The following is a 455,973-nucleotide window of genomic DNA, read 5'->3' on the forward strand; positions in this document are numbered from 1 at the left end:
GGCGGAGGACACCTCCCCGCCGGACCAGGCGAGCGCGACGGCGGACTACCGCAAGCACCTGGCGAAGGTCCTGGTCCGCAGGGCCCTGGAAGCCGCCGCGGCCCGCAGGGCATGACGAACCGAGGGCACCCGCGACCTGGTCGCGGGTGCCCTCGTCCATCCCCCGAGCGAGCACCGCGCCTTTCCCCGCGATTCCAGTGGAGATCAGGCCCTCGACTTCGACCGGAACCGCGTCCACCGCGCTCGCAGACCCCCGGGAACCGGAGCGGCGGCGAAGTCCGCCCTCGCTGTCGCCGCCGCAGTGGTTGCGTTCGTGCTGGTGTCAGGCGGGGTTGCTCGTCACGTGGGTGACGAGCAGGGTCACGCCCGCCTCGCCGCCGCAGTCGACCAGCACGGGTCCGACCCCGTTGCCGACCGTCTCGCGGAGCTTCGCCCTGGCCTCGAACCGATCGGGGCCGGACTCGATGATCTCGACGTCCTCCAGGACCGGTCGCCCGTCGACACCGCTGACGACGGCCCGCAGCCCGGTACCGCCGCCGCAGTGCCCGGTGATCGTCACCTGCTGACCTCGTTCGGTCGTCGGGTTGGGCGTCACCTGCACAGTGGCACGGGCGCCCTCGGGCATCGAGGCACTGCTCTCCTGCGTGAAAGCCACGCACTCTCCTTCTCGTGATGAGTTCGGATCGCGCCGGCCGCCGCTCCGCGGCCGCCGACGTGATCCAGTCTTCGCGATCCGGGTACCACGGGCATCAGGGTTCTCCCGGGGTGCGCCCCTGATCAGCTCCGCGAACTCGGCTGAACCTCGTCGGCACCATTTCCGCAGGTGGGGACCCGTGAGTGCTTTGGGGTGCTATGGCCCCCGAAACCGCTCACGGGCCTTGACCTGCGGAAACCTGGCCCCTGATGGTGGCGGCGAGCTCTTCGGCGAGTTCCGGGGTCGCCGCCACGACTCCGGACCAGCGGCGGCGGAGGTCCGGGTCGATCTCCAGCGGCCGGCCGTGGACGTCGAGGACCGCGCCACCCGCTCCGGGCAGGACGACCATCGCCGCCACCAGGTCGACGATGCGGTGGGTGTCGGAGTCCGCATCGGCGAAGGCGTCCGTCGAGCCCTCCGCGACCAGCATCGCTTCCAAGCACGTCGTGGACAGGACCCGCACCCGCGCCGCCCGCTTCGCCACCCGCCACCACGCGTCCGCGCTGCGCTCGTGCGGGCGCAGCAGGCTGACCGCCGCGCCGTCGAGCGCTTTCCGCCCGCTGGTGCGCAACTCCGCGCTCTGCCCGGCCACCGCGTGCCAGCAGCGGCCGGTGTCCAGCCAGCTGGTCAGCGCCTCCACCGGCCGGCCGTCGACCACGATCGCGCCGGAGAACGCCGAGAGCGGCACTCCGGAAGCCGCGTTGGCCGTGCCGTCCACCGGATCGGCCACCAGGGTCACCGCGGAGCCGTTGTCGACGAAGCCGACCTCCTCGCTGAGCAGGTTGATCCGGTGCGCTTCGGCGACTTCGGCGATCGCCGCCTCCACCAGCAGGTCCAGCCGCATCGATGCGGTGCCGTCGGCTCCGGTCGACGACGTCTCGGCGAGCTGCTTCCGGTCGAAGCGGGCCCGTGCGTCGCGGAAGGCGGCCGACGCCGCCTTGGCCGCCGACGCGAGGACCGCGTGCGCCGCGGTGGGGATCTGCGGGTCCGGTACCGACCACCCGATCACGCCGCAGCTCCCGGCAGGACGGCGCGGACCTGCGGCCACCGGCCGCTGGGGCCGACGAGCGCCAGATCGGCGCGGAGGCCCGGTTCCAGGCGGCCGCGGTCGTCCAGGCCCGCGACCTCGGCCGGACCGGCGGTCACCAGGGCGATCGCGGCGGGCAGCCCGAGGTCGTCGACCAGCCGGAACACCGCGCCCAGCAGGCCCGACGGCAGGTAGTCCGAGGCCAGCGCGGTGACCAGGCCGCGGCAGACGAGCTCGCGGGCCGAGACGTTCCCGGCGTGCGAGTGTCCACGTAGGACGTTCGGGGCGCCCGCGACGACCGGCAGCCCGTGCTCGCGCGCCGCGACCGCCGCCGCCGTGGTGGTGGGGAACTCCGCCACCGCACCGCCCCTGGTGCACAGCGCGCCGATCTCCTCCGCCGACTCCGGATCGTGGCCGAGCAGCCGGATCTCGCCTGCCCTGGCGAGTTCACCGAGCCAGGCGAGGTTGTCCTCGCGCACGTCGAGCAGCTCACCGCGCTCGGCGATCATGTCGGTGACGTGCTGCTCGGCCTCCTCCGGCGTCAAGCCGTCGGCGCCGACGAGGTAGCGCTCCAGCTGCCGCCGGTCGACGTACTGGCCGATGCCGGGCGTGTGGTCCTCGTGCGACACCAGCGCACCGCGGTCCGCGACGGCCAGCTCCGCGGCCAGCGCTTTCGCACCTTCCGCCGACCGCACGTCCAGGCGGTACAGCACGCGGTGGTCCACCGGCCCCGCCCCCCTGGCGCGCACGGTCTCGCAGAGCTCCGCAGCGCCGCCGACCGTGCGCTCCGTCCCGCGCGAGGTCTTGTGCTGGAACGCCGCGCCGTGGAACACCGTCGTGACGGCCGCCGCGCGCAGCTTGCCCTCCAGCGACAGCAGCGCGAAATCCCAGGGCAGCACGGCGGAAGGCCGGGGCATGCGCTCCCGCTCCAGCGCGTCGCTGTGCACGTCGATCAGCCCGGGGATGCACAGCGATCCGCCGCCGTCGACGTCGCACGGCGCACCGGCCGGGTGATCCTCCACCGCCTCGATCCGCCCATCGCGCACCACGATCCGGCTGTCATCGGTGACCCGGTCCGGCAGCACCGCGCGCACGTGCCCGAGCACGTAGTCCTGCGGCGTGGCGGCCAACGACCAGCTCTTGAACTCAATTGCGCTGCTCATGCTCCCAGTCCCGCCTCTCCGCGATTCACAGCGGTGGTTGCGTCCAGCCCGGTCTCGCGTTTCGCGGTTCCTTGCGGCTGGGTTGCGTCACGGCCCCCTGGGGTCCCGTTGAACGGAACTGGGGTTGACACCGCACCTCTCACGCCGCCAGCACCTCCTCGGCCGTGCCGGAGCGGACGATGCGGCCGTCGGCCATCTCCACCACGCGGGTTGCCAGGCGACGGATCGCGTCGAGGTCGTGGAACACCGCCAGCACCGCCACGCCCCGGTCGGTCAGGGAGGCGATCAGCTCCAGCGCTCGCTCGCGGTTTGCCGGGTCCAGCGCCGAGACCGGCTCGTCCAGCAGCAACAGCCGGGGCGGCCGGACGGTGCCCGCGGCGAGGTTGACCCGCTGCCGCTCGCCGCCCGACAGGACCCCGCAGTCCACGTCCCACAGCGCCTCGTCCAAGGCCAGGCGGCGCAGCGACTCCGCGGCGGCGTCGCGCGCCTCGGCCCGGTCCAGGCCGCGGCGGCGGGCCGCTGCCGCGACGACCTCCAGCGGCCCGGTGCGCGGCGGGGCGGAGAGGAACTGCGAGACGTAGCCGAGCTGCCTGCCGCGCAGGCGGGCGAGGGTTCGGTCGGGCAGGCCGACGAGGTCCACCGGCCCGTCGTCGGTGTGCAGCACCACCGAACCGGCGTCGGGCAGGTAGCTGCGCTGGGTGCAGCGCAGCAGGCTGGACTTGCCCGCGCCGCTCGGCCCGGCGATGGCCACGTGCTCGCCGGCGTGCACGTCGAGGTCCACGCCGCGCAGCGAGACCGCGGTGCGGCCGTCGATGGTGTGCAGCGTGAAGGTCTTGCGCAGACCGCGCACGGTCAACACTGGTTCCACTGTGGGCTCACCTCCGGGCGGCCGCGACGAGCCGCTGGGTGTAGGGGTGGTGCGGGTCGGCGAAGAGCTGGTCGGTGAGGCCGCGCTCGACGACCCGGCCGAGCTGCATCACCAGGCTGCGGTCGGTCAGCGCCTCGATCACCGCGAAGTCGTGGCTGACCACCACCGCCGCGATGTCCCGCTCGCTGAGCAGCCCGCGCAGCAGGTCGAGCACCCCGGCGGCCACCGAGGCGTCCAGCCCGGTGGTGGGCTCGTCGAGCAGCAGCACCGGCGGTTCGGTGGCCAGCGCTTTGGCGATCTGCACGCGCTGCCGCATGCCGCCGGAGAAGGTGACCACCGGGTCGTCCATCCGGGACAGCGGCACCTCCACCCGGTCCAGCAGCTCCGCGGCCCGCTTGCGGATCGCGCGGTAGCCGCGCCAGCCCGCGGCGGTCAGCCGCTCGGCGACGTTGCCGCCCGCGGTGACGCGCAGGTCGAGCCCGGCGGCGGGGTCCTGGTAGACCACCGCCATGGTGTCCACCCGCAGCTTCCGGCGCTGCGCGGAGTCCAGGCCCAGCAGGTCCGTCCCGCCTCCGTCGACGCCGGCGAGGTAGACGCTGCCGCTGGTCGCGGGCTCGTCGCCGATGACGCAGCGCAGCGCGGTCGACTTGCCCGATCCGGACTCGCCGATGATGCCGAGCGCCTCGCCGGGCGCGACGTCGAAGGAGACGTCCCAGGCCGCGACCACGGCACCGGTGCTCGGGCTGGTCGCGGTGCCGTGCTCCGGCCCGGTCCCGGGCACGGCGTCCGCGCCTCCCGGGCCGTAGACGCGGCCGATGCCCTCCACCCGGAGCGTCCACTCAGGACCGTCGACCGGGCGGGGCGCTTCGACGACCTCCACCGGGCGCCGGTCCACCGCGGGCAGCAGCTCGGCGGGCAGCCGGTGCCCGGCCACGTCGGCGTCACCGGCCTCGACGCGGGAGCACCAGTCGGAGTCGCTGCACACGTACTCGCCCGCACCGCCCTCGACCAGGAAGCTGGTGGTGGAGCCGCAGTACTTGCAGCTCGCGCCCGGCACCTGCTCGACCTCGAACGGGATGTCGTCGAAGGTCAGCGGCACCACGTCGGTGTGCGGCGGGATCGCGTAGATCCGCTTCTCCCGGCCCGCGCCGTAGAGGTTGAGGTGCTCGCACTGGTGCAGCTTGGGCACGTCCCAGCGCGGCACCGGGCTGGTGGCCAGCACGTACCTGCCGTCGACCAGCACCGGGTAGCCGGTCGACTTGGTGATCACGCCGTTGCGGACCATGTCCTCGTACAGGCTGACCCACATCGCCGAGTAGTCGTTCTCGGCGTGCATCCGGGCGCACTCCACGACGGACTTCTGCACGCCGCGCAGCGGTTCCGGCACCGGCACCTGGTAGACCAGCACGTGCCGGCGGGTCAGCTTCTCCTCCGGAATCCGGTGCCTGGTCTGGATGACCGTGGCCTCCCGGGTGTCGGTGCTGGCCGCGCAGCCGGTGGTCGCGGAGATCATCCGGCGCAGGTTGACGGCGTTGACGCCGCCGTCGTCGCCCTGGTCGATCACCTTCACCACGTCCGGCTCGCCGATGACGGCCAGCGTCACCTGCAGCCCGCCGGAGCCCCAGCCGCGCGCCACCGGCATCTCCCGGGAGCCGAACGGCACCTGGTAGCCGGGCACGCACACCGCCACCAGCGCGGCCCGGCGGATCTCGCGCTTGGCGCCTTCGTCGAGGATCCCGGCGGCGTTGTCGTCGTCCACCAGCAGATCCCGCACCGCCGTGCTCATCGGCACTCCTCCCCGAACGGCTCCGGCACGCGCGGCCCGGTCGAGCCCCGCGCCTCCCGCCGGGCCAGCTTGCGGTCCACCATGGACCGGAACGTCACGTAGTGCGGCAGCTTCAGGTGCTCCAGGAAGCCGCCCGAATCGAGCCCGTCGGTGGTGAGCAGCAGCAGCTGCTCCAGCGGGCTGTCCTCCTCGGCGCGGCGCCAGGCGATGTCCAGGTTGGCCATCGCGATCGCCTTGCGCTCGTTGTGCCCGAAGCAGAGCCCGTAGCCGACGTCGAAGCGGGTGCGGTCCTCCTCCGCCCCGTCGAGGTCCTCGATGCCCTCCGCCTCGGTCACCCGGATCTCGCCGATCTGCACGGGTTCTCCGGTGTGCGGGTGCACGACCCGCAGCGGCACGCGGCCGTGCCGGGTGTCGCCGAGGGTGATCTCGTGGACGTCACCGTCCGGCCCGAGGATCGACCGGTACCAGAGCCCGACCAGCGCACCGGTCTCGGCGCGGGCCATGCTCGACAGCACCGCCGAGCGCGGCGCCGGCGGGCGGGCGGCGCGGCGGGTGATGTCGAAGGGTTCCGGGTCTTCGGCCGGTTCACCGTGCTCGACGACCAGGTCGAGATCGCGCAGCAGCTGGTAGAAGCGGCGCGGGTGCCGCTGCTCCGGTGTGCGCTCGGGCTGGCGATTTCGCGCGGGATCGTCGTCCTCGGTACGGGTCTCGGCCCGATCTCGCGCGAGATCGCCCTCCCGCTCCAGCAGGCGGCCGGTGTAGTCGGTGGTGCGGCCGAGCAGCTGCGGGCCGTCCGGCGTGCGGTTGGCCGGGACGATGCGGCGCAGCACCACCATCTCGTCGGGATCGACGGGCTCGGTGACCGCCAGGCGCGGCAGCGTCGAGCGGTGCGCGCGCACCAGGTGCGCCGCCTCCAGCACGTCGCCCTCGGCCTGGCGGAACGCGTCCGCGGCGGTCGGCGAGTGGTAGAGCCCCGCCTCGCCCATGATCCGGTCGACGGCCAGCCGGAAGCGCAGCACGATCTGCTCGGTGCCGGCCCACTCGGCGGGCGCGTGGTCGCGCGAGCGGCGCACCAGCCGTTCGGCGGCGAGGATGGCCTCCATCCCGCCGCGGACTCCGGAATACCCCATCAGGCACCTTCCTCGACTCGGGTGGATCGCGGCAGCCCGACGACTTCGCCGTCCGGCGCCACCAGCAGCAGGTCGAACCCGGCGGGGAAGTCGATCAGCTCCCGCCGCCGCTCGGCGAAGTCCGCGGGCAGCCCGGACACCCGCAGCTCGCGGTGCCCCGGCACGCCCGGGCCGGACAGCCGCAGCGCCGGCCCGTCGCCGAAGCCCCGCACCGCGAGCGCGACCAGCGCGGCCTCCTCCGGGGCCCCGGCGCTGCCGACCGGGAACCCGGCCAGGTCTTCGACCGGTTCGAGCAGCGCGGCGAGCCGAGCACCGGTGCGCTCGACGATCGGCGCGGAGGTCTGCGTGCGCACGACATCGGCCCAACCGTCGACGTGCACCGGGGTCTCCAGATCGGCCAGCGCCAGCACCGGCAACAACGCGGCCGGGACTCGAGTCGATGCAATTTCAATTGAAATCGGACGTCTGATTTCAATTGAAATTGCGGGAAGGCGGAGCACCTCGCCCGGGCGGGAGAGGGCGTCCAGCACCGTGCGGAACACCTGTTGCGCCTGCCGCGGCGCCAGGGACGCGGTCATCACAGTTCCTCGAATTCGACGATCGTCGGGGCCAGCTCGGCCCACTCGGCGTGTTCGGCGGCGCGCTGCCGCTCGCGGACCCGCGCGCACAGCTCGTCGACCTCGTCCCCGGCGCGCCCGGCCTCCACCGCGGCGTCGAGGATCGCCGCGGCCAGCGCGGCGGCCCGGTCGTCGCCGAGGCGCATCGACCAGCCGCGCGAGCCGTCCAGCTCCACCTCGGCGCGGCAGGCGAGCACGTCGCCGAGCAGGAACCGGTCCCGCACGACGGGCTCCCGCACCTGCACCGACACGCACCCGACCTCCGGCGCCACCAGCACCGTCGGCGCGGAGCCGGTGGCGAGGCAGGCATCGGCCAGCTCGATCAGCTCGTCCGGTTCGGCCACCGCGAGCAGCGCGGCCCGCTGTTCCCTGTTCACTCGTCCTCCGGTTGGTACGGCCCGTCCATCTCGACGACGATCCGGGCGGAATCTGGGCGTGACCACGAGCGGCTGCACAGCACCGGGCGGCCGCTGCCCGCGTCGCGGCTGACGCTCTCCACCAGCCACACCGGCCGGCCGGACTCGACCTCCAGCCCGGCCACCACCTCCGGTTCGGGCAGCGCGTAGCTGACCCGGCACCAGGACCGGACCGGCTGCACGCGGCTCATCTGGCGCAGGATCGCGTCGACCGACTCGACCGCGTGCACGGCGATGTCGACGTCGGCCAGCACGTCGGCCGGGATCCACTCGTTGGACCAGCCGTGCAGCAGGTCGTCGACGTAGTACTGGCGGACCAGCAGGCTCGCCGCGCTGCCGACCGGCCGCTCCAGCCGCTCGGCCTCCTCGGCCGGCAGCGGCGCGCGTTGCACGTCGCGCACCACCGAGCGCGGCTCGGCCCCGGCCTCGCGCACCGTCTGGTGCCACGACGGCGCGCGGCGCTGGGAGATCACGTAGTCGATTCGCTTGTTCACGAACGTCCCGGACCCGCGCACCCGGCGGACCAGCAACCGCTGCTCCAGCTCCTGCACCGCCGCCCGGGCCGCCGCCCGGCCGACCTCGAACCGCGCGGCGATCTCGTGCTCACCGGCGATCCGGGTGCCCGCGGGCAGGCCCGCGAGTTCGGCGGCGAGCACATCGGCCATTTCCACGTACCGGCTCCTGACCACGACCGGAAGCCTGCGCGCCGAGCTTGTCCGGACAACTTCCCCCGCCCCAACGCCGAGGACCGCCCAGGTGAACACCCCGCCCACTTGTCGCAAACCCCGGCGAACAGCTCCGTTTTCCCTGGCCAAAGCCCGTGAGTGGTTTGGGGCGCTATAGCACCCCAAAGCACTCACGGGACCTGACCAGGGAGAACAGAGCGCATAGCAGTGGGGGCCGCGGTTCCCGTCGGAAACCGCGGCCCCCCACCGGAACCGGGTCAGCTCTCGGTGCACTGCTTGGCGCGGGTGACCTCGCAAACCCGGCGAACGCTGTCGAAGGTCGCGTCGTCGGCCGGGGCGAAGCCCCAGTAACCGCCGATCTCGCACTCGTCGGTGCAGAACCCGTTGGCCTTCAGGTAGTCCGCGTTGGCCTTGGTGCGGAAGGCCTGGACCACCTTCTCCTTCAGCGCCGGGTCGAGGTCGTCGGACATCGCCGCCGGCGACCCGGGGATCACCTCCGAGCGCCACACCACCCGCAGCGCGCCCGGCTGGAGGTTGCCCTTCTCCGGCAGCAGCTTGTCCACCATGGTGTCGTAGGCGAAGCCCGCATCGCACTGCCCGCTCTGCACCGCCAGCGCGGAGGCGTCGTGCCCACCGGCCATCACCGGCCGCACGTCGCGCTCCACGTCGATCCCGGCGGTCTGCAGCGCGGCCTTCGGGTAGAGGTAGCCGGAGGTCGAGTTCGGGTCGACGAAGCACACCTGCTCGCCGCGGAACTCCTCGATGCGCTGGATCGGCGAGTCGGCCCGCACGAGCCCGTAGGCGCGGTAGCCGGGCACGCCGCCCGGCGTCTCGACCTGCGCACCGACCGGCGTGACCCGCACCCCGCTGTTGCGCGCCACCACGTAGGACAGCGGCCCGTACATGGCGATGTCGATCTTCCCGGTGCGCTGGCCCTCGATGACGGCCGCGTAGTCGGTGGCCTTCTCCACCCGGATCTTCTTGCCGGTCTCCGCCGCCAGCAGGTCCACCAGCGGCTTGAACTCCTGCTCCAGGCTGGTGGACTCCTCCGACGGGATCGAGGCGAACACCAGCTCGTCCGGGTTGCGCGCGCCGGCGTCGCTCGCCGCGCTCGGGCCGCAGGCGGCGAGCCCCAGCGGCAGCGCCGCGCAGGCGAGGACGGCGAGCAGCCGCCGGGAAACGTTGAGCATTGCTGGTCCTCCGATCGCGAAGTTGCGCCGAAAGAGTGCGCAAGGCAGGTGGAGGAGCCGTCGGCTGCGGGTTACGCGCAACGGAACGCTGCGGGACGCTCTGCCGCATCTGACCCCACAACTCGGGTAGGTTGCGGGTCCGTGATCGAGATCGATTCCGCCTTCGTCACCGAACCGCGCGCCACCTACGCCCGCCTCCGCGAACAGGGCCCGGTGCACCGGGCCACCGCCCCGGACGGCACGTCGGTCTGGCTGGTCACCCGCTACGCCGACGTCCGAGCGGCGCTGGCCGATCCGCGGTTGTCGCTGGACAAGGCGAACTCGAACGGCGGCTACCGGGGCTTCTCGCTGCCGCCCGCGCTCGACGCGAACCTGCTGAACATGGACGCCCCGGAGCACACCAGGCTGCGCCGGATCATCGGCAAGGCCTTCGCCCCGCGCCGGATCGAACCGCTGCGCCCCCGCGTCCAGCAGCTCGCCGACGCCCTGCTCGACGAGCTGGCCGGGCAGCGGGAGGCGGATCTGATGCCGGCCTACTGCGGCCCGCTGCCGATCGCGGTGATCTGCGAGCTGCTCGGCGTCGGCGAGGCCGACCGGCCGGACTTCCGCGCCTGGACCGACGGCATGCTCGCCCCGGAAACCCCTGAACAAGCCCGCAACTCCCTCGCCGCGCTGCACGCCTACCTGCTCGACCTGATCGCGGCGAAGCGCGCCGAACCCGGCCCGGACTTCCTGAGCGCGCTGGTCGGACTGCGCGACGAGGAGGACCGGCTCACCGAGGACGAACTCACCTCGGCGGCGTTCCTGGTGCTGTTCGCCGGCTACGAGAACACGGTGAACCTGCTGGGCAACGGCCTGATCGCGCTGCTGACCGACCCGGCGGCGCTGACCGCGGCCCGCCGGGGCATCTCACCGGCCACTGTGGACGAACTGCTCCGCTACGACCCGCCGCCCCAGCTGGCGATCCGCCGGTTCCCGCGGCAGGACGTGGAGATCGGCGGCGTGACCGTCCCGGCGGGCGAAACCGTTTTGCTGTCGTTGATCTCCGCGCACCACGACCCCGCCCGCTACCCGGACCCGGAGCGCCTCGACCTCGACCGCGCGGACAACCCGCACCTGGCCTTCGGCCACGGGCCGCACTACTGCCTGGGCGCCGCCCTGGCCCGGATGGAAGCCGTGATCGCCCTGAACGCGCTGCTCACCCGCTTCCCGGACCTGGCACTGGCAGTGCCGGAACAAGACCTCCAGTGGCGGAACTCCTTCCGCAACCGAGGACTCCGCACCCTCCCGGTCACCCTGACCTGACCGGTTCCAGCACGAGATTTCAATTGAAATCAGGCCGTCGATTTCAATGGAACTTGCGCGCGCCGTCGGCGTGTCAGGCACCCGACACGCCGACGGTGCGTCGGGATCCACGCAATTTCAATTGAAATCACACGTGTGATTTCAATTGAAATTGCGGCGTACCGTGGGGGAGGTGATGCGAGCGTCGCGCCGGATCCGGGTCGGCACCTCCGGCTGGGTCTACGGGCCGTGGCACGGCCCGTTCTACCCGCGCGACCTGCGCCGCGGCGGCGAGCTCGAATACCTGTCCCAACACCTCGGGTCCACCGAGATCAACGCGTCCTTCTACTCCCTGCAACGACCAGAGCACTACCGCCGCTGGGCCGAGCAGACGCCGGAGGACTTCCTGTTCGCGGTCAAGGGAAGCCGCTTCATCACCCACATGAAGAAGCTCCGCGACGCGGAGATCCCGCTGGCCAACTTCTTCGCCAGCGGGGTGCTGGCCCTCGGCCGCAAGCTCGGCCCGCTGCTCTGGCAGCTCCCACCGTCGCTGCCGTTCGACGCCGACCGCCTCACGACGTTCTTCCGCCTCCTCCCGCGCAGCACGGGCGCGGCCGCCGAACTGGCCGCCCACCACGACGAACGCCTGGCCGGACGAGCCCTCACCGAAACCGACACCGACCAGCCGATGCGCCACGCCCTCGAAGTCCGCCACCCCAGCTTCGCCGATCCCGAACCGGTGGAGCTCCTCCGCGAGCACGACATCGGCCTGGTGGTGGCCGACGCGGCGGGCGACTGGCCACACCTGGAAGACATCACCAGCGACTTCGTCTACCTCCGCTTCCACGGCGCGGAAGAGCTCTACGCGAGCGGCTACACCTCGGAGGACCTGGACCGCTGGGCGGAGCTGATCAAGGCCTGGCACGCGGGGAAGTCCCCGAGGACGTCCCGCACGGTGGCCCCACCGGCCCCGGAGTCGCGCGGCCGGGACGTCTACGCCTACTTCGACAACGACGTGAAGGCCCACGCCCCGGCGGACGCCCTATCCCTCGCCGAGCGCTGCACCTGACGAGGTGCCGGGCAGTTCCTGCCGGTCGCCGAAGCGGTCGCGCACCAGCTGCGCCAGCTCCCGGTGACCGTGGGCCGCCAGCACCTCCGCCAACCGCTGGCTGAGCGCCGCCCGCTCGTCATCGCCGGCCAGGCGCTCGATGGCGGCGAAGACGTGCTGCTCGGCGCCGACTTCGAACTCCTCCGCCACGAACGAGTGCACCGGGTGGATCCAGTTCGGCGCATCGCCGTCCGGCTCCGGGACCCGCCGGTCGTGCGCGGCGGCGGTCAGCTTGCGCAGGTTGCTGATCTGGCGCACGGCTTCGTCGAGATCGCTGTCCTCGCGCCGCGCGAGCCACCAGACCAGCGCACTGCCCGGCGACTGCAGCACCTCATCGGCGAAGTACGCGCGCTTCTTGCGCTCGTGAGCGCGCTTGCGCTCCCAGAGCTCTTCGTCCTTGCGGGCGGCGGCCAACTGGCGCAACCGCTCGGCGTCGGCGTCCGGCAGCGCCAGCCGGACATCGCTCGCCCAGGCCACCACGTGCCCGGACTTGTCCGAGCGAGGTGTGCCGAGCAAGGCGTTGAGCCGGTGCTGCGCCAGCTCGCCGTCCTCCGGCGAGGTCTCCGCGACCACCTCACCCGCCTGCTCCAGCACCAGTTCCACCGCCAGTCCACCCGGATTCGCGTGCGGCAACCCCGGAGCATCGGGCTTGACGTACCAGAAGATCGTGCCGGAGAAGGAGAACCGGTACTCCGGATGTGCGCTGCGCAGCGGCGTCCCGGACACCGGGCGCTCGGTCGGCTTCGGCGCCGCGGGCGGCTCGACGTGCGGCTCCACCGGCGGCGCGAGCTTGCGCCCCACGCGCCCCAGCAGCCACCAGCTGACGGCCCACGGCCCGGCGATCGTCAGGACCACCAGCGTCACCCACAACCACGCGGGCCACCCGTAGCGCAGCCCGAGCAGGACCCAGATCAGCGCCCCGATCACCGACACGACCTTGACGGCAGTGCGTTGATCCTGATTCATCGCGCCTTCCTCCACACACCGGTCAGATGCCACCCAACTGACTACCGGGTGATGAGCCCGCTGCGAACGATCCAGCCGGTTTTGCCCTCGAACAGAGCACTAGAACGACAAGAACACCGCGGTGGCGTCGTCGTGGTGCTTCTCGCGCGGCGGTTTCGGTGCCGCTGCTTCGGCTTTGCGGACCTGGGCGATGAGTTCGGCCGGACCTGCCTTCTCCAGCAGGTCCAGGAGGTCCGGCCAGGTCCCGAGGGCGTACATGTCCGCGTAGCGGGAGGCGCCGTCGCTGAGCAGGGCCGCTCGGCCGACGTCGCGCAGGGTGCCCTGGAGCGCTTCGTAGGCCGCTTCCGGTTTCGTGCTCGCCACCCAGAAGCCGCCGGGCTGGTTGCGCAGGTCGCGCACCGCTTGCTGCGTGTAGCTCGGGAGGCGCTCCACGCGGTCGTCGACGATCGCGCCGTGGTCGAAGACGATCGGGCTGTCCGCGAGCACCAGGTACTCGATCTCCTCGCCCGCCCGCAGGATCGACACCGTCGACGACGGGCTGGACGGGTTGCGCAGGTCGCAGGTGTCCGCGTGCGCCGCGCAGGTCGACTCGACGGCCTCCGCCAGCAGATCCGCCAGCGGGCGGTCCGAGACCGCGAGCCGCCGGGCGAGCTCGGCACCGAGGCGGTGCACCAGCCACGGCACGTCGTGCTCGCACCCGCTGTCCACATCGGACGGGGCGGTCGCGCCGTCGAGGACGAAGGCCCAGTCCGGGCCGACGGCGTGGTAGTCCTCGTTCACCCGGCCCGGTGTGGCCAGCGTCGCGCAGGTCGCCTGCACGCTCAGCTGCCCGGCAGCTGGTGCAGCGCCGTCACCAGCGGCGCCAGCTCGGGCGTCTCGCAGGCCTCGGCGAGCGACTTCTCCAGGACCTCGTCGTGGGTCGGGCGCGCCTTCTCCAGCAGCTTGCGGCCGGAGTCGGTGAGCTCGGTGTAGATACCGCGGCGATCGTCCTTGCACAGCACGCGGGTGAGCAGTTCCCGGTCTTCCAGCCTGCTGACCAGCCGGGTCGTCGCGCTGCTGCTCAACGCGGTGGCGCGGGCCAGCTGCTGCATCCGCATGTGCCACCCGTCCTGACGGCTGAGCGCGTCGAGCACGGTGTACTCGACGACCGACAGGCCGCACTCGGCCTGCAGCGCCTTCTCCAGCGCCGTCTCAAGCCTGCCGTGCAGGGCCGCGAGCGTGCGCCAACCGCGCGCCCGGATCTCCACGGCGTCGTCAGCGATCCCCATCCCGCACCTCCCGACCGGCATTCTACCAGCTCACGCAGCTATGGCGCGCGCGCAAACAATCGCGCGGCCGTCAGCCCGTCGGATCCCACAACCCGCCGGCAGCGCCGCGCGCGAGGTGCTCGGCGTAGACGCCGACCTTCCACGCGATGAGGGAACGGCACTCCTCCAAGGCCGCCATCTGCGCGTCGACGCGCTGCCGGTGGGCGTCGAGCAGCCGCAGGCGTTCCGCCTCGTTGCCCGGCCCGCGCCGCACCAGCTCGGCGAACCGCTTGAGGTCGGCCAGCGGCATCCCGGACTCCCGGAGCTTGACGCAGATCAGCAGCCAGTCGACGTCGGCACCGGTGTAGCGCCGCCGCCCGCCCGCGGTGCGCTCGACGGGCCCGACCAGCAGCTCTTCCCGCTCGTAGAAGCGCAACGCGTGCACGCTGAGTCCGGTCCGCTCGGCCACGTCACCGATGCTCAACCGCTCCTCGACAGCCATGTCCGCCAGCCTAGGGCTTGATCTAGAGTGCGCTCTAGCTCGTAGCGTCAGCGACATGACCACCACCGATCAGCGACCGCTCGGCTCGCCCTTCTCCGCCTCCAGCACCGCCGAGGAGGTCATGGCCGGTCTCGACCTCCGCGGCGCGACCGCCGTGGTGACCGGCGGCTACTCCGGCCTCGGCCTGGAGACGACCCGGAACCTGGCGGCCGCCGGAGCCCGGGTCGTCGTCCCGGCCCGCCGCCCCGACACCGCCCGCGCCGCGCTCGCGGACATCGCGGGCTGCGAGGTCGTCCACTTGGACCTGACCGATCCCGCCAGCGTGCGCGCTGCGGCCGCGTGGATCCACGACTCCGTCGACCGGCTCGACCTCCTGATGGCCGTCGCAGGCGTCATGGCCACCCCGGAGCGCCACGTCGGGCCCGGCTGGGAGAGCCAGCTCGCCGCCAACCACCTCGGCCACTTCACCCTCACCTGCGAGCTCTACCCGCTGCTGGCCGACGGCGGCGCACGCGTCGTGGTCAACAGCTCCGCCGGGCACACCTTGACCGACATCCGGTGGCACGACCCGCACTTCCGCACCGGCTACGACAAGTGGCTGGCCTACGGCCAGGCCAAGACGGCCAACGCCCTGTTCGCCGTGCACCTGGACGCCCTCGGGCGCGACGACGGCGTCCGCGCGTTCGCCCTGCACCCGGGCAAGATCATCACCGGGCTCCAGCGCGAGATGGCCCGGCAGGAGCAGATCGACCGGGGCTGGGTGGACGAGCACGGCAACGTGATCGGCGCCGACTTCAAAACGCCTTCCCAAGGCGCGGCGACCGGCCTGTGGGCGGCCACGTCCCCGCTCCTCGACGACCGAGGCGGCCTCTACCTCGAAGACTGCGACATCGCGACCGTCTCCACACCCGACCAGCACATGGACGAGGGAGGAGTTCGCGAGTACGCCATCAACCCGGACTCGGCGGCCCGCCTCTGGGAACTCTCCCTCGCAACCACCGGAGCCACCCCGATCCCCCGCTGACCAGTCGTGCTCATCGAGATGGAGCCCACCGTCACAAATTCTCCTGCGCCGAATACGGAGCGCGTTGCCATTTCCATTGAACGGCAGGGCATCCGGCCGAATTTCCGCGCAGTTCCGCCGCAGCGGCAACGACATCGGCGTTCCGCCCTTCTCCGCGTCGTCCACCTGTTGGCCGAACACCCGGTGATGCGGAACCGCGCATCGGCTCGCTCCGATACCGTTCCGCCGGGATGAAAAGCCCGACTGCCGGTGCAGCGGCAGTCGACCACGGCGGGAGCGGGAAGATGCCGCAGCGAATATGGCTCGATGTGCCGTTCGCGGAGAAGGACGAGGCCAAAGCGCGCGGCGCGCGGTGGGATCCGACGGTGAAGCGCTGGTACGCGCCGCGCCCGGGCATCGCCGAACTCGAGCGCTGGGCAGCCCTGCCCGACGTGCCGGACCCGCTGCCCGGTGAGGACCGGGCGTTCGGGTCAGGGCTGTTCGTGGACCTGGTGCCCTCGTCGTGCTGGTTCACCAACGTCCGGTCGTGCGTGGCCGAGCGCGACTGGGAGCGGTTGCGGCGGATGATCACCGGCCGGGCCGGGCAGCGCTGCGAGATCTGCCTGCGCGGCGAGGATCGCGGCACCCGCCGCTGGCTGGAAGCGCACGAGCGCTGGGCCTACGACGACAGCACCCGCACCCAGGTGCTGCGCAGGCTGATCTGCGTGTGCACCGACTGCCACACGACCACCCACTTCGGGCTCGCCCAGGTCAGGGGGCTCGACGACCGAGCGCTGGCGCACCTGCGCGAGGTCACCGGGATGTCGGAGCTCGAAGCCGACGAGCACGTCGCGGCTGCCTTCGACCTGTGGCGCAGGCGCTCGGCGACGGAGTGGGAGCTCGACCTGAGCATCCTCACCGACGCCGGGATCACCATCACCCCGCCCCCGACCGCCGCGGAACGCGCCGCCGTCGCCGAGCACCGCGGTCACGAGCCCAGGCGGTAGAAGCCGGTGAGGTGCGGGGTGTACTTCACGTCCGGGCCCAGACCGGCGCGAACGCGGTCGTCCGGGTCTCCGAAGACCTCGAAGTCCTGGACGACGCAGTGCTCCATGACGCCCTGGATGTAGGGATCGGCGAGCTCCCAGTGCCGGAGGATCGCGTCGGAGTCGCGGTAGAGCTGGAAGCTCGTGCACTCCGAGCGCTCCTCGTCGATGAAGACCTCCACCACGAGCTGCGGGCCGTGCTCGGTGGCGAAGTCCACCGCCTCCCGGATCGCCGCCTTGAACTCCACCAGGTGGCCGTCGTTGATCCGCATGGTGTTCCGGAACAGGATCGGCGCCTTCGTCTCGGTCATGCGGAGATCCTGCGACCTCCACCATGCTGGAGGTCAAGGACCGCGGCGACCGCTCCGCCCTGGTTGACGACCGCAGCCGCGACGCCCAACCGGTCGCGTCCCGCGAGGTGTCGCATGCGCCGCAGACGCATAACCCACCCTCGCAACTCGCACCGCCGCGGTTTCTGAGGTTCCGCCACCCGCACTGCCACGCGAAACGAGCCTGGAACCCGTATTTCAGTGGTCGTCGTCGCGGAAGAACATCTCTTCCAGGTGATCGGCCGTTTCCGCGATGAAGTTCAGCGGGTCGGTGAACTCGTTGATGTCCAGGTTCAGCAGCGGGACCGAGTGGCGGAGCAGGACGTGCTCGCCCATGATCACCGCGCCGCAGACCACCGAGACCTGGCCCAGCTCCCACAGCAGCTTCTGCAGGTCCACGTCGGCCGCGCGGCCGATCACCGAGACGACCTGCACCCAGTCCTCGCGGCCGTCGAGCCGCTCCCGGTAGATGATGACGATCTGACTGCGGTCGTCCTCGTACTCGACGAGGACCCGGATCTCGTCGTCGCCGTCCTCGATGATCCGGTACTCGGTCTCGGTGTCCACGTCCTCGGCCACGGCGTACTCGGCCCGGACGAACGCCGCGAGATCTTCCCAGGTCGCCACGCAACCTCCCCAGTCGCAAAGCGCGCTCCCCGCGCGATTTCCGACCGCGATCGTGCCACGACCGCCCGCCACGCGGGCGCGTTTTCCGCCCAAGCGGTGACGAGCGGTGGATCAGACCCGGGCGAACAGGACGTACGCCTCCACACCGCCCTTGTCGTTGGCGGTCGCGGAGAAGTGCTCGACCCGCCAGCCGGCCGCTTCGATCGCCTCGATCCGCTCCGCCCACGGGTCGATCGCATCGTCCTTGGTGCTGCTGAGCGCGATCAACCGCGCGACGAACCTGGTCCGACCCGCAGCACGTGCTTCGGTCGCCAGCTCGGCGAGGTCGGCCGCGCTGTTCTTGAAGAGTCCCATGCCGGACATCCAACCAGGCCCGGCGGCCGACCCAATCTTGCCAATGACCATTGACACGATCGGCGATGTCATCGATCCTGGGAGCCGTTACTTCGGGTAACACCTACCCACCGGGTGGGGATCGCCTCCATCGTCACCCCGCAGGGAGCTCTCATGACCAGCAGCATCACCAAGGACGACGAGACCCCGCAGCACGAAGACCGGCACGACATGGCCGACCGGCTGCTGCGCTCGTCGGAGATCCTGTCCTACGACCCGGTCCAGGAAGTGGACTGGGAGACGCCGCTCGACACCGACTACCACGGCACCAGCCCCGAGTGGAGCACCCTGTACGGGACGGCGTACTGGGCGGAGATGACGCCGGAGCAGCAGCGGGAGCTGACCCGCCAGGAGGCCGCGTCGGTCGCCAGCACCGGCATCTGGTTCGAGATGATCCTGCAGCAGATGGTGCTGCGGGACTTCTACGCCAAGGACCCCACCGACCCGGCCTTCCAGTGGGCGCTGACCGAGATCGCCGACGAGTGCCGGCACTCGATCATGTTCGCCCGCGGGGCCGCGAAGCTGCGCGCGCCCGCCTACCGGCCGACCCGCCTGGTGGTGGAGCTGGGCCGCGTGTTCAAGACGCTCGCCTTCGGCGAGGCCGCCTACGCCGCGATCCTGGTCGCCGAGGAGGTCCTCGACGTCATGCAGCGCGACTGGATGCGCGACGAGCGGGTGGTGCCGTTCGTGCGGACGGTGAACAACATCCACGTCGTGGAGGAATCGCGGCACATGAAGTTCGCCCGCGAGGAGACCAAGGCGCGGCTGGAGGGCGCGAGCTGGCTGCGGCGGCAGATCAACGCCGTGGTGGTCGCCGGCGCCTCCTACTTCATCGTCACCAGCATGTGGAACAAGAAGGTGTACGAGAACGCGGGCCTGGACGGCAAGCGCGCCATCCGCGAGGCCAAGGCCAACGAGCACCACAAGTCCATGCTGCGCTCCAGCTGCGCCGGGCTGATGGAATTCCTCAACTCCGCCGGGCTCCTCACCAAGGCCTCGCACTGGTTCTACAAGCGCGCCAACCTGATCTGAGCGGTCGTCCCCCGAACTCGTCCGCACAGCGGTGCGGGCAGCTGAACTCAGGCGTCGCCCGGCATCCCGCGAACGGGTTGCCCCGCCGGGCGGCGCCTGAGACCCGCAGCGGTGCACGTCGAGCCGCGCGTGCGGTTCCCGCAGCCGGAAAGGATCCCCGAACCCCATGCCGTACGCGATCACCCAGACCTGCTGCAACGACGCGACCTGCGTGAAGGTCTGCCCGGTCAACTGCATCCACCCGACGCCGGACGAGCCGGACTTCGGCACCACCGACATGCTCTACATCGACCCGGCCACCTGCATCGACTGCGGCGCGTGCGCCGATGCGTGCCCGGTCGACGCGATCTTCCCGGTGGAGCGCCTGACCAAGCAGCTGCGGCCCTACGCCGAGGTCAACGCCGCCTACTACGCCGACCAGACCCCGGTGCAGCAGGATCCGACGCCGAACTTCCACCGCTGGGGCCCGCCGGTGTTCCACCGCGACATCCCCAGCGACTTCGCGCCGCTGGACGTCGCGGTCGTGGGCACCGGGCCGGCCGGCATGTACGCGGTGGAAGACCTGCTGCTGCACACCAATTCCCGCGTCACGCTGATCGACCGGCTGCCGGTGGCCGGTGGCCTGGTGCGCTACGGCGTCGCCCCGGACCACCCGTCCACGAAGAAGATCGGCGAGGCCTTCAGCCGCTTCCACGCGCACCCGAGGCTGCGCCTGCGCCTGGGCGTCGAGGTCGGCAGGGACGTCACCGCCGACGAGCTCGCGGCCAAGCACGACGCCGTGATCTACGCCGTCGGCGCGTCATCGGCCCGTAGCCTCGGCATCCCCGGCGAGGACCTGCCCGGCAGCGTCGCGGCCACCGACGTGGTGGCCTGGTACAACGGCCACCCCGACGCCCGTGCGGTCGACCTCTCGGCGGAGCGGGTGGTCGTGGTGGGCAGCGGGAACGTGGCGCTCGACGTGGCCCGGATCCTCACCGCGGACCCGAACGCCCTGGCGCGCACCAGCATCTCGCCCGCCGCGCTGGCGCAGCTGCGCTCCAGCAAGGTCCGCGAAGTGGTCCTGCTGGCCCGCCGCGGCCCGGACGCGGCCGCCTACACCGCACCGGAACTGCTGGCGCTGACCCAGCAGGACGACGTCGACCTGGTCGTGGACGACCACGACCCGCAGATCGCGGAAGCGATCGAAGCAGCGGGCGCGAAAGCCGCGCTGCTCCGAGGAGTTCCGCGCGAGGCGGTCGACTGGTCCGCGCCGCCGCAGCACGGGAAGCGCCGCATCGTGCTCCGCTTCAACTCCGCGCCGCAGGAGGTCCTCGGCGACACGCAGGTTCGCGCGCTGCGGGTCACCGGGGACGTGGAGATCGCGGCGGGACGGGTGATCCGCGCGGTCGGCTACCGCGGCACCGAGCTCCCAGGCCTGCCCTTCGACGCCGGGACCGGGACCATCCCGCACGAGGGCGGCCGGGTCCGGCCGGGCACCTACGTCGTCGGCTGGATCAAGCGCGGGCCGTCGGGCGGCATCGGCGCCAACCGGACCTGCGCGCAGGAAACCGTCGGCAGCCTCCTGGAGGACGCGATCGCGGGCAGGCTGGCGAAGTGACCTGACGCGGAAAGCTCCGGGGGGTGCTTTCCGCGTCAGGTCACGGGAGTGCCGATGCGCAGGCGGTTGCCGTCGGGATCGCGGAGCTCGACCTCCCGCGCCCACGGCGCTTCCACCACCGGCACGGCGAACTCCGCGGCGATCGCGTCGACATCGCGAACGCGCAGGTAGATCAGGGTGTCCGGCCGGGCGTCGTCGCTGTGCTCGGACAGGAACAACCGCACCCGCCCGCGAGCGATCTCGACGAACGCCGGGAGGCCGGGCTCGAACCGGTGCTCCCACTCCTTGCCGAACCCGAGCCGCCGGTACCAGTCCACGGCCGCCGCCGCGTCCGCGACGTGCAGGATCGGGATGACTTCCTCGTCCACTCCTCACACCCCCGTTCCCGGCCAGGTGACCAGGCCCTGGCCGTTGATCCGCACATCGGCCCGGCGAGCCGTGCCCTCGGCCTGGTAGACCGCCCGCTCAGCGCGCATCCAGGCGCGCAGGTGCTCTCTCGCGCCTTCACCGTCACGCGCCACGGTGCGCGTCAGGCACTCCGCCGGCCCGGCCTCCACCCACACCAGCAGCGTGCTGAGGCCGTCGAACCGCCGCGCGCCCGCCCCACAGCCCTCGACGATCAGGTGCTCGGCCTGCGGAACGTCGTGCCAGTCGGCGTATTCGCCCGCGTACCAGTCATATCGCTGGTAGCGGCCGTCCCGCCCGGCGGCCATCGGTTCGAGCACCTGCCGCCCGAGCCGGTCCACCCCGGCGAGCATGCCGTTCCACCCGTCGTAGAGGTCGTCCATGTGCACGACCTGCGCGGACAACGCCTCGGCGAGCTGGTCGGCGAGCGTCGTCTTGCCGGATCCCGCGGGCCCGTCGATGATCACCAGCCGCGTGCTCCCGAGCCGCGGCGCCGCCTGCGCCCGCCGCACGAGCCCTTCGAGCACAACAGGACCAACGCTCACCGAACCTCCCGACGGAACACCGCCGCCATTCTCCCCGAAGCGCGGGACGGAGCTTCCAGCCCCACTGCTCGACGCCTCGGCCGACGACGTGCGCACCACGGTGGTGCGCAGGCGGCACTGCTGAACATCGTCGCGCTCGAACACTCGATCCGGGACGAAACCCCGCTCGCGGACACGGCGCGCGCCGCTGCCGCCGCGTCGGGAATCCGGCTCGTCGACGAGCCGCTGGACACCTTCCAGCGCATCATCCAGACGAACCTCGTCGGTGTCCACATCGGAATCCGGGCCGTCGTGCCCGCGATGCGGCGCGCCGGTGGTGGCTCGATCGTCACCTACCTGCTCAGCGACAGCGCGAGCTGCACGACGGGCGTGGAGCTCGCCGTCGACGGCGGCTGGACGGCCGGTCCGCCCGTGCCCGGCCGCTGAGCCTCACGACGAATCGCCGGAGCCGTCCGCTCGGTGGAAAGGCCGGGGCTCGGCGGGATGTCGATCTCTGCGAAGATCGACACGCGTAGACCGAGGGGAGCACGGCATGGGCGACGGGCGCAGCAGTCTCGACCTGCAGACCGATCGAGCGCACGGCGCGCGGATCTACGACTACATCCTCGGCGGCAAGGACAACTACTCCGCCGACCGCGCCGCCGCGGAAGCCACCCTGCAGGTCTGGCCCGCCCTCCCGGTGCACATGCGCGCCAACCGCGAGTTCATGCACCGCGCCGGCCGCTACCTGGCCACCGAGTGCGGCATCGACCAGTTCCTGGACATCGGCACCGGCATCCCCACCTCCCCGAACCTGCACGAGGTCGTGCAGGAGGTGCGCCCGGACGCGCGCATCGTCTACACCGACAACGACCCGATCGTTCTGGTGCACGCCCGCGCGCTGATGTCCAGCACCGAGCAGGGCCGCACCGCCTACGTCGACGCCGACCTGCGCGATCCGGACACCGTCCTGAACTCCCCGGAGTTCCGCGAAACCCTCGACCCGAACCGCCCGATCGCCCTGCTGCTGATCGCGATAGTGCACTTCATCGAGGACGACGAGGAAGCCCTGGCGGCCACCCGCCGGATCATCGACGTCCTGCCCGCGGGCAGCTACGTGGCGGCCACCATCGCCACCGCCGACTTCGCCCCGGAAGCGCTGGCCGAGGTCCGCCGGACCTACCGCGAGCACGGCGAAACCCTCCGCTTCCGCACCAAGGCCCAGGCCGCCCGCTTCTTCGACGGCCTGGAGCTGACCGAGCCGGGAATCGTCCAGATGCACAAGTGGCGCCCCGACGAGCACACCGAGCAGGCCGACGACACCGACATCGCCATGTACGCAGCCGTCGCCCGCAAGCCCTGAGCGGCAGGGCCCGGCTCGCCGCTCACGAGCGGACTACGCGCTGCAGCGGGCGCCTTCGGGCGGCGTTCGGAGGTTGATCAGGTAGTCGGCGACGATGTCGTCGACGCACTCGCTCTGGCCCAGCAGCGCGATTCCGTGCTGGGAGCCGTTCACCGACAGCAGGCTGCCGCCCAGCACGCGGGCCAGGTTGACACCTCCCCGGTACGGGGTGGCCGGATCGCCGGTGATGGAGACCGTCAGGGTCGGCGGCACGTCGACCGGGCCGGTGATCCACGGCTCCGGCATGGTCGGCGGCTCCGGCCACGCCTCGCACTCGTGGTGCGATTCCGGCACCGGCCTGCCGGGGTCGGCGAACGGGACGGCGGCGCTGACCTGCCGGGCGAATTCGGCCTGCTCCGCGGGCGTGCGGCGCGGCGAGTCCATGCACCGGATCGCGTAGACCGCGTCGCCGGAGTTGCTGTACCGGCCGTCGGGTCCGCGCCCGGCGGCGATGTCGCGCTGCGCCAGGAGGAGGTCACCGCGTCCGGCGGCCAGCTCGGCGAGCCCTTCGGTGGCCTTCGGCCACAGCCTCGGGGAGTACAGGGCGCTGGTCACCGCGGTCAGGGCGTCGGAGTAGTTCAGACCGCGACCGTCCGCGGTGGGTGCCGGTTTCTCCTGCAGGGGCCGCACGAGGGCTTGGAACGCTTCAGTCGCCCGGCCCGGGTCAGTGCCGAGCGGGCAATCGGCGCTGGTAGCGCAATTCGCGGCGAACCTGTCGAAGGCCTGCTGGATGCTGGTCATCTGCGCGAGGTGGAACTCGGTCGTGGTGAGATCGGGATCGATCGCGCCGTCGAGCGCCAGCGCGCGCACGTGCTGCGGGAACGTCTCGGCGTACCTCGCGCCGAGCTGCGTCCCGTAGCTCCACCCCAGGTAGGACAGCTTCTCGTCGCCCAGCACCGAGCGCAGCACGTCCATGTCGCGCACGACGTTCGCGGTGCCGAAGCTGGCCAGCGCCTGCGGACCACCCGAGCCGTCGGCGCAGCGCTGCGCCACCTCCCGGGCCGCCTGCGCGTCGGGAACGTCCGGCACGAGTTGGCCGGCGAAGTCCTCGCCGCGATCCTTCTCGGCGTCGGTGTAGCAGTTGGCCTGCGGGGTGGACGCACCCACGCCCCGGGGATCGAACCCGATCACGTCGAATCGCTCGCTCACCGGCCCCTCGGCCCACAGCTGCGCCAGCTGCGCGACGAAGCTCATCCCCGATCCACCCGGTCCGCCCGGGTTGACCAGCAACGATCCGATCTTCTCGCCCCGCGCGGGCAGCCGCAGCAAGGCGACCTGACTCCGCGGGCCGTCCGGCTCGGCGTAGTCCAGCGGCACCTGCACCCGCGCGCAGTCGAAGCGGGCGTCGGCGAAGAGCTTCCCGTCCACCGCCGTCGTCGCGTAGGGCGCGCACGGCTCGAACGCGATCCGCTGGCCGTAGAACTCCGCCAGGTCCGGTCTCGGCTCCGCTGAGGCGGTGCAGCCGGTGAGGGCGAGCGACGCCGCCCCCAGGGCGATGAGCGTCGCACGAACACGAAACACGTTGCCTCCTGGGAATGTTGCGGAAACTGCCGGAGACGCTAAGGAAACCACCTGGTGGCGCGGATCGCTCCGAAGACTCGACCCGCTCGACCGAAGTCGGAGCAGGGTCAGTCCTCCGGGTGGAGGTGCTCGTGCGCGGCCGGCAGTTCATTGACACCGGCCGCGTTTTGCCCCAACGGCGTACCGCTCCGTTCCGGATGGGCCACGATCGCCGCAGTTGCAACCACTTCTCGTCGCCGAAACACCGGATCAGCGCTTGAGAAGCACTCGAACGGACTCGGTGCTCGACATCAGTTCACGGTCCGCAGTGACGCTTTGAACATCGCCGAGGCAGCGGTACGAACACGACCCCGTGGACGGAATCATCGGACGAGACACCGTCGCGGATTCTGGGGGAAATGGTGGCGCAGCACGGAAAACATCCGGTCAATTGTGCGGACGCCGTTGGCGAAAAGTGCGAGTGCGGCCACTGCGCGGGCACGGAGCACGGTTGGGTCGGAAAGATCCGCGTGGCCAGAGGAGGAACACCAGAAGATCTGCGCAAGCTCCAGCAGGATGCCGACCAGCGCTGGCGGAAGGAGTGCGCCAAGCAGGCTGCGAAGAAGCGGAAGAAACCGAAAGCCACTCTGCCGCACAAACGGGCGGCCATCGACACAGCCTGCTCCGACCTCGTCAGAGAACTCCACCACGAAGAACAGCGTGCCGAGCGGTCGCGCATCTCCAAAGCGAGCTCGGACGGGAAGGCCGCCCCGCGAAGCAGCCCCGTACCCGACGCTCCCATAGTCTCCCGCTGCGCAAAGGCGCACAGCTCCGCAGAAGGCGCTGACATCCCCGAACCGGCACCAGCGGTTACCGATCACTCCCTTGCCGATCCTGCCTCGGAAGCTGAGCGGGTCGAAGCGCTTGGCGACATGCTCGTGCAGGCCCTCGGAGAGGTTGAGGAGAACCTCGGACAACTCGGCCTAGCGACGCGCCGCGCCATGGCGGACCACTTCTGGTGCGAATTGCTCGTGCAACTGGTGGTGGTGATCGAGGAATCCAACCGCGTGCTCGAATCGGTGCCCCGCATGGTGACCGATCAGATCGTTCGATCACGACAAGAGAACGGGTTCACCGAAGTTGAGCGGAAGGTGATCACCGCCTGCGCCGCGCAAGTCTGGAAACGACTCACAGACGCACTCGGGCTGACCGTGATCAGCGACGCCAGGGTGTTGTTGCCCGCGCTGCGCGCGCTGGCGGTCCTGATGTGCAAATCCCCACCACGACACCCGGCACTCGTCAAGCATTGCGTTGATCCGCTGAAGGCCTTCTTCGTCGAAGAGACGAAGAAACGCCTCAAGCACGTCTTCGAAGGACTCGTCCCGCAGATCACAGCTGAGGTCAACGGAACCAATCCGGCCGCGCAGGCTGCTGGAAGCAGCGGGCAACCCATCAGCAGTGCCGGGAACTGAGCCGGTACCGCTCCCACGCGGTTGTCGGCGCGTCCTGGATGGTTCTGGCGGCGAACATCTCACAGCAGGGTGACGGGATCGCCGAGCTGGGCCTCGCCCGGGGTGGCGATGGTCGCCAGGGCGTCAAGGCGGGTGTCGTGGGCCTCGGCGATCGCTCGCAGCACCAGAGGTGAGCGGGGCAGGTCCTGCTGGGCTTCGTTGGTCATCGCGCACCGCTCGCTGGAGCGCACGAACTCGACGCGCAGCGCTTCGCCGATCGCCGCTTTGCTCCCGAACCACTCGTCCTCGACGAAGGGCGGAGTGCCTGGCGGCGTGCGCACCAGCAGGTTCGGCCGGAAGCGGCGCTCGTCGACGGGAACGCCGGGGACCGCCGCACGAACCCAGTCGAGGGTGGCGGTGGTCAGGACGCTCAGCGGGAGCTGGTCGAAGTGCGAGACAGCGCCCTCGCGCGCCACTTCGACGTCATCGCGGTGCAGGTAGTCGCGGATGAAGGCGGTGGGGTCGGGTGCCGCGATGCCCTGCGGGTCCAGCAGTTCCGGCCGGTCGTTGACCTCGTCGTAGCGGGAGCGCAGCTCCAGCAGCCCGGGCATCCGGCGGAAGCGGCGGGTGCTCTTCCCGGAGCCGAACTTGCCGTCGGAATCGCGGACCGCGAACAGCCGGTCGCCCAGCAGTCCCCGCGCATCGACGTCCACCCGCGGCAGCGACTCACCACCGGTCGACTTGACCGGATACCGCCAGATCCGCTCGACAACTCCCACGACCACCGTCACCCGAAAAGCCTACCGAGCCGCCGTTTCCGCACGTTCGGGCTCGTAGACGGCGTGGGCCGCGGCCCGGCGCCGCTCGTGATCGCAGAGCACGTCGGTGCTGTCGAGGAACTGATCAACGCTGCCCACCAGCGGCAATGCGCGCACCGCGTCGCCGCTGATGCTCTCCCGCAGCGCGTGCGCGAAGCGCTCGGCGTGCAGCACCTGGAACGGACGCTCGTGGTACGGGCGGGTGCGCGGATCGATCTCCTCGGTGAGGCCGAGATCGTTGTGCATGGCCGCGACCGCTTCGCAGGCCGTGGCGAGATGGTGCTCGCGATCCCGCCAGCTGGTCGCGGCCAGAGCAGCGGTGAAGACCGGTGTCAGCTCCGCCGCGACGGGCAGCTGCGCGAAAGCGCTGCCGAGCCACTTGGCGTACGGCGGGTACCGCCGCTTCATGAGCAGGCACAACCGCATCAGGTCGCGGACCAGCCGACCGGCCACGACCGCCGAGCCGACCTCGTCCCCGACTTCCCCGCACCGCCCGGTGAACGCCTCCTCCTGGCTGATCCGCTGCCACTGGCACGCCAGCAGGTAGCGCCACAGATCGTCCGGGTACCACGTCAGCCGTTCCCGAACCCGGTTCAGCAGCCCCGACCCGTCGTGGAAGACAGCACCGCGCGTGACCTCGGCCAAGGTCTGGGCAGGCGTGGCGAGCCAGTCGAAGTCGGTGACCTCGCCGAGCGGATCGAACCCGAGGTGCCGCGTCAACCAGTCCCCGAGCTCGGCGACGACGACCCCGTGGTGCAACGGCCCGCTGCCCATCCGCATGTGCAGCGCACCGCCGGCCCCGACCGGTTCGAGATTCGTGGGAAATCCGAGGAAGATCCGGGGCAACCGCTCGGCGAGCAGCTCCGGGATCGCAGCCCCGTGCTCGCGGAAGTCCCGCTCACCCAAGAACAACTGGACCCGAGGGCCCCAGTTGTGATCGGTGGACCGCTCGGTGTCGAACCCGAGGACCTCCGAACCTCCGCCGATCAACGCAGCCGCGTGCACGAGCCCGGGCAGCTCCTGCCTCAACACCGGAAGAACGGCATCCAGGTAGAACCGCCGCGAGAGCTCCGCTCCAGCGATGAAATCACCGACCACGTTGACCGATGCTCCCAAACGGAGCCGATCGCGGCGACCGGTTTTCGGCCGCGGCCGAAGCTGATTTCACCGCCGACATCGCTCGGCGCGTCCGGCCTAGTTGCTCGGCTCAGCGGTGAGGGAATCCAGCTGGGACAGGATCGACGGGTCGCTGATCTTCTCGTCCTCGGCGAGCAGGAGCACTTTGCTCAGAACCACGCTCGTCATCCGGTCCTCGTCCGAGAACGGCAGGAACAGGCGCCGGTGCGCCGTGGCGCCGAACGAAGCGGGCACCACGCAGAGGTGTCCGCCCGGTTGGACGTGGATGCTGCCGCTGGTCAGGTGCACCCGGTACGTCGCACGGGTGCCGCGCACCACTGCCACGCGCCCCTCGACGGTGACTCGGTCCAGCCCCAGGTCCGCGATGAGCGCGGCGAGCAGCTGCGCCCGACTCGCCGCTCGCGCCTCGGACAGCTCCGCTTCCGGCTCCATTCCAGCGACCGACACCACCAGGTCCAGATCTCGCATGACCTCGGAGAACACCACCCGCGGTACGTCACCCAGCGGAACGGGTGTGCCGCCGACGCGGCGGTGCGCGCCGGTCAGGAAGCGGAGTTCGCCGACGAGGACGGGCCCCATCCCGAAGTAGCCGTCGAACTCGCAGCGCAACGCGGCGGTGAGGCCGTCGCCGAGGTCGCGGGTCGCCTGGTGGTCAGCGTGCTCGCCGTGGGTCGACCAGCCCCTGCCGGACAGCAGCTGGACCGCCACCTTGCCGTTGACCTTCTGACCGGCGAACCTCCGCGACACCTCGCCCGCCGCCAGTTCCGCCGGAGTCAGCACGTACAGCTCCCGGAACACCTGCTTGACGGGCTGCCGGAGGCGACTCCGCACGATCCGCTCCTGCCAGTCGGCGAGCACCTGCCGCTCGTGCAGTTCGAGCGGGTGGACCGCTGTGACCGGGCCGGTGGTGTCGACTTGGTCGAGCAGGCCGATCACGTCGTTGCGGTCCCTCCAGAGCAGCGCGGGCAGCATCGCCGCACCGGCGGGCAGGGACAGCAGCCGAGCCAGCTCATCGGGCGCCAGCGCGCCTGCGGTGGCGACCAGCCGCTCCACCAGCCCGGTCCGCATCCGGCGAGCCTGCTCCTGCAGTCGCTTCTGGTTCTCGCGCAGCTCTCGGTAGCCGGGGTCGGCGCGGACGGCAGCGGGCACCGACTTCAGCACCTTGCTCCCCCGGTTCACCGTCAGCGCCGGGTCGGCTCCGTCGAACCGCAGCGCGATCCGGTAGTCCCCGACCTCCGCTTCCATCGGGGTCTCGGTGGCGATTCGCGCCTCGCAGTCCCATTCGAGGCGACTCGCGTCCTCGAAACCCCCGACCTGCGCCAAGTGATCGAGGGCGACCTCGATCGCGGCGGCGTGGCTGTGCCTGCGGTTGGGGCCGAGCTTGGCGCCTTTCTTAGCGGACTCCCGCAAGACCAGGTATCGGTCGAGGACCGTCTCGCCCGGGACGAGGGGCAGCAGCCCGAACGCGGCGATGCCCTGCAGCGCGTTGCGCTTGAACCGCGTCAGCACCTCGGCGCGGTTCCAACCCATGACCGCGGCGACCAGCTCGTTCGGTACGAGCACCAGCAGCTGCTGGGCGACGTCCGCGCCGGCTTCCTCGATCGCGCCGATGAAGCCGGCCCGGTCCTGACGAGTGACCGCGCCGGCGGGCATCGCACAGATCAGGCGCAGCAACCGCGCGGCGCTTTCCAGACCGAACAGCGGCAACAACGAGTCGGCGTCACCAGCGCCCAGTCGCCAGCCGAATACCCGGCGCTGCTCCTCCACCGGGCGATCCCGCAGCAGGTCGAGCAGATCGGCGCGTTCCTCGTCGGTCAGTTCGGCTGCCCCGAGGTGGCCGGTCACCCGCGCGTCGCCGCGCCAGGCCAGCGCGGCCTGCACGAACCGCAAGCCGCGCGGTGCCAGCCCGTCGGGGAATTCGCGCCAGGCAGCGGGCGTCGGCGCGGAGACGAGCCGCCAGGTCAGCGCATCCACGTGGTCCCGCACTGCATCCACGCAGGCGAGCGGCGAGCCGGTCGCGTCCTCGTCCAAGGGCGATCGGCCGCTGATGGCGTAGCCGAGGCGGCGGTCGTCGGCGAAGGCCCGTTCGACCACGGCGGCGTCCAGAGCGCCCGACCGGTGCAGCGCGTCGAGGATCCGCGCCACGGTCTTCCGACGCAGGGTGCCGAGCGGCGTGAAGACGAGCACCCTCAGCAGGTGCACGTCGGCAGCGGCGATGGCCTTCTCCGCCACCTCGTCCAAGAACAGGTGCTTCCAGACGTCGCGCCCGAGGAACTCGGCCAGCAGGGCTTTCCGGCGAGCGGACGGCCACGGCGCGGCGAGCAGATCGGCGACGTCGTCCGGTCGCCCAACCGGGAAGCTCGCGTCGTAGAGCTCGTCGAGTTCCGCGACGATGTCGCCCACGTGCGGCTTGAGGTTGCCCAGCAGCTCGTAATCGCCTCGCTCGATCCGAAGCAGGATCTCCGCCGCGGTCGCCCGCAGACCCGTCCGGTCATGGGCCTTCGCCAGCATCCGAACCTGGTCCACCAGCGGCCTCAAGAGCTCGTGCTGTTCGCGAACGAGGTCGACGTAGCTCTCGGGGATGTCTCGCGCCACCACGTTCAGCCTCCCGTCAGCGCGACCAGCCGGAGGAACACGACCGGTTCGCCGATCCGGAGCGTGATCTCCTCGTCCAGGCCGACGACCTGCCGCCCGCCGACGAAAAGCGCGAACGTGCCACGCGCGAAAGCCCGTTGCGCCCTGGCGACCTCCTCGTCCGGGTCCGCCATCTGCCGGGGCGGCCTGATCGCACCGGTGGCGGCCTGCGCCCGGATCTCGTCGTCGGAGAGGTACTGGCGATCGAGGATTCGCCGACAACGCGCGGCGTCGGTGCGCAGCTCCCGGACCTGCTCCTCGACGGCGTGCCGGATCAACTCCCGTGCTGTGGTGCGCTCTTCGGAGAGCCGGACCAGCACGGTCGGCAGACCATCGTCGAGCGTGCCGTTCCTTCGGCAGCGCACCTCGATTTCGATCACGGCAGTCACTCTATAGTTCGACGTCCTGGCGATCGGCCGGATCGGCGATGCGACCGGCGAGAGGGTGGTCGGCGCCGCTGCCGGACGCCGTCGTGGTCGTCGACGTGCGGAACCACCCCGGGCACCACGCTGAGCTCCGTCGGACCAGCCGTCCCAGGACCCGGTCTCGAAAACCCTTGCAAAGCCTGGTGGGTTTCCGAGACCGAGGTGCCTGGTGCGCTCACGCGGACTGCATCTCCCGCATGATCGCGAGCTGGGCCTTCTGGCCGGACATCATGTCCTGGGCCATCTGGTTCAGGTCCTGGTCGCTGCCGTGCAGGATCACGTGCTGCAGCATCCCGACCGCGCCCTCGTGGTGCGGGATCATCAGGTCCAGGAACATCCGGTCGAAATCGGGCCCGGACAGCGTCGCGAGCTGCTCCATCTCCTCCCGCGTCGCCATGCCCATGTGCTCGATCATCTCCGGCATGCCGAGCATTTCCTCGTACGCCGTCGGGGCATCGGTGACCGGCAGGGCGTTGCGCCCCTGCCAGCCCTGCAGCATCTTGATCTCCAGGCCCTGCTCGGTGCGGATGCGGTCCGCCAGCGACTTCAGCGCGGGATCCGACGCGCGTTCCGGGGCCAGCTGAGACATCAGGATCGCCTGGTAGTGGTGCGGGATCATCATGGCGGCGAACTCGGCGTCGACGTCGTTGTGCGCCGGAGCGGCCGCGTTCGCCGTTCCCGCGCCGAGCAGACCGGCCAGCAGCACCACCAGCAGTGCGAGTCTCCGTGGGAACATCATCTGCCGTCCCTTCCGAACGGCCGGCCGCCGGGCCGGAACCCGGCCCGGCGGCAGACGGATCATTCGGGGTATGCGTACTGCGTCTGCGGGTTGAGGATGTCGAGCTCGACCTTGTCGGCCTCGTCCATGCCGGGTCCGGTCACCTTCATGACGTCCAGACCGCGGGTGATGTCGCTGGAGTAGACGTGGCCGTTGTAGTAGTACGCCGACCACGAACCGCCCATGACCAGGTTGTTCTCGTCGACCGGGCCGCGGTCGAAGTAGCCGATCTCGGCGGGCGCCGTGGTGTCGGTGAAGTCGAAGAACGACACCCCGCCCTGGTACCAGGACTGCACGTAGACGTTGCGACCCGGGATCGGGATCAGGTTTCCGTTGTGCGCCACGCAGTTCTCGGTGTCGGCCTGGTTGCGCGGGATCTTGAAGTAGCTCTGGAACTCCAGCCCGCGCTTGGCGCCCTCACCGGTGATGTTGTAGATCGCGTTCGCGCCGTGCGTCGGACCGACCTCGTCGTTGCAGGTCGGCGCGCCACCGCCGCCGAGCTCGTCGGTGAACAGCACGCTCTTGCCGTCGTTGGTGAACGTCGCCGAGTGGTAGAACGCGAAGTTCGGGTCCTGCACGGTGGCGACCACCTTCGGCTTGACCGGGTCGGCGATGTCCAGCAGCACCCCGTCGCCCATGCACGCACCGCCGGCGAGGTCGAGCTCCGGGTAGACGGTGATGTCGTGGCAGCCCGCGGTGCCCGCCGCGCCACCGTCGGGGAACAGCACCGGCTCGGCGACGACCTTCGCGTTGGCCGGGTTGCCCGCGGGCACGCCGATGATGGAGATGGAGTCGTGCGGCGGCTGGCAGTTCGGGAACGCCGGGTCCGGGTTGTAGGACGAGACGTAGATGAACACCTCACCGGGCTTCTTGCCCGGCACCATGGTGTTGGTGTGCGAACCGCAGCTGGTCTTGATGCCCTTGACGTAGCGCGGGTTCGCGACGTCGCTGATGTCGAAGATCCGGACGCCCTCCCAGGCGTTCGGGTCCTCGTAGGAACCCTGCTCGCTCTGGCAGGTGTCGTCGGTGCGCGCGTAGTCCACCGACAGGAACAGCAGCTTGCCGTCCGGGCTCACCGACACATCGCCCTGCCCGCCCGGGCAGTGGGTCTGGGAGACGGTCTTCGGGGCCGCCGGATCGGAGATGTCGTAGACGGTGAAACCGTCGTAGCTGCCCTGGAACGCGTAGTTCTCGAAGAACGCCAGGTCGGTGTGGGTCGACTCGGCGAGAGGTCCTTGCCGCGGCACGTTGGCCAACGGCTGGACGTTGTCGCTGTGCTGCACGTCGTCGCCCGGTGGCTGTGCCCCGGCGGACGGCACCACCAGCGCCAGTCCCGCAACGGCTGCGGCCACGCCGAGCACGAGCGTCCTGCGGGATCGCCGCGGGCCACGTAACTCCAGCATCCGGTAAACCTCCCTGAACTCCCCGATTGAGGACTCGCCTGGGATTTCCCGGCGGAGATCGTGACACGTGCGAACGAAATCCAACAGGGAGCAGCGACCCGGTTACGCAGGACGACCACCCACGACGAACAACCGCCGTAGCGCGGATTGCCCCGCATGGGCCAGCAGTGGGCTCGACGCAGCCTTCCCTGCGCTGCGATGATCCGGCCGGGGCGCCGAATGCCTCCGCGTAGCTGGCGGCCGGGCGCTGTTCGCCCCGGCCGACGTCACCGTCGATGACGCCGTGACCCGATCGTCGCGGTCGGCGGCGGCACGATCAGCAACGCATCCGACCTCGGCGTGACCGGCTTCCCCACGGTCGCCCCGTACGTGGCGGCCAAGCACGGCGTCGTGGGACTCACCCGCGCCGCCGCCCTCAGCACTACTGCCCTGGAGCATGGCTGACCCGCCTCCAGGTGCACAGCCACACATCGATTCGGACATAGAGATGGAAAGGTGATCTTCCGGCGCGAACTCCCGCAATACGATCCTAATGCGAGAGACGCAGAGCGATGGGTGAGGAACGTGGCCACGGACCGGTACCTGCGAGAGCGGATGATGCTGTACACCCAGAACAACCCCAAGCGCTATGCGGGTTGGGCGGCGCTGATCGGCACGATCTTCGGCCTGCCGCTGGGAACGCTCCTCGCCGTGGTGCTCGAAGGGTGGCCGCTGCCCTGGCCTACTGCTCTTCTCCCGATCATCGGGATGGGAATCGCATGCGGCGCCTTTCCGGCAACGGTCGTGCTCTACTCCCTCCGACGCATCAAACCGCTGCCCCCGGACACCGACCCAGCACAGCTGCGCACCGCGTTGAAGCTGGTGGGCGCAGGTGTTCCGGGCGCCGACCCGGCGACGAACGCTCTCGCCGCACGAGTCGCCGAGCAAACCCTGTCGTACCCCCAGTGGACGAAGACGATCACCGTCGGCTTCCTGGGCCTCACCGGCCTGGGCATCTTCGTCACGGTGCAGAGGATCCAAGACGACAACGGCGAGGCCCTGCAATCCATCGCCTTCACGCTCTATGCCGTGGTGGGCTTGATCCTGACCCAGGTCATGGCCGCTCGCCGAAACCGCAACGCCACCAAACTCCGCGAGGCCGTCCTGCACGACACCCCAAGGCCCAACGAAGCGCCGGAACGGTGACCTGAAGGGCGCCCCCGCACCGTGGGGGCCCGCAGGGGCTCGGCCCCCGCGACAAGCACTCGGAACGTAAGAATGGCGAGCGCTCCGCGAGCACTCGCCATCCCTTGCGTGGAGCTGACGGGATTCGAACCCGTGACCCCTTGACTGCCAGTCAAGTGCGCTACCAGCTGCGCCACAGCCCCTTGTCCTGTTGTTCGAGGTGTTCGGTCCGGGTTTCCGTCCCGCTCATCTCGTGTGCCAATACAGTACAACAGGCCTCCGGAGGCCTTTTCAGGGGGGTACCCCTAGTTGGATCTACCCCCGCTGACCTGCAGCTGGTACACCGAGGGTCGTGGCAACAGCACAGGGGGTTCGCCCTCCGCTGGTGGCGCCCGAGATCGAGGGGGCTGCACCGGAGCGGCGTCGCGAGATGCAGGAGCAGCGGCTGCGCCGGTTGGTCGATCGGCTGCTGGCCGCGGGTGGGGTGCAGGGCGGCCGGTTGCGGGACTGCGGGGTCGAACGGGGGGACGACGTCTCGCTCGACCAGTTGCACCGGTTGCCGCTCCTCGCGAAGGAGGACTTCTGGGATTCCTACCCGTTCGGGTTGCGCTCGGCTCCCGCCGAGGACGTCGTCTGCGTGCACGCGTCGTCGGGCACGGCCGGGCGGCAGACGCTGGTCGCCTACACCGCTCACGACGTGGACGTCTGGGCGCACGTGATGGCTCGTGCGCTGGGTGGGGCCGGTGTGACGCGGCGCAGCTTCGTGCACTGCTCGTACGGGTACGGGATGTTCACCGGCGGGCTCGGCGTGCACCACGGCGCGACGCGGCTCGGGGCCACCGTGCTGCCCGCCTCCAGCGGCGCCACCGACCGGCAGCTCCGGTTGCTGCTGGACCTGCGGCCGGACGTGCTGTGCTGCACACCGTCCTACGCCATCTACCTCGGCGAGGCGTTCGCCGCGACCGGGATCACCGCCGAGCAGCTGTCGCTGCGGGTCGGGGTGTTCGGGGCGGAGCCGTGGACCGAGGAGATGCGGCAGGGCGTCGAGCGGCTGCTGGGGCTGCGGGCGATGAACATCTACGGGCTCACCGAGGTCATCGGGCCCGGGGTGGCCTGCGAGTCGCTGGATTCGGGCGGGCTGCTGAACATCGCCGAGGACCACTTCTACCCCGAGGTGGTCGGGCCGGACGGGCAGCCGCTGGCCGACGGGCAGCCCGGTGAGCTGGTGTTCACCACGCTGACCAAGACCGGCACGCCGCTGCTGCGCTACCGCACCGGCGACGTCGCCGCGCTGCACGGCCCGGCCGCCGGGTCCGCCCGGACGCTGCGGCGGATGAGCCGGGTGCTCGGGCGCACCGACGACATGCTGGTCATCCGCGGCGTCAACGTGTTCCCGTCGGAGGTCGAGGCCGTGCTGCTGGCCGATCCACGGGTCGCGCCGCACTACCTGATCGTCGAGGACCGCCGCGACCGGTCGCGGCCGGAGCTGCGGATCGGCGTCGAGCCGCGCGACCCGCAGGACGACACCGAGGCCCTCGAACGCGATCTCACGGCCACGCTGCACGCCCGGCTCGGGCTCGGCTGCATCGTGCGGGTGCTGCCGCGCGACCACATCCCGCGTTCCGAGACCGGCAAGGCCAGACGGCTGGTGCGCTGGGACTACGGCGTCGTGCCGCTGCCCGGCCTGGAATGAACCCTTTCCGCTGGTCAGGTGCCGTGAGTGGTTTGGGGCGCTATAGCACCGCAAAACGCTCACGGGCCGCCACCAGCGGAAACGGGCGGCTTCACCTTCTTGTCAGCCGGCCGCGCGGCCGTTGGGGCCCGGCAGGCCCCTGGTGTTGGCCGCCTTGACGAACTCCGCGCGGGGGTCGTGCAACTCGCCGAGCGCGACGACCTGGCGGCGGAACGGCAGCTCCAGCAGCCAGTCGCCCAGGATCCGCGCCTTGTGCGACGCGGTCGGCATCTTCGCCAGGTGATAGACGCGGTGCAGCAGCCACGCCGGGAAGCCCTTGAGCTTCACGCCGTACACCTCCGCCGCGCCCTGGAACAGCCCCAGCCCGGCGACCGATCCCGCGTAGCGGTGCTTGTAGTCGGTCAGCGGTTCGCCGCGCAGCAGCGCCACGATGTTGTCCGCGAGCACCTTGGCCTGCCGCACCGCGTGCTGCGCCGACGGGCTGCACAGGGCGTCCGGGTCGCTGCTGGTCAGGTCCGGGACGGCAGCGCAGTCACCGGCGGAGAACACGTTGTGGGTGCCGCGGACCTGCAGCTTCGCCGTGCACTCCACGCGGCCCTTGCTGTCGCGCGGCAGATCGCTCTCCTCCAGCATCGGGTGCGGTTTGACGCCCGCGGTCCACACCACGGTGTCGGTGTCGAACTCGTCGCCGTCGGAGAGCACCGCGTGCCCGTTCTCGAAGGACTTCGCCGTGGTGTTCAGCTTGACCTCGATGCCGCGCTCCTCCAGCCGCTGCCTGGTGTACTCGCTCATCGGCGGGCTGACCTCGGGCATGATCCGGCCCATCGCCTCGACCAGCACCCAGCGCATCTCCTGCGGCGACACCGGCGGGTAGCTGCGGATCGCGTAGCGGGCCATGCTCTCCAGCTCGGCCATCGCTTCGATCCCGGCGTAGCCGCCGCCGACGAACACGAACGTCAGCAGGCGGCGCCGCAGCTGCTCGTCGCGGGTGCTGGCCGCGATGTCCAATCTGGACAGCACGTGGTTGCGCAGGTAGATCGCCTCGCCGATGGTCTTGAACCCGATGCCCTGCTCGGCCAGCCCGGGAATGGGCAGCGCGCGGGAGATCGAGCCGGGCACCACGGCCAGGACGTCGTAGCTGACGTGCTCGACCTTGCCGTCGCCCAGCATCACCGTCAGCTCGCGCTGCGCGTGGTCGATGCTGGTGACCTGCGCGGTCAGCACCTGGCAGCCGCGCAGCGCCTCGCGCAGCGGGACCACCACGTGGCGCGGTTCCAGCGAACCGGCCGCCGCTTCCGGCAGGAACGGCTGGTAGGTCATGTGCGGCTGGGTGTCGATCACGGTGACGGCGGCTTCGCCCGCGCGCAGCTTCCGCCGCAGCCGCAGCGCCGTGGTCAGGCCGGCGTGGCCGCCACCGATGATCACGATGCGTGGCTGTTCAGGCATGCTGCGGCTCTCCCCTCGCTCCGGACCGGGTGCGCCGCGGGTCGACCTCGCGCTCGGGGTGGCGCCGCAAGTACTCCTGCTCCAGTTCGAAGGTGCGCGCCGTGTGCTCCCGGAGCGCGTCGGGCGAGCCGTGCAGGAAGGTCTCGTTGCGGGTCTGGTGCAGGTGGCGCAGTTCCCGCAGCAGCAGGTCCTCGGTCAGCTCGTAGCCGGGTATTCCGGTCGTCGTGCTCATGTCGTCCTCCCGCTTCGGCAGGCAGGCGAACCGGCACGTCGTGGGCGTCACGACGTCCACGCCGGAGTACCCGGCGATCGGCGCCGGGACACCTGCGCGTCCAGATTGCGGCCGGTCCTGCCGGGCGGCGACTCAGGAAGCCCTGGTCGGGCGGGTCTCCGGGGCACCGGCCCAGGCCAGCAGGCCCAGCACCGCGGTGAGCCCGGTGACGGCGAACGCCGCCTGGTAGGAGATCACGTCGGCGAGCACGCCGGCGATCAGCGGCCCGAGGATCGCGCCGAGGTCGGCCGACATCTGGAACGCCGCCAGCACCGGCCCGCCCTTGCCCTTGGCGCCGATGATGTCGGCGACCGCGGCGTTCTGGGCGGGGTTGAGGATGCCCGCGCCCATGCCCGCGATCAGCGACGCGACGAGGAACCACGGGACGGAGTCGGTGAAGCCCAGCGATGCGGTGGCCGCGCCGGAGACGGCGAGTCCGATGAGCACCAGCGGTTTGCGCCCGCGCCGGTCGGCGATCCGGCCCGACACCAGCAGCACCGCCGCGTTGCCGACCGCGAACACCGACAGCGCCACGCCCGCCATGGCCTGGGTGGAGCGCAGGATCTCGACCACGAACAGCGGGACCAGCGCGATCCGGACGCCGAAAACCGCCCAGCCGTTGCTGAAGTTGGACAGCATCGCGGCGCGATAGGTGCGGTTGCGCAGCGCTTCGCGGACCGTCAGCGACCGGGTCTCCCCGGTGTCGGTCCGCGGCGCCGCCAGCGTCGACTTGCGCAGCATCAGCCAGCCGATGAAGGCGGCGATGAACAACGCGGCGCCGTAGGTGACGAACGGCAGCCGCAGCGAGTAGCCGACCATCAGGCCACCGATGATCGGCCCGGAGACGTTGCCCAGCAGGAAGCTCGTCGCCCACACGCCGGAGGCCTGGCCGCGCAGGTGCGGCGGCGCCAGCCGGACCAGCAGCGCCACCGCCGAAACGGTGAACATGGTCGAGCCGGTGCCGCCCAAGGCGCGGAACACCAGCAGCTGCCAGTAGGAGCCGGCGAACGCGCAGGCCGCGGTGCTCAGCCCGACGATCGTGATGCCCCAGACGTAGATCGAGCGCTCGCCGAAGAACGACACCAGCCGCCCGCTGACCGGTGCGAAGGCCAGCCGCATCAGGGCGAACGCGCTGATCACGAACGAGGCCGCGGTGACGCCGACGTCGAAGCTGGTGGCGAAGGTCGGCAGCGCGGGCGCCACGATCCCCATGCCGACCGCGACGATGAAGCTGCCGATGACCAGGATCCAGATCTCCCGCGGCAGGGAGCCGATGCCGGTGCCCTCGGTGGTCTGCTCCGCCGTTGCCGAGCTGCTCGACACCGCTGCCCCTCTCAACATGTTTAGCCGAACTAACCGGAAGGGCCTGGTGCTTCCCGGGCCGATCCGCGCAACCGGCTAACCGAACCCGAACTGCGCTCGCTTTATTCCGGCCGCAACGGGTTTGTGATGAGCTCTGCCGTCTTGATCGCGCCAGAAGGTCGTGCGCGTTTCGGGGCGCTGTGGCACCCCGAAACGCTCACAGCAGGTCGTCGATGCGGCGGGCGTAGGCCGTCACGCCGTAGACCACGTCGAATCCGCAGGCCTCGGCGAACCGCTCGGCGGTACCGCCTTCCTCGCTGTAGCCCGCCACCATCAGCGCACCGCGTTCGCGCAGCTCTTCGACGACTTCGGCGACCACTTCGCCGCCGATGCCCCGGCGCCGCCGCCCGGGCCGCACGACCACCTGCTCCACCAGCCCGACACGGCGCTCGACGAATCCCTGCGCGAAGCCCGAGATGCGGTCGGCGTCCTGGTCGTCGACGACGCGCAGGACGCTGCGGGGTTCGTCGAGGCGGTGCTCCAAATGGCGCAGCAGCCTGTGCTCGCCCTCCTCGGAGAGCCCGGCGTCGTCGGCGATCAGGTCGACGATCCCGGGCAGGTCCCGCTCCTCGGCGGGCCGCGCCCAGCCGCGGACGTCCTGCCGCGTGCGGTGCAGCAGCGCGACGAGCTCCTCCACCGCGCGCCACCCGGCGTCGTCGGCGATGCCCTCGATCTCGGCGACCGTGGTCGGCGAGGCGAACACGACGGCTTCCGACCGCCCGGCCTCGGCGAAGACCTGCTCCAGGCTCAGCAGCGTTCCGGCGACCTCGGCGAGCGTCCCCCACAGCGCGCAGGCGTGGTTCGCGGCCGGCAGCGGGTTGTCCTGGTTGAGCACCACCGTGGCCGCGCCGACCCTGGTGCGCAGTCCGTAGCGCACGACGGCCGAGGCGAGTCGCGCGGTCTCGACCAGCCCGGCGAGATCGCGGGCCTGCCGCGGGTCGAGCAGTGCCTCGTCGTCAGGGTCGTGCAGTGGGTCCACGCCCTCATTGTCCCCGGCCCGCCGCGTCCGCCCGCCGGGATGGCGACTTCGCGCGAAAATCGGCGCGGCGCGATGTCGGCGGCCTGCGGCAGGATGGATCGGTGTGAGCACTCCCACAGAACTCTCCGACGAACTGCTGACCGTCATGTTCGAGTCGGACCCGGTCAGCGCCACGCTGTACGGCATCCACGACCGCGACGACGAGCTGCCCGACATCTCCGCGGCGGGCGAGCAGGCGTTCCGGGAGCGGGCCGACGACATCCGGGTGCGAGCGATGGCGGTGGACACCGCGCACGCCGACCTGGAGGAGCGGCTGACCGTCGCGGTGGTGATCCAGCACGCGCAGGCCCTGATCGCCCAGCTCGACGCCCGCTCCCCCGAGTACACCGTGGTCGGGTCGTTGTTCGCACCCGTCGCCGGGCTGCTGTTCCACCTCGGACAGGTCACGCCCGCCGATGCCCGGCAGGGCGCGGACTTCGTGGAGCGCCTGCGCCGCATCCCGGAGTTCGCGGCGGCCGCCGCGCAACGGCACCGGGAGGGCGTCGCGACCGGCCGGGTGCCGGTCCGGGTGCTGGTCGACGACGCGATCCGCCACCTCGACGACCACCTGGCCGCGCAGGACAGCGATCCGCTGCTGGCCCCGGAGCTGCACGACCCGGCGCTGGAGCAGGAGCGCAAGCGCGTGCTGACCGAGTCGGTGCACCCGGCGCTGCGCGAGTACCGGGAGGTGCTCGCCACCGAGATCGCCCCGCACGCGCGCCCGGTGCAGCAACCCGGGCTGTGCTGGCTCCCCGGCGGCCACGAGATCTACCAGCGGCTGGTGCGCGCGCACACCAGCACCGACCGCACTCCGCAGCAGCTGCACGACATCGGTCTGGCGCGGATCGCGGCGCTGCGCTCGGAACTCGCCGAGCTGGGCGCGCGGACCTGGGGCGAGCAGGATCCCGATGCGGTGCTGCACCGGCTGCGCACCGACCCCGCGCTGCGCTGGCGGGACGGCGAGGAGCTGCTCACGTCCGCGCGCGAAGCGGTCACCCGCGCGGAAGCGGCTGCGCCGCAGTGGTTCGAGACGCTGCCGGACCAGCCGTGCGAGGTGCGCCCGATGCCCGGCACCGCCACGGACAGCACACCGATCGGGCTCTACAACGCCCCGGCACTGGACGGCTCGCGACCGGGCGTCTACTTCGCCAACACCGATCGCGCCGAGCAGCGGCAGCGCTTCAACTCCGAGGTGATCGCCTTCCACGAGGTCGTGCCCGGTCACCACATGCAGCTGAGCCTGGCGCAGCTGCGCACCGAGCTCCCGATGCTGCGGCGGCTGATCGCGATCACCGCTTACGCCGAGGGCTGGGGCCTCTACACCGAGCGGCTGGCCGACGAGATGGGCCTGTACTCCGACGACGTGGCCCGGATGGGCATGGTCGCGCAGGACCTGCTGCGCGCCGCGCGGCTGGTGGTCGACACCGGGCTGCACGAGTTCGGCTGGAGCCGGCAGCGCGCGGTGGACTACCTGCTGGAGAACACCATCCTGCCGCGCCTGGAGGTCGATTCCGAGACCGACCGCTACATCTCCTTCCCGGCGCAGGCGCTGTCGTACCTGGTGGGCAAGCTGGAGATCGAGCGGGTGCGGCGCATCGCCGAGCAGCGCCTCGGCAAGGACTTCGACATCCGCGCCTTCCACCAGGCGATCCTGCGCCACGGCGCCCTGCCGCTGTCCACATTGGATCTCTTGGTCACCGAGGAGCTCCGCGCCCGGTGAGCCCGGGCTGACGCGGGATCCACCGCGGTGACCGGGGCGCCGGCCGAGCGCTCAGCTCCGGCCGGCGCCCCAGCGCATCACTCCGGACGCCAGTCGAACGGGAAGTGCTTGCTGGACCCGCCCCGGTAGGGCTGCGAGAAGTCGAAACCGGTCGCGCGGTCGTCGCTGACCACGCCCCAGGTCGCGATCTGCCCCGGGCCCACCTCCGCTCCCGGCGCGTTGATCAGCTGCACCCGCCGGTTCGGATCCGCCGTCGGCCCGGTGAGCGCCCGCGCGCCGACCTTCACCTTGCCGGGGATCTCGGCCTCCCAGTACGCCAGGTCGGCTGCCGCGTCGAACCGGATGGGCGCGTACTCGATCCCGCGCAGCTCGGCGATGAGGGAACCGAACTGCCCCGGCCAGCCGCCCTCCTCGCCCGTGAAGATCCGCTCGAGCGCGTGCCGCTGGTCGGCGTCCGCCTTCGCGTCGATGTAGAACATCAGCTTCATCATGGCGTCGGGGTCTCCGACCCACATGTTCCCGGTGAACTCGCCGACGGCCACCACCCCGAGGCCGGACAACCGCGTGTCGCCGTAGTGCCCCTCGTGCACCTGCCAGGCCAAGGTGAACAGGCAGGAGCCGTGGGTGGGCGCCTGCGCGAAGGTGCAGGGGCACGGAAGTCCGCAGCTGCACACGTCGAACCACTCGCCGCGCAGGTGCCAGTCCCGCGTCGGTGCGGCGGTCCCGGCCGCACGCTCCTGCGCGGCCTGGAGAACCGACCGGACCACGCCGTGCTCGTCCGCCTCCGCCGAGTGGTCACATCCACGACCGCTGCCACACATCTCCACCACTCCCTCAGCCCGATTGCCGATATACCCCCTCGGGGTATATCGTGAACGTACAGATACCCCCTAGGGGTAGTCAACACCCGATCTTCGCGAACCCGCCGCGCACCAGCGCCGAATCCAGCCCGCGCCCACGGCCTCTCCCGGGAACGACCCGCTTGACCAGCGCCTGCGACATACAGGTGATGCACCACGAGCACGCTCGAAAGCGACACCCGACGCATTACTGTCGATACCGCGCGTGGTCGGCGCTCGGCTGCCGGCTTCCCAGCGGAGACAGGAGGCGCCGTGACCGGGACTTTCCACCACCGCCAGGAAAGACTGCGCCGCGAAGCCGAAGCGGAGCTGCGCGACCGCCTGCTGCCGACCTGGCAGCACCGGGTCCTGCAGCGGTTCGCCGTGGAGCACGGCAGCGGCTGGTACCCGCTGCTCAACCAGTTCGCCCCGCACACCCCGGCCAACCGGCCGGACGCGGTGCTGGTGGGGCCGCAAGGCGTGCTGGTGGTCCTGCTCCGCGACGCCGAACCGGAGTGGGAGGACGCCCGGGCTGCCTTCGTCTGGACCGCGGAGCTGCTGGCCGGAGCGTCGACCGAAGCCGGCGCGGTGACCGAGGCGGTGGCCCGCGCGGTGGTGGTGCACCCGGCCGACCACCGCGGCCGCAAGGGCCACAGCGGTGAGCACCTGGCCATCACCGAAGCGGAGCTGGACCGCGTCCTGCGGCACGGCGAACGGCTGCTGGAACCGGCCGAAGCGCTGAGCATCGCCCGCCACCTGGACTGCAGGACTTTCGACCTGACCCCGATCATGTGGCACCCGCGACGCATTCCGCAGCAGCGAACACCGGGCCGGGCCACGGGATCCGCCCTGTTCGAGGTGCCCGACCTGCGCCGCGAGCGGGTGGACCGCGCGCTGGAGCGGCCGTTCCGCGACTGGCGGATCTTCCTGGACGACACGCAGCTCGGCGCGGTGCGCCGCCGCTACTCCGGTCCGGCGCGCATCACCGGTCCGGCGGGCACCGGGAAGTCGGTGCTGGCCCTGCACCGGCTGGCCTACCTCGCCCGCCGCACCACCGGGAAGCTGCTGTTCACCACGCATCTGCGCACGCTGCCGCAGATCGCCGCCGAGCAGTTCCGCTCGCTGGCCCCGCACCTGGTCCAGCGCATCGAGTTCACCCACCTGCACGCCTGGGCCCGGGACTTCCTGGACCAGCGCGGACGTGCCGCCGACGTGGACGAGCAGCAGGTCGAGCAGGCCTTCGAAGCGGTCTGGCAGCGCGCGGAGCTGACCGACCCGCTGCGCGGATTCCGCAATTCCCGCAGCTACTGGAAGGACGAGATCAACCGGGTGATCAAGGGGCGCGGGATCAGCGCGCTGGAGACCTACCAGCACGTGCCGCGCAAGGGCCGCGGCCGCCCGCTGCCCGCCGAACTCCGCGCCCGCGTCTGGCAGTTCTACTGCGAGTACGAGCGGGAGCTGTCCGCACGCGGCGCCTTCGACCACAACGACGTGCTGATGCGCGCGCTGTCCGAGCTGGACCGCAGGCCGCTGCCCCGCCAGTACGCGGCGGTGGTCGTCGACGAGGTCCAGGACCTGACGCTGATCGGCCTGCGCCTGGTGCACGCGATCAGCGGTGACGGCCCCGACCAGCTGCTGCTCGTCGGCGACGGCCAGCAGCAGGTGTACCCGGGCGGCTGGCGGCTGTCCGAGGCCGGGATCTCGTTGCAGGGCAGGGGCGAGATCCTGCGCCGCAACTACCGGAACCGGGCGGCGATCCTCCAGCAGGCGGGCGAGCTCGACGCGATCAACCGCTTCGACGACCTCGACGGCGGCCCGACGGTGGCGCTGCGCTCGGCGTTACCGGTCCTGCGCGGCGGGAACGTGGTGCACTGGCAGGGCGAGGATCAGGAGGAGGCGCTGATCGCCGCGCTGCGCGAACTCGACGAGGACACCGACACCGCGATCCTCACCCGCACCAACGGGGCGGCCCAGCACTGGGAAAAGGTGCTCCGCGAAGCGGGTTTCACCGTCCGCGCCCTGGACCGCTGGAACGGCCGCACCTCCGGCCCGATCCACATCGGCACGGTGCACCGCGCCAAGGGGACGGAGTTCCGGGCGGTCTTCCTCCCCGACGAACGCGCCCGGTCGCACGAACACCGGGACGAGGTCGAAGCGGCGAACCGCCACCGCCTGGTGGCCCGGACCAGGGCCCGCGACCACCTCTGGATCGGCACCCTCACCCGGTGACGCCGGAGGCGAAGCCGGCGATCATCGCGTCGAGCGCGAAGTCGAAGCGCGACCGGGCGCCGGCCCGGTCGCCGGCGCGGGCCGCCGCTTCGGACAGCAGCGGGAACCGCTCCGGGTCCACATCGGACAGGTGGCGGACCTGTTCGGACGGTTCCACCCGGTTGTCGGTCTCGGTCACCACCTGCCCGACGACGAAGCCCGCCAGCGAGAACAGCACGTCCAGCCCGACCTCCAGCGGGAATCCGGCGTCGTGCAGCACTCCCAGCACGCCTTCCACTATCTCCAGGTTGCGCGAGGTCACCGCGGGTCTGGACACCACCAGCGGGATGGCGTTCGGGTGCGCCAGCAGCGCGTCCCGCAGCGCGTGGGCGTAGTCGCGCAGGTCCGCCTGCCACGAGCCGCTGCCGGCCTGCGGCTCGGCGGCTTCGGCGAGCAGCTGCTCGACCAGCCCGTCCAGCAGGGCGTCCTTGTTGGCCACGTAGTGGTAGAGGGTCATCGCCTCGACGCCGAGCTCGGCGCCCAGCCTGCGCATCGACAGCACCTTCAAGCCCTCGGCGTCGACGAGCGCCAGCGCCGCTGCGAGCACGTCCTGCCGGGTGAGCCCGGCGCGCTGACCGCGGGTGCGACTGGTGGACATGACCGCTCCTCCGCCCGATTGCTTTTCTTACGTCGTAAGTCTACGGTAGCCGCAGGAAACTTACACCGTAAGAATCATGGAGAAGAGCCGATGGCCGCCACAGCACTGCCCGAAACCGGAAAAGCCGTCCGCGCCATGTACATCGGACTGGCGCTCACGGTGCTCGCCGCACTGGCGCCGCTGATCGACGTGGCCACCGTGGACGGCCTCGGCGCCCACGTGCGCAGCGCGTACCCGAACTGGCCCGACGACCTGGTCGCGACCGACCGCAACGCGATAGCCGGCTACCTGGCGGTGATCGGCGCGCTCGGCATCGCGGGCTGGCTGTGGTCGATCGTCGGCGCCCGGAAGCACGCACGCTGGGTGCGCGTGGTCAGCACGATCATGTTCTCCCTGGGAGCTTCCGTCGCGCTGCTCAACCTGTCGCTCTCCGGCGGCGCGTACACCAACGTCATCCCACCGCTCCACAGCGCGCTCGGAGCGCTTCCCGCCCTAGCCGGTCTGGCGGCGGTAGTCCTGCTCTGGAAGCGGTGACGTCTCAGCTCCTCGACGCGAGCCGCGCGATGGCGCCGACGTCGGCAGCGTCCAGCGAACCCCACCGCTCGGCGACCGCTTCGGAGAACGCCGCGCGGATCTGCCCGCCCAGAGCCGCACCTTCCGCGGTGAGCGAGAGGCGGGCGACCCGGCGGTCGTTGCGGTCGGCCGCCCGGGACAGCAGCTCGCGGCGTTCGAGGCGGTCGACCATGCCGGTCACGTTGGTCTTGTCGCAGCCGAGCATCGCCGCGAGCTCACCCAAGGACGGTGCGCGATCCCCGAGCAGGCACAGCAGCTCGACCTGCTGGGCGGTGAGCCCGAACCGGCGGGCGGTGGCGGCGTAGATCCCGCGCAGCTCCCGGTGCAGGGCCATCAGCGCGCTCGGGAAGTCGTCCACCCCTGCAGATTACCCCGATGGTTGACATCATCGACAAATTCAGTTGATGATCTCGACTGACGAGCAGATCAACCATTGGAGTCCGCAGTGCACCGATCAGCCCTGGTCACCGGGAGCTCGCGCGGCATCGGCCGCGCCATCGCCGAGCGTCTCGGCGCGGACGGGCTGAGCGTGGTGGTCAACTACCGATCGGACCGGACGGCCGCCGAAGAGCTCGTCGCCGGGATCGAAGCGGGCGGCGGCCGAGCCGTCGCAGCGCAGGCCGACGTCACCGACCCCGCGCAGCTGCGCGCCCTGTTCGACTTCGCGGAGCAGCGGTTCGGCGGCCTCGACGTGCTGGTCAGCAACGTCGGAACGGCCCGCTTCGCGCCGATCGCCGAATCGACCGACGCGGACTACGACCTGCTGTTCGGCACCAACACCCGGGCCGCCTTCACCGCCCTCCGCGAGGCGGCCAACCGCCTCCGCGACGGCGGCCGCATCGTGGCGATCTCCAGCGGTGTCACCGCGAACCACCGCCCCGGCACGGGCCTGTACGGCGCGGCGAAGGCGGCTGTCGACCAGCTCGTCCGAGTCCTCGCGAGGGAGCTCGGGCCGCGCGGCATCACGGTGAACAGCGTGCGCCCCGGCGCCACCCGAACCGACGCACTGCTGGAACTGCAACCCGAGGAGGTGTTGCAGCGGGTGGCCGCCGAAACCCCGCTGGGCCGAATCGGCGAACCGGCCGACATCGCCGATCTCACCGCCTTCCTGGTCTCCGACGACGCCCGCTGGATCACCGGCCAGATCATCAACGCGGGCGGCGGCAACTTCTGAGCAGCCGCACCCCCGCCCGCTCGAACCCGGGATCGTTTCGGGGTTTTCTCCGGGGTTCGCTGGATCCGCCCCGCCCGCGCGTGCCGGAACCTTCTGGACATGGCGAGGACGGGTTCTCAGCGCTGGCGGCAGGCTGTCGTCTGGCTGCACGTGATCACATCGGTCGGCTGGATGGCCCAGGCGCTGGTGCTCTTCGCCATGCTGACGACGAGCTTCACCAGCAGCGATCCGTCGGTCCGGGTGGCCGCGACGTCGATGGCGCACGTGGTGGACGTGAGTCTGCTCGGCCCGTTCGCGAACGCTTCGGCGTTCACCGGTTTCATGCTCGCCGCGTCCACCGCCTGGGGCTTCTTCCGCAGCTGGTGGGTGCTGGCCAAGTTCGCGATCACCATCGTCCAGCTCTTCGCGGGGATCTTCCTCCTCTCCGGCGCGTTGCAGGGCTCGGTCGCCGAAGCCGCGACCGGCCGCCCCGCCCCGACGCTCGCGCTGCTGGTCGGCACGGCCCTGATGGCCTCGGCGATCGCCTTCCAGGCGTGGCTCTCGATCGCCAAGCCCTGGCGCCGGACCCCGTGGGCGACGACCCGGAAACCTCCGACCGCCACCAACGGCATGCTCGCCGCAGCGGTGGCGGCCGTGCTGATCGACATCGCGACCGGCCTCGTCCTCGGCTTCCCCTCCCCGTTCAGCCAACTCGTCGTCCTGGCAGCGCAACTCCTCATCAGGCAACGAGAGCTGCGCACCGAAGCGCTCCGCGCCGCGGCCTAGGACGGCTCATCTCGTGGGCAACCGGTTGGCGTAGATGGCGATGCTGCCGACCAGCAGCAGGACGACCATGGACAGCAGCCCGATCACCGTGCTGCCCGTGGCGTCCTTGACGAAACCGATGAGCGTCGGGCTCACGAACCCGCCGAGCAGGCCGATGCTGTTGATCAGCGCGATGCCGCCCGCCGCGGCGGTGCCCTTCAGGTATGCCGACGGCATCGACCAGAACACCGTGTAGGAGCCCCACATGCACGCCGTCGCGACGACGATCGCGATGAGCGACACGGCGAAGTCGCTCGCCGTGAACGCCGCGACCGCCAGCGCCGCGGCACTGATCAGCGCGGTCACCGAACTGTGCAGGCGCCGCTCACCGGTGCGGTCCGACCGCCGGCCCAGCACGATCATCAGCACGATGGCGAACGCGTACGGCAGCGCCGAGTACAGGCCGATCGTCACGGTGTCGGTGAGACCGTTCTCCCGCAGGATCGTCGGCAGCCAGAAGCTCACCGCGTACAGGCCGCTGATCAGGCAGAAGTAGCCGACCGCCAGCAGGTACACGCGCGGATCCCGCAGCACCTGCCGGAAGCTGTGCTGCCCCTCGTGCCCGTCCACCGCGAGATCCCGCCGCAGCAGTTCCCGCTCATCCGCGCTGAGCCACTTCGCCTGTTCCGGCGTGTCCGCCAACGTCTTCCAGACGACGAGCCCCAGCGCCACGCACGGCAGCCCCTCCAGCAGGAACATCCACTGCCAGCCGTGCAGCCCGGCGACGCCCTCGAAGTTGGTGATCAGCCAGGACGACACCGGCCCGCCGAGCATCGAACCGATCGGCCCGGGCAGCATCAGCAACCCCATCGCCGCCGCCATCCGCGCCGGCGGGAACCAGTAGGTGAGGTAGAAGATGATGCCGGGCGCGAAACCCGCCTCGAACACGCCGAGCAGGAAGCGCAGCACGTAGAAGGTCATCGCGTCGCTGACGAACATCATCGCGGCCGAGGTGAGGCCCCAGAGCACCATGATGCGGAAGATGGTCTTGCGGGTGCCGATCTTGGCCAGCAGCAGGTTGCTGGGCACCTCGAAGATCACGTAGCCGAGGAAGAAGATCCCGGCGGCCAGCCCGTAGACGGCCTCGCTGATCCCGACATCGGCCTGCATGTGCAGCTTGGCGAACCCGATGTTCACCCGGTCCAGGTAGGCGAACGTGTAGCAGAGGATGAGCAGCGGCAGGATCCGCCAGCTCACCCGCCGGTAGAGGGCATCGGCTGCCGCAGCGGTCTGGGTCATGTCTGCTCCATCAGTCGCGGTGCCGGCCGAAGACCGGTTCACCCGGCAGCCGGTCGAGTTGGATCTGCGCATCGCGGACCACGAAGGTCCCGCCCACCAGCACGTGGTCGACGCCGGTGGAGGTCAGCACCCGCGTTCCGGTGGCGGGGCTGGCGATGGTGCCGGGGTCGAAGACCACGACGTCGGCGTCGGCACCGACCTGAATCCGGCCCTTGCGGCGCATCGCGGGTGCCGCCGGTTCCAAGATTCGCGCCGGGAGCAGCGTGCACCGCCGCACCGCCTCCGCCAGCGACAGCACTCCGAGCTCCCGGACCAGCCAGCCGAACGTGCGGGCGTAGCAGCCGACGCTGCGCGGGTGGGTGTGCACGCCGTCGGCGACCGGCCAGGTGTCGCCGTCCTGGCCGACCAGCGGCACCGCGTCCGAAGCGATCGCCGTGTCGGTGAACAGCAGGGACCGCTGCAGCGTCGAGAGATCCGCCGGGTCGGATTCGTCCAGCCAGTCGAAGAGGATCAGCGCGCCGGGGTCCTGCTCGCGCAGCTCGGCGAGCCGCGCGGCGTCGGCGATCCGCTCCCCGGTCGCGACGCGCAGGATGTTCCGCGGCTGCATCCCGAGCCGGTGCAGCTTCTCCGGCGCCAGGAACGCCGCACCGATCACGGTCGACGCCGAACCGTACGGGTAGGCCTCCGTGGTGACCTGCACGCCGTAGCCCCGGGCCCGCTCCACCGCGCCCGCGACGTCGTCGATCATCCGGTTCGACGTGCTGTTGATGTGGCACATGTGCATGTGCGCGCCGGTCCCGGCGGCTGCCGCGATCACCTCCAGCGCACCCTCCAGCGAGGTTCCCGGTTCCTCGGTGGAGATGAACCGGGTGTGCGTGAAGGTCGGCACGCCGAGCCGGGCGGCCAGCGACGCGACCGCGAAGTACTCGTCCCGCCCGGAGTCCGGTGCGTACCCGACCAGCATCCCGATGCCCAGCGCACCGCCGCGCACCTGCTCTTCCAGCAGGTCCAGCACTCGTGCCAGGTCCCGCGCGCCGACCGGGCGGCGCCAGTTCGGCGCACCTTGGTACTTCGCGAACACGTCGAACGACGCCCCCGGTACGGCGCCGTCGAGCAGGTGCATCCGCGCCAGCGCCCAACCGGCCGAGAAGCCGAAGTTGATGGGCCGTCCCGCAGCGGCGGCTTCGTCGTAGGCGGTGCGCACCGGCAGCGCGCCCGCTTCCAGCTCCAGCGCGGTGGTGACGCCGTCCATGGCCTGCAACCGGAGCCCGGTCACCGTCTGCGCGTGGCTGTGCAGATCGATGAAGCCCGGCGCGAGCACGCGGCCGGAGACGTCGACGACGGTGTTCCCGGTCAGCCGGTCGGTGGTGACCGCACCGATGCGCCGACCGTCGATGCCGACGTTGCGCACCCCGTCGAGCCCGGTCTCCGGGTCGATCACCCGGGCCCCGGCCAGCACCAGGTCGAAGTGTTGTGGCTCGCACATGCGAAGCAGCGTCGGAGAAACCTCACCACAAGCCGCCCGGAACGATGGATTTCCCCGTTCCGGGCGGCTTGGATGTCGGATAACGACACCGGAGGGCACCGTGCTGGACGAAGTGGACCTCGCGCTGGTCGACGCGCTGCAGATCAACCCGCGGGCGAGCTGGACCGCGCTGGCCGAAGTCCTGGAGCTCGCCCCGATCACCCTCGCCCGCCGCTGGCAACGCCTCACCGCCGCCGGAGCGGCTTGGACGACGGTGGCGCTGGGCAACAGCGCCTCGCGGGGCGCGACCGTCGAATTCGCCTGCGCGCCGGGCACCGCGCCGCAGGTCGCCGCCCAGCTGGCGGAGCTGCCGCACGTGATCACCGTCGGCATCACCACCGGCGAGTACCAGGTCTTCGCGCTGATCATGGCGCCGTCCTGGACGGCGATCTCCGACGTGCTGCTGCGGACGCTGCCGATGCCGCCGCAGGTCACCGAGGTCCGCAGCCACGTCTTCGGCGGCACCTTCGGCGGCGTCATCTGGCGCCTGGGCGTGATGAACCGCAGCCAGGCCGACCAGGTCCGCGAGCAGATCGGCCCGCCACCGCGGGAGTTCCGGCCGTTCGGCGCCGAGGACAGGGCCCTGTTCCTGGCCCTCGGCCACGACGGTCGCCGCAGCTACACCGACCTGGCCGCGGAGCTGAACTCCTCACCGCAAGCCGTCAAGCGCCGCCTGGACCGCCTCCGCCGGCACGGCGACATCGTGTTCCGCTGCGACGTGGCCCGGCCGCTGGCGGGCTGGCACGCCATGGCCCTGCTCTGGCTGACCGTCCCGGACACCGAGGTCCACCAGGTCGGCCGAGCGGTCGGGGCCTGGCCGGAGACCCGCCACTGCGCAGCGGTGATCAGCCCGGCGAACCTGGGCCTGATCGTCGGTCTCCGCTCCCTGCACCACCTCGACGACCTGCTGCTCCGCCTGGCCGAGGAGCACCCGAGCGCAGCGGTCGTGGACCGGAAGCTGGTCCTGCGGATGACGAAGGTCCACGGCCGGATCCTCGACGACCGGGGCAAGAGCACCCGGGTGATCCCGGTGGACCCCTGGGCCGCGATACCGCCCGCCTGACCCGTCACACCCGCGACCACGCCTCCGACCGCATCGAGGCCCCGCGAGGAGAGCCGGACATCACCCTTGCCGGGCGCGTCCCCGGCCCGAACCCGATCAGGGCTCCAGGTGGAGTTCGTCGTCTTCGGTCGGCGTCGGTCGGTAGGTGGCGATGATGACGCCGGTGGTCGTCGGTGTCACGTCGGCGACGTCGAACGCGGTCGGGGCGAAGCCGTCCGGGAACAGCCGGTGGCCGGTGCCCAGGACGAGCGGGTGGATGCAGAGCAGGTACTCGTCGATCAGGCCGAACGGCGCGAGCGATCGGATCAGGGCTCCGCTGCCCATGATGTGCAGGTCCTCGCCCGGCGCCTTCTTCAGCTCGGCGACCGTGGCGGGGACGTCGCCGCTGAGCAGCGTGGAATTGGGCCACGGCAGGGGCTCGGCCAGCTGTTGGACGCGACGTACTTGGGGGCGTTGTCGAGGGCGTCGCGGAACGGGCTGTCCTGATCGTTCCAGTGGGCCAGGACGTCCTGGTAGGTGCGTCGGCCCAGGAGGTACCCGCTGCTGGCGGCCAGCCGCTGGCCCCACGCCCGCGCCACGGCATCGTCCCCGCCCCGCTCAGCGGCCCAGCCACCGAGGGCGAACCCGTCGCGGGCGTCCTCGTCCGAGCGGCCGGGCCCCTGCATGACGCCGTCCAGGGTGATGTGGTTGATGACGACGATCCTCATGGCGCTCCCGTCCGGTGTTGGCTCACGACTGCACCGCCGCGATCGAGCTGAACGACCCGTCCCGGCGGCCGCTTCCACGGTAAGTTCGCGGCCGCACCGCGAACCGCTCAGGAACTCATCGGGCACCGGTGCATCCGATGGTGGCCGTTGAGCCCTGGCATCGTCCCCCACATCCCGTGACCACGGCGAGCAGCGCCCCGTTCCCGGGTCCGGGCGCGGATCGAGTTGCTACCGTCCGGGCAACGGGAAGAAGGAGTGGCCGTGTTCGACACCTCCGACGACGTCGTCGCACGACTGTCCGCAGTGGACTACCTGGCCGGGTCGGCCACCGCCACGACGGTGTTCCTGGCCGGCAGGCTCGGCAAACCACTGCTGATCGAGGGACCTGCCGGGGTGGGCAAGACCGGGCTGGCGCAGGCGGTCGCCGCGGCCACCGGCGCGGAGCTGATCCGGTTGCAGTGCTACGAGGGCCTGGACGAGAGCCGCGCCCTGTACGAGTGGAACTACGCCACCCAGCTGCTGCGGATCCAGGCCGGGCACGACGCGGACTGGCAGCGCACCCGCGCCGACATCTTCACCCCGGAGTTCCTGCTGGAGCGCCCGCTGCTGGCGGCGATCCGCCGCGAGGGGCCGACCGTGCTGCTCATCGACGAGGTGGACAAGGCGGACCTGGAGTTCGAGGCGCTGCTGCTGGAGGTGCTGTCGGACTTCCAGATCACCGTGCCCGAGCTGGGCACCGTGCGAGCCCGGCACCGGCCGTTCGTGGTGCTCACCTCCAACGCCGCCCGCGAGCTCTCCGAAGCGCTCAAGCGGCGCTGCCTGTACCTGCACATGGACTACCCCTCCCCGGAGCGGGAGCGTGACATCGTGCTCACCCACGTTCCCGCGCTGGGCGAGCAGCTGGCGGGCAAGCTCACCGAGGTCGCAGCAGCGCTGCGGAACCTGGAGCTGACCAAGGCGCCGTCGATCGCCGAGACCATCGACTGGGCCCGCTCGCTGCTGGCCCTCGGCATCGACGACCTCAACGACCCGGCGCTGGAGGCGACGCTCGGGGTGGTGCTGAAACACCCCGGCGACCACGAGCGCGCCGTCGCCGCGCTGGAGCTGCGCGGACGATGAGTCTGCTGGACCGGCACACCGACTTCCTCGCCGCGCTGCGCGCGCACGGCATCGCGGCCTCCACCGCCGAGGGCATCGACGCCGCCCGCGCCCTGGGCGTCGTCGACCTCCTCGACCGCGAGGCGGTGCGGGCCGCCTACGCGGCCACGCTGGTCAAGCGCCACAACGACGTCGCGGTCTTCAACGCCCTGTTCGACCTGTGGTTCCCGCCCGCCATCGGCGACGGCCGCACCGCCGACACCGACGGCGCGGTGGTCGACCTCGAAGTGGAGGTCACCGGCGCCCACGGCACGTCCCCCGAACTCCACGCCATGCGCACCGAACTCGCCCGAGCGCTGTTCGACGGCGACAGCACCGCACTGGTCCAGATCGCCCGCCGCGCCCTCGCCCGCTACGGCAGCACCCCCGGCGCGGGCGGGAACCCCGGTTCGTGGTCACCGCGCGCCGCGCTGGAACAACTGGATCCGACCACGCTGCTGGCCGGTCTGATCCGCACCGCGGAGGGACAGTCGCGGCCCCGCAACACCACCGGCGCCGCGACCCGGTCCCGCTTCACCCGCCGCATCGGCCAGTTCGAGCAACTCGTCACCGCCGAGGCCCACCGGCGCATCGCCGAGCAGAAGGGCGAGCACTACGTCGCCGACAACCTGACCGCGCCCGCGCTCGACCAGGTGCCGTTCCTGGGCGCCTCGCAGGCCGAACTGGCGGCGATCCGCCGGGCGATCCGCCCGCTGGCCCGGCAGCTCGCCACCCGCATCCACCGCGAGCGCCGCCACGGCACCCGCAGCGGGACGCTGGACTTCCGCCGCACCCTGCGGTCCGCGCTGGCCACCGGCGGCGTCCCGATCGCACCCCGCTACCGGCCGCGCCGCCCGCACAAACCGGAGCTCGTCGTCCTGTGCGACGTCTCCTCCTCGGTGGCGAACTTCGCGCACTTCGCCCTGCTGCTGGTGCACGCGCTGCACGAGGTCTTCTCCCGCACCCGGGTGTTCGCCTTCGTCCGCGACGTCCACGAGGTGACCGAGCACCTCCGCCGCGGCCGCGACGCCGCCGAGTCCCTGGCCGAAGTCCGCCGCGCCACCCTCCAGTTCCCGGGCACCGGCACCGATCACGGCCGGGTCTTCGCGGAGTTCGCCGCCGACCACGTCGACGTGCTCACCTCGCGCAGCGTCCTGCTCGTCCTCGGCGACGCCCGCAACAACAACCACGACCCGGCGCTGGAAGTGCTGGCCGGCTTGACCGACCGGTGCCGGCGAACGCTGTGGCTGAACCCGGAACCCCGCGCGAACTGGGGAACCGGTGACTCCGCCGCACTCGCCTACGGGGAGATCGTCGAGATGGCCGAGTGCCGGAACCTCGCCCAGCTGACCGACCTCGTGCGGAACCTGGACCGGCGATGACCGCGCGGAGGCCGGTCAGCCCGCCTGCGGAGTCCCGCGCTTCTGCCGCAGCAGGCCGACGGTCACGGCGACTGCGGCGACGGAGAGGGTGAGGATCAGGGAGTGGCGGGTTGAGGGGTCGACGACCATCAGCACGAGGAACGCCACCAACGCGACGACCACCGCCCAGGACACGTAGGGATAGCCCCACATTCGCACCGGCAGGTGCTGGCCGTCGCGCTCGGCCCGGGCCCGGCTGTGCAGCTGGGTGACCGCGATCGTCAGGTACAGCAGGACGATCACCGAACCGCTGGAGTCCACCAGGAAGTCGAAGATCGCCGTGGTGCTGACGAAGTAGTTCGCCGCCACGGTAGTCAACCCGGCCAGCGCCACCACGAGCACCGCCGGAACCGGTACCCCGGCCGCGCTGGAACGGGCCAGCACCCGCGGGCCCTCGCCGTTGCCCGCCAGTGCGTACAGCATCCGGGACGCGGTGTAGATGCCCGAGTTCAGGCAGGACAGCACCGCGACGAGGACCACCAGGTCCATGATCAGGCCCGCGTTCGGGATGCCCAGCCGGTCGAGGACCGCCGAGTACGGGCTCTCCGTGATCCCGGCGGCGTCGTGGGGCAGCAGCGTGGCGATCACCGCGATCGAGCCGATGTAGAAGACCAGGATGCGCACCATCGTGGTGCGGACGGCTCGGCGCACCGCCTCCGCCGGGCGCATCGCCTCGCCTGCGGCGATCGTGACGACCTCGGCGCCGCTGAAGGCGAAGGACACCACGAGCAGCGCGGGCAGCACCGCGTACCAGCCGTGGGGCGCGAAACCGCCGTTCTCGAACAGGTTCGCCCCACCGGGCGCGGGCACGCCGGGCAGCAGACCGCAGATCGCCAGCACGCCGAGCCCGATGAACGCGACGATCGCCAGCACCTTGATCAGCGCGAACCAGAACTCCACCTCGCCGAAGGCGCGCACCGCGATCAGGTTGGATCCGGTCAGCACCAGCATGAACACCAGCGCGGCGGCCCAGTCCGGCACCACCGGCAGGATCCCGTGCAGCAGCGCACCGCCGATGACGGCCTCCACGCCCACGGTGACGCTCCACGAGTACGCGTAGAGCCAGCCGATCGCCAACCCGGCCCAGCTGCCCAGCTCCCGCGAGGCGTAGCTGGCGAAGGAGCCCGTTCTCGGTGCGGCGACGGACAATTCGGCGAGCATCCGCATGACCAGGACGACGAGCAGGCCGGCGATCGCGTACGCCACGAGCGCCGCTGGACCGGCCTTGTTGATGACCGCGCCGCTGCCGACGAACAGGCCGGCGCCGATCACCCCGCCGATCGCGATCATGCTCATCTGCCGGTCCCGCAGCGCTGGTCGCAGACCGCGCGCCCCGGTCGACCGGGCCTGCTCAACGGATGGCGATTGATCGTTCATCTTGCCTCCAAGATGCCTCAACCGATCGATCGATCGAGAGATCCATGCACGATAGGTGCCGGAAATCGGGAGGTCAATAGGACTTTGCCCGCCCGAGGTCGATGCGGCCGCCGCGTCGCCGGTACGGTTGCGGTCACTCAGATCGATCAGTCGACCGGCATTCCAGGGAGCGCGAGGCGATGAGCGGACGAGGACGCTCAGGTGACGACACGCAGCAGCAGGTGTGGGAGGCGGCCGTCCGGCTGTTCGCCGCGCAGGGCTTCCACGGCACCGGCATCCGCGAGCTCGCCGACGCCGCGCAGCTCTCCCCCGCGACCCTCTACCACTACATGGGCACCAAGCAGGACCTGCTGTTCTCCATCATGCGGACCTGCCTGGACCGGCTGGTGATGGCGGCCGAACGGGTCTCCGCGGACACCGACCGGCCGCAGGCGATCATCGCCAGCCTGGTCCACGTGCACGTGCTCACGCACGCGCTGCACCGCGACGAGACGACCGTGGTGGACAACGAGCTCGGCGTGCTCGACGCCGAACGCCGCGGCACCGTCGTCCAGATCCGGGACCGCTACGAGGAGTTCTGGCGCAGCGCGGTCGCGGCCGGTTGCGAGCGCGGCGTTTTCGCGGTCCCGGACCAGCGCTTCGCGCGCATGGCGGTGCTGGAGATGTGCTCCGGAGTGGCCAAGTGGTACTCCCCAGAGGGCGAGGAGGAGCTGGACGCGATCGCCACGGCGCACGCGCAGCTGGCGCTCCAACTCCTCGGCGTCCCGCCGACCCGCCTCGCCTCAACAGCACTACCCGAAGCAGCCGAAGTCCACGGCCTGGTCGAAGAGATCTGGCACATCCAACTACCCCCAATGCGCGCCCGCCCCACCCGCAACTAACCAACCCCCACCCCCCGACCCCGGCCCACGCCCGCAGGCGATGCACGGGGGGCGCGTGCGGGTTCTGGCGGTCAGTGCGTGCCGGTCCAGGCCACATAACGCCGACCCCCAATCCCTCCCCCGGCTCCGGCTCCGGCTCCGGCTCCGGCTCCGGCTCCGGCTCCGGCTCCGGCTCCGGCTCCGGCTCCGGCTCCGGCTCCGGCTCCGGCTCCGGCTCCGGAGTGATGCAATTTCAATTGAAATTGGACCTCCAATTTCAATTGAAATTGCCGAGGTCCCGACGCACACCGGCGTGTCGGGCACCAACACGCCGACGGCATGCAACTTCAATTGAAATCGGAGCTGTGATTTCCATTGAAATTGCGGGTCTGTCGGTCAGGTGGGTAGGTCGAGTCGGTCGTGCTTGAGCTCGCCTCCTACGACGGTGGCCAGCACTTCGACGTCCTTGATCGCGCGGCGGTCGACGCGGGTGAGGTCTTCGGAGAGCACCGTGAAGTCGGCGAGCATGCCGCGCGCGAGCCGGCCCTTGCGGTGCTCCTGGTGGTCGGCGTAGGCCGAGCCGCGGGTGTAGGCGCGCAGCGCCTGCAACGGGGTCAGCCGCTCGTCGGCGCCCAGCACCTGCCCGGCCGCCGTTTCCCGGTTGACCAGCGCGTGGATTCCCAGCAGCGGCGCGCCTTCCACCACCGGGCAGTCCGAGCTGCCGGGAACTTCGACGCCTGCGCGCAGGAAGCTGAGCTGCCGGTAGGCGAGCTGCGCCCGCTCCTCGCCGAGCGCGGCGATGATCCCGTCCCCGAGCTCGTCCACGAACCGGCCCTGCGGCACCGGGATCACGCCCAGCCGCGCGATCTCGGCGATCTGCGCATCGCTGGTGACACCGCAGTGCTCGATGCGGTGCCGGGCATCGGCGCGGGGCACCTGCCGCTGGGCGCGGGCGTAGGCGTCCAGGACCAGCTGCACGGCCGCGTCGCCGATGGCGTGCGCGGCGATCTGCCAGCCCGCCCGGTGCGCCCGCGAGATCTGCTCGCGCAGCCGCTCCGGATCGTCCTGGGTGAACCCGCGATTGCCGACCGCGTCGGCGTAATCGCAGCACATCGAGGCTGTTCGGCCGATCAGCGAACCGTCCGAGAACAGCTTGACCGCGCCGACGCGCAAGGTGTCGTCGCCCAGCCCGGTGCGCAGGCCGAGGTCGAGCCCGAAGCCGGGTTCGCTCCCGTCGATGTCGTGCAGCGCCGCCATCTCCGGCATCACGGTGGCGCGCACCCCGAGCACGCCCCGCTCCCGCGCGATCATGAAGGCGTGCAGGTCGGCCGGCCCGTTGCCGGTGAGACGCCCCGCGATGCCGGGCTCGGTGATGCTGGTCAGCCCTTCGGACAGGGCCAGCTCCGAACCCAGCTCGATGGCCCGCACGAAGTCCTCGAGCGGTTGTGGCCGGAGCACGCGGTACACCAGCGATTGGGCCTGCTCGGTGAGCAGCCCGGTGGGCGCGCCGGTGGCGTCGCGTTCGACCGTGCCGCCGGGAACGTCGGGCAGGGCGCGAGGATCCGCGTAGCCCATCGCCCGGATCGCCGCGGTGTTGACCACGCCCATGTGCGCGGAGTTGTGCGCGAGCCAGGCCGGGCGGCCGCCGGTCAGCGCGTCCAGCTCCGCCCGGGTCGGGTGGGCGCCGCCGAGGCGGTTCTGGTCGTAGCCGTGCCCGCGCACCCAGGCACCTCCCGGCAGCCGCTCGGCGTGCTCGCGGACGGCGGTGCGCAGCGCGTCCATGCTGGTGACAGCGCTGGGCCGCAGGTCGAGCTGGAGGCTGCGCTGTCCGCGCATGCTCAGGTGGTGGTGCGCGTCGTGGAAGCCCGGCACCACCGGTGCGCCGCGGAGGTCGATGACCTCGGCGGCGGTGCAGCCGTCGAGGTCGTCGTCCAGGCCGACGAGCACACCGCCGAGCACGCCCATCCGGCTCGCGGTCGGGCGATCGGGATCCAGGGTGGTGATGTCGCCGTTGGTGAACAGGACGTCCAGGTGCATGAATGATCCTCCAACTGCCGGTTCAGGCGGTGGACCGCCGAGCACGCACGTCTTGCGCCCCGGCCGACACCGACCCTACTCTGTCGATCGATCGATCGACTAGTTCGGAGGCGGCGTGGCAGAACCGAGCAGCGGACCGCACGCGATCGACTTCTGGTCGCCGGTCCACTTCGACGAGCTGGACCCCAACGGCCACCTGCACAACGCGCGCTTCGCGCTGCACGTCGAACGGGCCCAGACCGCGGCCTTCGCGGCGGCCGGCTTCGACACCGCGACCGTGCTGAACCGGCACCCCGACCTGCACTACGTGGTGCGCCGGTTCGACGTCCTGTTCCACTCACCCGTCGGCAACGCCGGGAACCTGCTGGTAGCACTGCACTTCACCGAACTCGGCCGGACCAGCGCGACTTGGACGTTCCGCTGCGGCCCGCCCGGAGCGCCCAACGCCACCGGCACGCGCACGATCGTGAAGGTCGACGCCGACGGCAGGCCGCTGCCCTGGTCGCCGCGGATGTCGGAGTGGCGCACGAACCTGCTGATCGGCTGAGACCACGAGGAGACGACATGTCCGAACCCCGGCCCGGAACGCTGGTCGAGACCGAGTTCGACGGCGACATCGGCGTGATCCGGCTGAACCGACCGGAGTCGCTGAACGCGGTGAACACCGCGCTGGTGGAACAGCTGGTCGCCGCGTTCGACTCCGCGCGCACCGCCCGCGCCGTCCTGCTGACCGGTCGCGGCCGCGCCTTCTGCGCCGGTCACGACCTGAAGGCACCGCCCGAAGATCCCGCCACCGTGCGAGCCCGGCTGGACCGCATCCAGGACGTCACCCGCCGGATCCGCAGCTGCCCGGCACCGGTGATCGCGGTGGTGCAGGGGCACGCCGTGGGCGCGGGCGCGGAATTCGCCCTGGGCTGCGACCTGGTGCTGGCGGGCGAGAGCGCGCAGTTCCGCTTCCCCGAGGTGGGCCTCGGGCTCAGCGCCACCGGCGGGCTCTCCGCCCTGCTGCCGATGCTGGTCGGCCCGATCAGGGCCAAGGAGCTGGTGATGTTCGGCGAGCCGCTCGACGCCGCCACCGCGCACCGGCTCGGGCTGGTCAACGCGGTGATCCCGGACGACGAGCTGCTGGCGACCGCGATGAGCTGGGCGCGACGGCTGGCCGAACTCCCGGCGGCACCGCTGGCGATGGCCAAGGAAGCCATCGACGCGGGCACCGACCGCGCGGTGGAATCGGCCCTGGCGCTGGAGATCCGGCACGCGATCCGCACCGACGAGCTGAGCACCGAAGAAAGCAGTCCGGCATCGACATCAGCCCCGCTCAACCGCACCACAGGGGACCGTGACGCCACCCGGCCCAAAGAAACCCCGAAACGCGAGATCAGCCCCGAACGCCACCACCACTGTGAATCGCGGAGAGGCGGAACAGCATGAGCGACCTGTCCCTCGCGGATCTCGTCCGCAGCGCGGCCGAACGCTGGCCGGAGCGGGTGGCGTGGACGTTCGACGCGCTCGGCCGGGAGCTGACCTTCGCCGAGGTCGACCGGCGCAGCGATGCATTCGCCGCGCTGCTCGCCGAGCACGGGGTCACCGCGGCCGATCGCGTGGCGGTGATGCTGGACAACCGGCCGGAATTCCCGCTCGCGTGGCTGGGCGCGGCCAAGCTGGGCGCCGCGGTGGTCCCGGTGAACATCCGCTACCAGGACTACGACGCCGCGCACGTGCTCGCGCACTCAGGCGCGCGGGTCGTGCTGACCACGGCGCAGCACGCGGAACTGCTCGCGCGGATCAGGAGTTCCACGTCCCTGCAGCACGTGCTCGACGTCGACGCGATCCCGATCCCCGACGCGCCTGCACCGAGGTGCGCCGCACCGGTGCCCGAGACGGTCGCCAACATCCAGTACACGTCGGGCACCACCGGAGCGCCGAAGGGATGCGTTCTGCCCCACCGCTACTGGAGCTCGCTGGCCGCCGGGCTGGTCGAGGGCTTCCCGCGGATCGGCGCGCAGGACACCATCCTCACCGCACAGCCCTTCCACTACGTCGATCCGCAGTGGAACACCGCGCTGGGCCTCGCCTCCGGCGCCCGGCTCGTGGTGCTGGACCGCTTCCACCCCACGACGTTCTGGTCGAAGGTCCGCGAGCACGAGGTCACCTGGCTCTACTGCCTCGGCCTGATGCCGAAGCTGCTGCTGGACATGCCGCCGTCACCCCACGACCGGGACCACCGGGTGCGCGCGATCAGCGCATCGGCGATCCCGGCCGACCTGCACGCGGCGCTCGAAAAGCGCTGGGGCGTCCCATGGTTCGAGGCGTTCGGCATGACCGAGACGGGCAGCGACATCCGGATGACGCCCGAGGACCACGACGACACCGTGGGAACCGGTTGTCTCGGCCGGGCCATCGCCGGGCGGGAGGTCGCGATCCTCGGCGACTCCGGCGAACCGGTGCCACGAGGCGCCACCGGCGAGCTGGCGATCCGCGGCGTCGGGCTGATGCACGGTTACTTCCGCGACGCGGAGGCCACCGATCGGGCGTTCCGCTCCGGCTGGTTCCACACCGGCGACCTGGCCAGGATGGACGACCGCGGACGCGTCTACTACGCGGGCCGGACCAAGGACATGATCCGCCGCAGCGGTGAGAACATCTCCGCGGGCGAGGTGGAACGGGTGCTCCAGCTGCACCCGGCGGTGGACATCGCCGCGGTCCTGCCGGAGCCGGACGAGCTGCGGGGCGAAGAGGTCCACGCCGTGCTGGTCCTCCGCGACGAGACCTGCACCCCGGAGGCCCTGGCGGCCTTCTGCGGCGAGCAGCTGGCCTACTTCAAGGTCCCCCGCTACTGGACCTTCCGAACCGCGGTGCCGCTGACGCCCTCGGAGCGGGTCTCCAAGGCGGCCCTGCGAACCGAGCTGGCACGGGACCGGAATCCCAAGTACGACCGCAAGACCCAGCAGTGGGCCTAGGGAATTCCCCGAGCACCCGCTGGCGTTGATCACGCCATGGCACAAGGTCCAGCACCGCGCCCGCTGTCCGACGAAGCTCTGTCCGGACTGCTCGGCAAGCAGCACTTCGGCACGCTCGCCACCGTCAAGCGCAGCGGGCACCCGCACCTGACCACCATGCTCTACAGCTGGGACCCGGAAGCCCGGGTGGTGCGGTTCTCGACGACGGCCGACCGGGTCAAGGTCGGCCACCTGCGGCGCGATCCGCGTGCGTCGCTCCATGTGCAGGGCGACGACGTGTGGTCGTTCGCCGTCGCCGAGGGTGAGGCCGAGACCTCCGAGATCACGACCGCGCCCGGCGACGCGGTCGGGCGCGAACTGCTCTCGATCGTCTCCGCGGCCGCGAAGCCGGACGACGAAGGTGCGTTCCTGGAGCAGATGGTCGCCGAGCGCCGCCTGGTCATCCGGTTGAAGGTGGATCGGCTGTACGGCACGGTGCTCGACGTCTGAACCGGGCTCGGGAAGCGCCCCGCGCTCGCAGGGCGCTTCCCGGTGCGCTCAGCTCCCGGCCGTCCACAACTCCTGCAGCACCAGTTCGGCCGCGCTCGGGATGGGTTCCACGATCTCGCAGGTGCGGGCCTCGGCGATCCGGCGGGCCGTCTCGCTGAGCGGCCCACCAGCGATGATCACCGCTTCGGCGCGGTCCACCCCGGTGCACCGGTCGACCGCCGCGGCCAGTTCGGCGAACTGCCGCTCGGGATCGGCCGCCAGCACCAGCGGCTCCGATTCGGTCAGCCGGACACCGGTGAAGCCCTCCGACATCCCGTGCTCGGCGACCAGCGCGGTGAGGGAATCGACGAGCAGCGGCGTGCTGGTGGCCATGCCGAACCGCCGCCCCGACCGACCCGCGGCGCCGATGGCCGCCTGCCCGATGCCGACGACCGGCAGGTCGAGCTCCGCGTCGAGCCGGCTGCGGCCCGGGTCGCCGATCGCGGCGACGATCACCGCGAGGTACTCCCGCTCCGCGGCGTCCAGCGCGCGCAGCACGGCATCGCGGACGTGCTCCTCGGACTCCTTCAGCGCCACCGGGTCGAGGATCATCGACGGTCCGGCTCCCGCCGTGACACCGTCGACCTCGAGCCCGCTGCCGAGCAGCGTTCTCGCGGCGAGCGCGCGCATCATCTCGGTGGTCGCCCGGTTGGTGTTCGGGTTGACCAGGAGCACCCTTGCGGTCTCAGGCGTGGGCAATCTGCTCGTCCTCCTCCATCGGCTTGCCGAAGGTCTCCGGCGGGAACTGGACCGCGATGCCGAGGATCACGAACAGCACGGCCAGCATCGTGAACATGCCGGTCAGCCCGCTGAGGTCGAAGACGAAACCGGCCACCAGCGGGAACAGGCCGCCGGACAGCGAGCCCATCGCCAGGATGATCGAGGTCCCCATGCCGCGGACGCGGGTCGGGTAGAGCTCCGGCGCGAACAACCAGATCGTGGTGTTCACGATGATCACCGAGAAGTTGAACAGGAAGCCGAAGGCGAGCACCAGCGGCAGCGAGTCGGAGAACACGGCGATCGACAGCCCGGCCACGCAGCCGAGGACGGCGCCGCCGGTGAGCACCTTCTTGCGGGGCAGTCGGCTGGCGCCGAAGGCCGCGGCGATCGCGCCGACCAGCGAACCGGTCTGCATCAGCAGGGTGAAGCTCAGGCTGGAGGTGAGGTCGTGGCCGCTGGCCACCAGGATCGTGGGCATCAGGGTCAGCATCGAGATCTGCGCGGCGTAGGACATGCACACCGCCACGGTGAGCAGCACCGTGCGGCGCAGCAGCCGGCCCCGCAGGACACCGCGCCAGTCCGAGCGCGGCGGCTTGCCCGGTTCCTGCGCACCGGTTCCGGTCAGGTACTGCTCCGGGTTGTCGATCGGGCCGCTCAGCTGACCCCTGGCCAGCCGGTTGATCACGACGTTGGCTTCCTCGATCCGCCCGCTGGCCGCGAGGAACCGCGGTGTCTCCGGCACGTAGCGGCGGAAGAACATGATCAGCACGCAGGGCAGGAACAGCAGCCCGAAGAGCCAGCGCCACTTGTCCGGGCCGTCGAAGACCGAGAACACCAGGATGCCGAACAGCGGCGCCAGCATGTTGCCGAGACCGGCCGAGGTCACGTTGATCAGGCCGACCGCGGTGCCGCGGTGCCGGGCGGCGAAGAACTCCGCCATCATGATGACCGCGACCGAGATCTCGCCGCCGAGCCCGAAGCCGACGATGAAGCGCCCCGCCGCGAGCACCGCGTAGTTCGGCGCCAGGGCGCAGATCAGCGAGCCGCCCGCGAAGACGAGCAGGTTGATCATCAGCATCTTCCGGCGGCCGAACCGGTCGATGATCACGCCCGTGAGCAGCCGCCCCAGGGCGGTGGCGGTGAAGGTCATCGTGTTGAGGAAGCCGATCTCGGCCCCGCCGAGCCCCCAGGACTCCTGCAGCACGGGGCCGGTGAGGCCGACCGCGTTCTGCTCCAGGGCGTCGAACCAGATGCCGATCAGGACCATGATCAAGATGTGCTTGTGCGCACTGGTGACGCCGATTCGACCGTAGGCGTTCTCGATCTGGTCGGCTAAGGCGACCTTTCCGTCGGACGATCTCCCGGACCGACCGGATGCCGTTTCCACAGCCCTACCTCCGATGCCACGCTGCATGGATAGAGTTCCGCGATGTGAAATATACTTCTCACGCTGCAGAATGATGCGGAAGTGTAGCCCGCAAATCACCCTTCCACCAGACCGAACGGAGCAACCGGTCGACCGACTTCAACGCTCGAAGCCCCTGCGGCGCAGAACGGTTCGCCACAACCTGGCCGTCCACAGCGGACGATGCACCTCCACGCACCCACCCGCACGACCACCTGCTGACCCGCCGCCGACTGACCCGGAACAGCACCATCGAGGTGAGCCCCATCGAAGTCGCCCTGATCGGATCGCGACGGATTGCGTGATCCTGGCGACGGGATCGACCTACCCGTTCCCCGCGAAGTCGGCGCTCGGAGACGCAACAGCCATCCCGAAACCCAAGATGGCCGGAGCAGCACGAGACCACGCAACAACAGCGGCCAAGAACATCAATGCCCCGACAAAGAATCGACCAGGACCACTCACGCCCCCACCAGGGATCGCTCTCCCCCTGAACCCACACCCGAAACAGGAGCCCTGGAGCAGCAAAAACATCGGATCTCACAGCCCGAACCCGCAGGTCCGAGCCCAAGAAAAGACCACCAAACCGCAAAATCCGCAGAGCACCCGACGAAGGGCTGGTCCGCGAGCAGGCCGGGAACGCCATCCCACGCAAGGAACCGACGAAACGCCACCCCCGCACCGTGGGGGCCTGCGGGGGCTCGACCCCCGCAATCGAACCCGGAACGAGAAAAAGCGAAGCGCCCTGCGCGAGCAGGGCGCTTCATCGAAGTGGAGGTGCCGGGAATCGAACCCGGGTCCTCCGTCGCTTCACCAAGACTTCTCCGTGCGCAGTTCGCTATGCCTCTGCTTGGCTCCACCGGTCTCGCGAACTAGCCGATGTGACGAGCCCAGTCGCTGTTGGATGTCCCACCAGGTCCCGCGACCGGACCTGGCGGTAAGAGCCTCCTAGCTGATGCCGGATCCCGGGTCGGAGGCAATCCCGGTCCGACAGAGTCGCTCCTCGCTCAGGCGGCGAGGGCGAACTCGCGCTGACTCTTGTCGGCGCTTATAACGTTGCAGCGACGCTCACGGTGGTCTCCTGCCTGCACCGGCACGCTTCCCTTGGATCAACGTACGGAGTCGAAACCGTTCACCCCCTCGCTACCGGCTCGGCTTTCGAACCGGTGTACCCCAGCATAACGCGTGCCGCCCCGGCGATCATTCCCATATCCCTGAAACGATCACGAAGGCCCGCCGAGCAGCTTCGCCGGTGTGTCGTGCAGCACCGCGCGCAGGAACTTCGTCCCCAGCCGGTCGTCGGCTTCCGCCCAGCCCGCGATCGCCGCCAGTTGCTCGGCGTACGGGTACGGGATGTTCGGGTAATCGGTGCCGAGCACGACCCGGTCCGCGTGATCGGCCAGGCGGGCCGACCAGTCCGCGGGCAGCGCAGCGAAGTTCTCGCTGAACGCCACCCCGACCATCGTCGTGTCGACGTGCACACCCGGGTACGCGCCCACCAAGTCCAACGCGACGTCGTGATCCGGCATTCCCGCGTGCGCCAGCACCGCGACCAGCGCGGGGTGGCGGCGCAGCACCTGCTCGAACACGTCGAGCCCGGTGTGGGCGCCCCGGATCGGGCCGTGACCGCAGTGCACGACCACCGGGATCCCGGCCTCCGCGAGCAGCCCCCACGCGGGCTGGAGCAGTTCGTCGCGCGGGTCGAAGGCGCCGACCTGGACGTGCATCTTCACGCACCTCGCGCCGGCGTCGAGCGCCTTGGCGAGGTAGGTGGCGACCTCGGGCTCCGGGAAGATCGTCGCCGTCGGCACCGCGCCCGGCGTGCGGTGCCCGAAGTCCACCGCCCAGTCCGTCAGCCACTCGGCCATGCCCGGCTTGTGCGCGTAGACCAGCGGTGCGAACGTCGTCACACCGAGTTCGCGCAGGATCCGCAGGCGGTCCTGCTCGGAGTGCCGGTAGTGGATCGGCCACTCGACGCCGTAGTGCTCACCGGCCTGGTCGAAGTACGCCCACACCTTGTCCAGCACGCGTTCGGGCAGGAAGTGGGTGTGGATGTCGACCAGGCCGGGCAGCCCCAGCTCGGCCAGCCAGGCCGGGATCTCGGCGTCGCTGCGCGGCGCCGTCAACGCATGCCCTTGCGAGCGCGGCCGATGGCGCGCTGCATCTCCCGCTGGGCATCGCGCTTGGCCAGGTCGTGCCGCTTGTCGTGCGCCTTCTTGCCGCGCGCGAGCGCGAGCTCGACCTTCGCCCGGCCGTCGCTGAAGTACAGCGACATCGGGATCAGGCTCAGCCCGCTCTCCTTGATCTTGCCGACCAGGCGGAGGATCTCGCGCTTGTGCAGCAGGAGCTTGCGGGACCGCCGCGGCTCGTGGTTGGTCCAGGTCCCCTCGGTGTACTCGGGGATGTGCACGTTGCGCAGCCAGACCTCGCCGTGGTCGACGGTGGCGAAGCCGTCCACCAGCTGGGCCTTGCCCTGCCGGAGGCTCTTCACCTCGGTGCCGGTCAGCGCGATGCCGGCCTCGTAGGTGTCCAGCACCGCCCAGTCGTGCCGCGCCTTGCGGTTCTGCGCGATGACCTTGCGGCCGCGTTCCTTCACCATGCCGACAACTCTAGCTGCCGTGTCACCCGAGTTTCGGGACCGACCGCGAACGCCGGAGGGCCGCGGTCCCGGCTGGAACCGCGGCCCTCCGGCACGTCTCACAGGCGGACGTAGAGGCGGAGCGTGACGTAACCCGTGCCCGCCGAGATGACCGCTGCCACCAGCAGCAGGATCGGCGAGATCACCGCGACGTCGCCCCACTCGACGCTGGGCACGATGCCGCCGAACGACGCCATGACCCGGTCCAGGAACAGCGCCTTGAAGCCCGACAGGCCGAGGATGCCCAGGATCGCACCGATCAGACCGGAGACCACCGCCTCCAGGAGGAACGGCAGCTGCGTGTACCAGCGGGTGGCACCGACCAGGCGCATGATGCCGGTCTCGGTGCGGCGGGTGAACGCCGAGAGCTGGATGGTGTTGGAGATCAGCAGCAGCGCCGCGAGCGCCTGCACCAGCGCGATGAAGAAGGCGATGTTGCGGATCAGGTTCAACATGCCGAACACCTGGTCGAGGTAGTCGGCCTGGTTGACCACGTTGTCCACGCCCGGGCGGCCGTTGAACTCCTGCTTGACGGCGCCGAAGCGCTCCGGGTCGCTCAGCTTGACGCGCAGCGAGGCGGGCATGGCCTCGGCGCGGGCGACATCGCGCAGCTCGGGCTGCGACTCGAAGACCTTGTTGAAGCTCTCGAAGGCCTGCTGGCGGTTCTCGTACCGCACCGACTCCACGCCGGACACGCGCTTGAGGTCGGCCATGATGTTCGCGCAGGGCTGCTGGGAGCAGTCGTTGTCGTTGGCGCTCACGTCGTCGGTCATGAACACCACGACCTCGACGCGGTCCTGGTAGGTCTCCTGCATCTTGTCGATCATCCGGACCACGAGGAGACCGCCGCCGAGCAGACCGACCGAAACGGCGGTCGTCAGGATCATCGCGATGGTCATCGTCACGTTGCGCCGAAGGCCGTTGACGACCTCGCTGAATACGAAGCTCGCGCGCATCTTGTGTCAGCTTTCCTAGCCGGTCGGGGGTGGTGTGCTCAGGGCCGCGGGGGCGCGGCTAGCGGCCGACGCCGTACACGCCTCGCGCGTCGTCGCGGATGACGCGCCCGAGGCTCAGCTCGACCACGCGGCGTCGCATCGAGTCGACGATCGAGTGGTCGTGGGTGGCCATCACGACGGTGGTGCCGGTGCGGTTGATGCGCTCCAGCAGCAGCATGATGTCCTGGCTGGTGTCCGGGTCGAGGTTCCCGGTCGGCTCGTCGCAGAGCAGCACCAGCGGGCGGTTGACGAAGGCCCGGGCGATCGCGACGCGCTGCTGCTCACCACCGGAGAGCTCGTGCGGCATCCGGTCGGCCTTGCCGTCGAGCCCGACCAGCTGCAGCACCTGGGGCACCACGCGGCGGATGTCGTTGCGCGGCTTGCCGATCACTTCCAGCGCGAATGCCACGTTCTCCGCGACGGTCTTCTGGTTCAGCAGGCGGAAGTCCTGGAAGACGCAGCCGATGCGCTGGCGGAGGCGCGGGACGCGGCGGCGCGGCAGCTTCGCGACGTTCCAGTCGGCGACGAAGACCCGACCGCGGCTGGGCACGTCCTCGCGCAGCAGCAAGCGCATGAACGTCGACTTGCCGGACCCCGAGGGCCCGATGAGGAAGACGAACTCGCCCTTCTCGATGCCCACGGAGACATCGTCGAGAGCGGGCCTGGTCGACGTCTTGTACGTCTTGGACACGTGCTCAAGGCGGATCACGGGGCGTGAGTTTACCTGCGTCCATCAGGGGGACATCGACTCACCCGGACCGGCGGTACTACCGGAGATCACCTCGGTGAGGATTCGTTCTTCGAAGCGGCGCGGCCGCTCGGTCAACCCCCGGCGCTCGCACCTCAGCGTCCGTCTGGCGAGGACGACCCGACCGTCGCGTACTGGCCGCGCACACGGTCGGGCACCCGCAGTCCGGGCGGGCGCGGCGGTTCCGCTAGCGGCACCGCCGCGCAAGACGAGGCTGGAAACCCCTGGTGCCGATCAGGCCGCGCTCTGCTGCTGGCGGCGCCAGCGGATGCCCGCTTCGAGGAAGCCGTCGATGTCGCCGTCCAGCACCGCGTCCGGGTTGCCGACCTCGTGGTCGGTGCGCAGGTCCTTGACCATCTGGTACGGGTGCAGGACGTAGGAGCGCATCTGGTTTCCCCAGCTGGAGCCGCTGTCCTTGAGGGCGTCCAGCTCGGCGCGCTCCTCCTCCTTCTTGCGGGCCAGCAGCTTGGCCTGCAGCACGCGCATCGCGGCGGCCTTGTTCTGCAGCTGCGACTTCTCGTTCTGGCAGGACACCACGATGCCGGTCGGGATGTGCGTGATGCGCACCGCCGAGTCGGTGGTGTTCACGCTCTGCCCACCGGGGCCGGAGGACCGGAAGACGTCCACCCGGATGTCCTTCTCCGGAATCTCGACGTGGTCGGTCTCCTCCACCACCGGCAGCACCTCGACCCCGACGAAGGAGGTCTGGCGGCGCCCCTGGTTGTCGAACGGCGAGATGCGCACCAGCCGGTGCGTGCCCTGCTCGACCGAGAGGGTGCCGTAGGCGTAGGGGGCGTCGATCCGGAAGGTGGCCGACTTCAGGCCGGCCTCCTCGGCGTAGGAGGTGTCGTAGACATCGGCCGGGTAGGAGTGCCGCTCCGCCCAGCGCAGGTACATGCGCATCAGCATCTCGGCGAAGTCGGCGGCGTCCACGCCCCCGGCCTCGGCGCGGATGGTGACCATCGCTCCGCGCGGGTCGTACTCGCCGGAGAGCAGGGTGCGCACCTCGAGCGCTTCGAGGTCCTTCTTCAGGGAGTCGCGCTCCTCGTCGGCCTCGGCCAGGCCGGAGGTGTCGCCCTCGTCCTCGCTGAGCTCGTAGAGGACTTCCAGGTCTTCGAGGCGCTGCCGCAGCTCGGTGATCTTGCGCAGCTCGGCCTGCCGGTGCACCAGCTGGCTGCTGATCCGCTGCGCGTGCTCGACGTCGTCCCAGAGGTCCGGCTTGGCGGCCTCCGCCTCCAGCTCCGCGATATTCGCGCGCAGAGCATCCAGATCCATCACGCTCTCGATGCCCTCGAGGGTGTTGGACAGTTCCTTGAGCGAAGCTGCGACGTCGGGATTCACAGTGCTCAGCGTACTTCACCGGGCACGGGCCGCCCACGAGGACGGCCCGTTGTCCCGTTCTCCCCGGCCACTCGCACCGCACGGCGGTGCGGGCGGACCGCCCGGCTCATCGCCTTTCGGGAGGTCGCGTTGCTCACGTGGCCGCTCGGCGGAGCCGCACCGCTCTCTCCCCCCGGACTGCGGGTGCCCCTCCCCGTGCACGGCGGAGGGGCCGTCCCCGGCAGGAAACCACTCGGAACCCGCCGGCGGTCGAAGCGGAAGGCGCCGCCGACCGCTGTCAGTCCGGGATGGCGTCGAGGAGCTTGATGATCGCCCGGTTGTAGGCCACCGTGAAGTCCGCGGCCGCCTTCTCGTAGGGGTCGCCCGCGGTCTTGGCCGCGTTCTTCGCCTCGTCCATCTTCACGGCGTACTGGCCGCGAGCCGACTCGACCAGGCTGGCGCGCTGCTTGGGCGTCAACGAGCCCGAGTAGACCAGCCGCAGGATCAGCGGGCTGCGGACGTTGTCCGGCCCCGGCTCGGTGTTCAGCCACGACTTGAAGGCGCGCTTGCCCGCGGCGGTGATCGCGTACTGCTGGCTGGAGCGCGGCCCCTGCTTGCCGAGGCGGAGCAGGCCGGCGTCGGTCAGCGCGGGCAGCTCCCGGTAAACCTGGCTGCGGGTCACGCTGAAGAACCCTCCGAAGCGCTCGGTGGCAGCAGCGACCAGCTGGCCACCGGTCTTCGGACCTTCGTGCAGTAGTCCCAACAGGGCAGCGGATGTCGCATTCAGCTCGGTCACACTGCCACGGTGCCATGCCCGCGCGAAGCTGTCCACAATGGTCGCCAGTTCTGTCCACTGTGGTTGCAGTGGACTGGTCCAAGTGGACGAACGATTGCGCCATCGGCGCAGCGGCCGGACGACTGCAATCCGAGCAGACCGGACACAGTGCGCAGCCGGTTCCCGCCCACCGCCTGCACGCATTGCGACGGGCACGCCCGCGGTTCGCCTGGATGGGGGTTATTGGCGGCGCAATGCGGTGCTATCGGGTTCTGAAGCTGCCCAACCGCGGTCGACCACCAGCAATGTGGCTCTGGGCCGACCGGTCGGCGGCCGCCAGCGACCGAGCAGGAGGTGCGGGGAAGTGCATCGCAGTTGGTTGCGAACCAAGGCCAGCGAGAGCAAGACGAGGGTGACCAACAAGGTCGCGGAACGAGCCAAGGTGCTGGTGCCCAGGCAGCGCGACGGCGAAGCCGCCTCCTGCATGGTCTGCGGCAGGTGGATGCGCCCGACAGGCGCGATCCAGGGCGACGGCAGGGTCTGCTCCCCCGCCTGCGCCCGCCAGTGGGCCCAAGGCCTGTGACGGAAATCGACAACGAGAAAAGCCCCCGACGATATCGGGGGCTTTTCTCTGCGGAATAGTAGCGGGGACAGGATTCGAACCTGCGACCTCTGGGTTATGAGCCCAGCGAGCTACCGAGCTGCTCCACCCCGCGCCAGCAACCTCTTGAACCGGTTGCGTTCTTCTGTTGTGCCGCTAACTCTACACCCCCGAAAACCCACCAGAACAGGGGGGTCCCCGAACCCCCCAAAACCACCCCCGACCAGCAAAAACACCCCCGCGACAAGAACCGAACCCAAAACCCGGCCAACCCCAGCCCTCAGCCCCAGAATCGATCAGCGGCAACCACCCCACGAACGCCCCATGAGAAACGTTCCACGCCAAAACGAGGGGCTGGTCAAGAACCCCGGCCGGGCACGACCCCCCACCGCGCGGAGCCGACGAAAAGCAACCACCGCACCGTGGGGGCCCACGGGGGCTCGGCCCGTAAAGAAATAAGGACAACGGGAAAAGGGCCCCAGACCAAGTCTGGGGCCCTTTTACATCCGATTTGGTAGCGGGGACAGGATTCGAACCTGCGACCTCTGGGTTATGAGCCCAGCGAGCTACCGAACTGCTCCACCCCGCGTCGTTGTGTCCCTAACCTTACGGGCTGCCGAAGCTTAGTGCAAATCGCGAGGCCGGAAAAGTGACGCAGCACATCTTCCACCCGATCGGAGGCTCGCGAGCACCGCGGGGCGGAGACCGTTGCCGGTCCCCGCCCCGCGGTGCTCATTGCCTGGTCAGCCGCCGTTGCCCTGCGCCTGCTCGAAGCGCCGGATCGCGTCGTCGAGCTCCTGGTAGGCCGAGCCCAGGTCGCCGAAGTTGCCGGACTGCTGGGCCTTGCGGACGTGCTCCAGCGCGGCCCGGATGTCGCCGACCGCCTTGCTCATCTCCGGGCTGGAGGTGTCCTGCCCGGGCGGCGGGGGCTGCTGCCCCGGCGCCGGCGGACGCTGCGGGTCCTCGGTCTGGGTGGCCTGGCCGGCCCCCGAGCCGAACACCTGGTCCAGCGCGCCCTGCAGGGTCTCGGAGAAGCCGACCTTGCCGCCGAAGGACACCAGCACCCTGGCGAGCTGCGGGTAGGACTCCTGCTCGTTGCGCTGGATGTAGATCGGCTCGACGTAGAGCAGACCACCGGCCACCGGCAGCGTCAGCAGGTTGCCGAAGATGGCGTTGACGTTCGGGTTGTTGAACAGGGTGCGGTTCTCGGTGACCTCCGGAGTGGACTCCATCTGGTTCTGCACCTGGTTCGGACCCGGCGTGAGGGTGTTCGTCGGCAGCCTCAGCACGCTGAGCTTGCCGTAGTCGTCCGGATCCGAGGAGGCCGACACCCACGCCGACATGTTCTGCCGCCGCAGCGCGGTGAGCGCACTGGTCAGCTGGAACGTCGGTTCCTTCTGCTCACCGATCTGCGCCAGCACGTAGTACGGCGGCTGCTGCCCCTCGCTGCCCGCGACGTTGCCGCGGCTGGTCGGGTCGGACGGCACCTCCCAGAAGGTTTGGGTGGAGAAGAAGTCGCCCGGGTTGTCCACGTGGTACTCGGTGAGCAGCTTGCGCTGCACCTTGAAGATGTCCTCCGGGTACCGGAAGTGGTCGCGCAGCTCGGGGGTGACCTCGCTGGCCGGCTTGACCACGCCGGGGAACACGCCCTGCCAGGCCTTGAGCACCGGGTCCTGCTCGTCCACCGCGTAGAGCTCGACGTTGCCGTCGTAGGCGTCGACGGTGGCCTTGACCGAGTTGCGGATGTAGTTGATCTGCTGGTTCGGCAGCCGCTCGACGCCGGTGAGGGTGTCGTTGGTGGCCTCGCCCAGCTCGGTCAGCTGCGAGTACGGGTAGTTGTTCAGCGTGGTGTAGCCGTCGACGATCCACTTGATGCGGCCGTTGATCACCGCCGGGTACGGGTCGCCGTCCAGCTTCAGCCAGGGCGCCACCTTCTGCACGCGGTCCCGCGGGTTGCGCTCGTAGATGATCTTGGACTGGTCGCCGATCACACCGCTGAACAGGAAGTTCCGCTCGCCGTAGTAAGCGCCGAAGACCAACCGCTGGAACAGGTTGCCGACCGGGACGCCGCCCATGCCGGTGTAGGTGTACTGCTGCTGGTCGGTGTCGTACTCGCGCGGCGCCTCGCCCGCGTTGCCGCCGACGATCACGTAGTCGTTGCGGCCCACCAGCTCGCCGTAGTAGACGCGCGGCTGCTCGACCGGGATGGCGCCCTGGCCGTTGTTGGCCACGTCGCTGATCTGGAAGACCGGGTAGCCGCCCTGGGTGGCGCCTTCGCGGAACGTCGAGTCGACGCGGTCGGCCGGTGCGGCGACGAAGCCGTTGCCGTGCGTGTAGACGGTGTGCCGGTTGATCCAGTTCTGCTGGTTGACCGCCAGGCCGTCGGTGTTGAGCTCGCGCAGCGCCACCAGGTAGTCCCGGAGGTTGCCGTCGGCGTCGCGGTACCGGTCGACGTCCAGCTTGTCGGTGAAGCCGTAGAAGTTGTACTGCTGGGTCAGCTGGGTGAACGTCGGAGCCAGCACGTTCGGGTCCAGCAACCGGATGTTGGGGATGGTGCCCTTGTCCTCGGCGACCTCGTGCGGCTGCAGCTGGGTGCGACCCGGGTAGTCGGTGATCTCCACCTTGTCCGGGCCGATGCCGAACGCCGCCTTGGTGGCCTGCAGGTTGCGCTCGATGGACTGCGCCTCGCGCTGGTTGGCGTTCGGGCGCACCGAGAACTGCTCCAGCAGGGCCGGCCACACCGCGCCGACGACGACGCTGGACAGCACCAGCAGCACCGCGGCCAGCGCCGGGATCTGCACGTTCTTCAGGAAGATCACCGCGAAGAACGCCAGGGCGCAGAACACCGCGATGCACATCAGGATCAGCTTGGCGGGCATCACCGCGTTCAGGTCGGTGTAGCTGGCACCGGTGAACAGCGAGTTGCGCTGGGAGAGCAGCAGGTCGTAGCGGTCCAGGAAGTAGTCGACCGCCTTGAACAGCACGAACAGCCCGGCCAGGATCGCCAGCTGCACCCGGGCGGGCATGGACAGCTGCCCGGAGCGGCCCGCCAGCCGGATGCCGCCGAAGATGTAGTGGGTGATCAGCGCGCCGATGAACGACACGGTGACCGCGATGAACGCCCACGACAGCAGGAGCCGCCAGAACGGCAGCTCGAAGGTGTAGAAGCTGATGTCCTTGCCGAACTCCGGGTCCACCTGGCCGAACGGCACGCTGTGCAGGAACAGCTGGAGCGTCTGCCAGTCGGCCTGCGCGGCCAGCCCGCCGATCACGCCGACCACGATCGGGATGCCCAGCCCGAACAGCCGGGACCGCTCGGTGGCCACCGTGCGGTATCGCGCCAGCGGGTCGTCGGGGCCGCTGACCGGCACGAACACCGGCCGGTTGCGGTAGGCCACCCACAGGTTCAGGCCCAGCACGAGACCGAGGAAGACCGCGGCGACCACCCCGAGCCCGGCGCGGGAGAACAGCTGGGTGGTGAAGACGCCCCGGTAGCCGACCTCCCCGTACCAGAGCCAGTCGACGTAGGTGCCCAGCATTCGCGATCCGGCGATCAGGGCGACCAGCACGATGCCGCCCAGGATCAGCAGTATCCGGCTTCGCCGGGACAGTTTCGGCATTCCGACCGGGGGCCGCATGGCCACAGCGCACGCTCCTGGTGACGATCAGCAGGCAGGTGGGACGGCGCCGGTGTCCACGCCACCGGCCGCCCTCGTGATGTTCAACTCTACGACCCCGGTGTGAAGTTCCTGGAAGGGGCTTCGCGAAGTGGATTAATCCGACATCTCGCCGCACCGGGGTGCGCCATCCGGACCACCTCGGCGGTGCGACCATGGTCGGCATGCCGCAGACCCCCGAGCCGGACCTGACCGCAGCGCTGCCCTCGGCCGCCCGCGAGATCGAGGAGTTCGTCGCCGCCGCCGGGTGGGACCAGCCCACCCAGGTCTTCGCCCTGGTGCCCACCCGAATCCTGCTGAACGCCGAACCCGGGCTGGCCGATCAGCTCGACCCGGACTCCGCGCTCACCCCGATCGCCCAGGAATCGCTGCCCGCCGACGACCTCGCCGAGGCGCTCGCCCGCATCGAATGGCCCGAGCAGGTGGCCGGGTGCGCGCTGGTGCAGGAGATCGTGGTGCTGCCGCCGGAGGCGGAGGCCGAACTGCCGGACGACGCGGAGGCGGCGCGGCGGACCGCTGCCGAGCACCCGGAGCGCCAGGAGGCGCGACTGGTCGCGGCGGTGCTGCGCGATGGCGGCGAGGCCTGCGTGATGCGCCTGCGCGCCGAAGGCGACGAGCCGGGTGAGCGCATCGAGGACCGCTCCCTCGCCCCGAACCTGATCACCGCGCTGCACGCCACCTTCGCGGAGTGACCTGCCCGCTCGCGGCCGGAGCGAACAGGTGGCCAGCGACCACGTTCGAGTGAACTTTCTTTCCAGGGTCGGTGGCCGCCAGCAGGACTTGGCGGACAAGCCGCAGGCGCACCGCCCATCCCGCAACTCGCTCAGCGTTCTCAGCCGTCGTCTGGTGCGCCGGGAGGGAGACGGCTGTCCAGGCGGCGTCCGAGATTCCGCTGGTCCACCACTGAGCAGGGTGCGACCGGGAAGTCCTCAGCGCCCGTTCAGCAGCTGGCCGGGGTCTTGCCCGCGCGGAGGTCGTCGAGCGCCTTGGTGGCCTCCTGGAGAGTGCCGACCTTGGCCAGCTGCAGGCCTTCCGGGGCCTGCGCCTTGGCCTCCGCGCAGTTGTCGGCGGGCACCAGGAAGGTGGTGGCACCGGCTTCCCTGGCCTTGACCATCTTGAACGGGATGCCGCCGATCGGGTTGACCTCACCGGCCGGGGTGATCTCCCCGGTGCCTGCCACGAACTGACCGCCGTTGAGCTCGCCCGGCGTGAGCTTGTCGATGATCGCCAGGGTGAACATCAGCCCCGCCGACGGACCGCCGACATCGGCCAGGCTGATCTCGATCTCGAAGCCGACGTCCGGCCGCTCGGCCGCCGCCACCCCGAGGAAGCCCTGCTGCTGGCCGTCGGGGCCCTGCGCGAGCTGCACGCTGGCGACCCGTTCCGGCTGGTCGGCGTGCTGGAACCGGATCTCCACCCGATCACCGGGCTTGGTGCCGGTCAGCGCCGCCCGCAGCGACTGCGGATCGGTGACCGGCCGGCCGTTGGCCGCCAGCAGCCGGTCGCCCGGCGCCAGGATGCCGTCCGCCGGGCTGCCCTTGATGATCTGCCCGGCGACCACCTTCATCGGGTAGCCGAGGTAGCGCAGGGCCGCGGTCTCCGCGGTGGTCTGCGAGTCGTTGAACGCCTCGGTGTTCTCCTGCTCGATCTGCTGCTCGCTCTTGTCCGGCGGGAAGTAGAGGTCGCGCGGTGCCAGCGCGTAGCGCCCGCTGGCCCACAGGCCGAGCGCGCCGAACATGGACAGCTGGTCGGTCACCGACACCGTGGTCATGTTCAGGTGGCCACCGGTGGGGAACGTCTGCTGGCCCTCGATGCTGATGACGGGCCGATCGCCGTCGACGCCGAGGGTGTCGTAGGTCGGCCCGGGGCCGAGTGCCACGTACGGCACCCGGACGAACGCACCGAGCAAGCCGAAGGCGACAACCAGCACGACGCTCGTCAGCAGCGTCCAGGTACGGCGGTTCACGAGGCGACAGCGTACGTGTTCGCTGTTGGCGATGTGTGCGGTGTTCGCATCCCTTCCAGCCCCGGACGCCTTCTGCCCGGTGGCGCAAGCCGCGTACCGTGGAACTATGACCAACTTGCCGTTCGGGTTCGGTTCGCAGGACCCCGACGACCCTGACAAGGGCGACTCGTCGAAAGGCCGCTCTGAGGGTGGCGCCGGAAACTACGGGGACAATCCCTTCGGTTTCGCCGGCATGCCCGGTCCGGGCGGCATGCCCAACTTCGACATCGGCCAGCTCGGCCAGATGCTGACCCAGCTCGGGCAGGCGCTCAGCCACTCCGGCAGCGGCGGCACCGGGCCGGTCAACTACGACCTGGCCAAGCAGCTCGCCGTGCAGCAGCTGCACAACAACCAGCGCACCGAACGCCCCAGCCAGGAGCAGGTCAAGGCGATCGAGGACGCGGTGCGGCTGGCCGAGCTCTGGCTCGACGCCGCCACCTCGCTGCCCGCCGGGGTTCGCTCGGTGCAGACCTGGTCCTCCGTCGACTGGGTGGAGAAGACGCTGCCCACCTGGCAGCGGCTGTGCGACCCGGTGGCGCAGCGGATGTCCAGCGCCTGGCTGGAGGCGATGCCGGAGGAGGCCAAGCAGGCCGCCGGCCCGCTGCTGTCCATGCTCGGCCAGATGGGCGGCATGACCTTCGGTTCGCAGCTCGGCAACGGCCTGGCGCAGCTCGGCGGCGAGGTGCTGACCTCCACCGACGTCGGCCTGCCGCTCGGCCCGACGGGCACCGCCGCGCTGCTGCCCGCCAACATCCAGCGCTTCGTGGAGGGCCTGGACCGGCCGATCAGCGAGGCGACCGTGTTCCTGGCCGCCCGCGAGGCCGCGCACCACCGGCTGTTCAGCCACGTGCCGTGGCTGGCGCAGCGCCTGCTGGCCACCGTCGAGGAGTACGCGCGCGGCATCAGCATCGACACCTCGGCGCTGGAGGACCTCGCCGGGAAGATCGATCCGTCCAACCCGAGCTCGATGCAGGAGCTGATGGGCTCCGGGATGCTCGAGCCGAAGACCACCCCGGAGCAGGAGGCCGCGCTGAAGCGGCTGGAGACGCTGCTCGCGCTGGTCGAGGGCTGGGTCGACGTCGTCGTCGCGGAAGCGGTCGGCGAACGGCTGCCCGGTGCCGGCGCCCTGGGCGAGATGGTCCGGCGGCGTCGCGCCACCGGTGGTCCCGCCGAGCAGACCTTCGCCACGCTGATCGGTCTGGAGCTGCGGCCGCGCCGGATGCGCGACGCGGCGAACCTGTGGCGGTTGATGACCGAGCGGCACGGCGCCGAGAGCCGGGACCGGGTCTGGGACCACCCCGACCTGCTGCCGGACAGCTCGGACCTGGACGAGCCGCTGGACTTCGCCGACCGCTGGGGAGCCGCCCCGGCCGAGCTGGACGATCCGATCGCCGCGATCCGCCGCGCCGAGGCCGACGAGGCCGCGAAGTCCGGCGAGGAGGACGACGGCGGGGAGGAACCGAAGCGGGACGACCAGTCCTGACCGGCGTTCCCGGTTCGTTTCGCCTGTCGGTACCGCTGAACGTCGAAGGCGGGCAATGCGCTTGGGCGGCCCTCGCGGCCGCCTGCGCGTGCCGACACGTCGGTCGTCTCAAGGCCCCAGCCACCGGACAGGGCTGGAACGCTCGCTTGGAGCCCTGGCTCGCGCACGTCGCAGTGCACGACGTCAGGGCTGCCCGCATCCGCGATTCGCCGCGGCGGCTGGCCGTCCTTCAGCCGCTGAGCGCGGCGATGGCTCTCGTCAGTCGGCGTCTTGCGGCTCGGTGTCGCCGTCCATGCCGATGCCGAGCTGCGCGGCGGCGGAAAGCCCTTCCAGGAAGCCGATGGCCCGCTCGGTCTTCGGGTAGCGGCGCACCCACTTCCAGAAGTCGGGGCCGTGGCCGGGCACCAGCAGGTGCGCCAGCTCGTGCACGAGCACGTAATCGAGCACCCATCCGGGTACATCTCGGAGGCGTCGACTCACCCGAATGGTGGCCTCGCTCGGCGTGCAGGAGGCCCATCGGGTGCGCATCGGCGGCACCCATCGGACACCGCTCGGTTCGGCCCGGCCGTCGAGGTACCGCGCGGACAGCTCGCGGCAGCGCTCGATCAGCGCCTCGTCGGACTCGCGCGCCGGCGAGCGGCGGCGCGTCTCACTCCGCTGCAGGCGGCTGAGCATGTCCGCCACCCAGCGCTTTTCCTCCGCGCGAGTCATCCGCGCCGGAAGCAGCACCACGATCTTGTCACCGTCGCGATAGGCGCTCACCGTTTGCCGGCGACGCTTGCTGCGGCGCACCTCGACCTGGGGTTCAGCCACGAATCTGGACCCTAGCGAGAAGAGCCGACAATCGGTTCCCCCGGTGAGCCGCACCACAGCGCCTACGGACTGTGACCTACTGAGGGATTACTCAATTTAGCCGAACATGCGATGCTCTTAATGCATGCATGTCGAATGGCCCACATGTACCGTTCCCCCAGCCGCCCGGAGCAGGGCCGCAGACGATCCAGCCGGTTGGCTGGGTCATGACACGAAGGAGGGGAGCCGTGGCCGAGACGTACAACGGCTACTGCGTCAAGTGCCGGGAGAAGCGGGACTTCTCCGGCGAGGTCTCGGAGACCAACGGGCGCCGGATGGCCAAGGGCACATGCCCGGTCTGCGGCACCAAGATGACCCGCATCCTCGGTAAGGCGTGACCGGGCCCGGGTGGGCCGCCGCCACAGGGCCCACCCGCCTGTCCGCCCGCCGGACACCGCAGCGGTCGCGCGCCGGTGCGCCAGGGGAGCACACGTGTCCCCGAAGTGGTCCGCACCAGGCGAAATGCGCGAACCACACGGATGTCCGCACCGCGCTCGACCGCTTTCCGACTTCTTTCACCGACTGCTCCCGGAAAGCCGATTCGCACCGCTTTCCCCGGTTCGGCGGAGCGCTCGAATCCACCTGCCGACGCAATGTCAGCGCCAAGATGGCTAACGCAGCCCAAGGCACGCCCGGAAACCTCTAGCATGTGACTGGGTTCCTCGATTTCGAATGCGTCTTCGGACGCTTCGGACACCGAGAGGGTTTTCCTGCGCGTACCAAGGAGAATTCGTGGCCGACATCCCGCGCCGGGCAGCGCACCGCACCGCCAAGCTCGCCAGCCTCCCGCTCGGCGTCGCCGGTCGGCTGGCAGCCGGTTGGGGCAAGCGGCTCGTCGGTCAGGACGCCGCGCAGATCAACGCCGAGGTGTCGGCCAAGACCGCGGAGCAGCTGTTCTCCGTGCTCGGCCAGCTCAAGGGCGGCGCGATGAAGTTCGGCCAGGCGCTGAGCGTCTTCGAGGCCGCCGTCCCGGACGAGATGGCCGGGCCGTACCGCGAAGCGCTCACCAAGCTGCAGGCCGCCGCCCCGCCGATGGCCGCGAGCAGCGTGCACCGGGTGCTGGACGAGCAGCTCGGCCGCGCGTGGCGCAAGCGGTTCAGCGAGTTCGACGACACTCCCGCCGCCTCGGCCAGCATCGGCCAGGTGCACCGGGCGATCTGGCACGACGGCCGCGAGGTCGCGGTCAAGGTGCAGTACCCCGGCGCGGACGAGGCGCTGCGCTCCGACCTGCGCCAGCTGACCCGGTTCTCCCGGCTGTTCCAGTCGCTGGCTCCCGGCGCCGAGGTCAAGCCCCTGCTGGCCGAGCTGCAGGAGCGGATGGTCGAGGAGCTGGACTACCGCACCGAGGCCGACAACCAGCGCGCCTTCGCCAAGGTGTTCCGGGACGACGAGGCCGTCCGGGTGCCCGCGGTGGTGGCCAGCGCCCCCAAGGTCGTCGTGACGGAATGGGTCACCGGCACCCCGTACTCGCGGATCATCAGCGACGGCGACCGCGAGCAGCGCAACACCGCGGGCCAGCTGCTCGCGGAGTTCCACTACTCCGCACCCTCGCGGGTCGGCCTGCTGCACGCCGACCCGCATCCCGGCAACTTCATGCTGCTGGCGGACGGACGCCTCGCCGTGATCGACTTCGGCGCGGTGTCCCGGCTGCCCGACGGCCTGCCCACCACCCTCGGCCGGATGATCCGGCTGGCCCTGGAGGACAAGCCGGCCGAGCTGCTCGACCTGCTGCGCGCCGAGCGGTTCGTGCAGCCCGACCGGGAACTGCGGGGGGAGGACGTGCTGGCCTACCTGGCGCCGTTCGTCGACCCGGTCCGCACCCCGACGTTCCACTTCACCCGGCGCTGGTTGCAGCGGCAGGCCGAGCGGGTCGGCGACCTGCGCAGCCCCGACTTCCGCACCGGCCGGTCGCTGAACCTGCCCCCGGACTACCTGCTGATCCACCGCGTGACGCTGGGCGCGACCGGGATCCTGTGCCAGCTCGACGCGGAGGTCGACGCCCTCGACGTCATCACCAAGTGGCAGCCCGGCTTCACCGACTGATCGCGCGGGAACCGCGGTTCCCGCACCGCTACGCGGAACTCCCCCGGGATTCCTTCGCTCCCACGTGGACCGTGTTGGCGGTGAGGTAGAAGACGTCGTCGCGGTTCCCGGCGTAGTGCTCACCGGCCTCGTCCAGCAGCTGGTCGAGCGCTTCGAGATCGGCCGGATCGAGGAACTCCTCCGCGTGCCTGCGCAGGAGGTGCAGGCGCCGCAGCACCGCGCTGCGGCCGATCTCGTCCAGCGGTGCCGGGCGATCGACGAGGTAGCTCCACGAGCGCACGTCGGTCAGCCCCGCTTCGGCCAGCGCTCGGCCCCAGCCCACCGGCAACCGGGCCGAACCGGTCATCTCGCCGCGCATCTGCCGGAACCACTGCTCGCGCGCGGCGATCAACCGCCCTTCCAGGCCCGGCCCGCCCGGTCCGACGTCATCGGGCAGCACCTTCGTCTGCAGCCCGAACTCGACGATCGCCAGCCGACCGCCCGGGCGCACCAGCTCCGCGAGCCGGCGCAGCCCGGCCAGCTGGTCCGGCAGGTGGTGCACGACGAACGCGGCGAAGACCAGGTCCGCCTGCGCCGGTGCACCGGAACGCGCCACCGCCTCGACCAGTTCGTCCGAGGCTGCGTCGGCTCGCACCGGGTGCACGGCCACCCCGTCGGCCACCGCTCCGGCCCGGCCGGCGGCCGCCGCGAGCAGCTCCGGCGCGGTGTCCACCACGATCACGTCCCCACCGGAACCGGCCAGCGCGGCGGCGAAGGCCGCCGCCGTACCACCGGCTCCGGAGCCGATCTCCAGCACCGTGCGGTCGTTCGGTCGCAGCAGCGCGGCGACCAGCTCGGCGGTCTCCGGCGCGGTCAGCTCGTCGGCCTCCCGCAACCGGTGCAGGTGCGCGTCCCAGTCGATGTTGTCGTGCGAGTGCATAGCCACGAACGACCAGCTTACGGCGGATCGCGCTCTTCGCTCTGCAGTTGTCAAGGTGCGCGGTTCCCGGTCGGTGCCGCCCCTCCCCGGCCCCGACCCGAAACCTGTTGCAGCAAAACCTCTTTCACCCGGCAACCGCACGATGCGCCGCGCCCGGAGCGTCGCGGCGCATCACCGCCACCACGGACGGGTTCTCAGACGCCGCCTGACGCGGACAGCCCGTGTTCCGGGCTTCCGCAGCCAAGCGACGTCTGAGACCCCGCTACTCGCAACACCACGCAGCGCCATCCTGGAAAACCGCTCGGCGCAACGCGGTTCGGCGGTGTTCGCTCAGCAACATCGTGAAGCGGCCGCGGCCCGCCGCGTCGCGTAGGCGGCCAACCACCGCCACCAGCGACCGGCGGACATGTCTTGAGCCAACCGTTGTCGATGCGCTTCCTCGCGCAGTTCGTTGATCCGCAGCAAGGTCATCTCTTCGTACGTCATTTCTCCTACCTCGTTCGTCAGATGTGCCGAAGCACGGTTCGGTGATCGGTCTCGGCGCTACGCCGCCTGCTCCTGACGGCGGCTCGGGGTCGCCACCGGCTTGTCCGCGGGCAGCGGGTGCTTGCGCGGGCGCCCACGCGGCCGCTTGCGGGCGACCACCTCACCGCGCTCGAAGATCTCGCCGCCCCAGACACCCCACGGCTCGGCGCGGGACAGCGCACCGGCCAGACACTCGGCCCGGATCGGGCACTCGGCGCACAGGGTCTTGGCCTGGTCCAGCTCCCGTGGGTTCTCGGCGAACCACAGGTCCGGGTCCTGGCGGCAGGGCAGCTTGTCGTCCAGGCTGGTTGAGCTGTCGAGCAGCCCGGCGACGGTGTCAGCAGCTGGCTGCAAGTCGGTGCCCGAATTGGTTATCGGCACACTCGCCGTCAACATGCGACGTCCTCCTGTAGTCGATCGGTAACAGGTTGTGGATGTGGGGATTTCGGCGACGCCAAAAAGGCCGCGGACCCATTCGCTGGTCCGCGGCCTGTGACAAGCCTGAGAGGCGCCCCTAGATCAGTGGATCAGGGTTTCGCCGACGAACGGACCGACGCGGGGTCTCCGCGCTCACTGGGAGCGCACGGAACCAACGCGGCTGGAACTTTCGGCCATAACCGGCGTGCACGACAGCCGGCGAGGACGCAAAAGTGATACGGAACAGCGCGATGGCCCCGGCCATGAGGCAGCTCGGGGTGCGGTTGATCAGATTCGTCGACACCAGGGCCACCTCCCTCTCCGGGCTTCAGATCGTGATCCTGCCGACCACGACTCGCGCTCTTGCAGGTTATTGGCACCGCCGTGCCGGTCGCAACTTATTTTTCAAAGATTCCGCCCGGAACCTTGAAAACCTTCGCTACCTGCGGTTTTACCGCGCTCCGGGGCGCTCGCCCTGGATCAGCGCGAGCACGTCCGAGCCGAACTTCTGCACCTTGGACGCGCCGATCCCGGAGATGCCGACCAGCGCGCTCTCGTCCAGCGGCCGCTGCTCGGCGATCGCGGTCAGCGTCGCGTCGGTGAACACCACGTAGGCGGGCACCTTCAGCTGCCGGGCCCGCTCGCTGCGCCACGCCTTCAACTGGGACAGCAGGTCCTCGTCCACATCGGAGGGGCAGTCCGCGCAGCGGCCCAGCTTGATGTCCATCGTGCCCGCCAGCGGGGCGTTGCAGATGCGGCAACGCGGCTTGGGCGGTTTCGCCAGCCGGGAGAGCTGCTCGCGCTGCTTGCCCCGCCCGGGCAGCGCGGCCGGGTGCTCGTCCGGGACCAGGTTGTACAGGAAGCGGCTGCGCCTGCGGAAGCGCCGGCCGCCGGCGCGGGCCAGCGCCCACGACAGGCTCAGGTGCTCGCGGGCCCGGGTGACCCCGACGTAGAGCAGGCGGCGTTCTTCCTCGATGGCCGCGTCGGTGTCGGCGTGCTGGATCGGCAGCGTTCCCTCGACCAGCCCGACCAGGAACACCGCGTCCCACTCCAAGCCCTTCGCCGCGTGCAGCGAGGCCAGGGTCACGCCCTCGACCGTCGGCGGGTGCTGGGACTCGGCGCGCGCGTCCAGCTCCGCGACGTAGCGGGCCAGGTCGGCATCGGGCACGGTGGCCGCGAGTTCCTCGGCGAGCTCCACCAGCGCGATCAGCGACTCCCAGCGCTCGCGGGCCGAGCCACCGGCCGGCGGGTCATCGGTCAGACCGACCTCGCGCAGCACATCGCGGACGGTGCCCGGCAGGTCCTGCGCGCCGTCGTCGCGGGCGACGGCGGTGCGCAGCGTGACCATCGCCTGCCGCACCTCGGCGCGCGCGAAGAAGCGCTCCCCGCCCCGCACCTGGTACGGGATCTCGGCGTCGGCCAGCGCCTTCTCGTACACCTCCGACTGGGCGTTGACCCGGAACAGCACCGCGATCTCCGAGAGCGCCACACCCCGCTTGGCCAGCTGGGCGATCTTGCGCGCGACCGCTTCCGCCTCGGCGGTCTCGTCGTCGTACTCGGCGAATTCCGGGCGCGGGCCGTCCGGGCGCTGGCCGACCAGCTTCAACCGGGTTCCGGCCGGGCGCTCCCGGGCCGCGCTGATGACCTGGTTCGCCAGCGCCACCACCTGCGGGGTGCTGCGGTAGTCGCGCTCCAGCCGGACAACGGTGGCATCCGGGAAGCGCCGCGGGAAGGCGATCAGCCACTTCGGCGAGGCGCCCGCGAAGGAGTAGATCGTCTGGTTCGCATCGCCCACCACGGTGAGGTCGTCGCGGTTTCCCACCCAGGCGTCGAGCACGCGCTGCTGCAGCGGGTTGACGTCCTGGTACTCGTCCACCACGAACGACCGGTAGCGGCTGCGGAACTCCTCGGCGATCTCGGGGCTGTCCTCCAGGATCGCCGCGATGTGCAGCAGCAGGTCGTCGAAGTCGAGGGCCTGCGCGCGGTTCTTGATCTGCTCGTAGGCCGCGAACGCCTTGCTCAGCTGCTCGGGCAGCACCGGGACGTCGCGACCGGCGGCGGCGGCCGCTGCCGGGTACTGCTCCGGGCTGATCAGCGAGGACTTGGCCCACTCGATCTCGCCGGCCACATCGCGGACGTCCTCCTTCTCGGTGGACAGCCCGACCTTGTTCGCGGCCTGCATGACCAGCCGGAACTTGTTGTCCGTCAGCTGCCACATCTGCGTCTCGTGCACCCGCGGCCAGAAGTAGCGCAGCTGCCGGAACGCCGCGGCGTGGAACGTCTGGGCCTGCACGCCGGCCGCGTTCAGCCCGCGCAGCCGGGTGCGCATCTCCCCCGCCGCGCGAGCGGTGAAGGTGACCGCGAGGACCTGCTGCGGAGCGACGAGGCCGCGCTGCACGAGGTAGGCGATGCGGTGGGTGATGGTGCGGGTCTTGCCGGTGCCCGCACCGGCGAGGACGCACACGGGTCCTCGTGGTGCGATGACCGCCTGCCGCTGCTCCGGATCGAGACCTTCCAGGAGTCGCGGTTGTTCGGCCATGCCCGGCATCCTCGCAGACCCGCTCCCCCGATCGAGCCCACACCCCGAACACGGCCCCGCGTGTCGATCACTCGACCGCGGCAGCGGGAACGCACGTTCGAGCTGAATCGGAAACCCGGGCCCGAGGACGGGGCCGGTCGGCACGGGTTCGACCGGCCCCGTCGGATCAGCTCTGCCAGGTCGCCCAGCCGCGGATCATGCGGTAGGCGATGGAGACGCCCGGCGGCAGGCGGAGGCCGTCCACCGCGGCACCTTCGGACTGCAGCGCGGCCAGCACCGTGTCCCGGTGCACCCAGCGGGCGTCCTCGATCTCGCCGTCGGCCGGGACCAGCGGCGCCGAGGGGTCCGCGATCGCCGCGAAGCCCAGCATCAGCGAGCGCGGGAACGGCCACGGCTGGCTGCCCAGGTAGCGGACGTCGGAGACGTCCACCCCCACTTCCTCCGCGATCTCGCGCGCGACGCAGGCCTCCAGCGACTCGCCGACCTCCACGAACCCGGCCAGCACCGAGTACCGCTCCGGCGGCCAGTTCGGCTGGCGGGCCAGCAGCACCTGGTCGCCGCCGTCGTGCACGAGGCAGATCACCGCGGGGTCGGTCCGCGGGTACTCCTCGCGGTCGCACCCCGTGCAACGCCGCGCCCACCCGGCGCGCACGCGGGTCGTCGCCGCCCCGCACACCGCGCAGTAGCGGGCGTTGTCGTGCCAGCTGAGCAGGCCGACCGCGGTGGTGAACAGTCCCGCGTCGGTGTCGTTGAGCAGCCCACCGCCGTTGCGCAGGTCGAGCCAGCCCTCCTGCGCACCGTCGTGGTCGCTGCGCAGCGCCCAGTAGCTGGTCTCGCCCTCGACGCCGAGCAGCACCGCTCCGGGAGCGGGGCGCTCACCGAAGTCGCAGGCCGGGTGGACCACCAGTCCCGAGCCGGTGTCGATGCGGGTGCGGCCCTTGGCGTCGACCAGCAGCACCTTCCCGGTCGCCCACAGCTCCGCCCCGCCGTCGGAGGCGTCCCGCAGCTGCTCCCGCCGGTCCACAGTGGACCGCGACAGCAGCGGTGCGGAATCCAGCTGGAAACCCGTTCCAGCGAACACGTTGGAGGTCATTCGCCCGCCTCACCGAGTAAACCGATCACGGCAGCACCACACCACCGAGCAGCCGCAGCTGGTCCGCCAGCAGGTCCGCGTCGCCGACGACCACGCCGGTGAAGGAGGTCGGGGCCAACCGCTCGGCCGCCTCGGCCACCTGCTCGACGGTCACCTCGCGCAGCCGCTCCGGGTGCTCCACCAGCCATTCCTGCGTCAGCCCGGCCACCGCCAGCGCGACGAGCGTGGAAGCCATCCCGGACTGCGAGGCGGTGGAGGTGAGCAGGCCGCCGATCGCGTACTGGCGGGCGGACTCCACCTCGGACTCGGTCGGCGGCACCAGCGCCAGCCTGGCCAGCTCGTAGCGGGTCTCCAGCAGCGCGGCCGCGGTCACCTCGCTGGCCGTGTCAGCGTCCACCAGCAGCGTGCCGTTGCCCGGGGTGAACTCGAACGAGGAGTGCGCGCCGTAGGTGTAGCCCTTGTCCTCGCGGATGTTCTCCACCAACCGCGAGGAGAAGTACCCGCCGAAGGTCAGGTTCGCGATCTGCAGCGCCGGGTACTGCGGGTCGGTGCGCGGCAGCGCCTGCGCGGACAACCGCAGCTGCGACTGGACCGCTCCCGGCCGGTGCACCAGCTTCACATCGCCGCCCCGCACGACGGGCAAGGGCGGCAGCGCGCGGGCGCTGCGCTCGGACTGCCAGCCGCCCAGGATCCGCTCGACCGTCGCCACCGTCTGCTCCGGGTCGATGTCACCGACGAGCACCAGCACCGAACCGCGCGGCAGCACCGACTCGGGGTGCAGGGCGCGGACCTCTTCCGCGGTGACGGCGGCGACGTCCTCGGCTTCCGGCACCTCCCGGACGAACGGGTGATCGCCGTAGCGGCGGCGCTGCAGCTCCTCCCGGGCGATCACCCGCGGCTGCGAACGCGCGACGGCGATCCGCTCGACCAGTCGGCCACGTTCCCCGGTGATCTCCTCGTCCAGGTAGGAGGCGCCGGTCAGCGCGTCGGCGAGCACGTCGAGCAGCGTGTCCAGGCCGGTGGCCAGCGCGTTGCCGTAGACGCTGAGCCGCTCCGGGTCGACCGCCGCGTTCAGGTCGCCGCCGACGGCGGCCAGGTCGGTGTCCATCTGCACGCGGCTGCGGCGTTCGGTGCCGGTCAGCAGCGTCTCGGCCAGCACCTCGGCGCGCGCCGGGTGCTCGGGGTCGTCACCGGCGAACGGGATCCGCAGGCGCAGCTCGACCATCGGCACCACGCCGTGGCGGGCGGCGATCACGCGCAGCCCGTTGCTCAGCACGGTGTCCGCGATGGCGGGGAGCCGGCCGGTGCGGGGTTCGCCGAGCGGCGGCAGCGGCCGCGGGCCCAGCTCGGTGCGGCCGATCTCCTCGGCGCTGCGGTGCGTTGCGCGGGTCATGCCGCACCTCCGTTCTCGTCACCAGCGGGTTCGATCTCCAGGACCGCGCGGGCATCGGACCGCAGCGCCTTCGCCGCCGCGGCGACGTCCTCGGCGCTGACCTCGCCGATCCGCTTCGGCAGCTCCGAGATCAGCTCGGCCCGGCCGTGCAGCAGCTCGGCGCTGCCCAGGTCGAGCGTCCGGGAGATCACCCGGTCGTGCTCGCGGTAAAGGCTGGCGGCCCAGCGGGCGGTGACCCGGGACAGCTCGTCGGCGCTCGGGCCGTCGGCGGCCAGCTTCTCCAGCTCCTCGTCGATCGCGCCGACGACGCGGTCCAGTCCGACCTCCGGGGTGTGGATCGCGGTGATGGTGAAGGTGTCGGGGTCGCGGGCGTCCAGCGGCGCGCCCATCAGACCGCAACCGGCGTGCACGTCGACGACCAGCGAGTCCTGGTGCAGCAGGCGCTGCTGCAGGCGTGAGGCGTCGCCGTCGCTCAGGATCGCGGCCAGCACCACGTCGGCCAGGTAGGCGTCCAGCTCACCGACCGGGTCGGGCAGCCGGTAGCCGAGGGCCACCGCGGGCAGCGGCGCGTGCGCGTCGACCTGCTTGCCGCGCACCTCACCGGCCGGGAACGGCTCGCCGAACGACGGCCGCGGCGCGACCTCGCGGGCCGGGACGTCGCCGAAGTGCTTGTGCACCAGCTCGGTGGTGCGCTCGACGTCGATGTCACCGGCCACGGTGAGCACCGCGTTGCCGGGCGCGTAGTAGGTGTCGAAGAACGCGGCGCAGTCGTCGACCGTCGCCTGCTCCAGGTCGGTGAAGTCGCCGTAGCCGTTGTGCGCGTTGGCGAAGGTCGAGTACAGCACCGGGGGCAGCAGGATCCACGGGAACCCGCCGTAGGGCCGGTTGAGGACGTTGAGCCGGATCTCCTCCTTGACCACGTCCACCTGGTTGCGCAGGTTCTCCTCGGTGATCTTCGGCGCCCGCATCCGGTCCGCCTCGAGGAACAGCGCCCGCTCCAGAGCGGCCGACGGCAGCACCTGGTAGTAGTCGGTGTAGTCCTGGTGCGTCGAACCGTTGAAGGTGCCGCCGGACCCCTGCACGTGGCGGAAGTGCGCGAGCTTCTCCAGGCTCTCACTGCCCTGGAACATCAGGTGCTCGAAGAGGTGCGCGAAGCCGGTGCGCCCCTCCGGTTCGGAACGGAAGCCCACGTCGTAGTGCACGCTGACACCGACCACAGGAGCCTGCCCTGACGCTTGGCCCGCTGCCGAGTCCGGTGCCAGCACCACGCGCAGCCCGTTGGGCAACGTAACGCGATGCAGCTGGGGTTCGACCATGCCATGCAGCCTACGTGCGGCGCATATCGCGGCGCGTGCCCCCTTCGCCACGCTTCGGAATCACCCGTGCGCAGAGCGCTTCAGCGCACCTGCGCGATCATCCGGTCGATCTCCGCCCCGATCGTGCGGGCATCGGCCGGGGTGAGCATGTAGATCTGCTCACCGGTGTTGCCGCGCACGTTGTGGTCCAGGTAACGGCCATCGGGCTCGACGTTGTCGAACCACTTGACGATCGACGAGCGCTTCGTCCGGCCGTACTGGTCGCGGAGGTTTGCCGCGAGCTGCCCCAGCCGGACGTGCTGGGCCCGGCCGATCGCCTGGTACAGATCGTACTCGCGATCACCGCTGCTGCCCCGCTGCTGCGTCGCGGTCTGCATGTAGCTGTCCTGCTGGTCCTCGTCCTGCTGGTCCGGGCGGAACGAGCTGGCGGGCACTCGAGCCGGTCCGCGGTTGCCCGGCGGCGCGGGCGGAAGCGTCGGCAACAGCACCTGCGGCAGCGGAACGCCTTCGTGCACCTCGACGGTCAGCATCCCGCCGTGGGCGGGATCTTCGCTCGGGGTCTGCACCCCGAGCACAACCCGGTTCCCCTCCGTCACCGCCGCGACCGTTCGCCAGCAGTGGTCCTCCCCGATCTGCGGGAACCAGATCGAGTCCACCCACAGGAACGGACGGGCGAGCAGCTTGAGGGCCTCGGCCAGATTCGGCTGGATCTCGTCGTTCACGAGGATCCCCGCAGCGGTCATGCGCTCGATCTCCGCCTGGGCGATCCGGCCGAGCTGCTCGGTGGTGCGCCCGAAGGAGCGGCTGTTCAGCGGGAGCGTCAGCGCGTCGATCTCCAGGTACTTGAGGACGACGTCGAGATGAACCGGCAGCAACTGCCAGCGACCCAACACGCTCACCGTTTTGTTCCTCTCTCAATTAGTAGTGGTCCGGTGACGGCTCGAGAGAGCCATCACCGGACCACATCCTGACGTGCTGTTACTCACCCAGAACCGGGGGTGCGGTCTTCGGCATGTCGTTCATCCAGATGTCCTCCTGCTCCTCGAGCCAGGACGGACGCTCGTGCTCGTCGTCCTCGCCGCCCTGACCGCGTTGACCAGCAGCACCCATACCGCCGCCCATCATGCCGCGGCCACCACCGGCGCCCCGGGCTCCAGCAGCACCGGCGCCAGATCCCGCGCCCGCTCCGGCAGCGCCTCCAGCACCGAGTCCGCTGGCTCCGGCTCGGCCGCCAGCGGCCATCCCGGCCCCGGCCGCACCAGCACCGAGGCCACCGGCCATACCGCCGACCATGCCAACGCCACCCGCTCCAGGACCGCCACCACCGGGGAGGCCGCCACCAGGGCCGCCACCACCGGGCAGACCGCCGCCAGGGCCGCCGATTCCGGGAAGCTTGGGCGGATCGGCCCATGCGCTGCCTGTTCCTGACGGCGGGGTGTAGCCACCGGGGCCAACGCCACCCGGGTAGCCGCCACCTGGGTAGCCACCGCCGGGACCGCCACCACCCGGGTAACCACCGCCGGGACCACCACCACCGGGCAGACCACCGCCCGGATAGCCGCCGCCGGGACCACCACCACCGGGCAGACCACCGCCAGGGCCGCCGCCACCGGGACCGCCACCGATCCCACCGCCGTCACCAGGACCACCACGACCCCAGTCAGTGGGGGGCTGCGGCGGTGGCGGCGGAGGGGTGACGACCTTGCCTTCGGGAGTCTGGAACGCCGGCATCTGGGCATCGACATTGGTGAAGGTCGGGCTGTAGACGCGCCCCATGGTCTCCTGCGCGGCCTTCTCGGCCTCTTCGCGCTCCTTCATCTGCGCGAGCGCGTCACCACCACCGCCGAGCGGGCCGAGCGCGATCGTCGAGGCGGCCGTCCGCCCCCAGCTGTGGCCCTCCGGCTCCGGCACCGACGTCTTGACCTGACCCGCCGCCGAACCCACGGTCTTCAGGTTGTTACCGGTCATCTCGAAGGCGTTGCCACTGCCTTCCATCCAGTTCTTGACCGGTTCACCGAGCGTCTTGGCCTGCTCAGCGGCCTCTCCCTGCCAACCGCCGCTGATGATCTCCTTCAGCTTGGCATCGAACTGCGGACCGCGTTCGCGAAGCGCCTTGCCCAGCTTCACCCAGGCTTCTGCGGTCTTGTCGACCTCGCCCTCGTTGATCGTGTCCTGGTTCGTCCGGTAGATGTCGGCATGGCTGAACCCGGACCAGTTCACGCACTGGGAAATTCCAGGCGGGTCGTAACCGACGACACCGTCCTGCAGCGCCTGGTTGCGCTGCGCCAGCTCATTCCGCTCGTTCTGACCGTCCTGCGAAGCCTGCTGGGCGCGCTCCTTGGCCTCCTTCTGGGCCACGGTGTCGTACCCGAAGACACCCGCTCCGGCGTCGTGGATGGTGTTCCCGACGTCGCTGATCCGGTCTCCGACCCAATCCCCAAATCCCATGACTCCCCCTAGCTCCTATCACTCAGGAAGTCTCGGCTCGATCTGCCGCGCGACCTTCTCCGCCTCGCCGCACGGATCAGCGACCGAATCCCTCATCAAGCCCGTCACCGTCACGATGACCGTGCCGCCTCCAGCGTCGAGGAACGCTGAACAAATGCCTTGCCCCTCCGACCCCTTGGTCACACCGTTCGCCGCTTTCCTGCCGTCGATCTCGTACGGCGTCAGCGAGCCGAAATTGCCCTGCTTCGTGTAAGCGTCGAACGCGGTGTCGGGAGCCTTGTAGAGCGTGACGTCCTTGACATCGCCTCGGAAGTTGCATCCCGGCTCAGTGTCAATCGTGCTGTCCGGCTCGCCCGGGCCTTGTACCCCGAAAGCGGACAGATCGCCTGCCGTGAAGAAGTTGCAGACGTCGAAATCAGCCAGACCCGAGCTCTGGGCCGCGGAAGTCTGCGGCTGCTCGCCGCCTCCGGTCGATCCACCGGAACAGGCGGACAGCCCAACCAGTGCCAGACCTGCTGTCGCCACGATCAAGGAGCGGGAGTACAAGCTCACTACATACCTCGCTGAATGTCTTGGGCGTGCTGTTCGTCGATGGCACGGTAGTCCTTGGCCGCGGCACGGTAGGCATCCGCCATCTTCTGCAACTCGTCCTGCATCTGACGAATCAGGTCCACTGCCCCGGATTCCGAGGTCGTGGCCTTGTCGACGAAACGTTGCGTCAGGTCGCGCCCGTCCGGATATTCACCGAGCCCCGTAAGTCGCGTGATCTGATCGCTTCTGCGGACGAGCTGCTGCAACTCGCGGATTTCGTCCTCGCAGTGCTTGGCTGCCTTCTCCGCGGCATCCGGGTCTAGGGCGAGCATCCCCGACCCCACCTGCTGATTCACCCACTGCGTCTGCGCGGCGACGGCCTTGATCCCCTCGGCTGCCCCAGCAAAGCCTGCACTGCCTGCGTTTGTCATCCCAGACCCCTCTGGACTCTGCGATCTCCCCCACGAACCGTGGACACTCTAGCTTGACGCAGGCCGCACCGGAACGGTTCCCACCAGCCTCGATCCCGTCCGACATCACTCGTTCAGCCTCAGATCACAAAGCCATCACACCTGCTGAGGAGGTGTAACGCTCTCGCCGCCCCAGCCTCAGCGAGGCAGCCGCGAAGCGGTCGCGGCAGCGATCTTCTCCGCTTCAGCGCAGGCATCCACCGAGTCGGCGAGTCGCCCGGATACCCCATAGATCACGACGCCTCCACCAGCGTCGACGAGCACGTTGCAGCCGCCAGTGGCACCACCGCCCGGAACGTTCGCCACAACACCCGAACGTCCGCCCACGGACTGCTTGTCGTACCGCTCCCAGTTGCCGTTCTTCTCGTACGAAGCCACGGTTTCCTCGACGTTCTTCTGGAGGACCAGCCCCATCTGCCCGCCCTTCCAGCGGCATCCCGGCTCGAAGCTCACCGGCGTGAACTCCTCGGCCTGGGCCTGCAACCCCCACGAGCTGAGCTCATCGGGCTTGAAGAACGTACAGGGGTCGAACTGCTCCAACCCAGCACCGCTGACCCGCTCCGTCGGCTTCTCGGAGCTCGCTTCTCGGGTCGAATCACCAGCTGTGCCGCTGCACGCGGACAGCCCGACGAGGGCAACGCCAGCGGTCAAGACAACGACAGACCGGACCAGTCTCTGCACTGAAACCTCACCTCGGATCAACCAACGTTCTGCGCACCAACTGCCGTGGTCAGCTTTTCAGGGTTGTGTTGAGCTTTTCGGTTAGTTGGGGGAACACTCGGCGGAAGTTCTGCAGGTTCGGGGCTTGGGGGGCCGCGTACCAGTACAGGCCCGGGGTTCCGTCCGCTGCTGGGTCGAGTTCGGCGAATTCCGCCAGCCAGCGGTCGGTTTCGCCCAGGACCAGGGCGTACGGCAGGGAGCGGGAGAACACCGTTTCGCGGTCCGCTGCGGGCAGCGAGTTCGCCGAGACCTCGTGGAGGTAGCCGCGCAGGCCTCTGACCTGCATGACCAGCGCGCTGCCGCGGCGGGTGCGGGCGGGCATCAGGCGGGCGCTGGCCACCATCGCGATGCCGCCGAGCACCACGCCCAGGCCGAGCAGGGCGACGGAAGTCGTCAGCGCCAGGGCGGCGGTGAGCGCCGCGCCACCGATCGCGACGCCGATTCCGCTCCACCAGAACAGGTTCCGGTCCGCGTCCGGGCGGCGGGCGAACCACTCCTTCTCCACGACGTCCGCGTACAGCGCGTCGCGGACCCCGGACAGGTCCAGGCCGCGCAGCTGGGACAGGCGGACCTCCGCCGCTTCGCCGACCAGCAGGTCGTGCACCGCGCGCTCGAAGGGGCGCAGCGCGTCGTCCGCCGGGTTGATCCGGACGATCCGCCAGTCCTGGCCGGGCAGCTCCTCGATCCACAGGTAGTTGCGGACCGCCAGGTCGATCACGGTCGCCGTCACGTCCACCGGGTCGACCCGCTCGTCGACCACCGCACCGATCTGGCCGGGCAGGACACCGTCCGGGGAGGCGAAGGTGACGCCGCCGCGCGAGTCGGTCATCAGCACCTCGACGCGGCCGACGTCCTCGCCGAACGCGCGGACGTCCCGGCCGCGGGCGTACCAGACCAGGCCGAGTCCGCCGATCAGGACCAGCCCGATGGCCGCCAGCCCGACACCGGTCCCGGGTGTCAGCGAGAACGCCTTCGCCAGGCTGAAGTACTCCTCGGTCACCGCCGTGGCCGGGACCGTGCCCGCGGGCAGCTGGAACGTGATGTCCATCCGGTCGCCGGGTGCCAGCCCGTAGGTCATCGCCCGCATCTCCTGCGTGTGGGAGATCTCGAACTGGTCGCAGCGGTGCTCGCTGCCCAGCGGGCCGGCCAGGCACATGATCGCCTGCGGGACCTTCGGCGACAGCAGCGAGACCTCGACGCGGCTCACCGGCGCGTTCCACCCGCCGGACACCTGCCAGCGCACGGCCTGCAGATCGCCCGCGTCCGCCACGGCGCCGTGCACCACGTACTTCAGCGTCGAAACGCCGGGTTGCAGGGTCATGCGCACCTCGTCGGCGCCGACGTGCACCTCGCCGCCGTCCAGCGAGGCGTCGGTGACGGTGAAGACCCGGTCCTCGCCCGGGCCGCTGGACTGCCGCAGCGGCATGGTGCGCGACACCGGCTGACCAGGAGGAACGACGATCTGCTCGGTGACCGACACCAGTCCGTCGCGCTCCAGCTTGAGGTGCACCTCACTGGCCACCTCGCCGGGCAGCGCGTCGACCGGTCGTTCCTGCGCAACGGCCGCGTTCGGCGCGCCCAGCAGCAGCGCGGTCAGCGCGAACAGCAGTCCCCGTTTGGTCAACACGGCCCGAACGATAGCGGCCCGAAGCTATTCTCTGGTCCGCAACGGGCGAGATCGATTCGAGGAAGTCCGGGGAGCGCACGGCCCGGTGGCGGACCGCTGAACTCCGCTCGATCGTCCACATTCGACACACCGCGAGGAAGACCGCATGACCCAGCCGCCTCGGCCGCCGCACGGCCCGCAGCCGCCACAGCAGCCGTGGCCGCCGCAGCAACCTCGCGGTGCTCATCCGCGCCCGCGCGGGGCGCAACCGCCACCGGGTCCCGGCCCGCAGCGCCCGCCGTTACCCCCGCCCGGAGTCCGGCCGGTTTCCGGCCCGCGGCCGATGGGGCCGCCCCCTCCGATGCCACCGCGCGGCGCGGCTCCGCACGGCCCACCACCGCCGATGCCGCCCATGCGGCCGCCGAAGCGCAAGGGGAACGGCGGCGTGATCATCGCGCTGGTGCTGGTCGGCGTGACGCTGTGCGGCATCACCCTGGTCGGCGCGATGGCCTCCGCGATCACCTCCGATCGCGCCTCGGACTACGACAGCAGCCCCACCAGCGGGACGAGCTCGTCCGGCACCCGCACCACGACCTCGCGCACCACCAGCTCCTCGACGACTTCGAGCACCACCTCGGAGACCAGCGGGTACGACGAATCGACGCAGGTCCGACCGGTGGCACGGCTCGGTGATCACCCGATCAACATCCAGAACAACGGCGCGGTGAACACCCCGTGCGACCTGCCCACCTTCCGCACCGACGTCGAGTCGCAGGACCGCTTCTACCAGGCCGCGCTGCCGTGCCTGGTGGAGGCGTGGCGGCCGCTGCTGGAGGAGGCCGACCTGCCGGTCCGCACCCCGAAGGTGGTCACCAGCGGCAGCGACTTCGAAACCCCTTGCGGCACGCGGAAGTGGAACCAGACCGCGATGTACTGCCCCGGCAGCCACACGATCTACATGACCGCGCGGTACTACGCCGAGAAGGAGCAGCTCGTCGAACCGGGCGCGTACCTGGGCCAGTTCGCGCACGAGTTCGGCCACGCGGTGCAGGGCATGTCCGGGATCAGCACGGCCTTCGGCGACGCCGCCTACGACGCGGGCGGCCGGGACACCCCGAGCGGGCTGGAGCTGACCCGGCGCTCGGAGCTGCAGGCGACCTGCTTCGGCGGGATGACGCTGGCCGCGCTGCAGAACGGCGGGGTCAGCAACGACTACATCTTCCCGGCCCTGTACGACTCGCGCGGTCGCGGCGACGAGCACTCCAACGTCCGCGATCACGGCACCACCAAGAACAACAACGCGTGGGTCGACCAGGGCTTCTACAAGAACGAGATCACCCAGTGCAACACCTGGCTGGCCGACGCCTCCGACGTCAGCTGAGCGCTCGTTCGACGGAGCCATCCACGCTTTTGCAAGCGGCGCCGGCCGCTTGGGCCTACACAGAATGACACCGGCGGGTTCTGAGTGGTTTCCTGGCGAGGACGGCCCCTCCGCCGTGTATTGGGCATACGTCAGGAGGGGCACCCGCAGTCCAGGGAAGCACTCAGGTTCCGCTAGGTGACCACCTGAGCAACGCGACCACCAACAGTTCGGGTCAGCGCCTGCCGAGCATCAGGGCGTAGCCGCCGCCGGCGACACCGGCCAGGGTGAGCAGGATCCAGTTGGCGCGCTCGGCGAGCTCGTCGAGCTGCGAGTCGTTCGCGGTGGCCGGGCGGACCACGAGTTCCCCGGTCACCTCCGCCGGAACCAGCACCGGCAGCTGCTGGCCGCGGCTGTGCCCGCACCCGTCGAACCGCGCGCGGCGGAGTTCGCCGCCGATCTCGACCTCGACCAGGTCGCCCGCCGCCGCACCGCCGCACGGGCTCGACTCGACGACGGTCGCCGTCGCCGGGCGCAGCTGCGCGCGTCCCCGGTCGGCCGCCGCCACCAGCGGCCACACGGCCGCGCCGGCCAGGACGATGCCGAGCAGGCCGAGCACGAGCAGGATCGGCGCGACCGACGCCGAACCTCGTTGCCTACCCACGACACCGATAGTGCCAGGGCGCCGGCGGTTCACCACGAGCAGTCGCGGGATCACCGACCGTGCGACCGGATCACGGCTCTGCCGGGGTCACCTTCTTCACGTAGAGCAAGCGGTCGCCGGATTCGATGGCGTCGGCTTCGGGTGCGTCCACCCGGTACAGGTGTCCTTCGCGGACCACGCCGAGCACTATGTCCGACAGGTGCCGCGGCGAGCCGCCGATCTCCTGCTCCTCGACCTCCCGCTCGGCGATCGCCAGCCCGGCGTCCGGGGTGAGCAGGTCCTCGAACATCTCCACCACGGACGGCGTGGAGGTCGCCATGCCGAGCAGGCGCCCGGAGGTCTCGCTGGAGACCACCACGGAATCCGCACCGGACTGCCGCAGCAGGTGGACGTTCTCGGCCTCCCGCACCGCCGCGACGATCTGCGCCTTCGGCGCCAGCTCGCGCGCGGTCAGGGTGACCAGCACCGCGGTGTCGTCGCGGGCCGGGGCCACCACGATGGCCCGCGCTCGCGTCGCACCCGCGACCCTCAGCACGTCCGAGCGGGTGCCGGAACCGTTGACCGTGACCAGCCCCTGCGCGGAAGCCGCCTCCAGCGCGGTGTGGTTGGTGTCGACCACCACGATGCGGCCGGGCTCGGCGCCTTCGCCGAGCAGTGCGGTGACCGCCGACCGGCCCTTGGTTCCGTATCCGACGACGACCACGTGGTCGCGCACCTTGGACCTCCAGCGTTGGATCTTGAACGCCTGTCGCGAGCGCTCGGTGAGCACTTCCAGTGTGGTACCGACCAGCACGATCAGGAAGAGCACCCGCAGCGGGGTGATGACCAGCACGTTCACCAGCCGGGCCGAATCGCTGACCGGGGTGATGTCGCCGTAGCCGGTGGTGGACAGCGTCACCGTCGCGTAGTAGACGGCGTCGAGCAGGCTGAGCCCGTCGCCCGCGTTGCTGTCCTGGTAGCCGTCGCGGTCGAAGTAGACCAGCAGGACCGTGGCCGCCAGCGCGAGGCTGGCGCCGATGATGCGGCGGGTGATGGAGCGGACCGGGCTGATCACGCTGCCGGGCATCCGGATCACGCCGACCAGCGCGTGGTCGGGCCGGCTGGTCAGCTCGTCCTTGTCGGCCCGCCTGCCGATGAACGGCTGCGCCAGCGCCTTGGGACCTCGCCGCATCATGAACGCCCCCCGACTCCGCGACAACTCACGGCGCAGAACAGTAACCCCGCGCGCAAGCCCACCGGGCTCCGGCACCCCGGGCGGGATCGAAGACTTCTCCTGCCGAGCGGAAGACCTCCCCTCGGATCGGGGGCCCGGCGTTCTACCATGCAGAAGTGCAGCAGCTTCAGCACGCGGCCCGCGCCCTGGGGTGGGACGGCCAGCTGATCCCGGACGTGGAGGTCCTCGGCGCGAAGTTCGCCGCCGTGGTGCGCATCCGCCAGGACGTCCACCAGTGGCGCAGTCGCCACGGTTGGGCGCCCGAGCTCAATCCCGCCTGGTTCCGGTCCTGGTCCGAGCCCAGCACGCACGACCACGTGCCGGTGCCCGCGGTGGACCTGCTCGGCGCCCTGGTCCCGGTGGCCCACCCGCGATTCGCGCTGCGCGCGTGCGGAACGCTGCTGACGCTGGCCCCGTGCGCGGTCGTGCTCCCGTCGAACCAGCCGTACCGCCCGCTGCGCATGCTCGAACTCGACTACTACGGCGTGGGCGTGGTCAACGCCGCACCCGAGAGCCCGGCCGAGCTGGTGCTCGCCCCGGAGGACCGCACGGCCGAGTTCGGCTCGTCGCTCTTCGGCCGCTGGCTCCTGGAGGTCCTCTACTCCCGCCTCCTCGAACTCCCCCAGCTCACCGAGAACGCCTGACCGGCGGGAGGATCGCGGCTCAGGCCAGCGCGTACTCGTGCCAGTTGAGGCCTTCGGAGTTCCAGCGCATGCCGTGGCCCTCTTTGAGCATTCGCAGCGCCTGCATGGTGTGCGGCCAGCGGCGGATCACGTTGGCCAGGGCGACCGGCGTCATCAGGTCCGCGGTGCGGCGGTGCTCGCCCGGGCCGAGGAGCGCGACCCCGCCGGGCGTGGAGACGATGTCGGTGAGCGCGGTCTGACCGGACAGCGCGGCCTGCTCGACGCTCAGGATGGTGTGCGGCTGGAGTTCTTCGGGCCAGCTGCGGCGGTCGATGTCCGCGGCCACCGGCTGGTCGCAGGAACCGCACTCGCACGCGGACTCGCCTGCCCAGCCGTGCTGCTTCCACGACCACACCGCCGCGGCGCCGACGCCCAGGTCGGACAGCGCGGCGACGTGCGGCCAGGCCCCGACGACGGCGCTGAGCAACGTCTTCTTCGACGGGCGCGGGGATTCGCCGGGACCGTCGAAGGACCAGGTGCCCGCCTTGTCCCGGTGCACCCGGACCAGCGGGGCGCGCATCGCGAGCACGTCGGCGTCCACGTGCACTTCGGATTCCGGTGGGGCGCTGAGCTTCCAGTGCGTGTTCATCGCGGGCATACTGTTCCGCCGCGCCGCGCCATCTCAAGCTCCGCCACCCGAACGTGTTACGACGGCTGGATCACTCCGCGGCGGGCACCGCGGTGATGAGCTCGCGGATGCCGTCGGCGTCGAGCAGGTCCGCCGGGCGCAGGGTGTGGTCGTGGCGGACGTAGTGGAACGCCGCGCGCACCTTCTCCAGCGGGGTGCGGGACAGTTCCGCCCACGCCAGCCGGTAGGCCGCCAGCTGCACCGACAGCGCGGGCACCTGGTCGCCACCGGGCACCGCGCCGGTCTTCCAGTCCACCACCGTCCAGCCGCCGTCGGGATCGCGGAACACCGCGTCCATCCGGCCGCGCAGGACGATTCCCTCCACCTGGGTCTCGAACGGCACCTCGACGCGGTGCGGGGTTCGGTCGGCCCACGCTCCGGCCAGGAACGCCTCCTGCAGCTCGGCCAGATCCTCCTGCAGCGGCGCGGAATCGTCGGCCGCGCCGGGAAGTTCGTCGTACTCCAGCAGCGCCGAGGAGGTGAAGCGGTGCTCCAGCCAGGCGTGGAACGCGGTGCCGCGCCGGGTCATCGGGTTCGGCGGGAACGGCAGCGGGCGGCGCAGCCGCCGGGCCAGACCGTCGGTGTCCCCGGCGAGTTCGACGAGCTGGCTCACCGACAGGTGGTCCGGCAGCCGGACCTGCTCGCGGCGCTGCGCCGCCGCCGCGCGCTCGGCCAGCAGCACGTCCACGTCGCGGGCCCAGCCGTCCTCGTCCTCCTCGTCCGGCTCGATCGAGTCCACTTCGGACAGAGCTGCGCGCACCATCTCCGCGCCCTCGGCGACCGCCGCGCGGCGCGGGCCCAGCGGATCGACCGGCCACTCCGCAGTGCGCACCGCCTCGGCCAGCGGGTTCGAATCGTCCTCGGCGGGTTCCGGGGCCAGGCGGTCGAGCACGCCCGCTCCGGAATCGTTCAGCACCGCCGCCAGTTCCTGGAGGAACACCGACGGCCCCTTCGGCCGGTCGCCGTTCTCGCCCCACCAGTGCCCGGAGAGCAGCAGCGTCCGCTCGGAGCGCGTGACGGCGACGTAGAGCAGTCGGCGTTCCTCGGCGATCCGCCGCTCCTCGAACTCCTCGTCGTGGCGGCCTAGGGCTTCGGTGATCTCCTTGCGGTCCATTCCGGACAGCCGCCCGAGGTCCAGCTGGGGCAGGTCCTGGGCGTCGCCGCGCAGCTCGGCGGGCAGCGCGGTGACCGAGCGCAGCCAGGACGACGACTTGCGCTTGCCCGGGAAGACCTCGTTGACCAGGTGCGGGACGGCCACCACCTGCCACTCCAGGCCCTTGGCCGCGTGCACCGTCAGGACCTGCACGCGGTCTTCGGCGACCTCGACCTCACCCGGCTCCAGGCCGTCCTCGGCGCGCTCGGCGGCGGACAGGTAGTCCAGCAGGGCGGGCAGAGTCGCCGACGGGCTGGTCAGCGCGAAGCTGGTGACCACGTCGGCGAAGGCGTCCAGGTGGATCCGGCCCGGGCCCACCGCTCGCGCGATGCTCTCGATGTCCAGCAGCAGGGTCCGCTCGACGTCGGCGACCAGTTCCGGAAGCGGCTGGTCGAGGCGTCGCCGCAGGCTCGCGAGTTCACTGCCGAGCCGCCGGATCCGCTGGTAGCCGGCCGCGGAGTAGCGGGCGGCGCTGCCGGGGTCGTCGAGCGCGTCGACCAGCCCGGCCTGCTCGGCGTTCTCGCCCGGCAGCGCCGCGGTGACCACTGCGGACGGATCGTCGGAAGCCGGTTCGGTGAACACCTGCGCGCCGAGTTCGCGCGCCCGCTCCCACAGCGCGGCGATGTCGGCGGCGCCGATGCGCCAGCGCGAGCCGGTGAGCAGCCGCATCGCCGCCGTTCCGGCGAGCGGGTCGACCAGCACGCGCAGGGCGCTGACCAGGTCGCGCACTTCGGCCTCGTCGAGGAGCCCGCCGAGGCCGACGACCTCCACGGGCAGTCCGCGCTCGCGCAGCACGGCTGCGATGTCCGCCATGTCCGCGCGGCGCCGCACCAGCACTGCCGTGGTCGGCGGCTGGTCCCCGTCGTCCACCGCGGCGTGCCAGCGGGCGGCGATCTGGTCGGCGAGCCAGTCGAGCTCCTCGCGGACGTCACCGGTCAGGGCCAGCCGGATGTCGCCGGGCGCCGCGCCTTCCCTGGCGCGCAGCTCGTCCACTTCGAGCCCGGTGCTGCGCAGCGGCTCGGACACCGCGTTGGCCAGCTTCAGGACCTCCTCGGGATTCCGGAAGCTGGTCAGCAGCCCGTACCGGCGCGCGGGGAGCTTCCGCCCGTCCTCGGTGCGCGGGAAGTCGGTGGTGAAGCGCGGCAGGTTCGCCGCGCTCGCGCCGCGCCAGCCGTAGATCGCCTGCGCCGGGTCGCCCACCGAGGTGACCGGAAGCGGATCGCCCTGGCCGAACAGCGAGCGCAGCAGCACCCGCTGCGCGTGCCCGGTGTCCTGGTACTCGTCGAGCAGCACCGCGCCGTACCGGGCCCGTTCGCCTTCGACGACCTCGGGGTGTTCGGCGGCCAGGAGCGCGGCGAGCGACATCTGGTCGGCGAAGTCCATCGCGCCTTCCCGCCGCTTGCTCTGCGCGTACTCCTCGACCAGCGGCAGCAGCGCGATCCGCAGCTGCTGCGCGGCGACGACCTTCACCAGCTCCTGCGGCAGGTTCGCGCGCTGCCCCTTCGCGCGCGGCGCGTTCTCGATGATCTCGCTGAGCCTCTCGGCGTGGTCGCGCAGATCGCCCGGGCGCACCAGGTGCTCGGCGAGTTCCCCGGCCAGCGACAGCACGTAGCCGGTCACCGTGGCAGGCACCTTGTCGGTGTCGAGGTCTTCGGTCCAGGTCGCGACCACGCGGTGCGCGAGCTGCCACGACGCCGTCTCCGACAGCAGCCGCGCTCCCGGCTCGACCGGTACCCGCAGCCCGTGCTCGCCGACGATCCGCCCGGCGTAGGCGTGGTAGGTCAGCACCGTCGGGTCCTCGGTGAGCACCGCGGAGCGCAGCTGCCCGCTCGGGTCGACCTCGTCCAGCAGCCCCGATCCGGCGAGCCTGCGCAGCCGCGCGCGCACCCGGTCGGCGAGCTGCCGCGCGGCCTTCCGCGTGAAGGTCAGGCCGAGCACGCGCTCCGGCGTGACCAGCTGGTTGGCCACCAGCCAGACCACGCGAGCGGCCATGGTCTCGGTCTTGCCCGCACCCGCACCCGCGACGACCAGCGCCGGCTCGGCGGGCGCGGCGATGACCGCGGCCTGCTCCGGGGTCGGCGGGTGCAGTCCTAGCGCCTGGGCGATCCGGTGCGGACTGACCAGCGGCCGCGCCTCGCTCACTGGGAGACCTGTCTTCCCGCCGGGTGGACCGGGCAGGAGGTCCGCGCCGGGCAGCGGGAGCAGTCGGAGTTCTCGGTGGCCACGTAGGCCGGTCCGAGGCTGTCGGCCGCCGCCGTGTGCACCACGTCGAGCCACACCTTGATGCGGTCTTCGTCCAGCGCCTGCTGGGTCCGCTCGGTGGCCGCGCCCTTGCGGTCGGACTTCGCCACGTACAGCAGCCGCGCTCCGCCCGGGCCGTCGTGCTCGCCGAACGCGCCCAGCGCGGCCGCGAGCTGGTAGACCGCGAGCTGCGGGTGCTCCTCGGCATCGCCCTTGCTGACCGGGTTCTTCCCGGTCTTGACGTCGACCACGACGGGACGTCCTTCGGCGTCGGCCTCCAGCCGGTCGACCCGGCCGCGCAGCCGCAGCCACGGACCGCCCTCGCGCGGCGGGACGGTGACGTCGAGGTCCTTCTCCACGCCGATCTGGGTGAGTTCGGCGCGCGACTGCACCAGCCAGTTCACGAAGGCGTCGAGCATGCTCTCCACGCGCTTGCGCTCCTTGCGGGAGAACCACGGCGCACCGGCGTCCACCGACTCCCAAGCGTCGTCGAGCGCCTTGTGCAGCTGCGCGGTGTCCGCGCCGTCTGCGGCGGCCTGCACGAGCGCGTGCACCAAAGTTCCGGTGATCGAGGCGAGTTCGGCGGTGTCCTGACCGCCGTGCCGCTCCACCAGCCAGCGCAGCGGGCAGGTGGCCAGGATGTCCACTGTGGACGGCGAGACGCGCACCGGCTCGTCGCCGGTCACCAGCGGCCGGTCCGTCGAGCTCTCCGGCAGCCCGTACCAGCTGTCCGGGCTGGCGCCCGGCACGTTCGCCGCGGCCAGCCGGGCCAGCTGCTTCGCCGCCCGCTCGCGCCGCCGCGGCTCGGACGCCGAATCGCACACCACCCGGCGCAGCTCGCCGACCAGGTCGGCCAGCGCCAGACCGCGCTCCGGCCGCGCGATCGGCCGCTCCACCACGTCGGGATCGCTGTCCACGCCCTCCAGCTCGTCGAGGAACCGCGACGGCTGGTCGTCCTCACCGCGCACCGCGCTGACCAGCAGGTTCCGCCGCGCCCGGCTGGCGGCGACGCGCAGCAGCCTGCGCTCTTCGGCCAGCAGCGGCGCGGTGGCCGACACCCGCTCGGAGTCCATCCCGGACAGCACGTCCACCAGGCGCTCCACGCCGAGCAGCGATCCGCGCAACCGGAGATCCGGCCAAATCCCTTCCTGCACACCGGGAATCGCCACGACCTCCCACTCCTGACCGCTCGCGGCGTGCGCGGTGAGCACCCGGACCGCGTTGTCGCGAGGCGCGGTCGGCGCGAGCGAGCTGCCCGCGATCTGCTGGCTGGTCAGGTAATCGGCGAAACCGGCGGCGTCGGCACCGGGCAGGCGGTCGACGTACTGGGCGGCCGCGTCGAAGAGCGACACGATGGCGTCGAGGTCGCGGTCGGCCTGAGCACCGGCGGTGCCGTGCCGCTCGGTCTGCGCCACCCAGCGCTTCTCCAGCCCGCTGGCCTTCCAGACGCGCCACAGCGTTTCCTCCACGCTGTGCCCGGCGGCGACCGAGTCGGACGCCTTGCGCAGCAGGCCCGCGACGCGGCGGGCGGGCTCGGCGGCGGAGTCCTCCAGCGCGGCGAGGCGGTCGTCGTCCTGCAGCACCTCCACCAGCAGCTCACCGCTGCCACGCGCGCCGCCCGCGGCGAGCTCCAGGCGGCGGAGACCTCGGCGCAGCCGGCGCAGCGCCAGCGGGTCGGCGCCGCCGAGCGGCGAACCCAGCAGTTCGGCGGCAGCGTCCGGGTCGAGCGCCTGTGGACGCGCGGCACAGCGCAGGAGCGTCAGCAGCGGACGGACCGCGTTGCGCTGCGCCAGCGGGATGTCGTCGACGGGCAGCGCGATCGGCACGCCCGCCGCGAGCAGGGCGCGGCGCAGCACCGGCAGCGAGAGCCCCGTCGAGCGCACCACGACAGCCATCTCCGACCACGGGATCTCGTCGAGCAGATGCGCGCGCCGCAGCTGGTCGGCGACCCAGGACGCCTCCTGCGCCTCGGTGGCCAGCAGCCGCACCTGCACCGAGCCGTCGCGGCCGTCTTCGGGCTCGACCAGCTGGCGCTGCGGGCCCGCACCCGGCAGCCGCTCCGCCAGCCGCTGCACGGCCTCCCGGACCGCTTTGGACATCCGGTGGTCGACCGTCAGCACCTCGGTGCTGTTGCCGTCCGGATCGGAGTCCAGCAGGCAGCGCGGGTCGGCACCGCGGAACGAGTACACCGCCTGGTCCGGGTCACCGGCCAGCACGAACTCGGTCGCGGTGTCGCCGAGCCGCCTGATCAGCCAGTACTGCTGCGGGTCCAGGTGCTGCGCGTCGTCGACGAAGACGTAGCGCACCCGGTCCTGCTCGGCGGCCAGCAGCTTCGGGTCGGTGTCGAAGGCCAGCAGCGCCGAACCGACCAGCTCGGCGGCGTCCAGCGCGGGAGCCTGCGAACCACCGGCACCGCGCAGCAGCGTGACCTGCTCGTACTGCCGCGCGAACTTGCCCGCGGCGACCCACTCGGGACGGCCGTGCCGGCGGCCGAGCGCTGCCAGCCGCTCCGGGCCGACGCCGCGCTCAGCGGCCCGCAGGAGAAGGTCGCGCAGCTCCTCGGCGAAGCCGGGAACGGTCAGCGCCGGGCGCAGCGGCTCCGGCCAGTCACCGGCGCCCTCCTCCACGTCACCGGCCAGCAGATCGCGCACCAGCGCGTCCTGGTCCGGACCGTTGAGCAGCTGCGGCGGCGGCAGCTGCTCGCGCACCGCTTGCAGCCGCAGCACCGCAAAGGCGTAGGAGTGGACGGTCCGCACCAGCGGTTCGGGCGCGGTGCGCACCTCCGGCGACGAGCCGGTGAGCCGACGGGTGATCTCGGTGCGCATCCAGGCCGCGGCGCGGCGGCTCGCGGTCAGGACCAGCACGTTCTCCGGCGACACCTCGCGGTTGCGGATCCGGTCGGCGGCCAGCTCGGCGATGAGGGTGCTCTTGCCGGTCCCCGGGCCGCCGAGCACGCGCAGGAAACCGAAGGAGTGCGCCAGCGCCCGCTGCCCGGCTTCGTCCCACGTGACGCGCTGCCGAGCAGGTTCGGCGCGGCGCACGAGCACGGGCGCGGTCGGGGAAGGCACCCATCGATGGAACCACGCGTCAACGACAAGGTCGCGAAGGGCTCGCGGTTCGCCGTTTCGATCTCGCCCGCAGGTGGGAGCCCTGCCGCGCCGGTTCGCGCGTCCCCCGTTCCGGGACCCCGGAGCCGCGATTGAACCGCCGGGCGCTCACCGCACGTGTAACCGGCGGCAAGCCGTTCACCACCGATTTCCACCGAATCTTCACGCGCGAGTAGCGCCGATTCAATGTGAATTCAAGACCGCCTTTTGGTGGTACAAACCAATTTTTTTCTCTGGCAAGGTTCCGGATCACCACGGGAAGACCGCCCGTGACCTGCGAAATCACTCCCCCGAGACGCATGGATCCCCCGAAGGAGGAAACCGTGAGCAAGGTCCGCAAGAGCCTGCTTACCTGCGCTGCGGCCACAGCAGCACTGGCCCTCGGTGCTGTTCCCGCTCTCAGCGCTGAAGCGACCGACGCCCGAGCCGACGCCGCCGCTCCGGTCGCCGCCTCGCCCTACCTCTACAACGGCTGGGGCAACCCGCCGGCGGTCGGCGAGGTGATGAGCGCCACCGGCATCAAGGACTTCACGCTGGCGTTCATCCTCTCCGACGGCACCTGCAACCCCACCTGGGACGGCAACCGCCCGCTGGACGGCCCGGACAAGGCGGTCATCGAGGACGTCCGCGCCAACGGCGGCGACGTCATCCCGTCCATCGGCGGCTGGGCGGGCAACAAGCTCGGCGAGGCCTGCCAGGACGCGCAGTCGCTGGCCGCCGCCTACCAGAAGCTGATCGACGCCTACGACCTGAAGGCCATCGACATCGACATCGAGGCGACCGAGTTCGAGACGCCCGCGGTGCAGGACCGGGTCCTGGAGGCGCTGAAGACGGTCAAGGAGGCCAACCCCGGCCTGCAGACCGTGGTCACCTTCCCGACCCTGATCAGCGGCCCGAACGAGCACGGCCAGCGGCTGATCGACAAGGCCGCCGAGATCGGCGCGAACGTCGACGTCTGGACGCAGATGCCGTTCAACTTCGGCGGCACCGACATGGCGGCGGACACCATCACCTCCACCGAAGCGCTGAAGGAGCGGCTCAAGGCCGCCTTCGGCTACAGCGACGCGGAGGCCTACGCGCACGCGGGCATCTCCTCGATGAACGGCAAGACCGACGTCGGCGAGGTCGTCACTCCGGCCGACTTCCAGAAGATGGCCGACTACGCCAAGGAGAAGAACCTCGGCCGGTTCACCTTCTGGGCGCTGAACCGCGACCGCCAGTGCGAAGGCGGTGGCGGCGGGGACTCCTGCAGCGGCATCCCGCAGCAGCAGTGGGAGTTCACCAAGATCGTCGCGGGCTTCCAGGGCTGATCCTCCGGCTGCCGCGAGGCAACGGCCACCGCTGAGCGGACCGTTCGCCTCGCGGCAGCGGTGCGCGGGGGTGCGGTAGCTTCGGGTGCGTGAACGAGGAGACCTGGGAGCAGGTGCGGGCGGTCGTGGCCTCGATCCCGCCCGGATCGGTGCTCTCCTACGGCGACGTGGCCGAGATCGCCGGGCTGCGTTCGGCGCGCATCGTGGGCCGCATCCTCGCCGAGGACAGCGCCGATCTGCCGTGGCACCGGGTTCTGCGCTCCAACGGCACGGTCGCCGAACACCTCCGGCAGCGCCAGCTGGAACTGCTGCGCGCCGAGGGCGTCCTTGCCGACGGCGCGCGCGTCAGCATGCGCCGCTACCGCTGGAACCCCGAGGAGGAGCCCACCCCTGGCTCCGCGGTCTAGCCACCGAAGCACCAGTGCTTTCCACCGGCCCGGCCGAGGAAGCGCCTGCCCACGTTCGGTGTCGCGCCGGACTTCCCTCCACTTCAGCGAACTCCGCGTCCACCGCAACCGGAAATCGCGCTCCCGCAAGTCAGTCTACTTCGGACTGACGACGTCCCGGCAGTTCGTCGGCGACCAAGCGCACCAGGGCGGCGGTGCGGGAACGCTCCGGCATGGCGTACGGCAGCCCGGCGGCGGCGATCGGCGCGGCGGTGACCGGCCCGACGCACGCGACGAAGACCTCGTCCCGCAGCACTTCCCGCAATCGCTCACCCCGCCCGGTGCGATCCGCGCGCGCGAGGAAGTTGGTGGCGGCGGGCGCGCTGGTGAACGGCAGTGCGTCCACTTCGCCCCGCAGCACCGCGTCGATCAGCCCGTCCAGCGCACCCAGATCGACCGGATCCGTCCAGCGGTACACCGTCACCGGCACCACCTCTGCACCGGCGTCGCGCAGCGCACGGCGGAACTCCAGCATCGGGTCCCCGTGCACCTGCAGCACGACCCGCTTCCCGGCGAGGTCCCGCTCCAGCAGATGCGCGAGGACCTCAGCGGATTCCTCCGAAGGCGAGGTGAAGGACTCCACGAGCCCAGCACCCCGCACCGCGCCGCGCGCCTTCGCGCCCCGAGCCGCCACCTCGGCCGAACTCAGGTGCGCCCGCAACCGCTCACCGGCACCGGCGTGCTCGGCGGCCTCGAACCAGCCCCGGAACCCGATCCCGGTGATGGCCACGACGTGGTCGACCGGCGCGGCGAGCACCTCCGCGGTGGCCGCGGCGAGCTCACCGTCCTCCGGCAACGGCACGGTGTGCATGGCCGCACCGAACACCACCCGCGCACCTCGCCGAGCGAGCAACGCCCCGATCTCCTCGGCCTTGCGCTCGGCCGTCACACCCACCGTGAAACCGCGCAGCGGCTGCTCCTCGTCCACAGCCCCATCCTCACACCACGCGGCGACCCCGGTGAAGGGCGCCGGGATTCAGAGGACTTCGAGGACCATCTGGGAGGCGCGTTCCAGGCCGGTGAGGGTCTGGGTGGAGGAACGCGGATGCAGGGCGTGCACCGCCAGCCGGAACAGCAGCGCGCGCAGCAGCGCCTGCGGCCAGTCGGACAGGTGCGACCAGCGCTCCACGATCGCCGCGTCCGCACCGCCCCAGGCCAGCGCGTCGATCACCACGACCGCCGCCGCCCACTCGGCGGGCCGCCAGTACGGGTTGAAGTCGATGATGCCGGGCGCCGCGTCATCGGTGAACAGCACGTTGCCGAACAGATCGCCGTGCACCACCTGCGGTCCCAGCTGGACCTCGCGCCGCGAGCCGGCGAGCACGTCGTAGAGGCGCCCGCCCTTCTCCTCCGGCAGCGCGTACTCCTCCTCGCCCCAGGCCATCCGGTCGGCCAGCGCGTAGATGTCCTGGCGGGCCTGCAGGAATCGCGGCCGGGCCAGGAAGCGGCTTGCCGAGTGCAGGCGCAGCGACATCGCCACCACGTCGTCGTGCCGGGGCTCGGCGCGGCCGGCGATGTTCCGGCTGGCCGACCAACCCGACACCACCCAGCGGCCATCGGTGGACCGGACCGGGCGGGAGACCCGCACCTCGTCCGGTTCGAGCAGGTCGAGGGTCTGCGCGACCCAGGCGGCTTCGGCGGTGTTCGCGGCGGGCTTCAGCACGATGTCCCCGCACCGCCAGGCGACCGCGCCCTCCAGCGGCTCAGGATCTTCGACGCGCGCGCCGAATGCCGCGCGCACGTGCGGCGGTGGCGGCTCCGGCGTAGGACTCACGCGCCAGACGCTACATCGATGATCGCCGAATCCGCAGCAGGCACTCCGAAGCCCGCGAACACATCACTTCGAACGGCAGCGGGCCGACGGGTGCCGAAGCACCCACCGGCCCGCTGCGCTCGGATCAGTAGGTCGGGAGGCTCGGGTCGACTTCCTTGGCCCAGCCGAGAACTCCGCCACCGACGTGCACCGCGTCCGCGAAACCCGCCTTGTGCAGGGCCGCGAGGGTCTCGGCCGAGCGCGCGCCGGACTTGCAGTGCAGGACGATCTTGCGGTCCTGCGGCAGCTCCGACAGCGCCTCACCGGAGAGGATGCGGTCCTTCGGGATCAGCTTCGAGCCCTCGATCTTGACGATCTCGTACTCGTGCGGCTCCCGGACGTCGATCAGCTCGAACTTCTCGCCCCGGTCGAACATCTCCTTGAGCTCGCCGGGGGTGATCGTGCTCTTCGCCGCCGCTTCCTGGGCGTCGGAGGAGACCACGCCGCAGAACGCCTCGTAGTCGATCAGCTCGGTGATCGGCGTGGCGTTCGGGTCCTTGCGGATCTTGACGGTGCGGTAGCTCATCTCCAGCGCGTCGTAGATCATCAGCCGGCCGAGCAGCGTCTCGCCGATGCCGGTGATCAGCTTGATCGCCTCGTTGACCATGATCGAGCCGATGGAGGCGCACAGCACGCCGAGGACGCCGCCCTCGGCGCAGGAGGGCACCATGCCGGGCGGCGGCGGCTCCGGGTACAGGTCGCGGTAGTTCGGGCCGTGCTGGTCCCAGAACACGCTGGCCTGGCCCTCGAAGCGGAAGATCGAGCCCCACACGTACGGCTTGCCGAGCAGCACCGCCGCGTCGTTGACCAGGTACCGGGTGGCGAAGTTGTCCGTGCCGTCCAGGATCAGGTCGTAGTCGCGGAAGATGTCGAGCGCGTTGTCCGAGCTCAGGTGCGTCTGGTGCAGGACCACCTTGACGTACGGGTTGACCTCGGCGATCGAGTCGCGAGCCGATTCCGCCTTGGGCCTGCCGAGATCGGACTGCCCGTGGATGACCTGGCGGTGCAGGTTGGACTCGTCGACCTCGTCGAACTCCACGATGCCGAGCGTGCCCACCCCGGCCGCGGCCAGGTACAGCAGCGCCGGGCTGCCCAGGCCGCCGGCGCCGACCACCAGCACCTTGGCGTTCTTCAACCGCTTCTGCCCGTCCATCCCGACGTCCGGGATGATCAGGTGGCGGCTGTAGCGCGCGACCTCTTCCTTGGTCAGCTCATCCGCCGGTTCGACCAGCGGCGGCAGCGACGTTGCGCCGGACATTCCCAGCTCCTCCTCAATGGTCGGCGCCACCAGCGCGCGAGCACGTCAGCAGCACCTCAGTCAGGCTCCCCGAAGAGCACCCGAACGGGGTCTCACAGGATCTGCAACGCAAGACTCCCCGATGCGCTTCCGCAACCCAAACTACTCCCACACTCCGGGACGGAACCCGGTCGCGACACACCCGGAGACCGGGGAACCGCTCAGGTTCCGCTACCCGCACCGCCACGCGAACCGAGCCTGGAATCAGCTCTCACGGGATCGGGAAGGGCCACGCGTTGGGCTTGCAGACGAAACCGTCCGCCGGGATCTGGGTGCCCTGATCGGCGATCTTGTTCAGCTCGTGCAGCTCGTTGTTCGAGACGCTGAAGGTCTGCTGCATCATCACCGGCGCGAGTCCGCCCTGCGTCGGGCAGCCGACGTGCTTGTTGCCGAAGACGTGCCCGACCTCGTGGTTGATCGCGTAGCGCCGGTAGCTGCCCATGTCGCCCTCGAACGACACCGCGCCGCGCACCCAGCGGGCCGCGTTCAGGTACACCATCTCGCCCTTGCGGCACGAGCTGTCGTAGGGCACGCCGTTGCTGTAGTCGCAGGCTTCGCGCGCGGTCTGCTGGCTGACCAGGATCACCCGGAAGTCCGGGCTCTCACCGCCCGCGTCCACCCGCTGCAGCGAGATCGGCCCGGTGCTGGTGGCGCCCTGCGGGTTGGTCCAGCTGCGCGGGTCGGACAGCGTGGACTGCACCAGGTTGCCGAACTCGGCGTTCGGGTCGGCGATCTCGACGCCGACCTCGATCTCGACGGTGTAGCGGTACAACCGCCCGGTGCCGACCACCTCCGAGGTGCCGGGCAGCACCCGGAAGGTGCGCGCGCCGGTCTCCGGGATCTCGCCGCCCTCGGGCGGCAGGTCCGCGGAGAACAGCTCCGGGCCGAACCGCTGCCCGGGGACTTCGGTGACGACCGGTTCCTCCGGGGACTCCGACTCGCCCGCCGCCTGCTCGGTGATGGCACCGCCGTCGGTGGGCCGAACGGTCTGGAACACGGCGAGCGCGCTGATCACGACCAGCAGCGGGACCGCGTAGATCCGCCAGCCGTACCGGGACATCACGCCCGGTCGCTTGCGGCGCGGGCGCGGTTCGTCGTCCTCGAAGTCCTCCGCCTCGTCGAGGTCCTCGGGCTCGGCCGTGGGGTTCCAGGACGCCGCCAGCGGCTCCCCGCGGCGCTCTTCCGCCCCTGCGCGCGCCTTGGTACGACCTGCCGGTCGGCGGTCGTTCGCGGAGTTACGAGGTCGCTGCGGCGGGCGGGTCACGCACACTAGCGTGCCACAGCCCATCCGGCACCCCAGGTCACACCGGCCACCGCGCGTGACCGACCCGGCGGGGCCGCCCCGGACCGGCCCAATCCGATCACCACAGATCTTCGGCCCCGGCCAGGCCGAGCACCGCCCGCGCGACTATCCGTGGCCGTTCCATCTGCGCGACATGACCTGTTCGTGGCAGCACGAGCAGCTTCCCGCGCGGCACCAGCAGCGCGGTGCGCGGCGCCTTGCGCACCGAGACCACCCGGTCCTGCGCGCCCCACACGACGAGCGTCGGCGCGCTGATCTCCGGGAGCAGCCGCCACAGCGAGCGCGCGGGAGGCACCAGCCAGGAGCGCACCAGTTCCATCGTGGTCCGCCCCAGCGCCGGGCCGGCCCAGGGCAGCCCGTCGCGCTCCTCGAACTCCGCGACCGCCTCGGCGAAGCGGTGCTCCGGCACCACGCCCGGGTCGGCGAAGCACAACCGCATCAGCTGCGCGGTCCGCTCGGCCGCGGTCGTGGTGGCCAGCTGCCTGCGGGCCCTGGTCCCGAGCACGGGGAGCATCGCCAGCGCGATCCGCGGATCGGAGAGCCGTCGCGGGTCCAGCCGCAGATCGGGCATCGCCGGGGAGATCAGCGTGAGCGTGGCGACCAGGTCCGGGCGCTGCACCGCCACCTCGATCGCCACCGCCGCGCCGAAGGAGTTGCCGGTCAGGTGCACCGGGCCGGGCAGCTGCGCCAGCAGACCGATCACCACTTCGGCGTTGGCGCGGCGGGTGCAGGCGAAGCCGGGCGGCGGTTCGGTGCGGCCGAAGCCGGGCAGGTCGACGGCGATGCTGCGCAGCCGGGGCGCCAGCACCGCGGCGAGGTCGGTCCAGTTCGTCGACGAACCGGCCAGCCCGTGCAGGTGGACCGCGGTCTCGGCGCTCGCCGACGGCGCGGGCGTCTCCCGCACGTGCAGGCGCACCGGACCTTGGCCCGTGGCGACTTCGAGGTGCCGACCGGGCGGCGGCTTGGCGGTGAGGTCGAGCGGCGCAACGCCGTCGACCACCAGCGGCACCCGCGTCAGCTCCCGCCGGCCCAGCCGGTCTCCTCCGGGGCGCGCAACGGCAGACGTCGTCGTGGTCACACCTACAGCATGATGGCCCTGCCACCACCGGATTTCGCTACCTACCACTACCGGCGAGTAGAGTCAGGCCGCACCGGAGGTCGCGGAGACCGCCGTGAGCGTTTGGGAAGGAACCGGGTGGAGGCGAGGATGACCGAGACCGCGCAACCGAGCCGAGGTGTCCGGTTGCCCCGCGACGCACGCCGGGCGCAGCTGCTCGAAGCTGCACAGCACGTGTTCGTGCACAACGGCTACCACGCGGCGGCGATGGACGACATCGCGGAGCGCGCGGGGGTCAGCAAGCCCGTCCTCTACCAGCACTTCCCCGGCAAGCTGGAGCTGTACCTGGCGCTGCTGGAGACGCACGGCAACGAGCTGGTGCGCCGCGTCCGCGAGGCGATCGCCTCCACTTCGGACAACAAGCAGCGGGTGCGGGCGGCGATCGGTGCGCTCTACGAGTTCGTCGCGGGCGAGGGCCAGGCGTTCCGGCTGGTGTTCGAGTCCGATCTGCGCGGCGAGCCCGCCGTGGAGAAGGCCGTGGAAGATGCCCTGGACGGGTGCATCGACGCGATCACCGAGGCGGTGACGGCGGATGCCGGGCTGGACGCCGAGCGCGCCCGCCTGCTGGCCGTCGGCCTGGTCGGCCTGAGCCAGGTGACCGCGCGCTACTGGCTGGACGTGCGCGGGACGATCGCCCTCGAAGAGGCGGTCGGGCTGATGTCCACGCTCGCCTGGAAGGGCCTCGCGGGCTTCCCGCTGCAGAACCCCTGACCCACCGGAGTCCGCCGCCGGGCGACACCCCCGCAATTTCAATTGAAATCGAACGTCCAATTTCAATTGAAGTTGCACCCCGTCGGCGTGTCGGGCGTCGACACGCCGACGGGGTGTCGGGTTTCAGGCGATTTCAATTGAAATTGCACATCTGATTTCAATTGAAATCTCGCGGAACAGCGGTCAGCCGGTGGCTCGGGCGACCAGTTCGGCGATGCGGTCGGTGACCTCCGCCGTCCGCTCCAGCGGGAGCATGTGGCCCGCTCCCGCGTAGATCAGCAGCTTCGCATCCGGCAGCGCCTCGGCGATGCGGCGCGAGTGGGTGTGCGGCGTGAGGCGGTCGGCGAGCCCCGAGAGCACCACGGTCGGGATGTCCCGCAGCACGGCCAGCGCGTCGAGCCGGTCGTGGTCGATCAGCGCTTCGCGGTAGGCCGCCATGTTCGCCGGGTGGCACGCCGCCACCCAGTCCGCCGTGACGGCCACGTCGCGGGCCTCCGGCCCGGTGCCGAACAGCAGCCAGCGCATGCCCGGCCGCATCCAGGACGACTGCGGGCTCAACCGCTTCCCGCGAGCCGCCGCGAGGCGCTTGCGCACCACCCGCTCGCCCCGGTTGGCCAGTGCCGCGACCGGTGCGGGCAGGCCGAGGGTGGGCGCCGCCAGATCACCGCTGGAGGTCGCCACCAGAGCCACTCCGGCGACGCGCTGCCGGACCAGCTCCGGGTGCCGCTCGGCCAGCGCCATGATCGTCATGCCGCCCATCGAGTGCCCGGCCAGCACCACCGGTCCGACCGGAACGCGCTCGGCGATCAGCTCCGCGAGGTCGTCCGCGCAGCGCCGGATGCTGGCGCTGCCCGGCTGCGCCGGGTCGCTCTCGCCGTGGCCGCGCAGGTCGTACCGGATCGTGCGCACCTCCACGCCGGAGGCCGCCGGCAGGCCGGTCACCACCCGGTCCCACAGGTGCTTGGTCAGCGTCCAACCGTGCACGAGCACGACGGTGACGGGCGCGTCGGCCGGTCCTTCGTCGACGACGCGCAGCCGGGCGCCGTCGCTGGTGGTGAACTCGTCGGCGGTCGTGGTCTGCAAGTTCGCTCCCGTCATCGGATCAGGTAAGCCTTCTTCCACCAGTACATGCCCGGTTTGCCGACCAGCCCGGCCTCGTCCAGGAACGACATGATCTTCTCGCCGCCCCAGTGCAGGGTGTCCCGCCAGTTCGGGTTCCGCCAGGCCGCTTCGAGGCCGTCCCGCGGCCGGATCCCGACCGCCTTGTAGACGTGCGGGTTGATCAGGCTGAAGCAGATCGCGTAGGACACCAGCGCGGTCCAGAACTGGTGGTAGGCGCGCTCCGCGGCGTTGCACTCGGCCATCCGGCGCACCACCTCCTCGCGCGCGAAGGTCACGTGCCGGGCCTCCTCCAGCACGTGGATGCGGTTGATCATGCGCACCAGCGGCTGGACCTCCGGGTCGTTCATCTGGTCCCGCTGGTAGCGGTCCAGGATCTCCTCGGCGACCAGGATGGACGCGTACGCCGACGGCCCGCGCAGGGTCGCGGGCAGGATCCGGCCGCCGAGCTTGAGCAGCGGCAGCGGCCCGTAGGCGGGTGCCCCGACGCGGTCGACGGCCTTGGCGAACATCGTGGAGTGGCGGCACTCGTCGGCCACCTCGGTCAGCGCGTACTGGGCGTGGTTGGTGCGCGGGTCGGAGTCGTAGAACTCCTTGAGCAGCATCTGCATCAGCAGGACTTCGAACCACAGGCCGTTGGAGGCGATGCTGGCGAACTCGTGCTTGGTGAGCTCGATGCGCTGCTCGTCGCTCAACCGGTCCCAGAGCGGCGTGCCGTAGAGCGAGCTCCGGTGGAACGGGATGAACGGCTTGCCCTCGACCAGCGGTGCGTCCCAGTCCACGTCGACTTCGGGGTCGTAGCTGTTCCGGGCGGACGAGTTCAGCAGTCTGCCGGCCGTCTTCTCCCGGTCGTTGACCTGCAAGGCCCTGCTCATCCGGTGATCACCCTCTCCGCCGCCACGTTGCGTGTTACTTGAGGTAACAGTTACCTTCGGTAGCGTGAGCCACACCTCTCGACCTGTCAAGGCTGTCCAGCGCGGCGATGCGCGCCGGGAGCGCTGGCGGGAACACCGCCAGGCCCGGCGCGCCGAGTTCGTCGAGGCCACGGTGCGCGCGATCGGCAAGCACGGCGCCGACGTCGGCATGGACGACATCGCCGCCGAGGCCGGCGTCAGCAAACCGGTGCTCTACCGGCACTTCAACGACAAGAGCGACCTGTACGTCGCCGTCGGCGAGTGGGGCGCGGAACTGCTCATGCGGCGGCTGCGCCCGCTGTTCCACGAGAACGGCAGCCCCAACCAGCGGATCCGCCGCCTGCTCGACGCCTACCTGGGCACCATCGAGCAGTACCCGGAGCTGTACCGGTTCGTCGTGCAGCGCAACTTCGCCGACCGGCCGGTGCACAGCGACCCGGTCTCGGCGGAGAAGACGGTGATCGCCAACTCGCTGTCGCGCATCCTCGGCGAGTACCTGCGCCTGCTGGGCCTGGACTCCGGCGGCGTCGAGGTCTGGAGCCACGGCGTGGTGGGGATGGTGCAGGCCAGCGGCGACTGGTGGCTGGACCGGCAGTCGATGAGCCGCAGCGATCTCACCGACTACCTGGCGCAGATCATCTGGCACGCGATCGACGGCGTGCTGCGCTCGGCAGGGCTGGTGATCGACCCCGATGAACCGCTCGAGATCAGCGACCAGGGACTGCGGGTGGTCGCGGAAGCAGAGGAGCAGGAGGCCGAGCATGGCTGACCACGACGAGGACGACTACCGCGGCCCGGCGACGGTGCGCACCGACGACCGCGAGGTCCCGGTCGAGGTGGTGCTGCGCGGCCACTTCCAGCCGATCGACGGCCGGTTCCACTGGTACGGCCGGCTGGCCGCGCACGACGAGGTGGCCGAGTTCGCCGCGAACCGCAAGACGCCCGTGCTGCTGAGCACGCCGGAGGGCGAAGCGCAGGGCGTCCTCTCCGACCCCGACCCGTGGGGCCGCTACCGCATCACCGGCACCGGGCGCCCGCCGTTCCCGATCCCGACCGAAGTGGACGACTGAGGCTCCCCGGAACGCGCTGAGGGGCACCCGCGAACCGGTCGCGGATGCCCCTCAGCGGTGAAGACCGATGCTCGATCAGCCGACGCCGAAGCCGACGCGCGGCAGCTCCGCCGGGCCGATCTCGACGTAGGCGACCTTCGTCGACGGGACGATGATGCGCCGCCCCTTCTCGTCGGTCAGCGCCAGCACGCCCTCAGCGTTCTTCAGCGCGTCGGCGACCAGCGACTCGACCTCTTCGGGGGACTGACCGCTGGCGACCGTCAGCTCGCGCGGGCTGTCCACGACGCCGATCTTGACCTCCACGCCGAACCTCCGTTGGCACTAGATTCCGATAGGTGCGATCAGGCTATCCCAGCCCGAGCCACCTACGGGCAACGAAGGCCGCCGCGCCGCTATTCCGCCGAACGCCGCACCGCGCCCGGCCGCAGCTTCATGAGCACTTTCGTCCTGGTCGTAGCCGCAGCCGCAGCGCGTGACCGGCACCGATCGGATGGTGTCGCAGGCGCACACCCGCCCTCGCAACTCGCACCGCCGCGGGTTCTCAGACGTCGTCTGGCGAGGACAGCACGGTCACCGCGTATCGGACATACATCAGAACGGGCTCCCGCCGTCCAGGCGGCGTCTGAGATTCCGCCACTCGCACCGCCACGCAAGACGAGCCTGGAAACCTCCTTCAATCAGCCCAGGCCCAAGCGGTCCATCCGCTTGCCGTGGTTGCTCTGCAGGCGGCGGAAGAGCGCGCCGATGCCGGTCAGGTCGCCCGAACCCTTGATGATCAGCTCCGCCAGCGCGTCGCGCTCGGCGACCACCCGCTGCGCCTGCATGATCGCCTCGCCCAGCAGCCTGCGGCCCCACAGCGTCAGCTTGTCGCGCAGCTTGCGGTCGTTCTCGCAGGCCGCCTGCACCTCCCGCTCGGCGAAGGCCGAGTGCCCGGTGTCGGCCAGGACCGCGAGCACCAGCTCACGCGTCGTCGGGTCCAGCCACTCCGCCACCTCGCGGTAGAAGTCGGCCGCCAGACCGTCGCCCACGTAGGCCTTGACGAGTGATTCCAGCCACGAGTGCGGCGCGGTGGAGGCGTTGAACGCCTCGAACGGCTCGGCGAAGGGCTCCATGACCTCGCCGATCGACACCCCGCGGCCCGCAAGGTGCTCCTCCAGCAGCCGGTAGTGCCCCATCTCCGCGGCCGCCATGCTGGCCAGCGCCGCGCGCCCGGTCAGCGTCGGCGCGGTGCGCGCGTCCTCGGCGAGGCGGTCGAACGCGGTCAGCTCGCCGTAGGCCAGCGCCGCCAGCAGATCCACGACACCTTCCGAGTAACGCTCGTCACTTTCTCCGGGCAGCGCCGTGCTCTGGTCAGCCTCACTCATGCCTGCGAGCCTAACCGGCGGCACGCCCGAGTTACGCGCACCACGGCGAGAACGGCGGGCGAACAGGTATCCTCGGACATCGGAGGAGCTACGGCGTCCAGCGGGCGGCGCACCGGTCGGGACCGGTCGAGCACCGCGGGGCTGGCTCCCCGAACGTCACGATCCGGGCGAGTGAGGCCCGAGCGGGACGGCCCCCGGACCACTGCCGGCGCGAACGCGGCCCACGTGAGATCGCACGCCGGCTTTGGCGCACGCGACGCCGAGAGGAACGAACCGCAGCGGATGACACCGCTGAGCGAACAAAGGCGCGCATCATCACGTCGGTGACCACGAGCACAGCGAGCGGCTGGAAACGGCAGGCCGCAGTGCCGGGAGGACGTCGCCACGGATCGGCCCGAGCCGGGACGCGAGCGCGCAGGTACCGAGAGAGGCGATCATTCTGACGTTCACCAACAGCCAGGCCCCCGACGGCCTCGAAGATCCCAACGGGGGCGGCAGCCCCGAGGAAACCACCCCGGTCGTGCACGCGAACCCGCAGGCCCCGACCTTCGCCGAGCTGGACGTGCACCCGGACATCGTCCGGGCGCTGAGCGAAGCGGGCATCGAGCGCACCTTCGCCATCCAGGAGCTGACCCTGCCGCTGGCCATGGGCGGCGAGGACCTGATCGGTCAAGCCCGCACCGGCACCGGCAAGACGCTGGGCTTCGGCGTCCCGCTGCTGCACCGCGTGGAGGTGCCCGGCGACGGCACCCCGCAGGCGCTCGTCGTGGTCCCCACCCGCGAGCTGTGCCTGCAGGTCACCCGCGACCTCACCGACGCGGGCAAGCACCTGGGCGTGCGCACCGTCGCCGTCTACGGCGGCCGCCCGTACGAGGAGCAGATCTCCGCCCTGCGCAAGGGCGTCGACGTGGTCATCGGCACTCCGGGCCGCCTGCTCGACCTGGCCGAACAGCGCCACCTGGTGCTCGGCAAGGTCCGCGGGCTGGTGCTCGACGAGGCCGACGAGATGCTCGACCTGGGCTTCCTGCCGGACATCGAGCGGATCCTGCACATGGTTCCCGAGCAGCGGCAGACCATGCTGTTCTCGGCCACCATGCCGGGCCCGATCCTGACCCTGGCCCGCACCTTCATGACCCGCCCGACGCACATCCGCGCGGAGCAGGCCGACGAGAGCGCGGTGCACGAGCGCACCCGGCAGCTGGTCTACCGGGCCCACTCGATGGACAAGAGCGAGCTGATCGCCAAGGCCCTGCAGGCCGAGGGCCGCGGCCTGGCGATGATCTTCAGCCGCACCAAGCGGCAGGCGCAGAAGCTGGCCGACGAGCTCACCGAGCGCGGCTTCGCGGCCGGCGCGGTGCACGGCGACCTCGGTCAGGGCGCCCGCGAGAAGGCGCTGCGCGCGTTCCGCTCCGGCAAGGTCGACGTGCTGGTCGCCACCGACGTGGCCGCCCGCGGCATCGACGTGGCCGGCGTCACGCACGTGATCAACCTGCAGTGCCCGGACGACGAGAAGACCTACGTGCACCGGATCGGCCGCACCGGCCGGGCGGGCCGCGAAGGCGTCGCGATCACGCTGGTCGACTGGGACGAAGAGCCCCGGTGGAAGCTGATCAGCGACACGCTCGGCCTGGACAAGCCGGAGCCGGTGGAGACCTACTCCACCTCGCCGCACCTGTTCACCGACCTCGACATCCCGACCGACGTGACGGGCCGGTTGCCGCTGGCCAAGCGCACCCGGGAAGGCCTGGACGCCGAGCCGGAGACGCAGGGCGAGGCCAAGCGCCCGCGGCGCAACCGCCGCCGCACCCGCGGCGGCAAGGAGTCGCGCGGCGAGGCCGAGACCGGCGCCCGCCAGGACAGCGACGCCGAGACCCGGCCCGCGCGCACCCGGCAGCGCCGCCGCACCCGCGGCGGTGGAGCCGAGACCAGCGCACCGGCACCGGAGGCGCCCGCCGCAGGCGGGGAAGCCGACGCAGGTGAGCGGCCGCGCCGTCGGCGCCGGAGGCGTCGCCCGAGCGGCGGCGAGCAGGCCGGCGAAGCCGGTGGCTCGGCGCGCAGCGGCAACGCCGAAGGCGGCGCCGCGTAGCGGAGACCGCGGGGTGGCGGTTTCGAACCGAGATCGCCACCCGGTCCACGAGAAGACCGCTGGTTTCGCGCGAAACCAGCGGTCTTGCCAGTTCAGGAGCCGGTGAGCTCGGCGGGCACCTGCCGGTTGCGGACGAGCGCCGAAGGCCTGTCGGCGAAGTCGTCGCGCTTGTACGAGCTATGCAGAGTGACCGCCCGCGGGTTCTGAGAGGTTTCGCTCCTCCGCCGGGTATCGGACAGGACGGGCACCCGCAGTTCAGGGAGCTTCTCAGCTTCCGCTACGCGACCACCCGGGCGAAGCAACCACGAAAAACACTAAGCTCGCCGTCGACGAGAGCTTGCCCCTTTTAGGAGTGATGGTGGTCCGGCCGGAGCGGCGTACGCGTACCGATCTCGTCGTGGTCGCGCTGATCGCGGTTGCCGTGGTGGTCACCGGCACCGTGCTGTGGATCAACAGCGATGCCCGGGCCACCGTTTCCGAGGTCGCCACGCACCCGGTGCTGGATCCGCCGTGGGTCGACGGCGTTCCCGAAGCGCTGACCGAGGCGTGGCGGGCACCGAGCCCGGCCACCCCGGTTCCCGTGGTCGCGGGCCCGGCGGTGGTGACCGGTGCGGGCAACGAGGTCCTCGGGCGGCATCCGGCGTCGGGCCTGGTCGCCTGGCGCTACGCGCGCGACATTCCACTGTGCACGGTCGGCGCCGAGTGGGACCGCGCGATCGCGGTCTTCCGCAAGTCCCTCAACTGCAGCGAGGTCACCTCGCTGCGGGGACCGACCGGCGTCCGCGGGCCGCAGCGCAACTCCGATGCCGAGCCGGGCACCCAGCTGCTCTCCGACGGCACCTACGTGACCGCCACCGGGCAGCGGACCTTCGAGTCCTGGCGCTCGGACCTGGTGCGCACCCAGCAGTTCGGCATCCCGCCCGCCATCAAGAACCCGGACAACAACATGCAGCGCCCGGACTGCACGTACTCCTCCCTGGCGGTCGGCGACGAGCGCACCGCGGCGATCGAGAACTGCCCGCGCGAGCTGGGTCGGGTCACGGTCATCAAGACCCGGCCGGAGGACGACGAGAAGCCGGAGGAAGTCCTCAGCGTCGGGCTGGGCAGCGCTTCGGCCGGAGTCGTCGCGGTCACCGACGAGCACGTCGCCGTGGTGGAGCGCGACCACTCCGCGGTGGTCGTGCTCGACAACAGCGGCCGCGAGGTGGCGCACTACCCGGTCCGCGTCGGCACCCCGGACTTCCGGGCGAACGTGCAGGTCGAGTCGACCACCACCGTCGAGGGCCGGATCTACTGGCACACCGGCGCGGACACCGTCGCGCTCGACCCGGCGACCCTCGCCCCGCTGTGGACCGCCCCGGACACCAGCGGGCCGGGCATCGAGTTCGGCGGGAAGCTGCTGGTCCCGGTGCGCGACGGGCTCGCCGTCCTGGATCCCGCCACCGGCCACCGCGAGCGGGTGATCCCGGTGGACCGCGCCGGCTACACCGGCCCGGTGCAGCTCAACTCGGTCGGCCCGGTGGTGCTGGAGCAGCGCGGCGACACCCTCGTCGCCCTGCGCTGACCGGGCGTCAGGCCCACCACCAGAACCACAGCGAGCCCAGCACGAGGGCGAACACGCCCAGCGTCGCGAGCCCGCCGATCAGATCGCGGCGGCGATCGGCGACCGCCTGCGCCGCCACAGCCGCCACCGACGTCACCAGCTGGGAGATCACCGCAGGTAGACCGGGCCCTTGCTGCCCCTGCCCCGTCGCCCAGAACTGCACGCCGACGAGCGCCAGCGCGAGCACCAGGGAGCCCACCGCCAGCGCACCGCTCAGCCCGCGGATCGCGCTCCCGCTGCGGCTGGGCGCCTTGCGCGAGTGCCGCCTCCGGGCTCCGTCGACGGGGATCGGCCGCGTTCGGAACTGCCGCGACTCGCGCGGCTGCTCGTAGTCGAATCGCCTGCTCATCAGGCTTCCAACGCCGACCAGGACGGCAGATCCGGCGCCGCCTGCTTGCCCTCGGCGCAGTGCGACCGGAATTCGCACCACGAGCAGTGCCGCCCGGTCCGCACCGGGAACAGCGCCTCCGGATCGCCGCCGAAGGACAGCTCGTCGGCGGCGCTCTGGAACTCCGCGGCCAGCTGCTCGGCCCGTTCCCGCAGCGCGGCCAGCGATTCCGCGGTGTGCACCCAGCTCGCGACGGTTCCGGTGGGCAGGTGGTGCAGCTCGACGCGGCGGCAGGTCCGGTGGAACTGCTTGCGCACGGCCAAGGCGTAGAGACCCAGTGCCAGCGAATCCCGCGCGTCGCTGACGCTGAGTCCGTACCTGCCGGTCTTGTAGTCGACGACGACGAGTTCCCCGTCCCGCTCGTCGATGCGGTCCACCCGGCCTTCGGCGATGATCGAGCCGGCAGGCGCGGAAACCCACCGCTCCACGGCGACCGGGGTATCGGCCGGGGGCAGCTCGGCCACGTACCCGCGGACCCACTCCTGGGCCCGCTCCCGGTATTCGGCGGCCTGCTCGGGGCCCGCGAACCCGTCGGACTTCCAGTGCTCCCGAACCAGCACCGCCGCCCGCTCCGGCGACCGCTGGTCGACGCGCAGGTCGAAGTAGGCCCGCAGCGCGTTGTGCACCACCGCGCCCAGCGTGGCGTTCGCCCGGGCACCGGCGCGCGGCGGGGTCGGACGATCGAGGTAGGTCATGCGGTACTTGCGCGGGCACTGCTGCCAGTTCGACAGGCGGGCCGGAGTCACCCGCACCAACTTGCTGGGAATGCCCTCAAGGCCTAGCTGCCCTTGCACGCGACCCACAGTACGCAGTTTTGCGGCTGCCCCTCGACCGGCCCCGATCAGAAGTCCGCGCCCGCGCGAGCGGCGCCAGCGCCAGGCGACCGCCCATCGGCTCTCAGCAGATCACCTTGCTGCCGGTGCACCGGTCGATCAGCCGGTCCAGCGAGTCGGGCGGGGTGGTCTCCTGGCCGATCCGGATCGTCTTGTTGGTGCCGTGGTAGTCGCTGCTCCCGGTCGGGATCAGGTCCAGCTCGCCGGCCAGTCCGCGCAACCGCTCGCGCGTCGCCGGGTCGTGGTCGGGGTGGTCGATCTCGATGCCCGCCAGCCCGCGCTCGGCCAGCTCCGCGACCACTTCCTCGCTCACCACCGGGCCGCGCGCCGTCGCGAAGGGGTGCGCGAGCACCGTCGCACCGCCGGCGTCGGTGATCATCTCAATGGCGCGGTGCACAGGTGTGTCGGTGCGCGGCAGGTAGTAGCGCCCGCTGCCGCCGAGGAACCTGGCGAACGCCTCGTTGACGCTGGCCACCGTCCCGGCGTCGACCAGCGCCCGGGCGAGGTGCGGGCGACCGCCCGGCGAATCCGGCGGCAGTCCGGCCATCAGCCCGTCCGGATCGATCGGGAAGCCGTCGGCGGCCATGTGCCGAGCCATCTCGTGCAACCGCGTCCGCCGCTCCGCGCGCAGCCGCGACTGCTCGGCGACGAGCGCGGCCGAGTCCGGGGCGAACAGGTACGCCAGCAGGTGCACCGTGATCGTCCGGCCGTTGCCGTCCGGGCAGGAGCACGAGAGCTCGGCACCCGGCACCAGCCGAAAACCGCCCGGCTGAGCCAGTTCGCGCACCGCGCGCTCGGCTTCCGCCCAGCCCGCGGTGGTGTCGTGGTCGGTGATCGCGATGGCGTCCAGCCCGGCCGCGACGGCCGTCGCCACCAGCTCAGCCGGTGTGTCGGTGCCGTCGGACTCGGTGGAATGCGTGTGCAGGTCGATTCGCACACCCACCAGTGTGACCCATGCCCGGCAGACCCCGCCGACCGCAGTCCAGGCAGCGAACAGCCCGGCAGGCCGAACACCCGCCGGGCCGATCTCCGCTCAGAGCTTGGCGGCCTTGCGCTTGCCCACCGCGGCGCGGCGCGCCTTGAGCATCGAGAAGCGGTCCTGCTGCTGACCCTTCTTGTCACCGAAGACCAGGCCGGAGATCGCGTCCTCGACCTCGGTCGGGTTCGGCACGTACTCGATGCGGTTGAGCGCCTGGATCTGACCCGCCGACTCCACGACCAGCGTGCCGTATCCGAAGATCCGGCCCATCAGGGTTCGCGCGAACGTCAGGTCGGTGACCTTGGTGATCGGCATCATCGCCACGTTGGTGGTGAAGATGCCGGTCGTCAGCAGGAACCGCTTGTCCGTGACGACGATGCGTTCCACGTACCAGTCCAGCACCTGGTAGGTGAAGCGCACCAGCACGACCAGTCCGGCGTACCAGAGGATGTTCTGGAACAACCAGGCGTTCCCCGCCGGCAGCAGGTAGGACACCATCACCAGACCGACGAGCAGGCCGATCGCCTCGAAGAGATCCCACAGCAAGCACGCCCAATGGCGCCGCACGCGGATCACCCTGCGTTCGGTGTCCAGCAGGTACTCGTCGGGATCCCTCGGAGCGAACAAGGCACCCGCCTCCCGCGGCTCGCGCTTACTGGATGAGGTTCTGCATGAAGGTGATGACGGCCTCAGCAGCGCCCTTCAGGCCATCCGTGATGCCGGTCACCACGCCACCGGCTTGCACCGGCGCGGTGAACAGGAAGTACAGAACGAAAGCAACTCCGGCCCACGTGAGGATTTTCTTGATGTTCACTGTCACGCACCCCGTCCGAAAATGCCCTTGAGTAGCGCAGGCGTTTGCTGATCCGTTGTACCGCACTTCGCCGCTTTACGGCAGCTTTGTACCGCACTTGGGTCAGTCGTCTCCGAGCAGGCTCGGATCAACTACCCTCCGTGTCGATGATCGTATCGGAGAACCCCGTGATCCGCTGCGTCGGAGCCGTGATCCACGACCCGCTCGGCCGGTTGCTGCTGGTCAAACGCGCACATGCCCCCAGTGCCGGGAAGTGGTCGCTGCCGGGCGGCCGAGTGGAGCAGGGTGAGACCGACCATTCGGCGGTACAGCGCGAAGTCCAGGAGGAAACCGGGCTCTCGGTCACCGTGGGTGCACTCGTCGGCCGCGTCCTCCGGCCGGCACCGCGGGGCACCTACGAGATCCTCGACTACTCCTGCCGGACCAACGACTGGGCCCTTTGCGCTGGTGACGATGCTGCCGATGCCATCTGGGCGGACAGTGCGACTTTCGCCACACTCGACGCCGACGGCGCCCTGACCGAGGGCTTGGCGGACTGCCTGCGCGCCTGGGGTTGTTTACCCCGCAACGAGTGATCGCCGGAATTCGACCGGGTTATGCGTGAACGTCCGAATCGGACCCGGACGGCACCGCATTCGCCCACACCGCCCAATTCACCCGTTTCCGCCGCGATCCGGTGCGCGGCGTGATGCTCGGCGAGAGCGGTTGCCGCGACGGTACCCGGACGGAGTATCGTTGCCGGTTGGCCGACGAGAGGACCACCGCACCGGGTGGACGACCGCAGGAGGTGAGGGATCGTGGGCAATAGCGCCGATAGCGCTCTTCCGTGCAGTACCAACCGCATCCCCGCCGGAGCGCCCGTTCGCCGGTAGTCCGGTCCGGGCCCGGCCGGGATGCGTGAGCAGCGAGACCCCTGCAGCACGCCTTCCCCCGGACGATCCACCCGGGTGGATCGCGCCCCGGACTCCTGGAGGCAGCCGTGCCCAACCTCCCCTCGCTCGGTTTGCGCAACCGAAGCAGCCGTGCGCCCCGCAGCACTCCCCGCGCGCCCGCGCCGACGTCCGACTACGTGGTGGACTGCGCGATCTACGTCGACGGGAACCGCGTCGAGGGCAGCTGGAACCACTCCGACGCCGTCGAGGAGGTCCGCCGCCGCGGCACCGGGTTCGTCTGGATCGGGCTGCACGAGCCCACCGAGGAGCAGATCAACGGGCTCGCCGACACCTTCGGGCTGCACGAGCTCGCGGTGGAGGACGCCGTGCACGCCCACCAGCGGCCGAAGCTGGAGCGCTACGACAACACGCTGTTCATGGTGCTCAAGACGGTCCGCTACCTGTCGTCGGACCGCCGGTCGGCGACCAGCGAGATCGTCGACACCGGCGAGCTGATGGTGTTCCTCGGCCGCGACTTCGTGATCACCGTCCGGCACGGCAAGCACGCCGGGCTCGGCCAGGTGCGCAGCCAGCTGGAGGCCGACCCGGAGCAGCTGGCGCTGGGCCCGTCCGCGGTGCTGCACGGGGTGGCCGACCACGTGGTGGACACCTACCTGGAGGTCACCGAGGCCATCCAGGACGACATCGACGAGATCGAGGCCGAGGTCTTCGAGCCGCGCACCAAGGTCGACGCCGAGCAGATCTACCTGATGAAGCGCGAAGTTCTGGAGCTGCGCCGGGCGGTGCTGCCGCTGACCAAGCCGATGCAGCGGCTGGCCGAGGGCTACACGCCGATGGTCGCCGACGAGGTGCGCTCCTACTTCCGCAACGTCGAGGACCACCTGGCGAAGGTCTCGGAGATGGTGGGCTCCTTCGACGAGCTGCTGACCACGCTGGTGGACGCGACGCTGGCCAAGATCACGCTCCAGCAGAACACCGACATGCGGAAGATCTCCGCGTGGGTCGCGATCATCTCGACGCCGACGATGATCGCCGGGATCTACGGGATGAACTTCACCAACATGCCCGAGGTGGACTGGGTCTACGGGTATCCGGGAGTGCTCGTGGTGATGCTGGTCGCCTGCGTGGTGCTGTTCAAGATCTTCCGGCGGAACAAGTGGCTGTGATGGCACTCGGTAACGAAGTCCGGATCTCGGACGATACGCTGTGCGGGGTCACTTCGCGCCCGGTCTTCTTCCAGGCGCACCACCTGCCGTTCTCCACCGCCCGCCCCGTTCGGGCGGTGTCCGCGCGTGAGGAGGTCGTCATGCACCTGTTGCTGCAGCACCAAGGGCGGGCCAGGCATCGGCGCCTCAGCACCGCGCCGCGACCGCGGCGAAGTCCGCTGACGCGCAGGCAGATCGCGGAGCAGTTGTTCCGGCACACCTCGTGGGTGCAGCGAAAACCCGGCGCGATGTGGGACGCGGTTCCCGCCGCGCCGAGCGCCGCCGTGCGCTGACGCCTGCCGGGATCGACCGCGGGCCACATCGTGAGGGCGAATCTCTTGCAGATCCTCGTTGTTCACGTCGGAGGCACCGCCATGACTCGCTTGATGACCAACAAGCTCACCATCCTCGTAGCCCTGCTCGTGGGATGGATCTTCACCCTCTTCGTGCTGATCTCGAACCAGGCTTGATCAATTCGTCCACTGTGGCCTGGAAAAGCACGCTCCGGCGTCGGCCGCAATTCGGCGGCTCGACGCGCAGCACGATCGTTCCGCGGTTATAACTCCCACCGGACAGGGCTTTCCAACGGCGGGGGTGGTCGCGGATGTCGTCTTTGTGCGCAACTGCCGCGGTCCTGGCGCTGTTCAGCGCCGGGCCGCTGCACCCGGCGGCGAGAACGCCGTCGGCCGAGCAGCAGATGCTCGACCTGACCAACGGCGCCCGGGCCGACGCCGGCTGCCCGCCGCTGCGCCTGAACGCCGACCTGGGCGAGGCGGCGACCGGGCACAGCGCGGACATGGCGCACCGGAACTTCTTCGACCACACCGGCAGCAACGGCAGCCAGCCCGCGGCCCGCACCAGCGCCGCGGGCTACCCGGGCGACTACATCGGCGAGAACATCGCCGCGGGCTACGACTCGGCCGAGGTCGTCTTCCAGAAGTGGATGGACACCGCCGTGCACCGCGGCAACATCCTCAACTGCAAGTTCACCGACCTCGGCATCGGCCGCGTCGACGTCCCGTCCAGCCAGTACCGCGTCTACTGGACCCAGGACCTCGGGCGTCCGCCGATCAGGTGAGAGTGGCGCCGGTGCCGGGGTCGAAGAGGTGGATCTTGTCGGGGTCGAACCAGACTTCGAGCTCCTGGTTCTCGCGGGCCGCGGACTGCACCGAGAGGCGGGTGACAACCTGGCCCTCGTCGGTCGGGACCTCCGAGGTGCCGCTGTCGGCGGCCAGCTCGTCCAGCTCCGCCGTGCTCGCCCGCCCGCCGTGCAGGGTGAAGTAGACGTACTTGTCAGAGCCCATCTCCTCCACCACGTCCACCTCGCCGCGGAAGGTCGCGCCCGAGGCGCGGGCCGCGTCGTCGAGCAGCGCGGCGTCCTCGAAGTGCTCCGGGCGGATGCCGAGCACCAGCTCGCGCGGGGCGTCCGCGGCTTCCAGCGCGCGGCGGAGGCGATCGTTCAGGGGCACGTCGCCGAGCGGGCTGCGCAGCACGCCCTCGGCGACCTCGACCGGCACGAAGTTCATCGCCGGGGAGCCGATGAAGCCCGCCACGAACAGGTTCGCCGGGTGCTCGTAGAGGTGCTGCGGCGCGCCCACCTGCTGCACCACGCCGCCGCGCAGGACCACCACGCGGTCGCCCAGGGTCATCGCCTCGGTCTGGTCGTGCGTGACGTAGACCGTCGTGGTGCCGAGCCGCTTCTGCAGCTTCGACACCGAGGTCCGCATCTGCACCCGCAGCTTGGCGTCCAAATTGGACAGCGGCTCGTCCATCAGGAAGGCCTTGGGGCTGCGCACGATCGCCCGGCCCATCGCGACGCGCTGGCGCTGCCCGCCGGAGAGGTTGGCCGGCTTTCGCTGCAGGTGCTGGGTCAGGTCGAGGATCTTGGCCGCCTCCTCGACCTTCGTGCGCACCGTCGTCGAGTCGACCTTGGCCAGCCGCAGCGGGAAGGCCATGTTCTCGAACACCGTCATGTGCGGGTACAGCGCGTAGGACTGGAACACCATCGCGATGTCGCGGTCCTTCGGCGCGCGCTCGTTCATCCGCTCCCCGCCGATGCGCAGCTCGCCGCCGCTGATGTCCTCCAGCCCGGCGATCATGTTCAGCGTGGTGGACTTCCCGCAGCCGGACGGCCCGACCAGGATCACGAACTCGCCGTCCGCGATCTCCAGGTTCACCTCGTTGACCGCCAGCGCCCCGTCCGGATAGCGCTTGGTCACCTTGTCCAGCACGATCTCGGCCACTTCGGTTACCCCTTCACTGCGCCGGAGGTCAGTCCGGACACGATGCGTCGCTGGAAGAACAGCACGAACAAGATGATCGGAACGGTGATCACCACCGCCGCGGCGGAGATCGACCCGGTCGGGTCCTCGAACTGCGAGCTGCCGGTGAAGAACTGCAGCGCCACCGGCACCGTCCGGGAGTTCTCCGTGGAGGTCAGCGAGATCGCGAACAGGAAATCGTTCCAGCAGAAGATGAACACCAGGATCGCGGTGGTGAACACGCCCGGTGCGGCCAGCGGCGCGATCACCTTCGCGAACGCCTGGCCGGGCGTCGCGCCGTCCATCTTCGCCGCCTTCTCCAGCTCCCACGGGATCTCCCGGAAGAACGCCGACAGCGTGTAGATCGACAGCGGCAGCGAGAAGGTGATGTAGGGCAGGATCAGGCCCGGCCAGGTGTCGAACAGCCCCAGCACCCGCTCGATCTCGAACAGCGGGGACACCAGCGACACCTGCGGGAACATCGCGATCAGCAGCGACACCCCGACCAGCAGCCGCTTGCCGGGGAAGTCGAGCCGGGCGATCGCGTAGGCGGCCATGGTGCCGAGCACCACCGCGATCAGGGTGGCGATCAGCGCGATGCCGATGGAGTTCAGCAGCGCGCGGGTGAACTCGGTGGTGCTGAAGATCGCCGCGTAGTTCTCCAGCGTCCACTCGCGCGGGATCAGGTTGCCGTCGGACAGCGTCTCGGGCGTCTTGAACGACAGCGACAGGATCCACAGCACCGGCAGCAGCGCGTAGACCACGACGACGGCGTTGAGCACCGTCCACTTGGCCTTCCGCGCGGGGGTCTCCGCCCCGCCCACGCCCGCCATCAGCGCCTCCCCTTGTCGTCGCTACCGGGCGCGGCCGTGCCGAAGAGCTTGACGAAGATCCACGCGATGAGCGCGACCGCGATGAAGATCAGCACCGACATGGTGGAGCCGATCCCGAGGTTCAATCCCTTGATCAGGTTGTTGTAGGCCAGCACCGACACCGAGGAGGTGTCCTGCGCGCCGGAGGTGAGCACCACGATGTTGTCGAAGACGCGGAAGGCGTCGAGGGTGCGGAAGAGCACCGCGACGAGGATGGCCGGTTTCATCACCGGCAGCATCACCTTCACGAACCGCTGCCACGGCCCGGCGCCGTCCATCGCCGCCGCCTTGAGCAGGTCGTCGGGCACCAGCGCCAGTCCGGCCATCAGCAGCAGCGCCATGAACGGCGTGGTCTTCCAGACCTCGGCGAGGACCACGATGGCCAGCGCGCTGGCGTGCTCGGTCAGCGGTGCGCCGTCCGGCGTGATCGCGTTGGCCAGGTAGCCGGTGTCCGGCGTCCACGCGTAGCGCCAGCTGAACGCGGCCACCACCGTGACGATCCCGTACGGGATAAGGGTGACGGTGCGGACCAGGCCGCGGCCGACCAGCGCCCGGTGCATGATCAGCGCCAGGCCCATGCCCAGCACGAACTCGATGACCACCGACACCACGGTGACCAGCACGGTCACCCCGAAGGCGGTCCACCAGTAGCCGTTGCCCAGCACGGTGATGTAGTTGTCCAGCCCGACGAACTCGCGCTGGTCCGGGTACTTCAGGTCGAAGCGCTGGAACGACAGCCACAGCGCGTAGAGGACCGGGTAGCCGGTGACCGCGAGCATCACCAGCGCGGCCGGGGCGCAGAGCAGCCAGCCGAGCTTGCGCTCCGCCTTCTTGCCCTCGCTGATCGCCTTCGCCACTGGAAGGGCGTCCTGCTGCTGCACCATCAGGGCATCACTCCCTTGGATTCCAAGGCGTTCTGCACCTCGGTGCGCATCCGGACCGCGGTGGGCTGCGGGTCGATCTCACCGATCGGGGACAGCATCTTGGACAGCACCGTGGAGACGTTCTGGGCGGCAGGCGTCACCGGCCGCACGCCCGGGTCCTTGAGGGCCTCCAGGATGGTGTCGCGCATCGGGTACTCGGCGGCCATCTCGGGTTCGGCGTAGACGGACTCGATCGTCGGCGGCACGCCGTCGTTGAGCGCGGAGAACTTCTGGCTCTCCGGGTTGCGCAGGCACTTGGTGGCTTCGAAGGCCAGGTCCGGCTTGGTCGAGTAGCTGCTCACCGCGTAGTTCGCGCCGCCGATGGTGGACTTGCTCGGCACCCCGGGCTGCAGGCCGGGCAGCCGCGCCCAGCCGACCTTGTCCACCAGCTCGGGCTTCTTCTCCACCATCGAGGCGTAGACGAACGGCCAGTTCAGCTGGAACGCGGCCTGCCCGGTCTCGAACTCCTGCCGGGCGTCGTCCTCCTTGGCGTTGTTCATCGACGCGCTGGTCACGCCCGCCGTGCCGAGGTCGCGCAGCGCCTGCAGCGCCCGCACCGCGCCGTCGTCGACCACAGCGGTGCGGCCGTCCTCGGAGATGACGCGCCCGCCTGCCGACTCGACCAGCGTGTTGAAGTGCACGTACACGCCCTCGTACTGCGCGCCGGTGAGCGAGATCCAGTGCGGCTTGCCCTCCTGCTTCAGGCGCTGGGCGCCTTCGATCATCTCCTGCCAGGTCTCCGGCGGTTCGGGCACCAGGTCCTTGCGGTACCAGAGCAGCTGCACGTTGGTGTTCTTCGGCGCCGCGTAGAGCTTGCCGTCCCAGGTCGCGGTCTGCAGCGGACCCTGCAGGGTGCCGCGCTCCACGTCCGCCTTGTGCTGCCCGGTCCACTCCCGGATCCACTTCGCCTCGGCGAACTCGCCCACCCAGGTGACGTCCAGGTACAGGATGTCGAGCCCGGTGTCACCGGCGGCGAGGCGGCGCACCATCTGCTCGCGCTGGCCGTCGGCGTCGCGGGGCAGCTTGTGGTAGACGATGTTGTAGCGGCCGCCCGACTCGGCGTTGCAGCGATCCACGTTCTGCTGCAGGTTCTCCTCGGGCGCGCTGTAGAGGTTCACGGTGTTCGCGCTCGATGCCGGGGCGCAGGCGGTCAGCGCGGATGCGCACACCAGCGACGCCCCCAGCACGGCCGCGCGACGTGTGCGGCGAACTCTCACGATCGGTCCTCCCGGTTGCTGGTCGCAGCCACGACCAAGCATCGCGGGGCTTCGTCGCCTGCCACCACCGGCGGTGAGCCGGTGCTGGAAAGCTAGGCTTCTTGATCAATCGAGGCAAGACCGCCGCGACCCTTGTTGCCAACCCGTGAATATCGGCGAAACCGGCAATGCTCCGAAAGCCGCACAGCGCTGCCTTGTTCGTCAGGGGCAACTCAGCCGAACGGCGCCGTCATCCGGCGGTCGTCACCCGTCGGCCCCTGGCGAGCCCCACCGTGGTGATGGCCCGCGCAAGCCCACAGACCGCACCGGCCGCCAGGGTCGAACAGGTGGACCATCCGACCGCCGGCGGGCCGAGAGCCGCAACAACCCCGAACGCGCGCAGCGAGAATCCGACCACGCCAGCGGTCCTCACGGCGATGCCCAGCCAGGAGACGACGATGAGCGGCCACCGGAAAGCGCGAGACTCAGGCTCCCGCTCCCGCGGGGGTCCTGGGTCCACTTCTGGACGAATCCGCAGATCGCCGGCGCCGCCACGCTCGACCTCGATCGACGGCGCTCGGAACGGACTGCGCGCCTACTGGGCGGGCGGGGGTTTCATCGCGAGCTTGGCGAGGAGGTCCCGGCCTTGTTCCGCGTGGCGGGGCTGGGCCAGGACGTCGTAGCGGCCCGCGACCAGCTGGCTCGCCGAGGAGAAGTCCCGGCGGCCCCGGGTCGAGGCGTAGCCGACCGCCGCGAAGACCAGGCCGAACAGCACACCCGCGCCGAGACCGGCCAGCACCGGGCCGAACCAGTTGCCCTGCGGGGTGAACATGCCCATGATCAGGCCTACCAGCAGGCCGAACCACGCGCCGGACGCCGCGCCGCCGCCCAGCACCCGGCCCCAGGTCAGCCGTCCGGTGACCCGCTCGACGAGCATCAGGTCGACGCCGACGATGGTCACCTCCTGCACCGGGAAGTCGCTGTCCGCGAGGTGGTCCACGGCGCGCTGCGCCTCTTCGTAAGTGCCGTAGGAGCCGATCGGCCAGCCGCTCGGCGGCGTGGGCAGGTTGGGTGTGCCCGGCGTCGGCCGGCTCGCGCCGGTGAATGGGTTGGACACCGCTGACACCTCCGTGAAAAGTACTGCCAAGGCCGGAACCGCGACGGTGGGCGAGCCCGAATTCCGCCGCAATGTCCCTTCCCCCATCAGGCTACCCTGCGAGGGCTTCCCGGAGATCATGTCGGTACCCCGCGCAACACGCATCCCCAACCGGGTGAGCGGCGAGAGCATCAGGCCGCGGCCGCGCGGCGGACCACGGTGAACGACAGCGCCGCGCAGCCCACCGCGGCCAGCGCGAGCAGCACGAAGCCCCAGGTGTACTGGCCCGCGGTGCCGTAGATCGCACCCATCACCAGCGGCGGGAAGAAGCCGCCGAGGCCGCCCGCCGCGCCGACCAGCCCGGTCACCGCGCCCACCTGGTCCGCCGGGGCCAGCTTGGCGACCAGCGCGAACACCGCTCCGGCGCCCGCACCCAGCACCGCGGCCAGCCCGAGGAACGCGATCGTGCCGACCGGCACCAGCGGGAGCTCGAAAGCGGCGAGCACGGCGAGCAGCGCAGCCAGCGAGCACAGCGCGCCGAGCACGGTGGCCGGGTGCACCCGGTCGCACAGCCAGCCGCCGATGGGCCTGGCGATCACGGCCAGCACCACGAACCCCGCGGTGCGCGTCGACGCGTCCGCCGCGGTCAGGTCGTAGGCGGTCTTCAAGTAGGTGGGCAGGTAGACGCTGAACGCCACGAAGCCGCCGAAGGTGAGCGCGTAGAGCACCGAGAGCTGCCAGGTCGCTCCCAGCTGCAGGGTCTCGACGGTGCGGCTGAAGGCCGATCCCGCCGGAGCCGTGCGGTCGGCCGGGTCGCGCAGCAGCGTCCAGGACAGCGCCGCCACCACGACCAGCGCCACCGACACGACCAGGAACGGGGCGAACTGGCCGTAGGCGCTGACCAGCGGCAGCGTGCTGAACGTGGCCACGGCGGTTCCGCCGGTGCCGACGCCGAACACGCCGAGCGCCGTGCCGCGGTTGGCGGGCGGGAACCAGCCGTTGACCGCCGGGACCCCGACGGCGAAGGTCGTGCCGCCGAGGCCGAGCAGCACACCGCCGATCATCAGCACCGGCAGCGCGTCCGGGAACAGCCCGACCAGCAGCACCGGCACGATCGTCAGCAGGCTGAGCACCGTGAACATCGGCCGCGCGCCGTAGCGGTCGGTCAGCGAGCCGACCGGGATCCGGCCGACGGAGCCGATGATCACCGGCAGCGCCACCAGGATCGACTGGGTGAACGGTGCCAGCCCGAGGCGCTGCCCGATGCCGGGGGCGAGCGGGCTGAGCAGCGCCCAGGCCCAGAAGTTGACCGCGAACGCGAGGGTGGACACGCCCAGCACGATCCACTTCTGGGCGGATTCGGCCGCCAGCCCGAGGTGGGCGGGCGCGGGATGACTGACCACTGCGAACACCTCGGCTCTCGGTTCGTTCCGGTGCGATTCCGCGCGAAATCGCCCTCGCCGGCTCCGTTTTCGCTGGTGGCGGCCCGTGAGTGTTTTGCGGTGCTATCGCACCTCAAAGCACTCACGGGGCTTGACCAGGGGAAACGGAGCGTTCTTGGGCGCTCGGCACCCGGCGGTGGCCGACCGGTCGCCGAGTTGCGTGGTGCGCTGGTCGGCCCAATCGTCGAGTTTGCGGGCCGCGGTCGCGCGCGGCGAATCGACAGCGCGACCAGCGGCGGTCACCAACCCCGGCGACTCGCGAAGGAGTCCGGCGAATGGCCAAGCGACCGGAAGCGGGACTCGACGGGCCGGTCTCCGACCTGCTGCTGCGCACCCGCAAGCTGCTCGCCCCCGGGAAGGTCTCGGCGGACCTGCGCACCGTCGAACTGGTCGGCGGGCGCGAGGGCGACGTCTTCTACCGGGACCGGTGGAGCCACGACAAGGTGGTGCGCTCCACGCACGGCGTGAACTGCACCGGCTCGTGCTCGTGGAAGGTCTACGTCAAGGACGGCGTCATCACCTGGGAGGCGCAGCAGACCGATTACCCGTCGGTCGGGCCGGATTCGCCCGAGTACGAGCCGCGCGGCTGCCCGCGCGGGGCCGCGTTCTCCTGGTACACCTACTCGCCCACCCGGCTGCGCTACCCGTACGTGCGCGGCGTGCTGCTGGAGATGTACCGCCGCGCCAGGGCGGCCACCGGCGATCCGGTGCTCGCGTGGGAGTCCATCGTGGACGATCCCGGGCTGCGGCGGCGCTACCAGCGGGCGCGCGGCAAGGGCGGGCTGGTGCGGGCGAGCTGGGACGAGGCCGTGGAGCTCGTCGCCGCCGCGCACGTGCACACGATCCGGCGGTACGGGCCGGACCGGATCGCCGGGTTCTCCCCCATCCCGGCGATGTCGATGGTCTCGCACGCCGCGGGCGCGCGGTTCACCTCGCTGATCGGCGGCACCATGCTGTCGTTCTACGACTGGTACGCCGACCTGCCGGTGGCCTCGCCGCAGGTGTTCGGCGACCAGACCGACGTGCCCGAGTCCGCGGACTGGTGGAACGCGAGCTACCTGGTGATGTGGGGCTCCAACGTGCCGGTCACCCGCACTCCGGACGCGCACTTCATGACCGAGGCCCGCTACCGGGGCCAGAAGGTCGTGGTGGTCTCGCCGGACTACGCCGACAACGTCAAGTTCGCCGACACCTGGCTGGCACCGCAGCCCGGCACCGACGGCGCGCTGGCCATGGCGATGGGGCACGTGATCCTGCGGGACTTCTTCGTGCAGCGGCAGGCTCCGCGCTTCGCCGACTACGCGCGCCGCTACACCGATCTGCCGTTCCTGGTGGCGCTGCGGGACACCGGCGAGGGCCTGGTGCCGGACAAGTTCGTCACCGCCGCCGATCTCGGCGCCACCGGCGCGCACGACCGCTTCAAACCGGTGCTGGTGGACGAGCGCACCGGCCGCGAGCACGTGCCGGGCGGCAGCCTCGGCTTCCGCTTCGACGAGGCGAGCGCCGGGCGGTGGAACCTCGACCTCGGCGACGTGCGGCCGCAGCTGAGCCTGCTCGACCACGCCGCGGCGGAGGCGGTCTCCGTCGAGCTCCCGCGCTTCGACGTGCCCGACGACCGCCGCGCCAGGTTGCGCCGGGGCGTGCCCGCGATCCGGCTCGGCGGTCGGCTGGTGACCACCGTCTTCGACCTCGTGCTGGCCGACTACGGCGTCGGGCGGCCCGGCCTGCCGGGCGACTGGCCGCGCGGGCTGGACGATCCGCGCCCGCACACCCCGGCGTGGCAGGAGGAGATCACCGGGGTCCCTGCCGCGCAGGCGATCCGGGTGGCCCGCGAATTCGCCCGCAACGCCGAGGAATCCGGTGGCCGGTCGATGATCCTGATGGGCGCGGGCACCAACCACTGGTTCCACGCCGACACGATCTACCGCGCGTTCCTGGCCCTGCTTACGCTGACCGGCTGCCAGGGCGTCAACGGCGGCGGCTGGGCGCACTACGTGGGGCAGGAGAAGTGCCGCCCGGCGACGGGCTGGGCGACGCTGGCCGGTGCGACGGACTGGACGCGCCCGCCGCGCCAGATGATCGGCACCGCGTTCTGGTACCTGGCCACCGACCAGTGGCGCTACGACGCGCTCGGTGCCGAGGAGCTGATCCACCCGCTCGGCCCGGGGAAGTTGTGGGGCATGTCGATGGCGGACTGCATCGCCCAGTCCGCGCGGCTGGGCTGGATGCCGTCGTACCCGACGTTCGACCGCAACCCGCTTGAGCTGGTCGCCGAGGCCCGTGCGGCGAAGGCGGACCCCGCCGAGCACGTCATCGCCGAGCTGCGCTCCGGGCGGCTGAAGTTCGCCTGCACCGACCCGGACGACGAGGCGAACTGGCCGCGGATCGTCACCGTCTGGCGGGCGAACCTGCTGGGCTCCTCGGCGAAGGGCAACGAGTACTTCCTCAAGCACCTGCTGGGCACCGATTCGGCGCTGCGGGCCGAGGAAGCACCGCCGGGCCGGCGCCCGCACGACGTGCGCTGGCACCCGTACGCCCCGGAGGGCAAGCTCGACCTGCTGCTCTCGCTGGACTTCCGGATGACCAGCACCGGCCTGTTCAGCGACGTGCTGCTGCCTGCCGCCACCTGGTACGAGAAGCACGACCTGTCGTCCACCGACATGCACCCGTTCGTGCACGCCTTCACCCCGGCGATCACCCCGCCGTGGGAGACCCGCAGCGATTTCGACGCCTTCCACGCGATCGCCCGCAAGTTCTCCGAGCTCGCCGAGACGCACCTGGGCGTGCGCGAGGACCTGGTGGCGGCCCCGCTGCTGCACGACACGCCGGACGAGCTGGCCACCCCGGGCGGTGTCGTGCGCGACTGGACCCGCAACGAGGTCGACGCCGTTCCGGGCGTCACGATGCCGAAGCTGGTCGTCGTCGAGCGCGACTACCCGGCGGTGGCGGCGAAGATGTCCGCGCTCGGGCCGCTGGTGGACGAGCTCGGCGTGGGCAACAAGGGCTGGCACGTCATCCCCGATCAGGAGGTCGAGCGGCTGCGGCACCAGAACGGCACCGCGCGGGGCGGGGTGGCCGACGGGCGGCCGTCGCTGGCGCGGGACGTGGACGCCTGCGAGGCGATCCTCGCGCTGTCGGGCACCACCAACGGCCGCATCGCGGTGGCGGGGTTCCGGGAGCTCGAACGGCGCACCGGAGTGCGGCTGGCCGACCTGGCGCAGGCCGACGAGGGCAGGCGGATCACCTTCGCCGACACCCAGGCCCGCCCGGTGCCGGTGATCACCTCCCCGGAGTGGAGCGGCAGCGAGCACGGCGGGCGCCGATACAGCGCGTTCGTGGTCAACGTCGAGCGCCTCAAGCCCTGGCACACCCTGACCGGCCGCCAGCACTTCTACCTCGACCACGACTGGATGGCCGATCTCGGCGAGGGCCTGCCCGTCTACCGGCCGCCGCTGAACATCCACCGGCTGTTCGGCGAGCCGGAATCCCCTGACGGCGCAGCGGTTTCGGTGCGCTACCTGACGCCGCACTCGAAGTGGTCGATCCACTCCGAGTACCAGGACAACCTGCTGATGCTGGCGCTCTCGCGCGGCGGGCCGGACCTGTGGCTGAGCCCGGCCGACGCGGAGCGGATCGGCGTGCGCGACAACGACTGGGTGGAAGCGGTCAACCGCAACGGCGTGGTGGTGGCGCGGGCCGTGGTGTCGCAGAAGATGCCGACCGGCACGGTGTACGTCTACCACGCCAAGGACCGTGTGGTGGACGTGCCGAAGTCGGAGATCTCCGGGCAGCGCGGCGGGATGCACAACTCGCTGACCCGGCTGCTGCTCAAGCCCACCCACCTCGTCGGCGGCTACGCCCAGCTCTCGTTCGCGTTCAACTACCTGGGCCCGACCGGCAACCAGCGCGACGAGGTCACCGTGATCCGCCGCCGCAGCCAGGAGGTCGAGTACTGATGCGCGTGATGGCCCAGCTCGCGATGGTGATGAACCTCGACAAGTGCATCGGCTGCCACACCTGCTCGGTCACCTGCAAGCAGGCGTGGACCAACCGCGGCGGCGTCGAGTACGTGTGGTTCAACAACGTGGAAACCCGCCCGGGGCAGGGATATCCGCGCACCTACGAGGACCAGGAGAAGTGGCGTGGCGGGTGGCGGCTGCACCGCGGGCGGTTGAAGCTGCGCGGCGGCGGGCGGGTCAAGCGGCTGCTGTCGCTGTTCGCCAACCCGAAGATGCCCGCCATCCAGGACTACTACGAGCCCTGGACCTACGACTACGACAACCTGATCTCCGCACCGGCCGGCGACCAGATCCCGGTGGCCCGGCCTCGGTCGCTGATCTCCGGCGAGCCGATGCGGATCTCCTGGAGCGCCAACTGGGACGACAGCCTGGCCGGATCGCCCGAGCTCACCCAGCAGGACCCGGTGCTGCAACGGCTGTCCGACGAGATCCGGCAGTCCTTCGAAGAGACCTTCATGTTCTTCCTGCCGCGGATCTGCGAGCACTGCCTCAACCCGTCCTGCGTGGCCTCCTGCCCCTCGGGGGCCATGTACAAGCGCTCCGAGGACGGCATCGTGCTGGTCGACCAGGACCAGTGCCGCGGCTGGCGGATGTGCGTCACCGGCTGCCCGTACAAGAAGGTCTACTTCAACCACCGCACCGGCAAGGCCGAGAAGTGCACGCTGTGCTATCCACGGATGGAGGTCGGGCTGCCGACGGTGTGCTCGGAGACCTGCGTCGGCCGGCTGCGGTACCTCGGCGTGGTGCTCTACGACGCCGATCGCGTGCTCGAAGCGGCCTCGGTGCCGGACGAGCACGACCTGTACCCGGCGCAGCTGGAGGTGCTGCTCGACCCGAACGACCCGGAGGTGGTGACCGCCGCGCGTCGCGCCGGGATCCCCGCGGACTGGGTCGAGGCCGCGCAGCGCTCCCCGATCCACGCGCTGATCAAGGACTTCCGGGTGGCCCTGCCGCTGCACCCGGAATTCCGCACGCTGCCGATGGTCTGGTACGTGCCGCCGCTGTCGCCGGTGGTGGACAAGCTGGTGGAGACCGGGCACGACGGCGAGGACGTGGGCAACCTGTTCGGCGCCATCGACGCGCTGCGGATCCCGGTGGAGTACCTGGCCGAGCTGTTCACCGCCGGGGACACCGCACCGGTCACCGCGGCGCTGCGCAAGCTCGGCGCGATGCGCGCCTACATGCGCGACATCAACCTCGGGCGGCCCCCGAACCCGGCCATCCCGGAGGCCGCCGGGCTGGACGTTCCGCAGGTGGAGCGGATGTACCGGCTGCTGGCACTGGCGAAGTACGGGGAGCGCTACGTCATCCCGCAGGCGCACGCCGAACTCGCCGGGCAGCTCGACGAACCCGGCTGCTCGCTGGACTACGAGGGCGGGCCGGGCATGTACGAGTCCGGCCCGTTCGGCGAGATCTCCGGGGCCCCGGTGCCGGTGGCGGTGGAGAACTTCCACCTGCTCAAGCAGCGGCAGAGCTCGGAGCACTTCACCGCCCCGGACGGCTCGCGCCGGGTGAACCTGCTCAACTGGGACGGCCGCGGCACGCCCGAGGGCCTGTTCCCGCCCGACGGCGAGGACCGCTGATGACCTTCGACCGCGCACGCGCGCTGACCCACCGGATCGCCGCGTTCCTGCTCGCCTACCCGGACGAGGAACTCCTCGAACGACTCCCGCTGCTGCGCGAGGGATGCGCGGAACTCCCCGCCGCGCAACGGGATCCGCTGCTGGAACTGGTGCGACACCTGGAAACGGCTTCGCTGCTGGCCGCGCAGCAGCACTACGTCGAAACCTTCGACCTGCGCCGCCGCTGCTGCCAGTACCTCAGCTACTGGACGGCCGGCGACACCCGGAACCGGGGCCGCGCGATCGTGGACTTCAAGAGCATCTACCGGGCGGCGGGCGTGCTGCCGCCGGTGGACGAGCTGCCGGACCACCTGACGGTCGTGCTGGAGTTCGCCGCCACCACCGACCAGGAACGCGGCACCGCGCTGCTGGTCGACCACCACGCCGGGCTCACCCTGCTCGCCGCCGCCCTGCGCGACCAGGGCACGGTCTACGCGCACGGCGTCGAGGCGGTGCTGACAACGCTGCCCGCGCCGACGCCGGAAGCCCTGCGCTCGGCCAAGCGCATCGCCGCGACCGGCCCGCCGCAGGAATCGGTGGGCATGGCCGGGCCGCTGCAACCGTTCGGAGGTCCGCGATGAGCACTTGGGACGTGCTGCTGTGGGGCGCCGCGCCGTACGTGGTGATCGCGGTGCTGGTGGTCGGCTCGTTGTGGCGCTGGCGCTACGACCGGTTCGGCTGGACCACCCGGTCCTCGCAGCTCTACGAGTCGCGGCTGCTGCGGTTCGCCAGCCCGCTGTTCCACTTCGGACTGCTGGTGGTGATCGTCGGACACGTCATCGGCCTGCTCGTCCCGGCATCCTGGACGGCGGCGCTCGGCGTGTCCGAGCGGCTCTACCACCTGGTGGCGGTCGGGCTCGGCGCGCTGGCCGGGGTGTGCACGCTGATCGGGGTGGCGCTGCTGATCTACCGGCGGCGCCGCAACGGGCCGGTGTTCTCCGCGACCACGGTGAACGACAAGGCGATGTACCTGGTGCTGGTCGGCGCGATCCTGCTCGGGCTGCTGACCACCGTGCTGGCCAACGGCGTGACCGAGGGCTACGACTACCGGGCCACCGTCTCGCCCTGGTTCCGCAGCATCTTCGTGCTGCAGCCGGAGGTGGCGCTGATGGTGGACGTGCCCTGGTCGTTCAAGGCGCACGTGCTGGCGGGCATGCTGCTGTTCGCGCTGTTCCCGTTCACCAGGCTGGTGCACGCGCTGAGCGGTTTCGCCGCGGTGCGGTACCTGTTCCGCCCGTACGTCGTCTACCGCAGCCGGACCGCGGAACGCGCTCGCCGCGGCTGGGAGCCGGTCGGCGTCCCGGGGCCGCGCGAGGGCGGGCACGACGCTCCGCACCGCGCGCGCGAACGGTGAGTTAGGTTTGCCTTACCAACCGGAGTGCGGTCGAATGGATCCGTGACCGCTTTGACCCCCATCCGAGTCGTCGCCGACCACTTCGAGCTCGCCGTGTCGACGTTGCACTACTGGGAGCGGCGCGGGCTGATCACCTCGCACCGGCGCGCCGGGAAGCGCTGCTACGACACCGATCAGCTCTACCGCATCGCCCTGATCAAGGAGTGGCGCACCAGCGGCCTGTTCGGCCTGGACCAGATCGCGCACATGCTCGAAGGGCCGGGCTGGCTCGACGGAGTCGCCGCGCGGATCGAGGAGATCGAACGGCAGCAGCAGGAACTGGCCAACGCCCGCGCCTACCTGGACCGCCTGCTCGGCTGCCGCTCCCCCGGCGATGCCGAGCGCTGCCCGGGATTCCGCGCCGAGACCGAGCTCCCCGCACCCTGCTGATCGCCGGGCATCGCCACCGCGGCGATGATCCCCGCGACGGCGAGGCAGACCGCCGATGCGGCGAAGGCGGCGGTGTAGCCGTGCGCCAGCGCGTTGAGGTCGTCCCCGGAGTGCGCCGCCCGCCACGACGCGGCCACGGCCGCCGACAGCACGCTCAGCACGGCGAGCCCGATCGCGCCGCTGGTCTGGCGGACGGTGTTCAGCAGTCCGGCGGCCAAGCCGTTCTGGTGCTCCGGGACGCCGCTGGTCGCGCCCATCGTGATCGGGGTGAACGCCGCCGTGGTGCCGAACCCGAAGACCAGACCGGGCAGCATCACCGAGGTCACGTAGGAGGCGTGCACCCCGATGAGCAGCGCGACACCGGCCAGGCCCGCCGCGCCGACCAGGCAGGACAGCACCGCCGCGCGGCGCACGCCCAACCGGACCGACAGCGCTCCGGCGAGCTGAGCTCCGGCGAACTGCGCGGCCCCGATCGGCAGGTAGCCGAGCCCGGCGTGCAGCGGCGAATAGCCGTGCACGTCCTGCAGGTACAGCGACAGCAGGATCGGGCTGGCGAAGAAACCCAGCCCCAGCAACAACATCACGACGTTGCCGCTGCTGACCGACCGCAGCCGGAAGATGCCCAGCGGCACCAGCGGTTCCCGCGACCACCGGGCCTGGTGCACCAGGAACACGCCCAGCACCGCAGCGCCCGCCAACAGGGGCGGCCACACCGATGCGCCCGCATCGGCCGAGTGCATCACCGCGTACACGATGCCGACCAGGCCCGCCGTGACCAGCACGGCGCCGAGCACGTCCAGGCGCGGTCGCACCGCGCCGTCCGGACGCGGCGGCAGGGTCGCCCGCGCGGCCGCGACGGCCAGCACCCCGATCGGCACGCTGACGAAGAACACCCACCGCCAGCCCGCCCACTCGGTCAGCAGACCGCCGAGCACCGGCCCGGCCGCCGCACCCACCGCGCCCACCGCGCTCCAGGTGCCCAGCATCCGCGCGCGCTGCGCGGGTTCGGTGAACGTCGTGGTCAGCAGCGAGAGCGTCACCGGCATCAGCAGCGCGCCGCCGACGCCCTGCACGGCCCGCGCGGCCAGCAGCGGCTCGGCCGAGGAGACCAGCCCGCCCACCGTCCTGGCCAGGGTGAACAGGCCCATGCCGAGCACGAACATGCGGCGCTGGCCGTACACGTCCGACAGCCTGCCGCCGAGCAGCAGGCACCCGGCGAAGGCGAGGGTGTAGGCGTTGACCACCCACGGCAGCGTCGTGTCGGTGAACCCCAGTTCGGCGCGGATCGCGGGCAGCGCGACGGAGACGATCGTGGCATCGAGGATCACCACGAACGAACCCGCGCAGGCCAGCGCCAGCAGCAGTCCCGCCTCCCCGCGATTCACAGTGGTGGTTGCGTTGGCGAGTGAGCTCGCGTTTCGCGGTTTCCTGTGGCTGGGTTGCATCACGGTCCCCTGGGTGCGGTTGTGCGGAACTGCGGTTGACGCCGACCGATCTCGTTGCGCGTTCGGGCCGTAGCCTGTCCGCTCAACTCGGGTTGAGCGCAAGTCCCGGGCTTCCTTGGCTAGGGTTTTGGCGGGGGTGAGTGCCGTGGATCGGGTCGGCATCGAACGGGCGGTCTGGTTCGGCGACGCCGAGCTGATCCCCGATGCGCACCGGGCCGCCGGCTGGACCGTGGCCGTCGACGGCATCTCCCAGTCCTTCGTCGACCTCGCCGACCCGACCTACCTGAAGTTCCCGTACGTCGCCTGGATCGCGCAGGCCGTCGACCGGCACTGGCCAGCGGGCACCGCCGTGTCGGCCACCTACCTCGGCGGCGCCGGGTGCACGCTGCCCCGCTACGTCGCCGCCACCCGGCCCGGTTCCGAGCAGACCGCGTTCGAGCTCGACGAACCGCTCGTGGAGCTGGTGCGCGAGCACCTCGCGCTGGACGAGGTGCCGGGGCTGGAGGTCCGCGTGCAGGACGGGCGCGCGGGCATCCGGGAAGCGCCAGACGGAAGCACCGATCTGGTGGTGCTCGACGTCTTCCGCGCGGGCAGCGTGGCCACCGAGCTGGCCACCGTCGAGTTCCTGACCGACATCGCGCGGGTGCTGCGGCCCGGCGGCCTGTTCGCGGCGAACTTCTGGGACGGCGGCGAACTGGAGTTCGCGCTGCGCGCGGTCGCCGCCGTCGGCGAGGTGTTCCGGCACGTCCTGGTCCTCGCCGAGCCCGCCGTCCTGCTGCGCCACCGAGCGGGCAACATCGTGGTCGTGGCGTCCACCCGCGACCTGCCGAAAGCGGGCCTCGACGCCTGGGGAGCAGCAGCGGCGAACCGCATGTCCTGCCTCACCCTCCCGCAACTGGCCGCCGTCGCCGGAACAGCCGCCCCGCTCACCGAAGCAACCCCGCACACCACCCCGGTACCGCCCGTCCGCAAGGAGAGGTTCTAGGCGCCCACCGCCCTCTCAAGCGCCCCCCGATTTCCAACCCCCAACCCACCACGAGCACGTCCGTCCGGGAGACACCGCGCAATTTCAATTGAAATCAGAGGTCAAATTTCAATTGAAATTGCGGAGCGACCGGACGCACCGTCGGCGTGTCGGGTGGTCAGCGGGTGGCCGTGTTCCGCGGCCTCGGGGCGAGGACGTCGACGGTGCTCAGCAGGAGCATGTGGGCGTAGGCCGCGAGCACCGCCGCCAGCAGGATCCAGCCGCCACCGCTGTAGGCGTCCGGCTCCGCCAGCACCAGCACTCCGCCGAACACCAGCGCCGTCAGGACGGTCGCGCCGATGCGGGCACCGGTCCGGTAGGCGATCGCCGCGGGCCAGGTCAGCAGCACCGCCGCCAGCGCCAGGCCGAGCGGTCCGAGGCGGAACCCGGTGCTGAACAGCCAGTACTCCGCCGCGAGCAGCACTGCGGCGATGGCCAGCGCGGGAACCCAGCGCGCCAGCCCGCGGCCGAACCGGAGCCCGATCCGGCTGCCCGTCCACACCGCGAAGACCGCCACCAGCAGCATCGCGAACAGCACCCCGGGGCCGAAGGAGGTTCCCGAGAAGTCCGCGATCGCCGTCCAGTCCCCGTGCACCGGGGCGTAGGCGAACCAGCCGAAGTCCTCACCGATGCCCTCGCACTGACCGCCGAACGGGCAATATCCCTGGTAGGGGGCGACCGCCGTCATGGTGTACAGCTGGGAGTCGTAGCTGTCCGCGGACATCGTCTGCAGGCCGACCTGCCCGATTCCGCCGGTGCCGGTGAACGCCAGCGCCGTGGCGGCGAACAGGCCGAGCAGTGCCACCCGCCGAGGCGCGGCCAAGGCGTAGACGACCGCCAGCGCCAGCGGCTTGATCAGCGTCATCGCCCGGCGACCGAGCCACGGCAGCACGCCGCCTCCCGACGGGCGGGCAGCGCGGTAGGCGAGCATACCGAAGCGGGTGGCCAGCGACAGCGCGCGCCGCTCGCCCAAGTCGGCGAACCGCTGGCGGCCGACGGAGTAGCGCTCGACCTCGCTCGACAGCTGCGCAGGCGCGGGCGTCGGCGGCCGGCCACCGCCGCGCTGGTCCGCGCCCGCGGCCACCGTCGCGACGTACGGGACCTCCTCCGCCGCGATCGTCCACTGCAGACGCTCGGTGAGCAGGTCGCGGGTCGCGGTCAGCGGGTGCTCGTCGTCGGGCCGGGCGAACAGCGCGTCGAGCTCGGCGCGCACCTCACCGGCGTGCCGCGCCCACACCTCGGCCAGGAAACCGCGCCACTGCTCGGCCTGCGCCTCGTCCAGCTCGCCGAGCTCGGCCTTCGTCGGACGGCTGACGATCGCCTGCAGCGCCTCGCCGAGCTCCCCCGAACCGCTGTGCCGCCGCACCAGTCGTGCCGGATCGGTGAGCAGCCCGACCAGCGCGGCGGCGGAGTCCATCCGCCCCCACATCCAGTCGTTGGCCCGCCACTTGGCGGACAGGAACGCGCCGAAGTTGCCGATGTCCAGACCGCGGATCTTGTCCGCGATGCGCAGCGGCACGCCCTCGCCGCGGCGCAGCGCCGCGAACGGCAGCGGGCTCTGCTCGTCGCTGACCACCCGCAGCAGGTTGATCCGCGTACCCGGCACCCGGCCCACGTCCAGCGGCGAGGTCAGCACCACCAGCTGCTGGAGCACCTCGTCCCGGTGGTCGCTGCGCTCCAGCAGCGAATAGCCGATCTGCTCGGGCTCGTCGCACCGCTCGCGCGGCGGCGCCAACGCGGCCAGCCGGTCGGCCACCCGGTACAGCAGCTTGCGCGCTTCGGCCACCGCGTCGATCCCGTTGGCGTCCGGCACCGCGTCCCCGCCCGAGGACTCCACGATGGACCGCAGCTCGGCGGCGAACTCGGCCAGCACCCGCTGGAAGTCCGCGCCGCCCTCCGCCTCGCCCAGCACCTCGCCGAGCAGCGGCGCGATCGGCGTGGGCAGCGCGTGCTGCAACCGGGTCCGGCGGCGCAGCACCCGCTGCACCCACTCGTCGAGCTCGGCGGTCTCGACGATCGGCTCCAGCTTCGCGCCGTTGATCCAGTACCGGTCGGCGTGGCCCTCCAGCACCTCGGCGAACGTGCGCAACCGGTAGAGCACCGACTTGCAGCGCCCGATCTCCCGGCTCTCCGGCGACCACCGCTCGATGTCCCACGCCCAGCCGAGGCACTCCTGGACCGCGGCGAGCAGGCTGTGCGCGTCGTCGAAGACGCGCGTCGTCGCATCGCGCCGGAGCCCGTCCGACAGGCGCCGCGCGAGCTGCGTCCGGGCCTGCGCCGACCAGTCCGCGAGCGGATCACCGACCACCGGCGGCAGCAGCTTCCCGTCCTCGCTGCCGGCGGGCTCGGTGAGCAACCGGTACGCGGCCTGCGCGTCGAGTTCCGCGCGCACCACGGCGTGGTCGGGCCCGACGGCGGCGACCTGGTTCGCCAGGGCGGCGAGCCGCTCCGCGTCGGGCGCGGCGTGCAGCTGGGCGAACAAGGCCTTGCGGCGCAAGGCTGTTCGCTCCACGAGGAGGTTGTGGTCGGCCAGCGCGTCGAGATCGGCCAGCAGCGATTCCTGGGTCATGCGGGCGCGCAGCGCGGAAAGCGTGACCGGCACGGCGTGCCCCGGCTCGCGGCGCTGCGCGCGGGAGGCGACGGGGTCCGGGTTCAGGTACAGCAGCCACCGCTGCGTGGGGCGGTCCGCCGGGGCTTCGGTGATCGCGCGGATCGCCGCCGACACCGGGATGTTGTCCAGCACACCGCCGTCGATCACGCGGAACGGCGATCGCCCGGAATCGGGCGTCGTCTCGGAGAACAGCCCGACCATGTTCGGCTCGCCCGCCGGTGGCTCGCCCAGCGAGGAGAACACCCGAGCGGGTTCGAAGACGAACGGGAACGCCGAGGTGGCGCGGGCCGCGTGCGCCAGCCGCAGCACCGTGGCGTCGAACCGCTCGCCCGCGCCGAAGTCGGACAGCGGATCACCCGCCCGGCCCCGGTGCTGGAAGGAGAACGACGCGGTGCGCCGCTCCTGGAGCATCGGCTCGGAGCGGGAGTCGAGGCGCTGCTCCACGACCGGGTCCAGCAGCGTCGCGGTGAGCAGCAGGTCGGCTCGGTTGTTCGGCAGGTCCGGCTCGGCGGGCACGTTGCCGGTGATGACCTTCACCAGTTCGGTGCGGAAGTAGTCGTCGCCCTCCAGCAGCGACGGCGGGCTGGGCTGCCAGAACTTCGGCAGCGGCCGGGACATCGCCTCCACGTCGCCCAACCGCACCCAGATCTCGCGCATCCGGTCGAAGGGCATCCCGTAGACCAGGGTGGTGGCCAGCAGCGTGGCGTTGAGCCCACCGGCCGACGCGCCGGCGAGCACGTCGACGGCGACCGAGTCGTAGCCGGACAGCTGCGCCAGCGCGGCCCACGGGTGCGCTCCGTCGTCGGCGTCGACCAGCGCGGTGCGCAGCCGGTTGATCTCGGCGACGGCGCCGCCGATCCACACGGCCATGCTCGCACCGCCGCGCATCGCCAGCGCCAAGCGCAGTTCCTGCTCGTTCTCCGCTCCAGCCGCGGTGGCCACCTCGGAATCCGCCCTCTCCGTCGACACCTGCGGATCACCCGAAACCTACCGCGAGAACACCGCCCGGTGGCCCCGGAACGGCGTTTCTGACCCCCAATGCCCCGCAACCTCAACCCTCGCGGACCAACCACCCGCGACCCGCCGCTCAGCCGACGGGATGACCGCCGCGGGTGACCGAGGCGGGGCCTCGGTGTCCGGTCATGCTTCCGGGGGTGTCCAGCGGTCCGTTCGGGTCATCCCGGCCGCTCGGCCCTTGCCCGCGATCACCAGGGCCATCTTTCGGGAGGCCTCGTCGATCATCTCGTCGCCGAGCATCGCCGCGCCGCGCGCGCCACCGGCCGCCGAGGTGTGCCACTCGTAGGCGTCCAGGATGTTCTCCGCGTGGTCGTAGTCCTCCTGGCGGGGCGAGAACAGCTCGTTCACCGCGTCCACCTGGGCCGGGTGCAGGACCCACTTGCCGTCGAAGCCCAGCGCCGCCGTGCGGCCGCCGACCCGCCGCAACCCGTCCACGTCCTTGATCTGCAGGTACGGGCCGTCGATGGCCTGCACCCCGGCCGCGCGGGCCGCGATCAGGATGCGCATCAGCGTGTAGTGGTAGGCGTCGCCCACGTCGTAGCCCGGCGGCTGGTGACCCACCACCAGGGAACGCATGTTGATCGAGGCCATGAAGTCCGCCGGGCCGTAGACCAGCGCCGCCACCCGCGGCGAGGCGGTGGCGATCGCGTCCACCTCGACCAGGCCCGCGGCGTCCTCGATCTGCGGTTCGATGCCGATCCGGCCGACCTCCAGCCCGGTCGCCCGCTCGATCTGGGTCAGCGTCAGGTCCAGCCAGCGCACGTGCTCGGCGGTGCTGACCTTCGGCAGGACGATCGTGTCGAGCTCGGCGCCCGCGCCCTCCACGACGGTCACCACGTCGCGGTAGGTCCACTCGGTGTCGAGCGCGTTGACCCGCACCGAGCGGATCTTCCCGTCCCAGCCGCCCTCGTTGAGCGCGCCGACGATCCGGTCCCTGGCCTCGGCCTTGGCCAGCGGTGCCACCGCGTCCTCCAGGTCCAGGAAGAACTGGTCGACGGCGAGACCGCGCGCCTTGTCGATCATCTTCGCACTGGAACCGGGCACCGCCAGGCAGCTGCGCCGGGCACGTCGACCGTCCACGTTGTCCTCCTGAGAGATCGCTGGTTGTCCTGCTGAGGTGGTCGCCTGGCGGACGCCATCCGCCGACAGGACACCTCAACGACGAGAGCTGCATGTGTCGTACCACGCCGGGCGGCGGTGCAGTGCGTGCCGAAGGTCACCCGGCTCGTCCAGGCGGCGGGCCGACCGATCAGTGCCTAACCTGATCGCGTGGTTGCCGCGACCAGGGTCTTCGCCGCCCGGATGGCCGGGCTACCGGTGTTCGGGCCGGACGGCGAATCGATCGGTCGAGTGCGCGACGTGGTCGCCGGGCTGAGCATCGGGCGGCGGCCGCCGCGCGTCCTCGGCGCGGTCGTCGAGCTGCCCACCCGCCACCGCATCTTCGTGCCGATGCTGCGGGTCACCCGGATCGAGCCCAACGCGGTGACGCTGGCGACCGGATCGGTGAACCTGCGGAAGTTCCACCAGCGCCCCAACGAACTGCTGGTGCTCGGCCAGCTCCTCGACGCGCGGGTCGCCGTCGACCCGGCGGGCACTCCCGCCGTGCTGGTCGACGTCGCGATGGAGCAGACCCGCACCCGCGACTGGCAGCTGAGCAAGCTGGCGGTCCGCGAGCGCACCGGCAGGCTCGGCCGCTGGGGCCCGACCCGGGTGCTGGCCTGGGACCAGGTGAGCGGACTGGGCTTCGCCGAGGTCACCGGCCGCCCGCAGGGCGTGCAGCAGCTGCTGGCCATGTTCGACACGATGCGCGCGGTCGACGTCGCCAGCACCCTGCACGAGCTGCCGTCCAAGCGCCGCTACGAGGTCGCCGAGGCGCTGGACGACGAACGGCTCGCCGACGTCGTCGAGGAGCTCCCGGAGGAGGACCAGAAGGACCTGCTGAGCCACCTCGACGACGAGCGCGCCGCCGACGTGCTGGAGGCGATGAGCCCGGACGACGCCGCCGACCTGCTCGCCGAGCTGTCCGAAGTGGACAAGGAGCGGCTGCTCGGCCTGATGGCGCCGGAGGAGTCGGCGCCCGTCAAACGGCTCCTGGAGTACTCCTCCGACACCGCGGGCGGCCTGATGACGCCGGAACCGGTGGTCGTCGAACCGAGCGCGACCATCGCCGAGGCCCTCGCCCTGGTGCGCAACCCGGATCTGCCGGTGGCGCTGGCCAGCCTGGTCTTCGTCTGCCGACCGCCGTCGGCCACCCCGACCGGCCGCTACCTGGGCTGCGTGCACATCCAGCGGCTGCTCCGCGAACCACCGTCCACATTGGTCGCCGGCGCGCTGGACACCGATCTGGCGTGCCTGTCCGCGCAGGCCCCGCTGACCGAGGTGACCCGCTACTTCGCCGCCTACAACCTGGTCTGCGGTCCGGTGCTCGACGACGAGGAGCACCTCATCGGCGCGGTCACCGTCGACGACGTGCTCGACCACCTGCTGCCGGAGGGCTGGCGGGAGAGCGGGCTGCCCGAAGCCGAACCGAACCCACCGCCGAAACGGGAGCCGCGCTGATGCCCGAGCTGCTGACCCATCGCCGACTCGACCAACCCCGACCGGCGCACCGCCTGTCGATCAGCTTCGACCGGGAGATCTTCGGCCGGTTCTCCGAGCGCATCGCCCGGTTCCTGGGCACCGGCACGTTCCTGTTCTGGATGACGCTCTTCGTGGTGACCTGGATCGGCGTGAACCTGTTCGCGGTCGGCCTGCGCTGGGATCCGTACCCGTTCATCCTGCTCAACCTGGCGTTCTCCACCCAGGCGTCCTACGCCGCGCCGCTGATCCTGCTGGCGCAGAACCGCCAGGACGACCGCGACCGCATCTCGCTGGAGGAGGACCGGGCGCGCGCCGAGCAGACCAAGGCCGACACCGACTTCCTGGCCCGCGAGCTGGCCGCCCTGCGCCTGGCGATCGGCGAGGTGGCCACCCGCGACTACCTGCGCGGCGAACTCGACCGCCTCCGCGAAGAACTCCCAGGCCTCTCGCCCCAGACGGACAAACGCCGAATCCGCCCCTAATCAAGCGCACCGGACGGGGCCGGGGGGTCGGGGGTCGGACGGAGCCGGACGGGGTCGTGGGTCGGACGGAGCCGGACGGGGTCGGACGGCGTCGTGGGCCGGACGGAGTCAGGCAGGGTCGTACGGGGTCAGGCAGGGTCGTACGGGGTCAGGCAGGGTCGGGGGTCGAGAACCGGACAAGGTCGAGGGCCGGACGGAGCCGGACGGCGTCGAGGGCCGGGCGGGGTCGGATGCAATTTCAATTGAAATTGGACGTGCAATTTCAATTGAAATTGCGTGGATCCCGACGCACCTTCGGCGTGTCGGTGCCCGACACGCCGAAGGGGGTGCAAGTTCCATTGAAATTGGAGGTGCGATTTCCATTGAAATTGCGGAAGTTCGTCAGGTGACGGCGGGTTCTTGGTGCTTCGGGGATGCTTGATCAGGCGGGGTCGAGGTCGGCGTAGAGGGCGACGATCGCGGGCGCCGTGACCGGGCGGGCCAGGTACTCCTCGCGGGTCATCCAGGCGAGTTCGGCGATCTCCGCCGCCGGGACGGGCTCGCCGTCGAGCTCGCCCGAGTAGCAGCTCAGCGACACCTGGACGCCTTCGCCCTGGCCGACCGCGTCCGTCTCGTAGCGGCGGTAGAAGTCCGGCCGCACCAGCTCGACGCCCAGCTCCTCGCGGATCTCCCGGTGCAGCGCCTGCACCTCGGTCTCGCCCGGGTCGATCTTGCCGCCGGGCAGGTAGAAGGCGTCCTGGTAGTCGGCGCGGACCAGCAACAGCCTGCGGTCGGCGAACCGCACCAGCCCGACCGCGCGGATCACCTCGGACGTCGAGTACTTCGCTTCTGGCACGTCCTCATGCTTGCGCACGCTGCCCCGGCGGCGACGGCACACCCCCGTCGGCCAGCCGCTCGAAGGTGCGCACCAGCGCCTCCAGCTCGCCCGCGGTCGCCGACAGGAAGTACCGCGCGACGCCGCTGCGGTGCGTGGCGAGCGCCGTCCGCAGCCGGTTCTCACCACTCTCGGTGATCACCGCCTGCACGCCCCGGCCGTCGGAATCCACCCGGACGCGTCGCACCAGCCCGAGCCGCTCGAGGCGGTCCACCAACCTGGTCACCCCGGAGCGGGACAGCAGCACGACGTCGGCCAGCTCGGTCATCCGCAACCGGCGCTCCGGCGCCTCGGCCAGCGCTTCGAGCACGTCGTACGCGGCCAGCGTGAGCCGCTGCTCGGCGATCAGGTCGCCCTCCAGGCAACGCGTGACCCGGGCGTGCGCGCGGAGGAAACTGCGGTACGCCAGCAATTCGCTTCGAGTCGGTAATCGATCAAGAGCCGTCTCGGCCACGAAGATTTATATTACGGTCCGCGTTCACCCGACTGCGCAGCGCCCCCGCCGAACACCCGGCGGTCACCCGGCGTGAACCGGCCCCGCAGGCCATCGCCCCTGTTCCGGGCGGGCTACCGATCCGTAGCATTGGAGTCGCCCCGAGGGGCCGTGTGAGAACCTTGGTCCTCTCCGCGAAGTTCCCAACAGCTTGCCGAGGTAACCGTGACCAGTACGCAGTCCGCGCCCACCGAGGACGCCGTCCGCAAGGCCCTCAGCCAGGTCGAGGACCCGGAGATCCGGCGGCCGATCACCGACCTGGGCATGGTGAAGAGCGTGTCCATCGGCGACGGCGGCGCCGTGCTGGTCGAGGTCTACCTGACGGTCAAGGGCTGCCCGATGCGGGAGACCATCACCCAGCGGGTCACCGACGCGGTGGCCGCCGTCGACGGCGTCGGCTCCGTCCAGGTGGAGCTGGACGTGATGAGCGACGAGCAGCGCACCGAGCTGCGCAAGACGCTGCGCGGCGACGCCGCCGAACCGCGCATCCCCTTCGCCGAGCCGGGCTCGATGACCCGCGTGTACTGCGTGGCCTCGGGCAAGGGCGGCGTCGGCAAGTCCAGCGTGACGGTGAACCTCGCCGCCGCGATGGCCGAGCGCGGGCTGTCGGTGGGCGTGGTGGACGCCGACATCTACGGCCACTCGGTGCCGCGGATGCTGGGCGCGGGCGGCAAGCCCACCCAGGTGGAGAAGATGATCATGCCGCCGCAGTCGCACGGCGTGAAGGTCATCTCCATCGGCATGTTCACCCCGGGCAACACCCCGGTGGTCTGGCGCGGGCCGATGCTGCACCGCGCACTGCAGCAGTTCCTCGCCGACGTGTTCTGGGGCGACCTGGACGTGCTGCTGCTGGACCTGCCGCCCGGCACCGGCGACGTGGCGCTGTCCACCGCGCAGCTCATCCCGAACGCCGAGATCCTGGTGGTCACCACGCCGCAGCAGGCGGCGGCCGAGGTCGCCGAGCGCGCGGGCGCGATCGCCATGCAGACCCGCCAGCGGCTGGCCGGCGTGGTGGAGAACATGTCCTGGATGGAGCTGCCCGACGGCCAGCGGATGGAGGTCTTCGGCTCCGGCGGCGGTCAGCTGGTGGCCGACTCGCTGTCCCGCTCGCTGGGCACCGAGGTGCCGCTGCTCGGCCAGGTCCCGCTCGACCCGCGCCTGCGCGAGGCGGGCGACGCGGGCACGCCCCTGGTGCTGGAGGCGCCGGACTCCCCGGCCGCGGTGGTCCTCAACGACATCGCCAAGCGGCTGTCCACCCGCTCCCGGGGCCTGGCGGGCAAGCTGCTCTCCGTCTCACCGGCCTGACCGGCCGAGAAGGGCATCGCCGGGCGACCGGGGATGCCCTTCGCCGGGTCAGGTGCGCTTGGTGATGGCCAGCAGACCCGGCCCGGTCGGGAGCGTGACCGGGACGAGGGTGTCGTCGGACTGCACCTCGCGGATGAGCTCGCGCAGGGCTTGGGCCATCGCGCCGCGGGTGTCCGGCCCGGCCAGCTGGGTGCCGGCGAAGACGATCACGCCGCCCGGCCGGAGCAGGCGCAGGCCGAGCTCCAGGTACTGCGGGTACTCAGTGGTCGCGATGTTCACCGAGACCAGGTCGTAGCCGCCCTCGGTGAGGCGGGGCATGAGGTCGACCGCGCGGCCGGCGATCAGCCGGGTGCGGCTGGCCGGGACGCCCGCGTCGCGCAGCGTGCCGCGGGCCTCGCGGTGCACCGAGGCGTCCGCGTCGATCGAGGTCACCACGCCGTCCGGCACCATGCCGCGGAGCAGCCACAGAGCGGTCTCGCCCGAGCCGGTGCCGACCTCCACGGCGGCCTTCGCCTGCAACGCCGCGGCCAGGAAGCGCAGCACGTGCAGCGGCGACGCACCGACCGATGTGCCCTGCGGGCCATCGGGCATGCGCAGCGGCGTCTGCTCGCGGCCCGCGGGCCCGGCACCGAGCGGCGTCTCGGGGATCACAACGCGAAAGGTTATCGATGTTGTGCTCATCCGTGACCCGCGCGGTCGACATCGTTAGTGGGCCGTTTCCGGCGACTCTCGATGAGACGTAGATCACGCCAGGTTCTCAGGCTGCTCTCAGGCCTCTATTAAGGCCACCTCACCAGCGCAGACGAGAGTGATGACGTCATGACCGACACCAGTCGGCATCTCCACTCCGAAGGGCCGGGAACAACCAGCCCGACCCGCTCGTTCTGGTAGATGCAAAGCGCAGGAGGTGGCTTTTCGCCCAATGGCAACTCAGCCGATGAGTGTGGCCCCCAGTGTTCGACCGAGCACCGGTGTTCGACCCAGCACCGTCTCGCCCGCTGAGGAGGTCGCCTGGACCCCACCGTCGTGGGACGAGGTCGTGCGGCAGCACGCCGACCGGGTGTACCGGCTGGCGTACCGCCTGACCGGTAACCAGCACGACGCGGAGGACCTCACCCAGGAGACCTTCATCCGCGTGTTCCGCTCGCTCGCCTCGTACAAGCCGGGGACGTTCGAGGGGTGGCTGCACCGGATCACCACGAACCTGTTCCTGGACATGGCCCGCCGCAGGTCCCGCCTGCGGATGGAGGGCCTGCCCGAGGACACCGACCGGTTGCCGGGCGGCGGTCCGAGCCCGGAGCAGGTGTTCCACGACACCCACCTCGACCCCGACCTGCAGTCGGCGCTGGACGAGCTGCCCCCGGAATTCCGGGCCGCAGTGGTGCTCTGCGACGTCGAGGGCCTCTCCTACGAGGAGATCGGGACGACGCTGGGCGTCAAGCTCGGAACCGTGCGCAGCAGGATCCACCGCGGACGCCAGATGCTGAAGGCCACCTTGGAGTCTCGCCGCGAGCAAGCCCGGGAGGTTTGAGACGGATGACGGTTTTGCGTGGGTGGGGTCTGCCCGAGCAGCACCTCGCGCTGGACGCGATCGTCGCTTTCGTGGACGGGGAACTGAGCCCGAACGCCCATGACCGCGCCGCCGCCCACCTGGCCCGGTGTCCCGCGTGCACGTCGGACGCCGCCGCCCAGCGGCAGGCCCGGGCCGCGGTGAAGGCTGCCGGGACCCCGTCGATCTCGCCGTCCCTCCTGCAGGCGCTGCAGGCCATACCGACGCACGCCGAGCTCCCGAGCCAGCCCGAAGGCCTCGCGCTGACCGAGGACGGCCAGCTCGTCACCGTCTCCCGCCCCGATCGCGCGCGCCGGTTCGGCACCGGCGCCGTCCTGGGTTCCACGACGCCGCTCGGCGGCGGGCAGCAGCCCCTGGGCAGCTCCCGCCCTTTTGCCGGTGATCCCGGCGCGCCCGAACCGGCCCGCCGGATGGGCCGGCGCACCAAGCAGGGCGCCGGCGTGGTGTTCTCCGGCCTCGTGCTCGGCGCGCTCGCGCTGATGAACCTGCCCGCGGACGAGGACGGCAAGCCGATCCCCGGGTTGCCCGGCCCGCAGCCGGGCGGGGAGTTCGCCGTGGTCCCCGCCTCCGCCCGCGATTCGCTGCCGCCGGAGACGACCCGCGCCGAGCCGCCTGCGCCGCTGGTGGCCGCCGTCGTGCCCCCGGCCGCCGAACCCGCACCGACGACGACCACGTCGAGCGCGGCCCCGCAGAACTGATCCGGACCGCGTCACCGCGGTTTTCTTCGCCTCTCCAACACGGACTTCACCGTTCGCCCGGCAGAATGAGCGCACCGGCAGTGGGCCCAGGTGCCGGTGGCACGGGTGCCACGCCCGTGTGATCCACTCGAAGGGACGAGTCCGACCGCATGCCCGGGGAGCGATGACCGACCAGCCAGGAACGCCCGCGCAGGGCCCGGACGACGAGCACGGACGTCGGGACGAGCCCCGCGCAGGCCGGCCAGAATCCAACGGGCGGCCGGCTCAGCCGATGCACCCGTGGCAGGGGGCGTCCCCGTCCGCCGCGCGCGGCGTGCCGGCCAGCGCCGCCCCGCGACCTTCCACCGCGAACGGCTCCGCGGAACCGCCCCGCCTGGCACCGAAGCCGCTGCACCGCCCGCCGGTCGATCCGGCGCAGAGCTCCTCCTTCCGCCGCCCGCAGGGCGTGACCGGCAGCTTCGACCCGAACCGGCGCACCGCCCCGGTGCGCGGCATCGAGCGCACCGCTCCCCCGGCTGCCCCGCTGGCCAGCGCCTTCGGCCGCCCCGAGGACAGCGGTGAACTGCTCCAGCGGGCTCCCGGCGAGCGGCCGGTGACGCCGGAACCGGCCGAGGAGCCGGTGCTGTGGAACTCCGACGAGCGCGACCCGTGGCGCAACCCGGCCGCGGGCGCGATGCTCGGCCCGCCCGCCGCCTCCGCCGAGCAGGACGAGGAGTCCGAGCCGAAGGAGACGGGCCCGCTGCTGAGCGCCCGCGAAGTCCTGTTCGGCCGCCGCGTGCAGCCACGCGCGCTGGTGATCCTCGCCGTGGTCGCCCTGCTCGTCGGCCTCGCCGGCGGGTTCCTGGGCCGGATCACCGCCGAGGAGGGCAACCCGCTGCTCAACCCGTCGGTGACGCTGGCCGAGGTGGAACCGGCCAAGGAACGGCCGAAGGGCACCGTGGCCGCCGTCGCGCAGCGCGTGGTGCCCGCCGTGGTCTCGATCGAGGTGCGCGTCGGCGCGCAGGGCGGCAGCGGTTCGGGCGTGGTCATCGACGGAGAGGGCTACGTGCTGACCAACAACCACGTCGTCTCGATGGCCGCCGACACCCCGAACGCGCAGGTCTCCGCCGTGTTCCACGACGGCACGCGGGCCCCGGCGCGGATCGTGGGCCGCGACGTCAAGACCGACCTCGCGGTGATCAAGGTCGAGGTGTCCAACCCGACGGTGGCCCAGCTCGGCGATTCCGACAGCCTCGCCGTCGGCGACGACGTGATCGCCATCGGCTCGCCGCTGGGCCTGGCGGGCACGGTGACCACCGGCATCGTCAGCTCGGTGCACCGCCCGATGCGGCTGGCCGGGGAGGGCACCGACACCAACGCGGTGATCGACGCCATCCAGACCGACGCCGCGATCAACCCGGGCAACTCCGGCGGCGCGCTGGTCGACGGCAACGGCGCGGTGGTCGGCATCAACAGCGCGATCCGCACCCTCGGCGCGGGCGGCGAGGGCGGCTCGATCGGGCTGGGCTTCGCGATCCCGATCGACGACGCCCGGCGGATCGCCCAGGAGCTGATCCGCACCGGCCACGTCCAGCACGCCGACCTGGGGGTCAACGCCAAGTCGGTGAGCGACGGCCTCGCCGACGGCGCCCAGGTGCAGAACGTGCAGGACGGCAGCGCCGCGGCGGCGGCCGGGATCGCCGAGGGCGACGTGATCATCCGGGTCGGCGAGCGGAAGGTCGGCAGCGCCGACGAGCTGGTCGTGGCGGTGGACCGGCACCAGGTCGGCGAGCGGATCCCGGTCGCGGTGGTGCGGCAGGGGCGCGAGCTGGTCCTGGACGTGACGCTGAAGTGAACGCCTGCGCACCTCCGCGGGAAGGCACCGTGTTGGGCCACTTCCCCCTCCAACCGGATTCACCCGGTGGGTACGCTGGGGGTGTTGGCAGCTCGCGCGGTGCTGGTCCGCGGGCGGCGAGGACCCGGAGGTAGTCGAGAGGTGTTCGATAGCATCGGCTGGCCCGAGCTCCTCGTGCTCATCGTGGTCGGTCTGTTCGTGCTGGGCCCGGAGCGCTTGCCGCAGGGTGCGGCGTGGCTGGGCAAGACCGTTCGCCAGGTCAAGGAGTACGCGACCGGGGCGCGCGATCAGATCAAGTCCGAGCTCGGCCCGGAGTTCGACGATCTGCGCAAGCCGCTGGAGGACCTGCGCGGCATCCGCGACTTCAACCCGCGCACCGCGGTGACCAAGCACCTGTTCGACGGGGACAACCCGCTCGACCTCAACTCGAACGGCAACGGCCATGCTCCGCCGTCGAGCCAGCCGAAGCCGCCGCAGCGACCGCTGGAGCCCGGCGAGCGCCCGCCGTTCGACTCCGACGCGACCTGATCTGCGCGAGCCACACCGCCGCGGCCGCGGCCGCGAGCCAGCAGCAGAGCAACACCGTCATCCCGGACCAGCCCCAGCTGCCGTAGGCCGCGCCGCCCACCACGCCGCCGACGCTGCTGCCGCCGTAGTAGGCCAGCTGGTACAGCGCCGACGCCTGGCTGCGGGCCTGCGCTGAAGCCCGGACTCCGACCCAGCCGCTGGCCACCGAGTGCGCGGCGAAGAACCCGCCGGTGAACACCACCAGGCCGAGCACGATCACGATCAGGCTGCCGGAAAGCATCAGCAGCAGTCCGAGCGCGGTCACCGCGAGCCCGCCGAGCAGGACCCTCGTGCGCCCGTAGCGGTCGGCGGCCCGCCCGGCCAGCGTCGAGGTCACGGTGCCCGCCGCGTAGGCGAGGAAGAGGAGCGCGGCCAGCGCGGGCGGCACGAGCAGGGGCGGTGCGGTGAGGCGGAAGCCGAGCACGTTGTAGACCGTGACGAACGAACCCATGCCCAGCGCGGCGACGAGGTACGGCCCGTAGAGCACGGGATCGCGCACCGCTGCGCGCAAGCCGCCGAACAGCGGGCCGAGCGACAGCGGCTTGCGCTGGTGGTTGCGCTCGGCTGGGAGCAGCACCACGAAGAACGCGGTGCAGACCGCCGCGAGCAGCGCCACGGCGAGCACTCCGCCCCGCCAGCCGGCGAAGTCGCCGACCACACCGCCCAGCAGCCGGCCGGTCATGCCGCCGATGGTGGTGCCCGCGACGTAGAGGCCCATGGCCGCGCCCAGGTTCTTCCCGCCGGTCTCCTCCGCCAGGTAGGCGGTCGCCACCGCGGCCAGGCCGGCGATCGCGATGCCCTGGAGCAGGCGGACGACGACGAGCACCGGGAAGACCGGAATCCACGGCAGCAGGAGGCCCAGGACCTCGGCCACCAGCAGCGCGCCGATCATGACCCGGCGGCGGCCGACGGCTTCGGCGAGCGCGCCGAGCGGGATCGCCGCCACCGCCAGCCCGAGCGTCGCCGCCGAGATCAGCAGCGCGACCGTCCCCGGAGCCAGTGCGAACGCTTCGGCGAACTGCGGCAGCACCGGCTGGGGCGCGTAGAGCAGCGCGAACAGCGCCAACGCTCCGAGCAGCAGTGCGATGCGGATGCGGTTGGTTCGTGCCTGGTCCACGCGACCGAAATTAAGCAGCACCGATTGATGCGTCCAATACGTCGATGGCGCATCATCGATGCGGTGGCGAATCAATCGCAGGCGCCCGTCGACGCGCCCCAGCTCGCGGCCCACCTGGCTCCAACCCTGGCGATGCTGCGCACCGTGGCCGCCGAGGGCCATCTCACACGAGCTGCGGAAATCCTGGGCGTTCCACAGCCGACGGTCAGCCGTGCCCTCGCCAGGCTCGGCGAACAGCTCGGCGCTCCGGTCATCGCCCGGCAGGGGCGCGGCATCCACCTGACCCGTGCGGGCGCGCTGCTGGCCGAAGCCGCTGAGGAGGCGATGCAGCGCCTGGAGACCGGGTGCCGCGCGGTGGTCGAGGAGCTCGACCCGGAACGCGGCCAGGTGACGTTCGGCTTCCAGCACACGATGGGCAGCAACCTGGTGCCCCCGCTGCTGCGCGGTTTCCGCGACCAGCACCCGCGGGTGCGGTTCTCGCTGGTCCAGGGCGCGCGAGACGACATGCTCGCCCGGACCTGGGCGGGCGAGATCGATCTCTGCCTGATCGCACCGCTGCCCGCGGGCGATCCCCGCTGGGCGAGCGCGACGATCCTGGAAGAACCGCTGGTCGCGGTGCTGCACGCCGGGCACCGGCTGGCCCGCCGCCGGACCTTGCCGCTGGCCGATCTCGCCGCGGAGGACTTCGTCGCGATGCGCCCCGGCTACGGGCTGCGGCAGATCTTCGTGCGGCTGGCCGAAGGCGCCGGCTTCGAGCCGCGGCTGGCCTTCGAGAGCGAGGAGGTCGACACCGTGCGCGGCCTCGTCGCGGCCGGGCTCGGCGTCGCGGTGCTACCACCCGCCGACACCGGCCCGGCCCCGGACACCGTCGAGATCCCGCTGAACCCACCGGCCCACCGCACGATCGGCCTGGCCTGGCCCGCAGACCGCCCCCAACCACCAGCGGTCCGGACCTTCCGCACCTTCGCCGTCACCCCGGGAGCGGTCGACTTCGCGAGAAGTCGACGCTCACCCGGGCACTGGTCGACTTCTCGCGGACCAGCACCCGGGTGACGTTCCGCGGTGGTCGCCGCGTCAGGGCTTGGTGAGGGTGGCGGCGAGCTCGACGAGGCTGCGGGCCGCGAACCCGGTGGCGCCCGACACGACCTCGTTGTAGTCCTTGTCCGCCCGCGCCGGACCCGCGATGTCCAGGTGCGCCCACGGCAGGCCGCCGGTGAACTCGCGGAGGAACAGCGCGGCCGTGATGCCGCCCGGTCCGGCCGGGGTCTGCTTGACGTCCGCCAGCTCGCCCTGGACGGCCTCCGCGTGGTCCTCCAGCAGCGGCATCCGCCACCAGGCCTCGCCGACGCCCGCACCGGCCGCGCGGACCTGCTCGGCCAGGCCCTCGTCGGAGGCGAACAGCCCGCCCGTGCGCAGGCCGAGCGCGACCTTCATCGCACCGGTCAGCGTCGCGACGTCCACCAGCACGTCCGGTTCGAGCTTGTCGACCGCGTAGGCGATGGCGTCGGCGAGCACCATCCGGCCCTCGGCGTCGGTGTTGCCGACCTCGGTGGTCGTGCCGCCGTAGTGCCGGACGACGTCACCGGGCCGGTAGGCGCTGCCGGAGACGTGGTTCTCCGCCGACGGCACCAGGCCGGTGACCCGCACCGGCAGGCCGAGGCGCGCGATGGTCAGCAGCGCCGCGATGACCGCGCCGCCGCCGGACATGTCGGTGCGCATCAGGTGCATGCCCTCGGCGGGCTTGATCGAGATGCCGCCGGTGTCGAAGGTGATGCCCTTGCCCACCAGCACCAGGTGCGGTCCGGCCGCGTCCTTCGGGCGGTAGGTCAGCTCCAGCAGTCGCGGCGGCCGCGCCGAGCCGCCGCCGACGGCGAGGATGCCGCCGAAACCGTTGTCCGCGAGCCACTTCTCGTCGCGCACGGTGGCGGTCAGGTCCGGGACGTCGGCGGCCAGCTCCGCGGCGATGCCGGTGAGCCAGGCCGGGTCCTTGACGTTGGACGGGGTGTTCGCGAGGTCGCGGGCGAGGGCCGTCGCCGCGGCCAGCTCGCGGGCCCGGCGGGCCTGCTCGCCCAGCGCCGCCACGTCGGCGCCCTCCGGCGCGACCAGCAGGACCTTCCGCAGCCGCGGCGGGACCGGGCCGCGCGACACGCGGAACCGGTAGCCGCCGAGCGCCAGGCCCAGCGTCAGCGCCGAGACGATGTCGCCGTCGACGTCGGCGGGCAGCTTCACCTGGAGGTAGTCCGCGTCGGACGCCTCGCCGAGATCACCGGTCTCGTCGTCGGATTCGGCCACGCCGTTGAGCCGCTCGCGCACCGCGCGCGCCAGCGCACCACCGGCGCTGCGCCACTTCGCGGCCTCGCCGGAGCCGACTCCGACGGCCCAGCCGAGGCCACCGGTGCGCAGCGGCAGCGCGCGCACCGCGCCGGCCGAGGCCGACACGCCGACAGCCTCCAGCACCGCGGCGTCCACATCGAACTGTTCAGCCGCGGCGGCCAGATCGGGCCCCGACTCGCCGTCGAAGACCGGGACCGCACCGGGCACGCCGTCCCGCCACTGCCGCACGACGTCCACTTCGACCAGTGCGGTCGGGATCGCGGGCAGCGCCGGATCCGCATCGCGGGCCGGCTGGGCGGGGCGGAACACTGAGGCACCGGACACGAGAAGACCTTCCTGCACGGACTGACCGCGCACACTCGAAACTACCGTCGTCACCCGGTCGGACACGGTCCGCAGCCGACCGCGGGGACCTGCCAGTCGACGACGGCCCCGGTGCCGTCCTCGGCACCGGGGCCCGACCGCGGCGAAGAGTGCTCGCCACTCGTCGTCGACGCTGCGCTGCGGCCTCAGCGGGCGGAGGCACCGCGCGGCTGTCCTGCCGCGGCACCTCCGAGGTCGCCGGCCGGCGGCCTCAGCCGGTGGCGGACTCCAGGGCGTCCCCCAGGTTCTTGGCCTCCTCGACCGACATCTCGACGACGAGCCGCCCACCACCCTCAAGCGGAACGCGCATCACGATGCCGCGTCCCTCCTTAGTCACCTCGAGGGGACCGTCACCGGTCCGGGGCTTCATGGCCGCCATAGCGTGCTCCCTCCGTGAACTCTTTACCCCGCTGATCGCCACAACCAGCTCGGGTTCACCCCCATTCTCCCCCATCCCGAGGCTGGGACGAAACCGAACCGATCAACTCGTGTCGCCCGTGCGCTGGTCGAATGCCCGCCGGGGCTGGCAGACTCACCGCTCGTGCGGGCTGTTTCGGGGTCGTCGCGGGCCACCTGGCGACGGCCCGCGGCAGCCGGCGCGCCGCTGGTCGCCGCGCGCGGCGGTCCACCGCCGCCATCACCCCGGCGACCTGCGACAACACTGTCCACCTGGGACATCGGGCGAGCCGCGGAGTCCACTTTGGAACCCGGCGCGCCGTCCCGGCCGAGATGCCGCAGCGGACCGCGAGGCAAGGAGTTCGAAGTGACCGACGTACTGCTGACCGAGGACACCGCCGGTGTGCGCCTGCTCACGCTGAACCGCCCCGAGTCGTTCAACTCGCTCAACGTCGAGCTCAAGCAGGCCCTGATCAGCGCGCTGCGCGACGCGGCCGCGGACGATTCGGTGCGCACCGTGGTGATCACCGGCGCGGGCAAGGCGTTCTGCGCGGGGCAGGATCTCAAGGAGCACGTCGCGCTGCTGGAGGCCGACGACCCGAGCCCGCTGAAGACGGTCGAGGAGCACTACAACCCGATCATCCGGGCCGTGACGAGCATGCCGAAGCCGGTGATCGCGGCGGTCAACGGCACTGCCGCGGGCGCGGGCGCATCGCTGGCCTACGCCTGCGACCTGCGGGTGGCGGCGTCGAACGCGAAGTTCCTGATGGCCTTCGCCAACGTCGGCCTGTCCACCGACTCCGGCGCGTCCTGGACGCTGCCCCGGCTGATCGGCTACGGCCGCGCGATGGAGATGCTCCTGCTGGCCGAGCCGGTGGCCGCGGAGGAGGCGCTGCGCATCGGCATGGTGAACCGGGTCGTCGGCGAGGGCGAGGCGACCGGCGCGGCGATGGAGCTGGCGACCCGCATGGCGGCCGGCCCGACGTTCGCCTACGCCCGCATCAAGGAAACCGCGCTGGCCGCGGCGGCCGAAGGCCTCGCCGAAGCGCTGGCGGTCGAGGCCGGAGCCCAGGCGGAAGCCGGTGCCACGGCAGACCACCGGGAAGCGGTGTCCGCCTTCGTCGCCAAGCGCACCCCCAACTTCACCGGCCGCTGACGGACGTGCCTGGTCAGGTCCCGTGAGTGCTTCGGGGCGTCATAGCACCCCAAAGCGCTCACGGGCCATGGCCTGCCGAAACGCTCGCCGCCGCCGAAGCAGCGGCAACGAGGCGAACCCGCAGACCAACCACGGTCAGATCGGGCATGCACAAGAACGGGGTCCCGCGGCCAGGTGGCCTCTGAGGTTCCGCCACCCGCGCCGCCACGCAGAACCGTCAGGAAGCCCGCCAGCAGTCCGTGAGGTGGTCGTCGACCATTCCCGTGGCCTGCATCAGGGCGTAGCAGGTCGTCGGGCCGACGAAGACGAAGCCGCGGCGCTTGAGCTCCTTGGCCATCGCCGTCGACTCCGGGGTGATCGCCGGGACCTCCTCGAGCGTGGCCGGGCGGTGTTCGCGGCGTTCCGGGGCGAACGACCAGAGCAGGTCGTCCAGCGGCTCGTCCAGCCGCAGCACGGCTCCCGCGTTGCGGATCGCCGCGTCGATCTTCGCCCGGTTGCGGACGATGGCGGCGTCGGCGAGCAACCGCTCCCGGTCGGAGTCGTCGAAGGCCGCCACCTTCTCCGGCTCGAACCCGGCGAACGCGCTGCGGAACGCCTCGCGCTTGCGCAGGATCGTCAGCCAGGACAGCCCGGACTGGAACGACTCCAGGGTGATCCGCTCGAACAGCTCCACGACACCGCGCAGCGGGACGCCCCACTCGCGGTCGTGGTACTCGGTGTAGTCCGCGTGCCCCGCGCCCCACGGGCACCGGGCCTTGCCATCCGCGCCGAGCACGGCGCCGGATCCGCTCACTTCCCTCTCCTGTCGTACTCGCGGCAGAACTGCGCGAACGCGGCCAGCGACCGGCGCATGCCCCAGGCGAACGCGGGGCGCACCACCGGCCAGACCAGCGCCGCGCCGGTCGGCAGGGTCAGCCGCTCCCACCAGACGAAGGTCGACGCCGCGTTCCCGCACCGGACCACATCGAACCCGCCGGCACCGACGACCAGCTCGCCGACGTGCTTCACCCGGCAGCTGCGCGGCGGCACCCACTCCACGATCTCCATCCGGTCCACGAAGCCGAGCCCGCCGAAGCCGGTCACCGCGATCAGCCGCCCGCCCGGCCCGGCCGCGTCGCCGACCGGGTGCACCTCGGTGCCCAGCATCCACTCGCCCTGCCGGGCCCAGTCGGTCGCCGCGGCCCACACCACCTCGGGAGGTGCCTGGACCGGGACGGTGAACCGCATCTCGACCGGGCGCACGGCTCAGCCCTCCGGCTCGTCGGTGCGCGCGGCGCGGGATTCCTGCAGCTGCTCGCCCGCGACGTCGAGCTGGCGCTCCAGCACCGCGATGCGGCCGTGCAGCTCGTCGATCTCCCCGGCGAGCCGCTCCAGCGCCCAGTCCACCTCGGAGGCCTTGTAGCCGCGCAGGACCTGCTGGAACCGCAGCGCGCGCACGTCGGCGCCCTCGATGTCGGCCGGGGGCAGGCGGGTCGGCGTCGAGCCTGGCGGCAGCGGGGACAGCTCCTCGCCACGCCCGAAGACGAGCGTCGCGAGCAGGTACACCACCGCGGCCACGGCGAGCACCGCGAAGAGGTAGATGAGCGCACTAGCCACGGTCGTCAATCGTGGCACGGACGGCGAACCGCCGCGGCCACGGTCAGGTCTTCGCCGGCGCGGCTTCCAGAACGCCCTCGATGGCGCTGGTGAACTCGCGCCACGCCAGCCGCTCGGCCTGCAACGTCTGCACGCCCGCCTGGGTCAGCCGGTAGGTGCGGCGCTGGCGGCCGCCCACGGTGCTCCAGGTGCTCTGCACGTATCCGGCGCGCTCGAGTCGGCGCAGCGCCGGGTAGACCGTGCCGGTCGGCAGGTCGAGAGCACCACCGCTGCGTTCTTGCAGCGCCTCGATGATCGCGTAGCCGTGCAACGCCCTGCCGTCGAGCGTGGCCAGCAAGAGGGCGTCCAGGTGGCCGCGGAGCGCATCAGCCTTCACAAGTAGCGACTCTACGGTTATTTCCGACCACTGTCACCGCTCTTGCACAAGAGGACCAAAGTCCTTTCGCGATCCGGTGTTCGATGACCTCGATCACAGTGCGCCGTTCGGGTGGAGTCAACTGGGAAATGCGTTGACAACCGGCGAATCCGGCCACACTGCGGAGTCGGATGAGCCGCGCGAGCAATCAGGAGGCGTTCGCCGTGCCCGACAACAGCGCCCCGGCAACGACGTCCGGAGCCTCGCGGTTGGACGCCGCGACCACCTACGCGCCGCGGGACCACGCGCGCACGCAGATCCGCGACTACCTCGCGCAGCTGATCGGCGTGGTGGAGCAGCACCCGGAGCCGGGCATGGCTCGCGACGAATCGCTCTGGCGGCTCGCCGAGCTGGTGGAGGAGCTCTCCCGCGACCCGCTCAGCCCGCGGCGGGTGCAGTCGCGCTGGCTGCGCCTGGTCCCGCTCCTGCGCGAAGTACGCCCGGACATCCCGATCCCGGCGCTCACCGACCTCCTGGACCGCGCCCTCGGCACCGCCTGATCAGCAGTTCCCGTTGAACCTTCGCATCCTGGCCGGTAGCCACCACCGCCGCGCTCCACGTGCCGCGCCCCGGAAGGTGTCGCCTGCGCCGCTGGGCGCATGACCCACCTACGACGCTTGCACCGCCCCCCAGAACGGGCCCGGAAGACTCAGGCAGTTCACGCCAAGGCCCGGAGGACCTGGTCCGGCGGGTGGGTGCCCGCGATGGCCGCGACCATGTCCACCACCCGGCGGGTTTCGCGCACGTGGTGGGCCCGGAACACCTTCGCGCCGCTCCAGGCCGCGACCGCCGTCGCCGCGAGGGTGCCTTCCAGGCGCTGGTCGACCGCGGTGCCCAGCGTCTCGCCGACGAAGTCCTTGTTGGACAGCGCCATCAGCACCGGCCAGCCGGTCGCCACCAGCTCGTCGACCCGGCGCAGCAGCGCCAGCCCGTGCCAGGTGTTCTTGCCGAAGTCGTGCGTCGGGTCGATCAGCACGCCCTGCCGGGGCACGCCGATCCGCACCATCCGCTCGGCCCGCTCGACCAGCTCGGCGGTCACCTCGGCGACCACGTCGGAGTAGCGCACCCGGTACGGGTCGGTGCGCGGCGGCAGCCCGCCGGTGTGCGAGCACACCACGCCGACGCCGAACTCCGCGGCCACCCCGGCCAGCTCCGGATCGGCCCCGGCCCAGGTGTCGTTGAGCAGGTCGGCACCGGCTTCGCAGACCTGCCGCGCCACCTCGTGCCGCCAGGTGTCCACGCTGATCACCAGTGCCGGGTGCCGCTCGCGCACCGCGGCCACGAACGGCACCACCCGGCGGGCCTCCTCCGCGGCGTCCACGGTCTCGCCCTGGGCACCAGCCCGGACGCCGCCGATGTCCACGATGTCCGCGCCGTCGGCCACCGCCCGGTCCACCGCCGCGGTGGCCGCGTCGGCCTCGAAGGTGCGGCCGCGGTCGAAGAACGAGTCGCGGGTGCGGTTGACGATGGCCATCACCAGCGGGCGGTTCTGGGGCACGTCCTTGTCCCGGAACCGCAGCGGCGCGGTCACGGGGCGCAGGCGTCGAGCGCTTCGTCGACGTCGGTGGTCACGAAGAGCACGTCCATCGAGTGCTGCTTGGCGAACCCGCTGTCGACCAGCCCCTGCAACCAGTCCAGCAGCCCGCGGTAGTGGCCGTCCGGGTCGAGCAGCACGATCGGCTTGTCGTGCATGCCGATGTAGCGGGCGGTCCAGACCTCGAACAGCTCCTCGCAGGTGCCGATGCCGCCGGGCAGCGCGAGGAACGCGGTGGCGTGGGCGTCCATCAGGCCCTTGCGCTCCCGCATGTTCTCCACGACCAGCAGCTCGTCGGCCCCGGTGTCGGCCATCTCCTTGTCCACCAGGGCGTGCGGGATGACTCCGACGGTCCGGCCGCCGTCGGCGCGCGCTGCCCGCGCGACCTCACCCATCATCGAGACCCGGCCGCCGCCGGAGACCAGCGTCCAGCCGCGCTTGGCGATCTTGCGCCCCACCTCGGCGGCCAGGTCGAGGTGCTGCTGGTCGACCGGCCCGGACGCGCAGTAGACGCAGACCGAGACGTCGACCGGTGCGGAACTGGTCAATGCGTTGCCTCCCATGCAACGTAGGCCTCCTGCACGATCCCGACGGCGTCGTCGATGTCGTCGGTGAGGTGCAGCAGCGCGAGATCCTTGTCGCCGATCTTGCCGGACGCCCGCATGCTGTCCCGGATCCAGTCGTACAAGCCCTGCCAGTAGGACTTGCCGAACAGCACCACCGGGAACTTGGTGACCTTCTTGGTCTGCACCAGGGTCAGCGCCTCGAACAGCTCGTCCATGGTGCCGAACCCGCCGGGCAGGCAGACGAAGGCCTGGGCGTACTTGATGAACATCGTCTTGCGGACGAAGAAGTAGCGGAAGTTGACCCCGAGGTCGACCCACGGGTTCAGCCCCTGCTCGAAGGGCAGCTCGATGCCGAGCCCGATGGAGAGCCCACCGGCCTCCGAGGCGCCCCGGTTGACCGCCTCCATCGCGCCAGGGCCGCCGCCGGTGATCACCGCGCAGCCGATCTTCGCGAGAGCAGCGCCGAGCTCGACGCCTGCGGCGTACTCCGGGTGATCCGGCGTCGTCCGGGCCGAGCCGAACACGGTGACCGCGCGCGGCACCTCGGCCAGCGCCCCGAAGCCCTCCACGAACTCCGACTGGATGCGCATCACCCGCCACGGATCGGTGTGCACCCAGTCCGACGGGCCGCGGGAGTCCAGCAGCCGCTGATCGGTGGTGGTGGGTTCGCTCAACCGGGACCGCCGCAGCACCACCGGTCCGCGTTGCTTCTCCTGGGGCCGCTCCGCGCCGTCCTGCCGACCTTCGATCGTCATGCGCCCGAGCCTACGCAGCCACCGCCCGGCACCGAGCCGCGGGGACGTGCGGAAACGCCTGTTCACGGGGGATTCACGCGCGCTTGCGCGAGCGTACGATTGCGATGCAACGATCGAGTGGTGCCGACGGCCCGGCCGGATCACCACGCGGATCCAGCGGCGAGCGGCCGGGTCGCGGGCACGACCGGAATCCGAGCCCGGGAGCCAGCCATGCTCATCGAACTGCTCATCGTGATCCTCGTGCTCGGCGTCCTCTGCACCGCCGCCGGCGTCAAGGTCGTCAAGCAGTACGAACGCGGAGTGGTGTTCCGCTTCGGGCGGGTGCAGGAGCTCACCCGCGGTCCGGGCCTGACCATGATCATCCCGGTGGTCGACCGGATGCGGAAGGTCAACCTGCAGATCGTCACCATGCCGGTGCCCGCCCAGGAGGGCATCACCCGCGACAACGTGACGGTCCGGGTGGACGCGGTGGTGTACTTCCGGGTCGAGGAACCGGTGCGCGCCATCGTCAACGTCGAGGACTACCTGTTCGCCGTCGGCCAGGTCGCGCAGACCTCGCTGCGCTCGATCATCGGCAAGAGCGACCTGGACGACCTGCTCTCCAACCGCGAACGGCTCAACCAGGGCCTGGAGCTGATGATCGACAGCCCGGCGCTGGGCTGGGGCGTGCACATCGACCGGGTGGAGATCAAGGACGTCTCGCTGCCGGAGTCCATGAAGCGCTCCATCGCCCGCCAGGCCGAAGCGGAGCGCGAGCGCCGCTCCCGGGTCATCTCCGCCGACGGCGAGTTCCAGGCCTCCCGCAGGCTGGCCGACGCCGCCCACGTCATGGCCGACACCCCGGCGGCCCTCCAGCTGCGGCTGCTGGAGACCGTGGTGGAGGTGGCCGCGGAGAAGAACTCCACCCTGGTCCTGCCGTTCCCGGTGGAGCTCCTCCAGTTCGTCGACACCATCAAGCACGGCGCCACCGGCGGCGCGGAACCATCGGCGGAGCCGGAGCCGGAAGCGGAGCTCGCCGAAGCGGAGCGAGCGGCCGGGCGCGAAGCGGAGCTGCTCGGCGCGGAGCCGGCGGCGGAGCTGCCGCAGCAGCGCGCGGCGGAGCCGGCGGACGACGCGGAGCGGTCGGTGCTCGGCATCGCCTGAGCCGCGGAGCGGTGCCGGGCGCCTCCAGCGGGGCGCCCGGCGCGCGTCAGCGCAGGAAGCGGGTGAGGACGTCGGCGCAGTGGCGGATCTCCGCGGTCGCCACGTGCTCCTGCTTGGTGTGCGCCAGGGTCGGTGAGCCGGGGCCGAAGTTCACCGCCGGGAGGCCGCGGGCCGCGAAGCGGGCCACGTCGGTCCAGCCGAGCTTGGCGACCGGCTCCGAGGCGGAGGCCTCGACCAGCTCCGCCGCGGCCGGGGCGGTCAGGCCGGGCAGCGCGCCCGGCGCTCCGTCGGTCACCGTCACCTCGAAACCGTCGAAGACCTCGCGCAGGTGGGCTTCCGCATCGTCGAGGGACTTGTCCGGGGCGAAGCGGTGGTTGACCGCCACCACGCACTCGTCCGGGACGACGTTGCCCGCCACCCCGCCGGAGATCCGCACCGCCTGCAGCCCCTCGCGGTACTGCAGGCCGTCGATCACCGGGTTGCGCGGGGTGTACTCGCCCAGCCGCTGCAGCACCGGCTGCGCGGCGTGGATCGCGTTCTCGCCCATCCAGGCGCGGGCGGTGTGCGCGCGGGTCCCGGTGGTGCGCACCTCGACCCGCATGGTGCCCTGGCAGCCGGCTTCGATCGCGGCGTTCGACGGCTCGCAGACCACCGCCAGGTCACCGGCCAGCCAGTCCGGCAGCTCGCGCTCGATGCGGTTGAGGCCGTTGCGCTCGGCTTCGATCTCCTCGCAGTCGTAGAACACGAACGTCAGGTCGTGGCGGGGCTCGGCCAGCGTCGCGGCGAGGTGCAGCATGACCGCGTCGCCGCTCTTCATGTCCACCGTCCCGCAACCGTGCAGGATCTCGTCGGCGCCCGATCCGGTGCGGGTCAGCGGCAGGTTGTCGTTGATCGGCACGGTGTCCAGGTGCCCGGCGAGCACGACCCGCGAGGCCCGGCCGAGGTTGGTGCGCGCCAGCACCGCGTCGCCGTTGCGCACGACCTCCAGGTGCGGGGCCTGGGCGCGCAGCGCCTGCTCCACCGCGTCCGCGATGGCCTTCTCGCCGCCGGAGACGCTGGGGATGTCCACCAGCGCGGCGGTCAGCTCGACGGGGTCAGCGGTGAGATCCAACGACGCAGTCACGACCGGCAGGCTACCCCGCGGCGGCACGCCCGGCGGCGCGGCGGTGCGGCCCGCGGAGAAGGCGGGAACCAGTTCGCCGGATCGCACATCTCACCCCTGATCATGGCGCTAGGCTTCGGCCGCTGGAGGTGGGGCGTTGACATTCACGGCAGACCCGGACGTGCTGCGCAAGGCCGGGAAGAGTGCGAAATCGGCAGGCGAGCAGGCCGGGCAGGTCAAGCTGGGACCGCCTGTCGAGGACATCGCGGCGGCGATGCCCGGCGGCCGGTCGGAAGGTGCGGCCAAGCAGGTCGCGCAGAGCTGGGGGCAGGCGATCGGCGACTGGAGCAAGGCAGCGGACAAGCACGGCCAGTCGCTGACCGCGAGCGCCGACGAGTACCAGGGTTCCGACGAGTCCAGCGCGCAGGGCATCAACGCCGCGGGTGGGAGGTAACGATGGTGTCCTACGCCGATGTGCGCCGCTGGAAGCCCGAAGAGCTCGAATCCGCCCACTCCGATCTCGGCAACCGCCGCAACGACCTCGTCGGGCTGCAGGACGAGCTGGACGGCGCGAAGAAGACGGACGGCTGGAGCGGTGCCGCCGCTGAGGCCTCCGCCGCCGAGCACGCGAAGCTCGTCGACGGCATGCGCTCGCTGATCGCCGAGGTCGCCACCGTGCGGGTGGCGGTGGCCTCCGCCGCCGACGACGTCGCCAAGATCAAGAAGCGGATCGAGGAAGCCGACCGCGAGGCCGAGGCCAACGGGTTCCAGATCACCGAGGAGGGCGGCATCCGCGACGTCGCCCCGCCGCAGGACGTGCCCGAGGACCAGCTCGAGGAGGTCAAGCAGAAGCGCCTCCAGGTCCGCGACAAGCTGATGGCCGACATCGAGAAGATCCTCGACGACGCCGAGCAGGCCGACGCCGAACTGGCCAAGGCGCTGACCTCCGCGCAGAAGGACGAGATCAAGCCCGGCGAGGGCGGCACGCTGGCCGATGCCGCGAGCACCGGCGACCTGCAGGCCCTGGCCGCCTCCGCGGGCAAGCCCGCCGAGGACTCCCCCGAGGCCAACGCCGAGTGGTGGAAGTCGCTGTCCGACGAGCAGCGCGCCGCCCTGATGGAGGCCCCGCCCGCCTGGCTGGGCAACCGCGACGGCATCCCCGCCGCCGCCCGCGACATGGCCAACCGGGCCAACATCGACAACGTCCGCGGGGACCTCGTGGCCGAGCGGGAGCGGCTGCAAGCGGGCGGCGTCACCGACGACGAGCAGAAGAAGCTCGACGAGATCAACGCCAAGATCGCCTCGGTCGACAAGGTCAGCGAGACCATCGGCAAGGAAGAACCGCCCCGCCAGCTGCTGGTTCTCGACCCCAGCGGCGAACGGCTCAAGGCCGCGGTGGCAGTGGGCGACGTGGACAAGGCCGACCACGTCTCGGTGTTCACCCCCGGCTTCACCACCACGGTGGACGGCAGCCTCGCGAACTACGACGACCAGATGCAGGAGCTGGTCGCGAAGTCCGAACTCCAGCTGGCCGAGAGCGGCAAGAAGGGCGACGTCGCCGCCGTCACCTGGATCGGCTACGAGCCGCCGCAGTGGTCGGAGACCCACGACGTCCTCGGCGACTCGGTGGTCAGCTCCAGCTCCGCGAAGGAGGGTGGCGAGAAGCTCAACGACTTCTACCAGGGCATCAACGCCTCTCGCGACAACGATCCGCACCTCACCGCGATCGGCCACTCCTACGGCTCGACGACCACCGGCTACGCGCTGCAAGGCGGCGACCACGGCGTGGACGACGCGATCCTCTACGGTTCTCCGGGCGTGGGAACCAACGACATCAAGGATCTGGGCGTCCCGGAGGGGCACGCCTACCTCCTGGAGGCCAAGAACGACCCGGTGGCGGACTTCGCCCGCTTCGGCGGCGACCCCTCCCACATGGACGGCTTCACCGAACTGTCCACCGCGAAGTCCGAGCACGGCGGCGAGGTCACCGGCCACAGCAAGTACCTCAACCCGGACACCACCAGCCAGCACAACATGGCGGCGGTCGTCGCGGGCGTGCCCGAACGGGCGGTGGAGGGCAACACCGACGGGGTCGGCGACGTGGTCTCCTACGTACCGCACAAGACCCAGGAAGGCATCTCGGCAGCCCAGGAGTGGGGCAGCGAGACGTGGTCGGATGTCAAGGACTTCGGCAGCGACACGTGGTCGGGCGTCAAGGACTTCGGCAGTGACACCGGCTCCAAGATCAAGGACCTGTTCTCATGAGGCGGCTCGCCCTGCTCGTCCTCAGCGCCCTGCTCGTCACCGGTTGCGCGAGCCAGCCCGACAGTCCCAACGGGGGAAGCATGGAAGACCAGACCACCACGCTGCAGCAACGGCCCACGATGGCCGAGATCACCACGCGCTACGAAGAAATGCAGCAGAAGATCCGGGACCGGTTCACCGCGGAGCTCGGCCTGGCACCGTGGATCGACGACGGCAACCCCGGTCAGGCCGGTTGCGGGGAGTTCCCGGACGTCCAGGACGCGGAGAAGCACACGCTGAACCGCTGGTTGCACGAGGGGAGCATCCCCGACGACCAGTGGCCCCGGGCACTGCAGATCGCCGATGAGGTCGCCAGCGAGTACGGCTTCGTCGAGCGGCAGGTGATCCTCGACCGCCCCGGCGACCACAAGGTCGAGATCCGGGATGCCTTCGGCGGCTGGCTGCAGCTGGGCACCAAGGTGAACACCGTGATGCAGGTCCGCACCGGCTGCCACCTGGTCTGAGGGTGACCGAGCAGTCGGGTGCGCGGGTCGTCGCGCTGGTCTTCGCCATCGCCTCGACCCTCCTCGCCATCCCGGAAGCCGCCTTCGCCGCGTTCATCGGGGTGTGGGCGGCTTCCGTCCCGTGCGAGCCCGGCGGACCGGGCGTCTGCACGTCGATGGGCTACACGACGGCCGTCGCGCTCTTCGTGCTCGCGGCGGGCCCGGTCGGGCTGTGGCTGCGCGTCCGCCGCCCGGGCCCCGTCCTCACCGCGGTGGTGGTCGGCGTGCTCGGGCTGGTCGTGGCGCCGCTGCTGGCGCTCGGGATCATCCAGGTCGCGGCGACCTCGATCGGCTGACCACCGGGTGGTGCGGGCCACCAACCGGCCTTCCCGGGCGGTGATCTCCGGCATGATCTTGTCCGGCAGCCCAGTCCGACCCGAGGGAGGAGCCGTGGAAGACCCGCGCAGCCTGCTCCGGCTACGGCCCAGCATCGAGGAGATCAGCGCGCAGTACGGCCAGCTGCAGCAGCGGTTGCGGGATCGGCTCCACCACGAGCTCGGGCCGCTGACCTGGGTGAAGTCCGAACCGCTCAGCCAGGCCGGCTGCGACGGTTTCCCGGACGTGCCCGAGGCGGAGGCCTGGGCGCTGGAGTCCTGGCAGGTGCCGGACAACCTGCCGGACGCGTCCTGGCCGCGGGCGGTCGACATCGTCCGGCAGCTCACCCGCGAGTACGGGTTCGGCGAGCCGGAGATCATCGTGGACCGCAGCGGCGACCACGAGATCACCGCCAACGACGAGTACGGCGCCGTCTACCGGTTCAGCACCGCGGCCCGGACGGTGCTGGCGATCACCACCGGCTGCCACCTGCGGGCCGCGGCCAAGGGCTGAGAGCCCCGCCACCCCGTGCGGGTCGCCGCCACCTGCGCCGATTACCGTTTCCGGTATGAGTGCACAGTCTCCCGATCCGCAGACCACGGGCGCCCACGGAGTGGGCCTGGCCACCGTGACCGACGACGGCACGGTGCTCGACACCTGGTTCCCGACCGTCCGGCTGGGTGAGCCGGGCCAGTCCGGCACGAAGCGGCTGACCGCCGAGGAGGCCGCCGAGTCCCTCGGCGAGGCCGGTGCCGCGCTGCTCGGGCGCGACGAGGCCCGCGGGGTCGAGGTGGTCGCGGTGCGCACCGAGATCGGCCGGCTGGCCGACGCCCCGGTGGACGCCCACGACGTGTACCTGCGGCTGCACCTGCTGTCGCACCGCCTGGTCCGGCCGCACGGCCAGAGCCTCGACGGCATCTTCGGCCTGCTGGCCAACGTCGTGTGGACCAACCACGGCCCCTGCCCGGTGGAGGGCTTCGAGGCGACCCGGCTGCGGCTGCGGGCGCGCGGCACGGTCACCGTCTACGGCGTGGACAAGTTCCCGCGCATGGTCGACTACGTCGTCCCGTCCGGCGTGCGCATCGGCGACGCCGACCGGGCCCGGCTGGGCGCGCACCTGGCCAGCGGCACGACCGTGATGCACGAGGGCTTCGTGAACTACAACGCGGGCACCCTCGGCGCGTCGATGGTCGAGGGCCGGATCTCCGCCGGTGTCGTGGTGGCCGACGGCTCCGACGTCGGCGGCGGCGCCTCGATCATGGGCACCCTGTCCGGCGGCGGCAAGGAGGTCATCTCCATCGGCGAGCGCTGCCTGATCGGCGCCAACGGCGGCGTGGGCATCTCGCTGGGCGACGACTGCATCGTCGAGGCGGGCTTGTACGTCACGGCGGGCACGAAGGTGAAGCTGCCGGACGGCACGCTCACCAAGGCCTCGGAGCTGTCCGGGTCGAGCAACCTGCTCTTCCGCCGCAACTCCACCACCGGCGCGGTGGAGGTCACCGAGCGCACCGGCGGCAAGGTCGAGCTCAACGCCGCTCTGCACGCCAACGACTGACGAGCTCCCGGGGCCGGTCGGCGTCGACCGGCCCCGTTCAGTTGCGCCCGATCGGACCAGGCGGGGATCGGGCTTTTGGCTTTTATCATTGGCAATGGCCAGCAGCTGGCAGCACCGCGACCTCGCGGCCGTCGTCGATCTGCCCGCCGAACCCGTGGCGGCCGGTCCGCAGGCCCCCATCGCCGAGCACGTGCGAGCCGGGCTGGACGGTCGGCTGCGCTCGCTGATCGCGCACGATCCGGGCACCCGGCTCGGCACGGATCCCGAAGAGCTGCACCAGATGCGGGTGTCGGTGCGCCGGATGCGCGCGATGCTGCGGGCCGCGCGGCCGTTCCTGGACGAGAGCTGGGCGGAGCCGCTGCGCGCGGAGCTCGGCTGGCTGGGCCGTTCGCTCGGCCCGGTACGCGACCTCGACGTCCTGCTGGACCGGCTGCGCCAGGAGAGCGCCGACCTGCCCGCGGGCGAGCGGGCCGCCGCCGCCCGGCTGATCTCGGGCCTGGAGGCCGAGCACGGAATCGCGCGCGTCGAAATGCTCGCCGCCCTGGACAGCGATCGCTACCTCGGCCTGCTGCGCGCGCTCACCGCCGCGATCCGCAGCAGCCCGGAGGAGTCCGATGCGGACAGTTCGAGCGAACTCCGCGGACTGGTGCTCGGCGAGTTCCGCAAGCTCCGGAAAGCGGTGGCGCGGCTGCCCGAGTCCCCAGCCGATCGCGACCTGCACGCGCTGCGCATCCTGGGCAAGCGCGTCCGCTACACCGCGGAACTCGCCCAGCCCGTGTTCGGCGGATCCGCGCAGCAGCTGATCAGAGCGGCCCGCCGGTTCCAGGACGTGCTCGGCGAGCACCAGGACGCCTGCGTGGCCGAGGAACGGGTGCGCGACCTGCTCCACGGCTTCGGCGACGAGGTGGACGCGGCAGTGGGCTTCGTGGCGGGCCGCCTGGTCGAACGCGAGCAGGCGCGCAAAGCCGAACGCCGTGCGCAGTGGCGCTCGGCCTGGGACGCCCTCAGCGCGGCAGCAGCCGAGGTCTGATCATTCCGCGAGCCGCTTGGCGGCTGCGGCGATGCGCTCGTCCGTCGCGGTCAGGGCGATGCGGACGTGGTGATCACCCGCGGGGCCGTAGAAGGTGCCCGGTGCGGCGAGGATTCCCCGCTGCGCCAACCAGTCCACCGTCTCCCACGCGTCTTCGCCGCGCGTCGCCCACAGGTACAGGCCCGCCTGCGAGTGATCGATCCGGAAGCCCGCCGCCTCCAGCGCGGGCCGCAGCACCGCGCGCCGCGCCGCGTACAGCTCGCGCTGCGCGCTCACGTGCGAGTCGTCGCTGAGCGCCGCGGTGATCGCTTCCTGCACCGGTCGCGGGACGATCATGCCCGCGTGCTTGCGCAGTTCCAGCAGGCGCCGCACCAGATCCGGATCACCGGTGATGAACCCGGCGCGGTACCCGGCCAGGTTCGAGGACTTCGACAGCGAGTGCACGGCGAGCACGCCGCGCCGGTCCGCGCCCACCGAGGGGTGCAGCACCGACACCGGCTCGGTGTCCCAGCCCAGCGCCAGGTAGCACTCGTCCGATGCGACCACCGCGCCCAGCTCCTGCGCGGCCCGCACCGACGCGCCCAGCTGCTGGGCGTCCAGCACGCGACCCGTCGGGTTCGACGGGGAGTTCAGCCACAACAACGCGGTCCCGGCGGGCGGCAGCTCACCGGGCGCGAGCCGCACGACCTCCGCACCGGCGATCTTCGCGCCGACCTCGTAGGTCGGGTACGCCAGTTCCGGGATGGCCACCAGGTCGCCAGGTCGCACGCCGACCAGCGTCGGCAACCAGGCGACGAGTTCCTTGGAGCCGATGGTCGGCACCACGGCGTCGGGTTCCAGGCCGGAGATCCCGTAGCGGCGCCGCAGGGAGGCGATCGCCGCCTCGCGCAGCTCGGGCGTGCCGTGCGTCGCCGGGTAACCCGGCTTGTCCGCGACCTCCGCGAGCGCTCGCCGCAGGTTCTCCGGCACCGGGTCGACCGGGGTCCCGACGGACAGGTCGACGATGCCGTCCGGGTGGGCCTTCGCCGCGGCGCTCTGCCGGGCCAGCGAATCCCACGGGAAGTCGGGCAGCTGCGGTCCGCGGGGCCCGGACGTGGTGTCCGGGCCGGTCGCGCTGCTCATTCGCCCTGCGGGGGCAGGCTCTTGATGGGCTCGACGTCGAAGTCCTTCTTGCCCACCTTCGCCGCACCGCCCGGCGAGCCGAGTTCGTCGAAGAAGTCCACGTTCGCCTTGGTGTAGGCGGCCCACTCGTCCGGCACGTCGTCCTCGTAGTAGATGGCCTCCACCGGGCAGACCGGCTCGCAGGCACCGCAGTCGACGCACTCATCGGGGTGGATGTAGAGCATCCGCCCGCCCTCGTAGATGCAGTCGACAGGGCATTCCTCGATGCACGCCTTGTCGAGCACGTCCACGCAGGGCTCGGCGATCACGTAGGTCACGGTTGCACTCCTGCTCGAAGCGTTGTCCTACTCGCGCGCAGGAACCTCCTGCCGCGACTGCTGACAGTATCTCTCCTACCCACCCAGGACACGTACCCGGTCCCACAGCTCGGGAGCGCTGCCGACTCTACGACGCGGGCGTGAACGGCGTAAACCACTTCTGTTGAAGCCCTGTCGGAACCTCCCACGTCAGAAGCGATCCACACCGCCGACGTGCGCTGCGCCACACCCCGCTGGAGATCAGGATCTGGCCCGCTTGCCCAGGACCATGCCGAGCATCAACGCGCTCGGCAGCGCACCGGCGCCGATCAGCAGCAGCGTCCGCCAGTCGTTGCCGACCAGCACCATGTCCCCGCCCGGCCCGAGGACGCCGAACACCATCACGGTCAGGAACCAGAGCACCATCGGCGCGCCCGCGATCCGGCGGCGCGGGGACAGCCGCGCGGCCTCCGACACCAGCAGCGGCGTGGTCACCGCCGCGACCGCCGCGGTGACCGGGAACTGCACGGTGCCGATGTAGGAGGGCAGGAAGAGCAGCTCGACCAGCGCCAGGATCACGGCGTCGACGAGCAGGAAGCCGAACACCAACCGGTCCGTCCCGCTCAACGGTCCCCCACCGGTTCGGTACCGCTCACACCGAGCCCGCCGAACAGATCCGCCTCGCAGCCCTCGGAATCACCGCTGGCCAGCACGTAGTGCTCGGTCGGCACGATGGGCTGCGCGACACCGTTGGACAGCGCGTAGGCCGCGACGCCGTCGCCGTTGTCCCACCGGTCCAGCCACACCTTGACCTGGGTGCCGTGCGCCCGCAGCGCGCTGATCTTGGCGGGCAGGTGCTCGGACACGTCGATCACGGTGCTGATCGACTCGTCCGCGACGCTGGCCAGCTCGTGCGGTTCGGGCAGCTGGAACGGCATGTCCTCGACCTCGGCCAGCGCGGCCAAGCCCTTCTCCAGGGTGTCGCGCGAGGGCACGGCGTAGAAGACGCGCTGCACCTCGGGAACCTTCGCGGCAGCGGCGACGGTCACCTCGTGCGCGCGGACGTGGTCCGGGTGGCCGTAGCCGCCGTCGGCGGCGTAGCTCACGACCACCTGCGGTTTGACCTCGCGCAGCACCGCTTCCAGCGCATCCACCTGCTCATCGGCGGCGCCGGTCGCGAAGGCGCGAGGATGCGCGTCGGGCAGCGCGCCCGCCAGCCCCGGCTGCTCCCAGAGCATCCCGGAGTCGCGCCAGCGCCCGATGCCACCGAGGAAGCGGTGGTCGGTCACGTGGAGCGCGGCGCAGGCCGAGCGCAGCTCGCCGACCCGGTAGCCGCCGAGCTGGTCCGCCTGGTCGGAGGCCAGGCCGCGCAGGCTCTCGGGGATGACCTCGCCCTCCTCGCCGAGGGTGCAGGTCACCACCACCACCTGCACGCCGCGTGCGGCATAGCGAGCGATCGTCCCGCCGGTCCAGAGGCTTTCGTCATCGGGGTGCGCGTGTACCAGCAGCAACCGCGGTGGGGCCGTCAGCGTCACCGGTCCAGCCTAATCTGCGCCCCGAACCACCCAACGCACGGCGTGCCCTTCTTGCCTTCCACCCGCGTTCTGCGTAGCGCTGCGGAAGCCGCCGCGCCCGACTTTCCGCGTCGGCTGTGGCAGCGGCTTTGGTCCGCCACGGCCCGTGAGTGGTTCGAGCGGCTAGCGCACCACAAACCACTCACGGTCACTGACCTGCGGGTTCACCTCAGTAACCGTCGTTGTCCGCGTACGTCCCGAGCCACTGCGCCGCGGTGGAGAACGGGCCGGACATGCCGTGGCCCGGTTCGACGCCCTTCACCTCCGGCCGCAGCGCCAGGACCTGCGCCTGCTGGTAGAGCGGCAGCGCGACCGCCGCCCGCCACAGCACCGGCTCGACGATCGACGACGCCTCGCCGAACGGCACCCGGCCGGTCATCGCCGCGTCGATGGTCGGCTGCAGCAGCTCGTCGCAGAACCCGGCCGCGTTGTGCGGGAACGGCTGCTCGCTGTCCGCCGCCACGCCGGGACATCCGTACGCCGCAGCCATGTTCGCGGCCGCGTCACCACCGGCGGGACGCGGCGCGATCGCCATGTCCACCGAGGCCGCACCGCCGGGCTCCCCGGACTTCGGGTTGGCCGCCAGCATCTCGCCGAACAGCTGATCGCCGGTCGGCGTCACGACCGTCGCCTGGATCCCCTGCTCGCGCAGCTGCCGCGCGGCCTCCTCGGCGATCCGGATGTAGGACTCGTGCTCGAAGGGCGCCGCGATGACCAGGTTCAGCGGTCGCCCGTCGCGCATCCAAGCGCCGCCGCTGCGCTGGTAGCCGGCTTCGTCGAGCAGCTTCTCGACCCGCGCCCGGTCGGGCTTCGCCGGGAACGCACCGGCCGGTTCCGTCGGCGTGTAGCCGGGTTCGGACGGCGCGAGCACCTGGGCGTGCGACTGCAGCTGCTCGGCGGGACCGCCGCCGGTGCCCGCCTGGATCAGCGCCGGCCGGTCCAGCGCCGCGAGGACGGCCTGCCGCGCCTTGATGTCGGCCAGCGCGCGGCTGTCCGGCCGCAGCAGCACCTCCACCGTCGCCGGCCGCGGCACGTTGATCAGCTGCACGGAATCGCCGAGATCCCGCAGCGCCTGCATGGTCCCGGTGTCCGCGCCGAACACGGCGAGGTGGCTGTCACCGCTGCGCAGCGCCTCGACCTGGCGGGCCTTGTCGATCGCGCGCAGCGAGATGCGGTCGGACTGCGCCGGCGGACCCCAGTACCGGTCGTTGCGCTCCAGGATGATCTCGCCGCGGTCCAGGTCGATCTGCCGGATCGCGAACGGCCCGCCCGACGCCGGGTAGCCGTCGTCCAGCACCGTCGACCAGCCCCGCGGCGCGTCCCGCAGCAGGTGCGCGGGCAGCAGGTTGTTGAACAGCGACTGCCAGCCGGGGAACGGCTTGGCGAAGGTCACGTCCACCGTCTTGCCGCCCTGGCGGGAGGCCACGTCGTTGATCAGCTGGTAGCCCGCCGCGTCGGACACGCCGGGCTGCGAGCGCAGCTGCTGCCACAGGTAGACGAAGTCCTCGGCGGCGATCGGCGCGCCGTCGGACCAGTTCGCCTCGCGGCGGATCCGGTAGCGGACGGTGAACTTCTCCTGGTCCGGCACCAGCTCCGCCGATTCCATCAGCGTGGTGTCCAGTTGCAACCGCCCGTCCGGGCCGGGTCGGTGGACCGACGGCAGCATCAGGCTGGCCAGCGCGGAGCTGGTCGGCGAGAGGTCGGCGAGGGTGTGCGGGTTGAACCCGCCCTCCAGCTCGTCGACCCCGACCACGACCTCCACCGGCATCGGCTGCTCGGCCGGCGCGGTGCTCGTCGGGGGCTGCGTCGTCGGGGTTTCCGACACCAGCGGCGGTGGTGGCGCGTTCGTGCAGGCGGCCACCAAGCTCGCGGTTGTCACCAGCAGGGAGACCGCAGCCAGTGGGCGGCGTCGACCCTGGGACACGCCGAACCTCCCCTCATGTCTGCTCCCCCGAACGCACCCCGGCCACCGGGGCGCCTCGCACGTGCGGAAGACGCGCGAGGGCCCTCCATGGTTCCTTCCGTCGATCGGGTGATCGACACCGGGGTAGGTGCCCAGTCTGCTGGCCGTCCGCCACAGCTGCCCGCAGAACGGCGAAATCCCGTCCGGCGCGCGGGAAAACCGGATCCGGCATTCCGGATGTTTCCGGCGACCGGAGGGGTCGCCGGAACCCGGCTCAGCTACCCGAGAGCGCAGCTCCCGTCACGAAGCGTTGTCACGCGCCTTGGCGCGGGAGCGCTCGCGGGCGCGGGTGGTCCCGTCCAGGGTCACCTTGCGGACCCGGATCGCCTCCGGCCCGACCTCGACGCACTCGTCGGCGGCGCAGAACTCCAGCGCCTCCTCCAGCGCCAGGGTCCGCGGCTTGGCCAGCCGCTCCAGCTCGTCCGCGGTGGAGGACCGCATGTTGGTGAGCTTCTTCTCCTTGGTGATGTTCACGTCGAGGTCCTCGGCCCGCGGGTTCTCCCCGACGACCATGCCCTCGTAGACCTCGTTGCCGGGCTCGGTGAAGAAGCTGCCCCGGTCGGCCAGCTGCAGCAGCGCGTAGGTCGTCGCCGAGCCGGCCCGGTCGGCCACCAGCGAACCGGTGTGCCGGGTGCGCAGCTCGCCCACCCACGGGAAGTAGCCCTCGAAGACGTGGTTGGCGATGCCGGTGCCGCGGGTCTCGGTGAGGAACTCGGTGCGGAAGCCGATCAGGCCGCGCGCGGGCACCACGTACTCCAGCTTGATCCGCCCGGTGCCGTGGCCGTCCATGGTCTCCATGCGGCCCTTGCGCCCGGCCAGCAGCTGGGTGACCGCGCCCAGGTGCTCCTCCGGCGCGTCGATGGTCAGCCGCTCGAACGGCTCGCACAGCTTGCCGTCGATGGTCCGGGTGACCACCTGCGGCTTGCCGACGGTGAGCTCGAAGCCCTCCCGGCGCATGGTCTCCACCAGGATGGCCAGCGCCAGCTCACCGCGGCCCTGCACCTCCCAGGCGTCCGGCTTCTCGGTGGGCAGCACCTTCATGCTGACGTTGCCGATCAGCTCGGCGTCCAGCCGGCTCTTCACCTGCCGCGCGGTGATCTTGGTGCCGCCGTTGCGGCCGGTCAGCGGCGAGGTGTTGACGCCGATGGTCATCGAGATCGCCGGGTCGTCGACGGTGATCCGGGGCAGCGGCTGGGCGTTGTCCGGGTCGGCCAGCGTGTCGCCGATGGTGATGTCCGGGATGCCCGCGATGGCGACCAGGTCGCCCGCGGAGGCCTCCGCGCACGGCACCCGGTCGAGGTTCTGGGTGATCAGCAGCTCGGTGAGCCGCACCTTCTCCACCGAACCGTCCGCCCGGCACCACCCGACGGTCTGGCCCTTGCGCATGGTCCCGGCGTGGATGCGGCACAGCGCGATGCGGCCGAGGAACGACGAGGCGTCCAGGTTGGTCACCAGGGCGCGCAGCGGGCCCTCGGCGTCGGCGACCGGCGCGGGCACGTGCTTGAGCAGCACGTCGAACAGCGCGGTGAGGTCCTCCTCGGCGGGCAGCTCGCCGTCCACCGGCTGGGCCAGGGAAGCGCGGCCGGCGCGGGCGGAGGCGTAGACGACCGGCAGGTCGAGGATGGCCTCCATGTCGAGCTCGACCTCGCCGTCGAGCTCGCTGGCCAGCTCCAGCAGCAAGTCGTGGGCCTCTTCGACGACCTCGGCGCAGCGGGCGTCCGGGCGGTCGACCTTGTTCACCACCAGGATCACCGGCAGCCCGGCGGCCAGCGTCTTGCGCAGCACGAAGCGGGTCTGCGGCAGCGGGCCCTCGCTGGCGTCGACGAGCAGCAGCACGCCGTCGACCATGGACAGCGCGCGCTCCACCTCGCCGCCGAAGTCGGCGTGGCCGGGGGTGTCGACCACGTTGATGGTCACCGGACCGGCGTCGGTCTCCCGGCGGATCGCGGTGTTCTTGGCCAGGATGGTGATGCCCTTCTCCCGCTCCAGGTCGTTGGAGTCCATGACCCGGTCGACCAGTTCGGCTCGTTCGGAGAAGGCACCGGATTGCCGCAGCATGGCGTCCACCAGGGTGGTCTTGCCGTGGTCGACGTGCGCGACGATCGCGACGTTGCGGAGATCGCTGCGAATGGGGGCGGCGACGCTGGTGGCGGACACGCGGGTACTCCATGGCTCGGCGCGGAAAGCGGGCAACGGCGGGTTCGTCGACTGCGGGCCGGGTGCGGGTGTTGCCGCAGCGCACCTTCTCGGGTGCGGGACACCTGGTCCTGGCGCCCCGCGGGGCGCCCTGCCGCGGCTCCACTGCGCCGCTGCTGCGGAGCTTCTTTCGGACGGCACCCCACTACCGGCGGGGCACGTGCGTCGACGCGCGGCTCGTTCCAGGGTAGTGCAACGCGGAGCGGGCCCGGCCGCCGCGTGCTCAGCGCAACACCCGGCGGCCGGTCCGCAACATCAAGTTCGCCATCTGAGCTTAGGTTCGCCTACCCTGTGCCCAACGCCGTCGGAGCACCGGAAAGAAGCAACGTGGGCAAAGGCACCATCAAGGTCAAAAAGAAATGTTGCCGCTCGCAACCTCCTTGCAAGAGCTGCCCGATCGTGGCATTGCGCAACCTGCTCCGCGACGCCAAGGCGGAAGAGGTCAAGAAAGCGCAAAAGAAAGCCAAGAAAGAGGCAAAGAAAAAGAAGGCGAAATGATCTCACCACGGCGCCCGCCGTGGTTTCGGCACGCTGTTCGGGACTACTTGCGGGCCGCCGGGGTCAGCGGGTCCGCGTACTTGACCAGCTCCGGGATGGTGCGCAGGGCCTGGAACTCGATGACCTCGTAGCGAACCAGCCTGTGCAGCGCGAACGGGTCGGTGGCGAGGATGGCGTCGAGACGCCCCCTGGACATCGCGCGAGCGATGATCACCGCTCCGCTGCGCGGGTGGCGATGGCCGGCCGCGATGAAATCGCCGGCGTCGTAATGCTGGGTCACCCATTCGTAATGATCTACCAACTGGGCGTCGATATCCGATTCCGGTGCGGTGTATTGCAGCAGCACTACAAACATACTTCCACGGTAACTCTTCGACTTGACCGCTGCCGATCACCAAGCGGTAACATTGGTCCGTGAGCGCAATGTCGAACACCTGGTGGGCCGTCCCAGGGCGGCCCCGCGACGCAGCGCACTGACGCACAGCACATCGGCCGCCAGACCGGGCGGCCGAGCAGTGCCAGGTCGATCCCGGTGGCGGCGCAAACCACAGGAGAGACCCATGACCCGCCTGTCCGGGATCACCCCGTCCGGCCACGTCCAGCTCGGCAACTACCTCGGCGCCGTGCGGCGGTGGGCCGCCGAGCGCGAACCCGCGGACCTGTTCTTCGTCTCCGACCTGCACGCCATGACCACGCCGCACCGCCCGCAGCGGCTGCGCTCACTCACCCGCGAGCAGTTCGCGGTGCTGATCGCGGCGGGCATCGCCCCTGATTCGCTGTTCGTCCAGTCCGACCTGGCCGGTGAGCTGGGCGCGCTGAACTGGATCCTGGAATGCACCTGCTCGTACGGCGAGGCCGCCCGGATGGTCCAGTTCAAGGAGCGCGGCGCCGGGCAGGACGGCTCGCGGGTCGGCCTGCTGACCTACCCGGTGCTGATGGCCGCGGACATCCTGCTGCAGGGCGCCGACCAGGTCCCGGTGGGCAGCGACCAGGACCAGCACGTGGAACTGGCCCGCACGCTGGCCCGGCGGTTCAACTCGTCCTACGGCCAGGTCTTCGCCGTCCCCGAGGCGGTGGTGCCCAGGACCGCGGCCCGGGTGCGCGACCTGGCCGATCCGGGGCGCAAGATGGAGAAGTCCAGCCCCCAGTCCCCCGGCGTGGTCTTCGTGCTCGACGAACCGGACGTGATCCGCCGCAAGTTCCGCCGCGCGGTGACCGACGGCCTCGACCGCATCCGCTACGCCCCGGACGACCAGCCGGGAGTGGCCAACCTGCTGGAGATCCTGGCCGCCTGCACCGGCACGAGCCCGTACACCGCGGCCGGATCGGCCACCAGCTACGCGGAGCTCAAGGAAGCGGTGGCAGAAGCGGTGATCGAGGAGCTGAGACCGCTGCGCGAGCGCACCTCGGAGCTGCTGAACGACCCGGCCGAGCTGGAGCGGGTGCGAGCGCACGGCGCGAAGCGAGCCGCCGAACGAGCACATCCGCGCCTCCAGGCCGCCTTCCACGTCACCGGCCTGCGCTGAAGCACCGGAGGACGCCTCCGGGCGGGCACATCCCGTTCGGAGGCGCCCTCCACCTGCTCATTCGTTCACTAGTTCGAGTTATTCGCCTTGCGAACGCCTGATCGACATCGGGAACCTGGGACGCGTGATCGGTTGCTTCGACGTTCCCACCGGTTTCGTCATCGCGAGGAGGAATCCCATGTGCTTCGAGTCGGCTCCGCCGTCGCTCGTCAGGTGTTGGCCAGCAGGTGCCGAAGGGAGTGGACCAGGACCCGGTCGGCGTCGAGCCAGTCCAGGTCGGTCAGCTCGTGCGCCGTGACCCAGCGGACCTCGTTGTGCTCCACGGCTTCCGGGATCGCCGCCGGGTCGGCCAGCTCGGCCGCGTGGATGCGCAGCAGCATCCCGTTGTTGAGCGGGACGTCGGTGCCGATCCGGCCGGTGGGCCGCACCTCGACGGCCAGCTCTTCCCAGCACTCCCGGACGACCGCGGTCGGCTCGTCCTCGCCGGGTTCGACGCGTCCGCCGGGCAGTTCCCAGCGTCCGGCGTCCGGTGCCGGATAGCTGCGCTGCTGGGCCAGCAGTCGTCCCTTGTGGACGATTGCGGCGCCGACGACGATCGAGCGGCTCGCCCAGGACTCGGCGAGTTCGCGGACCGCGTCGATCCTGGCGGCCAGCGCGTTCAGCACGAAGCGGCGGCCGATCGCGACGTCGGCCAGCCGCCCCAGCGGCCCGAACGGGGTCGTCCAGTGCAACGAGTCGGTCAGCAGCGTCCGGGGCCCGGCCGCGGCGAGCACCGATTCGTGCCGCAGCTCCGGCAGCGGACCGGACACCAGCACGGAACTCAGCGCGTCGGCGTCGGCGCGCACGATTCGAGTGGTCAGATCGAGCGGGAGGCGGGCGATTCGCGTGTGGAAGACGAGCTCATCACCGGGCACGAGCAGCGCGGCAGGGCGAGTGGCGGCGCGGCCGCGGACTCCGATGCCCGCCAGACCGACTTCGGCGGTCCGCGTGTGCCGCAGCGCGGCCCCCACCGTGGCGACAGGTGCCTCGATCAGTCCGGTGCTCCGCAAAACCGACACGTGCACACATCTTGCCCGACCCGGTGCGGCCGATCACGACCGCCTCGGCTCCGCGCGGTGCTCGTGGGCACCGCGCGGGAAGCTGCCGGCGGGCCCGATCCGGTGCGAGGTCGGTCAGTTCAGCGGCCGGTACCCCGGCCAACGAGCTTCGACGCGTGCGCCGCCCTCCGGAGACACCGCGGCCCGGACCGTGCCGCCGCGGCGGCGCACCACGTCGGCCACGAGTGACAGACCGAGCCCGGCACCACCGGTGCTGCGCGCGCGGTCCTGCTCGACGCGGTGGAAGCGGTCGAACACCCGCAACCGGTGTTCCGCCGGAATGCCCGGCCCGTCGTCGTCCACCACCAACCACACCCACCCCATCCCGGAGGCGCCCATGCCATCAGCGAACACCGAAACCCGCACCACCGTCCGCGTGTAGCGCAGCGCGTTGCCGACGACGTTGTCCAGCACGGTGGACATCTCGGCCGGATCGGCGAGGACGAGCACCGGAGCAGTCGGCGCCTCGATCACTACCTGCGGTCCGTCGGGCGATTCGAGCCTGGCAGCAGCCGCCCGGGCGGCTGCGCCAAGATCCACCGGCTGCCCCGGTGTGCCCATCCCGCGCTCCGCTCTGGCCAGCGCGAGGAGGCTTTCGACCAGTTCGGACAGCCGCTGCGCTTCGACCGCGATGTCCTGCAGCGTCTCCTGCGCGAGCTCCGGGTCCGGGTGCACCACGGCGACCTCGGCTTGCGCTCGGATCGAGGCGACCGGGTTGCGCAGCTCGTGGGCGGCGTCGCCGGTGAACCGGCGCAGTCGTTCGGTGTCGGCATCACGCCGGGAGAGCATCGTGTTCAGCTCCTGAGCCAGGGCGCGGAGCTCGTCGGCGGCTTCCGGAACCGGCAGCCGCCTGCCCTCCGGCAGCCCGGCCGCGGCCATCCGCATCCGTTCCACCGGGCGCAGCGCGCGGCGCACCACCACCCAGGTGGCCAGCCCGACCAGGCAGGCGGCGAGGACCGAACCGAAGCCCAGCAGCCGGCTGGTCTTGCCCGCCGCGTCCAGGAATCCGACCAGGCGGGCACCGGTGGCCACCAGCAGCGGCTGACCGTCCGGGGCGGGCACGACGACGCCCTGCCAGCGGTGCAGCTCGGTCGGCGGGTCGAAGTCGAGCACGCCGCCGCCCGCGCGCAGCTGGTCGATCTGCCAGCGGAAGAAGCCGGGGTCGGGCAGCGAGTCCACCGGTGTTCCGGCGACGTCGAGCACGCGGATGTCCGGCCGGGACAGCGAGGCCGCCGGAACGCCGTCCTCGATCTGCTTCGCGGTGGCGGTCGCGGTGCGGTGCAGGTCGGCGTCCACCGACTCGATCATGAGCCAGCCGACGATGCCGGTGCTGGCGTGCGCGATCACGCCGAGCCCGATGAGGGCGACGGCGGCGGCCACGACGCTGGTGCGGAACTGGATGGTGCGGCGGTGCCACCACTGCCGCAGGCTGCCGGTCATGCCGACTGGGCGCAGACCCGGTAGCCCTGGCCGCGCACGGTCTGCACCAGTTCACCGGCACCGGCCGCGGCGAGCTTGCGGCGCAGGTAACCGATGTAGACCTCGACGACGTTGCGGGTGACGAACTGCTCCTCGCCCCAGACCATGCGCAGCAGGTCGTCCTTGGGCACCACCGCCTCCGGGTGGCTGGCCAGCGCGACCAGCAAGCCGTACTCCCGGGGTGAGAGCGCGATCGTCTCCCCGGCCCACCGCACCTCGCGGCCCGCGCGGTCGATCTCCAGCTCGCCGACCCGCAGGCACACCTGATGACCAGCGGTGTCGCGCCGCCGCAGCAGCGCGCGGACCTGCGCGACCAGCACCAGGAAGGAGAAGGGCTTGACCAGGTAACCGTCCGCGCCGAGGTCCAGGCCGTCGGCTTGGTCGACCTCGCCGTCCTTCGCCGAGATCAGCAGCACCGGGGTGGTGACGTCCTGGCCGCGCATCCGCTCCAGGACCCGGTAGCCGGAAAGGCCGGGCAGCATCACGTCGAGCACGACGACGTCGAAGGCACCGGTGAGCGCCAGGCGCAGGGCCTCGGTGCCGTCGGCGGCGACGGTCACCTCCATGCCCTCGGCGGAGAGGCCGCGCCGCAACGCGGCCCGAACCCCGGCTTCGTCGTCCACCACCAACACGCGCGGCACCATGCGATCCAGCATGCCGACCGGATGGCGCAGCGGGCATCGAACCACCGGTCCGTTTCCAGATGTGCACCGGTTTCTCAGGCTGATCTCAGCATCGGCGGGGCCGCGTGCGATGGCGCCCGAGAATCCGGCGACCCTCCGGATCGGCACGACGACCAGCGGTGACCAGCCGGTGCGGGCCGACTGTGAGATGCCTCGCCGGTGTTGCGCGGCCCCGCGACCGGCCGGGCGGGGCGTGGCGAGGTGCGCTCCCGCCGTCGCCGAGCCGCGCCCGGCACCGGTGAAACCCATGGCCAAGCGCGGTTCGCAAAGCCGATCAAGCGTTGCGAAAGTAGCAAGAGGTCACAACGTTTGACCGCCGTCGAACCCGAGGGGCTTGACATATCTACCCAGCACATGACGTCTTGACAGCCCCGTTTCGGTCCGCGAAGGTCGATGCGATCGATTGACTGATCAATCAGTCGCACCTCGAAACGCAACACCAGCGGGGAGCTGCCGGGCCGCCCGGACGGGTCGGCCCACCGGCGTGAGCCGAGCCGACGCACGTCCCCGCGAGACACAGGAGGTACCGCCCGGATGGCGAGCAGAGGACAGTCGAACGCCCCGAGTCGTCGCGACTTCCTCCGGTACGCAGCGGCGGGCGCGGGAGCGGTGGGCGCGGGAGCGCTGATCACCGGCTGCGCGGGCGGCGCGGTCCGCAAGGCACCGGTGCCGACCGGTCCACCGCAGTACGGCGGACGGCTGCGGGTCGGCATCGTCGGTGGCTCCAGCAAGGACACCCTGGACGCGCACGCCCCCGTCACGCACCCAGACCAGGCCCGGATCTTCCAGCTCTACGACACCCTGCTGCGCTACGACGACGAGTACCTGATCCAGCCCGCGCTGGCCGAATCCGTCGAATCCGACCCGCAGGCGACGACGTGGACCATCCGGCTGCGCGAGGGCCTGGAGTTCCACGACGGCAAGACCGTCACCGCCGAGGACGTGATCCACTCGCTGCGCCGGATCGCCGACCCGGACGACCCGAAGAACGGCGCGGTCGGGCTGAGCTCGCTGGACCTGAACGCGATGCGGGCGATGGACCCGCGAACCGTCCGGCTGACGCTGTCCCGCCCGGACGTCACGCTGCCCGACCAGTTCGCCGAGTACGGCAACGGGATCGTGCCGGTCGGTTACGACCCGAAGCGGCCGGTCGGCACCGGTCCCTTCCGGTTCGACTCCTTCGAACCCGGCCAGCAGAGCCTGTTCACCAAGAACGCCAACTACTGGCGCGACGGCGAACCGTACGTGGACGAGATCGTGATCATCGACTTCCCGGACGACACCGCGCGGATCAACGCGCTGCTCGGCGGCCAGGTCGACGCCATCGACCAGGTGCCGCTCGGGCTGCTGCGGGTCCTCGACGCGGACCCGAACCTGCGGTTGCTCGAGTCGGAGACCGGTTCCTGGATCCCGTTCACCATGCGGGTGGACCGGCCGCCCTTCGACGACGTGCGGGTCCGGCAGGCCTTCCGGCTGGTCGTGGACCGCGAGCAGATGATCAGGCAGGTGCTCGGCGGCCACGGCACGGTCGGCAACGACCTGTACGCGCCGGCCGACCCGCTGTTCAACTCCGCGCTGCCGCAGCGCAAGCGCGACGTGAACAAGGCCCGCCAGCTGCTGCGCGAGGCGGGCAAGGAGAACCTGACCGTGGAGCTGGTGACCTCGCCGGTGGCCGCGGGCGTGGTGGAGGCCGCGCAGGTCTTCGCCCAGCAGGCCGCCGAGGCCGGGATCACGGTCAACATCCGCCGGGTGGACACTGGCGAGTTCTTCGGCGACATGTACCTGTCCTGGGACTTCGCCCAGGACTTCTGGTTCTCCCGGAACTTCCTGGCGCAGGCGAGCTCCGGCAGCCTGCCCGAGTCGCCGTACAACGAAACCCACTGGGACCACCCGGAGTTCAACCAGCTGGTGCTCGAAGCGCGCGGCACCACCGATGCCGCGCGCCGCAAGGAGCTCGTGGCGCGGGCGCAGCAGATCGAGTGGGAGAGCGGCGGTTACATCGTCTGGGGCTTCCCGAACCAGCTCGACGCGCACAGCGTCCGGGTGGTCGGGCTGGCCCCGGACAAGAGCGGGATCCCGCTGAACTCGTACGGATTCCGGCACGCCTGGCTGGCGAAGTGAGGGGGCACCAGATGACTCGAATGCTGGTCAAGCGGATCCTGCTCGGCCTGGTGATCCTCTGGGCGGTGTCCGTGGTGGTCTTCCTGGCCACCCAGGCGCTGCCGGGCGACGCCGCGCGCGCCATCCTCGGCCGCGAGGCCACCCCGGAGCGGCTGATCGCGCTGCGCGAGCAGCTGCACCTCGACGAGCCGCTGTGGCTGCAGTACTTCTCCTGGCTGGGCAACATCTTCCAGCTCGACCTCGGCGAGTCCTACGCCAACGGCATGCCGGTGACCGAGCTGCTGAGCTCGCGGCTGACCAACTCGCTGGCGCTGATGCTGTGCGCGACGTTGATCAGCGTGCCGCTGTCGATCCTGGTCGGCACCTACAGCGCGCTGCGCCGCGACAAGGCCTTCGACCACACCACCTCGGTGATCAGCCTGGTGCTCGCCTCGCTGCCGGAGTTCGTCGTCGGCATCCTGCTGGTTCTGCTGTTCTCCACCGGTGTGCTGAACCTGCTGCCCGCGGTGTACGTGATGACCGGTTCGGGCTCCGCGTGGAGCGATCCGGTCCAGCTGATCCTGCCGACGCTGACGATGGTGCTCGCGGTCTCGCCCTACATCATCCGGATCATGCGCGCCACGATGATCGAGGTGCTGGAGAGCGAGTACGTGCAGCAGGCCCGGTTGAAGGGCATGCCGGAGCGCACGGTGATCCTGCGGCACGCGCTGCCCAACGCGATCGGCCCGGTGGCGCAGGTGATCGCGCTGCAGCTGGCCTGGCTGGCCGGCGGCGTGGTCATCGTCGAGTTCCTGTTCCGCTTCCCCGGCATCGGGTTCGCGCTGGTGGACGCGGTGAACAACCGCGACCTTCCGGTGGTGCAGACGCTGACGCTGGCCATCGCGGCCGTCTACATCGTCGTGAACCTGCTGGCCGACGTGGTGAGTCTGGCCGCCAACCCGAAGGTGAGGTCTGCCGCGCGATGACCACGACTGCGCAGAAAACCAACACCGCACCGACGCCCGCTCCGGCGGCTCCGCGCGCCGTCGGCGTCTGGCGGGCCGCGCTGCGGCTGCCGCGCACGAAGATCGGGCTGGGCCTGTCGGCGCTGGTGGTGCTGATCGCGGTCGTCGGTCCGCTGCTGGCGCCGCACGCCGCCACCGAGTTCGTCGACACGCCGTTCTCCAATCCGACCGGGAGCTCCTGGTTCGGCACCGACAACCTGGGCCGCGACGTGCTGACCCGGTTCCTGCACGGCGGGCAGACGCTGCTGGTGCTGGCGGTGCTGGCCACGCTGCTGGGCGTCGGGCTCGGCTCGCTGCTGGGCATGTACGCCGGTTACCGGCGCGGCTGGCTGGACGAGCTGCTGATGCGCTTCGGCGACATCGCGCTGGCGTTCCCGCAGGTCGTGCTGGCCCTGCTGTTCGTGAGCGTGGTCGGCCCGGAGCTGTGGCTGCTGGTGCTGGTGGTCGGCGGCAGCCACCTGCCGCGGGTGATGCGCGTGGTGCGGGCGGCGACGCTGTCGGTGGCCGAGCGCGACTTCGTCAAGTCCGCCGAGGCGATCGGGCTGTCCAAGGTGCGGATCCTGCTCGGCGAGATCCTGCCGAACGTCACCGGGACCGTGCTGGTCGAGCTCGGCCTGCGGCTGAACTACTCGATCGGCCTGGTGGCGGGGCTGAGCTTCCTCGGGCTCGGCCTGCAGCCACCGACGGCGGACTGGGGCCTGATGATCAACGAGAACCGGATCGCCCTGACCGTCCAGCCGTGGGCGGTGGCGCTCCCGGTGCTGGCGATCGCGGTGCTGACCATCGGCACGAACCTGGTCGCCGACGGCCTGGCCCGCTCGGTGGCCGGTGTGGACCGGGGCATCGAGAAGGCCCGCTGATGCCCGCCGAAAGCCCTCCCGCACCGATCGATCCGCAATTTCAATTGAAATCAGAGGTCCAATTTCAATTGAAATTGCGCGGGGTCGGCGCGCACCGAGCCAGCACAGCCTTGTTTTCCTGCTACTTCAGGGGGTGTCGATGACTGCCTTCGCCTTGGACGCCGTCGGTCTGGAGATCCGGGGCGTTCCCTCGGAAGCCGCCATCGTCGCCGACATCTCGCTCACCCTGGCACCGGGCGAGATCCTGGGCCTGATCGGCGAATCCGGGTCCGGCAAGACCACGCTGGGCCTGGCGATGCTGCGCTACTGCAAGCGCGGCACCCGCATCGCCGACGGCCGCATCCACATCGGGGACACCGATCTCACGGGCCTGCCCGCCAAGCAGGCCGCAGCACTGCGCGGCCGCCGCGTGGCCTACATCCCGCAGTCCCCCGCCTCGGCGCTGAACCCGGCGCTGCGGCTGAGCACCCAGCTCGCCGAAGCCGTGCACGACGTCTCGGGCGCCGCCGCGCGCGAGCGCATCAAGCAGGTTCTCGCCGAGGTCGCGCTGCCCGACGACGACGATTTCCTGCGCCGCTACCCGCACCAGCTCTCGGGCGGTCAGCAGCAGCGGATCGCGATCGCGATGGCCTTCGTGGGCCGCCCCGAGGTGGTGGTGCTGGACGAGCCCACCACCGGCCTGGACGTCACCACGCAGAAGAAGGTGCTGGCCACGATCCGCGAGATGTGCGAGCGGCACGGCACGGCGGGCGTCTACATCTCGCACGACATGGCGGTGGTCGCCGAGCTGGCCGACCGCATCGCGGTGATGTACTCCGGGCGCGTCGTGGAGACCGGCCCGACCGACGAGGTGCTGAACGAGCCGCGCCACCACTACACCGCGGGCCTGGTGCTCGCGGTGCCGGATCTCGACGGCAAGCGGGCGATGCAGGCCATCGACGGCCAGGCCCCGTCGCCGTTGAACCGGCCGGGCGGCTGCGCGTTCGCACCGCGCTGCGCCGCGGCGACCGACGAGTGCCGCAGCGAGGTCCCGGCGCTCGAGGAAGTCGCCACCGGGCACGAGATCCGTTGCCTGAACCCGCGTTCCGGTCGGCTGATCGCCGAGCCGCGCCCCGCGAACACCGCGCCCGAGTCGGCCGAACCGGTGCTCGAAGTGCGCAACATCCGCGCCTGGTACACCGATTCGCCGGTGCTGCAGGACGTCTCGCTGGCCGTCTCGCCCGGTTCCTGCCTGGCCCTGCTGGGCGAGTCGGGCAGCGGCAAGACCACGTTGTCGCGCTGCCTGGCGGGCCTGCACCCCAAGCACGAGGGCTCGGTGCTGCTGCGCGGCAGCGAGCTCGCGCCCAGCAGCGCGAAGCGAACGCGGGATCAGCGCCGCCAGGTGCAGTACGTGTTCCAGAACCCGTACGAGTCGCTGAACCCGCGCCGCCGCGTGCGCGATCTGGTCGCCCAGCCGATCTCGGTGCTCGGCGGTGAGCACGGCGGCAAGAGCACCGAGGAGCGGGTGATCGAGGCGCTGGAGCTGGCCGCGCTGCGCCCGGACATCGCCGAGCGCTACCCGGATCAGCTCAGCGGTGGTGAGCGGCAGCGGGTGGCGATCGCCCGCGCGCTGGTCACCCGGCCCGAGGTGCTGATCTGCGACGAGATCACCTCCGCGCTCGACGTGTCGGTGCAGTCGGCGATCGTCGACCTGCTGCGGGAGCTGCGCGAGAAGATGGGGCTGGCGCTGGTGTTCGTCACGCACAACATCGCGCTGGTGCGCAACATCGCGCAGCAGGTGGCGGTGCTGCAGGGCGGGCGGATCGTGGAGCAGGCCGCGGCCGACGAGCTGTTCGCCGCGCCGCAGCACGAGTACACCCGGTCGCTGCTGACCGACGCGCCGAACTTCCAGCTGGAGGCGAGCGACCGATGAGCGGTTTCGACCGGGTCGCCGAGGAGTTCGCGGCAGTGGTCGCGGGCGATGCCGCCGGAGCGGCCTTCGCGGTGTTCCGCGACGGCGAGCAGGTTCTCGACCTGCAATCCGGGCACCGCGATCCCGACGGCGCCGAGCCGATGACGACGGACACCCTGCTGCCGATCTTCTCCGGCACCAAGGGCGTCGTGGCCACCGGTGTGGCGCTGCTGATCGATCGCGGCGCCATCGATCCGGACGCGCCGGTGGTCCGCTACTGGCCGGAGTTCGGCGCGGCGGGCAAGCAGGACGTCGCGGTGCGCCAACTGCTCTCGCACTCGGCGGGCCTGCCCTACCCGGAGCGCCCGGTGACCCGCGAGGACGCCGCGGACCACCGGGCGATGGCCGCGCTGCTGGCCGCGCAGGCGCCGCTGTGGCCGGCCGGTTCGACGACGGCCTACCACGCGCTGACCTTCGGCTGGCTGGCCGGCGAGCTGATCCGCCGGGTCGACGGCCGGGAGGTCGGCGAGTTCCTGCGCGCCGAGATCGCCGAGCCGCTCGGCGCGGACTTCTGGCTCGGCCTGCCGGAGCCGGAGTGGCCGCGCACCGGCAGGCGCTGGCGCGCGTCCGACTACCGGGTGGCCAACCGGCTGAACACCCCGGAGGCGCTGGCCTACCGCGACAAGGTGTACGGGAATCCGCCGTCGCTGCTGGGCGAGGACGCGCCGTGGAACACCCCGTCCTGGTGGACCACCGGCATGCCGGGCGGCGGCGCGATGGCCTCAGCCCGGGGCATGGCCGCGATCTACTCGGCGCTGGTGAGCGGCGAGCTGGTCGGCAAGTCCACAGTGGAGCGGATCAGCCGCGAGGAGAGCCGCGGCACCGATCCGGGAACCGGCCGCCCGCTGGTCTTCGGCCTCGGCTACGAGCTCCAGGACGCGCTCGGGACCTACGGGCCGGTGGCCGAGGGCTTCGGGCACAGCGGCGCGGGCGGTTCGCTGTTCGGCTGCTGGCCGAGCGCGGGCGTGTCCTTCGCCTTCAGCCCCTGCCTGATGCGCACGGAGGGCTTCGACGACCGGGCCCACCGGCTGCTGGCCGCACTCCACTCCGAACTCTGAGGCGACTTCGCGCGAGATCGGGGTCCCGCGGCCGCGCGGGATCGCGATCTCGCGCGAAAACACCCGCCCGGCCCCGGGGAGTCGCGCCGAAATCCCGTGTCCTCGGAGGTCACCCGCGCAGTAGCCTGGCGCCCATGGAGTTCGAGGTGGACGATTCGCGCGACCGGGTGGATCGCGACGCGGTGTGGGACTTCCTGACCACGCAGGCGTACTGGGGCAAGTGGCGCACCCGCGAGCAGTTCGAACGGCAGGTCGACCAGGCCTGGCGGGTGGTCGGTGCCTACCGCAAGTCCGACGGCGGGCAGCTCGGCTTCGCCCGGGCGTTCTCCGACGGCGTGGGCAGCGCCTACCTGGCCGACGTGTTCGTCCTCCCGGAAGGCCGCGGCCACGGCGTCGGCAAGGCCCTGGTGCGCGTCATGGTCGAGGAGGGCCCGGGCCGCGACTTCCGCTGGATGCTGCACACCGACGACGCCCACGGCCTCTACCGCTCCTTCGGCTTCGCCGAGCCCGACAACACCTACATGGAGCGCCCTCGCCCGGAGAACCCCGCCTGACCAGCAGGAACTCCACACTCCCGTGCCGCCACCCGGGTGACGGCTGCGGGGCCGGGGTGGTGGGTGCCCGTCCCGGTGGAGTTCGGGGTGCGGAACCGCCACCATGTGCACATGACCGAACTACTCACCGACACCCAGGTCACCGACGCGCTCCAGCACCTCCCGGAGTGGCGGCAGGACGGGGCTCAGCTGTCCCGCACCGTGGAGTTCGCCAGCTTCCCGCAGGCCATCCAGGCGGTCACCCGGATCGCCGAGATCGCGGAGAGCGAGAACCACCACCCGGACATGGACATCCGCTGGCGCACCGTGGTGTTCCACTGCAGCACGCACTCCAAGGGCGGGATCACCGCCAACGACACCTCGCTGGCGCAGGAGATCGACAACGTGGTCGAGGCGCTCAAGGCCTGATGCCGCACAGCTGCCCGGGGAACGTCACCGGCGTCTTCCCGGTCAGCCCTCCACGAGGTCGGCGACCTCGAAGGCGCAGCCCCAGGACAGGGCCACTCCGCAACCGCCGTGCCCGTAGTTGTGGATGATCCGGCCGCCCCGGTAGTGCTCGACCTCCACCCGCACCGACTCGCGACCGGGCCGCAGCCCGACCGGCTCGCCGAGCACCTCGGCGTCGGCCAGCCGCGGCTCGATCGCCGCGCACCGCCGCCGGATGCCCGCGGTCACCTCCGGCCGGGCCCCGAGGTGCCACTCGTGGGATTCGGCCACGCCGCCGAGCACCACGTGGTCGCCGTGCGGCATGAACGCGGCGAACTCGCCCGAGTCGGTCAGCTCGATGAAGTACTCGTCGATGCCGGGATTGCGCACCACGACGCCCTGCCCGCGCACCGGGTGCACGCCGGGGTCGCCGACGAGTTCGCGCGCGCCCAACCCCGTGCAGTTGACCACCGTGCCGGACTCGGCGACCGCGTCGGCCAGCGACGGGACCGGGCTGATCTGCAGGTCTCCCCCGGCGCGCTGGAACCGGGCGACCAGGTGGTCGAGGTAGCGCGGCATGTCGATCAGCGGCACGGTCCCCCAGTAACCGCTGACGAAGCCCTCCGGGAGCTCGTCCGGGGAGCATCGCCGCAGGTCGGGGATCAGCCTGGCTTCGGTCGGGACCGCATCGCCGAGGTCGAAGCGGGCGGCCATCCGACCGCCGGCCAGGTGCACCCCGGAGTCCTCTTCGCGGGCGAGCGCGGTGAACTCGGCGTGCGAGCGGGTCACCCAGTACAGCACCCGTTCGGCGGGCCGGAGCTGCGCCGGTCCCCACATCGCGCCGGCCGCGGCCGAGGTGCTCTCGCGCGGCCGGTCCGCGGTCCGGATCCGCACGGCCCGCCCCGCCTCGGCGAGCACGACGCCGCAGGTCAGCCCCTGCACACCCGCACCGATCACCAGCACTGGCTCGGTGGCAGCAGTCATCTTCGGAACGCTATCAGCGATGGCCCGGATCCGACGGCCGCGAACCTCACGCGGGCTTCTTCAGCACCTCCGTCAGCGCGGAGATGCTGTGCTCGCCGTGGCCGGCCGCGACGGCCCGTTCCAGCAGTTCGCGGAACGGCTCGTGCCAGGCCACGTCGATGTTGGCCTCCCGGCCCAGTTCCTCGTCGTGGGCCGCTCCGGCGAGGAACAGGTTCACCGACGACGCCGCGTCGTCGTACCGGCCGCTGTCGATCTCGGCGGCGAACACGGGCAGCACGGAGTTGATCATCTCGAACCACTTGACGCTGAACCGCACCATCGACGCGACCTCGAGCCCGCGCGCCTGCAACGCCGCCGCACCCTGGAAGAACCCGACCAGCGCGGGGAGCAGGGTGCCGCCCACCGCCATCTCGTACAAGGCCGCGAGGTCCGCGTCGGCACCGAGGTAGACGGTGTCACCGCCCATGACCCGCAGCACCGCCTCGTACTCGTCGAAGACGCTCCGGTCACCGCCGTAGTAGAGCAGGGTGTCGGCCGCGCCCACGGCGGACGGCACGTTCTTGATCGCCCCGTCCAGGTAGCGGGCTCCGCGCCCGGTCGCCCACTCCGCCGTCCGGCGCGCGCCCGACGGCGAACCGCTGTTCAGCGGGACCAGGGCACGTCCGGCCAGCTCAGCGGCGGCGGGCTCCAGGGCTTCGACGGTGTTCTCGTACGTGGTCAGGCAGGTGATCACCAGCGGACTCGCCGCCACCGCCTCCACCACCGAAGCCGCCTGCACGGCGCCCTTGGCCACCAGCGGCTCGGCCTTCGACGCCGTCCGGTTCCAGACGGTCGTCGGATGCCCGGCATCGAGGAATGCTCCGGCCAGCGCACTGCCCATCGAGCCGAGGCCGAGGACGGTCACGGGCGTGCGGGATTGCTCAACCATGCGCTTCTGCTCCTGAATCAAGGATGGAATGGGCCTTCGCAGCCGGTTCGCGACTTCGGCGCGGCGCCTGCACCAATCCTGCGCAGGAACGAAATTCGGCACAAGTACCGACATTCTTGTTCGGTACCGACATTTCTGTCCGTGCCGGTGGGGACGCCTAGCATGGGATTCAGGAGGGCACCGGCGGCTGGGAGCACTGTTGACGAAGCGGAAGTACACCTGCGGGTTCGACGCGGCGATCGCCGTGATGGGCGGGAAGTGGCGAGGCCTGATCCTCTTCTTCCTCGGTGATGGGCCGCTGCGCTTCGGCGAGCTGCGCCGGGCGGTGGCGGGCATCAGCGAGCGGATGCTGATCCTGCAGCTGCGCGAGCTGGAGGCCAGCGGCCTCGTCCACCGCGAGGTCTACCAGCAGGTCCCGCCGAAGGTGGAGTACTCGCTGACCGAATTCGGCCGTTCCCTGCGCACCGCTCTGATGCCGCTCGGCGAATGGGGCGAGGAGCACATCGAGCGGTTGGAGAAACTGCCGTGAGCGCTTTGGGGTGCCATGGCGCCCCAAAGCGCTCACGACCACCTCACCCCAGGAACTCCTGGATCGCCGCCAGCCAGTCATCGGGGTTCTGCACACCGATGAGGTGCCCGGACTCGACCTCGACGAGCTTCGCGCCGGGGATCGCGCTCGCCAGTCCGCGCGAGTGGTGCGGCGGCACCAGCGTGTCCTGAGCGGTCGCGACGACCAGCGTCGGCACGGTGATCCCGGCCAGATCGGCGCGGACGTCGATGGTGCGCAGCAGATCGATGTGGTCGCGGGTGCCGACCGGCACCCCCTCCGCCGTCCCGCGCAGCACCGCGTCCAGGTCATCGATCGAGTTCAGCGCCTCCGGCCCGAAGCAGTTCAGCACCAGGAACGCCGCGAGCGCCTCCGGGGTGTCGAGGAGGTGCTGCCAGACGTCGAGGTTGAGGCGGAGGTGCTTGTCGATGTGGGCGAGCCCGGCCGTGAGCACCAGCGCGGTGACGCGCTCCGGATACCGCGCCGCCGCGCGGACTGCCACCGCCGCTCCGGTCGAATAGCCGAGCACCGCAAAGGTTTCCACGCCCGAATCGACCGCGGTCGCGACGATGTCGTCGACCAACCGGTCCAGCTCCAACGGCTGCTCGGCCTTCGGCGTCGCACCCGACCCCGGGTAGTCCGGCGCGATCACCGTGCGCTTCTCCGCGAGTTCGGCGATGAACGGGAAGTTGGCCGCGGCCGACCCGCCCGCACCGTGCGCCAGCAACAACCCCGGCCCGGACCCGCGCACCTCAAACGACAGCGACATCAGTTCTTCCTTCCACTCCAGCACTTCTCCGCGCGGCGGTCACCGCCCAAGCCGCGACCGCGGCGAAGATCCCGATTCCGATCAACCAGTGCGGTGCCGCCCCGCCGTCGAGCACCCGGCCCCCGATCCACGCGCCTCCCGCGTTGCCGAGGTTGAACGCCGAGGTGTTCACCGCGACCGTCAAGGTCGGTGCCGCGGCAGCGGCAGCGAAAGCCCGGCTCTGCAGCGCCGGGATGAGCGCGCAGCTCACCGCGCCGAGCACGAGGACGCCCACCGCCGCCGCACCGGCGTACTGCACGACCAGCGCGAAAACGCCCAGTACGACGGCCATTCCGGCGAGCAGCCCGCGGACCGAACCCCACGGCCACCGGTCGGCCAACCGGCCGCCGATCGCATTGCCGACCAGGCCGCCGATGCCGAACGCCATCAGCAACCACGCCACGGCCCCGGTGGCGAACCCGGACACCTCGGTGAGGATGGTGGCGATGTAGGTGTAGGGCGTGAACAGCGCGATCTGCGCGAGCACGGTGACCGCGACGACCACGAGCACCTCGCGGTCTGCCAGCGCCCCGATCTCCGCGCGCACCGACTGCGGGCCCACTGCGCTCGACCGCGGAACCGCGACGACGATGAGCCCGGCGGCGACCGCGCTCGCCCCCGCAACCGCCCAGAACGTGGCCCGCCAGCCCAGCTCGTGGCCGATGAAGGTGCCCAGCGGGGCACCGAGCACGGTCGCCAGGTTCAGCCCGGCGCTGACCACCGCGATCGCCCAGCCGCGCCGCTCCGCGCCCACGACCGACACGGCCTGCACCAGACCGACCGCGAAGAAGGTCGAGTGCACCAACGCCGCGAGGACGCGAGCGATCAGCACCAGCCCGAATGAACCCGCGAGCGCGGCCAGCACGTTGCCCGCGGCGAAGACCGCGATCATGCCGATGAGCAGCGCTTTCCGCGGAATTCGCGTGGTCAGCGCGGTGACCACCGGGCCGGCGAAGGCGACCGTGAGCGCGTAACCGGTGACGAGCAGGCCCGTCGTCCCGACCGAGACCCGGAGATCGCCCGCGATGTCGGGCAGCACCCCGAGCACCGCGTACTCAGCGGACCCGATGGCGAACACGCAGGCCAGCAGCGCCGCCAGGGTCCCACCACTGCTTCTCATGCGGCTGACGCTAAAGTCTGACACCGATGGCAGAGTCAACTTCGCGTGAGCCGGATCTCATGAAGATCGGCGAGCTGTCCCGCCGGACCGGGGTCAGCCAGCGCCTCCTGCGCTACTACGAGCAGCAGGGCCTGCTCACCTCGCAGCGAGCGCCGAGCGGCTACCGCTACTACCCGGCGGAGGCGATCACGGTCGTCGCCCAGATCCGCAACCTGCTGGCGGCGGGCCTGAACACGGAAACGATCCGCACGGTCCTGCCCTGCGCGCGCGGCGAGCTCCCGGTCCTCGAACCGTGCCCGAACCTCCTGGCCACCCTCCGCACCGAGCTGTCGGCGATCGACGACCGCCTGAGCTGCCTCCAGCAGACCCGAAAAGCCCTCGCCACCTACCTCGCGGCCACCGAAGCCTGATCAGGCATCAGCTCGCTGCTGTCGAGCCTGGCCGAGTGCGCCATCGATGGAGCCGGAGACGGACGCTCCTCACCGGGCATGCATCGCGTGGGCGGTCTGGAACAGCTGCACGGTTTCCGCCTCGGTAAACCCGTCGATCCCGGGCAGCAGCAGGTAGGGCACGTCGGTGCGCAGATAGGGCCTCGGGCCGATGAGCAACGTCCTCGGCGAATGGCTCGCATTGACTCTTGCATGACCCTGCGCGCTCAACGGCATGACAGCGCACATGCCGCTCAGATCGTTCTTCGTGAAGATCCGCCGATACTCGGGCGCTTCCAGGTCGCTCCAGGGAACCGGCCCGATTCCCCGCAGGCAGACACCGCGCGGGTCGAGCACCACCGGCTGCGTCTCGGCGTGCAGCCGGAAACGGTGCGCGCTGCCGAGCACGGCGAGCGCACCGGCGGCGACGAACCCCACGAACGCGAAGAGCCCCCCGACAGGAATCAGCAGGGCCCAGACGGCGACATCGCGCAGCAGAAGTCCGAGAACCGCGGAGAGGACGCCGAGCCCGCCGATGACCAGGAAGACGATGAGCGAGATCCTGCGCCGCTTCTGCCAGCGCAGAAACGGATCGGATGCCCGGCCGGTCAGAGAGATGCTCCCGTGTTCGCGCATGTGCTGCAGCGCGCGTGATGGAACTTGCCGGGTGGCGGCCAAGGGATCGGTCATCGCGCACCTGCGGTGAGGAGAGAGCCGAACATCGCCGGGTGTCGCGGCTCGCCGAGATCCCTGTCCATGCAGGTCAGCTTATCCCAGGCAGCGGGGCATGACGGGCGATTCACCTCGTTCCAGCGCGAAACGACCACACATGTCGAGCACTCGGATTCCTTCAACTTCCTGCGAGAAAACCGTTGGCCCTCGCGGGTCCGCGGGTGGCACAGTCCGGAAGATGTTGCCGCAGCGTCAGGTTCGGGCTCGGTTCGATCGCCGGACGATCGTCGTGTACCAGGCCTATTCCTCCGGCATCGCTGATCCCGCTCTGCGGGCCAACCGCTTCGTGCCGCCGTTCTCGTTCCACCGGATGACCTGGATCAAGCCGTCGTTCCGGTGGCTCATGCACCGCAGCAACTGCGCGCAGAAGCGCGGCCAGGAACGCATCCTCGCCGTGCGGATCACGCGGGAGGGCTGGGAAGAAGCGCTCTCCCAAGCGGTTCTGACCACGTCCGACCCGCGAGCTGTCGCCCGAGCCGCGGTCCACGTCCAGTGGGATCCGGAGCGGTCGCTGCGCGGCGCCGCGCTCAACCACTACAGCATCCAGGTGGGCATCGGCCGCGATTTGATCACCAGGTTCGCCGAGGAGTGGATCGTCGACCTGACCGACCTCACGTCGCGAACGCGGAAGATCGCGAAGCTGGCCCAGTCCGGCCAGTCCGCCAAGGCCCAACGACTCATGCCTCCGGAACGCGTCTACCCGGTTCCCGCCCCGATCGCGACACGCCTCGACATCGACGGCTGAGCAGTAGCGGCGGGTCACGCCCGCCGCAGTTCGTCGACCTGCTTCATCAAGTCGGCGAACTCTCCGCGGGTCACGCCCGTCAGGGTGTGGAGGTCCTGGCTGAACGCGGGATCGAGGTGGTTCTTCGTGGTGACGAGCCCCTGCCGGAGGATGAACATCTCGTCGGAAGAGACGATGAAGTCACCGTTGTCGTCCTTGTGCATCAGCCATCCCCGTCCTCAGCGGGGATCGGCAGCCATGTGAGCAGGTTGCGTGTCACGCGGTGAGCCCAGGTCTTCGCCCAGACGATTCCTCGCGCAGTGGCGGGTCACCAGCTCGTCGAGCGGTTCAGGACGCGCGCAGAACTCCTGCAGGGATTCGATCCGTGCGAAAACCGAGCTCGTGAGGATCGAGTCAGTCGAGCGCGTGCTATCCCGGTAAGGTCGCGGCCATGTCGAAGGCCCCGCTACCTGCTGCGGGCGTACGAGAACTGGAAAACGGCCGCAACGTCACCATTCACGCGTCGAACGGGTTCGTCGTCCGCAGGCTGTGTCTGTGCATCGCTGTGGGCTTGCTGCTGCTCGGCGTCCTCGTGCTCATCGTCATCAGCACGTTGCAGCAGGGCGGGAGCTGGGTGCTTCTGGCGCTCAATCTGCGGGTCTGGGCACTCGTAGCCGGAATCACCGGCTGCCTCGTCCTCGGCCCGTGGGTACTTCTCCGGCGCCCGCGCCGAGCCGTGGGTCTCGTTCTCTCCCGGGACGGCATCGCCGAGACGAGTCGCGGTGTCCTCCTGCCGAACACTCTTCTGGCGTGGAACGAGATCGAGCAGATCGAGTTCGAACGACCCCGCGCGTTGCATCCGCGGATCCTCTCCTTCCGGCTCACCGAAGCGGCAGCGCACGAGCGAGGACTCCATCGCCCCCACCAGCGGCTGGTGCAGGTCGAGACCGGCTTCGAGCTCAGCCATCGACGCCTCCATCCGATCCTCGTCGCAGCTCATGCCCGCTTCGCCCAGCGCGTGCACCAGCGGTGATTCCCGTTGGTGAACTCCCGCTGCCACTGAACCTCGACGACAGCGGTGCGATCTGCCGGTAGGTGTTCTCCGCTTCCCAGCTCGGTCGCACGGATCCTGGTGATGCGGCCGGAGAGCGGGCGCCGAAGCGATCACCGAGCGTCGAGCGTGACCGAGGACCCGATCGGGAGGGCTTCGACCTCCGCTGCCTGACCAGCGGTGATCATGCCGCGTTCCCGCAGCCGCCCCAACGCCCGCGTGCGCTCGGAAGCGAGCCCCTTGGCCTTGCGCGGCGGCAGCGCGGCGATCAGGGCATCCGCGCGGGCGAGGTCTGCTGGGCCCGTGACCCGGAAGTCCTGGGCATCCCCGGCGCGTCGCCCCACCGAGGCCAGGGTGAACGCTCCGAGCACGACGACCGCCGCTGCGGTCGCGGCCCAGACCGGGAGGGAGACCGGGGCGAACCCGAGCACATCGACGTCGACGGACGCCATGAGCGGCAGCGCGACGATCCCGGCAACCAGTGTGAACACGACCGCGAACACCTCGGCCCCGGCGCGGAGCCGACCACGCCGGAGCCACAGCGCCGCCAGGACCGCCAATGCGACCAGGGCGCCCAGGAAGAAGAACGACGAGGTGGAGGCGGCGCCGTCGCCGAAGTCCACCGGCTCCAGCCACGGCTCGCCCTGGGTCTGGCGGAACCAGCCAGGAGCGAGCACCAGCGAGCCGAGGCCCGCAGGCAGGGCCGCCACCAGCGCCATCGTGTCGGCCGATGGCCCGGTCCGCCATCGGCGTCCCAGGGCCGCCAGGATCTCCGGATGGGAGCCGAGCACGTGGAGGTCGAGCTCCGAGAGCCGGAACTCCTCGTCCGACACCTGCGAGGCCCACGAGTGGGCCCCCGGTCGCTGCACTGCCATGTCGCTCCCCGATCAAGCTCCTGCGATCGGGTCAGCATCGCACGAACGCGATCACACGGTGGAGCGGAACTCCACGACGTCCCAGGGCTCTGAAGTCGTCAACCGGTGCCTCGACCTCGTTCGGGCGTGGCGGGGCGAACCGTGGTCCAACAGGTCCTGGTTCGGGCCCGAACGTCCTGCATAACGTCGAAGCGCAGGGTCCGGCTGAATCAGAACGGGCGCCACAAGACGCAGAGAACGAGACCGGGATTGGAATTCCACTCATGACGAACCCGACGTACGACTTCAACGGCCAGGTCGCCCTCGTGACCGGGGCGGCCTCCGGCATGGGCCTGGCCGCGGCCCGCGGCTTCGCCGAGAACGGAGCCGCCGTCGCGCTGCCCAAGACCGCCAACCCCGAGCATATGCGCTCGAACGCCGAGGCCGACTTCGAATCTCCGATGTGGACATGGCCGCACTGCGCGACCTGCGCGCCAGGGACTACGGCGAGCACAGCGTCTTCCCCGTCTTCAGCGGCAAGTGACGCTAGAGGAGCATCGCGCCACGCCCGCACGACCCCGCTCCGCCAGGACCAGCTTCCCGCGTCCAGGTGGCTTACCAGCAGGGCAGGAGGTCACCACCGTCGCTCTGTCGGCTCAAGTTCACCCCGCTCAAACCCACCTATCGTTGGCCGGAATGCAAGCCATGATCGGGCGGGACAGACGGGCCTACTCGGTCAGCACCCTCAATTGCCTGCGCAATCTCCATTTCGCGCTCAACACCTGACGGCGACAAGGACTCCAACACCCCGCGGCCAACTTCACGACCGAGGACCACCGGGTCCTCGGCCAACACGGGAGAATCCCCTATACCCGCATGCCTGAAAACGAGGATGTCTTCGTAGACCAGTGCGCCATAGCGGCTGCGGAACTTGCGTTCGTGCTTGCCGATCAGCTCCAATCCACCGATGCCGAGCGCCATTTCATAGACGATCCGAGGGTTAGGAACCGCGGAGCCACGAACGCTCGACTCTCGACCGATTACCCATACTGAAATGCCACCTGGTCTGACGACCCGCACGCTCTCCCGCAGTGTCAAACCGATATCCTGCGCGTACTGCACGACGGTCAGGAAGCGATTTTGGCGATGCTTTCTGTTTGAGCCGAATTCGGCACGCGCCGCCGGCAGAACTTCATACCCAAGAAGCTCTACAGCTTTGCGATAGTTCTGGTGGTAGTTGAATACGTTGACGTACGGCGGGGAAGTCAAGACCATACCAGCGCCACCGTCAGGCAAGGAGATATGGCGCGAATCGCCGAGCTCCACCGATATTTCCGAGCAGGAGCTGGGCAGCCGGAGCACCAAATTCTCAACAAGCCCAAGGGCTCGCCCCAAGCTCTTCTCTGAAACGCGGTCACCATTGTTCAGCGCGAGAAGGAATATCGCCCTGGCGATCAGGACACCCAGTGGGTCATCAACACGCCGCACCATCTCAAGCAGGGCCGCCGTTTGGTGAGCCGCGGCCCCACTGGCACGCAGCCTCGACTCAACTGACCCGAAAGCGCGGAGGCGCACATCTTTCTCATGATTACTGAGCAGGTACAAGTTGGCGAGGATCTGAGCGGCGGGATTCACCTCGACGCCATGACTGGGAAGACCTTCCTGCGCCGCCTCCAGCAACGTTGTTCCGCTTCCACAGAAAGGGTCGAGCACCAGCCCGCCCTCGGAATATGTCTTAAGCAGAACTTCTACGAGCTCAGGACTGAACTGCCCTCGCCAGGGTAGCGCGTTGACGCGCCGCCCACCTTCAATATCGAGCAGCCTCTGAGGGATTGCGTCACGAGTAAAAGGGACGTCGGAGTAGGGAACTGCCTCCGCAAGAAGCATCAGAAGTACCCTCGCTCCACCGCGTCCGAGAGGTCAGACGTATGGTTTTGCAAGATCGCCCGGACGTTGCTGACGAAGCGTTCAACGACCTCTGTCCGCACAGGAAACTTCCGCAGTCGTGCCACATACTCATCGCGGTTCTTCCGCCGATACTCCGCATCGCTGTAATTCCTGCGATCCTGCGATCCCGTTCGCCGGCCACGCAGGACCAAGACTTCCGAGATATCAGTGCCCGCAGAACTGATCGGCGTCATGTCAAGGTACTCGCAGATCAAGAAATAGTGCGATCCGGGAGTCGCGATGGTCAAGTCGTGACTGGTCGCAGAAGCCTCTTGGAACATTGTCTTGTCCAGATTCGTCTTCAACTCCGCCGCAATGTACGCCACGTAGGTCGAGACTTCGTCCGTAACGACACCATCAAACGATGAACTAAAGGACGCCTTCAAATAGACAGGCCTTCCGATAGTGAAATCTTGATCTTTGTTCCGAATTATTAATCCTGGCCGACCGTTAACATCCGTGAGCGACGATTGGAAACGGGCGGCAGCAAATGCCTTAGCTGGGCCGACGACCAAATCGTTGCCCCCGAGCTCGGGCATGATCGCTGGGTCTACGAGCCACGGAAACCACTCCTCGAGGACAGAGTTGTCCAGCTTCAACTGCCCCTTCTGGCGGTACAGGAACGACTCGCTACTGTCCCAGATCAGGTCAACTTCGACCTTTTCCTTGTAAGCGTTGAGGAGCGCAACGAGATCCCGCACCTTCTCGTCTCCAGCAGATGCCAGGCCTGCCATCTCTCGAAGCCACTGGTCATACTGTTCGAGCAGTGCCAATACCTTCGGACGATCTACGCTTGGAAGCTTCGGGTTGCGAACCAGCTCGCGCAGCTTGTCACCGTGTGGTGTCGGGCGGTGGTAAGGCGCAATGGCGACCTCTTGAACGTCGACAGTCTCGCCAAAGACCTCTTGGGGCTCACTGGGCACGTCAGCCATCACTTCCTGCCACTCCCTGGCGTTCCTCCGTGACGGGACTCCACGACGTCTCCGGCACCTGCGACGCCCACGAAGGGGCACCCGGTCGCTCCGCTGCCATGCTCCTCCCCGATCACGCTCCTGCGGTCGGGTCAGCATCGCACGAGCACGATCACACGTTGAAGCGGAACTCCACGACGTCTCCGTCGGCCATCACGTAGTCCTTGCCCTCCATGCGGACCTTGCCCGCCGACTTGGCCTCCGCCATCGAGCCCGCGGCGATCAGGTCGTCGAAGGAGACGATCTCGGCCTTGATGAAGCCGCGCTCGAAGTCGGTGTGGATCACGCCGGCCGCCTGGGGCGCCGTCCAGCCCTGGCGGATCGTCCAGGCGCGCGCTTCCTTCGGGCCCGCCGTCAGGTAGCTCTGCAGGCCCAGGGTGTGGAAGCCCGCGCGGGCCAGCGCGTACAGGCCCGGCTCCGGCTGGCCGATCGACTCCAGCAGCTCGCGCTGGGACTCCTCGTCGAGCTCCATGAGCTCCGCCTCGACCTTGGCGTCCAGGAACACCGCGTCCGCCGGGGCGACCAGCTCGCGCAGCTCCTTGCGCTTCGCCTCGTCGGTCAGCACGCCCTCGTCGGCGTTGAACACGTAGAGGAACGGCTTGGTGGTCAGCAGGTTCAGCTCGCGCAGTTCCGGGTTGTCCTTGGTCAAGCCCGCCGCGAACAGCGTCTTGCCCGAGTCGAGGATCTCCTTGGCCTGCTGCGCCGCTTCCAGGGCCGGGCGCTTGTCCTTGTGGGTCCGGGCTTCCTTCTCCAGCCGCGGCAGCGCCTTCTCCAGCGTCTGCATGTCGGCCAGGATCAGCTCGGTGTTGATCGTCTCGATGTCGCTGGAGGGGTCCACCCGGCCGTCGACGTGCACCACGTCGGGGTCGTCGAAGACCCGGATGACCTGGCAGATCGCGTCCGCCTCGCGAATGTTGGCGAGGAACTTGTTGCCCAGGCCCTGCCCCTCGGAAGCGCCCTTGACCAGGCCCGCGATGTCGACGAACGAGACCGTGGCGGGCACCGTCTTCGCCGAGCCGAAGATCTCCGCCAGCTTGTCCAGCCGCTCGTCCGGCAGCGGCACGACCCCGACGTTCGGCTCGATGGTGGCGAACGGGTAGTTCGCGGCGAGAGCGTCGTTGCTGGTCAGCGCGTTGAACAGGGTGGACTTGCCGACGTTGGGCAGCCCGACGATTCCGAGGGTGAGGCTCACGCCCTGGAGTCTAGGTGCTCGCCCGGACCGCTATCGGCCCCGGTGGGCGGTCGTGCGTCGGCGAACGGTGCGCTCCAAGATCCCGAGGGTGGCCTTGAGCGCGGACTCGGGCACGACCGGGAAGACGTTGCTCCGCCTCCACTCCTCGTCGATCTCCGACCAGTCGTAGTAGGAGGTGACGAGGGTGCCGCCCGCGGCAGGTTCCAGCCGGTAGCCGTAGATGTGGCGGACGTTCACGCCGGTGCGGGTTTCGACGGTCCAGGCGATCTCCGCGTCCGGGACGAACTCGGTGATGACGACCTCGACGTCGTACTTGCCGAGCGGGCGGTCGCCGAGGGCTTCCCGGTCCATGTGGACCGCGAAGCGGTCACCGGCCTTGGTGACCCGCTCCCCTTCGGCGTCCATGAGCATTCCCGAGGCGTCGATGTCCACGTGGCCCATCGGGTCGGTCAGGACCTCGAAGATGGCGCCGGGCGCTGCGGGGACGAGGCGGGAGACCTCGATGCGTTCGGGCTGAGCGGGGTCGTTCATCGGTGCTCCTGACTGCTCTGGCGATCAACGATGATCGATTATAGCGGAAATAATCGATTATCTACTGAGTCGCCTATGCTGTGCGCGTGACCGGGACGGCTTCTCCGCAGGGCAAGCAGATGCTCTCCGAGCAGGTCTACGCCCGCCTGCGGGAGGCGATCATGCGCGGCAGCTACGCCCCTGGTCAGGCCCTCAAGCCGCAGGACCTCGCCAAGGAGCAGGGAGTGAGCCTGGCGGTCGTGCGCGAGGCCCTCGTGCGGGTGGTCGGTGACGGTCTCGCCGACCGGCTGCCCAACCGCGGTTTCGCCGTCCCGGCCTTCTCCGACCGCCGCTGGCAGGAGATCGCGGAGGCCCGCCGGACGGTCGAGCCGGTCGTGCTCCGCATGTCCATCGAGCGCGGCGACGTCGACTGGGAAGCCCGCGTGCAGGCCGCCCACCACCGGCTGGCCCGGACTCCGGCCTTCGCGCCCGAGGAAGGCGAGTACTTCAGCGAGACGTGGGCCGAAGCCCACCGGATCTTCCACCGCACGCTGCTGGAGGGGTGCGGCAACCCGGTCCTGCTGGAGGGCTTCGACCGGATGTGGTCCGCGAGCGAGCTGGCCCGCCGCTGGTCGGCGCACCGCACCCCGGACCGGGATCACCTCGGCGAGCACCGGCAGCTGGCGGAAGCCGCGCTGGATCGCGACGCCGATGCGGCGGCCGAGATCTTGACCCGGCACCTCACCCTGACCGCGGCCGGGCTGGTCGACGCTCACGACGAGCGGTGATGCACCCGCTCACGACCGGTGGACCGGCCGTGAGCGGGCGGGCTGCGGCTCAGTCGTCCTGGTCGTCTCCCTGCTGCTGGTCGTCGTCCTGCTGGTCGTCGCCCTGGTCGCCCTGCTGGCCGCCGTCCTCCTGCTCCTGCTGCTGCTCGGGAGCGGGTGCCGGGTCGTTGCAGCCTGCCGTCACCATCAGGGCCAGCGCGGCTCCGGCCGCAGCGGTCACGATCTTGGTCCTCGAATGCGCCATGCCGCGACGATAGGGATCAACCGCGCATTTGCCCACCCGGACGGTCGCGTCCGATTCCCGCTAGTGACCGCCCCTGCCCGCTGGCACGATCGAAGGCATGTTGGTGGGAACCGAAGACGCCTTCCGGGCGGTGGCCTCGCGCGATGCGCGGTTCGACGGATGCTTCATCCACGCCGTCCGGTCGACCGGCATCTACTGCCGCCCCTCCTGCCCGGCCCGCACCCCGAAGCGCAGCAACAGCGTGTTCTTCGCCACGGCCGCCGCCGCGCAGGCCTCCGGGTTCCGGGCGTGCCGGCGGTGCCTGCCGGACGCGGTGCCGGGCTCGCCGGAGTGGAACCTGCGCGCCGACCTCGCCGGTCGCGCCATGCGGTTGATCACCGACGGCGTGGTGGACCGCTGCGGGGTCCGCGGCCTGGCCGACCAGCTCGGCTACTCGGAGCGACACCTGACCCGGGTGCTCACCGCCGAACTCGGCGCGGGCCCGCTCGGGCTCGCCCGGGCGCACCGCGCGCACTCGGCCCGGATCCTGATCGAGACGACCGCGATCTCCTTCAGCGATGTCGCCTTCGCCGCGGGCTTCTCCAGCCTGCGGCAGTTCAACGACACCATGCGCGAGGTCTTCGGCACCACGCCGACCGAGATGCGCGGCCGTGCGCAGCGCCGGAACGACGCGCCGAGCGGAGCCGGCACCGTGCAGCTGCGGTTGCCGTTCCGGGCGCCGTGCGACGCCTCCGGCGTGCTGCGCTTCCTAGGTCAGCGCGCGCTGGACGGCCTGGAAGAGGCCGGGCCGGACCACTACACGCGTTCCCTGCGCCTGGCGTACGGGACCGGGGTGGCGACGCTGCGCCCGCAGGACAAGCACGTCGCCTGCACGTTGCGGCTGACCGATCTGCGCGACCTCGGCAGCGCGGTGACCCGGCTGCGCCGCCTGCTCGACCTCGACGCCGACCCGATCGCGGTTCGCGAGGTGCTCGGTGCGGACCCGGCGCTGAGCGACTCCATCGCCCGTTCGCCGGGAGTGCGGGTGCCGGGCAGCGTCGACGGCCTGGAGATCCTGATCCGCGCGGTGATCGGCCAGCAGATCTCCGTCGCGGCGGCGCGCAAGACCACGGAACGCCTGGCCACCGAGCTGGGCGAGCCGCTGCCGCACCCGCACGGTTCGGTGACCACGCTGTTCCCCACCGCCGAGGTGCTCGCCGAGCGGGTGATGGAGGCCCTGCCCGGGCCGCGGCGGCGGGCGGAGACCGTTCGCGATGTCGCCACCGCCGTCGCCGAGGGCCGGTTGGCCCTGCACCCGGGCCGCGACCAGGCGGAACTGCGGCACGAGCTGGAGCAGATCCGCGGGATCGGCCCGTGGACGTCGAGCTACGTCACCATGCGCGTGCTCGGCAGCCCGGACGTGCTGCTCATCGGGGATCTCGTGCTGCGACGCGGCGCCGGGGCCCTCGGCCTGTCCGAAGACCCGCAGGTGATCCAGGAGCACGCCCGGCGGTGGAGCCCGTGGAGCTCCTACGCCGGGATGCTGCTGTGGCAGGCCGCGGTCGCGCCGCCGCAGCTTCAAGCCTCGTGAATCGCCCCGCCAGAACAACTTGGAGTCGTCATGCTCAAAACGTCCACTGTGGATACTGCGGCCGGGCCGTTCACGGCCGTGGTCGACACCGATGGTGCCGTGCTCGCGTCCGGTTGGACCGCGCAGCCGACGGACCTGCTTCCGCTGATCTCCCCGGACCTGTTCACCAGCACGCCCGCCGCGGTGCGGGATCTCGGCCCGGTGACGCGGGCGATCCGCGCCTACCACGACGGTGACGTGCACGCCGTGGAGGAGATCGAGGTGCGGCAGAGCTCCGGCCCTTTCCGGGAGCACGCGTGGGAGGTCCTGCGCAAGGTCCCGGCCGGGGAGCCGGTGAGCTACGCCGAGTACGCGGCGCTGGCCGGTCGTCCGCAGGCGGTCCGCGCCGCTGCCTCCGCCTGCGCCCGAAACGCCGCAGCGCTCTTCGTGCCGTGCCACCGAGTCCTCCGCAGCGACGGCTCGCTCGGCGGTTTCCGCTGGGGCGCCCCGGTGAAGCGCTGGCTCCTCGACCACGAAGCCGCCCGCGCGGCGTGAACCGCTCGTGAGCGCTTTGGGGCGTCATAGCGCCCTGAAGCGCTCACGAGCTCAGGTCTGGAGTTCGAGGGTGGAGCCGTCGCGGGACTTGCGGACGCGGAGGCGGACGCCGATGCGCTGGCGCATCTCCTCGACGTGCGAGACGAGGCCGACCACGCGGCCACCGGCGCGCAGCTCGTCGAGGGTGTCCATCACCAGGTCGAGGGTGTCGGCGTCCAGCGTGCCGAAGCCCTCGTCGATGAACAGCGTGTCCAGCAGCGCACCGCCGGTCTCCGCGGCCACCACGTCGGCCAGCCCGAGCGCCAGCGAGAGCGAGGCGAGGAACGACTCGCCACCCGACAACGTCTTGGCCGGGCGGACCTTGCCGGAGTAGTCGTCGAGCACGTCGAGCCCGAGCCCGCCACGGGTGCCGCGCGCCCCAGCGGCATCGGAGTGCACGAACGAGTACCGCCCGCCGCTCATCTTCTGCAACCGCCGCGTCGCCGCGACGGCGACCTCCTCCAACCGCGCGGCCAGCACGTACGCGCGCAACGACATCTTCCGCGCGTTCTGCCCGCGCCCGTTGACCACGTCCGCCAACGCCTCCAGCTCGGCGTGCTCCGCCAACGCCGGCCCCAGCTCCGCCCACGCTCCGCGCAAGCGCTCCGCGAGCTCCGCGAGGTCGCGCTGCCGCTGCTCGGCGCGATGCGCCAGCGCTGCCGCGCGCTCCGCCGCTTCGCGGGCGACGGTGGCCGCCTCGGTGGCCTCTCCGAGGCCGACCTCGGCGGCTGCGTCGACTCCGGCGAGCTCCGCGCTGGCCAGCGCTGCGCGTGCGCCTGCGGCGCGCTCTTCCACCTCGGCCAGGGCCTCGGTGAGCTGGGTGATCCGCTCCTCGCTGCGCTCGGCGGCCAGTGCGGCAGCGGGGTCGTCGAATCCTGCTTCGGTCGCGGCTTCACGCAGCGCTGCCCGGTGTTCGGCGAGGCGGCGTTCGGCGTCGTCGCGGGTCGTGCGGGCGGCCACCAGCTGTTCGAGCCGTGCTGCGACGTCGAGCAGGTGGGTGCGCCGGTCGGCGATGCTCGGGAAGTCGCCGCGCGCTTCGCGCAACCGCGACTCCCGCTCTTCCACTGTGGACAGCAGCGCGGTGTGCTCGCTCCGCGCGGCCGCCAGAGCGGTGCGGAGTTGCGACAGCTGCTCGGTCAGGCGTTCTGTCGATGCTTCGAGTTCCGCCAAGCCCGCTGTGCGCTGCGGCAGTTGTTCCGCCGCGCTGCGCAACGAGGCTCGCTCGGCTCGCAGTTGTTCCAGTTCGGCAGCCAGCTCGGACTCGGTGCGCTCGCCGAGTCGCTCCACCAGGCCGTCGACCTTCTGCTGCGCTCGCTGCGCTTCCACCGCGGCCTTCTCGCGGCGGGCGTGCGCCTGCTGCTCCTCGTGCTGGGCCTTGTCCTCGTCCTCAGCGCGCACCGGGTCGTCGATCGGCCTGCCCGGCTCGGGGTGCTCGGCCGAGCCGCACACCGGGCACGGTTCGCCGGGGGCGAGCCGGGTCGCGAGTTCGGCGGCCATGCCGGCGAGCCGCCGCGCCCGGAGGTCTTGGAGCAGGTCACGAGCCTGCTGGTGGGCGTCCACCGCTCGCTGAGCGCTGGCCGTCGCCGTGGTGAGCTCCTGCTTCGCGGCGGGGAGCTCACGTGCCGCGCTCAGCAGTGCGGCGACCTCGGTGCCCTTGGACTGCACGGCCTCCAGGCGGAGTTCCGCGTGCTTGGCCTCTTCCACCTGCTCGCGGGCGGTGGCGATGCGCGTCGGGAGCGCCGCCTGCTGTTCGAGCAGCTTCGCTTCCCGCTGTTCGTCGCGGGCGATCTGCTCGGCCAGTTCGGTCGCGCGGCGGCGGTCGGTTTCCTGTTGCCGCGCTTCGGGAACCAGGTGCGCGAGGGCACCCGCTTCCTCCCGCTTCGCCCCGGCGAGCGAACGCAGCTCGGCCATCGGTGCGTCCGCATCGAGCTCGCATCGCGCCGCTGCGGCAACGACCTCCGCAGCTGCCTTCTCCCCCTCCTGCTCGGCACGTCGGAGCGCGCGGTGAGCCGCCAGAACAGGGACAGCGCGGTGAGCTGCGTCCCGTTCCGCGCGCCATGCGTCGTGCTCGGCGGACTTCTCCCCGATCTCGGCGAGGGTCGCATTGGCCTGGCGGACTCGCCGCACCTTGTCGGCGAGCTCGCGGCGTTCGGCCAGCGCCGACTCCGCCGCCTCGCGCTCGCGGCGCAGGCGGGACTGCTCGGCCTGCGCGCCCTCCAGCTCGCGGACCGCGTTCTTCTCGATGTCCTCCAACCAGTTCTGGTCGTCCACATCGGACTCGTGCGCCGCTCCGGAGACCTGCGAGACGCGCGCGATCAGCTCGCGCACCTGCTGGGACTGCGCTTCCACCGCCCGTCCGCGCTCGCGGCGCCGTTCCACGAACCAGCGCTCGACGTCGCCGAAGCGCTGCGTGCCGAACAGCCTCTCCAGCAGCTTCTCCCGCTCGCTGGTGTCCGAGCGCAGGAACTTGGCGAACTCGCCCTGCGGCAGCATCACCACCTGGAAGAACTGCTCGACCGTCATGCCCAGCAGCCGCTGAACCGTGCGCGCCACCTCGTCGATGCGGGTCAGGCCTTCCGGCGGGTACTCCGTCGGCGCACCATCGATCCAGCTCAGCGAGGCCTTCGCCTGCTCCGTGGTGTAGCCGTCGCCGCGCTTCTTCGGCCGCTCGTACTCGGGACTGCGCTCCAGCCGCAGGCGCTGGCCCTGCACCGTGAGCTCCAGGACCACCTTGGTCGGCACGCCGTCATCGGCGGTGTCGCAGCGCAGCCGCTTGACCTGGCCGCGCGCACCCGGAACCGAACCGTAGAGCGCGAAAGCGACGGCGTCCAGCAGCGTCGTCTTGCCCGCACCGGTGTCGCCGTGCAGCAGGAAGAGGCCGTCGGCGCCCAGCTGGTCGAAGTCGACCACCTGGTGCTCCCGGTAAGGGCCGAAGGCGGTGACTTCCAGGCGGTGCAGTCTCATTGAGCTTTCCAAACTCGATTGCGTTGCGGTGCGGGTAGCGGAACCTCAGCGCCCGCCTGACTCCGGAATCCCGCTCTCATGCATGACCGGATGAACCACTCATTTCGCTCCCTCCGCGGCAGCGACCGCGCGCAGCGCCTCGCCGAGCAGCGCGCGTTCGGACCCGGTGGGCTCCGAGCCCCGGCAATCCGCCACGAACTGGTCGGCGAGCGCGTGGTCGTCGCGACCGCGCACGATCTCGGCGTAGCGCAGCGGGGCGGTCGCCCGGCCGGTCGCCGGCTTCCACTCCAGGTGGACCGCGTGCGGGAAGCGCTGCTGGAGCTGGCGCATCGGCTCCAGCGGGCGGACCTCGTCGGTGAGCGTCACCGACAGGTAGCAGTCCTCCAGCTCGGCGTGCTCGGGCGCCTCGAGCAGCTCGGCCAGCTCGCCCTTCGCGGTGGCCAGGCGCCGCGGGACCGGTAGTTCGCGGCGCTGCACCGCGGCCAGGCCGTCGGCGTCCAGATCCACCAGCCACACCGATTTCCGCTGCGCCGCCTCGGAGAACGAGTACGCCAGCGGGCTGCCGGAGTACCGCAGGTGCTCGGCGAGCCGCTGCGGGCCGTGCAGGTGCCCCAGGGCGACGTAGTCCACGCCGTCGAAGACCGAGCCCGGCACCTGCTCGACGCCGCCGACCGCGATGGTGCGCTCCGACTCCGAACTGTCGCCCCCGGTGACGAAGGCGTGCGCGAGCACCACCGAGCGCGTTCCGGCCGGGCGCCCGGCCAAATCGGCGCGGATCCGGTTCATCGCTTCGGTGAGCACCGCGGTGTGGCCGCGCGAGCCGATCTCGGCGCTGGCGCCCGGAACGTCCGAGCACGCCTGCAGCGCGCGGCGCGCCGGATCCGGCTCCAGGTACGGGATGCCGTAGACCGCGACCGGCCCGTGCTCGTCGGCGAGCTCCACCGGCACGTGCAGCCCGGCCACCTGGGTGCGCAGGTGCAGGCCGCCCGCCGCGGCGAACTCGGCGAACGCGCCCACCCGCGCGGCCGAGTCGTGGTTGCCGGAGGTCACCACCAGCTGGGCGCCCGCCTCGCGGATCCGCGCGAGCACGCGCACGCAGGTCTGCACCGCCTCGCCCGAGGGCACGGCGCGGTCGTAGAGGTCACCGGCGACCACGACGACGTCGACCTGCTCCTCGACGACCAGGTCGGCCAGCCCGCCCAGGACGGCCTCCTGATCTCCGAGCAGGTCGCGCCCGTGGAACGTCCGGCCCACGTGCCAGTCGGAGGTGTGCAGTACCCGCATGGCCTCAAGTTATCGGCGTCCGACCGCAACCCCGTCGACCCCCCACATCGCTTCGGCGTGTCGGGCACCTGCATCCCATCGAGTGATGGCCCGGCCACCGGCAGTGGCACACCGAGCGGCGCTCGAAGCCACCGCGATGTCACACCACCTGGGAGAACGCCGCTTCGTCCGGGTAGCGGCGCGCCTGCGCCGGGTGACGGAGGGCTCGTGCGGCGGTGCGTGATCTTGTCGGGCGGGTCGGCCATCATCTCCACAACGGCAACTACCGGACGGAGCTCATGTGGGTACCGGCGTCCTGATCACCATCGTCGTCGTGCTGACGCTGCTGTTCGCCGGTGCGATGGTGCTGATCTGGCGGCTCTACACCGACAGCGCGCGTCGCGCCGACGACGCGCTGCGCATGGTCGAGGCCGAACGCGCCCGCAGCGCCGAGCAGCAGGCGGCGCTGCGCCGGTACGAGGTGGCTTTCGCCTCCATCACCGGCCGCGGTGAGCTGGGTGAGCAGGTGCTGGTCGAGACCGCGCGGTCGCTGGGGCTGCGCGAGGGCACGCACTTCACGCTGCAGACCGACCTGGCGGGCGGCGGCGCGGCCCGGCCGGACATGGTGCTCGCGGTCGGCGGCGGCAGGCAGGTCCCGGTCGACGCGAAGGCGAGCCTGGCGGTCTGGGCCGAGGCGATGGAGACCGACGACGCCGAGGAGCGCCGCGACGCGCTGCGCGTGCACGTGCGCAACATCCGCTCCCGCGCCACCGAGCTGGCGGGCAAGGGCTACCAGAAGTGGGCCGACGCGATCTACGGCTCGATCATGTTCGTGCCCTCCGACGCCGCGGTGGTCGCCGCCCTCGACACCGACCCGCAGCTGCTGACCTGGCTGCTGGACAAGCGCGTCTTCCTGTGCGGGCCAACGGGTTTCGCGGTGCTGGCCTCGGCGGCGATGTTCGCCGCGACGGAGCGCACCATCGCCGAGGACATCGAGCAGGTCCGCTCCCAGGCGGTCCGGGCGCAGCGCGCCGCGAACGGCGCGGTGGAGGCGGTGAACCTCTCCAGCACGCACCTGCAGCGCTTCGTCTCCGCCCGCCGCCGCGAGCTCGACGCGCTCGAATCCTTCCGCAGCGCCGTCCAGCCGCTGGCCGAAGCAGCGGGCTCCGGCACCGTCGACTCAGTCCGCCGGAACGAAGAAGCCCTGGTCAACGGGAGCGCGGACGACGCCCGCTGAACCGTCAGACGTGGGTTTCGACGAAGGCGGTGACGGTGTCGACGATCAGCGGCGTGTGCGGGCCCCGGCCGAAGCCGTGGTCCAGGCCCTCGTAGGGGTGCATCTCCACGGTCACGCCGAGCGTGCGCAGGGCCTCCGCGAAGTCCAGGCTCTGCTCCAGCGGGACCAGCGAATCCGCCGTGCCCTGCTGGATCAGGAACGGCGGCTCGTCGCCGGAGAGGTGCCGGATCGGGCTGATCGCCTCGGCCTTGTCCGGGCAGTCCACCGGCATGCAGCCGAGCAGCTGGTTGACCACCCGGCGCGCGTACTCCTGCATGTGCGGCTGCGCCCGCTGCGCTTCGGCGCTCATGTCGGTCGGGCCGAACCAGTCGATCACCGCGCGGATCCCGGTCAGCCCGCCGCCCGGCTTGTCCGGATCACCGGTCACCGCGCCGAGCTGCGACACCAGTTGCCCGCCCGCGGAAGCGCCCCAGAGCACGACCCGCTCGCCGTCCAAGTCCCACTGCCCGGCCCGCTGCTGCAACCAGCGCACCGCGTCGGCAACGTCGACGAGCTGCGCCGGGGCCTGCGCCACCCCGCTCAACCGGTAGTCGACCGTGGCCACCGCATAACCGCGCTCCAGCAGCCGCTCGGCGGTCAGCGCCTCGGTGGTGGTGCGGTCCGCGTCGAGCGTGCGAACTCCGGCATCCCAACCGCCGCCGTGCACGTAGACCACCAGCGGAGCCGGCGACCCCTGCTGTTCGGGCAGGAACAGGTCCAGCTTCAGCGCACCCGTGTCGTGCTCCGCGTAGGGCTGGTCGCGCAGCACCTCGACGGCACCCAGGTCGCGGGCAGCGGTGGCGACCGGCGGGGCTTCGTCGGCGTCCGACACCCGCGAGCAGCCCGCGGCGACCAGCGCCAGCAGGGCGAAGCAGGCCGCGAGAACACGTCGCGTCGCTGACATCCGCCCCGAGCCTCCCCGATCGAGTTAAAGCTCACCTGAACGCCGAGCCTAACAAGATCGGTTGCGCCGCAGCGGCGGATCAGCCGCGCTCGTCCGCCGCGCGCTGCTCACCTGCCAAGAAGTGCGCGATCCGCACCGTGGAGTCGTAGAGGTCCCGGTAGTGGCGGAAGTAGGCCTCGTAACGCTCGGTGTGCTCCGGATTCGGCCGAACGGTGCGGGTCACCGGGTTCCAGCCGTCCGGATCGACCGCGGTGTCCGTGCCCACGCCCGCGAGCAGCGCATCGCCGTAGGCCGCGCCGATCGTCTCGCCCGGCACCTGCTGCTCCTGGCCGGTGATGTCGGAGATGATCTGCGTCCACAACCCGCCCTGGGTGCCGCCGCCGACCGCGACCAGGCGCGCCGCCGTGCCGCCCGCCTCGCCCATCGCCTCCAGGTTGTGGCGCACCCCGAAGCCGATGCCCTCCAGCGCCGCCCGGTACAGCTCGGCGCTGCCGTGCTCGAGTGCCAGCCCGGCGAGCATCCCGCGCGCGTCCGGGTCGAAGATCGGCGTCCGCTCACCCGCGAAGTACGGCAGCATCAGCAGCCCGCGGCTGCCCGCCGGAACTTTGGCGGCCTGCTCTACGAGGTCGGCGAACTCGCCGTCGACCAGGTTCCGCAGCCACTGCGTGACCGCGCCCGAGGTCGCCATCCCCGCCGCCAGCGTGTAGGTGCCGGGGAAGGCGCCGCACGTGCCCCACAGCGCCGGGTGCGGCCGCACCTCGTCGAGCACCTGCACGAAGAACATCGTGGTGCCGTACATCAGCATCACGTCACCGGACTGCCGCACGCCCACGCTGGTGGCTTCCGCCCACGCGTCCACGGTGCCCGCGGTCACCGGAAGGCCCTCCGGCAGGCCGGTTTCGGCCGCCGCCTGCGCGGTGACCCGCCCGACGACCTCGGTCGGCCAGGCCAGCTCGGGCAGCGCCAGCCCGGGCGCCACGCGCTGCGCCCAGTCCTGCGACCAGGTGCGGGTCTGCAGGTCGTAGAGCGGGTCGCACTGGCTGGCGGAGTGGTGGTCGAGCACGTAGCGGCCGGTCAGCCGGTGCACCAGGTACGAGCTGCACATCAGCAGCATCTCGGTTCGCTGGTAGACCTCCGGCTCGTGCTTGGCCAGCCAGCGGATCTTCGGCCCGACGGCCTGGCTGGACAGCGCGGAGCCGCCCCGGCGCAGGATCTCCTCGGCGCCGAACTCCTCGGTCAGCTCGGCGATCTCCTCGGTCGCGCGGGTGTCGACGCCGTAGAGGATCGCCGGGCGCAGCGGCTTTCCGGCGCCGTCGGCGGGCAGCAGCACCGGGCCGATGCCGCTGACGCCCAGACCGGCGATCTCCCGACCTCCGGCGGCCGGGACGAGTTCCCGCGCCAGGGCCAGGAAGTCCGCCCACCACACCGATTCGGCGTCGTGCTCGACCCATCCCGGGTGCGGGTAGGACGTCTCGTGCTGCCTGCTCGCCCGGGCCAGGATCCGCCCGTCCGCGCTGACCAGCACGCCCTTCGAACTAGCCGTCCCGATGTCGATCCCGAGCAGCACCTTCTCGGCCACCGCGCCTCCTCAACTCGCACACCCGACCGGCACCAGTCTTCCAGCCGCCCGAACCGGTGCGGTCCGCGAATCCGATCGGACCACCGACCTCCCGGACGGAGAAGCGGCGATCCGCGATTTCAATGGAAATCAGGTCTTCGATTTCAATGGAAGTTGCGCGTCTCGTCGGCGCGTCGGGTGCCCAACACGCCGACGGTGCGTCGGGATCTACGCAATTTCAATGGAAATCGCACGTCTGATTTCCATTGAAATCGCGTGGGACGTCAGCCGCGGGTCCACTCGTCGAGGCGGACGCCGAGCTGCTCGGCGACCGCGCGCAGCGCCGGGCGGTGGTCGCCGGGGATCGCGTGGATGTGGTTGGCGCCGAACTTCGACAGGAACAGCTCGCCCGGCGCGTCCAGGCGGGCGAAGGCGTGCGGCCACTCCGGGGTCGACTGGTCGACCAGCACCTTGTTGGTCGCGTCGTCGTAGCTCTCGAACTCGCCGAGCATCAGCTGGAACCGGTACTCGCCGTTCTCGCGGGTCAGCCTGCCCAGCGTCATCTGGCCCGGCGCCGCGATGTGCTGCACGGAGGCGCCTCCCGCCGGGAAGAAGAACACCTCCGGGTAGAAGTTGACCTTGGCCAGGTTCTCCGCCGGGTCGTCGCTGCGCGCGGCGTACCAGGTGGCGTGCTGGCCGGAGTTGCACAGGTCCCAGATGTCCCGGTCGGCGTGGTAGTGGCGGACGTCGGCGAACAGCACCGGCGTGCCGGAGATCGCCTTGAACAGCTGCATGGTCAGCGCGCCGTCCATGTCCGCCTCGGTGGCGCAGATGTGCGGTTCCTTCGGGCCGTTCCAGTCGTAGGGGTCGTTGAGGAACGCCTCGGTGACGTCCATGGTCGCGAAGTTCTCGGTCAGCTCCGGCTGCGCCTTGATGCCGGTGAAGTCCAGGTTGCGCTCCGCGATGATGTCCCGGATCGCCAGGTAGGCGCGCAGCTGCCGCTCCAGCAGCTCCGGCGTCAGCTTCTTGCCGTCGTAGTGCACGCCGGCGGCGTTCTGCTCGATCCACTCGCGGGCCTTGCGGGCTTCGCCCGCGTCGGCCTTGTCGGCGCGCAGGATCAGCTCGTACTGGTCGATCTCCTCGACGTCGATGCCGAACTCGCGCATCCACTGGTCGGTGTTGGCCACCGTGGTGTTCATGCCCATCGGCCGGCCGCCGAAGCGGCCGAAGGTCGAACCGCGCAACGACTTCACCGCCGCCGAGGCCGCCGCCTGGACACCGATCTTCTCGACCAGCTCGGCGTCGTCCGGAGCGCCCCAGGCGCGGGTGTGCGGACGGCCGATCTGGTCCAGCGCGCCACCGGCGGCGAGCATGCCGACCAGGCCCGGCTCGGTCGGGTCGGTGCTGGCCACCAGCACCAGCGGGCTGCGGGTGGCGTCCGCGGCGAGCATCGTGAAGTGCGGGAACGCCCAGACCGTGTAGTAGAAGACCGTCACGTCCACGTCGGCCGCGGCCACCCGGCGCGACACCGAGGTGGCCAGCGCGTTGGTGGCCACCAGGTCGTCCCCGACCACCACTTCGTGCCCGGCATCGCGCAGCGACCGGACCAGGGCGTCCTGCTTGGACTGGATGAAGTCGGTGTTGCGGGCGTGGACGTGGTCGCGACCGTCGGAGATGGTGACGACACCGATGCGGGCCACAGTTCCTCCTAGATGAGCAGGCGGCGTTGACTGCGCAGGAGCGGCGGCGAGGAGGCGCCGCCGACACCACCCGGCGGGTCCCCGCGGGGTGGCCCGACCGGGACAACACGTGTCCGAATGCCGACATGACCGGCGAGCAATCGTTTTCTCGGACGCTATTCTGGCAGCACACGGGCTGTCAAGGCAGGCAGCCCGCCATCACTCGGGAAGAGGTCACGAGGAGGAACCGTGGCGACGATCAGTGATGTGGCCACCCGTGCCGGGGTGTCCACCGCGACGGTTTCCCGCGCGCTCAACGGCAAGAGCTCCGTCGATCCCGCGCTGGCCGCCAGGGTGCTCGCCGCGGCCGCCGAGCTCGGCTACCGGCCCAACGGCCCGGCCCGCAACCTGCGCAAGCAGGAGACCGCGGTGCTGGCCCTGATCATCGCGGACGTGGAGAACCCGTTCTTCACCGCGATCGCGCGCGGCGTGGAGGACGTGGCGCACGCGGCTGGGTACTCGGTGGTGCTGTGCAACTCCGACGACGAGCCGGCGAAGGAGCGCGAGTACATCGACGTAGCGCTGCAGGAGCGGGTCGCCGGGGTGCTGCTGTCGCCGACCGGCCACAGCGAGAGCGTGGAGCTGCTCAACCGGCACACCACGCCGGTCGTGGCGGTGGACCGCCCGCTGCCGAACTCGCCGAGCGACACCGTGCTCGTGGACAGCGGGCTGGCGGCGGCGGAAGCCGTCCAGCACCTCGCTGACCAGGGATATCGCCGGGTCGGCTGCATCACCGGTCCCAGCGGCGTGCGCACCGCCGATGACCGCCTCGCGGGCTACCGCGACGGCGTCCGGGCGGCCGGGCTGCCGCTGACCGACGTGCTGGTGCGGCGTTCGGAGTTCAAGGCGGCCGGGGCGAAGCAGGCCGCGCACTCGCTGCTGATCCGCCCCGACCGCCCGGACGCGGTGCTGGTGGCGAACAACATGATGGCGGTCGGCGTGCTGGAGACCTGCGCGGAGCTGGGCCTGCGGCCTGGTCGGGACATCGGCGTGGTGGCCTTCGACGACGCCCCGTGGGCGACGTTGCTGGATCCGCCGCTGACGGTCGTCGCCCAGCCCGCCTACGACGTCGGCGCGGAAGCCGCCCAGCTCCTGCTCGGCAGGATCAGCGGCGAGCGCACGGAGGCGACCACGAGAACGCTCTCCGCCCATCTCGTGGCCCGGGCCAGCAGCACCCGCGAATAGCCGACCCGGTGTTCCGGTAGCGAACCTCAGCGCCCGCCCCGACTCGGGGTGCACGACCAGCAGGCCGTCCGCGAACGAGCGGACCACCCACCGGAGTGGGCGGTCCGCTCGTCACGTTTCCGCTGGTCAGCTTCCGCCGAGGGCGTCCTCCACCGCCTGGCCGATGTCGAGCGGCTGGGTGCCGTCGTCCTGGCTCGTGGTGTGTGGGGCCGTCGTCTCCGGGACCGCCGGGCGGGTCGGCGTCGTCGAGGGCGTCGACGGCGGCACCGACGAGGTCGGCGGTACCGGAGCGCTCGGCGGCTGGGCGGGTGGCAGCGGGAGGCCGGGCAGCACGCGGCCGGATGCGTTCCCGCCGTACCAGTAGGCCGTCGAACCGTAGTCGCCCGGCTCGTCGTTCACCGGACCGTGCTCGACGTCCGCCACGAAGCCGTTGCGGAACGGCACCGCGTCGTTGAGCAGCAGGCGGTAGGCGCCCGTGCAGTCGTACCTGCAGCCGTCGCCGTTGATCTCGTGCGACGGGTTGCCCGCCAGCGGCATCGAGTAGGTGGTGCCGAACCGGAAGTACCAGCCGGACTCGTAGAAGTCCTCGGTGCCCGTTCCGTGCCAGGCAGGCTCGCGGGAGCCGTCGACGTAGAACCGCTCGTCGCCCTCCAGGTAGTTGCGCTGGTTCACCGCGAGCGACCTGGTGCGCGTGTCGGAGAGCGGCTCGGTCGAGCGCGTCCTGGCGCCCGGCGGGATCAGCCCGCGCATGCTGTGCGTGACGCCGTAGAAGGTGCCCGATCCGCGGGCCGTGAGGAAGTTCCAGTCCTCGCCCGGAACCGTGTTGCCGCGGTGGTGGGTGGCGTGGAAGTAGCCGGTGCCGGGCGCCAGCTCGGCCGGAGCGCTGGTCACCTCCGCGGTCGCGCCGGTCACCCGAACCCCGCCGGTGTTGACCAGCTCCACCTTGGCGCTCTTGCCGAACGGCATCGGCCACCACGCGGTGTACCAGCCGTCCAGACCCGGGTCGACGGAGCTCATCATGGTGCGCACGTCGTACTCGCCGAGGCCGGTGCCGAAGAACTCGCCGACCGGCGCGTCGACCGTGGTCTTGCCGTCGAAGGTGATGCGCAGCCGGAGCTTGTCCAGCACCTCGTCGGAGGCCGCGACGTCCTCCGGCCGCGTCGGGTAGCGACCGATCAGCTTCTCCCGGGCGAAGACCGGGTTGTCGATGCGGTAGTCGTGCGCGGCTTCCTCACCGGGGTGGCCCGGGCCGAGGTCGAGCACGTCGGTGCGGACCCATTCGCCGCCGACCAGGCTGTGCACGTCGTAGCGGAACTCGTTGAAGTCCAGCGACGAGGAGATGAAGCGGTTCTCGACGTCCACGGTGGACCGGCCCGAGGACACCTCGGCGGGCACGTCGATGATCTGCACGCCCCACGAGCCCGGTGCCGCCGCACCGCTGCGCCACTCGCCGACCCGCCTGCCGTTGACGTGCAGGCTGCCGACCTGGTCGGCGATCTGCGGGTCGTACCGGCGGATCACCCGGATGCCCTGGTTGTCCGGGTCCACCCGCATCGCGAACCGGCTGCCGCCGCCCGCGCCGAACGCGCGGCCGTCGTCGACCACCTGCGGCGCGGCCACCACCTGCGGCAGCTTCACCCGCAGCTGGTCGATCTGCGCCGCGCCGGACAGCTCGGCGACGGTGGTGGCCGCGCCGGGGGCCAGGTCGAAGTCGCGGCGCACCGGCGTGCCGCCGGAGCCGCCCTTCGGGTCGGCCACGCCGAAGGTGCGCAGCTTCTCCAGCACGTCGTGGGCCGGTTCGTTCGGGTCGAAGGTCCGCACCCCGTTCGCGTCGGGGAAGGCGCGGTAGGACAGGTGGTAGAAGTACGGGTTGTGCTCCACCGTGACCCGCATCGACTCGCGGTACGGCATCGGCACCTTGATCACCACGCCGCCCGCGGTGTCGTTGGCGTCGCCGACCAGCGGCCACGCGAACGGCGCGCCGAGCTTGCCGCTGACCACGTCGATGAACGGCGCGTCCAGCACCGTCCGGCCGTCCAGCTCGATCACGATGTTGCCGGTCGCGGAGACGTCGCCGAGCGGCTCGCGGGTGCTCCAGATCGAGGTGATCTCACCTGGCCCGTCGTGCTCGCCGATCACGCAGCCGCGCTCGGTGGTGCGCAGGCAGGAGTAGGTGCCCTCGAAGCCGTCGTCGTTCCCGCCGGTGCGGTCGTAGCTGGAGAACTGCAGCGACTGCTCGGCGCCGCGGGACTGCGACATCGCGTCGAGGTCGCGGTAGGTGTCCCAGCCGACCGGGCCCTTCGTCGGCGCCGGGGCCGGAGCCTGGGCCTGACCGGAACCGGTGCCGTCGACGACCACGACGGCCGCCGCGATCGCCGCGACTCCCAGGTAGGCACCGAGTCGGCGGGCGCGGCCTCCCCCCGACGTTGCTGAGCGGACTCTCATCGTGCTCGCCCTCCCCACGCTCCACTGTCCGTAGTGGACTGTGGTGCAGCTCTTCCGATGATGGTGCGCGGCCACTGGATCGAGTTCTCGGTTCGGCTCCGCAGCGTAAGATCACTCGCGCAATGCGCGAGAGCGTAGGAAAGAGATCTTCGCGGGGCCAACCCATTCGAGCGGTGTCGAGGAATCCGGAACCCGAATTCACTCGATATGATGGTCACCGGGCGCGTTCTCGCCGACAACCACCATCCAGGTGTATTGCCCGATTCCAGCGAAAAGCCGGGCCACCAAAGAAATTGGTTAGGCGCAGCAAGAATCCACATAGGACAGTGCAGGCGGGTTCCGGTCGCCGCGCCGGGTGCGCGGCGACCGGCGGGCATCAGCTCTGGTTCAGCCGGGCGTAGACCTCGGCCGCGTTGTCCTTGGTCACCAGCTCGGTCTGCAGGGTCTGCGTCTTGGGCACCGGTCGGCAGTCGATCAGCAGCGCCCTGGCCGCCTCGACGGCTTCCGCACCGCCGGTCGGGTACAGGTTGGTCGCCTGCAGGCGTCCTTCCTCGACGGCCTTGATGCCGCCCGACGGGATCGGCAGCCCGTCGATGCCGACGAACTTCAGGTCGTTGCGCCCGGCGGCCTGGGCAGCCAGGTACGCGCCCTCGGCCATCGGGTCGTTCTGCGCGTACACCGCCTGGACGTCCGGGTGCGCCTTGAGCAGCGCGTCCATCTTCTGCTGCCCGACCGAGCGCTCCCACTCGCCGTCGGCGGTGGCCACGATCTCGATGTTGGAGCCCGCGATGCCCTCCTTGAAGCCGTCCTCGCGCTCCTTGGCCGGGGTGGAACCGGAGAGGCCCTTGATCTGCACGATCTTGCCGCCCTGCGGCAGCAGCGTGTTCTTGAAGTACTCGCCGGCCTGGCGGCCGATCTGGACGTTGTCCGCGCCGATGTAGGTGGTGTAGCCGTCGCCGTCGACCTTGCGGTCCAGCACCACCACCGGGATGCCCTTGTTGTAGGCCTTCTTCACCACGTCGGTCAGCGGGGCGGCCTCGTTCGGCGAGATCATCAGCAGGTCGACCTGCTTGGTGATGAAGTTCTCCACGTCGCTGATCTGCTTGGAGTTGTCCTTGGCCGCGTCGGAGAACTGCACGTCGAACTGCGGCACCTTCGAAGCGGCCGTGCGGATGTCCTCGTCCATCCGGACCCGGTAGGGCTCGGCGAGGTTGGCCTGGCTCATCCCGATGGTGTACTTGCCGTCCGGTCCCTTGCAGTTCTTGGTGGGGTCCTGCTGCTGGACCTGACCGCTGTTCTCGCTGGTGGTGCCGCAACCGGCGGCGGCGAGCGCGGCGGCGGCGCAGGTGACCGCGAGCAACGACCTCATCGTCTTGCGCATCGTGCTTCCTCCCGGATGTTGGTTCACGACGTGGGACGCAGTCGCTGCAGCGCAGCCGCCGCGACGATCACCAGGCCCTTGATCAGCAGTTGCAGGTCGGTGTTGACGCTGTTCAGGCTCAGGATGTTGTTCAGGATGCCGAGCAGCAGCGCGCCGGCGATGGTGCCGATCACCGAGCCGCGGCCCCCGGCCAGGCTGGTGCCGCCGACGACCACCGCCGCGATGCCGTCCAGCTCGTAGGCGATCCCGTCGTTCGGACTGCCCGCGTTGAGCTGCCCGGCGTGCACGATCCCGGCCAGCGCGGCGCAGAACCCGGCGATGCCGAAGGCGATGATCTTGACCCGGTTCACCGGCACGCCGGAGAGCCGGGCGGCCTTCTCGTTGCCGCCGATGGCGTACAGGTGCCGGGAGTAGGCGCTGGTCCGCAGGAACAGGATCGCGGCCACCGCCACCACGGCGAAGATCAGCACCGGGATCGGCACCACGCCGCCGAACGTGCGCTCGCCCAGCAGCGAGAACAGCACCGGCGCCTGCCCCGGCCCGTCGCCGTAGGAGATCTGCACGGTCTCGCCGCCGGACCACATGCGCGCCAGCCCGCGCGCGATCTGCAACCCGGCCAGCGTGACGATGAACGCCTGCACCCCGAGCAGTGCCACCGCGGTGCCCTGCAGCAGGCCGAAGACGACGCCCGCCAGCAGCACCAGCCCGACGGTCGCCCACACGCCGAGGCCGTCCTCCACCATCAGCACGGCCGAGCCCACCGCGGCCAGCCCGAGCACCGAACCCACCGAGAGGTCAATGCCGCCGATCAGGATCACGAAGGTCAGGCCGACCGCGATGATCCCGATCTCGGACACCGCGCGCACGATGTTGAACAGGTTGTCGCTGGTCAGGAAGAGGATCTGGCCCTCGTCATCGCGCGGCGAGAAGATCACCGCGGCGATGAACACCGCGACCAGGCCGAAGAAGCTCTGGAACCGGAACAGCGTCTCCGCGGTGCCGGCCCGCTTCCGCGGCGCGGCCGCCGAAGGCCGTTCCGCCGTCTGGTTGCTCACCTGGCGCCTCCCCCAGTGCTCTGCGGTCCGGTGCCGACCACCGGCCCGGCCCCGTCGCCCGCCCGCTCGCCCATCGCGGCGGCCAGCAGTTCCGCCTCACCGACCTCGCCGGTGCCGAACTCGGCGACGCTGCGCCCACCGCGCAGCACCACCACCCGGTCGCACACGCCGACCAGCTCCGGCAGTTCCGAGGACGCCAGCAGCACCCCGATGCCGCGCTCGGCGATCTCGCCGAGCAGCTGGTAGATCTCCGACTTCGCGCCGATGTCCACCCCGCGGGTGGGATCGTCCAGCAGCAGCAACCGCGGCTCGGTCAGCAGCATCCGGCCGAACACGACCTTCTGCTGGTTGCCGCCCGACAGGGTGCCGACCGGGTCGAGGATCCGGCCGAGCTTGACCTTGAGCTGCTGCACGCTGCTCTCGGTGGTGGCCACCTCCTTGCGGCGGCGGACCAGGCCCAGCGCGCCCAGCCGGTCCAGCACCGACAGCACCGTGTTGGCCAGCACCGAGTGCTCCAGGACCAGCCCGGACGTCCTGCGGTCCTCCGGCACGAAGGCGATGCCCTCGCGCAGCGCACGGCGCGGACCCCTCGGCCGCACCGGGCGCCCGTCGAGGGTCACCTCCCCCTCCCACGTGCCGGAGGACCCCGCCCCGAACAGCGATTCCAGCAGTTCGGTGCGTCCTGAGCCGAGCAGCCCGCAGAGCCCGACGATCTCCCCGCGCCGCACGGTCAGGTCGATCCCGGCCGGTTCCCGGCGGCCCACCCGCGGTCGCCGGGGGCGCACGGCGAAGCCCGACACCGCGAGCAGCTCCGCGCCGACCTCGCGGCGCTCGGCGCGGAACAGCGTCTGCACCGAGCGGCCCACCATCGCCTCGGCGGCCTGCTCGGCGGTCAGCTTCCGGGCGTCGAACTCGGCGACCTTGCGGCCGTTGCGCAGCACGGTGGCCCGGTCGGCCACCCGGCCGATCTCGTCCATCCGGTGCGAGATGTAGACGATGCCGGTGCCGCTGCGGCGCAGCTCGGCGATCACCGCGAACAGCCGCTCCACCTCGGTGCTGGACAGCGCGGAGGTGGGCTCGTCCATGATCAGCACCTTCGCGTCCAGCAGCAGCGCGCGGGCGATGGTGACCAGCTGCTGCTCGCCGACGCGCAGCTCGCCGACCGGGCGCTGCGGGTCCAGCTCGATGCCGGTGCGCCGGAGCAGCTCCCGGGTGCCGTCGGCCATCTTCCGGCGGTCGACGATCCCGAACCTGGTGCGCGGCTCGCGGCCGAGGTGCAGGTTCTCCGCGACGCTGAGCCCGGGGACGAGGTCCAGCTCCTGGTGGATCATCGCGACCCCGGCCTGCTGGGCGTCGGCGGGCTTGCCGAACTGCACCGGCCGCCCCTCGATCGAAATCGATCCAGCGTGATCGGTGACGTCGCCGGAGAGCACCTTCATCAGCGTGCTCTTGCCCGCGCCGTTCTCCCCCAGCAGCGCGTGCACCTCCCCGGCGCGGACCGACAGGTCGACGTCGTCGCAGGCGAGCACACCCCCGTAGCGCTTGCTGATGCCGGTCATCTCGACCAGCGGTGGCGCCGTGTCCATAGGCCCCCCGTCGCGACGTTCGCGAAACGTGAGAAAACGATTGCTCGGACGCTAAAATGCTCGCGCCGATTGTGTCAAGGTTCACACACCCGTCCAAGCGAAGACGGATCTGCCCGTTGGCACGAACGTCGCATTCCGGTCATCGGAGCCCGGAATCGGCCGGAACCGGGCGTGGGGTAACCCGCAAGTTCCGGAAGAGGGCTCTCGGGCCGGGGTACTGGACCGTTAACGTTGTGACTCGTGACCGCGATCCGCGACAGCCAGAGCGCCTCATCCCCCGGCAACGGCGCGCCGCCCTGGTCGGCGCGCTCCGCCTTCCGCACGGCCGGAGTGCCGCTTTGGGTTGCCGTGCTGCTGGCCGCGGTGCCCACGGCGATCGGCACCGTGCTGGACATCCTGATCTGGAAGCAGCCCGACCTGCTGTTCAAGGCCTGCTTCTTCGTCGGGAGCGTGCTGGGTGTGCTGCTGGTCAAGCGGCGGAGCACGTTCGGTCCGATGGTCCAGCCGCCGCTGGTGCTGGTCATCATCATGCCGCTGCTGGTGCTGATCACCGGATCCGGCGCGGCGGCAGGCGCAGGCGCCACCGGCAAGGCGCTCGCGATCGCCCGCCCGCTCATCAGCAGCTTCCCGATCATGGCCGCGGCCACGATCGCCGCACTGGTTATCGGACTCGTACGCATGTTCGTTACCGAGAAGCCCGGCAGGCGGCCCGAGATCGCCGACAGCGACGCGGCCACCAAGAAGCGCCGCCGCCCCGCCCCGCCCCGCAAGCCGGAGGGCGAGGAGCGCAAGCGGCGCCCCGACGAGCGCAAGAAGTCCCGCGAAGGCGGTCGGCCGGCTCGCGGCGAGCGGGCGGAGCGGCCCGAGCGCGAGCGGCGCGAGCGCGCGCAGGCGCCGGGACGGCCCCGCCGGGAGGAGCCGCCGCGGCGCGGCGAGCCGCCAAGGCGAGGCGAAGCCGCGCCGGGCAGGCCGCGCGGAGCGGAGGGCAGGCCGGAGCGCGCCGTGCCGCCGCGGCGGGGCGCAGCCCCGCGGCAGGCGCCGGGACGGCCGCGGCAGGCGGAGCCGCCGCAGGGCGAGCCGCCCAGGCGAGTCCGCAGGCCGCGGCGCGACGAGCGCTTCAGCTAGGGCGTCGCGCCCGAGGCCGCCCAGGGATGCCGAAGGGGCACCCGGTTCGAGAACCGGATGCCCCTTTTCACGTCGACCTCGTCCCCGGATCCGGGTCGGTCAGCGGACGCCCTTCGGCTTGTTCGGGTTGTCGTCGAGGTCCTTGCGGAGCTCCCTCGGCAGCGCGAAGGTGACCTTCTCGTTGGCCGTGGTGACCTCGTCCACCTGGTTCCAGCCGCGCTCGGCCAGGTGGTCCAGGACCTGCATGACCAGCACGTCCGGCACCGAGGCACCGCTGGTCACGCCGACCGTGGTGACGCCTTCCAGCCACGCCTCGTCGATCTGCGAGGCGAAGTCCACCAGGTGCGAGGCCGACGCCCCGGCCTGCAGGGCGACCTCCACCAGGCGCTTGGAGTTCGAGGAGTTCTGCGAACCGACCACGATCACCAGGTCGCACTCCGGGGCCATCACCTTCACCGCGTGCTGGCGGTTGGAGGTGGCGTAGCAGATGTCGTCGCTCGGCGGCGCCTGCAGGTCGGGGAACCGGTCCTTGAGCTGGTCCACCCGCTCCATCGTCTCGTCCACGCTGAGCGTGGTCTGCGACAGCCACACCACCTTGCTCGGGTCGCGCACCTGCACCTTGTCGACGTCTTCGGCGGTGTCGACCAGCTGCACCCGGTCCGGCGCCTCACCCGCGGTGCCCTCGACCTCCTCGTGCCCCTCGTGGCCGATCAGCAGGATGTCGTAGTCCTCGCGGGCGAACCGGTGGACCTCCTTGTGCACCTTGGTGACCAGCGGGCAGGTCGCGTCGATGGTCCGCAGGTTGCGCTTGGCGGCCTCCTCGTGGACCGCCGGGGACACGCCGTGCGCGGAGAACACCACGAGCGCGCCCTCGGGCACCTCGTCGGTCTCGTCCACGAAGATCACGCCGCGCTCGGACAGCGTGTCCACGACGTGGCGGTTGTGCACGATCTCCTTGCGGACGTAGATCGGTGCACCGTAGGTCTCGAGGGCTTTCTCGACGGTGACCACCGCGCGGTCGACACCTGCGCAGTACCCACGCGGCTTGGCCAGCAGGACTCGCTTGGTCCGCCCGCCGTCCTGGTCAACGAGGTCAGTGGCCTCGGGCGAGGTCGTCATGCCGTCAAGGGTACGGACCTGGTCGGCAACGCTCAGCCTCGCGCCCGGGCGGCGGCGCGGATCACAGTACTGCGGCGAGGTGATGGCTTCCCGCGGAGAAGTGCGGCAGGCTGGGCGCATGTCATCGTTTCCGCTGCCGGTCCGGGTCGCCGCGGGGCTGGCGGCCACCGCCGTCGAACAGGCCCGCCGCCTGCCGACCACGCTGCTCGGGCTGCCCGTGACCGTGGCCAGCCAGGCCCTGCAGGCGTCGATGCGGGTCCAGCAGCAGATCACCGAGCTGGCGATCAAGGGCGACGAGGCGCTCTCCGTGCTGAGCACCCCGGAGGAGCAGCCGGCCTGGGCGACCTTCGACGAGGACGACCCGGGCGAACCCGAGGCACCGCAGGCCAGCTCCGTGGTCGCCGAGTACGCGGAGCTGACGCTGCCCCAGCTGCGCGGCAGGCTCCGCTCGTTCACCGAGGAGGAGCTGGCCGAGCTGCTCGACCACGAGCAGCAGCACGAACAGCGCCCGGAGTTCCTCCGCATGCTGCAGAACCGCCTCGAACGGCTCCGCGACCGCTGAGAGGCCACCGACCACGCCGGTTCGCGAACCGGACGCACCTGAAGGAGTGCAGCTGACTTCCCCGACGAGCCCCGAGGAGCCGTGGCCGGTACGGACCGTCGCCCGCAAGATCGCCGAGTGGATCAACCGCCTCGGCTCGATCTGGGTCGAGGGCCAGATCACCCAGATCTCGCTGCGCCCGGGCGCCGCCACCGCGTTCCTGCAGCTGCGCGACCCGTCCGCCGACGTCTCGCTGACGCTGACCTGCTCCTCGGCCATGCTCCGCAAGATGGACCCGCCGCTGACCGACGGCAGCCGGGTCGTGGTGCACGGCAAGCCGACGTTCTTCGTCGGCCGCGGCACGCTGAGCCTGCGGGTCGACGAGATCCGCGCCGTCGGCATCGGCGAGCTGCTGGCCCGCATCGAGCGGCTGCGCCAGCTGCTCAAGGCCGAGGGCCTGTTCGACCCGGCCCGCAAGCGGCCGCTGCCGTTCCTGCCGAACCGGGTCGGGCTGGTCACCGGTCGCGCGTCCGCCGCCGAGCACGACGTGCTGACCAACGCGCAGCTGCGCTGGCCCGCCGTGCAGTTCGAGATCCGCAACGTCGCCGTGCAGGGCTCCAGCGCGGTGCCGCAGATCCTGGAGGCGCTGCAGGAGCTCGACGCGATGCCCGAGGTCGACGTGATCGTGCTGGCCCGCGGCGGCGGCAGCGTCGAGGACCTGCTGCCGTTCTCCGACGAGGCGCTGTGCCGCGCGGTGTCGGCCTGCCGCACGCCGGTGGTCAGCGCGATCGGGCACGAGCCGGACTCACCGCTGGTGGACCACGTGGCCGACGTGCGGTGCTCGACGCCGACCGGCGCGGGCAAGCGAGTGGTACCGGACGTGGCCGAGGAGACCCAGCGCATCCACCAGCTGCGCGACCGCGCCCGCCGCGCGCTGCACGGCTGGGTCGACCGGGAGCGGCGGCTGCTCGACGCGCTCCGCAGCCGCCCGGTGCTGGCCGACCCGCACGGGCCGCTGGCGCAGCGGGCCGAGCAGGTGGGCGTGCTGCGCGACCGGGCCCGCCGGGCGATGACGACCGCGCTGAACACCGAGCGGCACGCGCTGTCGGCGACCCGATCTCGCTTGACGACCCTCGGCCCGGCGGCCACGCTGGCCCGTGGATACGCGATCGTGCAGCGCATCGAGGACGGTGCGGACGGCGTGCTCCGCTCGGTCGACGACGCCCCGCCGGGAACTCGGTTGCGAGTGCGGGTCGTTGACGGTGCGATCCAGGCGGTCGTGCCGGATCGAGCAGGCTGAACAGGAGGGAGACCGTGCAACCCGAGCTGGATCCCTCGTTCCTCCCGCTGACCGTCGGCGTCGCCCGGTCGGCGGCGACCGGTTCCCGGCGGGCCGGCGAGGTGCAGCGCCGCGCCGAGGCGGCGGACGCCACCGCGGCCGGGTGCTGGGCCGCGCTGCTGGGCGGCTGCCAGTCCGCCGAGCGCCGGGAGCTGCCGTCGCGGCTGCGCGCGCTGGTCGAGGCGACCTCCGGTTACGTGGGGGCCGGGTGGTGGGCGGCGTCGGCGCACCGACGTAGGGTCGCGGAAGCGCAGTTGCGCATCAACGACGCGGTGCGCGAAGGCGACGGCGCCGAGTTCGCCGAGGCGTTCGTCGGCTACGACCAGGCGATCGCCACCGCGGTGGTGTCCGTGCAGAACGACGTGGAGAGTCCTACCCCGTGACCGCGAACGAGCAGCAGGACGAGCACTTCGACCCGGTGGCAGAGCACCCGGAGGTCGCCGAGCTCGGCTACGAGCAGGCCCGCGACCAGCTGGCCGAGGTGGTCAAGCAGCTGGAGGCCGGCGGCCTGTCCCTGGAGGACTCCCTGGCTCTCTGGGAGAAGGGCGAGGCGCTGGCGGCGGTGTGCGAGCGCCACCTCGCCGGAGCCCGCGAGCGCGTCGAACGAGCCCTGGCCGCCGTCGAGCAGGACTGACCCACCGCCCCGAAACCCGCAATTTCAATGGAAATTGAACATCAGATTTCAATTGAACTTGCACCCCTTCCGGCGTGTCGGGTGCCGACACGCCGGTGAACCCGCAATTTCAATGGAAATTGGAGGTGTGATTTCAATTGAAATCGCTTCTCGACGACGGGCGTCGGGGCTTGGCCGGGCCGTGACGACGGGTGTCGGCTTGGCCGGGCCGCGACGACAGGAGTCGGGACTTGACCGAGGTCACGACGACAGGCGTCAGGACTTGACCGACGCGACGACGGGCGTCAGGGCTTGACCGGAACCGCGACGACCCGCGTCAGGCTTGACCGGAACCGCGACGACCCGCGTCAGGCTTGGCCGGGGTCGCGACTACAGGCGTCGGGGCTTGGCCGGGCTGTGACGGGCGTCGGGGCTTGGCCAGAGGCGCGGTGACGGGGTTAGGGCTTGGCCGGGGCTTTGAGGGCTGCTTCGGCGAGGGTTCGGAACTCCGGCTCCGCCGCGTTGCCCGCGATCAGCAGGCGGACTCCGTCGCGCTCGCTCGCCCAGGCCTGCTCGCCCTCCACGCTCCGGTAGCGCACCCATTGCCTGCCGCCCGCATCCACGGTGCCCAGCGCCTGCGGCGGCTGGCGGGTGTCGGCGGTGACCAGCTCCTCCTCGGCCGCCGTCGACTGGGAGAAGCGCAGGTAGCTGCCCTCGCCGGTCAGCAGGCCGATGCGCACGACCTCCGCGTGCGAGCGCAGCGTCAGCACGTTCACCGAGTTGGCCCGCCAGTTCGCGGGGAGTTCCGGGTCGGCGAGCGGGAAGTCGACGCGGCCGGACGCGCGGTCCAGCTCGGCTCGCACGTCCACCGTCGGCACCTGCACCGAGGGTCCGCCGGGGTTGAACGAGCACTGCCCCAGCAGCCCCGCCGCCCCGAAGGCGATCAGGACCAGCGGGAGGATCGCGAACACCATCGCCGAGACGGTCCGGGGCGGACGCGACGGCGCCGGTTGCTGGTTGCTGGGTTCGGCCACGACCCCCATGCTCTCACCAGCGGCGTCCTGGCCGGTCGGGCAGGCGCGACCGGAGTGGGCTGGCCCACGCGAGGCCTCCGGCCAGGCCCCCGATCTGCGAAGATCGGAGCCAACGAGCCTGAGCGCGGGCCGCGTCCCGCCGAACTCGGGCAGTCGAACCCGAAGAATGCTCACCACCCGGGAGGCGCGATGAGCTCCAGCACCGAACGACACCGCGAAGCACCGGACCGCAACCTCGCCATGGAACTCGTCCGCGTGACCGAGGCCGCCGCGATGGCCGCCGGTCGCTGGGTCGGCCGCGGCGACAAGAACGCAGGCGACGGCGCGGCGGTGGACGCGATGCGCAAGCTCATCGGCACCGTGTCGATGCGGGGCGTCGTGGTCATCGGCGAGGGCGAGAAGGACGAAGCCCCGATGCTCTACAACGGCGAGGAGGTCGGCAACGGCGAGGGCCCGGAGTGCGACGTGGCCGTCGACCCGATCGACGGCACCACGCTGCTGAGCAAGGGCATGCCGAACGCGCTGGCGGTGCTCGCGGTCTCCGAGCGGGGCACCATGTTCGACCCGTCCGCGGTGTTCTACATGGAGAAGATGGCCGTCGGCCCGGAGGCCGCCGGCCACATCGACATCAGCGCGCCGATCGCGGAGAACGTGCGCCGGGTGGCCAAGGCCAAGCAGATCGACGTCTCGGACGTGACGGTGTGCATCCTGGACCGGCCGCGCCACGAGCAGATCGTCAAGGAGGTCCGCGAGGCGGGCGCGCGCATCCAGTTCATCTCCGACGGCGACGTGGCGGGCGCGATCGCGTCGGCCCGGCCGGGCAGCGGCGTGGACATGCTGCTGGGCATCGGCGGCACCCCGGAGGGCATCATCTCGGCGTGCGCGCTGAAGTGCCTCGACGGTGAGATCCAGACCCGCCTGTGGCCGCGCGACGACATCGAGCGCGCGAAGCTGCGGGAGGCCGGTCACGACGTGAACCAGGTGCTGACCACCTCGGACCTGGTGCGCGGGGACAACATGTTCTTCTGCGCCACCGGCATCACCGACGGCGCGCTGCTCAAGGGCGTGCACTACCGCGCGAACCGGTGCACCACCCAGTCGATCGTGATGCGGTCGAAGTCGGGCACGGTGCGCGTGATCGAGGGCCAGCACCGGCTGGCGAAGCTGCGCGAGTACGCCGACGTGGACTTCGTCGACGACTCCGCCCGCCACGGCCTGCTCCCCTGAGAAGGCGGTTGCGGAACCCGACTGCGGGGTGTGCCTCCTGATGTACGACCAGCCGGACTCCGGCGGTTCCGCTCCGGGAAACTGGGAAATATCCCCGGTCTTCTGAGGTAGTACCGAATTCGAAGCGGTGACCTGCTGTTTCACAGCGGGTCACCGCTTCTTCACCTCCCGGTCTCATCCCTTAGTGGGTACGTCGTCCGAGCGAATCCCCCTACTGTCTGTGCCCATCCGGCCAGCGGTGCCGGCAACTCGGGAGGATTCGACGGAAATGCGCATGCGTTCGGTTCTCATCGCGGCACTCGCAGCCGTCGGCGCAGTCGGCGCTCTGGGCATGCCTGCAGTCGCCCAGCCCGACGATGTCAAGCCGTACATCGTCGGCGGCCACGACGCCACCGAGGAGTACTCGTTCATGGTGTCGCTGCAGCAGCAGGGCAGGCACGGCTGCGGCGGTTCGCTGATCAAGCCCGACTGGGTGGTGACCGCGGCGCACTGCGTGCAGGGCGGCGGCCAGTTCTCGGTGCGGGTCGGCAGCAACACCCACGCCAGCGGCGGCGAGCAGGCCAACGTCAGCGCCGTGCGGACGCACCCCTCCGGTGACATCGCGGTGCTGAAGCTGGACCGCCAGCTGCAGGCCACCCCGATCAAGATCGCCTCCACCTCCGGCGACGCGGGCACCGCCACCCGGATCATCGGCTGGGGCCAGACCTGCGCCCGGCCCGGTTGCGGCCCCGCCCCGCAGTACCTGCAGGAGCTGGACACCCAGATCGTCAACGACTCCAGCTGCCTGGGCATCGACGGTCGCAACGAGATCTGCACCGACAACCCGAACGGCAACTCCGGTGCCTGCTACGGCGACTCGGGCGGTCCGCAGATCAAGGGCTCCCCGGGCAACTGGGAGCTGATCGGCGCCACCAGCCGTTCCGGCAACGGTGACTCGACCTGCGCCACCGGCCCGTCGATCTACGCCGACGTGGTCGCCTTCGCGGACTGGGTCAACCAGAACACCGGCGGCTGACCGACTCCGCTGACGGGCGAACGCGCAACCGGGCCCCACACCGGTTGCGCGTTCGTCGTCTCACCCGGTGCGTTCCAGCACCACAACCGGGATCTCCCGGCGGGTGCGCGGCTCGTAGTACGTCCGGTACACGGGCGCGAGCTCGACCATCAGCTCCCACAGCCGCTCGCGCTCCGCGCCTTCCGCGGTGCGGGCCCGCGCCGTGAAGCGCTCGCCCTTGATCTGGACCTCGACCTCGGGGTCCGCCACCACGTTCCGGTACCACTGCGGATGGGTGTGCGTGATGCCCGCACCCGATGCCACCAGCACGTACCGGTCGCCGTCGACGCCGTAGAAGAGCCCGGTCCGGTACCGCTTCCCGGACTTCCGCCCGCGGTAGGTGAGCACCAGGTTGGTCGCCCCGCCTTCGAGGTGACCGCTCTCGCCGTCCGTCGCCACGTAGCGGCGCACGTGCTCGGCGACCGACGGGTCCGGGCTGTCCAGCACCTCGGCCACGTCAGTGCCCCAGGCCCTGCGCGAAGCCGCCGTCGACCGCCAGCTCGACGTTCGTGCTGAACGTCGCGTCCTCGGCCAGGAAGAGCGCCGCCTTCGCGACCTCCTCGACGGTGCCGATGCGGCGCAGCGGGGTGGATTCGTCGCCCTGCCGCTCGAACTCCCGCCGCTGCTCCTCGCTGAGGTCGGCCACGCCCATCGTCGGCGTCTTGATGTAGCCCGGCGCCACGCTGTTCACCCGGATCTTCTTCGGCAGCAGCTCCACCGCGAGCACGTGCGCGAAGGCGCGCATCGCCTCCTTCGACGCCGAGTACGCGCTCAGGCCGGGGAAGACGACGTCGTTGGCGACCGTGGTGAACACGACCGAGCCGCCCTCGTTGAGCAGCGGCGCGAGGCGCTGCACGGTGAAGAACGAGCCCTTGGTGTTGACCGCGAAGTGCCGGTCCCACTCCTGCTCGGTCACGTCGGCGAGCTCGGTGAACCGCGCCATGCCGTGGTTGATGAAGAGGTGGTCGACGCTGCCGAGCTTCTCGCCGACGAAGTCGCCGAGGGCGGCGATGTCGGCCATGCTGCCCGCGTCGGAGCGCACGACGTGCGCGGCTTCTCCCTTCAGCGCGGTGCGCGCTTCCTCGATGTTCCGCTCGTTCCGCCCGGTCAGCACCACCTCGGCACCGCGTGCGAGCAGCTCCCGCACGATCGCCAGGCCCATGCCGTGGGTACCACCGGTGACAACAGCCTTCTTCACGTCCACTCCGTTCGTCGCTGTTGGAGCAACAGTGCGCGGCAGGGCTTTCGACCGGCTGTCGGTTTTCTTGCGGCTATCGTGATCGCATGCGTTTCGGGGTGCTCGGCCCGCTCGCGGTGTGGACGCCGGACGGCACTCCCGTCGCGGTGCCCGAGGCCCGGGTTCGCGCGCTGCTGGCGTCGCTGCTCGTCGCGCCCGGACGTGTCGTGTCCGCGGACCGGCTGGTGGACGAGCTGTGGGGCGAGGCGCTCCCGGCGAACCCGTCCGGCGCCCTGCAGACCCTCGTCTCCCGCCTGCGCCGCGCGATCGGCGCCGAGCTCGTCGTCCGCCGCCCGCCGGGCTACGCGCTGACGGCACCGTCCGTCGACAGCACCAGGTTCGCCGAGCTCACCGCGCTCGCACAGCGCACGTCCGGGGCCGCCGGGAAGGCCGAGGTGCTCGCCGAAGCCCTCGGTCTCTGGCGTGGCGACGCCTTCGCGGGTTTCTCCGACGAGCCCTTCGCCAGCGCGGCAGCAGCCGCGTTGGAAGAGCAGCGCCTCGCGGCTTGGGAGGACTACGCGGAAGCTCGGCTCCAGCTGGGCGATCACAGGTCCTTGGCCGGCGAGCTCCACGCCCTCGTCGAACAGCACCCGCTGCGCGAACGTCTCCGCGCCGCGCACCTGCGCGCGTTGCACCGCGCGGGCCGGACGGCTGAAGCGCTCGAAGGCTACGACGTGCTGCGCCGCCTGCTCCGCGACGAGCTCGGCCTCGATCCGAGCGCCGATCTCGCTGCGCTGCACGCGGAGCTGCTGAGCGCTGAACCCGTGCAGCGGCGCATCCCGCCGCTGCCGATGCCGCCGACCGAGCTCGTGGGCCGGGAACGCGCCGTGGCCGGTGTTCGCGCGCTGCTCGGCGCACATCGCCTGGTCACGCTGATCGGGCCGGGCGGGGTGGGCAAGACGAGGCTCGCCGTCGAGGTCGCGCGCGGAGCAGGCGAGGCCTGCCTGGTCGAGCTCGCCGCACTCCCCCGCGAGACCACAGTGGACGGATTGGTCGACGTCGTGGCGACCGCGCTCGGCGTCCGCGACGGTTCCCGGCCGCGCTCCCCCGTCGAACGGCTCGCCGAGGTGCTGCGCGGGCGGCTCCTCGTGCTGGACAACTGCGAGCACGTCGTCGAGCCCGTCGCAGCGCTCGTGCACAGGCTGCTGGCTACCGGTGCGCACGTGCTCGCGACGAGCCGGGAGCCGCTCGGCGTCTCCGGCGAGCACCTGTGGGAGGTGCCGACGCTCGACGTCCCGCCGCCCGGCGCACCGGCCGCGGACGTGCTCGGCGCCGGAGCGGTGCAGCTCTTCGCCGCGAGAGCTGCCGCGGCCTCGCCCGGTTTCGCGCTGTCCGCGGAGAACGCGGAGGTGGTCGCGACGATCTGCCGCCGCGTGGACGGAATCCCGCTCGCCATCGAGCTGGCGGCGGCCCGGGTGCGCGTGCTCGGCACAGCAGAGCTGTCGGAACGCCTGAACGACCGGTTCGCCGTGCTCACCGGCGGCCCGCGCGACGCGCCACCGCGCCAGCGAACGCTGGGTGCGGTGCTCGACTGGAGCTGGGAGTTGCTGACGGAGGCCGAGCGAACGGTCCTGCGCAGGCTCGCGGTCTTCGCCGACGGCTGCACCCTCGCCGCAGCGGAATCGCTGTGCGCGGGCGATGGCGTGCAGCGCTCGCAGGTCCTCGACCTGCTGACGCGGCTTGTCGACCGCTCGCTGGTCGTGGCCTCGCACACCGCCGACGGCCCGCGCTACGGCCTGCTGGAGTCGGTGTCCGCGTACTGCGAGCGAAAGCTGGGCGCTGAAGAGCGCGATCGCCTCCGCCAGGCGCACACCGCCTACTTCACCGAGCTGGCGGAGGAAGCAGCGACCCACCTGTGCGGGCCCGAACAGCAGAAGTGGCTGGGTCGCCTGGACATCGAGACCGGCAACCTGCGCCGCGCGCTCGGTGACGTCCGCCTGGCCCGCGCGCTGGTCTGGTACTGGTTCCTGCGCGGGCGGCTCGTCGAGGCCCGGCGGGCGACGGAGAGCGCGGACCCGGTGCTCGCCGCCTGGCACGCCGGATTCCGGCTGCTCACCGGCGAACCCGTGGACAACCGCGCCCCGCTGCGCCTGCAAGCCGCGATCACCGATCCGCGAGAGCGCGCGCTGGCGGGCTGGTTCCTCGGCTACGCCGCGACCAGGTTCGGCGATCTCCCGGTCGGCGAGGAATTGACGGGCGATGCGCTGACGGCGTCGGAAGAACTCGGCGACCGCTGGGGGATCGCAGCGGCGCTCAGCGTCCGGGCGGTGCAGCGCCACGTCCGCGGTGACCTCACCGGATCAGCGGCGGACGCCGAACGCAGCCGCGCGCTGTTCGAGGAGCTCGGTGACCGCTGGGGCCGCGGCCAGGCAGGATCCGTGCTCGGCAAGCTCGCCGAGTTCGCGGGCGACTACGCCGCAGCGACGACCTGGCACCGAGAAGCCGCCGAACTGGCCGAGGAACTCGCGCTGTGGCCGGACGTGTCCATGCGCTACTCCGAGCTGGGCCGCATCGCGCTGCTCCAGGGCGATCGCACCGCCGCCGACGAGCTCCACGAGCGGGCCCGCGCGCTGGCCGTCGAGCACGGCGACGCGGCAGGCCAGGAGTTCGCCGAAGTGGGCCTCGCGCTCTCCGCCCGCCGCAGCGGCAGATTCGCCGAAGCCGAGAACCTGCTGCGCCCGTGGCTGGCCTGGAACCAGCGCTTCGAAGCGGACAACGGTGCGGCCCTGATCCTCGCCGAACTGGGCTTCGCGGCCGAACAGCGCGGCGACGCCCCGGCCGCCCTCGATCTCCACACCCAGGGCCTCGAAGCAGCCCGCCGCACCGGAGACCCGCGCGCGGTCGCCCTGGCCTTGGAAGGCCTGGCCGGAGCCCGCCTCCTGACCGGCCAACCGGGCCGGGCGCAAGGCCTCCTCGCCTCGGCGGCCCTGCTCCGCGAGTCCACCGGAGCCCCGCTCCCCGCAGCAGAACGCACAGACGTCAACCGCATCGAAGCAGCTCTCCACGACACGCCCGGTGCTGATTCCGTGAGGAATTGACCGTCGCCCGGCCTGCCCTGCACGTCCGGACCCGGGGCCCGTGCGGTCCGGCCCGTGACCGGGTCAGGGCAGGTTCGAGGAGTGGCCCGGGAAGAGGTGGGCGTCCGGGTTGAGCTCCACCGCGATGTTGTTCACCGCCGTCGCCGCTTCGCCGAAGCCCGTCGCGATCAGCTTGACCTTGCCCGGGTAGGCCGCGACGTCGCCCGCCGCGTACACCCGCGGGCGGTTCGTGCGCATCGTCGTGTCCACCAGGATCGCGCGCTTCTCCAGCTCCAGGCCCCAACCCTCGATGGGGCCCAGATCGGCGGTGAAGCCCAGCGCGGCGACCACGGTCTGCGCGGGGAGCACCCGGCGCTCCGCACCGCCGACCTCGATCTCGACCTCGTGCACCCCGCCCTGGTCACCGCGGATCTCCACCACCTCGGCCGGTGTGATCAGCGGGACGCCGAGGTCCTCGACCTTGTCGACCAGGCCCGGGTGCGCGCGGAACCGCGCTCGGCGGTGCACCAGCGCGACGCTGCGCGCCACCGGGTGCAGCGCCAGCGCCCAGTCGAACGCGGAGTCACCGCCGCCGACCACCACCACGTCGCGTCCACTGTGCACGGCCAGCTCGGGGATGAAGTGCACGACGCCGCGGCCGAGCCAGTCGCCGCCTGCGGGCAGCGGTCGAGGGCTGAACTCGCCGATGCCCGCGGTGATCAGCACCGCGCCCGCGCGCACCGCCTCGCCACCGCCGAGCCCGACCAGCAGCTCGCCATCCACATCGGACAGTTCGACCGCGTGCCTGCCGAGCAGGTAGCGCGGTGCGTACTGATCGGCCTGTTCCACCAGCGCGGCAACCAGATCCCGGCCGCGCACCGCGGGGAACCCGGCCACGTCGAAGATCATCTTCTCCGGGTACATCGCGGTCACCTGGCCGCCCGGCTCGGGCAGGGCGTCCACCAGCGCCACCGACATCCCGCGAAAACCCGCGTAGTAGGCGGCGAACAGCCCCGTCGGGCCCGCGCCGACGACCAGCAGATCGACCTCGTGCGCAACCGCCGCCATCCCACCCACCTCGCCATCGATCGTGCGTGGACGCTCCCAGGCTAGCCGGATCCGGCCGCCATGTCCGCGCAGCTGGGCCAGTCCGCCGAAGCCGCTGCGGCACTCGGCGGTACCCGCCCCGTGGTGCCGCCCATACGTTCACCGAAAGGGGATCTCGTCGGGGAGGAGAATTCGTGAAGAAGAGATCCATGCTGCTCGCTGGCATCGCCGCGATCGCGCTGGGCGCAGGTCTCGCGCCGGCCGCGACCGCGGACGACGACCCGGGCGCGCTGATCGTCGGGGGCCACGACGCGACCGAGCAGTACGACTGGATGGCCTCGCTGCAGCGGGCCGGCAACCACAGCTGCGGAGCGTCGCTGATCGATGAGCAGTGGGTGCTGACCGCCGCCCACTGCGTGCAGGACGTCGCACCGGCGGACCTGGACCTGCGCATCGGCAGCCAGGACCACACCACCGGCGGCACCGAGGCGGGCGTGTCCGAGATCGTGGTCCACCCGGACTACGCGACCAACGGCCCCAACGGCGACATCGCACTGCTGAAGCTGGACCAGCCGGTCTCGGCGACGCCGATCGAGATCGCCGACGCCTCCGGCCCGGAGGGCACGCCCTCGCGGATCATCGGCTGGGGCGTGACCTGCCCGATCCGCGGCTGCGGCCAGCCGCCGGTGCAGCTGCAGGAGCTGGAGACCCAGGTGGTCTCGGACAGCCAGTGCTCGCTGAGCGCCGTCGACGCCGACACCGAGATCTGCACCGGCAGCTCGGAGCTGCTCGCCAACGCGTGCTTCGGCGACTCCGGCGGCCCGCAGCTGGAGGGCCAGCCGGGCGACTGGAAGCTCACCGGCGTCACCAGCCGGCTGGGCAGCCTGATCCCGGTCTGCGGCACCGCGCCGTCCATCTACACGGACGCGACGGCCTACAAGACCTGGATCAACGACACGATCGGCTGATCCGGTTCTCGCGGAGGGCGCCTGCCACCCGGCAGGCGCCCTTCGTGCTTCCCGTGCGAGATGCGGCACCTTCATCGGTCCAGGCGCAGCGTTTGCGCTGCTTCCGGCCGCATCCGCGGCGAGGAGTGGGGCGGCCCACGCTGACCTGGTGGTCATCGCGGCGGGACACTTCTGTCATGGCTGAACAGGACTACCGGATCGAGCACGACACGATGGGCGAGGTGCGGGTGCCCGCCGCCGCCCTGTACCGCGCGCAGACGCAGCGAGCCGTGGAGAACTTCCCGATCTCCGGGCGGGGCCTGGAGCGCGCCCAGATCCGCGCGCTCGGCCTGCTCAAGGCCGCCGCCGCCCGCGTCAACGGCCGGCTCGGGGTGCTCGACGCCGAGGTCGCCGAGGCGATCGCCGCCGCGGCCGACGAGGTCGCCGAGGGCGCGCACGACGAGCACTTCCCCATCGACGTGTTCCAGACCGGCTCCGGCACGTCGTCGAACATGAACGCCAACGAGGTCATCGCGACGCTGGCGTCCCGCGCGCTGGGCCGCGACGTGCACCCGAACGACCACGTCAACGCCTCGCAGTCGTCCAACGACACCTTCCCGACGACCATCCACGTCGCCGCCACCGAGGCGGTGCTCACCGACGTCGTCCCGGCGCTGGAGCACCTGGCGAGCACCATCGAGGGCCGCGCCGCCGAGTGGACCGAGGTGGTCAAGTCCGGTCGCACGCACCTCATGGACGCGGTGCCGATCACCCTCGCCCAGGAGGCCGGGGCTTGGGCGTCGCAGGTGCGCTACGGCGTCGAGCGGCTGCGCAGCGGCCTGCCGCGGCTGGGCGAGCTGCCGATCGGCGGCACCGCCGTCGGATCCGGGCTCAACGCGCCCGAGGGCTTCGGCGCGGCGGTGTCCGCGGAGCTGGCCTCGGTCACCGGCCTGCCGCTGACCGAGGCGCGCGATCACTTCGAGGCCCAGGCCGCGCAGGACTCGGTGGTGGAGACCTCCGGTCACCTGCGCACCGTCGCGGTGAGCCTGACCAAGATCGCCAACGACCTGCGCTGGCTGGGTTCCGGCCCGCGCACCGGCCTGGCCGAGCTGGCGCTGCCGGACCTGCAGCCGGGCTCGTCGATCATGCCGGGCAAGGTCAACCCGGTGATCCCGGAGGCGACCCTGCAGGTGGTCGCGCAGGTGATCGGCAACGACGCGGCGGTGGCCTTCGCCGGTTCGCAGGGCAACTTCCAGCTCAACGTGATGCTGCCGGTGATCGCCCGCAACGTGCTCGAATCGGCGCGGCTGCTGGCCGCGGTGTCGCGCCTGCTGGCCGACAAGGTCTTCGCAGGCGTCGCGGTCAACGTCGAGCAGGCGCGGGCCTACGCCGAGGGCTCGCCGTCGATCGTCACGCCGCTGAACCGCTACATCGGCTACGAGGAAGCAGCCACGGTCGCCAAGCAGGCCCTTAAGGAGCGCAAGACGATCCGCGAGGTGGTCCTGGAGCGCGGCCACGTCGACTCCGGCAAGCTCACCCTGGAGCAGCTGGACGAGGCTCTCGACGTGCTGCGCATGGCCACCGGGAAGTGATGCGCGAAGCGGCGCCTCTCCCCCGGGCTCGGGAGAGGCGCCGCTTCATCGGGTCGGTAACGGGATGGAACGTCCGGCTTCGCGCGTCGAACACCCGATCACCCACGGGACGGCAGGTCGGCACGATCGGTTCCGCTGCGGGTTGTCGGGGTCGCCGCGCACCATGAGCGCATGGTGCTGCTCGCTGAGGTGGTCGCGACCTCGCGCGAGGTCGCGGCAACGCGCTCGCGCAAGGCGAAGACCACGGCCATCGCCGACCTGCTGGGACGGCTGGAGCCCGAGGAGGTCCGCCCGGCGACCGCCCTGCTGGCCGGTGAACTGCCCGGCGGCCGGGCCGGAGTCGGCTGGTCCACGCTGGCATCGCTGTCCGCGGCACCCGCACCGGTGCCGACGCTGACCATCAGCGCCGTCGACACCGCGATCAACGCGCTCCGGGAGATCAGCGGCTCGGGTTCGGCGCAGCGGCGGACGTCGGAGCTGACCGCCCTGCTCGGCCGGGCCACCGCCGACGAGCAGCGATTCCTGGTGCGGCTGCTCGGCGGCGAGCTCCGCCAAGGGGCGCTGGAAGGCGTGATGGTCGAGGCGATCGCCGCGGCCGCCGAAGTGGCGGCCGACGCCGTCAGGCGCGCGTTCATGCTCTCCGGTCGGCTGCCCGCCACCGCCGAAGCGGCGTTGCGCGGCGGAGAAGCCGCGCTGGCCGAGTTCGGCCTGGAGATCGGGCGACCGGTGCGCCCGATGCTCGCCTCGCCAGCCGACGACCTGGAGTCGGCGCTGACCGGAGAGGTGACGGTCGAGTACAAGCTGGACGGTGCGCGCATCCAGGTGCACCGCGACGGCGACGAGGTGCACGTCTACACCCGCACGCTGCGCGAGATCACCGGCAGCGTCCCGGAACTCGTCGACCTGGTGCGCGGCCTGGACTGCCGGTCGGTGGTGCTCGACGGCGAAACGCTGGCGCTCGACGACGGCGGTCGGCCACGACCGTTCCAGGAGACGATGAGCCGGTTCGGCGCGCAGAGCTCGCGAGAGCTGCTGCTGCACCCGTACTTCTTCGACTGCCTGCACCTCGACGGCACCGACCTGCTGGACCTGCCGCTGCGCGACCGGCTCGACGCGCTGGCGAAAGTCGCGCCGCAGCACCGGATTCCGTCGGCTCCCCGCCCGACCTCCGAACGCGCGGCGGCGCTGTTCGACGAAGCGCTGGCCGCCGGGCACGAAGGAGTCGTGGTCAAGGACCTGGACTCCGGCTACGCCGCGGGCCGGCGCGGCCGCGCGTGGCGGAAGGTCAAGCCCGAGCACACGCTCGACCTCGTCGTGCTCGCCGCCGAATGGGGCCACGGCCGCCGCCGCGGCTACCTGTCCAACCTGCACCTCGGTGCGCGCGACCCGGACGGCGGCCCGCCGATCATGGTCGGCAAGACCTTCAAGGGCCTGACCGACGAGCTGCTGGCCTGGCAGACCGAGGAGTTCCAGCAGCGCGAGACCCACCGCGACGACTGGACCGTGCACATCGCGCCCGACCTCGTGGTGGAGATCGAACTCGACGGCGTGCAGACCAGCCCCCGCTACCCCGGCGGCGTCGCGCTGCGCTTCGCCCGCGTGCTGCGCTACCGGCCGGACAAGGACGCGGCCTCGGCCGACAGCATCGAGGCGGTGCGCGCTCTGCTGCCCGGCGGGTGAGATCCTGGGGAGCATGAGCAGCAACGACTTCGACTCGATCGGCTCGATCAACATCGGCCCCATCGACCCGCGCGAGCTCCGCGCCGACGAGCGCGCTGTCGAGCTGGACTACTACGTCGCGGTCCTGCTGATGGAGGCCACCGCGGACGCCGCCGACCACGAACCGCTGTACGAGGAATCGTTCGTGCTGCTGAAAGCCGAATCCGAGGAAGAAGCCGCGGAGAAGGCCGCCTACCACGGGAAGCAGCAGCAGACCAGCTACCAGAACGAGAACCACGAACTGATCACCTGGAAGCTGAAGCAGGTCGTCGAGGTGAAGCCGCTGGAGGACGCGACCTTCGACGACGGCACGGAGATCTACAGCCGCTTCTTCCGCAATTACCAGGCCTACAGCTCCTTCGAACCGCTGACGGAAGAAGAGGCCTGAAAACGCAGCGGCCGGGGTCCCACAATACAGCGGGAGGTCCCGGCGTACTTCCACACCCCAACAGAGCGTGGCCGCGGAGAAGCTACCAAGGCCGAATTCGCAATCACCTTCGGGTGTAAGGATTTGATCTCGAACTTCAGTTCCCGCTTCACTGCGCAACTGTGTTCGTCCACGCCTACGTCGACGAGTCTTATGACCTCACCATCGGCGTCTACATCCTCACCGCCACCATCGTCGACCTGACTGATGCCGAAGACTTTCGCAGCACAATGCGAGGACTGCGCCGAGGAGGAGAGAAGCTCCATTGGAGCAAAGAGCCCCCGCATCGCCGCACGGAGCTCACCAAGGTTCTCAGCTCACTACTGGTCCACAGCGTGGTGGCCATCGGGTGCTCGAAGCCGCTGTTCCCCGAACGCGGAAGGAGAAAGTGTCTCGAATCCTTACTTCCCGAACTCGAAACGCACGGCGCCGACATCGCAACCTTCGAAACCCGCCAGAAGCACAGCAACAAGCTCGACGCGGACATGGTCGACGCTTGCCGGCAGAAGCGGCTCATCACGTCGAACATTCGAATCACATTCGCCCCTGGGACCAGTGAACCTCTGCTCTGGATCCCGGACATCGTGTGCGGCATTGCACTGTCCGCGGAGCGCGGCGATGAAAAGTACCTGCGCCAAGCAGGTGAGCGCATCCGGATCATCCGGATCAATGCCCGATGAGTAGCGCGAAGCCCTAGAAACGCAGAGGCCGGGGTCCCGCCTCCGGCGGGCACACCCGGCGTACTTCCACGCCCCAACAGAGCGTGGCTGACGCCAGTTTACCAGCAATTGGCCCCGCGAAACCAACTCGAACCGACCAACCGATCCGGCGATCTTGACTGGCAGACCCAGAAACGCAGAGGCCGGGGTCCCGCCTCCGACGGGGAGTCCCGGCTTACTTCCCCGCACCGCCGCCTCCAACCCGGCCGCCGTCGGGAATCCGGCACCAGCTCCGAGCCATCGCCCCATCAGATGATCGCGCCGAGCAGGCGCATCCGCCGCTAGGAGGCGACTGCGGCCGTCCGAGGCCGTATGGTGGTCAGACGTGCAGTTCTTGAACGGGCAGCAGCCCACCACCGACCTGACCTACGACGACGTCTTCCTGGCGCCGCGGCGCTCCGGGGTCGAGTCCCGCTTCGACGTGGACCTCGCCACCAGCGATGGCACCGGGGCCACCCTGCCGATCGTCGTCGCCAACATGACCGCCGTGGCCGGTCGCCGCATGGCCGAGACCGTCGCCCGGCGCGGCGGCATCGTCGTGCTCCCGCAGGACGTCGACCCGGCGGCCGTCGCCGAGATCGTCTCCTGGGTCAAGACCCGGCACCCGGTCTGGGACACCCCGCTGGTGTTGCACGCCGACGACGCCGTGGCCGACGCGCTCAACCTCCTGCCCAAGCGCGCGCACGGCGCCGTGGTGGTCGTGGACGACGACAACCGGCCGGTCGGCGTCGTCGACGAGGCCGCGTGCACGGGCGTCGACCGGTTCGCTCGGGTCGGCGAGGTCGCCGACCAGCACCCCGTCGTGCTGCCGCTGGAGACCAAGCCCCGCGAGGTGTTCGAGCAGCTCGACAAGCAGACCCGCAACGTCGCGATCGCGGTCGACGCGGACGGCCGCCTGGCCGGGATCCTGACCCACCGCGGCGCGCTGCGCGCCGAGATCTACACCCCGGCCCTGGACGGCGAGGGCCGGCTGCGGGTCGCCGCGGCGGTCGGGGTCAACGGCGATGTCGCGGCCAAGGCCGCCGCGCTGCTGGAGTCCGGGGTGGACACGCTGGTCGTGGACACCGCGCACGGCCACCAGGAGAAGATGATCTCCGCGCTCAAGGCGGTCCGCTCGGTGTCCCCGCAGGTGCCGGTGGTGGCGGGCAACGTGGTGACCGCCGAAGGCGTGCGCGACCTCGTCGAGGCCGGTGCCGACGTGATCAAGGTCGGCGTCGGCCCGGGCGCGATGTGCACGACGCGGATGATGACCGGCGTCGGGCGGCCGCAGTTCTCCGCCGTCGCCGAGTGCGCGGCCGAGGCGCGCAAGCTCGGCAAGCACGTCTGGGCCGACGGCGGCGTCCGGCACCCGCGCGACGTCGCGCTGGCGCTCGCCGCGGGCGCGGCGTCGGTGATGGTCGGCTCCTGGTTCGCCGGCACCTACGAGTCCCCCGGCGACCTGCAGCGCGACGAGCACGGCCGGGCTTACAAGGAGTCCTTCGGCATGGCCTCCAAGCGCGCGGTGTCCGCCCGGACCCGCACCGACAACGCCTACGACCAGGCCCGCAAGGCGCTGTTCGAGGAGGGCATCTCCAGCTCCCGGATGCGGCTGGACCCGCAGCGCCCCGGCGTCGAGGACCTGCTGGACCAGATCACCTCCGGCCTGCGCTCGTCCTGCACCTACGCGGGCGCCCGCACCCTGGAGGAGTTCTACGACCGCGCCCTGGTCGGCATCCAGTCCGCGGCCGGTTTCGCCGAGGGCCGCCCGCTGCCCACCGGCTGGTGATGCGGGTGCCGGGCGCCTCCGACTCGCCATCGGAGGCGCCCGGCACTCAGCCGATCAAGGGGTGAACTCCCCCTCCAGCAGCTCGGTGACGAGAGCCGCGATCGGGGAGCGCTCCGAGCGGGTCAGCGTGACGTGGGCGAACAGCGGGTGACCCTTGAGCTTCTCGATCACCGCTGCCACGCCGTCGTGGCGGCCCACCCGGAGGTTGTCGCGCTGGGCGACGTCGTGGGTCAGGACCACGCGGGAGTTCGCGCCGAGCCGGGACAGCACCGTCAGCAGCACGTTGCGCTCCAGCGACTGCGCCTCGTCGACGATGACGAACGAGTCGTGCAGCGAGCGGCCGCGGATGTGGGTCAGCGGCAGGACCTCCAGCATGCCCCGGTCCATCACCTCGTCCAGGACGTTCTCGCTGGCCAGCGCGCCGAGCGTGTCGAACACCGCCTGCGCCCACGGCGCCATCTTCTCGTTCTCGGTGCCCGGCAGGTAGCCCAGCTCCTGACCGCCCACCGCGTACACCGGGCGGAACACCACCACCTTGCGGTGCTGCTGGCGCTCCAGCACGGATTCCAGCCCCGCGCACAGCGCGAGCGCGGACTTGCCCGTCCCGGCGCGACCGCCCAGCGACACGATGCCGATCTCGGGATCGAGCAGCAGGTCCAGCGCGATCCGCTGCTCCGCGGACCGGCCGTGCAGCCCGAAGGCCTCCCGGTCACCGCGCACCAGCCGGACCTGCTTGTCCGCGGTCACCCGGCCCAGCGCGCTCTGCGACCCGGACAGCAGCCGCACACCCGTGTTCGGCGGCAGGTCCCGCGCCTCGTCGAGGTCGGCGGTGCCGTCCTTGAACAGCGCGTCCACCGAATCGCCCGGCACCTCGACGTCGGCCATGCCGGTCCACCCGGACGGGACCACGTCCTGCGCGCGGTATTCCTCGGCCTCCAGGGCCACCGCGGCGGCCTTGACCCGCAGGGGCATGTCCTTGGTGACCAGCGTGACCCGGTGCCCTTCGGCCGCCAGGTTCAGCGAGCAGGCCAGGATGCGGGCGTCGTTGGAGTCGTTGCGGAACCCGGGCGGCAGCACCTGCGGGTCGGAGTGGTTGAGCTCCACGTGCAGGCGCCCACCCGAGGTTCCGACCGGAACCGGCTGGTCCAGCCGTCCGTGCTGGATCCGGAGGTCGTCGAGCGCGCGGAGGGCCTCCCGGGCGAACCAACCGAGTTCGGGGTGGTGGCGCTTGCCCTCCAGCTCGCCGATCACCACCACCGGGAGCACCACGTCGTGCTCGGCGAAGCGGGCTATCGCCCACGGATCGGACAGCAGCACCGAGGTGTCCAGGACGTACGTGCGGACCTCGTCGGTGCCACCGCTGTGCACGGTGCGCGCGGAATCACCGCTCCGGGTTCGGGTTTCCGCTTCTGGCTGGGAACGTCGTGCGGTCACGGCTACTCCCTCGCGGGCGTGGCGTCCACACCCGCTCGTCGGCGGGCCGGGCCTGGCCCCCTCGCGCCCCGGCCGGACCGCCTCGTCCGCCGTGGCCGCAGGGCCGGGCACCGGCCCATCGCGACCAAGGTGGACGGGGTAACCGTCCGCTCCAGCCAACAGCCACGATCAGGGCCTCCCGGACGGGCCGCGTACGGACTTGCTGACTGAGAACGGCCCGTCGAAACGCACGCTACCTGCGTGATCGCGTCTCGGCAGGCAGCCACACAGGTGATTCAGCGAATCGTCGTTTCTCCTTCATCTGCCGGGAAAACAGCGCTGGTCACGGCCCGTCCAACTGCGACACCGGAGGCGACCGCAGCAGGTCAGAGCGGTGCTCCACCCCGGCGGCGGGCCACCACTGCCGGTGAGCGTCGATGCTCCGTCCGGGTGAATTCCGGGCTCACACGCGGGTGGCGAGCTCAGCGCGCACCGATTCGGGGACGAGCGGCTCGTCAAGCAAGCGCCGGTAACGATCAGCGCTCGATGTGCTAGCGGGCCGCTCGTCCAGCCACCGCCGCAGCAGCCGGTAGCCCTCGACGTAGGTCGTGGTGTAGGCGCGCCAGAGCGGATCGCGCATGAACCCGACCAGGTGCCTGGCGCGCTGCTCCGGCATCAGCAGCCAGCGCTGCAGGTGCGCGACGACGTCGGCCTCGTCGGCCCCGTCGCCGTGCAGCATCAGCAACGCGTCCTGGCGGACCGGCAGCAGGCGCAGCAGCACCGCGTCGATCCGCTCCGCCAGCTCGCCGTCCAGCCGGATGCCCAGGTCGGCGAAGATCTCGGCCGCCCACGGGCCCCAGCCGGGCCCGACCGCGGCGTGCAGCCCCAGGTCGGCGAGACCCTCGGCGAGCACGCACTGCGGCGTGTTGACGAGGAAGACGGTGTGCTCGACCAGCCGGTCGCGCTGCACCAGGCCGGCTTCCTTGCGGCAGTGCTCGGTGTGGTGGCCGGGGTAGGCCTCGTGCGCGACGAGCTGCGGCAGGGTCGACGCGCGGTGCCCGACGTCGGCGTTGACCGCGACCTTCGAGCGGAACCCGCCGAGGTAGTGGTTGAACCCGCTCCACGGCTGGTCGGACACGATCCGGTACTCGACCGTCTCGCCGACGGGCAGTTCGAACCGGGCGCGCACGCGGTCCCGCAGCGCGCTGGAGACCGCCTGGACCGCCGCGGAGAGCCGCTCCGCGGGCACCACGTCGCGCCCGCGGACCGCGCGCAACCGCTCGGCCAGCGAACCGCGGCCCGGCAGCAGCGCCGCCAGCTCGCGGTGCGCCCTGCGGTACTCGTCGGGATCGCCCATGGCCGGCGACACCTGGAAGCACGCCGCCACCTCGGCGGCGAACGGCAGCTTTTCGCCTGCCAGCTTGCGACCCGAGCACTCCAGCGCGGTCAGTTGCGCGGCGAGGAACCGGCGGCGCGACTCGGCGAGATCGGCGGTGACGACCTCGGCGCGCAGGTGGCGCGCGGCGGCGGCGAGCCGGGCCGGTTCCGGTGGCGGTTCGACGGCGACCTGGGCCCGCAGCACCGGGTCGCCGGTGTAGGAGTCCGCGAATCCCCGGACGAGCCGGTCGAACCTGAGCCCGAGGAGCACGTACTCGACTGCGAGCGCTTCGGAGTCCACGTGCGGACACTACGCCCGCCCGAAGACGTCTCGGGCCGCCGGTCGCGTTTGCGATGAATTTGCCCGGGCAACGATAAGCCCGGCGGAGCCGAACAAAATAATCACACAATGGTGTTAACGAGGTTTGTTTCGACGGTTTCGATGTATATGTTTCACGCCGAGCGCTCTCCCTTCGGCTAAGTATGGGGTGCGTAGCCGAGGACCCGGGGAGCGTTCGCGCCATCCCATCCAACAAGGAGCAACGAAGTGCTGAAGAAAGCTGCGATTGTTGCCGGTGCCGCCGCCGGTCTGCTCGCCCTGGCTCCCGTCGCCAACGCCGACAGCGCGGACAACGACGGCATCAACGTCCTGAACGACAACAACCTGAGCGTGCTGCCGATCCAGGCCTGCGGCAACAACGTCGCGGTCATCGGCGCGGTCGTGCCGATCCTGTCCCCGCAGCTCAACAGCTGCGTCAACGCTCCGATCGTCGACCACCCCAAGGGCTGACGAGACCGGCGGTTCACCAGCAACCGCCGCTGCGCGGAATCTGGTGGCGAAAAGGGCGCCGGGCCTAAACTCGGCGCTCCTTTTTGCGCGCCCATCGCAACGGAGCGCGCAGCGCCGCTGATTCAGCCGTGACGCATTGAACTTCCGATCACACGATCGGGTAACAAGTTTCGGTGTTCGGCACGCCGCGATGAATTGTCCGGCGGCTGGCACCACACTCGGTGGCCGCCATCGCGGGTTTTCCCGACCCGCCGGTGAGCTCCGAATCCCGCAGTATTTCTAAGGAGATGAATCAATGCTGAAGAAGGCAGCTGTTGTCGCCGGTGCCGCCGCCGGTCTGCTGGCCCTGGCCCCCGTCGCCAACGCCGACAGCGCGGACAACGACGGCATCAACATCCTGAACGACAACAACGCCAGCGTGCTGCCGATCCAGGCCTGCGGCAACAACGTCGCGGTCATCGGCGCGGTCGTGCCGGTGCTGTCCCCGCAGATCAACCACTGCGTGAACGCTCCGATCGTCGACCACCCCAAGGGCTGAGCTCGGGTCACGTGGAAAGGCCAGGTCAGCGCGACCTGGCCTTTTCGCTGCCCGGAACCGGGAACCCGCGGTCGTCAGCCGCCGAAGCGGCGGTGGCGGACCGCGTAGTCGCGGAGGGCTCGGAGGAAGTCGACGCGGCGGAAGGCGGGCCAGTAGGCCTCGGTGAACCAGAACTCGGAGTGCGCGGACTGCCACAGCATGAAACCGGACAGCCGCTGCTCACCGGACGTGCGGATCAGCAGGTCGGGGTCCGGCTGGCCGGAGGTGTAGAGGTGCTCGGCGATGTGGTCGACCGTCAGCACCTCGGCCAGTTCCTCGATGGTGGTGCCCGCCTCGGCGTGCTTCTGCAGCAGCTTGCGCACCGCGTCGGCGATCTCCCGGCGGCCGCCGTAGCCGACGGCCACGTTGACCTGCATGCCCGTGCGGCCCTTGGTGCGCAGCGCGGCGGCGGAGAGGCGAGCGGCGGTCTCGGTCGGCAGGACGTCCAGGGCTCCGACGATCCGCACCCGCCAGGGCGCCTCCGGAGCGGTGAGCTCGTCGACCACCCCGGCGATGATCTCCATCAGCGCCTTGAGCTCGTCGGGGGTGCGGTTGAGGTTGTCGGTGGAGAGCAGCCACAGCGTGACGACCTCCACCTCGGCCTCTTGGCACCAGCCGAGCATCTCGGCGATCTTGCGGGCTCCGGCGCGGTGACCGTGCGCGGCGTCCAGCCCGGCTTCCTTCGCCCACCTGCGGTTTCCGTCCAAGATGACGCCGACGTGCCGCGGATGCTGTACCCCGTCCAGCTTCCGGCGCAGCCGGCGCTCGTAGACGCTGTACATGAGTTCTTTCAACCGAACCTTGAACGCCACGCCAGGTGAGCCTACGCGGATCCGGAGAGCCCTGATTCTCGGGTGGCCCGGAGCGCACGGCCGGATGCAGTGCGGATCACCTCCGAGCGAAACCTACGGTCCCGTAACCTCGGGGTGTGACTAGCGCCCTCTCCGCTCGCCGCCCGACCGCGTTCGTCAAGCCCCGGATGCGCGGCTGGATCCACTTATGGTCGCTCGTGGTGTCGGTCGCCGCCGGTGCCACGCTGATCGCGCTCGCCGCCTCGACGGTGTCCGCCGCCGCCGCGGTGGGCACCTCGATCTACGTGGCGACCGTGCTCGGCCTGTTCGGCGTCAGCGCCCTCTACCACCGCAAGACGTGGAAGACCGTCGGCGCCCGCACCTGGATGCGGCGGCTCGACCACTCGATGATCTTCCTGTTCATCGCGGGCACCTACACCCCGTTCGCGATGGTCGCGATGCAGCCGACGACGGGCGCGGTGGTGCTGGCGGTCGTCTGGGGCGGTGCGCTGGGCGGCGTGGTTCTCAAGCTCGCCTGGCCCAACGCGCCGCGCTGGGTCGGGGTGCCGGTGTACATCGCGCTGGGCTGGGTGGCGGTGTTCGTGCTGCCCGACCTGCTGGAGAACGCCGGGCTCGCCGCGCTGATCCTGCTGGTCGCAGGCGGTCTGCTCTACACGGCGGGCGCGGTCTTCTACGCGTGCCGCTGGCCCGACCCGTGGCCCAAGACCTTCGGCTACCACGAGTTCTTCCACGCGGCGGTCTCGGTGGCCGCGATCTGCCACCACATCGCGATCTGGCTGGCGCTCTACGCCTAGAGCCTGTTCCGGACTCGTTTAGCGCAGCGGTGCTGGTAGCTCAGCGCCGCCTGGGCCCCGAGTGCCCAGCCTCGTGCATGCCCGGTGAGCGGCGATGGTCGTCCTTGCGAGCATCGCCGCGCACGGCCAGTGGTCAGCTGATGTCCCGGCGCATGCAGATCCGCTTGGCCGGGTCCAGGCCGAGCTCCGCCTCGTGGGCGACGAGCGCGGCCAGCTCCGGCGCCACGTCATCGATCTCCCGGAACCCGAGCCGCTCGTAGTACGGGCCGTTCCACGGCACCGACCGGAACGTGGTCAGCGTCAGCGCGGGCAGGCCCCGCTCCCGGGCCCACGACTCGACGTGGTCGAGCAGGGCGCGGCCGATGCCCCGGCGCGCGCGGTCGGCGTGCACGCTGATCTGCGCGATGTGGGCGTTGCCGTCGATCAGCTCGACCAGCACGTAGGCCACGATCCCGGCCTCGTCCTCGGCCGCCCAGAGCCGCCCGGCGCGCTGGAACCCGGCCAGCACGTCGAGTTCCGGCGGCGGGTCGTCGGCGATCTCCGGCATCCCGATCGCGCGGAACGCCTCCCCCGCCGAGATCTCGATCTCCTGCAGTCGCCCCAGCTCGGCCTCGCCGACGTTGCGGATCCTCACCCGCACAGTGGATCAAATCCGGCCGGGCCGCTGCCACCGGATTTCCGCGCGGTGCCGGACCCGTGAGCGTTTCGGGGCGTCATAGCGCCTCAAAGCGCTCACGGGTCCGAACCTGCGCAGATGCAGTCAGAGCGGGAGGTCTTCAGGCCTCGTGACCGGCCGGTCGCAGACGTAGCCCCGGCAGACGTACGCCGCCGGCGCTCCGCCGACCAGCGGCCGCCCCGCAAGCAGCGGCACGCCGGTCGCCTCCGGCTCCCCGGCCACCACCGCCGCTCCGCCCGGCGCGCGCCGCCGCGCCGCGGCGAGCAGTTCCGCCCGGTCGGCGTTGTCGGCTGCGCCGACGACCGCGACCTGCAGCGGTCCGTGCGCGCGCGCTTCCGCGGCGCTGAGCCAGTGCCCCGCGAAGCGGGGTGCCCGCTGCGCGAGCAACCCGGCGCGCGACAGCGCCTGCTCCGCGGCGCTGCGGTAGCGCGCGGTGCTCTCCGGCCCGACGAGCGCGGCACCGGTGAGCAGCGCGGAGGTGAGCGCCGCGGCTCCCGACGGGCTCGCGTTGTCCGTCGGGTCGGAGGGGCGGCGGACCAGCGCTTCCGCATCGGCCGCGGTGTCGTGGAAGGTGCCCGGGTGGTCGGCGTCGCTGAACTGGTCCAGCGCCGTGTCGAGCAGCCCGCAGGCCGCCTCCAGCCAGCGCGGCTCGCCCGTGGCCTGGTGCAGCGACAGGAGGCCGTCGGCGAAGCAGCCGTAGTCCTCCAGCACTCCGGCGGCGGTGCCCACCACGCCGTTGCGCGAGGTGCGGCGCAGTCGGCCGTCCACCAGGTGGCGCGAGAGCAGCAGGTCGGCGGCGGTCTCGGCCGCTTCCAGCCAGCGCGGTTCGTCGAGCGCCGCGGCGGCCTCCACCAGCGCTGTGATGGTCATGCCGTTCCAGGCGGTGACGACCTTGTCGTCCTTCCCGGGCTGGGCGCGGCGGTCGCGGGCTTCGCGGAGGCTGTCGCGGACCCGCCGCCAGCGGGCCGCGTCGTCCGGATCGCGCGGCAGCTGCAGAGTCGAGGTGCCGTGCTCGAAGGTGCCCGTCTCGGTCACCACCAGCAGTTCCGCCGCCCAGTCGCCGTCATCCGCCCCCAGCACCTCGCGCAGCTGGTCGGGCGTCCAGGCGTAGGTCAGCCCCTCGATGCCTTCGGTGTCGGCGTCCAGCGAGGCCGCGAAGCCGCCTTCCGGCGTGAGCAGGTCGGTCAGCAGGAACTCGGCGGTCTCGCGCGCCACCCGCTCGCCGAGCGGGTCGCCCAGGCGCGCCAAGTGCGCGTAGGCGCGGAGCAGGAGGGCGTTGTCGTAGAGCATCTTCTCGAAGTGCGGAACCACCCAGGCGTTGTCGACGCTGTAGCGCGCGAAACCACCTGCGAGCTGGTCGTAGATCCCGCCGCGGGCCATCGCCGCGCAGGTGTCCTTGGCCATTTCGAGCGCGGAGTGCCCGCTGCCCGGCTCGCCGAGCCGCTCGTGGTGGCGCAGCAGGAACTCGAGCACCATCGACGGCGGGAACTTCGGCGCATCGCCGAACCCGCCGTGGTCGGCGTCGAAGTCGGCGTGCAGCCGGGACACCGCACCGGCCAGCACCTCTTCGTCGAGGATCGACTCCGGCAGCGGCGGGCGCTGCTCGGCCAGCTGCTCGACCACCCTGGCCGCGGCCTTGCGGACCTCCTCGCCGCGATCGCTCCAGGCCTGCGCCACGGCGTGCAGCAGCTGCCGGAACGACGGCATCCCGGACATCGGGGCCACCGGGTAGTAGGTGCCGCAGTGGAAGGGCTCGCCGTCCGGGGTGAGGAAGCAGGTCATCGGCCAGCCGCCCTGCCCGGTCATGGCCTGGGTGGCCTCCATGTAGACGGCGTCGATGTCCGGCCGCTCCTCGCGGTCGACCTTGACGTTGACGAAGTGCTCGTTCATCAGCCGAGCGGTCTCGTCGTCCTCGAACGACTCGTGCGCCATCACGTGACACCAGTGGCAAGCGGCGTACCCGACGGACAGCAGGACCGGCACATCACGGCGCCGGGCCTCGGCGAACGCCTCGGGCGACCAGGGCCACCAATCGACCGGGTTGTCGGCGTGCTGGAGCAGGTACGGGCTGGTCGCGCCCGCGAGCCGATTAGCCATGCCCCCAGCCTCCCACTGCCCGCCGAACCCTGACCAGCGGGCGGCTCGACGAAGACGGGCGGGCCCGGTCGCGCTCCCGACGCGACCGGACCCGCCCGGGACCGGTGATCTTCCGCGGCTCAGGCGCCGGGCTGGATCGGGCCGACCTGGGTGCCGGCGTCGACGGTGATCTCGCCCAGCGCGCTGCTCACGCCGGAGAGCGAACCGTCGGCCTCCGGCAGGCGGAAGTCCACGCGGTCCGCCGGGGTGCCGCCCGGGAAGTTGCGGACCTGGATGTCGAAGTGGACCGGCTGGCCGGGCCCGAAGACGACCGTCCGGCCTTCGCCGTAGGCCTCGGTCTGCACGCCGAGCGGCGCTTCGCCGCGGTAGAACACGACCTCGGCGGGCGAGCCGTTGAGCGTGCAGGGCGCGCTCGCGTCCATCGCGGTGAGCGTGACGTTGTAGTGCGAGTGCCCCGCGCTGCTGTCGGAGGGCGTGACGGTCGCGTCGAAGATGCCCGGCGCGCACGCGCTCGGCGGCGGGGGCGGCGGCGTCGCGAGGGCCTGGGAAGCGTTGAAACCGACTCCCGCGATCACGGCGATCGCGAGCGACGCGCCGAATGCGCTGCGGCGGAAGAACTGGCTCATCGAAAGGCTCCCTGGTGGTCTCGTTCCCTTGCACCCCTGAAGACGGCTCGGGGCGGCAGCGGTTGCCGACGTCGGGCCGATAGTCGGATCGGCCACTCCGGGGCAACCTCGCCGCTTCCCGCGCCTCTGGGGTGAACCGGCCGCCGTTTCCGGGACGTGCTTGAGTAGGACGAGGACTTCTCAGAAAATGTGTTAACAACGAGATCGACCTCGGGAGCGGTTTTGACATCGACGACGATGTGCGCCTCCACCCGCGACGACACGGCGGTCAAGGCCGTCGTGCGGCCGCAGGAGTAGCGGTGGCGGGCAGGACGCGACCGCCGGACGCGGTGGTCGAGCAGCGGCGGCAGGACGTGCTGCGGCAGGTCATCGAGCACGGCGAGGTCCGGATCACCGATCTCGCGGAGCGCTTCGAGGTCAGCCTCATGACGATGCACCGCGATCTCGACGCGCTCGTCGACCGGCGGCTGGTGCGCAAGCTGCGGGGCCGGGTGACGGCCTACCCGTCGCTGACCCTGGAGACCGCGACGCGCTTCCGGGTCGGGCTGCAGGTCGCCGAGAAGGAGGCGCTGGCCGATGCGGCCGCCGTCGAGGTCCAGCCCGGCATGACGCTGCTGGTGGACGACTCCAGCACGGTGTTCCCGCTGGCCCGCCGGATCGCCGAGGTGGCGGCGCTGCGGGTGTTCACCAACTCGCTCACCGTCGCGCAGATCCTCGCCGGCGCCGGGCACGAGGTGGGCCTGCTCGGCGGCCGCTACCGCGCCGAGTTCGACTCGTGCACCGGCCCGGAGGTGCTCAAGGCGCTGGACGGGTTGCACGCCGACGTCTCGTTCGTGTCGGCGGCGGCCGTCACCGAGGGGCACCTGTTCCACCCGGTCCGGGACTACGCCGAGATCAAGCAGCGCATCGTCGGCCGCGCGACGCGCAACGTGCTGCTGGTCGACCACTCCAAGTTCGGCAAGAGCGCGCCCTTCGCGCACGGCGACGTGGGCGCCTACGACCTGGTCGTCACCGATGCCGCCGCACCAGCCGCGGAGCTGGAGGCGATCCGCGGTCTCGACACCGGTGTCCGCGTCGTGCCGATACCCGGGCTCGCGGCAACAACAGATCCAGACAGGGGAACCGATGCGCGCAGTTGACGGTCCGGCCGCAGGAGGAACGCGATGAGCCTGGTCGCCGGGGTCGACTCCTCCACCCAGTCCACCAAGGTCGTGGTGTGCGACAGCGAGACCGGGCAGGTGGTGCGGGAAGGCCGCGCCCCGCACCCGGACGGCACGGTCGCCGACCCGGCCGAGTGGTGGCACGCGCTCACCACCGCCACCGCCGGACTGCTCGACGACGTGGCGGGCATCGGCATCGCCGCGCAGCAGCACGGCCTGGTGGCGCTGAACGAGCGCGGGGAGGTGGTCCGGCCCGCGCTGCTGTGGAACGACAATCGCTCCGCGCAGGCCGCGGCCGACCTGACCGCGGAGCTCGGCGGTGCGCGGGCGACCGCCGCCGCGATCGGCAGCGTGCCGGTGGCCAGCTTCACGGTCAGCAAGCTGCGGTGGATGGCCGAGCACGAGCCGGAGCTGGCCGACCGGGTCACCGACGTGCTGCTCCCGCACGACTGGCTGACCTGGCGGCTGACCGGCGAGGTGGTCACCGACCGCGGCGACGCCTCGGGCACCGGCTACTGGTCGCCCGGCGAGGGCCGCTACCGGGAGGACGTGCTGGCCACCGCCTTCGGCGGCCGCACCCCGCGCACGCCCCGCGTGCTGGGCCCGGCGGAACCGGCAGGTCGCACGCCGGACGGCAAGCTGGTGTCGGCGGGGACCGGCGACAACATGGGAGCCGCGCTGGGCCTGGCGATCGGCCCGGGCGACGTCGTGGTGTCCCTGGGCACCAGCGGCACCGTGTTCGCCTCGGCGGAGCACCCGAGCGCCGATCCCACCGGCACGATCGCCGGTTTCGCCGACGCCACCGGGCGGTTCCTGCCGCTGGTGTGCACGCTCAACGCGGCTCGGGTCCTCACCTCGACGGCGGCGCTGCTGGGCGTGGAGATGGCCGAGTTCGACCGCCTGGCCTGCGAAGCGGCCCCGGGCGCGGACGACCTCGTCCTGCTGCCGTACCTGGACGGCGAGCGCACGCCGACCCTCCCGGACGCCAGCGGCACGCTGCTCGGTCTCCGCCGCGACAACATGACCCCGCAGAACCTGGCCCGCGCGGCGGTCGAAGGAATGCTCTGCGGCCTCGCGACGGGTGTCGACGCACTGCGCGAACAGGGCGTCGAGGTGCGCCGGGTGCTGCTCATCGGCGGTGCGGCGCAGTCCGAGGCGGTGCAGGTCGCGGCACCGCAGGTGTTCGGGGTTCCGGTGACGGTGCCCGCGCCCGCGGAGTACGTGGCCCGCGGCGCGGCCCGCCAAGCGGCCTGGGCCCTGACCGGACAGCAGCCGGACTGGCACCTGGCCGGTGCGACGGAGCTGGAGGCCACCGACTCCTCGGCGGGCGAGCGAATCCGCCACCACCACCGAGAAGCCTTCACCCAGGTCCACGGCGGCTGACGGTTCGTGAGCGCGCAGCGCGCCTGCGCGCTCACGAACGTGCTCGAAAGACGGCCGTCGCGGTGGCCCGATCCACTACCGTTCCAACGGAAGTTGATCGAGCAGGGGGATCTCCGTTGCGACCAGGGCACCCGCAGTTCCAACCGAATCCGCGCCCGGCGGGACCACCGCCCGGCATGCCGCCAGGACCGCCACCCGCCCGTCCCCCGATGCCACCGCGACCCGCCGCACCGCCGCCCCCACCGCCGGTCGCGGAGGCGACGCAGGTCATCCGCACCGAGCCGAAACCCGAGGAGCCGATCGACATCTTCGACCTCGCCGGTGTCGGTGATCCGCTCAAGCTCGACCCGAGCAAGCTCTGGCAGCGCCGCGAGGACGGGGAGCGCTACCGGATTCCCATCGGCGTGGACGAGAACCAGCAACCGGTGCTGCTCGACCTGCTCGGATCCAGGACCGCGTTCGGCGTCTTCGGCTCCACCGGCTCCGGCAGAGCCCCGTACCTGCACAGCCTCCTGTTCGGGATGGCCACGACGCACTCCCCGGCGGAGATCAGCTTCTTCTGCATCGGCGGCTCCGCCACTGAGCCGACCTGGAACTCGATCACCGAACTTCCGCACCGGGCGGCTGTCCAGACGACCAGCGAGGGCCTCTACGACGAGCACCGGCTCATCGCCGCGCTGGAAGGCGAGCTGGAGCGGCGGGCCCAGCTCCTCGCCGGGATGTCCATGCAGCACTTCGCCGACTACCAGGCCATCGAGTCCCAGACCAGGTTCGGTCCGATGCCGCTGCTGGTGGTCGCGGTCGACATGCTCCCGCACTTCCTCGAAGAAGCACCGGGTTTCGAGCCAACCCTGGGGAAGCTGATGTCCGCGGGCCCGCTGGGAGTCAAGCTGCTCTTCAGCGCCTTCGGGCCAGATGAACTACCGAGGCGCCTCGCGCACCGATTCGGCTCGGTGGTGCTGCACACCTGCGCGGAATCCGACTCCAGGCCGCTGCTGGGAGACGACCGCGCGCTGCAGCTCCGGCCCGATCAGGCCTACCTGGTGGGCGGAGCCAAGAAACCGGTGTTGTTCCGCACCGCCCACGCCAACCTGCGCCACCCGTCGAGTTCCCCGGCCTACCGGTTGTTCGCAGACGGCTTGCAGCACAAGGCACCGCCGGCCAGGAAGCTCCTGCTGCCGAAACCCGGGACAGAACCGCCGTCCGGCGTGGACGCCCCGCTGCCTGCGCTGGCCACCAGCGAGGACCGCGGATACGGTGCCGAGAGCACATCGCCGCCAAGCGTCACCATCGGAACCGTCGACAACCCGCGCGAACACCGGAAGGACCCGCTGCGGCTGGACTTCACCGGCGCGGACAGCAGGATCGCGATCGTCGGGCGGCCCGGCAGCGGCAAGACCACCGCGGTGCTGACCACCCTGATGGCACTGGCGCTGACCAGCACTCCGACCGAAGTCCGCTTCCACTGCCTGGCCTTCGGCGGCAACGGCCTGCTGCCGCTGCGGAACCTGCCGCACAGCGGTGCCGTCGTGCAGAGCCGGTCCCCGAAGCAGGTGGACCAGGCCCTGGCCCACCTGGAATCCACTTTGGACAACCGGGCGCGGTTCTTCGTCGCGGAGGGGATCGACTCCGCCGCCGACTTCCGCCGCAGGCGCACCGAAGCGGACCTCGGCGAGGAGGCCACCGACCACTTCCTCGTCGTCGACGGCTGGCCGGAGGTGCACCAGCACCCCGGCCTCGCCGAACGCGTGCTGCGCCTGGCGCGGCGCGGCTCGGAGCACGGCATCCACCTGATCGTCACGGCCAACCGCTGGGACGACCTGCCGCGCGAACTGCGCGAACTCGTCGGCGGCCGGGTCGAGCTGCGGCTCACCGATCCGCGCGAATCGCTGATCTCCACCGCAGCGGCCCAACGGCTCCCGGACGAGGCCGGTCACTGCCTGCACCAGGAGCTGTGGGGCACGATCAACCTGCCCGTGCTCGACGACGACCTGCCCAGCTACTTCGAGTACGTCGAATCCGGCCTGCCGGACGACCTGCCTGCCAAGACTCGGGAGCTCGTGGCCCGCATCGACGAGTCCTGGAAGGGGCCGCGCTTCCGCCAGCTCGGCCACGAGCGGACAGCGGTCGATCACGACGACCTCCCGCGGCCCGAACCGCACGCCATCCCGCTCGGCATCGACGACGGCGGCGAACCCGTGCTCCTCGACCTGAGCGGCGAGAACCCGCACCTGCTGATCACCGGCGGGCCGGAATCCGGCAAGAGCACGGCGATCCGCACCGTGCTGCGCGGGATCGCGAGCGCGTACTCGCCGAAGCAGGCCAAGGTGCTGCTGATCGACTACAAGCGCGAGCACCACCACGCGCTGATCTCGGAAGACCACCTGCTGGCGTGGAACCGCACCTGGGAGGACTCGATCCGGGACCTGGCGCAGGTCATCGCGTCCCTGCGCAAGCGGCGCGGCCCGGCCGCGTGGTCCGGCCCGGAGCTGTTCGTGGTCACCGACGACTTCCACGAAGTCAGCCGCAGAGCGGAGCTGCGCTCGCTGGGCGGCCTCGACGAGTTCCTCCCGGACGCCCACGAGGTCGGCCTGCACCTGGTCGTGGCGGGCAACGGCCTGCACCCGCACCAGCGCAACAGCATCGTCGCCGGCCTCGGGCACTGCGCCCACCACCTCCTGCTGAAGGACGCGACCGGCCCCGAGTGGCTGACCGGCACCCCGGCCGAACGACCGCGGGAGCAGGGCGAAGCACGGCTGCTCGGGCCGGTCGGCCCGAGCGCGCGCCTCCGCTTCCCGGAGATCCCACCGCCGTGATGCGAAGCGGGGCCGCCCGGTCGCACCGGACGGCCCCGCTTCGCTCCCCCGCTAAGGGGTTTCGTCTTTGCCGGGCTTGGTCTCGCCCTTCTCGGGTTCCGCTTCCGCGGCTTCGGCTTCGCGGGCCGCTTCGGCCCGCTTCACCTTGGCCGGTGCCGCCGCGGCGGCCTTGCCCTCGTCGAAGACCACCGGCACCTTGCGCAGGTGCTTGGTCATCGAGCGGATCAGGAAGACCACCGCCACGGCGAACAGGATCAGCAGCACCAGGCCGACCGGGGAGGACTTGCCGAAGTCCTCGCCCTGCCCGCCCGGGTCGTTCGGCGGTGCCGGGGCCTGCGCGAGCACGTAGGCCGCGGTTTCCAGGGCAGTCATGCGCACACCTTCTCCTGCACACCGGAGAACAGGTCGTCCTCCGGCAACGTGGTGTCGACCAGGGACCGGACCAGCTCGTAGTCCTCGGTCGGCCACAGCTCCTGCTGGATGTCCAGCGGCACCGCGAACCACCTGCTGTTCGGGTCGATCTGGGTCGCGTGGGCGCGCAGCGCGTCATCGCGCTGCGCGAAGTACTCGGCGCACTCGACCCGGGTGGTGACCCGCTCGTCCGGATCGGGCCGCGAGGAGTCCCACTTGGCCAGCCACTCGCCGTAGGGCGACTCGATGTCGCGGGCCAGCAGCGCCTCGTGGAAGAGCTGCATGCGCTTTCGGGAGAAGCCGTGCGAGTAGTACAGCTTCAGCGGCTGCCACGGCTCCCCGGCGTCCTGGTACAGGTCGGGGTCGCCGGCCGCGTCGAAGGCCGCCACCGAGATCTCGTGGCACCGGATGTGGTCCGGGTGCGGGTAGCCGCCGTTCTCGTCGTAGGTGATCACCACGTGCGGGCGGAACTCGCGCATCACCGCGACCAGCTCCCGGGTGGACACCTCCAGCGGCGTGGTGGCGAACACGCCCTCCGGCAGCGGCGGCAGCGGATCGCCCTCCGGCAGGCCGGAGTCGACGAAGCCCAGCCAGCGGTGCTGCACACCGAGGATCTCGGCCGCCTTCGCCATCTCCTGCCGCCGGACCTCGGTGAGGTTCTCCACGACCTCGGGCCGGTCCATGGCCGGGTTGAGGATGCTGCCCGCTTCACCTCCAGTGCAGGTGACCACCATCACCTCGTGCCCGTCGGCCACGTAGCGCGCGGTGGTCGCGGCTCCCTTGCTGGACTCGTCATCCGGGTGCGCGTGCACCGTCATCAGCCGCAGCTTGTCCGCCATCGCCGGGTAATCCCCTCCTGCTTCGCAGCATCTCTCCTGAACACGGCCCCGCTGACAGGCCGCAGGACACCCCAGGGATACTTAACGCGGATGTCGGGCCCCATTGTTCCCGGTGCGCCCGACGAACCGAGCGCCAGCCCCCGCGAGCGGGGGTCGGCAAGACCAGGCGAAAGGCTTCTCGAGCCGGTGACGCACCCGCAGATCCCGCAGGACCGGTACGGGTCGCGCGCGAAGAAGGCGCGACTGCGACCGGGCCGCCGCTGGCTGCTCTTCGCCGTCGTGCTCGCCGCCCTGGTCGGTGTGTCGGTCGTCGCCTACCAGAACTTCGGCACCGCGCCCATCGAGGGCAAGCAGGTCGCCTTCGAGATCGTCGGCGAGGACTCCGTCCGCATCGTGGTCGAGGTCCAGCGCGACGACCCGCAGCGCCCCGCCGCGTGCGTGGTGCGCTCCCGAGCCAAGTCGGGTGAGGAGATCGGCCGCAAGGAAGTCCTCATCCAACCTGCGGACGGCGTGACCAGGCAGGAAACTGTGTTGCGCACGTCTCCCGGACCGGCCACCGGGGAGGTGTACGGCTGCACTTACAACGTTCCTGAATATTTGTCCACCCACACGCGGCCAACTGGGTGAAGACAGGCGTTCCACGCCGGGCGCTGGGAAAATGCAGCCCCTCGGCGTGGCGTTTCGTGCTATCGTCGAGCACAGCACGGCCCCGCGAGGGCCGTGTTTTTCCGTTACTTGGCCATCGAGCCGGAAAACAATGCGGAAATGCAATGGTGCCCGTGATGGAGTCGCGGGACGCAGTCGACGAGGAGTGGTGACCGTGAGCGAGACCCAGGTGACCTGGCTGACCCAGGATGCTTACGACCGGCTCAAGGGTGAGCTGGACGAGCTCGTGGCCAACCGCCCGGTGATCGCCGCGAAGATCAACGAAGCCCGCGAGGAGGGCGACCTCCGGGAGAACGGCGGGTACCACGCCGCCCGCGAGGAGCAGGGCCAGATCGAGGCCCGCATCCGCCAGCTCCAGGAGCTGCTGCGCACCGCCAAGGTCGGCGACGTGCCCACCGAGTCCGGTGTGGCCCGCCCCGGGTCGGTGCTGACCGTCCGCTACGACGGCGAGGACGAGACCGAGCAGTTCCTGCTGGCCACCCGCGAGGAAGGCGCGCACGGCGACCTGGAGGTCTACTCCCCGAGCTCCCCGCTGGGGCAGGCGCTGCTGGACGCCAAGGAGGGCGAGACCCGCGAGTACGAGCTGCCCAACGGCGGCACCATGAAGGTCACCCTGGTCAAGGCGGAACCCTTCGCCGGCTGACCCCTCCGGGGCGCTGCGCACGAGCCCGCCGCGGACCGCTTCTCGATCGTCGTTAGGCATCGAAAGCACTTGTGGCGCTTAAAAAGAAAAGAAAGACGAGTTCCACCGGAACATCGTTGAATCTCGCATCGCGGGCGCCCACGCATTGGGCGCCCGCGATGTTTTTCATTCCGCTGATTTCGCGAGGCGTTCCAGGAGCGGGCGCACTCGGGGTGCCACGGGGGTCGACAGGGCTATCGACGTCGAGGTGCGGCGGACTCCGGTGACGCCGACGACTTCGTCGATCACCCGCTGCAGGTCCGCGTTCGAGCGGGCCACCATTCGGACGAACAGATCGCCCTGCCCGGTCGTCGCGTGCACCTCGCACACCTCGTCTATCGCGGCCAGCTGCTCGGCCACCAGCGCGCGGTGGCCCTGGGCGATCTCCAGCACCGCGAAGGCCGTGAGGCCGTAACCCATCGCCGCCAGGTCGAGCTCCGGCGGGAAGCCCAGCAGAATGCCGCGCTGCACCAACCGGTCCATCCGCGCCTGCACGGTGCCGCGAGCCACGCCCAGCCTGCGGGAGCACTCGAGCACGCCCAGGCGGGGCTCGTCGGACAGCAGCAGCAGGAGGCGCGCGTCCAGCGCGTCCAGGCCCTCGTCCTTGGGAGCCATGTCTCACCCTCCGCTCGTGATGAGGCGATTCATCCAGCCGATCCGATCGAATACTGATCAGATTGCCCACTGAAATCAAGTGCGGTTGCCCAGGATGACCGCCCGGCGCACCCTGAGCGCAGCACCGCTCAGGGGGAGGACATCGTGACCGGAACCGTCAACCGAGGGAACCAGCCCGAGCAGCTCGACGACGTGACCTTCGACCAGATGCGCCGCCTCGTCGGCCTCGTCGAGCACGACGACGCGAAGGACCCGTTCCCGGTCAGAGCGCTCGACGCGGTGGTGTTCGTCGTCGGCAACGCCACTCAGAGCGCGCTGTTCTACCAGGTGGCCTTCGGCATGGACCTGGTCGCCTACTCCGGTCCGGAGACCGGCAACCGCGACCACAAGGCGTTCGTGCTGGAGTCCGGCTCGGCGCGCTTCGTGCTCAAAGGCGCCGTCGACCCGGACAGCCCGCTGGCCGACCACCACCGGCGACACGGCGACGGCGTCGTCGACCTGGCTCTGGAGGTTCTCGACGTCGACAAGTGCGTCGAGCACGCGCGAGCGCAAGGCGCGACCGTGCTGGCGGAGCCGCACGACACCTCCGACGAGCACGGCACGGTCCGCAGCGCCGCGATCGCCACCTACGGCGAGACCCGGCACACGCTGCTCGACCGCAGCCGCTACACCGGCCCCTACCTGCCCGGGTACCTCGCGCAGCGGGGCAGCTACGTCAAGCCCGCGGACTCGCCGAAGCGGTTGTTCCAGGCCGTCGACCACTGCGTGGGCAACGTCGAGCTCGGCCAGATGGACCGCTGGGTCGACTTCTACAACCGGGTCATGGGCTTCGTGAACATGGCCGAGTTCGTCGGCGACGACATCGCCACCGACTACTCCGCGCTGATGAGCAAGGTGGTCGCCAACGGCAACCACCGCGTCAAGTTCCCGCTCAACGAGCCGGCCGCGGGCAAGCGCAAGTCGCAGATCGACGAGTACCTGGAGTTCTACCGGAGCCCCGGCTGCCAGCACATCGCGCTGGCCACCGGCGACATCATCAAGACGGTCACCGCGATGCGGGCCGCCGGCGTGGAGTTCCTGAAGACGCCGGACACCTACTACGACGACCCGGAGCTGCGGGCGCGCATCGGCGAGGTGCGGGTGCCGATCGAGACGTTGAAGGAGCACGGCATCCTGGTCGACCGCGACGAGGACGGCTACCTGCTGCAGATCTTCACCAAGCCGATCGGCGACCGGCCGACGGTGTTCTACGAGATGATCGAGCGACACGGCTCGCTGGGCTTCGGCAAGGGCAACTTCAAGGCCCTCTTCGAAGCGATCGAACGCGAACAGGAACGCCGCGGAAACCTCTGACCTCGGATGCCACCGCGAATCGACGGTCACTCGAGCAACACGTTGGGTACCCTCGGTGGAGCGGCCAGTCGCGGCGGGGGCGATGCGCGACCGCCGAACAGCCCAGGCAGCGGATCACCGCCCGAGATCACCGGACAGGGGGAAGCATGTCGCAGCTGACTCCGGGCAACCGCGCTCTTCCGCTGGTCACCGGCGTGCTCACCGCGGCCGCGCTGTCCGGTGCGGCGGTCTTCGCGGTGCTGCAGTCCGGGTGCGACGATCCCGGCTCCTACCAGGTGCGCGACGACGCGGTAGAGCTGATCGGCGGCTGCCTGCGGCCGGACGACCTCCCGGTCAACCCGCGTCCCCCAGCAGGCCACGACGGCAACGACCCGGCGATGGCCCGGTAACCCGCAATTTCAATTGAAATTGGACGTGCAACTTCAATGGAAGTTGCGGGTCCGTCGGCGTGTCGGGGTCCGACACGCCGACGGTGCGTCGGGATTCGTGCAATTTCAATTGAAATCAGAGGTCATATTTCAATTGAAATTGCGGCAGTGGACGGTCAGCCCAGTGCCTGGAGGATGTCCTCGACCAGGTCGTCGGCGTCCTCGATGCCCACGGAGAGGCGGACCAGCTCGGCCGGGACCTGCAGCATCGAGCCCGCGGTGCTCGCGTGCGTCATGCGGCCCGGGTGCTCGATCAGGGACTCGACCCCGCCCAGCGACTCGGCCAGCGTGAACAGCCGGGTGCGCGCGCAGACCTGCAGCGCGGCCTCCTCGCCGTCGGCGTGCAGGAACGAGATCATCCCGCCGAAGTGCCGCATCTGCTTGGCCGCGACCTCGTGGCCGGGGTGTTCCGGCAGCCCCGGGTAGAGGACCTTCGCGACCTTGGGGTGACCGGTCAGCGCGGCGACGATCCGCTCCGCGTTGGCGCTGTGCCGCTCCATGCGGATCGCCAGCGTCTTGGCACCGCGCAGCGTGAGGAACGCGTCGAACGGCCCCGGCACCGCGCCCGCGCCGTTCTGCAGGAACGCGATCTGCTCGGCCAGCTCGTCGTCGGAGGTGATCACGGCACCGCCGACCACGTCGGAGTGCCCGCCCAGGTACTTCGTCGTCGAGTGCACCACGACGTTCGCGCCGAGCTCCAGCGGCTGCTGCAGGAACGGCGAGGCGAAGGTGTTGTCCACCACCAGCTTCGTGCCCGCCTCGCGGGACACCTGCGCCAGCGCGGCGATGTCGGCGATGTTGAGCAGCGGGTTGGTGGGCGTCTCGACCCAGATCAGCTTGGTGTTCGGCTGGATCGCCGCGCGCACCGCGTCCACATCGGACACCGGAGCCGGGGTGTACTCGATGCCCCAGCCGGTCAGCACCTTGTCGATCAGCCGGAACGTGCCGCCGTAGGCGTCGTCCGGGATGACCAGGTGGTCGCCCGGCCGCAGGGTCGCCCGCAGGACCGCGTCGGTGGCGGCCATGCCGGAGGCGAACGCGCGCCCGTGGCGGCCGCCTTCCAGCTCCGCCAGGCACTGCTCCAGCGCGGTGCGGGTGGGGTTGCCGGTGCGCGAGTACTCGTAGCCCCCGCGCATCCCGCCCACCCCGTCCTGGGCGTAGGTCGAGGTGGCGTGGATCGGCACGATCACCGAGCCGGTCGTCGGGTCCGCCTCCTGCCCCGCGTGAATCGCGCGGGTAGCAAAGCCATCACTCATGTGCAGCAGCGTACGGCCCGGCGGCCGCCCCGCCGACTCGGGCCCGGCCGCGCTCCCCGCACCGCGACACGGCCCCTGCGGGCCATCCGGTGCAGGTCAGGAGCCGTGAGTGCTTCTGGGCGCGATAACCCCCGGAAACACTCACGAACAGCGAAGCGGCCCCCGACCAGTCCCGGTCGAGGGCCGCTGCGCGCGGATTCAGCAGGTCACCACTGCGGCGGCTGCGGGCCACCGGGCGGCGGCGGGTAGCCACCGGGCTGACCCGGCTGCTGTCCCGGCTGGCCGAACTGCTGCGGCTGCTGGCCGAACTGACCCGGCTGGCCGGGCTGCTGGCCGAACTGCTGCGGCTGGCCGTAACCACCGGCTGCCGGAGCCGGAGCACCGGCGCCGGCCGAGGCCAGGTACGCCTTGGTGCCCGGCAGGAACGCCAGCACACCGAGAGCGATGGCGATCAGCATGCCGACGATGGCGAGGAAGATGTTGAAACCACCCGCCGCCTGGAAGATGCCGCTGAAGAGCAGGGTCAGCTGGCCGATGACGTACAGGCCAGAAGCGGCGGCCACGAGGATCGAGCCGATGCTCTTCTTGATGATGACCATGATGCCGCCGCCCAGCAGGGTCAGGCTGGAGAGCAGCAGGATGATGTAAACCGTCAGCACCAAGCCGTACGGCGGCAGATCCGGCATCTCCGTGGGCGTGATGCCGTACTCGCTGAGGTCGCCCAGCGATTCCTGGGCCTTCTTGGCCTCCTCGTACAGGGTGTAGGTCGCACCGATACCGATCAGACCGACCAGGTTCAGGATCGAGCCGATACCACCGATGACCGTCGCGACCCAACCGACGGTCAGCGCGAGGCCCTTGCTGCCCTGGCTCTGACCGGCCGGCTGGCCGTAAGCGGCCTGCGGCGGCTGGGCGCCGAAGCCCGGCTGGGCCTGCGGGGCCGGGAAGCCGCCGCTGGGCGTGCCCGGCTGCGCCGGGAAGCCGCCCGGCTGGCTCTGGGTGCCCGGCTGCTGGTACATCGGCTGCGCGGGCTGCGCCGACGGCGGCACCATCGCAGTCGCCTCAGCACCGCCGGCCAGGCCGGGCTGCTGGTACATCGGCTGCGGGGGCTGCATCGACGGCGGCACGACCTGCGTCGAGTCGGACGGCGGCTGCTGTCCCTGCGACTGCACGGGCCGCACGACCTGAGTCGCGTCGCTGCCAGCCTGGTTGGGGTCCTGCGGGTCCATCCGGTTCGAGATGGGGTCCGAACCCTGCTGACCGCCGTCCGGCGGCTGCGGAGAGCTCATCGGGTTGTCCTACTCCCTCGGGGCGTAATGCGAAAGCCTGGGCATTCGGAAGCACACGCTATCTGATGACCGGGCAGCGTAGTGCCGTTCCGTAACAAGTCGTCATCGACCGGCGATGAATCCAAGCACATCTTGCCGGGTGACCACTCCGGCGGGCTTGCCGTCGATCAACACCATCGCCCCGTCGGCCCCGGCCAGCGCGGTCATCGCGCGGCTGACCTCCTCGCCCGCACCGATGGTCGGCAGCGGCGCGGACATGTGCGCCTCGACCCGGTCGGCCAGGTTCGCGCGGCCGGCGAACAGCGCGTCCAGCAGGTCGCGCTCGTTGACCGCGCCCGCCACCTCGGCGGCCATGATCGGCGGTTCCGCGCGCACCACCGGCATCTGCGAGACGCCGAACTCGCGCATGATCGCCACCGCCTCGGCGACGGTCTCGTTCGGGTGAACGTGCACCAGGTCCGGGATGGTGCCGTCCTTGCGGCGCAGCACGTCGCCGACCGAGCCACCGGCGTGGTCCGGCGACAGGAAGCCGTAGGAGGCCATCCACGAGTCGTTGAAGACCTTGGTCAGGTAGCCGCGGCCGCCGTCGGGCAGCAGCACCACGATCACGTCGTCCGGGTCCGCGGTCTCCGCGATCTCCAGGGCCGCCGCGACCGCCATCCCGCAGGAACCGCCGACCAGCAGCGCCTCCTCGCGGGCCAGCCGCCGGGTCATCTCGAACGAGGCCGCGTCGGAGACCGCCACGATCTGGTCGCAGATCCCGCGGTCGTAGGTGCTCGGCCAGAAGTCCTCGCCGACGCCCTCCACCAGGTAGGGCCGCCCGTTGCCGCCGGAGTAGACCGAGCCCTCCGGGTCGGCGCCGATGACCTTCACCCGCCCGTCGGAGACCTTCTTCAGGTACTCACCGGTGCCGGAGATGGTGCCGCCGGTGCCGATGCCCGCGACGAAGTGCGTCACCTTGCCCTCGGTCTGCGCCCAGATCTCCGGGCCGGTGGAGTGCACGTGGGACTCCGGGTTGGCCGGGTTGGCGTACTGGTTCGGCTTCCAGGCGCCCTCGATCTCCTGGACCAGGCGGTCGGAGACGCTGTAGTAGGAGTCCGGGTGCTCCGGCTCGACCGCGGTCGGGCACACCACGACCTCGGCGCCGTAGGCCTTGAGGACGTTGCGCTTGTCCTCGCTGACCTTGTCCGGGCAGACGAAGACGCAGCGGTAGCCCTTGCGCTGGGCGACCATGGCCAGTCCGACACCGGTGTTGCCGGAGGTCGGTTCCACGATCGTCCCGCCGGGCCGCAGCTCGCCGGACTCCTCGGCGGCCTCGATCATGCGCTGCGCGATGCGGTCCTTCACGCTGCCACCGGGGTTGAGGTATTCGACCTTGGCCAGCACCCGCGCCTTGCCGGTTGCCACCGCGTTCAACCGCACCAGGGGGGTGTTGCCCACCAGGTCGGTGACGTGCTCGACGTAGTCCACGTCCGGTCCTCGATCCTTCCCAGACTGCTGTTGTGGCAACGAGCCTAATCTGCTGGTCACCGGCCAACCCACCGAGGCTTTTCCCATTCGTTTCCCAGTCCCGTGAAACCTGCCGGGCGGCCGCGGCGACATACCGGTGGGGAGCGGATTCGCGCTCTCCGGCGTTCCAGTCATGACGGGATCTCCTCGCCGCGCGGGTCGGGAGGAGCGGGGCGAGGATGACCCATCCCGTTCGTCGCGGCCGGCCGTTGCCCGGACGGCCTGGACCGGTTCAGGGAGGGCCGCATGATCGCAGCGAAGGCACTCCGGCTCGCCTTGCTGGCGGCGGGCACCGCTGGAGGGCTCTCCGGCGCCGCGTACGGACTGCTCAACGGCCAGTCCAGGTACGCGCGGCGGGTGATCGGCCCACCGGCGAACGACCCGCTGCGCGCCGACGGCGTCCACCTGCCGAACGGCACCGGCCCGGTGCCGCGGCGGGAGCTGCCCGCCGGTGTCGAACCGCTGGAGTTCGCGGTGCTCGGCGACTCCGCCGCGGCCGGGCTGGGCGTGGACTTCCCGGCCGAGCTGCCCGGGGTGCTGATGGCGCGCGGGCTCGCCGAGGAGCTGGACCGGCCGGTCGCGCTGACCACCCGCGCCATCGTCGGCACCACCTCGCAGGAGCTGTCGGCGCAGGTGGACGCCGTGCTGGTGCGGCCACCGCGGCTGGTGCTGATCATCATCGGGGCCAACGACGTCACCTCGAAGCTGGCGGTGGCGACGTGCGCCGGGCTGCTCGGCGATGCGGTGCGGCGGCTGGTCGAGGCCGATGTGGCGGTGGTCGTCGGCACCTGCCCTGACCTGGGCGCGATCCGGCCCATCCCGCAGCCGCTGCGGTCGGTCGCGCGGCGCTGGAGCCTCGCGCTCGGCCGCGCGCAGCGGCGGGCGGTGGAGGCGGCGGGCGGGCACGCCGTTCCGCTGGCCGACCTGCTGTCGCCGGAGTTCCTCGCCAGGCCCGGCGAGTTCTTCAGCCCGGACCGGTTCCACCCGTCGGCCGCCGGGTACGAGGCCGCGGCGGCGATCCTGCTGCCCGCGATGTGCGCGGCGATCGGCGAGTGGGAGGGCGGTCCGCTGCCGACCGCGCCGACCCGGTCCGAGACGGCCGAGGCGCGGCGGCCGACCAGCCGCATCGTGGCCGGTCTCAACCGCCGCCTGCACCGCCGCGCGCCCTGACGTACCAATCGGTCGGTTGTTTCCTTGTCCGGTGACCGCGGTCACCGCCAAGATGGAGTCAGCGGATCTAAAGTGACCGACCAGTAGGTCAACGCCCGCGACTGCGAACGAAGGAGTTCCCATGCCCGAAGCAGTCATCGTCGCCACCGCCCGATCCCCCATCGGCCGCGCAGGCAAGGGATCGCTGAAGGACCTCCGCCCGGACGACCTCACCGCGCAGGTCGTCCGCGCCGCGCTGGACAAGGTGCCCGAGCTCGACCCGGCCGAGATCGACGACCTGATGCTCGGCTGCGGTCTGCCCGGCGGCGAGCAGGGCTACAACATGGCGCGCGTGGTCTCGGTGCTGCTCGGCTACGACCAGCTGCCCGGCACCACCGTCACCCGCTACTGCTCGTCGAGCCTGCAGACCAGCCGGATGGCGCTGCACGCGATCAAGGCCGGCGAGGGCGACGTGTTCATCAGCGCCGGCGTCGAGATGGTCTCCCGGTTCACCAAGGGCAACTCCGACTCGCTCGAGGACACCAAGAACCCGCTGTTCGCCGACGCCCAGGCGCGCACCCAGCAGACCGCCGAGCAGGGCGCGGACTCCTGGACCGACCCGCGCACCCTGGACCTGGTTCCGGACGTCTACATCCCGATGGGCCAGACCGCGGAGAACCTGGCGCGGGTCAAGGGCATCAGCCGCGACGAGATGGACGACTTCGGCGTCCGCTCGCAGAACCTGGCCGAGAAGGCCATCGCCAACGGCTTCTGGGCCCGCGAGATCACGCCGGTCACCACCCCGGACGGCAAGGTCGTCGACGCCGACGACGGCCCGCGCGCGGGCGTGACCAAGGAGGGCGTGTCCGGCCTCAAGCCGGTGTTCCGCCCCGACGGCCGGATCACCGCGGGCAACTGCTGCCCGCTCAACGACGGCGCCGCCGCCCTGGTGATCATGAGCGACACCAAGGCGAAGCAGCTGGGCCTGACCCCGCTGGCGCGCATCGTGTCCACCGGCGTCTCCGGCCTGTCGCCGGAGATCATGGGACTGGGCCCGGTCGAGGCGTCGAAGCAGGCGCTCAAGCGGGCCGGCCTGGGCATCGGCGACATCGACCTGGTGGAGATCAACGAGGCCTTCGCCGCCCAGGTGATCCCCTCCTACCAGGACCTGGGCATCCCGCTGGAGAAGCTGAACGTCAACGGCGGCGCGATCGCGGTGGGCCACCCGTTCGGCATGACCGGCGCCCGCATCACGACGACGCTGATCAACTCCCTGCAGTGGCACGACAAGCAGTTCGGCCTGGAGACCATGTGCGTCGGCGGCGGCCAGGGCATGGCCATGGTCCTCGAGCGCCTCAGCTGACGTTTCCGCTGTTCAGAACCCGTGAGTGCTTTGGGGCGCTATAGCACCCCAAAGCACTCACGGCTCCGTTGCCGGGACATGAGAACGGGGCCCTGCCGTCCGGATCGGATGGCAGGGCCCCGTTGTCGTTCTGCTGGGAGATCAGTCCCGCTGGAAGTAGGACAGCAGGCGCAGGATCTCCAGGTACAGCCAGACCAGCGTGGTCATCAGGCCGAAGGCGATGTACCAGGAGAACTTGGCGTCCACGCCGCTCTTGATCGCCTGGTCGGCGGCGTCGAAGTCCAGCAGGAAGCTGAACGCCGCGATGCCGATGCACAGCAGGCTGAAGCCGATGGCCAGCGCACTACCGTCGCGCAGGCCGAGGCCGCCCGAGGTGAAGAAGCCGGCGATCAGGTTCACCAGCATCAGCACCGCCGCACCGGCGGCCGCACCGATGATCCACTTGGTCAGCTTCGGCGTGACCCGGATCGCGCCGGTCTTGTAGACGACCAGCATGGCCGCGAAGACACCGATGGTGCCCGCGATCGCCTGCATGACGATGCCCGGGTTGCCGACCCACATGGCGAACACGTAGCTGATGCCGCCGAGGAACACGCCCTCGACCGCGGAGTAGGCGATGACCAGCCCGGGGCTGACCTTCTTCTTGAAGATGATCACCAGCGAGAGGACCAGCCCGATGATCGCGGCGGGCAGCGCCAGCGCGACCGCGGTCGGGCCGACCAGGTAGGTCAGCGTGCCCGTGATCACCGCCAGGCCGAGGGTGATCGCGGTCTTGGTGACCACGTCGTCGATGGTCATCGGGCGCGAGGTCTGCGGCGGCGCCGCCGGTGCCTCGCCGAAGGGCGAAGCGGGCTGCCCCTGGCCGTAGTTGAAGTTCGCGTAACCGCCGGTCGTCGGCAGGTTGCGGAACGCGGGGTTGCTCGTTGTGCGCAACTCATCCTCCTGGGCGTGCTTGCGCCGTCACTCGGAACAACGCTCGGCAGCGCTGACCGGTTCCCGGTTCGGTAAAAGCAACTTTACCCGCCGGTACGGGATGTCCCCATCTCCCCCGGAAACTACTCGGTATCGATTTCCGGCGATATCGATCACATCCGGTCGCCAACCTTTCTACGCCGGTGCACCGAGTGACGAGATACGGGTGATGGCCGCCACTTCGCTGGTCTCATCGGGTGATATCAGCGCGCCAGGCCCGCCCGATCTTCAACGCGGAGTGATCGACAACGTCAACCGGATGACCTCTTGTTGACACGCTCCGTGATCGGAAGTATCGCGTCGGGCGCCCGCGCGATTCCTGGTCGGGGTTCAAGCGGAACGAACGAGCGGCGCCGCATCACCTCCACCACCGGAACTGGAGCTCGCATGCGCATGTTCAAGAAATGGGTCACGGCGGTGCTCGGCACCGCCGTGCTCACCGGGGGAAGCCTGCTGGCGCTCCCCGGTGCCGCCGGCGCCGATCCGCAGGAAGCGGTCGGCCACGAGACCCGGCCCGGGCAGCCGTACCGGGGCAACCCGGATCCGGCCCGCGACTGGCTCGGCTCCTACCTCGTCAACGGCCAGCAGGTGTGGTGCGTGCAGTTCGCGCTGACCGCGCCGGACAGCAACGAGGAGTACCAGCCGGGCGACGAGCTCAAGACCAAGTGGGGCACCGCGATCCCCGCCGACACCGCCGCCGACATCTCCTACCTGCTGCTGCGCTACGGCAACACGCAGTCGCCCGACGAGGCCGCCGCGCTCGCGCACCTGCTGCACTCGTGGACCGCCGCGCCGCGCAGCCAGGCCGACCTCGACCCGAACAACGACTTCAAGCGGATCGGCTACGACGTCGACGGCCACTTCGCCAAGCTGCCGCAGAGCGCCAAGGCCGCGGTGGAGTCGTTCAAGGCCGAGGCCAGCGCGAACCGCGGGCCCTGGGAAGCCGCGCTGACCGCGCCGGAGGGTGAGCAGACCATCGGCCAGGCCGCGGAGTGGACCCTGACCGTGCAGGGCCCCGGCGGCAAGGGCATCGGCGGCGTGCCGGTGCAGCTGTCCACCACCGACGTCGAGATCGAGGGCGTCGAGGCCAACGGCACCGTCACCACACCGGAGGACGGCAGCCCGCTGGTGCTCAAGGTGACGCCGACCGGGCCGAACCCGAAGATCGCCGGGAAGCTGTCCGCCCCGGCCGAGCGGCCGTACGTGCGGCAGGCCGTCAACCAGCCCGACTCCACCCAGCGCGTGGTGTCCACCGGCGGTGAGCAGGAGCTCTCCGTCGAGGCCGCGACCACCGCGGTGACCGCGCCGGGCGTGGTGAAGGTCGGCAAGACCGACGCGGAGAGCCAGGCGGGCATCGCCGGCGTCTCGCTGCGCGTGACCGCCGCCGACGGCTCGCCCGCCGTGCGCCAGGACGGCACCCCGCTGGTCGGCGAGGACGGCGAGCCCGTCGTGGTCGTCACCGGCGAGGACGGCACCGTGGAGATCCCCGACCTGCGCACCCCGCAGGAGATCACCATCACCGAGGTCAAGCCCGCCCCCGGCTACGAGGAGGCCTTCGACGAGGCCAACCCGCCGTCGGTGACCGGCACCGTCGAGGCCGGTCAGACGCTGGAGCTGAGCCTGGTCAACAAGCCCAACACGCCCACCGTGCCGATCCGCATCCCGGCCGGTGACCCGACCGAGGAGGGCGTGCCCGCCGGGCTGCTCGGCCTGGCCGGGCTGACCGCCGTGACCGTGATCGGCGGGGCCGGTTTCGCGCTGCGCCGGCGGATCGGGGCGCAGAAGCAGTGACAGCTCGGCGCCGTTCCCTGTTCGTCGTGCTGGCGGTCGCGGTGATCGCCCTGGTCGCGGTGGCCGTCGTGGTCGCCGGGAACCTGTTCACCGCGCCCACCACCAGCACTGCCGCGGACCAGCCCGCGCCGCCGCCGGAAGCGGCCGCGGTTGCTCCGCAAGCGCTGCCCGCGCAGCCGGTGCACGTGCCGGCCGGGCAGCCACCGGGCACCGTCCGGCTGCCGCAGGGCGGCACGGCCGAGCTCGTGCGCAAGGAGATCGACCGGTCCGGCACGCTGCCGGTGCCCGACGGCGTCGACGAGGCGACCTGGTGGGGCGCCGGGCTCGACGCCCCGAAGGGCGCGACGGTGCTGGCCGGGCACGTCAACTGGAAGGGCGCGATCGGCCCGTTCGAGGAGCTGTGGGAGGCCCGGACCGGCCAGCCCGTGACCGTCGTCGACGACGCGGGCAAGGAGTGGCGGTACCAGGTCTCGGAGGTCGTCACCGTGCACAAGGACGACCTGCCCGCCCGCGCCCGCGACCTGTTCGGGCAGGGCGGCGAGCACCGGCTGGTGCTGGTGACCTGCGGTGGCCGCTACGTCGGCGGCGACCTCGGCTACGACGAGAACCGGATCGTCATCGCCACCCCGGCCTGACCGGGAACGACGAGAAGGGCCGGTGGATCTCTCCACCGGCCCTTCTCCACGTCTGCGCAACTTCAATGGAAATCAAGTCTTCGATTTCAATGGAAGTTGCCCACGCTGTCGGCGCGTCGGGCACCCGACACGCCGACGGTGCGTCGGGATCCGCGCAATTTCAATTGAAATCAGACGTGCGATTTCAATTGAAATTGCAGCTCATCGCCGTTTCTTGCCCTTCTTCGCCGAGGCGGCCTGCTTGCCCGGGCGGTTCTTCTTCGCGCCCTGCCGGTTGCCCTGCCGCTGGCCGTTGGTGCTGCTCTTCGGCTTGGTCGCCGTGGTGGTCGTCGAGGCCGACTCCTCGTCGGCGTCCTTGCCGTCCTGGCGCACCGGCTTCTGACCCGGCTTCGGCCGCGGGGCGGACTTCTTGGCCTCGATCTCCTTGGCCTTCTCCCGCTCCTGCTCGCGGTCGATCTTCTTGGTCAGGAAGTGCTGCTGGCCCAGGGTCCAGATGTTGTTGGCCAGCCAGTACAGCAGGACCGCGATCGGCAGGAACCAACCGGAGATGATCGCGCCGATCGGCGCGACGTACATCATGAACTTGGCCATCATCGCCGACTGCGGGTTGGCCATCGCGGCGTCGGTCTGCTTCTTCATCGACAGGCGCATCGTGAAGAAGGTGGCCACCGACGCGATGATCATCAGCGGGATGCCGACGATCATCATCGAGGTGCGGTCGGTGCCGAACAGCGCCAGTTCCTGCGCCGGCTGGGTGATCCAGTTCGACAGCTTCGCGCCGAAGATCGAGGCGTTGATGAACGAGTCGACGCCGGCCTTGTCGAAGATGAAGTTGCTCTCCGCGCCCGGGTGGAAGTTCCGCAGGACGTGGAACAGGCTCAGGAAGACCGGGATCTGCAGCAGCGCGGGCAGGCAGCCGCCGAGCGGGTTCACCCCGTGCTCGGACTGCAGCTTCTGCATCTCCTGCGCCATGCGCTGCCGGTCGTTCTTGTACTTCTCGCGCAGCTTCTGGATGTGCGGGGCGAACTTCGCCATCTTGCGGCCGGCCCGCATCTGGCTGATGGCGGGCTTGAGCAGCACCACGCGCAGTGTGAAGACCAGGAAGAACACCGCGAGTGCCCAGGCGAATCCGTTGTCCTCGCCGAGCACGGCGCCGAAGATCTTGTGCCAGAACCACAAGATCGCCGACACCGGGTAGAGGATGAAGGAGAAGAAGCTTTCCACTCAGTCACTCCTGGTCTTGGGCCACGGGACATGGCCCGCCCGTCCGGTGCTACCGGGGCGTACGCGGCCAGCCGAACCGCGCAGGGTCGGCCATTCCCAGGGTGCCATGCCGGTTCGCGCACCAACCGTCGCCCCCCGAAAGGGGGATATATAGCACAGAGCGTCACAGCGCGGATCCGACCCACCCCGCCTAGCGTGTTCGCCATCTCGACGACACGGGAGTGGCGGATGGCCGACGCGGAGAAGGGCGGCGAGAGCACCCTGACGGTGCTGGTCGCGCTGGGCATCAACCTGGCCATCGCGGTGCTGAAGGCGATTGCCGGCGCGATCACCGGCTCGGCCGCGATGCTCGCCGAGGCCGGGCATTCGGTGGCCGACACCTGCACCGAGGTGTTCCTGCTGACCGCGCTGCGTCGCTCCGGCAAGCCCGCCGACGCGCGCCACCCGTTCGGCTACGGCAAGGAGCGGTACTTCTGGTCGCTGATCGCCGCGATCAGCATCTTCGTCTCCGGCGCGGTGTTCGCCTTCGTCGAGGGCTTCCGCACGCTGTTCGGCGAACCGCAGGAGCAGACCCAGCCGCTGGTCGGCTACATCGTGCTCGCGCTGGCCTTCGTGCTGGAGAGCGTGTCGTGGCTGCGCGCGATGCGGCAGGTGCGGGCCGAGGCCGCCGCGGACGGCGACACGATCCTGCGCCACCTGCGGCTCTCCGACGACCCGACGGTCAAGACGGTGCTGCTGGAGGACAGCGCGGCGCTGGCCGGTCTGCTGCTGGCCTTCGCCGGGCTCGGGCTGCACGACCTGACCGGGTCGAGCGTCTGGGACGGCCTGGGCTCGATCGCGATCGGCGTGCTGCTCGCGCTGGTGGCCTACACGATGGCCCGCACCAACCTCGGCCTGCTCATCGGCCAGCAGGCGGACCGCAGGCTGCTGGCGTCCGTGCGCCGCAGGCTGGCCGAGCAGCCGGAGGTGGACAGCGTGGTGGACCTGCTGTCGATGAACGTCGGCACCGACCGGGTGCTGTGCTGCGCCCGGGTGGACTTCGCCGCGGCCCTGGACTCCACCTCGCTGGAGCGCGCCGTGGTGCGCATCGACGGGATGCTGCGCGAGGAGTTCCCGGAGCTGGACGAGGTGTTCCTGGAGCCGGTGCCGCGCACCGATCCGGAGCTGCGCGCCCGGGTCCTCGCCCGCTACGGCCACCCGCTGTGACCGTTTCCGCAGGTCAAGGCCCGTGAGCGTTTTGTGGTGCCATAGCGCCCCAAAACGCTCACGGTCACCTGCCTGCGGAAACGGCGCGGAGCGCTCAGCGCTTCAGCGCACGCGCGACGATCCGGCCGCCGAACAGGTAGATCAGCGCCGCCAGGCCGTAGTTGAGCACCACGCCGATCGTCGCGTCACCAGGCTGGAAGACGTCGCCTAGGCCGAAGACGAAGACCTTCGCCGTGCCGTAGGTGAACGAGACGAAGCTGTTCTCCTGGTTGGCCCCGGTGACCACGAAGATGATGTGCAGCACGAAGATCAGCGCGATCAGCCCGGTGAACACACCGATCAGGCGGCCGATGGTGTCCGCGCTGGGCCCGCTGAACCCGGACCCGCGGTCGTCGTAGCGGTCTTCCCGCGGCGCCCGCTCCCGGCGGCGTTCGCGGCGCGGCTCCTCGTACCGGTCGTCGTAGTCGTCCTGGTAGCGATCGTCGCGGCGGCTGTCGCGCCGGTCGTCGTAGTGCTCGTAGTAGGCGGCCCGGTAGCCGTCGTCGTAAGCGTCGCGGATGCGCGCCTCGTCGCGGCGGCCCTCGACGTACGGGTCCTCGCGGCTGCTCTGGCGGTCGACGTCGGTCTCGCGGTAAGGGGTGGGCTCATCGAGCCCGTCCAACCGCTGCTGGACCCGGGTCGCCGGGTACTGGTTCGGCGGCGGACCTTGCGGAGCGCCGGGCGGACCCTGTGGCGCATTGGGCGGCGGGCCAGGTTGAGCGGCACCGGGCGGCGGACCCTGCGGAGCACCGGGAAGCGGGCCCTGCGGAGCGCCGGGAGGCGGAGGTTGCGGCGCGACTCCGGGTGGCGGTCCCTGCGGTCCTGCGCCAGGCGGCGGGCCAGGTGGCATGCCCGGACGGGCACCCGGAGGCATCGGCGGTCCAGGCTGAGCGGCACCGGGCGGCGGACCCTGCGGCACGCCGGGCGGGCCCTGCGGAGCACCGGGAGGCGGCGGGCCTGCCGGTCCCAGCTGGCGGGTCTCCTGGGCCTGCGGCGGTTGCCCCTCCGGAGGCACCGGCCGGGGCGGCCCGGGCGGCACCTGCCCGGGCGGTGCCTGCGGCGGGCGACCCGGGGGCACCTGCCCCTGCGGCGGTCCGTCCTGCGGACGTCCCGGCGGCGGCCCGGACGGTCCGGGGCCCGGCCGGCCGACTGGAGGCTCTGCACGCTCATTGGCCATGACCGCGCATTGTCGCGGTCGATCACCGCGCGCGGAACCCCCACCCCGGGGCACAGCCCGTGGTGCGCACCACAATTCCCCCGAACAGCCTCGCTGACCAGTGCGAAGAGCCGCCGCCCGAGCGGAGCGGGCGGCTCAGCGAACGGCCCAGGCGTTCACCGCCAGCCGACCGGTGGTGCCCAGATCGACCCCGCCGTCCGGCTCGACGACCTGCGCCGGTTCACCCTCGGCCGGAGCGATTTCCAGGTACTTGCCGTTGACAGCGGCCTCGGTCGAGCTCGTCACCTCGTTGCGCCACAGAACCCGCGCGGTCACCTGATCGCCCGGCCGCAGCGTCACCGGCTCGGGCGGCGCGTCGTAGCTGTCCGGCGCGCTCACGGGCATCGACCCGTTGCCGACCGCGATGTCCAACGGCTGCCGATCGGCATCCAGCACCCGGACCACCGGAAAGCCGTTCACGGTGTACTCACCGGTGCCGCAGTTGGTCATCACGATGCCCATCGCCCGCGTGAACATCGCGGTGTCCACCGGTCCCGCGGTGATCTCCACGCCGCTCTCCGGGCAACCTGCGGCCTCGCTGGTCGGAGCCGGCTCCGGCGGCAGCGGCGACGGTTCGGGCCCGGTGCAGGCGACGAGCAGCGCGGCACCACCGAGCAGAGCGCCCAGACGACCGAAAAGCGTTGCGGGAGTTGACTTCACGGACCGATCTTTCCACATCCGCCGCCAGGGTGGTCCTGTGTGCGTTCTGCGAGCGCGAGCCAGGAACCTCCGGCCATGCCTCGCAACACGACACTCGTCCTGACCGGCAGCGCCGCCCTGCTGGCCACCGGCGTCCTGACCGGCGCGTTCTTCTACGGCTGGGCGAACGTGGCGCCCACCTTCGGCGCGGTCCCGCTGGACGTGCACCTGACGTTCCGCACCGAGCTGATGAAGATGAACGGGATCGTGATGCAAGCCCTGATGGCCGCGTCCATCGCGACTTCGGGCGCGCTCGCGATCGTCGCGGGCGGCCGGGCCCGCACGTCGGCGATCGGTGCCGCGCTGCTCGCGGTGACCGCGTTCCTGGTGACCAGGTTCGGCAACGTCCCGATCAACCAGGAGATGAAGATCTGGGCGACCGGCGGGCTCGCCCCCGACTTCCAGGAGCGATTGGCGGTTTGGGACACGTTCCACGACATCCGCGTGGCCGCCGCGCTCGGCGCGTTCGCCCTGGTGATCATCGCGGTGCAGCTGGGAACTAGCGCTCGCCGGGAGGTTCCGCCGCGTTGTCCGGGACCGCGATGAGGCTGAACACGTGGCGGACCCGGTCGGGCGTCGGGGCGTTTCCCGTTCGCGCGACGACCGCCGCGTCCAGCTCCTCGATCAGCTCGGCGAACTCCTCCTTCGTCAACCACACCGGGCCCTGCCGGTAGGCGACACCGTCGGCGGCGGGGTTCGCGCCGTCGCTGGCGAGGTAGCGCTCGAAGTCGGCCATGAGCGACGCCGAGAACGCGGTGAACGCGCGCCGGTGGTCTTCGATCCCCATCGTCTCGCGGGTGTCCGGGTCCACCACCGCCTGTTCCTGGCGCACCCGGTAGCTGCGCTCCACGGTGCCGCGCACCCGCTTCTCCTCGACCACCTCCAGCACGCCCGCCTCCGCGAGCACCGCGACGTGCCGGTACATCGTCGCCGGCGCGATGTCCGGGAGGCGTTCGCGCAGCTGCGCGGTGGTCAGCGGATCCGAGCCGAACAGCGTCTGCAGGATGCGCGCCCGGACTGGGTGCAGGAGGAGGTCCGCGGATGCCATGGACCAATGATCTCATACCTGATAACGTTCTCAAAAGTGAGAACAATGAGAGGGTGAGACTTGCGAGACCTGGACATGACGGCCACCGCGGACGACGGGCTGCCGCTGATGGGCACGCTGACGCTGCCCGCAGGCCCCGGCCCGCACCCGGCAGTCCTGCTGCTGCACGGCTCGGGCCGGGTGGACCGCGACTCCAACGCCGGCAGGCTCCGACTGGGGCTCGGAGCACCGTTGGCCGCCGCGCTCGCGGCGAAGGGGATCGCTTCGCTGCGCTACGACCGGCGCGGCGTCGGCGCGACTCCCGGCGACTGGCGGACGACCGGGTTCACCGACAACACCCGGGACGCCGCGGCGGCGCTCCGAGCGCTGGCCGAGCGCCCCGAGATCCGGGCTGTCGGCGTCGTCGGCCACAGCGAAGGCGCGCTGCACGCCATGTCGCTCGGCTCGGATCCGCAGGTCCGAGCGGTGGTCCTGCTGGCCGGGTTCGCCCGTCTCGGCGAGGACGCCCTGCGCTGGCAGGGGCGGATGATCGCCCGCGACTTCCCCGCAGCGGTGCGGCCGCTGCTGCGGCGGCTCGGCAACCGGCACCTGAACCGGATCAAGGCGACCACCGCCGACGCGGCGCGCGTCCACGGCTTGCCGGTGAACGCCCGGTGGTTCCGGGAGATGCTCGCGCACGACACGCGCCCGGCCCTGGCCGAGATCGGCGCCCCGGTGCTGGCGATCACCGGCGGCAAGGACCACCAGGTCGATCCCGCCGACCTGGCCGAGATCGACCGGCTGGTGCCCGGCGAGGTGGAGGTCCACCGGATCCCCGACCTGACGCACCTGCTGCGCCGGAGCTCCGGCCGCCCCTCCGCCCGCGCCTACCCCGGCCAGCTGCGCCGCCCGGTCGACGCCGCACTGCTGGCGCAGGTGGCCGACTGGCTCGCCGACCGGCTCTGAAACGACTCGAGAGGAACTGCTGTGACCACCGAAAGCCGCCAGAAGAGCGGCATCGTCCTCTTCCTGTTCGTCACCTTCGCGACCGCCTGGGCGTCCTGGGGAGTCGCGATCCTGCTAGGCGGGCCCGCGATGAGCCCGCCCACCGTCATCCCCTACCTGCTCGGCGCCTTCGGCCCGATGTTCGGCGCGATCGTGATCCGCCTGCGCCGCACCGTCCGCCGCCAGCCCGCACCAGCGCACTCGGTGCGATTGCCGCTGATAGGCCTGCTGTGGACGCCGGTCCTGCTGGTGGTCGCGGCCGCAACCGTGGTCGGTGGCGCGCTGATCGCGCAGCAGCTGGGCGGCCCGCCGGTGAGCCTGAACTCGGCGTTGACCCTGGTCCAGATGTCCGGCGGCCCGCTGACGTTCGTGGCGGTCATGCTCGTCGTCGGCCCGCTGAGCGAGGAGTTCGGCTGGCGAGGCACCCTGCACCCGCGCCTGCGCGGCAAGATGGGCCGCCTCTTCGCCGGACTGGTGCTCGGAATCATCTGGTCGATCTGGCACCTGCCGCTGTTCTTCGTCACCGGAACCGTCCAGAACGCCTTCGGCCTGCTCACCTTCAGCGGCCTGACCTACCTGCTCAGCGTGATCCCGATGGCCCTCCTGGCGGCCTACGCCTACGACCGAGCAGGCGTCCTCGGCGCAGTGGCGGTCCACTTCGGCGCCAACGCGACGATGTCCCTGGTAGGAGTGACCGAACTCCTCCCCCAAGCCCTCATCGTGGGGATCCAGGCAGTGGTCGCCCTGCTCCTGCTGGCTGTGCACCGGGACCGCGAGAAGGCCACCACCCCAGAACCGGCGCCCCGGGAACTCGTCCCGGCCCACCGCTGAGCGTGGAACCCGCGCCGCGAGACCGTTGTGTGCGGCGGTCCCGCGGCACGGGAGATTTCAGCGGGTTTCGGTGACCTTGCGCAGGCCCGCTGGGCTGTCCGGGTCGTAGCCGCGGGAGGTCGCCAGCTCCCACGCCAGCCGTTGCAGCGGCAGCACCTCCAGGACCGGGGACAGCTCCTCCGGCACGTCCGGGACGCGCAGTCCGGCATCCGCGCCGGGACCGATCCGCAGGACGTCCGCGTTCTTCGCGGCGAGCGCGGCCAGCGGTTCCGCCATCGCCGCACCGCCCGGCCCGGATCCCTCCACCGCCAGCACCGCCGTCTCCGGCCCCACCGCCGCGATCGGACCGTGCAGGAGGTCCGCTCCGCTGTAGGCGCGGGTGACCAGGTAGCTGGTCTCGGCGAGCTTCAGCGCGGCTTCCTGCGCCGTGGCGAGCGAGTACCCGCGCGCCGTGGTGATCACCCGGTCCGCGAAGCGCAACCGGTGCGCCGCTTCAACGCCCCGCTCCGCGTTGTCGTCCAGGCTTGCCTGCGCGAGCTCACCGATGCGGTCGGGAGAGTCCGGGACCACCCCGCGGACCGCTGTGATCAGCAGGTTCAACGCGAGCAGCGTCGCCGAGTACGTCTTGGTCGCCGCGACCGCCCGCTCCCTGCCCGCACCGATGTCCAGGCTGTGCCGTGCGACGGCACCGAGGGGCGAGTCCGGCGTGTTCGTCACCGCGACCGTGAACGCCCCGCGCCGGGCCGCCTGCTCGGTCACCTCCACCAGGTCCGGAGAACCGCCGCTCTGGCTGACCGCGATCAGCGCGACCTCGGTGAGGTCCGGTTCGGCGCCGTACAGCGTGGTCGTCGACGGCGACACCAGACCGGCGGGCAGTCCGAGCAGCACCTCCACCAGGTACTTGCCGTACAGCGCCGCGTTGTCGCTGGAGCCGCGGGCCGCGAACAGCACGAACTTCGGCCGGGAGCGGACCAGCTGCTCGGCGACCGCCCGGAACTCCCCGGCCCGGCTCACCAGGTCGGCCAGCACCCGCGGCTGCTCGGCGATCTCCGCGGCCATCCAGGTGCCGAGTCCTGCTTCCGTCGTCGTCATGTTCTTCCCCTCGCGAAGTCCGGGATCCCGAGCAGGCGCGCCGCGTTGCCGCCGAAGATCGCGCGCAGATCCGATTCCGGCATGCCCATCTCGTGGCACACCCGCAGCTGGTCGGCCAGGTACCGGTAGCAGTACCCGCGCGGGAACCAGGAGGAATCGCTGCCGAAGACGATGCGCTCGGGTCCGATCGTCTCGTAGCAGCGCCGGAACAGGTCCTCGAGCGTGAGCTTGTAGGGCATCCAGCGCACCCACTGGTTCGACCCGGAGGTGTCCACCAGGACGTTCGGGCAGGCCCAGCACAGGAACAGCACCTGCTGCACGTGCTGGACGCCGAAGTGCGGGATCACGAACGGGATGCCGGGGAACCGCTTGGCGACCGGTTCCAGCCACGCGGGCTCGATGTGGTCGTTGTGCGCGACGCCGCCGCTGGACCCGCAGTGCCCGAAGTGGATCAGCACCGGGATGCCGCGGTCGGCGGCGACCCGCCACACCGGCTCGGCGGCCGGGTCGTCGATGCGGTGCGGCAGCAACGGCGCGAACAGCTTCAGCCCGCGAAGCCCGTACTCGTCGATCGCCCTGGCCAGCTGCTCGGCGGCGCCGGGGGCGGTGAGGTCGCGCAGGTTCGCCATCCCGGAGAACCGGTCCGGGGCGCGTTGGACGAGCTCGGCGACCTGTTCGTCGCCGCAGCCGGTGACGAACGCGGCGTGGGCGATGCCGTGCTCGTCGAGCTCGGCCAGCCACATGTCGGCCTCGTCCTGCCACGTCCGGTCGGGGTCGGGCTGCGGGTCCGGGAAGTCCCAGGCCCGGCGCCAGCGCCGCGACTGCTCGGCCACCAGCTCGTCGCGGCGGCGCTGCGCCTGCTCGTCGTGGTCGGCGCAGCTGAACTGGCCACCGGACAGGTCCCGGGTGGCGGGATCGTGCTCGATGCGGAAGTGCAGGTGGAAGTCGATCACTGGAAAACCGCTGCTCATGTCGGTTCCGCCTCTCCGCGCTTCACAGTCGTGGTTGCGTCCGCCCCGATCTCGCGTTTCGCGGTTCCCGGTGGCCGAGTTGCGCCACGGTCCCCTGATGTGCCGTTGAGCAGAACCGGGCTCATGTCATCACGTCTTCCGGGGTGATGGCGCGGTCGTGCGAAGGGCGGACGATCACGGTCGCGGCTACCCGCACCGCGTAGTCGGTGGCGTCGGCGAGCTGCACGCCGTCCGCGAGCCGGTGCAGCAAGCCCGCGTTGAACGCGTCTCCGGCACCGGTCGAGTCGCGCACCCGCACTTCCGGTGCCGGGCACGTGATCGGCTCCTGGCCCGGCTGCGCGACGAGGGCTCCGAGAGCGCCGCGCTTGACGACGACGATCGCGCCGGTTTCGTCGGCGATGCCGCGGGCGGCTTCCTCGTCGGCGCAGTCGACTCCGTGCAGGGCGCGCAGTTCGTCCTCGTTGGGCAGGAAGACGTCGACCTCGCGGAGCAGTTCGAGCACCTCGGCGCGGGTGGTTGCGGACCAGCCCGCCGGGTCCCAGCCGGTGTCCAGCGCAGTGCGCGCTCCCGCCCGCCGCGCCTTCGCCAGCAGGTCGCGCGCGGAGTCGCCGCGCAGGGCCGGGAGCAGGAAGTACCCGGACAGCAGCACGAACTTCGCGGAGAGCGATTCGGCCGGGACGGCTTCCGCGTCGAACTCGGCCATCGCGCCGAGCGCCGACAGGAAGGACCGGTCCCGGCCCGGTGCCTCGGCCGCCACGGTCACGCCGGTGGGCGCGTCGGCGCGGACCAGGTCGAGGCGCAGTCCGGGGATGTCGAGCTGTTCTGCGAGCAGCCGGGCGGTGCCGTCGTCGCCGACGCGCCCGGCCAGCACCGTCGACCTGCCGAGCTGCGCCAGCACGACGGCGGTGTTGGCTGCCGAGCCGCCGGGGCGCAGGACGATCGAGGGCACGATCTGCTCGGTGCCGGGCGGCGGGAGCTCCGCCGCACCGGCGACCAGCACGTCGAGGTTGACGTTGCCGACGACCGTGATCCGGCCATCGGGAGCAGGCTGGTTCACCCGCGGCCCCCGGCCAGCACACCGTCGACCGCGGCGTCCAGCTTGGCGGCGGCTTCGCTGAGAACCGCGCGACGAGCGGCGAACTCACCGGCCAGCGAGCGCGCCCGGCCCAGCGCCAGCTCCGCCGTGCGCCGCACGGCCGCCGCTCCCGGGCCGCCCACCTGCGGGCGGTCGAGCACGAGTTCCGGCTTGAGCCCTGCGGCGAGCGCGGCCTCGACGACCGAGTCGTCCACCTCGCCGAGCCCGGCCTCCGCGATCGCAGCGGTGACCGCCGAGCTCGTCCACTCCGCGGGTGGCGCCTGGCGGACGAGCGATCCGACCACGGAATGCGCGCCGCGCCAGGGGATTCCGGCGCCTGCCAGTGCTTCGGCGATGGCGGTGGTGGTCGCGCCGGTGGCCACGACCTGCTCCGGCGACGGCGGGTCCTGCGGGCGCAGCTCCTCGATCAGCCCGCCCATCATGGTCAGGAACCGCACCGAGCGATCTCCCGCCCGCCACAGGTGTTCCTGCACGTCGGTGGTGGCGTTGTTGGAGTCCTCGTACCAGGCGGCGCCGACGTTGTTCATCGTCGCGGCCAGATCGGCCGCCGCCGCGCCGGCCATCGAGCACATGTGCTCCAGCACCACCGGGTTCTTCTTCTGCGGCATGATGCTCGAACCCTGGCAGTAGGCGTCCGGCGTGGCGATCCAGCCGAAGGTCATCCAGTCCAGCATGGTGCGGGCCATCCGCGCGCCGGTGGCGAGGATCCGCGCCTGCACGGCCGCGGTGCGCATCAGGTGCTCCGCCCCGGCCACCGCCTCGTAGCTGGAGGTGAAGTTCTCCCGGAAGCCGAGCAGTTCGCCCAGCCGAGCCGGCTCGATCGGCAGGTCGGTCCCGGCGAAGGCGCAGGAGCCGAGCGGGTTGACGTCGAGCTCGTCGTAGACCGACAACAGCTCGTCGGCCTGGCTCAGCAGCGCCTCGGCGTAACCGGCGAGCACGTGTCCGAGCGTGGTCGGCTGCGCCGGGCGGCGGTGGGTGAACCCGGTGATCAGCACCTCCGCGCACCGGTCGGCCTGCACGGCGGCGGCCTCCGCGGCGGCGCAGGCCTGCCGCGCCTGGTCGAGGACGTTGTCCCGCAGCACCATGCGGAACACCCCGGCGTCGAGGTCGTTGCGGGACCGGGCCAGCTGGACGTCCAGCTCGGACTTCTCGATCCCGGCCGCCGCGGCGAGCCGCTGCTCGACGAGGTAGTAGACGTCCTCGACGCTGCCGTCGAAGACGAACCGGTCGTCCTCGGCCGCGAGCAGCTCGCGCAGCCCGCCCAGCAGCTGCCGGGCGCGCTCGGCGGGCAGCAGGCCCTGCTCGGCGAGCATCACCACGTGCGCGAGGCTGGCCGTCAGCATCGGCCGGTACAGCTGCGGCGCGGACTTCTCGAAGGCGACCCGGAGGTGGTTCTGCCAGTAGTTGGACAGGTTTTCCGGAGACTGCATGTCAAGAGCTCTTTCCACTGTGGATTGCGATGGGCTCACGCGGCGGGCACGACCGCCGGGGCGGCCGCGGAACGCTTCTGGCGCGGCCCCTGGCCGAGGCGGTTGGACACCGCCAGGACGATCAGGATCAGCACGATCTGCAGTGCGCCGTAGGCCGCCGCGGTGCCGAACTCCGAGGAGTAGATCCGGTTGTAGATCTCCACCGACATCGGCGGCAGACCCGGCGGGTAGATCACCACGGAGGCGACGTACTCGCCGACGCCGTCGACGAAGGCCAGCAGCGCACCGGCGAGAACACCCCGCATGACCAGCGGCAGCGTGACGGTTCGCAGGACCCGCAGCGGACCGGCGCCGAGGTTGCGCGCGGCTTCCTCCAGCGCCGGGTCGAGCTGGTCCAGGGAGGCGCTGGTCGAGCGGAACACCAGCGGCACGAACCGCACGAAGTAGGCGACCGGCAGGATCCACAGCGTGCCGACCAGCGTCAGGCCGAGGTTGCCCACGCCGGGCTCGTTGAACGCCGTCACCAGGTTCACGCCGATGACCGTGCCGGGCAGCGCCCACGGCAGCATGATGACCACGTCCAGCAGTCCCCGGCCCGGTTTGCGCCACCGGGCCACGACCCACGCGGCCGCCGCACCGACGACGATCGCGAAAGCGGTGGCCAGCAAGCTGGTCTGCACGCTCACCGAGATCGGCAGCAGGCTCTGCGGCTCGGAGAAGATCTCCAGGTAGTTGTCCAGCGTGTACTCGGTCGGCAGCACCTGCGTCGTCCAGGCGCCGTCCACCGAGAACGACACCAGCACGATCACCAGCACCGGTGCCAGCAGGACCACCGTGAGCAGCAGGCTGCCCAGCGCGGCGGCGAACTTCGCCCCGGCCGAGGCAGGTGCCCGCCGCGCGCTCGGGGTGCCCTTGGAGAGGCTGCGGTGCACGCGACGCCCCTGGTACCAGCGCATGCTCAGCAGGAACACGATCGACACCACGGACAGCGCGGTCGACTGGGCGGCGGCGAGCGCGGCGTTGCCGGAGGTGCGCGCGGAGACGATCTCCATCGTCAGCGTCTGCACGTTGTACAGCTGCGGCGCGGTGAACGACGCCATCGACATCATGAACGTCAGCAGCGCACCGGAGACCAGCGCCGGGGTCAGCATCGGCAGCAGCACCGTGCGCCACACCCGGACCCGGCCGGCGCCGAGGTTGGTCGCGGCTTCCTCCAGCGATCCGTCCATCCCGGCCAGCGCGGCCGAGACCGACAGGTAGAAGTACGGGTACATGGTGAAGGCGTGCACCAGGACGACGCCCGCCAGCCCGCCTACCGAGGTGCTGGCCGCGTCGATGCCGAGCAGGGCGCTCAGGGTGCGCGGCAGGATCCCGGTTTCGCTGTAGAGCAGCACGAACGACACCGCGCCGATCAGCGGCGGCAGCGCCATCGGCAGCACCGCGAACACCGAGAGCGCGCGGCGGCCGGGGAAGTCGAAGCGGTGCAGCAGCACTGCCAGCAGGGTGCCGAGCAGACCGCAGAAGAAGACCGACAGCAGCGAGCTCACCAACGACAGCAGCAGGGCCTGCCCGGAGCTGCCGCCGAACAGGCTGCCGTAGTTGGCCGCGAAGCCGTTGCCACCCGCGGAGGTGACAGCCGTGGTCGCCATCGGGATGACGACGAGGAACAGCAGCACCAGCACGACCGGCACGGCCAGCACGTAGACGAACCGGTCGCCGTCGGGCGACGGGAGCTTGCGGCGCCGGGTCTGCACCACCGGGGCGCTCATGGCCGCACCAGCCAGGCGTGCTCGGCGTCCGGGCGCAGGCCCACGTCGTCGCCGAGCTGCGGCAGACCGGGCCGGTCCGGCACCGCGACCGACAGCTCCAGATCCCCGGCCCGCAGCTCGAACTGGCAGGTGGCGCCGGTGAACTCCACGGCGCGCACGACGGCGTCGAAGCCGCCCTGGCCGGGTTCGGTCAGCTCGAAGTGCTCGGGCCGGACGGACACGGCGACGCGCTCGCCGGTACGGGCCTGCTCGGCGCCGCCGGTGGAGAGCTTCGCGCCGGATCCGGCCAGCTCCACCACGGCGCGGTCGCCGGAGACCTCCACGACCTCGGCGTCCAGGACGTTGCTGCCGCCGATGAACTTGGCGACGAAGGCGGTCGCGGGCTGGTGGTAGACCTCGCGCGGAGTGCCGACCTGGTGCAGCTTCCCGGACTCCAGCACGGCGATCCGGTCGCTCATCGCCATCGCCTCGGCCTGGTCGTGCGTGACGTAGACGCTGGTGATGCCGGCTTCCCGCTGCGCGCGCCGGATCTCGACCCGGGTCTCCTCGCGCAGCTTCGCGTCCAAGTTGGACAGCGGCTCGTCGAGCAGCAGCACCGAGGGCGAGATGACCAGTGCGCGAGCCAGCGCGACGCGCTGCTGCTGACCGCCGGAGAGCTGGTCGATGCGCCGGTCCGCGTAGCCGTCGAGGCCCACCGCGGCGAGCGCGGCGGCGACCCGCTCGGCGCGCTCCGCCTTGGCGACCTTGCGGGTCACCAGGCCGTAGGCGACGTTCTGCGCGACGTCGTAGTGCGGGAACAGCGCGTAGTTCTGGAACACCATGCCGGTGCCGCGCTTGTTCGGCGGGGTGGCCGTGATGTCGCGGTCGCCGAAGAGGATTCGGCCGCTGGTGGGCGTGACGAAACCGGCGATCATGCGCAGCGTGGTGGACTTGCCGCAGCCGGACGGGCCCAGGAGCGTGAAGAACTCACCGGAGGAGATCGTCACGTCGATGTCTTGCACGACCGGGGCGGCCGAGCCGTAGCTCTTGCCGACGCGGTCGAGGCGAACGGGGATCATGCTGGTCGCTCCGTGCTCTGCCCGCGCACCGGCGGGGCGACTGGTGGGTGCGCGGGCGGGGTGCCGGCTTCGGACCGAACGGGCACCCCGCACCGCTGTTGAGGCCTGGCCTCAGTTCTGGTTCTTGATGCGGTCGCTCCAGTGGGCGATCCACTCGGATTCCTTGCCGCCCACCAGCTCCCAGTCCACCGGCATCTCGTGCAGGCCCAGCGGGGCCAGCCAGCTCGGCTCGCCGGCGCCCTCGACGGTCGGGATCTGGAAGTACTCCTCGCCCAGCTTCTTCTGCTCGTCGACGCTCAGCAGGAAGTCCAGGAACTGGTCGGCGGCGGCCCCGTTCGGGCCGTCCTTGACCTTGGCCACGCCGTCGACCAGCTGCGGCACGCCGGACGTCGTGGCGACCGGCTTGAACGGGGCACCGCTCTTCTTCTGCTGCAGCATGACGTCCTGCAGGTTCCAGACGCTGATCGGCGCTTCCTGCCGCTGGATCCGCAGGTACAGGTCGGTCGGGTTGGCCGCGTAGACCTTGGTGTTGGCGTCCAGCTTGCGCAGCCACTCGTAGCCCGGCTCGGGATCGTCCGGCGTGCTGTTGCGGCTGATCATCGCCGAGTAGATGCTGCGCATCGTGCCGGAGGCGGCGACGTCGCGGACGACGATCTTGTCCTTGAACTCCGGCTTGATCAGGTCGTCCCAGTCCTTCGGGGCCTGCTCCGGGGTCAGCATCTGATCGTTGTAGAAGACGACCTCGGCGAGGATCATCTCGCCGACCCAGCGGCCTTGCGCGTCGCGGTAGCGCTCGGGGATCCGGTCGCGCACCTGGTCGGGCACGGGGGCCAGCACGCCGTCGTTGGCGGCGTGGTCGAGCTGCTGCGACGAGCCGCCCCACCAGATGTCGGCCTGCGGGCGACCGCGCTCGGCGGAGATCCGCTCGGCGGCCTCCTGCGCGCCGAGCGTCAGCAGCCGGACCTTGCCCTTGTACTCGGGGTTGGCCTCCTCGAAGTCCTTGACGACGGACTCGGCGAGGGCCTTGTCGCGGGCGGTGTAGATGGTCAGGCCGTCGTCGCCACCGGCGGCGTTGAGACCGCACCCGGCGGTCAGACCGGCGAACAACGTCATACCGGTGATGAGGGACAGGATTCTGCGCATGGCTACCCTTCGCGCACGGGCTGCGCGGTGTTCGCAGCCGGGGGGATCAGTGATGGCGAAACCGCGCCGATGTGCAGCGCGCGCGGACCGAGCTCGGCGAACACGACCTCGGGTGCCGACGGTGCCGCCGAGCCGACGAGCGCGGCCAGTTCGGCCAACCCGTCCGGACCGAGTTCGGTGGCGGCTCCGGCGAAGACCACGCGTGCCGGGTTCACCACGCACGCGCAGACGATGGCGGCGTAGGCCCACGCCTCGATGACCTGCCTGCGCAGCTCGGCGACGGCAGGTTCACCGGCCCGAGCGGCCAGCTCGGCGACCGGGGCGTCGTCGGCCCGACCGCCCAGTTCGGACAGCGCCTGCCGGATGCCGGGAACGCTCCACCGCCGCTCGAACTCACCGCGCCCGCCGCTGTGCGGCGCAGGCGGCAGGCCTGCGGGCAGGAAACCGATCTCCCCGGCGAATCCGGCGGCTCCGCGGCAGAGCGCTCCGCCGCTGACGATCGCGGCACCGATGCCGTAGCCGACGTAGATCAGCACCAGGTCGTCCACATCGGCGGCGGCACCGCGCTCGCGCTCCCCCAGCGCGATCAGGTTGACGTCGTTGGAGACCTGCACGGGCAACCCGACCCGCTCGGCCAGCGCCTCGGTGAGCGACCGCCCGCCCAACGCCTCCAGGACCGGCGAGAGCTCCACGGTCCCCTCCGCGGTGGCAACGCCGGGCAGCGAGAACACGACGCGGCTCGGGCTCGGCTTCGGATGCATCCGGAGCGCCTGGTGGACGACGTCGCTCAGGCCGTCCAGCGGCGCATCCGGATCCACCACGAGGCTGTGGGTTCCGAGCAGCTCCCCGGCGAGATCGACGACCGAGACGCGCGCCTGCTCCCCTTCCAGCGACACGGCCACCAGCGATTCTGCGGACGGGTTGAACGCCAGCATCCGCGGCCGACGTCCTCCGGAGGAGTCCCCGGCACCGACCTCGACGACGTGCCCGGAACCCATCAGCTCGCGAACGATCTCGGTCAACGACGACGGGCGGTAACCGGTCAACCCGGCGAGCTCGGTGCGCGAAACGGGCCCGTGCTCGCGCAGCGCGGCGAGCACCGCATCGGTGCGGATGCGCCGCAGGGCTTCGTTCCCAGTGGGCGCAGAACGGTCGCTGACCTCGGACATGCGCTACTTTATACGCCATCCGAAGTAAGTTTCCAATACCTTTCCGCGCCGAAAATCCCCGCACCGCAACGACTTCCGAAAGGCAGCGCGCGAACACGCGGTGTAACGGTCACGATTCAGCTCTACGGCGGACTCAGACGGCCGCCTGGCTCACCGCGGCACGACCTCGACGCCGCGGTCTCAGGGATCGCGGCGGGGCGCAACCGGGGCAATCCCCCGCCCTGCGCCGGAAGAACGACAGCGGGCGTCAGCCGTCGCGGGGTGTGATGAGCGCTGCTGCGACGCGGGGGAAGATCTCGGTGAACAGCGTGCTCATGTTCGGGGCGGTGTTGCTGAAGACCGCTCGTTCCAGCTCTGCGTCGTAGATCGCGATCAGGGCTCGGACCGCGTCTCGGGTGTCCACGTCCGCCTGCATGCCCAGTTCGTCGAGGGCGTGCTGCATCAGCTCCGCCACCGATTCGGTGATCTGGACCAGGTATTCGCCCGCTCGGAGGCGCAGTTGCGGGCTGCGGAGGGCGTGCGCCCGGAACTCCGTCAGCAGCAGGTACCACGTCTTGTCCGCGACCAGGGACTCCGCGCACGCCACGCCGATCCGGAGGATCGCGTCGTGCACCGAGCGGTCCTCACCGGTCGGCGCGATGGCCTTCTCGATGATCTCCCGGGTCTGGTCGATGCGGGCGGTCATCTCCTCCTCGTAGACGGCGAGGAACAGGTCCTCCTTCGTCTCGAAGTTGGAGTAGAAGGCGCCGCGGCTGAAGCCGGCCGCTTCGCAGATCAGCTCCACCGGGGCGTCCCGGATGCTGTGCTCGAGGAACACCTCCCGGGCAGCGGCGATCAGCCGTCGGCGGGTCTCCGCGCGGCGACGTGTTTCGCGTCGTTGCGGCTGATCGGTCATGGCCTTGAGTCTCCCGCTCAGTGTTTCGCCTCACAGTTCTGCTGCGAGGGCGGCGCCGGTGATCTCGCGAAATATACAGTGTGCATCGAATACATCGTGTATCGCATGCATCGCGTATCGCATGCGCCGTGTATCGACTTCTTCGCTGCGGGAGTGTTCCGGTTGTCGTCTTTGCTGTACCGACTCGGGCGGGCCGTGGTCCGCGCCAGGGCATGGGTGCTGGTCGCCTGGCTCGCGCTGCTCGCAGCGCTGGGCGGCGGCGCGTTCTTCCTGCAACAGGGGATGGAGACCAGCCTCGAGATCCCCGGTGCCGAGTCGCAGGAGGCGCTGGACCACCTCAACAACGTCTTCCCGCAGATGACCGGTTCGCGCGCGCAGCTGGTGTTCACCGCGCCCGCCGGTCAGCAGGTGGACTCGCCGCAGGTCAGGGAGGCCTTCGAGGGGCTCATCGAGCGCGTCTCCGGGTGGGACGGCGTGGACGCGGTGATGAGCCCGCTCGACGAGCTGGTCGGCAACCAGGTCTCCGAGGACCGCAGCACCGGCCTGATCAACATGCAGTTCGACTTCCCGCCGCTGGACGTGCCGGAGCAGGTCAAGAACGACCTGCTCGGCGAGGCCGCAGCGCTGGAGCGGCAGCTCGGCGCGGGCGCCGAGGTGCACGTCGGCGGCGACATCTTCGCCAACGCCATGCCCGAGCTGGGCGCCACCGAGGCCGTCGGCGTGGTCGTCGCGCTGCTGGTGCTGCTGCTGTTGCTGCGCTCGCTGATCGCCGCCGTGATGCCGCTGGTCACCGCGCTCGTCGGCGTCGGGGTGTCGATGACGATCGTGCTGCTGACCACCGCGGTCACCGAGGTCTCCTCGGCCGCGCCGATGCTCGGCGTGATGCTGGGCCTGGCCGTGGGCATCGACTACTCGCTGTTCATCGTGTCCCGGCACCGCGAGCAGCTCGCCGCCGGAGTCGGCGTCACCGAGTCCATCGCGCGCTCGGTGGCCACCGCGGGCTCGGCGGTGATCTTCGCCGGGGTCACGGTGATCATCGCGCTGCTGGCGCTGGCGGTCCCCGGGATCACCTTCCTGACCACGATGGGCGTGCTGGCCGGTGTCGCGATCGCCATCGGCGTCGCGGTGTCGCTGACCATGATCCCGGCGCTGCTCAGCTTCGCCGGCGAGCGGCTGCGGCCGGTCAAGGTGCGGCGCAGGCGGGCGGCCAAGCCGCGGCGCGAGCGCCGCTCGTTCGCGCTGGCCTGGGTCCGGGCGGTCACCAAGGCGCCGCTGGTGACGATCGCGCTGGTCGTCGCGGCCCTCGGCGTGTGCACGCTGCCGATGGCGGACCTGAAGCTGTCGGTGCCCGACGCGAGCGCGCAGGCCGCCGGCACCCCGGCGCGCGACACCTACGACCACATCGCCGAGAAGTTCGGCCCCGGGTTCAACAGCCCGCTGATGGTCACCACCGACATCATCGGCAGCAGCGATCCGCTCGGGCACGTCAACGGCATCGCCGACGAGATCCGGGCGATGCCCGGCGTCGCCGCGGTGCCCATGGCCACGCCGAACCCGACCATCGACACCGGCATCATCCAGGTGGTGCCGACCACCGGCGGCGAATCCGACGAGACCGCCGACCTGGTGCACCGGCTGCGCGCGATGAGCCCGCACTTCGCCGAGAAGTACGGCTCGGGCATCGCGGTGACCGGCGTGACCGCGATCGGCATCGACCTCTCCGAGAAGCTCTTCGACGCGCTGCTGCCGTTCGCGCTCATCGTGGTCGGGCTGACGCTGGTGCTGCTGGCGATGGTGTTCCGGTCGGTGTGGGTGCCGGTCAAGGCCGCGCTCGGCTACCTGCTGTCGGTCGGCGCGACCTTCGGTGCGGTGGCGTTCGTGTTCAACCAGGGCCACCTGGCCGGGCCGCTGAACGTGGCGCACGTCGGCGGGGTCATCAGCTTCATGCCGATCCTGCTGATGGCGATCCTGTTCGGGCTGGCCATGGACTACGAGGTCTTCCTGGTCTCCCGGATGCGCGAGGAGTACACCCACCACGGCGACGCGAAGCGGGCCATCGAGTCGGGCTTCACCAACGTCGCACCGGTGGTGGTGGCCGCCGCGGTCATCATGATCTCGGTGTTCGCCGCGTTCGTCCCGCACGGCGACGCCAACATCAAGCCCATCGCGTTCGGGCTCGCGGTCGGCGTGTTCGTCGACGCGTTCCTGGTCCGGATGACGCTGGTGCCCGCGGTGATGGCGCTGCTCGGCGACAAGGCCTGGTGGCTGCCGCGCTGGCTGGCCCGCAGGCTGCCCGCGCTGGACGTGGAGGGCGAAGCGCTGCAGCACGAGCTGCGCCTGGCCGAGTGGCCGGGCAACGACGAGGTGGTCAGCGCCCGCGATCTGAGCATCCACGACGACCGCGGTGACCAGGTCGTCGGCGGGATCCGGATCAACCTGCGCCCCGGCGGGGTGCTCGCGGTGGAGGGCGACGGGCCGGACGCCTCCGCGCTGCTGCACGCGCTCGGTGGCCGGGTCCGCACCGTGCAGGGCGATCTGCGGGTGACCGGGCTGCTGCTGCCGCAGCGGGCGCGGGCGGTGCGGTCGCGCACCGCGCTGATCCGGTGCCGCAGCAGCGCCGGGCCTGCCGCCGAGATCCGGGAAGCCATCGCCGAAGGCGTGCACCTGGTGCTGCTCGACGAGGCCGATGCCATCGCCGACACCGAGCAGCGCCGCCAGCTGGCCGCCCTGCTGCGCGGTTCGTCCACTGCGGACGGAACGCCGGTCGGCTTCGTCTTGACCTACCGGAACCCGAGCCTCATCTCCGACTTGCTGCCGGAGCACCGGGTCGACGTTCTGCGGCTCTCCGCGCGCCCGAGCGTGCTCGCGGGCCGCCTCCAGGAGGTGTGAGGGCAATGAAGAACCCGTTCACGCAAGCGACCCGGCGCGCCGGGGGCTCGGTCGGGCGGCTCACCTGGATCGGGCTGGCCCTGGTCCCCGTGCTCGTCGTCGGCGTGCTGGCCTGGGCGTTCTGGGCGCCGATGAGCCAGCACGGTGCCGCCAAGGTCGCGGTGGTCAACGCCGACGAGCCGACCACGATCAACGGGCAGCTGGCCCCGCTCGGCCGGGAGATGGCCGCGAAGCTGGTCAACAGCACCGATTCCGGCTACATCTGGCAGATCACCGCCGCCGAGGACGCCGAGGAGGGGCTGGCCGACGGCCGCTACGCCGCCGCGGTGACCATCCCCGAGGCCTTCTCCCGCAACACCGCGTCGGTGATGACCGGTGAGCCGCTGGACGCCACCCGCGCCGGGATCACGGTGCGGACCTCGCCGGTGGCGGCCCCGGCCGATGCGGCCGCGGTGGAATCCGCTGCGCGGCAGAGCGTTTCGGTGTTCAACCAGCAGATCCTGGAGATGCTGCTCGACGGGTTCTACGGCGGTTTCTCGGAGATGCACGGGCAGCTGGGCACCGCGGTCGACGGCGCGCGGCAGCTGGCCGACGGCAGCGGGCAGCTCGCCGACGGCACGCGACAGCTGGCCGATGGCGTCGGCCGGCTCTCCGGCGGTGTCGGCGAACTGGCGGGCGGTGTGCCGCAGCTGGCCGACGGCGGTTCGCAGCTCGCCGACGGCGCGCAGCAGCTCTCCGGCGGCCTGAACCAGCTGCACCAGCAGGTCTCGCAGATGCCCGCGCAGACCCGGCAGCTGGCCGACGGCGCGGAGCAGGTCGCCGCGGGCAACCGCGCGATGGCCGACCAGTTCGTCCCGCTCGCCGACCAGATCCTGGCCGCGACCGACCTGATCCCCGACTCGCCCAAGCTCGACGGGCTCGCCAAGATCGCCGAGCAGTGCCCCGCCGAAGGCCTGACCTCGGACTTCTGCACCCGGCTGCGCGCCCAGATCGACCAGATCAACCAGCGCGAAGGCGCGCTCGACGGCATCAAGGAGAAGATCCAGGCGCCGGTGAAGCAGGCGCGCGACGGTTTCGAAGGCCTCGCCTACGGTTCCGAGCAGGTCGCCGCGGGCACCCGCATGCTCGCCGACTCCTCCGGTCAGCTGGTCGGCGGGATCGGTCAGCTCGCCGACGGTGGCGCGCAGCTCGCCGACGGCGCGCAGCAGCTCTCCGGCGGCCTGAACCAGCTCAACGGCGGTGTGCAGGAGCTCAACGGCGGCGTTCAGGAGCTCGACGGCGGGGTGGGTCAGCTGGTCTCCGGTGCCGAGCAGGTCGCGGACGGCAACCGCCAGTTCGCCGACCAGATCGGCCCGGCGGCCGAGAAGCTGCCCAACTACACCGACGCGGAGCGCGCGCACCTCAAGACGGTGGCGGCCAGCCCGGCCGCGCTGCAGTCCGACCTGCCCGGCTTCGGCAAGTCGCTGATCGCGCTGCTGATCGCCGTCGCGTTCTGGACGGCCGCACTCGGCGTCTACGCGGTGACCAGGGCGGTTCCGGAGAACGCGGCGAGCTCGCGCCGCTCCACCTGGCGGCTGGTGCTCGGCTCGCTGCTGCCCGGAACGCTGATCGCGGCGATCGGTGCGGTCGTGGTCAGCGCGGCGTTGGCCCCGTTCCTGGGGCTGGGCTTCGGTTCCTGGGCGGCCTTCGCCGGCGTGACGTTGTTGGCAGCGCTGGCCTTCGTGTCGCTCAACCAGGCGCTGATCGCCCTGCTCGGCAACACCGGCCGCGTCATCGCCATCGCCGTCCTGGTGCTGGCCGCGGCCACCGGCGTGGTCTCGACGATCCCCGGGTTCCTCCAGAGCACGAGCGCCTTCCTGCCCACCCACGGCGCGGTCCAGGCCCTGTCCGCGATCGTGACGGGAGCGGGCGGAGCGACCAGCGGCGTTCTCCAGCTGGTGGCCTGGCTGGTCGCGGGCGTCCTGGTCAGCGTGCTGGCGGTGGACCGGGCCCGGGTGGTCCCGGCCAAGCAGCTCCGCCGCACCCGCCCGGCCTGGTGAGTCGTGAGTGCGCAACGGTGCTAGAGCACTGTTGCGCACTCACGACCCCCTCGTCGGCTGGGACGGGCTACCGAGCAGCCGTACCGTCCACATCGGACAAAAGGCTCCGAGCGCGCTCCGCCGCGCCGACGGCCAACGCGACAAGCGCCGCGTTGTCGACCGGCGCTTCGATCTCGACGTCGGCCAGCAGCGGCGCCAGATCCAGCGGCGCGGCCAGCACCGGGCCGGGCTCCTCCGGCAGCGGGAGCACCGGGGCCGCCCACGCCTCGGCAGCCGGAGTTCCCGTCCCGCCTTCCTCGGCCTCCGCGCCGTGCCGCGCGTTGCGGCGGTGCAGTTCCTCGGTCAGCTCGTCCTCGGCGCGGCCGCGCAGCAGGAGCAGCACGAACGGATCCCCGTCCAGCAACCAGGAAACCTGGTAGGCCAGCGCCGCCGCGTGCTTGCACGGGCTGTCCCAGCCCGGGCAGTCGCATTCCGGTTCCAGGTCGCCGTAGCCGGGCAGCAGCCGCGCGCCGACGTCGTCGGCGGTGTCGGCCAGCTCGACCGGCATGTCGCGCTCCAGCAGCGCGGCGATGTGCCCGGCGCGGCCCGCCACCTCGTCCAGGAACCGGTCCCAGCGCGATCCGGACAGCTCGGCGAGGTGCACCTCGGTGCGGTACGGCTCGTCGGGATCGCCGTCGTGCACCGGCGCGGTGATCCGCCCGGGGCTGACCGTGATCGCGCCGACCTGCCCGGCGAAGGCGTACCGGCGGCCCTTCTTCAGCTGCTCCGGGTCGAGGGCGGTGCGCTCCATCGCCTCGATCCACGCGTTGCCCCACCAGGTGTCGGCGAACTTCTTGCCGTACCGCTTCCCGGGCGGGAAGGCCGGGAAGGTCAGCGCGCGCACCGGTTCGTCGTCCCAGGTCATCTCAAGCACTCCTCAGTTCCACCAGGCGGTGCAGCTCGGCGTCGGAGAGCTCGCTCAGCGCCGCCTCACCGCCGATGATCGCGTCGGCCAGTTCCTGCTTGTGCGCCAGCAGTTCCGCGATGCGCTCCTCCATCGTTCCCTGCGCGATCAACCGGTGCACCTGCACGGGTTTGCGCTGGCCGATCCGGTGCGCCCGGTCGGTGGCCTGCTCCTCGACGGCGGGGTTCCACCAGCGGTCGTAGTGGATGACGTGGTCGGCCCGGGTCAGGTTGAGCCCGGTGCCCGCCGCCTTGAGCGAGAGCAGGAACACCGGCACCTCACCGGCCTGGAACCGGCGCACCATCTCGTCGCGCTGCGCCACCGGAGTGCCGCCGTGCAGCAGCTGAGCCGGTATCCCGAGGTCGGCCACGTGCTTCTCCAGCAACCGGGCCATCTGCACGTACTGCGTGAAGACGAGCACCGCGCCGTCTTCGGCGACGATGGTGCCGAGCAGTTCGTCCAGGGCCTGCAACTTCACCGAACGAGCAGCTGAAGCCACGTTTTCCTTGCGGTAGTGCGCCGGGTGGTTGCACACCTGCTTGAGGCCCACCAGCAGCTTGAGCACGAGGCCTCGCCGCGCGATCTCGGTCGTGCTGTCGCGGATCTCGGCCATCACCTCCCGGACCACCCGCTGGTACAGGTCGGTCTGCTCGGCGGTGAGCGGAACCAGGTGGTCGGTCTCGGTCTTGGGCGGCAGTTCCGGCGCGATGCCCGGATCGCTCTTGCGGCGCCGCAGCAGGAAGGGCCGCACCAGCCGGGACAACCGCTGCGCGGTCGGAGCGTCGCGATCCTCCTCCACCGCCCGCCCCCAGCCGGCGCGGAACTCGCGCATCCGGCCGAGCAGCCCGGGCGCCGTCCAGTCCAGGATCGCCCACAGCTCGCCCAGGTCGTTCTCCACCGGTGTGCCGGTCAGCGCCACCCGGACCTCCGCCGGGATCTCGCGCAGCGCCTTCGCCGTGCCGCTCGTGCGGTTCTTGACGTGCTGCGCCTCGTCGGCGACGACCATTCCCCAGCGGTGCGCGGCCAGCTCCGCCGCGTCGACGCGCATCGTGCCGTAGGTGGTGAGCACGAAACCGCTGTCGGCACCGGCAAGGGAGCGCACCGAACCGTGGAAGCGGCGAACCGGCGTGCCCGGCGCGAACTTCGCGATCTCGCGCTCCCAGTTGCCCAGCAGCGACGCCGGGCACACCACCAGCGTCGGTCCCGCGGCGCGACGCAGGTGCAGCGAGATCAGCATGATCGTCTTGCCCAGCCCCATGTCGTCGGCCAGGCAGCCGCCGAAGCCCAGCGACGTCATCCGCTCCAGCCAGCGCAGCCCGCGCTGCTGGTAGTCGCGCAGCGTCGCGGCCAGCTCCGGCGGCTGCCCCAGCGGTTCCGGCCCGCCATCGGGATCGGCGATGCGGTCGGCCAGTTCACCGAGCCAGCCCGCCCCGACGGCCTCGACGCGCACGTCCTCGACCACCGCGCTGCCGATCAGCACCGCGCCCAGCCCCGAATACGCCGGGACCGGCGGCAACGCGCGTTCCCGCGCCTTGCGCGCGAGCTCGGGCCCGACCAGCGCCCACTGATCGCGCAGCCGGACGACCGGCCGCGACTTGGCCACCAGGTCCATCTCGTCGTCGGTCAGCGGTTCGCCGCCGAGGGTCAGCTCCCACGACATCGGCAACGGCCCGGAATCCCGCAGGAAGGCGGCGACGTCGTCCGGCCGATCACCGGGCGCGGACACCGAAACGCGGGCGTTGAGCTCCTGGGAGGCCTCCGGCGGCCACTCGACGTCGACGCCCATCGCCGCCAGCCGATCCGCACCGCCGCCGAGCAGGTCCACCACGTCCTCGTCGACCAGCTCCAGCTCGACGGGTTCGGCTTCGGCCAGCAGGCTTTCCAGCGGCGACCACGCACCGGCGGCCCGCCGCAGCGCGCGCATCGCCTCGAACGTCGCGCGATCACCGAAGCCGTGCGACTCCCCCGCCCACAGCGCTTCAGCGTCGATCACCCGAGTCGGATCGGCGAGATCGCGCAGCCGGACAACAGCGGTGAACGGCACCGTCGCCGGATCACCGCGCAACTCCAGCCGCAAGCTGACGCGCAGCCCCGCGTCAACACCCGCGGCGACCTGCTGCGCCCACTCCCGGAACTCCTCGACCGCAACGATCTCCTGCGCGCCGTACGGCACCGAGGCGCCTGCCACGCGTGGCATCGCGTCGGCGACGGCGTCGAAGAACTCCCGCAGCAACTCCTCGGCATCGGGCAGAACCAGCTGATCCGCCGCCGGATCCAGCGGAATCGACCGCGCACTGGCCGGAGCGGCAGCGGCCAACGCCCGCAACCGCTCGACGTCGGCGACGTCGAACGGCCCCATCCGCCACGCATCGGCGCCGCTCGCGTGAACCCCGGGCAGCACCCGCCCGCGCGCCACCATGTGCAGCGCAAGCCGCGCGGCCGCGCCCCAGAACGCCGCCGAAGGATGCCCGTCCTGCGAAACCAGCAGCGGCAACGCCTCGGCCACCGGAACCCGGCGGCCCGGCACTCGCCGCGCGACGACCTCGCCGCTTTCAAGCAGCGTCACCACCGCTTCAGCGGACGCGTCGGCCTCGGGGCCGCCGTCCGGATCGTGCAGGAAGAACGTCCCCGCACGCGGCACTCCACCGGGCTCGAACACCATCGCGCACTGCCCCACCTGCACCTCCGCATCACCGACCGTACAGTGTACCGTAAGACGCACCGAAAAGTCGGACACCACGCTGACCAGCCAGAACACGCCCGTTTTCCGAGTCGATCCGCACGGAAGCGCCGAGCCCCGACCTTCTGGCCACCCACCCGCCCTGCCCGCAGCGCGGCCGGTTCCACCACGAAATATTCCTTGACGCGAACATTCGCAGCGAGGAATACTTCTGCTCATGGACGCACCCATCCTCACCGCGCTGGCCGATCCGGCCCGTTGGCGGCTCGTGAGTCTGCTGGCCGAGCGGCCGCGCTCGGTCGGCGTCCTGGCGCAGCTCGCCGAGGCGCGGCAGCCGCAGACGACCAAGCACCTCCAGACCCTCGAGCGCGCCGGTGTCGTCACCTCCCAGCGCACCGGCCAGCGCCGCGTCTACGCGCTCCGGCCCGGTCCGCTGCGCGATCTGGCGATCGAGCTGAACCGGCTCGCCGACAGCGCGGACCGCGCCGGCGCGACCTACGACCGCTACGGAACCAGCCTCGACCAGGAGCGGCGCGCCGCCGGGGAGCCGGGTTGGGCCGACGGTCGCTCGTTCAGCTTCCACCGGTCGCTGACCGGCAATCCCGATCTGGTCTGGCGGCACCTGACCGATCCCGCACTGCTCGCGCGGTGGTGGACGCCCGACGACCTGCGCGTCTCCGAGCTCGTCTTCGAGGCGCGGCCGGGCGGGCGGATCGTCCACGAGTACCGCGACGTCGAGGACACCGGCAGCGCGGACCAGGTCGCCGGGCGCGCGGAGGGAGTCGTCGAAGCCGTCCGCCCCGGTGAGCACCTCACCTACCGGCACTCCCCGCTGCTGCCCGACGGCAGCGTCGCCTTCACCGCGCACGTCGACCTGGGGATCCGGGGCACCGACAGCGGCACCGCGCTGGACGTGACCTGGCGGATCGCCGACAGCACCGTCGAATCCGCCGACTTCATCGCCGGGATCGAGCTCGGCTTCGGCCAGAGCCTCGACAAGCTCGCAGCCACCATCGCGCACAACACCAGGAGCACCACGTGGGACGACTGATCATCAACGTCGGCACGACCGTCAACGGCGCCTTCGAAGCCCCGGCCCCCGAGCCGCACGGCGGCTGGCTGGTCACCGACCCGGACAGCATGCAGGCCGGGCTGGAGATGTGGCAGGCGGCAGATGCCATGGTGCTCGGCCGTAAGACCTACGAAGGCCTGTCGGCGGCCTGGCCCCAGCTCGCGAACGTCCCCGGCTTCGAGGCCTACGCGGCCCGGATGAACGGCATGCCCAAGTACGTCGCGTCCCGCTCGCTGACCGCGCCGCTGGACTGGAACGCCACCCTCCTCGAAGGCGACCTGGCCGAGAACGTCCGCCGCCTCAAGGAAGACCACCACGGCAACCTGATCGTCCCCTGCGCGGGCGAGCTGACCCGGGACCTCATCGCCCTCGACCTGGTCGACGAGTTCTGGTTCAACGTCAGCCCCTACCTGTGGGGAACCGGCCCCCGCATCTTCGACGAGCTCGGCCCGATCCGCCTCCAGCTCACCAGCACCACGACCTTCCCCTCCGGCGTGGTCCGCCTCTGCTACCGCCCGGCCCCAGCCGCCGAGTAGCGCGCAGCGGGGCGGAAGCTGCACCGACCTGCAGCTTCCGCCCCTTCAGCGCAGTGCTTCTCGCGATCGGCTCACCTGCTGTAGTTCTTGCCCACCGGCATTCCGGGGATCGGCTTGGCGATGAGGCCGACGGGGATGAAGAAGCAGATCTGCGAGATCGCCAGGACCAGGGTCCAGAGCGCCTTGTCGTCGTAGTGGGCGGCTGCCCGGGCGAACAGCTCGTCCGGCACGCGCTCGGCCAGGTGGTTCGGGGTGAGGACCGCCTCCACGAGCTCCAGCGCTACCCGTTCGGCAGCGGTGAAGAAGGGCGCGTCGTGCCAGGACGCGACGGCGGTGATGCGCTCCTCGGATTCCCCGGCCTTGCGCAGGAGATCCGCCTGCCGGACGGTGTGGTAGGTGCTGCCGACGACCTGTCCGGCGCGAAGCTGCACCAGGCCGACGGTGCTCTGCGGGACGGAACCGTTCCGGCTCGCCTTGACCATGGCACCGGCGATCTCGCCCAGTTCGGGGAAGAACTGCAATGGGTCGGGCAGTCGCGACTCGATCCCGCTCCGCTCGGTCGTGGTCATGTCGTTTCCCTTCTCGATCTCGGGTGTTCCGAGAACACCGACGACGCAGCCCGGCGGAGTGTGAGGCGAGGCGCGGAAGTCACAGTTCGACGCGGTGATTCGTCGGAGTCGGTGAGAGCAAGCGCGACCGAGGGAGCCCGCTGTGAGCACCGATCCGGGATTGCACGCGATCGTCCGGGAACGCCGACAGCTGATCAACATCGCCTACCGGCTCCTCGGTTCGCTGACCGACGCCGAGGACGTCGTGCAGGAGGCCTGCGCCCGCTGGTACGCCTTGCCGCGGCAGCAGCGGGAAACCATCGAGTCGCCCGGAGCCTGGCTGACGACCGTCACCGGGCGCATCTGCCTGGACCTGCTCGGCTCGGCACGAGCCCGGCGGGAGCGCTACGTGGGCGAATGGGTTCCCGAGCCGCTGCCCGATCGGTCGGAGCTCGACGACCCGGCCGACCGGATCACCCTCGACGAGTCGGTCAGCATGGCGTTCCTGATCGTGCTGGAGTCGATGACCCCGGCCGAGCGCGTCGCCTTCGTCCTGCACGACGTGTTCGGCTACCGCTTCCCGGAGGTGGCCGAGATCGTCGGCCGCACGCCGGCGGCATGCCGCCAGCTGGCCGCCTCGGCCCGCCGCCGCATCCGCGCACCGCGTGCCCCGACGACACCGACGACCCAGCACGCCGACGTCGTCAGCTCCTTCAAGCGGGCTTGGCGGAGCAACGACATCAGCGCGCTGATCGGCCTGCTCGATCCAGCAGCCACGATGGTCGGCGACGGCGGTGGCGTGGTCCCGGCCGCGCCGCACCCGATCGAAGGCGGTGAGCAGATCGCGCGCTACCTGGTCGAACTGGCCAGCCGGGCAACAGCGCTGAACCTCGCGGAGACGACCGTCAACGGTCGCCCCGGCCTGGTGAGCCGGTACGACGGCGTCACCGTGATGGTGGCGGCGTTCGACGTCGAAGGAGACCTGATCAAGCACATCTGGGCGGTGCGCAACCCGGAGAAGCTCCGCCACTGGCAGGACGGAGCGAGCTGAGTCGCGGAGTGGGCCGGTGGCCGGGCGCGGGCGGGAGGGGGCAGCGCGCCCGGCCACCGGGGTGGGCTGGTGCAGTGGTCGGGGAGGCAGCCGCACCAGCCCGGCTCGGGGCGGATCAGTGGTCAAGTGCGCAGGTGGTGGCGGCCCGTGGGTTCGTCATCCGGGTCGTACTCCGGGAATTGCGGAGGCCTCGGTATTTCCTTCTCCCGTTCGGCTTCGACCTGGGCGATGAGGTCCCAGACGTTGTAGGCGCCCTCGCCCGCTCCCGCGTGCTGCGCGCGGGAGAGCAGCGGCAACCGCAACGAGGTGGAGCTGACGATCAGCGCCGCGATCAGAATGTTGATCAGCACGAGCGCGCTCAGGTGAAGCCAGAACATGACGGAACCTTCCGTGTCGGGTTGGCGATTTCGCGCGAAATCGGCATCGGTCAGGTGTGCGGAGCGACGATTTCGCGCGAAGTCGCCACTCACCCCGCGCCATCAGGACGGGTCGGCGAGGATGCGCCAGCACTCCATGCAGGACTTCTCCCGGACCCAGTCCACCTCGGTGCGGTCGTGCAGCTGGGCCGCGTCGGCTTCGGCACCGCAGTAGGCGGCGACGGCCTCCCCTGCCGGAGTTTTCCGCGCCGCGATGGGAAATGCGTGACGCCCACCGGTGACCGGACGCCAGATGTAGGTCAGGTATTCGCTGCTCAACACGATCACTCCTTTCTGGTTCCATACTTCCGGTACCGGTAACAAACTCGCTAGTACACGATCGACGGATCATGATCGCGCCACCATTCGGGCTATGGTTGGTTCATGCCCGGTACCACCGACCACACGCCCAAGGCGCGACTACTGGGTGCTGAACTCCGCGAGTGCCGCAAGCAAAACGGACTTACCGTCCGAGAACTAGCGAGCCGAGTTGGAACCACCCACGTCACCATCTCCCGCTACGAAACCGGGACCCGAACACCCCGGCCAGAGGACGTAGCACGCATCTTGGGAACACTCGGTGTTACCGGCCCCAGATACGAGGAGATCATCGAGTTCGCTCGCACAGCGAGCGACAAGAACACCTTCGCCCGAAGTTCTCCCAGCACTCACAAGCACTTGGTGGACCTGGCCGAGTTCGAGCGATCAGCGTGCTCGATCATCGACGTCGCACCCAACCTGGTACCAGGGCTTCTCCAGACCGCGGACTACGCACGCCAGATCATGCACGGGCTCCCGGTCGAGGAGCGTGAGATCAGAGTCGGCTTGCGCATGGCCCGACGCGATGTCCTCTTCGCCAAGTCTGCGCCGACGCTCGAAGTTCTGGTCTCCGAGCACGCGCTCCGGCAACCGCTGGGCGGGAACGAACTCATGGCCGATCAGCTGCACCACGTACTTCGCATGGCGGACCTGGACAACGTGACCGTGTCTGTGATGCCGAACGGGCTCACCCGCTACACACCGGCACTCGACGGCGCGTTCGTCTTCTACGACTTCGCCAAGGCGCCGCCCATCGTCCAACTGGAGCACTTCCACGCATCGGGGTTCCTGTTCGAGGCGAAGGACATCGCCGCGTACAAGAACGCGATCAACGACCTCCGAAGCATCGCGCTGCCCAGCGATGACTCCAGGGACCTGATCAAGTCAATCGCCGAGGAAATGGAGGGTGCGTCGTCATGTCGTTAGGTCAGATGACCTGGAAGAAGTCTAGTTACAGCGGGCAGACCGGGAGTTGCGTCGAGGTCGGCGGTGGCGCTGGCATCGTCGGAGTGCGGGACACGAAGGATCGAGATGGCGGAACGTTAGCCTTCGATCGGCGGTCTTGGTCGGCTTTCCTCGGTGCTATCAAGGGTCAGCGCTTCGACCTGTCCTGACCAGTGGCGTTGCCGTTGCTGGTTTGGGTGCGGCGTACCGGGACGTTCGCGGCGTACGCAGTGCTGCGTACCCACGGATCAGTGCTGGTGATGACGCGCTGACGCCTCCTGTCGGCTGATCATTTCTCCGCGTCCGGGCCCGGGTTTCCGAGCGGGCTGACGCGAAAACTTTCGCCGACGATCCAGGAGACGTCATGTCCGCACCCGCTCCTTCGCTCCGGGGCTCCGTCCCGCTGCTCGCCGCCACGCTCGCCTACGCCGTGCTCACCGCCGCCTACGTCGTCGCCAACAGCTCCACGCCGCAGCCCGGCGCATCCGGCGACGATCTCCTGCGCTACTACGTGCGCGACCGCGGCACAGCGATCGACCTGGGCGCCTTCCTGCTGGTCGCGGCCGCCTTGCTCATGGTGCCGATCGCCGCGTTCCTCGCTCGGCTGGTTCGGCGGGAGCAGTCCGCCGCCGGGGCCGCGACGGCCTTCGCCGGTGGAGTGCTGGCCACCGCCGCACTCGCCTCCAGCGCCGCGCTCACCTGGACGCTCGGTCGGCTTCCGGAGCGGTCACCTGCGGCGCTGGCCCGCGCCTTGGCAGATCTCTCCTTCCTCGCCGGCGGGCTCGGCTACGCGGTGTCCTTCGCTCTCCTCGCGGCGGGCACCTGCCTGGCGGTCGGCGGGAAGAGGCTGCTCCCGCGCGCCTGCGCCACGACCGGGCTGGCCATCGCCGCCGCCGGTTTCGCCGCCACGCTCTTGCTCCTGGTCTTCGGGTTCAGCTACCTGCTGCCCGTCGTCCGCTTCGGCGGTACCGCCTGGCTGGTGTGGGCCGCGATCGCACTGGTCCGCTCGCGCGCCTGATCGCTCGGCCCGGCATCCGCTAGTTCAGCGGCTCCAGGTCGGCGTCCAGCGGGAGATCGGGTCGGCGCGCGTTGCTCACGATCGCCAGGTCGTGGGGATGGCGGCCGCTCGGCTGCCACTGCCCGCCGACCAGCGGAACGGTCGCGACGTTGAGGACCGGGCCGCGCGTCCAGTCCAGCGTCCCGGCGATCGTCTCCAGGCGGGCGGAGCCGATCGCGGCGGCCACCGATCCCGGATCGGTCGGGTCGTCGGCGCTGGCCAAGCAGTGCGCGGCGACCTCGAACAGCGCGTACGCCAGCCCCAGCGGCTGGAGCCACTGCCGACCCGTGCGCTGCTCGTAGGCCTCGGCCAGCTCGTCCGCGCGCATCCCGTCGAGCGAGGAGCGGTACGGGTGGCGGGGCGTCCAGTAGACGATCGTGGCCACCTTCGCGTCGGCCAACGAGCCCTGGAACGGGTAGGCGAGCCATCGCGAGCAGGTGATCAGGCGGGGCCGCAGACCGCGCTGCACCGCCTGCTCGTGGAACAGCGCCAGGTCCGCGCTCGTCGCGGTGCTCGTGACGATCTGCGCTCCCCCGGCCAGCAATTCCGTGATGTGCCGGTGGAAATCGGCCGCGGGCTCCCGGTACCCGGCGGGGACGATGACCTCGTGACCGCGCTCGACCGCGGTCGGAACGAACCGGTCGCGGGTCCAGGACCCCTGCGGGCCGTCGTTCCACACGCAGCCGACCCGCTGTTCGCGGCCGAGCACCTCCCACATCTCCGCGAAGGTCTCCGCGATGTCGTCGATGCCCCAGCTGAAGTGGTACGTCCACCGGAACGGGCGGTCAGCGGTCGCGCCCCGGCCGTAGTAGTAGACCTGCCACGGGAACGTGCTCGAAATGCACGGGGTCGCCATCTCCTCGCAGGTGTCGGCCACCGCCGGGAGCACCCGGGTACCGGCCAGCGTCACGACCACGTCGGCGTGCTCATCGCGGATCAGCTCCCGGGTCGCCTCCCGCGCCCGCCCCGGCTCGGAACGGCTGTCCCTGCTCACCAACCGCACCTCGCGCCCACCGATGCGGCGCAGCTTCGGCGCGAGCAGGTCCATCACGAACAGCAGCGGGCTGCCGAGCTCGGACAGCCGCCCGCTGCGCGCGACGACCGCTCCGACGGTGAGCGTGGACGGCAATCTTCTTCACCTTTCGCGCGAACCGGGCACGGTCCACACCATGGCGCGCGCTCGGTCACGCCGCACGACCAGCCAGTTCCGTCCGGGTGAACGACGTCGCGTCACGGGCGCAGCGCTTCAGAACTCCACCAGCACCTTCCCGCGGTTGCCCGAGCTGCTGGTGAAGATGCTCTGGTAGGCGGCCGGGATCGCGTCGATGCCGTGGTGGACGGTCTGGTCGTAGCGGATCTCCCCGCGCCGGATCAGGCCGCCGAGCTCCTCGTGCAGCGCGTTCCAGTTCGGCTCGGTGAACCACTCCAGGACGTAGATGCCGCGGATGGTGGTCTGCGGGTACATGATGTGCTGCAGCAGGCGCGGCCCGACGTCGTCACCGTAGACCTGGTTCGACCACTGCCAGCACACGGCGACCTGGCTGTGCAGGTTCAGGCAGGTGAACGCGGCATCGGTGACAGCTCCGCCGAGGTTGTCGAAGTACTTGTCGACGCCGTCCGGTGCCGCGGCCCTGATGGCGGTGCGCACCTCGTCGACGGGATCGCCGTGCCGGTATTCGAGCACCGCGTCGAAGCCGAGCTCGCTCATGTAGGCCTTCTTCTCCGGCGAGGTGGTCGTGCCGACGACGCGGGCGCCCGCGCGCTTGGCGAGCTGACCGACCAGCGTCCCGATGCCGCCGGAAGCACCGCTGATCAGCACCGTGTCGCCGGGTTCCACCGTCAGGAACTTCGTCATGGTGCCCCACGCCGTCATGCCTGCGCCGCCCAGCACTCCCAGAGCCGTCGAGAGCGGGAGCACGTCGTCGTAGTGCCGCGGGTCCAGCTTGCGGAAGGGCGGCACGACCAGCGGGAACCTGCCCTCCCACAACGGCCCGCCCGCGCCGGTGCTGACCAGGTGGCTGCACCAGCCGCCCCAGCCCTGCACGAGATCGCCCACCTCGAACCGCGCACGCGGGCCGGCCTGGACGACCTCCATGATCGAATCGGATCCAGCGGTCTCTCCGACCGGCAGGTTCAGGGTGATGCCCTGCTGGTAGGCCTCGACGGAGACGTACTTGGTCTCCAGCAGCATCTCGTCGTCGGCGAGGTGGACCTCGACGTCCTCCACCGCCTTGCCGTAGATCCGGTCCACGTCCGGCACGCCGTCGACGTGCTCCCGGATGACCCACTTCTCGATCTTCACTCCGGCTCCTCTCCTCGGACTGAGCACCGGCGACACGGGTGGAGCCGGTGGCCGTCGGGTCAACTCTGCGGCTCGACGCGAACACCGGTGAAGACGCGCCCTCCCGGTTGCGCGTCCACAAGTGACTGATCGGTGCGGCTGGTGCGCGGTCAGCCGAGCTTGCCGTAGTCGGTGGCGCTCCAGTGCTCGGGCCGCATCCGGATGACGATGTAGTCCACCGCCATCCCCCGAGTGCTCTCCAGGTACTTCTCCACGTCCGCCGGTTCGAGGTAGCGGCGCGCCATCGCCTCGCGCACCCCGGAATCCACGTGCTCGTCGATGGCGACCACCGGGCCCTCCACGCTCACGTACCGCGGCGGCGACGCCGGATCCTGCGCGCACAAGGTGAATCGCCCCGACTCGCGGATGAAGCGGGTCTTGAGGTTGGCCTGCCCGGTGATCACCGCGACGTCCCCGCCAGGCTGGTAGTCGTACCAGACCGGGGTCTGCAGCGGAGCTCGGTCACCACGCGAGTCGTGGACCGCGAGCACCCCGATCCACGGTTCGGCGAGAAAGGCCTCTCGTTCGGCGGCTGACATGGCGACGTCCACGCGAACCCTCCTTGGGCGCCCGGTCCGGGCGAATAGCACGAGCCACTCACCGAACTGCCTACCGCGCGCGAGGTTCCGCTGCAGTTCCAACCGAACAAAGCACCCGCCCGTGGTTTCAGCGAGCCCCGCCCAGCAGGACGACGAGGACTGTGTTCCGGTACACCGACGAGCGCCGGGCGTGCGGCTGAGCGGCCGTCTCCGACTCGAACGGGGCCCCGGCGGGCAGTCCCGCGACCTATTCGTCCATTGTGGATTCCGATGGTGCCGGGCGGGCGCGCTGCCTGCGCCAGGTGGTGACCATCGCGACCACCGACGCCGAGAACAGCGCGGCGAACAGCAAGATCAGCGGGTTCACGAAGGCGGGCACCGATTCGTAGCCGCGGCAGCCGGTGTCACTCAGCGGCCAGTCGATGATCGGGTGATTGTCCAGGAGGTCGTCGCTGAGGGTGCACGGATCGTCGGCGTCCAACCTGAAGGAGGTCGCCATCCTGGTCATCCCGTAGCCGACGGTGGCCGCGCAGAGCAGTGCGGAGCCGATGCCGAGCCGCGCCCAGAGCCCGGGCAGGCGCCCGGCGCCCGGGGATTCCCGGACGGCGGTGACGATGACGCTGATGAGGCAGCCGACACCGATGGGGAGCAGCAGCCACCAGGTGCTCACGACGAGGAGGACGGCGACGAACGCGACCGCCAGAACGGATTCCACGGTCAGCAACCTATCCACGATCACGGACACCGCGGAGCCGAACGGGAGCAGGCGCTGCCGCACTCCGCCTGCGCGGAGCCACCGCCGGCCGCCGACCCGCCCACGAAGCGGAAAAACCGGCGAAACACCTGTTCAGGAAACAGGCCGGAAGTGCCCCCGGTCGGGTTCGAACCGACACTTGGACGATTTTAAGTCGTCTGCCTCTGCCAGTTGGGCTACGGGGGCCGGTGGTCGGCGCGGGGCCGACCGCACCACTACGACGCAGGAGTGCCCTGATCGGTTCCCGGTTCCGGTAATTCGCACCTGGTCGGTTGGTTCACCAACGGCCCCACCCGCCGGGCGCTGCCGCCAGGAGCTCCTGGAAGCGGGTTCGGACCCAGTCGTGGACGGCGGTGGAGACCGCGGTCGAATCCGCGCGGTGCTCGAACCAGCGCCAGTCGCAGTTGACGTTGACCTCCAGGAACACCCAGTCGTCGCTGACTCCCAGCAGGTCGAAGCCCGCCACGCTCAGGCCCCAGTTCCGGCACAGCTCGAGCAGGCGCTCGGACAGCTGCTCGGGGACCTCCGCCGGTTCGACCACCACCGAGTCCGGGTCGACCCACAGCTGCGCCGGGTCCAGCTTCTGCACCTCGAAGCCGATCGTGCGCTCGCCGACCACGAAGACGCGCAGCTCGCGGTCCGCCTCGACGTACTGCTGCACCAGCACCGGCGCCGGTTCGCGGGTCTCGCCGGAGCGGCGGATGTCCAGCGGCTGCGGGAACAGCCCGCGCAGCGCGCCGGGCTCGGGTTCGAGCAGGTGGTGGCCGGCCGTCTTGACGATGCAGCGGCCACCGCCGGGGCGGCTGCGGCCGGGCATCGTGGTCACCGCGGTGCGGGGCACCCGCAGGCCGACCGCGGCCGCGTCCTGCAGCTGGGTGAGCCGGTCGAGGTGCTCGCTCACGCGCACCGAGTTGACCCGGTCCCAGTCGTCGCGGCAGGACAGCCAGTTGGCCACCGCCCGCCACTGCTCGCGGACGTAGGCGCCGTGCACGGTGGTCGGATCGGCGGGCACCGCGTCGATGTCGAAGTGCCGCCGCCAGACCAGCAGCGGGCGCAGCAGCCAGCGCTGGAACTCGATCAGTGGCGTGTCGGTGTAGATGGTCAGCGGCAGGTCAAGGCAGCGATCGGCGTCGATGCGGACCATGCGGATGTCGTGCTCGGCCAGCGCCAGCGAGAGCTGGTTCATCTCCATGTCCGCGGCGCGGGCCAGCACCAGCACGCACGGCACCGGATCGCCCGGCTCGTCGACGACCATGTCCGCGCCGAACATCCGCTCCTGGAAGTCCAGCGGGGTGTCGGGGGCGCGGAAGAAGTAGTCCTGGCCCTGCAGCAGCATCGGCGTGGGGCGCAGCGACGGCTCGGAGAAGCCCCCGGAGTCGGTGGGCTGCCCCTCGGCCGATGCCATGGTCAGTCGTCCTTCTTCCGGAAGACCTTGGCCGCCTCGCGGTAGTCGGCCGCGAAATCGGCGAGCGGACCCTCCTCGACCGCGCCGCTGCGCAGCAGCGCAGCCAGTTCCTTCAGCGTCAAGGGATTCACCCCTTCCCCCGCATGACGCACCCATTTAGGTGAACACCTAGGCACAGTCTTCGATTACTCGCTACGGGCTGTCAAGAGTAGCTGATCAACAAGTAGCCCGCGCGGAGCAGAACATCAGCGCAAGAAAGCCGCGTGCCGGCTGCGACACGCGGCTTCGTCGCTGTTGCTCCCGGCCGATCAGCTCTCCGCAGCCCGCTCGAAGGCGGCCCGCGGGTTCTCGATCTGACCCATGGACACCACTTCCCGCTTGAACAGGAAGGCCAGCGTCCAGTCGATGATGATGCGCAGCTTGCGGTTGAACGTGGGCATCCGGCTCACGTGGTACGAGCGGTGCATGAACCACGCCACGAAGCCCTTGGCCTTGAAGCCGTAGACGTCGGCGACGCCCTTGTACAGCCCCATGCCCGCGACCGAACCGGCGTAGGCGTGCCGGTACTCGCTGGTCTTCTTGCCGCGCAGCGTCGACAGCACGTTCTTCGCCAGCTGGTTGGCCTGCCGCACCGCGTGCTGGGCCGACGGGGCGCAGGTCGCGCCGGGGTTCTCGTCGGTCTTCGACAGGTCCGGCACCGCGGCGCAGTCACCGGCGGCCCAGACGCCCGGCAGGCCCTCGACCTGCAGGTGCGCGCTGGCCTTGACCCGGCCGCGCTCGTCGAGCGGGAGGTCGCTGTTCTTCAGCACCGGGTTGGCCTTGACGCCCGCGTTCCACACCAGCGTGTCGGTGTCGAACTCGGTGCCGTCGGACAGCACCGCGTGGCCGCCCTCCACCGACTTCAGGAAGGTGTTCAGGTAGACCTTGATGCCGCGCTCTTCGAGGGCGTTGACGACGTAGACGCCCATCTTCTCGCTGACCTCGGGCATCACCCGGCCGGCGGCCTCGACGAGCACCCAGGACATGTCGTCGGCCTTGATGTTGTCGTAGTAGCGCGTCGCGAAGCGGGCCATGTCCTCCAGCTCCGCCAGCGCCTCGACACCGGCGAAGCCGCCGCCGACGAAGGTGAAGGTCAGCAGCCGCTTGCGCAGCTCCTCGTCGTCGGTGTTGGCGGCGGCGTCCATCTTGCCCAGCACGTGGTTGCGCAGGTAGGTCGCTTCGCCGACGGTCTTGAGCCCGATGCCCTCCTCGGCGAGGCCGGGGATCGGCAGCAGTCGGGAGACCGAACCCAGCGCCACGACGAGCACGTCGTAGCCGATCTGCTCGGAACCCGTCTGCGGGTTGTCGACCGTGACGACCTTCTGGTCGTGATTGATCTCGGTGACAGCGGCGGTGACCACGTGGCACCGCTTCAACACTCGTCGCAGTGGCGCTACCACGTGGCGGGGCTCAACGTTGCCCGCTGCCGCTTCCGGGAGGAAGGGCTGGTAGGTCATGTGCGGCTGAGGATCGACGACCGTCACGGAGGCTTCCCGGCGCCCCAGCTTCTTCTGCAGCTGAAGTGCCGTGTACATGCCGACGTAACCGCCGCCGAGGATGAGAATCCGCGTGGGATCGGATTTACCAGCCATGCTTCACATGGTCGCACCACGGACCGTGTTCGCGCTGCGCCGACCCCCCTTAATGTGACGCCAGTCGCGGGTGGCTTCGATCACGGTCAACGCGCAGTACGCGGTCAAACGCGCTGTGTACGCACCCTGGAGGGGTGGTGTGCGGTGGCGTCACGACGACACCACCGAGGTGTCATGAGGGCTGGTTCCAGCCACCCTACCGAATCTTGAGCCGCAATGCCCAAACTCAATCGGATATGTCCGATTCCCCCGGATCCGTTCACCGGACGTTCACCCCGCCCGATCAGCGATAAGGCCGCAACGCGATCCCGGAAAGCCAATCGCGCCTTTCGCCGCTAGACGTGGTGGACGACGACTCGTTCGTGCTTTGGTCGTTCCGGTTCGTCGACCAGTTGATTCAGATCGTCCGGGTCGCTGGTCAGGATCACAACCGGGCGCGCGAGTTCCAGGGCCGTCGCCGCGACGACTGCGTCGATCGCGCAGCGATGGCCCGACATTCCCGTGGCACAGAGCAGTTCTCCGGCTGCGCGGGCGATTTCGGCCGACACGGGCACGATGGTGATGCGCGAGAGCACTCGGTGCGCCAACGCGTCCCGGCCGCCGCCGCGGAGCACTTCGGTCAGGGTGATCGCACTCGCCACCACCCGAGCTCGCCGTGCCCGTGCGACCTCCAGGTACGACCGCGCCCGCGCATCTCCGCTCGCCAGCTTCGACAGCCCCTCGCTGTCCAGCACCAGCGTGCCGCCAGCCGCTACTCGGTGTCCGGCCATGCCGCCCGCGCCTCCGCCAGGAGTTCTTCCGGAACCTGACCGTGTTCCGCGTCGAGCAGGCCGGACAGTTCGGCCAGCAGGTCCAGTTCGAGCTGTCTGGCCACCGCGTCCGTCACGTACTGGCTGAACGCACCGCGGCCCACCCGGCTTTGCACTGCGGCCGTCAGCTCCTCGGGCATCGACACGCTGACCTTCCGCGCACGCCCCAGCGACCGCACGTTGCTCGACGAGCCCGCCGACGCGGCGTCGTCCTGTGCGGGCTCGTCGAACTCGCGATACTGGCTCAACAGCAGAGCCAACCGCTCGGTGAAATCCCTCCCCCGCTCAAGCCCGCCCGCGGGATCGTTCGGCAACGCACTCATGACGAGGATGCTACCGACGGTGGTAACTCCGCCGCCACCTGCGAAGAGGCCGCGGAACGAAATTCACTCCAGCGTGTTGCCGAACCTCGGATCAGGCCTCCGCCGCCACGCGCTCCAGGCGGGCGCGGTAGTCCGCCCACCAGGCCTTGTCGGCCGGCGGCATGTTCTCGTTGCCGTTGACCATGCCGACTTCACCGTCGATGAGCTCGCGGACGATGTCGGCGTGCCCGGCGTGCCGGTCGGTTTCGGCGATCACGTGCACCAGGATCCGGTGCAGCGTCGCCTCGTTCCGGTCGGCGGGCCACCACGGCACCCGGCCCCTCGCGTCCAGCTCCAGGGCCTCGATCGTGGCGTCCGAGTGCGCCCACGCCCGGTGGTAGAAGTCGACGACCCACTCGCGCGACTGGTCGGCGGTCGCCCACATGTCGGCGTTGAGCTCGGCGTCCTCGGCCAGCCAGGGCAGCGGCTCCGGGAACGGCCGGTCGAACACGACGCCGAAGTACCCGGCCTCCATGCTGGCGACGTGCTTGACCAGGCCGAGCAGGTTGGTGCCCGTGGGCGTCAGCGGGCGGCGGACGTCGTACTCGGAGAGGCCGTCGAGCTTCCACAGCAGCGCTTCGCGGCCGGATTTCAGGTAGCGCACCAGGTCGGCCTTCGGATCGAATCCCGTCATGCCGCGGAATCTGCCACGGCGGTCCGACAACCACCAGACCCGGATCAGCGCGCAGCAGGTGGCTTTTCGCCAAGAACTGCCAGGTAGTGCGGGTTGTGCATCACGCCGAGGACGTTTCCCCACGGATCGACCACGGAGGCGGTGATGAAGCCCTCGCCGCGATCGCGCGGCGCGTCGTGCTCCCTCGCGCCCATCGCCACCAGCTTCGCCACGACCGCGGGCACGTCGTCCACGTGCCAGAACACCACTGCGCCCGCCGGTCCGCCGATGGCGTCGGGCGAAGGCGTCCGAGCCAGCTCGGTGCCGGCGTAAGCGCTGTCGATGACGCCGAACTCGTGCTGGTGGTCCCCGACGCGCCACTCCAGGTAGCCCGGGGTGTCCAGGTACGGCGGAATCCCGAACAGCTCCGCGTACCAGCGCTTGGTCGCGGGCAGGTCCGGGGAGTAGAAGGAGGCCGTCGTGAGCCCTCGCAGCATTTCGGTTCCTCTCTCGCGGTTCCCGGCCGAGCTTGGCGGCCAAAGTGCTCACCGACCGAGCACTTTTCCTGCGAACATCGGCCCATGCGCGCTGACCGCCTCGTGGCCGCCCTGCTGCTGCTCCAGGCCCGCGGCCGGATGACCGCCGCCGACCTGGCCGAAGAGCTGGAGGTCTCGGTGGCCACCGCGCGCCGCGATCTGGAGGCGCTGTCCGCCGCGGGCATCCCGGTGTACCCGCAGCAGGGGCGCGGCGGCGGGTGGTCGCTGGTCGGCGGCGCCCGCACCGACCTGAGCGGGTTGAACGCCGCCGAGTCGCAGGCGCTCTTCGCGCTCCTCGGGCCGGCGAGCTCCGCTGCACCCGAGCTGACCTCCGCGCTCCGCAAGCTCATCCGGGCTCTGCCCGCGACGTTCCGCGCCGATGCCGAAGCCGCGGCGGCGGCCGTGGTGTCGGACCCGGCACGCTGGGGCGAGCGGAGCCGGAAGCCGCCCGAACTCCTCGAACGACTCCGGAACGCCACGGTGCGCAGGCTCAAGGTCCGGCTGACCCACGGGAGTTCGGCGGAGCGGCTCGTGGATCCGCTGGGGCTGATCGACAAGGACGGGATCTGGTACCTGATCGCCGACACCGAAGCCGGTCGGCGGACGTTCCGCGTCGACCGCATCGCGGCGGCGACGACCGCGGAGCAGCCCGCGGAGCGCCCCGACGACTTCGACCTCGCCGCGGAGTGGCAGCGGGTCGTGGCGGATGTCGAGCAGCGGCGCTCGCTCGTCTCGGCCGTGGTGCTGGTCGACGCAGAGCTGTTCCCGGTGCTGTGCAAGCACTTCGGGCGGCATTGCGATCCCATCGGCGCGGAAGCCGGACGTGTCCGGGCGCGGGTGACCGCGCACCTGGCCCGGTCCCTCGCCGAGCAGCTGGCGGGCTGGGGCGCCGCGGTCGAGGTGCTGGAACCGGAATCCGTTCGCCGCGAGCTCGCCAGGATCGGCCACGACCTCACCGAGCGCTACGCGACCTGAAGCCACGCGGCGGCTCCGCTGACGGGTGAGGTGCGGGCCCGTTTTGACGTGCAGCCGTTCGGCTGCCTATGCTTCAGGCAGCCGAACGGCTGCATTTCAAGGCGTGCGGGAGCTATGGACGAAGTATTCAGAGCGTTGGCCGACCCGAACCGGCGTCGGCTCCTCGACAGCCTCAACGCCCAGAACGGGCAGCGGCTGCGCGAGCTGTGCGACGGCCTCGACATGGCCCGGCAGTCGGTGAGCAAGCACCTCGCGATCCTCGAGGAGGCGAACCTGGTCACCACCGTTCGCCGGGGCCGCGAGAAGTGGCACTACCTGAACGCCGCACCGATCAACGCGATCGCGGACCGCTGGATGCACCGCTACGACCGGCGGCGCGCAGCGGCACTGGCCGATCTCAAGCAGGCATTGGAGTCCGCACCGATGAGCGAATCAGCTTTCAGCTACACCACTTTCATCAAGACGACCCCGGAACGGCTGTGGCAGGCCCTCACCGACCCGGCGTTCACCCGCCGCTACTGGGGAGTCGCGTTCGAGACCGACTGGCGCCCGGGATCGACCATGACCTGGGAGGAGAACGGCCAACGCATCGCCGATCCCGCGCAGGTCGTGCTGGAGGCCGATCCGCCCCGCCGCCTCTCCTACACCTGGCACACGCCGACCCGGGAGTGGGCAGCGGGCGCCGGCATCGACGACGAAACGCTCGCCGCGCTCGCCGCGGAGAGCCGCTCGAAGGTCACCTTCGAGATCGAACCGCACGGGCAGACCGTCAAGCTCACCGTGATCCACGACGACTTCCCGGACGGCAGCACGATGCGCCGGATGGTCAGCACCGGCTGGCCCCACCTGCTCTCCGACCTGAAAACCCTCCTGGAGACCGGCGAAACGCTGCCCCCGGTTCCGGACGAGGCCTGGCAGAGCTGACCAGGCCGACGAGCGCTGCGGAACTACGCGGTCAGCGGCAAGCGGTACTGCTGCTCCGGCTTTCCCGTCCGCGGATGCGGCGAGGGAGCCCCGCTCGCCCGCCAGCCGCCAGCTTCGTAGAGCCGGACCGCGCGGTGGTTGTCGACGTAGACCTTCAGCTGCGCACGGGTGAAGCCGCGCGCTGTCAGCTCGGACGGCAGCGATCGCAGCAGCGCGGCCCCCACCCCCGCGCCCCACGCGGAGGGCCGCACACCGACGTACCTCACCTCCGCCGCCGAGCCCACCGGTTCGACGGCGGCGAACCCGAGCGCTTCCTCCCCCGCCACTGCGACGAGCAGCAGCGACCGGGGAGACCGGTCGAGCACGCCCCGGATGATCGGGCGCGCGAGCTCCGGCGAAGCGACCTCCGGGTCCCGATCGCGCGCCGCCGTCGCCTCCGCCCAGATCCGTGCCGCGTCGTCGACGTGGGTCCGCGTACCGTCGATCACCCGCACGTCCACAGTGCGCACCTCCACTGAATCTTCGCGGCTCAGCCGTGCTGCGGAAGACGCTGGAGCAGGAGGGTGACGAAGCCGAGCACTCCGCGGTAGCCGCGCAGCCAGCCCGCGCGGTGCTCGCGCGCTGCCGCGAGCGCGGCTTCCGCGTCCGGGTGGTCGGGGTTGTCGAGCGCCCAGCGGGTCAGCGAGCCGGTCCAGGACCACTCGTAGTCGTCCCACTCCCCGAGCTCGCTGACGTGCGCGTACACCGGCGTCCAACCGGCCTTCTCCGCGGTGTCCACCGTGCCTGCGAGGTCCTGGAACTCCTCCGGCGTCCCGCCGAGTGCCTCCAACGTCGCCGCATCCGGCGGCCGTTCCCAGAAGCCGTCACCGACGATCACCGCGCCACCAGGTGCGACGTGCTCGCCGATGGCCTGCAACGTCTCCGCCAGGCCGCCGAAGATGTGCGTCGATCCGACGCACATCACCAGATCGCACGCCTGCGGCGGCCGGTACTCCCGCGCGTCCCCGCGCACGAAGCTCACCCGGTCGTCGAGCCGGCGCTCGCGAGCGGATTCCGCTCCCCGCCGCAGCGCTGGTTCCGACATGTCCACCGCGTGCGCCCGCGCGGTCGGATGTTCTTGCAGGGCACGAAGAACCCACTCCCCCGCCCCGCAGCCGAGATCGAACACGAGGGCGTCCGGCGGACACGCGGCCCGCTCGATCAACCGCCCCATGTTCGACGTGCTGATCGGGGTGGCGACGGGATGATCGGCATGGGCCAGAGCGCTCAAGGTGTGACGATCCATCCGACCAGCATGATCACCGGTGCGGCCGCACGCACCTGATTTAGCGGGCCGATCCCCGTCGAGCGGATCTTCCGCGCTGCTGGGCCGACCGACTAGCTTCACCGCCATGAGCTCACCGCGGGCAGCCGTGCACCACTCCGCCTCGTCCTGGCGGCAGCCCTGCCCGCCAGCGGCTTCCGCCGAGCGCAGCGCGCTGGTCGAGGAGATCGCGAAGCGCGTGCTGGCACTCGGACCGGGGCGTCTGCTGGTGGGGATCGACGGTTTCACCGCGGCCGGGAAGACGAGCTTCGGGCACGAGCTGGCCGCGTGGATCAGCAACGCGGGGCGGCCGGTGCTCCGCGCGACTCTGGACGACTTCAAGAAACCGTGGCGGGACCGGCACCTGTACGACCGCGAGTCCGGCGAGGGCTACTACCGCAACGCCTACGACTACCCGTCGGCCAGGCGCCTGCTGCTGGATCCGTGCAGGTCACCGGAGGCGACATCCGCAGCGCTGTGCAGCATCGACCCGCTGACCCAACGCGACCACTCCGCCGAGACGGCACCGCTCGACGCCGATTCGGTGCTGATCGTGGACGGCGTCTTCGCCTTCCGCCCGGAGATCGACGAGTACTGGGACTTCCGGATCTGGCTGCAGATCGACGCGGAGCTGTCCGTCCAGCGCGGCGGCGAGCGGGACCAGGACTGGGCGGGCTCCGAAGCGGAGTCCATCCACCGCAACCGGTACCTGGTGGCCGAGCGCATCTACCTCCAGGAGGCCGATCCGCTCCCGAGGATGGACGTCGTCATCGACAACTCCGTGTTCGCCGACCCGCAGCTCCTGTCCACCCGCGATTTCGCCGACCCGGGCAAGGTCGGCGAATGACCCGCGCCCGGGCCTGATCAGGTCCAGCGCAGGGGCCAGCCGAAGCGGCGGTCGACGCTCCAGGTCAGGGCGGTGTCGAGAGATCGCGGGTCGTCGTGGTCCTCGACGATGTCGGCGAGCCGGTCGTCCTCGACGCCGAGCCACGACCCCGGCTCGTCGGCAGCAGCGTCCTCCGCGACGTCATCGCTCGGGAAGGTGAAGTCGCCGAGCACCTCGCCGGTCTCCACGGAGACGAAGCGCAGCACCGTCGTCCCCAGGGCGATCAGCACGTCGTCGGCTCCCCACAGCAGGCCGCCGGTACCGGCCGGTACCTCCAGGGTGCGCACCAGCTCCGGCGTGTCGGTGAGCGAGTGCACCTCGACGGTTCCGGCCGCCGTCAGGGCGGCGGCCCGGTCGCCGTCCGGCGCCCAGCACCACGCCGCGGCGTCGACGTGGTCCCACCGTGGGAGGGCGATGTCGAGCTGGTGGCGGAGCTCCCCGCCGTCGTAGATGATCACGGCCGGTCGCGCGCCCGCGTCGTTGCCATCGCGGATGGCCACCGCGAGCCGGGCGAGCGCGCCTCGCCGACCCAAGTGCAGGGTCGGTTCGCCCGGGTGCTCGGGGAAGGTCGCCAAGCGCTCACCGGTCAAGCCGTCCCGGATGACCAGCTCTCCGTGCTGGTGGGCGAGGAACCGCCCGTCGGGGCTCCACGCGGCGGGCATGCCGACCGTGCCGACGCGCAGGCAGTCACCGGCCTGCGCGATCCAGGTCAGCTGCCTGGTCCCCGCGTCGATCGAGAGCGCCGTGCCGGAACGGTCCTGCCCGTAGATCCGGGCTCCGTCGCTCGACCACGCGACCCACCTCGGCGGCTCGGGGCCGTACTCGCGGTCCGCCATCACCTCTTCGGGGAGGAACTCCGCCATCGGCTCCGGATCCGGTTCCTCGCCGTCGTGGTACCCCGGGTCCTGCTGCAACGGGGCCACGCAACCCGGTACGCCCTCGTCGTCGCCGCCCACGGAGATGTACGCGCGGAGGCCGTCGGGTGCCAGGGCGAACGCGGGCGGCCTGCCACCGCCGTTGGTCACGTCTGCCGAGGCGATGGGTTCGGAATCGTCCCCGAACGGATCCCAGGCGCCGACCATGTTGGTGCAGAAGGACATCGCGATCCGCGCGTTGTCCGCGGACCACTGGATCGTGCGTTCGCAATCGGGCCAGCCGAGCCCGCCTTCGATCGAGGGGAGCGCGTTGACGCACCGCCCCGTGGCGACCTCCCAGATCTGCAGGACACCCGGGTCCTCGCCCCAGCTGCCGGTGGCGAGGTAGCGCCCGCAGGAGCTCAGCGCGCACGCCGAGATCCCGTCGAAGTGGTGGTGCGGGTGCTGCGGCCGAGCACCGAGCGCGCGAAGCCGCGCGGTGGCGAAGCGGTGGGCCTCGGTGATTCCGCGCTTCCGCTCGACCGAGTCGAGCAGCTCGCGCAACGGCACGAGATCGCGGGCGGGCACGAACGCCGACCAGTCCGATTCCTCGAGCGCGCGCAGGAGATCCGCCGGTTCGGAGCTCAGCGCTGACGGATCGGCGAACGGTCGGGTCGAGGCCGCGTTGAGATGCTCCCGGGGATCCATGGCCGCGGACGCTAGCGGCTCATACCGACACCACCGCTTCCGGGCCTCGCTGCGGGGAGCGCCGGACCTCACCCCACTCCCGCCAGCTCCTTCGCCCGCTCCAGGACGTTCCTGATCATCGCCGGGGTGAGCCTTCCGGTGAAGGTGTTCTGCTGGCTGACGTGGTAGCAGCCGAGCAGGTGCAGGGGTGCTCCGCCGTCGGTGGCCCGGAGTTCCACGTGGGCTTCGTGGCCGAACTTCGGGCGGGGTCGCGGGACCTCCCACACCGCGTCCGCCAGCACCGGCAGGAGGGCCTGCCAGCCGAAGGCGCCGAGGACGATCACCACTCGCAGCGTCGGGCGGAGCAGGTCCAGCTCGCGGACCAGCCACGGGCGGCAGGTGTCGCGTTCGGCCGGGGTCGGCTTGTTGGCCGGTGGGGCGCAGTGCACCGGGGCCGTGATCCGGGTGTGGAAGAGCTCCAAGCCGTCGTCCAGGTGGTGAGCTTCGGGCTGCGAGGCCAGACCGACGTCGTAGAGCGCCTGGAACAGGACGTCGCCGCTGCGGTCGCCGGTGAAGATCCGGCCGGTGCGGTTGCCGCCGTGCGCGGCGGGGGCGAGGCCGACGAAGCCGATCTCGGCGTCCGGTGGGCCGAAGCCGGGCACCGGGCGGCCCCAGTACTCCTCGTCGCGGAACGCCGCGCGCTTGACCTCGGCCACCTCCTCGCGCCAGGCGACCAGGCGCGGGCAGGCCGTGCAGCGGGAGATCAGCTGGTCCAGTTCGGTCAGCCGGGTGGCGGTCAGGGCGGCGGCGGCCGGGTCGCCGACCGGGTCGGCGATCAGCTTGGCAGGCGTGTTGGGCACCTCTAAAAAGTCTCAGAAAACCGCTGCGGCGGCACGTAATGTGGTCGGCATGGCAGCCAGCGCGGACAAGACCGACGAGAGCAAGGAAACGACCACCCCGGCGGAGCCGGTCGACGACCTGGTCAGCACGCACCACACGATCCGAGCGGCAGGCGGCGAGCTGTCCTACACCGCCACCACCGGGCGCGTCGTGCTGCGCGAAGAGGTGCACACCGACGGCAAGTTCGACGGGTTCAAGCCCAAGGCCGAGGTCTTCGTGACCTCCTACGTCGCCGACGCCGAGCCCGGCACCACCCGGCCGGTGACCTTCGCGTTCAACGGCGGCCCGGGCTCCTCCAGCGTGTGGCTGCACCTCGGGCTGCTCGGCCCGCGGCGCGTCGTCTCCGGGGACGCCGGTGACCTCGCCCCGCCGCCCTACGGGCTGACCGACAACCCGGAAACCCTGCTGGCGCACAGCGATCTGGTGTTCATCGACCCGGTGTCCACCGGCTACTCGCGGGCCGTCGAGGGCGGCACGCCGGGCGACTTCCACGGCTACAAGCGCGACATCGAGTCCATCGCCGAGGTGATCCGGCTGTGGACGACCCGCAACGGGCGGTGGATGTCGCCGAAGTACCTGGCGGGCGAGTCCTACGGCACGCTGCGCGCGGCGGCGCTGGCCGAGCACCTGCAGTCCCGCTACGGGCTCTACCCGAACGGCCTGCTGCTGATCTCCTCGGTGCTGGACATGGGCACGATCCGGTTCACCGACGGGAACGACCTGCCGTACGCGCTCTACCTGCCGACCTACGCGGCGATCGCGCACCACCACGGCAAGCACGGCGACCGGCCGCTGCGCGAGGTGCTCGACGAGGCCGAGGAGTTCGCCGCGAAGGACTACCCGTGGGCGCTGGCCCGCGGTGCGCGGCTGTCCGACGAGGAGCGGGCCGAGGTGGTGCGCCGGGTCGCGGCGCTGGCCGGGCTCTCCGAGGACTACGTGGAGCGCGCGAACCTGCGCATCGAGCACATCCGGTTCTTCACCGAGCTGCTGCGCGACCGGCGGCAGACCGTGGGCCGGATGGACGGCCGGTTCACCGGCTGGGAGCCCGACGCGGCGGGCGAGCACTTCACCGACGACCCGAGCATCTCCGGGATCCTCGGGGCCTACGCGGCGTCGATCAACCACTACCTGCGCGAAGAGCTCGACTACACCAACGACCTGCCCTACGAGATGATCAGCAGCAAGGTGCAGCCCTGGTCGTACAAGGAGTTCGAGGGCGCGAGCGTGTCCGTCGTGGACAAGCTCGGTGCGGCGATGCAGGCCAACCCGCACCTGCGCCTCCACGTCGGCTGCGGCTACACCGACGGCGCGACGCCGTACTTCGCGGCCGAGCACGTGCTGGCGCGCCTGCCCATCCCGGCGGAGCTGCGCGAGAACATCGACGTCCGCTACTACCCGGCCGGGCACATGATGTACGTCCACGAGCCGTCGCGGCTGGAGCAGTCCGCGCACCTCGCGGAGTTCGTCAACGCCCGTCCGTAGTGGACACGACCGAGGCCCCCGGGCGCGGGGCCTCGGTCATTCCCCGCGCAGCATCGGCACGACGTCGGCGGCGTCTTCGCGCCGCCGGGAAACGCTGCGAAGAGCTGAGGGGCTTCTTGCGCCCTCATGCCCGATTCTCGTATTCGGCGCGATTTCCACGCGTCATGTTGAGTCGTGGATGGCGCTGTCGGAATCCGCGCCGAGTCAGCGGGCGAGCCACTCCTGGTAGGTCGTATCGGCGATGACGGCATCGCTCCCGGCGATCAGGGCATCGCCCGAAGCCGCGGCGAACATGCCGGCGGTGTCGTCGGTGACGACGGTGCGGTGGTCACCCCGGGCGGCGAGAGCGATCCGGCCCAGCTCGTCGAGCGCGAAGACCTCGGGCCCGGCGACGTTGCGAGTGCCCTGCAACGGATCGCCCGCGGCGACATCGGCCACGGCTCGGGCGACATCGGCCGCGGCCATGGGCTGGACGCGCGTGGCGGGCAGGCGGACCTCGTTCTCGTCGGCGGTCCAGGACAGCACCGCGTCCACGAACTCGAAGAACTGGGTGGCGCGGACGATCGAGTAAGGCACCGGACCGGCCTTGAGGATGTCTTCCTGCAGCACCTTGGCGCGGTAGTAGGCCAGGTCCGGCACCTGGTCGGCGCCCACGATCGAGAGGACGACCGCGTGCCCGGTGCCGGCGCTCCCGGCGGCCGCCAGCAGGTTGTCCATGGTCTTCCGGAAGAAGTCGAGCGAGGACTCGTCGAAGGCCGGTGAGTTCGTCAGGTTGACGACGGCGTCGGCTCCGTCCAGCGCTTCGCGCAAGCCCTGCCCGCTGAGCAGGTCCAGCCCGGTGGACGGTGAGTGCGGCACCGCCTCGTGCCCGCTCGCGTCGAGGAGCTCGACCACCTGCGATCCGATGAGCCCGGTCCCACCGATGACGGCGATCTCCATGTGGTTGACCTTTCTCGTTCTCAGCGTGCGGCGGAGATCGGCGGTCAGGCCCGGAGGTCCTTCCGCCGCTCCAGCTCTTCCTCGTCCACGAGGGTGAGCATCGGTTCACCCGGCTCGCAGAGCATGGTGACCGTGAAGCGCACCGGGATGTCGTCGCGGTTGTTGCCGTCCTGGTAGTGGATGACGTCGCCGCCCGGCTCCCAGAACACCTCGCCGGCCCGGACGACGCACGCTGGGTGGCCTTCGAGCTCGAACACCATCTCTCCGTCCAGCACGTATCCGAAGGCCGGGCCGGAGTGCCGGTGCGGCGGGGTGCCGGGGTCGCCCGGCGGGAACTCGACGAGGACGGTCATAACGTGCGCACCGGGCGGGATGAACGGAGGTTCCGCCTCCTGCAGCACGGTGAGCGCGGTCCGCCACGCGTTCGACCGCGGTTGCCGCTCCGCGTTCGTCGACTCGATGTCGGGCATGGCGGACCCCCCGAGGATGCGGAAGGCCGTGGAAGCGGACGTCCGCGCGGTTGTGGCAGCTCAGTCGTGGTTCAACGACCCGGGCCGCTGATGCCATGACCGGTTCCGGGGTTCCCCCGGCGACAGATGTCAACCGGGGGCTTTAGTCCTTCGCCACCGGGTCAGCGGCGGCGGGCTTCGATCAGCCAGGCCGCCGAGCCGTAGAGCACGCCGCGCTCGGTCTGGTGCTCGGCCAGGTCTTCGCGCAGGTCGGCGATGGCGCGGGCCTTCTCGTCCTCGTCGAGGTCGGCGAGCAGCCAGGCGTGCTGCTCGGCGATGAAGTCGCACGCGTCGTCCACGTCCCGGCCGAAGTACATCGGCTCGGCGAGGTCGTGCAGCCGCACGTCGTCGAAGCCGGTGGTCGACAGCAGTTCCCGGACCACGTCGGGATCGCTCAGCGACAGCGGGCTCGGTCCGGTCGACGGCGGCAGCGGCAGGTCTCGACCGGCGGCCAGCAGCGCGCGGAACTTGACCATCCACTCGAGGCGCTCCGCCGGTTGCCAGGTCAGCAGGGCGAGGCGGCCGCCGGGGCGCACCGCTCGCGCGATGTTGGCGAACGCCGCGACCGGATCGCCGAAGAACATCACCCCGTGGCGGCTGATCGCCACGTCGAAGTGCGCTTCCGGGAAGTCGTGCACCTGCGCGTCGACCTGCTCGAACACCACGTTGGACAGCTCTTCGCGCGCGGCCAGCCCGCGGGCCAGCTCGATCATGCTCGACGACAGGTCCACGCCCAGCACCGAACCGTCGACCGCGCGCCGGGCCGCGTCGCGCGCCGTCCGCCCGCTGCCGCAGCCGATGTCGAGCACCTTCGCGGCGCGATCGATCCGCGCGGCGTCGAGCAGATCGTCCTGGTAGGCGGCGACGCCCTCGTCGAAGCGGTCGGCGCGGGACGTCCAGAAGTCGCCCTGGTTCCCGTCCCACGCGCGCAATTGGTCCACATTGGATGGATCGACCGGAGTTGTCACGGAGTCCCCCTCGTCTGAAAGCGCAGCGGAGGACTCTACTCCTATCACCGAGTCGATCAACCGGTTTTCCGCCACCGGGTGATCAGCCGCGCGGCTCCGTGCACCGCCGCGAGCGACACCGGGATCATCAGCACGCCGCTCAGCCAGGAGCGGGAGTCGTCCCGCCGGACGCCGGCCCGGCCGAGTTCGCGCCAGGCCCACAGCGAGTACGGGATGACCACGGTGGGCGCGGTGGCCACGCCGGGCGTGTACCCGCCGTGCAGCGCGGTGGCCGCGAGGTGGCCCACGCCGTGCGCGCCGAAGCCGAACAGGGCGCTCTGGAAGAACGGGGACCGGCCGCCGGTCCGCGCTCCCCGGACCGAGGCGGCGAGCACGACCAGACCCATCAGCGAGATCGCCGTCCTGGCGTGCTCCTGCGACATCGGCTCCCGCATCCAGGGCGGCGTGCGGTCGGGGTTGGCCTGCGTCCAGGGGGCCATGGTGAACCACTCCTCGGCGTCGTTGGCCAGCCAGGCCAGGAACAGGCCCAGGGTCACCGATCTGCGCACCGCCATCGCGCACTCCTCATTATCGTTACAAGACGTAACGTAAATATACTGGGCCGGTGAGCGATCCGGGAAGGCCGAGCAGGGGAAGGCCGCGACGTGCGGAAACCGATCGCGCGATCCTGACCGCCGCGGCCGAGCTCCTGGCCGAGCACGGCTACGCGGAGCTGACGATCGAAGCCGTGGCGGCCCGCGCCGGAGTCGGCCGCCCGACGGTGTACCGGCGCTGGCCCGCGAAGGAAGACCTGGTGGTCGGCACCCTCATCGACGCGGTGCGGCCGCTGGAAGCGCCGAACACCGGCGACGCCGCGGACGACCTGTGCGCGATGGCGATCGACTTCGTGACGCAGCTGGCCGCCGCGCCGCTCGGGCGCGTCGTGCTCGGCGTGCACGCGGAGGGCGGGCGCAGCGCGAAGCTGGCCGCGCTGCTGCACGAGCAGTACTTGCAGCCCAGGGACGTCGCGGTCACCGAGCTGGTGGAACGCGGTCGGCAGCAGGGCGAGCTGCGCGAGGACCTCACCGCGGGAACGATCCGCGACCTGGTCTTCGGGCCGCTGGTCTACCGCTGGCTGATGACCGGAGAACTGGATCGCGCCACCGCCGAAGCGCTGGTCGGCGCCGCCCGGCAGGCGATCTCACCGAAGCCGTGAGCGGCTCACGCGCTCACGCGTCCTCCTTCGGGTGCGTCAGGAGGAAGACCTTCGACGCGACGCGCTCCATGCTGCCGTCCCGCGCCACGACCATGCCCGCCGCGAAGTCGACCAGCTGTCTCGCCTCGGCGTTCGGCAGGGCCGACAGGTCCATCAGCACGGAGTTGCCCTGCCTGAAGTAGTCGCCGACGTGGTAGACGTCGGCGTAGTTCTGCGGGTGCAGCGTCTTGACCACAACACCAGTCTTGCCCGCTTGAGCCGGAAGTCAACTGCAAACACGTCTCCCCAGCTCAACCTCACCGAACGATCGGCGAAGTCCTTGCCGAAGCAACCGCCCGCACCGAGGATCGGCCCGGTTCCTCGGCCCTTCGCCGCCAACACCTCATCGGCGGCAACGGCCGACAGGACTGAAATTGATCCGAACAAGTTAAAATACTTCTTCGGCAAAGCCAAATCAGGGAAGCACTACACGGACAGATCCAGCGCCACAAGCGCGCGATTCAACTCCGGGGGCTTTGTCATGAGCCGAGCATGTCGAGACTGAAGCCAAAAAGGAACAGAACCAAGGACACCCAACGCAATGGATGCCCCGGGGGATCGCCCCGCAAGGCTCGGTACTGAATCTCCGCAATCCCCGTAACAACAAAGAAAAGGACAAGAACGACGATGATCAACGATCCAGTCGCCAGTATCCCAAAAAGCAGGAGAGCCAGGCCGTTGACGTACGTCAATACTACAAGCCCGATCATCACCACCGCCGAAAGGCCAAGCGGACTCGGAACGTGAGAATGGATCCCCTCCACGACCCCCGGAATTGACAATATAGCCATCATCTCCATGATGGCACCCACGAACAGAACCGATACCACCACCACCAAATCACGTCGTCCAAAACTTTTACCAGAGGGACGATCTTCCGAGCTCTCCTCCCTCACCATCTCCTCGTCTGACGACCAAGCGTCTCGAATATTTTTCCAGCCCGCACCTCTAAACCGTAACGCCAGATTTTTCAGGCGGTCGGGCCCGAGAAGGTCTAGCACCACCACCAACCCTGCCGCGAATTGAAGCCACTTCCCAATCCGCGCCCAAAAAACAATTTTCCACCCTAAAAGGATGCACTTCTTGATCTCTTCACCACTCCACCAAGTCACGAACAGGTCGAGCAGACTTCCACTGCATACCTGTTGTACCGCGTCATCCACCCACTACCTCCCGATCAGGCGGGAGAGTGTAGCGGCGTGATCACCCTACGCGGTGGCGGTCCACCAAACTTCGTCATGCGCACGCATAACGAAAGCCCCTCTGGCCGCGGAGAGGCCTTCCTCGTTCCTGACTACCGGGCAGCCCGGTTCTTATCGACACACGTCTTCACCGCCGAAGGGGATTCAGCCCCGCACGAGCAGTAGGGAGAACTAGCGCAAGCAAGAGCGCGAAATCGACCATCGACCTCACCGCGGAGGTGCCAGCGGGGCGAGTGCGGTGGGTCGGGCCGCGCCCGCGGCTGCCGAGCCGGTCAGGAGGTCGGCCAGGTCGTGGGCCGGCGACCGCTCGTCGGTCGGCGTCGCCGCCACGATCCGGTCCAGCCGGAAACCTCGGCCCGCTCGTCGTTCGCGGCACCAGGCGATGAGGTACCAGCTGCCGCCGGCGGTGAGCAGTCCGGCCGGTTCCACCGCGCGGCGGCTCTCCCGCCCCGCCTCGTCGACGTAGGACAACAGCAGCACCGTGCCGCTTTCCAGGGCGCGCTCCACCGCGGACCGGACCGATCCCGCGGTCCGGTCCGGCAGCGCGACGATCCGGGCGGCGAGCCCCTGCGCCGCGACCGCCGCCGGACCGGTCATCGAGGCCGCGATCTTCTGGGACGCCGTGCGCGCCGCGTCGGCGTAGGGAGCGTCGGCCACCGCGAGCGCGGCGACCAGCGCCGAAGCTTCTTCGGCGGTGAACCGGATCGGCGGGAGGGTCATCGCCGGGTCGATCGACCAGCCCCCGCCGCGCCCGGAGGTCGTGCGCACCGGGACTCCGGTCTCCAGCAACGCCTGGAGATCGCGCTGCACAGTGCGGGTGCTGACCTCGAACCGCGCTGCGAGCACCGCGACGGTCAGCGGGCGCGGGGCGACCGCGCGCAACTCCTCCACCAGCGCGTAAAGCCGAGCAGTCCGGTTCACGAGCTCGACGCTACCGTCACGCGCCGGCCAGGAAGTCCCGCTCGCGCTGCCGTTCCCGCTCGGTGATCGTCAGCGGGAACAGCGTGAAGCCGTGCATCGCGCCGGCGACGACGCCGAGCTGCACGGGCGCCTGCCACCGCGCCGCCAGGAAGAGCGAGTCGTCCAGCAGCGGATCTTCGGTGCCGACGACGATCCGGGCGGGCGGCAGTCCGGTGACGTCGGCGAACAGCGGCGAGATCTCCGGGTCGCGGCGCTCTTCCGCGCCCATGCCCGGCGTGAAGCGCTCGTAGGTGCGCCGCATCGAGTCGGTGTTGCTCAGCAGCTTCCGGGAGCCGAACGAGCGCTGGCTCGGTGTCATCGACAGGTCGTACGGGCCGAAGGTCAACTGGGCCGCTCGGAACGCGCCGGTGATGCCGTGCCGGTCGCGCAGGCGCAGCAGCGTCAGGACGCTCAGGTGGGCTCCGGCCGATTCGCCGCCGATCAGCAGCCGCCGGGTGCCGAACTCGGTGGCGGCGTGATCCACCAGCCACCGGGCGACGGCTTCGCAGTCGTCGGGTGCGGCCGGGAACGGGTTCTCCGGCGCCAAGCGGTATTCCACGCTCACCACGGCCAACCGCGCTTCGACGGCCAGCTGCCACAGCTTCTCGTCCTGCCCGTCCGCGGCGCCGAACGCCCAGCCACCACCGTGGATGTGCAGGTAGACGCCGTCGACGCGGTCCGGCACGAAGGCCCGGACCGGCACTCCCGCGACGACGCGGTCCTTCCCCTCCGGCAGGCGCACCGGCGGCGCGTCGCCACCGAGCCGGTTGCGCCGCAGGGTTTCCAGCGAACTCGGCGCCTCGCCGCGAGCCGCCTCGAACTGCTCGTTGAACGCGGTGGTCTCGGCGAGGCAGTCCTCATCAGTGATCGTCATGCGCCGACTGTCGCAACCGGTCGCGACAACCCCGTGTCACCTTTCCCGGGTGAACTGGATCACGGGGAGGGCGTTGCGGGCGGTGCTGTGAGTGGTGGGAGACCGGCACCGCCCGCAACCCTTGCGGTCAGGGCAGCTCGCGGCGGACCGCTTCCGCTGCGCCGACCAGGTTCTCCAGCGCCGGTTCGACCTCCGCGTAGTCGCGGGTCTTCAGGCCGCAGTCCGGGTTCACCCAGATCCGATCCGCGGGCACCGAGCGCAGCGCCGCCCGCAGCAGCTCGGCCACCTCGGCCACGTCCGGCACGCGCGGCGAGTGGATGTCGTAGACGCCCGGCCCCACGCCGCGTCCGAAGCCGACCGCGTTGAGGTCCTCCAGCACCTCCATCCGCGACCGGGCGGCTTCGATGCTGGTGACGTCGGCGTCGAGCGCGACGATCGCGTCGATCACGTCGCCGAACTCCGAGTAGCACAGGTGCGTGTGGATCTGGGTGGAGTCGGCGACACCGGAGGTGGCCAGCCGGAACGCCGCGACCGCCCACGCCAGGTACGCCTCGTGCCGGGCCGCGCGCAGCGGCAGCAGCTCGCGCAGCGCGGGCTCGTCCACCTGGATCACCCGGATCCCGGCCGCTTCCAGGTCCTGCACCTCGTCGCGGATGGCCATCGCGACCTGCGCCGCGGTCTCGCCCAGCGGCTGGTCGTCGCGGACGAACGACCAGGCCAGGATGGTGACCGGGCCGGTGAGCATGCCCTTGACCGGCTTCGCCGTGAGCTTCTGCGCGTAGGTCGCCCACGCCACGGTCATCGGCCCCGGCCGGAACACGTCGCCGTAGAGGATCGGCGGCCGCACGCACCGGGAGCCGTAGGACTGCACCCAGCCGTTCGCGGTGCTGATGAACCCGTCGAGGTGCTCGGAGAAGTACTGCACCATGTCGTTGCGCTCCGGCTCGCCGTGCACCAGCACGTCGAGGCCGATCCGCTCCTGCAGCTCGATCACGCGCTTGATCTCGTCGCGCATCCGCTGCTGGTAGGTGGCGCGGTCGATGCGCCCGGCGGTGAACGCCGCACGAGCTCTGCGGACGTCGGTGGTCTGCGGGAACGAACCGATCGTCGTGGTGGGCAGCGGCGGCAGCTGCAGCGATTTCTGCTGCGCTTCCCGGCGTTTCGCATAGTCGCCGCGCTGCGAGTGCTCCGGCTTCAGCGATTCCAGCCGCGCGCGCACGCGGTTGTTGCGCACGCGGGTCGCACCGGCCCGGTCCTCGACGGCTGCGCGCGCGGCGGCGAGCTCGTCGGCCACGGCCTCGCGGCCGTCCTCCAGCGCACGCCCGAGCACGACGACCTCGCGGACCTTCTGCGCGGCGAAGGCCAGCCAGGACTTCACCTGCGGGTCGATGTCCTCGGTCTCGACGTCGTAGGGCACGTGCAGCAGCGAGCACGAGGTGCCCACCGAGACCTCACCGGCCAGGCCGAGCAGGGTGGCCGCCGCGGTGAGCGCGCGGTCGAGGTCGGTGCGCCAGATGTTGCGCCCGTCGACGAGCCCGGCGACCAGCGCCTTGTCCCGCAGGCCAGGCACACCCGACATCGAATCCACAGTGGACGGAGCAGTCACCAGGTCGACGGCCAGCGCCTCCACCGGCGTGCCCGCCAGCTCCCGCACCGCCTCGCCGAAGTCGCCGAAGTAACCGGCGACCAGCAGCTCCGGCCGAGCCGACAGCCCGCCCAGCTGCCGGTACGCATCGCCGAGCGCGGCCAGCTGTTCCGGCGTGCGGTCGGCGGCGAACGCGGGCTCGTCGAGCTGCACCCGCTCGACCCCGGCGCGGTGCAGCTCGCGCAGCAGGTCCGCGTAGGCGGTGAGGAGTTCGGGCAGCTTGTCCAGCGGCCGGAAGGATTCGGGCGCGCCTTCCGCGGACTTGGCCAGCAGCAGGAACGTCAGCGGACCGACCAGCACCGGGCGCGTGGTCACCCCGGCTTCCAACGCCTCGCGGTACTGCTCGACCGGCGTGCGATCGGCCAGCGCGAACTCGGTGTCCGGGCCGATCTCCGGCACCAGGTAGTGGTAGTTGGTGTCGAACCACTTCGTCATCTCCAGCGGCGGCACCGCTTCCACGCCGCGCGCCAGCGCGAAGTAGGTGTCCAGCGGACCGAGGCCCAGCGCGGCGTAGCGCGGCGGGACGGCACCGAAGGTGACGGCGGTGTCGAGCACCTGGTCGTAGTAGGAGAAGGTGTTGCCGGGCACCGAGTCCAGGCCGGCGTCGCGCAGCTCGCGCCAGGTCCTGACGCGCAGCTCCCGGGCCGTCTCCCGCAGTTCCGCCTCGCTGGAGCGGCCCGCCCAGTAGCTCTCCAGCGCCCGCTTCAGCTCCCGCTCCGGGCCGATCCGGGGATATCCGAGTACGGTCGATCCGATCTTGCCGGTCAAGTCCTCACCTCGCGAGCTCGACATCAGTGCGCCGAGGTCGGGCGGGCGTGGACCAGCGGGCAGGCAGCGGCCGCTCGTCGGTCAGGTCCTCCCGCGAGACCTCGGACCGCGCGCGCCGGGTCGGCGAGCGCACCGGTGGCAGGTCTTCGGACTCGCGGGCGTTCTCCGGATCGGAGGCTCCTACTGGCCGTCGCTTCCCAGACCTCGCGGTCCAGTGCTCGATGACGGCGGTCGTTCCCGCTCACCGCTGCGGGGCAGTCCCGGATTCGCACCGGGTTCCCTCTTGCCTCGCCCACCTCCGGAACGTCCGGGAGCAGGCGAACCACCAGCACGGCCAAGGCTATCGACCGGCCCCCCGATGGCAAGGCCCGCCGCTCCCCCGGCCACCGGTCAACGGCGCTGAAGTCGATCTATGCGGCGCTGAGATCCGCGCCACACACGATCAGCCGCACACGCGAGATGTAGTATGTGTACTACATCGAGAGGCACTTTCAATACAGAAGGTACTGGGGAGATGACAGCGACCAACGAACACGCCGCGTTGGCACCGCCGATGGCCGAGACCGCGCTCGACGTCAAAGACCTGCGGATGACCTACGGCACCACCGACGTGCTCAAGGGCGTCGACTTCACCGCCCGCCGCGGTGAGGTGGTGGCGCTGCTGGGCCCGAACGGGGCGGGCAAGAGCACCACGATCGAGATCCTGGAGGGATTCCGGATGCGCTCCGGCGGCGACGTCCGGGTCCTCGACGCCGACCCGGCGCACGGCGACGAGCGCTGGCGGGCGCGGCTCGGCATCGTGCTGCAGTCCTGGCGCGACCACGGAAAGTGGCGGGTGCACGAGCTGCTGTCGCACCTGCGCGGCTACTACACGCCTTACGCCGAACCGTGGGACACCGACGAGCTGATCCAGGCGGTCGGCCTGACCGAGCACGCGGGCAAGCGCATCCGGCAGCTCTCCGGCGGGCAGCGGCGCAGGCTGGACGTGGCGATCGGCATCGTCGGCCGCCCGGAGCTGCTGTTCCTGGACGAACCGACGGTCGGCTTCGACCCGCAGGCCCGCCGCGAGTTCCACGACCTGGTGCACCAGCTCGCCGACCAGAACACCACCGTCCTGCTCACCACGCACGACCTGGACGAGGCCGAGAAGCTGGCCGACCGCATCCTGATCCTGGCAGGCGGCCGCATCGTCGCCGACGGCTCCGCCGACCAGCTCTCCCGCCAGGTCACCGCCGACTCCGAGATCAAGTGGTCCGTCGACGGCAGGCGGTACGTGCACTCCGCGGCGGACGCGACCGGCTTCGTCCGCGAGCTGTTCGCGCAGCACGGCGACGCCGTCGCCGACCTCGAAGTGCGCCGGGCGACCCTGGAGGACACCTACATGGCGCTGGTGCACGCGCACGAGTCCGGGCGCGGCGAGGCCGCCGCGCTGAAGTTCGCGAACGTGGAGGTGCAGCGGTGAACGCCAACGCGGTGCGCGTCGGCCTGCGGCGCGGTTGGATCGAGTTCCGCCAGACCTGGGGCAACCGCCAGGACCTGATGGGCTACCTGGCACCGACCGCGGTCCTGCTCGTGGTGCTGTCCTTCCAGCGCGATGCCGTGGTCCCGGGCGTCTCGCTCGGCGCCACCAGCGTGCCCGGGGTGCTCGGCATGACCATCGCCTTCGGCGGGCTGGTCAGCCTGGGGCAGCTGATGATCACCGAGCGCGAGGACGGCACGCTGCTGCGCGCCAAGGCCATGCCGCACGGCACGCTCGGCTACCTGATCGGCAAGCTCGTGCTGGTCACCGGCATGACGCTGACCAGCATCGCGATCCTGCTGATCCCGTCGCTGGTGATGTTCGAGGGCTTCACCCTCGGCATCGGCTCGCTGCTGGGCATGCTCGGGATGACGGTGCTGGGACTGGCCGCGACGATCCCGATCGGCGCGACCGTCGGTTCGCTGTTCACCAGCCCGAGCAGCATGGCGCTGATCATGCTGCCGATGATCGGGCTGATCGTGATCTCCGGGGTCTTCTTCCCCGTCACCACGTTCCCGGAGTGGGTGCAGTGGATCGCGCAGGTCTTCCCGGTGTACTGGCTCGGTCTGGGCATGCGCTCGGCGCTGCTGCCGAACGAGATGATGTCGGTCGAGATCGGCGAGTCCTGGCGACACCTGGAGACCATCGGAGTGCTCGGCCTGTGGGCGGTCGCCGGACTCGTCATCGCCCCGGTGGTGCTGCGCCGGATGGCGCGCCGCGAGTCCGGCTCCACCGTGGCGGCGCGCCGCGAGAAGGCCATGCAGCGCGTGGTCTGAGGCCGGAGAGGAACATGAGCGAAACGATCTACAACCGCATCGCGATGCTGCGCGCGGAACGCGGCACCTCCCGCCGCGAACTGGCCGAAGCCCTCGGCGTGCACTACCAGACGGTGGGCTACCTGGAGAGGGGCGAGTACAGCCCGAGCCTCCACCTGGCCCTCCGCATCGCGGAGCACTTCGAGGTCCCGGTGGAGGTGGTCTTCTCCACCCGCCCCTTCCCCCGCCTCGGCAGCTGACGCGGCGCGGTGGACGCCCGAACCCGGGAGCCTCAACACCCTTCCGGGCCGAGGTCACCTTCGTGCAGGCCGAAGGCCGTGAGTGTTTGGGGTGTTATAGCGCCCCAAAGCACTCAGGGGCCTGGCCAGGCAAAAGGCGCCTTCACCCCGTGCAGGTCATCCCGCGAGGTGCTGCTTGGCGAGCCAGGCCTCGAAGGTGAGCAGGCCCGGGTGGATCTTGCGGAGGGCCGGGACGTCGACCTCGGTGAGGTCCAGCTCGTTCATGGCCTTGTAGGCGCGGTACAGGACCGGGTTCTGGTCGCGGAGCGGCTCCAGCGGCATCTCGACGTGACGGAATTCGCGGCCCGCCGCGCGGGAGAGCGCGGCGGCGATCTGCGGCGGCGTGAGCGAATCACCGGCGATCTCCACGGCTTCACCGATGTAGGCGTCCGGGTCCTCGAACGCCAGCGCGGCGAAGGCCCCGATGTCCTCCAGCGCGATCAGCGGTTGCGACACGTCCGCCCGGACCGCGCTGACCAGCTCGCCGTCGCCGGCCGACTGCCCCGGCATCATCGCCAGGTAGTTCTCCATGAACGACACCGGCCGGAGCATCGTGGCCGGTACGCCGAGCTCGCGGATGTGCTGCTCGATCGCCCACTTGTTCTCCAGCGTCGGGATGCCGGTCGCCCGATCGGCGTGGAACCCCGAGGCGTAGACGAGGTGCCGAACGCCGGCTTCCTTCGCGGCGTCGGCGACGTTCTGGCCCCAGCGGACCTCGTCCTCGGCACTGACGTCCGGCGTCAGCTCCGGCGTGACGAAGGTCGGCTGGACGCTGAACACGCCCCGCACGCCGCGCATCGCGGAGGCGAGCGCCGCCCGGTCGCCCATGTCCCCTTCGATCACCTCGGCCCCCGCCTCGGCGAGCCTCCGGGCCGCCGCACCCGCGGCGCTGCGGGTGAAGGCGCGCACCGTCCAGCCCCGCTTCAGCAGGTGGGCCGCCGTGGCGCCGCCCTGCTGACCGGTGGCACCGACGACGAGCACGGTCTTGTCTCCTGCGGACACTGCTTCCTCCAGCACTCCGGAACAAAAGCGGAACGGTAGCCCCGCTTACCTCCGCGGACTATACGGAACGCACGCCCCGGTTGTCCACGGACGCGCTAGGCTCAGGTCGTGACGACCACGAACACCCAGGGGAAACGACTGCGCGCCGACGCCCAGCGCAATCGGGATCGCGTGCTCGCCGCAGCCCAAGAGCTGTTCGCCGCCGAAGGCCTCGCGGTCCCGCTGGACGACATCGCCCGCCGCGCCGGCGTGGGCCCGGGCACGGTCTACCGCCACTTCCCCACCAAGGAAGCGCTGTTCGACGCGGTCGTCTCCGAGCGGATCCGGCGCATGGTCGACCGAGCCCGCGAACAGGCCGAGGCCGACGACCCGGGCCAGGCCTTCTTCGACTACTTCCGCCTGGTCGTCGAACAGGCCTCGCTCAACAAGGACATCTGCGACGCGCTGGAATCGACCGGCGGCCGAGCGGAAGCGACCTGCCTGGCCCACGACTTCGACGTCGCGCTCGGAGTCCTCCTCGAACGAGCGCAGCGCTCCGGCGCGGTGCGCGCCGAGCTCGCGCCGGCGGAGCTCCACTCGCTGATCATCGGCTGCATCACCATGCACCGGCGCGCGGCGGCCGAGAGCCGCCCACCGCAGGAGATCGAGCTCGTCGTGAACGCGCTCCGCGCCATCTGAGGCCACGACGAACGAAGGGCACCTCCGACCGGGTCGGTCGGAGGTGCCCTTCGGCTCTCGTCGGCCTCGTCAGGAGACCACGTGAGGGCGTTCTTCGGCGAAGTGGCAGGCCGAGGGGTGGTTGCCGAGGCGGACCTCCAGCTGGGGGACCTCCTCCGCGCAGCGGTCCTGGGCCTTCCAGCAGCGGGTGCGGAAGCGGCAGCCCGAGGGCGGGTTCGCCGGGCTCGGCACGTCACCGGTCAGGCGGATGATCTCGCGCTTGCCGCGCAAGGTCGGGTCCGGGACCGGCACCGAGGACAGCAGCGCCTGCGTGTACGGGTGCTGCGGGTGCTCGTAGATCTGCTCGTCCGTGCCGATCTCGACCATCTTGCCCAGGTACATCACCGCCACCCGGTCCGACAGGTGGCGGACCACCCCGAGGTCGTGGGCGATGAAGACGTAGGACAGGCCGAACTCCTTCTGGAGGTCTCCGAGCAGGTTCATCACCTGCGCCTGGATGGAGACGTCCAGCGCCGACACCGGCTCGTCGCAGACGATCACCTTCGGCTTGAGCGCCAGCGCCCGCGCGATGCCGATGCGCTGCCGCTGACCGCCGGAGAACTGGTGCGGGTAGCGCTGGATGTGCTCGGGGTTGAGCCCGACCACCTCCAGCAGCTCCTGCACCTTGCGCCGCCGCTCGCCCTTCGGCGCCACCTCCGGGTGGATCTCGAAGGGCTCGCCGATGATGTCGCCGACGGTGCGCCGCGGGTTCAGCGAGGTGTACGGGTCCTGCAGCACGATCTGCAGGTCGCGGCGCAGCTTGCGCAGCTCGGAGCCGCGCATCTTGAACATGTCGCGGCCCTCGAACAGCGCGCTGCCGCTGGTCGGCTTCTCCAGCCGCATCAGCACCTGCGCCAGGGTCGACTTGCCGCAGCCGGACTCGCCGACCACGCCGAGCGTTTCGCCCTTGTGCAGGTCGAACGACACGCCGTCGACCGCCCGCACCTGCCCGATGGTCCGCTTGAACAGCACGCCCTGCGTCACCGGGAAGTGCTTGACCAGGTCCTTCACCTGGAGGATCGGCTCAGCCACGGCTCATCATCTCCTCCGCGAAGTGGCAGGCGCTGATCCGGCCGAGCCCGAGCTGGTGGTACTCCGGAACCTCCGCGCTGCAGCGCTCCACGGCGCGCGGGCAGCGCGGGTGGAACGGGCAGCCCGGCGGCGCCGCCAGCAGGTTCGGCGGCAGGCCCTTGATCGTCTCCAGCTCCTGGCCCTTGAGGTCCAGCCGCGGGATCGACCGCATCAGCCCCTCGGTGTAGGGGTGACCCGGCTGCTTGTACAGCGAGTACGCGTCGGAGGACTCCACGATCCGCCCGGCGTACATCACCACGATCCGGTCCGCGACCTCGGCGACCACGCCCAGGTCGTGGGTGATCAGGATCAGGCCCATGCCGCGCTCGCGGCGCAGCTCGTCGAGCAGGTCCATGATCTGCGCCTGCACCGTGACGTCCAGCGCGGTGGTCGGCTCGTCGGCGATGAGCAGTTCCGGGTCCAGGGCCAGCGACATCGCGATCATGGCGCGCTGCCGCATGCCGCCGGAGAACTGGTGCGGGTACTCCTTAACGCGCTGCTTGGCGTTCGGGATCTTCACCTGGTCGAGCAGTTCGACCGCCTTCTTCATGGCGTCCTTGCGGGACATGCCACGACGCAGCCGGAGCTGCTCGGCGATCTGGAACCCGACCGTGTAGACCGGGTTCAGCGCGGACAGCGCGTCCTGGAAGATCATCGCCATCGACTCGCCGCGCAGCTCGCGCCGACGGCTGTCGGTAGCGCTGAGCAGGTCCTCACCGCGGTAGCGGATCGCGCCCCCGGTGATCGCCCCCGGCGGGATGTCGAGGATGCCCATGACGGTCTGCGCGGTGACGCTCTTGCCGGAACCGGACTCGCCCAGCACCGCCAAGGTCTCACCGGCGTCGACGTGGTAGTTGACGCCGTTGAGGACCTTGGCCACCCCGTCGCGGGTGCGGAACTCCACGTGCAGGTCCTCGACCTCCAGCAGGCGTTCTCCCGCGGTCTTCTCGTCCTCAGTAGACAAAGGGATTCTCCTACTTCTGCTTCGGGTCGAGCGCGTCGCGCACGGCGTCCCCGAGCATCACGAAGGCCAGCACCGTGACCACGAGGAACGCCGCCGGGAACGCCAGCAGGTGCGGCGAGATCTGGATGTACTGGCGCGAGTCGGCGATCATCACGCCCCAGGACACCACCGGGGACCGCAGCCCCAGGCCGAGGAACGACAGCGTCGCTTCCAGCGCGATGAACGTCCCGAGGGCGATCGTCGCGTACACCAGGACCGGCGCCAGGCAGTTCGGCAGCATGTGCCGCAGGATGATCCGCACCGGGCCGGCGCCGAGGGCGCGCGCCGCCTTGACGTAGTCCTGGTTGCGCGCCGAGATCGCCGCGGAACGCATGATCCGCATCGAGATCGGCCAGGACAGCAGCGAGATCGACAGGATCACCAGCGAGGTGATCTTGAAGGCGTTGGGGACCTCGGTCGCCGGGTTCAGCGTGGTCAGGATGACGATCGCGCCGAGCACGAACGGCAGGCCCAGGAAGATCTCGCTGAACCGCGACAGCACGTTGTCCAGCCAGCCGCCGAAGTAACCGGCGATCAGGCCGAGGATCGAACCGATCACCACCGTCAGCAGCGTCGCCATGACACCGACGATGATCGACGCCCGGGCCCCGTAGATGGACCGGGCGAAGATGTCGCGGCCCTGCGTGTCGTAGCCGAACCAGGCCTCCGCGGACGGCGCCTGCCGGGACCGGGCCAGGTCCATGTGGTTGGGATCCACCGAGGTGAACAGCTGCGGGAAGGCCGACATCACCAGCAGCACCACGATGATGGCCATCGAGATCAGGAAGGTCGGCCGCTTGCGCAGGTCGCGCCACGCGTCGGCCCACAGTCCGCGGGGCTTCTGGCTCTGGGCGGGCTTCGCCGCTGCTGTCTCCGGCCCGGTCGGGGCCGGCTCTGAGGTCAGACTGGCAGCGCTTGATTCAGTCATATCGGATCCTCGGGTCGAGAACCGCGTAGAGCATGTCCACGAGCAGGTTCATCAGCAGGTACACCAGGACCAGCAGGGTCACGATGCCGACGACCGTGGTGCCTTCCTTGGTGAGGATGGCCTTGTAGACCAGCCCGCCGATGCCCCGGATGTTGAAGATGCCCTCGGTCACGATGGCGCCACCCATGAGCGCGCCGAGCTCGGTGCCCAGGAAGGTGATCACCGGGATCAGCGAGTTGCGCAGCAGGTGCACGCCGACGACCCGCTTCGGTTCCAGCCCCTTGGCAACCGCGGTCCGCACGTAGTCGGCCCGCTTGTTCTCCATCAGGCTGGTGCGGGTCAACCGCGCCACGTAGGCCATCGACGTGCTGCCCAGCACGAAGCCCGGCACGATCAGCTCGCCCCAGGTCGCCTGGGAGCTCACGCTCGGCGTGATGATGCCCAGCTCGGTGCCCAGCACGACCTGCAGGATGAAGCCGGTGACGAACACCGGCAGCGAGATCAGGAACAGGGTCGACAGCAGCACGAGGTTGTCGATGAACCCGCGCCCGCGCAGACCGGTCAGGATGCCCGCGCCGACACCGATCAGCGCGGCGAAGGCCAGCGCCACGACGGCCAGCCGCAGGGTGATCGGGTAGGCGTCGGCCACCAGCTGGTTGACCGGGATGCCCGCGAAGGTCTCGCCGAAGTCGCCCTGCAGGATCTGCCCCAGGTACTTGAAGTACTGAACGATCACCGGGTCGTTCAGGTTGTACTTCTCGGTCATCTCCGCGATGTAGGCGGGCGGGCACGGCCGGTCCCCGCAGCGGCCGGCGAACGGATCACCGGGAAGCGCCCAGATCAGGGCGTAGATGATGAACGTCGTCCCGATGAACACCGGGATCAGCTGCAGCAACCGCCGCAGCACGTAGCGTCCCACGTCAACCTCCTCCAGGACGCAAGTCGGGCCCGGCCCGCACTGGTCGGGCCGGACCCGGACTTACCCGATCAGGACTTCAGCTTGACGGTCTCGAAGTTCAAGTTCCGGTCAAAGGTCACCGTCGCACCTTCCAGGCGCTCGGACCAGCCGACGGAGGCCTTCTGGTTCCAAAGCGGGATGGACGGCATGTCCTTGGCCAGGATCTTCTCGGCCTCGAGGTAGAGCTTGTTGGCCTCTTCCTCGGTGGGAGCCTGGTCAGCGCGGTTCATCGCCTCGTTGAACTCGGGGCTGTCGTAGCGCATGTAGTTCGACGACGCACCGGTCCGGTAGACCTTGCCCAGGAAGGTCTCCGCCGCCGGGTAGTCACCCAGCCAGCCGAAGCGGAACGGCCCGTTGTGGGCGTTCTCCTTGTGCATCTTCAGGAACTCGGAGAACGTCGGCACCGGGTTGAAGACGCAGTCCACGCCCAGGTTGTTCTTGAACTGGCCGCAGATGGCCTCGATCCACTCCTTGTGACCACCGTCGGAGTTCGAGGTGATGGTGATCGGGCCCTGGAAGCCGGTCTCGGCCAGCAGCTGCTTGGCCTTCTCCGGGTTGAACTCGCAGAACTCACCGCAGCCGCCGGCCTGGTAGCCCGGGACGGCGTCGGCGACGACCCAGCCGGTGGCCGGTTCGTAGCTGTTCTGGAAGACCGTCGAGGTGATCTGCTTGCGGTCGATGGCCATCGAGAGGGCCTGCCGCACCTTCGGGTCCTGGTACTTCGGGTCGTACAGCGGGACCTGGAGCGCGTTGTTGCTCAGGATCGGCTTGGACTCACCGCGGTCCTGCAGGTCGGTCTTCCACTTGTCGCCGACCATCGCCGACGGCGGCAGCTGGTCGATGAAGTCGAGGTTGCCCGAGACCAGGTCCTGGTAGGCGGTCTCCAGCTCGTTGTAGATGCGGAACTCGATGCCGTTGATCTGCGGCTTGTTCTTGCCCGCGTACTGGTCGTACTTGACCAGCTTGATGAACGCGTTCGGCTGCCGCGAGTCCCACTTGAACGGGCCGTTGCCGACCGGCTTCTCCTCGAACGCCTTCGGGTCGGCGAAGAAGCTCTCGGGCAGCGGCGAGAACGCGGTGTAGCCGAGCATCACCGGGAAGGTCGCGAACGGCGCGTCGAGGGTGACCTCGAAGTTCAGGTCGTCGACGACCTTCAGGCCGGACATCTCCTTGGCGGTGGGAGCCGGGCCGTCGCCCTCTTCCCCGCCCGGGTTGACGTCCTTGTAGCCCTGGATGTGCTCGAAGAAGGACGTGGTCGACTGGCCGTTCGGGCCGTAGGCGGCGTAGTTCCAGGCCTTGACGAAGCTGTTCGACGTGACCGGCGTGCCGTCGTGGAAGGTCCAGCCCGGCTTGAGCTTGATCTTGAAGACCTTGTTGTCGGTCGTGTCGATCGACTCGGCGACAGCGTTGTACGGCTCGGTGGTCTTCTCGTCGTAGTCGACCAGGCCGGTGAACATCGCCTTCAGCACGTTGCCACCACCGGTCTCGGTGGTGTTGCTCGGCACCAGCGGGTTCTCAGGCTCGGTGTGGTTCACCGAGACGATGCCGTCGCCGGCTTCCGCACCGCCGCCACCGCCGCAGGCGCTGGCGAACAACCCCACCGCCAGTGGGGCCGCGACCCAGGCGACCAAGCGTCGTTTCCGCATTTAGCGTCCTCCTGTTTCCACGCGCTCCCCGGAGGTTCATTCCCAGGGCATCACGCGCAGCGGATCATTCACCGCCGCGTCAGACGAGCGTAAACATAAGGGAGAACCAGATCACGCCGGTGCGCTGTCACAAATCCGTCACTTTCTGATTCGATTCAGACCAGTTGTCACCCAAAAGATGGAATATGACTTCCACATGGTGAGAACTAGCTGATAGACAGGGCTATACCGTCAAGGATGTCGTGCTCACTGACAGTAACCCCGGTGATCCCGGCGCGCTCCGCCAATTCCTCCGCGAGAACCTTGATCACCAGCGCACCACCGCCGATGACGTCCACCCTTCCCGGATGCATCGAACCGATTGCGGAGCGTTCATCGTGCGACATGCCGAGCAGATCTTCGGTGATTTGTTCGACCCGGCTCTGGGAAATACGGGAAAGATGAATTGCCGCCGGGTCGTATTCCGGTAGGTCCTGCGCGATCGCGGACAACGTGGTCGCGGTTCCGGCGACGCCGACCCAGGTCTTGGCACCCGAGCAGTCCACCGCGGCGAAGGCCTCGTCGAGCACCTGCCGGGCCACCTTCTCCGCCTCCCGCACCTCCTCGTCGGTGGGCGGATCGGTGTGCAGGCAGCGCTCGGTCAGCCGCACGCAGCCGACGTCGGCCGAGTGCGCTGCCGCGATGTCGGCGCGCACGCCGTCCCAGGTGCCGACCACGACCTCGGTGGAACCGCCGCCGACGTCGGTGACCACGAACGGGCCGTCCAGCGGGTCGAGGTCGCCGACCGCGCCGGTGAACGACAACCGGGCTTCCTCATCACCGCTGATCACCTCGGCGTCGACGCCGAGCGTCTCCCGCACCATGCTGAAGAAGTCCTCGCGGTTGGCCGCGTCCCGGGTCGCCGAGGTCGCCACCATGCGGATCCGCTCGACGCCCTTGCGGACGGCGATCGCGGCGTAGTCGGCCAGCGCCGCCCGGGTCCGCTCCAGCGCCTCGTCGGCGAGCCGCCCGGTGGCGTCCACGCCCTGGCCGAGGCGGACGATCCGCATCCCGCGGTACACGTCCCGCAGATCGCGCCGACCGTCGTCGTGCACCGTCACATCGGCCACCAGCAGCCGGATCGAGTTCGTCCCGCAGTCGATCGCCGCAACCCGTGACATCCGAGCCCTCCTCCGCTTCGCGCAGCCCTGACGTCCACGCTACTTGCCGGGTCCACCGGGCCCGGCAAGCCCTGCGGAGCTCACTGCGGCGGTGTGGGAATTCCCGTTGTGCAGGTCGCGAAGGCGCCTGGTCCGTGCTGGACGTAGACCTCCTGACCCGGCACCAGGGTGGCGGGATCGGTGCTCCCGGGCGCGATCGCGGTGCCCGGTGCGGGCAGCTCGGCGACGAACTCGCCGCGGCCCAGCACGGCCGGATCGCAGGTGCCCAACGACTCGACGGGCGGCGGAACGGGGTCGCCCGTTTCGGGCAACGGCTCGGTGACGGACGGTGGCGGCGGCGCGACGTCGGACGGCGGCCCGCCGGGGTTCGTCGGAGCGGTTTCCGGTGCCGGAGGCGCGGCGGGCGGAGGTACCGGTTTCGCATCGCTCTGCGGCGCACCGGGCTCGGTCGCCGGCGGCGGGGTTCCCGGCTCCGGCGGCGCCCCGGTGCCGGAGGACGGCGGAGCGCCGGTACCGGAGGACGGCGGAGCGCCGGTACCGGAGGACGGCGGGGCGCCGGGCTCGGTCGCCGGCGGTGCAGTGCTCGCGGGCGGCGGAGTGCCGGGCGTGGTCGGTTGCGGTGCGGAGGTGCCGGTGGGCGGCGGTGCGGTCGGCGACGGGGTCAGGTTCGGCGGTGTCGGCTCCGGGATAGTCGGCGGCGCCACGCTGATCTCACCGGGCTGCGCCACCGGCGCACCGGGCTGCGGGGGCGCTTCCCCGGACGGCGTCGGCGGCGCGCTGGACGGTGCGGGCGGCTCGGGCGACGACGGCGGCGGTGGCGCGGCGGCGGGTTCGGCGGGCATGGCGAGCACGGCCGGGCCCTCGGGCAGGCGTTCGCCGGCGAGCACGTCGTCGACCTCCGGTGCCAGCTCCGACGGCATCGGCGTCACGCCGTTCGCGTAAGCCGCCGCCCAGATCAGCACCGTGCGCACGTAGCTCTCGGAGTGGTTGTAGCGGAACACCGCCGACGCCAGCTCGCTCGGCGCGCGCAGATCACCACCGCCGCTGCAGAGGTACTGCCCCGCGGCGGCGGCGGCGTCGTGCACGTTGTGCGGGCTGGCGGCGCCGTCGGCGTTGCCGTCCACCGCGAACTTCCGCCAGGTCGACGGGATGAACTGCATCGGCCCGACCGCGCGGTCCCACACCGGGTCGCCGTCGAGCGCACCGCCGTCGGTGTCCGGGATCGCCGCGATCCCGGGGCCGCCGGACAGCCGCGGGCCGAGGATGGCGCGCACCGTGGTGCCCAGCAGGTCGACGCTGCCGGAGCGTGCGTGGCCCGATTCGATGCGGCCGATCGACGCCAGCACCGACCAGTGCAGCCCGCAGCCCGGAGTGCTCCGGTTCGCCGCGTCGGCGGCCTGGTGGTAGGCGATCAGCACGGCCGCCGGGATGCCGAGCGGGCCGGTGGGCAGGTCGATCGGGCGTTCGGCACCACCGGCCAGCTCGCGCGGATCGCCCGCCTGCCCCAGCAGGTCGGGCCCGGGTTGCGGCGCCTGCGGCAGGTGTCCCGTCACGCCCAGCTCGCGCGGATCGGACCGCTGGCCCGGCGGCACCTGCGGCGCCGCGAGGAAGGAGCTCGACGCTCCGACCAGCGTCACCGGGAGCAGCAGCGCAGGCGTCAGCGCGGTGACCGCGACCCACCTCCGCGCCCGTTGCCTGGCCCTTCCGCCGAACCGCGGAGCCGTTTTCCACATGTGCTTGCCGTGGCGCTTGCTGCGAGCCGTCACTAGTCCATCCCCCGACGTGGACCGCGAAAACGAATGGCCTCCTGGATACACCAACAGGTGGACGATCGCCGGATGGCGGGCCGGGAGGTCACCCGGTCGACTGGTCGGATGCTCGAACAGGACTGCGGCGCGTAGCGCCACCTCGGGGGCGGTGGTCGGGCGAGGGTCCGGCGCGGTTCCCACTGCTCCGTCCGGGCGGTGCGATCCACCGATTTCCCGCTCGGCGAGCGGGATCTGCCTACGCTCCGGACATGACGCTCACCGACGAGCCCCGCGTGTTCGGCACCCACCAGGTGACCAACCAGCCACCGCCGCTGTCCGGATTCGATCCGCTGGCCTGCGACCCGGCACTCGGCTCGGCGCTCACCCGCTACGCCGTCGGGGACCTCACCGCGCTGGCCAGGGAGGCCGGCTCGGAGGAGGCCCGCGAGCACGGCCGCCTGGCCAACGAGAACCCGCCGCGGCTGCGCACCCACGACCGCTACGGCAACCGGATCGACGAGGTCGAGTTCCACCCGTCCTGGCACTGGCTGATGTCGCGCGCCGTCGAGCACGGGCTGCACGCCGCGCCGTGGACCCGCGGGCCCGGCGCGCACCTGCGCCGAGCGGCGGGCTTCTACCTGTGGTCGCAGGTCGAACCGGGGCACAGCTGCCCGATCTCGATGACCTACTCGGCGGTGCCCGCGCTGCGCTACCACCCCGAACTGGCCGCCGGGCTCGTGCCGAAGCTCGCCGCCACGGAGTACGACTTCGGGCTGCGGCCGCCCGCGGAGAAGGCCGCGCTGCTGGCGGGCATGTCGATGACCGAGAAGCAGGGCGGCTCGGACGTGCGGGCCAACTCCACGACCGCCGAGCCGCTCGCCGACGGCACCTACCGGCTGGTCGGGCACAAGTGGTTCACCTCGGCGCCGATGAACGACCTGTTCCTGACGCTGGCCCAGGCGCCCGGCGGGCTGAGCTGCTTCCTGGTGCCGCGGGTGCTGCCGGACGGCAGCCGCAACGAGATCCGGTTGCAGCGGCTCAAGGACAAGCTGGGCAACAAGTCCAACGCCTCGGCCGAGCTGGAGTACACCGGCGCGATCGGCCACCTGATCGGCGAGGAGGGCCGGGGCGTCCGCTGCATCATCGAGATGGTGTCGATGACCAGGTTGGACTGCGTGCTGGGTTCGGCCGCCAACATCCGCGTCGCGCTGTCCGAAGCGGCCCACCACGTGCAGCACCGCAGCGCTTTCGGCGAACGCCTGGTCGACCTCCCGCTGATGCAGAACGTGCTGGCCGACCTGGCACTGGAGTCCGAAGCGGCGACGACGCTGGCGATGCGCCTGGCAGCGGCGGTGGAGCAGGGCGAGCACGACCTGCTGCGCCTGGTGCTCCCGGCGGCGAAGTTCTACGTCTGCAAGCGCGCTCCCGCGGTGGTCGCCGAAGCACTGGAGTGCCTGGGCGGCAACGGCTACGTCGAGGAGTCCGGCATGCCCCGCCTGTACCGGGAGGCGCCGCTGATGTCGATCTGGGAGGGCTCGGGCAACGTGACCGCCCTGGACCTGCTGCGCGCCCTGGCGAAACAACCGTCCACAAGGGACGCGGTCGACGCCGAGCTGGACGCGGCGGCAGGCGCGAACTCGCACTACGACGCGGCCCTGCACCGGCTCCGAGCCGATCTCGACTCCCCTGCCCCGGAACGCGCCAGAGCCCTGGCCGAGCTCCTGGCCCTGACCTTCCAGGCCTCGCTCCTCCTGCGCTGCGCCCCGACCAACGTCGCGGAGGCCTTCGCGGCAACCCGCCTGGGCCCAGCGGCCCGAACCTTCGGCGCAACACCGATCCCAGGCGCCCACGCCCTCGTCAACCGAATAGCCCCCAACCGCTGACACCACCCACCACCACAATCGCAATGCCACACACCCAGTGCGCCCCACCCAGCACCACACACCCAGTGCGCGACACCCAATGCCAGACACCCGGTCCGGGACACCCGGTCCGGGACGCCCGGTCCGGGACACCCAGTCCGGGACACCCGGTGCGGGACGCCCGGTGCGGGACGGCAATTTCAATGGAAATCAAACGTGCGATTTCAATGGAACTTGCGGCCCGTCGGCGTGTCGGGCACCGACACGCCGACGGCACGTCGCGATCTGCGCAATTTCAATGGAAATTAGACGTGCGATTTCCATTGAAATTGCGCCTGTGTCGGGACCGCAGCCGCGACGGTCGACGTGGTCGGGTCGCGGAATCCCTTGCTCGCGCCGCAGGCGCATGGCCCGCGACCCGCTGCTCGGAGCGCCGTGCGAAACGAGTCGCGAATGCCGGGTCAGCGGTTCGGGAGGTGTCTCGGATCCCGGTTCACCGGTTCAGGAGGTGTCTCGCAATCCGGGTCACCGGTTCAGCAGATGTCTCGAAGAGCCCGGGTCAGCGGCTCAGCAGTGCCTCTGACCCGAGTCAGCGGTTCAGAAGGTGTCTCGGATCCCGGATCACCGGTTCAGGAGGTGCCTCGAAACCCGGGTCACCGGTTCGGGAGCTGTCGCGGATCCCGAACCAGCGGTTCGGGAGGTGCCTCTGACCCGGGTCAGCGGTTCAGGAGGTGGCGGTGCTCTGGCCAGCGTTCGGCGATCAGGTCCAGTGCTTCGTCGCCGAACGGGTTCACGCCGGGGCCCTTGGCCAGGGCGTGGGCGATGTGCACGTGGAGGCACTTGACGCGATCCGGCATGCCGCCCGCGCTGACCTCGGTGCCGAGGGACTCCAGCGCGTTTCGCTCCGCCAGGTAGGAGTCGTGCGCCCGCTGGTACTGCTCGGCCAGCTCCGCGTCGTCGGCCAGCCGGTCCTGCATCTCCCGCATCAGACCTTCCGCCTCGAAGGTCGAGGCGTGCGAGACCAGCTGCGGCGCGGTCAAGTAGTACAGCGTCGGGAAGGGCGTGCCGTCCTCCAGCCGCGGCCAGGTCTGCACCACCGTCGGTTCGCCGGCCGCGTCGCGGGCCGCGATCGCGTGCAGGCCGCGCGGCGGGCGGCCGAGCTGCCTGCGGATGCATTCCCGGTCGGCGTCGCTGATCGCCGGCGCACCCGAGTTCAACGTCAAGATTCCTTCCCAGTGACCGAATTCCAGAGCTCTTCGTACCACGGCAGGCCGTCGTCGGCGGACTCCGCGGGAGGCGGTGGCGGTGCCGGCTCGGTGGGCACCTGCACGATGTAGGGCGTCTCGCCGGGCCGGACGTAGCCGAGCCTGGCCCGCGCCTCGGCCTCCAGCTGGGCCGGGTCCGAGAGCTCTTCCTTGCGCTTCTCCAGATCGCTGACCTGCTGCGTCAGCTCGGCGCGCTGCTGCTCCTGCGTGCTCAGCTCGGCGCGCTGGCTCAGGTAGGTGCGCAACGGCACCGACACGCTCAGCGCCATCACGCAGAACAGCATGGCCAGCCCGGCTGCCCGGCGCGTCGAGGAGAGCTTGAACGCACCACCGGTGCTCGACCTCGGGCGGGGCCGGGACGACGACTGCCGTCCCGGCCGCTTGCCCGAGCTCTTGCCGCTGGTGGCGTTCCGGCGGGCGCGCTCGGCTCGGCGCTGCGCCGGGGTCTCCCCCTGGCGGCGCCGCCGCGGATCCGATGCGCGCCCGACCGGCATGGCTCAGCTCTCCGGGGTGAACCGCGGGAAGGCCAGCTCGCCCGCGTACCGGGCCGCGTCGCCGAGGGCTTCCTCGATGCGCAGCAGCTGGTTGTACTTGGCGACCCGCTCGCTGCGGGCGGGGGCACCGGTCTTGATCTGGCCGCAGCCGGTGGCCACCGCCAGGTCGGCGATCGTGGTGTCCTCGGTCTCGCCGGAGCGGTGGCTCATCATGCTCTTGTAGCCGCACGAGGTAGCCAGGGCGACCGCGTCCAGGGTCTCCGACAGGGTGCCGATCTGGTTGACCTTGACCAGCAGCGCGTTGGCCGCGCCCCGCGCGATGCCGTCGTCCAGGCGCTCCGGGTTGGTGACGAACAGGTCGTCGCCGACCAGCTGCACCTTGTCACCGACCTGCTCGGTCAGGCTGGTCCAGCCGTCCCAGTCGTCCTCGGACAGCGGGTCCTCGATGGAGACCAGCGGGTAGGCGCCGATCAGCTCCTGGTAGTACTCCGCCATCTGGTCCGCGGTGCGCTTGGCGCCCTCGAAGTTGTAGGCACCCTCCGAGTGGAACTCGGTGGCGGCGACGTCCAGCGCCAGCACGATGTCGCGGCCCAGCTTGTAGCCGGCCTTCTCCACCGCGGTGGCGATCAGGTCCAGCGCCTCGCGGTTGTTCGGCAGGTCGGGGGCGAAGCCGCCCTCGTCGCCCAGCCCGGTGGCCAGGCCCTTGGCCTTGAGCACCGACTTCAGCGCGTGGTAGGTCTCCGCGCCCCAGCGCAGCGCCTCCGAGAAGGTGTCCGCACCGATCGGCGCGATCATGAACTCCTGGATGTCGACGCCGGTGTCGGCGTGCGCACCACCGTTGAGGATGTTCATCATCGGCACCGGCAGCACGTGCGCGTTCGGGCCGCCGACGTAGCGGAACAGCTCCAGCCCGGAGGTCTCCGCGGCGGCCTTGGCCGTCGCCAGCGAGACGCCCAGGATCGCGTTGGCGCCCAGCCGGGACTTGTCCGGCGTGCCGTCCAGGTCGACCAGCCGCTGGTCGACGACGCGCTGCTCGGTGGCGTCCAACCCGACCAGTTCCGGCCCGATCTCGTCCAGCACCGCCGCGACCGCGTTCTCCACGCCCTTGCCGCCGTAGCGGCCGGCGTCGCCGTCGCGCAGCTCGACGGCCTCGTGCTCGCCGGTCGAAGCGCCGGACGGGACCGCGGCGCGGCTGAGCGTGCCGTCCTCCAATGCCACCTCGACCTCGACGGTGGGGTTACCGCGGGAGTCCAGGATCTCGCGGGCACCGACCTGCTCGATGATCGCCACGTGTGCTCCTAACCAGCCTTTGAACTATGGACGAAGCGGGCCGCCCCGGCGTTCCCGGGCACGGCGAACCGGCCGAGCGCCCGACGACCGCCTACGAGCCTAACCGGGCCGGTAGCACGGCCGCCGGAGGCTCGCACGCCTCGTGATCCGGGCACCTGTTCCGAGACCTCCTGTTCCGCTGCCGTTCGCCTCGGAGAGCACTGCAGGCGAAGTGCACCGTGCATCAGGAGGGGCGCCCGCAGTCCGGTCCCGCTACCCGGCCACCTCGGCAAAGCAACCGCCAGCGGGCTTTCGAAGACCATCCGTACGGAGGTCTCGGAACACCGGATCGGTACGTAACGTTGTGCCCGCCATGACGACCGAAGGCACCGTCGAAGCGTTCCGCCGGGCGGAGGAACTGCTGACGCAGCGACGCCCGCTCGAAGCCCTTCGCGTCATCCAACCGGTGCTCGACGTCGATGCCGACAAGCCGAGCGTCCAGCTGCTCCTCGGTCGCGCGTACTTCTTCTCCGCCCAGCTGCTCCGGGCGGAGCGCGCCTTTCTGCGGGTCCTGGAGTTCGACCCGTCCGACCACTACGCGCGCCTGGTGCTGGGCCGGACGCTGCAGCGCCAGGGCCGGCTCAACGAGGCCCGCGCGCAGATCCGGCTGGCCGCGATGATGTGCCCGTCCCCGGCGTACCAGGAAGCCCTCGGCGAGATCAACGCGCACATCGCCACCCGCGACATGTGACCGCTCAGCCGCGGCTCTTGTCGATGACGCAGAACCGGTTGCCCTCGGTGTCGGCGAGCACGACGAAGTCGGGGTCCTCCGGGTAGCTGTCCCACTCGACGCGCTCGGCCCCGAGCTCGACCAGCCGCGCCACCTCGGCGGCCTGCTCCTCGGCGTCGGGGGCGTAGAGGTCCAGGTGGACGCGCGGGTGCTCCTGCACGGGCGACTCGCTGAGCCCGAGCGCCAGCCCCGGCCCGATCCCGTTCGCCGGTACCAGGACGGTCCAGTCGTCCTGCACGTCGTCGCGGGGCACGTAGTCGAGAGCCCGTCCCCAGAAGGCCGCGGCCCGGCGGACGTCGGAGGCTCCCAGCACGATCGTTCCGAGGTTCAGCACGCACCGATCGTAGGTGCGGTCAGCGGCGCCGGTTGCCCGCTTCGGCGTAGGACTCGGCCAGGGCGAACACCTTCTGGGCGTACTCCACGGAGTTGTTGTAGGACATCACCCCGGCCCACCAGCCGCCGCCGGTGGTCATGTCGCGGCCGCCCGCGCAGAGGTAGCGGGCCGCGGACGCCGCGGCGTCGTCGATGTTCTGCGGGTCGCCGATCCCGTCGCCGTTGCCGTCGGTGGCCCACCGGCGCCAGGTCGACGGGATGAACTGCATCGGCCCGACCGCCCGGTCGTGCACCGGGTCGCCGTCGAGCCTGCCGCCGTCGGTGTCCCGGATCTCCCGGATCCCGGGCCCGCCGTTGAGCGGCACGCCGATGATCGGGCTGGACGGACGGCCGTCCTCGCGCAGGAGCCGCCCGGCGAAGCGGCCGTGGTTGGACTCCACGCGCCCGATGCCCGCCAGCGTGGCCCAGGAGATCCGGCAGCCGGGCTGGTGCTGGCGCATCGCCAGGTCGGCGTTGACGTAGGCGACGATCGCGCGCGCCGGGATGTCGACCACCGTCGCGATCTCGTCGGCCCACTCGCGCACCGGGTCCGCGCCCGGTTCGAGCTGCCCCGGGTCCACGCCCGGGATGCCCTCCTGCAGCGGCTCATCCACCGGCGGCGCGGTGGAACCCGGCTGCACCGGCGCGGGTTCCGGTTCGCGCTCCAGCGGCGGTCCGGCCCAGGGCGCCGACGGGGGCGCGCCGAGAATGTTGATCAGGCCGACCCCGATGACCATCGCGGCGAGCAACCCGAGCGCGGTGGCCAACCGTCCGATGGCGGCGAACACGCCGGAAGTGGTCCTGATCACCCGGTCAGGCTACTCAACGGTAGGCCCGGTGATCCAGCCTCCGAACGAGGACCGGTTCAGAACCCTGGTCGGTGACCGCAGGCGCGACGCACGGCTGGAAACCAGCAGAAGTTTCCGCATGCGCCGGAGGTGCATGCCCCACCCCAGCAACCGGCACCGCCGCGGGTTCTCAGAGGTCGCCTGGCGAGGACAGCCCGTTCGCCGTGTATCGGGTTCATACACAAGAACGGGATCCCGCAGCCAGGCGGCCTCTGAGGTTCCGCCACCCGCACCGCCACGCAAAACGAGGCTGCAACAGACTCACCGGCCGCTGGCGACGACTGGGACCTGGTGGCTCGATCTGCCGTAGTGGTCCGCCCAGTCCAGGACCTCCTGGCCGTAGCTGCGGCTCTGGTTGTAGGTCAGCAGGGCCTTCCAGAACACGTCGACGTCGCGGAGGTCGCCGCCGCCCGCGCTGCACAGGTAGCGGCCCGCGGCCAGCGCCGCGTCGTCGATGTCCTGCGGGTCGGCCACGCCGTCGCCGTCCGCGTCGACCTGCCACTTCGCCCAGGTGGTGGGGATGAACTGCAGCGGGCCGACCGCCCGGTCCCACTCCACGTCGCCGTCGAGCTCACCGCCGTCGGTGTCCGGGATCCGCTTCACGCCTTCGCCGCCGTCCAGCGGCAGCCCGATGATCGGCTTGCTCGGGCGCCCGGTCATGTCCAGGCGGGCTCCGCCGTGCCTGCCGTGGCTCGATTCGACCGAGCCGATCCCGGCCAGCACCGTCCAGCTGAGCCCGCACTCCGGGAGGCTCTCCTCGATGGAGCGCTGCGCGTAGCCGTAGGCCTGCAGCGCGGCGCGCGGGATGTTGAGCTCGTCGGCCAGCGACTCGGACCAGTCGGTGAGCTGGCCCTGCGGGCGTTGCGACGGGGGCAGCGGTGGGCCGCCCGGGGCGAGCAGCTGCACTTGCGGTGGTGCGATGCCGGGATCCGGCGGGGCGGTCGCCGATGGCGGCGCGAAGGGCGCCTGCTCCACCGCACGCGGGGAGGCCGGCGGGGCGCACGACGCCACCAGGGTGAGCGCAGGACATAACAGCAGCCAGAGCCGACGCGACACCAAAGTTCCTCCCTCGCGCACCCGGACACTTCAGGGCGTCGGAGCCAGCAGACCGCCCACCTGTGGATATGTCGCCGCGTTCGTCAGCCGACGCGCCCGCGGCCAGTGTGCGTCACGGCTCGGCGCGCGCCGCGACAGGGTCAGACAAATCAGACATCAGCTCGCGCCACTCGTCCCCCGTGAGCTGCGCGGGCTCCCGGCCGGACTCCCGCGCCCGCCACTCGGCCGCGCGGATCCGCTCGGCGAAGGCCAGCGCCACCGCGCGCAGTTCGTCCTCCGGGTCACCACCGGCGAGCTTGGTGCGCGCGGCGATGTCGAACAGCGCCTCACCCGGTGATGCACCGGACGGCAGCGCCTCCGCCGGGATTCCGGCGCGGTTGGCGCGCTGCACCAGCTTGGCCGCCAGCGCCACCGCGGGCTGCCCCAGCGCCACGCCGTCCACAATGGACTTGCGCTGCTTCTCCTGCTGCTTCAGCTCTTCCCAGCGGGCGTGCTGGGACTCCGCGTCCAGCTCCGCCGAACCGTCGGCGAACACGTGCGGGTGCCGCGACACGAGCTTGCTGACCAGTCCCGCGGCGACCGCGTCGATGTCGAACGGATCGGCCGCGTCCTCGGCGGCGACCCGCGCGTGGAAGAGCACCTGCAGCAGCACGTCGCCGAGCTCCTCGCGCAGCGCCTCCCGATCGCGGTCGGCGATGGCGTCCAGCAGCTCGTAGGTCTCCTCGACGAGGTACTGGCGCAGCGTGTCGTGGTCCTGCTCGGCGTCCCACGGGCAGCCGCCCGGCGAGCGCAACCGGTCCATCACCGTCACGGCGTCCAGCAGCTCCAGCCCGGCCGGAGCGGGCGCGCCGATCACCCGGGCACCGGCGGCGCGCAGCGCTTCGGCGTCGGCGCAGCCGAGATCGCCGACGAACAGCACCACCGGCTCACCAGCGGCCCTGGCCAGCAGGTCGGCGGGCGGTTCGGGCGCGCCGAGCGCCTCGCGCGCAGCCGGGGCGAGGCCGGGTTCGGCGAAGACGGCGGCGCCGCGGAGCAGCGGCACAGCCGCGGCGGGCACGACTTCACCGAGCCGGTCGTCGACCAGGACGACCGCAGAACCTTCCGCCACCCGCGCTTCGCTCATGCTGCAATTGTCGCAAGCCCCGAACACTCCCCGTGGCCGCATCCACCGAGTCGTTGGTCACCTCGGTCAGGACTGCTGGGTGTTCCCCTGCAGGCGGAAGCCGGTGGTCTCGCCCGCGCTAGGCACCGCCGCCAGGCTCACCGGGTCCCACACGCCGTACCGCGGGCTGAGCTGCACCCCGGTCCGGTCGGCCGTGATGCCGAGCAGGTACGTCCCGAACTGCTGCAGCGCTCCGTCCTCCACGCCGTTCACCTGCTGCGGTGCGGCGTCGACCCTGCGGTCCTTGATCCGGACGACCAGCCACTGGCTGCTCTGCGGCGTCTGCTCGAAGGCCAGCACGGTGCCGGGTGCGGCGCCGAAGAGCGGCGTGGTGGCCGCGAGCTGGAGGCTCTCCGCCGGACGCAGCTGCTGATCGGTTCCGGCCAGCAGTCCGGCAGCCTTGTCCTCGGCGACCAGCTCCGCGGCCTGCTGCGGGCCGAGCGCCATCCGCCGGGCCTTCTCCTCCGCCTCCCGGCGGGTGCTGGCCTGGGTGAGGTCGAAGGTGACCGCCAGCCGGTCGACGTACTTGCGGCCCAGCTCGGCGGTCAGCAGCTGGGTGCGGACCATCTCGCCGGCCTCCTGCGGGCCGTAGATCATGCCCTCGGTGGCCGCCTCCGGCCCGCCCAGCTCACCGAGCCGCGCCGCGACCTGCTGATCGGTGACGGTCAGCCGCTCTTCGCGCGCGGTCTGCTCCAGCAGCTCCTGCCGCACCAGCTGCGAGGCCAGCTGCCGCCCGAGGTCGTCCATCGCACCCTGCTCGCGCAGCTGCGGCTTGACCTCCGGCTGCCGCTCGAGCACCTCGGTGAACCAGGACTGCACGTCGGTGACCGGGATCCGGGTGTCCCCGACGATCGCGGCGGCACCGGCTTGGCTGGGCCCGGAGCCGCAACCGGCGAGCAGCAGTCCGGCCGCGGCGATCGAAGCGAGAAGGCGCCCATGGCGCGTGCGGAAGCTCACAGCCGCACCCTCTCACGAGATCAACCTCCGGTGAAGGCGCTTTTCGGAGTCCCATCGGTTGATCTCGCGGGAGGCCTGTCGCGACCCGTCAGGCGGACATGTTGACGATGACCTTCTCGCCCTCGACCACGACGTCGTAGTCGACGTCCCGGGACAGGCCGATGGTCAGCTCGCCGGTGCCGTGGGAGTTGTCGTTCACCACCGCGCTCCTGGCCAGGGACTGGCCGAAGGTCTGCGGGCCCGCCGTGCGGCGCTCCGGATCCGCCACCTCGATGCGGATGTGCAGGAACTTGGTGCCGCTCATGCCTTCGACCTTCTCGCCGGAGCCGCCCCACACCGGGGACTGCCCGTTCAGCTCGTGGTTCATCAGCTTGACGCCGTCGACGCCCGACAGCCCGCTGAAGTCGAAGACCACGCGCTCCTCCCCGCCGTGCACACCCGCGCGGATGGCCGGCTCGTCCGCGGCGGCCCGGAAGCCGCTGGCCTGCTCCGGAGTCGCGGACTGCAGGGAGCGCACCTGCTGCGGCGCGTCCGCGGGCTCCGGCTGCGCACCCGCCGAGCAGCCCGTCACCGCCAGCGCGGACAGCGCGATCGATCCGGCGGCCAGGAACAGCTTGCTGCGCAACAACATCGGTAGAACCTCTCCGAACACGGGGACCTTTTCCCCTCAGACGCGCCGCACCGCGCGCGGTTCCCGCCGCAGCGAACTGATCTCCAGCACATCTCGCGGCACTCCCGGCGAACCGGAGATCAGTCGGAAGTCCTCTGTGGACACGACCCGATCGGGCCGCGGGTGATGGAGCGGAGGGCGTCGGCGAGGCGTTCGCGGTGCTCCTGCAGGACTTCCGGGTCCACGCCTTCCGCCGTGATGTCCACCAGCTCGTCGGTCGCCGCGCGCAGCGCCGCGCTCACCGCGGCGGCCTGCATCCGGACTTCGAGCGCGTCGCCCGGGACGCCCAGGCGCTCGGCGAGGACGTCGACGAAGGTGGGTTCCGCGCGCTCCCTCAGCACCAGGTAAGCCGCGCGCAGCGCGGGCTCGTCGTGCGTCATGCGGATGACCGCGAGGACCGCTTCGACGTCGGACCACTCGGGCGCCGGCGTGTAAGCGGCGCGCAGGTGCTCGGCCAGCTCCAGCTCGGGCGGCCAGCTGCGCAGCACGTCCTGGAAGGCGTCGAGCGTCTTGGTCAGCAGCGGCTCGACGCAGGCCTCCTTGCTGCGGAAGCAACGCCACAGCGTGCGCTCGGAAACTCCGGCGGCCCTCGCGATCTGCTCACCGGAGGTCGCCGCCACGCCCTGCTCGCGGAACAGCCGCACCGCGTGGCGGGAGATGTCCAGCCGCTGCTGCCTGCGCTGCTCCTCGCTCGCCGGCGGGCGCCCGCGGCGGGTGGCCCCCTGGACCATCTGCACCTCCGGCGGACGAACGGGCGTTGACACACCTTAACCGACCCGAACATTATTGGCACTGTCTGCCAATAAATGCGGGAGGAACCATGAGCACTGCCGTCGAACGCCTGCAGCTGCCCTTCGAACGGCCGAACGTCCTCGACATCGCCCCGCTTTACGAGGTGCTGCGCCGCACCGCGCCGGTCACCCCGGTGACGACTCCGGCAGGCGATCCCGCGTGGCTGGTCACCCGCTACGAGGAGGTCCGGGCGCTGCTCGGCGACAAGCGGCTCGGACGTTCCCACCCCGAGCCCGAGCGCGCTTCGCGGATCACCACCGCCGCGGTGCAGGACGGGCCCACCGGCAGCTACGAGACCGAGGAAGCCGACCACGCGCGGATGCGCAGGCTGCTCACCCCGGCGTTCTCCGCCAAGCGGATGCGGATGCTCTCCGATCACGTGCAGGAACTCGTCGACGGCTACCTGGACCGGCTGATCGCCGAGCACGACGCCGCGCCGGACGGGATCGTCGACCTGCACGCGGGGCTGGCGTTCCCGCTGCCGGTGGCGGTCATCTGCCGCTTGCTGGGCGTGCCCGAGAGCGACCGGGAGCTCTTCCACTCGCTGTCCGAGCGGATGGCCAGCCCGTCCGCGGACGGCGAGGCGCACCGGGCGCGCGAGGAGTTCAGCCGCTACATGGCCGGGCTCGCCGAGACCAAGCGCGGTGCGCTGGGCGAGGACGTCATCTCCGACCTCGTGCGCGCCCAGAGCACCGACGAGACCTTCGACTACGCCGAGATGGTCCGGCTCTGCGTCGGCCTGCTCTTCGCCGGGCACGAGACCACGGTCAACCGCATCGGCCTGGGCGTGCTGTTCCTGATGACGCGCCCGGAGCAGTGGGCGGCGCTGACCGCCGACACCGGGCGGGTCGACGCCACCGTCGAGGAGATCATGCGGCTCGGGGCGCCCGGCGACCTCGGCCTGCTGCGCTACGCCCACACCGATCTCGACGTCGGCGGCGTCGAGATCCGCACCGGCGACGCGGTGATCCTGTCGGTCAACGCCGCCAACCGGGACGAGTCCGCCTACGCCGACGCCGAGACCTTCAACCCCGATCGCGCCGAACGCACCCACCTCGGCTTCGGGCACGGGGCACACTTCTGCATCGGAGCCAGTCTCGCCCGCACCGAGCTGCGGATCGTCTTCGCCACCCTCGCCCGGCGCCTGCCCGGCATGCGGCTGGCCGAGGACGCGAACGAGCTGCCGGTGCGCCCCACCATCACCGGGGGCGTCTCGGAGCTCCCGGTGACCTGGTGACCGCGAACGAGGAGGACGACATGAAGGTGACCGTGGACCAGGACAAGTGCGTCGGGTCCGGCCAGTGCGTGCTGACCGCCGAGGCCGTGTTCGACCAGCGCGACGAGGACGGCGTCGTCGTGCTGCTCGACGCGAACCCCCCGGAACAGCTGGCCGAGGACGTCCGCCAGGCGGTCGCGATGTGCCCGGCCGCGGCCATCACCGCCGAGGACTGACCGGGGAGCGGCAGGTGGAGGGCACCTCCGGGATCGGAGGCGCCCTTCACCGCGACTCGTCGTCGGGATCGTCCTCGACCGGGCCGACCTCCAGCTGGAAGTCGCCGCCGTGGCGCTCGGTGCCCGCGATGACCGCCTGCTCCAGGACCTGGGCGCCCTTCTCCTCGCGCTGCATCATCGGGTCCTCGCGCAGGTCCTTCAGGAGCGCCACGCAGAGCAGCACCATCACCACCGCGAACGGGGCCGATGCCAGGAACGTCAGGTTCTGGATGCCGCTGAGCGCGTCCTCGCCGCCGACGATGAGCATGATCGCGGCCACCGCGCCCGTCGCGGCGCCCCAGAACACCACGATCCACCGCTTCGGGTCGATCGAACCCCGCTGGGACAGCGTGCCCATCACCACCGAAGCCGCGTCCGCACCGGAGACGAAGAAGATCGCCACCAGCACCATCACCAGGACCGTGGTGATCGTCGACAGCGGCAGCGTCTCCAGCACCCGGAAGGTCTGCGCCTCCTCGCCACCGCTGCGGTAGACGTCGATCCCGCGCTGCTGCACGTTGATCGAGCTGCCGCCGAAGATCGCGAACCACACCAGGCTGACCACGCTGGGCACCAGGATCACACCGCCGACGAACTGGCGGATGGTGCGGCCGCGGCTGATGCGGGCGATGAACATGCCGACGAACGGCGTCCAGGAGATCCACCACGCCCAGTAGAAGATCGTCCAGCTGGACAACCAGTCGTTCATCGCCGCACCGCCGGTGGCGCCGGATCGCGAGGCCATCTCGCCGAAGTCGCGCAGGTAGACGCCGATGGTGGTGGGCAGCAGATCGAGGATGAACACCGTCGGGCCGACCACGAACACGAAAACCGCCAGCACCGCGGCCAGCACCATGTTGATGTTGGACAGCCACTGGATGCCCTTCGACACGCCGGACACCGCCGAGGCGATGAAGCACACCGTCAGCACCACGATGATCAGCACCAGCACGGTGTTGCCGACCGCGCCGATCCAGCCGGCCGCCTGCATGCCGCTGCGGATCTGCAGCGTGCCCAGCCCGAGCGAGGCCGCCGAGCCGAACAACGTCGCGAACAGCGCGAGGATGTCGATCAGCTTGCCGATCGGGCCCTCCGCACCGCGCTTGCCGATCAACGGCGTGAACACCGCGCTGATCAGCTGCTTGCGGCCGCGCCGGAAGCTGCAGTAGGCGATGGACAGCCCGACCACCGCGTAGATCGCCCACGGGTGCAGCGTCCAGTGGAACAGCGAGGTGGCCATCGCGGTCTCCACCGCCGCGTCGCTGAGCGGCGCCACGGTGCCGGGCGGCGGCTCCACGAAGTGCGCCAGCGGTTCGGCCACGCCGAAGAACATCAGCCCGATGCCCATGCCCGCGCTGAACATCATCGCGATCCACGACACGGTGCGGAACTCGGGCGCCTCGTCGTCCTTGCCGAGCGGGATGGCGCCGTAGCGGCTGAACGCCAGCCACAGCGCGAACACCACGAAGCCGGTGGAGGCGAGCACGAAGCCCCAGCCGATGTTGGTCACCAGCCAGGACAGCAGCGAGTTGGACACCACGGCCAGCGACTCGGTGGAGATCACGCCCCAGCCGACGAAGACCAGCGTGATGACCGCGGTGACGCCGAAGACCAGCAGATCGGTGCGGTGCGCGGCGGCGAAGGCTTGCGGTGACCGCGGGATGTCCGGGCGAGCCTTGTCCGGTTCAGAGGCCTTCCTGGGCATGATCAGCGCCTCCTCGTGACCGATGCGGAACCGGATCAACGGTCACGCCACCTGCCGATCTCGGCAACTCAGGACGAGATCCGCAACGCCGAGCGCCCGAGCAGCGCCCGGTTTCCGCTGGTGGCGACCCGTGAGTGCTTTGGGGGGCTATAGCACCCCAAAGCACTCACGGCAGTTGGCCAGCGGAAACGGAACTTCAGGCGGTCGGGGCCGGAGCCGTGGTGAGGTCGGCGAGGAACTTCTCGCACCACTCCAGGAGGGCGTCGTCGCGCAGCGGCGGGGCGCCCATGCGGCCGCCGGCCGCACCTTCCGTCGGGCGCGGCACCGACACCGTGCGCACGGCCGGCTTGTAGACCGCCTTCGGGTACAGGCGCTTGAGGCGCACCTGCTTGGAATCCAGCAGCTCCAGCGGCGCCAAGCGCAGCGACGCGCCCTGCAACGTCACCTCGCGGACACCGTGCTCCCGGCAGCGCTGCCGGAACCGAGCCACCTTCAGCAGCCGCTCCACCGGCTCCGGCAGCGGGCCGTACCGGTCGGTCAGCTCGGCGCGCACCGCTTCCAGCGCCTCCTCGTCGGCGGCCGCCGCCAGCTTGCGGTAGGCCTCCAGGCGCAGCCGCTCGCCCGGCACGTAGTCGTGCGGGATGTGCGCGTCGAGAGGCAGGTCCACCCGGACGTCGGTGAGCTCCTCCTCCGCCTCGCCGGGCTCGGCACCCGCGTGCTTGCGGAAAGCGTCCACCGCCTCGCCGACCAACCGGACGTACAGGTCGAAGCCCACGCCCGCGATGTGCCCGGACTGCTCGGCGCCGAGGATGTTGCCCGCGCCGCGGATCTCCAGGTCCTTCATGGCCACCGCCATGCCCGCGCCCAGCTCGGAGTTCTGCGCGATGGTCGCCAGCCGGTCGTGCGCGGTGTCGGTCAGCGGCTTCTCCGGCGGGTACAGGAAGTAGGCGTAGCCGCGCTCCCGCGCTCGCCCGACGCGGCCGCGCAGCTGGTGCAGCTGGGCGAGGCCGAGCAGGTCGGAGCGGTCCACGATCAGCGTGTTGGCGTTGGAGATGTCCAGCCCGGTCTCCACGATCGTGGTGCACACCAGCACGTCGTGCTCGCGCTCCCAGAACCCCTGGATGATCTTCTCCAGCCGGTCCTCGTTCATCTGCCCGTGCGCGGTGACGATCCGCGCCTCCGGCACCAGCTCGCGCAGCTGCCGCGCCACCTTCTCGATGTCGTGCACCCGGTTGTGCACGAAGAACACCTGGCCGTCGCGCAGCAGCTCACGGCGGATCGCGGCGGCGACCTGCTTCTGGTCGTAGGCGCCGACGTAGGTCAGGATCGGGTGCCGCTCCTCCGGCGGGGTGAGGATGGTCGACATCTCGCGGATGCCCGCCATGCTCATCTCCAGCGTCCGCGGGATGGGCGTCGCGGACATGGTCAGCACGTCCACGTGCGTGCGCAGGGCCTTGATGTGCTCCTTGTGCTCGACGCCGAAGCGCTGCTCCTCGTCGACGATCACCAGCCCCAGGTCCTTGTAGCGGATGCCGGTCTGCAGCAGCCGGTGGGTGCCGATCACGATGTCGACCTCGCCGTCGGCCAGGCCCTTGATGGTCTGCTCGGACTCCATCGGGTCGGTGAACCGGGACAGGCCCTTGATGTTCACCGGGAACGAGCGCATCCGGTCGGTGAAGGTGTTCAGGTGCTGCTGGGCGAGCAGCGTGGTCGGCACCAGCACGGCGACCTGCTTGCCGTCCTGCACCGCCTTGAACGCCGCGCGCACCGCGATCTCGGTCTTGCCGTAGCCGACGTCGCCGCAGATCACCCGGTCCATCGGCACCGGGCGCTGCATGTCCGCCTTGACCTCGTCGATGGCGGCCAGCTGGTCACCGGTCTCGGTGTAGGGGAAGGCGTCCTCCAGCTCCCGCTGCCACGGGGTGTCGGCGCCGAAGGCGTGCCCGGGCGAGGACTGCCGGGCGGCGTAGAGCTGCACCAGCTCCGCGGCGATCTCCTTGACCGCCTTGCGGGCCTTGGCCTTGGTGTTCTTCCAGTCCGACCCGCCGAGCTTGTTCAGCGTCGGCGTCTCGCCGCCGACGTACCGGCTGACCTCGTCGAGCTGGTCGGTGGGCACGAACAGCCGGTCGCCGGGCTGGCCGCGCTTGCTCGCCGCGTACTCCAGCACCAGGTACTCGCGGGTGGCACCGCCGACGGTGCGCTGCACCATCTCCACGTACTTGCCGATGCCGTGCTGCTCGTGCACCACGAAGTCGCCGGCCTTGAGCGCCAGCGGGTCGACCGCGTTGCGCCGCCGCGACGGCATCCGCCGCATGTCCCGGGTGGACGTCCCGCCGCGACCGCCGGTCAGGTCCGCCTCGGTGAGCACCACCAGCGCGATGCCGGGCGCGGCGAAGCCGTCCTCCAGCCCGCCGCGCACCACCGTGACGACGCCCGCTTCGGGCTCGGTCTCCAGCCCGTCCTCGGCCAGCCGCGCAGGCAGCTCGGCCTCACGCAGCTGCTGCACCGCACGCTGCGCGGTGCCCGCGCCCGCCACGACCAGCATCGCCGCCCCGCCCGACGCGGTGTGCGCGCGCAGGTCCGCGAAAGCCCGCTCGATCTCGCCGCGGTAGGCGTCGACCTGCTTGAGGACCAGCCGGATGACCTCGTCGTCCTCGCCCTCTTCGCTGGTCAGCTGGGTCAGCGGCCACCAGGGCAGGCCGGCGGACACGGTGTGCTCGGCGACCTCTGCCAGGCTGCGGTAGGCCGACGCGCCGAGGTCGATCGGCGCCTTGCCGCCGTCCGCGGCGACCATCCAGGACGCCTCCAGGAACTCCTGGCCGGTGCGCACCAGGTCCGCGGCGCGGGCGTGGATCTTCTCCGGATCGGCCAGCAGCACGTGCGTGCCGGTCGGCAGCAGATCCGTCAGCAGCTGCATCTCGCCTTCGCACAGCGCCGGGATCAGCGCCTCCATGCCCTCCACCGGCGCGCCGCCGGCGATCTTGCCGAGCATCTCCGCGAGGTGGGTGTCGGTCTGGTGCTGCTCGGCGAGCTTCGCGGCGCGCTCGGCGACCTGGTCGCTGATCAGCAGCTCCCGGCAGGCCGGGGCGAACAGCTCGGTGTCCTGCGCCTCCGCCAGCGACCGCTGGTCGGCGACCGCGAACGGGCGGATCTCGGTGACCTCGTCGCCCCAGAACTCCACCCGCAGCGGGTGCTCCTCGGTCGGCGGGAACACGTCGACGATGCCGCCGCGCACCGCGAACTCCCCGCGCTTCTCGACCATGTCGACCCGGTCGTAGGCCAGTTCGGAGAGCCGTTCCACCAGCTCTTCGAAGTCGTGCTCGACGCCGACCGACAGCCGCACCGGGCGGAGCTCGCCCAGGCCCGGTGCGATCGGCTGGATCAGGCTGCGCACGGTCGTCACGAGAACCTTGACCTGGCCGTGCGCGTGCTCTTCGGGGTGCGCGAGGCGGCGCAGCACCGACAGGCGCCTGCCCACCGTGTCCGCGCGCGGGGATAGCCGTTCGTGCGGCAGCGTTTCCCAGGACGGGAACACCTCCACTCCGCCGGGCCCGAGCAGGTCGGAGACCGCGGCGGCGGCCTCCTCGGCCTCCCGGCCGGTGGCGGTGACCAGCAGCACCGGGCGGTCGGCGCCGTCCGCGGCGGCCAGCGACGCGGCGGTCAGCGAACGCGCCGCGACCGGGCCCTCCAGGACCAGCCGCGGTCGGCCGGCGGCCTTGACGACCTGCTGGAACGCGGGATCGCGCAGCACGATGTGGAGCAGTCCGCGCAGGGGACCGGCCTGGCTCATGGAGCTACCTCGCAGCAGAGATCGCGAAATGCGGACACACCCCTGCCCGGGACGGAAACGTCACGCCGGGAGGAGCGACGACCCCAGACTACGACTCCGCCCGGACACCAACCCAGCGACCCGACGCCCGAACAGCCCGACCCCCGAACCACCGACACGCCAGATCGACACCCCGCCCCCCGGAGAGCGACCTCCGCAATTTCAATGGAAATCAACCATCAAATTTCAATGGAAATCGCACCCCGTCGGCGTGTCGCCTCCCGACACGCCGACGACATGTCGGAAGTTGCGCAATTTCAATGGAAATTGGACGTGCAATTTCCATTGAAATTGCGGACCGGGAGCGTCGCGGGCCGCTGGTGGCCCGGGGTCGCGCACGGTGGCCGGCCAGTCGACGGCTACTTGGTGGACAGGCGGGGCTTGTGCTCCAGGTGGGACAGACCGTTCCAGGCGAGGTTGACCAGGTGCGCGGCCACCTCTTCCTTCTTCGGCTTGTGCGCCTCCAGCCACCACTGGCCGGTCAGCGCGACCATGCCCACCAGGGCCTGGCTGTAGAGCGGGGCCAGCTTGGCGTCGTAGCCGCGGGCGCTGAACTGCAGCGCGAGGATGTGCTCGACCTGGCTGGCGATGTCGTTGAGCAGGCTGGAGAAGGTGCCGCTGTTGCTGGCCACCGGCGAGTCCCGGACCAGCACGCGGAAGCCGTCGGTGTTGTTGTCGATGTAGTCCAGCAGCGCCCGCGCCGCCTGCTCCAGCAGGTCGCGCGGATGCCCCGCCGACAGCGCGGAGACGACGAGGTCCAGCAGGTTGCGCATCTCGCGGTCCACCACGACCGCGTACACGCCTTCCTTCCCGCCGAAGTGCTCGTACACCACGGGCTTGGACACCCCGGCGCGGTGCGCGATCTCCTCGATGGAGGTGCCGTCGAAGCCCTTCTCCGCGAACAACGCGCGGGCCACGTCGAGCAGCTGCTGCCGACGTTCCTTCCCCGTCATCCGGACCCGTGCGGTGCGCCCCGAAGGCTGCGCTCCCGGTTCGGGCGCGTTCCGCCCGCGTCGCCGTGATACCACTCGCACCACCCTAGGCGGCAAGACCGACAGCTGTGTGCCGACCCGCGCGAAAAAAATTACCGCTCGGCAACCGCCGAACGGGCACTTCTCGACTTCGATCCGACAGCACGCACGGTGTCGGGCAAGCCGGGCCAGCCATTTTCAGCAGTGAAGGGCGACCGCGAAGGGCGATCGGCACCGGGAGCTGGATGTCGCATGCGTCGGAGGCGCGCACCCACCCTCGCGACCGGCACCGCCGCGGGTTCTCAGAGGACGCCTGGCGAGGACGGGCCCGCACGCAAGAACGGGATCCCGCAGCCAGGCGGCCTCTGAGGTTGCGCCACCGGCGCCGCCGCGCAAGGCGACCACCGGAATCGGAGAAGGTCAGCCCTTGTACTCGGTGACCGCGATCCGCGCGAGGCGCTTCTCGTTGGGCCAGCGGACCTTCCAGGCCCAGCCGACCTTCTCGAAGAACCAGATCACCCGCGCCGAGATGTCCAGCTGGCCGCGCAGCACGCCGTGCCGGGCGCAGGTCGGGTCGGCGTGGTGGGAGTTGTGCCAGGACTCGCCGAAGGACAGGATCGCCAGCGGCCAGAAGTTCGCCGCCTTGTCCCGGCTCTTGAACGGGCGCTCACCGATCATGTGGCAGATCGAGTTGACCGACCACGTGATGTGGTGCAGGAACGACACGCGCACCAGCCCGGCCCAGAAGAAGGCCGTCAGCGCACCCCACCAGGACCAGGTGATCAGCCCGCCCAGCAGCGCCGGCAGCAGGAAGCTCAGCGCCGTCCACACCGCGAACAGGCTGTTGAGCTTCACGAGCTGGCGGTCCTTGAGCAGGTCCGGGGCGAACCGGTCCTCGTTGGTCATCTCCCGCTTGAACATCCAGCCCATGTGGGAGTGCCAGAAGCCCTTGGTCAGCGCCACCGCCGAGGTGCCGAACAGCCACGGCGAGTGCGGGTCGCCCTCGCGGTCGGAGAAGGCGTGGTGCCTGCGGTGGTCGGCGACCCAGGTGATCACCGGGCCCTGCACCGCCATCATCCCGGCGATGGCCAGGGCGTACTTCACGCCGCGGTTGGCCTTGAACGAGCCGTGCGTGAAGTAGCGGTGGAAGCCGACCGTGACACCGAGGCCGCTGATCATCCAGAAGGCCACGGCCAGTGCGATGTCGACCGGCCCGATGCCCCAGCCCCAGAGCACTGGGATCGAAGCGATCAGCGCGGCCATCGGAATCAGGAGAAACGCGTACACGAGGGACGAACGCCCAGCGGACTGGGGTCCCGTCGTCAGCGGTTTGGGCCCGGATTCGGCCTTCGGAGGAGCAACATCCTCGGTTGCTGCTGTCATGCTCAATACCTCGAATGGCGTTGAGGAGGTGGGAAAACTGCGATCGGCGCCGGGCTGCACGGTCCCGCAACACCTCCACCCTACGGGACCGTAACCTACGCTAGCGTAAGTTCTTCGATGCCGAATCGTCACCCCCGCGCGGCAAATTCGCGGCGTGTCTTGCCCGGCCGGGCGTGTCCGGTTCGCCCCCGTTCACCCGAACAGAGTGATCGAGCACGCAACCCCACTTCCGCGATTCCCGTCTCACCTACGTGCGAAACCGCCCCGGAACCCGCGGCTCGGCGAGCCCGACGCCCTCCTGCCCCGATCGCCATGTCACGATGTCGGCCGGGCACCACCGCCTGTCGCCCCGGGCCGGTAAGCTCGGGCAGCGGTGCCGGGCGTCACAAGCCGGCACCGAGGGGCGACGACGCCCGATCCGCCGTGGTGTAAAGGCAGCACCTCGGATTTTGGTTCCGATGGTCCAGGTTCGAATCCTGGCGGCGGAGCGAGCGGTCCTCCCGGACTCGACGCGGCGCGCGGCGAGGCGCACCAGCCGGGAGGCGAGGTGAACAGGGGGTGTGCGCCGCTGCGCGACGACACGACCACCGTGCCCAAAGACCCGGTGACCACGCTGAGCGAGGTGTCCGACGCGTGGTTGGTGGGACGCGCGCGCGAACTGAACGCCGTCGGCCAGCACAGCGACCCGGCCGGCCAGCGCAGCACGATCCGCGAAGCCGACAACCTGCTCGCCGAGGCGCAGCGCCGCGGTGAGCCCCGGATCGTCGCTCAGCTGCTGAGGCACTGCGCTTCGATGCGGCTGGCCACGCCGGGCCTGGTGGACAGCGCCGACCCGCTGCTCGACGAGCTCCTCCTGCACTCCCGCCGCCACGGCCTGGACGTGCTGCAAGCAGACGCGCGCGCCCTCCGCGGCCGGCGCGCGCTGCTGGGCGGCAGCGAGGACACCGCGCTGACCGAGATCGCCTACGGGCTGGCCATGCTCGACGAGGAGCTGGTGCCCGACCGCACGCTCGGCCGCCGGTCCTGGGAGCGGCTGCTGGCCACCGCGCTGATCGACATCGGCCTGGTGCTCACCCAGCTCGGCGTCTACGAGATGGCCGACGAGGTGATGGCCCGCGCCCACCAGCGGATCCGCGAGAGCGGCGGCCCGCACGAGATCGCGGTGCACATGATCAACCGGTGCCGGATGCTGCTCGGCTGGGGACTGCGGCTGGAGCGCATCGGGCAGGACGAGGAAGCCGCCGCCCGCTTCGCCACCGCATCGGCCATCGCCGTGGCCGTCGAGGGACCGTGGCGCGAGTCGCTGTTCCCCCGCGTCTCCGACCGCCCGGCCGCCGAGCAGATGCCGGTGCTCGGCGCCGCGCACGCGCTCGCCCAACCGCACGCCGAGCACATCGAGCGGCTGGAAATACTGCGCGACCTCGACCGCGCGATCCACCCGCGGGAGAAGATCATCGTGGCTATCGCCCTCTCCCGCTGCCTCACCCGCGCCGACCGCGGCGACCGCGCCGTGCAGGTGCTCTCGGAGACCAGGGCGGATCTGAACGCCGACACCTCCGAACCGACGCTGCGCATCTCGCTGGCCCGCGAGTACGCCCACCTGACGCAGCTGGACAGCGCCGACGTGCACGAGGCGCTGCGCGAGTACGCGCTGGAGCTGGAGACCGAGCTGTGGACCATGCGCCAGGCGCGACTGTCCACTCTGGTCACCAGGCTGGAGCACTCCCGGCTCAGCCACAAGCACGACGCGATCACCCGGCAGGCCCTGCAGGACCCGCTGACCGGCCTGTCCAACCGGCGCGCCCTCGACGACCGGCTGGAGGCGCTGCTCAACGAACCCGACGCCGATCCGCTCACGGTGGCGCTGGTCGACCTCGACGGGTTCAAGGGCGTCAACGACCGCTGCTCGCACGCGGAGGGCGACGACGTGCTGCGCATCGTCGCGCTGACCTTGCGCGACACGCTGCGCACCGACGACTTCGTCGCGCGCTACGGCGGCGACGAGTTCGTCGTGCTCCTGCCGGGCGCGACGCTGGGCGCGGCCGAGGCCGCGTTGCAGCGCGCGGTCGAAGCGGTGGACCGCTTGCCCGCGGAGCACATCCACGGCGTGACGCTGTCGATCGGCGTCGTCGCGATGCGCCCGCAGGAGTCGGCGGCGCAGGTGCTGGCGCGCGCGGACGCCGCGATGTACCAGGCGAAGCGCGGCGGCGGCAACCGCGTGGCGGCGCTCGCGGGCGGGGCGATCCCGCCGCCGAACCAGCCTTCCGAGGATCACTCCGTGTGGATCCCGCCGGACGCGCTCTAACCCGATCGAGTAGGCGACCCCGGGCGTCCCGAACCGGACAGGTCGACCGAAAGTGCTCACCGCCCGTCGCGCGGAGGAGTGGAACCGGTCACTGACGAGCCGTTCCGAAGATCACATTTGCCCAGCTCGGAACGCCTGTCGAAGCTCATCTCCCACCTGTTCAGCGGTACCATCGCACCCGCCGGAAGTCCCGCAGGGGCACTGGACCAGCAGCCGCACCGGTCCGGTTACCCTTCACCCGCTTGGACGCAACAGGCACTGCCGGCCACCTCAAGCCGCACAGAGATCAAGGGAGAGCGCAGATGCTCCAGGGCGACACCGCCCCGCCCTCCTCCCGCCGCGCCGACGCACATCCTGACCCGGTCAGCACGATCGTGCTCGCCGCGGGCGAGGGCACCAGGATGCGATCGGCGACCCCGAAGGTGCTGCACCGGCTCGCGGGCAGACCGCTTGTCGAGCACGCCGTCCGGGCTGCGGCCGGAGTCGAACCCGATTCGCTGGTGGTCGTGCTGGGGCACGGTCGCGATGCGGTCGCCGAGCACCTCGACGGCGTGGCCGCGGCGCTCGACCTCCCGATCAGCACCGCCGTCCAGGAGCAGCAGCTGGGCACCGGGCACGCGGTGTCCTGCGGGCTCAGCGCCCTGCCGTCCGGGCTCACCGGCACGGTCCTGGTCAGCTACGGCGACGTGCCGCTGCTCGACGGCGAAGCGCTGCGCGAGCTGCTCGCCGAGCACACCGGCGCAGGCAACGCGGTCACCGTGCTCACCGCCGTGGTCGACGAGCCCACCGGCTACGGCCGGATCGTGCGCGACGCCGACGGCAACGTCACCGGCATCGTGGAGCAGAAGGACACCACCCCGGAGCAGGCGGCGATCACCGAGATCAACTCCGGTGTCTACGCCTTCGACGCCGAGGTGCTCGCCGACGCGCTCAAGCGGCTGTCCACCGACAACGCCCAGGGCGAGCTCTACCTGACCGACGTGCTGGCCATCGCGCGCGGCGACGGCCGCCCGGTGGGCGCGCTGGTGTGCGCCGACCAGTGGCTGGTGGAGGGCGTCAACGACCGGGTGCAGCTGGCCCGGCTCGGTGCCGAGCTCAACCGCCGCCTGCTGCTGCGCTGGATGCGCGCTGGCGTCACGATCACCGACCCCGGTTCGGTGTGGCTGGACTGCGACGTGGTGCTGGACCGCGACGTGCTGATCGAGCCGGGCGTGCAGCTGCGCGCCGGGACGACCGTCGGCGAGGGCGCCACCATCGGCCCGGACACCACGCTGACCGGCTGCACCGTGCACCCCGGCGCGTCCGTCGTGCGCACCCACGGCGAGGGCGCCGAGGTCGGGCCGGGCGCGAGCGTCGGACCGTTCGCGTTCCTGCGCCCCGGCACCGAGCTCGCCGCGAAGGGCAAGATCGGCACCTTCGTGGAGACCAAGAACGCCCAGATCGGTGAGGGCACCAAGGTGCCGCACCTGACCTACGTCGGCGACGCGACGATCGGTGCGCGCACCAACATCGGCGCGGCCACGATCTTCGTCAACTACGACGGGGTGAACAAGCACCGCACCGTGATCGGGTCGCACGCCCGCACCGGCGCGGACAACACCTTCGTCGCCCCGGTCGAGATCGGCGACGGCGCCTACACCGCCGCCGGCTCGACGATCACCCAGGATGTCCCGCCGGGGGCGATGGCCGTCGCCCGCGGCAGGCAACGCAACGTCGAGGGCTGGGTGGCCAGGCGCCGCTCCGGCACCCCGGCGGACGAGGCCGCACAGCAGGCCTTGGCGAAGGAACCCACCACGAATCCGACGGAAGACGTCCAACGCCGGACGTCGAACGGGGAGGGACGATGACCGTGAGTGCCATGTCTGCGACGCCGAAGAAGAGCCTCAAGCTCTTCTCCGGCAGCAGCCACCCGGAACTTGCCGAGGAGGTGGCCAAGCAGCTCGACGTAACGGTCACGCCCCAGGCTGCCTACAAGTTCGCCAACGGCGAGATCTTCGTGCGCTACGACGAGTCGGTGCGCGGCTGCGACGCCTTCGTCATCCAGTCGCACTGCAGCCCGCTCAACGACGCCATCATGGAACAGCTGATCATGGTGGACGCGCTCAAGCGGGCCAGCGCCAAGCGCATCACCGTGGTCATGCCGTTCTACGGCTACGCCCGGCAGGACAAGAAGCACAAGGGCCGCGAGCCGATCTCGGCCCGGCTGATCGCCGACCTGTTCAAGACCGCGGGCGCCGACCGCATCATGGCGATCGACCTGCACACCGACCAGATCCAGGGCTTCTTCGACGGTCCGGTGGACCACCTGATGGCGCAGAAGCTGCTGGCCAGCTACATCCGGGACACCTACTCGGACGAGCAGATCACGGTGGTCTCCCCCGACTCCGGCCGCGTCCGGGTGGCGGAGAAGTGGGCCGACGACCTGGGTGGCACGCCGCTGGCGTTCATCCACAAGACCCGCGACCCCAGCAAGCCCAACCAGGTGGTCGCCAACCGCGTCGTCGGTGACGTCGAGGGCCGGCTGTGCGTGCTGGTCGACGACATGATCGACACCGGCGGCACGATCACCAAGGCCACCGAGCAGCTGCTGGCCGCCGGCGCCAAGGACGTGATCATCGCGGCGACGCACGCGGTGCTGTCCGGCCCGGCGGTGGAGCGCCTGTCCTCCTGCGGTGCGAAGGAGGTCGTGCTGACCAACACGCTGCCGATCCCGGAGGAGCGCCGCTTCCCGAACCTCACGGTCCTGTCGATCGCCCCGCTCGTCGCGGAAGCGATCCACCAGGTCTTCGAGGACGGCTCGGTCACCAGCCTCTTCGACGGCCGCGCCTGAGTCCCAGCGCAGAACGGCCCCGGCTCCACCTCGGTGGACCGGGGCCGTTCTCGTCGTTCTAGGTGGTTTTCAACGAGCCTTCACCCTGACCGGTAACCGCAGCCGCGACGCGCGACCGGTCGCCAGCTCGGGTGCCGCATGCGCGGCGGGCGCAGAACGCACCCGCACCGCCACGCAAGGACCCAAAAGCGTGGTCGTCAGACGGTGGTGACGACCTCGGAGTAGTCGAGGCGCGGGAGGCGGTCGAACCAGGCTCCCTCGGCGGCCGGCTTGCCGATGTTGACCGCCACCAGGACCTGCTGCTTGCCGCCCGGGAAGAACTCCGCGTTGATGCCCGCCGCGTCGAAGCCGGTCATCGGGCCCGCCGCCAGGCCCGCGGCGCGGACGCCGAGGATGAAGTAGGCGATCTGCAGCGACGCGTTGAGCTTCGCGTTCTTCTCGCGGAAGTCGTCGTCGGCGAAGATGTCCTTCGCGTTCGGGTTCGGCGGGAAGACCCGCGGCAGGTTCTCGTGGAAGTCGGTGTCGGCGGCCAGCAGCGCCACCAGCGGGGCCTTCTCGGACTTGCCCCGGTTGCCCTCCATCAGGTGCGGCAGCAGGCGCCGCTTGCCCTCGTCGGAGCGCACCAGCACGATCCGCAGCGGCTGCTGGTTCATCGACGTCGGAGCCCACTTGACCAGGTCGTAGATGGCCTGGACCTGCTCGTCGGACACCGGCTCGTCGGTGAACGCGTTCGCGGTGCGGGCCTCGCGGAACAGCAGGTCCTGCGCCTCGGCGCCGAGCACGAGCTGCGCCTGGTCGGTTGCGGTCATGGTGCTTCTCCATACGGGTTGGTTCGCGGTGGGCCCGCCTGCGGGCGGACCCACCCCACGACAACCATGTGAAGCTTCAAATATTCCCGCCGAGCCGCTCCCCGGAGAGTGGTCAGCGCGACAGCCGGCTCACTCGGTGAAGATGCCGACCAGTTCGTTGAAGGCCACGCCGACGAACAGGGCCAGGCACAGCACCAGCATCGTGTTCGACAGCCACCGCGACCGGTGCTCGGCGGGCATCATCGTCTTCGAGTTCAGCAGCACCAGCAGGGTTCCCGCCAGGAACGGCATGAACAGCGCGCCCAGCACGCCGTAGACCACGGTCAGCTGGAACGGCTTGCCCAGGAACAGCAGCAGCATCGGCGGGAAGGTCAGCCACAGCAGGTAGACCCGGTACGCCGTGCTGTTCATCCCGGCCTTGTGGTCGTAGTCGGCCGCGGTCTCCGGCGGCGCCTCCTTGGGCAGCCGCCAGGTGCGCCACCAGTCCGCGAACAGCAGGCTGACGCCGTTCCACACGCCGATGACCGAGCTGAACGCGACGGCGAAGAAGCCCACCAGGAACGGGATCCGCGCCCACTGCCCGTAGTCGGCGGCCAGCGTGTCGCTCAGCTGCAGCAGGCCCTTGTCGCCGCTGGTCAGATCGTGCCCGAGCAGGATCTCCGCGCCGACCACCAGCATCGCGACCACGAAGATGCCGGTGGTGATGTAGCCGACCGCGTTGTCCGCGCGCATGAACGGCATCCAGCTCGGGGCCCGCCAGCCCTTGGCGAAGGTCCAGTAGCCGTAGGCGGCCATGGTGATCGTGCCGCCGACGCCGCCCATCAGCCCGAGGACGTAGGCCACCGAGCCGTCCGGCAGCGTCGGCACCAGGCCCGCGCCCAGCTCCAGCAGGTTCGGGCCGACCATGATCGCGGTGCCCACCACGGTCACGAACATGACGCCGACCAGCACCGTCATGATCTTCTCCAGCAGCGCGTAGCGGCCGAACCAGACCAGCGCCAGTCCGAGCAGGCCGCAGATGATGCCCCACGCGCTGACCGGCAGCACCGGGAACATCGCGTTCAGCGGCAGCGCCGAGGCCGACATCGCGGTGGCGCCGTAGACGAAGCCCCAGACCACGGTGTAGATGCCGAAGTAGCCGACCGCCCAGCGGCCCATGGTCCGCCAGCCGGCCAGCATGGTGCGCCCGGAGGCCAGGTGCCAGCGCCCCACGGCCTCGCCGAGCGCCAGCTTGAATAGCGTGCCCAGCACCACCGCCCAGAACAGGGCGTACCCGAAGCGGGAACCCGCGACGAGGGTGGCGACCAGGTCTCCGGCCCCGACACCGGTGGCCGCGGCCATGATGCCGGGACCGACCTGCTTGAACCTGGCCTTCCAGGTCGGTTCGGGCGCGGTGGCGCCCGAGGAGTTCACGTCAGCAGCAGACATGCCGGGGAAGTTAACCCGGAAATCCGGCAATTACCGATCCAGGCGACCGAACCGTGACGTCACCGCGCACCGCCGATACCGCGCGCGGCCGGTCAGTAGCCGACGGTGAAGCGCTGCCGCTGGTGGGCGGGCTTTTCGAGCTCGTCGACGAACGCGATCGCGTAGTCGTCACCGCCGATCGCGGAGTTCCCGTCGGCGTCGGTCACCAGCACCTCCCCGCCGAGCCGGTAGGAACCGGTGCGCTCACCGGGGGCGTAGGCACCGAAGGTCCCCGCGGGGCTGAGGTAGAACCAGTCCACGCCGTCCGGGGCCTCGCGCAGCGCGGCCAGGACTTCGGCGTGCGCCCCGGCCTCCGGCTTGAACTCCGCCGGGAACTCCGGCGTGTCGATCACCCGCGGCCCGCCCTCGGACACCCGCAGGCTGCCCGCACCGCCGACCACACCGATCCGGGCGCCGTGCCGCTCCGCCGCGGCGAACAGGGTGGGCAGCGCGTCGAGCAGCTTCGTGCCGTCGGGCATCGGGCGGCCGGGGATCGCCACGATCACCGCGTCCGCACCCGCCGTCACGTCGAGCACGAACTCCGCGTCGTGCAGCGATCCCGCCGCCTTCGGCCCCGGCAGCGATTCGGCGTTGCGCGCGATGCCGAGCACCTCGTGCCCGCGCCGCCTCGCTTCCGCACCGATCCGACCGCCCGCGTAACCGGTGGCGCCGAACAGAACCAGTCGCATGAAATCCTCCTAAAGTCCTGGTCAGCGACGATAACCAGTGGTTACTGGTGACTTCAAAGTGCACCGCGCACCTGGCGGTAACCATCGAGCTCAGCGAGCCGCCCGCAGCCGGCGGTCGCCGCCGGGTCACCCGTGCGAAAACGACTATGCGAGCACCGTTTAGACTGTTCGGGTTGCCTCGGCGAGGTCGGGACGTTCGCCCGGCGTGATCGGCGCGGTGGCACGGTGGCCGCCGACCAATTCGGTTGGCGCACTGATGTCGCTCATACCCCGGGGTGCCGTGTTTCGGCACCGCGTCGATTCGCTCCAGTAGCGCGCCCCACCGCCGCAGGCCAGCGACCAATTCACGTTCGCCCGACGTCATGAGGAGTGCACCACCGTGTCCGAGGTACGTATCGCCGTCGAACAGCGCACCGAGTTCGGCAAGGGTGCGGCCCGCCGCACCCGTCGCGCCGGCAAGATCCCCGCGGTCCTCTACGGCCACGGCTCCGACCCGAAGCACCTGTCCCTGCCGTCCGTGGAGTTCGCCCGCGCCATCCGCGAGAACGGGCACAACGCGGTCCTCACGCTCGACGTGACCGGCGGTGACAGCGAGCTCGCGCTGACCAAGACCATCACCACCCACCCGATCAAGAACTACATCGAGCACGTCGACCTGCTGCTGGTCAAGCGCGGCGAGAAGGTCACCGTCTCGGTGCCGGTCGTGCTCACCGGCGACGCCGGCCCCGGCAGCCTGGTCAGCCAGGAGACCACCGAGGTCGAGATCGAGGCCGAGGCCCTGAACATCCCGGAGCAGCTGGAGCTGTCCATCGCGGGCGCCGAGGTCGGCACCCAGCTGCACGCCTCCGACATCCAGCTGCCGTCCGGTTCGACCCTGCAGTCGGACCCGGAAACCCTGATCGTCAACGTCACCGAGGCCGCTGCCGCGATGGCCGAGGAGCCCGCCGCGGGCGAGGCCGAGGGCGAGACCGCCGAGGCCTGATAAGCCTTTCGGCGAAACCGTCCGCGCTTGCGGCAGTCGCTTCGAGTGGCGCACGCAGGACGACCGCCCGCGGTTCTGAGTGGTTTTCGGCGAGGACTGCCCCTCCGCCGTGCATTGGTCGTACACCAGGAGGGGCACCCGCAGTCCGGGGAAGCACTCGGATTCCGCCGAGCGACCGCCCGAGCAACGCAACGCTCAGCCCCAGACGTCGGGCGCACTGCGCGCTGTCCCACTTCGTGGGGCAGCGCGCTGCGCGTTCGCCGAGCTCGCCGATCGGTGGGCGACAATGGTCTGCGCACCCAGGTAGAGCAGGAGACTCACGGTGACTTCTCCGGACGCGGTTTCGCTGATCGTCGGGCTCGGCAACCCGGGCCCGCGCTACGCCGGCAACCGGCACAACATCGGCTTCCTGGTCGCCGACGAGCTCGCCGACCGGGTCGGCGGGAGGTTCAAGGCGCACAAGTCCGGCGCCGAGGTCGTCGAGGGGCGGCTCGGCGGGGCGCGCGCCGTGCTGGCGAAGCCGCGTTCGTTCATGAACCTCTCCGGCGGCCCGGTGGCGGGCGCGGTGAAGTTCTACAAGGTGCCGCCGGAATCGCTGATCGTGATCCACGACGAGCTGGACCTGCCGTTCGGCACGATCCGGCTCAAGCGCGGCGGCGGCGAGAACGGCCACAACGGCCTGCGCTCGATCAGCAAATCCCTCGGCACCCGCGACTACGTGCGGGTGCGCTTCGGCATCGACCGCCCGCCAGGCCGGATGGACCCGGCCGACTACGTCCTCAAGGACTTCGGAACCGTCGAGCGCAAGGAACTGGCGTACTTCATCGACGTCTGCGCGGACGCGGTGGAAGCGGTGGCCACCAAAGGCCTCGAAGCAGCCCAGAACCAGTACCACTAACCACCCAGCCACCCAGCCACAAGCCGCCCAACCTCACCCGGCTGCGACCTCACCCAGCCACAAGCCACACCCGGCTGCGCCCCTCACCCAGCCGCAAGCCTCGCCCGAGTGCGACCTCACCCGGCTGCAAGCCTCACCCGGCTGCACGATCCCGTGCAATTTCAATGGAAATCAGAGGTCCAATTTCCATTGAAATCGCACGCAGTGTCGGCGTGTCGGGAGGCGACACGCCGAAGATCCGCAATTTCAATTGAAATCGACTCGTCGATTTCAATTGAAATTGCCGTTGGAACCTGGGGGAAGCGGGGGTCAGTCGGTGGGGATGAGGGTTGCGGTGGCGGCTCGGCGGAGCTTGCCGGACGGGGTCTTCGGCAGCGCGCCGGGCGCGAGCACCACGACCGCCGACGGCCGGACGCCGACCGCGTCGACCACGCGGGCCGCGACCTCCTTGCGCAGCGCCTTCTCCGCCGCTTCGTCGCCCGCCAGGCGGGACTCCAGCACCACCGCGAACCGCTCGCGACGGCTCCCGGCCTCCTGCCGGACGGCGGCCGCGTTGCCCGCGCGCACTCCTTCGACCTCGCAGGCGGCCCGCTCGATGTCGATCGGGTAGATGTTGCGCCCGCCCATGATGATCACGTCCTTGCGCCGACCGCAGATCACCACCTGCCCGTCGACCAGGTAGCCGTCGTCGCCGGTGTCCAGCCAACCAGCGCTGTCCTGAGTGGACAGCGGCCCGCCGACGGTCAGGTACCCCGGCGTCACGGCCGCACCGCGGATGCGCAACCGCCCGACCTGCCGGTCCCCCAGCCGCCGCCCGTCGTCGTCCACCACGTCGACCTCGAGCCCCGGCAACGGCCCGCCGAGCAGCGCGAACTGCCGCGCCCGCGGGGTGTCCGGCGACACCGGCTCCGCCCGCCGGTGCTCCAGCGCATCGCCGTCGACGACGTCGACCTCCAGCCCGCGCCCGAGCGGCGCGAAGGAGACGGCGAGCGTCGCCTCGGCCATCCCGAAGGCGCACACCATGCTGGTCGGGCTCAGCCCGAAGCGGGCGCCCGCCTCGGTGAAGGTCCGCACCGCGGCGGGATCGATCGGCTCCGCGCCGTTGAGCGTGAAGCGCACGCTGGAGAGGTCGAAGTCGCCGTCGTCGGCGCGGGCCATCCGGCGGCCGACGATCGCGTAGGCGAAGTTCGGCGCCGCCGTCACGGTGCCGCGGTACTTGGTGATCAGCTCGGGCCACAGCAGCGGCCGGGCCAGGAAGTCCGCCGGGGTGACCTTGACCGCCGACATGCCGATGGCCATCGGCACCGTCAGGCACCCGACCATGCCCATGTCGTGGAACAGCGGCAGCCAGGACACCGCCACATCGCGCTCGGCGTCCAGCTCGGCGGCCTCGACCATCGCCAGCAGGTTCGCGTGCAGGTTGCCGTGGGTGATCCGCACGGCCTTGGGGTCGGCGGTGGAGCCGCTGGTCAGCTGCAGCAGCGCGGTGGCGTCCTCGCCCACCTCGACGGGCCCGGCCAGCGGAGCGGCGTCGGACTCGGCGAGCGCGGCCAGGTCCCGGTGCGCGATCGAGTTCTCGTCCAGCAGCCCGGAGAGCTGCTCGAACGGCGGCCCCAGCAGCACCAGCCGGGCGCCGATCATCTTCAGCACCCGCAAGGTGTCCTCGGCCCAGTGCGCGAGATCCGTCCGCGGCGTCGGCTGGTGCAGCATCGTCACGCTGCCACCGCCGAGCCACACGGCCTGCACGGCGGGTGCGATCAGCGCCGGATCAGCGGCCAGGACCGCGACGGCGGCACCGGGCTCAAGTTCCGCGCCGAGCGCCCCGGCGATCCGAAGCGCATCGGCGTGCACCCGGCCCCACGTGCGGAACCGCGGCTGCTCGGGCTCCCCCGTGGTGAGCCCTCGCCCGTTCTCACCGGAGTTGCGCTGCGCCGACGCCACGAGCGTCTCCACGAACCGACTCATGTGACGCAGCTTACGATCTGCGCGATCACCTGCAAAAGCGTGCGCAAGGCCCAGGACTCCGACGTCGCCGGTGTCGCGCGAAACCGCCACACCCGACGGGAGCGTCAGGGCCCGGAGTGCTGCTCAGCCCAGCTGGTCGGCGAGTTCCATCCAGCGGGCTTCGACGTCGTCCTTCTCCTGGTGCAGGGCGAGCAGCTCGGCGTTCAGCTTCGCCAACCGCTCCGGCTCCGTCGCAGCTTCCGCGAGCTTCTCGTGCAGCGCCTGCTCGCGCTGCGCGAGCTTGTCGAGCTGCCGCTCGCAGCGCGCGAGCTCCTTGCGCGCCGCGTGCTCCTCGGCGCCCGAGAGCCCGCGCGGCTCCGCCGCATCGGTGGCCTGCTTGCCGACGACGCTGTCCTCCGCCGCCAGCAGCGATTCCCGGCGAGCCAGGTACTCGTCGATGCCGCCCGGCAAGTGCGTCAGGCGGCCGTCGCCGAACAGCGCGTACACGCTGTCGCACACCCGCTCCACCAGGTACCGGTCGTGCGAGACGACCACCAGCGTGCCCGGCCAGCCGTCGAGCAGGTCTTCCAGCTGCTGCAGGGTGTCGATGTCCAGGTCGTTGGTGGGCTCGTCCAGGACCAGCACGTTCGGCTCGGCCATCAGCAGCCGCGCCAGCTGCAGCCGGCGGCGCTCACCACCGGAGAGGTCCTCGACCGGCGTCCACTGCCTGCCCTTGCCGAACCCGAACTTCTCGCCCAGCTGCGAGGCGGACAGCTCGTACTTGCCGAGGGTGACCCGCTCGGCGACGTCCTCGATCGCCTCCCGCACCCGCCACTCGCCCGGCAGGTCGTGCAGCTCCTGGGTCAGGTGCGCCAGCCGCACCGTCTTGCCCTCGATGCGCTTGCCCGCATCCGGTTCGCGCTCACCGGCGAGCAGCTTCAGCAGCGTGGTCTTCCCGGAACCGTTGACGCCTACCAGGCCCAGCCGGTCGCCGGGCCCGATCCGCCAGGTCACGCCGTCGAGCAGCGTGCGGCCTGCGACGCGCAGGTCGACGTCCTCCAGCTCCAGCACGGTCTTGCCCAGCCGCCGCTTGGCGAAGGCGACCAGCTCCGCGGAGTCGCGCGGTTCCGGCACGTCGGAGATCAGCGCCTCGGCCGCCTCCACCCGGTAGCGCGGCTTGGAGGTGCGGGCCTTGGCACCGCGCTGCAGCCAGGCGAGCTCCTTGCGGGCGAGGTTCTGCCGCTTCTCCTCAGCGGCCTGCGCGATGCGGGCCCGCTCGGCGCGGGCGAAGATCCAGTCCGCGTAGCCGCCTTCGTACTGCTCGACCCGGCCGTCGACGACCTCCCACGTGCGGTTGCAGACGGTGTCGAGGAACCAGCGGTCGTGGGTGACGACCACCAGCGCGCACCTGCGCTCCAGCAGGTGATCGGCCAGCCAGCGCACGCCTTCGACGTCGAGGTGGTTCGTCGGCTCGTCCAGCACCAGCAGGTCGATGTCGCGGACCAGCGCGGCGGCCAGCGCGACCCGGCGGCGCTCGCCACCGGAGAAGTCCTTGACCGGGGTGTCCAGCCCGAGCCTGGTCATGCCGAGCCCGCCGAGCACCGACCGCACCTTCGCGTCGGCGGCCCACTCGTGCTCGGCGGTGAAGCCGTGCGGGTCGAGGACCGCGTTGCGCACGGTGGCGTCCTCGGGGAGCTCGGTGCGCTGCGTGACCACGGCCATCCGCAGATCGCGCGACTGGCTCACCCGGCCCTCGTCCGGTTCGGCGATGCCGGCGAGCACCTCCAGCAGCGTCGTCTTGCCGCCGCCGTTGAGCCCGACGACCCCGATCCGCTCGCCTGCGGACACGCCGAGGGACACACCGTCCAGCAGCGGGCGCACGCCGTAGCTCTTGTGGACCGATTCGAGATTGACCAGGTTCACCATCGAGTGCTCGTCTACTCCATCAACTGCGTTGCGTCGTCAAGGCCCGGGCGGGTCGTCGATCTCGCGAGAAATCGACCATCACCCGGTGAACGTCGATTTCGCGCGAAATCGACGCGACCGCTCAGGCGTGGACCTGGGGCGGGGTGGGGCGGTGGGCCGGTTCTTCGGACACCAGCTTGGCGCCCGGCACCGGGCCGTGGGCCACGCGGACCGTGCGGCAGACACCCGCGCCGGACAGCTCCGCGGCCACGCGCACCGCCGCGTCCGCGTCCGTGCACAGGAAGGCGCAGGTCGGGCCGGAGCCCGAGACGATGCCGGCGAGCGCACCCGCCTGCACGCCCGCGCGCAGCGTGCGGCGCAGGCCCGGGCGCAGCGACACCGCGGCGGCCTGCAGGTCGTTGCCCAGCAGCAGCGCGAGCTGGCGGGGATCTCCGGAGGCCAGCGCCTCCAGCAGCGGTTCGACCTCACCCACCCGGTTCGGCCGGGATTCCTCCCGCAACCGGTCCAGCTCGGTGTAGACGGCGGGCGTGCTCAACCCGCGCCGGTCGAGCGCGATCACCCAGTGGAACGTGTGCCGGGCCAGCACCGGGACCAGCCGCTCACCGCGGCCCGTGCCCAGCGCGGTGCCGCCCTGCAAGGAGAACGGGACGTCGCTGCCCAGCTTCGCGCCGAACTCGCTGAGCTCGTCGCGCCCCAGCTCCAGCCGCCAGAGCTGGTTGAGCGCCAGCAGCGTCGCAGCCGCGTCCGCACTGCCCCCGGCCATGCCCCCGGCGACCGGGATGCCCTTGTTGATCGACAGCCGCACGCCGGGTTCCTCCGGGTCGCGACCGCTGTGCTCGGCGAGCAGCTGCACCGCCTTCCACGCCAGGTTGCTGGCGCCGGTCGGCACCGAGTCCGCGCCCTCGCCGTGCACGTCGATCCCGGGTTCCTCGGCGACCAGCACGGTCACCTCGTCGGTCATCGACAGCGCCTGGAAGACGGTGACGAGTTCGTGGTAGCCGTCCGGTCTGGCGTCGCCGACCGAGAGGTGCAGGTTCACCTTGGCCGGGACGCGAACGGTGATGGGGGTAGGAACCACGGAGAGCACACTTAGAGCGTACGTGCCCAAGCCACTCCACCGCCGACTTCCCTGCGCAAGATGCTGTTCCAGGCTCGATCTGCGTAGCGGTGCGGGTGGCGGAACCTCAGACACCGCCTGGACCGCGGGAGCCCGTTCTGATGTATGTCCGATACACGGCGAACGGGCTGTCCTCGCCAGGCGACCTCTGAGAACCCGCGGCGGTGCCGGTTCCGGGCGTGGGCCAAGCGGCTGCGCCGCTTCGAGATAAAGACAAAGACCGAGGTCCGGGGCTGGAACGGCGGGAGGGCACCTTCCGGGCTGTGGCCCGGAAGGTGCCCTCCGCTGGTGCTTCGGGTCAGGAAGCCGGGATCACGGCCACGCCGCCCCACTTCTGGTTGATGAAGTCCTTCACCTGCTGGGAGCGCAGCAGCTCGGCCAGCTTGGTGATCCGCGGGTCCTTGGCCAGCGCCGGCGAGGTCACCAGGCCGTTGGCGTACGGGTTGTTCTCCGCGCTCTCCACCGCGATCGGGTTCTGCAGGTTGGCCTTGATCGCGTAGTTGCCGTTGACCACCGCGACGGCGGCGTCGTCCACCGAGCGCGGCAGCTGGTCCGGCGAGAGGTCCTTGAAGTCGATGTTCTTCGGGTTCTCCGCGATCGCCGACGCCAGCCGGGTGCCGACCGCCGCCTCCGGCTTGAGCTTGATCAGCCCGCCCTGCTCCAGCAGCTTCAGGCCGCGGAACTGGTTCGCCGGGTCGTTGGACAGCGTCACGGTGGCGCCGTTGGGCACCTCCTGCAGCGTCTTGAACTGCTTCGAGTACGCCGCCAGCGGCTCCAGGTGCACCGGCGCGATCCACTCGAAGTCACCGCCGCGCTGCTTGCGGTACTCCTCCAGGTACGGGACGTGCTGGAAGAAGTTCGCCTCCAGCTCTCCGTGCGCCACCGCCTCGTTGGGCCGGTTGTAGTCGTCGAACTTGACGATCTCGATGCCGATCCCGGCCTGCTCGGCCAGGTTGTCCTTGACGTACTCCAGGATCTCGCCGTGCGGGGTCGGGCTGACGCCGACGCGGATCGGGGCGTTGGGGTCGTCGGCGGCGGACGAGCCGCCACCGCACGCGGTCAGCGCCAGACCGGCGGCGGCTACCAGGGCAGCGAAGCGCAAACGCATCAGGAAATGTCCTTTCTGGACGCCAGAACGGGAACGAGGTCCCGGACGAAGGAGGATCGGGTCTCGGCCCGAAGATCGTTCGAACTCGGTCTTGTCTTCGAAGCGGCGCAGCCGCTCAGCCACGGGCTCACGCGGTCCAGGCGGCCTCTGAGGTTCCGCCACCCGCACCGCCACGCAGAACGACCAGGAACCGGCCTTCAGCCCGCCGCGGTGCGGCGGCGGTCGACCAGCTTGGCCGTGAGATCGGTGATCAGCTGCATCCCGAAGGCGAGCACCGCGAGGACCACGACCGAGCCGTAGAGCAGCCGGTCGTCGTAGCCCTGGTAGCCGTCCTGGATCGCGGTCGTGCCCAGGCCACCGCCGCCGATCGCGCCCGCCATCGCGGCGTAGCCGATCAGCGCCACCGCGGTCACGCCGACCGCGCCGACCAGCGCGGCCCGCGCCTCGCCGAGCAACACCGTCCACACGATCCGCAACCTGCTGGATCCCGTGGTGATCGCCGCCTCCACGACGGTGAAGCTGACCTCGCGCAGCGCGTTCTGCGTCAACCGCGCGAAGAACGGGATCGCGCCGATGGTCAGCGGCACGATCACCGCGGTGCTGCCGATCGACGTGCCGATCAGCAGCCGGGTGAACGAGGCCAGGACCACCAGCAGCACCACGAACGGCACCGAGCGCACGACGTCGACCACGACGCCGAGCACCCGGTACAGCACGGGTTTCGGGTTCAGCCCGACCGGCGAGCTCAAGTGCAGCAGGACACCGAGCGGCAGGCCTCCGAGCACTGCCAGCAGGGTGGACACCAACACCATGTAGAGCGTGCCGAGCGTTGCTTCACCGAGGGTTGCGAAGACCTCCGACCAGGGGGTCACATCACTCACGCAGCAACTCCGTCAACGCACACCGGGGCGCGTCGCACGTGCGCGTCCCGTTCGACCATCCACTTCAGCGCGGCCTCGGCGCGTTCGCCGCTCAGGCCGACCTTGAACTTCGCGACCGGCGTGTCACCGAGGCGGGTCAGGCCGCCGCCGAGGATCGCCAGGTCGATGCCGAACCGGCTGGCCGCCTCCGGCAGCAGCGCGCCGACCGCGGCGAAGCCGACCAGCACGACCTCGGCGACCACGTCGTGGCGGCCGTCGGTCGGGCGCAGCGGCTCGGCCTGGTCGGTGGCGGGCAGCAGCGTCGAGCTGACCCGGCTGCCGGGCTCGGCGACCAGGTCGAGCACCTTGCCGTGCTCCACCACGCGCCCGCCGTCCAGCACCGCGACGTCGTCGGCGATCTTGCGCACCACGGCCATGTCGTGGGTGACCACCAGCACGGTGACGCCCAGTTCGGCGCGGGCGCGGTCCAGCACGGTCAGCACCGAGTCGGTGGTGCTGGGGTCCAGCGCGGAAGTCGGTTCGTCGGCCAGCAGCACCGAGGGCTTGGCGGCCAGCGCTCGCGCGACCGCGATCCGCTGCCGCTGCCCGCCGGAGAGCTGGTCGGGGTAGACCGAGGCCTTGTCGGTCAGGCCGACGAGGTCCAGCAGCTCGCCGACGCGGCTGCGCCGCTGCGGGCCGGACATCCCGGCCGCCTCCAGCGGCAGCGCGACGTTGCCCGCGGCGGTGCGCTGCCGCAGCAGCGAATCCCCTTGCGGCACAACGCCGATCTGCCGGCGCGCGGCGCGCAGCGCCTTGCCGTCGAGGGAGACCAGGTCGGTGCCGTCGACCCGGATGGCGCCCGCGTCCGGCTTCTCCAGCAGGGCGATGCAGCGCGCCAGCGTGGACTTGCCCGCGCCGCTGGGACCCACCACGCCGCACACCGCGCCGGCCGGGACCTCCATGGTCACGCCGTCGAGGGCGCGCACGGTGCCGTTGTTGTGCTGGAAGGACTTGGTCAGGTTCTCGACTGTGATCACGATCGGCTCCACATCAGCTCGCGACGGCCGCGCTCCGCGCAGGAGCAGCAGGCCAGGGAACTTCGGAAAGGGAGGAAGGGCTGGGTCACATCTCGCGACGACAGGCGGTGGTGGTCCGCCGCCCGTGGTCGATGACGCGACGCTGCGTCAGCAGCCTCCGGATGTGGCTTTGCGATGACCGTGCCGAAAAGGTCCGGGTCTGCCCCGCGGTCGAGTCGGCTAACAGCGCGTTGGAATCCACAGCTACTCCATCGGTCCTGGCGTTAGCACCTGCCCGTCGGGTGGTTGCTGCGGCGTCTGGGAGCCAGGTCTCTCGGCCGCTCGGGATGGATTTCCCGAATAGTAGAACCCACTGGCGGATTCCAGCGCAAGTTGATAGCCGTCACTTTCCGAAATCGTTCGCCAAATCACACACCCGGACGAGCGGGAATTTTCCCGCCGCACCGGGTGTTAGCGGTGACTCCGGGTAGTGCATTCGCTCCGGTTGGCAAGCGCCCGGACGGGTGGTTCAGCGGTCCGCGGCAGCGAGTTCCGCGATGCGCGCGAAGTCGGCGACCCGCAGCTGCTCCCCGCGGGTCATCGGGTCCACGCCCGCCGCCCGCAGCAGCTCCTCGGCTCGCGCGGCAGAACCCGCCCAGCCGGACAGCGCACCGCGCAACGCCTTGCGCCGCTGGGCGAAAGCCGCGTCCACGACGCGGAAGACGTCCTCGCGCGGCGCGCTCGACGGCGGCTCGACGCGCCGGAACGACACCAGACCGGAGTCCACATTGGGCACCGGCCAGAACACCTTGCGCGGCACCGGACCCGCGCGCCGCACGTCGGCGTACCACGCGGCCTTGACGCTCGGCACGCCGTAGACCCGGCTGCCGGGCTGCGCGGACATCCGGTCGGCGACCTCCGCCTGCACCATGACCAGCCCGTGCTCCAGGCTCGGCAGCTCGGCGAGCAGGTGCAGCACGACCGGCACGGCCACGTTGTAGGGCAGGTTGGCGACCAGCGCGGTCGGCGCAGCCGGGAAGTCCTCGGCGCGGACCCGCAGCGCATCGGCCTCGATCACGGTGAGCCGATCGGCCAGACCGGGAGCGAACTCCGCGGCGGTGCGCGGCAGCCGGGCGGCCAGCACCGGATCGATCTCGACGGCGGTCACCGCACCGGCGGCGGGCAGCAGGGCCAGCGTCAGCGAGCCCAGGCCGGGCCCGACCTCCAGGACGACGTCGTCCGCGGTGACCGACGCCGAGGACACGATGCGCCGCACCGTGTTCGGGTCGTGCACGAAGTTCTGCCCGAGCTTCTTCGTCGGCCGGATGTCGAGTTCCTCGGCCAGCCGGCGCACGTCGGCCGGGCCGAGCAGCGCAGCCTGCTGGTCGTCCACGGGAAAAACGTACCCGCAACGCCTCCCGAGGCCCCGACCAGGTGCGCCACGGCAAAAGCCCGTGAGCGCTTCGGGGCGCTGCAACACCCAGAAGCCCTCACGGGCCCAAAACGATCGCCACCACCGAAGCATCAGCAGCGAGGCGGGGCCGAGAGCCGACCTGCGTCAGGCAAGCAGCGAAGCTGCTCTCGGCGGTAAAACGACCACCGCGAAGCTACAGAGATCAGCTCAGGCCGAGCTTGGCGGAGCAGCCCGGCCAAGCGCCGTAGCCGCCGCCACGGGCCGCGCGGACCTTCTCCGCCACCGCGATCTGCTGCTCACGGCTGGCCTGGTGGGGGTACGGGGCGTACTGGTCGCCGCCGTAGGCGTCCCACGTCGACTTGTTGAACTGCAGGCCGCCGTAGTAGCCGTTGCCGGTGTTGATCGACCAGTTGCCGCCGGCCTCGCACTGCGCCAGCTTGTCCCAGACACCGCTGGTCGGCGGCTGCTTGCCACCGACGCGCACGACCTTCTCCTGGGCTTCCTTGGTGATCTTCTCGCCGACCGTCTCGCGGTTGACCTCTTCGCCGTTGCGGGTGGTCACGCGGGTGGTCACGATCTTCTCGCCGGGGACGCCCGGGAACTCGACCCGCTCCTCGCCCTTGAACATCGTGTTGTCGACGATCTCGCGCACCGGCGGCTCGACCGGCATCGTCACGTTGATCACCGTGCTGCTGTTGCGGACGATGCGGATCTCCGCACCGCTGACCAGTCGCTGGTCGCCGCCCGGCGTGATGGTGTCCTCGGCGCCGAGCTGGAGGTTCTGCTCCTTGACCAGCTCGTCGATGTTGGCGGCGGTGGTGGTCAGCTGCCGCGGCTCACCGGCGCCGTCGATGATGGTGATGTCCTTGCTGGTCTTGATGACCAGCTCCATGCCGTCGGCGGGCACCGCCATGCCGCGGTCGGCGGAGAGCCACGCGCCGTCGGTGGGCACGCCGAGCTGCTGCAGCGCCTGCCCGACGGTGACCGAGCGGACCCACTCCTCGCGGATCTCGCCGTCGACGTTGAGCTTGAGCAGGCGGCCGCGGTCCAGCGTGATGGTGTCGCCGTGGCCGACCTTGGCCTGCGGCGACGGGCTGAGCGCGTCGTGCTGGCCGATGGCGATGCCCTCGTCGGCCAGGACCTCGCCGACGGTGCTCTCGTAGGTGTTGATGGTGCGCTCTTGGCCGTCGATCTCGACGGTCACCGACTTGTCCATCGCGGCGGCCGCGCCGCCGGTGCCGGTGAGGGTGAGCAGCACGCCGGCCACCGCGCCCTTGAGGAAGCGCCGCTTCCAGACGGTGATCGCCTCGACGACCTCCTGCGGCGGAGCGCCGCTCGCCTCGGCCTCCGGCAGTGCGTCCGGGATGACCAGCGGGGGGAGGACGGTGGTCTCGGCGTTGATCAGCCGGATGACCTCGTCGACGTCGATCTCGGCGGTGTTGAGCATGTCCTCGGCGTCCGGGCCGAGCGCCTCGTAGATGTCCGCCGGGGTGATGTCCAGGGCACCCGGCGGGAAGCTCGGGTGGTCCTCGGCCGGGTAGCGCTCCGGCTCGGGCCGGTCGAGCAGACCGACAGCCGTGTGCTGCTCGGGCGCCGAGACCGGGGTGAACCAGTCCGTCGCAGAGTCGAAGGAGTCGGCCCAGTAGTTCTCGGTTCGATGACCGGGATAGCTGGGCTCGCCGCGTCCGTTCACAGGGTCGTTACCTCCCGAAGGCGGAAGTCGCGCTGGTGCGGGACGGGGAATGCGTCGGGCGAGACCACGTCATCGCTCAACTCCCTCGTTCCCTGCAGGCGCACAACCTTCGTGCTTCGTGTCTGTATCCGACTCCCGCAAGCCAACTGCCGTCCTAGCCGACCGGGGCGTCGTTGCCCGCGGCCCGCTTCCCCGACGTACACCGGCGAGACTAACGGGCGTTCCCCATGACTGGTTGTCATCGGTTACGAGGCCGAGACTCTAGCGTGATCAAGCGGAGCAGCCAAGCACCCGGGTCGCGCCTGTGATCTGCGTTACGCCGGTTTGCCGGGCAACCAACCACGATCAGTAAGCGAGATCGCTCGAATTTGCCCCGTTCGGAGGTACCGAAGCGGGTCGTGAACAGATTTCCCGCTGGTCGAGGTGATGTAACACACGGCCCCGACATCCGGTGTCAACGCAGCGGAATCAGCCGTCCGGCGGGCCGCGGACACGAGCCCGGCCCGAGCGCGCTGCGTGCTCGGGCCGGGCTTCCCTCCCCTCACCGTGGGAACTGCACCCTCCGGCGAGTCGTTCAGCTTGCTATCTCGGCAGACCCAGCTTCCTGGCGCAGGCCGGCCAGGCGCTGAAGCCGCCGTTGGCCGCGCGCAGCACCTCGGCGATGGCGATCTGCTGCTCGCGCGTCGCCCGGTGCGGATACCGGTGGAACCGCTCACCGCCGTAGGCGGCCCACGTCGCGCGGCTGAACTGAAGCCCGCCGTAGTAGCCGTTGCCGGTGTTGATCGACCAGTTCCCGCCCGACTCGCACTTCGCCAGCCGGTCCCAGACACCGGCGGCTTGCGCCGTACCCGGCGACACCGCCGTCGCCGACACCGCTCCGGAGAGCACGATGGCCGCCGCGGCGGTCGTCTTCGCGAAATTGCCGAACCTCATCGCCATCCTGACTGCCGTAACTCCGGTCGGGAGGGCCTCCGCCTGGCAGCGGCGGAGTTTCGGGGGATGCCCTCCACCCGGCTTCCGAAGTGGACGGTAGGTACGGCTCGGCGGACTGCAAGCGGGCGCGGTCGAACGCCCCAATAACAAAGGACAGCGGGTGAAGGAAGGCGGCCCCGGGTTACACCTGATCGAGCGCGAAGAGCCGCTCAGCAGTGGCCGTTGTCGCTACCACGAGTTCTTCCAGCGTCATGCCACGGAGTTCCGCAAGATCCCGCAGGGTGTAATTGACGCAGTAGGGCTCGTTCGGCTGGCCCCGGAACGGGTGCGGGGTGAGGAACGGCGCGTCGGTCTCCACCACCATCTGCTCCAGCGGCACCAGCCGCGCCGCCTCCCGCAGCCCCTTGGCGTTGCGGAAGGTCGCGGTCCCGGCGAACGAGAGCACGTACCCGGCGGCCACGCAGGCGCGCGCGAACTCGGCGTCACCGGAGAAGCAGTGGAACACCACCTTCTCCGGAGCGCCCTCCTCGGCGAGGATCCGCAGGATGTCCTGGTGCGCCTCGCGGTCGTGGATCATCAGCGGCTTGCCGCTGCGCTTGGCCAGGTCGATGTGCCAGCGGAACGCCTCCTGCTGCGGCTCCGGCGGCGAGTAGTCCCAGTAGTAGTCGAGCCCGGTCTCCCCGACCGCGACCACCCGCGGGTGCGCGACCAGCTCCTCCAGCACGGCGCGGTCGGCGTCGGCGAAGTCCTTGGTGCGGGTGGGGTGCAGCGCGACCGCGGCGAACACCCGGTCGTCCCACGTGGACGCCTCGACCGCCCACTGCGCCGAGGCGATGTCGTCGGCGACGGTCACCACCCGGCCGATCCCGGCGGCCTCCGCGCGGTCCACGACGGCGCGCACCTCGTCGGGCGTCTTCGCCCCGCAGGCGTCCAGGTGGGTGTGCGCGTCGACGGCGAGCGCGGGCAGCGCCTCCGGCACCGGCGGCAGCTCCCGCTTCCGGTCCCGCTTGCTCATCGCAGCCTCCAGGTTCGACGCGGGGAGGGGCACCCGCGATCGCAGGTGCCCCTCATCCCGTCGTTGGTGTCAGCTCTCGATCGGGGCCCACTCGGGCCCGGTCTCGCCCAGCTTCGGGTCCAGCTTGGCGAACAGCGGGCTCGGCTTGTTCAGCGGCCGGCCCACCTCGATGTCGGTGGAGCGCCACGCCGCCTGCTCGGCCGCGTACTCGCCCATCAGCACCGGGTACTCGATGCTCTCGTCGTCCAGGTCCGCGACCTCGCGGATCTCCGGCTGCGCCGACCAGACCCCGGTGCCGCCCAGCAGCTCGTGCACCTTCTGCGCCGAGTGCGGCAGGAACGGGGTGAGCAGCGTGTTGGCGTCCGAGACCACCTGCAGCGCGGTGTGCAGGACGGCGTCGCGCCGGTCCGGGTCGTCCTTGAGCTTCCACGGCTCCTGGTCGGACAGGTACTTGTTCGCCGCCGACACCACGCGCATCGCCTCCTGCGCGGCGGCCTTGAACCGGGACCGCTCCAGGTGTCCGCCGACGGTCCCGAAAGCGTTGCGGGACAACGCCTTCAGCTCCTCGTCCGCGGCCTTGGGCGCGGTCGGGGCGGGCACCGCGCCGTTGTTCTTCGCGGCCATCGAGATGGAGCGGTTGACCAGGTTGCCCCACTCGTTGGCCAGCTCGAAGTTGGTGCGGCGGACGAACTCGTCCCAGGTGAAGTCGGTGTCCTGGTTCTCCGGGCCGGCCACCGAGATGAAGTAGCGCAGGGTGTCCGGGCCGAACTCGCGCAGGAAGTCCCGCACGTAGATCACCGTGCCGCGGGAGGTGGAGAACTTCGACCCGCTCATGGTGAGGAACTCGCTGGAGACGATCTCGTCCGGCAGGTTCAGGGTGCCGAAGGGGCCGGGCTCGCCGCCCTTGTCGCCCTGGCCGTTGTGGCCCATCAGCAGCGTCGGCCAGATCTGGGCGTGGAAGGTGATGTTGTCCTTGCCCATGAAGTAGTAGCCCTTGGCCGACGGGTCGGTCCAGTACTGCTTCCAGGCGTCCGCGTCACCGGTCCGGCGGGCCCACTCGACGCTGGCCGACAGGTAGCCGATCACCGCGTCGAACCACACGTAGAACCGCTTCATCGGCTGGTCGCGCCAGCCGTCCAGCGGGATCGGCACGCCCCAGTCCAGGTCGCGGCTGATCGCCCGCGGCCGCATGTCCTCGACCAGGTTCTGCGCGAACTTGAGCACGTTCGGCCGCCAGTCGGTGCGGGTGGACAGCCACTCGCCCAGCGACTCGGTGAACGCGGGCAGGTCCAGGAACAGGTGCTCGGTCTCCACGAACTGCGGCTTCTCGCCGTTGATCCGGGACACCGGGTTGATCAGGTCGGCCGGGTCGAGCTGGTTGCCGCAGTTGTCGCACTGGTCGCCGCGCGCACCGTCGTAGCCGCAGATCGGGCAGGTGCCCTCGATGTAGCGGTCGGGCAGCGTGCGGCCGGTGGACGGGCTGATCGCACCGGTAGTGGTCTTGGGCAGCACGTAGCCGTTGCGGTGCAGCGCGAGGAACAGCTGCTGGACGACCGCGTAGTGGTTGCCGGTGGTGGTGCGGGTGAACAGGTCGTAGGACAGCCCGAGGCCCTGCAGGTCCTCGGCGATGACCCGGTTGTACTTGTCGGCGAGCTGCCGGGTGGTCATGCCCTCCTTCTCGGCCTGCACCGAGATGGGGGTGCCGTGCTCGTCGGTGCCGGACACCATGAGCACCTGGTTGCCCGCCATTCGCTGGTAGCGCGAGAAGACGTCCGAGGGCACACCGAAGCCGGAGACGTGGCCGATGTGCCGCGGACCGTTGGCGTAGGGCCAAGCCACAGCGGTCAACACAGAGGCACTCATGCCGACCAGACTACGGTTCGGAGCCGTGTGACCTCGAACGGGTTCCGGGTTCGCCGAGCGCGAGGCCGCGCGGCACGCCCCCGGGTTCGGAGGGATGCGATTTCAATTGAAATCAGACGTCCGATTTCAATTGAAATCGCGTGACCACCGTCACCGGGGCGGCGGTTCAGCAGCGGACCGGTCGGGCGTTGGCCGGGTCCAGGGCGTTGCGGACCAGGCGGCCGACGTTGGGGTTGAAGGCCACCGCGACGTGCTCGGAGAAGTCGGCCGGGCAGACATCCTGCAGGACGATGTTGGTGGCGCCGTCGAGGTGGCCGCTGGTGTACGGGGTGACCAGCTGGTCGTACTTCGTCATGATCGTCGTGTACTCGATGCCGGGCACCGCCGGGCCGTCGGCGTTGAGCTTCGTCATGAACTCCGAGTCCTTGAACAGCTGCCGGCACGAGCCGCACAGGTCGTCCGGGACCTCGCCGACGACCGGGATCTCCTCGGCCAGCCGGTCGAGCAGCTCGGAGGTGCTCTGCAGCGTGGTGCCGTCGTAGAGCGGGGTGATCGCGACGTAGCGCTGCACCTTGTCCGCGCCGCCGAGGAACTTCAGGTAGTACTGCGGCATCACGGTGCCCTCGGAGTGACCGACCAGGTCGACCTTCGCCGCGCCGGTGGCGGCCAGCACGTCGTCGACGAACGCGGCCAGCTCGGGCGCGCTCTCCTCCATCGGCGCGAAACCGCCGGTGATCGGCGGGACCAGCGGCGGGCGGCCGTAGGTCAGGGCGTACACGCAGTAGCCCTCGCCGACCAGCTCCGGGCCCATGTACGCCCAGTTCGTCGACGCCGAGCCGCCGAGCCCGTGCACCAGCACGACGGGCGTCGGGTGCTCCTCGCTGGGCCGGCAGCTCCAGTCGTTGACACCGGGCGGCGCCGGTTCGGCGGTCGCGGGTTCGGCGGTCGCTGGGGTTGCCGCCGCGGTGACCGCGAGCAGCGCCGCCAATCCGGCCAGGGCACCTCTGATCCGCATGTTCGGCCTCACCTCGTCGTGGGGATCTTGCGAACCACAACGGCCGCAGATCACAAAGGTGACGCGCCGAAGCCGATCAGAATCAACACGACCGATCCCCCCGGTCACGAACCCGCAGGTCGCGATGGGCACCCGGTCGATTTCGCGAGAAATCGGCGTTCACCCGGGTGATGGTCGGTTCGTACGAGATCGCCCGCTGGCGGTGGTGGTCAGGCGAGGTCGGCTCGGAACAGGTCGACGTTGTACGGGACCCACTGGGTGAGGGTGAAGTGGATCGCCGGGCCGTCCACCGACCACGGGTGCTGGAAGCCTCCGTAGAGCCCCGGGTACTGGGCGCCCGCCACCAGGACCTCGCCGTCGGTCCACGGTCCGGTCAGCTCCGGGGCCGTGCGCAGGACGATCGCCGCGCGGTGCTCGTCGAGGTGCACCGCGAACCACTGGCCGAAGTGGCGGTTGAACTGCACCGACAGCTCCGCGACCGGAGCGCTGAGCACCGGCTCCGCGTCGAGCACGTCGCCGCTCCAGGCCGAGCCGGTCCAGTACTCGTAGGCGGCCGGTTCGAGCAGGTCTTCGGCGCGCACGCGGGCCAGGTACCCGGACCCGAACCGGCCGCTCGGGGTGCCGAGCAGGTGCACGCGGCCGTCGATCACACCGGCGAAGCCGATCATCTGGAACGGGTGCCCGCCCGGGTGGCGGCGGCGGAACCGGCTCCACCAGTGCTGCCCGCTGTTCGGCCACACCGCGGTCGGGGACTTGGTCCAGGTGTGGCCGCCGTCGTCGGAGTAGGCCAGCGCTCCGTAGTTCGTGTGCCACACGCCGGGCATCCCCCAGCGTCGGACGGACATGTAGTGCAGGTAGTTGCGGCCACCGATGGCGATGCCGGAGGTCGGGATGACGGTGTGCTCGCGCGCGGAGCGGTCGGCGGGCAGGAACTGGCCGGCCGCGCCGTCCTCGCGCGGGAGCACCCAGTCGAAGTCCAGCCCGGCGTCGAGATCGGTGCTGGTGGAGCGGGCTATGACGTTGAACCGCCAGTCGGCGTGCTTGGGCCCGGCGCCGCGGCCACCCCAGCCCTCGCCGTAGGTGTCGCCGAAGGCCACCAGCACGCCTCCGCGCCCGTCGTCCCACAGGATCCCCAGATCGGTGGCGGTGATCCCGAACCGGCTGGCCGTGCGGTTGCGGGAATCCTCACCGGTGATCCGGGTGAGCCTCGTCGCACCCACCACGCGCACCATGCCGCCACCGTACGCGGGGATCACGTTTCCGCAGGCCAACGATGCTGTCAGCGGTGGCCGGACGGCGTGCCGCGCAGGCCATACTGGCGCCGTGCCGGTTTTCACCCAGCCGATGGACGGGACGGCGAGCGCCGAGCAGGTGCTGCGCCGCTTGGCGGTGCGCGCGCGCCAGCGCGGACTGCCGCCGCCCGCTGCGCTGACCGGCGACTGGTTCGGCGGCTCCGCCGTGCTCGCGCCGTCGGTGCGGATCGACGCCACGCCGTCCGAGCGCGCCTTCACGACGGTCGACACCGCGCCGGTGCCCGCCGAGCCGGGCGGGCCGGTCGGCGGTGGCTGGATCGGCTATCTCGGCTACGGCCTCACCGATCCCGGCCGGCACCCGCACCCGCGGCGATTGCCCACCGCCGCGTGGGGCTGGGCCGATCACGTGCTGCGGCGCGACGCGAGCGGCCAGTGGTGGTTCGAGGCGCTCGGCGTGGAGTCGCCCGAGCTGATCGCGGAGCTGGCCGAGGTGATCGCGTCCGACGAGGTGCCGCCCGCGGACTGGGCGGCGGGGCCGGTGCGGCGCCCGGACCGCGACGAGCACGCCAAGGCGGTGCTGGGCTGCGTCGAGGAGATCGGCGCGGGCGAGATCTTCCAGGCCAACATCTGCAGCCGGTTCGAGGTGCCGTTCCGAGGTGATCCGCTGGAGGTGTTCGCCGCGGGCAGCGCGCGGTTCCGCCCGGCCCGGGCCGCCTACGTGGCCGGATCGTGGGGCGCGGTCGCGTCGCTGTCCCCGGAGCTGTTCCTCACCCGGCGCGGGCGGGTGGTGCACTCCAGCCCGATCAAGGGCACGCTGCCGCGCCGGGGCCCGCAGGACGACCGCAACGCCGAGCTGCTCCGGGCGTCCGCGAAGGACGTCGCGGAGAACGTGATGATCGTGGACATGGCGCGCAACGACCTGGGCCGGGTCGCCGAGATCGGCCGGGTCACCGTGCCGCGGCTGCTGGACGTGCAGGCGCACCCGGGCGTGTGGCACCTGGTCTCGGACGTGCGGGCCGAGGTGCCCGCGGAGCTGCCGAACTCGGCGCTGCTGGCGGCGACGTTCCCGCCCGCGTCGGTCACCGGTGCGCCGAAGGTCCGCGCGCTGGAGCTGATCGCCGAGCTGGAGGCGCAGCCGCGCGACGTCTACTGCGGCGCGGTCGGCATGGTGTCCCCGGTGGCGGGGCTGGAGCTCAACGTGGCCATCCGGACCCTGGAACACGCCGACGGCGTGTTCCACCTGGGCGTCGGCGGAGGCATCACGGCGGACTCGAACCCGGACCACGAGTGGCGCGAAGTCCTGGCCAAAGCCGCCCCGGCCCTCACCCTCCTCACCGCAACCCCACCCCCGGAGGGCTGACCGGGTGCAATTTCAATTGAACTTAGACGTCTGATTTCAATTGAAATTGCACAATCCCTGACGCACCGCCGGTGTGTCGGGCACCCGACACACCGACGAGACGCGCAACTTCCATTGAAATCGACGACGTGATTTCCATTGAAATTGCCGTCTCGGCTCAGCGGCGGGCGGCGAGGACCGCGTCGTAGAGCTCCTTCTTGCGGACGCCCGCCAGCTCCGCGACCTCCGCCACCGCGTCCTTCAGCCGCACGCCCTCCGCAGCGCGCTGCTCCACCTGCTCCACCAGGTCCGCCGGGTCGGCCGCCTCCGGCTCGGCTCCGCCGAGCACCACGGTGATCTCCCCGCGCACGCCCTCGGCGGCCCAGGCCGCCAGCTCCGCGAGTCCGCCGCGGCGGATCTCCTCGTAGGTCTTGGTCAGCTCGCGGCAGACCGCCGCTCGCCGCTGCCCGCCGAGCACCTCGGCCGCATCGGCCAGCGCGTCGGCGAGCCGGTGCGGCGCCTCGAAGAACACGCAGGTGCGCTCCTCCGCCGCCAGCCGGCCGAACCAGCGGCGCCGCTCGCCCTGCTTGCGCGGCGGGAACCCCTCGAAGCAGAAGCGGTCCGAAGGCAGTCCGGACACCGCCAGCGCGGTGGTGACGGCGGACGGCCCGGGCAGGCACGTCACCGGCAGCTGCTCGGCGACGCACGCCGTGACCAGGCGGTACCCCGGATCCGACACGCTGGGCATGCCGGCGTCGGTGACCAGCAGCACGGTGCGGCCCTCGCGCAGCGCGTCGAGCAGCATCGGGGCGCGCGCCGTCTCGACGCCCTCGTAGTAGCTGACCACCTTGCCTGTCGGCACGACGTCGAGCGCGCTGGCCAGCGCCCGCACCCGCCTGGTGTCCTCGGCGGCGACGACGTCGGCCGTGCCGAGGGCCTCGATCAGCCGCGCGGAGGCGTCGCGGACGTCGCCGAGCGGTGTGGCGGCGAGCAGGAGCGTCCCGGAATCCATGACGGCGAGCCTAATGACGACGGCCCCGCCGCTCCCGCGTGGCTCTTTCCGCCGCGATCCACCGTCGGCGGACCGGGAACGCCGCCGGTCTCCTACGATCGGGGGTCGTGAGCGTCCTCGTCCCCACTCCCGGTGGCCGCAGCGCAGACGACCTCGTCCACGTCGGCCGCACGCCACCGGCGCGGCAGCCGGGCGAGAGCGATCCCCTCCCGCTGCTGGACGTGACGATGCCCTCCGACCGGCTCCGCGGCTGGCTGGTCACCCTCGTGATCACGCTGATCGCCGGCGTCGTGCGGCTGTGGGACCTCGGGCGCGCGACCAACGAGGGCACGCCGGTATTCGACGAGAAGCACTACGTGCCGCAGGCGTGGCAGATGCTGCGCAACGGCGGTTACGAGGACAACCCCGGCTACGAGCTGGTCGCGCACCCGCCGGTGGGCAAGCAGCTGATCGCGATCGGCGAGTGGCTGCTGGGCTACAACCCGTGGGGCTGGCGGATCACGGCCGCGCTGAGCGGCGCGCTGATGGTGCTGCTGATCGTGCGCATCGCCCGCCGGATGACCCGCTCCACGATGCTCGGCGCGCTCGCCGGGATCCTGCTGATCTGCGACGGCGTCAGCCACGTGCAGTCGCGGGTCGGCATGCTCGACATCTTCCAGGCGATGTTCCTGCTGGCCGCGTTCGCCTGCCTGCTGGCCGACCGCGACCAGGTGCGCAGCCGGATGTGGCAGGTCTGCGTCGAGGGCAGGCTGGGCGACAGCCGGTGGGGGCCGCGGCTGGGATTCCGCTGGTGGCGGTTCGGGGCCGGGCTGATGCTCGGGCTGGCCTGCGGCGTCAAGTGGAACGGCATCTACTACATCATGGCGTTCGGCCTGCTCAGCGTGATCTGGGATGCGCTGGCCAGGCGGGCGGCCGGAGTGCCGCGCCCGTGGCGGGCCGCGCTGCTGCGCGACACCGCGCCCGCGCTGTGGTCGCTGGTGGCGATCCCGCTGCTGGTGTACTTCGGGACCTGGGCGCTGTGGTTCGCCAGCGAGACCGCCACCGACCGGCACGCCGTGCTGGTCTCCGACGACGTGGGCCTGGGCTTCCTGCCGGATCCGCTGCGGTCGCTGCTCTTCTACCAGTTCAACGTGCTGGACTTCCACACCCACCTGGTGACGCCGAAGGAGCCGCACCCGTGGGAGTCGAAGCCGTGGGCGTGGCCGATGGGCATGCGGCCGATGCTCTACTACTACGAATCCGGGATGCCGGGTTGCGGGCGCTCCAGCTGCGTCGAGGCGACGATGCTGATCGGCACGCCGGCGATGTGGTGGCTGGCGCTGCCGGTCGCGGGCTGGGCGGTCTGGCGGGCGACGAGCCGGATGGACTGGCGCTACGCCGCGGTGCTGGTCGGGTACGGCGCGGGTTACCTGCCGTGGTTCCTCAACCTGGACCGCCAGATGTACTACTTCTACGCGACGCCGCTGGCACCGTTCCTGGTGCTGGGGATCGTGCTGGTGCTGGGCGAGGTGCTGGGCAGCAGCCGGGACCACTTCGAGCGGCGCCGCACCGGGCTGCTGACGGTGGCGCTGTACGTGGGCCTGGTGGTGGCCAACTTCATCTGGCTGTGGCCGATCCTCAACGGCGAGCCGATCACGCCCGAGCGCTGGCAGGCCGAGCTCTGGCTGCCCTCCTGGCGCTGAGACCGGAGGCCCTCAACCCTCGGCTGACATCTCCATTTCCGCAGGTGGAGACCCGTGAGTGTTTTGTGGGGCTATGGCACCACAAAACACTCACGGGCTCTGAACAGCGGAAACAGTGCTCAAGCCGGGACCATGACAGCCGCTCAGGCGCGCGGTTCCCAGCGGAACCAGATCCGCGAGAGCACCGCGAGCACCGCGGTCCAGGCCAGCAGGGCACCGATGGCCGGGAGCGCGCCGACGACGTTCTCGCCGGTCATGGCCAGCCTGGTCAGGTCCATCACGCCGCCGCTGGGCACCAGGTAGCTCAGCGGCGTGATCTCGCCGCTCATCGACACCCACACCGAGCCGCCGATCAGCACCAGGAACCACGGCATGGTGGTGATCTGCGCCTGCTCCGAGCTCGCGGTGAAGCCGCTGGTCGCCGCGCCCGCCACCAGCGACATCGCGCTGCCGAGCAGCGCCGCCAGCACCAGCGGGAGCGGGTTGGCGGGCACCGGGGCGCCGATGGCGGTCGCGATGGCCACCACCACGGCCGTCTGGACCAGGCCGAGCAGGACCACCGGGAGCAGCAGTCCGCCCAGGATCACCGCGTCCGACACCTCGCCGCTGCGCAGCCGCTTGAGGTAGCGGTCCTCGCGGCGGCTGGCCAGCGTCGCGGTCGTGGTGAAGTAGACGGTGAAGCCCTGCACGGCCAGCACCTGCATGCCCAGGATCATCGACCAGGCGGCCGGCCCGGCGTCGGCGGGGACGTTGGCGGCCAGCATGTACCCGAGCAGCAGCGGCAGCAGCGTCGCGCTGAGCAGCACGGCCTTGTTGCGCGAGAGCAGCTTCCACTCGGTGCGCCCGAGGGCGAGAACGGCCGAGGTCATTTGACCAGTACCTCCTCCCGGACGCCCTGGAAGACGTCCTCCAGCGATGCGTGGTGCGCGCGCAGGCCGCTGAGCTCCAGTCGGCCGTCCGCCCACGAGAGCAGTGCGTGCAGGTCCCGCTGCAGGTCGGACGTGCGGATCTCGACGTGCGTGCCGGTCACCTCTGCCGTCCCGGCCAGCGGCGGGAGCACCGCGTCGCGCTGGGTGTCGAAGCTGATCCGCGCCCGGTGCGCGGCCAGCACGTCGACCAGCCGCCCGGACACCGCGATCCGGCCCTCGTGCATGATCGCCAGCCGGTGCGCGAGCCGTTCGGCCTCTTCCAGGTAGTGCGTGGTGAGCAGGACGGTGGTGCCGCGCGCGAGCAGCCCGCGCACCAGGTCCCAGGTGGCGCGGCGGGATTCCGGATCCATCCCGGTGGTCGGCTCGTCGAGGAACAGCAGGTCGGGTTCGCCGAGCAGCGCCAGCGCCAGGTCGAGGCGGCGGCGCTCGCCGCCGGAGAGCTGCCGGACGCGCACCTCGCGCCGCCCGGCCAGCCCGACCGCGGCCAGCGATTCGTCCACATCGGACGGCCGTGCGGTCAGCGCGCCGCCCAGCTCCGCGGTTTCGCGCACCGTCAGGTCACCGGCGAAGCCGCCCTCCTGCAGCATGATGCCGATGCGGCGGCGGATCGAGCGGTCCTGCCGCGGGTCCTTGCCGAAGACCCGCACGGCGCCACCGCTGGGCTCGCGGTGGCCCTCGATGGTCTCCAGCGTGGTCGTCTTGCCCGCGCCGTTCGTGCCGAGCAGGGCGAACAGCTCGCCGGGCTGCACGTCGAAGTCGATCCCGCGGACCGCCTCGAACTCGCCGTAGCGGCAGCGCAGGCCCTGCACGCTGATCACTGGTGTTGTCATGGCTCAAGCCTCGCCGGGCCGGCCGGGCGCCGGTAGTGCGCCGGCGTCAGCACTCCGCCGCCGATCTGTCAGCACGATCGATGACTCATGTCATATCCGGCCGCCGATCGCCGGAGATGTCCGATGCTGTACCGGTGAGCACTCCCGAGTTCGACCCCCGGCGCATCCGACGCCTGCGCCGGTACACGTGGTGGTCGATCGTCCCGATGCAGCCGTTCTACGTGATGGCCCCGCTGTTCCTCGTCGTGGTCGGGGCTTCGCAGGGCCACTACAGCACCGTCGAGGTCCTGCTGCTGGCGGTGGTCGCGGTGGCGTCCGCGATCGACGGCACCTGGGTGGCCAGGAGCCTCATGCAGGGGCTCGGGCACGGCAAGCAGCGGCCGGTCGTGCACGCCGCGGTGTTCGCGGCCGCACTGGGCGCGATGGCCTACACGATGCACAAGGACGGCACGGGCGCGCTGTGGTCGATGGTGGTCAGCGGCCTGGCCGGGGTGCACGTCTCCGCCGCGCCGTACCGGTGGCGCTGGCCGCTGGCGATCGGCACCGCGCTGGCGGTGGCGGTGATCGGCACGTTCGCGAGCTCGCCGGACAACCCGCTGCTCGGGCTGGTCCCCGGTCTCTTCACCGCGGCCCTGGTGTCGATGGTGATGTCGCTGGTGCTGGCGGCGGTGTGGTTCTGGGACATCGTGCTGGAACTCGACCGGGCCCGGACGGTCAGCGCCGAGCTGGCGGTGGCCAACGAGCGGCTGCGCTTCGCCGCCGACCTGCACGACATCCAGGGCCACCACCTGCAGGTGATCGCGCTGAAGGGCGAGCTGACCGAGCGGCTGATCGGCGTCGACGACGCGACGGCCCGCGCATCCGCGGCCGAGATCGCCGAGATCGCGCGGACGGCGCTGAAGGACACCCGCGACGTGGTGCACGGCTACCGCCACACCAAGCTCACCTCGGAGCTCGAGAACGCCCGCGAAATCCTGGAAGCCGCCGGCGTGCGCACCACAGTGGACGGTGATGCGACGCTCGTCCCGCCGCCGCTGCAACCGCTCTTCGGTGCGCTGGTGCGCGAGGGCACGACGAACGTCCTGCGCCACTCCCGCGCGGAGAACTGCGAGCTGCGCATCGTCACCGACGGGCCGCGCACCAGCATCGTGCTGCGCAACGACCGGGTGAAGCCGCCGAACGGTGCGGCGGGCTCGGGCATCGAGGGGCTGCGCCAGCGCTTCAGCGCCATGGGCGGTCACGTCGAAGGGCGCCTGGTGGACGATTGGTTCGAGCTGAGCGGAGCCGCCGAGCTGGGGAGGACATCGTGATCCGTGTGGTGCTGGCCGACGACGAGGACCTGATCCGCGGGGCCCTCGCTGCGCTGCTGGACCTGGAACCGGACCTCTCGGTGGTCGCCCAGTGCAGCAACGGCGCCGAGGCGGTGCGCGCGGTGCGCGAGCACGCGCCGGACATCGCGGTGTTCGACCTGGAGATGCCCGAGGTCGACGGCGTGCAGGCCGCCAAGCAGGTGGCGGCGGAGGTGCCGATCGTGCTGGTCACCCGCCATGCGCGACCCGGCGTCCTCAAGCGCGCCCTGACCGCGGGCATCCGCGGCTTCGTCCCGAAGACCACGCCCGCGTCCCGGCTGGCGGCGATCCTGCGCGACGTGCACGACGGCGGCCGCTACATCGACCCGGAGATCGCGGCCAGCGCGCTGACCAGCGGCGCCTGCCCGCTCACCGAGCGGGAGCTGGAGCTGCTCGCGCACACCCTGCAGGGCGGCACGATCGCCACCATCGCGGCGGAGGTCCACCTCGCCCAGGGCACGGTCCGCAACTACCTCTCCTCGGCGATGACCAAGCTGGGCGTGGCGACCCGCCACGAGGCGGCCCGCCACGCCTGGCAGGAGGGCTGGATCTGACACCCGCTCACCCCGCCCGCGCCACCGGCCTCCAACACCCACCCGGGTGACAGATCCGCAATTTCAATTGAAATTGGAGGTCCAATTTCAATTGAAATTGCGGCAGGGGTGTCAGGCGAGGTCGGCGAGGGTCTTGCGGAGGGCCGCGACCGCGTCGACCAGCTCCTCCGGGCGGGCCGAGAGCGGCGGGCGGGCGCGCAGGGAGTCCGGACCCGACGGGAGGAACAGGGTCCGGTGGTTGTCCCGGGCCAGCGCCAGGGCCCGGTCCCGGTTGACGGGGTCGTGGAAGGTGATCGCGCACATCAGCCCGCGGCCGCGCGGAGCCTTGATCAGCGTCGGGAACTCCACCGCCAGGTCGCGCAGCTCGCCGAGCAGCAGCTCGCCCATCAGGCGGCTGTGCTCGAAGAGGCCCTCGGCCTCGACGACCTCCAGGATCCGGGTCGCGCGCACCATGTCGGTCAGCGAACCGCCCCAGGTGGAGCTGATCCGGCTGGGCTCGCGGAAGGCGTTGTCGGCGATCTCCAGCACCCGCCTGCCGCCCATCACGCCGCACACCTGCAGGCGCTTGCCGAAGGCCACCAGGTCCGGCTCCAGCCCGAGCGCCTGGTGCGCCCACGCCTGACCGGTCAGCATGCCGGTCTGCACCTCGTCGGCGACGGTGAGCACGTCGTGCTCGCGGCACAGCGCCTGCACGGCCTGCAGGAACTGCGGGCGCAGGTGCCGGTCGCCGCCCTCGCCCTGGATCGGCTCGTAGACGAAGCAGGCGATCTCCCGGCCGTAGCGGTGCAGCGCGGCGCGCACGGCGTCCAGCGAGGCCTCCTCCTCCGGCAGGAGCCCGGAGCTGTCCCACCGCTCGCCCGGGTCGACCGCCGGGCTGGGGATGCGCGGCCAGTCGAACATCGGGTAGTCGCGGATCTTCGCCGGATCGGTGTTGGTCAGCGACAGCGTGTACCCGCTGCGTCCGTGGAAGGCCTTCTCCAGGTGCATCACGCGGGAGCCGCGCACGGCGATCCCCGCGCGGGCGTTGAGCTTGGTCTTCCAGTCGAAGGCGACCTTCAGCGCGTTCTCGACCGCGAGCGTGCCGCCGTCGATGAAGAACAGCAGCGGGAGCTCGTCGATGCCGACCACGCGGCGGAAGGTCTCGGCGAAGCGCGCCTGCTCGTCGGTGGCGAAGTCCGGGTTGGACGGCTTCACCCGCCCGACGCGCACCAGCGCGGCCTCGAACTCGGCGGTGCGCAGGCCGGGGTGGCCGTGCCCGAGCGGCGCCGAGCTGAAGAACATCGTCAGGTCCAGGTACTCGGTGCCGTCGCGCGCATCGCGCAGCCGGCAGCCGTCCCCCGCGTCGAGATCCACGACGATGTTCATCAGGTCGCCGGTGACCTGCGCCTTCAAGGACTCGACCGCGTCGGCCGGGGCTTCCCGGGGAGCGGGTACGTCGGTCGGTGCCACATCGCGAACGGTCTCGTGCTGAGCGGTCATCATCGGCCTCCCGGACCAGTGTCACGCATCACTCGTCAACAAGAATTACATCAGAATCTCGTCAACAAGCAACATCCTTCAGTAAGGACTGCGCAAAGGCGAAAGATTTTCTTTCGCTGGAGATCGCGGAGGTCGCCCGCCGAAGGCGGTCAACGGGAGCTGCCCGGAAGGCTCAGCGAGCGGCCGGAGCCGACCACCGCTCCGGCAGGAGGTCGGCGAGGGTCAGGACCCGTTCCGGGCCGAGGACGACCCGGGCGGCCAGGTTCCGGTCGTCGAGCTGGTACATGAACTCGCGGCACCGCCCGCACGGCGGCAACACCTGGAGCGCACCGGAGTCGTCGCGCGTGACGGCCACGACCATCGCGATCTCGGACTGCCTGGCGGTGATCATCGCGGCGGCCGCGGCGTGCTCGGCGCAGAAGCCCATGCTGCAGGGCGTGTCGATGCAGACGCCGAAGAAGAGGTCGCCCTGCTCGGAAAGGATCGCCGACGCCACGCCCCCGGACGTCCGGTTACCCCGCCCAGCGGGATTCAGGTACTCGGCGGCGCGGGCGATGATCGACGCAGCGTCCACCGGACCAGAATAGCCAGCGGATCAACTCGAAAAGGCCGTTGCAGGGGTCGGCCGGGCAGGATGCGTCCCTGCGGTGACGTCGTGGGTCCGTGAGCGGTTTGTGGTGCTATGACACCAGGAAGCGCTCACGGGCTCTGGAGCCGCGGGTCAGTCCGCCAGCAGGTTCTCCCGGCCGAACATCGCCGCTGCCGCTCGGGCCGATGGGGTGCCCGCGTCGAGATCCGCTCCCGCTTCGCGGAGGAGCTTCACCACCGCTTCCTCGCCCTTGAAGAGGGCTCCGGCGATGGGCGACTGGTCGCGGTCGTTGCGCAGGTCCGGGTCGGCCTTCCGGTCGAGGAGAGCCCGGACCGTTTCGGCGTGGCCGTGGTAGGCCGCGAGCATCAGCGGCGTGTTGCCCGCCTCGTCCGTCGTGTTGACCGGGAAGCCGTGGTCGACGAACTCCGCCAGCTCCTCGGTCCGGCCTTCGCGGGCCAGGTCCATGGCGATCGCCACGACGCGCTCGACCTGCTCCGGGGTCAGTCCATCGCTCATGGTGGTTCTTCCTGATCTCGTGCGGAAAAGGGAGGGGCGGCGGCCGCACGCGACCGCCGCCCCACTACGAGGTCGTCAACCTCGGGTCGAGCTCAGAGCTCGCCCGCGGCCAGGGCCTCGATCGCCTTGCGGACGCCCTCGCCGTAGGCCGGGTCGGCCTTGGTGCAGTTGGCGATGTGGCGCTCGATGGTGGCCTGGGAGGCACCGTTGATGGCCCGCGCGGTGTTCTCGAACAGCGCCTGCTGCTGCTCCGCCGACATGCTGCGGAACAGGTTGCCCGGCTGCTCGTAGTAGTTGTCGTCGTCCTCGCGGTAGTTGAACCGGTCGGCGACGGCACCCACGGCCAGGGCCGGGTCGCGGTACGCCGGCTGCTCCTGCCAGCGGCCGTAGGAGTTCGGCTCGATGCCCGGGGTCGAACCCTGGTTGCCGTCGATGCGCATGGCGCCATCGCGGTGGAAGGAGTTCACCGGGCACTTCGGCGCGTTGACCGGGATCTGGTGGTGGTTCACGCCGAGGCGGTAGCGCTGCGCGTCACCGTAGGAGAACAGCCGGCCCTGCAGCATGCGGTCGGGCGAGAAGCTGATGCCCGGGACCACGTTCGCCGGGCTGAAGGCGGCCTGCTCGACGTCGGCGTGGTAGTTGGCCGGGTTGCGGTTGAGCTCCCACTCGCCGACCTCGATCAGCGGGTAGTCCTTCTTCGACCAGACCTTGGTCAGGTCGAAGGGGTGGAAGCGGTAGTTCTCCGCGTCCGCCTCCGGCATGATCTGCACGTACAGCTTCCACTTCGGGAAGTCGCCGTTCTCGATCGACTCGTACAGGTCGCGCTGGTGCGACTCGCGGTCCTTGCCGACCAGGGCCTCGGCCTCGGCGTCGGTCAGGTTCTTGATGCCCTGCTGGGTGCGGTGGTGGAACTTGACCCAGTACCGCTCGCCGTCAGCGTTGATGAAGCTGTAGGTGTGCGAGCCGAAGCCGTGCATGTGGCGGTAGGACGCCGGGATGCCGCGGTCGGACATCACGATGGTGACCTGGTGCAGCGCCTCGGGCAGGTTGGTCCAGAAGTCCCAGTTGTTCTCGGCGTTGCGCATGTTGGTGCGCGGGTCGCGCTTCACCGCGTGGTTGAGGTCCGGGAACTTCAGCGGGTCGCGGAAGAAGAACACCGGCGTGTTGTTGCCGACGAGGTCCCAGTTGCCCTCTTCGGTGTAGAACTTGACCGCGAAGCCGCGGATGTCGCGCTCGGCGTCGGCCGCGCCGCGCTCACCGGCGACGGTCGAGAAGCGGACGAACAGCTCGGTCTTCTTGCCGACCTCGGAGAAGATCTTCGCGCTGGTGTACTGGGTGATGTCGTTGGTCACCGTGAAGGTGCCGAACGCACCGGAGCCCTTGGCGTGCATCCGGCGCTCCGGGATGACCTCGCGGTCGAAGTGCGCCAGCTTCTCCAGGAACCAGACGTCCTGCAGCAGCATCGGGCCGCGCGGGCCGGCGGTCAGGGAGTTCTGGTTGTCCGGGACCGGGGCACCGGCCACCGTGGTCAACGGTTTCTGGTTGTTCTCGGGCAAAACTCGCTCCTCGGTGGGATCTTCAGTCAATCGCTCGCCCGTTGCCGCGGCAGTCGGGGCACACGCCCCAGAAGGTCACCTCGGCCTCGTCGAGCAGGTATCCGTGCGGATCATCGGCGTGGAGGCACGGGGCCTCCCCCACCGCGCAACTGACGTCGGCGATGGCACCGCAGTCCCGGCACACCAGGTGGTGGTGGTTGTCGCCGACGCGGGTCTCGAACCGGGCCGGCGAGCCGGCCGGTTCGATGCGACGGACCAGGCCCGCCTCGGTGAGCGCGCGCAGGACGTCGTACACCGCCTGGGTGGACACCGACCCCAGGTCGCGACGGACCGCTGTCGCGATGGTGTCGGCATCGGAATGGGGGTTCTCCGAAACCATCGCGAGCACGGCGACCCGAGGGCGGGTCACCCGCAACGACGCCCCTTTCAGCAGGGCGGCGGCATCGATGGACGGCATGGCACATAGCTATCAGCTTTTCTGGAATGAGTCAAATAAAGCCTGGCGCCCCGGCCGCCCACGTCATCCCGGCCGCGAAACAGCGAACCCGCAGGTCAAGGGCCCGCGCGCGCCCCAGCCGCCACCGGTTGGAGCGCCACACAAACCACTCAGGCCACTCGAACAACCACGGACGGGTGACGCCGAGCACGGCGGCGGCACGAGCGCTTCGACACCGCTGCTGCCCACGCCGCGCGCTCAACGAGCACCTCGGCACGACCCGGGCGGCGACGCCGATGCCACGCCGGGCGGCGTCGACCCGCTCGTCACCGGCGTCCTGGCGCAGGCTGACGAGCCGGGCGCTCTGCGCTCCGGCGAACAGCCAGCAGCCGCGACCGGTCCAGCGTCATGTCCACTGCGGACGGGGTCACGGAACCAGGTCGAGGAATTCCCAGCGGGCTTGGGATCCTGCGCCGCTGAGCCACTTCCCGCAGTTCTGCAGGACCACCGGGTTCGAGGTGATGTGCTGGGCCCCGGTGGCGATGTCGCGCAGGAACCTGTCGACGGGGCCGCGGCGGATCGCCGTCGTGCCCGCCCAGCGGTGCACCACCTGGCCGACCTCCTGCGCGGTCCGGGTCGCGTGGTTGAGCGACAGCTTGATCAGCGTGCCCTGCTCGACGCTCAGCGGTTCGCCCGCGTCCAGGGTTTCCTCGACGTCCCGCCACACGTCCATCGCCCAGGCCCGGGCAGAGCGGAGCTTGGCCTCGGCCGCCGCGAACTCCGCGTGGAAGTGCGCGGTGTCGACCGCCGCGTTGTGCGTGCCGGACTTGATCGCGACGAGCGCCCTCATCTCGTCGAGCAGGCGACGTCCGGCGCCGAGCGCCCAGCCGGTGTGCCCGATCGCCGCCATGTTGACCAGGCCGACCCGGTACATCGCGCCGCCGTTGGCCGGAGTCGTGGTCGTCGCCAGGTAGGTGTGCGTGGCCGGGACGTGCACGTCGGTGCAGCGGTAGTCGATGCTGTGCGTCGCGCGCAGGCCGAGCGCGTCCCAGTTGTCGACCAGCTCCACCTGCGACTTCGGCATCGCCAGCACCCGCAGTTCGCCGGTGCCCTCGACCTGGATCGCGCTGTGGACGTGCGTGGCGTGCGCCATCCCGGAGGCGAACTGCCAGCTCCCGCTCACCAGGAAGCCGCCGTCCACCGGGACCGCGCGGCCGGGCCGGGTGCCGTGCCCGGCCAGCAGCGCCTGGTCACCGGCGGCGACCCCGGGGAACAGGTCCGCCGCCGCGACGTCGCCGAGGTAGGCGGCGGTGGTGCCGGTGACGTGCTGCATCGCCATCATCGTCCAGCCGGCGGTCGCGTCGTGGCGGCTGAGCCGCTCGATCGTCGCGATCAGCTGACGCGGGGAGAACTCGTGGCCGCCGAGGTTCGCCGGCATCCCGGCCCGGACGATCCCCGCGTCCAGCAGGGCTCGCGCGATGCCCTCGGCCAGGAAGCCCCGCTCTTCGGCGACGGCCGCCTCCGACTCCAGCTGGTCGGCGAGCGCGTCGATCCGGTCGAGCATGGCGGGGAATTCCGGGCTGACGTGCAATCGAGCCGGATCAGTCATGGCGAAGGCCGCTCCTCGACATCGGTGCAGATCGAGGCCACTGTACGGAAGATCGCACCACCGCCGAACCGTTTCACGCGAAGAGAGCTTATTCCACTTAGGACGTATTGCGATGCGCGATCGGCTCGACCACCGCAGCCCTCAGCGCCGATCAGCGGCGTTCCCGGTTCGCGCTCGTTCTGCACCGTCCGCTCACACCAACAGCCTCTTCCACCAAGCCGGCGCTCGAGAACCAGGCCCTCCTGGCCCGGGACGCCGAAGGCTGACCGGCGGCGCTTCCCAGCACGGCCCCGGATGCTCGTCTCCACGCTTCAAGGGGCGTTGTGGCGGTTTTCCGCCAAACCCGTGCACTGCGAATTGGCTTTCCTGCACGCGGCACACAAAGTCGCAGCCGTTACCGCTATTTCCCGCAGCCCGTGGGTGATTCCTTTGTGCACTGCCGGTGAAAGTTGCGCTTTAGCCTGCGAATGGCCGCATCTCGGCACCGCTTTCGGCTGTAGCATTTCCGCCGCATCATGCCCGATTCAGCCCTGGAGGGAAAAATGTGTGATTCCTGCGCGCCATCGACCGAGATGATCTCCGCCGAGGAGGTCGGCGGCCTTTCCCGCCGAACCCTGTTCGCCGGGCTGGGCCTCGGGCTCGCCATCCCCGCCATCGGTCTCGTCGCGGGAGCGCCGACGGCGTCGGCGGCGTCACTGATGGACGGCCGCTGGGCCAATCCCGCATTAGGCCACTTCCCGCAAGGCGGCCACTTCGGAGCTTCCAGGCCCGGAGGCCCGCACGCGGGCCAGGACGTCACGAACTCGACGGGCACCGGCGTGTACGCGGCGGCCGACGGCACCGTGATCCGCCGCGCCTGGGGCGGCGGGCTCCCCGGCCGGAGCGGCAACGGGCTGGTGATCTCGCACGGCCACGACCAGTACACCTACTACGGCCACCTCAACGCCTACCACGTCCCGCTCAACGCCGAGGTCAAGTCCGGCCAGCGCATCGCGGACATGGGCGCGACGGGCAACGTGACGGGCCCGCACCTGCACTTCGAGGTGCACTCGGGAGGGATCGGCCGCATCACCGACCCGGTCGCCTTCATGGCCAAGCGCGGTGTGGACCTGGGCGGCGGCTGGCCGCGGATCGATCCGGGCTCGGCCGGAGCGACGGTCGTCGCGCTCCAGCACCTGATGCGCAAGCACGGCCACGACCTGGCCGTCGACGGGAAGTACAGCTCGGCGGCGGTGGCCGCGGTCAAGCGCTTCCAGTCCTCGAAGGGCTTGGCGGCCGACGGCCAGGTCGGCCCGGCGACGTGGCCGAAGCTGGTCTTCACCCTGCACGAGGGCAGCAAGGGCGACCACGTCAAAGGCCTGCAGGCAGCGCTGAACAAGCGCAGCGCGGGCCTCGCGGTCGACGGAGATTTCGGCCCGGTCATGGCGAAGGCCGTGCGCACCTACCAGAGCACCAACCGCCTTGTCGTCGACGGCGAAGCAGGCCCGATCACCTGGCGAGCACTGCTCGGCTGATCCGGCGGACCCGGCCGCGACAGACTCGGTCGCGGCCGGGCAGGAGCCGGACTACTTCGGGTCGCGGTGCAGTTGCCGGACCTTCTGCTCGTGGCTGCTGGTGAAGTCCGGGTCCACGTAGATGCGGACGGAGCTGATGAGCGTGCCGCGGAAGGTGAAGACGTTGCAGAAGCGGCCGGTCGAAACGCGCTGGTCCGGCCAGCGTCGTCCATCAGCGGTCACGCCCCACTCGCGACCTTCGACGATGATCCGGTCACCGGCCACCATGATGTCCAGGCCGTCGATGTCGTGCTCCAACGCGGACAGATCGGCCCAGAGCCGCTGCGCGAACTCGGCCATGTCCTCCTTGCCCCGCCCGAAGCCGAACTTGGGGAAGTACAGCTCCACATCGTCGGTGTAGAGGTCGAGCAGCGCGGGATCGCCCGCGTCGATGAGCTCGAAAGCCCGGCGGACGATGGAGATGCGCTGCTCGTCGAGCTCGGCAGTGGCGGTCGAGGACATCGAAGAACTCCTGTACGTGAAGCCTGATTCGTCTCAACGGGCAATCGTTCTGAACGGGACGGTCCAAAACCAGAGCAACCCGCAAAGGCAGCCAAGGACAGGAGAACCCCCGCGAACCAGCCGAACACCCGCGAGCACGACCGTACCACAGTTATGGACCGCAAAGTACAAAACCAACGGCAGCCGACCAACGGAAAACCCGCACGGGCAAGGCACTTCCAACCCGAAGCACGAAGGACCCGCCGAACGAAGCCGGAAACCCACGAATCCCTTGGCGCCACGGACGCCTTGGAAGGGCCAGTCGCTGAGCAGGCCGGGAACGGCCCACCACAAGGAGCCAACGAAACGCAACCCGCACGGTGGGGCTCGGCCCCCGCGATCAAACGTGGAACGCAAAAAGGCTCATGCTCTCCATGAGCATGAGCCTGTCACTGCGTGAAACGTGGAGCTGAGGGGAATCGAACCCCTGACCTTCTCGATGCGAACGAGACGCGCTACCAACTGCGCTACAGCCCCTTGCCTCGAGGACTTGCCTCTCGGCTTTGTTGTGTCAGTACTCTAGCAAGCCCGAAAACCGCACTCGCAGCACCCCCCTCTTAAGCGGGGTGGTCACTCCCCGGCGGCGCGCCGGTACGGCTCCCAGGTGCGTTCGTCCAGCTCGTCGAACACGGGATCCTCGTCGTCGATCTCCACGCGGACCGCGCGCGCCGCCGGGCGGGCCTCGCGGCGCTCGACGTCGTCGGCGGCGTCCTCGTCGTACTCGTCGCGGAGGTCTTCGTCGTACTCGTCGTCGTACTCGGCCTCGTCCCGCTCACCGTTCATGCGGGCGAGGCGGCGGGAGCGGACGTCCTCCTCTATGCGGACCTGGCGGCGCAGGTAGGTGAGGTAGCCGACGACCACCAGGTCGATGATGCCGTGCAGCCACCACACGACCGGCCACAGCAGCCCCGCCACCAGCGCCGTCACGACCGCGGTGGCCAGCATGGCGACCACGATCCGCTGCCGGCGGGCGTACTTGGCGCGCGCCGCCAGCGCCGCGGCCTCCGGGTCGAACCCGCCGCGGCCGGGCCGGTAGCGGCGGCCGGCGCGAACGTCGTCGCTGTGCACCCGGCGCCACGAGTTGTCGTCGGTGTCGTTCTCCTCGACCGCGTCGTCCAGCTCGGTGTCAGACATCCCGGACTCCTCCACCATGTCGGTTGTCTCGGCCCCGGGCCTCGCCGGTCGCCGACCGCTGCCGCGTCGGACCACCCTCGCGGCCAGCGCGGAGTCGGTGGTCTTGGACACTTCCTGGCGGCGGCGGGCGAACATCGGCACCAGCACCACCAGCCACGCCGCCGCCAGCGCGGCGAAGATCAACGAACTGGGCATGCCTCGCCACCTCCCCCTGGCCACCGGCAGCACACAAGTCTGCGATCGCCACGCTAGTCACATCTGCAACTCCCGTGTTGGAGGCACGCCGAACACGGGAGGTCCCCGGGGCCAGAAAACCCCACGTTCAGCGGAGTCAGCGGCACCATCGTCATCGGCGTGTCGGCTTCCGTACCGCCGAACGCTGCTGATCGCTGGTCCGTTCAGCTCAATTTCGGCCGGATGCGCCCGGAGCGGCGGTGACGGTGCGTGATCAAGATCTCCCGGTCTTCAGGGCCTGCCTGCCCCGCCACCGCGCAGCAGCCGCTCGACGGCGCCTTCCGGGACCTCCTCGGCGGTCAGCGCGTACACGTAGTGATCGCGCCAGTCCCCGGCCACGTCCAGGTACCGCTGGAACAGGCCCTCGCGGCGGAACCCGGACTTCTCCAGCACCCGGACGCTCGGCTGGTTCTCCGGGCGCACGGTGGCTTCCAGCCGGTGCAGCCCGACCGGGCCGAAGCAGTGGTCGACGGCCAGCGCGACACCCGCCGTCGCGACGCCACCGCCCGCCAGCCGCTCGGCGATCCAGTAGCCGATCCACCCGGAGCGCAGCGCGCCCCGCACGATGTTGCCGATGGTCAGCTGCCCGGCGAACTCGCCGTCCACGGTGACGCTGAACGGCAACGCCTGCCCGCGCCGCGCCATGCCGCGCAGCGCCGCCCACTGCGCGGGCCACGCCGTCCTGGCGTTGCGCTCCTCCCAGCCGCCGATCGTCGTGGGTTCCCATTGCTGCAGGTAGGCGCGGTCGTGGAGCCGGATCCGGCTCCAGGCCGAGGCATCGCGCAGGCGCGGTGGCCGCAGCGCGACCGCACCGCGCGCGGTGATCAGCGGCCCGAGCCGGGCCGGCCAGCCGGGGTGGCGACCGACCGGGAACCCATCAGCGTCGGTGGGCTGCATCGGAGTCTCAGGCGCGCTGCGACAGGAAGCGGACCTGGACCTCTTCGCCCGCGCCGACCTCGGTGACCTCGTCGTCCACCACCACCAGGCAGTTCGCCTCGGCCAGCGAGGCGAGCAGGTGCGACCCCGAGGTGCCCAGCGGTTGCACCAGGTAGGCGCCGTTCTTCGGGTCGCGCAGCAGCTGGCCGCGCAGGAAGCCCCGACGGCCTTCCGCCGAGGTGATCGGCGACAGCAGTTCCGCCGTCACGGTGCGGCGGTGCGGGTTGGGCTTGCCGAGCGCGGCGCGGATCAGCGGCCGCACCAGCACCTCGAACACCACCAGCGCGCTCACCGGGTTGCTGGGCAGCATGAAGGTCGGGATCTCGTCCGGGCCCAGCCGTCCGAAGCCCTGGACCGAACCGGGCTGCATCGCGACCCTGGTCACGTCCAGCTCGCCGAGGTCGGCCAGCGCCGCCCGGACCTCGGCGCCCGCTGCGCCGCCCACGCCACCGGCGACCACCACGATCTCCGACAGCAGCAGCCGCCCCTCCACGACCTCCCGCAACCGGCGCGGGTCACTGCTCATGATGCCGACGCGCGTGACCTCGGCGCCGGCGTCCCGCGCGGCGGCCGACAGCGCGTAGGAGTTGACGTCGTAGACCTGGCCCTGGCCGGGCGAGCGGTCGACGTCCACCAGCTCCTCGCCGACGGAGATCACCGAGACCCGCGGCCGCGGGTGCACCAGCACCTTGTTGCGGCCCACCGCGGCCAGCAGCCCGACCTGCGCGGAACCGATCGGTGCGCCGCGGCGCACCGCCACGTCGCCGGTCTGCACGTCCTCCCCGGTGCGGCGGACGAACGCCGCCGAGGGCACCGGACGCCGCACGGTGACCTTCGCCGGGTGCTCGTCGGTGTACTCCAGCGGGACCACGGCGTCGGCCAGCGTCGGCAGCGGCGCGCCGGTGTCCACCCGGACCGCCTGGCCCGGCTGCAGCCTGCGGGGCTGCCGGGAGCCGACCGAGATCTCACCGACGACCGGCAGCACGGTCGACTCGTCGGCGGCGGCCTGCACGTCCACGCTGCGCACCGCGTAGCCGTCCACCGCGGCCTGGTCGAACCCGGGCAGCGCCTGCTCGGCGACGACCTCCTCCGCGCACAGCAGGCCCTGCGCCTCGGAGATCGCCACCCGGACCGGCGCGGGCCGGACAGCCGCCGTGAGCACGCGTGCGAGTTGCTCGTCCACTGACCTCATGGCTGTCGTCCTCTTCCCGCGCACCGAGCCGCCGCCCGGCGTGGCTGTCGTCACGTCCTGTCCCGGCGGAGTGGCCGCAGCGTTCGGGCGGACCGCCGGTCAGGACACTTCGTCGTTCTCCGCGATCCGCTCGACGAGCCAGGCCCGCAGGTCCGGCCCGTACTCGGGATCCTTCAGCGCGAAGTCCACCGCAGCTTTGAGGAAACCGCCAGGATTTCCCAAGTCGTGTCGCCCACCGCGATGGACCACCACGTGCACCGGGTGTCCTTCGGAGATCAGCAACGCTACGGCATCGGTGAGCTGCAGCTCACCTCCGGCACCGGGCTCGATGCGCCGCAGCGCGTCGAACACGGCGCGGTCCAGCAGGTAGCGCCCGGCCGCGGCGAAGGTGGACGGGGCCTGCTCCGGCGCCGGCTTCTCGACCATGCCCCGGACCTGCTTGACGTCGTCGTCACCGGTGTCGGTGACGTCGAACACGCCGTAGGCGGAGATCTGCTCGCGCGGCACGTCGAAGGCGCACAGCACGCTGCCGCCGTGGCGGGCGCGCACCTCGGCCATCCGCTGCAGGACACCGGTGGGCAGCACCAGGTCGTCGGGGAGAAGCACGGCGACCGCGTCGTCGGCGTCGGTCAGGCTCGGCTCCGCGCAACCCACGGCGTGCCCCAGTCCGAGGGCCTGCTCCTGGATCGCGGTCTCGGCGGAGAGCAGGCCGGGCGCGCGGCGGACCTTCTCCAGGAGGGCGTCCTTGCCGCGCTCCTCGAGGGTCTGCTCCAGCTCGGGCTGCGGCTTGAAGTAGTCGGCGACCGAGCCCTTGTCCGGCGAGGTCACGATGATCAGGCGTTGCGCGCCCGCTTCGGCCGCTTCGGCGGCGACCAGTTCGATCCCGGGGGTGTCCACGACCGGGAGCAACTCCTTGGGCACCGCCTTCGTGGTCGGCAGGAACCGGGTTCCCAGTCCGGCTGCGGGCACGATGGCGGTCCGGAACGCGATGGGCGTGCTCGTCGGGCTGCTCATGGCCAGGAAGCCTATCGGCCACCCCTAAGCTGGAAGTGTGAGCTCGCTGGACGAATCCACTACGACGAAGGCCGAGTGGCGCAGCACGCTGCTGGAACAGCGCCGTGACGTGGTCCGAACCACCCGCTCGGCCGAAGCGGGAGCGCTGCAGGAGGCGATGCTCGCCTGGCTGGCCGAGCACCCGGTGCGCACCGTCGCGGCCTACGTGCCGGTCGGTGACGAGCCCGGCTCGCCCGAGCTGCTGGAGGCGTTGCGCGCGGCCGGGCTGCGAGTCCTGCTGCCGGTGGTGGTGAACCGCCGCGAGCCGCTGGAGTGGGCCGACTACACCGGGCCGGACTCGCTGCGCAAAGCCACCTTCGGCCTGCTGGAACCCGCAGGTCAGCGGCTCGGCGCCGCGGCCATCGGGGAGGCCGGCGCGCTGTTCGTCCCCGCGTTGGCGGTGGACCGGCGCGGCGTGCGGCTGGGGCGCGGCGCGGGCCACTACGACCGGTCGCTGCCGATGGCCGCGGCGGGAGCGCCGCTGATCGGCGTGGTCCGGGACGAGGAGTTCGTGGCCGAGCTGCCCGGCGAGCCGCACGACGTGCGGATGACCTTCGTGCTGACACCGCGGCGAGGAGTCGTGTCGCTACCGGTGTGACATAGGCCTGTTTGCGCTGGACACCTGTTCTGAAGCATTATCGGGTTAGCACTCCTGTAGTTCGAGTGCCAGGACTAGACGCCGGAGGTTCACGGCCGTGCCCACTTACCAGTACGCCTGCACCGAGTGCGACCACCGTTTCGAGCAGGTGCAGTCGTTCAGCGAGGACTCCCTCACCGAGTGCCCGAAGTGCACCGGAAAGCTCCGCAAGCTGTTCAACGCGGTGGGCATCGTCTTCAAGGGCTCCGGCTTCTACCGGACCGACAACCGGTCGTCGAACTCGTCGTCGAGCGCGAGCAGCACCTCGTCCTCGTCCAGCGACTCCTCGTCGAGCAGCTCGTCGTCGTCCGCTTCGTCGACCTCCTCGTCGTCGAGCAGCTCGTCGACCAAGACGGCCGCCGCTTCCTGAGTTCACCTGATCTGATTCGCCGACCGCTGTTCACCGCGGTCGGCGAATGCTTTGCGGACGCAGCGTGATCACCGGAATTTCGTTCGAGTGATCCGAGTTGTCCACAGCGGACCGGTTTGCCCACAGATTCCCAAAACTCCCTCGCGCCGCGGTCGAGCGCTCCCTAACTTCGGATGAGTTCCATCTCACCGAGGAAGCGGAGCCGACCATGACGCCGAAAGACCGCCTCAACGCGAGCCTGCGCGACCGCATCGCCGCGCTCTTCCGCGCACGGCGCGGAGTTCTCCTGCTGCGCAGATCCGCCGCAGTCGCCCTGCTGCTGCTCGCGGCCGTACTGGCCGTGCAGCACCACGTGCCGCCGCGAACGGGAGTGCCGGTGCTCGTCGCCGCGCGCGACCTGCCGCCCGGCCGCGTCCTGTCCGAAGTGGACGTGACGCGCCGGGAGATGCCGGTCGAGCTGGTGCCGGACGGCGCGGTGCCGGCCTCCCCCGACGCCCTGGGCCGGGTACTCAGCGCTGCGGCCCGCCGCGGCGAACCGCTGACCGACGCGCGCTTCGACGGCCTGACCGCGGCCTCCGGCGACGCGGGTACTGTGTCCGCGCCGATCCGGCTCGCCGATCCCGAGGTGGCCGACTTCCTGGCACCCGGCAGACGGGTGGACATCGTCACAGCCCTCGCTCCACCAGGGGATGGTTCGGTGCTCGCCGAGAACGCCAGGGTGATCGCGGTCCAGCCCGAGCCCGACCACCGCGACCAGGGAAGACTCGTCTTCGTCGGACTACCGGAGCGGCTCGCGGGCGAGGTGGCCGCAGCATCCCTCAACCGGACGGTGACCGTTACGCTGCGCTGAGTAGCATCCTACGCCGAATAACCCATCGATTCGGCGTCATCCGTACGTGAACTCGCCGAGATGACCATGCTTTGAGAGGAGCAGCAAGCGTGTTCAAGGGCTTCAAGGAATTCCTGATGCGCGGCAACGTGATCGACCTGGCCGTCGCGGTGGTGGTCGGCAGCGCGTTCACCGCGCTGGTCACGTCCTTCACCACCAGCATCATCAAGCCGGTCATCGCCGCCACCGGTGGTGGCAACGTCACCGGGCTGAGCATCCAGCTGCGCGAGGGCAACGAGGCCTCGATCATCGACTTCGCCGCTGTGATCAACGCCGTGATCACCTTCCTCATCACCGCCGCGGTCGTCTACTTCCTGTTCGTGCTGCCGATGAAGACGTTCAACGAACGACGCAAGAAGGCCGAGACGACCGTCGTGGACCCGACCGACGTCGAGCTGCTGCAGGAGATCCGCGACCTGCTGCGCCGCGAGCAGGGCCTGCCCGCGGTCACAGGGCTGGCCAGCGAGTCGGAGAAGGCGGAAGTCACCACCGACGGCCAGAAGAAGTAGCCGCCTGCCGTTTCCCGCCGCGGTCCTTCGTCCTGCGGAGCGGCTTCGCAGGACGAGGGGCGCGAGCGCGGCGCTGCCGCGCGAGCCGTGGGCCCGGGCTCAGCGCGGGTCGTGGTGCGGCGGGCGGTTCTCGCGGTACCAGCGTTCGGCGTCCTCAGCGGGCGTTCGGTCCGGCCGGTCGTCCGAGGTGGTTTCGGGCAGGACGTCGCCGAAGATCTCCGCGAGCTTGCGCCGCCGCTCCCGCTCGTCCCGACCTGTGTCGCCGTTCAACTCCAGCCCTCCCGACCTGCTCCGCGCCCGCAGGTGGCGCACCTCCATCATCCCGCACCCGGGGGAGCGTGCGGGGACGCCACCGACCCCGGGTGTGATGTCGACTACAGTTGAAGGCGCGAGGTCCGCAGAGCCGCGGGAGCGGCGCCAGGCGTGGCTCACCGGGCGTCTAGCCGCGGGAGGCGAAGAGATGGGTTTCCTGGACAAGGCCAAGGAACTGGCGAACCAGGCCAAGGGGAAGGCGGAGGAGCTCGCCGAGAAGGCGGGCCCGAGCGCCGCGAAGGGGCTCGACGCCGCCAAGTCGAGCCTGGACAAGGCGACCGGTGGCAAGTACCACGACCAGATCGAGAACGTGAGCGGCAAGGTCGAGGGCATGCTCAAGCGCGATCACCACGACGGCCAGCCGCCGAAGGCCACCGACGACAAGGGCCCCCAGCCCGGCAGCCCCGAGGACAAGGGCCCGGACGGGCCGGGCCAAGCACCGAAGAACCCCTGAGATCGAAGAGAGCGGTGGCGGCTCCGCGTGGAGCCGCCACCGCTCTCTTCTGTCGGGTCAGGCCGTTTCGAGGCCGGACAGCTGTTCGATCACGTGGGTCACCAGGGGCGTCAGGGTGGCCATGCCGTCGCGGACCGACGCACGCGAGCCCGCCAGGTTGACCACCAGCGTGCTGCCGGAGACGCCGACCAGGCCTCGCGAGACGCCCGCCTCGACCGCGCCCGCCGCTAGGCCGGACGCCCGCAGGGCCTCCGCGATGCCCGGGATCGGCCGGTCCAGGACACCGGCGGTGGCGTCCGGGGTGACGTCCCGCGGCGACACACCGGTGCCGCCGACGGTGATCACCACGTCCACGCCGCCGATCACCGCGGTGTTCAGCGCGTTGCGGATGTCCACCGTTTCACCGGCCACCGCGACGGTGCCGTCGACGATGAAGCCGGCTTCCTCCAGCAACTCGGTCACCAGCGGACCGATGTTGTCGTCCTGCTCGCCCTGTGCGACGCGGTCGTCCACCACGACCACCAGGGCCCGTCCCAAACGCTGCGCGCTGCGTTCCATGCCGGTAACCGTAGTGCCAAGGGGCTGGCCGGTCAGAGCCAGCGAGCTCGTGAGTTCGGTCAACCGGCGTCGCGGCACCACGCCTGTTCCGTCGGACATGTTCCTCCTCATCACGAAGAAGCCGAGCTCAGCGGGATCTGCCGTCGAGCCCGGTTCTGGTCTTCGTCCTGGAAACGCCGAAAGCGTTCAACCCGCCCCTCGCAGCTCGCACCGCCGCGCAGGACGAGTTCGTCGGACAAGCTTTCCCCGCCGTCGACCGCTCCGGGGGCTCGGAGGGGGCAGGGCCAGCCCGGTGGGCGGCCGACGGCGGGGGAACGCGGCCCGGTGGTGTGCCGGGCCGCGCGTTCGGTCACCCCTGCCCGGCGAGCGTGGCGTCCACGGTGCGTTCCCCGCCGCTCCCGCCGATGGTGATCTTGACGCGGTCGCCCGGGGCGTGTGAGCGGACCGCTGCCACCAGCGAATCGGGATCCTGGATCGACCGGGCGTCCACCTTGGTGATCAGGTCACCGCTGCGGATCCCGGCCTGTTCGGCGGGGCCACCGGGCACGACGTTGCGAACCAGAGCTCCCGGCTGGTCGCCTGCGCCGATCAGCACGCCGAGCGTCGTCTGGGTGGCCGTCCCCTTCTCCTTCAGCTCCGTGGCGATGCGCCGGGCCTGGTCGACCGGGATCGCGAACCCGAGACCGACCGAACCGGCCTGCCCCTGCCCGTTGCCGGGGCTGTAGATCGCCGAGTTGATGCCGACCACGTTGCCGTCCATGTCGACCAGCGGACCGCCGGAGTTGCCCGGGTTGATCGCCGCGTCGGTCTGCAGCGCGTTGAGCACGGTGTCCTCACCGCCGGACTCGCCGCCGGCGCGCACCGGGCGGTCCTTGGCGCTGATGATCCCGCTGGTCACGGTGCCGGACAGGCCGAACGGCGAACCGATGGCCACCACCGGCGCACCGACCGGCAGGTCGTCGCTGCGGCCCAGCTCGGCCGGGGTGAGGCCGGTGATGTCGGCCTTGACCACCGCGAGGTCGGACTTCGGGTCGGTGCCGATCACCTGGGCCCGCGCGCTGCGGCCGTCCTGGAACTGCGCGGTGAGCCGGCCGCCCGAACCGCCGCCCGCGACCACGTGGTTATTGGTCAGGATGTAGCCGTCGCCGCTGAGCACGATGCCGGAGCCCTCGCCCCCACCGCGGGCGGTGACCAGCTGCAGCTGGACGACGCTGGGCAGCACCTTGTCGGCCACCTGCTGTACCGAGCCCGCCGGGGCGGTGCTGACGCTGCGCGCCGGGCGCGATTCGTCCAGCGACGTGACACCGGGCGCCTGGGCGCCGCCGAACTGGTAGCCCACGTAGCCGCCGACCCCGCCGCCGACCAGCCCGCACACCAGGGCGAGCGCGGCGACGCCCGCGACGAGACCGCCGCGGCGCTTGTGCGGCTGCTGCGGCGCCACGGCGGTGTGCCCACCGGCCGACGGCCAAGGCGTGTGCGCGAACTCCTGCGTCATGTGCGGCTGCGCTCCCTGCGCCGCATACGACTGCTGCCCTTCCGCCTGCTGCGCGGCCTGCGACTGCTGGCCCTGCGGCGAGGCGAAGGGCTGCTGGGGCTCGGACCGCGGCGCGTACGGGCTCTGCGACTGGGACTGCGGCCTCGCGTACGGAGAGTCCGGCTGCGGCGCTTGCGGCGGCACCCCGGCTGGTGGCGTGCCCGCCGAACCGCCTTCCGGCTGCGGCGTCGGTTCTTCCGGCTGGTTGCCGGAACCCGGGGGGTGATCGGTCATGACCCCACTCTGCTCCACGCGGCTGAGAACCGCCTGAGACCGCGCTGTGGACCTACCAAATCTCGTCCTCGCTGTGACGAACGCCGCACCACCCGCCCCGGGCGGCAAGGCGGTGCGGCCGCCGGAGGTTCCTCAGCGGAGGCGGTCGGCGATCTGCTCGGGGGTCACGTCGTTGATCCAGACGCCCATGCCGGATTCCGAGCCCGCCAGGTACTTCAGCTTGTCCGCCGAGCGCCGCACCGAGAAGATCTCCATCCGCAACCACGACAACTCCCGCCCCACGCGCACCGGCGCCTGGTGCCAGGCCGCGATGTAGGGCAGCGGGCCGTCGTAGAGGCCGTCCAGGCGGCGCAGGACGTCCAGGTACGTCACGGCGAAGTCGTCGCGCTCGGCGTCGGTGAGGGCCGCGATGTCCGGCACCTTGCGGTGCGGCACGACGTGCACCTCGACCGGCCAGCGCGCGGCGGCCGGGACGTAGGCCGTCCAGTGCTCCGAATCGACGACCACGCGCCGTCCGGCAGCGCGCTCCGCGGCGAGCACGTCGCCCTGCACGTGGCGGCCGTGCAGGTTCAGGTACTCCTCGGCGACCCGCAGCATCTTGCCGGTCTTCGGCGTGACGAACGGGTAGCCGTAGATCTGCCCGTGCGGGTGGTGCAGCGTGACACCGATCTCCTCACCGCGGTTCTCGAAGCAGAAGACCTGCTCCACGCCCGGGGTTTCGGCCAGCGCGGCGGTCCGGTCGGCCCAGACGTCGACGACGGCGCGCGCCTGCGCCGCGCTCAGCGCGCTGAACGAGGAGTTGTGATCGGAGGTGAAGCAGACGACCTCGCACCGCCCGGTCGCGGGCGCGGACGGCACCATCGGCATTCCATCCACAGTGGACTCATCACCGGGGATTCCCTGCGCGAACGACGGGAACTGGTTCTCGAAGACCACCACGTCGTAAGTGGACTCCGGGATCTCGGTGGGCCGCCCGGGACTGCTCGGGCACAGCGGGCAGAGCTCGGCCGGCGGCTTGTAGGTCCGCGACTGCCGGTGCGCGGCGATGGCCACCCACTCGCCGGTCAGCGGGTCCCGCCGCAGCTCCGACGCGGGCGCCTGCGGCGGCAGCTCCCGGGTGTCGACGGCCTCCCTGACCTGCGCCGGGTCGACGTCGAAGTAGATGATCTCCCGGCCGTCGGCCAGCCGTCGCGCTTTTCCGCCACTGCGCGATTCGCGGCGGGGGTCGCGTGCCGGGTTTCCTCGCGGCCGAGCCGCGCCCCCTGGCGAGGTGCGGTCGAGATGTGCTGCGGGTGGCACGAAATCGCTCATCACTCCTCCTCCACACCTTCCTGATCCGCCAGCAGCAGCTCCGCGTGCTCGGCCAGCACCTGCCGGGCTTCGGCCGGCAGGCCCTGGTCGCTGATCAGCAGGTCGATCTCGTCGAAGTCGACGATCGTGGAGATCCCGACGGTCGACCACTTGGAACTGTCGGCGACCACCACCAGCCGGCCGGCCGCCTCGGCCAGCGCCCGGTTCGTCTCGCCCTCGTTGAGGTTCGGCGTGGTGAAACCCGCGCGGGGAGCCATCCCGTGCACGCCGAGGAACACCATGTCCAGGTGCAGCGAGCGCAGCGCCTGCACGGCGACCGGCCCGACCAGCGCATCGGACGGCGTCCGCACCCCGCCGGTGAGCACCACCGTGCGGTCGGTGCGGCCGCGCCGCTGCAGCGCGTCGGCCACCCGGACCGAGTTGGTCACCGCGGTCAGGTCGGCGACGTCGTCGAGGTGGCGGGCCAGCGTCCAGGTGGTGGTGCCCGCGGACAGCCCGATCGCGGTGCCCGGCCGGACCTGCTGGGCGGCGAGCGCGGCGATGGCCTCCTTCTCCGCCAGCTGGCGGACCGACTTCGCCTCGAAACCCGGTTCGTCGGTGCTGCGGCCGATCACCGAGGTCGCGCCGCCGTAGACCTTCTCCACCAGGCCGCGGCGGGCCAGCGCGTCGAGGTCGCGGCGGATGGTCATGTCCGACACGCCCAGCCGCAGCACCAGGTCGGCGACCTGCACCGCACCGGTGCGCCGCACTTCGTCGAGGATCACTTCCTGGCGCTGCCGTGCGAGCACACCGGCCCCCTCAGATACACGAGCGAACAAGAACCAACACTACCCGAACGGGTGATACGCGAAAGTGTGGTGTGCACCTACCACTTTCGACGCAGTGCTGTTCATTGCTGTTCGGTCTGCGGGGTGTTCCCCGGCAGCGACATGCGCAGCAGCGCACCGCCCTCCGGCGCTTCGCCGGCCCACACCGAACCGCCGTGCCGCTCGGCGACCTGCTTGACGATCGACAGCCCCAGCCCGGATCCCGGCAGCGTCCGGGCGTCCGACGACCGGTAGAAGCGCTCGAAGACGTACGGCCGGTCCACCGGCGCTATGCCGGGCCCGCTGTCGGCGACCTCCAGGAGGATCTGCCCGGAAGCGACGTCCGGCACCAGGTCCACCCGCACCCGGCCCTCGTCGGGGCTCCACTTGGCGGCGTTGTCCAGCAGGTTCAGCACGGCGCGCTCCAGCGCGGTGGCGTCGCCCATCATCACCCACGGCTGCAGCCGCACGTCGAACTCGATGCGCGGCGCGCGCCGCCGGGCCCGGCTCAGCGCCCGTTCCACCACGTCCACCAGGTCCACCGGCTCGTGCACCGCCTGCGGGGTGTCCTCCCGCGCCAGCTCCACCAGGTCGCCGACCAGCGCGGACAGCTCGGTGACCTGGGCCTGGACGTCGGCGAACATCTCCCGCCGGTCCTCCTCGGCGAGGTTCGGCGCGTCCGGCCGGGCCGAGGCCATCAGCAGTTCCAGGTTGGTGCGCAACGAGGTCAGCGGGGTGCGCAGCTCGTGCCCGGCGTCGGCGACCAGCCGCCGCTGCCGCTCCTGCGACTCGGCGAGCGCGCTGAGCATGCCGTTGAAGCTGGTCGTCAGGCGGGAGAGCTCGTCGTCGCCGTCGACCGGGATCGGCCGCAGGTCACCGGTCAGCGCCACGCGCTCCGTCGCGGCCGTCAGCCGCTGCACCGGGCGCAACCCGGCGCGCGCCACAGCGGTTCCGGCCGCCGCGGCGAGCAGGATCCCGGCGCCGCCCATCACCACCAGCACCACGCTGAGCTGGGCGAGCGTGCGCTGGGTCGGATCCATCGAGGTGGACATCACCAGCGCGGCGTTCTGCCCGGTCGGCACGGCCACCACGCGGCTGTTGGACCGCTGGTCGGTGCGCAGGGACTGCGGCGCCTCGCCGCGCGCCACCGCCAGCTCCGCGAAGCTCAGCGGCGGCCGCTGGTCCTTCGGGCCGAACTCGGTGCCGTCGGCGCCGAGCACGCTGATCTTGAAGTTCGTCGCGGTGAAGAACGCCACCGGCACCTGCTGCAGGTCGGCGGTGCGCACCAGCGGTCCCTCGGCGGCCTCCACCGCGCGCTCGGTCAGGCTGTCGTCCAGCTGCTGGTAGAGGCTGTCGCGCACGGTGACGAACGCGGCGACCGACACCAGCGCGACGGCTCCCGCCACGCAGATCGCCGCCAGCCAGGTGACGCGATTGCGCAGCGAGACGCGCTGGAACCGGCCCCTGCTCGGCTGAGGCGGACCGAGATCCGGCGGCGGTGGAGCGGGGACGGTCACGGCGGCGTCTCGCGGAGCACGTAGCCGACGCCGCGGACCGTGTGGATCAGCCGGGGCTCACCTTCGGCCTCGGTCTTGCGGCGCAGGTATCCGATGTAGACCTCCAGGGCGTTGCCCGAGGTCGGGAAGTCGTAGCCCCACACGTCCTCCAGCAGGCGGCTGCGGGTCAGCACCTGCTTCGGGTGCGCCATCAGCAGTTCCAGCAGGGCGAACTCGGTGCGGGTGAGGCTGATCGGGCGCTCGCCGCGGCGGACCTCGCGGGTGCCCGGGTCCAGCTCCAGGTCGGAGAAGCGCAGCGCCGCCGGGTGCTCGTCCTGGCCGAGGTCGGGCGGGCTGGCGCGGCGCAGCAGCGCGCGCAGCCGGGCGAGCAGCTCTTCCAGGGCGAAGGGCTTGGGCAGGTAGTCGTCGGCGCCCGCGTCGAGCCCGGCGACCCGGTCGGACACCGCGTCGCGGGCCGTGAGCACCAGGATCGGCAGGTCGTCGCCGGTGCTGCGGAGCCGCCGGGCGACCTCCAGCCCGTCGAGCCGCGGCATCATCACGTCGAGCACCATGGCGTCGGGGCGGCTGGCGGCCAGCTGGTCCAGGGCCTGTTGACCGTCCGCGGCGAGCTCCACCTGGTACCCGTTGAACTGCAGGGACCGGCGCAGGGATTCCCGCACGGCACGATCGTCGTCGACGACGAGGATGCGCATGGCAACAGTCTTACCTCTAGCCCTGAGAACGAGCTGAGAACCTCACCTCTGGTCGCGAAGCACCGTGATGACCATCTCATCCCGGGCCCGGGCCGATCACCCGGGGTGACCGGCCCGGCCCGACGGGTCACCCCTGGTGGAAGTGCCGGATCAGGGCGCGCGGCACCAGCCGGCGCTGCCCGTCCACCACGATCGGCACCAGATCCGGCGCCGCCGCCTTCCACTGCGACCTCCGGTGCCGCGTGTTGCTCCGCGACATCTTCCGCTTCGGAACTGCCATCCCGGTCTCCTCTCCTCGTCGGGCTCGGTGCGGTTTCGCGCGTGATCGGCGTCAGCGGGTGCGACCGCCGTAGCGGCGGCGGAACTTCTCGACCCGGCCCTGGGTGTCGAGCACCCGCTGGTTGCCGGTCCAGAAGGGGTGCGAGTACGCGGTCACGTCGATCACGATCAGCGGGTAGGTGTTGCCGTCCGACCACTCGATGCGCGCCTCGGAGGTGGCGGTGGAGCGGGTCAGAAAGCTCTGCCCGGTGGTGCGGTCCTGGAACACGACCGGCCCGTACTCGGGGTGGATGCCTGGTTTCACGATGTCTCCTCGCGGTGTCGGGGCCACGAGCGGGTGCTCGCGCTCATGACCGGTTGCCCCGTTCGCTCGCGGCGTCGGCGGATCGCTCCGCCGGGTCGTCGCCGCACGGGTCGGTGTGCCATTCGCCGAACGGGTCGGCGTAGGTCGCCCAGACCTGCTCGCCCGCGGCGAGCTCGTCATCGGTCAGCAGGGCGTGGCGGAGGGCGCTGACGATGTCCTGCGGGTTGGCCTCGTGGGCGATCACGACCAGCTCCTGCGCCCGGTCGCCGTAGTAGTCGTCCCAGCTCAGCGAGGCCCTGACCTGGCGCTCCGGGGAGATCTCGGCCCACTGCTCGGCGGTCAGCGAGGCCAGCCACGGGCCGCCGTGCGCGATGCCGAGCCCACCGCCCGCGGACTCGATCCACAGCGCCACGTCCGGCTGGCTGGCCACCCAGACCCGGCCGCGGGTGCGCACCACGCCGTCGAGCAGCACGTCGATCGCCTCGTGCAGGCGTTCCGGGTGGAACGGCCGCCGCTCCTCGAACAGCACCGTCGACACCCCGGCGTCGGTGTCCAGCGACGGCTGGCCGCGCAGCAGCCGGCCGTGCGGGCCGTCGACCTCACCGCGCCGCGCGTTGCCGGGAACCCGGGCGAGCAGCGCGGAAACGTCCAGGCCGGCGACGTCCGGAGGCAATTTCAATCGAAATCGCACGTCCGATTTCAATTGAATTTGCGGCGCGGTCGGGGTCAGCCGGGCGATGACGGCCTCCGTGCGCACCTGCGTCCAGCGGTCCTCGGCCTCGCCCAGCAGCACGACCGCGTCGGCGAACTCGACCTGGCCGACCGCGACCTGGGCGACCGTTCGCTCGTCGTCGGGGCTGCCGCCGATCCCGCGCTCGACGAGCTCGTCCTGGCCGGTCGCGTCGGCCAGCCAGGTCGCCGCGTCGACGGCGGTGAGCACGGCCTCGACGCGGACGTCGGCGACCAGCGGCCTGCCGTCCACCTCGACGTGCTGCAGCGCCCAGCAGATCGTGTCCGGTTCCAGGGCCGGGTCCAGCTGCACGACGATCCTGGTCACGTCGGGTGCGGCGGTCAGCTCGCGCAGCAGCGGGAGCAGGTCCAACCGCAAGGTGCAGGACACGCAGCCGTGCGCGAGTTCGAGCACCTCGACGCGCTCGGCGTCACCGTGGCGGATCAGGCGCCGGACCACGCCCTGGGCGACTTCGCGCAGGTCGTGGTGCACGAGCGCGGTGCCCGCCGGATCGTCCCGCCGCACCGCCTCGGCGGTCGACGCGACCTGCTCCGCGCGGATCCCGGCCACCAGGAGCAGCGGCATCCGCCGGTTCGCGGACGACTCGGTTTCCATCCCCACCTCAATCGACAACGGTTTTCATCTGGGTCGGGCACACTGTATCGTGCTTTGAAAATGAATGTCATTATCGAGAGGTAGGTCATGTCCATCCGCTGCCAGGTGACCGGGATGCAGCCGGGCTACGGCAACCAGGTCTCCCACTCCAACCACCGCACCCGCCGCCGCTGGCTGCCCAACGTCCAGCGCAAGCGCTACTGGCTGCCCTCGGAGGGCCGCTGGATCCGGCTGCGGGTGTCGACCAAGGGGATGAAGACGATCGAGAAGCGCGGCATCGACGCGGTCGCCGCCGAGATGCGCGCGCGAGGGGAGCGGTTCTGATGGCCAAGAACACCGACAACCGGCCGGTGATCAAGCTGCGCTCCACCGCAGGCACCGGCTTCACCTACGTGACGACCAAGAGCCGCCGCAACAACCCCGATCGGGTGGTCCTGCGCAAGTACGACCCGGTCGCCCGCAAGCACGTGGAGTTCCGCGAGGAGCGCTGACCGACCGACGCCTCCGTCCGGCGATCGTTTCGGCAGTCCAAGGCCGTGAGCGTTTTGTGGCGCCATAGCACCCCGAAACGCTCACGACCGAGACCCACCTCCCGCACGTCCAGAAGGGAAACGGCCCAGTGGCCAAGAAGTCCAAGATCGCCCGCAACGAGCAGCGGCGGGCCATCGTCGCCCGCCACGCCGAGCGGCGCGCCGAGCTGAAGAAGATCATCGCCGCCCCGGGCAGCAGCCCCGAGGAGCGCAGCGCGGCCCAGCTGGAGCTGCAGCGGCAGCCGCGCGACGCGAGCCCGGTCCGGGTGCGCAACCGCGACGCCGTCGACGGGCGTCCCCGCGGCTACTTCCGCAAGTTCGGCGTCTCCCGGGTGCGGCTGCGCGAGCTGGCGCACTCCGGCGAGCTGCCGGGCGTGACGAAGTCGAGCTGGTGACGCCGTGCCGAACACCGACCGGCGCTTCCGCCGCAAGCCCAACCCGCTCCAGCGCGAAGGGGTCGTCCAGGTCGACTGGAAGGACACCGCGCTGCTGCGCAAGTTCCTGTCCGACCGGGGCAAGATCCGCTCCCGCAGGGTCACCGGCCTGACCGTGCAGGAGCAGCGCGAAGTCGCCACGGCGATCAAGAACGCGCGCGAGATGGCACTCCTGCCCTACCCCTCCAACGGCCGCAAGTGAGCAGCCGAGCGGTCGATTTCGCACGAAGTTGACGTTCACCCGGGTGGTGGTCGAGTTCGGGCGAAATCGACCACCACCCGGACCTCGCGGAGCGCAGGGTCCCGGCCCGCTGCGCGGTGGCGCCGGGCAGGATGGAGGGCGATGACGATCGCCGGACGCTCCCAGTTGACCGACACCACCCCCGCCGCCGACCTATACGAGGTCATCAACCGCCGCCGCGACGTGCGCCGCGAGTTCACCGGCGCCGAGATCCCCGAGCCGGTGCTGCGCCGGGTGCTCACCGCCGCGCACAGCGCGCCCAGCGTCGGGCTGTCCCAGCCCTGGGACTTCGTGCTGGTCCGCGACGAGTCCACCCGCCGCGCCTTCCGCGAGCACGTGCTCGCCGAGCGCAGCGTGTTCGCCGCCCAGCTCGACGAGGAGCGCGCCGGGACGTTCTCCAAGATCAAGGTCGAGGGCATCGCGGAGTCCTCGCTGGGCATCGCCGTCACCTACGACCCGCACCGCGGCGCGCCGCAGGTCCTCGGCCGCCACGCGATCGCCGACGCCGGGCTGTACTCGGTGTGCCTGGCCATCCAGAACCTGTGGCTGGCCGCCACCGCCGAGGGGCTGGGCGTCGGCTGGGTCAGCTTCTACCGCGAGGAGTTCCTGCGCAGGCTGCTCGGCATCCCGAGCGGGGTGCGCCCGGTCGCGTGGCTGTGCGTGGGCCCGGTGCGCTCGCTCGCCGACGCCCCCGACCTGGAGCGCCACGGCTGGCGGCAGCGGTTGCCGCTGGACGACGTCTTGCACTACGACAAGTACGGGAACGGTCGCAACCGGTAGCCTGAGCGCGACAAGACCGCACCGGCACGCGGTTCCACGACGAGGTGCGTCCCTGCGAGGAAGCGGTGCAGCACGATGACCCGCTGATGGCCGGCCACATCCCGGCCCAGGACCGCGAAGTGCGGTCGCTGCTGGATTCCGGCCGCTTCGCGGAGGCCGAGGCCGCCTTCGCGGAGCTCATCGCGGCCGGGGCGAACCGGGTCTCCGAGCAGTGGAACCGCTCGGCCGTGCTGGTGCACCGGGCGTCCCTGGCGTGGCGCCTGAAGCACATCCCGATCGCGCTGGAGCTGCTCGCCGAGGGCTGGACGGAACTGGACGTGGACCGGCCCGAGGGTGCGGCCGCCGCGCACACCGTCAGCATGCTCGGCTACCTGCTGGAGACCATCGGCCACCGCGGCCCGGCGCTGGAGATGATGGCGCTGTCGGTGCAGCTCGCCCGCGACACCGACGACTCGGCCGCGCTGGCGCACTGCCTGAACCGGGAGGGCAACGCCCGGATCTTCCGCGCCGCGACCCTGCCGCTGGAGGAGCGGGGAGCGCAGTTCGCCCTGGCCCGCGACCTGTTCGACGAGTCCCGGATGCTGACCAAGCCCGGCCAGGTGAAGCGCTCGGCGATGGCGGGGCTGGCCCGGGCGCTGGTCGGGGTGGGCGACGCGGACGCCGCCGAGCGCGTCGCGCAGGAGGCCCTCGCGCTGGCCCGCGCGGCCGACGACTGGTTCACCTCGTCGGTGGCGAACTGGGTGCTGGCGGTGGTGCGCCGCCAGCAGCACCGGCTGGAGGAGGCCCGGACGCTGGCCAGCCGGGCCCTCGACGCCGCGGAGACCATCCGCGACACGATGCTGATGATGCAGTTCTCGCTCGACCTGGCGGGCATCTGCGAAGCGCTGGCCGACCCCGTCGGCGAGGCCGCCGCGCTGCGCCGGACGGTCTCGGCGAGCCGGCTGGCCGTCGACGCGCTGCGCGAAGGGCTCGGCCAGGCGCTGGAGCAGCGCCGCGTAGCGGTGCAGGCCCAGCGCATGGCGCTGGCCGCCCGCGAAGCCGCGCTCCGCGACCCGCTGACCGGCCTCACCAACCGCCTCGGTCTGGAACGCCGCGCTCCGCTGCTGCTGGAGCAGACCGCCTCCGCGGGGCGCGTGCCGTGGCTGGTGCTGCTGGACGTCGACTGGTTCAAGGACGTCAACGACCGCGCCGGGCACCCGGCGGGCGACGTCGTGCTCCAGGAGGTCGCGCACCTGCTGCGCCGCGAATGCCGCGCCGACGACCTGATCTGCCGCTGGGCGGGCGACGAGTTCGTGGTGCTGCTGGTCGGTTCCAGCGAGGACTCCCGCGAGGCCGGGCCGGTGGTCGCCGAGCGCATCCGCGCGGCGGTGGACGACCACGACTGGCGCCTGGTGCTGGGCCGGATCACCAAACCGCCGACGGTGAGCATCGGCGTGGCGGCGGGCCCGGCGAACCTGGAGCACCTGTTCGCGGCCGCGGACATCGCGCTGTACCGGGCGAAACGAGCCGGCCGCAACCGCGTGGAGATCGACGAGAGCCCGGCGTCGGACCCGTCGACGACGGCCTGATCGGAGCCGCGCCGCACTGCTGTCCCGCCTCCGGCGCGGACTAGGATCGACCGTCATGCGCACCGCGCGAGAGCCGGGAGGACTCTCCTCACCAGCTACAATAAGCCCGGAAGCCCGGAAGCCCGGAAGCCCGGAAGCCCGGAAGCCCGGAAGCCCGGAAGCCCGGAAGCCCGGAAGCCCGGAAGCCGGTGCGGTCGTGGCGGCGCGCGCAGGTCGGTGGGATTCCGCGCCGATCCAGCGCCGGGTGCTGGGCGTCGTCCGCACCCTGACCGCGCTGGATCGGCTGCTCGACGTGCTCCCGCTGCTGGCCGACGACATGCGCGTGGAGACCCGCTTCGCGGTGGCGGCCGGATCCGAGTTCGCGACGAACCTCGCCGAGCAGCTGCACCTGCACGGCGCACAGGTCATCGACTGGGAAACGGCCATCGGCAAGGACTTCGACCTGGCCATTTCCCCCAGCGGCAACGGCGCGCTGCACGAACTCGAAATGCCGGTCCTGACGCTGCCGCACGGCGCCGGCCACAACAAGCTGCGAGCCACCGAAACCGGTGTCGCGGCTGAGGTTTCCGGCCTCTCCCGCGCTCAGCTGACGCACGAAGGAAGAGTCGTCCCGGCGGTCGTCGGCCTGTCGCACCCGAGCCAGCTCCCCCAACTCCAGCGCCAGTGCCCGGAAGCGGTGCCGCGCGCGGAGGTGATCGGCGATCCCTGCTACGCCCGCCTGCGAGCCAGCCTGCCCATGCGCGAGCAGTACCGCAGCGCGCTGGCCGGTGACCGCGAGCTGGTCCTCGCGGCGTCGACCTGGGGCCCGGAGTCGCTCTTCGCCAAGCGCGGTGACCTGGCGAAGCTCCTGACCGCAGGCCTACCGGACCACCGGATCGCCCTGGCCCTGCACCCGAACGTCTGGCAGAAGCACGAGCGGCTCCAGCTGGAAACCTGGCTCCGCACGGCCCTGCACAACGACCTGCTGCTGCTCCCCCGCCTGCGAAAGTGGCAGGCAGCACTGGTGGCGGCGGACGTGGTGATCAGCGACCACGGGTCACTGGCCCTCTACGCGGCAGCGCTCGGAAAGCCGCTGCTGCTAGCGGCGTTCGGCGCGGCAGAGGTGGTCCCGGGCTCCCCGATGGCGCTGCTCGGCGAACGAGCCCAGCACCTCGACCCGACCGCCGACCTCCTGCCCCAGATCGAAGCGGCAACCCCGGTCCCGAACCACCACGAGCTCGCCGACGTCACCTTCGCCGACAACTCCCACCAACGCCTGCGAGAACTGATCTACCACCACCTGAACCTGCCGGAACCACCCTGGCCGGCCCGCCCAGAACCAGTGGACCTGTTCACCCCGCGCTGAGCTTCCGCCGAACCCGCTCGGCCTTCGGGTTCTTCGCCTGCTCGTAGATCTCCAATGCTTCTTCCAGACACTCCTGCGCGCCTGGGCGGCCGAGCGCGGTCAGTGAATCCGCCAGCAGTTCCAGCGGTTCCGCGACGTCGAAGGACGAGCGCTCGCGCGTTGCCGAAATCGCTTCGCGGAGCTGGGAAACGGCCTGTTCGTGCTGGCCGAGCGCTTGGTGGACGCGCGCCGCGGCAACGCTGATCCGGCTGGGCGTCCGCTTGTCGCCGGGGAAACCGGCGATCAGCTCCGCCGCCGAGCCGAAGGCCTGGAGCGCTTCGTCGTTGCGGCCGAGAGCGGAGAGCGACTTGCCGATCAGGTAGTCCTGGATGGCCATGCCGCGCTGGCGTCCGAGCTCGACGTTGAGCTGCCGCGCCCGCTGGAAGTTCTCGATGGCCGCTTCGAACTGCTGGTGGGCGTGCAGCGCCTTGCCCTGGAATTCCAGCGCCGACGCCAAGATCCGCCGGTGCCCGGCACGCTCGGCGACCGCCACGGCCTCAGCGCACTCGGCGAGCGCTTCATCGAGCTCACCGCACTCGATCAACAGCTGGCCGCGCAGGCTGCGCATGCGCGCTTCGGCGGGCAGGTCCTCGATCGCCAAGGCAGAAGTGACGGCCTCGGCCAAGGCCGACAACGTGTCGGAGTAGTGCTTGTCCTGGTTGTGCAGCGCCCACAGCGGGCCGTCGCACAGCGCGATCACGTCGACGTGCCAAGCACTTTCGGCCGCCAGCCGAACCATGCCGAGCAGGTTGACGCGCTCGCTGCGCAGCCACTCCAGCGCTTCCTCGCGCGTGAACGGGTTCTCCCCGGTGATTTCGTCGTCGACGACGCGGAGCCTGCTGGGCTCCGTCACCATCCGGTCCGCGAACGCGCCCTGCTGCCGGTACCACGCGACGAGGCGCCGGACCGCATCGTCGGCCGACGCCTCGGACGTGCCGAGGGTTTCAGCGGCGTGCTCGGTCACGAGGTCGTGGAGCAGGAACTGCTCCTGATCGTTCTCTTCCACCAGACAAATCCTGTGCAGCTCGGCGAGATGGGCTTCGGCGTCGATCTCGGTGAGGTCGGCTAACGCCGCGACCGCCCCGGCGGGCAGCGCGAGTCCAACTCGGCCCAGCAGCCCGTACACGTGGGCTTCGGCCCGCGTCAGCTGTTCGACCGCGAGGTCCAGTTCGGCGAAGGCCGCGCGGAAGTGCGTCCGCCGCCTGCTCTGCTCCGACAGCTCCCGGACGGCGCGCGCGATGGTCCACGAAGTCCGGCGGGCCAGCAGCCCGATCATCACGTTGAGCGCGATGGGCAGTCCGCCCGATCGCGCGACCAGCTCCGCGGCTGCGTCAGGCTCGGCGTCCACGCGCTCGCGGAGGCCCTTCCGCCGCAGGCAGTCGAGCGCGTGCTCCGATCCGAGCGGCTTCAGCCTGATCGGCCGGACCCCGTCCGCCGCGAGCTCAGCTCCGTCCTGCCGACTCGTGCACAGCACCACGCTCGCGCCGGACGCGGGGAGCAGCTTCAGGACGTCCGTCAGCTCGACCACGTCGTCGAAGAGGAACAGCAGCTTCCGGTCCCGGGTCCAGCTCCGCAGCATCGCGAGCTTGTCGTCGGTCGCCGGCGGGATCAACGCCGCCTCGACACCGAGCGAGCGCAGGCAGTGCTCGGCGGCATCACCCAGGCCCCGCGCCCCGCGATCGAAGTCGAACACGATCTGCCCGTCCTCGAACCCCTGTTTGACCAGGTGCGACCAGTGCACGGCGAACGCGCTCTTCCCGACACCGCTGACGCCGCTGATCACCGCCCACCCGGCCCGGCCCTCCCGCGACTCCCCGAGCAGCTCGTCCAGCTCGGCGAGCGCAGCGTCCCGATCGACGAAGTGAGCCGGCGCGGCGGGCAGCTCCCCCGGAGCCACGGGCTGCGCGCCACCCGCCTCGTGAATGTGAACGTCCCCGCGCATCGCCCCGACCTGCACGATGTTGCGCGCGGACCCGCGGTTCTCGTTGCCCATACCCACCCCGGCGACCCCGAACGGTAACGATCACCTGACGATACGCGACGAACCCGGCACCGCCCGCCGCCTGGCGCGAACCCGACCGGTGCCAACCCGCCCCGACGGGCCAGGTACCCTCCAACCAGGCCCTCGTAGCTCAGGGGATAGAGCACCGCTCTCCTAAAGCGGGTGTCGCAGGTTCGAATCCTGCCGGGGGCGCCACCTGAAAGCGCTGGTTGCAGCCGTGGGGGCTGCTCCGGTTCACGGTCGCCCCCACTTCGGATTCAGTTGCACGTCGCCAACGCCTCTGCGGCCCCGGTGATGGGGCGAAGCCCGGCCCGAGCGAACAGGCCACGCCGACGAAGATTTAGGAACAGCGGGTCGACTCCGGCCGGTCAGTCCTGGATGTCGACGCTGGTGATGATGATTTCCTTCAAAGATTCGTTGTGGACGTCGTTGCTCTCACGGCGCTTGTTGTCTATGAGCTTCAGGCCCTCTTCTGAGATCGTGCCGAACACCGTGGCGTCGCCCTTCTGGCCGTCTTCGAAGTACAAGGAGAAGTACGAGCCGTAGTAGGCGTGATGCATCACCAGGTATCCGCGCAGATCCGCCCTCACCCCGGCAAATCTCTCATCAGTCCAGCTGTAGCCCGAGCCGTCCCTGGGACCGCACGACAGCCACTGGACATCTCCGCTGTTGCAGCCGGTGTTCTGGTAGACGCCCTGTTTGGCCATGTGGGTGAAGCCGTTGACCGTGCACGGGGCCAGCGACCGATCCAGGAGCACCGGGATGGTGCCGATGTTGGTGTTGATGTCGGCCAGCACGATGCCCTTCGCGGGAACCACGCCGTTGGCCCAATCCGGCTGGTAGTAGCACGCGACCGAGTCGGGCAGCGGAACAGGCCGCGTTGGCGGGGTGACGTAGCCCGGGGGTACCTGCACTCGCCCGGTCGGCGGCGCGGCGTCGTTGGAGCCCTCGGGATCGGGAAGCAGCGACACGGTCGTGGCCGCCGCCGCGGCGGCGGCCACCCCGAGCACTGTGCCGACGACCAGTGCTTTCCGCCGCGTCCTGGGCGACCGCGCCTGCTGTTGGTCGCCGCCGCGCTGTTGAGGTGCCCCGTGGTGGTCGGTCAGGTCGCAAACCGGCGAGTCCGGTGCTCCTTCGGCAACCGGCGGCGACGGGCTCTCTGCTGAGTGCTGCTGAACGACCTCACTTCTCACAACGACCGCAGCGCTCGACGGCGTGGCGGTTTCGGCACGTGCCAGAGCCGCTTGCGCTGCGGCGACGACGGAGCTGTCGTTGTCATCGGTGAGCTTCGTCAGTGCGGTGCGGGCAGATCGTGCCGCGCTGGCGCTGTCCGAATTCAGCAGTGCGGACAGCTCACCCACGATCGCCAGGCGCACCGACGTTTTGGTGTCCGTACCGCTGCTGGATCGGGCACGATGATCGGCATTGCGAGGCACTCGGGAGGGTGGCTATGCGACACGAGAGCACTGCGTCGATCTCGGCGCCGCAGGATGAGGTTTGGGCCGTGCTGGCCGATGTGCCTGGTTGGCCCCGGTGGACGCCTACCGTCAGCTCGGTCGCGGCGTTGGACGGGGAACTGCGGGTCGGGCGCCGGTTCCGGGTCAAGCAGCCCGGGGTGGCCGCCGCCGTGTGGGAGGTGGTCGAGGTCGAACCGGGTTCGTCGTTCTGCTGGGCGACCCGCTTCGCAGGTGGCCGGATGGTCGCCTCGCACTGGATCCGAGCCGCAGGTGAGGGCAGCGAGGTCCGGTTGCGGATCGACTTCACCGGCGGTCTCGCGCGCCTGCTGACGCCCTTGGTCGCCGGGCGCATCCGCCGCTTCGTCGATGAAGAAGCCGCAGCGCTGAAGCGGATCTGCGAATCGAGCCGCTGACACGTGCGCCCACGGGTGGTCATGCAGTGACCGGCTCTTGCCGGGCGATCGGCATTAGACGATCATGCTCGGGTGGTGGAGCACGAGGCTGATCCTTTGGCCGCAGGCGATTTCGACATCGAATCGCCCAACGCCGCTCGGATGTACGACTACTACCTCGGCGGCAACGCGAACTTCGCCGTCGACCGGGAGACCGCCGAGCGGTTCCTCAAGGTCGTGCCCAGCGCTAGGCAGTGGGCCTACGCCAACCGCGCCTTCCTCGGGCGCGCAGTGCGGTTCATGGTCGCGCAGGGCGTGGACCAGTTCCTCGACCTCGGGTCGGGCATCCCGACAGTCGGCAACGTGCACGAGATCGCGCAGGAAGCCGCGCCCGCGGCTCGCGTCGCCTACGTGGATCGCGAGCCGGTCGCGGTCGCGCACGCCGAAGCGCTGCTCGACGGCACACCGCGGGTGAGCGTCACGCAGGCCGACATCCGCGACCCCGAAACCGTGCTGAGCGCTCCGGGAGTCGCCGGGCTGCTGGACTTCAGCCGCCCCGTCGGCGTGCTGGCCGTGGCGATCCTGCACTTCGTGGCCGACGAGGACGATCCGGCGGAGATCGTGCGCGGCTATCGCTCGGCCTGCGTGCCGGGCAGCTACCTGGCGCTGTCGCACCTGTCCCCGATCACCTTCACCGACGACCAGCTCCGCGGGGCTCACGCGATCTACAACCGCACCTCCACACCCGGCACGCTGCGCAGCCGCGACCGCATCGCCGAGCTGCTCACCGGCTACGAGCTCGTCGACCCCGGCCTGGTGCTGCTGCCCGAGTGGCGCCCGGACGACCCCGTCGACCGCGAAGTCGCCGCCCGCACCAACAGCTACGCCGCCGTCGGCGTCCTGCCCGCCGGGTGACCCGGGAGCCGGAACTACGATTCCGGGGTGGCCATGGATTCGGTTGATCGGATGGTCGCCGAATGGAATCGGCGGGCACCCTCGCTCGACGTCGAGCCGTTGCAGGTGATCGGCCGGCTGCTGCGGTGGGCGGAGCACGGGCAGCGTGCGATCAAGGACGCGTTGCGCCCGCTGGGGCTCAGCTACGGCGATTTCGACGTGCTGAACACGATGCGGCGGCGCGGCGATCCGGCGGGCGTCAACCCGCGCGAGCTCGCCCGGTCCTCGCTGGTCACCTCCGGTGCGATGACGGCTCGGCTGGATCGGCTCGCCGAGGCCGGTCTGGTGGTGCGCGCGACCGATCCGGCCGACCGGCGTGCTGTGCTCGTGCGGCTCACCGAACGCGGCGAGCAGCTCGCCACCGAAGCGCTGGCAGCGGTGCTGGCTGCCGACGAGGAGCTGCTCGCGCCGCTCGACCACGCGCAGCGCGAGCAGCTCGCCGCGTTGCTGAAGACCGCGCTCTCGCCGCACGAGACCGACTGATCACCTGGCCTCGAACGCCGCCCGGTAGGCGGCCGCGCCGGGGAGCGCTTCGAAGGGCCACGAGACCAGGCCGACGACGGCCCTGCCCGCCAGCTCCTGCTCGACCCGCGCCGCGGTGGTCAGCGGCGTCCCGCCGCAGATCTCCACGACGTCCGCACCGGCGGCAACCGCCTCGACCGCCGCTGCGACGGCGCCCTCCGCATCGGCGACCGGCACCACCGACGTGCGCTTTCCGTCGACCTCCACATCGACGCGCCGCGCTCCGGGATCGTCGAGATCAGCCCCGTAGATGGTCGCGGAGTTGCGCACCTCGCCGGCCCCGGCGGCGAAGGCGAAGCCGGACACCCCGACCGGCGCCCGCCCGTCGACGGCGTCGACGACCAGCCGCGCTTCGCGCAGGCTGAAGCCGCGGTAGAGCTCGACCAGTTCGAGCCCCGCTGCGGCCTGCGCCGCGACCACCTCGGCAGCGGCTTCGGCGTCGGGCACCCACACGAACGCGTTGACCCCGCCGGTGACCTGCTGTTCGATCCGCTGACCAGCGCGTTCGGCACCGGGAGCGAGGAAGACGAACATCGTGTCGATCGGTTCCACCGGACACCTCCGATTTAGCTTGGCATTGAACTACTCAACACCAAGCCAAGCTGTGGCTATTCCCCGCAGCGCAGCATCGGTTGCCGAAAGCGCTCCGAAAAGCGGTTCGGTGGGCCATGATTCCGGCATGGGCGAACGCGAGGCCGATTCGGAAGTGGTGGAGCGGTTGCTCCAGGACGAGCTCAGCCGGGGCGATGCCGCGCTGGCTCGCACCGAGACCAAGACCAGCACGCTGCTCGCCGTGTTCAGCCCCATCCTCGCCGTCGGGCTCGCCGTGCTGCCCCGGGCCGCCGCGCCGCTCACGGCCGCTCTGCTGTTCTGGGCCGCGTTGGCGCTGCTCGCGGGCGCTCTGCTGCTCCTGCTGTGGAGCGTGCGGCCGCGGTTGCGGCGGAGCGGTTTCGCCACGTACGAATCGATGACCGATGCCGAACTGCTGCGGCACTTCACGCGCCTCGCGGATGATCCGCAGCGCTGGCACCGCGAGCGGCTGCTCGTCGTCGCTCAAGTCGGGGCGAAGAAGTTCCGGCTGCTGCGCACCGCCAGCCTGCTCATCATCAGTGCGCTGCTGCTCGCGATCGCCGCGGCCATCGCCTCCGCGACCTTGGCCTGAAGCGGCGGAGAGCCGGTGCGCTGTTGTCGCGCACCGGCTTTCGGGCGTCAGCCGCAGATCGCCGCGTCGACCAGTTCCCGGTACTTCGGGGACATGACGTTGGCGTTGGTCACCGTGGCCGCGTTCCTGCCGTCGGCGGTCACTTCGGTGTTCGACATGAAGCCGGGCACCATTCCGTTGTGGCCCCAGGTCACCGCTCCGCAGGACAGGGTGTAGCTGATGAGGCCGAGGCCGACCTCCGCGCCGTGGGCCGGGACCGTCCGCCGCATCTCCGCCAGGCTCTCCGGCGAGGTGAGCTCACCGGCGACCACCGCCTGGTAGAAGCGCGTGATGTCCTGCTGGGTGGAGATCATGCCGCCCGCCGGGCCGAAGAACGACGGCTCGAACGCGGTCGCGTCGATCCACAGGAAGAACGGCGGGATGCGGCCACCGATGTAGCCGTTGATCAGCGGCGCCGGGATGGAGCGGTCACCCGCGGCCGGGTAACTGGTGTCCGTCAGGCCGAGCGGCTGGATGATCCGGTTGGTGATCTCCTGGCCGACCGGTGCGCCGGTGACCTCCTCGATCAGCATCCCGAGGATCTCGTAGTTGGTGTTGGAGTAGTGGAACTCCGCGCCCGGCTCGCTCACCGACGGGTGGCTGAGCCCGTCGCGCACCAGCTCGATCAGCTCGTAGGTGCCGTCCGGGTTGGCCTTCGGGGTCGGGTTGTTGTTGGTCGGGATTCCGCTGGTGTGCTGCAGGAGCTGGCGGACGGTGATCGCGTTCCCGTCGTGGCCGTTGCCGGCGACCAGACCGGGCAGGTAGCGCTCGATCGGCTCGTCGAGGACCACCTCGCCCTCGTCGACCAGCTGCATCGTCACGACAGCGGTGAACGTCTTGGTCTGGCTGCCGATCCGGTAGTGGTCGGCGGACGTGATCGACCGGACGGTGCCGTACTTGGCAGTGCCGGCCGAAAGCTCCCACGGTCCGGCCCCGCTGTCGGCGTAGACGGCCGCCCCCGGCCCGACCTCCGCCTGGTAGGCCTTCAGCACGTCCTGGACGTCCGCGGGTTCGGCCGCCTGGGCCGAGACCGGAAGCGCCAACGCGGTCGCGACCGCGGCACCTAACGCCGCGAGCCGCCACTTGCGCGGATATCTCGTCATCTTCGTCTCCTCGCTGAGGTTTCGCTGTTCGTCCCGTGAGTGCTTTGGGGCGCCATGGCACCCCGAACCGCTCACGGGGCCTGGCCAGCGGACTACGCGCCCGCCTGGTGCTGGCAGGTGGCCAGGATGAGCAGCAGCAGGAACAGGATCGCCAGCGCCGCAACGCATCCCGCTCCTTCGCGCTCGTTCTCCCGGTATTCGGTGCGGCCGCCGGGTTCGACGTCCGGGTGCTGCTCGGCGTAGTGCCGCGCCAGTCGGCCGGCGCTTCCCGGCTCGGTCAGCCACGGCGTCCGGTAGGCGCACTCGCCGCACCAGCACCGGCAGTTGGCGGCCATGTCGTCCCTCCAGAGCTCCTGGTCCGTCCCCGGTCGGTCGGGCGTCCCCCTGCCCGACCGACCGGACCCCCGGTCATGGACGTTCCAGGCGCTTCATGATCAGGTCGACGTAGTGGTTCATGTCCGCCTGCAGGCACGGCAGCGACGCGTGCTTGCCGGTGCAGCCCTCCGCCCACTCGCTGCCGTCGCCGTAGTCGACGAAGGTGTGCGGGATTCCGGCGGCGGTCAGGTTCGCCGAGGTCACCAGGTTGGTGTCCCTGGCGATCTTCTCGACGACCGCCTGCGCCGGGTTGACGGTCAGGTCGCCGCCGTTGCCGGTGTACAGGGCCACGCCCATGCCGCGCAGGGATTCGACGTGCTGGGCCGGGCTCTGCGCGTTCCACACGCCGTCCAGCGGCCAGACCGGTGAGCCGAAGATCGCGTCGGGCGCCACCGTCGGCGTGCCGGACGCCTCCATCACCGAGGTGCCGATCACGGCCGCGCGCACTCCCTGGTTGAGCAGGTCCAGGCCACCGGAGAAGGCGCCCACGTAGCTGAACAGCTCCGGCCGGTGCTCGGCGTAGTGGAACGCGCCGAAGCCGCCCATCGAGTGCCCGACGATCGCCCGGCCCTCCCTGGTCGGGATGGTGCTCAGGTTCGCGTCGATCAGCGGGATCAGCTGGTCGAGGTGGAAGGTCTCCCAGTTCTGCGGGCCGACCGGGCCGGGGTTCACCCAGTTCGAGTACCAGCTGCGGACGCCGTTGGGGTGCACCGTGATCAGCGGCTGGTCCTCGGTCGCCTGCTCGGCCATCCGCTGGTTGGCCTCGGTGTTGGGCAGGTCGGGGTTGCCGTGCAGCGAGTACAGCACCGGGTAGCGCTCGGCGCTGTCGTAGTCGGCGGGCAGCGTCACCATGATGTCGTGCTGACCCGCGGTCTGGCCCGGCAGCAGCGTCGGGTTCGGCACCTCGTCGGAGGCGACCGCGAAGACGAACGTGCGGTGGTCGTCGTCGACCCACTCCGGCTGGCTCACCACCGTCAGCCCGAAACCGTCGGCGAGCCGCGGTGGTTCGGGCGCCGCGGAGGCGCTGGGAGCGACCACCGCGGAGGCGGCCATCAGACCTATCGCCAGTGCGGCCCGGCCTCTTCTCATCACATCGGACCTTTCCCCAGGGGTGAACCGCTCGGCTGTCCCGACCGGCACCGCTGATCTTGCCGTTCGCGCTGATCAGCGGGCCAGGACACCGAACCGGCCATGCATGTCCGGTCGGCCGGATAAGGTCCGATGGCCGAGATCATCCCGACGGGAGCCCACGTGACGAGCGAGTTCGGCCCGCTGCTGCGCCAGTTGCGCAAGCAGGCGGGCATGACGCAGGAACGGCTCGCGGAGCGGTCCGAGCTCGCGGTGCGCACCATCCGCCGGCTGGAGACCGGCGCCGGGAACGATCCCCGGGTCGGCACGGTGAAGCTGCTGGCGCGGGCCCTGGACCTCTCACCGGACGACCGGCAGCGCCTGATGGCCGCCGCCAGCAGCACGCCGCTGCCCGCCGGAGAACCGGCCGCCGAGGCACCGGCCGAGCGACCTGCCGAAGCGCCGCCGGAACGGCGGACCGCCGCCCAGCGGGCCCTGGACGAAGCCGCCGAGCAGCTCGCTCAGGTGGTCGCCGCCCGCTGGCAGCGCGAGGAGGAGCACCGCCGGGTCCACGACCCGTTCCAGCTGCCGGTGCGGTTCCGGGTCGGCGAATCCACCGGCGGGCTCGGCGAGATCGTCGACGTCTACCGCCGGACGCCGTCCGGGCGGCTGGTGGTGCTGGGCCGCCCGGGATCCGGCAAGACGATCCTGGCGCTGCGGTTCGTGCTGGATCACCTGCGGACCCGCCGCGACGCCGATCCGGTGCCGGTGATCTTCAGCGTCGGATCGTGGGACCCGACGGCCACCGCGCTGCGGGACTGGCTGATCGACCAGCTGCTGCGCGACTACCCGGGCCTGGTCGCGACCGCTCCCGACGGTTCGACGCTGGCCGCCGCGCTGGTCGAGGCCGGCCGGGTCCTGCCGGTGCTCGACGGCTTCGACGAGATCTCCAACGCCCTGCACCGCGCCGCGCTGGAAGCGCTCAACGCCACCACGCTCCCGCTGCTGCTGACCAGCCGACCCGGCGAGTACGGCAGAGCGGTGGAAGCGACGGCGTTGGCGCGCGCCGCCGAGATCGAGCTCGCCGACCTCACCCGCGCCGATCTGGCCGACTACCTCGGGGCCACGTGGGATCCCGTCCTCGACGAACTGCGCGATCGCCCGGAGAGCGGCGCTGCCGCCAACATCACCGCAGCGCTGACCACGCCGTTGATGGTCGTGCTCGCCCGCACCGTCTACCGCGACGCGAATCCGTCCGAACTGCTGGACACCGCGAGGTTTCCGACGCCGGGGGCCATCGAGGCGCACCTGCTGGGCAGCTTCGTGCCGACGCTCTACCGCCCCGGCCCGCCGCAGCAGTCCACCAGCGGTCGGCCGCGCCGCAGCTGGGACCCGGCGCTCGTCCAGCGCTGGCTGGGCCACCTCGCCCACCACCTGGACCGGCGCGGCACGACCGATATCGCCTGGTGGCAGCTGGGCGGCACGGTGCGCCGCTCGACGCGGATCCTCGCCGTCGTGGTGGCGAGCGCGGTCATCACCAGCCTGCTCGACCTCACCCTCAGCCTGCCCGCATACCTCCAGCACCTCGGCTTCGCCGGCGGAATCGGCGCAGCCGTGCTGGAAGCGTCGCTGATCGGACTGGCGATCGGGCTGGCGATCGGCCTCGTGCACGGGATGGCGATCGTCTACGGCGGTGTGCAGTTCCGGCCGACCCGCATGCAGGTCCGGTTGCGCGGCCGGAGCGCCGGGCGCAAGACCAGCCGTTCCTACATCCGCAGGTTCGGGGCGGGCATGGTCGGCGGGTTCGTCGTGGGCATCGGCGTCTCATCGACGAACACGCTGGTGAGAGGACTGCTGCACGGATTCCCGCCCGCTGAGGCGGCGATCGGCGTGACGCTGGTCGACGCGTTCCTGTTCGGCCTCATCTTCGGGCTCTCCGCAGCGCTGGTGCTGATGCTCGCCGCGGTGCTGGAGAAACCCCTGGACATCGACTCGGCCGCTGATCCGGTCGCGATGCTGGCCGAGAACCGGCGCACCGTGCGGCGCCAGACCCTGCTGCTGCTACCGGTGCTCGTGCTCTCCATCGCCTTCGGCGGCCAACTCGTGATCAGCCTCTTCCAGGGGACGCTGGGTCGGCTCGTGTGGTTGCCGCACGGTGCCTTCGTCGGGCTCCTCGGCGGGATCAGCGTGACGCTCGCGTACGCGCTGGCCTTCACCGCGTGGGGCCAGTGGATCCTGCTCGCCCGCCTGTGGTTGCCGCTCACCGGACGGCTGCCCTGGGTGACGGTGGAGTTCCTGGCCGACGCCTACGAGCGCGGGGTGCTGCGCCAGTCCGGAGCCGTCTACCAGTTCCGGCACGCCCGCCTCCAGGAGCACCTGAGCCGCGCCTACCTCAGCAGCGCTCGGCGTAGTGAGTCAGGGATTCGCCGAAGAGCGCTTTGAAATCGCGCGCCAAGTGGGCCTGGTCGGCGTAGCCGAGTTCGGCCGCCAGCGCCGCCCAGTCCAGCTCCGCGCCCGCCGCCATCCGCTCGGTCACCTCGTGCAGGCGGTAGCGGCGGATCACCCACTTCGGGCCGATGCCCACGTGCTCGGCGAACAGCCGCTGCAGCTGCCGGACGTTCGCGCCGAGCTCCGCCGCCAGCGCACCGACCCTGGTGATCTGCGGATTCGCGGCGATCATCGCGACGATCCGGGCGGCCTCCTCCGCCTTCGCATCGGGCTCGGGCGCGTGTTCGCGCAGGAACCGCTCGACGGCCTGGACGTCCGGTGACTCCGGCAATCCGCTGCCGAACACCTCGCGCGCGTCGATGGACCGGTCGGTGATCGAGGAGACCGGGGCGCGCAGGAACGGGCGGAAGCAGCCGGGCCGGAACGCCACGCCGAACACGCCGCCGCGCCCCGCCAGCACCTTGAACTGGTGCTTGCTGGAGACGCCGCTGATCGTCGCACCGCCGTCGTGGAACGCCAGGTGCACGTTCGGGTAAGGCACGATCAGCTGCCGGTACGGCTCCGCGTAGTCCCACGACACGATCCAGTACCTGGCCACGTACCCGACGAGGTCCGGGGAAGGCTGCGGGAAGGAGTGGCGCTGGAACCGCCGCCAAGCGCCGCCGACCTCCCGAACGTCCCTGGACACGTCCGGAGTCTATGTCGCGTTTGTTCAATACATCGGCCGCGCGCGGTGGTTGGCTGCTGTCATGTCCGAAGCACAACACCTGAACCGCGCGGCGTCGGCCATGGTCGAGATCGTCGAAGGCGTCGAACCCGGTCACCTGACCGCGCCGACCCCGTGCACCGAGTACGCGGTGCGCGACCTGCTGAACCACCTGCTGTTCTGGGGCCCGTCCCTGGAAGGCGCGGCCCGCAAGGAAACGGTCCCGCCACCGGCTCCGGCCGAGTCCGATGTGGACCTCGTCGTGGGCGACTGGAAGGCGGCGGTCGTCGAGCAGCTCGACCGCATGGCGCAGGTCTGGAGCGCTCCCGGCGCGTGGTCGGGCAGCACGCACATGGGCGGCCCCGACGAGATGCCGGGGGCCCTGGTCGGGAGCATGGTCACGATCGAACTCGTGGTGCACTCGTGGGATCTCGGGAAGGCGACCGGCCAGTCCCCGCGCCTCGACGAAGCACTCCTCGACTTCGCCTTCGGCGAGGTGGGGAAGATGGCGGAGCAAGGCCGCGCCCTGGGCGCCTTCGGTGCCGAAGTGCCGGTGCCGGACACCGCGCCACTGCTGGACCGGCTCGTCGCCCTGACCGGCCGGAACCCCGACTGGACGCCGTAGCCCGTTTCTGCACGTGGTGGCCCGTGAGTGTTTTGGGGGGCTATAGCACCCCAAAACACTCACGGCAGTTGACCAGCGGAAACGGACGGTCTTGCACTTCAGTAGCCGCCACCTCCGCCCTCCGGCCAACACCCGCCGACCGAAGTCCGATGCGCCGATCCCCCTCCCGTCCGTAGGTTCCGCGCCGGATCTCGGACGAGAGGGGAATCCAGGGCATCCCGTACGCGGCACCGGCCGGTGGCCGCGACAAGCCGGTCGCCACTTCGCCCACCCCGGCCTGCCCGGCTCCGGCACGTTCGGGCTGCGCGATCAGCAGGCCGCGCTGGCCTGGGTGAAGCGCAACGCCGCCGCGTTCGGCGGCGATCCCGGCAACATCACCCTCGCCGGGCAGTCCTCGGGGGCGATGAGCGCCTGTGCTCAGCTGACCTCGCCGCTGGCCGCCGGGCTGTTCGACAAGGCCGTGCTGCAGAGCGGCGGCTGCGACGTCAGCTGGCCCGACGACCTCGACTTCCGCGGACAACCGGCTGGAGAGGTGTTCGTGCCGCTGCCGGAAGTCGAGGCGACCGGCCGCCGGACCGCCGCCGAGCTCGGCTGCACCGGCGCTGCCGACGCGGTGCTGGAGTGCCTGCGCGCGCTGCCCGCCGAGCAGCTGGAGCCGATCACGGGCCGCTTCGCCAACCCCGCCCACGGAACTCCGGCCCTGCCCGTGGCACCCTCAAAAGCACTGGCCGCAGGCGCTTTCCACCGCGTTCCGGTCCTCTCCGGTTCCACCCGCGACGAGGGAACCACGGCCGCGGCGAGCTACGACAGCGGGAAACCGATCGGCGAGCAGACCTACGACGAGGTCCTCACCACGGCCTTCGGCCCGGACCGCCCGCACGTCGAGGCCGTCTACCCGCAGTCGGCCCACGGTTCGGCGGCCGAGGCCTGGGCCGCGATCACCACCGACCGGAAGTGGGCCTGCCCGCAGTACGGCACCTCGCGCGAGCTCGCCCGCCACACCTCGGTCCACCAGTACGAATTCGCCGATCCGGCACCGCCGCCGATGTCCCCGGAGCCACCGGCGATGCCGATGGGCGCCTACCACACCTCGGAACTCTGGTCCCTGTTCGACCTCTACGGCATCCCCGCGCCGCTCAGCCCGGCGCAGCAACGCCTTTCGGAGCGGATGATCGACTACTGGACGGACTTCGCCCGCACCGGCGATCCCGGCTGGCCGAGGCTGCGCGCGGGCTACGCCCAGCAGCTCGCGCCCGACCGGATCGGGCCGGTCGATTTCGCCGCCGAGCACCACTGCGACTTCTGGTCGACCCGCTGACAGCGCACGGCGGCTGGGACGACCCCGGCCGCCGTGCGTCACTTCCGGTCGAGCAGGACGAGCGGGATGGCCGCGGCTGCGAGCACGGCTCCGATCAAGCACACGGAGGTGAGCGGAACACCTCGGGTGAGCGTCGCCCCGGCGAGCACGGGCGTGATGCTGATCCCGAGCTGGAACGCCGACACGGTGGTGGCCCCGGCGAGGGTCGGCGCGTCGGAAGCGATCGCGAAAACACGCCCGTAGAGAGCGGGATTCAGCACGAACGCGGCGATTCCCAGCAGGAACACCAGCGGCACCACCGCCCAGGCCTGCGGCATCGCGAAGGCGAGCACGACCGACAGCACCACGATCGCCGATGCCCCGGTGAGCAGCGCGAAGTGCGGTCGCCGGTCGGAGATCCGCCCGCCTGCGGACAGTCCCGCGAAGGCACCGACGCCGAACAGCGCCAGCACGGCCGGGATCCACACCTCGGGAACGGCTGTGATGTCGGCGAGCATCGCCGCCAGGTAGTTGAACGTGATCATGTAGGCCGCGGTGGTCAGGATCGTGATCGCGTAGATCCGCCACAGCGCGGGCTTGCGCATCGTGGCGAGCTCCCGCGACACGCTCGGCGCCGGGCCTCCCCGGTCGACCGCGGGCAGGCCGAGCACGCAGCCGATCACCCCGGCGGCGGTGAGCACCACGACGGCCCAGAAACCGCCGCGCCACTCGGTGAAGTGGCTGAGCAGGGTGCCCGCCGGACCACCGGCGACCATCGCCACGCTGAGCCCGCTGACCACGACCCCGGAAGCACGGGCGTTGCGATCCGGCGTGACCAGGCCGATCGCGGTCACCGAAGCCACCGCGAAGAAGCCCGCGTAGGCGATGCCCGCGATCGCCCTGCTGACCAGCAGGACTTCGTAGTTCCCGAGCAGGCCGATCGCGATGCCGGCGGCGAAGACGGCCTGGGTGACCACCAGCGCGGTGCGGCGTGGCCAGCGCAGGCTGAGCACCGCGAACGGCGGCCCACCGACCACGACGCCCAGCGCGAACGCGGTGATCAGGAGCCCGGCCGAGGACAGCGAGACGCCCAGATCCGCCGCGACCGCCGGCAGCACACCGGCCAGCAGGAACTCCGCGCTCCCCATCGCGAACAGGCTGAAGCCCAGCAGGTAAACGCCGACGGGCAACCGGCCGGACGTCGTGGTCCGCGCTGCGGTGCTGACCATCAGTTCGCACCTCCCAGCTCCTGCTCCAGCAACCAGGCCGACATGCCGATGGCAGCGGTCGTTCCCGCGCCTGCGGCGGCGATGACCTGCGCACGGGGGTTGACCACGTTCCCGGCCGCCCAGACCCCGGGTACATCCGTCGCGCCCCGCGAATCGACCGCGACGAACCCGCTCACCGGGTCCTTCGCCGCACCGAGCGCGGTCAGCACCGAGTCGTGCGGAACGGGGCGCGGCGCCACGAAGATCACCTCGCACCCGACCGCCTCGCCGTTGTCGAGCTCGATCGCCACCGGCGTGTCAGCGCCTTCCACAACGCGCTCCACGCCCGCGTCGACCAGGCGCACGCCGTGGTCCGCGAGCCGCTGCCGCTCGTCGTCGCTGAGCTCGACGCCGTTGACGCAGAACGTCACCGACTTGCTGTAGCGGCGCAGCAGCGCGGCGAGGTGCTTCGACACCGCACCCATATCGCTGCCGATCAGGGCGATGTCCTGGTCCTTCACCTCGTAGCCGTGGCAGTGCGGGCAGTGGTGCACCTCGGACGCCCACCGCTCGGCCAGGCCCGGGATGTCCGGCAGCTCGTCGGTCAGCCCGGTCGCGACCAGCACCGCCCGGGTGCGCAGGGTGCGACCGTCGCCGAGCTCCAGCTCGAACGTGCCGTCCGAAGCCCGCCGCGCACCGGCCACCGATGCCCGCACGAGCTCCCCGCCGTACTCGGCCAGCTCACTCCGGCCGACCGCGAGGAACTCCCGCGGCGCCATCCCGTCCCTGCTCAGGTACCCGTGCATGTGCTCGGCGGGGCCGTTCCGGGGCGCACCGCCGTCCACCACCAAGGTCGCGTACTGCGCCCTGGCGAGCACCACTCCGGCCGACAACCCGGCCGCGCCGCCTCCGACGATGACCGCGTCCCACTTCACTGCTGCGTCCACTCGGACCACCTCCGCGAACAGCATCGGGAGGACGACCCGGTATCGGCAAAGAACGTTGCCGTTTCCGGGACGGATTGGTTGGCTAGGGCCTGTGAACGAGCAACCGACCGTCGATGCCGCGATCGAGCAGATCGCTCCCCGCCTGCGCAAAGCCCGCGAGAAGAAGGGCGTCAGCCTGGCCGAGCTCTCCCGCGGCACCGGCATCTCGACCAGCACCCTGTCCCGGTTGGAATCCGGCCAGCGCAAGCCGAGCCTCGAACTCCTGCTGCCGATCACCGCAGCGCTCGGCGTTCCCTTCGACGAGATCGTCTCCGCGCCCCGGATCGTCGACCCGCGCGTCCCGCAGCAGCCGACCGAATCCGGCGGCCGGGTCCTGATCCCGCTGTCCCGCCACCAGTCGGAACCGCGCGCGTACAAGATGACCATCCCGGCGCACGACGAAGAACCCCACCTCCGGACGCACGCGGGCTACGAATGGCTCTACGTCCTGCGCGGCCGACTGCGCGTGCGCCTCGGCGACCACGACTTCGTGATGGGAGCGGGCGAGGCCGCGGAGTTCGACTGCCAGATCCCGCACTGGTTCGGCGCGGCCGGACGCGGCAGCGTCGAAGTCCTCAGCCTCTTCGGCAAGCAGGGTGAGCGCATCCACCTCCGCACCACGCGGCGCTGATGGCTGCGTCGCCCTGGAAGTTCCGTCGTCCATGCCCGTGAGCGTTTTGGGGTGCTATAACCCCCCAAAACACTCACGGAACTCTACCTGCGAAAACTAGAACTCCAGCGCTGTCTGCACGCCCGACGCGTTGCGCCGCTCGAAGTCCAGCAGGCTCCGCTTGCGCTCGACGCCGCCGCCGTAACCGGTGAGGTCGCCGTTGGAGCCGACGACGCGGTGGCACGGCACGATGATGCTGATCGGGTTCTTGCCGTTGGCGAGCCCGACGGCGCGCGAAGCGGTGGGCCGTCCGATCAGCTCGGCCAGCTCGCCGTAGGAAACCGTTTCGCCGTAAGGGATCTCGCA

Annotated in this window: 434 protein-coding genes, 7 tRNA genes, 1 other RNA gene, 2 pseudogenes and 2 riboswitches (2 of these 446 only partly in view); of the genes and pseudogenes, 171 read left to right on the forward strand and 273 right to left on the reverse strand. The window is 70.9% G+C overall.

Going from position 1 to position 455,973, the window contains the following annotated elements:
* A protein-coding gene (locus tag C4T78_RS17640) for an FAD binding domain-containing protein (protein ID WP_093348962.1) crosses the window boundary here: on the forward strand, positions 1-115 show its final stretch. The gene continues 707 nt to the left of window position 1, outside the view; only the last 115 of its 822 coding nucleotides appear in the window; its start codon lies beyond the left edge, outside the window; its stop codon occupies positions 113-115.
* 207 nt (positions 116-322) lie between these two features.
* Here the strand turns inward: C4T78_RS17640 and C4T78_RS17645 are convergent, their stop codons facing one another.
* From C4T78_RS17645 to C4T78_RS17690, 10 genes are all read right to left on the reverse strand, one after another.
* Complete coding sequence (locus C4T78_RS17645) at positions 323-655, reverse strand: hypothetical protein (protein WP_177247471.1); 333 nt, start codon at positions 653-655, stop codon at positions 323-325.
* A gap of 214 nt (positions 656-869) precedes the next feature.
* The gene (locus C4T78_RS17650) at positions 870-1,703 is read right to left on the reverse strand and encodes an inositol monophosphatase family protein (RefSeq protein WP_177247472.1); all 834 of its coding nucleotides are present in this window, start codon (positions 1,701-1,703) and stop codon (positions 870-872) included.
* Positions 1,700-2,884 (reverse strand): alpha-D-ribose 1-methylphosphonate 5-triphosphate diphosphatase, encoded by a 1,185-nt coding sequence (locus C4T78_RS17655; RefSeq protein ID WP_093348967.1) that lies wholly within the window; start codon positions 2,882-2,884, stop codon positions 1,700-1,702. The genes C4T78_RS17650 and C4T78_RS17655 overlap by 4 nt, the downstream gene beginning before the upstream one ends.
* A 139-nt stretch (positions 2,885-3,023) precedes the next feature.
* Positions 3,024-3,752, reverse strand: coding sequence for an ATP-binding cassette domain-containing protein (locus C4T78_RS17660; RefSeq protein WP_093348970.1), 729 nt, complete (start codon positions 3,750-3,752; stop codon positions 3,024-3,026).
* Positions 3,753-3,759: 7 nt separating this feature from the next.
* Entirely contained in the window at positions 3,760-5,538 is a 1,779-nt protein-coding gene (locus C4T78_RS17665; protein WP_093348973.1) for an alpha-D-ribose 1-methylphosphonate 5-phosphate C-P-lyase PhnJ, read from the reverse strand.
* The gene (locus tag C4T78_RS17670) at positions 5,535-6,668 is read right to left on the reverse strand and encodes a carbon-phosphorus lyase complex subunit PhnI (RefSeq protein WP_093348975.1); all 1,134 of its coding nucleotides are present in this window, start codon (positions 6,666-6,668) and stop codon (positions 5,535-5,537) included. The genes C4T78_RS17665 and C4T78_RS17670 overlap by 4 nt, the downstream gene beginning before the upstream one ends.
* Positions 6,668-7,246: a phosphonate C-P lyase system protein PhnH gene (gene phnH / locus C4T78_RS17675; protein ID WP_093348978.1), complete on the reverse strand. Its 579-nt coding sequence runs from the start codon at positions 7,244-7,246 to the stop codon at positions 6,668-6,670. The genes C4T78_RS17670 and phnH overlap by 1 nt, the downstream gene beginning before the upstream one ends.
* Complete coding sequence (locus C4T78_RS17680; protein ID WP_093153383.1) at positions 7,246-7,662, reverse strand: phosphonate C-P lyase system protein PhnG; 417 nt, start codon at positions 7,660-7,662, stop codon at positions 7,246-7,248. The genes phnH and C4T78_RS17680 overlap by 1 nt, the downstream gene beginning before the upstream one ends.
* Positions 7,659-8,390 carry a GntR family transcriptional regulator gene (locus C4T78_RS17685; RefSeq protein WP_258958349.1) on the reverse strand — a complete coding sequence of 244 codons (732 nt, stop codon included), beginning with the start codon at positions 8,388-8,390 and terminating at the stop codon, positions 7,659-7,661. Before C4T78_RS17685 ends, C4T78_RS17680 begins: the two co-directional genes overlap by 4 nt.
* Before the next feature lie 254 nt (positions 8,391-8,644).
* Entirely contained in the window at positions 8,645-9,577 is a 933-nt protein-coding gene (locus C4T78_RS17690) for a phosphate/phosphite/phosphonate ABC transporter substrate-binding protein (RefSeq protein WP_093348983.1), read from the reverse strand.
* Between the two features lie 141 nt (positions 9,578-9,718).
* On the opposite strand from C4T78_RS17690, the gene C4T78_RS17695 reads away from it, so the two are divergent.
* Positions 9,719-10,882 (forward strand): cytochrome P450 family protein, encoded by a 1,164-nt coding sequence (locus C4T78_RS17695; RefSeq protein ID WP_093348985.1) that lies wholly within the window; start codon positions 9,719-9,721, stop codon positions 10,880-10,882.
* Positions 10,883-11,057: 175 nt separating this feature from the next.
* The gene (locus C4T78_RS17700) at positions 11,058-11,930 is read left to right on the forward strand and encodes a DUF72 domain-containing protein (protein ID WP_093348988.1); all 873 of its coding nucleotides are present in this window, start codon (positions 11,058-11,060) and stop codon (positions 11,928-11,930) included.
* Here the strand turns inward: C4T78_RS17700 and C4T78_RS36075 are convergent.
* From C4T78_RS36075 to C4T78_RS17720, 4 genes are all read right to left on the reverse strand, one after another.
* Positions 11,904-12,935 (reverse strand): hypothetical protein, encoded by a 1,032-nt coding sequence (locus tag C4T78_RS36075; protein ID WP_093348990.1) that lies wholly within the window; start codon positions 12,933-12,935, stop codon positions 11,904-11,906. The two genes, C4T78_RS17700 and C4T78_RS36075, sit on opposite strands and share 27 nt — an antisense overlap.
* Before the next feature lie 99 nt (positions 12,936-13,034).
* Positions 13,035-13,754 carry a protein phosphatase 2C domain-containing protein gene (locus C4T78_RS17710; RefSeq protein WP_093348993.1) on the reverse strand — a complete coding sequence of 240 codons (720 nt, stop codon included), beginning with the start codon at positions 13,752-13,754 and terminating at the stop codon, positions 13,035-13,037.
* 2 nt (positions 13,755-13,756) lie between these two features.
* A complete protein-coding gene (locus C4T78_RS17715; RefSeq protein ID WP_093153361.1) occupies positions 13,757-14,203 on the reverse strand; it encodes a MarR family winged helix-turn-helix transcriptional regulator in 447 nt (148 codons plus the stop codon).
* A gap of 70 nt (positions 14,204-14,273) precedes the next feature.
* Complete coding sequence (locus tag C4T78_RS17720; RefSeq protein ID WP_093348995.1) at positions 14,274-14,684, reverse strand: MerR family transcriptional regulator; 411 nt, start codon at positions 14,682-14,684, stop codon at positions 14,274-14,276.
* Between the two features lie 55 nt (positions 14,685-14,739).
* Between C4T78_RS17720 and C4T78_RS17725 the strand changes: the two genes are divergently transcribed.
* Both C4T78_RS17725 and C4T78_RS17730 read left to right on the forward strand, forming a co-directional pair.
* Positions 14,740-15,708, forward strand: a complete 969-nt coding sequence (locus C4T78_RS17725) for an SDR family NAD(P)-dependent oxidoreductase (RefSeq protein WP_093348998.1) — start codon at positions 14,740-14,742, stop codon at positions 15,706-15,708.
* 230 nt (positions 15,709-15,938) lie between these two features.
* Positions 15,939-16,694 carry a DUF5710 domain-containing protein gene (locus C4T78_RS17730; RefSeq protein ID WP_218161523.1) on the forward strand — a complete coding sequence of 252 codons (756 nt, stop codon included), beginning with the start codon at positions 15,939-15,941 and terminating at the stop codon, positions 16,692-16,694.
* On the opposite strand, the gene C4T78_RS17735 is transcribed toward C4T78_RS17730, so the two are convergent.
* From C4T78_RS17735 to C4T78_RS17745, 3 genes are all read right to left on the reverse strand, one after another.
* On the reverse strand, positions 16,676-17,044 hold the full coding sequence (locus C4T78_RS17735) for a hypothetical protein (protein ID WP_093349003.1): 369 nt from the start codon (positions 17,042-17,044) through the stop codon (positions 16,676-16,678). The genes C4T78_RS17730 and C4T78_RS17735 overlap by 19 nt on opposite strands.
* Before the next feature lie 216 nt (positions 17,045-17,260).
* Complete coding sequence (locus tag C4T78_RS17740; RefSeq protein ID WP_235863235.1) at positions 17,261-17,689, reverse strand: hypothetical protein; 429 nt, start codon at positions 17,687-17,689, stop codon at positions 17,261-17,263.
* 111 nt (positions 17,690-17,800) lie between these two features.
* Positions 17,801-18,043 (reverse strand): hypothetical protein, encoded by a 243-nt coding sequence (locus C4T78_RS17745; RefSeq protein ID WP_093349006.1) that lies wholly within the window; start codon positions 18,041-18,043, stop codon positions 17,801-17,803.
* A gap of 153 nt (positions 18,044-18,196) precedes the next feature.
* On the opposite strand from C4T78_RS17745, the gene C4T78_RS17750 reads away from it, so the two are divergent.
* Positions 18,197-19,114: an AurF N-oxygenase family protein gene (locus tag C4T78_RS17750; RefSeq protein ID WP_093350031.1), complete on the forward strand. Its 918-nt coding sequence runs from the start codon at positions 18,197-18,199 to the stop codon at positions 19,112-19,114.
* 166 nt (positions 19,115-19,280) lie between these two features.
* Entirely contained in the window at positions 19,281-20,711 is a 1,431-nt protein-coding gene (locus C4T78_RS17755) for an FAD-dependent oxidoreductase (protein ID WP_093349009.1), read from the forward strand.
* Between the two features lie 35 nt (positions 20,712-20,746).
* On the opposite strand, the gene C4T78_RS17760 is transcribed toward C4T78_RS17755, so the two are convergent.
* Both C4T78_RS17760 and C4T78_RS17765 read right to left on the reverse strand, forming a co-directional pair.
* Positions 20,747-21,079, reverse strand: coding sequence for a glyoxalase superfamily protein (locus tag C4T78_RS17760; RefSeq protein ID WP_093349012.1), 333 nt, complete (start codon positions 21,077-21,079; stop codon positions 20,747-20,749).
* A gap of 3 nt (positions 21,080-21,082) precedes the next feature.
* A complete protein-coding gene (locus C4T78_RS17765; RefSeq protein ID WP_093349014.1) occupies positions 21,083-21,661 on the reverse strand; it encodes an AAA family ATPase in 579 nt (192 codons plus the stop codon).
* A 291-nt stretch (positions 21,662-21,952) separates the two neighbouring features.
* On the opposite strand from C4T78_RS17765, the gene C4T78_RS37035 reads away from it, so the two are divergent.
* Positions 21,953-22,087: a hypothetical protein gene (locus C4T78_RS37035; protein ID WP_258958350.1), complete on the forward strand. Its 135-nt coding sequence runs from the start codon at positions 21,953-21,955 to the stop codon at positions 22,085-22,087.
* Positions 22,088-22,193: 106 nt separating this feature from the next.
* Positions 22,194-23,003 (forward strand): SAM-dependent methyltransferase, encoded by an 810-nt coding sequence (locus C4T78_RS17775; RefSeq protein WP_093349017.1) that lies wholly within the window; start codon positions 22,194-22,196, stop codon positions 23,001-23,003.
* Positions 23,004-23,036: 33 nt separating this feature from the next.
* Here the strand turns inward: C4T78_RS17775 and C4T78_RS17780 are convergent, their stop codons facing one another.
* Entirely contained in the window at positions 23,037-24,563 is a 1,527-nt protein-coding gene (locus C4T78_RS17780) for an alpha/beta hydrolase (protein WP_093349019.1), read from the reverse strand.
* Positions 24,564-24,961: 398 nt separating this feature from the next.
* Between C4T78_RS17780 and C4T78_RS36080 the strand changes: the two genes are divergently transcribed.
* A complete protein-coding gene (locus C4T78_RS36080; RefSeq protein ID WP_143185759.1) occupies positions 24,962-26,014 on the forward strand; it encodes a hypothetical protein in 1,053 nt (350 codons plus the stop codon).
* A gap of 59 nt (positions 26,015-26,073) precedes the next feature.
* Here C4T78_RS36080 and C4T78_RS17790 read toward each other — a convergent pair whose 3' ends face one another.
* The 6 genes from C4T78_RS17790 to C4T78_RS17815 form a co-directional block, all read right to left on the reverse strand.
* Entirely contained in the window at positions 26,074-26,784 is a 711-nt protein-coding gene (locus C4T78_RS17790) for an MOSC domain-containing protein (protein WP_093349024.1), read from the reverse strand.
* Positions 26,785-26,793: 9 nt separating this feature from the next.
* Positions 26,794-27,843, reverse strand: a complete 1,050-nt coding sequence (locus C4T78_RS17795; RefSeq protein WP_218161524.1) for a DUF4037 domain-containing protein — start codon at positions 27,841-27,843, stop codon at positions 26,794-26,796.
* 162 nt (positions 27,844-28,005) lie between these two features.
* Positions 28,006-30,543, reverse strand: a complete 2,538-nt coding sequence (locus tag C4T78_RS17800) for a DUF4132 domain-containing protein (protein ID WP_143185760.1) — start codon at positions 30,541-30,543, stop codon at positions 28,006-28,008.
* A gap of 5 nt (positions 30,544-30,548) precedes the next feature.
* A complete protein-coding gene (locus C4T78_RS17805) occupies positions 30,549-30,962 on the reverse strand; it encodes a hypothetical protein (RefSeq protein ID WP_093349029.1) in 414 nt (137 codons plus the stop codon).
* Between the two features lie 220 nt (positions 30,963-31,182).
* Positions 31,183-31,746 (reverse strand): DUF305 domain-containing protein, encoded by a 564-nt coding sequence (locus C4T78_RS17810; RefSeq protein ID WP_177247473.1) that lies wholly within the window; start codon positions 31,744-31,746, stop codon positions 31,183-31,185.
* Between the two features lie 59 nt (positions 31,747-31,805).
* A complete protein-coding gene (locus C4T78_RS17815; RefSeq protein ID WP_093349035.1) occupies positions 31,806-33,188 on the reverse strand; it encodes an LVIVD repeat-containing protein in 1,383 nt (460 codons plus the stop codon).
* 594 nt (positions 33,189-33,782) lie between these two features.
* Here C4T78_RS17815 and C4T78_RS17825 point away from each other — a divergent pair.
* On the forward strand, positions 33,783-34,373 hold the full coding sequence (locus C4T78_RS17825; RefSeq protein ID WP_103908134.1) for a hypothetical protein: 591 nt from the start codon (positions 33,783-33,785) through the stop codon (positions 34,371-34,373).
* A gap of 109 nt (positions 34,374-34,482) precedes the next feature.
* On the opposite strand, the gene C4T78_RS17830 is transcribed toward C4T78_RS17825, so the two are convergent.
* Positions 34,483-34,555: transfer RNA gene (locus tag C4T78_RS17830), tRNA-Ala, on the reverse strand.
* 149 nt (positions 34,556-34,704) lie between these two features.
* Between C4T78_RS17830 and C4T78_RS17835 the strand changes: the two genes are divergently transcribed.
* On the forward strand, positions 34,705-36,045 hold the full coding sequence (locus C4T78_RS17835; protein ID WP_235863238.1) for a phenylacetate--CoA ligase family protein: 1,341 nt from the start codon (positions 34,705-34,707) through the stop codon (positions 36,043-36,045).
* Between the two features lie 102 nt (positions 36,046-36,147).
* On the opposite strand, the gene C4T78_RS17840 is transcribed toward C4T78_RS17835, so the two are convergent.
* The 4 genes from C4T78_RS17840 to C4T78_RS17855 all read right to left on the reverse strand — a co-directional run bounded on the left by C4T78_RS17840 (position 36,148) and on the right by C4T78_RS17855 (position 40,103).
* Positions 36,148-37,491 carry an NAD(P)/FAD-dependent oxidoreductase gene (locus C4T78_RS17840; protein ID WP_093349042.1) on the reverse strand — a complete coding sequence of 448 codons (1,344 nt, stop codon included), beginning with the start codon at positions 37,489-37,491 and terminating at the stop codon, positions 36,148-36,150.
* On the reverse strand, positions 37,484-37,783 hold the full coding sequence (locus tag C4T78_RS17845) for a DUF6158 family protein (protein ID WP_235863239.1): 300 nt from the start codon (positions 37,781-37,783) through the stop codon (positions 37,484-37,486). The genes C4T78_RS17840 and C4T78_RS17845 overlap by 8 nt, the downstream gene beginning before the upstream one ends.
* A gap of 72 nt (positions 37,784-37,855) precedes the next feature.
* Positions 37,856-39,085: an MFS transporter gene (locus tag C4T78_RS17850; RefSeq protein ID WP_235863242.1), complete on the reverse strand. Its 1,230-nt coding sequence runs from the start codon at positions 39,083-39,085 to the stop codon at positions 37,856-37,858.
* 196 nt (positions 39,086-39,281) lie between these two features.
* Positions 39,282-40,103 carry a GNAT family N-acetyltransferase gene (locus C4T78_RS17855; RefSeq protein WP_093349045.1) on the reverse strand — a complete coding sequence of 274 codons (822 nt, stop codon included), beginning with the start codon at positions 40,101-40,103 and terminating at the stop codon, positions 39,282-39,284.
* 103 nt (positions 40,104-40,206) lie between these two features.
* On the opposite strand from C4T78_RS17855, the gene C4T78_RS17860 reads away from it, so the two are divergent.
* Entirely contained in the window at positions 40,207-41,862 is a 1,656-nt protein-coding gene (locus C4T78_RS17860) for a DUF885 domain-containing protein (protein ID WP_235863245.1), read from the forward strand.
* Between the two features lie 77 nt (positions 41,863-41,939).
* On the opposite strand, the gene C4T78_RS17865 is transcribed toward C4T78_RS17860, so the two are convergent.
* Positions 41,940-42,629, reverse strand: a complete 690-nt coding sequence (locus C4T78_RS17865) for a DUF1326 domain-containing protein (RefSeq protein WP_235863247.1) — start codon at positions 42,627-42,629, stop codon at positions 41,940-41,942.
* A gap of 345 nt (positions 42,630-42,974) precedes the next feature.
* Between C4T78_RS17865 and C4T78_RS17870 the strand changes: the two genes are divergently transcribed.
* Positions 42,975-44,930, forward strand: a complete 1,956-nt coding sequence (locus C4T78_RS17870) for a UvrD-helicase domain-containing protein (protein WP_093349050.1) — start codon at positions 42,975-42,977, stop codon at positions 44,928-44,930.
* Here the strand turns inward: C4T78_RS17870 and C4T78_RS17875 are convergent.
* The gene (locus tag C4T78_RS17875; RefSeq protein ID WP_093349052.1) at positions 44,920-45,567 is read right to left on the reverse strand and encodes a TetR/AcrR family transcriptional regulator C-terminal domain-containing protein; all 648 of its coding nucleotides are present in this window, start codon (positions 45,565-45,567) and stop codon (positions 44,920-44,922) included. The genes C4T78_RS17870 and C4T78_RS17875 overlap by 11 nt on opposite strands.
* A 90-nt stretch (positions 45,568-45,657) precedes the next feature.
* Between C4T78_RS17875 and C4T78_RS17880 the strand changes: the two genes are divergently transcribed.
* A complete protein-coding gene (locus C4T78_RS17880; protein WP_093349055.1) occupies positions 45,658-46,101 on the forward strand; it encodes a hypothetical protein in 444 nt (147 codons plus the stop codon).
* Between the two features lie 4 nt (positions 46,102-46,105).
* Here C4T78_RS17880 and C4T78_RS17885 read toward each other — a convergent pair whose 3' ends face one another.
* Positions 46,106-46,498 (reverse strand): MarR family winged helix-turn-helix transcriptional regulator, encoded by a 393-nt coding sequence (locus C4T78_RS17885; protein WP_093349057.1) that lies wholly within the window; start codon positions 46,496-46,498, stop codon positions 46,106-46,108.
* Positions 46,499-46,585: 87 nt separating this feature from the next.
* On the opposite strand from C4T78_RS17885, the gene C4T78_RS17890 reads away from it, so the two are divergent.
* Positions 46,586-47,314: an SDR family oxidoreductase gene (locus C4T78_RS17890; protein WP_235863248.1), complete on the forward strand. Its 729-nt coding sequence runs from the start codon at positions 46,586-46,588 to the stop codon at positions 47,312-47,314.
* Between the two features lie 99 nt (positions 47,315-47,413).
* Positions 47,414-48,079: a hypothetical protein gene (locus C4T78_RS17895; RefSeq protein WP_093349063.1), complete on the forward strand. Its 666-nt coding sequence runs from the start codon at positions 47,414-47,416 to the stop codon at positions 48,077-48,079.
* 6 nt (positions 48,080-48,085) lie between these two features.
* On the opposite strand, the gene C4T78_RS17900 is transcribed toward C4T78_RS17895, so the two are convergent.
* Both C4T78_RS17900 and C4T78_RS17905 read right to left on the reverse strand, forming a co-directional pair.
* Entirely contained in the window at positions 48,086-49,357 is a 1,272-nt protein-coding gene (locus tag C4T78_RS17900; protein WP_093349065.1) for an MFS transporter, read from the reverse strand.
* A gap of 10 nt (positions 49,358-49,367) precedes the next feature.
* Positions 49,368-50,843: an amidohydrolase family protein gene (locus C4T78_RS17905; protein WP_093349068.1), complete on the reverse strand. Its 1,476-nt coding sequence runs from the start codon at positions 50,841-50,843 to the stop codon at positions 49,368-49,370.
* 100 nt (positions 50,844-50,943) lie between these two features.
* Here C4T78_RS17905 and C4T78_RS17910 point away from each other — a divergent pair, with 100 nt between their 5' ends.
* A complete protein-coding gene (locus tag C4T78_RS17910) occupies positions 50,944-51,945 on the forward strand; it encodes an Lrp/AsnC family transcriptional regulator (RefSeq protein ID WP_093349070.1) in 1,002 nt (333 codons plus the stop codon).
* A 96-nt stretch (positions 51,946-52,041) separates the two neighbouring features.
* Here C4T78_RS17910 and C4T78_RS37040 read toward each other — a convergent pair whose 3' ends face one another.
* Both C4T78_RS37040 and C4T78_RS37045 read right to left on the reverse strand, forming a co-directional pair.
* The gene (locus C4T78_RS37040; protein WP_235863359.1) at positions 52,042-52,371 is read right to left on the reverse strand and encodes a dihydrofolate reductase family protein; all 330 of its coding nucleotides are present in this window, start codon (positions 52,369-52,371) and stop codon (positions 52,042-52,044) included.
* Positions 52,299-52,652: a dihydrofolate reductase family protein gene (locus C4T78_RS37045; RefSeq protein ID WP_235863393.1), complete on the reverse strand. Its 354-nt coding sequence runs from the start codon at positions 52,650-52,652 to the stop codon at positions 52,299-52,301. The genes C4T78_RS37040 and C4T78_RS37045 overlap by 73 nt, the downstream gene beginning before the upstream one ends.
* Positions 52,653-52,913: 261 nt before the next feature.
* On the opposite strand from C4T78_RS37045, the gene C4T78_RS17920 reads away from it, so the two are divergent.
* Entirely contained in the window at positions 52,914-53,771 is an 858-nt protein-coding gene (locus C4T78_RS17920) for an AAA family ATPase (RefSeq protein ID WP_218161525.1), read from the forward strand.
* On the forward strand, positions 53,768-55,171 hold the full coding sequence (locus C4T78_RS17925) for a vWA domain-containing protein (RefSeq protein ID WP_093349075.1): 1,404 nt from the start codon (positions 53,768-53,770) through the stop codon (positions 55,169-55,171). The genes C4T78_RS17920 and C4T78_RS17925 overlap by 4 nt, the downstream gene beginning before the upstream one ends.
* A gap of 15 nt (positions 55,172-55,186) precedes the next feature.
* Here C4T78_RS17925 and C4T78_RS17930 read toward each other — a convergent pair whose 3' ends face one another.
* Complete coding sequence (locus C4T78_RS17930) at positions 55,187-56,587, reverse strand: amino acid permease (protein WP_093349078.1); 1,401 nt, start codon at positions 56,585-56,587, stop codon at positions 55,187-55,189.
* Positions 56,588-56,766: 179 nt separating this feature from the next.
* Here C4T78_RS17930 and C4T78_RS17935 point away from each other — a divergent pair, with 179 nt between their 5' ends.
* Positions 56,767-57,468, forward strand: a complete 702-nt coding sequence (locus C4T78_RS17935; RefSeq protein WP_093349080.1) for a TetR/AcrR family transcriptional regulator — start codon at positions 56,767-56,769, stop codon at positions 57,466-57,468.
* Positions 57,469-57,843: 375 nt separating this feature from the next.
* On the opposite strand, the gene C4T78_RS17945 is transcribed toward C4T78_RS17935, so the two are convergent.
* Entirely contained in the window at positions 57,844-59,484 is a 1,641-nt protein-coding gene (locus tag C4T78_RS17945; RefSeq protein WP_093349083.1) for an amidohydrolase, read from the reverse strand.
* A 115-nt stretch (positions 59,485-59,599) separates the two neighbouring features.
* On the opposite strand from C4T78_RS17945, the gene C4T78_RS17950 reads away from it, so the two are divergent.
* From C4T78_RS17950 to C4T78_RS17965, 4 genes are read left to right on the forward strand one after another with little or no spacing between them, the layout of a single operon-like run.
* Positions 59,600-60,031, forward strand: coding sequence for an acyl-CoA thioesterase (locus C4T78_RS17950; RefSeq protein ID WP_093349085.1), 432 nt, complete (start codon positions 59,600-59,602; stop codon positions 60,029-60,031).
* A gap of 17 nt (positions 60,032-60,048) precedes the next feature.
* Positions 60,049-60,915: an enoyl-CoA hydratase/isomerase family protein gene (locus C4T78_RS17955; protein ID WP_093349088.1), complete on the forward strand. Its 867-nt coding sequence runs from the start codon at positions 60,049-60,051 to the stop codon at positions 60,913-60,915.
* The gene (locus C4T78_RS17960) at positions 60,912-62,444 is read left to right on the forward strand and encodes an AMP-binding protein (RefSeq protein WP_093349090.1); all 1,533 of its coding nucleotides are present in this window, start codon (positions 60,912-60,914) and stop codon (positions 62,442-62,444) included. The genes C4T78_RS17955 and C4T78_RS17960 overlap by 4 nt, the downstream gene beginning before the upstream one ends.
* A gap of 36 nt (positions 62,445-62,480) precedes the next feature.
* The gene (locus tag C4T78_RS17965) at positions 62,481-62,933 is read left to right on the forward strand and encodes a PPOX class F420-dependent oxidoreductase (RefSeq protein ID WP_093349093.1); all 453 of its coding nucleotides are present in this window, start codon (positions 62,481-62,483) and stop codon (positions 62,931-62,933) included.
* A 48-nt stretch (positions 62,934-62,981) separates the two neighbouring features.
* Here C4T78_RS17965 and C4T78_RS17970 read toward each other — a convergent pair whose 3' ends face one another.
* From C4T78_RS17970 to C4T78_RS18010, 9 genes are all read right to left on the reverse strand, one after another.
* The gene (locus C4T78_RS17970; protein ID WP_093349095.1) at positions 62,982-63,671 is read right to left on the reverse strand and encodes an aspartate/glutamate racemase family protein; all 690 of its coding nucleotides are present in this window, start codon (positions 63,669-63,671) and stop codon (positions 62,982-62,984) included.
* Positions 63,658-65,079, reverse strand: a complete 1,422-nt coding sequence (locus tag C4T78_RS17975; protein ID WP_218161526.1) for an MFS transporter — start codon at positions 65,077-65,079, stop codon at positions 63,658-63,660. The genes C4T78_RS17970 and C4T78_RS17975 overlap by 14 nt, the downstream gene beginning before the upstream one ends.
* Positions 65,080-65,866: 787 nt before the next feature.
* Positions 65,867-66,237, reverse strand: a transfer-messenger RNA (tmRNA) gene (gene ssrA, locus C4T78_RS17980).
* An 83-nt stretch (positions 66,238-66,320) separates the two neighbouring features.
* Positions 66,321-67,223, reverse strand: coding sequence for an amidohydrolase family protein (locus C4T78_RS17985; RefSeq protein ID WP_093349101.1), 903 nt, complete (start codon positions 67,221-67,223; stop codon positions 66,321-66,323).
* Entirely contained in the window at positions 67,220-67,696 is a 477-nt protein-coding gene (gene smpB, locus C4T78_RS17990) for an SsrA-binding protein SmpB (protein WP_093153218.1), read from the reverse strand. The genes C4T78_RS17985 and smpB overlap by 4 nt, the downstream gene beginning before the upstream one ends.
* A 98-nt stretch (positions 67,697-67,794) precedes the next feature.
* Entirely contained in the window at positions 67,795-68,691 is an 897-nt protein-coding gene (gene ftsX / locus C4T78_RS17995) for a permease-like cell division protein FtsX (protein ID WP_093153215.1), read from the reverse strand.
* A gap of 58 nt (positions 68,692-68,749) precedes the next feature.
* A complete protein-coding gene (gene ftsE, locus C4T78_RS18000) occupies positions 68,750-69,439 on the reverse strand; it encodes a cell division ATP-binding protein FtsE (RefSeq protein WP_093153212.1) in 690 nt (229 codons plus the stop codon).
* Positions 69,440-69,712: 273 nt separating this feature from the next.
* Positions 69,713-70,819, reverse strand: coding sequence for a peptide chain release factor 2 (gene prfB, locus C4T78_RS18005; RefSeq protein ID WP_093349104.1), 1,107 nt, complete (start codon positions 70,817-70,819; stop codon positions 69,713-69,715).
* Positions 70,820-71,096: 277 nt separating this feature from the next.
* Positions 71,097-71,594 carry a PadR family transcriptional regulator gene (locus C4T78_RS18010; RefSeq protein ID WP_170210191.1) on the reverse strand — a complete coding sequence of 166 codons (498 nt, stop codon included), beginning with the start codon at positions 71,592-71,594 and terminating at the stop codon, positions 71,097-71,099.
* 343 nt (positions 71,595-71,937) lie between these two features.
* On the opposite strand from C4T78_RS18010, the gene C4T78_RS18015 reads away from it, so the two are divergent.
* The gene (locus tag C4T78_RS18015) at positions 71,938-72,156 is read left to right on the forward strand and encodes a hypothetical protein (protein ID WP_093349106.1); all 219 of its coding nucleotides are present in this window, start codon (positions 71,938-71,940) and stop codon (positions 72,154-72,156) included.
* A 59-nt stretch (positions 72,157-72,215) separates the two neighbouring features.
* Here the strand turns inward: C4T78_RS18015 and C4T78_RS18020 are convergent.
* The 3 genes from C4T78_RS18020 to C4T78_RS18030 form a co-directional block, all read right to left on the reverse strand.
* A tRNA-Met gene (locus C4T78_RS18020) sits at positions 72,216-72,289 on the reverse strand.
* A 397-nt stretch (positions 72,290-72,686) separates the two neighbouring features.
* A tRNA-Met gene (locus C4T78_RS18025) sits at positions 72,687-72,763 on the reverse strand.
* Positions 72,764-72,917: 154 nt separating this feature from the next.
* Positions 72,918-75,812 (reverse strand): UPF0182 family protein, encoded by a 2,895-nt coding sequence (locus C4T78_RS18030; protein WP_093350039.1) that lies wholly within the window; start codon positions 75,810-75,812, stop codon positions 72,918-72,920.
* A gap of 203 nt (positions 75,813-76,015) precedes the next feature.
* Between C4T78_RS18030 and C4T78_RS18035 the strand changes: the two genes are divergently transcribed.
* Positions 76,016-76,543, forward strand: a complete 528-nt coding sequence (locus C4T78_RS18035; RefSeq protein ID WP_093350041.1) for a PPA1309 family protein — start codon at positions 76,016-76,018, stop codon at positions 76,541-76,543.
* 248 nt (positions 76,544-76,791) lie between these two features.
* Here the strand turns inward: C4T78_RS18035 and C4T78_RS18040 are convergent, their stop codons facing one another.
* Positions 76,792-77,817, reverse strand: coding sequence for a YlbL family protein (locus tag C4T78_RS18040; protein ID WP_093349109.1), 1,026 nt, complete (start codon positions 77,815-77,817; stop codon positions 76,792-76,794).
* 106 nt (positions 77,818-77,923) lie between these two features.
* On the opposite strand from C4T78_RS18040, the gene C4T78_RS18045 reads away from it, so the two are divergent.
* On the forward strand, positions 77,924-79,339 hold the full coding sequence (locus tag C4T78_RS18045; protein ID WP_093349112.1) for a zinc-dependent metalloprotease: 1,416 nt from the start codon (positions 77,924-77,926) through the stop codon (positions 79,337-79,339).
* A 258-nt stretch (positions 79,340-79,597) separates the two neighbouring features.
* On the opposite strand, the gene C4T78_RS18050 is transcribed toward C4T78_RS18045, so the two are convergent.
* Positions 79,598-80,152 carry a M48 metallopeptidase family protein gene (locus C4T78_RS18050; protein WP_093349114.1) on the reverse strand — a complete coding sequence of 185 codons (555 nt, stop codon included), beginning with the start codon at positions 80,150-80,152 and terminating at the stop codon, positions 79,598-79,600.
* A gap of 227 nt (positions 80,153-80,379) precedes the next feature.
* On the opposite strand from C4T78_RS18050, the gene C4T78_RS36450 reads away from it, so the two are divergent.
* Both C4T78_RS36450 and C4T78_RS18055 read left to right on the forward strand, forming a co-directional pair.
* Positions 80,380-80,529: a DUF5679 domain-containing protein gene (locus C4T78_RS36450; RefSeq protein WP_010693945.1), complete on the forward strand. Its 150-nt coding sequence runs from the start codon at positions 80,380-80,382 to the stop codon at positions 80,527-80,529.
* Between the two features lie 394 nt (positions 80,530-80,923).
* Entirely contained in the window at positions 80,924-82,234 is a 1,311-nt protein-coding gene (locus tag C4T78_RS18055; protein WP_093349117.1) for an ABC1 kinase family protein, read from the forward strand.
* 28 nt (positions 82,235-82,262) lie between these two features.
* Here the strand turns inward: C4T78_RS18055 and C4T78_RS18060 are convergent, their stop codons facing one another.
* The 13 genes from C4T78_RS18060 to C4T78_RS18120 all read right to left on the reverse strand — a co-directional run bounded on the left by C4T78_RS18060 (position 82,263) and on the right by C4T78_RS18120 (position 96,232).
* Positions 82,263-83,153: a class I SAM-dependent methyltransferase gene (locus C4T78_RS18060; RefSeq protein WP_235863368.1), complete on the reverse strand. Its 891-nt coding sequence runs from the start codon at positions 83,151-83,153 to the stop codon at positions 82,263-82,265.
* Between the two features lie 330 nt (positions 83,154-83,483).
* Entirely contained in the window at positions 83,484-83,639 is a 156-nt protein-coding gene (locus C4T78_RS36455; RefSeq protein WP_177247476.1) for a hypothetical protein, read from the reverse strand.
* 57 nt (positions 83,640-83,696) lie between these two features.
* Entirely contained in the window at positions 83,697-84,074 is a 378-nt protein-coding gene (locus tag C4T78_RS18065; protein WP_093349122.1) for a WhiB family transcriptional regulator, read from the reverse strand.
* 472 nt (positions 84,075-84,546) lie between these two features.
* On the reverse strand, positions 84,547-86,634 hold the full coding sequence (locus C4T78_RS18070) for an ATP-dependent DNA helicase UvrD2 (protein WP_093349124.1): 2,088 nt from the start codon (positions 86,632-86,634) through the stop codon (positions 84,547-84,549).
* A gap of 166 nt (positions 86,635-86,800) precedes the next feature.
* The gene (nudC, locus tag C4T78_RS18075) at positions 86,801-87,727 is read right to left on the reverse strand and encodes an NAD(+) diphosphatase (RefSeq protein WP_093349127.1); all 927 of its coding nucleotides are present in this window, start codon (positions 87,725-87,727) and stop codon (positions 86,801-86,803) included.
* Positions 87,728-87,752: 25 nt separating this feature from the next.
* Entirely contained in the window at positions 87,753-89,120 is a 1,368-nt protein-coding gene (locus C4T78_RS18080; protein ID WP_093349130.1) for a M16 family metallopeptidase, read from the reverse strand.
* Complete coding sequence (locus tag C4T78_RS18085) at positions 89,117-90,436, reverse strand: M16 family metallopeptidase (RefSeq protein ID WP_093349132.1); 1,320 nt, start codon at positions 90,434-90,436, stop codon at positions 89,117-89,119. The genes C4T78_RS18080 and C4T78_RS18085 overlap by 4 nt, the downstream gene beginning before the upstream one ends.
* Before the next feature lie 80 nt (positions 90,437-90,516).
* Positions 90,517-91,335, reverse strand: coding sequence for an ESX secretion-associated protein EspG (locus C4T78_RS18090; RefSeq protein WP_093349135.1), 819 nt, complete (start codon positions 91,333-91,335; stop codon positions 90,517-90,519).
* A gap of 79 nt (positions 91,336-91,414) precedes the next feature.
* A complete protein-coding gene (locus C4T78_RS36460; protein WP_177247477.1) occupies positions 91,415-92,884 on the reverse strand; it encodes a PPE domain-containing protein in 1,470 nt (489 codons plus the stop codon).
* Positions 92,885-92,902: 18 nt separating this feature from the next.
* Complete coding sequence (locus C4T78_RS18105; RefSeq protein ID WP_235863255.1) at positions 92,903-93,436, reverse strand: DUF3558 family protein; 534 nt, start codon at positions 93,434-93,436, stop codon at positions 92,903-92,905.
* Positions 93,436-93,846, reverse strand: coding sequence for a hypothetical protein (locus tag C4T78_RS18110; RefSeq protein WP_093349140.1), 411 nt, complete (start codon positions 93,844-93,846; stop codon positions 93,436-93,438). The genes C4T78_RS18105 and C4T78_RS18110 overlap by 1 nt, the downstream gene beginning before the upstream one ends.
* Before the next feature lie 177 nt (positions 93,847-94,023).
* Positions 94,024-94,566, reverse strand: coding sequence for a DUF3558 domain-containing protein (locus C4T78_RS18115; protein WP_235863258.1), 543 nt, complete (start codon positions 94,564-94,566; stop codon positions 94,024-94,026).
* Between the two features lie 49 nt (positions 94,567-94,615).
* Positions 94,616-96,232 carry a DUF2207 domain-containing protein gene (locus C4T78_RS18120; RefSeq protein ID WP_093349143.1) on the reverse strand — a complete coding sequence of 539 codons (1,617 nt, stop codon included), beginning with the start codon at positions 96,230-96,232 and terminating at the stop codon, positions 94,616-94,618.
* Between the two features lie 391 nt (positions 96,233-96,623).
* Here C4T78_RS18120 and C4T78_RS18125 point away from each other — a divergent pair, with 391 nt between their 5' ends.
* Entirely contained in the window at positions 96,624-97,592 is a 969-nt protein-coding gene (locus C4T78_RS18125; protein WP_093349145.1) for a neutral zinc metallopeptidase, read from the forward strand.
* A 214-nt stretch (positions 97,593-97,806) separates the two neighbouring features.
* Here C4T78_RS18125 and C4T78_RS18130 read toward each other — a convergent pair whose 3' ends face one another.
* Positions 97,807-98,235 (reverse strand): hypothetical protein, encoded by a 429-nt coding sequence (locus tag C4T78_RS18130; protein ID WP_093350049.1) that lies wholly within the window; start codon positions 98,233-98,235, stop codon positions 97,807-97,809.
* 70 nt (positions 98,236-98,305) lie between these two features.
* Entirely contained in the window at positions 98,306-99,301 is a 996-nt protein-coding gene (locus C4T78_RS18135; protein ID WP_235863374.1) for a potassium channel family protein, read from the reverse strand.
* A gap of 263 nt (positions 99,302-99,564) precedes the next feature.
* Between C4T78_RS18135 and C4T78_RS18140 the strand changes: the two genes are divergently transcribed.
* On the forward strand, positions 99,565-100,092 hold the full coding sequence (locus tag C4T78_RS18140; protein ID WP_093349150.1) for a hypothetical protein: 528 nt from the start codon (positions 99,565-99,567) through the stop codon (positions 100,090-100,092).
* 19 nt (positions 100,093-100,111) lie between these two features.
* On the opposite strand, the gene C4T78_RS18145 is transcribed toward C4T78_RS18140, so the two are convergent.
* The 3 genes from C4T78_RS18145 to C4T78_RS18155 form a co-directional block, all read right to left on the reverse strand.
* Positions 100,112-100,720: a hypothetical protein gene (locus tag C4T78_RS18145; RefSeq protein ID WP_235863259.1), complete on the reverse strand. Its 609-nt coding sequence runs from the start codon at positions 100,718-100,720 to the stop codon at positions 100,112-100,114.
* Between the two features lie 70 nt (positions 100,721-100,790).
* Entirely contained in the window at positions 100,791-104,054 is a 3,264-nt protein-coding gene (locus tag C4T78_RS18150) for an ATP-dependent helicase (protein WP_235863261.1), read from the reverse strand.
* The gene (locus C4T78_RS18155) at positions 104,051-107,221 is read right to left on the reverse strand and encodes an ATP-dependent helicase (RefSeq protein ID WP_093349155.1); all 3,171 of its coding nucleotides are present in this window, start codon (positions 107,219-107,221) and stop codon (positions 104,051-104,053) included. The genes C4T78_RS18150 and C4T78_RS18155 overlap by 4 nt, the downstream gene beginning before the upstream one ends.
* A gap of 362 nt (positions 107,222-107,583) precedes the next feature.
* Here C4T78_RS18155 and C4T78_RS18160 point away from each other — a divergent pair, with 362 nt between their 5' ends.
* Positions 107,584-108,570, forward strand: coding sequence for a chitinase (locus tag C4T78_RS18160; protein ID WP_093350054.1), 987 nt, complete (start codon positions 107,584-107,586; stop codon positions 108,568-108,570).
* An 89-nt stretch (positions 108,571-108,659) separates the two neighbouring features.
* A complete protein-coding gene (locus C4T78_RS18165) occupies positions 108,660-108,977 on the forward strand; it encodes an MGMT family protein (RefSeq protein WP_093349158.1) in 318 nt (105 codons plus the stop codon).
* A gap of 130 nt (positions 108,978-109,107) precedes the next feature.
* On the opposite strand, the gene C4T78_RS18170 is transcribed toward C4T78_RS18165, so the two are convergent.
* From C4T78_RS18170 to C4T78_RS18190, 5 genes are all read right to left on the reverse strand, one after another.
* Positions 109,108-109,944 carry a uroporphyrinogen-III synthase gene (locus C4T78_RS18170; RefSeq protein ID WP_093349161.1) on the reverse strand — a complete coding sequence of 279 codons (837 nt, stop codon included), beginning with the start codon at positions 109,942-109,944 and terminating at the stop codon, positions 109,108-109,110.
* Positions 109,945-109,992: 48 nt separating this feature from the next.
* Positions 109,993-110,790, reverse strand: coding sequence for a TIGR02569 family protein (locus tag C4T78_RS18175; protein WP_093349164.1), 798 nt, complete (start codon positions 110,788-110,790; stop codon positions 109,993-109,995).
* Between the two features lie 124 nt (positions 110,791-110,914).
* Positions 110,915-112,087 carry an adenylyltransferase/sulfurtransferase MoeZ gene (gene moeZ / locus C4T78_RS18180; RefSeq protein WP_093349166.1) on the reverse strand — a complete coding sequence of 391 codons (1,173 nt, stop codon included), beginning with the start codon at positions 112,085-112,087 and terminating at the stop codon, positions 110,915-110,917.
* A 250-nt stretch (positions 112,088-112,337) separates the two neighbouring features.
* Complete coding sequence (locus C4T78_RS18185) at positions 112,338-113,390, reverse strand: DUF3152 domain-containing protein (RefSeq protein ID WP_235863263.1); 1,053 nt, start codon at positions 113,388-113,390, stop codon at positions 112,338-112,340.
* Between the two features lie 97 nt (positions 113,391-113,487).
* The gene (locus tag C4T78_RS18190; protein ID WP_235863265.1) at positions 113,488-114,507 is read right to left on the reverse strand and encodes an alpha/beta fold hydrolase; all 1,020 of its coding nucleotides are present in this window, start codon (positions 114,505-114,507) and stop codon (positions 113,488-113,490) included.
* 129 nt (positions 114,508-114,636) lie between these two features.
* On the opposite strand from C4T78_RS18190, the gene C4T78_RS18195 reads away from it, so the two are divergent.
* Positions 114,637-115,257, forward strand: a complete 621-nt coding sequence (locus C4T78_RS18195) for a TetR/AcrR family transcriptional regulator (protein WP_093349174.1) — start codon at positions 114,637-114,639, stop codon at positions 115,255-115,257.
* Positions 115,258-115,440: 183 nt separating this feature from the next.
* Here C4T78_RS18195 and C4T78_RS18200 read toward each other — a convergent pair whose 3' ends face one another.
* Both C4T78_RS18200 and C4T78_RS18205 read right to left on the reverse strand, forming a co-directional pair.
* Positions 115,441-116,355, reverse strand: a complete 915-nt coding sequence (locus C4T78_RS18200) for an alpha/beta fold hydrolase (protein ID WP_093349177.1) — start codon at positions 116,353-116,355, stop codon at positions 115,441-115,443.
* Positions 116,352-117,251, reverse strand: coding sequence for an AurF N-oxygenase family protein (locus C4T78_RS18205; protein ID WP_093349180.1), 900 nt, complete (start codon positions 117,249-117,251; stop codon positions 116,352-116,354). Before C4T78_RS18205 ends, C4T78_RS18200 begins: the two co-directional genes overlap by 4 nt.
* A gap of 64 nt (positions 117,252-117,315) precedes the next feature.
* Between C4T78_RS18205 and C4T78_RS18210 the strand changes: the two genes are divergently transcribed.
* Positions 117,316-118,059, forward strand: coding sequence for a TetR/AcrR family transcriptional regulator (locus C4T78_RS18210; protein ID WP_093349182.1), 744 nt, complete (start codon positions 117,316-117,318; stop codon positions 118,057-118,059).
* Entirely contained in the window at positions 118,052-118,360 is a 309-nt protein-coding gene (locus C4T78_RS18215; RefSeq protein WP_093349185.1) for a DUF4873 domain-containing protein, read from the forward strand. Before C4T78_RS18210 ends, C4T78_RS18215 begins: the two co-directional genes overlap by 8 nt.
* A gap of 75 nt (positions 118,361-118,435) precedes the next feature.
* On the opposite strand, the gene C4T78_RS18220 is transcribed toward C4T78_RS18215, so the two are convergent.
* Positions 118,436-118,663 carry a DUF3107 domain-containing protein gene (locus tag C4T78_RS18220; RefSeq protein WP_093153123.1) on the reverse strand — a complete coding sequence of 76 codons (228 nt, stop codon included), beginning with the start codon at positions 118,661-118,663 and terminating at the stop codon, positions 118,436-118,438.
* A 374-nt stretch (positions 118,664-119,037) separates the two neighbouring features.
* Positions 119,038-119,724, reverse strand: a complete 687-nt coding sequence (locus C4T78_RS18225) for a ferritin-like fold-containing protein (RefSeq protein WP_093153121.1) — start codon at positions 119,722-119,724, stop codon at positions 119,038-119,040.
* Positions 119,725-120,244: 520 nt separating this feature from the next.
* On the opposite strand from C4T78_RS18225, the gene C4T78_RS18230 reads away from it, so the two are divergent.
* Positions 120,245-121,810, forward strand: a complete 1,566-nt coding sequence (locus C4T78_RS18230; RefSeq protein ID WP_235863266.1) for a DEAD/DEAH box helicase — start codon at positions 120,245-120,247, stop codon at positions 121,808-121,810.
* A 355-nt stretch (positions 121,811-122,165) separates the two neighbouring features.
* On the forward strand, positions 122,166-123,374 hold the full coding sequence (locus C4T78_RS18235) for an Rv3212 family protein (RefSeq protein ID WP_235863268.1): 1,209 nt from the start codon (positions 122,166-122,168) through the stop codon (positions 123,372-123,374).
* A gap of 7 nt (positions 123,375-123,381) precedes the next feature.
* Here C4T78_RS18235 and C4T78_RS18240 read toward each other — a convergent pair whose 3' ends face one another.
* From C4T78_RS18240 to C4T78_RS36465, 5 genes are all read right to left on the reverse strand, one after another.
* Positions 123,382-123,762, reverse strand: a complete 381-nt coding sequence (locus C4T78_RS18240; protein ID WP_177247478.1) for a hypothetical protein — start codon at positions 123,760-123,762, stop codon at positions 123,382-123,384.
* Entirely contained in the window at positions 123,762-124,595 is an 834-nt protein-coding gene (locus C4T78_RS18245; RefSeq protein ID WP_093349187.1) for a RecB family exonuclease, read from the reverse strand. The genes C4T78_RS18240 and C4T78_RS18245 overlap by 1 nt, the downstream gene beginning before the upstream one ends.
* A gap of 103 nt (positions 124,596-124,698) precedes the next feature.
* Entirely contained in the window at positions 124,699-125,580 is an 882-nt protein-coding gene (locus C4T78_RS18250) for a PHP domain-containing protein (protein ID WP_093349190.1), read from the reverse strand.
* An 87-nt stretch (positions 125,581-125,667) separates the two neighbouring features.
* Positions 125,668-126,240 (reverse strand): PH domain-containing protein, encoded by a 573-nt coding sequence (locus C4T78_RS18255; protein ID WP_093349193.1) that lies wholly within the window; start codon positions 126,238-126,240, stop codon positions 125,668-125,670.
* A gap of 25 nt (positions 126,241-126,265) precedes the next feature.
* Positions 126,266-126,427 carry a hypothetical protein gene (locus C4T78_RS36465; RefSeq protein WP_170210195.1) on the reverse strand — a complete coding sequence of 54 codons (162 nt, stop codon included), beginning with the start codon at positions 126,425-126,427 and terminating at the stop codon, positions 126,266-126,268.
* Positions 126,428-126,573: 146 nt separating this feature from the next.
* On the opposite strand from C4T78_RS36465, the gene C4T78_RS18260 reads away from it, so the two are divergent.
* The 4 genes from C4T78_RS18260 to C4T78_RS18275 all read left to right on the forward strand — a co-directional run bounded on the left by C4T78_RS18260 (position 126,574) and on the right by C4T78_RS18275 (position 129,603).
* On the forward strand, positions 126,574-127,002 hold the full coding sequence (locus C4T78_RS18260; protein WP_177247479.1) for an NUDIX hydrolase: 429 nt from the start codon (positions 126,574-126,576) through the stop codon (positions 127,000-127,002).
* A 404-nt stretch (positions 127,003-127,406) separates the two neighbouring features.
* The gene (corA, locus tag C4T78_RS18265) at positions 127,407-128,486 is read left to right on the forward strand and encodes a magnesium/cobalt transporter CorA (RefSeq protein ID WP_093349197.1); all 1,080 of its coding nucleotides are present in this window, start codon (positions 127,407-127,409) and stop codon (positions 128,484-128,486) included.
* Between the two features lie 140 nt (positions 128,487-128,626).
* Positions 128,627-128,818 carry a hypothetical protein gene (locus tag C4T78_RS36090; RefSeq protein WP_143185763.1) on the forward strand — a complete coding sequence of 64 codons (192 nt, stop codon included), beginning with the start codon at positions 128,627-128,629 and terminating at the stop codon, positions 128,816-128,818.
* A 311-nt stretch (positions 128,819-129,129) separates the two neighbouring features.
* Positions 129,130-129,603: a CAP domain-containing protein gene (locus C4T78_RS18275; protein WP_093349202.1), complete on the forward strand. Its 474-nt coding sequence runs from the start codon at positions 129,130-129,132 to the stop codon at positions 129,601-129,603.
* Here the strand turns inward: C4T78_RS18275 and C4T78_RS18280 are convergent.
* The 6 genes from C4T78_RS18280 to C4T78_RS18305 form a co-directional block, all read right to left on the reverse strand.
* Positions 129,596-130,768, reverse strand: a complete 1,173-nt coding sequence (locus tag C4T78_RS18280) for an ABC transporter ATP-binding protein (protein WP_093349205.1) — start codon at positions 130,766-130,768, stop codon at positions 129,596-129,598. The genes C4T78_RS18275 and C4T78_RS18280 overlap by 8 nt on opposite strands.
* Positions 130,769-130,773: 5 nt before the next feature.
* Entirely contained in the window at positions 130,774-131,619 is an 846-nt protein-coding gene (locus C4T78_RS18285; protein WP_093153098.1) for a carbohydrate ABC transporter permease, read from the reverse strand.
* Complete coding sequence (locus tag C4T78_RS18290) at positions 131,619-132,542, reverse strand: carbohydrate ABC transporter permease (RefSeq protein ID WP_093349207.1); 924 nt, start codon at positions 132,540-132,542, stop codon at positions 131,619-131,621. The genes C4T78_RS18285 and C4T78_RS18290 overlap by 1 nt, the downstream gene beginning before the upstream one ends.
* Positions 132,542-133,840 (reverse strand): ABC transporter substrate-binding protein, encoded by a 1,299-nt coding sequence (locus C4T78_RS18295; RefSeq protein ID WP_177247480.1) that lies wholly within the window; start codon positions 133,838-133,840, stop codon positions 132,542-132,544. Before C4T78_RS18295 ends, C4T78_RS18290 begins: the two co-directional genes overlap by 1 nt.
* A 532-nt stretch (positions 133,841-134,372) precedes the next feature.
* On the reverse strand, positions 134,373-134,894 hold the full coding sequence (locus C4T78_RS18300; protein WP_093349210.1) for a YflT domain-containing protein: 522 nt from the start codon (positions 134,892-134,894) through the stop codon (positions 134,373-134,375).
* Between the two features lie 170 nt (positions 134,895-135,064).
* Positions 135,065-136,276 (reverse strand): MFS transporter, encoded by a 1,212-nt coding sequence (locus C4T78_RS18305; RefSeq protein WP_093350064.1) that lies wholly within the window; start codon positions 136,274-136,276, stop codon positions 135,065-135,067.
* A gap of 314 nt (positions 136,277-136,590) precedes the next feature.
* Here C4T78_RS18305 and C4T78_RS18310 point away from each other — a divergent pair, with 314 nt between their 5' ends.
* From C4T78_RS18310 to C4T78_RS18330, 5 genes are read left to right on the forward strand one after another with little or no spacing between them, the layout of a single operon-like run.
* Entirely contained in the window at positions 136,591-140,271 is a 3,681-nt protein-coding gene (locus C4T78_RS18310) for a nitrate reductase subunit alpha (protein ID WP_093349212.1), read from the forward strand.
* Positions 140,271-141,917: a nitrate reductase subunit beta gene (narH, locus tag C4T78_RS18315; protein ID WP_093349215.1), complete on the forward strand. Its 1,647-nt coding sequence runs from the start codon at positions 140,271-140,273 to the stop codon at positions 141,915-141,917. The genes C4T78_RS18310 and narH overlap by 1 nt, the downstream gene beginning before the upstream one ends.
* On the forward strand, positions 141,917-142,537 hold the full coding sequence (gene narJ / locus C4T78_RS18320) for a nitrate reductase molybdenum cofactor assembly chaperone (protein WP_093349217.1): 621 nt from the start codon (positions 141,917-141,919) through the stop codon (positions 142,535-142,537). The genes narH and narJ overlap by 1 nt, the downstream gene beginning before the upstream one ends.
* Positions 142,534-143,310 (forward strand): respiratory nitrate reductase subunit gamma, encoded by a 777-nt coding sequence (gene narI, locus C4T78_RS18325; protein WP_093349220.1) that lies wholly within the window; start codon positions 142,534-142,536, stop codon positions 143,308-143,310. Before narJ ends, narI begins: the two co-directional genes overlap by 4 nt.
* Positions 143,311-143,352: 42 nt before the next feature.
* Positions 143,353-143,739: a MerR family transcriptional regulator gene (locus C4T78_RS18330; protein WP_093349222.1), complete on the forward strand. Its 387-nt coding sequence runs from the start codon at positions 143,353-143,355 to the stop codon at positions 143,737-143,739.
* Here C4T78_RS18330 and C4T78_RS18335 read toward each other — a convergent pair.
* Complete coding sequence (locus C4T78_RS18335) at positions 143,646-145,124, reverse strand: DHA2 family efflux MFS transporter permease subunit (RefSeq protein ID WP_235863270.1); 1,479 nt, start codon at positions 145,122-145,124, stop codon at positions 143,646-143,648. The genes C4T78_RS18330 and C4T78_RS18335 overlap by 94 nt on opposite strands.
* 196 nt (positions 145,125-145,320) lie before the next feature.
* Here C4T78_RS18335 and C4T78_RS18340 point away from each other — a divergent pair, with 196 nt between their 5' ends.
* Positions 145,321-146,169 carry a spermidine synthase gene (locus tag C4T78_RS18340; protein WP_093349228.1) on the forward strand — a complete coding sequence of 283 codons (849 nt, stop codon included), beginning with the start codon at positions 145,321-145,323 and terminating at the stop codon, positions 146,167-146,169.
* 157 nt (positions 146,170-146,326) lie between these two features.
* Here the strand turns inward: C4T78_RS18340 and C4T78_RS18345 are convergent, their stop codons facing one another.
* Together C4T78_RS18345 and C4T78_RS18350 are read right to left on the reverse strand one after the other, a co-directional pair.
* Positions 146,327-149,788, reverse strand: a complete 3,462-nt coding sequence (locus tag C4T78_RS18345; protein ID WP_235863272.1) for a patatin-like protein — start codon at positions 149,786-149,788, stop codon at positions 146,327-146,329.
* 171 nt (positions 149,789-149,959) lie between these two features.
* The gene (locus C4T78_RS18350; protein WP_093349233.1) at positions 149,960-150,916 is read right to left on the reverse strand and encodes an HpcH/HpaI aldolase/citrate lyase family protein; all 957 of its coding nucleotides are present in this window, start codon (positions 150,914-150,916) and stop codon (positions 149,960-149,962) included.
* Positions 150,917-151,105: 189 nt separating this feature from the next.
* Between C4T78_RS18350 and C4T78_RS18355 the strand changes: the two genes are divergently transcribed.
* Positions 151,106-152,395: a magnesium transporter MgtE N-terminal domain-containing protein gene (locus C4T78_RS18355; protein WP_235863273.1), complete on the forward strand. Its 1,290-nt coding sequence runs from the start codon at positions 151,106-151,108 to the stop codon at positions 152,393-152,395.
* Complete coding sequence (locus tag C4T78_RS18360) at positions 152,395-152,898, forward strand: DUF1003 domain-containing protein (protein WP_093349239.1); 504 nt, start codon at positions 152,395-152,397, stop codon at positions 152,896-152,898. The genes C4T78_RS18355 and C4T78_RS18360 overlap by 1 nt, the downstream gene beginning before the upstream one ends.
* Positions 152,899-153,319: 421 nt before the next feature.
* On the opposite strand, the gene C4T78_RS18365 is transcribed toward C4T78_RS18360, so the two are convergent.
* Both C4T78_RS18365 and C4T78_RS18370 read right to left on the reverse strand, forming a co-directional pair.
* Positions 153,320-153,733 carry an NUDIX hydrolase gene (locus C4T78_RS18365; protein ID WP_235863276.1) on the reverse strand — a complete coding sequence of 138 codons (414 nt, stop codon included), beginning with the start codon at positions 153,731-153,733 and terminating at the stop codon, positions 153,320-153,322.
* Positions 153,734-153,737: 4 nt separating this feature from the next.
* On the reverse strand, positions 153,738-154,184 hold the full coding sequence (locus C4T78_RS18370) for a MarR family winged helix-turn-helix transcriptional regulator (RefSeq protein ID WP_093349244.1): 447 nt from the start codon (positions 154,182-154,184) through the stop codon (positions 153,738-153,740).
* Between the two features lie 246 nt (positions 154,185-154,430).
* On the opposite strand from C4T78_RS18370, the gene C4T78_RS18375 reads away from it, so the two are divergent.
* Positions 154,431-155,570: an Mrp/NBP35 family ATP-binding protein gene (locus tag C4T78_RS18375; RefSeq protein ID WP_093349246.1), complete on the forward strand. Its 1,140-nt coding sequence runs from the start codon at positions 154,431-154,433 to the stop codon at positions 155,568-155,570.
* A 48-nt stretch (positions 155,571-155,618) separates the two neighbouring features.
* On the opposite strand, the gene C4T78_RS18380 is transcribed toward C4T78_RS18375, so the two are convergent.
* Positions 155,619-156,221, reverse strand: coding sequence for an O-methyltransferase (locus C4T78_RS18380; protein WP_093349249.1), 603 nt, complete (start codon positions 156,219-156,221; stop codon positions 155,619-155,621).
* 286 nt (positions 156,222-156,507) lie between these two features.
* On the opposite strand from C4T78_RS18380, the gene sigE reads away from it, so the two are divergent.
* The 4 genes from sigE to C4T78_RS18400 all read left to right on the forward strand — a co-directional run bounded on the left by sigE (position 156,508) and on the right by C4T78_RS18400 (position 160,200).
* Positions 156,508-157,101: an RNA polymerase sigma factor SigE gene (gene sigE / locus C4T78_RS18385; RefSeq protein WP_093349251.1), complete on the forward strand. Its 594-nt coding sequence runs from the start codon at positions 156,508-156,510 to the stop codon at positions 157,099-157,101.
* A 5-nt stretch (positions 157,102-157,106) separates the two neighbouring features.
* A complete protein-coding gene (locus C4T78_RS18390) occupies positions 157,107-157,838 on the forward strand; it encodes a zf-HC2 domain-containing protein (RefSeq protein WP_177247483.1) in 732 nt (243 codons plus the stop codon).
* 163 nt (positions 157,839-158,001) lie between these two features.
* A complete protein-coding gene (locus C4T78_RS18395; protein WP_177247484.1) occupies positions 158,002-159,672 on the forward strand; it encodes a S1C family serine protease in 1,671 nt (556 codons plus the stop codon).
* A 141-nt stretch (positions 159,673-159,813) separates the two neighbouring features.
* A complete protein-coding gene (locus C4T78_RS18400) occupies positions 159,814-160,200 on the forward strand; it encodes a sec-independent translocase (RefSeq protein WP_093153045.1) in 387 nt (128 codons plus the stop codon).
* On the opposite strand, the gene C4T78_RS18405 is transcribed toward C4T78_RS18400, so the two are convergent.
* A complete protein-coding gene (locus C4T78_RS18405; protein ID WP_093349256.1) occupies positions 160,094-161,356 on the reverse strand; it encodes an MFS transporter in 1,263 nt (420 codons plus the stop codon). The two genes, C4T78_RS18400 and C4T78_RS18405, sit on opposite strands and share 107 nt — an antisense overlap.
* Before the next feature lie 63 nt (positions 161,357-161,419).
* Between C4T78_RS18405 and C4T78_RS18410 the strand changes: the two genes are divergently transcribed.
* A complete protein-coding gene (locus C4T78_RS18410) occupies positions 161,420-162,409 on the forward strand; it encodes a LysR family transcriptional regulator (RefSeq protein ID WP_235863283.1) in 990 nt (329 codons plus the stop codon).
* Positions 162,410-162,430: 21 nt separating this feature from the next.
* On the opposite strand, the gene C4T78_RS18415 is transcribed toward C4T78_RS18410, so the two are convergent.
* Both C4T78_RS18415 and C4T78_RS18420 read right to left on the reverse strand, forming a co-directional pair.
* A complete protein-coding gene (locus tag C4T78_RS18415) occupies positions 162,431-164,014 on the reverse strand; it encodes a leucyl aminopeptidase family protein (RefSeq protein ID WP_235863286.1) in 1,584 nt (527 codons plus the stop codon).
* 250 nt (positions 164,015-164,264) lie between these two features.
* On the reverse strand, positions 164,265-164,432 hold the full coding sequence (locus tag C4T78_RS18420; RefSeq protein ID WP_009949794.1) for a DUF3117 domain-containing protein: 168 nt from the start codon (positions 164,430-164,432) through the stop codon (positions 164,265-164,267).
* A gap of 384 nt (positions 164,433-164,816) precedes the next feature.
* Between C4T78_RS18420 and C4T78_RS18425 the strand changes: the two genes are divergently transcribed.
* Entirely contained in the window at positions 164,817-165,605 is a 789-nt protein-coding gene (locus tag C4T78_RS18425) for an enoyl-CoA hydratase-related protein (protein WP_093349258.1), read from the forward strand.
* A 217-nt stretch (positions 165,606-165,822) separates the two neighbouring features.
* Here the strand turns inward: C4T78_RS18425 and C4T78_RS18430 are convergent, their stop codons facing one another.
* Genes C4T78_RS18430 through C4T78_RS18445 form a run of 4 tightly spaced genes read right to left on the reverse strand, consistent with a single transcriptional unit; the run spans position 165,823 to position 167,577 of the window.
* Positions 165,823-166,398, reverse strand: coding sequence for a DNA-3-methyladenine glycosylase I (locus C4T78_RS18430; RefSeq protein WP_093349260.1), 576 nt, complete (start codon positions 166,396-166,398; stop codon positions 165,823-165,825).
* Positions 166,395-166,847, reverse strand: a complete 453-nt coding sequence (locus C4T78_RS18435) for an SRPBCC family protein (protein ID WP_374703882.1) — start codon at positions 166,845-166,847, stop codon at positions 166,395-166,397. The genes C4T78_RS18430 and C4T78_RS18435 overlap by 4 nt, the downstream gene beginning before the upstream one ends.
* Positions 166,848-166,850: 3 nt before the next feature.
* The gene (locus C4T78_RS18440; RefSeq protein ID WP_093349263.1) at positions 166,851-167,201 is read right to left on the reverse strand and encodes a DivIVA domain-containing protein; all 351 of its coding nucleotides are present in this window, start codon (positions 167,199-167,201) and stop codon (positions 166,851-166,853) included.
* Between the two features lie 43 nt (positions 167,202-167,244).
* Entirely contained in the window at positions 167,245-167,577 is a 333-nt protein-coding gene (locus C4T78_RS18445; protein ID WP_093153028.1) for a PadR family transcriptional regulator, read from the reverse strand.
* Between the two features lie 170 nt (positions 167,578-167,747).
* Between C4T78_RS18445 and C4T78_RS18450 the strand changes: the two genes are divergently transcribed.
* Positions 167,748-168,116 (forward strand): hypothetical protein, encoded by a 369-nt coding sequence (locus tag C4T78_RS18450; RefSeq protein WP_235863289.1) that lies wholly within the window; start codon positions 167,748-167,750, stop codon positions 168,114-168,116.
* Between the two features lie 158 nt (positions 168,117-168,274).
* Here the strand turns inward: C4T78_RS18450 and folP are convergent, their stop codons facing one another.
* The 3 genes from folP to C4T78_RS18465 are packed head-to-tail and all read right to left on the reverse strand — an operon-like array spanning position 168,275 to position 170,471.
* On the reverse strand, positions 168,275-169,090 hold the full coding sequence (folP, locus tag C4T78_RS18455) for a dihydropteroate synthase (protein WP_093350078.1): 816 nt from the start codon (positions 169,088-169,090) through the stop codon (positions 168,275-168,277).
* A 53-nt stretch (positions 169,091-169,143) separates the two neighbouring features.
* The gene (locus C4T78_RS18460) at positions 169,144-169,713 is read right to left on the reverse strand and encodes an LOG family protein (protein ID WP_093349266.1); all 570 of its coding nucleotides are present in this window, start codon (positions 169,711-169,713) and stop codon (positions 169,144-169,146) included.
* Entirely contained in the window at positions 169,695-170,471 is a 777-nt protein-coding gene (locus C4T78_RS18465; RefSeq protein ID WP_093153021.1) for an LOG family protein, read from the reverse strand. Before C4T78_RS18465 ends, C4T78_RS18460 begins: the two co-directional genes overlap by 19 nt.
* Before the next feature lie 210 nt (positions 170,472-170,681).
* Between C4T78_RS18465 and C4T78_RS18470 the strand changes: the two genes are divergently transcribed.
* A complete protein-coding gene (locus C4T78_RS18470; RefSeq protein ID WP_093349268.1) occupies positions 170,682-171,614 on the forward strand; it encodes a slipin family protein in 933 nt (310 codons plus the stop codon).
* Between the two features lie 46 nt (positions 171,615-171,660).
* Here C4T78_RS18470 and dapE read toward each other — a convergent pair whose 3' ends face one another.
* Complete coding sequence (dapE, locus tag C4T78_RS18475) at positions 171,661-172,737, reverse strand: succinyl-diaminopimelate desuccinylase (protein ID WP_093350080.1); 1,077 nt, start codon at positions 172,735-172,737, stop codon at positions 171,661-171,663.
* 136 nt (positions 172,738-172,873) lie between these two features.
* Here dapE and C4T78_RS18480 point away from each other — a divergent pair, with 136 nt between their 5' ends.
* The 7 genes from C4T78_RS18480 to C4T78_RS18510 all read left to right on the forward strand — a co-directional run bounded on the left by C4T78_RS18480 (position 172,874) and on the right by C4T78_RS18510 (position 178,423).
* Positions 172,874-173,170 (forward strand): hypothetical protein, encoded by a 297-nt coding sequence (locus tag C4T78_RS18480; RefSeq protein ID WP_143185764.1) that lies wholly within the window; start codon positions 172,874-172,876, stop codon positions 173,168-173,170.
* Between the two features lie 2 nt (positions 173,171-173,172).
* The gene (locus tag C4T78_RS18485; protein WP_093349273.1) at positions 173,173-174,981 is read left to right on the forward strand and encodes an alpha/beta hydrolase; all 1,809 of its coding nucleotides are present in this window, start codon (positions 173,173-173,175) and stop codon (positions 174,979-174,981) included.
* Complete coding sequence (locus tag C4T78_RS18490) at positions 174,978-175,484, forward strand: LppA family lipoprotein (RefSeq protein ID WP_093349276.1); 507 nt, start codon at positions 174,978-174,980, stop codon at positions 175,482-175,484. The genes C4T78_RS18485 and C4T78_RS18490 overlap by 4 nt, the downstream gene beginning before the upstream one ends.
* Before the next feature lie 2 nt (positions 175,485-175,486).
* Positions 175,487-175,819: a hypothetical protein gene (locus tag C4T78_RS18495; protein WP_093349277.1), complete on the forward strand. Its 333-nt coding sequence runs from the start codon at positions 175,487-175,489 to the stop codon at positions 175,817-175,819.
* Positions 175,820-175,871: 52 nt separating this feature from the next.
* Positions 175,872-176,351: an LppA family lipoprotein gene (locus tag C4T78_RS18500; protein WP_093153476.1), complete on the forward strand. Its 480-nt coding sequence runs from the start codon at positions 175,872-175,874 to the stop codon at positions 176,349-176,351.
* Positions 176,352-176,406: 55 nt separating this feature from the next.
* Positions 176,407-177,393, forward strand: a complete 987-nt coding sequence (gene dapD / locus C4T78_RS18505) for a 2,3,4,5-tetrahydropyridine-2,6-dicarboxylate N-succinyltransferase (protein WP_093349280.1) — start codon at positions 176,407-176,409, stop codon at positions 177,391-177,393.
* A 94-nt stretch (positions 177,394-177,487) separates the two neighbouring features.
* On the forward strand, positions 177,488-178,423 hold the full coding sequence (locus C4T78_RS18510; protein WP_093349282.1) for a CHAD domain-containing protein: 936 nt from the start codon (positions 177,488-177,490) through the stop codon (positions 178,421-178,423).
* Here C4T78_RS18510 and dapC read toward each other — a convergent pair whose 3' ends face one another.
* The 6 genes from dapC to typA all read right to left on the reverse strand — a co-directional run bounded on the left by dapC (position 178,424) and on the right by typA (position 185,535).
* A complete protein-coding gene (gene dapC / locus C4T78_RS18515) occupies positions 178,424-179,545 on the reverse strand; it encodes a succinyldiaminopimelate transaminase (RefSeq protein WP_093349285.1) in 1,122 nt (373 codons plus the stop codon).
* Positions 179,542-179,862, reverse strand: a complete 321-nt coding sequence (gene fdxA / locus C4T78_RS18520; RefSeq protein ID WP_093152999.1) for a ferredoxin — start codon at positions 179,860-179,862, stop codon at positions 179,542-179,544. Before fdxA ends, dapC begins: the two co-directional genes overlap by 4 nt.
* 240 nt (positions 179,863-180,102) lie before the next feature.
* Positions 180,103-180,468 carry a hypothetical protein gene (locus C4T78_RS18525; RefSeq protein ID WP_093349287.1) on the reverse strand — a complete coding sequence of 122 codons (366 nt, stop codon included), beginning with the start codon at positions 180,466-180,468 and terminating at the stop codon, positions 180,103-180,105.
* The gene (mshB, locus tag C4T78_RS18530; protein WP_093349290.1) at positions 180,465-181,376 is read right to left on the reverse strand and encodes an N-acetyl-1-D-myo-inositol-2-amino-2-deoxy-alpha-D-glucopyranoside deacetylase; all 912 of its coding nucleotides are present in this window, start codon (positions 181,374-181,376) and stop codon (positions 180,465-180,467) included. The genes C4T78_RS18525 and mshB overlap by 4 nt, the downstream gene beginning before the upstream one ends.
* Before the next feature lie 208 nt (positions 181,377-181,584).
* Positions 181,585-183,339 (reverse strand): ABC transporter family substrate-binding protein, encoded by a 1,755-nt coding sequence (locus C4T78_RS18535; RefSeq protein WP_177247485.1) that lies wholly within the window; start codon positions 183,337-183,339, stop codon positions 181,585-181,587.
* Positions 183,340-183,618: 279 nt separating this feature from the next.
* A complete protein-coding gene (gene typA, locus C4T78_RS18540; RefSeq protein WP_093349291.1) occupies positions 183,619-185,535 on the reverse strand; it encodes a translational GTPase TypA in 1,917 nt (638 codons plus the stop codon).
* 366 nt (positions 185,536-185,901) lie between these two features.
* Between typA and C4T78_RS36470 the strand changes: the two genes are divergently transcribed.
* On the forward strand, positions 185,902-186,072 hold the full coding sequence (locus tag C4T78_RS36470; protein ID WP_177247486.1) for a hypothetical protein: 171 nt from the start codon (positions 185,902-185,904) through the stop codon (positions 186,070-186,072).
* Positions 186,073-186,115: 43 nt separating this feature from the next.
* On the opposite strand, the gene C4T78_RS18545 is transcribed toward C4T78_RS36470, so the two are convergent.
* Complete coding sequence (locus C4T78_RS18545) at positions 186,116-186,427, reverse strand: YciI family protein (RefSeq protein WP_093349293.1); 312 nt, start codon at positions 186,425-186,427, stop codon at positions 186,116-186,118.
* A gap of 205 nt (positions 186,428-186,632) precedes the next feature.
* Between C4T78_RS18545 and trpS the strand changes: the two genes are divergently transcribed.
* The gene (trpS, locus tag C4T78_RS18550) at positions 186,633-187,598 is read left to right on the forward strand and encodes a tryptophan--tRNA ligase (protein ID WP_093349295.1); all 966 of its coding nucleotides are present in this window, start codon (positions 186,633-186,635) and stop codon (positions 187,596-187,598) included.
* A gap of 209 nt (positions 187,599-187,807) precedes the next feature.
* Here the strand turns inward: trpS and C4T78_RS18555 are convergent, their stop codons facing one another.
* From C4T78_RS18555 to C4T78_RS18565, 3 genes are all read right to left on the reverse strand, one after another.
* A complete protein-coding gene (locus tag C4T78_RS18555; RefSeq protein ID WP_235863292.1) occupies positions 187,808-188,656 on the reverse strand; it encodes an NUDIX domain-containing protein in 849 nt (282 codons plus the stop codon).
* Between the two features lie 114 nt (positions 188,657-188,770).
* Positions 188,771-190,135 (reverse strand): sensor histidine kinase, encoded by a 1,365-nt coding sequence (locus C4T78_RS18560; protein ID WP_093349300.1) that lies wholly within the window; start codon positions 190,133-190,135, stop codon positions 188,771-188,773.
* On the reverse strand, positions 190,132-190,818 hold the full coding sequence (locus tag C4T78_RS18565) for a response regulator transcription factor (RefSeq protein WP_093350086.1): 687 nt from the start codon (positions 190,816-190,818) through the stop codon (positions 190,132-190,134). Before C4T78_RS18565 ends, C4T78_RS18560 begins: the two co-directional genes overlap by 4 nt.
* Before the next feature lie 573 nt (positions 190,819-191,391).
* Here C4T78_RS18565 and C4T78_RS18570 point away from each other — a divergent pair.
* The 7 genes from C4T78_RS18570 to C4T78_RS18600 all read left to right on the forward strand — a co-directional run bounded on the left by C4T78_RS18570 (position 191,392) and on the right by C4T78_RS18600 (position 198,813).
* The gene (locus C4T78_RS18570; protein ID WP_093349303.1) at positions 191,392-192,978 is read left to right on the forward strand and encodes an ABC transporter substrate-binding protein; all 1,587 of its coding nucleotides are present in this window, start codon (positions 191,392-191,394) and stop codon (positions 192,976-192,978) included.
* A gap of 11 nt (positions 192,979-192,989) precedes the next feature.
* Positions 192,990-193,943, forward strand: a complete 954-nt coding sequence (locus tag C4T78_RS18575) for an ABC transporter permease (protein WP_093152977.1) — start codon at positions 192,990-192,992, stop codon at positions 193,941-193,943.
* Positions 193,940-194,842, forward strand: coding sequence for an ABC transporter permease (locus C4T78_RS18580; RefSeq protein ID WP_093349305.1), 903 nt, complete (start codon positions 193,940-193,942; stop codon positions 194,840-194,842). Before C4T78_RS18575 ends, C4T78_RS18580 begins: the two co-directional genes overlap by 4 nt.
* Positions 194,843-194,981: 139 nt before the next feature.
* Entirely contained in the window at positions 194,982-196,754 is a 1,773-nt protein-coding gene (locus C4T78_RS18585; protein WP_093350088.1) for an ABC transporter ATP-binding protein, read from the forward strand.
* A complete protein-coding gene (locus C4T78_RS18590; protein ID WP_093349308.1) occupies positions 196,751-197,851 on the forward strand; it encodes a serine hydrolase domain-containing protein in 1,101 nt (366 codons plus the stop codon). The genes C4T78_RS18585 and C4T78_RS18590 overlap by 4 nt, the downstream gene beginning before the upstream one ends.
* A 134-nt stretch (positions 197,852-197,985) precedes the next feature.
* Entirely contained in the window at positions 197,986-198,405 is a 420-nt protein-coding gene (locus C4T78_RS18595; RefSeq protein WP_093349310.1) for a GNAT family N-acetyltransferase, read from the forward strand.
* 111 nt (positions 198,406-198,516) lie between these two features.
* Positions 198,517-198,813 (forward strand): 4a-hydroxytetrahydrobiopterin dehydratase, encoded by a 297-nt coding sequence (locus tag C4T78_RS18600; protein WP_093152969.1) that lies wholly within the window; start codon positions 198,517-198,519, stop codon positions 198,811-198,813.
* Positions 198,814-198,855: 42 nt separating this feature from the next.
* On the opposite strand, the gene C4T78_RS18605 is transcribed toward C4T78_RS18600, so the two are convergent.
* Positions 198,856-199,815, reverse strand: coding sequence for an FAD-dependent oxidoreductase (locus tag C4T78_RS18605; protein ID WP_177247487.1), 960 nt, complete (start codon positions 199,813-199,815; stop codon positions 198,856-198,858).
* A 46-nt stretch (positions 199,816-199,861) separates the two neighbouring features.
* Positions 199,862-200,743, reverse strand: a complete 882-nt coding sequence (locus tag C4T78_RS18610; RefSeq protein WP_093349314.1) for an NAD(P)-dependent oxidoreductase — start codon at positions 200,741-200,743, stop codon at positions 199,862-199,864.
* 199 nt (positions 200,744-200,942) lie between these two features.
* On the opposite strand from C4T78_RS18610, the gene C4T78_RS18615 reads away from it, so the two are divergent.
* On the forward strand, positions 200,943-201,272 hold the full coding sequence (locus C4T78_RS18615; protein WP_093349316.1) for a winged helix-turn-helix transcriptional regulator: 330 nt from the start codon (positions 200,943-200,945) through the stop codon (positions 201,270-201,272).
* Positions 201,273-201,315: 43 nt separating this feature from the next.
* Here C4T78_RS18615 and C4T78_RS18620 read toward each other — a convergent pair whose 3' ends face one another.
* Entirely contained in the window at positions 201,316-202,059 is a 744-nt protein-coding gene (locus C4T78_RS18620; RefSeq protein WP_093349319.1) for an alpha/beta fold hydrolase, read from the reverse strand.
* On the reverse strand, positions 202,043-203,218 hold the full coding sequence (locus tag C4T78_RS18625) for an MFS transporter (RefSeq protein WP_093349322.1): 1,176 nt from the start codon (positions 203,216-203,218) through the stop codon (positions 202,043-202,045). The genes C4T78_RS18620 and C4T78_RS18625 overlap by 17 nt, the downstream gene beginning before the upstream one ends.
* Positions 203,219-203,277: 59 nt before the next feature.
* Between C4T78_RS18625 and C4T78_RS18630 the strand changes: the two genes are divergently transcribed.
* On the forward strand, positions 203,278-203,628 hold the full coding sequence (locus C4T78_RS18630) for a MerR family transcriptional regulator (protein WP_093349324.1): 351 nt from the start codon (positions 203,278-203,280) through the stop codon (positions 203,626-203,628).
* 69 nt (positions 203,629-203,697) lie between these two features.
* Here C4T78_RS18630 and C4T78_RS18635 read toward each other — a convergent pair whose 3' ends face one another.
* Positions 203,698-204,336, reverse strand: a complete 639-nt coding sequence (locus tag C4T78_RS18635; protein WP_093349326.1) for a hypothetical protein — start codon at positions 204,334-204,336, stop codon at positions 203,698-203,700.
* 220 nt (positions 204,337-204,556) lie between these two features.
* Between C4T78_RS18635 and C4T78_RS18640 the strand changes: the two genes are divergently transcribed.
* The gene (locus C4T78_RS18640; protein WP_093349329.1) at positions 204,557-205,123 is read left to right on the forward strand and encodes a DUF4291 domain-containing protein; all 567 of its coding nucleotides are present in this window, start codon (positions 204,557-204,559) and stop codon (positions 205,121-205,123) included.
* Between the two features lie 14 nt (positions 205,124-205,137).
* Here the strand turns inward: C4T78_RS18640 and C4T78_RS18645 are convergent, their stop codons facing one another.
* Positions 205,138-205,326: a hypothetical protein gene (locus C4T78_RS18645; protein WP_093349331.1), complete on the reverse strand. Its 189-nt coding sequence runs from the start codon at positions 205,324-205,326 to the stop codon at positions 205,138-205,140.
* Between the two features lie 227 nt (positions 205,327-205,553).
* Between C4T78_RS18645 and C4T78_RS36095 the strand changes: the two genes are divergently transcribed.
* Positions 205,554-206,135, forward strand: a complete 582-nt coding sequence (locus C4T78_RS36095) for a hypothetical protein (protein WP_143185765.1) — start codon at positions 205,554-205,556, stop codon at positions 206,133-206,135.
* A 131-nt stretch (positions 206,136-206,266) separates the two neighbouring features.
* On the opposite strand, the gene C4T78_RS18655 is transcribed toward C4T78_RS36095, so the two are convergent.
* From C4T78_RS18655 to C4T78_RS18680, 5 genes are all read right to left on the reverse strand, one after another.
* Positions 206,267-207,028, reverse strand: a complete 762-nt coding sequence (locus tag C4T78_RS18655) for a hypothetical protein (protein ID WP_093349336.1) — start codon at positions 207,026-207,028, stop codon at positions 206,267-206,269.
* A 660-nt stretch (positions 207,029-207,688) separates the two neighbouring features.
* Positions 207,689-208,894, reverse strand: coding sequence for a DNA methyltransferase (locus C4T78_RS18665; RefSeq protein ID WP_093349339.1), 1,206 nt, complete (start codon positions 208,892-208,894; stop codon positions 207,689-207,691).
* Positions 208,894-209,886 carry a Bpu10I family restriction endonuclease gene (locus C4T78_RS18670; protein WP_177247488.1) on the reverse strand — a complete coding sequence of 331 codons (993 nt, stop codon included), beginning with the start codon at positions 209,884-209,886 and terminating at the stop codon, positions 208,894-208,896. The genes C4T78_RS18665 and C4T78_RS18670 overlap by 1 nt, the downstream gene beginning before the upstream one ends.
* Positions 209,887-210,037: 151 nt before the next feature.
* Positions 210,038-211,117 carry a redox-regulated ATPase YchF gene (ychF, locus tag C4T78_RS18675; RefSeq protein WP_093349344.1) on the reverse strand — a complete coding sequence of 360 codons (1,080 nt, stop codon included), beginning with the start codon at positions 211,115-211,117 and terminating at the stop codon, positions 210,038-210,040.
* 30 nt (positions 211,118-211,147) lie between these two features.
* Positions 211,148-211,648 carry an SRPBCC family protein gene (locus C4T78_RS18680; RefSeq protein WP_093349345.1) on the reverse strand — a complete coding sequence of 167 codons (501 nt, stop codon included), beginning with the start codon at positions 211,646-211,648 and terminating at the stop codon, positions 211,148-211,150.
* A gap of 119 nt (positions 211,649-211,767) precedes the next feature.
* On the opposite strand from C4T78_RS18680, the gene C4T78_RS18685 reads away from it, so the two are divergent.
* Positions 211,768-212,415 (forward strand): GntR family transcriptional regulator, encoded by a 648-nt coding sequence (locus C4T78_RS18685; RefSeq protein WP_093350091.1) that lies wholly within the window; start codon positions 211,768-211,770, stop codon positions 212,413-212,415.
* A 49-nt stretch (positions 212,416-212,464) separates the two neighbouring features.
* On the opposite strand, the gene C4T78_RS18690 is transcribed toward C4T78_RS18685, so the two are convergent.
* Positions 212,465-212,659 carry a hypothetical protein gene (locus C4T78_RS18690; protein WP_093349348.1) on the reverse strand — a complete coding sequence of 65 codons (195 nt, stop codon included), beginning with the start codon at positions 212,657-212,659 and terminating at the stop codon, positions 212,465-212,467.
* Positions 212,660-212,756: 97 nt separating this feature from the next.
* On the opposite strand from C4T78_RS18690, the gene C4T78_RS18695 reads away from it, so the two are divergent.
* Together C4T78_RS18695 and C4T78_RS18700 are read left to right on the forward strand one after the other, a co-directional pair.
* Positions 212,757-214,229 carry a DNA-3-methyladenine glycosylase 2 gene (locus C4T78_RS18695; protein WP_093349350.1) on the forward strand — a complete coding sequence of 491 codons (1,473 nt, stop codon included), beginning with the start codon at positions 212,757-212,759 and terminating at the stop codon, positions 214,227-214,229.
* A 30-nt stretch (positions 214,230-214,259) separates the two neighbouring features.
* A complete protein-coding gene (locus C4T78_RS18700) occupies positions 214,260-214,763 on the forward strand; it encodes a methylated-DNA--[protein]-cysteine S-methyltransferase (protein WP_093152923.1) in 504 nt (167 codons plus the stop codon).
* 51 nt (positions 214,764-214,814) lie between these two features.
* On the opposite strand, the gene C4T78_RS18705 is transcribed toward C4T78_RS18700, so the two are convergent.
* Positions 214,815-217,766, reverse strand: coding sequence for an AAA family ATPase (locus C4T78_RS18705; protein ID WP_093349353.1), 2,952 nt, complete (start codon positions 217,764-217,766; stop codon positions 214,815-214,817).
* A 99-nt stretch (positions 217,767-217,865) separates the two neighbouring features.
* On the reverse strand, positions 217,866-219,050 hold the full coding sequence (locus C4T78_RS18710; protein WP_093349356.1) for an exonuclease SbcCD subunit D: 1,185 nt from the start codon (positions 219,048-219,050) through the stop codon (positions 217,866-217,868).
* A 340-nt stretch (positions 219,051-219,390) separates the two neighbouring features.
* Here C4T78_RS18710 and C4T78_RS18715 point away from each other — a divergent pair, with 340 nt between their 5' ends.
* Complete coding sequence (locus C4T78_RS18715) at positions 219,391-220,266, forward strand: DNA recombination protein RmuC (protein ID WP_374703889.1); 876 nt, start codon at positions 219,391-219,393, stop codon at positions 220,264-220,266.
* Between the two features lie 4 nt (positions 220,267-220,270).
* Here the strand turns inward: C4T78_RS18715 and C4T78_RS18720 are convergent, their stop codons facing one another.
* The 3 genes from C4T78_RS18720 to C4T78_RS18730 form a co-directional block, all read right to left on the reverse strand.
* A complete protein-coding gene (locus C4T78_RS18720; protein ID WP_093349361.1) occupies positions 220,271-221,209 on the reverse strand; it encodes an alpha/beta hydrolase in 939 nt (312 codons plus the stop codon).
* Positions 221,210-221,288: 79 nt separating this feature from the next.
* Entirely contained in the window at positions 221,289-222,788 is a 1,500-nt protein-coding gene (locus C4T78_RS18725; protein ID WP_093349363.1) for an FGGY-family carbohydrate kinase, read from the reverse strand.
* Positions 222,789-223,051: 263 nt separating this feature from the next.
* Complete coding sequence (locus tag C4T78_RS18730; RefSeq protein WP_093349366.1) at positions 223,052-224,467, reverse strand: L-fucose/L-arabinose isomerase family protein; 1,416 nt, start codon at positions 224,465-224,467, stop codon at positions 223,052-223,054.
* A gap of 228 nt (positions 224,468-224,695) precedes the next feature.
* Here C4T78_RS18730 and C4T78_RS18735 point away from each other — a divergent pair, with 228 nt between their 5' ends.
* Positions 224,696-225,691 carry a LacI family DNA-binding transcriptional regulator gene (locus C4T78_RS18735; protein ID WP_093349369.1) on the forward strand — a complete coding sequence of 332 codons (996 nt, stop codon included), beginning with the start codon at positions 224,696-224,698 and terminating at the stop codon, positions 225,689-225,691.
* Between the two features lie 126 nt (positions 225,692-225,817).
* On the opposite strand, the gene C4T78_RS18740 is transcribed toward C4T78_RS18735, so the two are convergent.
* The 4 genes from C4T78_RS18740 to C4T78_RS18755 form a co-directional block, all read right to left on the reverse strand.
* Positions 225,818-228,136 carry a glycoside hydrolase family 172 protein gene (locus C4T78_RS18740; protein ID WP_093349371.1) on the reverse strand — a complete coding sequence of 773 codons (2,319 nt, stop codon included), beginning with the start codon at positions 228,134-228,136 and terminating at the stop codon, positions 225,818-225,820.
* Positions 228,137-228,512: 376 nt separating this feature from the next.
* Positions 228,513-229,517 (reverse strand): substrate-binding domain-containing protein, encoded by a 1,005-nt coding sequence (locus tag C4T78_RS18745; RefSeq protein WP_093349374.1) that lies wholly within the window; start codon positions 229,515-229,517, stop codon positions 228,513-228,515.
* A gap of 23 nt (positions 229,518-229,540) precedes the next feature.
* Positions 229,541-230,572, reverse strand: coding sequence for an ABC transporter permease (locus tag C4T78_RS18750; protein WP_093349376.1), 1,032 nt, complete (start codon positions 230,570-230,572; stop codon positions 229,541-229,543).
* A complete protein-coding gene (locus C4T78_RS18755; RefSeq protein WP_093349379.1) occupies positions 230,569-232,158 on the reverse strand; it encodes a sugar ABC transporter ATP-binding protein in 1,590 nt (529 codons plus the stop codon). Before C4T78_RS18755 ends, C4T78_RS18750 begins: the two co-directional genes overlap by 4 nt.
* A gap of 240 nt (positions 232,159-232,398) precedes the next feature.
* On the opposite strand from C4T78_RS18755, the gene C4T78_RS18760 reads away from it, so the two are divergent.
* Entirely contained in the window at positions 232,399-233,283 is an 885-nt protein-coding gene (locus C4T78_RS18760; RefSeq protein WP_093349382.1) for a DUF6542 domain-containing protein, read from the forward strand.
* Between the two features lie 99 nt (positions 233,284-233,382).
* Here C4T78_RS18760 and C4T78_RS18765 read toward each other — a convergent pair whose 3' ends face one another.
* Entirely contained in the window at positions 233,383-234,402 is a 1,020-nt protein-coding gene (locus C4T78_RS18765; RefSeq protein ID WP_093349385.1) for a 4-hydroxy-3-methylbut-2-enyl diphosphate reductase, read from the reverse strand.
* Between the two features lie 118 nt (positions 234,403-234,520).
* Between C4T78_RS18765 and C4T78_RS18770 the strand changes: the two genes are divergently transcribed.
* The 4 genes from C4T78_RS18770 to C4T78_RS18785 are packed head-to-tail and all read left to right on the forward strand — an operon-like array spanning position 234,521 to position 236,916.
* Positions 234,521-234,964 (forward strand): lipid droplet-associated protein, encoded by a 444-nt coding sequence (locus C4T78_RS18770; protein ID WP_093349387.1) that lies wholly within the window; start codon positions 234,521-234,523, stop codon positions 234,962-234,964.
* Positions 234,965-235,016: 52 nt separating this feature from the next.
* On the forward strand, positions 235,017-236,243 hold the full coding sequence (gene xseA / locus C4T78_RS18775) for an exodeoxyribonuclease VII large subunit (RefSeq protein ID WP_093153461.1): 1,227 nt from the start codon (positions 235,017-235,019) through the stop codon (positions 236,241-236,243).
* A 14-nt stretch (positions 236,244-236,257) separates the two neighbouring features.
* A complete protein-coding gene (locus C4T78_RS18780) occupies positions 236,258-236,665 on the forward strand; it encodes a hypothetical protein (RefSeq protein ID WP_093349390.1) in 408 nt (135 codons plus the stop codon).
* 35 nt (positions 236,666-236,700) lie between these two features.
* Positions 236,701-236,916, forward strand: coding sequence for an exodeoxyribonuclease VII small subunit (locus tag C4T78_RS18785; RefSeq protein WP_093350094.1), 216 nt, complete (start codon positions 236,701-236,703; stop codon positions 236,914-236,916).
* A 437-nt stretch (positions 236,917-237,353) separates the two neighbouring features.
* Here the strand turns inward: C4T78_RS18785 and C4T78_RS18790 are convergent, their stop codons facing one another.
* A complete protein-coding gene (locus C4T78_RS18790) occupies positions 237,354-237,938 on the reverse strand; it encodes a DUF4245 domain-containing protein (RefSeq protein WP_093349392.1) in 585 nt (194 codons plus the stop codon).
* Between the two features lie 180 nt (positions 237,939-238,118).
* Between C4T78_RS18790 and glpX the strand changes: the two genes are divergently transcribed.
* Positions 238,119-239,156 (forward strand): class II fructose-bisphosphatase, encoded by a 1,038-nt coding sequence (gene glpX, locus C4T78_RS18795; protein ID WP_093349395.1) that lies wholly within the window; start codon positions 238,119-238,121, stop codon positions 239,154-239,156.
* A 268-nt stretch (positions 239,157-239,424) separates the two neighbouring features.
* Entirely contained in the window at positions 239,425-240,171 is a 747-nt protein-coding gene (locus tag C4T78_RS18800; protein WP_093349397.1) for a S1 family peptidase, read from the forward strand.
* A 60-nt stretch (positions 240,172-240,231) separates the two neighbouring features.
* Here C4T78_RS18800 and C4T78_RS18805 read toward each other — a convergent pair whose 3' ends face one another.
* A complete protein-coding gene (locus C4T78_RS18805) occupies positions 240,232-240,666 on the reverse strand; it encodes a nitroreductase family deazaflavin-dependent oxidoreductase (RefSeq protein ID WP_093349400.1) in 435 nt (144 codons plus the stop codon).
* A gap of 1 nt (position 240,667) precedes the next feature.
* The gene (locus tag C4T78_RS18810) at positions 240,668-241,408 is read right to left on the reverse strand and encodes an SDR family NAD(P)-dependent oxidoreductase (RefSeq protein ID WP_093349403.1); all 741 of its coding nucleotides are present in this window, start codon (positions 241,406-241,408) and stop codon (positions 240,668-240,670) included.
* 86 nt (positions 241,409-241,494) lie between these two features.
* On the opposite strand from C4T78_RS18810, the gene C4T78_RS37325 reads away from it, so the two are divergent.
* On the forward strand, positions 241,495-244,485 hold the full coding sequence (locus tag C4T78_RS37325) for an AfsR/SARP family transcriptional regulator (RefSeq protein ID WP_093349405.1): 2,991 nt from the start codon (positions 241,495-241,497) through the stop codon (positions 244,483-244,485).
* Positions 244,486-244,548: 63 nt separating this feature from the next.
* Here C4T78_RS37325 and C4T78_RS18820 read toward each other — a convergent pair whose 3' ends face one another.
* Positions 244,549-245,532: an NAD(P)/FAD-dependent oxidoreductase gene (locus tag C4T78_RS18820; protein ID WP_093349408.1), complete on the reverse strand. Its 984-nt coding sequence runs from the start codon at positions 245,530-245,532 to the stop codon at positions 244,549-244,551.
* 188 nt (positions 245,533-245,720) lie between these two features.
* Between C4T78_RS18820 and C4T78_RS18825 the strand changes: the two genes are divergently transcribed.
* From C4T78_RS18825 to C4T78_RS18850, 6 genes are all read left to right on the forward strand, one after another.
* The gene (locus tag C4T78_RS18825; protein ID WP_093349411.1) at positions 245,721-246,479 is read left to right on the forward strand and encodes a S1 family peptidase; all 759 of its coding nucleotides are present in this window, start codon (positions 245,721-245,723) and stop codon (positions 246,477-246,479) included.
* Between the two features lie 176 nt (positions 246,480-246,655).
* The gene (locus C4T78_RS18830; protein ID WP_093349413.1) at positions 246,656-248,050 is read left to right on the forward strand and encodes a class II fumarate hydratase; all 1,395 of its coding nucleotides are present in this window, start codon (positions 246,656-246,658) and stop codon (positions 248,048-248,050) included.
* A 171-nt stretch (positions 248,051-248,221) separates the two neighbouring features.
* Positions 248,222-249,730 carry an ATP-dependent DNA ligase gene (locus tag C4T78_RS18835; RefSeq protein WP_093349420.1) on the forward strand — a complete coding sequence of 503 codons (1,509 nt, stop codon included), beginning with the start codon at positions 248,222-248,224 and terminating at the stop codon, positions 249,728-249,730.
* A 13-nt stretch (positions 249,731-249,743) separates the two neighbouring features.
* On the forward strand, positions 249,744-250,157 hold the full coding sequence (locus C4T78_RS18840; RefSeq protein ID WP_093152852.1) for a DUF4288 domain-containing protein: 414 nt from the start codon (positions 249,744-249,746) through the stop codon (positions 250,155-250,157).
* A 161-nt stretch (positions 250,158-250,318) separates the two neighbouring features.
* Positions 250,319-250,876: a hypothetical protein gene (locus C4T78_RS18845; protein ID WP_093349423.1), complete on the forward strand. Its 558-nt coding sequence runs from the start codon at positions 250,319-250,321 to the stop codon at positions 250,874-250,876.
* Between the two features lie 364 nt (positions 250,877-251,240).
* Entirely contained in the window at positions 251,241-252,680 is a 1,440-nt protein-coding gene (locus C4T78_RS18850; protein WP_093349426.1) for a GuaB1 family IMP dehydrogenase-related protein, read from the forward strand.
* A 54-nt stretch (positions 252,681-252,734) separates the two neighbouring features.
* On the opposite strand, the gene phoH2 is transcribed toward C4T78_RS18850, so the two are convergent.
* Both phoH2 and C4T78_RS18860 read right to left on the reverse strand, forming a co-directional pair.
* Complete coding sequence (gene phoH2, locus C4T78_RS18855) at positions 252,735-254,048, reverse strand: RNA 5'-3' helicase PhoH2 (protein WP_374703890.1); 1,314 nt, start codon at positions 254,046-254,048, stop codon at positions 252,735-252,737.
* Between the two features lie 508 nt (positions 254,049-254,556).
* Entirely contained in the window at positions 254,557-255,771 is a 1,215-nt protein-coding gene (locus tag C4T78_RS18860) for a DUF885 domain-containing protein (RefSeq protein ID WP_093349431.1), read from the reverse strand.
* Between the two features lie 246 nt (positions 255,772-256,017).
* On the opposite strand from C4T78_RS18860, the gene C4T78_RS18865 reads away from it, so the two are divergent.
* Both C4T78_RS18865 and C4T78_RS18870 read left to right on the forward strand, forming a co-directional pair.
* Positions 256,018-256,260 (forward strand): hypothetical protein, encoded by a 243-nt coding sequence (locus C4T78_RS18865; protein WP_177247489.1) that lies wholly within the window; start codon positions 256,018-256,020, stop codon positions 256,258-256,260.
* 295 nt (positions 256,261-256,555) lie between these two features.
* Complete coding sequence (locus tag C4T78_RS18870; protein WP_177247490.1) at positions 256,556-256,798, forward strand: hypothetical protein; 243 nt, start codon at positions 256,556-256,558, stop codon at positions 256,796-256,798.
* A gap of 74 nt (positions 256,799-256,872) precedes the next feature.
* Here the strand turns inward: C4T78_RS18870 and C4T78_RS18875 are convergent, their stop codons facing one another.
* Positions 256,873-257,649: an isoprenyl transferase gene (locus tag C4T78_RS18875; protein WP_093349433.1), complete on the reverse strand. Its 777-nt coding sequence runs from the start codon at positions 257,647-257,649 to the stop codon at positions 256,873-256,875.
* A gap of 116 nt (positions 257,650-257,765) precedes the next feature.
* On the opposite strand from C4T78_RS18875, the gene trhA reads away from it, so the two are divergent.
* Positions 257,766-258,443, forward strand: coding sequence for a PAQR family membrane homeostasis protein TrhA (trhA, locus tag C4T78_RS18880; RefSeq protein WP_328586463.1), 678 nt, complete (start codon positions 257,766-257,768; stop codon positions 258,441-258,443).
* Positions 258,444-258,576: 133 nt separating this feature from the next.
* Here the strand turns inward: trhA and C4T78_RS18885 are convergent, their stop codons facing one another.
* From C4T78_RS18885 to C4T78_RS18895, 3 genes are all read right to left on the reverse strand, one after another.
* Positions 258,577-259,077: a GNAT family N-acetyltransferase gene (locus C4T78_RS18885; protein ID WP_235863300.1), complete on the reverse strand. Its 501-nt coding sequence runs from the start codon at positions 259,075-259,077 to the stop codon at positions 258,577-258,579.
* Positions 259,078-259,203: 126 nt separating this feature from the next.
* Complete coding sequence (locus C4T78_RS18890) at positions 259,204-261,216, reverse strand: thioredoxin domain-containing protein (RefSeq protein WP_093349438.1); 2,013 nt, start codon at positions 261,214-261,216, stop codon at positions 259,204-259,206.
* Between the two features lie 119 nt (positions 261,217-261,335).
* Positions 261,336-261,842, reverse strand: a complete 507-nt coding sequence (locus C4T78_RS18895; protein WP_093349441.1) for a DUF4232 domain-containing protein — start codon at positions 261,840-261,842, stop codon at positions 261,336-261,338.
* 299 nt (positions 261,843-262,141) lie between these two features.
* Between C4T78_RS18895 and C4T78_RS18900 the strand changes: the two genes are divergently transcribed.
* The 3 genes from C4T78_RS18900 (at position 262,142) to eccCb (ending at position 267,201) form a co-directional block, all read left to right on the forward strand.
* Positions 262,142-262,981 carry a DeoR/GlpR family DNA-binding transcription regulator gene (locus tag C4T78_RS18900; protein WP_093349443.1) on the forward strand — a complete coding sequence of 280 codons (840 nt, stop codon included), beginning with the start codon at positions 262,142-262,144 and terminating at the stop codon, positions 262,979-262,981.
* A gap of 24 nt (positions 262,982-263,005) precedes the next feature.
* The gene (gene xylB, locus C4T78_RS18905; RefSeq protein ID WP_093349445.1) at positions 263,006-264,385 is read left to right on the forward strand and encodes a xylulokinase; all 1,380 of its coding nucleotides are present in this window, start codon (positions 263,006-263,008) and stop codon (positions 264,383-264,385) included.
* Positions 264,386-264,594: 209 nt separating this feature from the next.
* Positions 264,595-267,201, forward strand: a complete 2,607-nt coding sequence (gene eccCb / locus C4T78_RS18910; RefSeq protein ID WP_177247491.1) for a type VII secretion protein EccCb — start codon at positions 264,595-264,597, stop codon at positions 267,199-267,201.
* A gap of 51 nt (positions 267,202-267,252) precedes the next feature.
* Here eccCb and C4T78_RS18915 read toward each other — a convergent pair whose 3' ends face one another.
* Together C4T78_RS18915 and mca are read right to left on the reverse strand one after the other, a co-directional pair.
* Positions 267,253-267,573 carry a hypothetical protein gene (locus C4T78_RS18915; RefSeq protein WP_093350105.1) on the reverse strand — a complete coding sequence of 107 codons (321 nt, stop codon included), beginning with the start codon at positions 267,571-267,573 and terminating at the stop codon, positions 267,253-267,255.
* A complete protein-coding gene (gene mca, locus C4T78_RS18920; RefSeq protein ID WP_093349449.1) occupies positions 267,570-268,451 on the reverse strand; it encodes a mycothiol conjugate amidase Mca in 882 nt (293 codons plus the stop codon). Before mca ends, C4T78_RS18915 begins: the two co-directional genes overlap by 4 nt.
* A 186-nt stretch (positions 268,452-268,637) precedes the next feature.
* Between mca and C4T78_RS18925 the strand changes: the two genes are divergently transcribed.
* The gene (locus C4T78_RS18925; RefSeq protein ID WP_235863304.1) at positions 268,638-269,078 is read left to right on the forward strand and encodes a DUF4307 domain-containing protein; all 441 of its coding nucleotides are present in this window, start codon (positions 268,638-268,640) and stop codon (positions 269,076-269,078) included.
* 193 nt (positions 269,079-269,271) lie between these two features.
* Positions 269,272-269,760, forward strand: a complete 489-nt coding sequence (gene greA / locus C4T78_RS18930) for a transcription elongation factor GreA (protein WP_177247492.1) — start codon at positions 269,272-269,274, stop codon at positions 269,758-269,760.
* Positions 269,761-269,925: 165 nt separating this feature from the next.
* On the opposite strand, the gene C4T78_RS18935 is transcribed toward greA, so the two are convergent.
* Complete coding sequence (locus tag C4T78_RS18935; RefSeq protein ID WP_093152821.1) at positions 269,926-270,414, reverse strand: Lrp/AsnC family transcriptional regulator; 489 nt, start codon at positions 270,412-270,414, stop codon at positions 269,926-269,928.
* A 207-nt stretch (positions 270,415-270,621) separates the two neighbouring features.
* On the opposite strand from C4T78_RS18935, the gene hppD reads away from it, so the two are divergent.
* Positions 270,622-271,767, forward strand: a complete 1,146-nt coding sequence (gene hppD, locus C4T78_RS18940; RefSeq protein WP_093350108.1) for a 4-hydroxyphenylpyruvate dioxygenase — start codon at positions 270,622-270,624, stop codon at positions 271,765-271,767.
* A gap of 146 nt (positions 271,768-271,913) precedes the next feature.
* Complete coding sequence (locus C4T78_RS18945) at positions 271,914-272,156, forward strand: hypothetical protein (RefSeq protein ID WP_093349460.1); 243 nt, start codon at positions 271,914-271,916, stop codon at positions 272,154-272,156.
* A 155-nt stretch (positions 272,157-272,311) separates the two neighbouring features.
* Here the strand turns inward: C4T78_RS18945 and C4T78_RS18950 are convergent, their stop codons facing one another.
* From C4T78_RS18950 to C4T78_RS18960, 3 genes are all read right to left on the reverse strand, one after another.
* A complete protein-coding gene (locus C4T78_RS18950; protein WP_093349463.1) occupies positions 272,312-273,451 on the reverse strand; it encodes a cystathionine gamma-synthase in 1,140 nt (379 codons plus the stop codon).
* A 206-nt stretch (positions 273,452-273,657) separates the two neighbouring features.
* The gene (locus tag C4T78_RS18955; protein WP_093349465.1) at positions 273,658-274,740 is read right to left on the reverse strand and encodes a hypothetical protein; all 1,083 of its coding nucleotides are present in this window, start codon (positions 274,738-274,740) and stop codon (positions 273,658-273,660) included.
* A 102-nt stretch (positions 274,741-274,842) separates the two neighbouring features.
* Positions 274,843-276,210, reverse strand: a complete 1,368-nt coding sequence (locus C4T78_RS18960; protein WP_093349468.1) for a cystathionine beta-synthase — start codon at positions 276,208-276,210, stop codon at positions 274,843-274,845.
* A gap of 285 nt (positions 276,211-276,495) precedes the next feature.
* Here C4T78_RS18960 and C4T78_RS18965 point away from each other — a divergent pair, with 285 nt between their 5' ends.
* On the forward strand, positions 276,496-277,419 hold the full coding sequence (locus tag C4T78_RS18965; protein WP_093349470.1) for an SGNH/GDSL hydrolase family protein: 924 nt from the start codon (positions 276,496-276,498) through the stop codon (positions 277,417-277,419).
* A gap of 121 nt (positions 277,420-277,540) precedes the next feature.
* Complete coding sequence (locus C4T78_RS18970; RefSeq protein WP_093349473.1) at positions 277,541-278,761, forward strand: acetyl-CoA C-acetyltransferase; 1,221 nt, start codon at positions 277,541-277,543, stop codon at positions 278,759-278,761.
* Between the two features lie 141 nt (positions 278,762-278,902).
* Here the strand turns inward: C4T78_RS18970 and C4T78_RS18975 are convergent, their stop codons facing one another.
* The gene (locus tag C4T78_RS18975; protein WP_093349476.1) at positions 278,903-279,694 is read right to left on the reverse strand and encodes a Bax inhibitor-1/YccA family protein; all 792 of its coding nucleotides are present in this window, start codon (positions 279,692-279,694) and stop codon (positions 278,903-278,905) included.
* A 432-nt stretch (positions 279,695-280,126) separates the two neighbouring features.
* Between C4T78_RS18975 and C4T78_RS18980 the strand changes: the two genes are divergently transcribed.
* Positions 280,127-281,524 carry an MSCRAMM family protein gene (locus C4T78_RS18980; protein WP_093350111.1) on the forward strand — a complete coding sequence of 466 codons (1,398 nt, stop codon included), beginning with the start codon at positions 280,127-280,129 and terminating at the stop codon, positions 281,522-281,524.
* The gene (locus tag C4T78_RS18985) at positions 281,521-282,159 is read left to right on the forward strand and encodes a class F sortase (protein WP_093349479.1); all 639 of its coding nucleotides are present in this window, start codon (positions 281,521-281,523) and stop codon (positions 282,157-282,159) included. The genes C4T78_RS18980 and C4T78_RS18985 overlap by 4 nt, the downstream gene beginning before the upstream one ends.
* 201 nt (positions 282,160-282,360) lie before the next feature.
* On the opposite strand, the gene yidC is transcribed toward C4T78_RS18985, so the two are convergent.
* Positions 282,361-283,383: a membrane protein insertase YidC gene (gene yidC, locus C4T78_RS18990; protein ID WP_093349481.1), complete on the reverse strand. Its 1,023-nt coding sequence runs from the start codon at positions 283,381-283,383 to the stop codon at positions 282,361-282,363.
* 228 nt (positions 283,384-283,611) lie between these two features.
* Here yidC and C4T78_RS18995 point away from each other — a divergent pair, with 228 nt between their 5' ends.
* On the forward strand, positions 283,612-284,589 hold the full coding sequence (locus C4T78_RS18995) for a cation diffusion facilitator family transporter (RefSeq protein ID WP_093349484.1): 978 nt from the start codon (positions 283,612-283,614) through the stop codon (positions 284,587-284,589).
* A gap of 94 nt (positions 284,590-284,683) precedes the next feature.
* Here the strand turns inward: C4T78_RS18995 and C4T78_RS37055 are convergent, their stop codons facing one another.
* Positions 284,684-285,250, reverse strand: a complete 567-nt coding sequence (locus C4T78_RS37055) for a hypothetical protein (RefSeq protein ID WP_093349486.1) — start codon at positions 285,248-285,250, stop codon at positions 284,684-284,686.
* Positions 285,251-285,940: 690 nt separating this feature from the next.
* Positions 285,941-286,504, reverse strand: a complete 564-nt coding sequence (locus tag C4T78_RS19005) for a DUF4232 domain-containing protein (protein ID WP_177247494.1) — start codon at positions 286,502-286,504, stop codon at positions 285,941-285,943.
* Positions 286,505-286,579: 75 nt separating this feature from the next.
* On the opposite strand from C4T78_RS19005, the gene C4T78_RS19010 reads away from it, so the two are divergent.
* Positions 286,580-287,089, forward strand: a complete 510-nt coding sequence (locus C4T78_RS19010) for an anthrone oxygenase family protein (protein WP_093349492.1) — start codon at positions 286,580-286,582, stop codon at positions 287,087-287,089.
* Here C4T78_RS19010 and C4T78_RS19015 read toward each other — a convergent pair.
* Positions 287,043-287,591 (reverse strand): helix-turn-helix domain-containing protein, encoded by a 549-nt coding sequence (locus C4T78_RS19015; protein ID WP_093349494.1) that lies wholly within the window; start codon positions 287,589-287,591, stop codon positions 287,043-287,045. The two genes, C4T78_RS19010 and C4T78_RS19015, sit on opposite strands and share 47 nt — an antisense overlap.
* Positions 287,592-287,651: 60 nt before the next feature.
* Between C4T78_RS19015 and C4T78_RS19020 the strand changes: the two genes are divergently transcribed.
* Both C4T78_RS19020 and C4T78_RS19025 read left to right on the forward strand, forming a co-directional pair.
* A complete protein-coding gene (locus tag C4T78_RS19020) occupies positions 287,652-288,536 on the forward strand; it encodes an alpha/beta hydrolase (protein WP_093349497.1) in 885 nt (294 codons plus the stop codon).
* A gap of 21 nt (positions 288,537-288,557) precedes the next feature.
* Complete coding sequence (locus C4T78_RS19025) at positions 288,558-289,406, forward strand: CPBP family intramembrane glutamic endopeptidase (RefSeq protein ID WP_218161527.1); 849 nt, start codon at positions 288,558-288,560, stop codon at positions 289,404-289,406.
* Between the two features lie 57 nt (positions 289,407-289,463).
* Here C4T78_RS19025 and C4T78_RS19030 read toward each other — a convergent pair whose 3' ends face one another.
* From C4T78_RS19030 to C4T78_RS19070, 9 genes are all read right to left on the reverse strand, one after another.
* Entirely contained in the window at positions 289,464-290,498 is a 1,035-nt protein-coding gene (locus C4T78_RS19030; protein ID WP_093349499.1) for an SIS domain-containing protein, read from the reverse strand.
* Positions 290,495-291,469 carry an amidohydrolase family protein gene (locus tag C4T78_RS19035; protein ID WP_093349502.1) on the reverse strand — a complete coding sequence of 325 codons (975 nt, stop codon included), beginning with the start codon at positions 291,467-291,469 and terminating at the stop codon, positions 290,495-290,497. Before C4T78_RS19035 ends, C4T78_RS19030 begins: the two co-directional genes overlap by 4 nt.
* A gap of 121 nt (positions 291,470-291,590) precedes the next feature.
* The gene (locus C4T78_RS19040) at positions 291,591-292,526 is read right to left on the reverse strand and encodes a carbohydrate kinase family protein (protein WP_093349505.1); all 936 of its coding nucleotides are present in this window, start codon (positions 292,524-292,526) and stop codon (positions 291,591-291,593) included.
* Entirely contained in the window at positions 292,523-293,995 is a 1,473-nt protein-coding gene (locus C4T78_RS19045) for a lyase family protein (RefSeq protein ID WP_093349507.1), read from the reverse strand. The genes C4T78_RS19040 and C4T78_RS19045 overlap by 4 nt, the downstream gene beginning before the upstream one ends.
* Before the next feature lie 35 nt (positions 293,996-294,030).
* Positions 294,031-295,764 carry an ABC transporter permease gene (locus C4T78_RS19050; protein ID WP_093349510.1) on the reverse strand — a complete coding sequence of 578 codons (1,734 nt, stop codon included), beginning with the start codon at positions 295,762-295,764 and terminating at the stop codon, positions 294,031-294,033.
* Positions 295,761-296,822, reverse strand: a complete 1,062-nt coding sequence (locus C4T78_RS19055) for an ABC transporter ATP-binding protein (protein ID WP_093349512.1) — start codon at positions 296,820-296,822, stop codon at positions 295,761-295,763. Before C4T78_RS19055 ends, C4T78_RS19050 begins: the two co-directional genes overlap by 4 nt.
* 111 nt (positions 296,823-296,933) lie before the next feature.
* Positions 296,934-297,965: an extracellular solute-binding protein gene (locus C4T78_RS19060; RefSeq protein WP_093349515.1), complete on the reverse strand. Its 1,032-nt coding sequence runs from the start codon at positions 297,963-297,965 to the stop codon at positions 296,934-296,936.
* 2 nt (positions 297,966-297,967) lie between these two features.
* Positions 297,968-299,134, reverse strand: a complete 1,167-nt coding sequence (locus tag C4T78_RS19065; protein ID WP_093349517.1) for an ROK family transcriptional regulator — start codon at positions 299,132-299,134, stop codon at positions 297,968-297,970.
* 247 nt (positions 299,135-299,381) lie between these two features.
* Entirely contained in the window at positions 299,382-300,029 is a 648-nt protein-coding gene (locus tag C4T78_RS19070) for a TetR/AcrR family transcriptional regulator (RefSeq protein WP_093349520.1), read from the reverse strand.
* A gap of 162 nt (positions 300,030-300,191) precedes the next feature.
* Between C4T78_RS19070 and C4T78_RS19075 the strand changes: the two genes are divergently transcribed.
* Both C4T78_RS19075 and C4T78_RS19080 read left to right on the forward strand, forming a co-directional pair.
* Positions 300,192-302,918, forward strand: a complete 2,727-nt coding sequence (locus C4T78_RS19075) for an MMPL family transporter (RefSeq protein ID WP_093349522.1) — start codon at positions 300,192-300,194, stop codon at positions 302,916-302,918.
* Between the two features lie 5 nt (positions 302,919-302,923).
* Positions 302,924-304,957, forward strand: coding sequence for a YhgE/Pip family protein (locus tag C4T78_RS19080; RefSeq protein WP_093349525.1), 2,034 nt, complete (start codon positions 302,924-302,926; stop codon positions 304,955-304,957).
* 67 nt (positions 304,958-305,024) lie between these two features.
* Here the strand turns inward: C4T78_RS19080 and C4T78_RS19085 are convergent, their stop codons facing one another.
* Both C4T78_RS19085 and C4T78_RS19090 read right to left on the reverse strand, forming a co-directional pair.
* A complete protein-coding gene (locus C4T78_RS19085) occupies positions 305,025-305,861 on the reverse strand; it encodes an SWIM zinc finger family protein (RefSeq protein ID WP_107916103.1) in 837 nt (278 codons plus the stop codon).
* A 1-nt stretch (position 305,862) separates the two neighbouring features.
* Positions 305,863-308,562 carry an SCO1167/SCO6262 family helicase gene (locus C4T78_RS19090; RefSeq protein WP_093350117.1) on the reverse strand — a complete coding sequence of 900 codons (2,700 nt, stop codon included), beginning with the start codon at positions 308,560-308,562 and terminating at the stop codon, positions 305,863-305,865.
* A 235-nt stretch (positions 308,563-308,797) separates the two neighbouring features.
* Between C4T78_RS19090 and C4T78_RS19095 the strand changes: the two genes are divergently transcribed.
* Complete coding sequence (locus C4T78_RS19095; RefSeq protein WP_093349527.1) at positions 308,798-309,631, forward strand: metalloregulator ArsR/SmtB family transcription factor; 834 nt, start codon at positions 308,798-308,800, stop codon at positions 309,629-309,631.
* Complete coding sequence (locus tag C4T78_RS19100) at positions 309,619-310,188, forward strand: dihydrofolate reductase family protein (protein WP_093349530.1); 570 nt, start codon at positions 309,619-309,621, stop codon at positions 310,186-310,188. The genes C4T78_RS19095 and C4T78_RS19100 overlap by 13 nt, the downstream gene beginning before the upstream one ends.
* 71 nt (positions 310,189-310,259) lie before the next feature.
* Here the strand turns inward: C4T78_RS19100 and C4T78_RS19105 are convergent, their stop codons facing one another.
* A complete protein-coding gene (locus C4T78_RS19105) occupies positions 310,260-310,757 on the reverse strand; it encodes a carboxymuconolactone decarboxylase family protein (protein WP_093349532.1) in 498 nt (165 codons plus the stop codon).
* Between the two features lie 142 nt (positions 310,758-310,899).
* Between C4T78_RS19105 and sigJ the strand changes: the two genes are divergently transcribed.
* Positions 310,900-311,787: an RNA polymerase sigma factor SigJ gene (sigJ, locus tag C4T78_RS19110; RefSeq protein WP_093349535.1), complete on the forward strand. Its 888-nt coding sequence runs from the start codon at positions 310,900-310,902 to the stop codon at positions 311,785-311,787.
* Positions 311,788-311,909: 122 nt separating this feature from the next.
* Here the strand turns inward: sigJ and C4T78_RS19115 are convergent, their stop codons facing one another.
* Both C4T78_RS19115 and C4T78_RS19120 read right to left on the reverse strand, forming a co-directional pair.
* Complete coding sequence (locus C4T78_RS19115; protein ID WP_093349537.1) at positions 311,910-312,164, reverse strand: hypothetical protein; 255 nt, start codon at positions 312,162-312,164, stop codon at positions 311,910-311,912.
* A 102-nt stretch (positions 312,165-312,266) separates the two neighbouring features.
* On the reverse strand, positions 312,267-312,485 hold the full coding sequence (locus C4T78_RS19120; protein ID WP_235863311.1) for an HC3 family zinc finger protein: 219 nt from the start codon (positions 312,483-312,485) through the stop codon (positions 312,267-312,269).
* Between the two features lie 102 nt (positions 312,486-312,587).
* Here C4T78_RS19120 and C4T78_RS37430 point away from each other — a divergent pair.
* From C4T78_RS37430 to C4T78_RS19135, 4 genes and pseudogenes are all read left to right on the forward strand, one after another.
* A pseudogene (locus C4T78_RS37430) lies at positions 312,588-312,788 on the forward strand (helix-turn-helix domain-containing protein); the annotation flags it as partial.
* Between the two features lie 96 nt (positions 312,789-312,884).
* Positions 312,885-313,448, forward strand: a complete 564-nt coding sequence (locus tag C4T78_RS19125) for a DUF5753 domain-containing protein (RefSeq protein WP_235863315.1) — start codon at positions 312,885-312,887, stop codon at positions 313,446-313,448.
* A 5-nt stretch (positions 313,449-313,453) separates the two neighbouring features.
* A complete protein-coding gene (locus C4T78_RS19130) occupies positions 313,454-313,636 on the forward strand; it encodes a DUF397 domain-containing protein (protein WP_309599283.1) in 183 nt (60 codons plus the stop codon).
* Between the two features lie 194 nt (positions 313,637-313,830).
* The gene (locus tag C4T78_RS19135) at positions 313,831-314,484 is read left to right on the forward strand and encodes a hypothetical protein (protein WP_093349546.1); all 654 of its coding nucleotides are present in this window, start codon (positions 313,831-313,833) and stop codon (positions 314,482-314,484) included.
* A 19-nt stretch (positions 314,485-314,503) separates the two neighbouring features.
* Here the strand turns inward: C4T78_RS19135 and C4T78_RS19140 are convergent, their stop codons facing one another.
* The 11 genes from C4T78_RS19140 to C4T78_RS19190 form a co-directional block, all read right to left on the reverse strand.
* Positions 314,504-315,652, reverse strand: a complete 1,149-nt coding sequence (locus tag C4T78_RS19140; protein WP_093349549.1) for an ABC transporter substrate-binding protein — start codon at positions 315,650-315,652, stop codon at positions 314,504-314,506.
* 117 nt (positions 315,653-315,769) lie between these two features.
* Positions 315,770-316,825 carry an MDR family NADP-dependent oxidoreductase gene (locus tag C4T78_RS19145; RefSeq protein ID WP_093349552.1) on the reverse strand — a complete coding sequence of 352 codons (1,056 nt, stop codon included), beginning with the start codon at positions 316,823-316,825 and terminating at the stop codon, positions 315,770-315,772.
* Between the two features lie 149 nt (positions 316,826-316,974).
* Positions 316,975-317,415 (reverse strand): pyridoxamine 5'-phosphate oxidase family protein, encoded by a 441-nt coding sequence (locus C4T78_RS19150; RefSeq protein WP_218161528.1) that lies wholly within the window; start codon positions 317,413-317,415, stop codon positions 316,975-316,977.
* A gap of 235 nt (positions 317,416-317,650) precedes the next feature.
* Positions 317,651-318,118, reverse strand: coding sequence for a hypothetical protein (locus tag C4T78_RS19155; RefSeq protein ID WP_143185766.1), 468 nt, complete (start codon positions 318,116-318,118; stop codon positions 317,651-317,653).
* Positions 318,119-318,269: 151 nt separating this feature from the next.
* A tRNA-Leu gene (locus C4T78_RS19160) sits at positions 318,270-318,343 on the reverse strand.
* A gap of 91 nt (positions 318,344-318,434) precedes the next feature.
* Positions 318,435-319,562 carry an ATP-grasp domain-containing protein gene (locus C4T78_RS19165; protein WP_107916102.1) on the reverse strand — a complete coding sequence of 376 codons (1,128 nt, stop codon included), beginning with the start codon at positions 319,560-319,562 and terminating at the stop codon, positions 318,435-318,437.
* Between the two features lie 308 nt (positions 319,563-319,870).
* Positions 319,871-321,193: an NAD(P)/FAD-dependent oxidoreductase gene (locus tag C4T78_RS19170; RefSeq protein WP_093152701.1), complete on the reverse strand. Its 1,323-nt coding sequence runs from the start codon at positions 321,191-321,193 to the stop codon at positions 319,871-319,873.
* A gap of 335 nt (positions 321,194-321,528) precedes the next feature.
* On the reverse strand, positions 321,529-321,963 hold the full coding sequence (locus tag C4T78_RS19175) for a type II toxin-antitoxin system VapC family toxin (RefSeq protein WP_093349557.1): 435 nt from the start codon (positions 321,961-321,963) through the stop codon (positions 321,529-321,531).
* Positions 321,945-322,325 (reverse strand): hypothetical protein, encoded by a 381-nt coding sequence (locus C4T78_RS19180; protein WP_093349559.1) that lies wholly within the window; start codon positions 322,323-322,325, stop codon positions 321,945-321,947. Before C4T78_RS19180 ends, C4T78_RS19175 begins: the two co-directional genes overlap by 19 nt.
* A 91-nt stretch (positions 322,326-322,416) precedes the next feature.
* A complete protein-coding gene (locus C4T78_RS19185) occupies positions 322,417-322,998 on the reverse strand; it encodes a DinB family protein (RefSeq protein ID WP_093349561.1) in 582 nt (193 codons plus the stop codon).
* 44 nt (positions 322,999-323,042) lie between these two features.
* Positions 323,043-323,474: a VOC family protein gene (locus C4T78_RS19190; protein ID WP_093349563.1), complete on the reverse strand. Its 432-nt coding sequence runs from the start codon at positions 323,472-323,474 to the stop codon at positions 323,043-323,045.
* An 84-nt stretch (positions 323,475-323,558) separates the two neighbouring features.
* Here C4T78_RS19190 and C4T78_RS19195 point away from each other — a divergent pair, with 84 nt between their 5' ends.
* Entirely contained in the window at positions 323,559-324,488 is a 930-nt protein-coding gene (locus tag C4T78_RS19195; protein WP_093349565.1) for a helix-turn-helix transcriptional regulator, read from the forward strand.
* A gap of 114 nt (positions 324,489-324,602) precedes the next feature.
* Positions 324,603-325,412 carry an ArsR/SmtB family transcription factor gene (locus C4T78_RS19200; RefSeq protein ID WP_093349568.1) on the forward strand — a complete coding sequence of 270 codons (810 nt, stop codon included), beginning with the start codon at positions 324,603-324,605 and terminating at the stop codon, positions 325,410-325,412.
* Positions 325,413-325,435: 23 nt separating this feature from the next.
* On the opposite strand, the gene C4T78_RS19205 is transcribed toward C4T78_RS19200, so the two are convergent.
* Both C4T78_RS19205 and C4T78_RS19210 read right to left on the reverse strand, forming a co-directional pair.
* Positions 325,436-325,912 (reverse strand): GNAT family N-acetyltransferase, encoded by a 477-nt coding sequence (locus C4T78_RS19205; RefSeq protein WP_177247496.1) that lies wholly within the window; start codon positions 325,910-325,912, stop codon positions 325,436-325,438.
* A 29-nt stretch (positions 325,913-325,941) separates the two neighbouring features.
* Entirely contained in the window at positions 325,942-326,697 is a 756-nt protein-coding gene (locus C4T78_RS19210; protein ID WP_093349573.1) for an SAM-dependent methyltransferase, read from the reverse strand.
* A 106-nt stretch (positions 326,698-326,803) separates the two neighbouring features.
* On the opposite strand from C4T78_RS19210, the gene C4T78_RS19215 reads away from it, so the two are divergent.
* Complete coding sequence (locus C4T78_RS19215) at positions 326,804-327,562, forward strand: nucleoside/nucleotide kinase family protein (RefSeq protein WP_093349576.1); 759 nt, start codon at positions 326,804-326,806, stop codon at positions 327,560-327,562.
* Between the two features lie 17 nt (positions 327,563-327,579).
* Here C4T78_RS19215 and C4T78_RS19220 read toward each other — a convergent pair whose 3' ends face one another.
* The gene (locus tag C4T78_RS19220) at positions 327,580-329,163 is read right to left on the reverse strand and encodes a WD40 repeat domain-containing protein (protein WP_093349578.1); all 1,584 of its coding nucleotides are present in this window, start codon (positions 329,161-329,163) and stop codon (positions 327,580-327,582) included.
* A 68-nt stretch (positions 329,164-329,231) separates the two neighbouring features.
* Complete coding sequence (locus tag C4T78_RS19225; protein WP_235863383.1) at positions 329,232-329,942, reverse strand: uracil-DNA glycosylase; 711 nt, start codon at positions 329,940-329,942, stop codon at positions 329,232-329,234.
* A 109-nt stretch (positions 329,943-330,051) separates the two neighbouring features.
* Here C4T78_RS19225 and C4T78_RS19230 point away from each other — a divergent pair, with 109 nt between their 5' ends.
* A complete protein-coding gene (locus tag C4T78_RS19230) occupies positions 330,052-331,524 on the forward strand; it encodes a S10 family peptidase (protein ID WP_093349582.1) in 1,473 nt (490 codons plus the stop codon).
* Positions 331,525-331,728: 204 nt separating this feature from the next.
* Here C4T78_RS19230 and C4T78_RS19235 read toward each other — a convergent pair whose 3' ends face one another.
* From C4T78_RS19235 to C4T78_RS19250, 4 genes are all read right to left on the reverse strand, one after another.
* Positions 331,729-332,463, reverse strand: coding sequence for an SDR family oxidoreductase (locus C4T78_RS19235; protein ID WP_093349585.1), 735 nt, complete (start codon positions 332,461-332,463; stop codon positions 331,729-331,731).
* 44 nt (positions 332,464-332,507) lie between these two features.
* Positions 332,508-332,933: a cupin domain-containing protein gene (locus C4T78_RS19240; RefSeq protein ID WP_093349587.1), complete on the reverse strand. Its 426-nt coding sequence runs from the start codon at positions 332,931-332,933 to the stop codon at positions 332,508-332,510.
* Positions 332,934-333,094: 161 nt separating this feature from the next.
* Positions 333,095-333,913 carry a class I SAM-dependent methyltransferase gene (locus C4T78_RS19245; protein WP_309599284.1) on the reverse strand — a complete coding sequence of 273 codons (819 nt, stop codon included), beginning with the start codon at positions 333,911-333,913 and terminating at the stop codon, positions 333,095-333,097.
* Between the two features lie 83 nt (positions 333,914-333,996).
* Positions 333,997-334,494 carry an HXXEE domain-containing protein gene (locus C4T78_RS19250; protein ID WP_218161529.1) on the reverse strand — a complete coding sequence of 166 codons (498 nt, stop codon included), beginning with the start codon at positions 334,492-334,494 and terminating at the stop codon, positions 333,997-333,999.
* A gap of 50 nt (positions 334,495-334,544) precedes the next feature.
* Here C4T78_RS19250 and C4T78_RS19255 point away from each other — a divergent pair, with 50 nt between their 5' ends.
* Positions 334,545-335,135, forward strand: coding sequence for a TetR/AcrR family transcriptional regulator (locus tag C4T78_RS19255; protein ID WP_093349592.1), 591 nt, complete (start codon positions 334,545-334,547; stop codon positions 335,133-335,135).
* Positions 335,136-335,148: 13 nt separating this feature from the next.
* Here the strand turns inward: C4T78_RS19255 and C4T78_RS19260 are convergent, their stop codons facing one another.
* The 5 genes from C4T78_RS19260 to metE all read right to left on the reverse strand — a co-directional run bounded on the left by C4T78_RS19260 (position 335,149) and on the right by metE (position 340,623).
* Positions 335,149-335,370 (reverse strand): cell division protein SepF, encoded by a 222-nt coding sequence (locus C4T78_RS19260; RefSeq protein ID WP_093349595.1) that lies wholly within the window; start codon positions 335,368-335,370, stop codon positions 335,149-335,151.
* A gap of 283 nt (positions 335,371-335,653) precedes the next feature.
* Positions 335,654-336,337, reverse strand: coding sequence for a hypothetical protein (locus C4T78_RS36100; RefSeq protein ID WP_143185767.1), 684 nt, complete (start codon positions 336,335-336,337; stop codon positions 335,654-335,656).
* A gap of 246 nt (positions 336,338-336,583) precedes the next feature.
* Positions 336,584-337,297 carry a helix-turn-helix transcriptional regulator gene (locus tag C4T78_RS19270; protein WP_093349600.1) on the reverse strand — a complete coding sequence of 238 codons (714 nt, stop codon included), beginning with the start codon at positions 337,295-337,297 and terminating at the stop codon, positions 336,584-336,586.
* Between the two features lie 16 nt (positions 337,298-337,313).
* A complete protein-coding gene (locus tag C4T78_RS19275; RefSeq protein WP_093349602.1) occupies positions 337,314-338,210 on the reverse strand; it encodes an alpha/beta hydrolase in 897 nt (298 codons plus the stop codon).
* 127 nt (positions 338,211-338,337) lie between these two features.
* On the reverse strand, positions 338,338-340,623 hold the full coding sequence (gene metE / locus C4T78_RS19280; RefSeq protein WP_093349605.1) for a 5-methyltetrahydropteroyltriglutamate--homocysteine S-methyltransferase: 2,286 nt from the start codon (positions 340,621-340,623) through the stop codon (positions 338,338-338,340).
* 120 nt (positions 340,624-340,743) lie between these two features.
* Positions 340,744-340,965: riboswitch (cobalamin riboswitch) on the reverse strand.
* A 172-nt stretch (positions 340,966-341,137) separates the two neighbouring features.
* On the opposite strand from metE, the gene C4T78_RS19285 reads away from it, so the two are divergent.
* Genes C4T78_RS19285 through C4T78_RS19295 form a run of 3 tightly spaced genes read left to right on the forward strand, consistent with a single transcriptional unit; the run spans position 341,138 to position 343,157 of the window.
* A complete protein-coding gene (locus C4T78_RS19285; RefSeq protein WP_177247497.1) occupies positions 341,138-342,085 on the forward strand; it encodes an ABC transporter ATP-binding protein in 948 nt (315 codons plus the stop codon).
* A complete protein-coding gene (locus C4T78_RS19290; protein WP_093349608.1) occupies positions 342,082-342,918 on the forward strand; it encodes an ABC transporter permease in 837 nt (278 codons plus the stop codon). The genes C4T78_RS19285 and C4T78_RS19290 overlap by 4 nt, the downstream gene beginning before the upstream one ends.
* Before the next feature lie 14 nt (positions 342,919-342,932).
* Positions 342,933-343,157 carry a helix-turn-helix transcriptional regulator gene (locus C4T78_RS19295; RefSeq protein WP_093152645.1) on the forward strand — a complete coding sequence of 75 codons (225 nt, stop codon included), beginning with the start codon at positions 342,933-342,935 and terminating at the stop codon, positions 343,155-343,157.
* Between the two features lie 156 nt (positions 343,158-343,313).
* Here the strand turns inward: C4T78_RS19295 and C4T78_RS19300 are convergent, their stop codons facing one another.
* Entirely contained in the window at positions 343,314-344,198 is an 885-nt protein-coding gene (locus C4T78_RS19300; protein ID WP_093350131.1) for an NmrA/HSCARG family protein, read from the reverse strand.
* Between the two features lie 108 nt (positions 344,199-344,306).
* Here C4T78_RS19300 and C4T78_RS19305 point away from each other — a divergent pair, with 108 nt between their 5' ends.
* Positions 344,307-344,876, forward strand: coding sequence for a TetR/AcrR family transcriptional regulator (locus C4T78_RS19305; protein ID WP_093349610.1), 570 nt, complete (start codon positions 344,307-344,309; stop codon positions 344,874-344,876).
* Between the two features lie 69 nt (positions 344,877-344,945).
* On the opposite strand, the gene C4T78_RS19310 is transcribed toward C4T78_RS19305, so the two are convergent.
* The 7 genes from C4T78_RS19310 to C4T78_RS19340 all read right to left on the reverse strand — a co-directional run bounded on the left by C4T78_RS19310 (position 344,946) and on the right by C4T78_RS19340 (position 353,447).
* Positions 344,946-345,947, reverse strand: coding sequence for an ABC transporter ATP-binding protein (locus C4T78_RS19310; protein WP_093349613.1), 1,002 nt, complete (start codon positions 345,945-345,947; stop codon positions 344,946-344,948).
* Positions 345,940-346,950: an ABC transporter ATP-binding protein gene (locus tag C4T78_RS19315; protein ID WP_093349615.1), complete on the reverse strand. Its 1,011-nt coding sequence runs from the start codon at positions 346,948-346,950 to the stop codon at positions 345,940-345,942. Before C4T78_RS19315 ends, C4T78_RS19310 begins: the two co-directional genes overlap by 8 nt.
* A 10-nt stretch (positions 346,951-346,960) precedes the next feature.
* A complete protein-coding gene (locus tag C4T78_RS19320; protein ID WP_093349618.1) occupies positions 346,961-347,917 on the reverse strand; it encodes an ABC transporter permease in 957 nt (318 codons plus the stop codon).
* Positions 347,910-348,836: an ABC transporter permease gene (locus C4T78_RS19325; RefSeq protein ID WP_093349620.1), complete on the reverse strand. Its 927-nt coding sequence runs from the start codon at positions 348,834-348,836 to the stop codon at positions 347,910-347,912. The genes C4T78_RS19320 and C4T78_RS19325 overlap by 8 nt, the downstream gene beginning before the upstream one ends.
* A gap of 68 nt (positions 348,837-348,904) precedes the next feature.
* Positions 348,905-350,521 (reverse strand): peptide ABC transporter substrate-binding protein, encoded by a 1,617-nt coding sequence (locus C4T78_RS19330; RefSeq protein WP_093349622.1) that lies wholly within the window; start codon positions 350,519-350,521, stop codon positions 348,905-348,907.
* A gap of 206 nt (positions 350,522-350,727) precedes the next feature.
* Positions 350,728-351,681: a Ppx/GppA phosphatase family protein gene (locus C4T78_RS19335; protein WP_093349626.1), complete on the reverse strand. Its 954-nt coding sequence runs from the start codon at positions 351,679-351,681 to the stop codon at positions 350,728-350,730.
* An 80-nt stretch (positions 351,682-351,761) separates the two neighbouring features.
* The gene (locus C4T78_RS19340; protein ID WP_235863319.1) at positions 351,762-353,447 is read right to left on the reverse strand and encodes a lytic transglycosylase domain-containing protein; all 1,686 of its coding nucleotides are present in this window, start codon (positions 353,445-353,447) and stop codon (positions 351,762-351,764) included.
* Positions 353,448-353,698: 251 nt separating this feature from the next.
* Here C4T78_RS19340 and C4T78_RS19345 point away from each other — a divergent pair, with 251 nt between their 5' ends.
* The gene (locus tag C4T78_RS19345) at positions 353,699-355,312 is read left to right on the forward strand and encodes an acyl-CoA dehydrogenase family protein (protein WP_374703883.1); all 1,614 of its coding nucleotides are present in this window, start codon (positions 353,699-353,701) and stop codon (positions 355,310-355,312) included.
* Between the two features lie 695 nt (positions 355,313-356,007).
* On the opposite strand, the gene C4T78_RS19350 is transcribed toward C4T78_RS19345, so the two are convergent.
* Genes C4T78_RS19350 through eno form a run of 3 tightly spaced genes read right to left on the reverse strand, consistent with a single transcriptional unit; the run spans position 356,008 to position 358,340 of the window.
* Complete coding sequence (locus C4T78_RS19350; RefSeq protein ID WP_235863385.1) at positions 356,008-356,508, reverse strand: DUF501 domain-containing protein; 501 nt, start codon at positions 356,506-356,508, stop codon at positions 356,008-356,010.
* 2 nt (positions 356,509-356,510) lie between these two features.
* The gene (locus C4T78_RS19355; protein ID WP_093349628.1) at positions 356,511-357,050 is read right to left on the reverse strand and encodes an FtsB family cell division protein; all 540 of its coding nucleotides are present in this window, start codon (positions 357,048-357,050) and stop codon (positions 356,511-356,513) included.
* Positions 357,051-357,053: 3 nt separating this feature from the next.
* Positions 357,054-358,340, reverse strand: coding sequence for a phosphopyruvate hydratase (eno, locus tag C4T78_RS19360; protein ID WP_093349630.1), 1,287 nt, complete (start codon positions 358,338-358,340; stop codon positions 357,054-357,056).
* A gap of 352 nt (positions 358,341-358,692) precedes the next feature.
* On the opposite strand from eno, the gene C4T78_RS19365 reads away from it, so the two are divergent.
* On the forward strand, positions 358,693-359,070 hold the full coding sequence (locus C4T78_RS19365; RefSeq protein WP_093155738.1) for a tetratricopeptide repeat protein: 378 nt from the start codon (positions 358,693-358,695) through the stop codon (positions 359,068-359,070).
* 4 nt (positions 359,071-359,074) lie between these two features.
* Here C4T78_RS19365 and C4T78_RS19370 read toward each other — a convergent pair whose 3' ends face one another.
* From C4T78_RS19370 to C4T78_RS19400, 7 genes are all read right to left on the reverse strand, one after another.
* Positions 359,075-359,443, reverse strand: coding sequence for a VOC family protein (locus tag C4T78_RS19370; protein WP_093349632.1), 369 nt, complete (start codon positions 359,441-359,443; stop codon positions 359,075-359,077).
* Positions 359,444-359,462: 19 nt separating this feature from the next.
* On the reverse strand, positions 359,463-360,290 hold the full coding sequence (locus C4T78_RS19375) for a lytic transglycosylase domain-containing protein (RefSeq protein ID WP_235863320.1): 828 nt from the start codon (positions 360,288-360,290) through the stop codon (positions 359,463-359,465).
* A gap of 300 nt (positions 360,291-360,590) precedes the next feature.
* Positions 360,591-361,385 carry a lytic transglycosylase domain-containing protein gene (locus tag C4T78_RS19380; protein WP_093349635.1) on the reverse strand — a complete coding sequence of 265 codons (795 nt, stop codon included), beginning with the start codon at positions 361,383-361,385 and terminating at the stop codon, positions 360,591-360,593.
* Positions 361,386-361,497: 112 nt separating this feature from the next.
* Positions 361,498-362,508: a nucleoside triphosphate pyrophosphohydrolase gene (locus tag C4T78_RS19385; protein WP_093349638.1), complete on the reverse strand. Its 1,011-nt coding sequence runs from the start codon at positions 362,506-362,508 to the stop codon at positions 361,498-361,500.
* A 66-nt stretch (positions 362,509-362,574) separates the two neighbouring features.
* Positions 362,575-363,504 carry a SurA N-terminal domain-containing protein gene (locus tag C4T78_RS19390; protein ID WP_093349640.1) on the reverse strand — a complete coding sequence of 310 codons (930 nt, stop codon included), beginning with the start codon at positions 363,502-363,504 and terminating at the stop codon, positions 362,575-362,577.
* Between the two features lie 88 nt (positions 363,505-363,592).
* Positions 363,593-364,135, reverse strand: a complete 543-nt coding sequence (locus tag C4T78_RS19395) for an AMIN-like domain-containing (lipo)protein (RefSeq protein ID WP_093349643.1) — start codon at positions 364,133-364,135, stop codon at positions 363,593-363,595.
* A gap of 119 nt (positions 364,136-364,254) precedes the next feature.
* Positions 364,255-364,905: a TetR/AcrR family transcriptional regulator gene (locus C4T78_RS19400; RefSeq protein ID WP_093349646.1), complete on the reverse strand. Its 651-nt coding sequence runs from the start codon at positions 364,903-364,905 to the stop codon at positions 364,255-364,257.
* A gap of 89 nt (positions 364,906-364,994) precedes the next feature.
* On the opposite strand from C4T78_RS19400, the gene C4T78_RS19405 reads away from it, so the two are divergent.
* Together C4T78_RS19405 and C4T78_RS19410 are read left to right on the forward strand one after the other, a co-directional pair.
* Positions 364,995-366,203: a cytochrome P450 gene (locus C4T78_RS19405; RefSeq protein ID WP_093349648.1), complete on the forward strand. Its 1,209-nt coding sequence runs from the start codon at positions 364,995-364,997 to the stop codon at positions 366,201-366,203.
* Between the two features lie 20 nt (positions 366,204-366,223).
* A complete protein-coding gene (locus tag C4T78_RS19410; protein ID WP_093156000.1) occupies positions 366,224-366,418 on the forward strand; it encodes a ferredoxin in 195 nt (64 codons plus the stop codon).
* Positions 366,419-366,464: 46 nt separating this feature from the next.
* Here the strand turns inward: C4T78_RS19410 and C4T78_RS19415 are convergent, their stop codons facing one another.
* The 4 genes from C4T78_RS19415 to C4T78_RS19430 form a co-directional block, all read right to left on the reverse strand.
* Complete coding sequence (locus C4T78_RS19415) at positions 366,465-368,162, reverse strand: BCCT family transporter (RefSeq protein WP_093350144.1); 1,698 nt, start codon at positions 368,160-368,162, stop codon at positions 366,465-366,467.
* Between the two features lie 196 nt (positions 368,163-368,358).
* Positions 368,359-371,952 (reverse strand): transcription-repair coupling factor, encoded by a 3,594-nt coding sequence (gene mfd / locus C4T78_RS19420; protein WP_093349651.1) that lies wholly within the window; start codon positions 371,950-371,952, stop codon positions 368,359-368,361.
* 398 nt (positions 371,953-372,350) lie between these two features.
* The gene (locus C4T78_RS19425) at positions 372,351-372,944 is read right to left on the reverse strand and encodes a TetR/AcrR family transcriptional regulator (RefSeq protein WP_093155753.1); all 594 of its coding nucleotides are present in this window, start codon (positions 372,942-372,944) and stop codon (positions 372,351-372,353) included.
* Positions 372,945-373,382: 438 nt separating this feature from the next.
* Positions 373,383-374,345: an acyl-CoA desaturase gene (locus tag C4T78_RS19430; protein WP_093349653.1), complete on the reverse strand. Its 963-nt coding sequence runs from the start codon at positions 374,343-374,345 to the stop codon at positions 373,383-373,385.
* 417 nt (positions 374,346-374,762) lie between these two features.
* Here C4T78_RS19430 and C4T78_RS19435 point away from each other — a divergent pair.
* From C4T78_RS19435 to C4T78_RS19450, 4 genes are all read left to right on the forward strand, one after another.
* Positions 374,763-374,833 (forward strand) — tRNA-Gln (locus C4T78_RS19435).
* Between the two features lie 59 nt (positions 374,834-374,892).
* Positions 374,893-376,650, forward strand: coding sequence for a GGDEF domain-containing protein (locus tag C4T78_RS19440; protein ID WP_374703884.1), 1,758 nt, complete (start codon positions 374,893-374,895; stop codon positions 376,648-376,650).
* Between the two features lie 302 nt (positions 376,651-376,952).
* Positions 376,953-378,497 (forward strand): bifunctional UDP-N-acetylglucosamine diphosphorylase/glucosamine-1-phosphate N-acetyltransferase GlmU, encoded by a 1,545-nt coding sequence (gene glmU, locus C4T78_RS19445; protein ID WP_093349656.1) that lies wholly within the window; start codon positions 376,953-376,955, stop codon positions 378,495-378,497.
* 2 nt (positions 378,498-378,499) lie between these two features.
* A complete protein-coding gene (locus C4T78_RS19450) occupies positions 378,500-379,480 on the forward strand; it encodes a ribose-phosphate diphosphokinase (RefSeq protein WP_177247511.1) in 981 nt (326 codons plus the stop codon).
* A 197-nt stretch (positions 379,481-379,677) separates the two neighbouring features.
* Here the strand turns inward: C4T78_RS19450 and C4T78_RS19455 are convergent, their stop codons facing one another.
* The 3 genes from C4T78_RS19455 to C4T78_RS19465 form a co-directional block, all read right to left on the reverse strand.
* Positions 379,678-380,289 (reverse strand): malonic semialdehyde reductase, encoded by a 612-nt coding sequence (locus tag C4T78_RS19455; protein WP_093349662.1) that lies wholly within the window; start codon positions 380,287-380,289, stop codon positions 379,678-379,680.
* Between the two features lie 129 nt (positions 380,290-380,418).
* The gene (locus C4T78_RS19460) at positions 380,419-381,717 is read right to left on the reverse strand and encodes an Nramp family divalent metal transporter (RefSeq protein WP_093349664.1); all 1,299 of its coding nucleotides are present in this window, start codon (positions 381,715-381,717) and stop codon (positions 380,419-380,421) included.
* A 92-nt stretch (positions 381,718-381,809) separates the two neighbouring features.
* Positions 381,810-382,445, reverse strand: coding sequence for an NAD(P)-dependent oxidoreductase (locus C4T78_RS19465; RefSeq protein ID WP_093349667.1), 636 nt, complete (start codon positions 382,443-382,445; stop codon positions 381,810-381,812).
* 379 nt (positions 382,446-382,824) lie between these two features.
* Between C4T78_RS19465 and C4T78_RS19470 the strand changes: the two genes are divergently transcribed.
* Together C4T78_RS19470 and pth are read left to right on the forward strand one after the other, a co-directional pair.
* Entirely contained in the window at positions 382,825-383,427 is a 603-nt protein-coding gene (locus tag C4T78_RS19470) for a 50S ribosomal protein L25/general stress protein Ctc (RefSeq protein WP_093349669.1), read from the forward strand.
* A gap of 322 nt (positions 383,428-383,749) precedes the next feature.
* Positions 383,750-384,325, forward strand: a complete 576-nt coding sequence (gene pth / locus C4T78_RS19475) for an aminoacyl-tRNA hydrolase (RefSeq protein WP_093349672.1) — start codon at positions 383,750-383,752, stop codon at positions 384,323-384,325.
* Between the two features lie 309 nt (positions 384,326-384,634).
* On the opposite strand, the gene C4T78_RS19480 is transcribed toward pth, so the two are convergent.
* The 13 genes and pseudogenes from C4T78_RS19480 to C4T78_RS19540 all read right to left on the reverse strand — a co-directional run bounded on the left by C4T78_RS19480 (position 384,635) and on the right by C4T78_RS19540 (position 401,461).
* Positions 384,635-386,290, reverse strand: coding sequence for a fatty acyl-AMP ligase (locus C4T78_RS19480; protein WP_093349674.1), 1,656 nt, complete (start codon positions 386,288-386,290; stop codon positions 384,635-384,637).
* Between the two features lie 123 nt (positions 386,291-386,413).
* The gene (locus tag C4T78_RS19485) at positions 386,414-388,195 is read right to left on the reverse strand and encodes an ABC-F family ATP-binding cassette domain-containing protein (protein ID WP_093349677.1); all 1,782 of its coding nucleotides are present in this window, start codon (positions 388,193-388,195) and stop codon (positions 386,414-386,416) included.
* A gap of 121 nt (positions 388,196-388,316) precedes the next feature.
* Positions 388,317-389,273 carry a 4-(cytidine 5'-diphospho)-2-C-methyl-D-erythritol kinase gene (locus C4T78_RS19490; RefSeq protein WP_177242021.1) on the reverse strand — a complete coding sequence of 319 codons (957 nt, stop codon included), beginning with the start codon at positions 389,271-389,273 and terminating at the stop codon, positions 388,317-388,319.
* Between the two features lie 337 nt (positions 389,274-389,610).
* Positions 389,611-390,420, reverse strand: coding sequence for a MetQ/NlpA family ABC transporter substrate-binding protein (locus C4T78_RS19495; protein WP_093349680.1), 810 nt, complete (start codon positions 390,418-390,420; stop codon positions 389,611-389,613).
* Between the two features lie 197 nt (positions 390,421-390,617).
* Complete coding sequence (locus tag C4T78_RS19500; RefSeq protein WP_170210204.1) at positions 390,618-391,301, reverse strand: ABC transporter permease subunit; 684 nt, start codon at positions 391,299-391,301, stop codon at positions 390,618-390,620.
* A complete protein-coding gene (locus C4T78_RS19505) occupies positions 391,298-392,317 on the reverse strand; it encodes a methionine ABC transporter ATP-binding protein (RefSeq protein WP_093156006.1) in 1,020 nt (339 codons plus the stop codon). The genes C4T78_RS19500 and C4T78_RS19505 overlap by 4 nt, the downstream gene beginning before the upstream one ends.
* A gap of 245 nt (positions 392,318-392,562) precedes the next feature.
* Positions 392,563-392,650: riboswitch (SAM riboswitch) on the reverse strand.
* A 175-nt stretch (positions 392,651-392,825) separates the two neighbouring features.
* Positions 392,826-393,689 (reverse strand): 16S rRNA (adenine(1518)-N(6)/adenine(1519)-N(6))-dimethyltransferase RsmA, encoded by an 864-nt coding sequence (gene rsmA / locus C4T78_RS19510; protein WP_177247498.1) that lies wholly within the window; start codon positions 393,687-393,689, stop codon positions 392,826-392,828.
* A gap of 223 nt (positions 393,690-393,912) precedes the next feature.
* The gene (locus tag C4T78_RS19515; protein WP_093349682.1) at positions 393,913-395,403 is read right to left on the reverse strand and encodes a resuscitation-promoting factor; all 1,491 of its coding nucleotides are present in this window, start codon (positions 395,401-395,403) and stop codon (positions 393,913-393,915) included.
* Positions 395,404-395,985: 582 nt separating this feature from the next.
* A pseudogene (locus C4T78_RS19520) lies at positions 395,986-396,237 on the reverse strand (transglycosylase family protein); the annotation flags it as partial.
* Positions 396,238-396,517: 280 nt separating this feature from the next.
* A complete protein-coding gene (locus C4T78_RS19525) occupies positions 396,518-397,351 on the reverse strand; it encodes a TatD family hydrolase (RefSeq protein WP_093349685.1) in 834 nt (277 codons plus the stop codon).
* Between the two features lie 69 nt (positions 397,352-397,420).
* Positions 397,421-399,214 carry a methionine--tRNA ligase gene (gene metG, locus C4T78_RS19530; RefSeq protein WP_177247499.1) on the reverse strand — a complete coding sequence of 598 codons (1,794 nt, stop codon included), beginning with the start codon at positions 399,212-399,214 and terminating at the stop codon, positions 397,421-397,423.
* Between the two features lie 166 nt (positions 399,215-399,380).
* The gene (locus C4T78_RS19535) at positions 399,381-400,229 is read right to left on the reverse strand and encodes an esterase/lipase family protein (RefSeq protein WP_093349690.1); all 849 of its coding nucleotides are present in this window, start codon (positions 400,227-400,229) and stop codon (positions 399,381-399,383) included.
* Between the two features lie 209 nt (positions 400,230-400,438).
* The gene (locus C4T78_RS19540; RefSeq protein WP_093350155.1) at positions 400,439-401,461 is read right to left on the reverse strand and encodes a glycoside hydrolase family 183 protein; all 1,023 of its coding nucleotides are present in this window, start codon (positions 401,459-401,461) and stop codon (positions 400,439-400,441) included.
* 91 nt (positions 401,462-401,552) lie between these two features.
* On the opposite strand from C4T78_RS19540, the gene C4T78_RS19545 reads away from it, so the two are divergent.
* Positions 401,553-402,842, forward strand: a complete 1,290-nt coding sequence (locus C4T78_RS19545; RefSeq protein WP_374703885.1) for an aminodeoxychorismate synthase component I — start codon at positions 401,553-401,555, stop codon at positions 402,840-402,842.
* 157 nt (positions 402,843-402,999) lie between these two features.
* Here the strand turns inward: C4T78_RS19545 and rsmI are convergent, their stop codons facing one another.
* Positions 403,000-403,833, reverse strand: coding sequence for a 16S rRNA (cytidine(1402)-2'-O)-methyltransferase (rsmI, locus tag C4T78_RS19550; RefSeq protein WP_093349693.1), 834 nt, complete (start codon positions 403,831-403,833; stop codon positions 403,000-403,002).
* Positions 403,834-403,940: 107 nt separating this feature from the next.
* Here rsmI and C4T78_RS19555 point away from each other — a divergent pair, with 107 nt between their 5' ends.
* Complete coding sequence (locus tag C4T78_RS19555; RefSeq protein ID WP_093349695.1) at positions 403,941-405,515, forward strand: dolichyl-phosphate-mannose--protein mannosyltransferase; 1,575 nt, start codon at positions 403,941-403,943, stop codon at positions 405,513-405,515.
* A gap of 143 nt (positions 405,516-405,658) precedes the next feature.
* Here the strand turns inward: C4T78_RS19555 and C4T78_RS19560 are convergent, their stop codons facing one another.
* Together C4T78_RS19560 and C4T78_RS19565 are read right to left on the reverse strand one after the other, a co-directional pair.
* Positions 405,659-406,384, reverse strand: coding sequence for an ABC transporter permease (locus C4T78_RS19560; RefSeq protein ID WP_093349698.1), 726 nt, complete (start codon positions 406,382-406,384; stop codon positions 405,659-405,661).
* Positions 406,381-407,274 carry an ABC transporter ATP-binding protein gene (locus tag C4T78_RS19565; RefSeq protein ID WP_093349700.1) on the reverse strand — a complete coding sequence of 298 codons (894 nt, stop codon included), beginning with the start codon at positions 407,272-407,274 and terminating at the stop codon, positions 406,381-406,383. The genes C4T78_RS19560 and C4T78_RS19565 overlap by 4 nt, the downstream gene beginning before the upstream one ends.
* 134 nt (positions 407,275-407,408) lie before the next feature.
* Between C4T78_RS19565 and C4T78_RS19570 the strand changes: the two genes are divergently transcribed.
* Complete coding sequence (locus C4T78_RS19570) at positions 407,409-408,584, forward strand: sensor histidine kinase (protein WP_235863321.1); 1,176 nt, start codon at positions 407,409-407,411, stop codon at positions 408,582-408,584.
* The gene (locus C4T78_RS19575) at positions 408,581-409,177 is read left to right on the forward strand and encodes a response regulator transcription factor (RefSeq protein WP_093349703.1); all 597 of its coding nucleotides are present in this window, start codon (positions 408,581-408,583) and stop codon (positions 409,175-409,177) included. Before C4T78_RS19570 ends, C4T78_RS19575 begins: the two co-directional genes overlap by 4 nt.
* A 111-nt stretch (positions 409,178-409,288) precedes the next feature.
* Here C4T78_RS19575 and lat read toward each other — a convergent pair whose 3' ends face one another.
* From lat to C4T78_RS19605, 6 genes are all read right to left on the reverse strand, one after another.
* On the reverse strand, positions 409,289-410,656 hold the full coding sequence (lat, locus tag C4T78_RS19580) for an L-lysine 6-transaminase (protein WP_093349705.1): 1,368 nt from the start codon (positions 410,654-410,656) through the stop codon (positions 409,289-409,291).
* A gap of 172 nt (positions 410,657-410,828) precedes the next feature.
* Positions 410,829-411,230, reverse strand: a complete 402-nt coding sequence (locus tag C4T78_RS19585) for a cytidine deaminase family protein (RefSeq protein WP_093349708.1) — start codon at positions 411,228-411,230, stop codon at positions 410,829-410,831.
* Positions 411,231-411,377: 147 nt separating this feature from the next.
* Positions 411,378-411,761, reverse strand: a complete 384-nt coding sequence (locus C4T78_RS19590) for an ankyrin repeat domain-containing protein (protein ID WP_093349710.1) — start codon at positions 411,759-411,761, stop codon at positions 411,378-411,380.
* Positions 411,762-411,853: 92 nt separating this feature from the next.
* Positions 411,854-413,317 (reverse strand): catalase, encoded by a 1,464-nt coding sequence (locus C4T78_RS19595; RefSeq protein ID WP_093349713.1) that lies wholly within the window; start codon positions 413,315-413,317, stop codon positions 411,854-411,856.
* 22 nt (positions 413,318-413,339) lie between these two features.
* Positions 413,340-413,774 (reverse strand): Fur family transcriptional regulator, encoded by a 435-nt coding sequence (locus tag C4T78_RS19600; protein WP_093349715.1) that lies wholly within the window; start codon positions 413,772-413,774, stop codon positions 413,340-413,342.
* A gap of 406 nt (positions 413,775-414,180) precedes the next feature.
* Complete coding sequence (locus tag C4T78_RS19605) at positions 414,181-415,362, reverse strand: acyl-CoA dehydrogenase family protein (RefSeq protein ID WP_093349718.1); 1,182 nt, start codon at positions 415,360-415,362, stop codon at positions 414,181-414,183.
* A gap of 542 nt (positions 415,363-415,904) precedes the next feature.
* Here C4T78_RS19605 and C4T78_RS19610 point away from each other — a divergent pair.
* Positions 415,905-416,876, forward strand: coding sequence for a peptidoglycan-binding protein (locus C4T78_RS19610; RefSeq protein ID WP_093349720.1), 972 nt, complete (start codon positions 415,905-415,907; stop codon positions 416,874-416,876).
* Positions 416,877-416,927: 51 nt separating this feature from the next.
* On the opposite strand, the gene C4T78_RS19615 is transcribed toward C4T78_RS19610, so the two are convergent.
* The 6 genes from C4T78_RS19615 to C4T78_RS19640 all read right to left on the reverse strand — a co-directional run bounded on the left by C4T78_RS19615 (position 416,928) and on the right by C4T78_RS19640 (position 421,926).
* A complete protein-coding gene (locus tag C4T78_RS19615; RefSeq protein WP_093349723.1) occupies positions 416,928-417,377 on the reverse strand; it encodes a nuclear transport factor 2 family protein in 450 nt (149 codons plus the stop codon).
* Positions 417,378-417,820: 443 nt separating this feature from the next.
* Positions 417,821-417,893, reverse strand: a tRNA-Ala gene (locus C4T78_RS19620).
* 93 nt (positions 417,894-417,986) lie between these two features.
* Positions 417,987-418,745 carry a divisome protein SepX/GlpR gene (gene sepX, locus C4T78_RS19625; RefSeq protein ID WP_093349727.1) on the reverse strand — a complete coding sequence of 253 codons (759 nt, stop codon included), beginning with the start codon at positions 418,743-418,745 and terminating at the stop codon, positions 417,987-417,989.
* 270 nt (positions 418,746-419,015) lie between these two features.
* Positions 419,016-419,681: a GNAT family N-acetyltransferase gene (locus tag C4T78_RS19630; protein WP_093349729.1), complete on the reverse strand. Its 666-nt coding sequence runs from the start codon at positions 419,679-419,681 to the stop codon at positions 419,016-419,018.
* A 7-nt stretch (positions 419,682-419,688) separates the two neighbouring features.
* On the reverse strand, positions 419,689-420,912 hold the full coding sequence (glp, locus tag C4T78_RS19635; protein WP_093349732.1) for a molybdotransferase-like divisome protein Glp: 1,224 nt from the start codon (positions 420,910-420,912) through the stop codon (positions 419,689-419,691).
* A 99-nt stretch (positions 420,913-421,011) separates the two neighbouring features.
* Positions 421,012-421,926, reverse strand: a complete 915-nt coding sequence (locus C4T78_RS19640) for a UTP--glucose-1-phosphate uridylyltransferase (protein WP_093349734.1) — start codon at positions 421,924-421,926, stop codon at positions 421,012-421,014.
* 37 nt (positions 421,927-421,963) lie between these two features.
* Here C4T78_RS19640 and C4T78_RS19645 point away from each other — a divergent pair, with 37 nt between their 5' ends.
* The 4 genes from C4T78_RS19645 (at position 421,964) to mscL (ending at position 424,370) form a co-directional block, all read left to right on the forward strand.
* Complete coding sequence (locus tag C4T78_RS19645; protein ID WP_093349737.1) at positions 421,964-422,563, forward strand: 5-formyltetrahydrofolate cyclo-ligase; 600 nt, start codon at positions 421,964-421,966, stop codon at positions 422,561-422,563.
* Positions 422,564-422,660: 97 nt separating this feature from the next.
* A complete protein-coding gene (locus C4T78_RS19650; RefSeq protein ID WP_093349740.1) occupies positions 422,661-422,972 on the forward strand; it encodes an FmdB family zinc ribbon protein in 312 nt (103 codons plus the stop codon).
* A gap of 208 nt (positions 422,973-423,180) precedes the next feature.
* Complete coding sequence (locus C4T78_RS19655) at positions 423,181-423,822, forward strand: SAF domain-containing protein (RefSeq protein ID WP_093349742.1); 642 nt, start codon at positions 423,181-423,183, stop codon at positions 423,820-423,822.
* 89 nt (positions 423,823-423,911) lie between these two features.
* Entirely contained in the window at positions 423,912-424,370 is a 459-nt protein-coding gene (mscL, locus tag C4T78_RS19660) for a large conductance mechanosensitive channel protein MscL (protein ID WP_093349745.1), read from the forward strand.
* A gap of 99 nt (positions 424,371-424,469) precedes the next feature.
* On the opposite strand, the gene C4T78_RS19665 is transcribed toward mscL, so the two are convergent.
* Complete coding sequence (locus C4T78_RS19665) at positions 424,470-424,640, reverse strand: hypothetical protein (protein ID WP_177247464.1); 171 nt, start codon at positions 424,638-424,640, stop codon at positions 424,470-424,472.
* Positions 424,641-424,830: 190 nt separating this feature from the next.
* On the opposite strand from C4T78_RS19665, the gene C4T78_RS19670 reads away from it, so the two are divergent.
* Complete coding sequence (locus C4T78_RS19670) at positions 424,831-425,136, forward strand: antitoxin (protein WP_093349750.1); 306 nt, start codon at positions 424,831-424,833, stop codon at positions 425,134-425,136.
* A gap of 57 nt (positions 425,137-425,193) precedes the next feature.
* Here C4T78_RS19670 and C4T78_RS19675 read toward each other — a convergent pair whose 3' ends face one another.
* From C4T78_RS19675 to mrf, 9 genes are all read right to left on the reverse strand, one after another.
* Positions 425,194-425,694 (reverse strand): MogA/MoaB family molybdenum cofactor biosynthesis protein, encoded by a 501-nt coding sequence (locus C4T78_RS19675; RefSeq protein ID WP_093156016.1) that lies wholly within the window; start codon positions 425,692-425,694, stop codon positions 425,194-425,196.
* 349 nt (positions 425,695-426,043) lie between these two features.
* Complete coding sequence (locus C4T78_RS19680) at positions 426,044-427,462, reverse strand: trypsin-like peptidase domain-containing protein (protein WP_177247500.1); 1,419 nt, start codon at positions 427,460-427,462, stop codon at positions 426,044-426,046.
* Between the two features lie 132 nt (positions 427,463-427,594).
* A complete protein-coding gene (galT, locus tag C4T78_RS19685) occupies positions 427,595-428,773 on the reverse strand; it encodes a galactose-1-phosphate uridylyltransferase (RefSeq protein WP_093349752.1) in 1,179 nt (392 codons plus the stop codon).
* Positions 428,773-429,561 (reverse strand): DeoR/GlpR family DNA-binding transcription regulator, encoded by a 789-nt coding sequence (locus C4T78_RS19690; protein ID WP_093349755.1) that lies wholly within the window; start codon positions 429,559-429,561, stop codon positions 428,773-428,775. Before C4T78_RS19690 ends, galT begins: the two co-directional genes overlap by 1 nt.
* Before the next feature lie 101 nt (positions 429,562-429,662).
* Complete coding sequence (locus tag C4T78_RS19695) at positions 429,663-431,096, reverse strand: HAMP domain-containing sensor histidine kinase (RefSeq protein WP_093349757.1); 1,434 nt, start codon at positions 431,094-431,096, stop codon at positions 429,663-429,665.
* Positions 431,093-431,788, reverse strand: coding sequence for a response regulator transcription factor (locus tag C4T78_RS19700; protein WP_093155823.1), 696 nt, complete (start codon positions 431,786-431,788; stop codon positions 431,093-431,095). The genes C4T78_RS19695 and C4T78_RS19700 overlap by 4 nt, the downstream gene beginning before the upstream one ends.
* Before the next feature lie 127 nt (positions 431,789-431,915).
* The gene (rpmF, locus tag C4T78_RS19705) at positions 431,916-432,068 is read right to left on the reverse strand and encodes a 50S ribosomal protein L32 (protein ID WP_093155825.1); all 153 of its coding nucleotides are present in this window, start codon (positions 432,066-432,068) and stop codon (positions 431,916-431,918) included.
* 51 nt (positions 432,069-432,119) lie between these two features.
* On the reverse strand, positions 432,120-432,371 hold the full coding sequence (locus tag C4T78_RS19710) for a type B 50S ribosomal protein L31 (RefSeq protein WP_093349760.1): 252 nt from the start codon (positions 432,369-432,371) through the stop codon (positions 432,120-432,122).
* Positions 432,372-432,414: 43 nt separating this feature from the next.
* The gene (gene mrf / locus C4T78_RS19715) at positions 432,415-433,716 is read right to left on the reverse strand and encodes a ribosome hibernation factor-recruiting GTPase MRF (RefSeq protein WP_093349762.1); all 1,302 of its coding nucleotides are present in this window, start codon (positions 433,714-433,716) and stop codon (positions 432,415-432,417) included.
* 87 nt (positions 433,717-433,803) lie between these two features.
* Between mrf and rpmB the strand changes: the two genes are divergently transcribed.
* From rpmB to C4T78_RS19750, 7 genes are all read left to right on the forward strand, one after another.
* Positions 433,804-434,040, forward strand: a complete 237-nt coding sequence (gene rpmB / locus C4T78_RS19720; RefSeq protein ID WP_093155829.1) for a 50S ribosomal protein L28 — start codon at positions 433,804-433,806, stop codon at positions 434,038-434,040.
* The gene (gene rpmG / locus C4T78_RS19725; protein WP_093349765.1) at positions 434,040-434,207 is read left to right on the forward strand and encodes a 50S ribosomal protein L33; all 168 of its coding nucleotides are present in this window, start codon (positions 434,040-434,042) and stop codon (positions 434,205-434,207) included. The genes rpmB and rpmG overlap by 1 nt, the downstream gene beginning before the upstream one ends.
* Before the next feature lie 128 nt (positions 434,208-434,335).
* The gene (rpsN, locus tag C4T78_RS19730) at positions 434,336-434,641 is read left to right on the forward strand and encodes a 30S ribosomal protein S14 (RefSeq protein WP_093349767.1); all 306 of its coding nucleotides are present in this window, start codon (positions 434,336-434,338) and stop codon (positions 434,639-434,641) included.
* Positions 434,642-434,645: 4 nt separating this feature from the next.
* On the forward strand, positions 434,646-434,882 hold the full coding sequence (gene rpsR, locus C4T78_RS19735) for a 30S ribosomal protein S18 (protein WP_093349769.1): 237 nt from the start codon (positions 434,646-434,648) through the stop codon (positions 434,880-434,882).
* A gap of 141 nt (positions 434,883-435,023) precedes the next feature.
* Positions 435,024-435,701, forward strand: a complete 678-nt coding sequence (bluB, locus tag C4T78_RS19740) for a 5,6-dimethylbenzimidazole synthase (protein ID WP_093349772.1) — start codon at positions 435,024-435,026, stop codon at positions 435,699-435,701.
* 65 nt (positions 435,702-435,766) lie between these two features.
* Entirely contained in the window at positions 435,767-437,269 is a 1,503-nt protein-coding gene (locus C4T78_RS19745) for a GGDEF domain-containing protein (protein WP_374703886.1), read from the forward strand.
* A 196-nt stretch (positions 437,270-437,465) separates the two neighbouring features.
* The gene (locus C4T78_RS19750) at positions 437,466-438,614 is read left to right on the forward strand and encodes a CDP-glycerol glycerophosphotransferase family protein (RefSeq protein WP_093349774.1); all 1,149 of its coding nucleotides are present in this window, start codon (positions 437,466-437,468) and stop codon (positions 438,612-438,614) included.
* Here C4T78_RS19750 and C4T78_RS19755 read toward each other — a convergent pair.
* The gene (locus tag C4T78_RS19755) at positions 438,601-440,646 is read right to left on the reverse strand and encodes a tetratricopeptide repeat protein (protein ID WP_093349777.1); all 2,046 of its coding nucleotides are present in this window, start codon (positions 440,644-440,646) and stop codon (positions 438,601-438,603) included. The two genes, C4T78_RS19750 and C4T78_RS19755, sit on opposite strands and share 14 nt — an antisense overlap.
* A 128-nt stretch (positions 440,647-440,774) precedes the next feature.
* Between C4T78_RS19755 and C4T78_RS19760 the strand changes: the two genes are divergently transcribed.
* A tRNA-Arg gene (locus tag C4T78_RS19760) sits at positions 440,775-440,850 on the forward strand.
* A gap of 173 nt (positions 440,851-441,023) precedes the next feature.
* On the opposite strand, the gene C4T78_RS36105 is transcribed toward C4T78_RS19760, so the two are convergent.
* Entirely contained in the window at positions 441,024-442,031 is a 1,008-nt protein-coding gene (locus C4T78_RS36105) for a peptidylprolyl isomerase (RefSeq protein ID WP_235863323.1), read from the reverse strand.
* Between the two features lie 74 nt (positions 442,032-442,105).
* Between C4T78_RS36105 and C4T78_RS19770 the strand changes: the two genes are divergently transcribed.
* The 3 genes from C4T78_RS19770 (at position 442,106) to C4T78_RS19780 (ending at position 443,941) form a co-directional block, all read left to right on the forward strand.
* Positions 442,106-442,525 (forward strand): SRPBCC family protein, encoded by a 420-nt coding sequence (locus tag C4T78_RS19770; RefSeq protein WP_093349782.1) that lies wholly within the window; start codon positions 442,106-442,108, stop codon positions 442,523-442,525.
* Between the two features lie 72 nt (positions 442,526-442,597).
* Positions 442,598-443,419, forward strand: a complete 822-nt coding sequence (locus tag C4T78_RS19775) for an SAM-dependent methyltransferase (RefSeq protein ID WP_093349785.1) — start codon at positions 442,598-442,600, stop codon at positions 443,417-443,419.
* 51 nt (positions 443,420-443,470) lie between these two features.
* A complete protein-coding gene (locus tag C4T78_RS19780) occupies positions 443,471-443,941 on the forward strand; it encodes a MarR family winged helix-turn-helix transcriptional regulator (RefSeq protein ID WP_093349787.1) in 471 nt (156 codons plus the stop codon).
* Here C4T78_RS19780 and C4T78_RS19785 read toward each other — a convergent pair whose 3' ends face one another.
* Positions 443,942-444,532 (reverse strand): DUF6506 family protein, encoded by a 591-nt coding sequence (locus C4T78_RS19785; RefSeq protein ID WP_093349790.1) that lies wholly within the window; start codon positions 444,530-444,532, stop codon positions 443,942-443,944. It lies immediately after the preceding gene.
* Between the two features lie 127 nt (positions 444,533-444,659).
* On the opposite strand from C4T78_RS19785, the gene C4T78_RS19790 reads away from it, so the two are divergent.
* The gene (locus tag C4T78_RS19790; RefSeq protein ID WP_093349792.1) at positions 444,660-445,142 is read left to right on the forward strand and encodes a Pycsar system effector family protein; all 483 of its coding nucleotides are present in this window, start codon (positions 444,660-444,662) and stop codon (positions 445,140-445,142) included.
* 47 nt (positions 445,143-445,189) lie between these two features.
* Here C4T78_RS19790 and C4T78_RS19795 read toward each other — a convergent pair whose 3' ends face one another.
* The 3 genes from C4T78_RS19795 to C4T78_RS19805 form a co-directional block, all read right to left on the reverse strand.
* Positions 445,190-446,284: a serine hydrolase domain-containing protein gene (locus tag C4T78_RS19795; protein ID WP_093349795.1), complete on the reverse strand. Its 1,095-nt coding sequence runs from the start codon at positions 446,282-446,284 to the stop codon at positions 445,190-445,192.
* A gap of 92 nt (positions 446,285-446,376) precedes the next feature.
* The gene (locus C4T78_RS19800) at positions 446,377-446,619 is read right to left on the reverse strand and encodes a hypothetical protein (protein ID WP_093349797.1); all 243 of its coding nucleotides are present in this window, start codon (positions 446,617-446,619) and stop codon (positions 446,377-446,379) included.
* Between the two features lie 73 nt (positions 446,620-446,692).
* Positions 446,693-447,748, reverse strand: coding sequence for an alpha/beta hydrolase (locus C4T78_RS19805; protein ID WP_093349800.1), 1,056 nt, complete (start codon positions 447,746-447,748; stop codon positions 446,693-446,695).
* Positions 447,749-447,880: 132 nt separating this feature from the next.
* Here C4T78_RS19805 and C4T78_RS19810 point away from each other — a divergent pair, with 132 nt between their 5' ends.
* Positions 447,881-450,169, forward strand: a complete 2,289-nt coding sequence (locus tag C4T78_RS19810) for an NACHT domain-containing protein (protein WP_093349802.1) — start codon at positions 447,881-447,883, stop codon at positions 450,167-450,169.
* Here the strand turns inward: C4T78_RS19810 and C4T78_RS19815 are convergent.
* Positions 450,120-450,863, reverse strand: a complete 744-nt coding sequence (locus C4T78_RS19815; RefSeq protein WP_235863326.1) for an AraC family transcriptional regulator — start codon at positions 450,861-450,863, stop codon at positions 450,120-450,122. The genes C4T78_RS19810 and C4T78_RS19815 overlap by 50 nt on opposite strands.
* A 61-nt stretch (positions 450,864-450,924) precedes the next feature.
* On the opposite strand from C4T78_RS19815, the gene C4T78_RS19820 reads away from it, so the two are divergent.
* Positions 450,925-451,506, forward strand: a complete 582-nt coding sequence (locus C4T78_RS19820) for a TIGR03086 family metal-binding protein (RefSeq protein WP_093349804.1) — start codon at positions 450,925-450,927, stop codon at positions 451,504-451,506.
* A gap of 91 nt (positions 451,507-451,597) precedes the next feature.
* Entirely contained in the window at positions 451,598-452,824 is a 1,227-nt protein-coding gene (locus C4T78_RS19825; protein ID WP_093349807.1) for a carboxylesterase family protein, read from the forward strand.
* Between the two features lie 38 nt (positions 452,825-452,862).
* Here C4T78_RS19825 and C4T78_RS19830 read toward each other — a convergent pair whose 3' ends face one another.
* Complete coding sequence (locus C4T78_RS19830) at positions 452,863-454,032, reverse strand: MFS transporter (protein WP_093349809.1); 1,170 nt, start codon at positions 454,030-454,032, stop codon at positions 452,863-452,865.
* Positions 454,032-454,958, reverse strand: coding sequence for an NAD(P)/FAD-dependent oxidoreductase (locus tag C4T78_RS19835; protein ID WP_093350171.1), 927 nt, complete (start codon positions 454,956-454,958; stop codon positions 454,032-454,034). Before C4T78_RS19835 ends, C4T78_RS19830 begins: the two co-directional genes overlap by 1 nt.
* 91 nt (positions 454,959-455,049) lie before the next feature.
* Between C4T78_RS19835 and C4T78_RS19840 the strand changes: the two genes are divergently transcribed.
* On the forward strand, positions 455,050-455,628 hold the full coding sequence (locus C4T78_RS19840) for a helix-turn-helix domain-containing protein (protein WP_093349812.1): 579 nt from the start codon (positions 455,050-455,052) through the stop codon (positions 455,626-455,628).
* A gap of 96 nt (positions 455,629-455,724) precedes the next feature.
* Here the strand turns inward: C4T78_RS19840 and C4T78_RS19845 are convergent, their stop codons facing one another.
* Positions 455,725-455,973: the 3' end of a methylated-DNA--[protein]-cysteine S-methyltransferase gene (locus C4T78_RS19845; protein ID WP_374703887.1), read on the reverse strand. 258 nt of this gene lie beyond the right edge of the window; 249 of the gene's 507 nt are visible here — the last part of the coding sequence; the start codon falls outside the window, past its right edge; the stop codon is at positions 455,725-455,727.

It is taken from the genome of Saccharopolyspora kobensis, assembly GCF_900108315.1.
GTDB classification, from domain to species: domain Bacteria; phylum Actinomycetota; class Actinomycetes; order Mycobacteriales; family Pseudonocardiaceae; genus Saccharopolyspora; species Saccharopolyspora kobensis.

Bases quoted from the DNA above. Each gene is read 5' to 3' on its own strand.
- C4T78_RS17655 (WP_093348967.1), bottom strand. From the start codon at position 2,884: ATGAGCAGCGCAATTGAGTTCAAGAGCTGGTCGTTGGCCGCCACGCCG.
- C4T78_RS17665 (WP_093348973.1), bottom strand. From the start codon at position 5,538: ATGAGCACGGCGGTGCGGGATCTGCTGGTGGACGACGACAACGCCGCC.
- C4T78_RS17670 (WP_093348975.1), bottom strand. From the start codon at position 6,668: ATGGGGTATTCCGGAGTCCGCGGCGGGATGGAGGCCATCCTCGCCGCC.
- phnH (WP_093348978.1), bottom strand. From the start codon at position 7,246: ATGACCGCGTCCCTGGCGCCGCGGCAGGCGCAACAGGTGTTCCGCACG.
- C4T78_RS17690 (WP_093348983.1), bottom strand. From the start codon at position 9,577: ATGCTCAACGTTTCCCGGCGGCTGCTCGCCGTCCTCGCCTGCGCGGCG.
- C4T78_RS17700 (WP_093348988.1), top strand. From the start codon at position 11,058: ATGCGAGCGTCGCGCCGGATCCGGGTCGGCACCTCCGGCTGGGTCTAC.
- C4T78_RS36075 (WP_093348990.1), bottom strand. From the start codon at position 12,935: ATGAATCAGGATCAACGCACTGCCGTCAAGGTCGTGTCGGTGATCGGG.
- C4T78_RS17715 (WP_093153361.1), bottom strand. From the start codon at position 14,203: ATGGGGATCGCTGACGACGCCGTGGAGATCCGGGCGCGCGGTTGGCGC.
- C4T78_RS17720 (WP_093348995.1), bottom strand. From the start codon at position 14,684: ATGGCTGTCGAGGAGCGGTTGAGCATCGGTGACGTGGCCGAGCGGACC.
- C4T78_RS17725 (WP_093348998.1), top strand. From the start codon at position 14,740: ATGACCACCACCGATCAGCGACCGCTCGGCTCGCCCTTCTCCGCCTCC.
- C4T78_RS17730 (WP_218161523.1), top strand. From the start codon at position 15,939: ATGAAAAGCCCGACTGCCGGTGCAGCGGCAGTCGACCACGGCGGGAGC.
- C4T78_RS17735 (WP_093349003.1), bottom strand. From the start codon at position 17,044: ATGACCGAGACGAAGGCGCCGATCCTGTTCCGGAACACCATGCGGATC.
- C4T78_RS17745 (WP_093349006.1), bottom strand. From the start codon at position 18,043: ATGGGACTCTTCAAGAACAGCGCGGCCGACCTCGCCGAGCTGGCGACC.
- C4T78_RS17750 (WP_093350031.1), top strand. From the start codon at position 18,197: ATGACCAGCAGCATCACCAAGGACGACGAGACCCCGCAGCACGAAGAC.
- C4T78_RS17755 (WP_093349009.1), top strand. From the start codon at position 19,281: ATGCCGTACGCGATCACCCAGACCTGCTGCAACGACGCGACCTGCGTG.
- C4T78_RS17775 (WP_093349017.1), top strand. From the start codon at position 22,194: ATGGGCGACGGGCGCAGCAGTCTCGACCTGCAGACCGATCGAGCGCAC.
- C4T78_RS36080 (WP_143185759.1), top strand. From the start codon at position 24,962: ATGGTGGCGCAGCACGGAAAACATCCGGTCAATTGTGCGGACGCCGTT.
- C4T78_RS17810 (WP_177247473.1), bottom strand. From the start codon at position 31,746: ATGATGTTCCCACGGAGACTCGCACTGCTGGTGGTGCTGCTGGCCGGT.
- C4T78_RS17815 (WP_093349035.1), bottom strand. From the start codon at position 33,188: ATGCTGGAGTTACGTGGCCCGCGGCGATCCCGCAGGACGCTCGTGCTC.
- C4T78_RS17825 (WP_103908134.1), top strand. From the start codon at position 33,783: ATGATGCTGTACACCCAGAACAACCCCAAGCGCTATGCGGGTTGGGCG.
- C4T78_RS17840 (WP_093349042.1), bottom strand. From the start codon at position 37,491: ATGCCTGAACAGCCACGCATCGTGATCATCGGTGGCGGCCACGCCGGC.
- C4T78_RS17875 (WP_093349052.1), bottom strand. From the start codon at position 45,567: ATGTCCACCAGTCGCACCCGCGGTCAGCGCGCCGGGCTCACCCGGCAG.
- C4T78_RS17880 (WP_093349055.1), top strand. From the start codon at position 45,658: ATGGCCGCCACAGCACTGCCCGAAACCGGAAAAGCCGTCCGCGCCATG.
- C4T78_RS17895 (WP_093349063.1), top strand. From the start codon at position 47,414: ATGGCGAGGACGGGTTCTCAGCGCTGGCGGCAGGCTGTCGTCTGGCTG.
- C4T78_RS17900 (WP_093349065.1), bottom strand. From the start codon at position 49,357: ATGACCCAGACCGCTGCGGCAGCCGATGCCCTCTACCGGCGGGTGAGC.
- C4T78_RS17905 (WP_093349068.1), bottom strand. From the start codon at position 50,843: ATGTGCGAGCCACAACACTTCGACCTGGTGCTGGCCGGGGCCCGGGTG.
- C4T78_RS37045 (WP_235863393.1), bottom strand. From the start codon at position 52,652: ATGAGGATCGTCGTCATCAACCACATCACCCTGGACGGCGTCATGCAG.
- C4T78_RS17925 (WP_093349075.1), top strand. From the start codon at position 53,768: ATGAGTCTGCTGGACCGGCACACCGACTTCCTCGCCGCGCTGCGCGCG.
- C4T78_RS17930 (WP_093349078.1), bottom strand. From the start codon at position 56,587: ATGAACGATCAATCGCCATCCGTTGAGCAGGCCCGGTCGACCGGGGCG.
- C4T78_RS17935 (WP_093349080.1), top strand. From the start codon at position 56,767: ATGAGCGGACGAGGACGCTCAGGTGACGACACGCAGCAGCAGGTGTGG.
- C4T78_RS17945 (WP_093349083.1), bottom strand. From the start codon at position 59,484: ATGCACCTGGACGTCCTGTTCACCAACGGCGACATCACCACCCTGGAT.
- C4T78_RS17955 (WP_093349088.1), top strand. From the start codon at position 60,049: ATGTCCGAACCCCGGCCCGGAACGCTGGTCGAGACCGAGTTCGACGGC.
- C4T78_RS17960 (WP_093349090.1), top strand. From the start codon at position 60,912: ATGAGCGACCTGTCCCTCGCGGATCTCGTCCGCAGCGCGGCCGAACGC.
- C4T78_RS17965 (WP_093349093.1), top strand. From the start codon at position 62,481: ATGGCACAAGGTCCAGCACCGCGCCCGCTGTCCGACGAAGCTCTGTCC.
- smpB (WP_093153218.1), bottom strand. From the start codon at position 67,696: ATGGTGAAGGAACGCGGCCGCAAGGTCATCGCGCAGAACCGCAAGGCG.
- ftsX (WP_093153215.1), bottom strand. From the start codon at position 68,691: ATGCGCGCGAGCTTCGTATTCAGCGAGGTCGTCAACGGCCTTCGGCGC.
- C4T78_RS18030 (WP_093350039.1), bottom strand. From the start codon at position 75,812: ATGCGGCCCCCGGTCGGAATGCCGAAACTGTCCCGGCGAAGCCGGATA.
- C4T78_RS18035 (WP_093350041.1), top strand. From the start codon at position 76,016: ATGCCGCAGACCCCCGAGCCGGACCTGACCGCAGCGCTGCCCTCGGCC.
- C4T78_RS18045 (WP_093349112.1), top strand. From the start codon at position 77,924: ATGACCAACTTGCCGTTCGGGTTCGGTTCGCAGGACCCCGACGACCCT.
- C4T78_RS18060 (WP_235863368.1), bottom strand. From the start codon at position 83,153: ATGCACTCGCACGACAACATCGACTGGGACGCGCACCTGCACCGGTTG.
- C4T78_RS36455 (WP_177247476.1), bottom strand. From the start codon at position 83,639: ATGACGTACGAAGAGATGACCTTGCTGCGGATCAACGAACTGCGCGAG.
- C4T78_RS18065 (WP_093349122.1), bottom strand. From the start codon at position 84,074: ATGTTGACGGCGAGTGTGCCGATAACCAATTCGGGCACCGACTTGCAG.
- C4T78_RS18070 (WP_093349124.1), bottom strand. From the start codon at position 86,634: ATGGCCGAACAACCGCGACTCCTGGAAGGTCTCGATCCGGAGCAGCGG.
- nudC (WP_093349127.1), bottom strand. From the start codon at position 87,727: ATGACCTCCAACGTGTTCGCTGGAACGGGTTTCCAGCTGGATTCCGCA.
- C4T78_RS18080 (WP_093349130.1), bottom strand. From the start codon at position 89,120: ATGACCCGCGCAACGCACCGCAGCGCCGAGGAGATCGGCCGCACCGAG.
- C4T78_RS18085 (WP_093349132.1), bottom strand. From the start codon at position 90,436: ATGGTCGAACCCCAGCTGCATCGCGTTACGTTGCCCAACGGGCTGCGC.
- C4T78_RS36460 (WP_177247477.1), bottom strand. From the start codon at position 92,884: ATGGGATTTGGGGATTGGGTCGGAGACCGGATCAGCGACGTCGGGAAC.
- C4T78_RS18110 (WP_093349140.1), bottom strand. From the start codon at position 93,846: ATGACAAACGCAGGCAGTGCAGGCTTTGCTGGGGCAGCCGAGGGGATC.
- C4T78_RS18125 (WP_093349145.1), top strand. From the start codon at position 96,624: ATGCGGCCGCCGAAGCGCAAGGGGAACGGCGGCGTGATCATCGCGCTG.
- C4T78_RS18135 (WP_235863374.1), bottom strand. From the start codon at position 99,301: ATGCCCGGCAGCGTGATCAGCCCGGTCCGCTCCATCACCCGCCGCATC.
- C4T78_RS18145 (WP_235863259.1), bottom strand. From the start codon at position 100,720: ATGAACACGCACTGGAAGCTCAGCGCCCCACCGGAATCCGAAGTGCAC.
- moeZ (WP_093349166.1), bottom strand. From the start codon at position 112,087: ATGTCCGGCGCAACGTCGCTGCCGCCGCTGGTCGAACCGGCGGATGAG.
- C4T78_RS18195 (WP_093349174.1), top strand. From the start codon at position 114,637: ATGACCGAGACCGCGCAACCGAGCCGAGGTGTCCGGTTGCCCCGCGAC.
- C4T78_RS18200 (WP_093349177.1), bottom strand. From the start codon at position 116,355: ATGACGGGAGCGAACTTGCAGACCACGACCGCCGACGAGTTCACCACC.
- C4T78_RS18205 (WP_093349180.1), bottom strand. From the start codon at position 117,251: ATGAGCAGGGCCTTGCAGGTCAACGACCGGGAGAAGACGGCCGGCAGA.
- C4T78_RS18215 (WP_093349185.1), top strand. From the start codon at position 118,052: ATGGCTGACCACGACGAGGACGACTACCGCGGCCCGGCGACGGTGCGC.
- C4T78_RS18225 (WP_093153121.1), bottom strand. From the start codon at position 119,724: ATGAGTGAGGCTGACCAGAGCACGGCGCTGCCCGGAGAAAGTGACGAG.
- C4T78_RS18235 (WP_235863268.1), top strand. From the start codon at position 122,166: ATGGTGGTCCGGCCGGAGCGGCGTACGCGTACCGATCTCGTCGTGGTC.
- C4T78_RS18240 (WP_177247478.1), bottom strand. From the start codon at position 123,762: ATGAGCAGGCGATTCGACTACGAGCAGCCGCGCGAGTCGCGGCAGTTC.
- C4T78_RS18260 (WP_177247479.1), top strand. From the start codon at position 126,574: ATGATCGTATCGGAGAACCCCGTGATCCGCTGCGTCGGAGCCGTGATC.
- C4T78_RS36090 (WP_143185763.1), top strand. From the start codon at position 128,627: ATGCACCTGTTGCTGCAGCACCAAGGGCGGGCCAGGCATCGGCGCCTC.
- C4T78_RS18275 (WP_093349202.1), top strand. From the start codon at position 129,130: ATGTCGTCTTTGTGCGCAACTGCCGCGGTCCTGGCGCTGTTCAGCGCC.
- C4T78_RS18285 (WP_093153098.1), bottom strand. From the start codon at position 131,619: ATGGCGGGCGTGGGCGGGGCGGAGACCCCCGCGCGGAAGGCCAAGTGG.
- C4T78_RS18290 (WP_093349207.1), bottom strand. From the start codon at position 132,542: ATGGTGCAGCAGCAGGACGCCCTTCCAGTGGCGAAGGCGATCAGCGAG.
- C4T78_RS18295 (WP_177247480.1), bottom strand. From the start codon at position 133,840: ATGCTTGGTCGTGGCTGCGACCAGCAACCGGGAGGACCGATCGTGAGA.
- C4T78_RS18310 (WP_093349212.1), top strand. From the start codon at position 136,591: ATGGCCAAGCGACCGGAAGCGGGACTCGACGGGCCGGTCTCCGACCTG.
- narH (WP_093349215.1), top strand. From the start codon at position 140,271: ATGCGCGTGATGGCCCAGCTCGCGATGGTGATGAACCTCGACAAGTGC.
- narJ (WP_093349217.1), top strand. From the start codon at position 141,917: ATGACCTTCGACCGCGCACGCGCGCTGACCCACCGGATCGCCGCGTTC.
- narI (WP_093349220.1), top strand. From the start codon at position 142,534: ATGAGCACTTGGGACGTGCTGCTGTGGGGCGCCGCGCCGTACGTGGTG.
- C4T78_RS18360 (WP_093349239.1), top strand. From the start codon at position 152,395: ATGCCCGAGCTGCTGACCCATCGCCGACTCGACCAACCCCGACCGGCG.
- sigE (WP_093349251.1), top strand. From the start codon at position 156,508: ATGAGTGTGGCCCCCAGTGTTCGACCGAGCACCGGTGTTCGACCCAGC.
- C4T78_RS18390 (WP_177247483.1), top strand. From the start codon at position 157,107: ATGACGGTTTTGCGTGGGTGGGGTCTGCCCGAGCAGCACCTCGCGCTG.
- C4T78_RS18395 (WP_177247484.1), top strand. From the start codon at position 158,002: ATGACCGACCAGCCAGGAACGCCCGCGCAGGGCCCGGACGACGAGCAC.
- C4T78_RS18420 (WP_009949794.1), bottom strand. From the start codon at position 164,432: ATGGCGGCCATGAAGCCCCGGACCGGTGACGGTCCCCTCGAGGTGACT.
- C4T78_RS18450 (WP_235863289.1), top strand. From the start codon at position 167,748: ATGAGCCGCGCGAGCAATCAGGAGGCGTTCGCCGTGCCCGACAACAGC.
- folP (WP_093350078.1), bottom strand. From the start codon at position 169,090: ATGGCCATCGTCAACCGCACCCGCGACTCGTTCTTCGACCGCGGCCGC.
- C4T78_RS18460 (WP_093349266.1), bottom strand. From the start codon at position 169,713: ATGGGAGGCAACGCATTGACCAGTTCCGCACCGGTCGACGTCTCGGTC.
- C4T78_RS18465 (WP_093153021.1), bottom strand. From the start codon at position 170,471: ATGACGATCGAAGGTCGGCAGGACGGCGCGGAGCGGCCCCAGGAGAAG.
- C4T78_RS18470 (WP_093349268.1), top strand. From the start codon at position 170,682: ATGCTCATCGAACTGCTCATCGTGATCCTCGTGCTCGGCGTCCTCTGC.
- C4T78_RS18485 (WP_093349273.1), top strand. From the start codon at position 173,173: ATGGTGTCCTACGCCGATGTGCGCCGCTGGAAGCCCGAAGAGCTCGAA.
- C4T78_RS18490 (WP_093349276.1), top strand. From the start codon at position 174,978: ATGAGGCGGCTCGCCCTGCTCGTCCTCAGCGCCCTGCTCGTCACCGGT.
- C4T78_RS18500 (WP_093153476.1), top strand. From the start codon at position 175,872: ATGATCTTGTCCGGCAGCCCAGTCCGACCCGAGGGAGGAGCCGTGGAA.
- dapD (WP_093349280.1), top strand. From the start codon at position 176,407: ATGAGTGCACAGTCTCCCGATCCGCAGACCACGGGCGCCCACGGAGTG.
- C4T78_RS18510 (WP_093349282.1), top strand. From the start codon at position 177,488: ATGGCCAGCAGCTGGCAGCACCGCGACCTCGCGGCCGTCGTCGATCTG.
- dapC (WP_093349285.1), bottom strand. From the start codon at position 179,545: ATGAGCAGCGCGACCGGCCCGGACACCACGTCCGGGCCCCGCGGACCG.
- C4T78_RS18545 (WP_093349293.1), bottom strand. From the start codon at position 186,427: ATGTTTGTAGTGCTGCTGCAATACACCGCACCGGAATCGGATATCGAC.
- trpS (WP_093349295.1), top strand. From the start codon at position 186,633: ATGACCCGCCTGTCCGGGATCACCCCGTCCGGCCACGTCCAGCTCGGC.
- C4T78_RS18560 (WP_093349300.1), bottom strand. From the start codon at position 190,135: ATGACCGGCAGCCTGCGGCAGTGGTGGCACCGCCGCACCATCCAGTTC.
- C4T78_RS18565 (WP_093350086.1), bottom strand. From the start codon at position 190,818: ATGGTGCCGCGCGTGTTGGTGGTGGACGACGAAGCCGGGGTTCGGGCC.
- C4T78_RS18570 (WP_093349303.1), top strand. From the start codon at position 191,392: ATGGCGAGCAGAGGACAGTCGAACGCCCCGAGTCGTCGCGACTTCCTC.
- C4T78_RS18575 (WP_093152977.1), top strand. From the start codon at position 192,990: ATGACTCGAATGCTGGTCAAGCGGATCCTGCTCGGCCTGGTGATCCTC.
- C4T78_RS18580 (WP_093349305.1), top strand. From the start codon at position 193,940: ATGACCACGACTGCGCAGAAAACCAACACCGCACCGACGCCCGCTCCG.
- C4T78_RS18585 (WP_093350088.1), top strand. From the start codon at position 194,982: ATGACTGCCTTCGCCTTGGACGCCGTCGGTCTGGAGATCCGGGGCGTT.
- C4T78_RS18590 (WP_093349308.1), top strand. From the start codon at position 196,751: ATGAGCGGTTTCGACCGGGTCGCCGAGGAGTTCGCGGCAGTGGTCGCG.
- C4T78_RS18595 (WP_093349310.1), top strand. From the start codon at position 197,986: ATGGAGTTCGAGGTGGACGATTCGCGCGACCGGGTGGATCGCGACGCG.
- C4T78_RS18600 (WP_093152969.1), top strand. From the start codon at position 198,517: ATGACCGAACTACTCACCGACACCCAGGTCACCGACGCGCTCCAGCAC.
- C4T78_RS18605 (WP_177247487.1), bottom strand. From the start codon at position 199,815: ATGACTGCTGCCACCGAGCCAGTGCTGGTGATCGGTGCGGGTGTGCAG.
- C4T78_RS18610 (WP_093349314.1), bottom strand. From the start codon at position 200,743: ATGGTTGAGCAATCCCGCACGCCCGTGACCGTCCTCGGCCTCGGCTCG.
- C4T78_RS18620 (WP_093349319.1), bottom strand. From the start codon at position 202,059: ATGTCGCTGTCGTTTGAGGTGCGCGGGTCCGGGCCGGGGTTGTTGCTG.
- C4T78_RS18625 (WP_093349322.1), bottom strand. From the start codon at position 203,218: ATGAGAAGCAGTGGTGGGACCCTGGCGGCGCTGCTGGCCTGCGTGTTC.
- C4T78_RS18630 (WP_093349324.1), top strand. From the start codon at position 203,278: ATGAAGATCGGCGAGCTGTCCCGCCGGACCGGGGTCAGCCAGCGCCTC.
- C4T78_RS18635 (WP_093349326.1), bottom strand. From the start codon at position 204,336: ATGACCGATCCCTTGGCCGCCACCCGGCAAGTTCCATCACGCGCGCTG.
- C4T78_RS18640 (WP_093349329.1), top strand. From the start codon at position 204,557: ATGTTGCCGCAGCGTCAGGTTCGGGCTCGGTTCGATCGCCGGACGATC.
- C4T78_RS18645 (WP_093349331.1), bottom strand. From the start codon at position 205,326: ATGCACAAGGACGACAACGGTGACTTCATCGTCTCTTCCGACGAGATG.
- C4T78_RS36095 (WP_143185765.1), top strand. From the start codon at position 205,554: ATGTCGAAGGCCCCGCTACCTGCTGCGGGCGTACGAGAACTGGAAAAC.
- C4T78_RS18655 (WP_093349336.1), bottom strand. From the start codon at position 207,028: ATGGCAGTGCAGCGACCGGGGGCCCACTCGTGGGCCTCGCAGGTGTCG.
- C4T78_RS18665 (WP_093349339.1), bottom strand. From the start codon at position 208,894: ATGCTTCTTGCGGAGGCAGTTCCCTACTCCGACGTCCCTTTTACTCGT.
- C4T78_RS18670 (WP_177247488.1), bottom strand. From the start codon at position 209,886: ATGGCTGACGTGCCCAGTGAGCCCCAAGAGGTCTTTGGCGAGACTGTC.
- C4T78_RS18680 (WP_093349345.1), bottom strand. From the start codon at position 211,648: ATGAACGACCCCGCTCAGCCCGAACGCATCGAGGTCTCCCGCCTCGTC.
- C4T78_RS18685 (WP_093350091.1), top strand. From the start codon at position 211,768: ATGCTCTCCGAGCAGGTCTACGCCCGCCTGCGGGAGGCGATCATGCGC.
- C4T78_RS18690 (WP_093349348.1), bottom strand. From the start codon at position 212,659: ATGGCGCATTCGAGGACCAAGATCGTGACCGCTGCGGCCGGAGCCGCG.
- C4T78_RS18695 (WP_093349350.1), top strand. From the start codon at position 212,757: ATGTTGGTGGGAACCGAAGACGCCTTCCGGGCGGTGGCCTCGCGCGAT.
- C4T78_RS18700 (WP_093152923.1), top strand. From the start codon at position 214,260: ATGCTCAAAACGTCCACTGTGGATACTGCGGCCGGGCCGTTCACGGCC.
- C4T78_RS18705 (WP_093349353.1), bottom strand. From the start codon at position 217,766: ATGAGACTGCACCGCCTGGAAGTCACCGCCTTCGGCCCTTACCGGGAG.
- C4T78_RS18710 (WP_093349356.1), bottom strand. From the start codon at position 219,050: ATGCGGGTACTGCACACCTCCGACTGGCACGTGGGCCGGACGTTCCAC.
- C4T78_RS18715 (WP_374703889.1), top strand. From the start codon at position 219,391: ATGGTGCTGATCTGGCGGCTCTACACCGACAGCGCGCGTCGCGCCGAC.
- C4T78_RS18720 (WP_093349361.1), bottom strand. From the start codon at position 221,209: ATGTCAGCGACGCGACGTGTTCTCGCGGCCTGCTTCGCCCTGCTGGCG.
- C4T78_RS18740 (WP_093349371.1), bottom strand. From the start codon at position 228,136: ATGAGAGTCCGCTCAGCAACGTCGGGGGGAGGCCGCGCCCGCCGACTC.
- C4T78_RS18745 (WP_093349374.1), bottom strand. From the start codon at position 229,517: ATGCGCAAGACGATGAGGTCGTTGCTCGCGGTCACCTGCGCCGCCGCC.
- C4T78_RS18755 (WP_093349379.1), bottom strand. From the start codon at position 232,158: ATGGACACGGCGCCACCGCTGGTCGAGATGACCGGCATCAGCAAGCGC.
- C4T78_RS18765 (WP_093349385.1), bottom strand. From the start codon at position 234,402: ATGACGACCTCGCCCGAGGCCACTGACCTCGTTGACCAGGACGGCGGG.
- C4T78_RS18770 (WP_093349387.1), top strand. From the start codon at position 234,521: ATGTCATCGTTTCCGCTGCCGGTCCGGGTCGCCGCGGGGCTGGCGGCC.
- C4T78_RS18790 (WP_093349392.1), bottom strand. From the start codon at position 237,938: ATGGGGGTCGTGGCCGAACCCAGCAACCAGCAACCGGCGCCGTCGCGT.
- glpX (WP_093349395.1), top strand. From the start codon at position 238,119: ATGAGCTCCAGCACCGAACGACACCGCGAAGCACCGGACCGCAACCTC.
- C4T78_RS18800 (WP_093349397.1), top strand. From the start codon at position 239,425: ATGCGCATGCGTTCGGTTCTCATCGCGGCACTCGCAGCCGTCGGCGCA.
- C4T78_RS37325 (WP_093349405.1), top strand. From the start codon at position 241,495: ATGCGTTTCGGGGTGCTCGGCCCGCTCGCGGTGTGGACGCCGGACGGC.
- C4T78_RS18820 (WP_093349408.1), bottom strand. From the start codon at position 245,532: ATGGCGGCGGTTGCGCACGAGGTCGATCTGCTGGTCGTCGGCGCGGGC.
- C4T78_RS18825 (WP_093349411.1), top strand. From the start codon at position 245,721: ATGCTGCTCGCTGGCATCGCCGCGATCGCGCTGGGCGCAGGTCTCGCG.
- C4T78_RS18830 (WP_093349413.1), top strand. From the start codon at position 246,656: ATGGCTGAACAGGACTACCGGATCGAGCACGACACGATGGGCGAGGTG.
- C4T78_RS18835 (WP_093349420.1), top strand. From the start codon at position 248,222: ATGGTGCTGCTCGCTGAGGTGGTCGCGACCTCGCGCGAGGTCGCGGCA.
- C4T78_RS18840 (WP_093152852.1), top strand. From the start codon at position 249,744: ATGAGCAGCAACGACTTCGACTCGATCGGCTCGATCAACATCGGCCCC.
- C4T78_RS18870 (WP_177247490.1), top strand. From the start codon at position 256,556: ATGCTGAAGAAGGCAGCTGTTGTCGCCGGTGCCGCCGCCGGTCTGCTG.
- C4T78_RS18890 (WP_093349438.1), bottom strand. From the start codon at position 261,216: ATGGCTAATCGGCTCGCGGGCGCGACCAGCCCGTACCTGCTCCAGCAC.
- C4T78_RS18895 (WP_093349441.1), bottom strand. From the start codon at position 261,842: ATGAGCCAGTTCTTCCGCCGCAGCGCATTCGGCGCGTCGCTCGCGATC.
- xylB (WP_093349445.1), top strand. From the start codon at position 263,006: ATGAGCCTGGTCGCCGGGGTCGACTCCTCCACCCAGTCCACCAAGGTC.
- eccCb (WP_177247491.1), top strand. From the start codon at position 264,595: ATGCCACCGCGACCCGCCGCACCGCCGCCCCCACCGCCGGTCGCGGAG.
- C4T78_RS18915 (WP_093350105.1), bottom strand. From the start codon at position 267,573: ATGACTGCCCTGGAAACCGCGGCCTACGTGCTCGCGCAGGCCCCGGCA.
- mca (WP_093349449.1), bottom strand. From the start codon at position 268,451: ATGGCGGACAAGCTGCGGCTGATGACGGTGCACGCGCACCCGGATGAC.
- C4T78_RS18935 (WP_093152821.1), bottom strand. From the start codon at position 270,414: ATGGCTCCCAAGGACGAGGGCCTGGACGCGCTGGACGCGCGCCTCCTG.
- hppD (WP_093350108.1), top strand. From the start codon at position 270,622: ATGCGCCGCCTCGTCGGCCTCGTCGAGCACGACGACGCGAAGGACCCG.
- C4T78_RS18945 (WP_093349460.1), top strand. From the start codon at position 271,914: ATGTCGCAGCTGACTCCGGGCAACCGCGCTCTTCCGCTGGTCACCGGC.
- C4T78_RS18950 (WP_093349463.1), bottom strand. From the start codon at position 273,451: ATGAGTGATGGCTTTGCTACCCGCGCGATTCACGCGGGGCAGGAGGCG.
- C4T78_RS18955 (WP_093349465.1), bottom strand. From the start codon at position 274,740: ATGAGCTCTCCGCAGCCGCCGGACGGCGGTCAGCAGGGTTCGGACCCC.
- C4T78_RS18965 (WP_093349470.1), top strand. From the start codon at position 276,496: ATGATCGCAGCGAAGGCACTCCGGCTCGCCTTGCTGGCGGCGGGCACC.
- C4T78_RS18970 (WP_093349473.1), top strand. From the start codon at position 277,541: ATGCCCGAAGCAGTCATCGTCGCCACCGCCCGATCCCCCATCGGCCGC.
- C4T78_RS18980 (WP_093350111.1), top strand. From the start codon at position 280,127: ATGTTCAAGAAATGGGTCACGGCGGTGCTCGGCACCGCCGTGCTCACC.
- C4T78_RS18995 (WP_093349484.1), top strand. From the start codon at position 283,612: ATGGCCGACGCGGAGAAGGGCGGCGAGAGCACCCTGACGGTGCTGGTC.
- C4T78_RS19010 (WP_093349492.1), top strand. From the start codon at position 286,580: ATGCCTCGCAACACGACACTCGTCCTGACCGGCAGCGCCGCCCTGCTG.
- C4T78_RS19015 (WP_093349494.1), bottom strand. From the start codon at position 287,591: ATGGCATCCGCGGACCTCCTCCTGCACCCAGTCCGGGCGCGCATCCTG.
- C4T78_RS19030 (WP_093349499.1), bottom strand. From the start codon at position 290,498: ATGACGACGACGGAAGCAGGACTCGGCACCTGGATGGCCGCGGAGATC.
- C4T78_RS19035 (WP_093349502.1), bottom strand. From the start codon at position 291,469: ATGAGCAGCGGTTTTCCAGTGATCGACTTCCACCTGCACTTCCGCATC.
- C4T78_RS19045 (WP_093349507.1), bottom strand. From the start codon at position 293,995: ATGCAGTCTCCGGAAAACCTGTCCAACTACTGGCAGAACCACCTCCGG.
- C4T78_RS19050 (WP_093349510.1), bottom strand. From the start codon at position 295,764: ATGAGCGCCCCGGTGGTGCAGACCCGGCGCCGCAAGCTCCCGTCGCCC.
- C4T78_RS19055 (WP_093349512.1), bottom strand. From the start codon at position 296,822: ATGATCCCCGTTCGCCTCGACCGCGTCGGCAAGAGCTACGGCTCGGCC.
- C4T78_RS19060 (WP_093349515.1), bottom strand. From the start codon at position 297,965: ATGCGCAGAATCCTGTCCCTCATCACCGGTATGACGTTGTTCGCCGGT.
- C4T78_RS19065 (WP_093349517.1), bottom strand. From the start codon at position 299,134: ATGTCCGAGGTCAGCGACCGTTCTGCGCCCACTGGGAACGAAGCCCTG.
- C4T78_RS19070 (WP_093349520.1), bottom strand. From the start codon at position 300,029: ATGACCGATCAGCCGCAACGACGCGAAACACGTCGCCGCGCGGAGACC.
- C4T78_RS19080 (WP_093349525.1), top strand. From the start codon at position 302,924: ATGAAGAACCCGTTCACGCAAGCGACCCGGCGCGCCGGGGGCTCGGTC.
- C4T78_RS19085 (WP_107916103.1), bottom strand. From the start codon at position 305,861: ATGACCTGGGACGACGAACCGGTGCGCGCGCTGACCTTCCCGGCCTTC.
- C4T78_RS19090 (WP_093350117.1), bottom strand. From the start codon at position 308,562: ATGGTGTTCGAGCCCGGTGGAGTGCCGCGTGCGGGGACGTTCTTCCTG.
- C4T78_RS19095 (WP_093349527.1), top strand. From the start codon at position 308,798: ATGGACGCACCCATCCTCACCGCGCTGGCCGATCCGGCCCGTTGGCGG.
- C4T78_RS19105 (WP_093349532.1), bottom strand. From the start codon at position 310,757: ATGACCACGACCGAGCGGAGCGGGATCGAGTCGCGACTGCCCGACCCA.
- C4T78_RS19115 (WP_093349537.1), bottom strand. From the start codon at position 312,164: ATGTTCTGGCTTCACCTGAGCGCGCTCGTGCTGATCAACATTCTGATC.
- C4T78_RS19130 (WP_309599283.1), top strand. From the start codon at position 313,454: ATGACCTGGAAGAAGTCTAGTTACAGCGGGCAGACCGGGAGTTGCGTC.
- C4T78_RS19135 (WP_093349546.1), top strand. From the start codon at position 313,831: ATGTCCGCACCCGCTCCTTCGCTCCGGGGCTCCGTCCCGCTGCTCGCC.
- C4T78_RS19165 (WP_107916102.1), bottom strand. From the start codon at position 319,562: ATGGCATCGGCCGAGGGGCAGCCCACCGACTCCGGGGGCTTCTCCGAG.
- C4T78_RS19170 (WP_093152701.1), bottom strand. From the start codon at position 321,193: ATGGCTGGTAAATCCGATCCCACGCGGATTCTCATCCTCGGCGGCGGT.
- C4T78_RS19175 (WP_093349557.1), bottom strand. From the start codon at position 321,963: ATGGCCGGACACCGAGTAGCGGCTGGCGGCACGCTGGTGCTGGACAGC.
- C4T78_RS19180 (WP_093349559.1), bottom strand. From the start codon at position 322,325: ATGAGTGCGTTGCCGAACGATCCCGCGGGCGGGCTTGAGCGGGGGAGG.
- C4T78_RS19185 (WP_093349561.1), bottom strand. From the start codon at position 322,998: ATGACGGGATTCGATCCGAAGGCCGACCTGGTGCGCTACCTGAAATCC.
- C4T78_RS19190 (WP_093349563.1), bottom strand. From the start codon at position 323,474: ATGCTGCGAGGGCTCACGACGGCCTCCTTCTACTCCCCGGACCTGCCC.
- C4T78_RS19195 (WP_093349565.1), top strand. From the start codon at position 323,559: ATGCGCGCTGACCGCCTCGTGGCCGCCCTGCTGCTGCTCCAGGCCCGC.
- C4T78_RS19200 (WP_093349568.1), top strand. From the start codon at position 324,603: ATGGACGAAGTATTCAGAGCGTTGGCCGACCCGAACCGGCGTCGGCTC.
- C4T78_RS19210 (WP_093349573.1), bottom strand. From the start codon at position 326,697: ATGGATCGTCACACCTTGAGCGCTCTGGCCCATGCCGATCATCCCGTC.
- C4T78_RS19215 (WP_093349576.1), top strand. From the start codon at position 326,804: ATGAGCTCACCGCGGGCAGCCGTGCACCACTCCGCCTCGTCCTGGCGG.
- C4T78_RS19220 (WP_093349578.1), bottom strand. From the start codon at position 329,163: ATGGATCCCCGGGAGCATCTCAACGCGGCCTCGACCCGACCGTTCGCC.
- C4T78_RS19230 (WP_093349582.1), top strand. From the start codon at position 330,052: ATGGCAGCCAGCGCGGACAAGACCGACGAGAGCAAGGAAACGACCACC.
- C4T78_RS19235 (WP_093349585.1), bottom strand. From the start codon at position 332,463: ATGGAGATCGCCGTCATCGGTGGGACCGGGCTCATCGGATCGCAGGTG.
- C4T78_RS19240 (WP_093349587.1), bottom strand. From the start codon at position 332,933: ATGCCCGACATCGAGTCGACGAACGCGGAGCGGCAACCGCGGTCGAAC.
- C4T78_RS19250 (WP_218161529.1), bottom strand. From the start codon at position 334,494: ATGGCGGTGCGCAGATCGGTGACCCTGGGCCTGTTCCTGGCCTGGCTG.
- C4T78_RS19275 (WP_093349602.1), bottom strand. From the start codon at position 338,210: ATGACGATCACTGATGAGGACTGCCTCGCCGAGACCACCGCGTTCAAC.
- C4T78_RS19285 (WP_177247497.1), top strand. From the start codon at position 341,138: ATGACAGCGACCAACGAACACGCCGCGTTGGCACCGCCGATGGCCGAG.
- C4T78_RS19295 (WP_093152645.1), top strand. From the start codon at position 342,933: ATGAGCGAAACGATCTACAACCGCATCGCGATGCTGCGCGCGGAACGC.
- C4T78_RS19320 (WP_093349618.1), bottom strand. From the start codon at position 347,917: ATGACTGAATCAAGCGCTGCCAGTCTGACCTCAGAGCCGGCCCCGACC.
- C4T78_RS19330 (WP_093349622.1), bottom strand. From the start codon at position 350,521: ATGCGGAAACGACGCTTGGTCGCCTGGGTCGCGGCCCCACTGGCGGTG.
- C4T78_RS19335 (WP_093349626.1), bottom strand. From the start codon at position 351,681: ATGTCACGGGTTGCGGCGATCGACTGCGGGACGAACTCGATCCGGCTG.
- C4T78_RS19345 (WP_374703883.1), top strand. From the start codon at position 353,699: ATGACGCTCACCGACGAGCCCCGCGTGTTCGGCACCCACCAGGTGACC.
- C4T78_RS19355 (WP_093349628.1), bottom strand. From the start codon at position 357,050: ATGCCGGTCGGGCGCGCATCGGATCCGCGGCGGCGCCGCCAGGGGGAG.
- C4T78_RS19365 (WP_093155738.1), top strand. From the start codon at position 358,693: ATGACGACCGAAGGCACCGTCGAAGCGTTCCGCCGGGCGGAGGAACTG.
- C4T78_RS19385 (WP_093349638.1), bottom strand. From the start codon at position 362,508: ATGAGCGAAGCGCGGGTGGCGGAAGGTTCTGCGGTCGTCCTGGTCGAC.
- C4T78_RS19395 (WP_093349643.1), bottom strand. From the start codon at position 364,135: ATGTTGTTGCGCAGCAAGCTGTTCCTGGCCGCCGGATCGATCGCGCTG.
- C4T78_RS19400 (WP_093349646.1), bottom strand. From the start codon at position 364,905: ATGGTCCAGGGGGCCACCCGCCGCGGGCGCCCGCCGGCGAGCGAGGAG.
- C4T78_RS19405 (WP_093349648.1), top strand. From the start codon at position 364,995: ATGAGCACTGCCGTCGAACGCCTGCAGCTGCCCTTCGAACGGCCGAAC.
- C4T78_RS19410 (WP_093156000.1), top strand. From the start codon at position 366,224: ATGAAGGTGACCGTGGACCAGGACAAGTGCGTCGGGTCCGGCCAGTGC.
- C4T78_RS19415 (WP_093350144.1), bottom strand. From the start codon at position 368,162: ATGCCCAGGAAGGCCTCTGAACCGGACAAGGCTCGCCCGGACATCCCG.
- mfd (WP_093349651.1), bottom strand. From the start codon at position 371,952: ATGAGCCAGGCCGGTCCCCTGCGCGGACTGCTCCACATCGTGCTGCGC.
- C4T78_RS19425 (WP_093155753.1), bottom strand. From the start codon at position 372,944: ATGACGGGGAAGGAACGTCGGCAGCAGCTGCTCGACGTGGCCCGCGCG.
- C4T78_RS19430 (WP_093349653.1), bottom strand. From the start codon at position 374,345: ATGACAGCAGCAACCGAGGATGTTGCTCCTCCGAAGGCCGAATCCGGG.
- glmU (WP_093349656.1), top strand. From the start codon at position 376,953: ATGCTCCAGGGCGACACCGCCCCGCCCTCCTCCCGCCGCGCCGACGCA.
- C4T78_RS19455 (WP_093349662.1), bottom strand. From the start codon at position 380,289: ATGACCGCAACCGACCAGGCGCAGCTCGTGCTCGGCGCCGAGGCGCAG.
- C4T78_RS19460 (WP_093349664.1), bottom strand. From the start codon at position 381,717: ATGTCTGCTGCTGACGTGAACTCCTCGGGCGCCACCGCGCCCGAACCG.
- C4T78_RS19465 (WP_093349667.1), bottom strand. From the start codon at position 382,445: ATGCGACTGGTTCTGTTCGGCGCCACCGGTTACGCGGGCGGTCGGATC.
- C4T78_RS19480 (WP_093349674.1), bottom strand. From the start codon at position 386,290: ATGAGTCGGTTCGTGGAGACGCTCGTGGCGTCGGCGCAGCGCAACTCC.
- C4T78_RS19485 (WP_093349677.1), bottom strand. From the start codon at position 388,195: ATGGTGAACCTGGTCAATCTCGAATCGGTCCACAAGAGCTACGGCGTG.
- C4T78_RS19495 (WP_093349680.1), bottom strand. From the start codon at position 390,420: ATGCGTTTGCGCTTCGCTGCCCTGGTAGCCGCCGCCGGTCTGGCGCTG.
- C4T78_RS19525 (WP_093349685.1), bottom strand. From the start codon at position 397,351: ATGAGCAAGCGGGACCGGAAGCGGGAGCTGCCGCCGGTGCCGGAGGCG.
- metG (WP_177247499.1), bottom strand. From the start codon at position 399,214: ATGAGTGCCTCTGTGTTGACCGCTGTGGCTTGGCCCTACGCCAACGGT.
- C4T78_RS19535 (WP_093349690.1), bottom strand. From the start codon at position 400,229: ATGCGGATCAGAGGTGCCCTGGCCGGATTGGCGGCGCTGCTCGCGGTC.
- C4T78_RS19540 (WP_093350155.1), bottom strand. From the start codon at position 401,461: ATGGTGCGCGTGGTGGGTGCGACGAGGCTCACCCGGATCACCGGTGAG.
- rsmI (WP_093349693.1), bottom strand. From the start codon at position 403,833: ATGGATTCCGGGACGCTCCTGCTCGCCGCCACACCGCTCGGCGACGTC.
- C4T78_RS19560 (WP_093349698.1), bottom strand. From the start codon at position 406,384: ATGACCTCGGCCGTTCTCGCCCTCGGGCGCACCGAGTGGAAGCTGCTC.
- C4T78_RS19565 (WP_093349700.1), bottom strand. From the start codon at position 407,274: ATGACAACACCAGTGATCAGCGTGCAGGGCCTGCGCTGCCGCTACGGC.
- lat (WP_093349705.1), bottom strand. From the start codon at position 410,656: ATGACCGCTCAGCACGAGACCGTTCGCGATGTGGCACCGACCGACGTA.
- C4T78_RS19590 (WP_093349710.1), bottom strand. From the start codon at position 411,761: ATGAGCGATGGACTGACCCCGGAGCAGGTCGAGCGCGTCGTGGCGATC.
- C4T78_RS19600 (WP_093349715.1), bottom strand. From the start codon at position 413,774: ATGCCGTCCATCGATGCCGCCGCCCTGCTGAAAGGGGCGTCGTTGCGG.
- C4T78_RS19605 (WP_093349718.1), bottom strand. From the start codon at position 415,362: ATGACTGATCCGGCTCGATTGCACGTCAGCCCGGAATTCCCCGCCATG.
- C4T78_RS19610 (WP_093349720.1), top strand. From the start codon at position 415,905: ATGTGTGATTCCTGCGCGCCATCGACCGAGATGATCTCCGCCGAGGAG.
- C4T78_RS19615 (WP_093349723.1), bottom strand. From the start codon at position 417,377: ATGTCCTCGACCGCCACTGCCGAGCTCGACGAGCAGCGCATCTCCATC.
- sepX (WP_093349727.1), bottom strand. From the start codon at position 418,745: ATGCCCAGTTCGTTGATCTTCGCCGCGCTGGCGGCGGCGTGGCTGGTG.
- C4T78_RS19630 (WP_093349729.1), bottom strand. From the start codon at position 419,681: ATGCAGCCCACCGACGCTGATGGGTTCCCGGTCGGTCGCCACCCCGGC.
- glp (WP_093349732.1), bottom strand. From the start codon at position 420,912: ATGAGGTCAGTGGACGAGCAACTCGCACGCGTGCTCACGGCGGCTGTC.
- C4T78_RS19640 (WP_093349734.1), bottom strand. From the start codon at position 421,926: ATGAGCAGCCCGACGAGCACGCCCATCGCGTTCCGGACCGCCATCGTG.
- C4T78_RS19655 (WP_093349742.1), top strand. From the start codon at position 423,181: ATGACGCCGAAAGACCGCCTCAACGCGAGCCTGCGCGACCGCATCGCC.
- C4T78_RS19670 (WP_093349750.1), top strand. From the start codon at position 424,831: ATGGGTTTCCTGGACAAGGCCAAGGAACTGGCGAACCAGGCCAAGGGG.
- C4T78_RS19675 (WP_093156016.1), bottom strand. From the start codon at position 425,694: ATGGAACGCAGCGCGCAGCGTTTGGGACGGGCCCTGGTGGTCGTGGTG.
- C4T78_RS19680 (WP_177247500.1), bottom strand. From the start codon at position 427,462: ATGACCGATCACCCCCCGGGTTCCGGCAACCAGCCGGAAGAACCGACG.
- galT (WP_093349752.1), bottom strand. From the start codon at position 428,773: ATGAGCGATTTCGTGCCACCCGCAGCACATCTCGACCGCACCTCGCCA.
- C4T78_RS19700 (WP_093155823.1), bottom strand. From the start codon at position 431,788: ATGCGCATCCTCGTCGTCGACGACGATCGTGCCGTGCGGGAATCCCTG.
- rpmF (WP_093155825.1), bottom strand. From the start codon at position 432,068: ATGGCAGTTCCGAAGCGGAAGATGTCGCGGAGCAACACGCGGCACCGG.
- mrf (WP_093349762.1), bottom strand. From the start codon at position 433,716: ATGGAAACCGAGTCGTCCGCGAACCGGCGGATGCCGCTGCTCCTGGTG.
- rpmB (WP_093155829.1), top strand. From the start codon at position 433,804: ATGTCCATCCGCTGCCAGGTGACCGGGATGCAGCCGGGCTACGGCAAC.
- rpmG (WP_093349765.1), top strand. From the start codon at position 434,040: ATGGCCAAGAACACCGACAACCGGCCGGTGATCAAGCTGCGCTCCACC.
- bluB (WP_093349772.1), top strand. From the start codon at position 435,024: ATGACGATCGCCGGACGCTCCCAGTTGACCGACACCACCCCCGCCGCC.
- C4T78_RS19755 (WP_093349777.1), bottom strand. From the start codon at position 440,646: ATGGGCAACGAGAACCGCGGGTCCGCGCGCAACATCGTGCAGGTCGGG.
- C4T78_RS19770 (WP_093349782.1), top strand. From the start codon at position 442,106: ATGCGACACGAGAGCACTGCGTCGATCTCGGCGCCGCAGGATGAGGTT.
- C4T78_RS19780 (WP_093349787.1), top strand. From the start codon at position 443,471: ATGGTCGCCGAATGGAATCGGCGGGCACCCTCGCTCGACGTCGAGCCG.
- C4T78_RS19790 (WP_093349792.1), top strand. From the start codon at position 444,660: ATGGGCGAACGCGAGGCCGATTCGGAAGTGGTGGAGCGGTTGCTCCAG.
- C4T78_RS19795 (WP_093349795.1), bottom strand. From the start codon at position 446,284: ATGACGAGATATCCGCGCAAGTGGCGGCTCGCGGCGTTAGGTGCCGCG.
- C4T78_RS19800 (WP_093349797.1), bottom strand. From the start codon at position 446,619: ATGGCCGCCAACTGCCGGTGCTGGTGCGGCGAGTGCGCCTACCGGACG.
- C4T78_RS19805 (WP_093349800.1), bottom strand. From the start codon at position 447,748: ATGAGAAGAGGCCGGGCCGCACTGGCGATAGGTCTGATGGCCGCCTCC.
- C4T78_RS19810 (WP_093349802.1), top strand. From the start codon at position 447,881: ATGGCCGAGATCATCCCGACGGGAGCCCACGTGACGAGCGAGTTCGGC.
- C4T78_RS19820 (WP_093349804.1), top strand. From the start codon at position 450,925: ATGTCCGAAGCACAACACCTGAACCGCGCGGCGTCGGCCATGGTCGAG.
- C4T78_RS19830 (WP_093349809.1), bottom strand. From the start codon at position 454,032: ATGGTCAGCACCGCAGCGCGGACCACGACGTCCGGCCGGTTGCCCGTC.